A 457535-nucleotide genomic window follows, 5' to 3' on the forward strand; every position below is an offset into this window, starting at 1 on the left:
TCATTTTGATCATCTTCCACTACGCGTGGCGGCTGAACAAACTGGACAAGGAATTCGGGGTTGAGGAGTAACCACAATGAGCCAATATTGGATCAACATGATGTTCGTGGGCGCCTCGTTCCTGCTTTATATCGGGATCGCGGTCTGGGCTCGCGCCGGGTCAACTAAAGAGTTCTATGTCGCTGGTGGTGGTGTTCATCCGGTCACCAACGGCATGGCAACGGCGGCAGACTGGATGTCTGCAGCTTCCTTCATTTCCATGGCGGGTCTGATCGCCTCCGGTGGTTATGCCACTTCCGTCTACCTGATGGGCTGGACCGGTGGCTACGTGCTGCTGGCCATGCTGCTGGCGCCCTACCTGCGCAAGTTCGGCAAGTTCACTGTGCCGGACTTCATCGGTGACCGTTTCTACAGCCGTGGCGCTCGCCTGGTAGCTGTCGTCTGCCTCATCCTCATCTCCGTTACCTACGTAATCGGTCAGATGGCTGGTGCTGGCGTGGCGTTCTCCCGCTTCCTGGAAGTGAGTAACTCCGCTGGTATCTGGATTGCTGCTGCCATCGTGTTCGCCTACGCGGTATTCGGCGGCATGAAGGGCATCACCTACACCCAGGTGGCGCAGTACGTGGTTCTGATCATCGCCTACACCATTCCGGCCGTGTTCATTGCCATGCAGCTGACTGGCAACCCGATCCCGATGTTCGGCATGTTCAGCACTCATACCGAGTCCGGTCTGCCGCTGCTCGAAAAATTGAACCAGGTGGTTACTGACCTCGGTTTCACTGCGTATACCGCTGACGTCGACAACAAGCTGAACATGTTCCTGTTCACCCTGTCGCTGATGATTGGTACCGCTGGTCTGCCGCACGTAATCATTCGCTTCTTCACCGTACCGAAGGTAGCTGATGCCCGCTGGTCCGCTGGCTGGACCCTGGTCTTCATCGCCCTGCTGTACCTCACCGCCCCGGCGGTTGGCTCGATGGCGCGTTTGAACTTGGTGAACACCATCTATCCGGAAGGCCCGGCTGCCGAAGCGATCCGCTACGAAGATCGTCCTGAGTGGGTGCAGACCTGGGAGCGTACCGGTCTGATCAAGTGGGAAGACAAGAACGCCGACGGTCGTGTGCAGATGTACAACGACGCCAACGCCGCCTTTACTCCGACCGCTACTGAGCGTGGCTGGACCGGCAACGAGCTGACCGTGAACAATGACATCATCGTTCTGGCCAACCCGGAAATCGCCAACCTGCCGAGCTGGGTCATCGGTCTGATCGCTGCGGGTGCTATCGCTGCTGCGCTCTCGACTGCTGCGGGTCTGCTGCTGGCGATTTCGTCTGCCATCAGTCATGACCTGATCAAGACACTCATCAATCCGAAGATCAGCGAGAAGAACGAAATGCTGGCCGCTCGTCTGTCCATGACGGCAGCGATTCTGCTGGCAACCTGGCTGGGTCTGAATCCACCGGGCTTCGCCGCGCAGGTGGTGGCACTGGCGTTCGGTCTTGCGGCAGCGAGCCTGTTCCCGGCACTGATGATGGGTATCTTCTCCAAGCGCGTGAACAGCAAGGGTGCTGTTGCGGGGATGTTGGTTGGTGTGATCTCCACCGCCGTGTACATCTTCCTGTACCTGGGCTGGTTCTTCATCCCTGGCACTGCAAGCATCCCGAACACGCCTGATCAGTGGTGGATGGGCATCTCCCCGCAGGCCTTCGGTGCCGTGGGTGCCGTGCTGAACTTCGCTGTTGCCTATGCTGTTTCGATGGCTACCGAAGCTCCGCCGCAGGAGATTCAGGATCTGGTCGAGAGCGTTCGTACCCCGAAGGGTGCTGGCGTTGCACTTGATCACTAACTGATAATGCAGCCGGACGTCAGACCTGCTCTGACACAAGGTTGAGGTAGAAGTCGGGCTTCCATATGGAAGCCCGATTTTTTTAGGGGGAGTTGTATATGTTCTGGCATTTAATCGCGGCAATCGTCGCAGGTGTGGCGGGAGCCGGTATCGGCCTGCTGTTGCGCTCACTGACGCGTAAGCGACTGCCGAAATGGATCATTCCCGTCTGCGCCGGTCTGGGCATGCTGAGTTACACCATCCATTACGAGTACACCTGGTTCGAAACCAAGCAAGCACGTCTGCCGGAAGGATCGCTGGTGGTCATGAGCGAAGAGGGCGAAATGCTCTGGCGCCCGTGGACGATGATCTATCCGATGCCGCTGGCCTATACGGTGCTGGACGGCGCGAACGCTCAGGTGCAGGACACCGAACAGGGCCGTCTCGGCCGCTTCGTGCTGTACCGTTTCGAGAAGCAACACCTGACGTCGATCGTGAAGAGCGCCAGCTATCAGCTGATCTGCACCGAGCGGGCGATGTTCAGACTGAATGAAGCCGGCCAGGCGAAGATCGAAACGCTTACCGAGCTGGAAGCCGATTCACCGCTTTATCAGGCTATTTGCGAGGCCGGGCGTTAACCGAACGCCTACGAGCTGCGGGTTCCGCGCATCAGCATTATCTGATGCGCGCCGCGAAGAGGAATTGATCGGTTCCGCAATGGGACCGAGTGGCCGGCATATGCGTCTGGCAACCAGCCCGGTAGACGATGCTCCGTTCTGTCGCGAGCAGCCGTCGGCATATCACCCACGCAGTGAACTGCCACCCAGCGCGTTCAGATCGAGTTGAAGGCCGCCTTGCGCGCGCGCTGCCAGCAGCGCAGCCGCTGAGCCAGCTCGTCTAAGCTGGTCAGACCCACGCGTTGTGCGCGATTCATCAGGATCAGAGCGATTTCCGCGGTGGCCATGGCATCGGCGGAGGCGTTGTGCCGCTGAGGGATATGTATGTTGAAGTAGTCGAGCCAGTGATCCAGCCCGCCGCGATGGATCATCGCCTCGGGAAACAGCATGGGCGCCAGGTCGGCCACATCGAGGAAGGTGTGTTCCAGCGAGTAGCCCAGTTCGTTCTTCAACGCGCGACCTAGCATGCGCTGATCAAAGGGCGCGTGAAAGGCGAGGATGACGCTGCCCGCGGCGAACTCCATGAAACTGAGCAGCGCTTCGGACGGTGGCAAGCCGTTGGCCAGCTCGCTCGGGGCGATCCCGTGGATCAGCACGCTTTCAGTGACCTTGACCTGACGGCAGAGGGTGCATTCGAACTGCTGGGAATAGTCGATGGCGCCGTCTTCGATGACCACTGCGCCGATGGCGATGACCAGGTCGCGCTTGAGGTGCAGCCCGGTGGTTTCCAGATCCAGCACCACCAGACGCTGCTGCCGCAACGGGACCGCCTGTGGCGGCAGCGGGCGCGCCAGCTCGGCAACACGTTGCTGCTGCTCGGGAGGCAGCTTCGGACCGCGGGGGTTGAACCAGAACATACTCATAGTTGATAGCGCACCGCGAGACTGGCCTGTAACCGCTGGGCCTGGCGGAAGGACTCCCGGAGGATTCGGCGGTCCAGCACGTTGAGAGTATCCGGATCCAGGCGGTTGGAATAGGGCAGTCCATCGCGTGCCTGCTGTTGGTGGTGCTGCATGCGTGTCTGCTGGATGAAATGGTAGGCCTCTTCATAGGCCGCGCCATCCTTCGCTTCGATGACGCCTTTCTCCACCAGCTTGCGCAGCCGCTCGAGGGTGTTGCAGGTGCCGATGTCGTTGCTCAGTGCAAGCAGGCGGGCGCCATCGACGAAGGGTGTCAGGCCCTGCACCTTGAGGTCGAGCGTGTCTTTGCCTTCGCCCTTGCGCGCCACGACGAAATCACGGAAGCGGCCCACCGGCGGGCGATGACGCAAGGCGTTTTCGGCCATCATGCGCTGGAACAGGCGGTTGTCGTTGATTTCCTCGAGCAGGTCGCGGCGCAGCTGTTCGCAGCCTTCCGAAGGCCCCCAGATGCTGCGCAGATCGAAATAGATGGTGCTGCCGAGCAGATTTTCCGGCGTTGCCTCGCGCACGAAGGAGCTGAAGCGGCGGCTCCATTCCTGGCGCGACAGGCACAGCTGCGGGTTGCTGGCCATGATGTTGCCTTTGCACAGCGTGAAACCGCAGGTGTCTAGGTCACGGTTGATGTGTTCGGCGAGCGGCAGCAGACGACCGCGGATATGCGCGGCCTCCGCGGCGTCGGCGGCCTCGAAGAGGATGCCGTTGTCCTGGTCGGTGTACAGGGTCTGCTCCTGGCGGCCTTCGCTGCCGAAACACAGCCAGGTGAAGGGCACGCCCGGATCGCCAATGTGCTGGATGGCCAGCTCGATCACCCGGCATACGGTGTGATCATTGAGCAGCGTGACGATATGGGTGATCTGGGTCGACGAGGCGCCGTGGGCGAGCATGTTGTCGACCAGTTGCTTGATGCGATCGCGGATGACCACCAGCGCATCGACGCGATCGGCGTGACGGATGGTCTGCGCCAGGTGCACCAGATCCACGCGCTGCAGGGAAAACAGGTCGCGCTCGGAAATTACGCCACGCAGCAGGCCATTCTCCACCACGCAAACATGGGCGATGTGCCGTTCGGTCATGGCGATCGCCGCGTCGAAGGCTGTGGCGTCCGGCGGCAGGTAGAACGGATCGTGCGTCATGAACTGGGAGATCGGCTGGCTCAGGTCGGTGGTGCCGGTACCGATTACCCGTCGCAGATCGCGCAGTGTGAAGATGCCTTGCGGGTGCAAAGCTTCATCGACGATGACGATGCTGCCGACATTGCTCTCCTGCATCATCGCGACCGCCTCGTTGATCGGCTTGGACGGTAGGCAGGACACCGGGTGGTGAAGCGCCAGCTCGCCGATGCTTGTTTCGAGCGAGTACTGCTCGCCGAGGTTTTCCACCGCGCGCATCTGCGCCTGCTGGTTGACCAGATCGAGCAGGCTGCTGACGCCGCGCATGGCGAAATCACGGAACACCGGAGACTTGGACACCAGTTGGACGAAGGCGGGCTTGCCGAGCAGGAAGCAGAAGGTGTCTTCGGCGGCCAGATGCGCGGTGCGGGTCGCTCGTTCGCCCATGAGCGCGGCCATCGGGAAGCATTCGCCCACGATGACCTCGAAGGTGGTGTCGGTGCCGCGCTTGGCGGTATGCGGGCGCTGACCATGCACGCGGCCCTGCTTGACGATATAAAACTGCTGCACCACGCCGTCTTCGGGGGAAATGATGCAATCGCCTTCGGCATAGAAGCGCAGCGCACAGTTCTCCACCAGGTAGGCCAGGTGGGCCGGCTCCATCTGGTTGAACGGAGCGTACTTGCGCAGAAACTCCATGGTGCCGTGGATGTTCTGCAGTACAGCCGTCTTCCCAGCGTCGGGTGTGCTCATGGTTGGCTTCCATTTTTTGTTAATGGTGGGCTGCAGGTCAGTCGGACCCAATTGGACGTAAGTCTAGTCAGCTCAAGGGGCGGGGGAGCTGATCAGGGTCAGCCTCATGTTTCGCGCTGTTGCGGTGAAACGCGGGCATGAAAAAGCCGGCCACCGGGGCCGGCTCCTTTGCTTCGTCATCGAGCTCAGGGCAGGGTGAACAGGACCTTGACCGAGTCATTGACGGCCGCGCTGTCGACGTAGCCGATGGCATCGGCTTCGGCCGCGACCCTGGCCACTACTGCGGCGTCATCGGCGACGCTCGGCAGCGGTTGGCCCTTGCCGGTGAAGATCAGGCCCGACCAATAGGACTTGAGCTGTGACTCGTTCTTGCTGGTCACACCGGCATAGAAGGCTTCCTTGGCCGGGTTCCAGTCCGCCTGGTCGACGCCCTTCAAGGACTTGTCCTTGCCCAGGAAGATGTTGGCGACCTCGGACTGTGACGGTGCCTTGGCTGCGCCGGGATTGACGATCACGGCGACCTCGGCCTGAGCCAGCGAAGCCAGGCCGAACAGCGCGGCAGCGCCGAGGATGCGAATGGATGCTTTCATCGGGACGCTCCTCAGAATACGAAATCGACGCCGACGGAAACGATGTCACCGTCGTAGTTGCGGGCCGGGGCAATCCCGACGGCGTTGTCGAAGACCTCTTGAGCGCTACGGGTGAACACGCCGTCATAGCCGTTCTTGGTATCGACGCGCTTGTACTCGCCCTTCACCACCACGGTCGGTGCGGCCTGGTAGTTCAGGCCCAGGGTCCAGGAGCTCTGACGGCCACCGTTGTCGTCCAGCTGTGCGTAGGTGACATGCGGCAGGAAGTCGCCGAAACGACGGCCGCCCATCAGGTAGAAGGAGTCGATCGCTTCCATGTCATCGTTCTCGATCATGCGCGAGGTCCACTCGTTGCTGCTGACCCAGGTGCCGTTGTCGTACTGGTAGCCGATCGAAGTGAACTTGCCTTTTTCCTTGTCCAGATCCAGCAGGCTGAGGGTTCGCATCGTGCCGCCGCCAACATCCACCGTGCCGCTGATATCGGTGGTGATATCCGCCTCGACATAACCGATGCGCAGCATGCCGAAATCGTTGGTGGCCAGGCTGACGCTGGCGCCGAACAGGTTGCCGTAGTCGATATCGAACTGCTCGTCGTAGGCGTAGTAGTCGCGGTTCTTTGCCTGGCCGCCGGCAACCTGGAAGGTCACCGAGCCGTACGACAGCGGCACGGTGTAGACCGCATCGGCGCCTTCGTAGTTGGTCACCTGGACCTGGCTGTAGACCTCGTCGGGCAGGCGCAGCCAAGGGTAGCTGTAGCCGACGTCGAGGCTTTCGGAATACATGTACACCGGGCTGCGCAGGCGGCCGGCGCGGAGCATCAGCTGGTCGTTGGCCTGCAGCGACAGGTAGGCCCATTCCAGGTTGGCTTTCCACTCGTCCTGTTGCGCCTTGGCCGTGGCCTGGACAGTCACGCCCAGGGTGTCGGTGATGCCGTAGCTCAGCTGCGCGCCGAACTTGGACAGCTGATCGCCGCGCCAGGAGTCGTTGGTCTGGCCCTGGATGCCGTAGCTGCGACCATCATCTTCGCCGCCGAGGTGGGTGAAACCGACGGTGTACCGAAACCGTTGAAGCGATGTTCACCCTGTTCCAGGGCGAAGGCAGGGGTGGCGGCCAGGCAGACAGCTGCCAGACCGGCGACACGAAGTGCAGTCATTGGATGCTCCAGAAAATCGTTAAACACGGAATTGGCCCGTAGCCGCGCGCAGGTGGTCTCCGGTACTCACCAGTTGCTCGCCAAGGCGGGCGGTGGCTTCGGCGCCGTTTGCGGTTGCTTGTGCGTCCTGCTGCAACACTTGAGTTTCTTGTCTGATGGAACTCGACAGGCCGATCTGCTCCTGGGTGAACTGGGCGATGCCGGCGTTGAGTTCGTCGATCTGGTTGACCGTGCCGGCGATGGCTTCCAGCAGCTGAGTGGCCTCGATGGAGCGCTCGATGCTGGCGCGGGACTTCTCGCCATTGCTGGTCATCACGTTGAGCACGGTGTTGGCGCTGTTCTGCAGGCGCTGGATGATCTGCTGGATCTCGGCGGTGGACGCCGCGGTCTTCTGCGCCAGATTGCGCACCTCGTCTGCGACGACCGCAAAACCGCGGCCCTGCTCGCCGGCGCGGGCGGCTTCGATGGCGGCGTTGAGTGCCAGCAGGTTGGTCTGTTCGGCGATGCTACGGATGACGGTCAGCACCGAGCCGACTTCCTGGGTTTCTTCCTCCAGTTGTTCCATGGCCTTGACCGCGCCCATCACGCTGTCGCCCAGGTCACTGATGCCGGTCGACAGGCTGCCGACGTGCTCGCGCGCAGTGGCCGCCTGCCGCGCAGCAGAGTTGGCTTCATCGGATGCCTGCTGCGAGCGCTGCGCGACTTCCTGAATGCTGCCGGTCATGGTGAGGATGTCGCGGGTTATCGAATCGGTGTGGTGCTGCTGCGATTTGGCGTTCTCTTCCGAACCCTGGGTGAGCTTGTACAGCTCCTTGGAAACCTGGCCCAGCGGGTTGGCGGCCTCGATGATCTGGCGGATGGTGCGCTGCAGCTTGTCGAGGAAGCTGTTGAACAGCTCGATCATCGCGCCGATCTCATCGTTGGACTCGACGTTCACGCGCTGGGTCAGATCGCCGTCGCCGCGGGCGATCGACTGCAGCGAGGTGATCACGCCGCGGATATTGACCATCACGCTGCGGATCACCAGCCAGGCGCCGAGGCTGACCAGCACCACCAGTACCAGGCTGAGAATGATGCCCAGGCGGGTGGTCGCCGCGTTGGCTTCGCGGGTCTGCACCAGGGTCTGCTGGAAATCGTCGTAGGCCTGGGCGCGGAAGTCGCTGCCGAGCTTCTGCGCCTGCGCCAGATCACTAGCCATACGATCCAGGCTGGGTCGCAGGTCGTCGAACGAGGCGCTGCCGTCGATCAACTTGGTCGACGCAGCGAGTGCATTATCGGCGTAGTCGCGCACTGCCTTGCGCCAGTCGCTCAATGCCTGAAGCTGCTGGCGCTGCTCGCTCAACAGCGACGCCAGGGCCTGCTGCTGGCTGTCGATCTGCTGCAGGACCTCGCGCGCTTCGTCGAGAATGCCCGGCTCTCCCGCCGCCACTGCGTTGTTCAGCAACGCCGGCACGCGGGAGAACTGGAAGATCACCGCGTCGGCTTTTTCCAGGGTCGGATAGCTGCGGGTCTCCAGCAGAACCAGCCGTGAGTCGGTTGCCGAGAGCTGTAACGAGGTGTAGACCACATACAGCACGAGTCCGACCAGGGCGACGGCGGGTACCAGGGAAAGCTTGGCGGTCAGCGAGAGGTTCTTCAGCATGCATCGAACTCCAGTGCAGGGGCTACGGGTACTACGAAGAGCACGTTGATGGCCAAATGCCAGTTGCTGGGGCAATTGTGACCGAAAACCGCATTCGGGTCACGTTATCGGTTGTAACAGAGTTAACTTGAGGGCCGCCGGGCGGATTGCGGGCATAAAAAAACCGCCCCGAAGGGCGGTTCCTGTGCAGCTCGGACGCGGGTTACAGGCCGTTTTTGGCCTTGAACTCGCGGCGACGGCGGTGCAGTACCGGCTCGGTGTAACCGTTGGGCTGCTTGGTGCCTTCGAGGACCAGCTCCAGGGCAGCCTGGAAGGCCACGCTGTTGTCGAAGTCCGGTGCCATCGGGCGGTACAGCGGGTCGCCCTGGTTCTGGCGGTCAACCACCGGCGCCATGCGCTTGAGGCTCGCGAGCACCTGATCCTTGGTAACGACGCCATGACGCATCCAGTTGGCTACGTGCTGGCTGGAGATACGCAGGGTGGCGCGGTCTTCCATCAGCGCGATGTCGTTGATGTCCGGTACCTTGGAGCAACCGACGCCCTGTTCGACCCAGCGGACCATGTAGCCGAGGATGCCCTGCGAGTTGTTGTCCAGCTCGTTCTGCTTCTCTTCCTCGCTCCAATTGGTGTCTTGCGCCAGCGGGATGGTGAGGATGTCGTCGATGGACGCCTTCTCGCGCTTGGCCAGTTCCACCTGACGCGCCTGCACGTCGATCTTGTGGTAGTGCATGGCGTGCAGGGTGGCAGCGGTCGGCGACGGTACCCAGGCGGTGTTGGCGCCGGCCATGGGGTGGCCGACCTTCTGCTCGAGCATCGCAGCCATCAGGTCAGGCATGGCCCACATGCCCTTGCCGATCTGCGCCTTGCCCTGCAGGCCGCAGGCCAGGCCCACGTCGACGTTGTTGTTCTCGTAGGCGCTGATCCACTTCTCGGCCTTCATGGCCGCCTTGCGCACCATCGGGCCGGCTTCCATGGAGGTGTGGATTTCGTCACCGGTGCGGTCGAGGAAGCCGGTGTTGATGAACACCACGCGCTCGCGCGCTTCCTTGATGCAGGCCTTGAGGTTGATCGTGGTACGACGCTCCTCGTCCATGATGCCGACCTTCAGGGTGTTGCGCGGCAGACCGAGAACGTCCTCGACGCGGCCGAACAGCTCGGTGGCGAAAGCCACTTCTTCCGGGCCGTGCATCTTCGGCTTGACGATGTACATCGAGCCGGTGCGGGTGTTCTTGCGGCTGGTGTCGCCGTTGAGGTTGTGCACCGCGATCAGGCTGGTGAACAGGCCGTCCATGATGCCTTCCGGCACCTCGTTGCCTTCCTTGTCGAGGATGGCGTCGTTGGTCATCAGGTGACCGACGTTACGGATGAATAGCAGGGAGCGGCCATGCAGGGTCAGCTCGCCGTTGCCGTCGGCCTTGGTGTAGACGCGGTCCGGGTTCATCGCGCGGGTGATGCGCTTGCCGCCCTTTTCCAGCTCCTCGACCAGGTCGCCTTTCATCAGGCCGAGCCAGTTGCGATAGACGATGGTCTTGTCGTCGGCGTCGACGGCGGCGATGGAGTCTTCGCAGTCCATGATGGTGGTCAGCGCCGATTCCATCAGGATGTCTTTCACGCCGGCCGCGTCGGTCTGGCCGATCGGGCTGGCCGGGTCGATCTGGATCTCGAAGTGAATGCCGTTGTTCTTCAGCAGCACGGCGATCGGTGCGCTGGCTTCGCCCTGGAAGCCCTGCAGCTGGGCCGGGTTCTTCAGGCCGGTGGTGCTGCCGTCCTTGAGCGAAACGACCAGCTTGCCGCCTTCGATGCGGTAGCCGGTGGAGTCGACGTGCGAGCCGCTTTCCAGCGGTGCGGCTTCATTGAGGAAGTTGCGCGCGTAGGCGATGACCTTGTTGCCGCGGATCTCGTTGTAGCCCGGGCCCTTGCTGGCGCCGTCTTCTTCAGAGATCGCGTCGGTGCCGTACAGGGCGTCGTACAGCGAGCCCCAGCGGGCGTTGGCGGCGTTCAGGGCGAAGCGCGCGTTCATGATCGGCACCACCAGCTGCGGGCCGGCCATGCGGGCGATTTCTTCGTCGACATTCTCGGTGGTGGCCTGGAAGTCTTCGGCTTCCGGCAGCAGGTAGCCGATTTCCTGCAGGAAGCTCTTGTACGCCACGGCGTCGTGGGCCTGACCGGCGCGAGCCTGGTGCCAGGCATCGATCTGCGCCTGCAGCTCGTCGCGCTTGGCCAGCAGCGCGCGGTTCTTCGGCGCCAGGTCGTGGATGACGCTGTCGGCGCCAGCCCAGAAGGCGGCGGCATCGACGCCGGTACCGGGAATCGCTTCGTTGTTCACGAAGTCGTACAGGACTTTGGCGACCTGCAGGCCACCGACTTGAACGCGCTCAGTCATTACTCGCCTCACTTGGTTCTTCTAATTCGACGGACAGTTTCGTTTCTTGTAGTCCGAGTCGCCGGATACTACATGAAGCGCCGGGGAAAATCAGTCCGCCGAAAGAGCCGGTAGTTTCGGCCTTGCGACGCCGGGCGAGGGCGCCGCCGACTGTCGTCGGGGCGGCTGCCTGCTATACCTAATGGGCCGTCGCTACCGCGTGAGCGAATTCCCAGCACAGGAGCCGTCCATGGATCACCTCGCTCTTACCGTCATTGCCGAAGATCAGCCAGGTCTGGTCGAACGACTGGCAAAGTGCATCGCCGATCACGGCGGCAACTGGCTGGAGAGCCGGATGTCGCGCATGGCCGGACAGTTTGCCGGCATCCTGCGCGTGGCCGTGCCGCAGCAGGCGCATGCCGAGCTGACCGCCGCGTTGCAGGGGCTTGAGGCGCAGGGCATTCGCGTCCTGCTGGCGCACAGCGGCACGGAGCCAGCGGCGAGCTGGCAGGAAATTCAGCTGGAGCTGGTCGGCAACGACCGCCCGGGCATCGTCCGCGACATCACCCGTCTGCTCGCCGAGCATGGGGTGAATCTGGAAAGCCTGGATACCGAGGTGCTGCCGGCGCCGATGAGCAGCGAGCTGCTGTTCCGTGCCGAGGTGCGCCTGGCCGTGCCGAGCGAACTGTCGCTGGAAGTGCTCCAGCAGCGCCTGGAAACCCTGGCCGACGACTTGATGGTTGAACTCAAGCTGCAGCCGACAGAGAAATCCTAGTCGTTCGCCGGCATTTTCAGCCGGCGCTTTTGCGCATGATGCGCCAGGCGTCCAAGCTGTACACCGCAAGCCCGGCCCAGATGCAGAAGAAGGCCAATTGTCGATCGACCGGGAACGGCTCGCCGAACAACTGCACGGCGAGGATCAGCAGCAGCGTCGGCGTCAGGTACTGCAAAAAGCCCAGCGTCGAGTACGGCAGGTGGCGCGCGGCGGCGTTGAAGCCGAGCAGCGGGATCAGCGTCACCGGGCCTGCGGCCATCAGCCAGAGCGCGTCGGTGCTGGTCCAGAACGCAGGTTCCGTACTCGTGCCGCTGCTGAACCAGAACAGCCAGACCAGCGCTACCGGCAACAACATCCAGGTTTCCACCACCAGCCCGGGCAACGCGGCCACCGGTGCCAGCTTGCGTAGCAGACCGTAGCTGCCGAAGCTCAGCGCCAGCACGATGGAAATCCACGGGAATTCGCCGAGCATCAGCAGCTGCAGGCTGACACCGACGGTGGCCATCGCCACCGCCAGCCACTGCAGCGGGCGCAGCCGCTCGCGCAGCACGATCATGCCGAGCAGCACGTTGACCAGCGGATTGATGTAGTAGCCCAGGCTGGCTTCGACCATCCGGTCGTGGTTCACCGCCCAGACGTAGATCAGCCAGTTGGCGGCGATCAGCACGCTGGAGATGCCGAGCACGCCAAGCCGTCGCGGATGTGCCAGCAGTTCGCGCCACCAGCCGGGGTGGCGCCAGACCAGCAGCACCAGCGAACCGAACACCGCCGACCAGATTACCCGCTGGGTAACGATCTCCAGCGCGCCGTACTGCTCGAGTGCCTTGAAGTAGAGCGGGAACATGCCCCAGATGCTGAACGTGGCCAGCCCCAGCAGATAACCCTTGCGCAGATTGGCGGTAGCCATGACGTCCTTCGACGAGCAGCGGAGAGCCGGCCATTTTGCGCCTTTGTCCGGAGGAGAGAAAGATTAGGCGGCTAACGTAAAGCCACGGCGCGACCAGCTGCGCCGATCCGACGGATGAGGGAACGCGCGAAGGCTCGCTCCGTCTCATCTGCATCGCCAATCGAAACGGCGTCGCGTTCAGGCGACGTGCGTACGGAGGTCGCAATGCGCTTGCAGAATCAGGTGGCTCTGGTCACCGGCAGTACTCACGGCATCGGCCTCGGCATCGCCGTGCGCCTGGCCGAGGAGGGGGCCGACGTGGTCATCAACGGTCGCGAGGAAGATGACGAGGCCCGTGCGAGCCTCGAGCAAGTACGCGCCGTGGGGCGGCGGGTCTGCTTCATCGCCGCGGACGTCAGCCAGGTCGAGCAATGCCAGCGGCTGGTGCGCGAGAGCGTCGAGCGCATGGGCCGCCTGGATATCCTGGTGAACAACGCCGGTGTGCAGGCGCACGCCGCATTTCTCGACGCCGAGGAGGACGACTACGACCGGGTACTCGAGGTCAACCTGCGCGGGCCGTTCTTTCTCGCCCAGGCATTTGCCCGTCATCTGCGTGAGCAGGGCCGTGGTGGGCGCATCATCAACAATAGCTCGGTGCACGAAGAGCTGCCGCACCCCAACTTCACCGCCTACTGCGCGAGCAAGGGCGGGCTGAAGATGCTCATGCGCAATATCGCCATCGAGCTTGCGCCACTCGGCATCACCGTTAATAACGTGGCGCCAGGTGCGGTGAAAACGCCGATCAACCGCGAACTGATGAACCAGCCGGAGAAGCTTGCCAGCCTGCTGCAGAACATCCCGGCCGGGCGCCTTGGGCGGCCTCACGATGTCGCTGGGGTCGTCGCCTTTCTCGCCTCACCGGATGCCGAATACATCACCGGGACTACCCTGGTGGTCGATGGCGGCCTGCTATGGAATTACAGCGAACAATGACCAGTAGCCAGTCGTACAAGCCGTTCAGCCATGACGTCAGCGCCATCTCGCTGGCCGATACCCTAAGCCCCGCCGATCGCTATCAGGAGCTGTTCGTCGCAGTGCAGATGCAGCGCATCTTTCCCGACAGCAAGACCTTCGTCGACTGCGCGCCGCGGCGCCATCCCGAAGTCATCCTCGAGGCATACCGCGCCCGCTGCAATGAGCCCGGCTTCGATCTCGGCGCCTTCGTCCACGAGTACTTCAGCCTTTACGAGATGCCGGTCAGGGAATTCGTCGCCAACCCCGACGACAGCCTGGCCGAACACATCGACCGGCTCTGGCCGGTGCTCACCCGGCAGCCGCAGGACCATCCGGAGCATTCCTCGCTGCTGCCACTGCCGCACCCGTATGTGGTGCCAGGCGGGCGCTTCACCGAGCTGTATTACTGGGATTCCTACTTCACCATGCTCGGCCTGGACGAGAGCGGGCACTGCGATCTGCTGCGTTCGATGGCGGACAACTTCGCCTACCTGATCGACACCTACGGCCATGTGCCCAATGGCAACCGAACCTACTACCTCGGCCGCTCGCAGCCGCCGGTGTTCGCCCTGATGACCGAGCTGTTCGAGGAAAATGGCGTGTACCGGGCCAGCGATTACCTGCCGCAGCTGCACAAGGAATATGCCTTCTGGATGGAGGGTGCCGATGCGTTGCGCCCCGGTGAGCGGCACCGGCGCTGCGTCTGCCTGGCCGACGGCGTGGTGCTCAACCGTTACTGGGACGAGCGCGATACGCCGCGCGAGGAGTCCTATCGCGAAGACGTCGAGACCGCCCGCGCCAGTTGCCGGCCGCGGCACGAGGTTTATCGTGACCTGCGCGCCGGTGCCGAATCGGGCTGGGACTTCAGCTCACGCTGGCTGGACGATGCGCACCGGCTGGCGACCATCCGCACCACCAGCATCCTGCCCATCGACCTCAATGCGTTGCTCTACAAGCTCGAGCGGCAGATCGCCGAGCTGTCGGCGGTGAAGGGCCAGCAGGCCTGTGCCGAGAGTTTTGCCCGGCGCGCCGAAATTCGCCTGGCAGCGATCGACCACTACCTGTGGAATCCACGCGCCGGCGCCTACTTCGACTATGACTGGCGGCGCGGCCGGCAACGCGACAACCTCACCGCCGCGACCCTGGCGCCGCTGTTCGTGCGCATGGCCAGTGCCGAGCAGGCGGCAGCGGTCGCGGCAACCGTGCGCGCCCGCCTGCTGGCTCCGGGTGGGCTGGCCACTACCGAGATCAGTGGCAGCGGCGAGCAGTGGGATCGCCCCAATGGCTGGGCGCCGCTGCAGTGGATCGCCATTCGCGGCCTGCAGCACTACGGCCATGACGCGCTGGCGCTGGACATCGAGGAGCGCTGGCTGACCATTGTCAGCCACCTGTTCGAGCGCGAGAACAAGCTGGTGGAGAAATACGTGCTGCGGCCCTGTACCGAGCACGCCAAAGGCGGCGAATATCCCCTGCAGGACGGCTTCGGCTGGACCAACGGCGTCACGCGCAAGCTCATGCAGCAGGACCCCAGCCATCAGGCCAACCGCTGCCGGGCCGGCCACTGTCGCCCGCCGGCCTAGGACATCTGGCGCGATGGTTGCGCGCAATCTCCCTACAAATGCAATGGATCAATAGTTATCGTACAACTGCTGGGCTATGATGACGGTTGCTTCCGCTTCTCAGAGATCGCCGTCCATGGATAACCAGAGCGCCCAGCCACGCGCCCGTCGCAAACATCGCAGCCTCGCCCAGGAGCTGGTCGCCGAACTGTCGCAGCAGATCCGCGACGGCATGTTGAAGCGCGGCGACAAGCTGCCGACCGAGTCCGCCATCATGCAGACGCAGGGTGTGAGTCGCACGGTGGTGCGCGAGGCGATCTCGCGCCTGCAGGCCTCGGGGCTGGTGGAAACGCGGCACGGCATCGGCACCTTCGTGCTGGATACGCCGAGCACCACCGGGCTGCGCATCGACCCGGCGACCATCGGCACCCTGCGCGACCTGCTGGCTATTCTGGAATTGCGCATCAGCCTGGAAGTGGAATCGGCCGGGTTGGCCGCGCAGCGCCGCTCGCCCGAGCAGCTGGCGGCCATGCGCGCCTTTCTTGATCAGCTCAACCAGAGTGCGGCGCACTCCAGCGATGCGGTGTCCTCGGATTTCCAGTTCCATCTGCAGATCGCCGAAGCCACCGGCAACCGCTACTTCACCGACATCATGAGCCACCTGGGCACCACGCTGATCCCGCGCAGCCGGGTCAATTCCGCGCGGCTGGCCCATGACGACCAGCAGCATTACCAGGCGCGCCTGGGCCGCGAGCACGAGCAGATCTACGAGGCCATCGAGCGCCAGGACCCGGAATCCGCGCGGGCGGCCATGCGGCTGCACCTGACCAACAGCCGCGAGCGGCTGCGCCAGGCCCACGAAAGCGCCGAAGCGGAAGTGCTGCAGAACTGATCGCCGCCCCGGCGCAGCTAGCGCCGGGTACGTCGACAGCCCTAGCGGCGGTAGGCCAGCAGGACGATACCGCCGACCACGATCAGGCCGCCGAGCACTTGCATGGCCCCGAGTACCTGCCCGAGGATCAGCCAGCCGAGCACCATGCCGGCCACCGGCTCCATGTTCATCACCGGCGCATTGCGCGCGATGTTCAGCCGCGGCATGCAGATGAACAGCGTCGAGAACGCCGCGCCGTAAAGCAGCACCAGGCAGGCGAGGGCGATCCAGCCGGCAGTTGCATTGGGCAGGCCCAGACCACCCGGAATCAGGTCGCTGGCGCCGAGCAGCGCGGAGGCGGTAAATACCACGATCAGCGTCAGCATGCTGCGCACCGAGCCGGCCATGCTCGACAGCTTGTGCTCGGTGACCCACAGCGCCACCGCAAACACCGCGGCGGCGGTCAGGCTGAACAGGATCCCGGCGGTCCATTGTTCATCCGTCGCCTCGTTACTCATCAGGCGCGCGGGTACATCCAGCACCAGCACCAGGCCGAACAGGATCAGGCCCATGATCGCAAGCGCCACGCGGGTCGGCCGCGGCCCGCCCACTGCCCAGGTGAGCAACGCCAGGAGGATCGGTGACAGGTTCACCACTAGCAGCGCCAGCGCCACCGGAATGCGCGCCACCGCCGAATAGATGCAGAAGCTCTGCACCGCGATCAGCAGACCCAGGAGGATCTGCCAGCGCCAGGTGGCCGGACTCAGGCGCAGCGATTCGCGCCGCCAGAACACCAGCGCGCCCAGCACCAGCAGGGTCACCCCGGCGCGGCAGAGCATGGCCAGCAGCAGGCCGGTGCCGTGATCGAAGGCGATACGCGCGGCGATGTGGTTGGCCGCGAACGAACAGGCCAGCGTGGCCAGGACCAGTACAGCGATGTGGCGCGGAAATGGCGTGGCTAACATGGCAGGGCGATACGTCCTTAAACGAGGCGCTGCCCACAAGGCGGCTTTGCTTGGGCGAGTATCTCGGCAAACGATGCAGCGAAGCAGGCAGTGTGTGAGATCTTGCGAGCTAGAGCCCTACAAGGCAAAAACAGGCGAGGAAGCGGAGTTTACTTTTGTAAATGAGCATTCCGAGCCTGTTTTTAACGCAGGAGGGCCGACGCGCAGCAGATCGTGAGCTGGATCAGAGCACTACGCTCGGCAGCCACAGCGAGATCATCGGGATATAGGTCACCGCCATCAGCACGGCGAACAGCGCGGCGTAGAACGGCAGCAGCGCCTTCACCGTGTTCTCGATGGTGACCTTGCCGATGGCGGCACCGACGAAGAGTACCGCACCGACCGGCGGGGTAATCAGGCCGATCCCCAGATTGACCAGCATGATCATGCCGAAGTGCACCGGGTCGACGCCGAACGACGTCACCACCGGCAGCAGGATCGGCGTGAGGATCAGGATCAGCGGCGCCATGTCCATCAGCGTGCCCAGCACCAGCAGCATCAGGTTGACGCACATGAGGATCACGTAGCGGTTGTCCGACAGGGTCAGGAACGCAGTGGTGATCTTCGATGGGATCTGCATCAACGTCATGATGTAGCCGAAGCTGGCGGCGAAGGCGATCAGGATCATCACGATGGAAAGCGTGCGCACCGTGCGGTGCAGCATCTTCGGCAGCTCGCGCCACTTGTAGTCGCGGTAGATGAACATGGTGACGAAGAAGGCCCAGACCACCGCCACCGCGGCGGACTCGGTGGCGGTGAACACGCCGGAGAGTATGCCGCCGAGGATGATCACCATGGTCATCAGGCCCCAGAGCGCCTCGACGCAGATATTCAGCGCCTGACGCAGCGGCACCACTTCGCCCTTGGGGTAGTTGCGCTTGCGGGCGAACAGCAGGCAGAGCGCGGCCATGGCAGTGCTGAGCAGCAGGCCCGGGCCGATGCCGGCGACGAACAGCGCGGAGATCGACACGGTGCCGCCGGCCGCCAGCGAGTAGATCACCGAGTTGTGACTGGGTGGAGTCAAGAGTGCCTGCACCGAACCGGAGATGGTCACCGCGGTGGAGAACTCCCGCGGGTAGCCTTTCTTTTCCATTTCCGGGATCAGCACCGAGCCGACCGAGGCCGTGTCCGCCAGGGACGAGCCGGAGATGGCGCCGAAAAAGGTCGAGGCGGTGATATTGACCAGTGACAGGCCGCCGCGGACGAAGCCGACCAGCACCCCGGCGAAGGCGACCAGGCGGCGGGCCATGCCGCCTTCGGCCATGATCGCGCCGGCCAGGACGAAGAACGGAATGGCCAGCAGGGAGAAGTTGTTCACGCCGCCGGCGATCTGGATCATCACGGCGTGCAGGGGAATATCGATCCACCAGGCACCGACCAGAGTGGCCAGGCCGAGGGAGTAGGCTACCGGAACGCGTAGCAGGATAAGGACGATGAAACTGCCCAACAGGACGACGGCATCCATTACACGGACTCCTTGGACTCTTCGCGGGCTTCGTAGTCGACGACACGGCGCTTGCTCTGGTCGCCGTACAGCAGTTGCTCGATGACGAACAGCAGGGTGATGAAGCCGCCCAGTGGAATCGGCGCATAGCTGAAACCGACGCGCATCCAGGGCAGGGTGCTCAGGTACTGGTTCCAGGTGGCAACGCACAGCTTGTAGCCCCAGATCAGCATGAACAGGCTGATGGCCGCCATGGCCAGGCGCACGAACAGGATGATGAAGGGCTGGGCCAGCGGCGGCAGGCGATCGCTGAGTACCTGTACGGCCATGTGTGCGCCGGCGCGGTAGCTGGCGGCGGCGCCGACGAAGGTGAACAGCACCATCAGCAGGATGGCGATGGGCTCGGGCCAGCCGAGGCCCTGGCCCAGTGCGTAACGGCTGAACACGCCCCACGGGATGATCGTCGCCATGATCACGATCGCCGTGGCCGCGACGATGACGCAGGTGCGATAGATGGCGTCATTGACGCCCAGAACCAGGTTTTTCATGAGAGTCCACCGGTTGCATCGCGACGGCACCGGCCGCCGCGATGCGCTTGCACGAGGATTACTGAACGGCTTCGATGCGCTTGATCAGTTCGGCGTAGGGCGCGCCGTACTTCTCGCGGATCGGCGCGGTGGCGTCGAAGAAGGGTTTCTTGTCGATTTCGATGAACTCGACCCCGGCTTCCTTGAGTTTGGCTTCGCTGACGGCGGACTTCTCGTCCCACAACTTGCGCTCTTCGAACTGCGCTTCCTTGGCGAACTTCTTCACCAGGTCCTGCTGTTCGGCGCTGAGCTTGTTCCAGGTGGTCTTGGAGATCACGATCGGCTCGGGCAGGATCAGATGGCCGGTCAGGCTGTAGTACTTGGCGTTGCGGAAGTGGTTGTGCTCGAGCATGGTCGGCGGGTTGTTCTCGGCACCGTCGATCACGCCGCTCTGCAATGCGCTGAAGATCTCGCCGGTGTCCATGGCGATACCGCTGGCGCCCAGGGCGTTGAAGGTTTCGATGAACATCGGGTTGCCGATCACGCGGATCTTCATGCCCTTGAGGTCTTCCAGACTGCGTACCGGCTCCTTGGTGTAGAGGTTGCGCACGCCGCCGTCCATCCAGGCCAGGCCGACCATGTTGAATTCGGAGTTGGTGATCTTGTCGAGGATCTCCTGGCCGATGTCGCCATCGATGACCTTGCGCATGTGTTCATGGTCGCGGAACACGAACGGCATGTTGAACACGTTGACGTCCGGGACCACCGGTCCGAGGGTGCCGAGGCTGACGCGGGTCATCTGTACCGCGCCGAGCTGCACCTGCTCGACCACTTCCTTTTCCGAGCCGAGAACACCGCCGGCGAACATGCGGTAATCCAGTTCGCTCTTGGTGGCTTCGGCGATCTTCTTGCCCATGTTCTCCTGCGCGACCACCGTGGGGTAGCCGGCCGGGTGGATCTCGGCAATCTTCAGCGTCATGGCATGTGCCAGCCCGCTGACGCAGAAGGCGAAGGGTAGGGCGGTAACGAGCAACTTGCGTTTGAGGTTCATGACACTCTCCATCTTGTTTTTGTTGGTGTGCAGCGTTGCGAGAAGCGAGGTTGGGCACGCAGCGGCCCTTCCCTGGTGAGTCAGTTGAAGGCGGGTTCCTCCAGTCCGGTGACGCCTGGGTTCAGGGCGAAGACGCCACCGGCCAGCGGCTGGTCGCTCAGATCGCCGCCGGGGCGGATCGAGGTGACGAACAGGGTGTCCAGGCGCGCGCCGCCGAAAGCACACATGGTCGGTTTCTTCACCGGTACCGCGAGCGAGCGGTCCAGGCGGCCATCCGGGGTGAAACGGTGGATCAGCCCGGCGTCGTTGCCGCAGATCCAGTAGCAGCCGTCGGCATCCACCGCGGCTCCGTCGGGTCGGCCGGGGTGGTCGAGCATGTCGACGAACAGGCGTCGGCCGGTCGGCGTGCCGCTGTCCGTGTCGTAATCGAAGGCCCAGATCTTCTGCACGCTGGGGTGCGAATCGGACAGGTACATGGTTCGCCCGTCCGGGCTGAAGGCCAGGCCGTTGGGCACGATAAAACCGTCGAGCTGCGGCCGCAGCGGCGCATCGTTGGCATCGCGATCCAGCCGGTAGAGCGCGCCGACCGGGTGCCCGGCGGCCATGTCCAGCGCCATGCTGCCGGCCCAGAAACGTCCCTGGCGATCGCAGCGGCCATCGTTCATGCGCATATCGGCCAACTGGTGCTCGATGGCCGCCAGCGCGCGGCTGTCGAGTCGGCCGTCCGGGCGCGTCTGCAGGGCGAAGAAGCCGCTCTCCATGCCGGCCACCCAGCCATCGCCGTGGCGCGCGATGCAGGCCAGCATCTGCTCGCCCTGCCAGCGGGAAACCTGGCCGTCGGCAGCGCTCCAGCGCAGCAGGTCGCGGTTGGGGATGTCGACCCAATACAGCGCCTGTTCGGCAGCGACCCAGACCGGGCTTTCGCCGGTGGCGCAGCGCAGGTCGGCGATGAGTTCAGCTTCACTGGCCATTGCGTTTCTCTTTGTTTTTGTACGCGGGCGAAGGTGATCGATCAGTCGAAGGGGCCGGCCGCGACGAAGGCGCCGCCCTGGTAGATGCCAGCCGGGTCGTCAGCGCTGTACGGTGGCTGCTGCTCGACCTTGTCGCGGAACGCTTCGGAGCTGTCCTGCGCGCTGAAGCCCAGGTGTGCGGCCAGGTGGTTGTCCCACCACACGTCACGGTTGGCGGACATGCCGTAGACCACGGTATGACCGACCGCTGGCGTGAACAGCGCGCAGCGCATCAGCTCGGTGAGGTCGCGGAAACTGAGCCAGGTGCTCATCATCCGGCGATTGGCCGGCTCGGGAAACGAGGAGCCGATGCGGATGCTGACGGTCTCGATGCCGTAGCGGTCGTAATAGAAATTCGCCATATCCTCGCCGTAGGACTTGGACAGGCCGTAGTAGCCATCCGGGCGGCGTGGTGCGTAGGCATCCAGGGTTTCGGTCTGCGGGTAGAAGCCGATCACGTGGTTGGAACTGGCGAAAACCACACGCTTGATGCCGTGCAGGCGGGCCGCTTCGTAGATGTGGAAGGTGCCGCGGATATTGGCGTCGAGGATTTCTTCGAACGGTCGCTCGACGGAGACGCCGCCGAAATGGGCGATGGCATCGACGCCTTCGCACAGGGCATGCACGGCCGCCTTGTCGGCGAGGTCGCAGGGCACGACTTCCTCATGCTCGCCGGCTGCCGGGGCCATCGGCGCGATATCGGACAGTCGGATGATGCGGGCGTAGGGCTGCAGCTTTTCGCGTAAGACCTTGCCAAGGCCGCCTGCCGCTCCGGTGAGCAGAAGACGGCCAAGCGTGGGATTGGGAGTGGTAGTCATCGGGGTGCCTGTCGTTATTGTTCTTGAGTCATCTGTTGTCATATGACATGTGTCAAATATCAGCATCTAGCCGCATGAATGTCAACACGGTTAAAGTCGTATTTGATGACATATGTTGCTTCTCAGCGTCACTTCCGTTGTGTTGTCCAAGCTAAAGCGCTGTGACAGAGGGCTCCAGAGGAGCGGCGCCCAAGATTGATAAAAGCGGGGCGCTGCCAGCAATATTTTCGATAGTTGTATGATGACTGTTCGAAAATGGAGTGCGCAACGAGGTCGGTGCGCGGCCAGCACAATGCCGGCGCGCTGCTGGTGCACACGGTAACGACTGCTATGGAGGCTGCCGAACTCGGTGTCCTGAGCGGCCGTGATCGGCCGCTGCGGCTCAGAATTGCCTGACCAGCGCCGCGGCAAGGATACCGGCGGCAATCGCTGGCAGCGGCTTTTTCAGCGCCAGCATGGTCACTGCCGTGGCTAGCAGCGCCAGTCGCGCGCCAGCATCACCCTGCAAGGCCATCGGCGCGACGATCGCCACCAGTACTGAACCGGACATTGCGGTGATGAACTGGCGGACTCGGTCGCTGATGGGCACGAAGGCCATGACGAACACGCCGCCCCAGCGCGTCGCCAGGGTCACCAGTGCCATGACCAGCACCACGGTCAGCGCGCCTGCGCCCGTCGCATCAAGATTCACGCGCTTTCTCCTTCCACAGCAGCCCGGTCGCGCCACCGGCGAGGGCACCCACCACCACGTGGCTGTTCTCCGGCAGGTAACGGAAGGCGAGCAGAGAGGCGCCGGCGGCAACGCTCCAGATCACCAGTATGCGCAGGTTCTTTTCGCCGCCCACCACCATGGCCAGCAGAAAGCAGCCCATCACCATGTCCAGCCCCAGGCGCTTCGGGTCGCTGACCGCACTGCCGAAATGGATGCCCAGCCAACTGCCGACCACCCAGAACGACCAGAGCGCCAGGCCGCCACCGAGCAGCAGGCCGAAGCCCGGGCGGTTGCGGTTAAAGGCCTGCATGGCCATCGCCCAGTTGGCGTCCGACGCGATCAGCATCACCCCGTAGCGCCTGCCCGGTGGCAGCTGGCGCAACCAGGGATAGAGTGTGGCGCCCATCAGCAGGTGGCGGGCGTTGATGGCAAACACCGTGACCATCAGGGTGAACAGCGGCACCTGCGTGCCCCAAAGTTCCAGCGCGGCGAACTGCGAGGCGCCGGCGAACACCAGAGCGCTCATCGCCAGGATCACCGAATCGTCCAGCCCGGTCTGCACCGCGGCAAGGCCGAAGGCGGCGCCGAACAAGGTGACGAAGATGGAAATCGGCGCGAGCTGGCGAAAACCGGCCCAGACCATGCGTCGGTCGAAATGATGCAGCTCGCTTTCTGCGTCAGTCATGCACGAATCCTCCAGATGGCAGCGCTGGATCGATGTCATTCAACGTCCAGCCAGCCAGATTAGGGGGTGTTGCCGCGACGGAACAGCGCAGTTGGCGTCGGATCGGGCGGTACAGATTCGCGCGAGCAGTCGATTGCGCGGCAATGAAGGCTTCGGCCTGTCGACGCTGCGCCTCGCCAGTCATCACCGATGCTATGGGTGGCTATGTCCGATTCTGATTTTGCAGTGTGACCGGCTGCCGACGGCTAGAAGCTGCAGGTCGCAGCAGAAGGCTTATCTGGCTGGAATGGTGCCGAACTGGACAGATTTACCGCCCAGAATCCGAGAGTGATCTGCCGTGCCGGTTTTGTTCGCCGTAATAAGATATCTATTCATGACGTCTTATCGTATTTAAGATGCTATGAAATGACTTTTTAATATTCTTTCAAGGTTACGTAGTATGCGATTGGTAGTATCTTATCCTTCATAGGATGTCGCTTGGTGTAACCTTATGAAAGGCTTTTTCCCTGTTCAAAGTACCTCTCTGCTTTACCGTATAGGCCTTCTGGTGAAGGAGGCGCGTCTGCGCATGGGGCTGCGCCAGGCTGACCTTGCAGAGCGGGCTGGGATTTCTCTCCGAGCTGTTCGTCACATTGAGGGGGGCAAGGCTGAAGGTGTTTCGCTGCACGACTTCATGCTCGCGTTGTTCACCGTTGGGATTTCTGACCGGGTTTTCCAGGCGCTGATCGATGACCCAGCGTTTGATCTCGACGCTTTGGAAACCAATGCGACCAAGCGCGTCAGGCTGCCGCGCAGCAACGCGGAGGACTTCTAATGTCGCGCGCTTACATCTACATGGAATGTCCGGAAACGGGTGAGACTGTGACGCTGGGCAGGCTGACCCTTGCTGGTCGCACGGGAACCTTCGTCTATGCGCCGGAGATCGTGGAAGCCAAGCGTTGGGTGCCTGATCCGATACGGTATCCGCTCTCCACTCGACCCATTCAGGTACATAAGAATGGCGGCGTTCCCGGCTTCATTGATGATGCGATGCCAGATGGCTGGGGAGAACGCCTGTTGCGCCGCACCCGAAAGGGCGAGCTCACTCCGATCCAGCTCCTGCTGTTATCTCCTAACGAAGATCGCGCCGGAAACATCATGGCTGGCGAAGATCGCACACCGAGGCCGGGAATAGGCGAAAGGCCTGTGAAAATGCTTGAAGCCAAAGGGCTCGATCATTTCATAGATATTTGCGCTGCGATTTATGACAGCCAGCTGAGCGCTGAGCAGCTGGAGGCATTAAGAATACGGGACCAGCGCTCAGCTGTTGGTGGTGCCAGGCCCAAGCGCACGTACCGCTTTGATCACAAGCTGATTCTTGCCAAGCCACGCGACAAATTTGATCACTACGACCTGCCGAAATTCGAGTATGCCTGCATGACTTTTGCGGCTACCAAGGGGATGAATGTTGCCCGGACGGCACTCGATCAAAGTGAAAGAGGCAACACGTTGCTGGTGGAGCGATTCGACCGAGAATGGTCAGAGAATGATGCAAGGTTTCGCCGCATTCCGATGATGAGTGGCTTAACTCTTCTCGATGCCGAATGGCAGGTGCAGCGCAACAACGGGTGGATCTACGCGGCGCTCGCCGATGAGCTGTACCGCAGAGGCGCGCCGGATTCTGATAGGCAGGCGCTCTACAGGCGAATGGCCTACAACGCTCTGGTCGGCAACAGTGACGATCATCCTCGCAACCACGCAGTGATCTGGCAGGAAGGCGCTTGGCGCCTCTCGCCCATGTATGACGTTCTTCCCGTACTGGGAGAGGGGCCTGCGCAGAGGCTGGCGATGGAAGTTGGTATCAACGGTATTCTCCTAAGTCGAGCCAACCTGCTTAGCCAGCATGAGCATTTTGCACTGACGGAAGATGAGGCGGCAGGCATATTGGACGAGGTCGCTTCTTGGGAGTCGGAGCTGATGGAGCACTATGCAAAGCATTTGGCTGGGGCTGAGTTGGATGCGGCGGTGGACGCAACAAGCAGCGAGAGACTGCTGGCTTAGGGCGGGCTGCGAAGGCTTTTTTCTGCACTCTTGGTCCTTGCTTTAGCGTCGAGCAGTGCATTCGTCACAGCCTGAATAGCCCCGGCTCTGGTCGACCATTTGAACGTCAACTCGTGGCCGATTCGGTTGAAAAAGTCCCGCCGCAATTTTGGCCCGCGAAAAAGCGTGGTCGACGTTGAAATCTGGTTCGCTCAGAAGACGGAGCTGTCTTGGTTTTTACGTAGCAACGCCAAAATCCAGCGATTTTTGATCTACCGAAAAGCAGCTCTCTCAGAAGCCGACTTTTTCAACAAAATCGGCCGTCAGCAGCCCATCCCATGGTGTTGGAGCTGGATTGGCGGCAGGTCTCGGGCGATATCGCGGGCCGCCTGACGCACGGCATTGCGCACCGCCTCCAGCGCCGGGTTATCGTTGTCGTCGCGCCAGGCCAGGTGCAGCTCGGCGCAGATGCCCGCCGGCAGTGGCAGCTCGCGAAAGCGTACCTGCTGGAAGCGGATCGCACTGGCCCCGCGCGGCACCAGCGCCATGCCGAGGCCAGCGTTGACCAGCGAGAGGATGGTCAGCGTCGAGCCCAGCGACTGGACGAATTCGGGCTGGATACCGCTGGCGCGGAACAGCCCGGTGTGCAGCTCGTTGAACGGCTGCCAGGCGCCATGGGCATAGAGGATGAACGGCTCGCCGTGGAGCATTTCCAGGGTCGGCGCCGGATGCTGCGCCAGTGGATGGCCGGCCGGCGTGGCCAGCACGAAAGGCTCGCGCAGCAGGCATTCACTGACCAGTCCCGGCTGCTGCAACGGCTCGCGCACCACCGCCAGGTCGACCCGACGCGCGCGCAGAGCCTGCAGTTGTTCGAAGGTGGTGGTCTCCAGCAGGTTGATGGCCACCCCTGGCCGTTCCCGGCGCACTTGGGTGATGGCGCGCGGCAGGAAGTCGTAGACCGCGCTGGCAACGAAGCTGATGGTCAGCGAGCCGCTCTCGCCCAGTGCAGCCAGCCGGGCACCCTGTGCGGCGCGGTGGGCCTGGTCGAGCAGGGCCTGGGCCTCGACGAAGAAGGCGCGACCGGCGGCGGTGAGCGCCACAGAACGCGTGCTGCGGGTGAACAGCGCGACGCCGAGCTGGTGTTCCAGCAACTGGATCTGCCGGCTCAGCGGCGGCTGGGTCATGTTCAGGCGCTCGGCCGCGCGACGGAAATTCAGTTCGCTGGCCAAGGTGGTAAAGCATCGCAGTTGGGCGAGTTCGAACATTGATCCGTTCCTGGTATCAATCAAAAGCGTTAATGAATTGGACCGTATCAATCAGCCGGCGGATTATCCAGCGCATCCCCTGACTGGCGAGGCGGCGGCACGAATGAGCGACCTGTACGAAGCGGACCGCATCACCTGGATCGGCCTGCGTGCGGTGGAGCTGCCGCTGCAGCGGCCGGTCAGCGACGCCAAGGTACTCACCGGGCGGCAGCTGCCGCTGGCGTCGGTCAGCCTGTTGTTCGTTGAACTGCAGTCGCAGCAGGGCCATCACGGCCTCGGTTTCAGCTACAGCCTGCGCACCGGCGGCCCCGCGCAATATGCCCACGCGCGGGAACTGGCGCCGTTGCTGCTGGGCGAAGATCCCAACGACATCGCCCGCCTGTGGAGCCGGCTGAGCTGGGCCAGCGCCTCGATCGGGCGCAGCGGCCTGGCAGTGCAGAGCATTGCCGCCTTCGATACGGCGCTTTGGGACCTCAAGGCGCGTCGCGCCGGGCTGCCACTGGCCAAGCTGCTCGGCGCCCATCGCGACGCGGTGCCTTGCTACAACACCTCCGGCGGCTACCTGCAGGCGCCCATCGAGGAGGTCATCGAAAAGGCCGAGGCGTCTAGGGCGCGAGGCATTGGCGGGATCAAGCTGAAGGTCGGCCAGCCCGATCGGCACGCCGACCTGCGCCGGGTCGCGGCGCTGCGCAGGCACTTCGGCGACGAGGCGGCGCTGATGGTCGACGTCAACCAGCAATGGGATCGCACCACCGCGGCACGCATGGGCAGGGCGCTGGAGGAGTTCGAGCTGACCTGGATCGAGGAGCCGCTGGACGCCCACGATCTGGAAGGTCACGCCGCCCTGGCGGCGCAGCTGATCACCCCGGTCGGCACTGGCGAGATGCTCGGCAGTGCGGCCGAAGCCTGTGCCTTCGTCGAACGCGGGGCGGTGGATGTGATCATGCATGACGCGCCGCGCATCGGTGGTTTCACGCCGTTCCTGCAGGTGGCCGAGGCGGCGCGGCGGCGCGGAATCGTGATGGCGCCGCATTTCGTTATGGAATTGCATATCCACCTCGCGGCGGCCTACGAACATGCCACATGGGTCGAGCATTTCGAATGGCTCGAGCCGCTGTTCCAGGAGCGGCTCGAGATCCGCGACGGCTGCATGCAGGTGCCGACCCGGCCCGGGCTGGGGCTGAGCCTCAGTGAGCAGGTGGCGGGTTGGACGCTGGCTAGCGAGACGTTCGGCACCAAGCCCTGACGGCAGCCCCTCTGCTGGCGCAGAGGGGCGCAGGTTCAGGTGCGTAGCACCTGACCGAGCACGCCGCTCCGTGGCCGCATCGCGCTGTACAGCTGCCAGAGCACGAAGGCCAGGGCCAGCCCGAGAAAGGTCGCGGCGATGGGGTTGGTGAAGAACGAGGCGAAGTTGCCGTCGGAGAGCATCAGGCCGCGGCGCAGATTGGTCTCCGCCATCGGCCCGAGGATGAAGCCGATGATGAAGGGCGCGACCGGCATGCCCGCCTTGACGAAGGCATAGCCAAGCACACCGAACAGCAGGATCGACCAGACATCGAACAGCCGGCTGGAGAGGCCGAACGCACCGACCACACAGAGCACCAGAATGATCGGCAGCAGGATGTGCTTGGGCACGTCGAGCAGCTTGATGAACAGGCGCAGGCCGTAGAACTCCATGAACAGCATCATCACCGAGGCCACCAACAGCGCGGCGAAGATGGTGTAGACCAGCGGCCCCTGGCTGATGAACAGCAGCGGCCCTGGCTGGATGCCGTGGATCAGAAAGCCGCCGAGCAGGATCGCGGTGGTGGTGTCGCCGGGGATGCCCAGGGTCATCAGCGGCATCATGGCGCCGCCGATGCCGGCGTTGTTCGCCGTCTCGCTGGCGACCACGCCGCCGATGTTGCCCTTGCCGTAGGTTTCCGGCTGTTTGGCGCGCTTCTTGGCGACGATGTAGGACAGCAGGTTGGAGGTGCCGGCACCGATGCCTGGGAGGATGCCCACTGCCAGACCGATCAGACCGGAGCGACTGGCGTTGGGCAGCTCCTGGCGAAACTCCTTAAGCGAGAAGCCGAAGCCCTTGATGTCCTTCATGCTCACCGAGCCGGCCTTGCTGCGCACGGCATGCCGGCCGGTTTCGGCGAGCTTGATAACCTCGGCCACGGCGAACATGCCGATCATCACCGTCAGCATGGAAAAGCCGCCGTTCAGCTCGCTGACGCCGAAGGTGAAGCGGCGCACCGCTTCTACTGGTGCGATGCCAACGGTGGATACGGCGATGCCCAGCGTGCCGGCGAACAGCCCCTTGACCATCGAGCCGGCGGAAAGGGTGGCGATCAGCGTCAGCGAGAACACCGCGATGGCGAAGTATTCGTGCGGGCCGAAGCTCAGCGCGACCTTGGCCAGCTGCGGGGCGATGAACATCAGCGCGATGATGCTGAAGATGGTGCCGAGAAAGGAAAACACGATGCCGACCCCGAGCGCCTTCACGCCCAGACCCTGCTCCATCAGTGGGCCGCCGTCGAACACCGTGGCGATGGACGACGGCGTACCGGGAATCTTCAGCAGGATCGCCGAGATCAGTCCGCCGGACGTTGCGCCGATGAACAGCGCGACCAGCAGCGACAGGCCGGCTTGCGGCCCCATGGTAAACGTCAGCGGCAGGCATAGCGCCACGGCCATGGTCGCCGACAGGCCGGGCACGGCGCCAAAGACGATGCCGACCGCGACGCCGCCGAGCATCAGCAGCATGATGTTGAGCGAGAAGACGGCACCGAAGCCTTGCTGCAGTAATTCGAGCATGGTCGATTCCTCAGAAGTTCAGCAGGCCAGCGGGCAGCAACAGGTCGAAGGCCTCGCGGAACAGCAGGTAGATGACGGCCGACGTGACCACCGCGATCGCCGCGTAGGGCAGGTGACGGACCTTGTGGTCAACGGGCGTCAGGACGATGAACTGCAGGTAGAGGTAAAGCGCGGTCATGATCGGAAAGCCCACCGGGCCGAGCAGCACCACGTAGATCAGGATCAGCCCGAGGGTCTTCAGCACGGTCAGCGGCTCGACGACGCTGGTGCTGGTTTGCTCCGGTGCGTCGGCGTCGCTCTCGGCCGCGGGCTGCGCGCGGTTGCCGAAGGCGCTGAGTGTCTGCAGCGCCCCGAGCAGGCAGAGCAGGATGGCCAGCAGGGTGGGGACGGTGGCGGCATCAATGCCGTCGTGGCCGGGTACGCGGTAGGCCATCACCAGATAGGCGATGCTGGCGCCGAGCATGGCCACGCCGATGGTCAGTTCTTTCTTGTTCGCAGTGGTCATGGCAAACCTCCGTGCGCGAGGAGAGACAGCCAGCCGGCGTGGCCGGCTGGCGACACGTCAGGGATCAGTTCTTGGCCTGACGTAGTTCGTCCTTGAACTGCATGAAATCCTCGCGGGTCTTGGCCAGGATTTGCTTGGCTTCCTCGGTGCCGTAGTAGGCCACCGGCTGCTTGAACTTCTTCAGGTCCTCGGCGTACTCGGGGATCTCGGTGATCTGCTTCATCAGGTCGGCCATCTTCTTCACGATCGCCGGGTCGGTGCCTTTCGGGAAAGCGACCACGTAGGGCTTGTCCATGGTGATATCCAGGCCCTGCTCCTTGAGTGTCGGCACGTCGCCGAGCAGCGGGTTGCGCTCGTCGTTGGGCTGGCCGAGCGCGACCATCTGCCCACCGCTGACGTAGTCCTGCACCGAGCCGTAGGTGATCGCGCCGAGGTCCAGGCGGCCGCCGAGCATGCCCACCACGCGGTCGGAAACGGTGCCGCCGTCGACCATCTTCAGCTTGGTGTCGGTCAGCTTCTCCAGCATCAGCCCCTGCACGTGGGAGAAGCTGCCCATCTCGGTGCCATAGGTGACGCTGCCCGGCTTGGCCTTCGACTTGTCGATCAGGTCCTGCATGCTGGTCACGCCGGACTGCTTGGAGGCGACGAACACCGTGCTCTTGTCGACGCCGGCGATGCACGAGACGTCGAAGGTTTCGTAGCTGTCCTCGGTGAGGCCGGCGACCTCGTTGACGATCAGCTGGCCGGGGTGGGTGAAGAGGATGGTGTTGCCATCGGCAGCGGCGCCCTTGACCTGCTCGGCGGCCAGGGTGCCGCCGCCGCCGGCGATGTTGGTCACCACCATGCTCTTGCCGGTGATCTGGTTGAAATACTTGGCCATGGTGCGGGCGTTGAAGTCGGTGTCGCCGCCGGGGTTGGCGATCACCACCACCTGCACGGGGCGGGTCGGCCATTTCACATCGGCGGCCATCGTGGTGGAGGCGGCAGCGAGACCGGCGATGCCGACGAGGGCGGAAAGCAGGGAGGCGCGGAATATTGTTTTCATTGGAGTTCTCCGGGTTTGGGCTGCGGGTTCAGGTATTGCGGCCGAGGCTGGGTTTCTTCGGGTCATAGGTCCAGCCAGGCACCAGGTAACGCATCGCCATGGCGTCGTCGCGCGCGCCGCTGGCGACCTTCTTGTACAGCTCGTGGGCGCTCATGATTCGGTCCATGTCCGGCTCGATGCCCAGGCCCGGGCGCTCGGGCACGCGGACCTGGCCGGCGACGATCTGCAGTGGCTCGCGGGTCAGGCGCTCCTGGCCTTCCTGCCAGATCCAGTGGGTGTCGATGGCGGTAATGCGTCCCGGCGCGGCGGCTGCGGCGTGGGTGAACATGGCCAGCGAGACGTCGAAGTGGTTGTTCGAATGCGAGCCCCAGGTCAGGCCGAACTGCTCGCACATCTGCGCCAGGCGCACCGAGCCCTGCATGGTCCAGAAGTGCGGGTCGGCCAGCGGGATGTCCACCGACTCCAGGCGCAGCGAGTGGCCCATCTGCCGCCAGTCGGTGGCAACCATGTTGGTGGCAGTGGGAATGCCGGTGGCGCGCTTGAACTCGGCCATGATCTCGCGGCCGGAGTAGCCATTTTCCGGGCCGCAGGGATCTTCGGCGTAGGCGAGCAGGTGGCCCTGGCCCCTGCACAGGGCGATGGCCTCGTCCAGCGACCAGGCGCCGTTGGGGTCCAGCGTCACGCGCGCATCCGGGAAGCGCGCCTTGATCGCGGCGATCGCCTGCATCTCCTCCTCGCCGCGCATCACGCCGCCCTTGAGCTTGAAGTCGGCGAAGCCGTAGCGCGCATGCGCGGCCTCGGCCAGGCGGGCGATGGCGTCCGGGGTCAGCGCCTGCTGATGGCGCAGCTGGTACCAGTCCTCGCCAGTGCTGGCCAGATAGGGCAGGTCGGTGCGCTGGCGATCACCTATATAGAAGAGGTAGGCGAGCATCGGCACCGCGTCGCGCTGCTGGCCGCTGCCGAGCAGCTCGGCGACCGGCACGTCGAGGTGCTGGCCGAGCAGGTCGAGCAGGGCGGCCTCTACCGCGGTGATCACGTTGTCCAGGCGCAGGTTGATCTCGTGAGGCTGCTTGAGTACCGCCGCCTCGGCTGCGGAGGTCACCTCGTGGCGGGTTGCCTGCGGCGTACCGGCGGCGTTGCTGGCGATGGCGCTGCGCAGGCTGTTGAGCGTGCGGTTGTAGAGGCCGATCGGCTGGCCGATGACCAGCGCCCGGCAGCGCTCCAGTGCCTGGCGGATGCCTTCGCCACCGGGTACTTCGCCGATGCCGGTGTTGCCGGCATTGTCGGTGAGCAACACCAGATTGCGGGTGAAGTAGGGGGCATGGGCGCCGCAGAGGTTGAGCAACATGCTGTCGTGGCCGGCCACGGGGATGACCTGCATGCTCTTTACGTGGGGTGTCGCGCTGAACGGCTGACTCATTGTGTGCGGCCTCCGCTGCAGGCGCAGCGAGCCGGGACAGTCGCCCAGTGAGAATTGGCTGGGGTGGCGCAGCGTATGGTGGTCTCGGCAGCCGGCGGCTGCGCAGGGGACGGGCAATTGCGGAACATGTCCGGGGCCTCGCTATTGTTATTGTGGTCATAGGTCGTCGTACGACTATGGAGGATTTTTTACAGTTCGCTACGTCGCCTGTCAAACGAAATCATCAGTGCATTTGCCTTGGTTTGCTGCAACTGCTTATGCCATTAAGCAGCAGACTTCGCACAGCTTGCCCTGGCCGGAGGAGTGAAAGGCAGAAAGCTTTCATTCAGCTTTCAGCGCTGAAGAAAATGCGCAGAAAAAACGGTTGGACTATTTTTAGTTGTACGATAACGTATCTCAAGGCTGTTGCCCTTGTACCTCCTCAACATGCATTCAGGATGCTCGAATAATGAATCCACAAGAATTGAAGGCCATCCTCTCTTCCGGCCTGCTGTCGTTCCCGGTCACCGACTTCGACGCGCAGGGCGACTTCCATCGCGCCGGCTATATCAAGCGTCTGGAATGGCTCGGCCCCTACGGTGCCTCGGCGCTGTTCGCTGCCGGTGGCACCGGCGAGTTCTTCTCGCTGGAACCGCGCGAGTACAGCGAAATCATCAAGACCGCCGTCGATACCTGCGCCGGCACGGTGCCGATCCTTGCCGGTGTCGGTGGCCCGACGCGCCTGGCCATCCAGATGGCGCAGGAAGCCGAGCGTCTGGGTGCCAAGGGTCTGCTGCTGCTGCCGCACTACCTCACCGAGGCCAGCCAGGAAGGCGTCGCGCTGCATGTCGAGCAGGTCTGCAAGTCGGTGAACATCGGCGTGGTGGTCTACAACCGCAACGTCTGCCGCCTGACCGCGACGCATCTGGAGCAGCTGGCCGAGCGCTGCCCGAACCTTATCGGCTACAAGGACGGCCTGGGCGATATCGAGTTGATGGTGTCGATCCGCCGCCGCCTCGGCGAGCGCTTCAGCTACCTCGGCGGCCTGCCGACCGCGGAAGTCTATGCCGCGGCCTACAAGGCGCTGGGCGTGCCGGTGTATTCCTCGGCGGTGTTCAACTTCATTCCGAAGACCGCCATGGACTTCTACCAGGCCATTGCCCGCGAGGATCACGAAACCGTCGGCAAGCTGATCGACGATTTCTTCCTGCCGTACCTGGACATCCGCAACCGCTGCAAGGGCTACGCGGTCAGCATCGTCAAGGCCGGTGCACGCATCTCCGGCTACGACGCCGGCCCGGTTCGCGCGCCGCTGACCGAGCTGAAGCCCGACGAATACGAGCGCCTGGCGGTGCTGATCGAGAAGCAGGGCGCCCAGTAAGCCTTTCCGGAATCGCCCCGGCGCCGCGCTGCCGAACTGCCGCGCCGGGCATCATCAGAGGACACTTTGCATGGCTGACGTACAACGCTACGACAACTTCATCGACGGCCAGTGGGTCGGCTCGGATCGCTACCAGGCCAACACCAACCCGTCCGACCTCTCTGACGTGATCGGCGAATACGCCCAGGCCGATGCCGCACAGGTCGAGCAGGCCATCGCCGCCGCCCGCCGCGCATTTCCGGCGTGGGCCACCTTCGGCATCCAGGCGCGCGCCGATGCGCTGGAAAAGGTCGGCCTGGAAATCCTCGCCCGCCGCGAAGAGCTCGGCACGCTGCTGGCGCGGGAAGAGGGCAAGACCCTGCCGGAAGCCATCGGTGAAGTCGCCCGCGCCGGCAATATCTTCAAGTACTTCGCTGGCGAATGCCTACGCCAGGCCGGCGAGACGCTGCAGTCGGTGCGCCCCGGTGTCGGCGTGGAAGTGACCCGCGAACCGCTCGGCGTGATCGGCCTGATCACCCCGTGGAACTTCCCGATTGCCATCCCTGCCTGGAAGATCGCTCCGGCGCTGGCCTTCGGCAATTGCGTGGTGATCAAGCCGGCCGACCTGGTTCCCGGCTGCGCCTGGGCCATCGCCGAGATCATCTCCCGTGCGGGCTTCCCGGCTGGCGTGTTCAATCTGGTGATGGGCCGCGGTCGTGAAGTCGGCGAGGCCATCGTCAATGCCAAGGATGTCGATGCGGTGAGCTTTACCGGCTCGGTGGGTGTCGGTCGCGGTATCGCCCAGACCTGCGTGGCGCGTGGCGCCAAGGTGCAGCTGGAGATGGGCGGCAAGAACCCGCAGATCGTGCTGGACGATGCCGACCTCAACGTTGCCGTCGAGCTGTGCACCCAGAGCGCGTTTTATTCGACCGGCCAGCGCTGCACGGCGTCTAGCCGCATCATCGTCACCGAAGGCATCTACGACCGCTTCGTCGAGGCGATGGTCGAGCGCATCAAGAAGATCAAGGTTGGTTCGGCACTCGAGCAGGGCGTGGATGTCGGCCCGGTCGTGTCCGAAGCGCAGCTGGAGCAGGACCTGCGCTACATCGAGATCGGCAAGCAGGAAGGCGCACGCCTGGCCTGCGGCGGCGAGCGGGTGAAGTGTGGCACCGAGGGCTACTTCCTGGCGCCGACGCTGTTCGTCGACAGCGACCCGGGCATGCGCATCAGCCGCGAGGAGATCTTCGGCCCGGTGGCCAACGTGGTAAAGGTCAAGGACTACGACGAGGCGCTGGCGATGGCCAACGACACCGAGTTCGGCCTGTCCGCCGGCATCTGCACCACCTCGCTGAAGTACGCCAATCACTTCAAGCGCCACGCCCAGGCCGGCATGGTGATGATCAACCTGCCCACCGCCGGGGTGGATTACCACGTGCCGTTCGGCGGCCGCAAAGGCTCGTCCTATGGCCCGCGCGAGCAGGGTCGTTACGCCCAGGAGTTCTACACCACGGTGAAGACTACCTACATCGGCTGAGGTGAAAGCCGGTCGAAAGGCCGCGCTGCGAAACTGTGTAACGGCGCCCGCGCGGGCGCCGCATCCCCGACAAGAACAACAGAGGGACACCCATGACCATTGCCGCAACGGGCACACCCCGCATTACCGAACTCACCGTCGTGCCCGTCGCCGGGCAGGACAGCATGCTGATGAACCTGAGCGGCGCTCACGGGCCCTGGTTCACCCGCAACATCCTCATCCTCAAGGACAGCGCCGGGCATGTCGGCGTCGGCGAAGTGCCGGGCGGCGAAGCCATCCGCCAGACGCTGGAAGACGCCCGCGGCATGATGGTCGGCGAGCCCATCGGCCAATACAACGCCCTGCTCAACCGTGCGCGCCGCGCTTTCGCCGACCGCGATTCCGGCGGCCGCGGCCTGCAGACCTTCGACCTGCGCATCGCCATTCACGCCGTCACCGCACTGGAGTCGGCGCTGCTCGACCTGCTCGGCCAGCACCTTGAGGTGCCCGTCGCTGCACTGCTCGGCGACGGCCAGCAGCGCGATGAAGTGGAAATGCTCGGCTACCTGTTCTTCATCGGTGATCGCAACAAGACCGACCTCGGCTACCGCGACGAATCCGGCGCCGATGACGCCTGGTTCCGCCTGCGCAACGAGGAGGCGATGACCCCGCAGAGCATCGTCCGCCAGGCCGAGGCGGCCTACGAGCGCTACGGCTTCAAGGACTTCAAGCTCAAGGGCGGCGTGCTGCGCGGCGAAGAAGAAGTCGAGGCGATCCGCGCCCTGGCCGCGCGCTTCCCCGACGCCAGCGTGACGCTGGACCCCAACGGCGCCTGGTCGCTGGACGAAGCCATCGGCCTGTGTCGCGACCTGCACGGCGTGCTGGCCTATGCCGAAGACCCCTGTGGTGCCGAGAACGGCTATTCCGGTCGCGAAGTGATGGCCGAGTTCCGCCGCGCCACCGGCCTGCCGACTGCGACCAACATGATCGCCACCGACTGGCGGCAGATGAGTCACACCGTGCAGCTCAACTCGGTGGACATTCCGCTGGCCGACCCGCATTTCTGGACCATGGCCGGCTCCGTGCGCGTGGCGCAGATGTGCGCCGACTTCGGTCTGACCTGGGGCTCGCATTCGAACAACCACTTCGATATCTCCCTGGCGATGTTCACCCACGTCGCCGCCGCCGCACCGGGCCGCGTCACCGCCATCGACACCCACTGGATCTGGCAGGACGGCCAGCACCTGACCCTCAAGCCGCTGAAGGTCGTTGGCGGCAAGGTCGCGGTGCCACAGAAGCCGGGGCTGGGTGTCGAACTCGACTGGGATGCCTTGCGCAAGGCGCATGCGCTGTACAAGGAAAAAGGCCTCGGCGCCCGCGACGACGCCATCGCCATGCAGTACCTGATCCCCGACTGGACCTTCAACAACAAGAAGCCGTGCATGGTGCGCTGAGGCACGCTTGCCGGGCCGGCTCCGGTGGACGGCTTCGGCCGTCCATCCTACGAGGCGAGCCACGTGTATGGCACCCCCGGCGATCACCGAACAGAACAACAACCGGACCCTAACCGGAGCAGACATGAGCGAAACCGTGCAACTGATTCCCCACCAGGATTCCCCGCGCTGCATCCGCCTGCACGAGGCGGACAACGTCGCCGTGGTGGTCAATGACGGCGGCGTGCCGGTCGGCGCCCGATTCGAGGGCGGGCTGGTCACGGTCGAGGCCGTTCCGCAGAGCCACAAGGTCGCGCTCGTGGACATCGCTGAAGGTGAGCCGGTGCGCCGCTACGGGCAGATCATCGGCTATGCGCTCGAACCCCTGCGCCGTGGCGGCTGGGTCAAGGAAACCCAGTTGCGGATGCCCAGCGCGCCGCCGCTGGAAAGCCTGCCGCGTGCCACCGCCGTGCCGGCTGCGCTCGAGCCGCTCCAGGGCTACACCTTCGAGGGCTACCGCAATGCCGACGGCACCGTCGGCACGCGCAACATCCTCGGCATCAGCACCACGGTGCAGTGCGTCACCGGCGTGCTGGAACACGCGGTCAAGCGCATCCGCGACGAGCTGTTGCCGAAATACCCGAACGTCGACGACGTGGTCGCGCTGACCCACAGCTACGGCTGCGGTGTGGCGATCAACGCCCGCGACGCCTACATCCCCATCCGCACCGTGCGCAACCTGGCGCGCAACCCGAACCTCGGCGGCGAAGCGCTGGTCATCAGCCTCGGCTGCGAGAAGCTGCAGGCCGAACAGGTGATGCACGAGGACGATCCCTCGGTGGACCTGCGCGACCCCTGGCTGTACCGCCTGCAGGAGTCGAACAGCGGTTTCGGCGAGATGATCGAGCAGATCATGGCGCTGGCCGATACCCGGCTGAAAAAGCTCGACCAGCGCCGCCGTGAAACGGTACCGGCCAGTGAGCTGATCCTCGGCATGCAATGCGGCGGCAGCGACGCCTTCTCCGGCATCACCGCCAACCCGGCGCTGGGCTATGCGGCGGACCTGCTGGTGCGCGCCGGTGCCACGGTGATGTTCTCGGAGAACACCGAGGTGCGCGATGCGGTGTATATGCTCACCGCCCGCGCCGAAACGCCGGAAGTGGCCGATGCGCTGATCGCCGAGATGGACTGGTACGACCGCTACCTGGAGCGCGGCGCCGCCGACCGCAGCGCCAACACCACGCCGGGCAACAAGAAGGGCGGGCTGTCGAACATCGTCGAGAAGTCCCTGGGCTCCATCGTCAAATCCGGCAGCGGCGCCATCAACGGCGTGGTCGGGCCGGGTGAGCGGGTTGCGCGCAAAGGACTGATCTTCTGCGCCACCCCGGCCTCCGACTTCGTCTGCGGCACGCTGCAGCTGGCGGCCGGGATGAACCTGCACGTGTTCACCACCGGCCGCGGCACGCCGTACGGCCTGGCCATGGCGCCGGTGGTCAAGGTTGCGACGCGCACCGAGCTGGCCGAGCGCTGGCCAGACCTGATCGACATCGACGCCGGGCGCATCGCCAGTGGCCGCGCGAGCATCGAGGAACTCGGCTGGGAACTGTTCCACTATTACCTGGACGTCGCCAGCGGCCGCAAGCAGACCTGGGCCGAGCGCTATCGCTTGCACAATGACATCGTGCTGTTCAACCCGGCGCCCATCACCTGAGCTGGAGCGTTCCCGCTGCGTCGATCTCGCAGCGAGTGCTACTGCCCTGCAATCGTAGGAGATTGGCAACTTCTATCTTCTAAATGGGAACATTTATCAATATCATGCGCGTTCTCATCAAACAACAAGGTAGCACTCATGAGTCGCGTTGTCGCTTCGCCCCCGTTTTCGTTGCGCCCGCTGGTGTTGGGCCTGCCGGTGCTGGTCGCCTGCTTTGCTGTCGACGCTGAGGAAGCGGTCGAGCTGGAGGCACAACAGATCATTGCGCCACGTGCAGTCGAGCAGGGCAATGGCCCGGTCGAAGGGTACGTCGCCAAGCGCAGCATTGGCGCCACCAAGACCGACACACCGATCATCGAAACGCCGCAGTCGATCAGCGTGATCACCGCCGACCGCATCCGCGACCAGGGCTCGCTGACCATCCAGGACTCGCTGCGCTACGTCGCCGGCATGCGTGGCGAGGCTTATGGCCTGGACAGTCGCGGCGACTTCGCGCTGATCCGCGGCGTTGCCCCGACCATCTTCCTCGATGGCCTGCAGCAGAGCGTTGGCTACTACAACAACACGCGCACCGACCCCTTCACCCTGGAGCGCGTCGAAGTGATCAAGGGGCCATCGTCCATGCTCTATGGGCAGAGTTCGGTTGGCGGCTTGCTCAACTTCGTCAGCAAGCGTCCGCAGGCGGAACAGAAGAGCGAGCTGCAGCTGCAGTACGGCAGCTTCGACCGCAAGCAGATCGCCTTCGACAGCACCGGTCCGCTGGATGAAGACGGCACGTTGCTCTATCGCGTGGTGGCGATCCAGCGTGACAGCCAGACCCAGGTTGATCACACCAAGGACAACCGTCTGGTGTTCATGCCGTCATTGACCTGGCGCCCGAACGAGCAGTTCGAATGGACGCTGATGGCCAACGTGCAGAAAGACGATAGCGGCACAACCAGCTCCTTCCTGCCGCACCGCGGCACGGTGCTCGGTGCGCCCTACGGCGAGATTGGCAGCGAGCGCTTCGTCAGCGAACCCGGCTTCGACGAATATGACACCGAGCAGAAAGCACTGACCTCGCAGATGGCCTGGCGTGTCGACGACACCTGGACGCTGCGGCAGAACCTGCGCTGGCAGAAGAGCAAGGTCAGCTACCAGACCATGTATGGCTGGCCGCCGGTGCTCGGTGCCGACGACCGCACGGTCAATCGTGTCTGGTCCATTTCCAAGCCGGAGGTGACCATCTGGAGCGCCGACCATCAGGCCGAATCGCGCTTCGATACCGGCCCGCTGCAGCACACCGCGCTGGTCGGTATCGACTACCGGCACGCCGTCACCGATAGCAAGACCGCCCGCGGAACCGCCACCCCGCTGGATCTCTACGATCCGGTGTACGGCACCTTCGATCCATCCGGCATTACGCTTTCCGATGTCCCGCAGCAGCGCGTTGCGCAGCAGGGCCTCTATGTTCAGGACCAGATCCGTCTCGACAAGTGGCTGGCAACTCTGGGCCTGCGCAAGGACTGGGCTGACACCCGCGTCGAGCAGGGCACCCGGCAGAAGGACGATGCTGTGACCGGCCGGGTGGGCCTGACCTATCTGTTCGACAATGGGGTGGCGCCCTACATCAGCTACAGCGAGTCCTTCACGCCAATTATCGGGCTGGACAACTTCACTCAGCAGTCCTACAAGCCGCTCGAGGGCGAGCAGTGGGAGCTCGGTGTGAAGTACCAGCCGGCAGGCAGCAACACGCTGCTCACGGCCGCGGTGTTCGATCTGCGCGAGAAGAATCGCCAGATGCCGAACCCGGCGAACCCGCTCAGCACCATTCAGGCAGGCGAAGCGCGGGTCAAGGGACTGGAGCTGGAAGGGCTGGTGGAGATGAACTCGAACTGGGATCTGATCAGCACCTACACCTACCTCGACAGCGAAGTGGTCAAGGGACCGGTCGCCCAGCAGGGCAAGCGCATCGCCAGTGTGCCCGAAAACATGGCCTCGCTATGGTCGCAGCACCGCTTCAGCATCGCCGGCATCCCCGGCTTCAGCGCCGGCGCTGGCGTGCGTTACGTCGGTGCCAGCTGGGATGGCACCGACAGCCTGAAGACGCCGTCGACGACGCTGTTCGACGCCATGCTCGGCTACGCCTACCAGGACTGGGCGTTCACCCTCAACGCCACCAACCTGGAAGACGAGACCTACTACACCACCTGCCTGTCGCGTGGCGACTGCTTCACCGGCAACCGCCGCACCGTGGTGGCGACCGCGAGCTACAGCTTTTGAACGTCTCTGAGCCACGCGCCGCTTGCCGGCCTGCAAGGGAGGATTCGAGGTGAGTCGCAACGCATCCATCAACCGCTGGAACATCGCGTCGCGCGTGCTTGCGGCGCTGGTCGGCGGCTATGCGGTCGCCTACGCGGTGACCGCCTTTCTGGCGGTCTACCTGCCGCTGGCACGGCCTGATCGCGTGGTGTTTTCCAGCCTCGCCAGCTTTGCCGTGTGGACGGCGGTGGTGATCTACGTGTTCGCCGCCCGCAGTGCCACGCGGGTATGGCTGTTGATCGTCGGTGTGACCGCGGGGCTGTGTCTGGCCGCGTTCTTTTCCGGCGACTGGAGGGTTCGTCCATGAAACTGCGCCAAAGCATGGCCGGTTTGCACACCTGGGGTGGCCTGCTGCCGAGCTGGCTGCTGTTCGTGATCATCTTTGCCGGCACCGTCGCCTGCTTCGACAAGGAACTCACCCGCTGGATGCGCCCGGCGCTGCATGACGGCGTGGTATCCAGCCTCGGTGCGGACGATGTGCGTGGCTGGTTGCAGCAGAACGTCAGCGAGGAGTTGCATGCCTTCTGGATGCACGGCCCGACCGAGCGCGAGCCTTACTGGCGACTCGGTTGGGAAGTAGACGCCACCAAGACGATCCACAACATCGCCTTCGACCCGCGCAGTGCGCAGGCCGAGCCGATGCCGGAAACGCTGGGTGGCGAGTTCTTCTTCAAGCTGCACTACAACCTGCACGCCGGCGACATCGGCATGTATATCGTCGGCCTGGCCGGCATGTTCATGCTCGTCGCGCTGGTGTCGGGGGTGATCATTCACCGGCGCATCTTCAAGGACTTCTTCACCCTGCGGCCCAAGGCCAATGGCCAGCGAGCCTGGCTCGATGCGCACAATCTGTTCGGCGTGGTCGGTTTTCCGTTCCACCTGGTGCTGGCCTACACCGGCGTGGCGATCTTCGTCGCGTCCTACATGCCGGCCGCCGCGCAGGTGAGCTATTCCGGCAACGTCATGCAGTACTTTGGCGAGGTGATGGGCAGCTTCGAGCGCGAAGAGGTGGGCCAGCCGCCGCCGGCTCCGGTGTCCCTCGATGCGCTGATCGCCGAATCGCAGCGGCAGTGGGGCGGAGGCGAGGCAGGCTGGGTCAGCGTGCATCATCCCGATGATGCCTCGGCAGTGGTGGATGTCCGTCGCCGGGATCGTTCGCGGATTGGCTCGCCGCAGGACACCCTGAGTTATGACGCCGGCACTGGCGAGCTGCTCAACCGCCAGGACGCTTCGACTGGCTACAAGGCTTATCTTTGGCTGGCCGGCCTGCACATGGCGCAGTTCGGCGGCACCCTGGTGCGTCTGCTGTATCTGCTGATGGGGCTGGCCGGGTGCGCCATGCTGGTCGGCGGGCTGCAGGTTTGGCAGGCCAAGCGCGAACAGCGCGGCGACCGCAGCGTGATCTGGGTGCGCGCGCTGAACGCCTCGGTGTTCGCCGGCCTGCCGCTGGCCAGCCTGGCGCTGCTGTGGGGCAACCGGCTGATCCCGGCCGGTTACACCGAGCGTGCCGTGGCCGAAGGCTGGGTGTTCGCCGCTGCCTGGCTGCTGGTTGCGCTCTGGGCAGTGCTGCGGCGTCGGCAAGGCCGTCTTCTGCTGCGCGGACAACTGCTGCTCGGCGCGCTGCTTGCGCTCGGCCTGCCGATCATCAACGGGCTGACTACCGATGGCCACCTGATCGCCAGCCTCGGACGTGGCGACTGGGCCCTGGCATCGGTCGATCTGTTCATGATCGTCGCGGGACTGGTCTGTGCGGCCTGCGCCTGGCGCCTGAACGCAACGCCGGCTGCCGCTGCGGTGCGCGGTCGCTCAACCCGTGTGCAGGAGGCTTGACCATGCTGCTATTGGCATTCGCGCTGGCCTACCTGGGCATGACGCTGCTCTGCCTGACCATGAACCTCCACCGTGGTGCGCTGCTGCGCGCCGATACGCGCCTGCCGGGCCCGGCCATCATCCGTTCGCTGGCCGTTGGCTGCTTTGGCTTCGCGCTGTGGCTCGGCGTCAACAGCCAGGGCGGCGAGATTGGCACGGTCATCTGGCTGTGCCTGGTCATGCTCTCCGGCTTGCTGCTGGTGCTGCTGCTGGCCTGGCGTTCGCGCTGGGTACTGCCGGCGGTACCGCTGCTAGCGGCATGCGGGGTGGTGCAGACCGTGCTGTAAACAACCCATGGGCCGCGGCCCGCCAACGCGCAGAGGAATATCGATGAGCTGCATTCTCCAGATGGGCCCCTTGTCCGAGCGAGTCCAGCAACGCCTGAGCGGGCATGAGGTGCTGGCCTACTGGCAGGGCGACGCCGAAACGCTGCTCGCCGAGCATGCCGGGTGCATCGAGATCATGCTTACCTCTGCGCGCTTCGGCTGCCCTGCCTCGTTGATCGAACGGCTGCCCCGGTTGAAGGCGATCTGCAGTTTTGGCGTCGGCCATGACGCCATCGCCGTGCAAGCCGCCAGGGCGCGGGGCATTCCGGTGAGCAACACGCCGGATGTGCTCAACGAGTGCGTGGCAGATCTGGCCTTCGGCCTGATCATCGACAGCGCGCGACAGCTCGCCCTGGGCGACCGCTTCGTCCGCGAGGGGCGCTGGGCCGACGCTAACCTCCCACTCGGCCGTCGCGTCAGCGGCAAGCGCCTGGGCATCGTCGGGCTGGGCCGCATCGGCGAGGCGGTGGCCAAGCGCTCGGCGGGCTTCGACATGACCGTGCGTTATCACAATCGTCGGCCGGTGACCGGCAGCCCGTACGAGTACGAAGCGAACCTGCTGGAACTCGCGCGCTGGGCGGACTTTCTCGTGCTCAGCTGTCCCGGCGGGTCGCAGACGCAGAACCTCATCGACCGCGCAGTGCTCGACGCGCTGGGTGCCAAGGGCATCCTGATCAACGTCGCGCGCGGTTCGGTGGTGGACGAGCCGGCACTGGTCGCGGCACTGCAGGAGGGCCGGCTCGGCGGTGCCGGACTGGACGTCTTCGCCGACGAACCGAGGGTGCCGGCGGCTCTCTGCGAGCTGCCCAATGTCGTGCTGCTGCCGCACATTGGCAGCGCCACCCATGAAACCCGCGGCGCCATGGAGGATCTGCTGCTGGACAACCTCGACAGCTTTCTTCGCGAGGGACGGCTGCTGACGCCGGTCTGACTACGGCACTGCGCCGCTGGGTGGCGGCAGTTGGTCTACGCGAGAGATCGCAGCCTCATTCGCAAGCAACGTCGCTCCATCGCTGAGCGACCATCATCAGGAGCGCGCATGGCTTCCCTCGATGAAGTGCACCTCGCCCACGCCGGTTTCCGGCTCTCGGTCTGCCCGGCGCTGGGCGGCGCAATTACCCGTTTCGCCCTGGATGATTTCGACCTGCTACGCCCCTGGGATGGCAGCGAGCAGGTGCGTCGTACCAGTTGTTTCGTGCTGGCGCCGTACTCCAACCGTGTTGGTGGCGGCATGTTCCAGGCGGACGGCGAGTCGCACCGCTTGCGGCTGAATTCCGCGGAGCATGCCTTGCCGATTCACGGCGTGGGCTGGAAGCGCCCGTGGACACTGGCTGCGCAGGAGACCGACCGACTGCTGCTGACACTGCTGCATCGGGCCGAAGGCGATGCCCGGCAGGACTGGCCGTTCTCCTTCGAGCTGGAGCATGAGCTCGGGCTCGACGAGCAGGGCGCCTGGCTGCGGCTGGCGCTGATCAACCGCAGCGAGCGGGTGATGCCGGCCGGGCTCGGCTGGCACCCGTACTTCCCGCGCCATGCAGGCGTGACGCTGCGTTTCGCTGCCGAGCAGGTCTGGCTGAGTGACGATCAGCAGTTGCCGAGCGAGGCGGTGGACATACCGCCTCGCTGGGACTTCCGTCAGACGCGGGAGCTGGGCGAGCCCGAGCTGGATCACTGCTTCGCCGGTTGGGATACCACGGCAACCTTGCAGTGGCCGACGGCAGGCGTGCGGCTTGAGCTTGAGGCGGACCCGTCGATGACGCATCTGGTGGTCTATACGCCGCCGGCCGTGCAGGGCTTCTTCGCCGTGGAGCCGGTGTCCCATCGCAACAACGCGCTGAATGCGCCGGACCCGGCCAAGCATGGCGTGGTGCAGCTGCAGCCGGGCGGGCGACTGGAGCGCCGCTGCCGCCTGCGCGTCACGCGTCGCTGAAGGCAGACGAAAAAAGGCCCGTCAACTGACGGGCCAAAGAGTTACCGCAACCGGAGCGAGGAGGGTTGCGTACAGCGCTACCGCTTACAGCAGAGACAACGGGTAGTTGAAGATCAGGCGGTTCTCGTCGAACTCGGTGGAGCTGTAGTCGCGACGTATGCTGGAGTTGCGCCACTTGATGTTGAGGCTCTTGAACAGCCCGCTCTGCACCGTGTAGGCCAGCTCGGACTCGCGGCCCCATTCCTTGCCATCGTCCACGCCACCGGCCTCGATCTGATCGCCACTGATGTAGCGGTTCATGATGGTCAGGCCCGGAACGCCCATGCCGGCGAAGTTGTAGTCGTGGCGCAGCTGCCAGGAACGCTCGTTGGCGTTGTCGTAGGCGGAGTTGAACGAGTCGTTGGCGAGGGTACCGCCGCTGGTGCCGTTGACGCGCATCCAGCCGTTGTCGCCGCTGACCTTCTGCAGACCGACATAGAAGGTGTTGCCACCGACCTGCAGGCCGAACAGGCCGGAGTAGGTCTTGTTGTCCAGATCGCCAGCCAGCGCACTGCCTTCTTCCTTGCCGGTGAAGTAGCCGAGGTTGGCGGTCAGCGCCACGTCTTCGCCGAGCGGCTGGGTGTGCAGCAGCTGGAAGTAGTTCTGCTGGTAGATGTCTTCCAGGCGAGCATGCCAGGCGCCGACCTTGGTCTTCGCGCCCAGTTCGTACTCACCGCCGACGAAGTTGAAGCGATCTGAAGTGACGCCGCCGAAGCCTTGCAGGGACATGTCGTCCATGCTGCCGTCGTCACGCGGGCTGTTCTGCCGCATCTGGCCGCCATAGAGCGACAGGCCGTTGATTTCCTTGGAGGTGATCATGCCGCCCTGGAAGGTCTGCGGCAGCGAGCGACCGTCGTCCGAGCGCAGGATCGGCAGTACCACCATCCATTCGCCGACTCGCACCTCGGTTTCGGAGAACTTGGCCTTCGCTGCGACTGCCAGGCGCGCGAAGTCATCCGGCGGATGCCGGTCGCCGGGTGCGCCATGCACCGGCAGCAGGCCAGTGCCATAGGTACCGCCACCGCCATCGAGCTTGACCGCCAGCAGGCCCAGCGCGTCGACGCCGAAGCCCACCGGGCCGGGCGTGTAGCCGGATTGGAAATTGAGGATGAAGCTCTGCGTCCACTCTTCGCCCTTGCTCTGGGGGTAGTCGGAGTCGACGAAATTGCGGTTGATGTAGAAGTTGCGCAGGTTCAACGAAAAGTTCGCATCTTCGACGAAGCCTTCGGCTTGGGCGCCGGCAGTGAAGCCGAGCGATGCGAGGGTCATGCAGCCACCCGCGAACAGTGCGACGGACGAGGGTGTGTGTGGGGTCATTATTGTTGTGCTCCCTTGCTTGATGGGCCGCCCCGGTGTGGCCACCGTGGGGGCGGTGGTCTATGCCTGATCGGCAAGTCTAATGACGTCAGTTGTCATATGACTGCAGGGATTATGACGATGAGCACGTCGTTGTCAATGTCGCTGAAAGTCGAAGGTGTCCCGCATGCACACACCGCTATTTCAGGCTATAAGCCGAATTCGAGGCGAAAGGAGGAGATTTTTAGCGCGTCGAGGAAGCAGAGGCGCCGCTCGTACAGCGCCTAGGGAATCCTCATGGTTTTGGTAGTGATCGTATGACTCGGGGGCGCTGGTAGGGAGAGCCTGTTACCGGCGACAAGTCGAATGTGCCCTTCTCGACGAAGCGCTGGGTGCCGAACAGGCCACCTGCAAGCTTGCCACGCAACACATAGGGCACTTCATCGAGACCGATGTGTTCCGCCAGTCCGAGTGCCTGGCGCGCGGCCGAGAAGGCGGAAATGGTCACCGGCACGCTGAGCACGCTCTCGCCGAAACGCGGCACCGTGCCGCGCTGGTCGCTGACGCCACTGGCCAGCCGGCGACCGTTAACCTCCAGGTCCAGCGCGACGCCGTTGTAGTCGATGGCGCCATCGTTGGGGTTCTGCAGGCGCAGCTTGACCATGAAGCGCACCTCCAGCCCTTCGCCTTGCAGCGGCTGGATGCCGGCGACCTGAACGTTGAGCGGGTCGCGCGGTGAAAATGCCGTGCAGGCGCCCAGCGCCGAGGCAAGCAGGGCGATCAACAGCAGCCGCAGTGGTCGGTGAAACGTGGGGAATATGTGCACTCAGGGTTTCCTGTCGAGGTTCTTGATCCCCTGCAGCAGCTCGATGGGCAGCGGGAAGACGATGGTAGAGCTCTTGTCACCGGCGATGTTGCTCAGTGTCTGCATGTAGCGCAGCTGCATGGCGCCCGATTGCCGGCCAAGCATCTCGGCGGCCTGCATGAGTTTCTCCGACGCCTGCAGTTCGCCCTCCGCATGAATGACCTTCGCCCGCCGCTCGCGTTCCGCCTCGGCCTGCCGGGCGATGGCGCGGATCATTGATTCATCGAGGTCGACGTGCTTGATCTCGACGTTGGCCACCTTGATCCCCCAGGCATCGGTCTGCGCATCGAGCACCTGCTGGATGTCGCTGTTGAGCCGCTCGCGCTCGGCCAGCATGTCGTCCAGTTCGTGCTTGCCGAGCACCGCACGCAGGGTGGTTTGCGCCAGCTGGCTGGTCGCCGAGTGGTAGTCCTCGACCTGGATGATCGCCTTCTGCGCGTCCAGCACGCGGTAATACACCACCGCGTTGACCTTCACCGAGACGTTGTCGCGGGAGATCACGTCCTGGGTCGGCACGTCGAGCACCAGCGTGCGCAGATCGACCCGTACCATCTGCTGGATGCCAGGAATCACCAGGATCAACCCTGGTCCCTTGACCTTCCAGAAGCGGCCGAGCATGAACACCACGCCGCGTTCGTATTCGCGCAGGATGCGAAAGGTCGAAGCCAGCAGGCCGAACAGCAGCACCAGCAACACCAGAAAACTCATTTCATAGCCCATGGTTCAGCTCCTCTTGATGGGTGGATGGCTGTGCGGTGACCTCCAGTTGCAGGCCGTGTCGGGCGATCACCCGTACCTGCTGGCCGGCCTGCAGCGGTGAGGCGCTGTGCACCTGCCAGTTCTCGCCCTGCAGGTGCAGCCAGCCACTGTGGGAATCCTGTACCGAGACCGAGGTGATCTGCGCGACGCTGCCGATCAGCTCGCTGTCGCCGCCGACCAGGCGCTGCCGTCGCGCCTTCAGCGCCATGGCGACGATGCCGAACACCAGCAGTGCGCTGACCATGCCCAGCGGCACGATCAGGCTCAGCGGAATGCCGAAACCCGGCACCTCGGTATCGATGAGGATCACCGCGCCAGCGACGAACGCGGCCACGCCGCCGATGCCGAGCACCCCGAAGCTCGGCAGGAACGCTTCGGCGACCATGAAAGCGATGCCGAGCAGGATCAGCGCCACGCCGGCGTAGTTCACCGGCAGCAGCTGCAGCGAATACAGCGCCAGGATCAGACAGATGCCGCCGAGCACGCCGCCGGCGCCGATGCCGGGGTTGGAGAATTCGAGGATCAGCCCGTAGATGCCGATCATCATCAGGATCAGCGCCACGCTGGGGTTGGTGATCACCGCCAGCAGGCGCACCCGCCAGTCGGGTGCGTGCTCGATGAGCGGGGCGTCTGCGGTGCTTAGCGTGGCGTCACCCTCGACGGTGGTGAGGGTTTTGCCGTCGAGCTGGCGCAGCAGGTCGGCAACATCGCGCGCCAGGTAGTCGATCACCTTCTGTTCCAGCGCTTCGCTCGCCGACAGGCTGACCGCCTCGCGCACGGCCTGCTCGGCCCACTCGGCATTGCGTCCGCGCAACTGGGCCAGGCCGCGGATATAGGCGGCGGCGTCGTTGACCTGTTTGCGGCTCATGGCGTCGCCGGGGGGCTTGGATGGCTCGTCCTGCTTGCCTTGCGGCTGCTCGGGCGGTGCGCCGGGCATGCCACCGATCTGCACCGGCGTCGCCGCGCCAAGGTTGGTGCCCGGCGCCATCGCCGCGACATGGCTGGCGTAGAGCATGTAGGTGCCGGCGCTGGCGGCCCGGGCGCCACTGGGGGTGACGTAGGTGGCGACTGGGATCGGGCTGGCGAGGATCGCCTTGATGATCGCGCGCATCGACGTGTCCAGCCCGCCGGGGGTGTCCAATTCCAGCACTACCAGCTGTGCCTCCTCGTGACGGGCATGTTCGAGGCCGCGCAGCAGGTAGTCGGCGCTGGCCGGGCCGATTGCGCCGTCGACCCGCAGCAGCGTGACCGGCGCCGCAGCCAGTGCGGGGCCAGCCAGCAACAGCAGCAAGGCCAGCGACCAGCGCAGCAGGCGCATGGAGCGGAGCATGGCGCTCTCCTCGGGCAGTGCAGGATACTGCCGGTCATTTCAGCGTAGACGACGGCTGCTCGCGCGCCGATTGCTGCGCGAGTGTGTCGCGGTGCGGCGCAATCGCTGAACTCTGCTCGGTGTTAACACCTCACAGGTGCAGAGGGATGGTTGTCCGTCGCCTGCAGAAAGAGGAGATATGCCAATGATTCCTTGCCCCGACAAGCGCTCCGCGCCCGTATCGAGAAGCCGGCAGGATGGGCTGCGCTGATGCCCGCACCGCGCAGCAAGACCGTGGAGAAGATGATGGGCGCCGTGCGCTGGATCGGCTTCGCCGCCTGCTCGCTGGCGGCCGTCGGCTATGCCGCCATCGGCAACTACAACATGACCGGTGCGATGCTGGCGCTGGCCGTGCTGTCCTGGCTCAACATTCGTCGCAAGCGTTCGCCGCGGCCGCCTGAGCGCTAGCGTCGGCCTCGGCCCAATGCCCAACCCGCACCCAATGCCAGCAGGGCGCCGGCGCCCAGGGCCAGCTTGCCTACATTCGCCGCGCTGATGGTCAGCGCATGTGACTGCGCCTGATCGCCGAAGCGGCCGTCGGTCGAGTGCAGGCCTTCGACTGGCTCGAAGAGGTTGTCCGGGCGTTTTTCCGCCACGCGTTCGGGCACCAGCTGTCCGTCCCAGGCCTGCCGCGCGAGCATGCGATCGAGCAAACCGGGCATGAACAGCGTGCCGATGATCGCCTTCAGGCTGGCCGTGCCGACCCACAGCTCCCGGGGTGCGTCACGGGCCGCACGAAGGATGGCCCGCGCCGCGACTTCCGGTGTGTGGATCGGCGGCACCGGCTGCGCGCGCCAGCCGATCTTGTTGCGTGCCCAATCGAACTGCGGCGTGTTGTGCGCCGGCAGCTGAACCATGCTCAGGCGAATGGCGCTGTTGTCGTGGATCAGCTCACAACGCAGCGAATCGATAAAGCCGCGAATGGCGAACTTGGCGCCGCAATAGGCCGACTGCAAGGGGATGGCGCGGTAGGCCAGTGCCGAGCCGACCTGGACGATGGTGCCGCTGTTGCGTGGGCGCATGTGGCGCAGCGCAGCCAGCGTGCCGTGCACGCTGCCGAGGTAGGTCACCTCGGTGACGCGGCGGATTTCCTCGGCGGTCAGGGACGCGAAGGGGCCGAACACTGTCGCCATCGCCGCGTTGACCCAGACATCGATCGGCCCCAGCTCCGACTCGATGCGGCTGGCCGCGGCATCCAGCGCCTTGGCATCGGCGACATCGGCGGAGATCGCCAGCACCGTCGCGCCCAGTGCTTCGAGTTGATCGCGGGTGTCGCGCAGGCCCTGTTCCCCCCGGGCGATCAGCGCGACCCGGTAGCCGGCCGTGGCAAAGGCCTCGGCGGTCGCGCGGCCGACGCCAGCGGTTGCGCCGCAGATCACCGCGATTGGTTCTGGCATGAGAAGTCCTCTGATCGTTGCAGTTGGCGGTCGCGCTCGGCGGCCCGCGGTCTGCTTAGACGACCCGTGCGGGCATGGGGGAGTTCGGATGAGCTCGAGCGAAATGCGCGGCTATCGACCAATGGCCAATGGCGTCTACGCCTTTCGTCTGAGATTGTTAGCAGGCTAAGCGATACGCTTGGCGCCGCCCCTTGGCTCAAAAGGCGAAGCGGCATGACGCAACGATGCCCACGTGAAAGACGGGCTGCGTCTTCCCCCTCCGTGCATCTAACCGATGCCCTCGGCGGCTTATCCGGTCGCCCTCGGACTTCAGCCCGCTGCCCCTCGGCAGCGGCGCTCCGCCAGCAGCGTGGAAGGAACCCCTCTGCGCTGTTCCGGTCGATTCAGGTAAGCCGCATATGGCCACACTTACCTGACGGAGACCATGATGGACCTCATCCGCATCATTATCGCGATACTGCTGCCACCGCTTGGCGTGTTCCTCCAGGTAGGGTTCGCCGGCGCGTTCTGGCTCAACATCCTGCTCACCTTGCTCGGCTATATCCCCGGCATCATCCACGCGGTCTGGATCATCGCTCGCCGTTGATCGTCAGCGGCCCGGCTCGACCGGGCTGCTTTTGAACTCCTTCCCCTGGCCGTGTAGAGTCGCGCTTCCTGCGCTACGGAACCAATCACGCGCGAAACACTCAAGAAAACGCCGCTAACCGAGCGCGATCGCCCGTGGGTGACGCCTGCGCTTAGCCGCCCGCGCCAGGTATACGGAAAGGAAACCAATGAGCGAGTCCTTCATCGATCAGAGCAATTTCAGGCGAATACTCAACCGCAACGTGGCCGTGCCACTGGGGTTCGGCTTTCTCAGCGCCTTCTTCTTCAGCGCCATCGTGTATTACCTGCTGAGCGTGAGCCAATGGGTCGAGCGTTCGGTTCAGGGCGTGGCCTACGCCCACGAGGCGCAGAAGATGCTCAACGACATCGAGTCCTCGATGCGTGGCTACCTGATTGCCGGGGAGGCGCGCTTCCTCGAGCCCTATGAGCGCGAGCTGCCGCTGTTCGAAGAGCAGGTGGAGCTGATGCGCAAGTACGCCGCCGAGGACGCCGAGCAGCTCGAACGCATCGAGCGCCTCGTCATGCTGCATAGCCAATGGCTGGTCTTTGCCGAGGATCTGATTGGCCAACGCGGCCAGGGGCTTTCGATTATCGAAGAGGTGCAGAGCAAGCGCGGACTCGAGCTGAAAGAGGACCAACGCCGGCTGCTCAACGATTTCATCGCCCGCGAGCGTCAGCTGCGCAGCGAGCGCACCGACGTTTCGGAAGTGATCACCACCGCGCTGATCGGCGGCTTCCTGCTGTTCAGCCTGATCTTCAGCGGCCTGCTGGTATACCTCGGTCGTCGTGACCTGACCTCGCTGTCGGAGAGCTACTCGCAGTCGCTGCAGCGCCAGCAGGCCCATGCCGAGGCGCTTGAGCAGCAGGCCTGGTACCGCACCGGGCAGACCCAGCTCAGCGACTCCATCATCGGCGAGCTGGCCCTGCCGGCGCTCGGCCAGGGTGTGCTGAATTTTCTTTCGCGCTACATCGATGCGGCGGTCGGCGCGCTCTACGTGGTGCAGGACGGCAAGCTGCAGCGCGTCGCCGAATATGCCTACGACCCCGATCATCTGCAGAGTGCGCGCACGCTGGACATCGGCAACGGCCTGGTCGGCCAGGCCGCGCTGGAGCGGCGGGTGATGGCGCTCGAAGACCTGCCGGCAGATTACCTCAAGGTGACCTCCGGGCTGGGCAACATGGTGCCGCGCTCGGTACTCATCGTGCCGGTGGAAGACAGCGGCATGCTCAACGGTGTGATCGAGCTGGGCTTCCTGCGGCCGCTGCGCGAGCAGGACAGCGAGCTGCTGCGGCGCATCGTCCCCAGCATCGGTTCGGCCATCGAGGCAGCGCGCTATCGCCAGCGCCTGCAGAAGGTGCTGGCCGAAACCCAGCAGCTCAACGAGGAGCTGCAGGTGCAGCAGGAAGAACTGCGCGCCGCCAACGAGGAGCTGGAAGAGCAGTCCAACGCCCTGCGCGAGTCCCAGGCGCACATGGAAGAGCAGCAGGCCGAGCTGGAGCAGACCAACGAGCAGTTGGCCGAGCAGACCGAAGAGCTGGCCCGCCAGCGCGACCAGATGGACGAGAAGAATCAGCGCCTGAACGAGGTACAGCTGATGCTCGAACAGCGCGCTGACGAATTGCAGCGCGCCAGCCGCTACAAGTCCGAATTCCTTGCCAACATGTCCCACGAGCTGCGCACGCCACTGAACAGCTCGCTGATCCTGGCCAAGCTGCTGGCCGACAACCCCGAGGGCAACCTCAGCGACGATCAGGTGCAGTTCGCCCGCTCCATCTATTCGGCTGGCAACGATCTGCTCACCCTGATCAACGACATTCTCGACATCTCCAAGGTGGAAGCCGGCAAGCTCGAGGTGCATCCCGAGTTGACCATCCTCACCCGCCTGGTCGACGGCATGAAGAATCTGTTCCTGCCGCTGGCCATGGAGAAATCCCTGCAGTTCAGCGTGGAGCTTGCCGATGACCTGCCGGCCAGCCTGTTCAGCGATCGCCAGCGCCTGGAGCAGATCATCAAGAACCTGCTGGCCAATGCCTTCAAGTTCACCGAGAAAGGCTCGGTGACGCTGCGTGTCGAACCGCGCGACGACGACCTGCTGGCCTTCGCCGTGCGCGACACCGGCATCGGCATCGCCCAGGAGCAGCAGGCGGCGATCTTCGAGGCATTCCGCCAGGCCGACGGCACCACCAACCGCCGTTACGGTGGCACCGGTCTGGGCCTGTCGATCTCCCGCGAGCTGGCCAATCTGCTCGGGGGAGAAATCGAAGTGCAGAGCCAGCCGGGCGCCGGCAGCACTTTTACCCTGGTCGTGCCGCAGAACTACAGCGAAGCGCTCGTCGCCGCGCCGGTGATGCAGGAGCCAAGTCGCCAGCCGGAGCCGAGCAGCAAACCGGCGCTTGTGCCGAGCAAAGCGCCGATCCGTCACGACGAGCGTGAGCTGCTCAATCGTGCCGCCGTCGCGCCGCAGGCGCGCCTGGCCGATGACCGCGACAGGTTCCCGTTCAAGGAGCGCTGCGTGCTGGTGATCGAGGACGAGCCGCAGTTCGCGCGCATCCTCCACGATCTCGCGCATGAGCTGCAGTACAGCTGCCTGCTGGCGCAGAACGCCGACGATGGCTTCGATACCGCGGTGCAGTACAAGCCGGACGCGATCCTGCTCGACATGCGCCTGCCGGATCACTCCGGCCTGACGGTGCTCGAACGGCTTAAGGAGAACCCCGCGACCCGGCATATCCCGGTGCACGTGGTATCGGTGGAGGATCGCAAGGAAGCGGCCCTGCAGATGGGCGCGGTGGGCTACGCGATGAAGCCGACCACCCGCGAAGAACTCAAGGACGTCTTCAGCCGGCTGGAGGCCAAGCTGGCGCAGAAGGTCAAGCGCATCCTGCTGGTCGAGGACGACGCGCTGCAACGCGAGAGCATGTCGCGGCTGATCGAGGACGTCGACATCGAGATCACCGCCGTCGAGTTCGGTGCCCAGGCGCTCGAACTGCTGCGCGACACGGTGTTCGACTGCATGATCATCGACCTCAAGCTGCCGGACATGGACGGCAGCGAACTGCTCGAGCGCATGGCCAAGGAGGACATCTGCTCCTTCCCGCCGGTGATCGTCTACACCGGGCGCAACCTGACCCGCGACGAGGAGGCGGCGCTGCTCAAGTACTCGCGCTCGATCATCATCAAGGGCGCGCGCTCGCCGGAGCGCCTGCTCGATGAAGTGACGCTGTTCCTGCACAAGGTCGAGTCGGACATGCCGCCGGAGCGGCAGAAGATGCTGAAAAGCGCGCGCAGCCGCGAGAAGGCCTTCGAGGGCCGCAAGATCCTGGTGGTGGACGACGACGTGCGCAACGTCTTCGCCCTGACCAGCGCGCTGGAGCAGAAGGGCGCGCTGGTGGAGATCGCCCGCAACGGCCTGGAGGCCATCGACAAGCTGCAGCACGATGCCGGCATCGACCTGGTGCTGATGGACATCATGATGCCGGAGATGGATGGCTTCACCGCCATGCAGGAAATCCGCAAGGATGCCCGCTTCGCCAAGCTGCCGATCATCGCGGTGACCGCCAAGGCGATGAAGGATGATCAGGACCGCTGCCTGCGTTCGGGCGCCAATGATTACCTGGCCAAACCCATCGACCTCGACCGGCTGTTCTCGCTGATCCGCGTCTGGCTGCCGAAAGTGGAGCTGCTGTGAAATGGGCGACCGTAACGTCGAGATCGAACTCAAGCTGCTGATCGAGGCGATCTACCTCAAGTACAGCTATGACTTCCGTGACTACTCCGGCGCTTCGCTCAAGCGCCGGGTATTGCTGGCGTTGAAGCAGTTGCAGTGCGAGAGCATCTCGGCCTTGCAGCGCAAGATCCTCTATGACCCGCAGGCCTTCATGGACCTGCTGCAGTACCTCACCATCCCGGTCAGCGAGATGTTCCGCGATCCCGGCTATTTCCGCGCGCTGCGGGAACAGGTGGTGCCGGTGCTGCGCACCTATCCGTCGCTGAAGATTTGGATCGCCGGCTGCAGCACCGGCGAAGAGGTCTACTCGATGGCCATCCTGCTCAAGGAAGAGGGGCTGCTCGAGCGCTCGATCATCTACGCTACCGACATCAACCCGCGTTCGCTGGAGCAGGCGCGCCAGGGCATCTTCGCCATCGACCACCTGCGCCAGTACACGGCGAACTACCAGCAGGCCGGCGGCACGCGCAGTTTTTCCGACTACTACACCGCGGCGTACGACTCGGCGATCATGGACAAATCGCTGAAAGAAACGGTTACGTTTGCCGACCATAGCCTGGCCACCGATAGCGTATTTTCCGAAACGCATTTGATCTCCTGCCGCAACGTGCTGATCTATTTCAACAAGCCGCTGCAGGACCGCGCCTTCGGTCTGTTCCACGAATCGCTCTGCCACCGCGGATTTCTTGGTCTGGGGAGCAAGGAAACGGTCGAGTTCTCCGGCTACGCCGGTTGCTACGAGCCGTTCAACAAATCGGAAAGGATCTTCCGCAAGTCATGAGCAGCTCCGCGCAGGCGATTCTGCAGATCCGCCGCCAGCCGCCGATAGAGGCCGTGGTGATCGGAGCCTCGGCAGGTGGACTCGAAGCACTGGGGATAGTGCTCGAAGGCCTGCCGAGCGGTTTTCGCTTGCCGATCCTGGTGGTCCAGCACGTGCCGGCCAATGGCCCGACGCATCTGGCCGAGATATTCGGACGCAGAACCCGGCTGCTGGTCAAGGAAGCCGACGACAAGGACCAGTTACGCTGCGGAATGCTGTACTTTGCCGCACCCGGCTACCACCTGCTGGTCGAGAGCGACCGAAGCCTGTCCCTGAGCCAGGACGATGCGGTGCATTTTTCCCGTCCGTCGATCGACGTGCTGTTCGAATCGGCGGCCGATGTCTGGGGGCCGCAGGTTGCGGGTTTCCTGCTGACCGGCGCCAACGAGGATGGCGCCGCCGGCCTCGAGGCGATCCACCGCGGCGGCGGGTTGACCGTGATTCAGGACCCCGTCGAAGCGGCCGTACCAACCATGCCTCGCGCCGCCCTGCGGCGCTTCGCGCCGGATTACATCTTGCCCCTACGCGACATTCACCGATTGTTGCGAGAACTGGAGTGACCATGCCCGACCGTACCGACGAGGTAAATTTACTGATCGTCGATGACCTGCCGGAGAACCTGCTGGCTCTGGACGCGCTGTTGCAGGCGCCCGGTATACGGGTTCATCAGGCCGAATCGGCCGAGCAGGCACTGGAGCTGCTGCTGCGTCACGAGTTCGCACTGGCCATTCTCGATGTGCAGATGCCGGGCATGGACGGCTTCCAGCTGGCCGAGCTGATGCGCGGCACCGAGCGCACCAAGCAGATCCCCATCGTCTTCGTCAGTGCCGCCGGTCGCGAGCTCAACTATGCCTTCAAGGGTTACGAGAGTGGCGCGGTGGATTTCATGCACAAGCCGCTGGATGCCCATGCGGTGCGCAGCAAGGTCAGCGTGTTCGTCGATCTGTACCGTGGGCGCAAGCGCCTGGCACGGCAGCTGGAGGCGCTGGAGCGGAGCCGCCGCGAGCAGGAAGTGCTGCTCGACGAACTGCGCAGCACCCAGGCCGAGCTGGAGGGGGCGGTGCGCATGCGCGATGACTTCATGTCGATCGTCTCCCACGAGCTGAAGACACCGCTCAACACCCTGATTCTCGAGGTGCAGCTGCGCAAGCTGCAGCTCGGTCGCAACAATCTCGAGGCCTTCAGCGAAGAGCGCCTGCGCAACATGGTGGACAAGGACGAGCGGCAGATTCAGAGCCTGATCCGCCTGATCGACGACATGCTCGATGTCTCGCGCATCCGTACCGGCAAGTTATCGATCCGCCCGAGCCGCACCGACCTCGCGCAGTTGGTCGGTAACGTCGTGGAAAGTTTCGCGGCGCAGATGGAAGCCTGCGGCTGCGAGCTGCGGCTGGAGCGAAACGAGCCGATCATCGGCGTGTGGGACGCCTTCCGTATCGAACAGGTGCTGGCCAACCTGCTGACCAATGCCATGCGCTACGGGGCTGGCAAGCCGGTGCACGTCAGTGTCGTGTCGTGTGCAGACGGTGCCTGCATCGAGGTGCGCGACCACGGCATCGGCATCAGCCCGCAGAGTCTGGAGCGCATCTTCTGCCAGTTCGAACGTGCCGAAGGCAGCGAAAGCAGCGCCGGTCTGGGACTGGGTCTGTTCATCGCCGACCAAATCGTCCGTGCGCACAACGGCCGCATTCAGGTGCAGAGCGAGGAAGGCCAGGGCTCGCTGTTCCGCGTGCTGCTGCCGCTGGGCGAGTAGCTGCCGGTACGCTCGCTGGGCTGTAGGGCCGCAAGAGCGTATCTCCGCCCCAGCGGAGAAGGTGCCTTATCCATCAGCGCCGGCCCCGGCGCGATATTGATTTTCCGCCTCAGGACGAGCAGCTGATCTTCAGGTGCTTGCCCCATTCCGGCGGCCGCTCGGCGTAGCGCTGCATGCCCGGCTGTTCCTCGAAGGGGCGGCTGAGCACGGCGTGCAATTCGCGCACGGGGGCGTAATCACCTTTTTCCGCCGCCTCGATTGCCTGCTGCGCCAGGTAGTTGCGCAGGATGTACTTCGGGTTGACCGCCTGCATGCGCGCCTGTCGCTCGGCCGGCTCGCTGCCCTCGCGTGCGGTGCGCGCGCAGTAGTCCGCGGCCCAGGCATCGAAGCCCTGCAGATCGACGAAGTCCTCGCGCAGGCGGCGGACCGCCTGTTCGGCCGGGCTCTCGCTGAGTTCACGGAAGAAGGTCGTGTAATCGACGGCACTGGCCTGCATCAGTTGCAGCACGCGGCGTACAAGCGCCTCGTCATCCGCTTCGGCCTGGGCGAAACCCAGACGCCGGCGCATCAGGTCCAACCATTCCGCTTCGTACAGCGGCAGGAACAGCTCCATGGTTTCGCGCAGCACCTTGACCTCGACGAAAGGCGTCAGTGCCTGGGCCAGCGCCGCCAGGTTCCAGTGGGCGATGGGCACCTGGTTCTCGAAGGAGTAGCGGCCGGTGTCGTCGGAGTGGTTGCAGATGAAGCGCGCGTCGAAGTCGTCGAGAAAGGCGTAGGGGCCGAAATCGAAGGTGATGCCGAGGATCGACATGTTGTCGGTGTTCATCACTCCATGGCAGAAGCCGTAGGCCTGCCAGTAGGCGATCAGCGTCGCGGTGCGTTCGAGCACCTCGCGGAAGAACGCCCGATACGGCTCGGGATGTTCCAGGCACTCGGCGAAGTGCGCGCCGAGCACGTGATCGAGCAGCTCGCGCAGGGCGTCGTGCTGGCGCGTGTAGTAGAAGAATTCGAAGTGGCCGAAGCGCACATGGCTCTGCGCCAGGCGCAGCAGCATGGCGCCGCGTTCGGGGCGCTCGCGGTAGACCGGCGTGCTCGAGGAGGTCACGCACAGCGCCCGGCTGCTGGGGATGCCCAGCGCATGCAGGTGCTCACTGGCGAGAAACTCGCGGATCGACGAGCGCAGCACCGCGCGGCCATCGCCCATGCGCGAGTAGGGCGTCTTGCCGGCACCCTTGAGGTGCAGGTCCCAGTGCTCACCGGCCTCGTTGACCACCTCGCCGAGCAGCAGCCCGCGGCCATCGCCCAGCTGTGGGTTGTAGCTGCCGAACTGATGACCGGAGTAAACCATCGCCCGCGGTTCGGCGGTCGACCAGATCTTGTGCCCGGAGAACAGTTCGGCGAACAGCGGCTGCTCGGCCTCGGCCGGGTCCAGATCCAGCAGCGCCATGGCCGCCTCGCTGACGACCACCAGGCGCGGATCGTTCAGTGGCTGCGGCGAGACCTCAGTGGAGAAGGTATCGCCGAGGCGGGCGAAGCGGTTGTCGAAGGTCAGCTGGGTCAGGCTTTTCAAGATGTCTCCGGCGGCGGCAGGCGGGCGAGGAGTGCCCGGCCGCAGCCGGGCGTTCTGGACGTTGGAGGGTACGCGATGCCCGGACGTTCCTCAGCCGCGATCGTCGGTCGCCGGCTTCTGCTCATCGCCGGCAGGCTTCGGTGTGGCACTGAGCTGCAGCTGCTGACCGGCGAAGTTTTTCAGGAACACGTCGACCTGGCGGAAGGCGATGTTGATGCCGGCCTTGGTGAACTCGCGGTCAATGAAACGGTTGATCTCGTCGGTCGCCGGGTTGCGGTCGCCGAGGTCGCGCACGTGGATGCGCAGCTCATGGTCCAGCGTGCTCTCGCCGAAGTTGAGGAAGAATACCTGCGGCTCCGGATCCTTGAGCACCCGCGGATTATCCTGGGCGGCCTTGTAGAGCAGCTCCTTGACCTTCTCCAGATCCGAGCCATAGGCCACGCCGACCTTGACCGTCACGCGGGTCACGGTGTCGCTCAGTGACCAGTTGATCAGCTGACCGGTGATGAAGGTCTTGTTCGGGACGATGATTTCTTTGCGGTCGAAGTCGGTGATGGTGGTGGCACGGATGCGAATCCGGCTGACCGTGCCCGACAGGTTGCCGATGGTCACCACGTCGCCGATTCGTACCGGGCGTTCGAAGAGGATGATCAGGCCGGAGATGAAGTTGGCGAAGATCTCCTGCAAGCCGAAACCCAGGCCCACCGATAGCGCGGCTACCAGCCACTGCAGCTTGTCCCAGCTGACGCCGAGGGTGGACAGCGTGGTGACGATGCCGAAGCCGGCCAGCGCATAGGACAGCAGCGTGGTGGTGGCGTAGGCGCTGCCCTGCGCCAGACGCAGCTTGGACAGCACCATGACTTCCAGCAGGCCGGGCAGGTTGCGCGCCAGGGCCACCGTGATGGCGACGATCAGCAGTGCGCCGAGCAGGTTGTTCAGGCTGATCGCCGCGGTGGTCAGGGCATCGCCGCTGCCGGTGGTGTATTCGTACAGGGTGATGTTGTCCAGGTAGGACACCACCGAGATCAGGTCGGACCAGACCCAGTACAGCGCCACGAGGAACACGCCGAACATGGTCAGGCGGGTCAGGCGCAGCGACTGCTGGTTGACCTGTTCGATGTCCAGCCCCGGTTCTCCCTGGGTTTCAATCGTGTTGCTGCCGTCGTCGCCTTGCGCCTGACGCTTGGCCAGGGCACGCTTGTAGGCCAGGCGCCGCGCCGCCACCGTCAGCCCGCGGATCAGAGCGGCTTCGACGACGATCCAGATCATCAGCAGGTAGAGGGTGTCGATCAGACGGTCGGTCAGCTTCAGCGCGGTGTAGTAGTAGCCGAAACCGACCGCGACGATCAGCGCGATCGGCAGCACGCTGAACAGCAGGCCGATCATCAGGCGCAGCGGCGGGGCGTTCTGGCTCGACGGGCCCTTGAGCAGCAGGCGGTTGAGGCGCCAGCTCATCAGGGCAAAGCAGGTCAGCACCACGAGGATGCCGAGGACGTCGTCGGCCAGCCGCGCCGGCTGGTGTTCGGCGACGCTGACCACAGCGACCAGGGCCATGACGATCAGGCCGAGGCGGCGGATCTCATCGCGCAGGAAGGCGACCTGCGGCCTCGACCAGCCGAAGTGCAGCTCCGCCACACGCCCCGGTGAGAGCATGCGATAGGCGCTGTAGAACACCAACCAGGCCTGAGCCATTTCATAAAGGGCGGCGCCAAGAACGTAATTCTGTCCGCGCGCGTCCATCTGCAGCAGGTAGCCGCATAGTGTCAGGAACAAGGCGCCGGGCAATGCCAGCAGCAGGTTGAGCAGCAGCGCCAGTGGGGTGTGCAGCTGGCTATCGTTGCGGAAGTGACCGATTTCTTCGCTCAGCGAGCTGAGCTTGGCCTCGATCTTCCGGCGCCACCAGAGCAGGGCGGCGATCAACAGCAGCAGCGGCAGGAAGAACAACGGGCGCTCCTTGAGCCCTGCCCCCAGTTCCTGCAGCGCGGACAGCCAAGGCATCGCCGCGAGCTGATTCTTCAAGCGCTGGGCGGCGCCCTGCAGCCAGTCGAAGTCCAGCGGCTTGTTGCTGGGAATCCAGAACATCTGCTCGTCGAGGGTATTGCGCAGCGCGCTGGCGGTGTCCTGCAGCTGCTTCTGGTTCAGCTGCAGGGTGATGGATGCGTTGAGCAGTGCATCCAGCTCGCGGTTGAGACGGTCGAGCAGCTCGCTACGGGTGGTCGCCAGTTCCAACAGGGTACGCCGCAGTTCAGGTGTGACCTCCTCTTCGTTCTGCTGGGCGAGCAGTTGGTCGACATAGGCGGCGGCATTGCCTGAGGCTTCACGACGCTGGTTCAGCTCGAACTGATAGAGGCGGATATCGGCGATTTCGTCGGCAAGATTCTTGTCCAGCTGCAGGCTCGGCAGCGCCTGCTTCTGCTGATAGAGGATGCGCGACAGCAGCAGGCTGCCTTCGAGCACGGCGATCTGCTCCTCCAGTGCCTGATCGGTCTGGTTGAGGGTGTCGAGCTGCTGGCGGGTCTGCAGGTTCTGCTGGTTGAGGCGGTTGAGGCGTTCGGTGGCACGCAACAGGTAATCGGACAGCTTGAGGTTTTCGGCGCTTTCGGCTGCGAGCAGTTTGTCCGAGCCCGCCTGCTGCACCCGTGCCGAGAACTCGGCGACGGTCTGCTCCGATTCGGCACGGCGCTTCTCGTTGATCAGCCCTTGCAGGGCCTGGGTGTCCTGCTCGGCACGGGCGATGCGCTCGGCCAGCAGGTCGCGGCGGGCCTTGCCCAGGTCCTGCAGCAGGCTGTTGCCTGCCAGCTCCTGGCGGCGCAATTCAATCTGCGCCTCGAGCGAGGCGATCTCGGCATCGAGCAGTGCGCGGCGCTCTTCGCTCAGTGGCTTGCCCGATTCGCGGCCGCTCTTGAGCAGGTTGTTGATCTCCTGGATACGCGTCTGCGCCGTACCGATCTGCGCCTGGGCGCGTTCGGGGCGGGTCTGCGCCGAAATGATCATGCTGTTGGCGGCGCTGTACTGCTTCTGCCATTCCGCCAGTTCCTCGACCCGCGCGCCGAGACGCTGTTCCAGCGCCTCGACCGACAACTGGGCATGGCGCTCGGCGGGGTCCTGTTCAGGGCTGGCCTTGAGCCTTGCCAGTTCGCGCTGGGCTTCGGCGATTTCCTTCGGCGCCTGCGCCAGCTGCGTCTTCAGCTCGTCGAGGCGGGCCTTGCTGGTTTCGGTCTGCTCGACCATGCGTAGGGTTTGTTCGCCCAGCGATTGTTGGGCGGGCTTCGCTTCGCCTTCGGCACTGGACGGCGTGCCAGTGAGGCTGTCCAGCGATTGGGCATGCAAAGGGGCGACGATCAGGCAGAGCGTCGAGAGCAACAGCGTGCGCAGAAGTGACATGAGGGCAGTGACGTAGCGGATGACCGGAAAGAGCGGAAGTCTACGGACTGTGCCGGCCCAGCGCGAGTACCCGACAGTCGACCGGCAGATGAGCGGTGAGGCCGCGTCAGCCGGCGGCTGTACTGGCATCAGAACATCAGTTGCGGGCCGGGCTTGTCACCTTCGGGAAACTTCAGGCCGACCTTGCGCACTTCGCCAGCTTCCATGGCCGCCACGGTCCAGGTCAGGCCGTTCCATTCGACCTGATCACCCACCACCGGGCGACCACCGACCTCCTCGGCCATGAAGGAGCCGATGGTCTGCTCGCCATCCACCTCGCCGAGCTTGAGGCCGTAGAGCGCGGCGATGGCGCTGAGCTGGGCGTCGGCTTCGAGGATGAAGTCGCCGAAGAAGCGCAGGTCCTGGCCGCGCTTGGGCGCCTGGCTGAACAGCTTGCCGAGCGCCGGCAGGTCTTCTTCATGGCCGATCACGCAGAGGATGTCGCCGACCTGCAGCCGCGTGCTGCCGGACGGGTGCAGCAGCTCGGTACCACGAAACAGCGCAGCGATGCGGGTGCCCGGCGGCATCTTCAGTTCGCGCAGGGCGGCGCCGACGCACCATTTGGAGGCGCTCAAGCGGTAGATGAACAGCTCCCACTGGCTGGTGGTATGGACCTGCAGGCCGGTACGCGAGATCGGCAGTGGCGAGGGCGGAACCTCGACCTTGGCCTTTTTCGCCGCCCACGCCAGCGTCGAGCCCTGCAGCAGCAGGGACACCAGGACGATGAAGAACGCCACGTTGAAGAACAGCTGGGCATTTTCCAGTCCGGCCATCAGCGGAAACACCGCCAGGATCACCGGCACGGCGCCGCGCAGGCCGATCCAGGATATGAACAGCCGCTCGCGCAGATGGAAGCTGCGAAACGGCAGCAGGCTGACGAACACCGCGAGCGGGCGGGCGCAAAGGATCATCCACAGCGACAGCGCCAATGCCGGCACGGCGATCGGCAACAGATCGCTGGGCGTGAGCAGCAGGCCGAGCACGAGGAACATGCCGATCTGGCTGAGCCAGGCCAGGCCGTCGAACATGTGCAGGATGCCATGCCGGTTGCGGATCGGCCGGTTGCCCAGCAGCAGGCCGCAGACGTAGATCGCCAGGATGCCGCTGCCGCCGACCGCGCTGGACAGGGCGAAGATCATCAGGCCGCCGGCCACCGCCAGTAGCGGATAGAGCCCGTCGGCTACCGAAAGACGGTTGATCAGTTGCAGCAGCAACCAGCCACCGGCCAGGCCGAGCAGCGTACCGATGCCGAACTGCTGGACCAGCTTGAGCAGGAAGTCCCAGCTGAAGCCGGTCTGGCCGGCCAGCAGCATGTCGATCAGCGCCACGGTCAGGAACATGGCCATGGGGTCGTTGCTGCCCGACTCGATCTCCAGCGTCGAGCCGACCCGCTCGTTCAGCCCCTTGCCGTTGAGCAGGTTGAACACCACGGCGGCGTCGGTGGAGCCGACGATCGCGCCGATCAGCAGGCCCTGCAGCAAGGGCAGCTCGAATAACCAGGCGGCGGCCAGGCCGGTCAGGCCGGAGGTGATCGCCACGCCCAGGGTCGCCAGCGAGAACGCCGGTTTCAGGGCCACGCGGAAGGTTGCGGTACGGGTACGCATGCCACCGTCGAGGAGAATCACCGCCAGCGCCAGGTTGCTGATGACGAAGGCCAGCTGATAGTCCTCGAAGACGATACCGCCTACGCCATCGACCCCGGCAAGCATGCCGACGCCGAGGAAAATCACCAGGATCGGCACGCCGAGACGCGCCGAAAGGGAACTCATCAGGATGCTCGCCGCCACCAACAAGGCACCGATAAAGAACAGGTGGTTGATGTTGCCGACGTCCAAATGAAGTCTCCGTTAGAGATAGCTGCCGCGTGCCCATGCACGGGATATGCCAGCGATTCTAACCTGATGATTTGACAGCCTGTCAAAAAAACGCCCCGCAGGAGCGGGGCGCTGTTACAGCATGTGCGGCACGCTCTAGAACCAGGCGTCCTGCATCGTCAGGCAGGTGTCGTCGCGTGCTTCGAGGACGGCCAGCTCGTGCGCGCAAGCCGGCACTTCCCAGGTCAGAAAGTAGCGCGCGGCCTGCAGCTTGCCACGGTAGAAGTCAGCATCCGCCGAGTTGCCTTCGGCCAGTCCGCGTTCGGCGCGCAGTGCCTGCTCCAGCCAGCGCCAGCCGATCACTGCATGGCCGAACACCTTCAGGTACAGCGCCGAGTTGGCCAGCGCCTGGTTGACCTTGCCGGCTGCCAGATCGCCGAGCAGCGCCTGGGTCACGCTGGTCAGGCGGGCGATGTGCTGCTCCAGCGGCTGGCGCAGTGCGGTCAGCGAGTCGTACTCGGCGGCGCGTGCGCAGCTGGCCTGGATCAACCCGAGCAGCTGGCGCAGGCCGGCACCCTTGTTCTGCATCAGCTTGCGGCCGAGCAGGTCCAGCGACTGGATGCCGTGGGTGCCTTCGTGGATCGGATTGAGGCGGTTGTCGCGGTAGTACTGTTCCACCGGGTATTCGCGGGTGTAGCCATGCCCGCCGAGAATCTGGATGGCCAGTTCGTTGGCCTTCAGGCAATACTCCGACGGCCAGGATTTGACGATCGGCGTCAGCAGGTCGAGCAGCTCGCCAGCGTTGCGCCGCTCCTCGTTGCTCTCGGCGGTGTGCTCGTCGTCCACCAGGCGTGCCGAGTACAGGCCGAGATCGAGGGCGCCTTCGACATAGGCCTTCTGCATCAGCAGCATGCGCTTGACGTCGGTGTGCTCGATGATCGGCACCTGGGTCGAGGCCGGGTCCTTGCCGTCCGGCAGGCGACCCTGCGGACGCTCGCGGGCGTAGTTCAGCGAGTAGAGGTAGCCGGCGTAGCCGAGCATGATCGCGCCCATGCCGACGCCGATGCGCGCCTCGTTCATCATCTGGAACATGTAGGCCAGGCCCTTGTGCGGCTCGCCTACCAGATAGCCGACGCAGTTGCCGTTGTCGCCGAAGTTCAGTGCCGTGCTGGTGGTGCCGCGCCAACCCATCTTGTGGAACAGGCCGGCCAGCAGCACGTCGTTGCGCTCGCCCAGCGAGCCGTCGTCGTTGACCAGGAACTTCGGCACGATGAACAGGCTGATGCCCTTCACCCCGGGCGGCGCGTCCGGCAGCTTGGCCAGCACCATGTGCACGATGTTTTCCGACAGCGGGTGGTCGCCGCCGGAAATGAAGATCTTGTTGCCCTTGAGGCGATAGCTGCCGTCACCGGCCGGTTCGGCGCGGGTGCGGATGTCCGACAGCGACGAGCCGGCATGCGGCTCGGTGAGTGCCATGGTGCCGAAGAAGCGGCCCTCGAGCATCGGCTGCAGGAAGCGCTGCTTCTGCTCGTCGGAGCCGAAGGCTTCGATCAGGTGCGAGGCGCCCATGCTCAGCATTGGGTAGGAGCTGGTGGCGATGTTGGCCGACTGGAAATGCGCGAAGCAGGCCCGCGACAGCAGGTTCGGCAGCTGCATGCCGCCGTCGTCGAAGCTGCGCTGCGCGTTGTGAAAGCCCGCCTCGATGAAGGCGTCCACGGCCGGCTTGACCTCGGGAATCAGCACCGCTTCGCCGTTGACGTACTGCGGCTCGTGCTCGTCGGACTTGCGGTTGTGCGGTGCGAAGTATTTCTCGGCGATGGTGCGCGCGGTGCCAATGGCGGCGTCGAAGGTTTCGCGGCTGTGATCGGCGAAGTGCTCGCGGCGGGTCAGGGCCTCGGCGTCCAGCACTTCGTAGAGTTCGAATGCCAGGTTACGCGGGCAGAGCAGGGTCTCGGTCATGGTCAACCTCCGTTTTTATCGGCCCGAGTCTAAGGACCGCGGTTTTCCATTGCCTAGCTTCATCCATTGCACTGATGAAGCGTCAACACGGGGTCGCTCCATTCAGCCGAACAGCTGGCGCATGAGCGCGGCCAGTTCGCCATCGCCCAGGCCGGCGGCATCAAGATGGGTGAGGGCGGCCTCTCGATGGGTTGCCAGCTGCTGCTCTGCCGCCTGCTGGCCAAGCAGCGAGACCACGGTCGCCTTGGCCCGGTCCTGCTGGCAGTCCTTGCCGGTCTGTTCGGGCGTCAGGCCATCGGCGATATCGTCGAGCAGCTGAAACGCCAGGCCCAGTTCGTTGGCAAAGCCTTGCAGATGTCGTGTCCGCGTCCGCTCAGCTCCCGCGAGCAGGGCCGCAACTTCCAATGCGGCGGTGAACAGCGAGCCGGTTTTCAGCTGATTGGTGGCAATCACCGCATCGAGCTGCTGTGCTTCTTGTGCGCCATGCAGGTCGCGAAATTGCCCACGCACCAGGCCCTGCGCCCCGGCCGCTCGCGCCAGTGTGGCCACCGCGTCGTTGCGCTGCCTGGGGGTGAGCCTGGGCGCGGTGGCGGTTATGCCATAGGCATGGCTGAGCAGGGCCACTGAGGCGAGGACGGCGACATCCTCGCCGAAACGCAGATGAATGGTCGGCTGGCCGCGCCGCAGGCTGGCGTTGTCCATGCATGGCATGTCGTCGAGAAACAGCGAGGCGGCGTGGATCATCTCCAGCGCACAGGCCGGGTCCAGGCCGATATCGGGGTCGACGCCGAGATCTCCCAGCGCCAGCAGCAACAACAGTGGCCTGATTCGTTTGCCGGGAGCGAGGGTGCCTTCACGTAACGCCAGGGTGACCTTGTCCAGCTCCGACTCGGGTCGCGGCAGGCGCATGGCCAGGCGCTCGTCGACCTGTCGCCGCAGGCGCATCAGGCTGTCGCATTGCGGAAGCGGGAGGGTGGAATTCTGCGTTTGCATGGCGGTGCCCTCGCTGGCGCCTCAGTTCGAGCACCAGGGTTGTGCAATGTTGTACAGCGATTGGACGTTATGACAAAAACCTGTACAACTCGTTGCCATCGCATAGCACTTTTTTCAGGGCGTCACGTCCAAACAAGTCTTCCCGGGAGCCGATTTCCATGAGCAAACAATCGTTGGTCAGCCGCAAAAACGATCATCTGGATATCGTCCTGGACCCGACGCGGGCAGCCGGTGCGACGGGTACCGGTTTCGGCGCATTTCGCTTTGAGCACTGCGCCCTGCCCGAGTTGCACCTTGATGAGATCGACCTGCATAGCGCGCTGTTCGGGCGCCAGCTGCGGGCGCCGCTGCTGATCAGCTCGATGACTGGCGGCGCCGCACGTTCTGCCGCGATCAATGCGCACCTGGCGGAAGCCGCGCAACACTTGGGTATCGCCATGGCGGTCGGTTCGCAGCGGGTCGCGCTTGAAACCGCGGGAGATCAGGGCCTGACTGGCCAGTTGCGCCAGCTGGCGCCGGACATCCTGTTGCTGGCCAACTTCGGTGCCGCCCAGCTGGTACGCGGTTACGGCGTGGACGAGGCGCGGCGCGCGGTCGAGATGATCGATGGCGATGCGCTGATCGTGCACCTGAATCCGCTGCAGGAAGCGGTGCAGCCCGGTGGCGACCGTGATTGGCGGGGCGTGCTTCGGGCGATCGAAGCGCTTGCCAGCCGCCTGGCCGCGCCGGTGGTGATCAAGGAAGTCGGTGCCGGCATATCCGCGACGGTGGCGCGGCAGCTGGTCGATGCGGGTGTTGCCGCGATTGATGTGGCGGGTTCCGGCGGAACCAGCTGGGCCGCGGTGGAAGCCGAACGCGCCACCGATGTCAGCCAGCGCGCCATCGCCCAGGCCTTCGCCGATTGGGGCATTCCCACCGCGCAGGCGCTACAGGCCGTGCGCAAGGCCTGCCCGGATACATCGCTGATCGCTTCCGGAGGCATTCGCGACGGGGTGGAGGCGGCCAAGGCGATCTGCCTGGGCGCCGATCTGGTCGGTCAGGCAGCGGGCGTTCTTCAGGCCGCAATGCTCAGCAGTGAAGCGGTGGTGCAGCACTTCGAAGTGGTGATCGCGCAGCTGCGGATTGCCTGTTTCTGCACGGGGTCGGCCAGCCTCGCCGAGCTGCGGCAGGCGCGCCTGCTGCAAGGCTCCGGCTACTGAAGCCCGGGGCGGAGCCGCCAGATGACACATTTCGCGGCAATTGCCCCGCCATATCTCAGCCATCTACGCGCCTTCGAGGCCATCGCCTGGCAGCTGACGCAGCGAGGCCACCGAGTGACCTTCGTCCAGCAGGCCGATGTCGCCGAGCTGTTGACGTTGCCCGCCGCCGGATTCGCCGCCATCGGTACTGATTCCCACCCGCCGGGTACCCTGGCCGCAGTCGTTCGCCGCGCCGCGCAACCGGGGCCGTTCGGCATCCGCCGGGTCATCGCCGACATGGCAGCGAGCACTGCGTTGTTCTGTCGCGAGGCGCCGGACGTGCTGCGTTCGCTGAAGGTCGACGCCGTGCTGGCCGACCAGATGGAGCCGGCGGGGGCGCTGGTGGCCGAGCATCTTGGCCTGCCGTTCGTTTCCATCGCCTGCGCCTTGCCGTTCAACCGCGAGCCGCTGGTGCCCTTGCCGGTGATGCCCTGGCGCTACCGGGCGACCGACTGGGGCGAGCAGCTCAACCTGCACAGCAGTCGTGTCTACGACCTCCTGATGCGCCCCCACGCCGAGGTGATCCGGCACTACTGTCAGGCGTTCGGCCTGGCGCCGCGCTCGACCTTGAGCGAGTGCCTGTCGCCCTTGCTGCAGATCAGCCAGACGGTGCCTGGCTTCGACTTTCCGCGCCGCCAGCTCCCGGCGAATTTCCACGGGCTAGGCCCGTTGCGTCGCCCGTTGCACGGCGAAGCCGAGCTGAACCTGCCAATTGATCCGACGCGGCCGTTTGTCTTCGCCTCGCTGGGCACCCTGCAGGGACATCGCTATACCTTGCTGCGCAATATCGCCCGCGCCTGCAAGCCGCTCGGCGTACAGCTGTTGATTGCCCATTGCGGCGGGCTGAATGCCGCGCAAGCGGCGCGGCTGCGCGAGGAGGGCGCGCATTGGGTCACCGACTTCGCGCCCCAGCGCGCGGCATTGGCCAGAGCCTCGGCGGTCATCACCCATGCCGGGCTGAATACCGTGCTCGATGCCCTGGAGGCCGCCGTGCCGATGCTGGCGCTGCCGATTGCCTTCGATCAGCCGGGTGTCGCCGCGCGTATCGAACATGCCGGCGTCGGCCTGCGCTTGCAGCCGCGACTGGCGAGCCCGACGCGGATCGGCCACGCATTGCAGCAGCTGCTGGGCGACGGCGAGTTTCGCCGGCGGGCGGCACAGCTGGGCGCGCAAGTGCGGCAGGCTGGCGGCGTCGTTCGTGCCGCCGAGCTGATCGAGGCTGCGCTCGGGACAGGTGGACAACGACCGGAGGTGGCGAGTGGCGCTTGATGCGGACCTGATCCTGGTTGGCGGCGGGCTGGCTAACGGGCTTCTGGCCCTGCGCCTGCGTCAGCAGCGGCCCGACCTGCGCCTGCTGATCGTCGAGCAGGGCGACACCTTGGGCGGCAATCACACCTGGTCGTTTCACCAGCACGATCTGACGCCGGCTCAGCAGCGTTGGCTGGAGCCCATGGTAGGCAAGCGCTGGCCCGGCTATGAAGTGATCTTTCCCGACCTGCAGCGCCGGCTGGGCAGCGGTTACGCGAGCATCTTCTCGGAGCGCTTTCACCAGTACCTGATGCCCGAACTGAGCGATGGCGTGCGTTTGCGCACCACCGTTGCCAGCGTGGAGCCACACAGGGTGCGTCTGGCCTCGGGGGACATCCTGCAGGCCGGCGCCGTGATCGATGGACGCGGCGTGCGCCGGACCGATCAGCTGGCCCTCGGCTTTCAGAAGTTTCTCGGCCAGGAACTGCGCCTGCAGCAGCCGCACGGCTTGCGGGAGCCGATCATCATGGACGCGAGCGTCGCCCAGCACGACGGCTATCGCTTCGCCTACGTGCTGCCGCTGAGTGCGGACAGCCTGCTGATCGAAGACACCTACTACGCCGACGGCGACGAGGTAGCGCCGGAGACATTGCGCGCCAATATCGAGCGCTACGCCGAGGGCCGCGGCTGGGCGATCCGCGAGGTGCTGCGCGAGGAGCAGGGCGTGCTGCCCATCGTCCTCTCCGGTGACCTGCCGGCGTTCTGGGACGAGGCGCGCGGCGTGCCGCAGACCGGGCTGTCCGCGGCGTTGTTCCATCCCACCACCGGCTACTCGCTGCCCGACGCGGTGCGTCTGGCCGATCACCTGATCGCGCTGGACCGCTGGGATGCCGGCAGCCTGTTCGAAGCGATCCGCGACTACTCGTTGGCGCAGTGGCGCCAGCGCGGCTTCTTCCGACTGCTCAATCGCATGCTGTTCATGGCCGGTCCGGCGGATCGCCGCTGGGCGGTGATGCAACGTTTTTACCGCTTGCGCGAACCGCTGATCCAGCGTTTCTACGCGGCCAATCTGACCACCCGCGACCGCTTGCGCATCGTCTCGGGCAAGCCTCCTGTTCCGCTCGGCGAGGCGCTGCGCGCACTTGCCGCCCATGATCTGCATCGCAAGGATTACCGATGAACCAAGCTAAACGAGCGGTGGTGATCGGCGCCGGCTTCGGCGGGCTGGCGTTGGCCATCCGCCTGCAGCGCGCCGGCGTCCAGACCACGCTGCTGGAGAAGCGCGACAAGCCTGGTGGCCGCGCCTACGTCTATCACGATCAGGGTTTCACCTTCGACGCCGGGCCGACGGTGATCACCGATCCGCCAGCGCTGGAAGAACTCTTCAGCGGCGCTGGCAAGCGCATGGCCGATTACGTCGAGCTGCTGCCGGTCAGCCCCTTCTACCGGCTGTGCTGGGAGGACGGTTACAGCTTCGATTACGTCAACGATCAGGTCGAGCTGGACCGGCAGATCCACGCGCTCAACCCCCGTGACGTGGCCGGCTATCAGCGCTTTCTCGCCTATTCGCGGGCAGTGTACGAGGAGGGCTACGTCAAGCTCGGCACCGTGCCCTTCCTGTCGTTTCTCAGCATGATCGGTGTTGCGCCGCAGCTGGCCAAGCTGCAGGCCTGGCGCAACGTGTACAGCATGGTGGCCAAATTCGTGGAGAACGATCGGCTGCGGCAGGCGCTGTCCTTTCACTCGCTGCTGGTGGGCGGCAATCCCTTCGAAACCTCGTCCATCTACGCGCTGATCCATGCGCTGGAGCGCCAGGGCGGTGTCTGGTTCCCGCGTGGCGGCACCGGGGCGCTGGTGCAGGGGATGGTCCGGCTGTTCGAGGATCTGGGCGGCAGGCTGGAGCTGAACGCCGAGGTGGCGCGGATCGAGCTGGCGGGCGGACGCGCGAAGGCCGTGATCACGGGTGACGGTCGGCGCTTCGATACCGATGCGGTCGCCTCCAACGCCGATGTGGTCAACACCTACAAGCAGCTGCTCGGGCATGAGCAGCGTGGTCGCGATGAGGCCAAACGGCTCTCCGGCAAGCGTTTCTCGATGTCGCTGTTCGTCATCCATTTCGGCCTCAAGCGCCGCCATGAGCACCTGCAACACCACACGGTGTGTTTCGGCCCGCGCTATCGCGAGCTGATCGACGAGATATTCAAGCGCGAAACGCTGGCCGATGATTTCTCCCTCTACCTGCACGCGCCCTGCGTGACCGATCCGTCGCTGGCACCGGAGGGCTGTGCCAGCCACTACGTGCTGGCGCCGGTGCCACACCTGGGCACGGCAGATATCGATTGGGCGGTGGAGGGCCCAAAATACCGCGACCGCATTTTCGACTACCTCGAGCGGCACTACATTCCCGGTCTGCGCGGTGATCTGGTGACCCACCGCATCTTCACGCCGCACGATTTCCGCGACGAGCTCAACGCTCATCTGGGCTCGGCGTTTTCGATGGAGCCGATCCTTACCCAGAGCGCCTGGTTCCGCCCGCATAACCGTGATGACGTGATTCCCAACCTCTATATCGTCGGCGCCGGCACTCACCCCGGTGCCGGCGTGCCGGGGGTCGTCGGTTCGGCCAAGGCCACCGCCGGGCTGATGCTGGAGGACTTCCTATTGAAGGAGCAGGTCGGATGAACGACAAGGTCGTCGATCACTCGACCCAGGCGATCAACGTCGGCTCCAAGAGCTTCGCGGCGGCGGCCAAGCTGTTCGACGAGCGCACCCGCCAGAGCGCCGTGATGCTCTACGCCTGGTGCCGTCACTGCGATGACGTGATCGACGGCCAGACCCTCGGCCACGGCCAGCTCGCCGGCGATCGCTCCACTGGCGAAGCGCGTCTGGCCGAACTGGTCGATCTCACTGAGCGCGCCTATGCCGGCGAGGCGATGAGCGATCCGGCTTTTGCGGCGTTTCAGCAAGTGGTTCAGCGGCACCAGATTCCCAAGCGATACCCGCTGGAACATCTCGCCGGCTTTCGTATGGACGTGCAGGATTACCACTACCAGACCCTCGATGACACGCTGCTTTATTGCTATCGCGTCGCCGGTGTGGTCGGTCTGATGATGGCGCGGGTGATGGGCGCCGAAGCGGAGCCGACGCTGGATCGCGCCTGTGACCTGGGCTTGGCCTTCCAGCTGACCAACATCGCCCGCGATATCGTCGAGGATGCACAGATCGGCCGTGTCTACCTGCCGGCCGAGTGGCTGGCCGAAGTGGGCATCCCTGAAGATGAGGTCGCGCTACCTGAGCATCGTGCGGCATTGGCCACGCTGGCAGCGCGACTGGTAGATCTGGCCGAACCCTACTATCAATCAGCATCTCAGGGCTTACGGGACTTGCCGTTACGCTCGGCCTGGTCGATCGCCACGGCGCATGGCGTCTATCGGCAGATCGGCGTCGAGGTGAAAGCGCGCGGCGCAGCGGCCTGGGATGCGCGGGTGTCGACCAGCAAAGGGCAGAAGCTGCAGTTCTTGCTGGGCGGCGGGGTGCTGGCGCTGGCCTCGCGGCGGATGCAGGTCAGGCCGCGTCCTGACGGTCTCTGGAGGCGTCCTCGCTAGCACTCGCCTTGCGCAGCGGCCCGTCATGCAGTTCTCGCAGCTGCTGCTTGAGTACCGGCAGCGGCGGCGCATAGAGGAAACCGAAGGACACGCAGCGCTCCTTGCCCTCGACGGCATGGTGCATGCGGTGCGCCTGATAAAGGCGCTTGAGATAACCGTTGCGCGGCACGTAGCGCAGCGGCCAGCGGTGGTGCACCAGCCCGTCGTGGGCCACGAAGTAGAGAAAGCCGTAGGCTGTCATCCCGGCGCCGATCCATTCCAGCGGGTGATAACCGGCCGTGCCGAGGGCGATCAGCAGGATCGCCACGCCAGCGAACACCAGCGCATACAGGTCGTTCTTCTCGAACCAGCCGCTGCGTGGCTCGTGGTGCGACTTGTGCCAGCCCCAGCCCCAGCCGTGCATCACATACTTGTGTGCCCACCAGGCGAAGACTTCCATGCCGGCCAGGGTGGCGAGGAAGACGAGCGTATTGGTCAGTGGACTCATTGGCGGCGTTCCGTGTGACGTGCGGTCGATTCTACGCCCCGTCGCGACGGCTCAGGACTCGCCGCGACGGAATGCGTAATGACTCAGGCCCGCCAGCCGGCCGCAAGTTCACGGGTCAGCTGGCCGGCAGGGATCTCCCGACAGCCACTGACGTTCTGCCCGGCCCACAGCGGCGTGCAGTGATCCAGGCCTTGCTTCTCGGTCTGGGCGCGCAGCGCGCCGATGGCGTTGCCGGCCAGCGGGAAGGGCGGCACGCCTTCGGGTAGCGGGCCCAGTTCGCGCATGATGCGGTTGACGATGCCGCGCGCCGGGCGCCCGCTGAACAGGGTGGTCAGCGCCGTATGCGCCGCCTGCGGGCTCTTCAGCGCGGCGCGATGCAGCGCATTGGTACGGCTCTCCGGACACAACAGGTAGGCGGTGCCGAGTTGTACGCCAGCCGCACCGAGGGTCTGTGCCGCAGCCACTCCCTGTGCATCGGCAATGCCGCCAGCGGCGACCACCGGCACGTCCAGCGCGGCAACCAGTTGTGGCAGCAGAGCAAAGGTGCCGAGCTGGTTGGTCAGGTCTTCGCTGAGAAAGATGCCGCGGTGGCCGCCGGCTTCCTGGCCCTGGGCAATCACCAGATCGACGCCGTGCTGCTGCAGCCAGAGGCCTTCGGCGACCGTTGTCGCGCTGGAGGCTATCTTCGCCCCGGTGCCGCGGGCGCGCTGCAGCAGGTCGGGCGCCGGCAGGCCGAAGTGGAAGCTGACCAGCGCCGGCTTGTGCCGCTCCAGCACCTCTGCCATCGCCGCATCGAACGGTTGGCGGGTGGCGCCGGTGGGAATGCTTGCAAGGTCGATGTCGAATTCGGCGAACAACGGCGCCAGCATCCGGTGCCAGGCGTCAAAGGCCGTCGGGTCGGCGGCCGGTGTCTGGTGGCAGAAGAAATTGACGTTGTACGGTCGGTCGCTCAGCGCCTCGATGGCGGTCAGCTCGGCGTCCAGCGCCTCGGCGTTGAGCATGCCGGCCGGGATCGAGCCCAGCCCGCCGGCCTCGCAGACCGCCGCGGCCAGCAGGTGATTCTGCGCACCGGCCATGGGTGCCTGGATGATCGGATGCTCGATGCCGAAAAGATTGCGCAGGTCCATGAGGTCAGCTCCGTTCAGTCGTCGTGGGGCGCCACTGTAGCCCGTGTCGGTGGCCGGGGAAAACGACGCCGGTCATGCCGCACCTGCGCGGCGCAGGGCGGACGGGTAAACTGCGCGGCTCTCGAGGAGGATCAGATGAACTACCGCCACGCCTTCCATGCCGGCAACCACGCCGATGTGCTCAAACACCTGGTGCTGAGCCGGATCTTCGCCCTGCTGTCGCGCAAGGAGGCGCCGTTCGCCTACCTCGACAGCCATGCCGGCGTCGGGCTCTACGACCTGGCCGGTGACCAGGCCAGCCGTACCGGCGAGTGGCTGCAGGGCATCGCCCGCATCTGGCAGGCAGAGGCGCACCCGGCGCTGCTCGATGACTACCTCGGCGTGATCCGCCAACTCAATCCGGATGGCGCGCTGCGCTACTACCCGGGCTCGCCGGAACTGGCGCGGCAGCTGACCCGTGAGCAGGATCGCCTGCAGCTCAACGAAAAACACCCCGAAGATGGCGCGCTGCTCAAGGACAACATGGCCGGCGACCGCCGCGTGGCCGTGCACCGAGGCGAGGGCTGGCATGTGCCGCGGGCCTTGATGCCGACGCAGGAAAAGCGCGTGGTACTGCTGATCGATCCGCCGTTCGAACAGGCCGACGAATTGAGCCGCTGCGTCACGGCAATGAAGGAAGCGCTGGGGCGCATGCGCCAGACCATCGGCGTGATCTGGTATCCGATCAAGGACGAGCGCCAGCTCAAGCGCTTCTATCAGGACCTGGCGCGCAGCGGGGCGCCCAAGTTGCTGCGTGCCGAACTGTTCGTCCACCCCGCCGACGATGCCAGCCGCCTGAGCGGTTCGGGCCTGGCTATCACCAACCCGCCGTGGGGGCTGGAGGAAGAGCTGCGTGAGCTGTTGCCGTGGCTGGCCGAGCAGCTGGCGCAGAGCCAGGGCAGCTGGCGGCTTGACTGGCTGATCGAGGAGGCCTGAGTCGCGGAGATCGCCACCCGGAGGACCTCCACCCGGTGGATCGATAAAGCGCGATCCATCCTACGCAGACGCCGGGATTCGTAGGAAGGATGTCGCTTTTCACATCCACCGTCACGGGTCCGCAGCCACACCATGCCTCAGAACAACCTGAGCGGCTCTTCCTGCAGCGCCGATATCTGTTCGCGCAGGATCAGCACCTGGTCGCCCCAGTAACGCTCGCTGCCGAACCAGGGAAAGCTCATCGGAAAGGCCGGATCGTCCCAGCGGCGGGCGAGCCAGGCGCTGTAGTGCATCAGCCGCAGCGCGCGCAACGCCTCGATCAGCGGCAGCTCGCGGGGGGCGAAATCATGGAATTCGTTGTAGCCGTCGACCAGTTCGGCCAGCTGACCGAGCCGCTCATGGCGCTCGCCGGCGAGCATCATCCACAGATCCTGCACCGATGGGCCCATGCGGCAATCATCGAGATCGACCAGATGAAAGGCATCGTCGCGGGCGAGGATGTTGCCCGGGTGGCAATCGCCATGCAGGCGGATCGGGGTGAAGTTGGTGCTGGCGAAGACGTCTTCGACCCGCTTGAGCAGATCGCGTGCCACCGACTCGTAGGCAGGCAGCAGGCTTTTGGGCACGAAGCCGCCTTCCAGCAAGCTATTCAGCGAATCGTGGCCGAAATTCTGTACGCCCAGGGTTTCACGATGCTCGAACGGCCGGTTTGCACCTATCGCATGCATCCGCCCCAGCAGCTGGCCGAGACGATAGAGCTGGTCGAGATTGCCCGGCTCCGGCGCGCGACCACCGCGGCGTGGAAAGAGCGCGAAGCGGAAGCCCGCGTGCTCGAATAGCGTCGTGCCGTTGCGTTCCAGCGGCGCCACCACCGGCACCTCGTGCTCGACCAGTTCCAGGCTGAACTGGTGCTCCTCGAGAATCGCCTCGTTGCTCCAGCGACCGGGCCGGTAGAACTTGGCGATCAGTGGTGTCTCGTCTTCGATGCCCACCTGATAGACGCGGTTCTCGTAGCTGTTGAGCGCCAGCACGCGGGCATCGCTGAGATAACCGATGCTTTCCACAGCGTCGAGGACCAGGTCCGGCGTGAGTGTATCGAAGGGATGAGACATGACCGGCTCCGCAGAATAGACCGATCAGTGTATTGCACCGGGGCTTTTAAACAACCGCGCCTCCGCCGCTATCAGTCGCCTGGCTTGGGCGTGCGTGCCAGGCAGTAGACGTCCACTCGCACCGCACCCGCACGCTTGAGCAGTCGCGCCAGCGCCTCGGCGGTCGCACCGGTGGTCAGCACATCGTCGATCAGCGCCAGATGGCGGCCCTTGATGTCGTTGCCCGGCGCCAGGCAAAACGCCTGGCGCAGATTTCGCCGTCGCGTGGCGGCGTCCAGTTGCTGCTGCGGGGGCGTATCGACGACGCGTTCCAGCAGATGCTCGTCGACCGGCAGTTTCAGCGCGCCGCCCAGCCACTGGGCCAGCATCTGCGCCTGATTGAAGCCGCGTTGGCGCAGGCGACGGCGGGCCAGCGGCACCGGCACGAGAAGATCAGGCTGCGGCAGCCCGTCGGTGAAGGCATGTTGCAGATGCAGCGCCAGGCGCTCGCCAAGCAGGCGGCCGAATGGCCAGCGCGCCTGGTGCTTGAAGCGGGTGATCAGCGCATCCACGGGAAAGGCGAAGCGCCAGGGCACCTCGACGTGGTCATAGCTTGGCGGCCTTTTCTGGCATTCGCCGCAGACCAGCCCACGTGTCGGCAGTGGCACGGCACAGGTTGCACACCGGCCATCGAGCCAGGGCAGTTCGGCTTCGCAAGGGCCGCACAGTGGGTGACCGTCGCAAGGTTCATCGCACAGCAGGCAGTGCTGTATGTTAATTGACCAGTTGTAAACCATGATTCCTTTCCTGGTTGACAGCGTATCGAGCTTGGCTAAACATTCCGCATCCGTGCCAGGCCGCCGAGCCGCTATTAATTACAAGGAATGCCCATGAGCGCCACCTCCGCCTCTACTACGCGTCACGATTGGACCCTCGCCGAGGTCAAGGCGCTCTTCGAGCAACCCTTCAACGATCTGCTGTTCCAGGCGCAGACCGTGCACCGCCAGCACTTCGATGCCAACCGCGTGCAGGTTTCCACGCTGCTCTCGATCAAGACCGGCGCCTGCCCGGAAGACTGCAAGTACTGCCCGCAATCCGGCCACTACAACACTGGCCTCGATAAAGAGAAGCTGATGGAGGTGCAGAAGGTGCTGGAGGCGGCGGCCGAAGCCAAGGCCATCGGCTCGACGCGCTTCTGCATGGGCGCGGCCTGGAAGCACCCGTCGGCCAAGGACATGCCCTACGTGCTGAAGATGGTCGAAGGAGTCAAGGCCATGGGCCTGGAAACCTGCATGACCCTCGGCAAACTCGATCAGGAGCAGACCAAGGCGCTGGCGGCGGCGGGGCTGGACTACTACAACCACAACCTCGACACCTCGCCGGAGTACTACGGCAACATCATCACCACCCGCACCTATGGCGAGCGTCTGGAAACGCTGAGCTACGTGCGCGAGGCGGGGATGAAGATCTGCTCCGGCGGCATTCTCGGCATGGGCGAGTCGCTGGACGATCGCGCCGGCCTGCTGATCCAGCTGGCCAACCTGCCTGAGCACCCGGAATCGGTGCCGATCAACATGCTGGTCAAGGTCAAGGGCACCCCGTTGGCCGAAGAGCAGGACGTCGATCCGTTCGACTTCATCCGCATGCTCGCCGTGGCGCGGATCATGATGCCGAAATCCCATGTGCGGCTGTCCGCCGGTCGCGAGCAGATGAACGAGCAGATGCAGGCCCTGGCCTTCTTCGCTGGCGCCAACTCGATCTTCTACGGCGAGAAACTGCTGACCACCGCCAATCCGCAGGCGGACAAGGACATGCAGCTGTTCGCGCGTCTGGGCATCAAGCCGGAAGAGCGCCACGAGCATGCCGACGAAGTACACCAGGCGGCCATCGAGCAGGCGCTGATCGAACAGCGCGACAGCAAGCTGTTCTACAACGCCGCGGTCTGATGATCGGGTCCGGTGGATGAGCGCGGCATCGGTTGCACGCATCCGCCGCTGGCCTGGCCAACCCATTTGCAGGCTGGATCACCCGCGCGTGGTCATCCACCTCCTCTCGGTGCACCCATGAGCTTCGATCTCTCCGCCCGTCTAGCCGAGCGCCGCGCGGCCCATCTCTATCGTCAACGTCCGCTGCTGGAAGCGCCGCAGCAGCCGGAGGTGATGGTCGATGGCGACCGCCTGCTGGCGTTCTGTTCCAACGACTATCTGGGCCTCGCCAATCATCCCGAGGTGATTGACGCCATGCAGCAGGGCGCTGCGAAGTGGGGTGTGGGCGGCGGCGCCTCGCATCTGGTGATCGGCCACAGCACGCCGCATCACCAGCTCGAGGAAGCCCTTGCCGAATTCACCGGCCGACCACGGGCGCTGCTGTTTTCCACCGGTTATATGGCGAATCTGGCTGCGGTGACGGCGCTGGTCGGGCAGGGCGATACGGTGCTGCAGGATCGCCTCAATCACGCCTCCCTGCTCGACGCCGGTTTGCTCTCCGGCGCGCGCTTCTCGCGCTACCTGCACAACGATGCCGAAAGCCTCGCCAAGCGCCTGGAGAAAGCCAGCGGCAATACTCTGGTGGTGACCGATGGCGTATTCAGCATGGACGGCGATCTCGCAGAACTGCCGGCGATTTGTGCCACGGCGAAGCAGCGTGGCGCCTGGGTGATGGTCGACGATGCCCATGGGTTCGGTCCGCTGGGCGCGACGGGCGCCGGCATCGTCGAGCATTTCGGTCTGGGCATGGATGACGTTCCGGTACTGGTCGGTACGCTGGGCAAGGCGTTTGGCACCGCAGGCGCCTTTGTCGCCGGTAGCGAGGAGCTGATCGAAACGCTGATCCAGTTCGCGCGACCGTACATCTACACCACCAGCCAGCCGCCTGCGGTGGCCTGTGCCACACTCAAAAGTCTGGAGCTTTTACGTAGCGAGGGCTGGCGCCGCGATCAGCTGAACCGGCTGGTAGCACGTTTCCGCGAAGGCGCAGTGCAGATCGGCCTGACACTGATGGACAGCCCGACGCCGATCCAGCCGGTGCTGGTCGGCAGCAGCGAACGGGCGTTGAGGCTGTCGGCATTGCTGCGCGAGCGCGGCATCCTGGTCGGCGCGATTCGCCCACCAACCGTTCCGGCCGGCAGCGCACGGCTGCGGATCACCTTCACGGCGAGCCACAGTGAGGCACAGCTGGATCGCCTGCTGGAAGCGCTGGCCGAGTGCTGGGCCCTGTTGCCCAAGGAGAACGAGGATGCGTGATCGACTGATTCTTCTGCCGGGCTGGGCGTTCAGCTCGGCCGCCCTTGAACCCCTGGCCGAGCTATTGCGCGACCGCCAGCCACGGCTGCAGGTCGACATTGCCCCGCTGCCGACGCTGGATCGCCCCGAGGCCTGGCTCGATGAGCTGGATGCGCGGCTGCCCGTCGACAGCTGGCTCGCCGGTTGGTCGCTTGGCGGCATGCTGGCGACGCAATTGGCCGCGCGGCGTGGCGACAACTGTCCGGGGCTGATCACCCTCTGCAGCAACCCCTGCTTCCGCAGCCGTGACGACTGGCCGACGGCGATGCCTGCCGAAGTGTTCGATGCCTTCGAGGAGGCCTTCCGACTCGGGCCGGATGACACGCTCAAGCGCTTCAGCCTGCTGTGTAGCCGCAGTGCCTACGATCCGCGGACGCTGGCGCGGCAACTGCAGGTTAGCCTGCTCGAGCAGCCTTCGTCAGTGGCTGCCGCCGGGCTGCGTCTGCTCGCCGAGCTGGACGGCCGCGAGGCGCTGCAAGGTTATGTGGGGCCACAGCTGCATCTGTTCGCCGATGGTGATGCACTGGTGCCGGCGTCAGCGGCAGATGCGCTGCTGGCCTCTCTGCCGGATGTGGAAGTCGATGTGCTGGCCAATGCCAGCCACGGCCTGCCGCTGGAGCGTGCCGACGACGTGGCGACGGCAATGCTGGCGTTTATGGGTGATGGCGAGGATGACTGAAGCATCGCTCAGCGAGCGTCCGCCGGCGCAGTTGCCTGATAAGCGCCAGGTCGCGGCATCGTTTTCCCGTGCTGCGGGCAGTTACGACAGCGTCGCCGCGCTGCAGCGACAGGTCGGCAATCAATTGCTGGCCCGACTGCCCTCCACTCGGCAACCCGGCCGCTGGCTCGATCTCGGCAGCGGCACCGGCTACTTCTCCCGCGTCCTGGCTGCGGCCTTTCCGGAGGCCGATGGCCTGGCACTGGATATCGCCGAGGGCATGCTGCGCCATGCACGGCCGCAGGGCGGCGCACGGCATTTCGTCACCGGTGACGCCGAGCGGCTGCCGCTGCGTGATGGCACTGTCGACCTGATCTATTCGAGCCTGGCCCTGCAGTGGTGCGAGGATTTCGCCAGCGTGCTGAGCGAAGTGCGGCGGGTGCTGCGTCCGGGCGGCATCTTTGCCTTCACCAGTCTGTGCAGCGGTACCCTGCAGGAGCTGCGGGACAGCTGGCAGGCGGTGGACGGCTTCGCTCACGTCAACCGCTTCCGCTCGCGGGAGGCCTACCAGACGCTGTGTAGGGGCTGCGGTCTTGGATTGGCGAGTCTCGAAGTGCGCCCGGAAGTGCTGCATTTCCCCGATCTGCGCCAGCTGACCCATGAGCTCAAGGCGCTGGGGGCGCACAACCTGAACCCGGGTCGCCCGGATGGACTGACCGGGCGTGCACGCATCCGCGCGCTGGTCGAGGCCTACGAAGGATTCCGCCGTCCCGAGGGGCTTCCGGCGACCTACCAGGTGATCTACGGCATTCTGCACAAGGAGCCATGATGCATCGCGCTTTCTTCATTGCCGGCACCGATACCGATGTTGGCAAGACCACTATCGCCGCGGGCCTGCTGTATGCAGCGCGCCTGGCGGGGTTGTCCACCGCGGCGGTGAAGCCGGTCGCCTCAGGCTGCGAAAGGACCGAGCAGGGTTTACGTAACAGCGATGCGCTGGCCCTGCTGGCCGAATGCAGCCTTGCGCTGGACTATGCGACGGTCAATCCGTTCGCGTTCGAGCCGGCCATTGCCCCGCATATAGCCGCCCGCGAAGCGGGTGTCGAACTGACCGCCGCTCGTCTGATCGAGGCCGTGCAACCGGTAATGGCCCGGCAGGCCGGCGTCACTCTGGTCGAGGGCGCGGGAGGCTGGCGAGTCCCGCTGAATGCGCGTGAGCATCTGTCGGCATTGCCCGCGGCGCTGGGTTTACCGGTCATTCTCGTAGTAGGGGTGCGCTTGGGTTGTATCAACCATGCGCTGCTCAGTGCTGAAGCGATCGCCCGCGACGGGCTGGCGCTGGCTGGCTGGGTGGCGAATATCATCGACCCTGCCACGTCGCGGCTGGATGACAACCTCGCCACGCTCGCTGAGCTGCTACCGGCACCCTGCCTTGGCCAGGTGCCTCGCCTCGCTGCGCCAACGGCGCGTCAGGTCGCGCGCTACCTGACGTTGCCCGCGTTGCAGCCGGTGTGAGCGGACGCGCATTGCGGCGACTCGCGCCTTGCGGTACGTGTCGGCATCTGCTTGAATGCTGGCAACCTGATAGCGCGTGGAGTCACCATGCAAATCACCAATAACCTTCTGGGCGCGGGCCTCAGTGCCTACCAGGGCGGTCAGCAGCGCGTCGAGCAGGCCGCTTCTTCCATCGCCTCCGCCAACGCGCCAGTGCTGGGCAACTCCCAGGCGGTCACCGAAATCACCGAAATCACCGAGCAGCTCATCCAGTTGAAGGTCGGTGAACACAGTGCCAAGGCAGGTGCCCGTATGATCCAGAGCGCTGACGAAGTCCTCGGCACGCTGATCGATACCCAGGCCTGATCGCGTCCTCCGGCGCTCATCGATTCTCCTTGCTGATTCGAGTCGTCATTCATGCGCTCGGCCAGCTTCGCTTTTCTCCTTCCTGCATCTTCGTTCCTGCCAGTCAGCTCGGCAGGCGCCGGGCTTGCTGCGTCTTTGCAACATCAGAGTTCCTATTCCCGAATTTCGCCAGGCGTGGCCTTCGCTCGACCTGAATTTGGCTGATTCAGCCGATAAGTGGTGCCCTGTTCCGCGCTTGACATCGCTCAGGTCGAAACGTATGTTTCAAACGCCTGTTTGACCCTTCGGGCTGGTAGTCCGACGGTCGAAATCGAATTCAGATGGCTGGGTCGCCCGGTCAGCTTGTTACAAGAACTCACCGCTGAGGTTTACGCTATGCCCGACTACAAGGCCCCCTTGCGCGATATCCGTTTCGTACGTGACGAGCTGCTCGGCTACGAAGCGCACTATCAGAGCCTTCCGGGATGTGAAGACGCCACCCCGGACATGGTCAACGCGATTCTCGATGAGGGCGCGAAGTTCTGTGAGCAGGTACTCGCTCCGCTGAATCGCGTCGGCGACATCGAAGGCTGCACCTGGAGCGAGTCGGGCGTGAAGACGCCGACCGGTTTCAAGGAAGCTTATGAGCAGTACGTGGCAGGCGGCTGGCCGAGCCTGGCCCATGACGTCGACCACGGCGGTCAGGGTCTGCCCGAGTCCCTCGGTCTGGCGATCAGCGAAATGATCGGTCAGGCCAACTGGTCCTGGGGCATGTACCCCGGCCTGTCTCATGGCTGCATGAACACCATCGCTACCCACGGTACCGACGATCAGAAGCACACCTATCTGAGCAAGCTTGTGTCCGGCCAGTGGACCGGCACCATGTGCCTGACCGAGCCGCACTGCGGTACCGATCTGGGCATGTTGCGCACCAAGGCGGAGCCCCAGGCCGACGGCAGCTACAAGCTGAACGGCACCAAGATCTTCATCTCCTCCGGTGAACACGACATGGCCGAGAACATCGTCCATATTGTTCTGGCTCGCCTGCCCGATGCTCCGGCTGGCACCAAGGGCATCTCTCTGTTCATCGTGCCCAAGTTCCTGCCCAACGCCGAAGGCGAGAAGGGCGAGCGCAACGGTGTGAACTGCGGATCGCTTGAACACAAGATGGGCATCCACGGCAACGCGACCTGCGTCATGAACTTCGACGGCGCCACCGGCTTTCTGATCGGTCCGCCGAACAAGGGCCTGAACGCGATGTTCACCTTTATGAACACCGCACGTCTGGGTACCGCACTGCAGGGTCTGGCACATGCCGAGATCGGTTTCCAGGGCGGCATCAAGTACGCTCGTGAGCGCCTGCAGATGCGTGCGCTGAGCGGCCCCAAGGCGCCGGAAAAGCCAGCCGACCCGATCATTGTGCATCCGGACGTGCGTCGCATGCTGTTGACCATGAAGGCGTTCGCCGAGGGCAACCGCGCGATGGTCTACTTCACCGCCAAGCAGGTCGACATCGTCAAGAACAGCCAGGATGAAGAGCAGAAGAAGCAGGCCGACACGCTGCTGGCCTTCCTCACGCCGATCGCCAAGGCGTTCATGACCGAAGTAGGCTTCGAAGCTGCCAACCACGGCGTGCAGATCTACGGTGGTCACGGCTTCATCGCCGAGTGGGGCATGGAGCAGAACGTGCGTGACGCGCGTATCTCCATGCTGTACGAGGGCACCACCGGTATCCAGGCGCTGGATCTGTTGGGCCGCAAGGTGCTGATGACCCAGGGCGAGGCGCTGAAGTCCTTCACCAAGATCGTGCACAAGTTCTGCCAGAACCAGGAAGGCAACGAAGCCATCAAGGAGTTCGTTACCCCCCTGAATCAGCTGAACAAGGAGTGGGGCGAGCTGACCATGAAGATCGGCATGGCCGCCATGAAGGATCGTGAAATGGTCGGTGCGGCGTCGGTCGACTACTGCATGTATTCCGGCTACGCCTGTCTCGCCTATTTCTGGGCTGACATGGCTCGGGTTGCTGCCGAGAAACTGGCTGAGGGCACCTCCGAGGAGGCGTTCTACAAGGCCAAGCTGCAGACCGCGCGATTCTACTTCCAGCGCATCCTGCCGCGTACCCGCATGCATGTCGACGCCATGCTGTCCGGTGCCGACAACCTGATGCAGATGGCTGAGGAAGACTTCGCTCTCGGTTACTGACGGGTTGAGGTTGTAAAGAAAAGCCGCTGCTTTGCAGCGGCTTTTTTGTGCCCAATCCAGACGTTGTATTGCTTTTGCCGCATCTTCGCCGGTATTTCGGCTGCACAACGGGTAGCAAGAAGGCAAAATGCTAGCTTTTCTCGGCAGCATGCCGGAGTTGCCGTGTCGCGTACCGTCCCGCCTCGCTTCAGCCATTTTCTCGCGCCATTGGCCCTGTTGCTCGGCGGAGAGGTCATCGCGCGTCAGGTTTCGCTGAACGAGTTCTTCACGTCGCTCTATAACGTCCTGCCGACCGTACTGCTGTTGCTCGGCGGTGCGCTTTGCATGATGTACGGCCGCATCCGCGAGCTGTTTCTGCTGCTCTGCGTCTATCTTGCCTATTTCCTCCTCGATATCCACGCCGATCACTACCGGGCGCATGGCACTCTGCTGGACGATGCTGCACTGACCTTTCATCTCTGCAGCTTGCTGCTGCCGCTGCTTTACGGCCTGTATGGCGTGTGGCGAGAGCGCAGTCACCTGGCGCAGGACGGCCTGGCCCGTGCCGCCGTGCTGTTTGCCGTCGGCGTCGTCGCCGTGGCGCTGGCAAAGCGGTTTCCGGAAGCGTTACATGCCTGGCTGGTGGTGATTCGCTGGCCCGCGCTCAAGGCCGACTGGCTACCGCTCATCCAGCTGGCGTATCCGGTGTTCCTCGTGGCGCTGGTATTGCTGATCGTCCAGTACCTTCGCCAGCCGCGACCTTCCCATGCGGCGCAGATCATCGCGCTGCTCGGCATTCTGCTGATGCTGCCGCAGACGTTCAGCCGCTATGCCGCCCTCAACATTCTGAGCAGCCATGTGCTGCTGATGCTGGTGACGGCAATCGCTCATGAGGCTTATCTCATGGCCTTTCGTGACGAGCTGACCGGCTTGCCTGGGCGTCGCGCTCTGAATGAGCGACTGCAGCGCCTGGGGCGGCAGTACGTGCTGGCGATGGCTGACGTGGACCACTTCAAGCGCTTCAACGATACCTATGGTCACGACGTCGGTGATCAGGTGCTGAAGATGGTTGCCAGCCGGCTGCGCAAGATCGGCGGCGGTGGGCGCGCCTATCGTTATGGCGGTGAGGAATTCACTTTGGTATTTCCTGGGCACAGTATCGAGGAGTGCCTGCCGCACCTCGATGCGGTACGCCAGTCGGTGGAGGCTTATGCCCTGCAGCTGCGTGACGCAGACAATCGGCCGAAGGATGATCGTCGCGGCCGTATGGCCCGGGGAGCGGCGTCGGCGAACCAGGTCTCGGTGACCATCAGCATCGGAGTGGCGGAGCGACAAGGCGAGCAGCGCAGTCCGGAAGAGGTGATCAAGGCCGCCGACCAAGCGCTGTACAGTGCAAAAAAAGCAGGAAGAAACTGTTTGCGAGCGCATGGCAGTGGCCGCGGCGCGGTGCGCATGGCCGAGCATTCGCGTTAGGGTTGCATCGGTATTGATAGTGACTGGTCAAAACTATCTGGTCATAAAAAGACGCTTAATCCTGTCCTGGTTATTCGGTTAGACTCGCTGGAAACGGCCCATAGTGGCCGCAACCCAGTGTCTTGCGAGGAACCTTGCCATGGCTGACTACCAAGCGCCGCTGCGCGACATGCGTTTTGTCCTGAATGAAGTCTTCGACGCGCCGAAACTCTGGCAGTCGCTGCCAGCGCTGGCCGAGGTGGTCGATGCCGAGACGGCCGATGCAATTCTCGAGGAAGCTGGCAAGATCACCGCCAACAGCATCGCGCCGCTCAACCGCAGCGGTGACGAAGAAGGCTGCCGCTGGGACGCCGGGGCGGTTTCTACGCCCGCCGGCTACCGCGAGGCTTATCAGCTATACGCCGAAGGCGGCTGGGTCGGTGTCGGTGGCGATCCGGCGTTCGGCGGGATGGGTATGCCCAAGGTCATCTCGGCTCAGGTTGAGGAGATGATGAACTCCGCCAGCCTGGCCTTCGGCCTCTATCCGATGCTGACGTCCGGCGCCTGCCTGTCGATCTACGCCCACGCCAGCGAGGAGCTCAAGCAGAAGTACCTGCCGAACATGTATGCCGGTGTCTGGTCCGGCTCCATGTGTCTGACCGAACCTCATGCCGGTACCGACCTGGGCATCATCCGCACCAAGGCCGAGCCGCAGGCAGACGGCTCCTACAAGATCAGCGGCACCAAGATATTCATCACCGGCGGCGAGCATGACCTGACCGAGAACATCATCCACCTGGTGCTGGCCAAGCTGCCGGATGCGCCAGCTGGCTCCCGCGGCATCTCGTTGTTCTTGGTGCCGAAGGTGATGGTCAACGAGGACGGTACCCTAGGTGAGCGCAACTCGCTGTCCTGCGGTTCCATCGAGCACAAGATGGGTATCCAGGCCTCGGCGACCTGCGTGATGAACTTCGACGGTGCCACCGGCTGGATGGTCGGCGAGCCGAACAAGGGCCTCGCAGCGATGTTCACCATGATGAACTACGAGCGTCTGGGCGTCGGTATTCAGGGCCTGTCGACTGGCGAGCGCTCCTATCAGAGCGCCATCGAGTATGCCCGCGAGCGTATCCAGAGCCGCGCACCGACCGGGCCGGTTGCGCAGGACAAGGCAGCCGATCCGATCATCGTGCATCCGGATGTACGCCGCATGCTGCTGACCATGAAGGCGCTGAACGAGGGTGGTCGCGCGTTCTCCAGTTATGTCGCGCTGCAGCTCGATATCGCCAAGTTCAGTGACGATGACGAGGCGCGACTGCGAGCCGAGGCGCAGGTGGCGCTGCTGACACCGGTAGCCAAGGCCTTCCTCACTGACATGGGGCTGGAAACCACGGTACATGGGCAGCAGATTTTCGGCGGCCATGGCTTCATCCGCGAGTGGGGCCAGGAGCAGCTGGTGCGTGACTGCCGCATTACTCAGATCTACGAGGGCACCAACGGCATTCAAGCGCTGGACCTGGTTGGGCGCAAGATCGTCGGCAGTGGTGGCACCATGTATCAGGCCTTCGTCGATGAAATTCGTGCATTCATCGCTGATGCCGCTCCAGAGCTGGCGGAGTTCACCGAGCCCCTCAAGGCTGCCATGGACAATCTGGATGAGCTGACCGCCTGGGTCATCGATCAGGCCAAGGTGAATCCGAACGAAATCGGCGCCGCCTCGGTGGAGTACCTGCACGTGTTCGGCTACACCGCTTATGCGTACATGTGGGCACGCATGGCGGCGACGGCATTCGCCAAACAGGATGAAGGCGACTTCTACCAGAGCAAGCTGGGAACCGCGCGTTTCTACTTTGCTCGCCTGTTGCCGCGAATTCATTCGCTGAGTGCTTCGGTCAAGGCCGGAAGCGAGTCGCTGTACCTGCTCGACGCTGCTCAATTCTGAGAAGCCGCGGCTTAATCTAAAGGCAATATGAAATTATTTGGCCATGACGCGGAACGATTAAGCCGCCCTTCAGGTCATAAAAACCGCACCATGTAAGCCTGGACTTACAGCATTGCATCAAGGATGACGCGATGTAGGAAAAGGCTTACAAGGCGTGATGCACAATGGCTACTACAGGCTCACAAGGTCTGACGGTAATCTACTGCTTAAGGACGTGGCGCATGGAAAGCGCAAATCAATAAAACGGACCACACAGGGAGCGGCGCCAGGATGGCGCGCGATCATGGATGTCAGGATTCAGTCTGCAGAGCCCCGCTTCGGCGGGGTTTTTCTTTTCTGCTTAGTTCTTATGCCAGCAGTCAGCCATTCAGGCGGCCTTGCGACCGCTTAGGCTTAGCCCGACTTCCCTCGGCATCAATTCGGCAGGCACACACCGGTCCCACCAAGCCCGCAATATCCCCCAGGATTCTTTGCCAGATACTGCTGGTGATAGGCCTCTGCGTAGTAGAACGACGGTGCATCGTCTATCTCGGTGGTGATGGCCGGAAAGCCCGCTGCGCTTAGTTGCCGCTGGAAACGTTCACGGCTTGCCTCTGCCTCGCGGCGCTGCTGTGCATCCATGCAGTAGATCGCCGAACGGTACTGGCTGCCGACATCGTTACCCTGCCGCATCCCCTGGGTCGGGTTGTGTGCCTCCCAGAAAACGCGTAGCAGCGTGCCGTAGTCGATCTGCTGAGGATCGAAGACCACCAGTACCGCCTCCGTATGCCCGGTAAGCCCGGAACAGACTTCATCGTACGTCGGGTTCGGGGTCAGGCCTCCGGCATAGCCGACAGCCGTTGTCCACACTCCCGGCTGCTCCCAGAACCGGCGTTCCGCTCCCCAGAAGCAGCCCATGCCAAACATCGCTTGGCAAAGGCCTGCTGGAAAGGGTGGCTGCAGCGGGTTGCCATTGACGTAGTGGGCGGGGGGGACCGGTACGGGTGTCGAGCGGCCGGGCAAGGCCTGCTCGGCGGTGGGCAGTGCCTGTTTGTTGATCAGAATCTGCGAGCGTAGCGACATGCGAGCCTCGAGCGGGGAAGGTGGCTGACAAGCTAGGCTACAAAAGCCCGGGAGCCAGTGAAAGCGCCACGGCTACCACGCGTCGCAGAGTTCTGCGCAAACGGCTGGCACTCAGCACCAACGGGGGTAGCGGCGCAGAGCCTCGGTCAGGATGTTGCCGGGGATCGGCTTGTCGAACAGGTAGCCCTGACCGATATCACAGCGATGACGACGCAGGAATTTCAGCTGCTCCGGTGTTTCGATTCCTTCAGCGACGACCTTCAGGTGCAGCTTGCGGGCCATGGCGATCACCGCCGAGGTGATCTCCACATCGTCCTGGTTGCCCGGGATGTCCTTGATAAAGCTGCGATCGATCTTGATCACGTCGATGGGGAATTTCTTCAGGTAGCTCAGCGAGGAATACCCCGTGCCGAAGTCGTCCATGGCCAGCGTCAGGCCGAGCGCCTTGAGGCCGATCAGCTGCTGTCGGGTTTCCTCGGTTGCTTCGAGCAGGAGGCTTTCTGTCAGCTCCAGCTCCAGCTGCGCGGCGGGAAGTTGCTCTTCGAGCAGAATTGCGGCGATCGTGCCAAGCAGATCCGGATCCGAGAACTGCTTGGGTGAAAGGTTGATTGCGATCTGGGGCGTGCCAAGGCCTAGCGCGGAAAGGGTGACGCCCATCCGGCACGCTTCCCGCGCGACCCACTTGCCGATCGGGATGATCAGCCCGGTTTCTTCCGCGACGCTGATGAACTGATCCGGGCGGATCATGCCCTTTTCCGGATGGTTCCAGCGCAGCAGCGCTTCCAGCCCCTGCAGCCGGCCGGTATGCAGGCATAGCTTGGGCTGGTAGAACACTTCCAACTCGTTCTGCAGCAGCGCACGGCGCAGGTTGTTCTCGACGAACAGCTTGTAGTTGGCTTCGGCATGCAGGGCTTCGGTAAATATCTGCACCTGGTTCTTGCCGTTTGCCTTGGCCTTGTGCAGCGCTTGCCCGGCATGCTTCATCAGTGTTTCCGGGTCACGCCCGTGCTGGGGCGAGCACGCCAGCCCCAGGGACCCGCTGACGCTGATCAGCTGCTTGTCGACGAATAGCGGCTTATCGAGGATGCGCAGCACCTGGTCTGCCAGGCGGACGCCTTCGTCCAGTCCCTTGTCATCGAACAGCAGGGCGAACTCGTTGCTGGCAAAGCGTGCCAGTACGGCCTGCTGGTTGAGTCCGTTGCGCAGTCGCCGCGCAAGGCTGGTGAGCAGCTTGTCGCCGGTCTGGTGGCCGAGGCTGTCGTTGATGCGCTTGAAGTTGTCGATGTCCACCAGCAACAGGCAGAGCCTGGGCTCGGCCCCGGCGGCAAAACGCTCCTCGATGCTGCGAATGAAGTACGGGCGATTGCCCAGGTTGGTCAGGTTGTCGGTATAGGCCAGACGCTCGATATGCTGATGCGCCAGTTTGCTGCGGGTGATGTCCTCGTAGATGCCGATGTAGTGGGTCAGCGCGCCTTCTTCATTGAAGACCTTGGAGATGGAAAGCTGACCCCAGTACGGCTCGAGGTTCTTGCGTCGGGAGCGGAACTCGCCTTGCCAGCTGTTGCTGTGGGCAAGTACCGAAGAGGTGTCGAACAGCAGCTCGCCGAGGTTTTCCAGAGCCTTCAGATCGGCCAGACGCTGACCGCGTACCTCGGCTGAGGAAAACTGGCTGATGACGGTGAATGCCGGATTCACATATTCCACCCGGCCTTCTCGGTCGACCAGGATGAAGGCGCTGGCGCTCTGTTCCACGGCGCGCTGGAACAGGCCGAGCATATGGGTTGCGCTGAGCCGCTGCTGATTGGCCAGCACCTGCGCATACTGATCGGCCAGCTCGCCGGCGAAGGCGATCTCGTCGGCCTGCCATGCGCGCGGTTTGCCTGTGTGTTGCAGGCTGAGAACGCCGATTACCTCCCCACCGACTCGAATGCTGGCGTCCAGGATCGAGCGAACTCCCTGCGGGCGATAGATAAGCTGGTCAAGTTCGCAGGTGCGGTGATCCTGGGACACGTCCTGCGCATCGACGGCGCGACCGCTCTGCAGCGCCTGCAAGTAGCGCGGAAAGGGTGCGAGTTCCAGGGCTGAGGGCGTTTCGTAATGGTCGCTGTCGAGTCGGTAGCACGACACTGGCTCCAGGCGCGTGCCGTCCAGATGCCAGATTGTCGCGCGGTTCAGCTCGTAGACTTCGCAGGCGGCCTGGGTGATCAGCTGTGCCGCTTCCAGTTCCGGATTGGCGGAGCCGTAGCGATGCCGAGCCAGCCTGACGATCAGGCTCTGCTGGGTGCGCGAGCGCAGCATGTGCTCGATGTGTTCGTCCTGGGCTTGCTGATGTTGCTGCAGCGCCGTGCGCAGTCGGGCGTTCTGCGCCCTGAGATCCTGATCCGATTCAGGCTGGCGTCCGGGCATCAGATAGCCCCTGAGCAGCTCGCGACCATACTGCTGGCAAACTTCGCCGAGTTCGGTGATGTCCTGCACGCCGTCAGGCGTGTGCAGTCGATAGCTGACTGAATAGTGGCTGCGGCCTGTCAGCTGTTGCTGAATCTCTTCGTGTAGCTGGTGACGGACGCTGGGCTCCATCAGGCTGGCGTAGGGGGCGTCGACCAGGGAGCAAAGGTCGCCGGCGGAAACACCGAGATAACGCTCGCAAGCGGGGTCGAGAAACAGCAGTGTCCAGCTGGACTCGTTCAAGCGCTCGAAACGCAGCATGCCGAGCCGTGAAGGCACTGGCAACTGCGTCACAACCTCGGTCGCCAGACGGCTGGCGGCATCGGTATGTATTTTCATCGAGCGGTTGGCTTCCAGTATGCTCCACGGAGTCGGGCTGGCCTGTGCTCCAGGTGCCGTTCCAGCGAAGGACGATGGCTAAATAATATTAATTTCGGCAAGGGTGCATCATGCGACAGGGACTGACAAGTCGGCTTGCAAAGTTAGTGATGGTCTCGGTTCTCTGCGTGATCGGAACACCTCTGATCGCGAGTGAAGTGGTGGAGTTCGGCTCGGATGAGTCGACTCGCTATCTCACTGAATTGAAAAAGCTTTATCTCACCAGCAGCGATCGCGAAGCGCTGCTCGCGCATAGTAACGGATTGCTCGATACCTACGCATTGCGAGCGGGTTATCAGGTTGGTCAGGCCAATCCGCAGGACTTTCTCTACGAGCTGAGCGTGGCCTCTCCTGGCGAGTTGCGCATACGCGAGGAAGTCCGCAGCAGCAGCGGCGGTGTTGCCGTGCGCAACCGCAGTCTGTCGGTATTCGGGCTTGATCCCTACCTGCAATATCAGTGTCCTGCGCAAGGGTTCAGTTGTTCGATCAGCAGCCCCATCGACGGCCTGCCCTTGTTGGTCATTCTGCGCGACCCCCAGGGTGCCGAAGAGTTGGCCAAGGCACTGTCTTTTCTGATTCGTAATCTGCAGAAGGGTTGACGTAGCAGTTGGTGCGCGTGATCTCTGCACAATAGAAAACGCCGCATCTTCTTCAGAGGATGCGGCGTTTTTCGTTTGGCTCAGCCGTTACAGCAGCAGGGTGCGGATATCCGCCAACAGCTCCGACAGCCGTTTGGTGAAGCGTGCGGCGGCAGCCCCGTTGATTACACGGTGATCGTAGGACAGCGAGAGCGGCAACATCAGGCGCGGCTCGAATGCCTTGCCGTCCCAGACTGGCTGCATCGTCGCCTTGGATACCCCGAGAATCGCCACTTCCGGCGCGTTGACGATCGGCGTGAAGCCGGTGCCGCCAATGTGGCCAAGGCTGGAAATGGTGAAGCAGGCACCCTGCATGGCGTCAGGCGAAAGCTTCTTGCTGCGCGCTTTCTCTGCCAGCTCGGCCGCTTCGCCAGCCAACTGCAGCAAACTCTTCTGATCCACGTTCTTGATCACCGGGACCATCAGGCCATCCGGCGTATCCACGGCGAAGCCGATGTGCACGTACTTCTTGCGGATCAGTGCCTTGCCGCTTGGCGCCAGCGAGCTGTTGAAGTCCGGCAGCTCCTTGAGCAGGTGCGCACACGCCTTGAGCAACAACGGCAGCACGGTGAGCTTGACGCCGGCCTTCTCGGCGGCAGCCTTCTGGGAGACGCGGAAGGCCTCAAGTTCGGTGATGTCGGCCGATTCGAACTGGGTCACGTGCGGTACGTTCAGCCAGCTGCGGTGCAGGTTGGCTGCGCCGATCTGCATCAGGCGCGACATCGCGACTTCTTCGACTTCGCCGAACTTGCTGAAGTCCACGGCCGGGATCGGCGGAATGCCGGCACCGCCCGAGGCACCTTCGGCCGGAGCCTGCTTGGCCTTGTGCAGCATGTTCTTGACGTAGGCCTGGACATCTTCCTTGAGAATCCGGCCCTTGGGACCGGTGGCCGGAACATCGGCCAGGTCGACGCCGTACTCGCGCGCAGTCATGCGTACCGCCGGCCCGGCGTGAACCTTGGTGCCGGCCTTGCTCGGACCGCTGACGGCCGGAGCCGGCGTCGCCGCGGTCTTCGCCTCCGGTACGCCCTGCTTGTTCGGTGCGACGGCCTGCTGCTGGGAAACGGCCTCCTGCGGCCTGCCCTCGGCCTTTTTCGCTGGCGCCGAGCCCTGGACCTTGAGGGTCAGGATCAGGTCGCCGGTCTTGGCATCGTCACCCACCTTGATCGACAGCGACTCCACCACGCCCGCCTTGGGCGCCGGAATTTCCATGCTGGCCTTGTCGGATTCCAAGGTGATCAGCGACTGGTCCGCCTCGACGCTGTCGCCGGCCTTGATCATGACTTCGATGACCTTGGCGCTGCCGCTGGAACCGATGTCCGGAATACGAACCTCCTCCACGGACTCGCCTGCAGTTTCGGCCGGTGCTTCTGCGGCCTGCTCGGTCAGTTTCTCCTTGGCCGGGCCTTGTGCCTGGCTGGCCGGAGCACTGGCCGCTGCCGGCTTGCTCGAGGCGGTACCCTTGAGGATCAGGATCAGGTCGCCGGTACCGACTTCGTCGCCCACCTTGACCGAAATGCTCTCGACTACGCCAGCGGCTGGAGAGGGGATCTCCATGCTGGCCTTGTCGGACTCGAGAGTGATCAGCGGTTGCTCGGCGGCGATGGTATCGCCGGCCTTCACTGAAATCTCGATCACGCTGGCCTTGCCGGAGGAGCCGATGTCCGGAACCTTGATTTCCTGCGACTCGCCTTCCTCGGCTGAGGCCGAGGGGTTTTCATCGCTCGGAGGCGTAGGTGCTTCGGCTTCATCAGTCGGGCCGCCAGTGCTGGCAGCGGCAGGCTCGGCCGCGGCTTGCGCCGGCGCTTCGCTGTCAGTTCCTTCTTCGCTTTCCAGCTCAAGTAGCTCGTCACCTTCTTTCAGGCGGTCGCCGAGCTTGACCTTCAAGGCCTTCACGACGCCAGCCTTGGGTGCCGGGATTTCCATGCTGGCCTTGTCGGACTCCAGCGTCAGGATGCTCTGGTCCGCTTCGATACGGTCGCCGACCTTGACGAACAACTCGATTACTTCACCCTCACCGCTGCCGATGTCGGGTACGCGTATGGTTTCACTCACAATAGGTTCTCCTGTGCGCACGCAGCATCAGCAATCCAGCGGATTGCGCTTCTCGGGGTCGATACCGAACTCGGTGATGGCATTGGCCACCACGGTGCGTTCGATGGCGCCGCGATCGGCGAGTGCCTGCAGTGCCGCGACGGCAACCCAGCGGCGGTCGACTTCGAAGAAGTCACGCAGCTTGGCGCGCGAGTCGCTGCGGCCGAAGCCGTCAGTGCCGAGCACCTGGTATTCGCGCGACGGAACCCACTGACGAATCTGATCGGCGAACAGCTTCATGTAGTCGGTCGAGGCCACTACCGGGCCTTCGCGGCCTTCCAGACACTGCTCGACATAGCTCTTGCGCGGCTCCTCTGTCGGGTGCAGACGGTTCCAGCGGTCGACCGCCAGGCCATCGCGACGCAGCTCGTTGAAGCTGGTTACGCTCCAGACGTCGGCGCCGACACCCATCTTGGCGAGGATGTCCACTGCAGCACGCACTTCACGCAGGATGGTGCCCGAGCCCAGCAGCTGTACACGGTGCTTGAAGTCGCCCTTGGCTTCCTCGAGCAGGTACATGCCCTTGATGATGCCGTCCTCGACACCCTGCGGCATGGCCGGCTGCTGGTAGTTCTCGTTCATCACGGTGATGTAGTAGTAGACGCTCTTCTGCAGCTCCATCATTTCGTGCATGCCGTGATGCATGATTACCGCCAGCTCATAGCCGTAGGTGGGGTCATAGCTGCGGCAGTTGGGGATGGTGCTGGCGAGGATGTGGCTATGCCCGTCCTCGTGCTGCAGGCCTTCGCCGTTCAGGGTGGTGCGTCCGGAGGTGCCACCGAGCAGGAAACCGCGGGTCTGGGCATCGCCGGCCGCCCAGGCCAGGTCGCCGATCCGCTGGAAGCCGAACATCGAATAGAAGATGTAGACCGGCAGCATCGGCTGGTTGTAGTTGCTGTAGGCGGTACCCGCCGCGATGAACGAGGAGAACGCACCTGCTTCGTTCAAGCCTTCCTGCAGGATTTGACCATCCTTCTCTTCGCGGTAATACATCACCTGGTCGCGGTCGACCGGCTCATAAAGCTGCCCCACCGGGGAATAGATACCCAGCTGACGGAACATGCCTTCCATGCCGAAGGTGCGGGCCTCGTCGGCGAGGATCGGCACGATGCGCTTGCCGAGATCCTTGTCCTTCACCAGCTGCGAGAGAATCCGGCCGAAGGCCATGGTGGTGGAAATCTCGCGATCACCGGAACCGTCGAGCACCGCCTTGAGGGTTTCCAGCGGCGGCGTCGGGATGCTGAAGCTCTTCGGCCGGCGCTGCGGCAGCGAACCACCGAGTTTCTCGCGGCACTTGCGCAGGTAGCGCATCTCGGCGCTGTCTTCGGCCGGGCGGTAGAACGGCAGTTCTTCGAGCTGCGAATCGTTGACCGGAATGTCGAAGCGATCGCGGAATTTCTTCAGGCTGTCGATATCGACTTTCTTGGTGTTGTGGGCGATGTTCTTCGCCTCACCAGCACCGGTGCCGTAACCCTTGATGGTCTTGGCCAGGATGACTGTCGGCTGGCCCTTGTGGTTGACCGCCTGGTGGTAGGCCGCATAGACCTTGTACGGATCGTGGCCGCCGCGGTTGAGCTTCCAGACTTCCTCGTCGGACATGCTCTCGACACGCTTGAGCAGCTCAGGGTCAGCACCGAAGAAATGCTTGCGCACATAGGCGCCGTCTTTGGCCTTGTAGTTCTGGTATTCGCCGTCGATGGCTTCGTCCATGCGGCGCTGCATGCGGCCGTCTTCGTCGGCGGCGAACAGTGGGTCCCACAGGCGGCCCCAGACGACCTTGTTGACGTTCCAGTTGGCGCCTTTGAATACGCCTTCCAGCTCCTGGATGATCTTGCTGTTGCCGCGTACCGGGCCGTCCAGACGCTGCAGGTTGCAGTTGATGACGAACACCAGGTTGTCGAGATTCTCACGGCCGGCCAGGGAAATGGCGCCGAGGGTTTCCGGCTCGTCGCACTCGCCGTCACCGATGAAGCACCAGACGCGCTGCTTGCCTTTCGGAATGAATCCGCGGTTCTCCAGGTACTTCATGAAGCGCGCCTGGTAGATCGCAGTGATCGGGCCGAGACCCATGGAGACGGTCGGGAACTGCCAGAAGTCCGGCATCAGGTGCGGGTGCGGGTAGCTCGACAGGCCCTTGCCATCGACTTCCTGGCGGAAGTTGAGCATCTGGTCTTCGCTCAGGCGGCCTTCGAGAAAGGCGCGGGCGTAAATGCCAGGGGAGGCATGCCCCTGATAGTAGATCAGGTCGCCGCCGTGCTCTTCCGTTGGGGCCTGGAAGAAATAGTTGAAACCGATGTCGTAGAGGGTCGCGCTGGAAGCGAAGGTGGAGATGTGCCCACCCAGATCCGGATCCTTGAGGTTGGCGCGCATTACCATCGCCAGTGCGTTCCAGCGGACCAGGGAGCGAATACGGCGCTCCATGAACAGGTCGCCTGGCATCTTGGCTTCGCGGGTGACGGGGATGGTATTGCGGTACGGCGTGGTGATGCCGTAGGGCAGGGGGGTGCCGCTACGTGTGGCCAGTTCGCCCATCCGGGTCATCAGGTAGTGAGCGCGGTCTTCACCCTCGCGGTCGAGGACGGACTCGAGGGCGTCCAGCCATTCCTGGGTTTCGACGGGATCGAGATCTTGCATGGCTTGCTCCATGGCGGAAAGGCTTCCAGAATCGGTTGCCTGTTCGCGACCGGCTTTGTGGGCCGGTGCGTGTAATGTTCTTGGACGAGTGCCGGGGGTAGGACCGGGCGTCTGTAGTTTTACTACAAAATGACGTCGGGATCAGCCCCCTGAAATACTCTTTAGTAGTAAAACTACAGATCAGCGGCGCTGGCATTTTCCTGAGAAAGGCATCTGCGAGGCTCTGAATCGCGCGGTTTCACTGTGTTGCTGTGAAGGAAACCTCAATGAGTCTGCCATCGCTGGTTGCATTGCCGCCCTCGCTTCTGCCTTTTGTCAGTCGTGCCGAAGAGTCGTTCCTCGCTGCTGCCGGCAGCCTGTCGGATGCCATTGCGGCACGTTGCCGCGCCTGGCTGGTGGAGCAGCGCGAGGCGTTCGGCCGAGTCTGTGCGGCGAGCGACTTCGTCAGCGAACAGGTTAGTCGAGATCCGCAGATGCTGCTGCAGCTGGCCGAGCTGGGCTGGCTGGACAGATCGCTCGCGCCGGTCGAGATGCGTGACGCACTGAGCGAGCAGGTCGCCGCGTGCGACAGCGAGGATGCCCTGGCGCTGACCCTGCGCCGCTTCCGGACCCGCCAGCAGGTGCGGATCATCTGGCGCGACCTGACCCGTCAGGCCGACCTTGCCGAAACCTGTCGCGACCTTTCCGATCTCGCCGACGCTTCGGTCGATCTGGCGTATCACTGGCTGTACACACGCCATTGCGAGCAGTTCGGCGTACCCACCGGGCGTCGCAGCGGCAACCCGCAACACATGGTCATCCTTGGCATGGGCAAGCTGGGCGCCCATGAGCTGAATCTGTCCTCGGACATCGACCTGATCTTCGGATACCCCGAAGGTGGCGAAACCGTGGGTGCCAAGCGCTCGCTGGACAATCAGGAGTTCTTCGTCCGGCTCGGTCAGCGGCTGATCAAGTCGCTGGACGCCATCACCGTCGATGGCTTCGTCTTCCGCGTCGATATGCGCCTACGCCCGTACGGTTCGTCCGGTCCGCTGGTCTACAGCTTCAACGCGCTGGAACAGTACTACCAGGACCAGGGGCGTGACTGGGAGCGCTACGCGATGATCAAGGCGCGTGTCATCGGTGGCGACCAGCAGGCCGGCAAGGAGCTGCTGGAAATGCTGCGGCCGTTCGTCTATCGGCGCTACCTTGATTTCTCCGCCATCGAAGCGCTGCGCACCATGAAGCAGCTGATCCAGCAGGAAGTGCGGCGCAAGGGCATGGCTTCGAATATCAAGCTGGGTGCCGGCGGCATCCGCGAGGTGGAGTTCATCGCCCAGGCGTTTCAGCTGATTCACGGCGGGCGCGATCTCAGCCTACAACAGCGGCCGTTGCTCAAGGTGCTGGCTACCCTGGAAGGTCAGGGCTATCTGCCGGGTGCGGCGGTGAAGGAGCTGCGCGAAGGCTACGAGTTTCTGCGCTATACCGAGCATGCGCTGCAGGCCATCGCCGATCGCCAGACGCAGATGCTGCCGGAGACTGAAGTCGACTGCGCGCGGGTCGCCTTCATGCTCGGTTTCGACAGCTGGCAGGCCTTCCACGAGCAGCTGTTGCACTGGCGTGGGCGTATCGACTGGCATTTTCACCAGGTTATCGCCGACCCGGACGAGGACGAGAATGCCGAAGGCGAGGCGCTGGTCGGCGGCGAGTGGCTGCCGCTGTGGGAGCAGGATTGGGACGAAGAGTTCGCCTGTCGACAGCTGTCCGAAGCCGGGTTCCGTGATGGTCAGGTTGCCTGTCAGCGCCTCGCCGCACTGCGTAATGCCAGTCAGGTCAGGACCATGCAGCGTCTCGGTCGCGAGCGTCTGGATGCCTTCATTCCTCGTCTGCTGGCGCAGGCTGTCGAGCAGGACGACCCGGATCTGGTGCTCGAACGCGTGCTGCCATTGGTCGAGGCGGTGGCCCGGCGTTCGGCCTATCTCGTATTGCTGACCGAAAATCCCGGCGCGCTGCAGCGCTTGCTCGAACTCTGCGCGGCCAGCCCGTGGGTCGCCGAGCAGATCGCGCGGTTCCCGTTGCTGCTCGACGAATTGCTCAATGCTGGGCGGCTGTACAGCCCACCGCTGGCGCCGGAGCTGGCTGCCGAGTTGCGTGAGCGGCTGATGCGTATTCCCGAGGATGACCTCGAGCAGCAGATGGAGGCGCTGCGTCATTTCAAGCTGGCGCATCGCCTGCGCGTCGCAGCCTCGGAGATCGCCGGGACGCTGCCGTTGATGAAGGTCAGCGACTACCTGACCTGGCTGGCGGAGGCCATTCTGCAGGAAGTGCTGACCCTGGCCTGGCGCCACACGGTTGCGCGTCATGGTCAGCCGCAGCGCAGCGACGGCACGCTCTGCGATCCGGCCTTCGTCATCGTCGGTTACGGCAAGGTCGGCGGGATCGAGCTCGGTCACGGTTCCGACCTGGATTTGGTGTTCATCCATGACGGCGACCCTGCCGCCGAGACCAATGGCGCCAAGCCCATCGACACCGCGCAGTTCTTTACCCGTCTCGGTCAGCGCATCATTCATCTGCTGACTACCCAGACCACCTCCGGCCAGCTGTACGAGGTGGACATGCGCCTGCGTCCGTCCGGCGCTTCCGGGCTGCTGGTCAGCTCCCTCGGCGCCTTCGAGCGCTACCAGGGCCAGGAAGCCTGGACCTGGGAGCACCAGGCGCTGGTGCGTGCGCGGGTGCTGGTTGGCTGTCCGCAGCTGACCGCCGACTTCGAACGGGTGCGCGCCGGTGTGCTCGGTCGTGAACGTGATCTGGATGCGCTGCGTCGCGAAGTCAGCGACATGCGCGCGAAGATGCGCGACAACCTCGGGACCCGCGCGACACATGCGGGGACTGCCGAGCAAGCCTTCGACGGCGCGGCCGAGTTCAATCTCAAGCAGGACGCCGGTGGTATCGTGGATATCGAATTTATGGTGCAATACGCGGCTTTGGCGTGGTCGCACCAGCATCCCGAACTGCTGCGCTATACCGATAACATCCGCATTCTCGATGGGTTGGAGCAGGCCGGGTTGATGACCGGCGATGAGGTGCGGCTGCTGCAGGACGCCTACAAGGCGTACCGTGCCGCGGCTCACCGGCAATCACTGCAGAAGCAGCCCGGAGTGGTGAGTGGGGACCAATTCCACGACGAGCGTCGCGCAGTCATGCGGATCTGGCGCGAGCTGGGGCTCAGCTGAGCCCGCGTCGGGCTACCGAGCAATATCGAATTCTGAGGAGCTGGCAAGATGTCGATGGCCGATCGTGATGGCGTCATCTGGTATGACGGCGAACTGGTGCAGTGGCGCGATGCGACCACCCATGTGCTGACCCATACCCTGCACTACGGCATGGGCGTGTTCGAAGGCGTGCGCGCCTACAACACCCCGGACGGCACGGCGATCTTCCGCCTGCAGGCGCACACCGACCGCCTGTTCGATTCGGCGCACATCATGAACATGCAGATGCCGTACTCGAAGGAAGAGATCAACGAGGCGACCCGCGCCGCGGTGCGCGAGAACAACCTGGAAAGCGCCTACATCCGCCCGATGGTGTTCTACGGAAGCGAAGGCATGGGCCTGCGCGCCAGCGGCCTGAAGGTGCACGTGATCGTCGCGGCCTGGCATTGGGGCGCCTACATGGGCGACGAGGCGCTTGAGCTGGGCATCAAGGTGCGCACCAGTTCCTTCACCCGTCACCACGTCAACATCACCATGACCCGCGCCAAGTCCAACGGTGCCTACATCAACTCGATGCTGGCCCTGCAGGAAGCCATTTCCGGTGGCGCCGACGAAGCGTTGATGCTGGACCCCGAAGGCTACGTGGCCGAGGGCTCGGGCGAGAACATCTTCATCATCAAGGATGGCGTGATCTACACCCCGGAAGTCACCGCCTGCCTGAATGGCATCACCCGCGGCACCGTGCTGACCCTGGCTGCCGAGCACGGCCTGAAAGTCGTCGAGAAGCGCATCACCCGCGACGAGGTGTACATCGCTGACGAAGCCTTCTTCACCGGTACCGCAGCCGAAGTCACGCCGATCCGCGAAGTGGACGGCCGCGCCATCGGTATCGGCCGTCGCGGCCCGATCACCGAGAAGCTGCAGAAAGCCTACTTCGATCTGGTCACCGGCAAGACCAATGCCCACGCCGAATGGCGGACCCTGGTCAAGTAAGCCTGGCGCTGGAAGCCGGCAACGCATGACTCGCTTGCCGGCCACGCTTCCAGCCCCTCAGCTTATGGCTTAGAGCTTATGAACATACTGATCGTAGGACCCAGCTGGGTTGGCGACATGGTGATGGCGCAGACGCTGTTCGTCTGCCTGAAACAGCGCCATCCCGACTGCCAGATCGACGTGCTGGCGCCCGAGTGGAGCCGGCCGATTCTCGAGCGCATGCCCGAGGTGCGCCAGGCGCTGAGCTTTCCGGTCGGGCACGGCGTGCTCGACATGGCGACCCGGCGCAAGGTTGCGCAGAGCCTGCGCGGTCAGTACCAGCAGGCGATCCTGCTGCCCAACTCCCTGAAGTCGGCGCTGGTGCCGTTCTTCGCCGGCATCCCCAAGCGCACGGGCTGGCGTGGCGAGATGCGTTTCGGCCTGCTCAACGACATGCGCAAGCTCGACAAGCAGCGCTACCCGCTGATGATCGAGCGCTTCATGGCGCTGGCCTTCGAGCCGGGCGCCGAGCTGCCCAAGCCGTACCCCAATCCCTCGCTGCGTATCGACACCGCGACTCGCGACGCCGCCCTGGCACGTTTCGGCCTGAGTCTGGACCGGCCAGTGCTGGCGTTGTGCCCCGGTGCCGAGTTCGGCGAATCCAAGCGCTGGCCGGCGGAACACTTCGCCAAGGTGGCCGAGCTGAAAATCCGGGACGGCTGGCAGGTCTGGCTGTTCGGCTCGAAGAACGATCACCCGGTCGGCGAGCAGATTCTCGAGCGGCTGATTCCGGGCCTGCGCGAAGAGGCAGTGAACCTGGCGGGCGAAACCAGCCTGGCCGAGGCGATCGATCTGCTGTCCTGTGCCGATGCAGTGGTGTCCAACGACTCCGGTCTGATGCATGTCTCCGCCGCGCTCGGCCGGCCGTTGGCGGCGGTTTACGGCTCCACCTCGCCAGCCTTCACTCCACCGCTTTCCGAGCAGGTTGAAGTGGTGCGCCTGGGCCTCAACTGCAGTCCCTGCTTCGAGCGCACCTGCCGCTTCGGCCACAACAACTGCATGCGCGAGCTGAAGCCGCGCGCGGTGATCGATGCGCTGGATCGTCTGGTCCCGCAGTCGGTCGAGGTACGCTGATTGAAGGTCCTGCTGGTCAAGACCTCGTCGCTGGGCGATGTCGTGCATACCCTGCCGGCCCTGACCGATGCGCTGCGGGCGCTGCCCGGCATCCAGTTCGACTGGGTGGTGGAGGAGGGCTTCGCCGAGATTCCGGCCTGGCATCCGGCGGTGACACAGGTGATCCCGGTAGCGATTCGTCGCTGGCGCAAGCACCCGCTGCAGACCCTGCGCAAGGGTGAATGGCAGCGCTTCAAGGCACGCCTGCGGGAAGGCCGTTACGACCTGGTGATCGACGCCCAGGGCTTGCTGAAAAGCGCCTGGCTGACCCGTTACGTCAAGGCTCCGGTCGCTGGATTGGACCGGGAGTCCGCGCGTGAGCCCATCGCCGCACGCTTCTATGACCGATGCTACGCCGTGCCGCGTGACCAGCATGCGCTGGAACGGGTGCGTCAGCTGTTCGCCCAGGCGCTCGCGTATCCGCTGCCGCAGGATGTCGCCGATTACGGTCTCGATCGCGAGCAGATGGCGGCGCCCAGCGACCAGCCCTACCTGCTGTTTCTGCACGGCACCACCTGGCCGAGCAAGCACTGGCCGGAAGCATACTGGCGCGAGCTGGCCGAGCGCATGAGTGATTTCGGCTGGGCGATCCGCCTGCCGTGGGGCAATGCCGAGGAGAAGGCGCGGGCCGAACGCATCGTCAGTGGCATAGCCAACGCCGCGGTGCTGCCGAAGCTCAATCTTGCCGGTGTCGCCCGGGTCATCGCCGGCGCGCGCGCCTGCGTCGCGGTGGATACCGGTCTCGGCCACCTGGCCGCGGCGCTGGATGTGCCGAGCATTTCGCTCTATGGTCCGACCCTGCCCGGGCGGGTCGGCGCCTATGGCCGCTCCCAGGTGCACCTGTGTGCCAGCGGACCGAACGCCGGTCGCGGTGATCGGCACAAGCCCTGTTTCGACGATCTGCGCCCCGAGCGCGTCGTTACCGAATTGAAAGCCCTGCTGCGGGCCCCGGAGTCCGTCTGATGCAACTGGCCTTCATTCTCTACAAGTATTTTCCGTTCGGCGGTCTGCAGCGCGACTTCATGCGTATCGCCCTGGAATGCCAGCGTCGTGGGCACAGTATTCGCGTCTACGCGATGATCTGGGAAGGCGAGGTGCCGGACGGCTTCGAGGTGCTGATCGCGCCGGTCAAGGCGCTGTTCAACCACACCCGCAACGAGCGCTTCACCGCCTGGGTCGAGGCCGATCTGGCCAAGCGGCCGGTGGACCGGGTGATCGGCTTCAACAAGATGCCGGGGCTGGACGTGTACTACGCCGCCGACCCATGTTTCGAGGACAAGGCGCAGACGCTGCGCAACCCGATCTATCGGCGCTGGGGCCGTTACAAGCACTTCGCCGAGTACGAGCGCGCAGTGTTCGCGCCCGAAGCGAAGACCGAAATCCTGATGATCTCCGAGGTGCAGCAGCCGCTGTTCGTCAAACACTACGGCACGCCCGCCGAACGCTTTCACCTGTTGCCGCCGGGCATCGCTCAGGATCGCCGCGCGCCGGCCAATGCCGCGCAGATTCGCGCCGAATTCCGCGAGGAGTTCGAAGTGCGGCCCGACGAGCTGCTGCTGGTGCAGATCGGTTCCGGCTTCAAGACCAAGGGGCTGGACCGCAGCCTCAAGGCACTCGCCGCATTGCCGCGTGAACTGAGCCAGCGCACCCGGCTGCTGGTGATCGGCCAGGACGATCCCAAGCCGTTCAAGCTGCAGGCCAAGACGCTGGGCGTTTCCGGCATGGTCGAATTCCTCAAGGGGCGCAGCGATATTCCGCGTTTCCTGCTGGGCGCCGATCTGCTGATCCACCCGGCCTATAACGAGAACACCGGTACCGTCCTGCTGGAAGCGCTGGTCGCCGGGCTGCCAGTGCTGGTCACCGATGTATGTGGCTATGCCCACTACATTACCGACGCCAACTGCGGTCGCGTGGTGCCCAGCCCGTTCGAGCAGCAGGCGCTCGACCAGATGCTGGCGCAGATGCTGGCCGATGATCAGCAACGCGCGGTCTGGAGTCGCAATGCGCTGACGTTCGCCGGCACGGCGGACCTTTATTCGATGCCGCAGAAGGCGGCAGACGTGATTCTCGGGGCAAGCGCATGAGCGCTACAGCTCGGTCAGCGCCCTGCCGATTGGCGGAGGCTCCATGCGCCTGATGCTATTGGAGCCGTTCAAAAGCCTCTGGCACGGCGCGGACCCGTTCGTCGAAGTCGAGCGTCTCGACGGGCAGGTGTACCGCGAGCTGGAGGGGCGACGCACGCTGCGTACCGAAGTCGACGGGCAGGGTTACTTCGTCAAGATCCACCGTGGCATCGGTTGGGCGGAAATCGCCAAGAACCTGCTTACGGCAAAGGCGCCCGTTCTCGGTGCGGGCCAGGAATGGCGAGCGATCCAGCGGTTGCACGAAGTGGGTGTGCCGACCATGACCGCGGTGGCTTACGGCGAGCGCGGAGCCAATCCGGCCAGCCAGCATTCGTTCATCATCACCGAAGAACTGGCCCCGACCGTCAGCCTCGAGGACTTCACGGCCAACTGGCTGGAACAGCCACCCGCACCGTCGCTCAAGCGCGCCCTTATCGCCGAAGTCGCCCGCATGGCTGGCACCATGCATCGCGCCGGCGTCAATCATCGCGATTTCTACATCTGCCACTTTCTGCTGCATACCGACAAACCGGTGACAGCAAGTGATTTCCGCCTGTCGCTGATCGACCTGCACCGCGCGCAGGTCCGCTCCCGGACGCCTCGGCGCTGGCGCGACAAGGACCTGGCCGGGTTGTACTTCTCGGCGCTCGAGATCGGCTTGACCCGTGGTGACAAGCTGCGCTTCCTGCGCGATTACTTTCAGCGTCCGCTGCGGGAGATTCTGCGTGACGAGTCTTCGCAGCTGGCCTGGCTGCAGCGCAGGGCGGAAAAATTGCTGGACCGCAAGCAGCGCTACGGGGGGGCGCTTTGATGGCTGGCTGGACGCTGGATCCGGCCTACGCCGATCTTCGGGAAGCTTTCGGCAGCCTGACGAGCGTGTTTGCTCTAGAGGGTGAGCGGTTGACGACAGACCCGTTGTCGGAAGTGATTCGTGTCGAACTCTATGGCGTGCGCTATTACGTCAAACGCTACTGGGGGGCAGGCAAGGGCTTGAGGCGATTCGTCGGGCGTCCGCGGGTCAAGGCCGAGTGGCAGAATCTGATGATTTTCCGCCGTTGGGGTATCCCAACGGCGCCAATCGTGGCATACGGCATGGAGCGTCGAGGCGGCGCTTTCCTGCGAGGTGCGTTGATTACCCGCGAATTGGAGCAGACCGAAGACCTGGCCTTGCTGGCGGCGAGCCATGATCCTCGCCTTCGTGATCGGCGCTGGGTGCATGAGGTCAGCCTGCAACTGGCGCGCTCGACTCGCGCAATGCATGACCGAGGCTTCGCCCACAACGATCTCAAATGGCGCAACTTGCTGGTCGATTCCCAGCGCCGCTTGTATCTGATTGATTGTCCAACCGGTGCATTCTGGCGCGGGCCGTTCCTGCAGCGGCGGATCGTCAAGGATTTAGCGTGCTTGGACAAGGTGGCCAAGTACCAGCTTACTCGCACCCGGCGCCTGAGGTTCTATTTGCAGTATTGCCAGCGCTCACGGCTGGCGCCTCAGGACAAGCCACGCATTCGGCAGATATTGAACTACTTCCAGGGACGAGAATGACTGATTTTATAGAAGAGTCCGACCGTCCTTTGCTCGAGCGCAGTGGTCTAAATAGCTTCGACGCGCTCTGGGCAGTACAGCTCGAAGCTGTGGATGAGCCAAATATTGAGCGCGGAGGGTGGAGCAGCGTTGTTCGACTTGAACTCGATGGCGCGGCCTTCTACCTCAAGCGGCAGAGCAATCACCTGACGCGCAGCCTGACGCACCCGTTTGGCGAGCCCACTTTTGCCCGAGAATTCCGCAGTATCCGCCGCTATGCCCGGCTCGGTATTCCGGCATTGCAGGCGAGCTTTTTCGGCCAGCGCAGAGTGAACGGAGAGCGGCGAGCAGTCCTTTTGACGCGAGCGTTGGACGGCTGGACGGATTTGGATGGCTTGTTAGCTCAATGGCCTCAGCTGGCCGAATCGCAACGCCAATCGATCCTTCAAGCAACCGGAGAGTTGGCTCGCATCCTTCACCGGGCCGGACAACTGCATGGCTGCTTTTATCCCAAGCATATTTTCCTGCGGGAGCTTTCTGGTCAGTGGCAGGCTTGTCTTATCGATCTGGAAAAAACGCGCCCGCTGCTGCTCGGTCAACGCGACCGCATCAGGGATTTGGAGCCGCTCGTGCGCCGTGCCGCCTGTATCGGTGACGACGGCGTACGCTCCCTGCTGTCGACATATCTGGATGATTCCCGTCTGCTCGATGCATGGGTGCAGCGCCTCGGTCGTCGGAACAGAGAGAAAGAGGCACGCGGATGAATCTATCCGAGTTGGCAGGTGTGGGTCGCCAGCCAGGCATCCCGCTACAGATTGCATTACCAACCAATGGTGTGCTGAATATTGTTCGCTGGCTACGAATTCTGCCTGGTCATCGATATGTCGGTTGTGCCGAGTGGAACGGTCGCACCGTACTGGCCAAATTGGTGGTGGGTTCAAAGGCGCAGCGTCATTATCAGCTTGAGCGAAGGGGCGCGCTGCTACTGGCGGAGCAGCAGCTGCTTACGCCCGCTTTGCTAGCTGAGGGCTGGCAGGACGGCGAAGGCGGCTGGCTGATTTTTGATTGGCTCGACCATGCCAAAAGCCTTTGGGATGCCTGGCGCGCTGTAGAAACTGACGTGATGCTGTCTGACGGGCAGAGGGGTGTTCTTGGCGAAGCGCTTGAATTGATCGCCCGGATGCATGCGCGAGGCATCTGGCAGGCCGATCTTCATCTTGATAACTTACTGCGGGCCGGCGACCAGCTTTTCGTGGTCGATGGGGGTGGCGTGAAAGCAGAAGCGCCCGGAGCTCCCTTGTCCCGCGAGCGGGTGCTGGAAAATCTTGGCACGTTCTTCGCGCAGCTACCCGCGGAGATCGACCCGTTCATCGAAGAGCTGCTGGTTCATTACCTGCTCGCCAACAGCGAGCATGCGTTGCCGCTGGAAGCGTTGCTCAAAGACATTTACAAGACTCGCGCATGGCGCTTGAACGATTATCTGAAGAAGGTAGCGCGCGACTGTAGCCTGTTCAGCGCGCGTAGCGGCGCGTTTGGCGCGCAGGTGGTGCGGCGTGACGAGGAAGCTGCGCTGCAGGCTGTTCTCGCTGATCCCAATGCATCCATTGCACGAGGCGAGCTTTTGAAAGACGGTGGTAGTGCGACGGTTGCCAGTATTGAGTCGAACGGCCGATCACTGCTGATCAAGCGCTACAACATCAAAGATCCGCTGCATTGGCTCAAGCGCTTCTGGCGCCCAAGCCGGGCGTGGCGTAGCTGGATCGAAGGCAATCGTCTCGAGTTTCTGGGGATCGCCACGCCGCGCTTGCTGGCTGTAATCGAGAGCCGCTGGCTGTGGCTACGTGGCCCCGCATGGCTAATTACCGATTTGCTCTCCGGTGAAGATATAATCGCGCGTTTTCGGCCGTACGTGGATAGTTGCCCGCCTGAGCGGGAGCTATCCGCGCTGGACCGCTTGTTCGCGGCCTTGATTCGCGAGCGCGTCAGTCATGGCGATCTCAAGGGGCACAACCTGTTCTGGGAACAGGGTCGCTGGGCACTCATCGATCTTGATGCCGTGCAGCAGCATGGCAGCGATGCCAGCTTCGCCCGGGCCTATGCCAAGGATCGCGCACGTTTTCTGCGCAACTGGCCGGCCGACTGCGCCCTGCATCGACTGCTTGACCAACGTTTACCCGCGGTGCCCGGCACCAGCATCGAAGATTAAGAGGCAATACCCGTGGCATTGACGATTCTCGGCCTTTCCGGCGCCCTCAGTCATGATCCTTCCGCCGCCCTGTATATCGACGGCAAGCTGATCGCCGCCGTCGAAGAAGAGCGCTTCGTGCGTGACAAGCATGCCAAGAACCGCATGCCGTACGAATCCGCCAAATTCTGCCTTGAGCAGGCCGGCATCAAGCCGTGCGACGTCGATGTGGTGGCAATCCCGTTCGCACCCATCAGCATCTTCGAAAAGGCGCGCTGGCACTATGCAAAGCGTTACTGGTACGCACCGGATCGCGCGCTGGATGCCATTCTCATGGGCAACCGCCGCTACTACCGCTACAAGAAACGCATCGAATGGTGTCTCCAGCAACTGGGCTTCGACATGAAAAAGGTCAAGATCCAGCCGGTCGAGCATCACCTGGCCCATGCCTCCAGCGCCTATCACTGCTCTGGCTTCACCGAGAAAACCGCGATTCTCGGCATCGATGGCAAGGGCGAGTACGCCACCACCTTCTTCGGCTGGGGCGAGAACGGCAAGATCCACAAGATCAAGGAATTCTACGACCCGGATTCCTTGGGCGGGTTGTATGGCGCGATCACCGAATACCTCGGCTTCGAGATGCTCGATGGCGAGTTCAAGGTCATGGGCATGGCACCCTATGGCGACGCGGCCAAATACGATTTCTCCCGTCTGGCCAAATTCGAGAACGGCGAGCTGACCATCAACACCGACTACGCCAACGTCATCGGTTTCCGTCGCTACAAGGAAAGCAGCAAGGGTTATTACTTCTCGCCCAAGCTGATCGACTGGCTCGGGCCCAAGCGCGAAGGCGATATCGCCGATGACCCGTACATCCATTACGCCGCCGCCATGCAGGCGCTGTTCGAGAAGCTGGCGCTGGAGATGATGGACTACTATCTGGGCGATATCATCAAGCAGACCGGCAAGATCGCTTTCGCCGGCGGCTGCGCGCTGAACGTCAAGCTTAACCAGAAAATCATCGCCCGGCCCGAGGTGAAGGAGCTGTTCGTTCAGCCTGCTTCCGGCGACGCCGGTACCGCGGTGGGTGCCGCCGCCTACGTCTCCCACCAGCGCGGTGTGCCGGTGGAAAAGATGGAACACGTCTACCTCGGTCCCTCCTACAGCAACGAGGACGTCATTGCTGCCTGCGCCCGCCACCCCAACAAGCCGGTGTGGCAGAAGATCGACGGCGTCCCCGAGCGCATCGCGAAAATCATGGTCGATGGCAACCCGGTCGCCTGGTTCCAAGGGCGTATGGAGTTCGGTCCGCGCGCCCTCGGCGGCCGCTCCATCATCGGCTGCCCCAGCGTGCCGGGCGTGGCCGACCGCATCAACGAGCAGATCAAGTTCCGCGAGCGCTGGAGACCCTTCTGCCCTTCGATGCTCGATACCGTCGCGCCGCAGATGCTCAAGGTCGACCATCCCAGCCCCTTCATGACTTTCACCTTCGAGGTCAATGAAGGCTGGAAGGAGCGTGTCGGCGAAGTCGTCCACGAAGACGGCACCTCCCGCGCCCAGGTGCTCAAGCGCGAATACAATCCGCGCTGGTACGACCTGATGCTGGAGCTGGAAAAGCTGACCGGTAATGGCGTCTCGCTTAACACTTCCCTCAACCGCCGCGGCGAACCCATGATCTGTTCGCCGACCGATGCGCTGAACATGTTCTACGGCTCGGACCTGCAGTATCTGATCATGGAAGATGTGTTGGTGGTGAAGGATGGGATGAGCCGGTATGAGCCCAGCTGAGCCGCTTATTAGCGTCGTCATTCCAGCCTATAACTATGCGTTGACTCTGCCGCGTGCGGCGGAGTCGGTGCTGGTGCAGCTAGATGACACTGTTGCTGAGCTGGTCGTGATCGATGATGGTTCGACCGATGACACGCCGCAGGTAATCGAAGCGCTTCTAGCCAGCTGGCCCGGTCGGTTCCGTGCGTTGCGCAAGGAAAACGGCGGCTTGGCGTCTGTGCGCAATAGAGGCAGCCGTGAAGCCAGGGGATCGTATCTGGTTTTTCTCGACGCCGATGACGAGATGGCTCCCGGGGCGCTGGAAGCGCTGGTGCAGCACATCGAGCGGCACCCCGAGACGCGTATGGTCATCGGTGGTCACGATGCGATCTTGAGCAACGGCAAGCGTCGCTCCTATATCCCTCCCACTCTGCCGGAATCACGCCTGGACAGGCTGCGTGGTTACCTGCTGGACAAGCGGTTCGCGTTGTCCAACGGAGCCTGCGCCATGCATTGCGAGGTGTTTTCGCGCGGTGGCTATCCCGAGCAATTCCGTAGTGCAGAAGATATCCCGGTATTCAGTCAGGTGCTGGCCAATTATCCGTGCACAGTGCTGGCGCAGCCCTTGGCTGTGATTCACAAACATGACGACAGCCTTCGACATCAGTTCAGTCATGCCAAAGCCGGAGGCTTGGCGTTGGTTGATGAAGTCTTTTCACCGCAACGGCTGGACGAAGAATTTCAAATATTGAAAAGGGAATTTACTGTGCAGCGATGCCTATCATTGTTTCGCAGCGCTTATTTGGCCGGTGATGCTGCCGCCGCCAAGGAGTACTTTCGTACGGCGTTACGGTATGACCGCCGTGTACTGTTGAATATTTCCTATACGCGCAAGGCGCTGCGATTGTGGCTGGGCAGTTAGTGATGACTCGCAAGATCAAAGTTTTACAGCTGCAAAATCGTTATAACGTCAATGCCTCGGATCTTGCCGAACAAGTAATTCAAGGGTTGCCTACGCAGACCTACGAGGTAACCACCTTATTTCTGCGTGGCCGACCTAGGTCTGGCGAGCCTGAAAGCCGGGCGGCACGCTCGGTGTATTTCGACTTGAACAGCGCTTCGACCAAGGGGCTGCGTCTCAAAGCGCTTTGGCTGCTTTACAAGCATTGTCGTGCTCAAGGCTACGATGTGGTCATTGCTCATCGTTTCAAGCCGATCAATATGATGATGCTGCTGAATATCTTTTTGCGCATACCTGCCTGTGTCGGTGTCTTGCATGGGCTTGGCGAGTATGAGCGCCCTTATCGACGCTGGGAAAGTCGCGCCTTGATTAGTAAAGCTTGGCGAATGGTGGGGGTTTCCCGCGCTGTTTGCGATGACTTGATCAACAGTGGTGCGGGTTTCAAGCCGTATAACGTTCGCCAGATCAACAACGCTATCGATATTTCTCGTGCCGAACGCTTGCAGCATACCAAACTGCAGGCGCGTAAGCTGCTGGGTTTGCCAGAGGATGCATTTGTGATCGGCACTATCGGCCGATTGGTCCCGGTTAAAGGGCATATTCAGTTGCTGCAGGCGTTCAGCGAGATAAAGGACGATTGTCCTCAAACGCTACTGGCCATTATTGGCGAGGGACGCTTACGCGAAGAAATGGAAGCGGTAATCCAGGCCCGTAATTTGGATGGCCGAGTACATTTATTAGGTGCAAAGGACGATGCCCTGCAATATGTCAGAGCCTATGATGTTTTCGTTATGTCTTCTATCAGTGAAGGCTTGCCTCTGGCGCTACTCGAGGGGATGAGTGCCCGCTTGCCGGTTGTCGGCTCGGATATCGATAGCATGCGGCCAATTCTGGAGGACAGCGGTGGTCGTATTTATCCCGTGGGCCAGTCAGCAATATTGGCGGAGCGGCTGCGGGAAGTTGTTTTGCTTACACCCCAGGAGCGCACAAAAGAGGGGCAAAGAGCATACGAGTACCTTTGTCGCGCCCATGCTATTGAGGATTTCCGTAAGCAGTACCGAGATCTGCTCGAAGAGATGCTGGGTAATGGAAAGCGGAATCATGAGTGATCCAGATCTCCCGCTCGTAACGGTGATTATCGCTTCGTACAATCACGGGCCTTACATCGAAGAGAGTATTCTGAGCGTTCTACAGCAGACCTATTCGAATGTTGAATTGTTGGTCGTGGATGATGGCTCGAAGGATGACAGCGCCGCGCGTATCCAACGCTTACAGGAGAAATACGAATTCGATTTTCGTACTCAGCCAAATCAGGGGCTTGCCCAAACGCTGAATGATTGTATCGCTCGTTCGCAGGGAAGTCTGATCGCGCCACTTGGCTCGGATGATGTGATGTTGCCGGATCGTATCGCCAAACAGGTGGCTTATATTCAGGGCAAGCCAGAAGTGGGCATATGCGCCGGCAACATTCAAACGATCGATGCACAAGGCAACATCATTCAAAAGCGTTGCCGAGCCAGAGCGTTTCGTCGGCTAGATTTCAATGCAATGTTCAACGCTACGGATGCCGGGCCGCCTGCTCCGACATTGCTATTTCGGCGCGAAGCGCTGGAGATGGTGGGGGGGTTTGATCCGGAAATACGTCTGGAGGATTTGCAGGTCGAGTTGAAAATTACCCGTGCAGGCTTCTTTATCGATGTACTAAGCGACGTCTTGGCGAAATACCGAGTCCATGGCGCCAATACATACAAGAATCGACGCTTCATGGTGGAGCAGGTGATGGCAACCTATGCCTGCTTTCGAGACCATCCTGACTACCCGAATGCTTGTGCCAAATTCTTAAATTCTATGCTGCTCAAGTGTGCAAGTGACGATAAGGTGTTGGCGTGGGCGCTACTGCGGAAATTACCGCCACGCTACTGGGATATGAAAACGCTACGTGGCTTAGGGCGTTTGTTTTTAAAATGAGTCGAGTTTGGGTCCGCGCAAGCGGAAACTGTGCCATATCATCAGGGCAGAATATGGTGGAGCCAATCTAGCCCTGTTTTAAAGGCTCGACAAGCAGTTCCACGCGGTGCTCGGCGCTGATCTTCCGCGCTGCCATGAGCGCTCACGATGCATGATGTTTTATGGTGCGAAGTCTCTGCTCCAATTTTCGGGCGGCTGGTTGGCCGCATTGCTCGGCATAGCCTGAAATTAGGGCCGAAATGTGTTGCACGGTTAGCCAATGGCAGTCTTCGCTATAACGCAGCATGTGCGTGAGGTTGCGACGCCGCTTCCAAAAGGACAGTGCATGCTGAGCGATCGTCATGTCGGCTAGATCGATCAGGGCAAGTCTGCCGTTCGGTTGCATCAGCACATTACCTAGGTGAATCGAACGAAAGTAAACGCCTGATTGATGGAGTTGGCCGAGAAAAGCGCCGAATTGTCGAATGCCCTCTTCGCGCTCTTCATTCTCCAAGTTTCGCCAGCGATTGCGCAGCGTATCACCAGGAAGTGGTCGATAAATTATTCCGTCCAACTTAGCTGCCGGTACTCGGACAAAGCAATCAATTAGGGGGGCCGCAACGCCAAGCGATTGCAGCTGCTCTGCATTGTCCGCGAAGCGCCGCGATTTTGGAGACCAAAGCGCTGTAGATATCATGCGCTTGCGTCGAAACAACTTCAGGTAACTGCCGTTCGCCAGCTCTGCCACCTTTACTCCGTAACCATCCTCTTCAATGATACGGGCAGTTTTTAATAGCTCATTGAGCTGGTCTTTGGTCAGGTTTCTGCTCCTTGGAGCTTCTTGCCGCAAGCCTATGGAAATTCCAGCAATCAATGAGAGAGGTATCCAGATAAGAAACCAGTTTTCATTAGGGCGTGAAAGAAAGTTGCTTCCTTCGGTAAGGCCGGCAGCCAATCCATAAACCGCCAAGGCTGAAGCAAGCTGAAGACTGGCATGCCGCTGTTGAGAAAAGCAGCGCAAGAGTGCTAGCAGGTACATCAGTAGCCAGAGAGCGAGTCCTACTATTCCCAACTCTAGAAGCACGGCTAGCTGAACGTTGTGCGGGTCCGTAAGGGTCAGCCCGAGTTCGGCTATATCGAAGCCGAACTCCGAACCATAGCCATGGCCGATCCAAAGATGATCGGAGGCCTGTCGTATCGCATCGATCCATAATTGAGGGCGGAAGGAAAGCCCTCTCTGCAACAGTATCTCGGGCATCAGCACAATACATGCAATCACAACGGTGATTACTGCGGCCACCAGATAAAACGCGCGCCGCCCGGTCAGCGCGATCATCCAGAAACTCGTCAAGGCCATCGCCATCAGAGGAGTGCGAGAGCCAGTTGCCAGCACGGCCGCCAATAGCGGTATCGTGAAAATGATTGAAAACCATGAAGGGCAGTCACGATCGGTTAACCAAACCGCCACCCAGTAGGTACAGAAAAAACCAAATACATGCGAAGAAAGAAGAGGGTTGGACAAAGCGCCTGTGCCGATCATGCGATCTTGCTCTGGTTCGGTCAGGAACGTGACTAGGCCGACCAAGGCTGCCATCGAGGCCAGCATGGCAGCACAGCGTAGTGCTCTAAGAAGGTTACGTTGATTCTTCAGCGCCATAATCGCGCAGGCAGCGAACATCATGAATACGTAAATCGGGCGTTTTGCGAGCCCGCTTGGATCGTCTTCGCTGCTCGTCCAAGAGAGGCTCAGTAACAGCCAGGTTGCAAGAGCTAGAAAAGCCAATATGACTGGCTCGCGAAGCAAAATCCGCCAGTAGCGTGGACGGGCTATGAGCGCTATTAGTGCGGGTGCTGCCATTAATCCATAGTAGAGCTTGGTATACGAGCTGGTGTTACCCAGCCAGAACAAACCAGTCAGGAGCGCAACGTAACCAACGATTAGCCAACGGCGAGCGATAAACTCGTCTATAGCGCGTGCAGAAGGAAATAGTCTCGTCACGATAAGGTCATTCGGCTATTGCTGCGAAGCCGGCATGGTAAAGCAATAGCGTGAGGAGAGGCAGCTGCAGCTGTATGGTAATCTCACTCGCCTTTCCAAACGTTAATACGTGGGACGCATGCCAGACCATCAACCCAGCGCTAGCCAGCCTTCCAGCCTGAAGGTCTACCTCCGCTTGCTCGGCTATGTGAAGCCCTACATCGGTCTTTTCATTCTGAGTATTCTCGGCTTCCTTCTTTTCGCCTCCACCCAGCCGATGCTGGGCTACATGCTCAAGTTTTTCGTCGACGGGTTGAACAACCCTGAGGCGAGTTTCTTTGGCCAGGTCCCCTACTTGCAGGAGCACAGCTGGCTCGCCGAGCTCAAGCTGCTGCAGGCCGTCCCGCTGCTGATCATCTTCATCGCGCTTATGCAGGGCATCGGTTCGTTCCTCGGCAATTTTTTTCTTGCAAAGGTTTCGCTAGGGCTGGTGCATGACCTGCGGCTGGCACTGTTCAACAACATGCTGACACTCCCCAATCGCTATTTTGACAGCCACAACTCCGGGCATCTGATCTCGCGGATCACATACAACGTGACCATGGTCACCGGCGCGGCGACCGATGCGATCAAGGTTGTGGTGCGCGAGGGCATGACAGTGATTTTCCTGTTCGCCACGCTGCTGTGGATGAACTGGAAGCTCACTCTGGTGATGCTGGCGATACTGCCAGTGATCGGTTTCATGGTGTCGAGCGCCAGCAAGAAATTCCGCAAGCAGAGCAAGAAGATTCAGCTTGCGATGGGCGACGTGACCCATGTCGCCTCGGAAACCATACAGGGCTATCGCGTGGTCCGTAGCTTCGGAGGCGAGCCTTACGAGCGGGATCGTTTCCTGGCTGCGAGCTCGGAGAACACCGCCAAGCAGTTGCGTATGGTCAAGACGAATGCCGTTTACACACCGAGTCTGCAACTGGTCATTTACAGCGCCATGGCAGTGCTGATGTTCCTTGTGTTGTTGCTCCGAGGTGACGCGTCTGCTGGCGATCTGGTCGCCTACATCACGCTGGCGGGGTTGCTGCCCAAGCCGATACGTCAGCTCTCGGAAGTCAGCTCGACCATCCAGAAGGGCGTGGCCGGGGCGGAAAGTATCTTCGAGCAGCTCGACGAGGAGCCAGAAGTCGATCGGGGCACGCTTGAGCGCGAAGCCGTCAGCGGCCATCTCGAAGTGCATAACCTCGATTTCGTCTATCCAGGTACCGACAAACGCGTGCTGCATGACATCAGCTTCACCATCGAGCCCGGGCAGATGGTCGCGCTGGTAGGTCGATCCGGCAGCGGCAAATCCACGCTGGCGAATCTGATCCCTCGCTTCTATCACCATGAGGTAGGTCAGATACTGCTCGACGGTGCGGATGTCGAATCCTACACGTTGCGCAACCTGCGTCGTCACATCGCGCTGGTGACTCAGCAAGTGACGCTGTTCAACGATACGGTGGCCAATAATATCGCTTACGGCGATCTGGCTGGCGCACCGCTGGACGACATACGCCGCGCGGCCCGCGATGCGTACGCCGATGAGTTCATCGAGCAGATGCCGGAGGGTTATCAGACCATGGTCGGCGAAAACGGCGTGCTGCTGTCCGGCGGTCAGCGTCAACGCCTGGCGATCGCGCGTGCATTGTTGAAGAACTCGCCGGTGCTGATTCTGGACGAAGCCACTTCGGCGCTGGATACCGAGTCGGAGCGGCACATCCAGGGCGCGCTGGATCATGTCATGCAGGGCCGCACCACGCTTGTCATCGCGCACCGCTTGAGCACCATCGAGAAGGCCGACCAGATTCTGGTGATGGAGCAGGGCAGCATCGTCGAGCGCGGTACCCACGCCGAGCTGCTGGCCGCGAACGGCGCATACGCCAGGCTCCACACCACTCAGTTCAAGGACGAAGTGCCCGAAGAGCAGGGATCCTGATGTAGCGCTCGCTCGCGCGCTGTTGTTACACCGAGTCAACTGCGATTCCGCTCGAGATGACGAATTCTTCCGCAAGGCGGTGCGCAGGCACGAACTGTTCTGGGTTCGCCATCTTTAGCAGGGCACCTGTCGCGGGCAGGCTGCCACGGCCTGCATGTTATGATCGCCGCCGTTTCCTCTTCCTCACCGGAGCCCCCATGAAGCTGTCCATGCCCCGTTTCGACCAAGCCGCCGTTCTGGTGGTCGGTGACGTCATGCTCGATCGTTACTGGCATGGCGGTACGTCGAGGATCTCGCCTGAGGCGCCGGTGCCAGTGGTCAAGGTCGAGCAGATCGAGGATCGGCCCGGTGGCGCGGCCAACGTGGCGCTGAACATCGCGGCACTGGGTGCGCCTGCTGCGCTGGTGGGGGTGACCGGTGAAGACGAAGCGCGCCAGAGCCTGGTCGACAGCCTCGCGGCGGCGGGCGTGCAGGCGCATTTCCAATGCATCGAGGACCAGCCGACGATCGTCAAGCTGCGAGTGATGAGTCGCCATCAGCAACTGCTGCGCATGGATTTCGAAGAGCCGTTCGATACCGATCCTGCCGCACTGCTGGCTGACGTGGAGGGCTTGCTGGTTGGGGTCAAGGTGCTGGTGCTGTCGGATTACGGCAAGGGCGCGTTGAAGAACCATCAGGCACTGATCCAGGCTGCACGCCGCCGCGGCATTCCGGTTCTCGCCGACCCCAAGGGCAAGGACTTCGAGATCTACCGCGGCGCATCGTTGATCACGCCGAACCTGGGCGAGTTCGAGGCGATCGTCGGACATTGTGCCGATGAGGCCGAGCTGGTGAACAAAGGCGCCGAGCTGATGGCGACTCTCGACCTTGAGGCTCTGCTGGTCACCCGCGGCGAGCACGGCATGACCCTGCTGCGTCCCGATCAGGCGCCGCTGCACCTGCCGGCCCGTGCCCGTGAGGTCTTCGACGTGACCGGCGCCGGGGATACCGTCATTTCGACTCTGGCAGCGGCCATCGCTGCCGGTGAGGAACTGCCGCAGGCCGTGGCGCTGGCCAATCTGGCCGCCGGCATAGTGGTCGGCAAGCTGGGTACCGCCTGCATCAGCGCACCCGAGTTGCGCCGTGCGGTGCAGCGCGAAGAGGGTTCCGAGCGCGGGGTAATGACCGTCGAACAACTGCTCACTGCGGTCGAGGATGCGCGGGCAGAGGGCGAGAAGATCGTCTTCACCAATGGCTGTTTCGACATCCTGCATGCCGGCCATGTGACCTATCTGGAGCAGGCCCGCGCACAGGGTGATCGCCTGGTCGTGGCAGTCAACGACGACGGCTCGGTCAGCCGTCTGAAGGGGCCGGGGCGGCCGATCAACTCGGTGGATCGCCGCATGGCGGTGCTGGCCGGACTCGAGGCGGTAGACTGGGTGGTGTGCTTCTCGGAGGATACGCCGGAAAGCCTGCTGGCTCAGGTTCGTCCCGATGTGCTGGTCAAGGGCGGCGACTACGGCGTCGCTCAGGTGGTCGGCGCCGAGTTGGTCAAGGCGTACGGTGGCGTGGTGAAGGTGCTGGGGCTGGTGGAAAACAGCTCGACCACCGCCATCGTCGAGAAGATCCGCAGCCGCTGAGTCTTTTGGATACGCCTCACGTATCGTCAGTAGGTGAATAGCCGCTTTGCGCGGCTATTCACCTCGTGTTAGCGGGCGACTGCCACCGGCCGTGCCGCCCACCAATCCCGCCAGCGAACGCGCTCGTCGCGCACCACCCAGCCTTCCTGGGGCGCAAAGCTTTCCGAGAGCCACAGGCCGCGGGTGTTCACCGGGCTGAACTGGCCATTGCGCAATTGCAGCAGATGATCCTGCGGCTGACTCTGATGCAGCGGTATCAGATAAATGTCGGGCCGGCTGCGCTCCAGCCGCGCGACCAGTTGATCGTCTTCCAGGCGCTCGTCGACATGGAACAGGCTCAGCTGACGCGCCTCTTTCGGTAGCTCCATGCGCATGTCATAGACCAGCTGCAGCGATGCCGTCGGCAGGTGTACATAGGCGCGTGGACGCTCCATCAGCACCATGTTGCCGCACTGCACCGGGCGCGTGGCGCCGGATTGCGAGGCGAGCTTGAAGTGCACCGCCTCGCGGTAGTGCAGGCTGGCCTGGTAAGGGGTGGGCAGCCAGGTATCGCCGAAACGTCCGGCGAGCCAGCCTTCAGGGGTTTCCAGCAGGCATTCTTCGGCGATTTCCTGGATGGCGGTGAGCAGCGGCAGGTTCAGCTCATGTGCCGGGATGTAGCCGGAAATCAGCTTGAGAACAACGTCACCACGGTCCGGCCGCTGCTGACGGACCAGCACCCAGTATTCGCGGCCCTGCCAGCTCATGGTCAGACGCACCGAAACGCCGAGATTGGCCAGTTCGATGGCAAAACGGCCCGGATCGGACACCTCCACCGGGCGGCGGCGCTCGATCACTTCGCTGAAGTTCAACGGCCGGCCCAGGCTCTGATAGCTCAGGTTGTCCTGGCTGGCCTCGACGTAGAGAGGCAGGGTCTTGAATGCGGCAGGGCTCTTGCGCACCAGAACTCTTGGCATTCGGATTCTCCTTGCGGCGAAGAAAGTAACCGCGCGGCATCAGCGTAATGCGCTCCCGCGCAGCGGATGAACGTTGCCGCCAGGACCGTTTCAGTTGCCGGTCAGAACGGCAGCAGCAGTCCGTACGTTAGCCGTCAAATGCTGCGGATTGATAGTGCCGATGATCGCACCACTGACGCCGGGGTGGCTGAACAGCAGCTCGAAGCTGCGGCGCACCGGGTCTTCACCTGGCTTGAGGCAGGCGTGGCCGCTGGCCAGGGCTTTCTTGATCAGAATGCCCTTGCCGTGGGCTGCAGCGTAGTCGAGCACCGGTCGCTCGGCCTGCTCGTTGAGGTTGTAGGTGACCATCGCACAGTCGCCTTGCTGCAGCGCCAGCAGTCCGCCGTCCACGGTCTTCCCGGAGAGGCCGTAGCCGAGAATCTTGCCCTCGCGCTTGAGCTCGGCGAGGGTCTGGTAGACCTCGGCGTGCTGCAGGATGTCCAGATCGTTGCCATCGGAATGCACCAGCACCAGCTCGATGCGGTCGGTGCGCAGGCGCTTGAGGCTGCGTTCGACCGAAAAGCGCGTGTGCGCGGCGGAAAAGTCGAAGTGCGACTGGCCGTTCTCGAACTCCTCGCCGACCTTGCTGACGATCACCCACTCATCGCGTTGGTCAGCCAGCAACGGACCGAGCCGTTCTTCGCTGACGCCGTAGGCCGGGGCGGTATCGATCAGATTGATACCCAGATCGCGGGCCAGCGCCAGCAGCTGGCGAGCCTGGGCATCGTCGGGAATGGCGAAACCGCTGGGGTACTTCACCCCTTGATCGCGACCCAGCTTGACCGTGCCCAGACCCAACGGCGAAATGCGCAGGCCGGTGCTGCCCAGCGGGCGGTGCAACTCATGCAGCGTTGCACTCATGGCAGCAGCCCTTCCCAGAACGGGCCGGTCAACGGTGGTCGCGGCAGTTCCGGTAGCGCAGGATGCTGGCCGGGGCGAATGCCGTCGCGGGCGAGAGTGGCTTCGACGCGGTCGGAAAAGTCCGGTGACAGCGCCAGTTTGGTCGGCCAGCCGACCAGCAGGCGGCCCTGCTCGGCGAGAAAGGCATTGTCCGGACGGGCGAGGGCCGATTGCGCAGGCTCGGCGCGGTCGATGCGTAGCGTGGCCCAGTGCGCGGTAGACAGGTCGATCCAGGGCACCAGCTCGGCCAGTTCTTTCTTCGCCACGGCGATCTGGCTGGCTTCGTCGCGCGCCACGCCGTCGGCTTCGGCCAGATCGCCGCCGAGATACCAGACCCACTCGCCATCTGCTGCCGGATGGCTGGTCACGGTGATGCGCGGCTTGGTTCCGCCGCCCAGGCAGTGAGCGTAGAGCGGCTTGAGCGTCGGCGCCTTGACGATGACCATGTGCAGCGGGCGGCGCTGCATGGCCGGCTGTTGCAGGCCGAGCGAAGCGAGCAGCTCTGCCGTTCCGCCGCCGGCGCTGAAGACGATGCGCTGAGCGCGGATCTCGCGGCCGTCGACGCGCAGGCCGACCAGCTCTTCGCCATCGAGTAGCGGTTCGACCTGCTGGCCGGCGAGCAGGCTGTCGCCGGCCAGCTCGGCCAGACGGGCGATCAGGCTAGGCACATCGAGCACCAGTTCGCTGAGGCGGTAGACCTTGCCCTTGAATTTCGGGTGTTGCAGCGCGGGCGGCAGCTCGTCGCCCTTGACCTGGCCAACCCGCGAGCGCACTGCCTTGCTGGCGAAGAAGCTGGTGAGGTTGCCGGCCAGGGTGCCGGGCGACCAGAGGTAATGCGCATCGGAGAGCAGGCGCACGCCGCGGAGGTCCAGTTCGCCCTTGCCTTCGAGCGCCTCGCGCCAGCGCCGCGGCATGTCGGCGATGGCTTCGGATGCACCGGTGAGGGCGCCGCTCAAGGCGTATTTGGTACCGCCATGAATGATGCCCTGGGACTTCACGCTCTGCCCGCCGCCCAGCGTTCCCTTGTCCACCAGCAACGTGGCAAAACCTTGTCTGCGCAGGCGCGCGTTGAGCCAGAGGCCGGCGACGCCGCCGCCAACGATCAGAACGTCGGTGCTGAGGGATTCGGGCATGTGCAGACCTCATACGGGTAAACGGACGCGCAGTATAACTGCATGCAGTTCGCGGGGCGCTCAGTGGCCGGTGCTGTCGGAGAACAGCTGAATGACCACCACGCCAGCGATGATCAACGCCATGCCGAGCACTGCCGGCAGGTCCAGGTGCTGACGATAGATCAACGCCGCAGCGATGCTGACCAGCACGATGCCCAGGCCCGCCCAGATGGCGTAGGCGATCCCCACCGGAATGGTCTTCACCACCAGCGCCAGCATCCAGAACGACAGGCTATAGCCACAAATCACCAGCAACAGGGGCAGCGGGCGGCTGAAGCCGGCCAGGGCTTTCATCGAAGTGGTGGCGACCACTTCGGCGCAGATGGCGATGGCCAGGTAAACGTAACCGGACATGGGAAATCCTGATTGTGGAGTGGAAGGGGCAACTCCGTTCGGTCGCGTCCTCGTCGACTAGTTCGCCAGCCGTGGCGGTTGTGGCTCGCCGGCAGGCGGCTTGCTAAGCTCCGCGCCCATGAATCGCACCCTCTATACCCTGCTGTTCCATCTCGGTTTGCCACTGGTATTGCTGCGCCTGCTTTGGCGTGCCTGGCGCGCTCCGGCCTACTCCCGTCGTATCGGCGAACGTTTCGCCTTCGGCCTGCCGCCGCTTCGCCCGGGTGGTATCTGGGTGCATGCGGTCTCGGTCGGCGAAAGCATCGCCGCGGCGCCGATGATCCGCCAGCTGATGACGCGCTATCCGCAGTTGCCGATCACCGTCACCTGTATGACACCGACCGGCTCGGAACGGATTCAGGCGCTGTTCGGCGACAGCGTGCAGCACTGCTATCTGCCCTATGACCTGCCCTGGGCGGCGGCGCGCTTTCTTGATCGCGTGCAGCCGAAGCTGGCGGTGGTGATGGAAACCGAACTCTGGCCCAACCATATCCATCAGTGTGCCCGCCGCGGCATTCCGGTTGCGCTGGCCAATGCGCGGTTGTCCGAGCGTTCGGCGCGGGGCTATGCGCGTTTCGCCCGTCTGACCGCGCCGATGCTGGCCGAGCTGAGCCTGATTGCCGTGCAGACCGAGGCTGAAGCCGAACGTTTTCGCCAGCTCGGTGCGCGCGATGAGTGCGTCGAGGTGACCGGCTCGATCAAGTTCGACCTGACCATCGACCCGGCACTGCTGGCGCGGGCGACCGATTTGCGCCGCCAATGGGCGGCGCTGGAGCGGCCTTTGTGGATCGCCGCCAGTACTCACGCTGGCGAGGACGAGATCATGCTCGCTGCTCATCGCCAGCTGCTTGGCGAACACCCGCAGGCGCTGCTGATCCTGGTGCCCAGACACCCGGAGCGCTTCGCCTCGGTGTACGAGTCGGCGGTCAGGGACGGGTTTGTCGCCGTGCGGCGCTCGACGGGGGAAGTGGTCGACGCCGGCACCCAGGTGCTGGTCGGCGACACCATGGGCGAGCTGCTGTTTCTCTATGCGCTGGCGGATGTCGCCTTCGTTGGCGGCAGCCTAGTGCCCAACGGTGGGCACAACCTTCTAGAGCCCGCCGCGCTGGGCAAGCCGGTGCTCAGCGGCCCGCACCTATTCAACTTTCTCGAAATCTCCGCGCAACTGCGCGATGCCGGCGCCCTGCGCGAAGTGCAGGATGCCGTGCAACTGGCGCAAGCGGTCAGCGAACTCTGGGGCGATCCAAGCGGAGCTCAGGCGATGCGCGATGCCGGTCTCGGCGTGCTCAAGGCCAATCAGGGGGCTCTGGAGCGGTTGCTGGCGGGGTTGGGGCGGCTGCTCGGGTAATTAGCCGGGCGGATTCGGCGTCAGGTGGCCATGTTCGGCGCTGGATGCTTTTGTCGTTTTCCCGCCCCGGGCCGGGCAACTCAACACTAGAGTTGTCAGCCGCTGGGTGCTCGCACAAGTGCATGACGGTATCGCTAGGCTACCCGGCCGGTCATGCACCTGTTTTTCCGTCACTCAGTAATCGATCCGCACCGGCTGGCCGATGGTTTGCGGCAGATCCGGTGGCAGGAAGTCGGTGTCCGGGTTGTAGTCGGGCTTCAGGTAGGCCGCCAGCTGCTGCAGATCGTCCGGATTGAGCGTGCCGGCGGCCTGTTTCAGGCGCAGGTTGTCGAGGATGTAGTCGTAGCGGGCGTTGTTGTAGTCCCGCACGGCGCCATACAGGCGGCGCTGGGTGTCGAGCACGTCGACGATGTTGCGCGTGCCGACCTGATAGCCGATCTCCGTCGCCTCCAGCGCGCTCTGATTGGAGATGATCGATTGCCGGCGAGCCTCGACCTGCTCGATATCGGTGTTAACCGCTCGGTGCAGATTGCGTGTGGATTCGACCACCTGGCGACGCAGGCTCTCGCGCTGCTGCTCGCTCTGGCTGAGCTGGTAATAGGCCTCGCGACTCTGCGAAGTGGTCAGGCCGCCGCTGTAGAGCGGAATATTCAGCTGCAGGCCGATGCTGCGCTGCTCGACGTCACCGGTGTAGCGCGGCATGTCGAAGCCCGGGATGCTCTGGCTGTTGCTGAAGCCCAGTGCATCGTTGTCGCCCTTGCGATAGGACGCCACCGCATCGAGCGTCGGTGCATGGCCGGAGCGGCGCTGGCGCAGGGTTTCTTCCGCTGCGGTCACCGCGTAATTGACCGCCAGCAGGTTGAGGTTCTGCCGTGTTGCGGTATCGACCCACGCCTTGGCCTCGTTCGGCACCGGCGCCAGGACAGGCAGGGTGTGGCGGATGCCTTCGAGGGCGATATATTCGCGGTTGGTCAGGGTGTACAGCGCCTGGAAGGCGTCCTCGACCTGGCGCTGGGCGATGGACCGATTGGCGCGTGCGGTATCGAACCCGGCCTGGGCCTCGAGCACGTCGGTCTTGTCGGAAAGACCGACCTCGAAGCGTTCGTTGGCCTGGTCGAGCTGGCGCTTGAATGCAGCTTCCTCGGCTTTAACCGCCGCCAGATTGTCCTGGGCGCGCAGCACGGCGAAGTAGGCCTGGGCGCTCTGCAGGATCAGGTCCTGTTCAGCGATGGAGTATTCGATTGCCGCCTGCTCGCTCACGGCTTCCGCAGCCTTGAGCTGGAACCAGCGGTCGGCGCGGAAAATTGGCTGGCTCAGCGTCGCCTGATAGGCGGTGCCGCTGCGCGACAGCGAGGTGGAGCCCATGCTGGTGTCGACGTCCGTTTCGGTGTCGCTCAGCTCGGCGCCGGCACTGAGGTTGGGCAGCAGGCCGGCCCGCGCCTGCGGCACGATTTCCTGGCGGGCGCGAAACAGCGCGCGCGCCGCGGCCAGGTCGGCGTTGTTGTTGACGGCTTGCTGATAGACGCTGACCAGATCGGTCTTGCTGGCGAGGGGGATGGTCTCCTGCGCCCAGGCTGCTCCGGCGGTGAGGGAGGCCACGGCGAGAGCCAGGGGGAGTCTGCGCAGCATGTTGGGTCCATCCTGAATAGAGCTGAGGGGCAAGGCTAAGCGGCGGCTGACGGGGGGTCAAGGCGCGTGTGCGAGGCAACGTCAGATGCCGGTTGCGGACGGTCGGAATGACCGAACGGTCGACTACTTTCGCCCTTGGCATGGCGTTCGTACTGGCTCTTGATTAGACTCGATGGCGTTCTTGTCGGGGTGCCTTGAAGCGAAGGCTGAGATCGGAAAGTTCCGGATCCCGTTGAACCTGATCAGGTTAAGGCCTGCGTAGGGAACAAGATGTGCTCGCCAGTCGTTAGGCCAGCTCTCTCGGCGCCAGTTCCGGCGCACCCGATGCCCTTGCCATCCGTGTTTTCAGGTTCGCTCCGACAATTCTCTAGGAGCCAGCCTGATGCGTGTAGAACAACAGAACCTGAGTGAATCCGCCCAGGTCGACCAGCAGTCGATCCAACCCTTCCCGCGTTCGCAGAAAATCTATGTGCAGGGTTCGCGCCCGGATATCCGCGTACCGATGCGCGAGATCAGCCTGGACGTGACGCCCACGGACTTCGGCGGCGAGATCAACGCCCCGGTTACCGTCTACGACACCTCCGGCCCCTATACCGATCCGAACGTGCAGATCGACGTACGCAAGGGCCTGGCCGATGTGCGCAGTGCCTGGATCGAGGAGCGCGGCGATACCGAGAAGCTGCCGGGGTTGACCTCCGAGTTCGGCCAGCGTCGCCTGAACGACGCCGAGCTGACCGCCATGCGCTTTGCCCATGTACGTCATCCGCGGCGGGCCAAGCCGGGGCATAACGTCAGCCAGATGCACTATGCGCGCAAGGGCATCATCACCCCCGAGATGGAATACGTTGCCATCCGCGAGAATATGAAACTGACCGAAGCCCGCGAGGCCGGACTGCTCAAGGATCAACACGCCGGGCATAGCTTCGGCGCCTCGATCCCCAAGGAGATCACGCCGGAATTCGTGCGTGATGAAGTGGCCCGCGGCCGCGCCATCATCCCGGCCAACATCAACCACACCGAACTCGAGCCGATGATTATCGGCCGCAACTTCCTGGTGAAGATCAACGGCAATATCGGCAACTCGGCGCTGGGTTCTTCGATCGAAGAGGAAGTGGCCAAGCTGACCTGGGGCATCCGCTGGGGTTCGGACACGGTGATGGACCTGTCCACCGGCAAGCACATCCACGAAACCCGCGAATGGATCATCCGCAACTCGCCGGTGCCGATCGGCACCGTGCCGATCTACCAGGCGCTGGAGAAGGTCAACGGCGTGGCCGAGGACCTGACCTGGGAGCTGTTCCGCGACACGCTGATCGAGCAGGCTGAACAGGGCGTGGACTACTTCACCATCCACGCCGGGGTGCTGCTGCGCTACGTGCCGCTGACGGCCAAGCGCGTGACCGGCATCGTCTCGCGCGGCGGTTCGATCATGGCCAAGTGGTGCCTGGCGCATCACAAGGAGAACTTCCTCTACACGAACTTCGAGGAAATCTGCGAAATCATGAAGGCCTATGACGTCAGCTTCTCGCTGGGTGATGGCCTGCGTCCGGGGTCGATCGCCGACGCCAACGACGCTGCACAGTTCGGTGAGCTGGAAACCCTCGGTGAGCTGACCAAGATCGCCTGGAAACACGATGTGCAGTGCATGATCGAAGGCCCGGGTCACGTGCCGATGCAGATGATCAAGGAGAACATGGACAAGCAGCTGGAATGCTGCGACGAGGCGCCGTTCTACACCCTGGGCCCGCTGACCACCGACATCGCGCCGGGTTACGACCACATCACCAGTGGCATCGGTGCGGCGATGATCGGCTGGTTCGGCTGCGCCATGCTCTGCTACGTCACGCCGAAGGAGCACCTTGGTCTGCCGAACAAGGATGACGTCAAGACCGGCATCATCACCTACAAGATCGCCGCGCACGCTGCTGATCTCGCCAAGGGTCATCCGGGCGCGCAGATTCGCGACAACGCCCTGTCCAAGGCGCGCTTCGAGTTCCGCTGGGAAGACCAGTTCAACCTCGGTCTCGACCCGGACACCGCGCGTGCCTTCCACGACGAGACGCTGCCGAAGGAATCGGCCAAGGTGGCGCACTTCTGCTCCATGTGCGGACCGAAGTTCTGTTCGATGAAGATTACCCAGGAAGTGCGCGAATACGCCGCTGAGCACGGCCTGACCGACGAGCAGAAGGCCATCGAGGCCGGCTTCGCCGAGCAGTCCTCGCGTTTCAAGGACGAAGGCTCGGTGATCTACAAGCAGGTGTGACCGGCGAGGTGTGATCGACTGGCTGTAGACGACCCGAAGCGGGCTGGCATATACCGGCCCGCTTCGTATCCTCAGAGATATTCCGGCTTCAGAATGCCTTCCAGCTGTTCATGGGGGATGAACAGTTCAGGGTGCCCGCTCGAGTACGGCGCAATGCTGTACACGTCGTACTTGAGCAACACGCTGTCTTTCAGCAGCGCGATGTTTGCGGTCTGCTGGAAGGGCCAGAAGCCGGTGAACTCGGCGTCCTGGGCGTGGCCGTTCTCCACCAGCCAGCGTTGATGGGCCTGGCGCGCAACGCGCCAGAAGCTTCCCTCCTGCCCGGGGATCAGCAGGTCTTCGAGACGTAATTCCCGATCGGCCTCTCGGTCGTAGTTGATGAAGCCGCGACCGGGCATACCGTGGGCGCCACCGACATACAGATAGCTGGACAGCTCGACGACCAGGATGTCGCCGTGCTGCTCGCGCAGCTTGGCCTGCAGGTAGCTGCTCCAGCCCGGCTCGGCAGCGCGCAGAAACTCCTGCTGGTAACTCTCGAGCGAATCCGGCAGCCGATCATCCGGACCATTGATGGTCATCCGGCGCAGGCGCGCGTCGATCAGGTTGTTCAGTTCGGGTTCGTCGGTGAAGGTCAGGGTGTCGATGTTCACCAGCGGGCAGTCTCCGCCCTGGCAGCCCTGCGGGCGTTGCTCGGTGAGGTTCTGGCGCACCTCCACCGGGCTTTCGGAGGCGAGGTGCTGACAGCCGCTCAGCAGCACGACAAGGCTGCTCAGCAGGATCAGAGTGCGGATGGAGGCGGTTCGATTCATGGTTGGTCCAGGCATGGCAGTGCGCTTTCGATTGCCGAAGACACCTGAAGTTCGTGCGGCGCTGCAGGTGGAGCTTTCTTCGGCTACGGTGGTCTGCAAAGGGCTGCGCCAGCGACGATGCCGCGTTAGGATGGCGACGAAGCCGCTCACGTTGTGACGGTTGCAGTCGCCCGCCGTCACGTAAGGCGCGGTTCAAACCGATATGAGTAGTACCCGATGAGCGAGACCTTCAAGCCCGGACCGGATGATGTCCAGATCCTCCGACGAGAGCAATGCTTCAGCGGTTTTTACCGGCTGGAACGCCTGCACCTGCGTCATCGCCAGTTCAGCGGCGCCATGGGCGCGGAGTTGAGTCGCGAGCTGTTCGTGCGGCATGACGCCGTGTGCGTGCTGCCCTACGATCCGCAGCGCGATCAGGTAGTGCTTATCGAGCAGTTCCGCGTGGGTGCGCTGGGCAAGGTCGAGAACCCCTGGCTGATCGAGCTGGTGGCGGGGCTGATCGACAAGGACGAGTCACCTGACGCGGTGGCCCGGCGCGAGGCGGTCGAAGAAGCCGGTCTGGAGCTGGGCGAGCTGTGGCCGATCACCCGGTACTTCCCGTCCCCGGGCGGCAGCGATGAACAGGTGCATCTCTACATCGGTCGCTGCGACAGCGAAGGCGCACAAGGCGTCTTCGGTCTGGCCGAGGAAGGCGAGGATATCCGCGTGCATGTCTGGCCGCTGCAGCAGGCACTCCGCGCGGTCAACGAGGGTCGTATCGACAACGCGGCCAGCATCATTGCACTGCAGTGGCTGGCCTTGAATCGAGAGCAGGTGCGGGGGGCGTGGACATGAGAAAGACGCGCGAGCGATACCGAGTCGACCTGCTTGAGCTGCAGTCGGCCTGCGAGGCCAATTACCTGCGCCTGATGCGCCTGCTGCCGGGCATGCGTAACGGTTGCGACGCGCGCCGCATCGCCATCAGTCAGGGCGACATGTTGCTCGGTGTGCTGGTGCTCGAGGTGCTGGAGAGCTGCCCTTACACCACGACCTTGCAGGTCAGTCAGGAGAACTGCCTGACCTGGTTGCCGGTGCCGAAGATGGAGGTGCGGGTTTACCACGATGCGCGTATGGCCGAAGTCATTCGCGCCGAGAATGCGCGACGTTTCCGCGGCATCTATCACTACCCCAACGCGCAGATGCACCAGCCGGACGAGAAGAACCAGCTCAATCTGTTCCTCGGCGAATGGCTGGGCCACTGTCTGGCCTGCGGGCACGAGCTGGAACCGGTGCTCTGACCCCTTGCGCCATGCCTTGATAGCCTGATACTGCGCTTGATCCGCCCTGGATGCGCAGCGCTATTCTGTGATCCAAGCCCACATCCCGAGGTTTACCCCCCTGCCGGGCACCTACCATAATTCCGTTGCGATTTAGCTCAAGGAGAAGGGCATTGCCTGGTGCGTCCCTGACTGTTGAAGATTCGGTTCTGCTGGTGCAGCTTACCGACAGCCATCTGTTTGCCGAAGCGGACGGCAAGCTGCTGGGCATGAATACCTGTGACAGCCTGGAGCAGGTGGTCGAGCTGGCCATCGACGAGCAGCCGCGCATCGACCTGATCCTTGCCACCGGCGACCTGTCGCAGGATGGCTCGGTAGCGTCCTACCAGCGGTTCCGCCGGCTTGCCGAACGCATCGAAGCACCAGCGCGCTGGTGTCCGGGGAACCACGACGAGCTGGCAGCAATGCGTGAGGCCTGCCGTGGCAGTGCGCTGATGGAGCCGGTGCTGGAGATTGGCGGGTGGCGCGTGGTGATGCTCGATACGCTGGTGGCGGGCTCGGTGTTCGGCGTGCTGCGCAACGATCAGCTGGAACTGCTCGAGCGTGCACTGAGTGAGGCGCCGGACCATCACCACCTGATCTGTCTGCACCATCATCCGGTGTCCATCGGCAGTCGCTGGATGGATACCATCGGGCTGCGCAATCCAGAAGCCCTGTTCGAGGTGCTGGATCGTCACAGCAACGTGCGTGCATTGCTCTGGGGTCATATCCACCAGGAGTTCGATAGCTGGCGTAACGACGTACGCCTGCTGGCGTCGCCATCGACCGGCGTGCAGTTCGCCCCGCAGAGCGAAGACTTTCAGGTCGACAACGTCGCGCCGGGTTATCGCTGGCTGCGGCTATATGCCGATGGACAGCTGGAAACCGGAGTTTCCCGGGTCAGCGGTATCGAGTTCGAGATCGACTACAGCGTCAAGGGCTACTAACCCGGCTCTGCGCGCAGTGACACGCGCTGGCGGTACTTGCCTGCAGATACCCCGAGCCCACCCATCATGCCGCCGGCCTGCTTGCAGACGGCGGCAGGTGCCTTGTAGCCTTGCGGTTTTCCTACGAGCTGTATCCATGTCCAGCTATTCACCTTCGATTCTCTATATCCACGGTCTCAACAGCTCACCGGTCTCGCAGAAGGCCAGCCAGTTGTCCGCTGCGCTGGAGAAACTGGGCATGGCTGAACGCTTGCGGGTCCCCGCGCTGCACCATCATCCGCGTCAGGCCATCGCCCAACTCGAAGCATGCCTGGCCGAGCTCGGCCGGCCGTTGCTGGTCGGCAGCTCGCTTGGCGGCTACTATGCGACGCACCTCGCCGAGCGCCATGGCCTCAAGGCATTGCTCATCAATCCGGCCGTGACACCGCACCGCCGGTTCGATGGTTATCTTGGGCCGCAGACCAATCTGTATAGCGGGGAAGTCTGGGACCTCACCGACGATCATGTAACCGCCTTGGCGGAACTGGAAACCGCGCCACCACAGGATGCCGAGCGCTATCAGGTCTGGCTGCAGACGGGCGACGAGACGCTGGATTACCGTGACGCCGCGCAGTTCTATCGTGGCTGTGCACTGCGCATTCAGGCCGGTGGCGACCATGGCTTCCAGGGATTTGCCGAGCGTCTGCCGGCGCTGCTGGCCTTTGCCGGCTTCGAGCCGCAGGCATGGCTTGATCGGCTCTGAAGAGATGCTGATGCGCGGCGCAACGTTAGCGCGGCTGGTCGGCGGTCAGGGTGGTTTCGCGAACGCGGACCGGCCATTTCATTCCGGCGTTGCGCGGATTTCGCTGCCCGCAAGGGCTGATTCATTCAGAACATAAGGACAGTGCCAGACAGATGTCTTATACCGCAGAAGCCATCGAGGTTCTTTCCGGCCTCGACCCGGTGCGCAAGCGCCCGGGCATGTACACCGATACCTCGCGGCCCAACCACCTGGCCCAGGAAGTCATCGACAACAGCGTCGACGAAGCCCTCGCCGGCCATGCCCGCTCGGTTCAGGTGATCCTGCATCAAGACAATTCGCTGGAAGTGATCGACGACGGCCGTGGCATGCCGGTGGACATTCACCCGGAAGAGGGTGTGCCGGGCGTCGAGCTGATCCTCACCAAGCTTCACGCCGGCGGCAAGTTCTCCAACAAGAACTACCAGTTCTCCGGTGGTCTGCACGGGGTCGGCATCTCGGTGGTCAACGCCCTGTCGACGCGGGTCGAAGTGACCGTCAAGCGCGACGGCAGCGAGTACCGCATGAGCTTCGCCGATGGCTTCAAGGCCACTGACCTGGAAGTCATCGGCAGCGTCGGCAAGCGCAACACCGGTACCAGCGTGCGCTTCTGGGCCGATCCGAAATACTTCGATTCCCCCAAATTCTCCATCAGCCGCCTCAAGCATGTGCTCAAGGCGAAGGCCGTGCTCTGCCCGGGGCTGAGCGTCAGCTTCGAGGACAAGGGCAGCGGCGAGAAGGTCGAGTGGCACTACGAGGATGGCCTGCGTTCGTACCTAGTCGACTCGGTCAGCGATTACCTGCGCCTGCCCGACGAGCCCTTCGTCGGCACCCTGGCGGGCAACACTGAGGCGGTGGACTGGGCGCTGCTGTGGCTGCCGGAAGGTGGCGAGAGTGTCCAGGAGAGCTACGTCAACCTGATTCCAACGGCCCAGGGTGGCACCCATGTCAACGGTCTGCGCCAGGGGCTGCTGGACGCCATGCGCGAGTTCTGCGAATTCCGCAACCTGCTGCCGCGCGGGTTGAAGCTGGCACCGGAAGACATCTGGGAGCGCATCGCCTTCGTCCTCTCGATGAAGATGCAGGAGCCGCAGTTCTCCGGGCAGACCAAGGAGCGCCTGTCGTCCCGCGAGGCCGCGGCATTCGTCTCCGGTGTGGTCAAGGATGCCTTCAGCCTCTGGCTCAATGCCCACCCGGAGCTGGGCATGCAACTGGCCGAGCTGGCGATCAGCAACGCCGGGCGTCGCCTCAAGGCCGGCAAGAAGGTCGAACGCAAGAAGATCACCCAGGGTCCGGCGCTGCCGGGCAAGCTGGCCGACTGCGCCGGGCAGGACCCGATGCGCGCCGAGCTGTTCCTGGTCGAGGGTGACTCGGCCGGCGGCTCGGCCAAGCAGGCGCGGGACAAGGAGTTCCAGGCGATCATGCCGCTGCGCGGCAAGATCCTGAACACCTGGGAAGTCGACGGCGGCGAAGTGCTGGCCAGCCAGGAAGTCCACGACATCGCCGTCGCCATCGGCGTCGATCCGGGCGCGGCCGATCTGGGCCAGCTGCGTTACGGCAAGATCTGCATCCTCGCCGACGCCGACTCAGACGGCCTGCACATCGCCACGTTGCTTTGCGCCCTGTTCGTTCAGCATTTCCGCCCTCTGGTCGAGGCCGGCCATGTCTATGTCGCCATGCCGCCGCTGTATCGCATCGACCTGGGCAAGGACATTTTCTACGCGTTGGACGAGGCCGAGCGCGACGGCATCCTCGAGCGCTTGGTCGCCGAGAAGCGCCGCGGCAAGCCTCAGGTCACCCGATTCAAGGGCCTCGGTGAGATGAATCCGCCGCAACTGCGCGAGACCACCATGGACCCCAACACGCGTCGACTGGTACAGCTGACCCTGGATGATTTCGAGGGCACCCGCGAGATCATGGACATGCTGCTGGCCAAGAAGCGCGCCGGCGACCGCAAGAGCTGGCTCGAGTCCAAGGGCAATCTGGCCGAGGTGCTGGTTTGATCCGCCGTTGGCTGGCGTTGCTGAGTCTGGCTTCGGCACCGCTCTGGGCCAGCGAGCCGGCGCCCGAACTGAAGCTGCTCGACGAGCACCCGGTGGCCGGAATGGCCGGTGGCAACCTTTCTGGAATGGCCTGGTGCGGCGATGCCTTGTGGGCCGTTTCCGATCGCGAGGACGACGTTCTCTATCGTCTGGATACCAGCGTCTCGCCCTGGCAGGCGGAGCCCGAGCGTTTCGAGGCGGCCCCGCCACCGGACAGCGGCTTGCCCTGGGGCATGCGCATGCGCGCCTGGGTCAGTGGCCAGGTGCGGGGTGGTCAGCTGGATTTCGAAGGTCTGAGTTGTGACAGCCTGGGCAACCGCTACGTGGTCAGTGAGGCCCATGCCGGCGTGCTGCGGGTCAGCCCAGCGGGTACGGCAGAATGGCTGCGCCTGCCCGATACGCTGGTACGACAGGCGCGGGCCAGCGGCATGCTCTGGCACTTCAACGCGCTGTTCGAAGGGATCGCCGTCGATCCGAAGGCCGAGCGCATGTGGCTTGCGGCCGAACGCGAGCGCCGCGGTCTTCTGGTGCTGCATCGTCAGCAGAGCAGCTGGCAGTGCACGGGCGGTTGCGTGCTGATGGCCGAGGGGGGCGATCAGCTGCCGCCCGCTGCGCTGGGCGATGCGCCGCTGCCAAAGAGCTTCTCGGCGGTGGCGTTCTTCGCCGACAAGCTTTTCGTGCTCGAGCCCTCGGCCTACCGCGTCTGTCGTCGCAGTCCGGCCACTGGCGCGGTGGAGCGTTGCTGGTCATTCGCCGAGGAGGCCTTGACCGAGGATCGCCGCTACGCTGAGTCCTTTGGCAACGCCGAGGCGCTGTGGATCGATGCCGAAGGCGCGTGGATCGGGGTCGACAACAACGGCAAGGCCCGTGGCGATGGCGAAAAGCGCCCGATCGTCTGGCGTTTTGCCGCGCCTGATGGCGGCTGGGGTGCGAAGCCGTGAGCCAGACCGCCGGGCGGCGTGCCGGGCGCGTGATGCTGGTGCTCGCCTGGGGCGTCGGACTGTTCCTGGCCACCCGCTTTTTCGCCGCTTGGGAGGAGGATCGGCTCAACCCCAATCGGCAGCCGGTTTCGCAGCTGCAGGGCGAGCAGATCGAAGTGCAGCTGGCCGGCAATGTGCAAGGCCATTTCGTTGCCAGCGGGCGGATCAATGGTGAGGTCGTCACCTTTCTGCTGGATACCGGTGCTACCGATGTCGCGGTGCCGGCCGAGCTGGCCGAACGGCTGGGACTGGAGCGCGGCGCGCCGGTGATGCTGCACACCGCCAACGGCCAGACCACCGGTTATCGCACCGTGCTGTCGAGCCTCGATCTGGGTGACATCCGCCTGCACGACGTGCGCGCTATCGTCGCCCCCGGCTTTCGCAGCGAACAGGTTCTGCTCGGTATGAGCGCACTGAAGCAGCTTGAATTCACCCAGCGCGCTGGCACCCTGGTGCTGCGCCAGCAACTACCTCAGGGGCAAGACCGATGAGGGCGCTCATACAGTCCACGGTGCCTGTCCTGGCTTCGTTGAATCTCGATGAAAGCCGCGGCTTCTACACGACCTATCTGGGTTTCCAGGTCGTGCTCCAGGCCACTGACTACCTGATCGTGGAGCGCGACGGTGCGCAGCTGCATTTCTGGCTTTGCACGGAGCGCCACGTTGTCGAGAACACCTCCTGCTACATACGTACCGGCGATTGCCAGGCGCTGTACCGGGAGTTCTGTCAGCGTGGCCTGGTCCTGGACGCGCCCGTTATGCAGCCCTGGGGCATGCAAGAACTTTATGTCATCGACGCCCACGGCAACTTGCTCAAGTTCGGCGAGCAACCAGCCGTGAGTCATCCATCCTTTGCTGAAGAAAATTGCTGATGAGCGAATCCCTCGACCTGAGCCTGGACGGCGTGGAGCGTCGCTCCCTCGCCGATTTCACCGAGCAGGCCTACCTCAACTACTCCATGTACGTGATCATGGATCGCGCACTGCCGCATATTGGCGACGGTTTGAAGCCGGTGCAGCGGCGCATCATCTATGCCATGAGCGAACTCGGCCTGGGCGCCGACGCCAAGCACAAGAAGTCCGCACGTACCGTCGGTGACGTGCTCGGCAAGTTTCATCCGCATGGCGACAGTGCCTGCTACGAAGCCATGGTGCTGATGGCGCAGCCGTTCAGCTATCGCTACACGCTGGTCGACGGTCAGGGCAACTGGGGTGCGCCGGACGATCCCAAGTCGTTCGCCGCCATGCGTTATACCGAGGCGCGGTTGTCGCGCTATTCCGAGGTGCTGCTCAGCGAGTTGGGTCAGGGCACGGTTGACTGGGTGCCGAACTTCGATGGCACCCTCGACGAGCCGGCAACGCTACCGGCGCGCCTGCCCAACCTTTTGCTCAACGGCACCACCGGCATCGCCGTGGGCATGGCCACCGATGTGCCGCCGCACAACCTGCGTGAAGTGGCGAGCGCCTGCATACGTCTGCTCGACGAGCCGAGCGCCAGTGTCGAGCAGCTCTGCGAGCATGTGCTGGGGCCGGATTTCCCGACCGAGGCGGAGATCATCACGCCGCGTGCGGACCTGCTGAAGATCTATGAGACAGGTCGAGGTTCCGTTCGCATGCGGGCCGTCTACCGTGTCGAAGACGGCGACGTCGTGGTCACCGCCCTGCCGCACCAGGTGTCCGGCTCCAAGGTGCTCGAGCAGATCGCCGGGCAGATGCAGGCCAAGAAGCTGCCGATGGTCGCCGACCTGCGCGATGAGTCGGATCATGAGAACCCCTGTCGCATCGTCATCATCCCGCGCTCCAACCGGGTCGATGTCGAAGCGCTGATGCAGCACCTGTTCGCCACCACCGATCTGGAGTCCAGCTACCGGGTCAACACCAACGTGATCGGGCTCGATGGTCGCCCACAGGTGAAGAACCTGCGTACCCTGCTCAGCGAGTGGCTGACCTATCGCATAGGCACCGTGCGCCGTCGCCTGCAGTTCCGCCTGGACAAGGTCGAGAGGCGTCTGCACCTGTTGGAAGGCTTGCTGGTGGCTTTCCTCAATCTGGATGAAGTGATCCACATCATCCGAACCGAAGATCAGCCCAAACCGGTGCTGATGGCGCGCTTCGAGCTCTCCGAGCTGCAGGCCGACTACATCCTCGACACCCGCCTGCGTCAGCTGGCGCGGCTGGAAGAGATGAAGATCCGCGGCGAGCAGGACGAGCTGGCCAAGGAGCGCGAGAAGCTGCTGGCGCTGCTGGGTAGTGAAACCAAGCTGAAGAAACTGGTGCGCAAGGAGCTGATCGAGGACGCGGAAACCTACGGCGACGATCGCCGCTCGCCGATCGTCGAGCGTGCCGAGGCGCGGGCGCTGTCGGAAAACGAGCTGCTGCCGTCCGAGCCGGTGACCGTGGTGATCTCCGATAAAGGCTGGGCGCGCTGCGCCAAGGGCCATGATGTCGATGCCAGCGGGCTCTCCTACAAGGCCGGAGATGGCTTCAAGGCAGCTGCGGCCGGGCGCTCGAACCAATATGCGGTGTTCATCGACTCCACTGGGCGCAGCTATTCGCTGGCGGCGCACTCGCTGCCTTCGGCGCGAGGCCAGGGCGAGCCGCTCACCGGCCGGCTGACGCCACCGCCGGGCGCGAGTTTCGAATGCGTGATGCTGCCCGATGATGAGGCGCTCTACGTGATCGCTTCGGATGCCGGCTATGGCTTTGTCGTCAAGGGCGAGGACCTGCAGGCCAAGAACAAGGCCGGCAAGGCGCTGCTCTCGCTGCCGAAAGGCGCCAAGGTCGTCGCGCCGCGGCCGTTGGCCAACCGCGAGGAGGACTGGCTGGCTGCCGTGACGACCGAAGGCCGTCTGCTGGTGTTCCCGGTGCGCGATCTGCCGCAACTGGGAAAGGGCAAGGGCAACAAGATCATCGGCATCCCCGGCGAGCGGGTTGCCAGTCGCGAGGAATATCTGGTCGATCTCGCCGTGTTGCCGGCCGGCGCGACACTGGTGTTGCAGGCGGGCAAGCGTACGCTGTCGCTCAAGGCCGAGGATCTGGAACACTACAAGGGCGAACGTGGCAGGCGCGGCAACAAGCTGCCACGAGGCTTCCAGCGTGTCGAAGGCTTGCTGGTCGAAGCATGACCAGATGTATTGGCGCTGGAATCGAAGGACGCTTTCACGGAAGATAGCGGCCTTTCCAGCCCGCGGCATGTTGCCCGGTGCTTTCTTTCGCGTCGGTGGAGTCGATTGTCCGGCGAGACATATGTACAAGGCGTTGGCGATCTGATGATCGCGAGCGGCCTGAACTCTGGTGTTATGACGGTAATGAAGAATTTGCTGCGCGTTCCGACTGTTTTGTTGCTGGCCAGCATGGGCCTGACAGGCTGCATCGGCCTGCAGCCTGCGCCAATGTACCGACTGGACAGCGGTACGACTGAAGTGCCTGAGCGAACCGATGGCGCCGCCGTGCTGCTGGCACCGGTGACGCTGGCCGATTATCTGCAGCGTGACGCTTTGCTTCAGCGTCTGGCTGACGGCAGCCTGGCCGTCGACGGTCAGCGCGCCCACTGGGCGGGCAGCCTGAAGGCCGACGTCGAGCAGGTGTTGCTGCGTCAGCTGGCCTGGCGTCTGGATACGCAGAGCCTGGTGCTTGGCCCGGCCGACGAAGGCTTTACTCCGGAAGTGCAGATCGAGCTGTCCATCACTCGCCTTGATTCCGGCCCCGAATTCCCGGCGGTACTCGAGGCGCATTGGCGTCTGCGCGACAAGGCGGGCAAGCACCTGGGCAGTCGACTGGTGCGCCTGCAGGAGGAGCACCAGGGCAGCGCGAGCGACCAGGTGCGGGCGCAGAGCGTTCTGCTGCAGCGCCTGAGCGAGATGGTCGCCGATGCGGTCGAACCTACCCTGGTAGCCAAGACCGCACCCAAGGTTGCCCCTGCCAAACCACAGGTAAGCAAGTCTGCCGAGGCGCCAGCACCGCGCATCCCGGCCGCCGAACCCATTCGTACGGATATGGAAGTGTTCCGCTTCTGACCCTGTCGCGGCTGCTGTTGCAGCCAGTGCATTGAAAAGCCCGGCCAGTGATCTGGTCGGGCTTTTTCGTTTTCTCGGGCTGGTTGCGACTGCGGGCTCGACCAAAGGTCAACGGTCGTTTGATAGCGACCGTATGGCTTGCGTCAGTGGGTGCGGCTGCGTAGTTCGTGCATGCGCGTCAGCTGGCGTTCCAGCAGCGAGGGGTATGGGTCCAGCAGGCGCTCGACGCAGCAGGCGCCTTCCGGGCTGGCAATCGGGCGGATTCGCGCGCGCTGCTGAATCAGCCGGTCCTCGCTGATGCTGCCCTCTACCAGCAGCAGGTTGCGGCTGTGCAGCGACATATCCAGCGCAGCTTGCGCCGGCTGGCTGAGCAGCAGGTCGCCCTGGCTCAGGTCGAACAGGCAATCGCCCTGGGTCAGGGCGAGCTGCAGTTGCAGCGTGATGCCGCTGTCGGCGACGTCGATCTGCAAGGCATGGCCCAGCGCACGCATCAGTTCGCCGCAGCAGATCGCGTGGGTGAGGTAGTTCTGCTCGTCGTCCTGGCTATGAAACAACATCAGGCTGCTGCCATCGTTGAGCGTGTGCAGCTCGGCCTGGTAAAGCGTCGCGGCTTGTTGCAGGCAGTCTCGATAGCGTTGCAGCAGTTCGGTCAGGCGCGGCCGCGGCAAGCGGCGCAATTGTTCCTGCCCGCCGAGCTGGATGGCCAGCACGGCGCTGCGGGTAGGTTGGGGCGGGGTAGGAGGTTGTACGCTCGGGGTACCCAATGACGGGAGCTCGAGCGGGACGTCGTCGTCCAGCTGCTGCACGTCGTCATCAGCGTTCGCGGAAAAGCCGCGTGGGCGTTGTGGCTCGTCGTCCAGCTCGATATCGAAGCGCTCCGGTTGCGCTGCGGGGGATCGTGAGTCAATGCTGTGGTCGTCACTCTGGTCGAAATAGTCGTCGTCCAGCGCATCGCTCAGGTCAAGCTCCGCCTCGGGCTTCTCCGGCACCAGGCGTGCCTGCAGCTGGCGCGCAAGGTCGCCAATCTCGTCCTGCCGTCCGGCACCCGGGGCGGGGTCGTCCGGGTCGCGCAGCCACAGGCGCAGCTGCATCAAGGGCGTCGCCAATTGCCGGCCCAGGCGCAGGCTCAGCATCAGCGTCAACGCCAGCAGGATCAGGCTGAGCAGTCCCATGCTCTGCAGGCTGATGGTCATCGGCTGCTGAAACTGCTGCATGTCCAGGCTCACGCGTAGATGCCCGGCAATCACTTCCTGAAAGCTGATGGGTGTCGAATAAAGCCCGTTATCGTCCCCAAGCAGGCCCTGCTGAGGCCGGGTTCCGGACTCGGCGAGCACGCGATTGTCCACGCTGTAGATCGCTGCGTGAGCGACCAGCGGATTCTTCACCAGATTGCTCAGCAGCACGTTGAGGCTGAGGATGTCGTTGGCCACCAGCAGATCGGTGGCCGAGGCGGCCGTCTGGGTGACCAGGCTCTGGCCGAGGGCATCGGCCTGCTGCTCCATGGCATGCTTGAACTGCATGCCGATCACCCACGCGTAGATGATCAGCGCCAGCGCCACCAGCAGCAGCGTATGGCTGGCAATACGCAACACCAGCGGCACGCGATGCTGGCGTACTGCGCGATAGAGCATGAGGAAGAAGTTGTCTGGCTTTACGGATGCGGGCCGGTTCACAGAGCGCGGCTCTTCTCGTCGGGAAATTGCCGAGCAGTATACGGAAAGCACGGGGGGCGCTGAAGGTCTGCGACGGTAAGCTGACGAATTGCGTCCAGGGTCATCGTGTTGGAGCGCGATGTGCCTGCCGCGGGGCCTGTCCAGCGCGCTGGTCAGCTGATGTAGAATGCCCGCCTTCGTTGCCTGCCATGGGAGCTGCGCCTTGCGCGAAATCGTCCTGATCAATATCACCGGTGAAGACCGTCCGGGCCTCACCGCGGCCATCACCGGCGTGCTCGCCCAGGGTGGCGTGAACATTCTCGACATCGGCCAGGCGGTGATCCATGACACGCTGTCGTTCGGCATCCTGATCGAGATTCCGGATAACGAGCGCGCCTCGTCGGTACTCAAGGACGTCCTGTTCATGGGCTACAAGCATGACCAGCAGGTGCGCTTCACCCCGGTGGCCGAGGCCGACTACCAGCACTGGGTGGCCGGGCAGGGCAAGTCCCGGCACATCGTCACCCTGCTGACGCGCAAGGTCACCGCCGAGCAATTGCAGCGGGTCAGCTCGATCACGGCGAAGTACGGGCTCAACATCGACCATATCGACCGCCTGTCCGGACGCATGCCGCTGGACATGCCTGAAGAACTGGGCAAGGGCTGCATCGAGTTTTCGGTGCGCGGCGAGCCGGCCGATACTGCGGCGCTGCGCGCCGAGTTTCTCAGCGTGGCGCAGGAGCTCAATGTCGATATCGCCTTCCAGCGCGATTCGGTCTACCGGCGCAACCGCCGGCTGGCTGTGTTCGACATGGACTCGACGCTGATCGAGGCCGAGGTCATCGACGAGCTGGCCAAGGCCGCCGGTGTTGGCGAGCAGGTGTCGGAGATCACCGAGCGGGCGATGCGCGGCGAGCTGGATTTCCGCGCCAGCTTCAAGGAGCGCCTGGCGCTGCTGGAAGGCTTGTCGGAAGAGGTGCTGGCGGACATCGGTGCCAGCCTGCGCTTGACCGAGGGCGCCGAAGTGCTGTTCGCCGAACTCAAGCGCCTGGGCTACAAGACAGCGATCCTGTCCGGCGGCTTCAGCTATTTCGCCAAGCAGCTGCAGGCCAAGCTCGGCATCGACTACGTGTTCGCCAATGAATTGCAGATCGAGAACGGCAAGGTGACCGGCGTGGCGGTCGAGCCGATCGTCGATGCCCAGCGCAAGGCCGATCTGCTGCGCCAGCTGGCCGAGCAGGAAGGGCTGTGTCTGGAGCAGACCATCGCCGTGGGTGATGGCGCCAACGACCTGCCGATGCTTGGTCTGGCCGGCCTGGGCGTTGCCTTCCGCGCCAAACCGCTGGTCAAGCAGTCGGCCAAGCAGGCGATTTCAACCCTGGGTCTGGACGGGATTCTCTACCTGCTGGGTTTCCGCGATCGCGACGGCACGGAATAAAGCGCGGCTGCAGGCTCAAACAACCCAAAGCCCCGGATCAATCGATCCGGGGTCTAGTTTTGTCACTCATGCCTTGCAGTGTCTTCAGGGTTTGATCGCCACTTTCAGCACGCCATCGCGCTGATTGGCAAACAGGTCGTAGGCGTCGGTGATGTCGTCCAGCGCATATTGATGGGTGACCAGCGGGCCGAGATCGACCCGGCCCGAGGCGACCACATTGAGCAGTCGGCGCATGCGCTCCTTGCCGCCCGGGCAGAGCGAGGTGACGATCTTGTTGTCGCCAAGCCCCGCATGGAAAGCGCCGAGCGGAATGGTCAGGTCACTGGAATAGACGCCCAGGCTGGACAGCGTTCCGCCCGGCTTGAGTACTCGCAATGCGCTCTCGAACGTCGATTGCAGGCCCAGTGCCTCGATGGAGGCGTCGACGCCGCGGCCGCCGGTTAGCTTGAGAACCTCTTCCACCACATCTACATTGCGGAAGTTGAGCGTCACGTCCGCTCCCATCTTCCGGGCGATATCCAGCCGCGCATCCACACCGTCCACGGCGATGATGGTGCCCGCACCGCGGAGCCTGGCACCAGCGGTGGCACAGAGGCCGATGGGCCCCTGGGCGAAGATCACCACGATGTCGCCGATCTTGATATTGGCCGCCTCGGCGCCGGCGAACCCTGTGGACATGATGTCCGGGCACATCAGCACCTGTTCGTCGGTCAGGCCGTCCGGTACGGGCGCCAGGTTGGCCATGGCGTCGGGTACCAGTACGTACTCGGCCTGGGTGCCGTCGATGGTGTTGCCGAAACGCCAGCCGCCCATGGGCTTGTAACCATGGCAGGAGCAGCCGCCGTCCTGCGAGGGGAGGCCGTCCTGACAGGCGTAGGAGGTGAAGCTCGGGCAGATGGCCCCGGCGATGACGCGCTGACCTTCCTGGTAGCCCTTGACGTTGTTGCCCAGCTTTTCGATGACGCCTACCGGCTCGTGGCCGATAGTCAGGCCGGGCGCGACCGGATACTCACCCTTGAGAATGTGCACGTCGGTGCCGCAGATCGTGGTTGTGGTGATGCGTAGCAGGGCATCGTTGGGGCCGATCTCGGGGATGGGCTTGTCCTGCAGTTCGATGCGGCCAGGTTCGACGAACACGGCAGCTTTCATCATGACCATGGTGCGGCTCCTCTTCGAGTTGAAGGCGTCCGTACACTCTAGCACAGCGCTGCGGCTGGCCAGTGATCGTAGTCAAGCTGAGGTGGATTGTCTGGTGGCGTTGGGGCTGGCCGGAGGCTGCCAGCCCGGCGGCGCATCACTCCTCGTCGGAGGCGAAGTCGTAGTCCATCGACTGGCTCGGGCCCTGCAGATAATGGCCCTGGATGTAGCTGACGCCGGCTTGCCACAGCGTAGCGAGTACGGTCGCGCTTTCGACGAACGGCACGATGCTCTGCTTCTGCTGCTCATGCAGTTCGGCGAGCAGGGCCTTGAGCGCTTCCTGGTTTTCCTGGCGGGTCAGATCCTGGGTGTAGGAGCCATCGACCTTGATGAACTCGGCATCCAGATGCTTGAGCGTATTGAATGGGTTGAGCACGCAGCCGAACTGGGCGAGCGCGGTGCGGCATCCGAGGCCGTTGAGTCCCTGGGCCAGCGCCTTGGCTGGTTTGAGATAGGCCACGGCATCGGCTTCACCGAACTCGAAGGCCAGCGAATCGCCTGGCAGACGCGAAGCCTTGAGCACGACGCCGAGCCAGGGCAGCAGGCTGGGGTCCTGGATACTGGCGGCGGACAGGTGCAGGAACAGTCGCGTGCGATGGCCCTTGGCGCGGTGCTCGGCGAGCAGTTTGATGGAGTTGAGAATGACCCAGCGGTCGATCTTGGCAGCCAGGCCGGCGTCGGCCGCGGTACTGAGGAACTCGTTCGGCGGGACTTCCACGCCCTGCGGATCGAGTAGCCGCAGCAGCACTTCGTAGTGCTCGAAGCTGTCGCCGCGCAGGCTGATGATCGGCTGGAACAGCAGGCGGAAGCTGTTGCTTTCCAGCGCCTGCTTGAGCATCGCGACGATGTCGCCGCGGTTGGCTGCTGCCGCCAGTTCGTCGGCCGGATTGTAGAGCTTCAGCGCATTGCCGTCGCTCAGCTCATCGGCACAGCGGTGCGCGCGCTCGATCGCGTCTTGAGCCTTGGCGGTTTTCTCGTCGAGGCCGGCTACGCCGATGCTGAGGGTGGTTTGCACCGTGCGACCGCCGACATCGAGCAGCTGGCCTTCGACCTTGGTCAGCAGTTTGCGCAGCTCCGGCTCGGCCTGCTGCGGAATGACGCCGGGTTGCAGGACCGCAAAGACGTCATCGGCGAAGCGAGCCAGCTGGGCTTCGCCGGGGAAGTGACCGCGCAACAGGGTGGCGAGCTGGTTGAGCAGCAGGTCGGAGTCGGTCAGGCCGATGTCTGCCTGCAGCGCGGCGAACCGATCGACGCGGATGTAGGCGAGGCTGGCGGGCTGGCTGGCATTGACCGCGCGCTCTACCGCGGCGTCAATCACTTCGAGGAAGCTGTTGCGGTTGAGCAGGCCGGTTACCGGGTCCTGGCTGCTGATCTCGCGCAGCTTCTGCAGTTCGGCACTGTCGTTCTCGGCGCGGATCACCACCTGCATGCAGGGCTCGCCGTCATAGGCCGCCGGCGAGAAGTGCATGCGTGTCTTGAGTGTGTCGCCATCGGCGCGCACGCCGCCACAGGCCAGTTCGGCGCTGCCTTCCATGCTCTGGTAATTCTTCAGGAAGGTCTTGAAACGGCTCTGGTCGGTGCCGCTGATCAGATCGATCATCGGCATGCCTTCCAGATCCTCTACGTCGTCGTAGCCGAAAAGTTCGAGGTAGGCGCGGTTGGCGTAGATGTGCATGCCGTCGTGCACGTAGGCAATGGCGTCCACGGAACTGTCGAGCAAGAGCTGGCAGCGCTTTTCCGCTTCACGCAGGGCCACTTCGGCTGAACGGCGCGCGCGGCGCTCTTCGAGATTGGCCAGTTCGCGATTGGCCACCAGCAGCAGCCACTCATCCTCGCCCTGCGGCAGGGCATCCTGGGCACCGAGCATCAGCGCTTCGGTGATCGCTTCGGCGTCGTTGCCTGCAGTTAGCTGGAGGATTGGGATGTCCTTGGCCTGCCGGCGAATGGCGCTGATTGCCTCGCTGGGGTCGAGATTCTCGCTCTGCGGTGCGTTGATCAGCAGATCCCAGGTCTGTTTCAGGGCTTCGGCCAGATCGTCGCTGGAGGTGAGCCGATGCACCCGGGTCGCCTGTCCGGCATTGCGGAAGAGGCTGACCAGACGCTCGGCCTCGTTCTGCGAGTCTTCGAGAATCAGCAGGCGGATGGTTTTCTTTTGCAGGGCCATGGCAACAGCTTAAGTGCGCGCCAAAGCGGCGCGGGCAGGCAGGAATGCGAGAGTCGGCAATCTACAGCGACTTCCAGAGTGAGTCAAAATCTTCATCCCCGCCCGCAGTGTGGGTTTTCCAGCCTGTGACAGGCGTCTCTCGCTCCGGTGCGACCTGTCCCAGGGAGCGGTATTCGAACTGATTGTAGTTGCCGGTAGCCGCACGGCGTTGGTTCAGCACGGCGCGCTCTTCCTCGCCGTTACGGTTGATCTGAACCTTGTGCCCCTCCTGGAAAGGCAGGCGTGGCGCGATCAGCGTTGCCGGCTGGGAGATCGCGGCGATCTCCGGCAACAGAAGGGCGCGCAGGTACTCACTGCCCTGGTCGACCTTGCGCAGCAGGCGCAGACCACAGGGCTTGGCCTGCGGTGCGATCAGTTCGATGCCCAGCTGCGTGCTGCCGCCGCGTACCTGGCGAATCCAGCGCACCACGGCGATGCTCCAGGTTTGCCCGGTGTCTTCGCGCAGTCCCAACAGCTCGCCGGTCTGCAGCAGGCTGGGCACCTCGCCTTCCCAGGCCAGGCAGTAACCGCCGGGGCTATGGTCCACCAGCTGGACCTGATAGATCGGATGATCTTCGTTGCTGGTGGACTTACCTTTCGTCGATGCAGATGCGGCTGCTCTGGTCGCCGGCGTTGCGCGTGAAACATCGGGTCTGACGAACTCGATATGGTCGCTGTCCGGCAGGCGTTCGATGCTGTTGCTCTGTGCATCGAATGCGTTGGCCCAGACATCCGCGGCGCCGTTGTGCAGCTTGAACACGGCTCGATTCGAGGTGCCGGGCAGTTCGAGCACTTCGTTGAAGGCGCGCTGACCGGCGAGTTGATAGTGCAGCGCGGTCATGCCGATACACAGCGCCAGCGTGCCCTTTGCCGGCGTGCGCTGGAAGGTTCGTTCGGAGATGGCGCCCCAGGCCGAGTTCAGGTGGCGCAGCAGATCGTCGTCCAGTCCTGCGGCGGCTGGCAGACGGCTCAGCCGGCGGTTGTCGGGCGCCAGGCGCAGGTGCTCATCGATCATGCCGACCAGCATCCGGGTATCGATGCCGAGCAGGTTCTGCTGGTTTCTGTCGGGAAACAGCGAACGGTAGCGCGGCGGCCCGTCCACCAGCGGAGACAGGAGGAAAAGGCTGCTGGCGGCGCTGGCTGCCTGGATCTGCGCCATGGCGCCCCAGGCCTCCAGTGCTGCGGCCAGCTTGACGATGCTCTGCTGACGCAACTGATTGCAGCGCGCGCAACCGAGCAGCAGCGCTGCGAGGTAGCTCTGCTCAGCGGTGAGATCCTTGGAGTATCGCGCCAGCGGATCGCGCAGCAGCAGGCGCTCGGTGCCATGCTCGACTGCCAGCTGATAGAGCTGGTGCAGTTCGAGCCACAACCCGGCAGCAGCCGGGCTGTAGAGCTGGGTGGAGCGGATCAGCAACGCGCCGAGGCTGTGAATGGCGCGTTGCAGCGCGATCGACAACAGTTGGTGACGATCGCGCTCGGGTTGGGAAACCACACGCACCACGATCAGCTTGTAGCCAACCGCGAGGTGATTCTGCAGCGCCTGGCAGAGACCGGCGACTTTGCGTGGTCGCTCGCTGAGCACGATGGGCTGGTTGACGAAGTGCTTTTCCAGCTGGTTGCAGACGAAATGCACGTCCGGCCGCAGCAGTTCCAGCATCTGCAGGCGGGTTTCCGTGGCGATGCGCAGTTGGTTGAGTTCGATCAGCGCCTGGTAAAGCTGGCGCGCGGTTTCGCCTATGTTGGCTTTCGGCAGGCCGGCGAGCCAGCCGGTTACGCCGCGCACGCTGGCGTCGCAGAAGGACAGGGTCTGCCGGGTGGGCGCTGGTACGCGCAACAGCAGATGATGGCTCTGTCTATCCAAACGGTTGGCTCCGCGGCGGTCAGGGCATAATTAATGAGAACTCTATCAATATCTGCCGCAGCGGGCAGGACTGAATGATGGCTTCATGATATTAGCCGACGTTCGGCAGTTATGGGCTGCCGAACGTCGCTGTGGCGGGAATCAGAGGGTTTCGAGCGGGTCGGCGACGGTTGGGCTGAGCGTCGCCTGGCCCAGCGCTTCGCCCATGCACACGGGGCTCAGCGGCCCCAGTTGTTCAGCCCAGCGCACCTGTTCCGGCCCGAACAGCAGAATCACCGTCGAACCCAGCTTGAAACGGCCCATCTCGGCGCCTTTCTCAAGGTGGATGGGCGCACGCGCCGCTTCGTCGTACCGGAAAGTCTTCAAGGCACGCTTGGGTGGTGTGACCAGGCCGGCCCAGACGGTCTCGATGCTGGCGACGATCATAGCGCCGACCAGCACCATGGCCATCGGCCCGTGCTCGGTATCGAACAGGCAGACCACCCGCTCGTTGCGCGCGAACAGCTCCGGCACGCCCTGCGCCGTGACCGTGTTGACCGAGAAGATGCGCCCCGGCACGTAGACCATTTCCCGCAGCGTGCCGCTGACCGGCATATGCACGCGGTGATAATCCTTGGGCGAGAGGTAGACCGTGGCGAACGCGCCGCCCATGAACGGAGCAGCGCGTTCGTGATCGCCGCCAAGCAGCTCCATGGCGCTGTAACTGTGGCCCTTGGCCTGGAAGATACGGCCTTGTTCTATCCGACCCAGCTGGCTGATGGCGCCGTCGCAGGGGTTGAGGATGGCGCCCGGAGTCTGATCCAGCGGGCGGGCACCGTCTCTCAAAGCGCGGGTGAAGAAGGCATTGAAGTGCTCGTAGGCCGTGGGCTCCTCGACCTGGGCTTCGCGCATGTCGACCTGAAAATGCCGGACGAACCACTTGATGAAGGTGTTCTTCACCCACGGCAGCCGGCACTCGGCCAGGCAGCCAGCCAGGCGGGAGATGAGGTGATGGGGCAGCACGTACTGGCTGATGACGAACAGGCGATCTTTCATGTGGGTCTTTTTCATTGCTGCACCGGTGTATCAGGCAGGTTGCCCCATTCGGACCAGGAGCCGGCATAGCCCTTGACGCGTGGGTAGCCGAGTGCCTTGGCCAGGAGGTAGGTGAGGCCGGAGCGATGATGGGTGTGGCAGTGGGTTACGACTTCCTTTTCCGGGACGATGCCCAGTGCCCCCAACTGCTCGGCGATGTCCTCGCGGATTCGGAGGTCGCGAGCACGGTCCATGGCGGCGGTCCACTCGAAGTTGATTGCCCCGGGTATGTGGCCGCCCCGCGCGGCAAAGAGTTTTTCGCCACGGAATTCGGCCGGCGAGCGCGCGTCCCAGATCACCAGATCCTCTGCGCCGAGGCGGCTTTCGATGTAGCTGCGGGTCGCGATTGGGGCGGGGTCCAGTGTCAGGTTCGGCAGGCCGGGCGCCGCTTCGGGTACTTGCTGGGTCAGCGCTCGCGCCTCGCCGAGCCAGGCGTGCAGCCCGCCGTTGAGGTAGTGGTAGTGGTGATGGCCGATCACGTCGAGCAGCCAGATGAAACGACCGGCCCAGCCGCCGCCTTCGTCGTCATACACCACGTACACCGCGTCGTGCCGATGACCCAGTGCGCCGAACAATCGCTGCAGTTGTGCAATATCCGGAAGCAATCCCGGCGCTGGCGGCTGGCCGAGCTGGGTCTGTTTGGGGTCGACGAAGCGAGCGCCCGGCAGATGGCCTTCGGCATAACGAGCAGCGCTGGTCAGGTCGACCAGAATCAGCTCGGGCGCGTCCAGGCGTGCGGCCAGGTCGGCTGGCTCGATCACCAGCGGCAGGTTGGAAAAGGCAGACACGACAGCCCTCATCTAGTCGTAGAAGGGGCGAAGTCTAGCGAAAAAGCTCAGACCCCGCGCCTGCTGAAGGTAGCCAATGCGCGCTCGATGCACTGCGTTGTTTTAGCGAATGTTTGCAGGGTAGTGTCGGAGAAGGGTGCGCCGTTCTGGTCGGAAACCACCAGCATCAGCACGCGCCCGTCGATGCCCAGCGAGCGCAACAGCAGATGTTCGCCGCTGAAAAGCGCTTTCAGGCTGCCGGGCAGCAATGCCGAGAACTGTGCCATGTTGGCCGGCTGCAGGCGCAGCTGTGCCGGCTTTTCCAGCAGACGGCGCACGATCTGGCTCTGCTCGGGGGTGAGGGTAAGTCGCGCAGCATCGCTTGGCAGGCCGGCCGATTGCTGGGCGACCAGGCGGTTCTGCTTTCGGTCGAACAGCAACACCAGTGTGCGCTGCATGCCCGCGCAGGCAAGGGCTTGGCTGGCGGTAGCGGTCAGCTGCAAGACGTTGCTGAACGGCGTCGGCTCGCTGAGCAGGCGGCGACAGTGCTCGCGCCATTCGGCCAGATCGGCGTCGCTTGCTACCGGCGCAGCACGCAACACCTGAAAACGGGTACCGGTAGGCCACAGCAGGCCTTGAGCCGGATGCCAGAGATCGGTCCGGCCGATCTCCCGGGCGCTGGTCGCCGCCTGCTGGTGCACCATCTGCTGCAGATCGGCGAGCGACACCTGCAGATACAAACCGGCCAGGCGCTGCCAGCGCAGGCTGTGTACGCCGCTCCAGCTATGGTGCGAGGACAGTGCCAGGCCGTTGGCCAGCACGATGGTGTTGCTCGGCAGCGTCAGCCAGCGGCGCAAGTCGGGGTCGGCGTCGAGCATCTGCTGCTGATGCAGCGGGTGCTCGTTGTCGTGGGCAATATGCAGGGCCTTGATCAGGCGCCGCCGATCGGTGCCCAGCAGGCGATAACCCTGAATGATCCAGTCCGGCAGCCGCCAATGCTCAGCAAGCCTTAGGCACAGCTCCAGCAGGGATACGCCGAGCAGCTCGCGCTCGACCCTGCTGGCCGGCTCGCCCTTGACCAGTACCCGCTGCTCCCAACTGTCGAGCAGATGCGGATAGGCGCCTATCAGCGCCCAGGCGGGAGACAGGAACAGCAGGCTGCCCCAGTGAATGTCCTGCCACAGTCGTGCGAGGCGGGCGGCGAACAGTCCGTTGGCCTGCTGGCTGGCGTGGCGGCTGATTAATACCAGTTGCCGCAGTGGCTGCGGCATGTCGGCGGCCTCCATGGCCGGAATGCGCGCCAGCAGCGCTTCGGCGCGCTGCAGGCCGATGCGGCTGAGCGCGACCTCCAGGCTCTCGGCCGGCTGGCTGTCGCCGATGCCTCGATTGGCCTCCTGGATGAAACGCAGCGCCAGCACGGGGCTGTCCTGAATAAGCTCGGCGATCTGCCGCATCGACTTGCTGCTGTCGCGCAGCGCCAGTCGCACCTTGCCATGGACGCCGGCAAACGCGGGAAGGGGTGCATCGTCGAGAGCCTTGATCCAGGCGGGTATCGTGCGTGGCAGCGGAGGTGTGGTGGTCATGGCCGAACTAGCTTTTCATCGGGATGGCCTTTAGTCTGGCGCAAAAGTTCCGATAACCAGAACAATTCTTCCAACATTCCTTTCGCAAGGTCGTCTGGTGACGATTCTGGGCGTTTATTTGCCCTTGATCCGGACGGCTCGTAACCAGGTTTTAGACGTACCTCCTATGGTCAAAATAATCGGGATTATCGTCGTGTTCGCCAGCGTGCTGGGCGGGTTCGTGCTCTCTGGCGGCAAGATCGGCGCGCTCATCCATCCGTTCGAGGTGATGATCATCGGTGGTGCGGCGCTGGGCGGTTTTCTGCAGGCCAACCCCGCCAGCACCACCATGCTGGTGTTCAAAAAATCGCTGAAGATGTTCAGCACCCGTTTTACCCATACCTATTATCTGGAAGTGCTCAGCCTGCTCTACTCGATCCTCAACAAGAGTCGTCGTGAAGGGTTGATGGCCATTGAAGCTGACCTGGAAGATCCCGCCGCCAGTCCGCTGTTCAGCAAGTACCCGGGCTTCCTGCAGGACGAGCGTATGACCGCCTTCACCTGCGATTACCTGCGCATCATGTCGTCCGGCAACATGGCGCCGCACGAACTCGAAGGCCTGTTCGACATGGAACTGAACAGCCTGAAGGAAGAACTCGAACATCCCTCCCATGCGGTCGCCAAGGTGGCGGACGGCCTGCCGGCGATGGGTATCGTCGCGGCGGTACTGGGCATCGTCATCACCATGTCGATCCTCGCCGAGGCGGATAACGCGATGATCGGTTACAAGGTTGGCTCGGCGCTGGTCGGTACTTTCCTCGGTATTCTTGCCTCCTATGGCTTCTTCGGGCCACTGGCCGCGGCACTGGAGCACGATGCCAAGGAGGAGCTGAACGTGTACGAGGCGATCAAGGCGACGCTGGTCGCGTCGGCCTCGGGCATGCCGCCAACGCTGGCCGTCGAGTTCGGACGCAAGGTTCTCTATCCGGCGCACCGCCCGAGCTTCGCCGAGCTCGAGCAAGCCATGCGCGGCAGCTAAAGGCTCGCCATGGACAACACCCAACCGATCATCGTCAAGCGGGTCAAGAAGGTCGCGGGCGGCCACCACGGTGGCGCCTGGAAGATCGCCTTCGCCGACTTCGCCACCGCGATGATGGCGTTCTTTCTGGTGATGTGGCTGATGAGTTCGGCCACGCCAGAGCAGAAGAAACTCATCTCCGGCTACTTCCAGGACCCGATCGGCTTCACCGAGAGTGCCAGCCCGCACGTGATCGACCTGGGAGGTACGCCGACCCCCTCGCCGGACCGCACCCTCAATCCGGAGCTGGAACCGGCGCAGAGCGAAGCGCAGATCGACAGCGCTCAGGTGGAGACCTTTGCCGAACAGCTGGAGCGTGAACGCCTCGAGCTGCTCTTGCAGGAACTGCAGAACAAGGTCGACGAGAATCCCGAACTGCAGAAGTTCAAGGACCAGATTCTCTTCGAGATCACGCAGGACGGCCTGCGCATCCAGATCATGGATGCCGAGAACCGGCCCATGTTCGCGCTCGGCAGCGCCCAGTTGCAGCCCTACTTCGAAGACATCCTGCTGGCGCTGGTCGACACCATCGCTGCGGTGCCGAACAAGATCAGCATCAGCGGTCACACCGATGCCAAGCCTTACTCAGGGCGTGGTGACTTCGGCAACTGGGAACTCTCGGCCGGGCGCGCCAATGCCGCACGCCGCACGCTGGTGATCGGTGGTTACCCGGAGGATCAGATTGCGCGGGTCGTGGGCTACGCCTCGTCGGCACTGTTCGATCGCAAGGACCCGCTCAACCCGGTCAACCGACGCATCGATATTCTGGTGCTGACCAAGAAGGCGCAGCGTTCGATCGAGGATGAGCAGCCCGCTGCCACGGATTCGACCGGTGCTGCCGAAGGCGAAGTTGCGCCATCTGGCGGCGCGGCGCCGGCTGGGGAGGAGCCGTTACAGCCGGAGCAACTGCGGGAGCGGTTGAACATCTTCGAAGATGGCGTGCTGCAGTTCAGTCAGCCCGGCGAGGGCTGAGCGACAGATCAGTAGTCCGGTTCTGGCAGGCTGCTGAGGATGTGTCGGTAACTGCTCATTCGCTGCGGCTGGATGCGCCCGTCCTCCAGCGCCTGGAGCAGGGCGCAGCCGGGCTCGCGATCATGCTTGCAGTCGCGGAAGCGGCAGTGCCCGAGCAAATCCTGGAATTCGATGAAGCCTGCTTCGACGTCGGCGCGACTGACGTGACCTAAGCCGAATTCGCGGATGCCGGGGGAGTCGATCAGCTCGCCGCCACCGGGAAAGTGGAACAGACGTGCCGTGGTGGTGGTGTGGGTACCCTTGCCGGTCATTTCCGACAGCGCCCCGACGCGGGTGTCGACGCCCGGCAACAGGCTGTTCACCAGCGAAGACTTGCCCACCCCGGATTGCCCGACGAAGACGCTGACGTGGCCGTCGAGCCGCGCCTTGAGCGCTTCCATGCCGCCACCACCGTGGGCCGAGACTTCCAACAGCGGATAGTTCAGCTGCCGATAGACTTCCAGCAGGCGATTCAGCGCGGCTTCGTTCTGCTCGTCGATCAAGTCGACCTTGTTCAACAGCAGCAATGGCGTGATGCCGGCGTGCTCCGCGGCGACCAGATAGCGGTCGATCAGGTTGGCGTGGGGCTCCGGTAGCGGCGCGAAGACGATGACGATCAGGTCGACGTTCGCCGCCACGGGCTTGAGCTGGCCACGGGTATCCGGGCGGCAGAGTTCCGAATGTCGCGGCAGCTGCGCAACGATGACACCAATGCCCTGGTTGCCCGGGCGCCAGACCACACGATCGCCGGTGACCAGTGCCGGCAGGTTGGCGCGCAGGTGGCAGCGAAAGACCTGCCCGCTGTGTTCGCCTTCCAGCGCTTCCACCTCGACCTGTACGCCGAAATGCGCGATGACCAGTCCGGTCTGTTCCGGGCCAAGATCGCCGCCTTCGAGTTCTTCGAGTGCACGGCTTTCGCGACGCGCGGCGCGGGCGGCGCGCTCTTCCTGGATTTTCTCGATACGCCAGTTCTGCCGGCGGTTGAGTTGGCGTTTGGCCATGAATTCGGTTGTCTCTGAGGTTGGTGAGCGAGTCTAGCATGCTGCAACCCGCCCACTTCGGCCTGTATCGCGCTGAAGCCGGAGGGTTAGACTGGTGCTCCTTCACCCGTTCGATTGTCGGTCATGCCTGCTTCTGTCGTTACTCGCCTGCCCATCCTGCGTGCGCTGCTGGCCCAGCTGTTGGCGCTGCTGGTGGTCTGGCTGCTGTTGCTCGGACTGGTCGGCGTGCTGGGTGTGCGTCCCGGTCTCATCCTTGTGGCAGTCGCGCAGGGCTGTCTGGCAGCGCTGATCGGGGCCCGGCTCGGGCTGTCGGCCTGGTGGCTGGCGATCAATCTGATGTTCGTTCCTGGATTGGCGTTGCTGCGTGATTTCGACGTGCCGGGCTGGTTGCCGCTGGGCGCATTCACGTTGTTGTTGCTGTTGAACTGGAATGCCTTCACCGAGCGCGTGCCGCTCTATCTGACTGGCCGCGAAGCCGAGCGCCAGTTGCGCAACAGGCTGAGCGAGCTGCCGGCGGATTTTCGCTATATCGACCTGGGCAGCGGTTTGGCCGGCACCTTGTCGCGGTTGGCGCGGGACTTTCCGGCGGCGCAGTTCATCGGCGTGGAAACCGCGCCGCTGACCTTCGCGCTGTCCTGGCTGCGCTGCCTGCCGCGGCGCAACTGCCATATTCGCCTGCTCAGCCTGTGGCGGGTCGATCTCGCCGAGTACGACGTGGTCTATTGCTTCCTCTCACCCGCACCCATGGCCGCCCTGTGGGACAAGGCACACGCCGAGATGCGCCCCGGCGCGCGGCTGATCAGCAACAGTTTCGCGGTGCCAGGCGTCGAGCCGCTCGAAGTGCAGGAATTGAATGACTGGCGCCGCTCGCGGCTGCTGATCTGGTACCCCGGTGGCGCGACACCTGACGGCGTCGATACGAGCGGCTAAACTGCGCCGCACAGCCAAGGAGCCCGCCATGCAGAACCCGCAGAACCTGATCTGGATCGACCTGGAAATGACCGGTCTGGATCCGGACAACGACGTCATCATCGAGATGGCGACCATCGTCACCGACAGTCAGCTCAACGTGCTGGCCGAGGGGCCGGTGATCGCGGTACACCAGAGCGATGAAACACTGGCGCGCATGGATGAGTGGAACACCCGTCAGCACGGCGGCTCGGGCCTGACACAGCGCGTGCGTGAGAGCAGGATTTCCACCGCCGAGGCCGAGCAGGCGACGCTGGCCTTCCTCGAACAGTGGGTACCCAAGGGCAAGTCGCCGATCTGCGGCAACAGCATCTGCCAGGACCGCCGCTTCCTCTACCGGCAGATGCCGAAGCTCGAGGCCTACTTCCACTACCGCAACCTGGATGTCTCCACGCTCAAGGAGCTGGCCGCGCGTTGGGCGCCGCAGATCATGGAAGGCTTCAAGAAGAGCGGCACGCACCTGGCGCTCGACGACATCCGTGATTCCATCGCCGAGCTGCGGCATTACCGCGAGCATTTCATCAAGGTCTGAAAGGGGCGTTAACGCCTGACGCGTTTGCGGATCGTAGGGTGGATCACGCTTCACCGATCCACCGACGAGGCCAGGTGGATGTAAAAAGCGACATCCACCCTACGTCACTGATGATCATCGTGAGAGTGAGGCCGCAGCGTCGTGCATCCAGTGGTCAATCGGCGCCTTTTGGCGAGGCGCCGACAGTTATTTCCCCAGCTTGCGCAGCTCGTCCGATTCGACGATGCGCATGCCGTCGCCTTCCTCCAGCGCCAGTCGCCACAGCGCGCGGGCGAGGGTGCAGGTCTCGATGCCGTGGTACTTGCCCGGCAGCAGCTGCGACAGGGGCGCCGCGATGCGTTCGCTCAACCGCGGCTCCAGGCGTGGGCCGATCAGTTGAGAGGGGCGGGCGATGGTCAGCTGTGGCCAGTCCTGCTGCTGCAATGCCGCCTCCATTTCGCCTTTGACCTTGAGGTAGAAGATCGAACTGTCCGGGTTGGCCCCCAGCGAGCTGATCACCAGCAGGTGACGCGCGCCCATCTCCTTAGCCCGGCGGGCAAACGCCAGCACCAGATCATGATCGATGGCGCGGAACGCCTCCTGGCCACCGGCCTGCTTTAGCGTGCTGCCCAGGCAGCAGAAGGCCGTGTCGATCTCGCCGCCCAGCGTTGGCAGCAACGCCAGCAGCTCTCCGACCGGGTTTTCCAGGCGCTGATGGGCCGCCAATGGCCTGCGTGTGGGCGCCAGCACGCGTTCGACGGTGGGTTCGTTGAGCAGGCGATCGAGCAGGTGCTCGCCAGTGAGTCCGGTGGCGCCGGCAAGCAGAATGCGCTGTGGCGTCAAATACATGGTCTTGCTCCTGTGGCGATCATTGGGTGGCACGCCGCTGCCGCAGCTCCTGCCAGCGTTGGACGACCGCTTCCGGCGCCCAAATTTGCGGTTCCGATGCCTGATAGTCGTCGGCCTGCTCGCGTTCGGCAACTTTTGCTGCGGCCAGCGTGAAGGCCTGCACGATATCGTCGGTTTCCTGCAGCGCTTCGGCGAACAGGGCGCGGCCGAAGTAGGTGAAGTCGCTCTGCTCGGAGCAGCCGAAGGACACCCGGTCGGCGCGGGCGGCGGTCATGATCAGCGTCTGCTCGTTCTTCAGTGGCTTGATGAAGCCGCCGGAATAGCAGGCCGAGATCACCAGGATGACCTTGCGCTTGGCGAGCGGCGCGAGCAGCTGCGCCAGATCCGCTGCCGGCAAGTCGTCCAGCGAAAGACGCGGCTGGTTCAGCACCAGTTCGTGGTCCGCCGAACCGTGGCTGGTGAAATAGAGAAAGATCAGGTCTTCCTCGCCACTGCGTTCGGCCAGCGCGCGAATCGCTCGGGTCAGGTTCTCCCGGGTCGCCAGCGGCCGGTCGACGAGATGATCGCGGTGGTTGACCAGGCTGAGTTGGCCATGGGCGGCGAAACGCTCGGCGAGCAGCTTCTGTACGTAATCGGTTTCGCGCATGAACACGCTCTGCCGGCCATCGCCGGCCACGGTCAGCGTATAGAGGTCCTGGGCAGGGCTGGAAGGCGGTAGCGCACTGATCGCACGCTCGAGCAGCGAGCCTTGTCCCAGCAGCGCGAGCTCGAGCGGGTCCGATAGCGCGTCTGCCTGCTCGTCGCGGACGCGTCGGTCATTACGCCAGCTGCCGCGCAGCTCGGTGCCGTCGGCTTGGGTCAGTACGCCCTCGCCGTCGAAGTGTCCGTGGCGGAAACCGCCGGTATAGAAGCTACCGTCTGCGCGATCGAGACGGCCCTGGCCGTGGTAGCGCCAGTTGCGGAACTGCCCGCTGTAGCGGCTGCCATCGCTGGCGACGTAAGTGCCGGTGCCGCTCAGTTCGCCGTGGACGAAGGTGCCGTTCCAGGCGTTGCCCTCGCTATCCTCGTAGCGTCCCTGGCCATGAAACTGATCGTTCTCGAACTGGCCGCTGTAGCGCTCGCCATGCTCGGTCGAAAAGCTGCCTTCGCCGTTCAGGTTGCCCGCGTTGAAATGCCCGCTGAGTTGACCATTGGCGTCGCTGCGGGTGCCCGGTCCATCCGGCTGGCCTTTGCTGAACTGCCCTCGATGACTGAAGCCGTCGGCATACTCCAGGCTGCCCTGGCCGTGGTAGAGGTTGTTGCGAAACTCGCCTTCGTAGACCGTGCCGTCCTGGCTGAAGCGCCCGTGGCCATGCATGCGTCCGGCCTGGAATTCGCCCTCGTAGACGCCACCCTCGACATAGCTGAAACGGCCCAGGCCGTCGAACAAGCCGTGCCTGAACTCACCCTCGTAGCGATCGCCTGTTGCGCTTTGCCAGGTGCCCAGGCCATGCCACTGGCCGTCCTTGAATTGGCCGAGGTAGTAGCTGCCGTTCGGGTAGTCGATACGACCGCTGCCCTGCAGCAAGCCCTCGACGATTTCGCCGCGATAGCGGCCGCCGTCCGGCAGCACTCCATCGGCAGGGGTGAGAGGCTCGCCCTCGCCGCAGGCGGTGAGCAGACCAAGTAACAGGAAGGGAAGAAGACGCAGCATGCGGGCATCCGCTCAGGCAGGACGTCCGCAGTATGCCGCAAACCGAGCGGGCTGCGACAATCGCGCAGAGTCGCCGCTCAGAGGACGCACAGCGCCAGGGTTTCGGCGATATAGGCCGGTTTTTCCGAGCCTTCGATCTCCATCACCGCGCGCGCCTTGAGCAGCCATTGCCCGGGATTCTTCTCGTAGGCATCGATCAGCGTCAGTCCCAGACGCACCCGCGAGCCGACCCTCACCGGCTGGATGAAGCGCAGGCTGTCCAGCCCATAGTTGACGCCCATCTGCGTGCCTTCCGGCACGACCATAAGGTCGCCAGACAACATCGGCAGCAACGACAGCGACAGGAAGCCATGGGCAATGGTGCCGCCGAACGGTGTTTGCGCGGCTTTTTCGGCATCGATGTGGATGAACTGGTGATCGCCGGTGCAGTCGGCGAACTGGTTGACGCGCTGCTGATCGACGGTCAGCCACTCGGAGTAGCCCAGTTCCTTGCCGATGTAATCCTTGAGCTGTGCGACGGGTACCTGTGGCATGTGTCCTCCTGATTGTTCTTGTATGACTGCAGCGATGTGCAGTCTGACTAGAGAGGGGCAGTGCCGGGCCCGAAGCGGCCGACTGGCTCTGCGTCATTTACAGCTCTAGATCAGCACGGGCAGGCGTCGCGGCAAACCAGCATCGGCACCGCGAATGGCCCGTCATAGCGCAGCGCGGGCGCCTGCCGGCGTTGCCCTTTATACTGTCGCAATTTTGCGGGAGGCTCCCATGCTGCTCAGAGGCCTGACCTGGCTGGTCGCATTCCAGTTGCTCGGCACCGTCCTCAATGTGCTGTTCCTGCCCATGCTGCCGGGCCCCATCATCGGCATGGTGCTGCTGTTCGCCGGCCTGCTGGCGCGCGGCCGGGCCAGCGAATCGCTGCAGCTGGCGGCGAGCAGCCTGTTGCGCTACCTGCCGCTGCTGCTGGTACCGCCGGCGGTTGGGGTGATGGCCTATACGGAGGCGATCCTTGATGACTTCTGGGCCATCGTTGGCGTGCTGGTAATTTCGCTGCTGGTCTCGCTGGTCTTCACCGGCTGGCTGATGCAGACGCTGATCCGGCGCAAGCAGCGTCAACAGGAGGGCGCATGATCGAACTGCACTGGCAGGCCGCCTGGGAGGCGCTGATCCATCATCCGCTGTTCGGTGTGGCTATTACCCTGGCTGTCTTCCAGCTGGCGTATGCGGCGTATGAGAAGACCCGCTGGGTATTCCTGCAGCCGGTTCTAGTGTCGATGACGCTGATCGTCGGCATCCTCCTGCTATGTGGTATCGACTATGACGAATACCGCATCAGTGCGCAGTGGCTGACGCTGCTGCTGGGGCCGGCTACCGTTGCGCTGGCCGTGCCGCTGTACCTGAACCTGCGGCGGATTCGCGAGTTGTTCGGCCCGATCGTGATCACTTTGCTGGTCGCCGGGGTGTTTGCCACGGCGCTGGGCATGGCCCTGGCTTGGGCTTTCGGCGCGGATGACATGATCCTGATGACCCTGGCGCCGAAGTCGGTCACTTCGCCGATCGCCATGCTGGTGGCCGAGCAGATCGGAGGTGTGGTGGCGCTGGCGGCGGTGTTCGTGATGATCACCGGCGTGCTCGGCGCGATTTTCGGTCCGGAACTGTTGCGCCGGTTTGGCGTTCAGCATCCTGCGGCCCGCGGCATTGCGCTCGGGCTGACCGCCCACGCCGTGGGCACCGCGCAGGCGCTGCAGGAAAGCGACGAATGCGGTGCGTTCGCGGCCCTGGCCATGAGCCTGATGGGGGTAATGACTGCGGTGCTGTTGCCGCTGGTGGTTGCCTTGCTGCTGTGATGGAGTCGCCATGAGATTGCCGTTGTTCCCGCTGGATACCGTGCTGTTCCCCGGTTGTTTTCTCGATCTGCAGATATTCGAGGCACGCTATCTCGACATGGTCAGCCAGTGCCTCAAGGCCGGGCATGGCTTTGGCGTGGTGCATATTCTGGATGGCAAGGAGGTTGGCGCAGCACCGGCGGCGTTCTCTCATATCGGTTGCGAAGCGCTGATTCGCGACTGGCAACAGCTGCCCAACGGCCTGTTGGGTATCCGGGTCGAAGGCGGGCGGCGCTTCGATGTGCAATCGTTCGAAGTACTGCGTGACCAGCTGGCCGTCGCCCAGGTCGCTTGGCGCAGCGAAGCCGACAGCCAGCCATTGGCCGAGCAGCACGCCGACCTCGTCGTACTGCTCGCCGCGCTGGGTCAGCATCCGATGGTGAAAACCCTGGGGCTGGGCGGCGCGGTGAGCGATCAGGCAGCTCTGGCCAGTCAGCTGGCCTACCTGTTGCCATTCGATGCGGAGCAGAAGATCGAATTGCTGGGGCTGGACGAGCCAGCGTCGCAGCTCGAGCAGATTCAAAGCCTGCTCGAGCAATTGCAGGACGGGGCGTAAGGCGTGTCGCCCCAGTGTGTTCGCCAGCGTGACCTGGCGCCGCAGCGGCCAACCTTGGTGTCGCTAGAGAAGGTCGTCAGTAGGGTTTTTGTGCCAACGACACCGTAAAGATCCCCCAGTCGTCGATACGCTGCGTGATTTTTACCAAACCTGCCGCTGCTACCAGTTGGTCAATCTCCGCTTGGGTACGCCGCCGCATCACCCATGCCTGCCCATCTCGGTGACTGGTCAGTGCTCGGGCTATGAGCTTCAGCTGTGGGTGCCAGGGTTGTCCGGTGTATACGATGTAGCCGCCCGGTTGCAGCGCTTCGGCGACGCCGGCAAGAGAGCGGCCGATCATTTGATTGTCGCCGAACAACTCGTAGAGACCCGATACCACTACAAGCGTTGGGCGCGGCGAGAGTGCAGCCAGATCCGCCTGATCGAATGCGTCTGCCTTGATGAATCGTGCGACCTCTTCGAAACCCTTTGCCCGGATCAGGCCACTGCCGTCGCGTACATTGATATCGCTGTAATCGCGCAGGAGAATCGAGGCAGGGCGTTCTTCGAGGTCCTGTATTGCCTCGAGAATGTAGCGGCCATGGCCGGCGGCAATGTCCACGATATGTACTGGCTGATCTGCGCTTCGCAGGCGGCTCATCGCCCCACGTAACAGCTCTTCTACATGCCTTTTTCTCGGACGTATTGCACGCCAGCCTATGGAGTTCAAATAAAGCTGGTCAATCTTGCGCCCCAGTACAGTCAGCCCTGCTGGTTCGTTTCTGTAGACATAATCGAGCGTGCTGCCGGAATCGAAACCCGCCTCGAAACCGAGCTTTAGCCCATGAGAAAGCCGGGCGCCAAGGCGCATTCCCGCACGCATGGCGCGCCAATAACATCCTTCCATGGAGTTCGGAGCTACAGGGGCAGCCAGTGCTTCTGCTTCCGCACACATCGGGCCTATTCGGTCCGCATCGAGGAGCGACGGGGGCGCCATTGGCATATCGAAATTATGACGAATGAAACGGCGGGCCTGGCTTACTGCCCGATTACGATCTCGCTCGCCGAGCGTGTCGTGAAAGAAACCCGGCAGAACGTGTTTTTCTTTTCGTAAGCTGCCAAGTCTTTCGAAAAAAGTTACTTGTGGTTTGTGTCCTACGACGAAGTCTGCGCCTGAGATAAGGAGCTGAGTTGGGATCTGGATCGCCTGCGCATCTGCAACCACGCGCCGCGCCGCTTCATGCAGCCCAAGGAGCATATTGACGGAAATGGCCTTGGTGATAAGCGGATCCTGCTGATAGCTCTGAATCCGCGCGGGATCGTGTGTCAGGAAGCGGGCCTTGACGTAGCTGTCGACGAAGAAGTTGCCGCGAAACGCTCGTATTAGCCCTAGGCCTGTCCGTGCGAATGGTACATACAGCTTTACCTTGAACGCCGGTGACGCCAGCACCAGCGCCCGAACTTTGGGCGCATAGTCGTGGGCCCATGTCGCAATAACTACCGCCCCTACACTTTGCGCAACAATTGCCAGGTCTTCCTCTTTGATGCAGTGCATAGAGCCGATGTGATCGATGAACGTCTGCACGTCTCGAACACTTGTCGCGAAGCTCGGGCTGTCTCCACGGGTGCCAGGCGACAGACCGTGCCCGCGCGCATCCCAGGCAAAGAAATCGCAGTCAGGAAGGTCGAGCTCATCAACGAGGTGGGCCAGCCGGCCGGAATGCTCATGTCCGCGATGGAACATGACGACGGCCCGCCTTGTAGGCTCTGTGGACGAAAGCGCGGGCCAATGGCGGTAGGAAAGCTCTAAGGCATCGTGGGTGCTGAAAGTTAGAAGGCGTGACTCGCGCATCGAAATATCCTGGTCCCTGGACAGTTATTGAGTTATCCGAAACTCAACGGCAGAAGGCTGCTCTGCCAAGGTGCGGACTTTCCGCTGGTGGCGCGATATACGCAACGACGCCTCGCACATTTCTGGTTCGCACCAGAAAAAATTCGGATCACACGTTTGAGGGAGCAATCACTGATACCGATACATCTGCATAGCTGTCGGCAGAGCCCAGACGCTGAATGCGCCGAGCAGGCCCAGACAGGCCGGCAGGATCAGCCACCAGACTCTCGGTGCCATTGCGTGCAGTGGGCTGCGCCATTGCACCAGGGTCAGGCTGGCGGCGCAGATGCAGGCGGCCAGCAGGGCGCCGGCCGTCACGTCGGTGGTCCAGTGCACGCCGAGATAGACCCGCGAGAGTGCGATCGCCGTCGCCGGCAGGCTGGCGAGGACCAGCCAGGCAAGGCGCAGGCGCGGTGGCTGGCCGCGACCGGCGAGCACGCCGAGGGTGAGGAAGAAGGCAAACGCCGCTGAGCTGTGCCCGCTGGGAAAGCTGTAGCTGCTCAGCGGCTCCATCAGTACTTCCGGGCGAACGCGAGCGAAGGTGGCCTTCAGGGCGCCGTTGGCCAGGGCCGTGCCCAGCAGCGTAAGAATGGCGAACAGGGCGGCGCGCCATTGGCGTGCGACCAAAAGCAGCAGGGATAGCAATACCGCGGCCCACAGTTGGGTGTGAAAGTCGCCGGCGCGGGTGACGATCACCATGATGCGGTCGAAGGTGGTGCTGCGTGCGCCCTGGATCACTGCCAGCAGGCCTTCGTCGAGTTCCTTCAGGTGCGGCCAGCCGAAAAACAGACCGAGCAGGATGGCAACGCCGAGGCCGGCCGACAGTGCGCTGACCCAACGCAAGCCGCGCAGGCTGCCGAATGCAGTTGCCGCGATCAGCGTCAGCAGCGCGCCGACCACTATCCCGGCTTCGCTCCAGAAACCCTCCTCCAGCGGCAGGCGGATGGCGGCTCCGGCGCTCCAACCGGGCAGCAGATAAGCCATCGACCAGCCGGCGGCAGCACACAGGCTGACCAGCAGGAAGCGTCCGAGCGGCATGTCGAGCATGCCGGCGGTCATCGGCAGCATGGGGCGCAGCGGGCCGATGAAGCGGCCTACCAGCAGGCTGGCTACGCCGTAGCGCTGAAAGTAGTGCTCGGCCTGCATCAGCCACTCGGGATGGTCGCGCAGGCCTCGCAAGCTGCGAATGCCCTGGTGATAGCGTCGACCGAGGGCATAGGAAAGCAGGTCGCCGATCAATCCGCCGATAAAGCCCAGCAAAAGGGTTTCCCCCAGGCTCAGCACTCCGCTGCCAGCGAGTACAGCAATGGCGAATACCAGCACCGTGCCCGGGATGATCAGTCCGACTACGGCCAGACACTCCATGCAGGCGACGATCAGCAGCGCGAGGCCCAGCCATTGCGGATGTCCGGCGAGCCATTGGGTTAGGGTTTCGAGCCACTGGCCCATGCGGATTTCCTTGAATCGAGATCGCCTTTCGACCTGACGAAAGGGTGGTGGGTTTCCTCGGCGCAAGGATACTGCGCCGTGCTGGTTGGTTCGTAGCGCTGTCCGCGCATGCATTCGAGCGCCTTTCGCCCGGCGCCGCTGTGCGCGGGCGGTCGGGGTGGCTATAATCAGCCGCTTTCCCTTCAGTCAGGCCAGCTAGATCCATGACCGAGTCCGTACTCGATTACATGAACCGCCTGGGCCGCGCCGCGCGCGAGGCCTCGCGGGTGCTTGCGCGCGCCAGCATGGCGCAGAAGAACCGTGCGCTGCAGGCCGCCGCCGCCGCGCTCGACGCAGCCCGCGACGAGTTGGTCAGCGCCAACGAGCGGGACCTTGCCGGTGGCCGCGCCAACGGTCTGGACGCGGCGATGCTCGATCGTCTTGCGCTGACGCCCAAGGTGATCGACGGCATGATCGAAGGGCTGCGCCAGGTCGCCGCGCTGCCGGACCCGATCGGCGAGATTCGCGACATGCGCTACATGCCTTCGGGCATTCAGGTTGGCAAGATGCGCGTGCCGCTGGGCGTGGTCGGGATCATCTACGAGTCGCGGCCGAACGTGACCATCGACGCCGCCAGCCTGTGCCTGAAGTCGGGCAATGCGACCATCCTGCGCGGTGGTTCCGAGGCGATCCATTCCAATCAGGCCATTGCCCGCTGCATCCAGCTTGGCCTGGCCGAAGCCGGGCTGCCGGCAGCGGCGGTGCAGGTCGTGGAGACCACTGACCGGGCTGCGGTCGGCGCGCTGATCAGCATGCCGGAATACGTCGATGTGATCGTGCCGCGCGGCGGCAAGGGGCTGATCGAACGCATCAGTCGCGACGCCCGGGTACCGGTGATCAAGCACCTGGACGGCATCTGCCATGTCTACATCGACGTGGCGGCGGACGTGGACAAGGCCGTTCGCGTCGCCGACAACGCCAAGACCCAGCGCTTCGCGCCGTGCAACACCATGGAGACGCTGCTGGTTCACCAGGGCATCGCCGATCGGGTGCTGCCGGCACTGGCGGCCATCTATCGCGAGAAGGGCGTTGAGTTGCGTGGCTGTGCGCGAACCCAGGCGCTGCTTGGCGGCGATGTGCTGGAGGCCAGCGAAGAAGACTGGTCCACCGAATACAACGCACCGATCCTGTCGATCCGCATCGTCGATTCGCTGGATGCCGCCATCGAGCACATCAATCGCTACGGCTCGCAACACACCGACGCGATCGTCACCGAGAATTTCACCGATGCCCGGCGCTTCCTCACCGAGGTGGACTCCGCTTCGGTGATGGTCAACGCCTCGACGCGTTTCGCCGATGGCTTCGAGTATGGCCTGGGTGCGGAGATCGGCATCTCCACTGACAAGCTTCATGCCCGTGGTCCGGTCGGTCTGGAAGGGCTGACCAGCGAGAAGTACGTGGTGTTTGGCGACGGCCACGTCCGTACCTGATGAGCCAAGGCAGCGGCGCCCGGCGCATCGGTATACTCGGCGGTACCTTCGATCCGGTACACATCGGTCACTTGCGCGGGGCGCTGGAAGTGGCCGAGATGTTCGATCTCGACGAGCTGCGGCTGATACCCAACGCGCGTCCGCCGCACCGTGACACCCCCAATTGCTCGGCGCAGGATCGCCTGGCAATGGTTCGCCTGGCGGTGCAAGACCTGCCGCCACTTTGTGTGGACGCTCGTGAGCTGGAGCGGGAGAAGCCGTCCTACACCATCGACACGCTGATTTCCCTGCGCGCCGAGCTGGGCGAGGAGGATCAGTTGTTGCTGGTGGTGGGCTGGGATGCCTTCTGCGGCCTGCCAACCTGGCATCGCTGGGAGGAGCTGCTCGACTATTGCCATATCCTCGTCCTGCAACGCCCGGATGCCGGCAGCGAGGCGCCGCAGGTGCTGCGCGATCTGCTCGCCGCACGCAGCGTGCCCGATCCCCAGGTGCTTTGCGGGGGCAGCGGGCAGATTGCATTCGTCTGGCAGACACCGTTGGAAGTGTCTGCCACACAGATTCGCCAATTGCTGGCCAGCGGCAAGTCGGTCCGATTCCTGGTTCCCGATGCCGTACTGGCTTATATCAACGCGCACGGACTGTACCGGGCGTCGAACTGAGGTTGTTTTCACGTTATGCAAACTGAAGAGTTGGTCCAGCTGGCGGTTGCCGCCCTGGAAGATCTGAAAGGCCAGGACATCACCACCATTGATGTGCGCGGCAAGACCAGTGTCACCGATTACATGATCATCGCCAGCGGCAGTTCCAGCCGGCACGTCAAGTCGCTCGTCGAAAACGTGCTGGAGCAGGTCAAGGAGCAGGGCGTTCGCCCGCTTGGCAGCGAGGGTCTCGAAGGCGGTGAGTGGGCGTTGCTCGACCTGGGCGATGTCGTCGTCCATGTGATGCAGGTGCCGACCCGCCAGTTCTACGATCTGGAACGTCTCTGGCAGGGCGCCGAGCAGAGCCGCGCGCAGCACGCCCACGATCCGGAATAAGCCGTGCGTATCAAGCTGATTGCGGTCGGCTCGAAGATGCCACGTTGGGTCGAGGATGGTTGGCAGGAATATGCCAAGCGCCTGCCGTCCGAACTACCGCTGGAGCTGCATGAGATCGCGCTCAATACCCGTGGCAAGAACGCCGACGTGGCGCGGTTGATTCGCCAGGAAGGCGAGGCCATGCTGGGCAAGGTTCAGCCAGGCGAGCGCATTGTCACGCTCGAAGTACATGGCAAGCCGTGGAGCACCGAGCAGCTGGCGGCGGAAATCGAGCGCTGGCGGCTCGATGCACGCAACGTCAACCTCATGGTCGGCGGTCCGGAAGGGCTGGCACCCGAGGTTTGTGCGCGCAGCGAGCAGCGCTGGTCGCTGTCGCCGCTGACCCTGCCTCATCCGCTGGTGCGAATCCTGATCGGCGAACAGATCTACCGCGCCTGGACGCTGCTGTCCGGTCATCCCTATCACAAGTAGTCCGCGAACCCCTTCAAGATGCCGCAACCGATTCAACTCAAGGATCACGAGAAGGACGCCGTGCTGGTGCGCCGGCGCGTCATCGTCGGCCTTGCGTTCGTGTTGCTGTTGATCGGTGTGCTGGTGTCGCGGATGTACTACCTGCAGGTGGTGCAGTTCGAGCACCATTCGACGCTGTCGGAGAACAACCGCGTCCACGTGCAGCCGATTCCGCCCAATCGCGGATTGATCTTCGACCGCAAGGGCCGGGTCATCGCCGACAACCGGCCCAGTTTCAGCCTGACCGTCACCCGCGAGCGCGCCGGCGACTGGAAGACTGTGCTCGATGGCGTGGTTGAGGTGCTGGAGCTCAGCGAGGAAGAGCGCGGGCTGTTCGAGAAACGCGTGTTGCAGGGGCGCCGGCCATTCGAGCCGGTACCGATCATGTATGAGCTGTCCGAGGAGCAGATTGCGCGCATTGCCGTGAATCAGTTCCGCCTGCCTGGGGTCGAGGTGGCGGCGCAGCTGGTCCGGCATTACCCGCAGGGTCCGCACTTCGCGCACTCGGTAGGCTATGTCGGGCGAATCAACGAACAAGAGCTCAAGCAGCTCGACCCGGTCAATTACAGCGGCACGCACCATGTCGGCAAGACCGGTATCGAGAAATTCTACGAGGACGAGCTGCACGGCCAGGTCGGCTACGAAGAGGTCGAAACCAATGCCCGCGGCAGGGTCTTGCGCGTGCTCAAGCGTACCGATCCGATACCGGGCAAGGACATCACGCTGTCGCTCGATCTCGACCTGCAGGAGGCCGCAGAAACGGCGCTCGGTGGTCGTCGCGGTGCAATCGTCGCGCTGCTGCCGAGCACCGGCGAGGTGGTGGCGATGGTCAGTCAGCCGAGCTTCAACCCCAACCTTTTCGTCACCGGCATCAGCTTCAAGGATTACGGTGAACTGCGCGACTCTATTGATCGTCCGTTGTTCAACCGTGTGCTGCGCGGCCTTTACCCGCCCGGCTCGACCATCAAGCCAATGATGGCCGTTGCCGGTCTCGATGCCGGCGTGATCACGCCGAGCAGTCGCGTGTTCGATCCGGGCTTTTTCCAACTGCCGAACGTGAAGCACAAGTACCGCAACTGGAACCGCAACGGCGACGGCTGGGTGGACCTGGACCTGGCCATAGCCCGCTCCAACGACACCTACTTCTACGACATGGCCCACAAGCTGGGCGTCGATCGCATGCACGAATACATGACCCGCTTCGGCCTGGGGCAGCGCGTATCCCTGGACATGCACGAGGAGACGGCGGGCCTGATGCCGTCGCGCGACTGGAAACGGGCGCGCTATCGCCAGCCCTGGTATCCCGGTGAAACAGTGATTCTCGGTATCGGCCAGGGTTACATGCAGGCCACGCCGCTGCAGCTGGCCCAGGCCACGGCGCTAGTGGCGACCCGCGGCAAGTGGATTCGGCCGCATCTGGCGCGCAGTGTCGGTAGTGAAGCGCCGGTGGACCATGATCCGGTTCCGGACATCCAGCTTCGCGATCCGCGCTACTGGGACTACGCGACCCACGGCATGGAGCAGGTTCTGCATGGCGCGCGGGGTACGGCAAGGAAGGTCGGTGACAGCGCGGCGTATCGTATTGCCGGCAAGAGCGGTACCGCCCAGGTGGTCGCGATCCGCCAGGGCGAGAAATACGACAGTGCCAAGCTGGCCGAACGCCATCGGGACCATGCGCTGTTCGTCGCCTTCGCCCCGGTGCATGACCCGCAGATCGCCGTGGCGGTGATGGTCGAGAACGGCGAATCCGGTTCGGGCGTCGCCGCGCCGGTGGCCAAGCAGGTCATGGACGCCTGGCTGCTGAACGAGGAGGGCGTGCTCAAGCCCGAGTTCGCCCCGCCGCTGACCGCCGAAGGGAAGAAGCCATGAGCGGCAATTTCGACCGAACCCTGTCGCGCGAGGACGTACTGCGGCGTCGCGCCAGCCTGTTGCAGCGCCTGCATATCGACGGGCTGCTGCTGGTGCTGCTGCTGATGCTGGCGGCGGGCAGCCTGTTCATTCTCTATTCGGCCAGCGGCAAGAACTGGGATCTGGTCATCAAGCAGGCGACGTCTTTCGGCCTCGGCCTGGGTGCAATGCTGGTCATTGCACAGTTCGAGCCACGCTTCATGGCGCGCTGGGTACCGCTGGGCTATCTCGCTGTGGTAGCGCTGCTGGTGGCGGTCGAGGTCGTCGGCCATACAGCGATGGGCGCCACCCGCTGGATCAACATTCCGGGGGTGATCCGCTTCCAGCCGTCGGAGTTCATGAAGATCATCATGCCGATGACCATTGCCTGGTATCTGTCCTCGCGCAGCCTGCCGCCGAGCATCAAGCACACTGCGATCAGTCTGTCGCTGATCCTCGTGCCCTTCGTGCTGATCCTCAAACAGCCGGATCTGGGCACGTCGCTGCTGATTCTCGCCTCCGGCGCATTCGTCCTGTTCATCGGCGGTCTGCGTTGGCGCTGGATCATTGGCGCGGTCACGGCGATCGTGCCCATTGCTGTGGCGATGTGGTACTTCGTACTGCACAACTACCAGAAGCAGCGAGTACTGACGTTTCTCGATCCGGAAAGCGATCCGCTGGGCACTGGCTGGAACATCATCCAGTCGAAGGCGGCGATCGGTTCGGGTGGGGTGTTCGGCAAGGGCTGGCTGGCAGGCACGCAGTCGCACCTGGATTTTTTGCCGGAAAGCCACACGGACTTTATCATCGCCGTGCTCGCTGAAGAGTTCGGCCTGGTCGGGGTCTGCCTGCTGCTGCTGGTGTATGGTCTGCTGATCACCCGCGGCCTTGTTATCACCGTGCAGGCGCAAACGCTGTTTGGAAAACTGCTGGCCGGTGCGCTGACGATGACCTTCTTTGTTTACGTTTTCGTCAATATCGGTATGGTCAGTGGGCTGTTGCCGGTGGTGGGGGTGCCGTTGCCCTTCATTAGTTATGGCGGAACTTCATTGGTGACCCTGCTGTCAGGGTTCGGGGTTTTGATGTCGATCCACACCCATCGCAAGTGGATCGCGCAGGTTTGACGAGAGTGAATTTGTTGACTTCATTACGGCGTGGCTTGAAGGCGCGGATGCTAGGGGGCGTGGCTTTGGCCGGCGCGGTGCTGGGAAGCTTGCCGCTGCAGGCGGCCGATTACACCGGCGCCAACGTGGACGAGTTCATCGCGGAGATGACCCGCGACTACGGATTTGCCGACGAGCAGCTGCGTGACCTGTTCAAGCAGGCCGAGCGCAAGCAGGCGATTCTCGATGCCATTTCGCGTCCTGCGGAGCGGGTCAAGCCGTGGAAGGAATACCGACCTATCTTCCTCACCGACTCGCGCATCGCCCAGGGCGTCGATTTCTGGCGGGAGAACGAAGCCGCGCTGACTCGTGCGGAAACCGAATACGGCGTGCCGGCGGAAATCATCGTCGCGATCATCGGCGTGGAAACCTTCTACGGCCGCAATACCGGTAGCCATCGGGTGATCGATGCGCTGTCGACGCTGGGCTTCGATTACCCTCCGCGTCAGCCGTTTTTCCGTCAGCAGCTCAAGGAGTTCCTGCTGCTGACCCGTGAGGAGCAGGTTGACCCGCTTACGCTCAAGGGCTCCTACGCGGGTGCGATGGGACTGCCGCAGTTCATGCCGAGCAGCTTCCGCGCCTACGCGGTGGATTTCGACGGCGACGGGCACATCGATATCTGGAACAACCCCACCGATGCCATCGGCAGTGCGGCCAGTTACTTCAAGCAACATGGCTGGGCTGCGGGCGAGCCGGTGGTGGCGCGGGCCAAGGTTGGCGGCGAGCGCTATGAAGAAGGGCTGACCGTCGGCCTGGAGTCGCAGAAGAATGCCGGCGAAATGCGTAGCCTGGGCTGGCAGTTCGACAAGTCGGTGGCCAACGATACGGCCATTACCGCTTTCCGCCTGGATGGCGCAGAGGGTGATGAGTACTGGCTGGGCCTGCCGAATTTCTATGTCATTACCCGCTACAACCGTAGCGTGATGTATGCGATGGCCGTGCATCAGCTGTCCCAGCTGCTGGCCGAAGCGCGAGGCGAACAATGACCGTGATCTGGACAAGGTTGGTCGCGCTGGGCGTCGCCGGGGCGCTGCTGGCGAGCTGCTCATCGGCGCCGACACCGAGCAGTGCACCACGCAAGAGTACCGGTATCAGTGGTCCCGGCGACTACAGCCGTCCGCACAAGGACGGCGCGCCCTGGTGGGACGTCGACGTTTCGCAGATCCCCGATGCCACGCCGATGCCGCATTACGGCCGTTACAAGGCTAATCCCTATACGGTGCTGGGCAAGACCTACTTTCCAATCAGCGATGGTCGACGTTATTCGGCTACCGGGACGGCATCCTGGTATGGCACCAAGTTTCACGGCCAGCCCACCGCCAATGGCGAGAAGTACGATCTTTATGGCATGAGCGCGGCGCACAAGACGCTGCCCTTGCCCACTTACGTCAAGGTCACCAATCTGGATAACGGGCGCACCGTGGTCTTGCGCGTCAATGATCGTGGACCGTTCTACTCCGATCGCATCATCGATCTGTCTTTCGCCGCGGCGAAGAAGCTCGGCTATGCCGAGAGCGGAACGGCGCGGGTAAAGGTCGAAGGCATCGACCCACAGCAATGGTGGGCCGACCAGGGCCGACCGGTGCCGACGATGATGGCGCAGCCGGAGATGATTGCGAGCAAGCCCGCCAGCAATGTCGCGCAGCCGATCGAACAGTACACGCCGCCGCCCCAGCAGCACGCTGCGGCCACGGTGCCGCTGGAAGTCGATGCAAAAAAAAACGCTTCGCCCGCAGCCTCTGGCCTGTTTCTCCAGGTTGGCGCCTTCGCCAATCCGGATGCAGCGCAGTTGCTCAAGGACAAGCTGAGCGGCGTGGTCTCTGCCCCGGTGTTCATCAGCTCGGTGGTACACAACCAGCAGACCCTGCACCGCGTGCGCCTGGGACCCATCGACACACCGGATGAGGCCATGCAGCTCGAAGAGAGCGTACGCCTGGCCAACCTCGGGCAGCCGCGGCGCGTTGCCGCTGACTGACCGCTGCAAACCTTGCCTTCGTTTTACCTGACTAATTTGAGATTCGGATGAACATCACCAGCCTCGTGCAACGCTTCATAGTCCTGGCAGTGCTGACGGTCACCCCGACCGTCTGGGCAGCGCAGATCGTACCGTCCGCCCCGCAGCTGGCGGCCAAGTCCTACATGCTGATGGACGCGGCCAGCGGCGAGGTACTGGTCGAGCACAACGGTGACGAGCGCCTGCCGCCAGCGAGCCTGACCAAGCTGATGACGGCCTATATCGCCACCCTGGAAATCCAGAAGGGTCAGATCAGCGACAGCGACATGGTCACGGTGAGCGAAAAGGCCTGGCGTACCGGCGGCTCGCGGATGTTCATCCAGGTCAACACGCAGGTCTCGGTCGACGATCTGCTGCATGGCATCATCATTCAGTCGGGCAACGACGCCAGCGTCGCCATGGCCGAGCACATCGCGGGCAGTGAAGAGGCCTTTGCCGACCTGATGAACAGCACGGCTCAGCGCCTGGGCATGACCAACAGCCATTTCATGAATGCCACCGGCCTGCCGGACCCGGATCATTATTCCTCGGCCAACGACATGGCCAAGCTGGCTCGCGCGATCATCTACGAAGACCCGGCGCACTACGCCATCTACGCGCAGAAAGAGTTCTTCTGGAACAACATCAAGCAGCCCAACCGCAATTTGTTGCTGTGGCGCGACAAGACCGTCGACGGCCTGAAAACCGGTCATACCGAAGAGGCTGGCTACTGCCTGGTGGCGTCTGCCGTGCGTGACAACATGCGCCTGATCTCGGTGGTGTTCGGTACCGACAGCGAGCAGGCCCGCGCGGCGGAGACCCAGAAGCTGCTGACCTATGGCTTCCGCTTCTTCGAGACCCGCACCTTCTACCAGAAGGGCACCGAGCTGGCTCAGGCGCAGGTCTGGAAAGGCCAGCAGGACAAGCTTAAGGCGGGCCTGGCAGAGGACCTGACCATGACCCTGCCGCGTGGCCAGGCAGAGAAGCTGCAAGCGGTCATGAGCTTCAACGGCACACTTACCGCACCAATCCAGCAGGGTGACGTCATCGGCAAGGTCGAGGTCAAGCTGGAGGACAAGGTCGTCCGCAGCACCGATCTGGTGGCGCTGGAAACCATCGAAGAGGGTGGGCTGTTCCGCCGGTTTTGGGATAGCATTCGCCTCTTCTTCTACAGCCTGTTCAACTGACCACGCGCGAGTGCACCGCGGCTGATCCCGCCGCGGCGCACGTGCGGATCACGAGTCCGTTACGCCCATGACCGATAACCAAGATGTCGCAGCACCCAAGATTGACTTCCCCTGCGAGCGCTACCCGATCAAGGTGATCGGCGACGCTGGCGAAGGCTTCCGTGAGGTCGTGATCGAAGTCATCCAGCGCCACGCGCCGGATTTCGACGAAACCACCGTCGTCACCCGCGACAGCCGCAACGGGCGATTCCTTTCGCTGCAGGTGCTGATCACCGCCACCGGCGTAGAGCAGCTGCAGGCCATTCACGTCGACCTGCGCGCCACTGGCCGTGTTCACATGGTGCTGTGATGACCCTCGAAGTGGGCGTGCGTGAGCTCGGCCAGATCGAGTACCGGACTGCCTGGCAGGCCATGCAGCACTTCACCAACACGCGCGATGCAGACAGTGGCGACGAAATCTGGCTGCTGCAGCACCCGCCCGTATTCACTCAGGGCCAGGCCGGTAAGGCCGAGCACCTGCTGTTCCCTGGCGAAATTCCGGTAGTGCAGGTGGATCGAGGTGGTCAGGTGACCTATCACGGGCCCGGCCAACTGGTTGGTTATCTGTTGCTCGATGTGCGCCGACTCGGTATCGGTGTGCGCGAGCTGGTGAGTCGTATCGAGCAGAGCCTGATCGATCTGCTCGCCGGCTATGGCATCGAGGCGGCTGCCAAAGCGGATGCGCCGGGCGTTTACGTCAACGGTGCGAAGATCGCGTCTCTGGGCCTGCGCATTCGCAATGGCCGTTCCTTCCACGGCCTGGCGCTGAACGTGGACATGGATCTCGAACCTTTCCGGCGCATCAACCCCTGCGGTTATGCAGGGCTGCCCATGACCCAGCTGCGTGACCTGATCGGGCCGATCGACATCTCTGAAGTGGCCGATCGACTGCGTGGTCATCTGGTCCGGCAGCTCGGATACGCGCAACAGAAGACCCTCGCGGGCGGAATCGAAGCATATGAGTAGTGTAGAAACGGCAGGCAAGCGCCCGGCCAAGGTAGAGGCAGGCGTCAAACTGCGTGGTGCCGAGAAGGTTGCGCGGATTCCGGTGAAGATCATCCCCTCCGATGAGCTGCCGAAGAAGCCGGACTGGATTCGCGTGCGCATTCCGGTTTCCCCGGAGGTCGACCAGATCAAGCAGACCCTGCGCAAGCACAAACTGCACAGCGTCTGCGAGGAAGCCTCCTGTCCCAACCTGGGCGAGTGCTTCTCCAGCGGAACCGCGACCTTCATGATCATGGGCGACATCTGCACCCGTCGCTGCCCGTTCTGCGACGTCGGCCACGGCCGGCCGAATGCGCTGGACCCGGATGAGCCGAAGAACCTGGCCCAGGCCATCGCCGACATGCGCCTGAAGTACGTGGTCATCACCTCGGTGGATCGCGACGATCTGCGCGACGGTGGCGCCCAGCACTTTGCCGATTGCCTGCGCGAGATTCGCAAGCTGTCGCCGTCGATCCAGCTGGAAACCTTGGTGCCCGACTACCGTGGGCGCATGGATATCGCTTTGGATATCACTGCCAGCGAGCCGCCGGATGTGTTCAACCACAATCTGGAGACCGTACCGCGGCTATACAAGTCGTCGCGGCCGGGCTCGGATTTCGAGTGGTCACTGGATCTTCTGGAGAAGTTCAAGCAGCGCGTGCCGGGCGTGCCGACCAAGTCGGGACTGATGCTCGGCCTCGGCGAGACCGACGAGGAGGTCATCGAGGTCATGCACCGCATGCGCGAGCACGATATCGACATGCTGACCCTGGGTCAGTACCTGCAGCCTTCGCGTAACCACCTCCCGGTGCAGCGCTTCGTTCATCCCGACACCTTCGCCTGGTTTGCCGAAGAGGGGATGAAGATGGGCTTCAAGAACATCGCCTCAGGCCCGCTGGTGCGCTCGTCGTACCATGCCGATCAGCAGGCGCACGGAGCCAAAAAAGACTGAAACCGTAAAGTTGTTGCGGCTCTTGAAGACCGCGTAGACAGTCCAGGCTGTCTGCGCGGTTTTTTCTTTTCCGTCCACCATGCGCCTTGCGAAAGCGCATGGCGCGGGAACTGCCAGACGGTTGGCAAGAAAATTGCGGCATTACGCCGCATTAGACTTTGGTCTATAGTGACGTTCGTTTACACCATGAGGCCAACCGAGGGCCACTGCAGATGAACGAACCCCAATTGAAGGACTTGCTTGACGATCTGGATGCCGCGAAGGTCGAGTGCGACGCGATGAGCCGCTTGGTGGTGACGCGGCTGGCCAAGCAGCACATTCCATACCGAGCGATGTTGGGGCAGGTCGAACTGGACGGTAAGGTGGTTTCACCGCACTTCTGGGTCGAGACCGACGGCTGCGTGATCGACTACCGCGCACGCCAGCGCCTTGGTGGTGATCAGCGCGTGCCACATGGCGTGGTCGCGCGCGAGGCAGTGAAGGCCCACTATCAAGGCCAGCAGGTAATCATCGACCCGCTGCCGGACTACCTCTACGAAGTAGCCATCAAACACTGACCTTGTTGCAGGGATAAAAAAAAGCCCCGGCTGTCTGCCGGGGCTTTTGTGTTTGGCGCCAAGCCCACCGCGATCAGTTGTGGGCGCGCAGTCGCCCGAGCAGCTCCTGAGTGGGATGGCCATCGGCCGGCCAACCCAGGCGTTGCTGGAAGCCGCGGATAGCCTTGCGGGTATTGGCGCCGATGATGCCGTCCGGGGTGCCCGGGTCGAAGCCCTGAGCGACGAGACGTTCCTGCAGTTCAAGGCGCTCGGAGCGGCTGAGTGGCTGTTCGCCGCGTGGCCAGCTGCCCGCGACCTCGCCCTTGCCCTGGAAATTCTCTGCCAGCAGGCCGATCGCCAGGGCATATGCCGAGGAGTTGTTGTAGCGCAGGATGGCGCGGAAATTGTCCATGATGAGGAATGCCGGGCCACGATGGCCGGCAGGCAGCAGCAGGCTGGCGCTGGCTTCTTCCTGGTCGCCGGGCAGGTTGCGCAGGCCGAGGCGGCGCCATTCGGCCAGCGGCTTGCGAATCTCGGTGTCGGCCAAGGCGTAGTCGAACCCTTCGGGTAGCTCTACCTCGAAGCCCCAGGCCTTACCCTGTTTCCAGCCGGATGCCTGAAGGTAATGCGCGGCGGAGGCAAGGGCATCGGCCGAGCTATTCCAGATATCGCGCTTGCCGTCGCCATCGAAATCCACGGCATGGGTGTTGTAAGTGGTCGGAATGAACTGCGTCTGCCCCATGGCGCCAGCCCAGGAGCCGCGCATGCGCTGTGGCTCGACGTCGCCGTGCTGGAGGATTTCCAGCGCTGCAATCAGCTGACTCTTGGCGAATGCCGGACGGCGACCCTCGTGGGCGAGGGTCGCAAGGGAACGAATCACCGACTTGTCGCCCATGATCTGGCCGAAGCTGCTTTCCAGTCCCCAGACGGCAACCAAGGTTTCGCGATCGACGCCGTAGCGGGCCTCGATCTGATCCAGTGTGGTGGCGTGCTCGCTAAGCAAGCGGCGGCCGCTGCGCACGCGCTGTGGCGAAATGGCGCCTTCCAGGTACTGCCAGACGGGCCGGGTGAACTCGGGCTGGCTACGGTCCGCCTCAATCACCGCTGGATCGGGCTGGACGCCGGCGAAGGCCTGGTCGAAGGTTGCGGCGGAGATACCGGCCGCAAGGGCTTCAGCGCGGAACTGCTCGCGCCACTGGCTGAAGCTCAGGTGAGTGGCTTCCGAACGGACATCGGCGATGGTGGCGTCGCTAGGCTGGCTGGCGGCGGGGACGTTGCTGACCAGAGTGGACTGCGCGAGGGGTTCGGCTGCACAGGCAACGACCAGGCTCATCGCCGAAGCGGCAACCAGGGTACGTAGCAGCAGAACGGGAACGAAGGTGTGATACATGCACCGCTCTCGAAACGTGTCGTCGGCCGCAGACATTATCACGCTTTGGCGGTGTTGGGTTTTCAGGCTGCCAGAAGGACCGAAGCCTCCCAGTTGGTGGACTGGGAGGCTTCGCGGCGGTAGCTGCCTTTGCCTTTTTTCGGCGTTTCCTGGCGGAGGCGGAACAGGGGGTGCGCAACCAGGTGCTTGGCCTTGTTCGGCCGTTTCTTGCGTGTGCTCATTTCGATTTCCTCAAATGGCCCGCTATCGGGCGAGGGAATCATAGGCCTTGTACAAAAAATGTCCAGTGCGCTGCGGCGTGAACTCGCTCTCCGCGATTCGCTCGTCAGGTACCGATCCGGCGGCCACTCAGTTGCAGGCAAATGTCCGCCAGACCGATCCAGGGATCCCCGGCGGCCTGGCCCTTGATCTGCTCGTCGATGTGTTGCGCGTCTCTCAGCAACTGGTTCCAGCCGGCCGCGTTATGCCTTTGCAGTGCTTTGGAAACCAGCGGGCGACGCTTATCCCAGACCGGCGGGCGGGCCTGGCTGAAGGCACGCTCAAGCGGAGTGCCCTGGGCATATTGCTGCGCAATATTGGCCAGCAGGCGCAGTTCGCGGGCCAGCGCCCAGAGGATCACCGGTGCCTCGACGCCTTCACCGCGCAGGCCCTCCAGCATGTGCAGCGCATGGGCCGCCTGGCCGTGCAGGGCTGCGTCGATCAGGCCGAATACATCGTAACGGGCGCTATCAGCCACCGCGGCCTGGACGGTTTCCGCGGTGACCTGTCCGGCTTCGGCCAGCAGCTTGAGCTTTTCGATTTCCTGCGCTGCGGCCAACAGGTTGCCTTCGACTCGGGCGCTGATCAGTTCGACGGCTTCCTGGTCCGCGGACAGGCCCGCCTGGGCCAGCCGCTGACGTATCCACTGCGGCAGCTGCGCGGCATCCACTGGCCAGATCTGCAGGAACTGCACGTCCTTGCCATCGATCAGCGCCTTGGCCCATTTGGTCTTCTGGGTGCTGCCGTCGAGCTTGGGCAGACTGACCAGCAGCACGGTGTCCTCGGCGGGGCGTGCGAGATATTCCAGCAGCGCCGCGGCACCCTTGTCACCGGGCTTGCCGTTGGGGATGCGCAGTTCGAGCAGGCGCTTCTCGGCGAACAGCGAAAGACTCGCACCGGCTTCGATCAACTGGCTCCAGTCGAAGCCGGTCTCCACGTGAAAGACCTGACGCTCACTGAAGCCCTGCGCTCGGGTCGCTGCGCGGATCGCATCGCAGGCTTCCTGGCACAGCAGGTGCTCGTCGCCACAGACGACGTACACGGGCGCCAGCGGGCCTTGCAGGTGTTTGCCGAGCTGAGCGGGAGAAAGCTTCATGGTACGAAGACGGGGGCCTTGAGGCCCCGTTACCTGTTACTGGATGGGCAGCTGGATGGGCGACTGTTGCGGCTGCGCGTCCTGGGCATGACGGGCAGCTTCCATGGCTTCAGCCTCGGCGCGGGCCTTGGCTTCGGCTTCCTGTTGCAGGCGGTCGAGCTGCGCCGGGGTGATGCGCTGGATACGCAGGGTCAGCTGCTGCAGCAGCTCGCGGCGCATTTCCTGGCGCAGCTGATCACCTTCCTGGGACGAGCCGATCAGGTTGTTGCTGTCGTGCACGTAGACCTTCTGCACTTCGATGCTGTCCTCGAGCAGCAGCATGTTCTGCGGGCCGCGGAATTCGTAATCGAGGGTGCTGGTCAGCTCATACTCGGCGCTGCGTGCCGAGCTGGTGTAGCTGGCGGTGCGCTGGCGGGTCTGCTCGCGGGCAAGGTTCAGGCTGTACTTGGCGCCCGGGTAAACCCGCACGCCATTGCTCTTGAGTAGGTCTTCGAGCTGTTGCACCGTTTCGCCGTAGCTGTTGCGCGCCTGCAGGTCGATCTCCTTGAGACCGAACTCCACGTCACCGGTGCCGCGCAGCTGGAAGCCACAAGCGCTCAGCAGCAGTGTCAGGCCCAGCACCACCAGATTCCGTTTGTTCATCTTGTTATCCCCTTGCAGGCCCGGCGCGGACGCCGGGGCCGAATCAGTTAGCGACGATGTTGACCAGCTTGCCCGGTACCACAATGACCTTGCGGATCGTCAGGCCCTCGGTGAAACGCAGCACGTTTTCATTGCCACGGGCCGCGGCCTCGACTTCCTCGCGGGTGGCCGCAGCCGGCACTTCGATCTGCCCGCGCAGCTTGCCGTTGACCTGTACCACCAGCGTCAGGCTGTCCTGCACCAGGGCCGACTCGTCGACCTTCGGCCATTGCGCGTCAATGATCGCGCCCTGTTTGCCGAGTCGCTGCCAGAGTTCGTGAGAGATGTGCGGTGTGATCGGTGCGAGCAGCAGGGCGACCGTTTCCAGGCCCTCCTGCAACAGCGCGCGATCCTGCTCGCTGGCGGTCGCGGCTTTCTCCAGCACGTTCATCAGCGTCATCACCTGGGCGATGGCGGTGTTGAATTTGTGATGCTGGCCGACATCGACGCTGGCCTGCTTGATGGCGAGATGGATCGCGCGGCGTACGGCCTTCTGCTCGTCGCTCAGGCTGGCGGTGTCCAGCGTGCCTGCGACGCCAGCGCTGACATGTGCATGAGCCAGACGCCAGACGCGGCGCAGGAAGCGGCTGGCGCCCTCGACGCCGGAGTCGGACCACTCCAGACTCATGTCCGGCGGCGAGGCGAACATCATGAACAGGCGGCAGGTATCTGCGCCGTATGCATCGATCATGGCCTGCGGGTCGACGCCGTTGTTCTTCGACTTGGACATCTTCTCGGTGCCGCCGATTTCCACCGGCAGACCATCGCTGGCCAGCTTCGCGCCGATGATCTTGGCCTTGGCGTCACGCTCGACGATCACGTCGGCCGGGTTGAACCAGTCCTTGCCGCCGTTTTCCAGGGTGCGGTAGTAGGTGTCGGCGACCACCATGCCCTGCGTCAGCAGGTTCTTGAACGGCTCGTTGGAGCTGACCAGGCCTTCGTCACGCATCAGCTTGTGGAAGAAGCGCGCGTAGAGCAGGTGCAGGATGGCGTGCTCGATGCCGCCGATATACTGATCCACCGGCAGCCAGTGGTTGGCCGCGGCCGGATCGACCATGCCCTGTTCGTAGTTCGGGCTGGCGTAGCGGGCGAAATACCAGGACGACTCGACGAAGGTGTCCATGGTGTCGGTTTCACGCTTGGCCGGCGCACCGCACTTCGGGCAGCTGCATTCGTAGAACTCCGGCATGCGCGCCAGCGGGCTGCCGGCGCCGTCCGGTACCACGTCTTCCGGCAGCACGACCGGCAGCTGGTCTTCGGGGACCGCGACGTCGCCGCAGCTGTCGCAGTGGATGATCGGGATCGGGCAGCCCCAGTAGCGCTGACGGCTGATGCCCCAGTCGCGCAGGCGGAATTGGGTGCGTGCCTGGCCGAGGCCTTTCTTCTGCAGCGCCACTTCGATGGCATCGAACGCGCCGTCGAAGTCGAGGCCGTCGAAGATGTCTGAATTGATCAGCTCGCCGTGTTCGCCGTAGGCGTCCTGCCAGGGTGCCGGGGTCTGGTCGCCGGCGCTGGTGCGTACCACCGGCTTGATCAGCAAGTCGTACTTACTGGCGAACTCGAAGTCGCGCTCGTCGTGCGCCGGGACGGCCATGACCGCACCTTCGCCGTAGTTCATCAGCACGTAGTTGGCGACCCACACCGGCAGCAACTCGCCAGTCAGCGGATGCTGCACGCGCAGTGAAGTGGCGAGGCCCTTCTTCTCCTGGGTGGCGATGTCGGCTTCGGCGACGCCGCCACGCTTGCATTCATCGATGAAGGCCTGCAGCTCGGGATTGTTCTGCGCGGCGAGCGTGGCCAGCGGGTGCTCGGCGGCCACCGCGACGTAAGTTGCACCCATCAGCGTATCGGGACGGGTGGTGAAGACCTTCATCACGCCTTCGCTGCCGATGCTGGCCACGTCGTAGGGGAAGCTGATCTCCATGCCGCGCGACTTGCCGATCCAGTTGCGCTGCATGGTCTTGACCTGTTCCGGCCAGCCATCCAGCTCGTCCAGACTCTCCAGCAGCTCATCCGCGTAGGCGGTGATCTTGAAGTAGTACATCGGGATTTCGCGCTTCTCGATCAACGCGCCGGAACGCCAGCCACGGCCGTCGATGACCTGCTCGTTGGCCAGTACGGTCTGGTCGACCGGGTCCCAGTTGACGGTGCCGTTCTTGCGGTAGATCACGCCCTTTTCGTACAGGCGGGTAAACAGCCACTGCTCCCAGCGGTAGTAGTCCGGCTTGCAGGTGGTGACTTCACGCGTCCAGTCGACCGCCAGGCCGAGGCTTTTCAGCTGGGCCTTCATGTAGGCGATGTTTTCGTAGGTCCACTTCGCCGGTGCCACCTGATTCTTCATCGCGGCGTTTTCCGCCGGCATGCCGAACGCGTCCCAGCCCATGGGTTGCAGGACATTCTTGCCCTGCATGCGCTGATAGCGCGCGATCACGTCGCCGATGGTGTAGTTGCGCACGTGACCCATGTGCAGCTTGCCGCTGGGGTAGGGGAACATCGACAGGCAATAGAAGGTGTCCTTGCCTGGCTGTTCGCTCACTTCAAAGGATTTCTGCGCGTCCCAATGGGATTGCGCGGCGGCTTCGATTTCGCGGGGCTGATACTGTTCGTGCATGGCTACTGGCGTTGGGATGGGGGCTGGCTCTCCGCGAATGCGTTGTCGCGGGCACGTTGGCAGGTCCGGCGGACCTGGCGCTAACGCGACCCGGCGGGCTGCGGGCGGAGGCATGGAAGCGCCGTAGCATACATGACCCCCCGCGGCCTAGGGAAACCCCATTTGCCGCTGCTCCAGAGCTCCGTCCGTCGTGCGCGGCTTGAGCGCGTCAGGCTGAGCTACGCTTGATCCAGGGGCGGGACGAATGTGAGGTGAGGTTGATGGACCGAGAGCCACGATCTGAGGACAGTAGTCTTTATGCAAGGGTGTTGCAGCGACTGAGCTCGGCCCTGCAGGAGGCCGAACGTGCCACGTCCGCTGATGCGGACGGTGCTGGCGAGCTGGAAGTACGCGGTTTGACGCCGGCGGAATTCGAGCTGATCCGTGCGTATCTGCAGCGTGATTCCCAATGGCTCTCGGGCTGGCATGCCGCGGCGGAGGAGCAGGCTCACCTGTCGCGCCAGGCACTGCGTCCGGCTGTGCGCAGCGGTAGTCGACAACGGCACGGCGCGCATGGCCGCCACGCGCCGCTGGCTTTGCAACAGACGCTGAGTTGCGCGCTGTGCAACGCCGAAGTGAGTTGGCCGGAAGGCGCCGGCCCCGCAGCCTGTCACGTCTGCGGGTCACAGCTGCTGCGCGCCAGGCAGCGTCTGCACACCTATCCGCGGCATTGAGCAGTGGCCGACAAATCCGCCGGCTGCGGCTAGAGTGTCTGCCTTTGCCGCGGAGGTCGGATGCCTATTCGCTATTTCTTCAAGCAGCTGCTTTTGCCGCCGGGCGTGCTGCTACTCCTGCTGTTGCTCGGATGGTGGCTGCGCCGGCGCGCGCCAAGGCTGGCGGCGCTGTGCTTCGTCACGGGGTTGGTTGGGCTCTGGTTGATGAGCCTGCCGGTCGTCGTCGAATGGACGGCGCGGCTGGTTGAGCGCGAGCCGGCGCTGGTCGAGGCGCAGTGGATGCAGCTGGATGAAGAGGCCGGCGCCATCGTGGTGCTGGGGGCCGGGCGCGAGCAGAGTGATCCGGCATGGGGCGGCGATCAGCCCGGCTACATCGCGCTGGAGCGCTTGCGTTATGCGGCGCGGTTAGCCAAGACCAGCGGCCTGCCGATTCTCACCAGTGGCGGGCTGCACTACGGCCAGCCACCCAGCGAGGCGATGCTCGGCGCGGAGGTGCTGCAGCGCGACTTTGGCGTCGCCACGCGCTGGCTCGAGGAGCGTAGCCGGACGACCTGGGAGAACGCGGTTTTCAGCGCCGAGATGCTGCGTGCGGCGGGCATCGAGCGGGTGGTGCTGGTGACATCCGCCTCGCACATGCCGCGCTCGCGCTGGTGCTTCGAGCAGAACGGGATCGAGGTGATCGCTGCGCCGGTGGGCTTCATGGGCGTGCCTAATGGTCGGCCGTTGAATGGCTGGTTGCCGGAGGCCAAGGCCTTCTGGCAGAACGGCATGTTGCTCAACGAGGTCGTCGGTATGGCGGTTTACCCGCTTGTGTACCGTTCCGCGAACGACTGAGTCGAACGCATTAACCTGAGTGTACGGTCGTGGGGTGAGCCTCAGCCCGCAACTCGCCATTTGCGGTCAAGGTCACCCCCACGTTGGCGGCTGTGGGAGCGGCCTTGGCCGCGAGCAAATTCAGCTCGGAGCTGGACCTTCGCAGGCAAGAGCGGCGTAGCGCTCGGCATAACCGTCTGGCTTGCGATGAAGCCCTCTCAGCCGCAGTCAAAAGACCTGTTCAGGTCCCAGCAGCTTCGCATAGCTGAGGCTATGCCTTGCGCCTGATCAGTGCCCAGCCGAGCAGCAGCGCGCATACCGCGATCAGCGGCCAGGAGCGCCAGCGCAGATACGGCGTCAGCCCCTGCATCGGGGTGACGTCGCCATACAGCACGGCCTGTTCGAACTGCGGAATCTGTTCGGTGATCTGCCCGTAGGGGTCGATCAGCACAGTGATGCCGTTGTTCGTCGCGCGGATCATCCAGCGCCCGGCTTCCAGAGCGCGCATCTGCGCCATCTGCAGGTGCTGCAGCGGGCCGATGGAGCGGCCGAACCAGGCGTCGTTGCTCACCGTCAGCAGCAGATCGCTCTGCGCGGCGAGGCCGGCGGCGAACTCCGGGTAGACCACCTCGTAGCAGATGTATGGCGCGATCTGCAGGCCCTTCGCCTGCAACAGTGGTTGGCCGGATTCGCCGCGGGCGAAGTCGGACATCGGCAGGTCGAAGAAGGCGATCAGGCCGCGCAGCAGATCCTGCAGCGGTACGTACTCGCCGAACGGCACCAGTTTCTGCTTGAGGTAGGTGCCGGCACCGTCACCGGTGCTGGTCAGCCCGTTGTAATAGCGCAGCTCGCCAGCCGCATTGGGCTGGCGTACCGGTACGCCGGTGATGAGTGCCGATTCGCGCTGGTTGGCGAAGCCGGCCATCATCTGCAGATAGCCTTCGGCATGATCCTTGAGGATCGGCACGGCGGTTTCCGGCCAGACGATCAGGTCTGCCGGGCGACTACCGAAGGTCATGTCGCGATACAGCAGCAGCTGCATCTCGAGCTTCTTCGGGTCCCACTTCATGCTTTGTGCGACGTTGCCCTGCACTGCGGCAACGGTCAGCGGCTCGCCCTTGCTGGTCGTCCAGGCATGGTCCTTGAGTGCCAGGCCTGCCAGCCAGGGGGAAAGCAGCAGCACGACGGCGGCGGCCAGGCGTGCTTTGTCGGCAAGCAGTCGCGGGATCGCCGCGAGCAGGGTGGCGCTCAGTGCGACGGCAAAGCTCAGCAACCAGACCCCGCCGAGCGGAGCCAGTCCGGCCAGCGGACCATCCAGCTGGCTGTAGCCGATGTACAGCCAGGGAAAGCCGGTGAGAATCCAGCCACGCAGCGCATCCAGCGCCAGCCAGAGTGCGGCGAAGGCCAGCGCATCGCCAAGTGCGGAATGGCGATTGCGCAGCAGGCGCACCCAGAGCCAGCCGAGCAGGGCGAAGAACAGCGCCAGGCCGGCGACGAAGCCGAGAGTGAGCAATCCGGCCAGCGCCGGCGAGGCCGCGCCGAAGTCATGGATGCTGACGTAGACCCAGCTGACCCCCGAGGCGAATAGCCCAAAGCCGTAGCACCAGCCGCGCTGCGCCGCCTGCTTCGCTGCGGTTTCGCGCAGGCCAAGGTACAGCAGCGCCACCGAGAGCAGCGCCAGCGGCCAGATGTCGAAAGGCGCCAGCGACAGCGTGGTCAGTGTGCCGGCGACCAGTGCCAGCAGGTTGCCCGGCCATCCGGGACGGGTGATCCAGTGCATGGAAGTTCCTTGCGCAGCGGTGCGGGAGGCTAAGGGCGATGAAGTTGGCCGGCAAGCAGCTGGCGGACGAGCGTCCGCGCAGGGTCGGCTGCGCGGAACGGCTCGTGCCGGCTTACGCGCCCGCGGTACGGCTCAGGCGCAGCATATGCACACGGCGGCTGTCGGCGTTGAGCACACGCACGCGGAACCCGTCGATCTCGGTGACTTCGTTGCGCTTGGGCAGGTGCCCGAAGGTGCTCATCACCAGGCCGGCGACGGTATCGAATTCGTCGTCGGGAAAAGCGCTGCCGAAGTATTCGTTGAAGCTGTCGATCGGGGTAAGCGCCTTGACCAGAAAATCGCCGCTGGGCAGCGGGCGGATGTAGCTGTCTTCCTCGACGTCATGCTCGTCTTCGATGTCGCCGACGATCTGCTCCAGCACGTCTTCGATGGTCACCAGGCCGGCCACGCCGCCGTACTCGTCGATGACGATGGCCATGTGGTTGTGGTTGGCGCGGAACTCGCGCAGCAGCACGTTGAGGCGCTTGGACTCCGGCACGAAGGTGGCCGGGCGCAGCAGATCCTTGATGTCGAAACTGTGCTGTTCGTCCTTGAGGATCAGCGGCAGCAGGTCTTTGGCCAGCAGCACGCCGATCACTTCGTCGAGGCTTTCACCGACGACCGGATAGCGCGAGTGTGCGGCGGCGATGATGGCGGGCAGGAATTCGCGTGGCGACTGGTCGGCCTTGATGCTGATCACCTGCGAGCGTGGCACCATGATGTCGCGTACCTGCAGGTCGGCGACCTGGATGGCACCTTCGACGATGGCCAGTGCCTCGCTGTCGAGCAGCTTGTTCTGGTGGGCTTCGCGCAGGATTTCCAGCAGCTCCTGGCGATTCTTGGGCTCATGGGCAAAAGCCTGGGTGATTTTTTCCAGCCAGGTCTTCTGCCCGCTGATCGATCGATCTTCGCTCATGTCGTTGACTCAAGAGTCCTTGCAAGTGCCCATGACGGGCGATTCTTCGGCATAGGGGTCGGGATGACCCAGTTCGGCCAGCAATTGACGCTCCAGCTCTTCCATCTCTTCGGCTTCGGCATCGTCGATGTGATCGTAGCCGAGCAGATGCAGACAGCCATGGATAACCAAGTGTGCCCAGTGTGCCGCCAGTGCCTTGCCCTGTGCCGCGGCTTCGCGCTCGACCACCGGTACGCAGATGACCAGGTCGCCGAGCAGCGGGATGTCCAGCAATTCGTCGGGAACGTCTGCCGGGAACGAGAGCACGTTGGTCGCGTAGTCCTTCTGCCGCCAGGTGCGGTTCAACTCGCGCCCTTCTGCCTCGTCCACCAGGCGAATGGTCAGCTCCGAGTCGCCGCTGCACTGACGTAGCGCCAGTTCGCACCAGCGCTGCAGATCGGCGAGCGCCGGTGCAGCGCCCGTGCTGGCTAACTGCAGGTCGAGCTCAATCATCGCTGGCGTCCTGCGCGGCACGCTTACTGGCCGGCGACTGACGATCCTCGAAGGACTCGTAAGCCTCGACGATGCGCTGCACCAGTGGGTGACGCACCACGTCCTTGGGCTTGAAGTGGGTGAAGCTGATGCCGTTGACGTCCTTGAGCACCTCGATGACATGCGCCAGGCCGCTCTTGGTGCCGCGAGGCAGGTCGACCTGGGTGATGTCGCCGGTGATCACCGCGGTGGAGCCGAAGCCGATCCGCGTAAGGAACATCTTCATCTGTTCCTGGGTGGTGTTCTGGCTTTCATCGAGAATGATGAAGCTGTTGTTCAGCGTGCGTCCGCGCATGTAGGCCAGCGGGGCGATCTCGATCACCTGTTTCTCGATCAGCCGCGCCACGTGTTCGAAGCCGAGCATCTCGTAGAGTGCGTCGTAGAGCGGTCGCAGGTAGGGGTCGATCTTCTGTGCCAGATCGCCGGGCAGGAAGCCGAGCTTCTCGCCGGCTTCCACCGCCGGGCGTACCAGCAGAATACGGCGCACCTGTTCACGCTCCAGCGCGTCCACGGCACAGGCGACAGCGAGGTAGGTCTTGCCGGTACCGGCCGGGCCGACGCCGAAGTTGATGTCGTTGTCGAGGATGGCTTTGACGTAGCGCTGCTGGTTGGCGCCGCGCGGGCGGATCATGCCCTTCTTGGTACGCAGGGCGACGCCCTGGTGCGCATTCGGATTGGCCAGCTCTTCCATGCCGGATTCCTGCAGGTACAGATGCACCATGTCCGGAGAGAGCTCGGTGTTCTTGGTTTCCCGGTACAGCCGGCGCAGCAGCTGTTCGGCCGATTTGGCCACGTCGGTGGGGCCGATCAGCTCGAACTGGTTGCCGCGGTTGCGGATTTCCAGTTCCAGGCGCTGTTCGATCAGGCGCAGATGCTCGTCGAATTGGCCGCAGAGATTGGCGAAGCGACGGGCTTCAAAGGGTTCGAGGGTGAAACGATGCGGTTCTATGGGTGCGTTCAAGGGCTTTTATATGTGGCCGTGGTCGGCGAAGTGGTGGGGGAAGAATAGCGCCGCGGGCGCAAAGCGGAAAGCGCAGACGCGGCCCCGATGCAATCACATGGGGGCCGCATTCCCGGTTCTCAAGCTAGCAAGGTGCCGCGTAGCGAGTGTGGCAGCGCGTCGTCGATGTGCACGTCGACGAACTGGCCGATCAGTCGCGGGTTGTCGCAGCGGAAATTGACGATGCGATTGTGTTCGGTACGACCCTGCAGCATGCCGGGGTCCTTCTTCGAATAGTCGCTGACGAGGATGCGCTGAGTGGTATCTACCATCCGTCGGCTGTTCTCGAAACCCTGCTGATTGATGCGCTGCTGGAGGATCGCCAGGCGCTGCTTCTTCACCTCGTCCGGGGTGTCGTCGACCAGGTCCGCGGCCGGGGTGCCGGGGCGGGAGCTATAGACGAAGGAATAGGAGAAGTCGAAGCCGACGTCTTCGATCAGCTTCATGGTCTGTTCGAAGTCCTTGTCGGTCTCGCCGGGGAAGCCGACGATGAAGTCCGAGCTGATCAGGATGTCCGGCACCGCGGCCTTGAGCCGGCGGATGCGCGATTTGTACTCCAGCGCGGTGTGGTTGCGCTTCATCGCCGCGAGGATGCGGTCGGAACCGGCCTGTACCGGCAGATGCAGGTACTTCACCAGCTGCGGGATGTCGGCATGGGCCTGGATGATCGCGTCGGAGAACTCCAGCGGATGGCTGGTGGTGTAACGGATGCGACCGATGCCTTCGATCGCGGCCACGGCGTGCAGCAGGTCGGCGAAGTCGTGGCCGTCGTAGCGATAGCCGTTGACGTTCTGCCCCAGCAGGGTGACTTCCTTCACGCCGTTCTCGGCCAGGTGGACGATTTCCGCCAGCACGTCGGCCAGCGGGCGGCTGACTTCCTCGCCGCGGGTGTAGGGCACCACGCAGAAGGTGCAGTACTTGCTGCAGCCCTCCATGACCGAGACGAAGGCGCTGGGGCCGTCGACGCGCGGCTCGGGCAGGCGGTCGAACTTCTCGATCTCGGGGAAGGAGATGTCCACCTGCGGCTTCTTCGTGGTGCGCGCGGCGTCGATCATCTCCGGCAGGCGGTGCAGGGTCTGCGGGCCGAAGACCACGTCGACATACGGGGCGCGGTCGCGAATGGCCGCGCCTTCCTGGCTGGCCACGCAGCCGCCGACGCCGATCACCAGTTGTGGATTGTCCAGCTTCAGTTCGCGCCAGCGACCCAGTTGCGAGAAAACCTTTTCCTGGGCTTTTTCGCGGATCGAGCAGGTATTGAGAAGAATCACGTCGGCCTCTGCCGGGTTCTCGGTGATCTCCATGGCCTGGTGTTCGCCCAGCAGGTCCACCATGCGCGAGCTGTCGTACTCGTTCATCTGGCAGCCATGGGTTTCGATGAAAAGCTTGCGGATCATGTTACGGGCCGGCGTTGTGCAAAAAATGACCGGCGATTATATGCCCACGACCGAGCAGGGGAAAGCGCGGGCGGATGCCGCAGGATTGTTCAGGGGATCTGCGGCGCGTCGGCGGCCTGCAGTTGCATCAGGTAGTCGCGGAAGATCTGCCCGAGAACCTGGGTGGCAATTTCCAGCTCGTCGCGACGCATCTGTCCGGAAACTCGGTCGGCTGTATCCAGCGCATCGTCTTCGCCATTCACGGCAGCCATCTTCAGCACGATGTAGGCCTGGACGTTGTTGGCCTTGACCCCTTCGCCGCGGAAGAACATCACGCCGAGCCGGTGTTGCGCGGCGGCATGACCGCGTAGTGAGGCCTGCTCGAACCAGTACAGTGCCTTGGCCAGGTCCCGTGGCGCACGCTTGCCGTCGTAGTGGAATTCGCCCAGCTCGTAGGCGGCTTGCACGTCGCCTTCGCTGGCGGCCTGCTGGCAGTTGCGCAGTGCTTCGGGGAGTTCTTCGGGAAGGGTGTCGAGCGCGCAGCGCGCGGTCGCCGGGATCAGCAGGGTATTCCCGCCGGCCATGGCCGAGAGAGGCGAGAGAAGCAGCAGACAGCCCAAAGACAGGATGCGGCCGGTGCGGATCATGAAATCTGGCGCCTCGAGGAGCAGGGCGGTAATGAAAGGCTGGAACGAGCCAGCCGTCACATTATGGATAAGCTGCAGTCTGCTTACAAAGCCTTTAACCGCCTGTCATCGGCTTTTTATGCGACTGCCGGAGCGTCCTCGCGTGTGCTGCCCGGCAGGTGCACCAGCAGAATGGTCAGCAGCGGGCTGGCGATGGCCAACAGCAGCGGACCCAGGTCGCCGAGCGGATTGGCGATCGACACACCGTTCGGCAGTGGGGCCATGCCCAGCAGTAGCGCGCCAGCCGCCAGGCCGGCAAGGGTCGGCAGGCGTGCCGGCCATTGCAGCGCGCCGGCGTAGATCGCCAGCAGCGCACTGGTCAGCATCACGCCGAAGGCGTAGGGCTCGTTCCAGCCCAGCTGCCGCGCCAGTTCGAAGAACACGCACAACCCCAGCACCACACGACCCCAGTTCGGTCGACTCCACACCCAGCGCCGCGCCAGGGTCAGCGCAGCGATCGCAATCAGCGGCAGGCCGAGCAGCAGGCTGGCGCGCTCCAGCCACTGCCGCGCTTGCTCCAGATCCATGCCAAGCAGAGTTGTGGCGGCGCACGCAGCGCTGGCGGCCGTCAGGATGAAGCCGAGCAGTGCGCTGAATAGCGCTGGCTGGTCCGCTTCGCCGTAACGGCGCCGGGCGCGGCCGATCAGCAGTGCGCTGGCGCCGGCAGTCAGGGCGAGCAGAATGCTCTGCAACAACTCCATCGTCGGGCTCACTTGAGTTTGGCGAAGGCGCGCTCGGCCGCATCCAGGGTGATTGCGAGCTCGGTGTCGCCATGGGCGATAGAAGTGAAACCGGCCTCGAACGCGCTCGGTGCCAGGTAGACGCCGCCCTCGAGCATCAGATGGAAGAAGCGCTTGAAGCGGTCGGCATCGCTGGCCATGACGTCGGCGAAGGTCACGATGTCATCGGCGCCGCTGAAATACAGACCGAACATGCCGCCGACCTGGGTGGTGACGAAGGGGATGCCGGCGGCATCGGCGCGGTCCTGCAGGCCCTGCAGCATACGGCTGGTGTAGGCGCTCAGCTCGTCGTGGAAGCCCGGGCGGCTGATCAGGCCCAGCGTGGTCAGGCCCGCGGCCATCGCCAGTGGGTTGCCGGACAGCGTGCCGGCCTGGTAGACCGGGCCGAGCGGGGCGATGTGCTGCATGATGGCGCGCTTGCCGCCAAAGCAGCCGACCGGCATGCCGCCGCCGATGATCTTGCCGAAGGTCGACAGGTCCGGCGTCACGCCGTAGTAGGCCTGGGCGCCGCCGAGGGCGACGCGGAACCCGGTCATCACTTCGTCGAAGATCAGCACCACGCCATGCGCGTCACACAGGGTGCGCAGGCCTTCGAGGAAGCCCGGCGCCGGGGGGACGCAGTTCATGTTGCCGGCGACCGGCTCGACGATGATGCAGGCGACCTGCTCGCCCTTTTCCTTCAGCGTGGCCTCGACTTCGGCGAGGTCGTTGTAGGCCAGAGTCAGGGTGTGCTTGGCGAAATCCGCCGGTACCCCGGCCGAGCTCGGCACGCCCTGGGTCAGGGCGCCGGAGCCGGCTTTGACCAGCAGGCTGTCGGAGTGACCGTGATAGCAACCTTCGAACTTGATGATGGCGTCGCGGCCGGTGTAGCCACGGGCCAGGCGGATCGCGCTCATGGTCGCTTCGGTACCGGAGCTGACCATGCGTACCATCTCCATGGACGGCACCAAGCGGCAGACCAGTTCGGCCATCTCGGTTTCCATGGCGGTCGGCGCGCCGTAGGACAGCCCGTGCTCGAGCTGGCGGCGCACGGCATCGAGCACCTCGGGATGGCTGTGGCCGAGAATCATCGGGCCCCAGGAGCCGACGTAGTCGACGTAGCGCTTGTCATCCTCGTCGATGACATAGGCGCCGGCGGCGTGTTTGAAAAACAGCGGGGTACCGCCGACGCTGCGAAAGGCGCGTACGGGGGAGTTGACGCCGCCAGGGATGTGGGTTTGGGCAGCGGCAAAAAGGGTTTCGGAACGGGACATGCGGGCCTCGCAAAGCAGGGGCTGAGCGCCGAATGGCGGGTCAGCCGTGGCGGAATCAGGGGGTATTGAACAGCTGGCTGAACGCTCGGGCGCGGCGCTCGACCTCGGTCGGGCTGTCAGCGGCGAACAGCGCGTGCACCACGGCGATCATCTGCACGCCCTCGGCGATCAGGCGCGGTGCCGTTTCCGGCGTGATGCCACCGATAGCGACAATCGGCAGGCCGATGCGGGCGCGAGCTTCGCGCAGCAGTTCGGGATCGGCCGAGGGTGCCCCCGGCTTTGTCTGCGACTGGAAGAAGCGGCCGAAGGCGACATAGCTGGCGCCGTCACGCGCGGCCTGTTCGGCCAGCGGCAGCTGCGCATGGCAGGTGGCGCCGATGATTGCCTGGCGGCCGAGCAGGGCACGGGCGGCGGCCAGCGAGCCATCTTCCTGGCCCAGATGCAGGCCGACGCCCAGTCGCGCGGCGAGCTCGGCATCGTCGTTGATGATCAGTTGCGCGCCATGGCGGGCGCAGAGTTCCTGCAACGCATCGGCCTCACGCAGGCGACGGGCCTCGTCACTGGATTTGTCGCGGTACTGCAGCAGGCGGGCGCCACCTTTCAATGCGGCTTCGACATACGAGAGCAAACGGCCCTCGGCGAGCAACTTGCTGTCGGTGATGGCGTACAGGCCGCGCAGGCGGGTCGAGTCCTTCATGCGCTGCTCTCCAGTCAGACCAGGTCCAGTGGCAGGCGCCGCGGGACGAATTGCCCATGGCCGGGCGCCTCGGCATCGCGCAGGGTGCGCCAAGTGTAATCGAGCGCCGAGCGGACAGCACTGGTCAGCTCCTCGCCCAGCGCCAGGCGTCCGGCGAGGGCGCTGGCCAGGGTGCAGCCGGAACCGTGATAGCTGCCGGGCAGGCGCGCGCAGGTGAAATCGTGGCGGCTACCATCGCGGCAGTAAAGACGGTTATGCACTTCGCTTTCATCGCCGTGGCCGCCGGTGATCAGCAGGTTGCGGATATGCGGCAACAGGCGTTCGGCGCATTCGTCGGCGCTGCCCTCGGGCAGTTCGGCGAGGATGCGAGCTTCCGGCAGATTCGGCGTGGCGATGGTCGACACCGGGAACAGTCGCTCGCGCATGGCGAAGCCGACATCATCCTTGCCCAGCGCGCCGCCGCCACCGGCGCGCAGCACCGGATCGCAGACCAGCGGCACGCCGGGCAGCTTGGCCATGATCTCGAGAACGGTCTCGACCATTTGCACCGAGCCGAGCATGCCGAGCTTGACTGCCGCGATCGGCATATCGGCGATCACCGCGTTGGCCTGGGCGAGCACCCATTCGCGGTCGAGGACGCGGAAGTCGGTGACGTTGACGGTGTCCTGCACGGTCAGTGCGGTGACGGTCGGTGCAGCGTGACAGGCCTGCGCCAGAAGGGCTTCGATGTCCGCCTGCAGGCCGGCGCCGCCGCTGGGATCATGGCCGGACAGACAGAGGACGACGGGTCTTGAAGTAGGGTTTTTCATGGCGTGCGAGCTTATCACCAAACAGCGCTGGCGGGACGTGGCAGTTGTGCGTCCCGCCAGCGCGGCGCCCGCCGGCCATCGGGCCAGCGATCCGGCAGACATTCGTCTTTTCCGGCTGCAACCATCGCTGTGGTAGATTGCTGGCACTTTGGTTTTCGGGTCGGGTGGCGGGGTTCGCAGGGCGTGAATCCGTTTTCGTCGTCTGGCCTGCACGAGGCATCATGCGGTACGTCTTCCTGCTCATCCTGGCCCTCTTGCCGGCCCTGGCCGCTGCTGTCGAACTGGACGAACACACCCGTCACCTGCCACTCGGGCAGCTCATGCGGGTGTTCGAGGATCCACTTGGCGACGCGCAAATCGACGAAGTCGCCTCGCCCGCGTTCGAAAGTCACTTCCTGCCTCACCGGACCGCGGTGTTCAACGCCGGCTATTCGCGCTCCGCGCATTGGGTGCGCGTCGATCTGCATTACCGTCCGCAAACCGTGCAAGGCGCGCGACGCTGGTTGCTGGAGGTGGCCTATCCGCCGCTCGACAGCCTGCAGCTGTACCTGCCTGACGGCAAAGGCGGTTACCGCCTGGCGCGTGACACCGGCGACACCCGCCCCTGGGCCAGCCGCGAGATCGGCCAGGGCAACTACCTGTTCGAAGTGCAGCTGCCGACTGATCGGCCCCAGCGCCTGTACCTGCGCGTGCAAAGCGAGGGTTCGATCCAGGTGCCCCTGAGTCTCTGGTCGCATCACGCCTATCTTGAGGCGCAACCCGGGCGGCTCTATGTGCTGGGCATGATCTACGGCGTACTGCTGGCGATGCTGGTCTACAACCTGTTCATCTATATCAGCATCCGCGATCCCAGCTATCTCTACTACATCCTCTACATCGCCGCGTTCGGCCTCTACCAGGTCTCGGTGAACGGCGCCGGCGTGCAGTTCCTCTGGCCGGATCGTCCGTGGTGGGCCAATGCCGCGACGCCGCTGCTGATCGGCGCCACCGGGCTGTTCGGCTGCCTGTTCACCCGCAGCTTTCTGCGCACCGCGGAGCACAGCCGCTGGGTGGATTGGCTGCTGCGGCTGATCATTGTCTTCTCCGTGCTGGTGATGGCGCTCGCCATGGCCGCCGATTACGGAGTGGCCTTGCGCCTGGCCACCGCGCTGGCGCTGCTGTTTACCCTGGTGGTGTTTGCCGCCGGCATCCTGGCCTGGCTGCGCGGCATGCGTGTGGCGCGCTACTTCATCATCGCCTGGAGCGCGCTGCTGGTCGGCGGGCAGATCAACACGCTGATGGTGCTCGGGCACTTGCCACACAACTTCCTGACCATGTACGCCAGCCAGCTAGGTGCTGCGCTGGAGGTGGTGCTGCTGTCGATGGCGCTGGCCGACCGCATCAACGGGCTGAAGGACGAGCGAGCGAAGATCCTGGAAAACGCCCGTGCCGAGCTGGAACAACTGAACCGCGAGCTGGCCGAGAGCAACCGGCTCAAGGACGAATTCCTCTCCAATATCAGCCACGAGCTGCGCACGCCGATGATGGGCGTGATGGGCGCGCTGGAGCTGCTGCCCAGCTCGGATACGCCGGAAGAGCTGCAACAGTACCAGCACATCGCCACCGGCTCGGCGCGCGACATGATGCGTCTGGTCAACAACATCCTGGTGCTCAGCGAACTGCGCGCCGGCAAGTTGCGCCTGCAGGATCAACGCTTCAGTCTGCGGGAAACCGCCGCACGGCTGCAGCAGCAGTTCGCCCCGCGGGCGCAGGACAAGGGCCTGGTCTTCGATCTCGAGTTCGACGAGAAGCTGCCTGACCGCGTGTACGGAGATGGTGAAAAGCTGGAACAGAGCATTTGCCATCTACTCGACAACGCCGTCAAGTTCACCTCCCGTGGGGCTGTCACGCTGCGTTTCGCTGGTGCGCTGGAGCAGCGCGAACTGCTGCTGAATGTCGAGGTCGTCGACAGCGGCATAGGCTTCAGCGACGCCGACCTGGCATTTCTCTATCACCAGTTCCGTCAGGTCGACGGCTCCATGACCCGGCGCTACGGCGGCCTCGGTATCGGCCTGGCAATCAGCCGGGGGCTGATCGAGGTGATGGGTGGGCAGCTCGATCAGCAATCACGGCCCGGCCTGGGCAGTCGCTTCTGCGTGCGTCTGCGCCTGCCGCTGAGCGCGACGGATGGGCCCGCCGCAGGCCGTGCGAACGATCTTCCGCCCTGCGCGCCGATTGCCTGACGCGCGGACCTTTTGGCCGATACCTCGCTTCAATCCTCGTCGCGCAGCATGTTTCACTGCTGATCCATTGCCGCGCGGCCGGCGCCCCGCCCAGGCCGGCTACGCTTGCTGACAGCTGTGCCGGTATTGAAGGAGGACGCCCAGATGAATCCGCAAAGTTGCGCCGAAACCCACGAGGTCACCAACCAGGTGCCGCCCCTCGACGGCGCCAACCTCTACCGTATCGACCTGCCGCTGCAGCAATGGGTGCAGCGCTACCACGCCGGCTGGGCGGACGAACGCCTGGATGCCTACGGTGCGCTTGCCGGCGGTCCGTTGATGCAGGCCGGTTTTCTCGCCAACGAGAACAAGCCGGTGTTCAAGAGTCATGACCGCTATGGTCATCGCATCGACCTGGTGGAGTTTCACCCGGCCTATCACGAGCTGATGCGTGCGGCCATCGAGCACGGCATCCCCTCGCTGCCCTGGGCTGATCCGCAACCCGGTGCCCAGGTGGCGCGTGCCGCCTTGATGTACCTGCACAACCAGGCCGAGGCCGGCAGCAGCTGCCCGCTGACCATGACCTACGCCAGCGTGCCCGCCCTGCGCCTGCAGCCGGATCTCGCCGAACGCTGGCTGCCGAAGATCCTTGCCCGCGAATATGACCCGCGCAACCTGCCGATGGAGCAGAAGGCCGGCGTCACCATCGGTATGGCGATGACCGAGAAACAGGGCGGCACCGACGTGCGCGCCAACAGCACACGCGCGTATCCGGTTGGCGCCGGTGGCCCCGGGCAGACCTACGAGCTGGTCGGGCACAAGTGGTTCTGTTCGGCGCCGATGTGCGATGCCTTCCTCACCCTGGCGCAGACCGACAAGGGCCTGTCCTGCTTCCTGCTGCCCCGCCATCGCCCGGATGGCACGCGCAACCAGTTCTACATCCAGCGCCTGAAAAACAAGCTGGGCAACTGGGCCAACGCCTCCAGCGAAGTCGAGTACCGCGGCGCGCTGGCCTGGATGGTCGGTGAGGAAGGGCGCGGCGTACCGACCATCATCGAGATGGTCTCCTCGACCCGTTTCGACTGCATGATCGGCTCCAGCTCGCTGATGCGTCAGGCCCTGACCCAGGCGCTGCACCATTGCGCGCACCGCCAGGTCGGCGGGCGGGTCCTGCTGCAGCAGCCGCTGATGCAGAACGTGCTGGCCGACCTTGCCCTGGAAAGCGAGGCGGCGCTGGCGCTGACCCTGCGCATGGGCCGCGCCCAGGACAATCGCCATGACGAGCACGAAGACAAGTTCGCCCGTCTGGTCACCGCCGTCGGCAAGTACTGGATCTGCAAACGCGCGCCGAACATGATCGCCGAGGCCAGCGAATGCCTGGGCGGAGCCGGCTACGTCGAGGAAACCATCCTGCCGCGGTTGTATCGCGAGGCGCCGGTGAATTCCATCTGGGAGGGCTCGGGCAACGTGCAGTGCCTCGACGTCTTGCGCGCGCTATCGAAGGAGTCGGGCGTGCTCGAAGTCCTGTTCGCCGAACTCGGCGACGGTCACGGCGATGCGCGCCTGAAGGCGCATATCCAGCGGCTGAAGGCCGCCTTCGGCGACACCGAGGACATCCAGTGCCGCGCCCGTCAGCTCACCGAAGACGTTGCCGTCGGCCTGCAGGCCAAGCTGCTGCTCGAAGCCGGCAACGCGGCCGTTTCGGATGCCTTCATCGCCAGTCGCCTGGAAGTGCACGGGCGGGTTTATGGAACGTTGCCGCGCGGGCTCGACATCGACGCGCTGCTGGCGCGCAGTGCGCCGCATCTGTGACTCCGTGGCAGGGTTGCGTCGCCTAGCGGCGCGCCTGCCCGCGTAGCAGGTCCTTGAGCTCGGCGATTTCCCCACGCAGGGCGCGGACCTCCTCATGCAGGTCCGCCTCGATGTGCTCGCGCGCCGCCTCGATGCTCGCCTGGGTGGCTTCGTGCTCCGCATCGGTAACCGTCTGCATCGCGTTGACGATGATGGCGATGAACAGGTTGAGCATGGTGAAGGTGGCAATCAGGATGAACGGGATGAAGAACACCCAGGCGTAGGGGAATACGTCCATCAGCGGGCGCACGATGCCCATCGACCAGCTTTCCAGCGTCATCACCTGGAACAGTGTGTAGATCGAACGGCCGAGGTTGCCGAACCACTCGGGGAAGTCGGCGCCGAACAGCCCGGTGGCGATCACTGCGGAAACGTAGAAGACCAGCGCCAGCACCATGGCAATCGAGCCCAGGCCGGGAATGGCCGACAGCAGCGCGCCAACCACGCGGCGCATCGACGGCACCATCGTGACCATGCGCATCACCCGCAGTACGCGCAGGGCACGTAGAACGCTGAACGGGCCGCTGGCGGGCACCAGCGCGATGGCAACCACGGTGAAATCGAACAGGCTCCAGGGATCACGGAAAAACGCCGCGCGATGAACGTAGATGCGCGCTGCGATTTCCACCACGAATACGCCGAGGATCAACATGTCGAGCACTCTGAGCAGCTCGCCCCAGCTGGCCACCAGTGCCGGCGAGGTCTGCATGCCGAGGATGGCCGCGTTGATCACGATCAGCAGCAGAATGCTGCGCTGAACGGCTGGCTGCTCAATGAGCTGTTGCAGTCGACGACGAGTACTCGTTTCCACGGGTGTTGCCTGCATGATGCCTACCTGTCTGTTTCGATCATCGCCCTGCCCGCGACCGTGGGGCTACCGTTGAATACAGTCGGGCGGGCGCGAGTATGGTGGCGAAGACCAGCGCGGGGAAGTGACGGCGGTGCCCGGTTCGTTTCCTGATTTGACAGCGTTCAGGCGGCGCTTTGGGCGCGGCGACAGCCTGGGTGGCCCGGTTTAACCGCGTGAAGTGCGGCCTGCGAACGCCTCGCCGCCGGCCGGTCGCGGTTGCGCTGGGCGTCGATACCGGCTATGACCTCTCCTGTGCGGCGGCCTGCTAGTACCTTTGTATAACAGCCAAACGAGCTGGTGCTCCTAGAATGGGGCGAGCGACTACGTTACGGGGTTGCAAGTGCCGCATGATTTTTTGAGGTTCCGATATTGAGCGGCAAAAGACATGGGCGCTTTGTCTCCGGACATCAAGTGGCCGTCTCCCTGCCTCGTCAGGCCTGGCGAATTTCTTTGCAGAGCCTTCACGGACGAGCATTCGATGAGTTTCTGAGGTGAGTTCATGGCAACCGATCTAAACAAGTACATCCGCAACGCAGCGTTTCTCGACAAGGTCGTCTCGGCAGAAGAGGCCGCGTCGTGGATCGAGGACGGCATGACGCTGGGCATGAGCGGCTTCACCCTGTTCGGGGAGCCGAAGGTGTTTCCGAAGGCACTGTCCGAACGCGGCCAGCGCGAGAAATTCAAGGTCAACCTGTTCACCGGCGCGTCCATGGGCCCGGCAGCCGACCAGTCGATGGCCGAAGCCGGCATCATCAACAAGCGCATTCCGTATCAGGGCAACCCGGTGCAGCGCAAGAAGATCAACGCCGGCGAAGTGCTCTACATCGACCAGCACCTGTCCCATACCGCGGAACTGCTGCGTCAAGGCGTCCTGCCGCAGGTCGACTACGCCATCATCGAGGCGGCGGCCATCACCGAGGATGGCCAGATCATCCCGACCGGTTCGGTCGGTAACTCGCCGATCTTCGTGCAGAACGCCAAGCACGTGATCATCGAGCTGAACACCTCTGCTCCGCGCGAGTACGAAGGCATGCACGACATCTACATCCCCGGCCCGGCCGGCGAGGATTCGCGCAAGGACATCCCGGTCTACAACGTCAGCAAGCGCATCGGCTCGATCGGTATCCCGGTCGATCCAGCCAAGGTGCGCGGTATCGTGCTGTCCAGCGAGCCGGACATTCCTTCCCCGCTGTTCGAGCCGAACGCCGAAACCCAGAAAATCGCCGACAACCTGCTGGACTTCCTGCGTGAGGAAGTGAAGCTGGGACGCCTGACCAACAGCCTGGCCCCGCTGCAGTCCGGTGTGGGCTCGGTGGCCAACGCGGTGCTGGCCGGCATGAAGACTTCCGAGTTCAAGGACCTGACCGTCGCTTCTGAAGTGCTGCAGGACGGCGTTTTCGACCTGATCGACGCCGGAGTGGTGAAGTTCGCCGCCGCCACCGCCTTCTCCCTGTCGAAGAAGCGCGTGGACAACCTGGCCTCGGACCTCGCCAAGTACGCCGGCAAGGTGGTGTTCCGTCCGCAGGAGATCTCCAATCATCCGGAAGTGATCCGCCGGCTGGGGATCATCTCCTTCAACACTGCGCTGGAAGCCGACATCTACGGCAACGTGAACTCCACGCACGTCAACGGCACCCACATGATGAATGGTATCGGCGGCTCGGGTGACTTCGCCCGCAACGCACGTATCAGCATCTTCGTGACGACCTCGACGGCGAAGGACGGCAAGATCTCCTCCATCGTACCGTTCGTCACGCACGTGGATCACACCAACCACGACGTCGACGTGATCATCACCGAGCAGGGCTATGCCGATCTGCGCGGGCTGGCGCCCGTCGAGGCGGCGGCGCGAATCATCAACAACTGCATGCACCCGGACTACAGGGCCCAGGCGCTCGCCTACCTCGAAGAGGCGAAACAGCGTGGCGGCCACACCCCGCACGTGCTGGAAAAAGCCTTCTCCTGGCATGCCAACTTCGCCAAGAACGGCACCATGCTGCTGGACAAGTAATCGGTAGGAGCCTGTGCGGCCGATGCAGCAATGCATCGGCGGCGGGCTCGAAGCGGTGCCCGAATCCGACGCCAGGCTCTGGCGTCGGATTTTTTTTCGCCGATGACGGCGCACATTTCCAGCGCGCGGGCGTCTCGGATGCGGCTCCAACCGCTCGGCTGCGTATACATCCGTCACCAAATGCAGCCAAGATAGGCCCGTGTGTTAAGCCAGGATGAGCCATGACTTCCAACGAATCCAGAACCTTCACCGTCGCCACCTGCGCTGAGGAGGCGGTCGACAAGCTGGCCGAGCTGCACGCGCAGGCCACAGCAGCGCTCAACCAGGCGCTCAAGCGCTACGTAGCCAGCCGCACCGAGCCGAGCCTGCAGGAACGCAGCCTGTTCCGCTATCCGCAGCTGCGCCTGACCTACGAATGCCATGGCGAAGTGCCGGCCTCGACTCGCGCCTACGCCAAGGTGCAGGCACCCGGCGTGTACAGCGTCACGGTGACCCATCCGGCAGCGTTTCGCGCCTACCTGCTCGACCAGTTGAAGCCGCTGATCCAGGACTTCAACGTCACGGTCGAGGTCGGCATGAGCGACCGCAACATTCCCTATCCCTACGTCATCGAGCAGGGCGACGAGCTGGCCGGTAGCGGCGTGACCGCTGCCGAGCTGGCGCGGGTATTCCCCAGTACCGACCTGTCCGCCGCTACCGACGATATCGCCGACGGGCTCTACGACTGGGAGCACGCCGATCCCTATCCGCTGGCACTGTTCGATGGCGCGCGGGTGGACTTCTCGCTGCGTCGGCTTGTGCACTACACCGGCAGCGATTGGCGCCACGTACAGCCGTGGATCCTGCTGACCAACTACCACCGCTACGTCGACCAGTTCATCCGCCACGGCCTCGACATGCTGCGCGACGACACCCGCTTCACGCGCATGGTCTTGCCGGGCAACGTGATCATCGAGCGCGGCATGGAGGAGGGCGAGGCGCAGGCGATCATTGGTGGCGTGATGTGGCACCGCTACCAGATGCCGGCCTACCACCTGATCGCCGACGATGGCCATGGCATCACCCTGGTCAACATCGGCGTCGGTCCGTCCAACGCGAAGAACATCACCGACCACCTGGCCGTGCTGCGCCCGCATTGCTGGCTGATGATCGGCCACTGCGGCGGGCTGCGGCAGTCGCAGTCGATCGGCGACTACGTGCTGGCCCACGCCTACATGCGTCGCGACGGCATCCTCGATCGGGTGTTGCCGCCGCACATCCCGCTGCCAGCGCTGGCCGAGGTGCAGCAGGCGCTGCAGGAATCGGCCGCGACGGTCACCGGCGAGCAGGGCGAAGCGTTGAAGAAGCGCCTGCGTACCGGCACCGTGCTGACCTATGACGACCGCAACTGGGAGCTGCGCTGGGCGCAGGAACGGCCGCTGATCAACCTGTCGCGCGCGGTGGCGGTGGACATGGAAAGCGGCACCATTGCCGCCCAGGGCTACCGCCTGCGGGTGCCCTACGGCACGCTGCTGTGCGTATCGGACAAGCCGCTGCACAGCGAGATCAAGCTGCCCGGCTCGGCCAATGCGTTCTACGAGCGCGCCGTGACCCAGCACCTGAAGATCGGTATCACCGCCCTGGATCTGCTGCGCAGCCAGCTCAACTCGCTGCACTCGCGCAAGCTGCGCAGCTTCGACGAGCCGCCGTTCCGCTGAATCAGCATGCGCTGCCGGCGCTTTCGTGGGAATGGACGATACTCATAGCGTTCATCCCCGCGTCAGCACCGGAGGTTCAACATGGAACAGTCGATCCACGCCTTCCATAACCTGTTCGAGCAGTTGGGCCTGCCCAACGATGATGTCTCGATCAGGCGCTTTATCGAAACCCACTCACCCCTGGCCGAAGACGTCTATCTGGCCGATGCGTCGTTCTGGACGCCAGCCCAGGCGGCTTTTCTGCGCGAGGAAATCCTCGAGGATGCCGACTGGGCCGAAGTGGTCGATCGCCTCAATGTCGCGCTGCGACGGCGCTATCACTAGGCATGGCCTGGTTCTCAGCTGGCTAGCAGCCAGGCACCGGTTAGTGCCGAAGCGGCGCCGGCGATACGCACCAGCGGCGCGGCGGCCTGCGGCAGGTAGCGCACCAGTGCATAGCCGATTGCATGCAGGGCCGCTATAGCAGCAACGAAGCCCGCGGCATAACCCCACGGGCTGGACAGCTCTGGCAGTTCCAGGCCGTGGGCGACGCCGTGGCTGGCGGCGAACAGGGCGGTCAGCGCTGCGGCGACGACCAGCGGCGGGCGTACCGCCAGTGCCACCAGCAGGCCCAGCGCCAGGACCGAGCCGGCGATGCCGGTTTCCATCAGCGGCATTTCGATTCCGGCGAAGCCGGCCAGGCCGCCGAGCAGCATGGTCGCGACGAAGGTCATCGGCAGCGCCCAGCGCGCCTTGCCGGTCTGCTGGGCAGCCCATAGACCCACCGCGAGCATGGCCAGCAGATGGTCGAGGCCGAAGATCGGGTGGGCGATACCGGACACCACTCCGGCGTGGTCATGGCCGGGGTGAGCCAGGGCCAGCGCAGGGCTGAGCAGCAGGGCGGAGGTGACCAGGATTTTCTGTACGTTCATGCGAGTTCCTCTGATTGCAAGGCTGAGAGCTGGACCGAGAAGCTGGCACTCGGTCGATTTCCGTTGATGGGCGAGGTCACGCGGCGCTGAGCATTCCCTGTTTCTCGATAAAGGCGATGATTTCCTCGAGACCCTGGCCGACCTTCTGGTTGCTGAAGACGAACGGCCGCTCGCCGCGCATCTTGCGGGCGTCGCGATCCATCACCTCCAGCGAGGCACCGACCATGGGCGCCAGGTCGATCTTGTTGATCACCAGCAGGTCGGACTTGCAGATGCCCGGCCCGCCCTTGCGCGGCAGCTTGTCGCCGGCGGAGACGTCGATCACGTAGATGGTCAGGTCCGACAGCTCCGGGCTGAAGGTCGCCGAGAGGTTGTCGCCGCCGGACTCGACGATGATCAGGTCCAGGCCGGGAAAGCGTCGGTTGAGCTGCTCCACGGCCTCGAGGTTAATCGAGGCGTCCTCGCGGATCGCCGTATGCGGGCAGCCGCCGGTTTCCACACCGATGATGCGCTCGGGCACCAGGGCCTCGTTGCGCACTAGGAACTGGGCGTCTTCCTGGGTGTAGATGTCGTTGGTCACCACGGCGAGGTTGTAGCGGTCGCGCAGGGCCTGGCACAGGGCGAGGGTCAGGGCGGTCTTGCCGGAACCGACCGGCCCGCCAATGCCGACGCGCAGGGGTTGGGTGTTCATGGGTGTTCTCCTCTGGAAGGCGGTGTGGCTGCCTTGGGGTTGATGCGAAGGGCGTGCCGCTGCCGATTCGGGCAGGCATGGGATTCGTTGGCTGAGTGTGGTGATCGTGCCGCGAGAGGCGTAAAGGGCCAGGGATGGCCCTTGTACGCTGGCCCCCGGAGCGCGGATGGAATGAGGGAAGTCGAGCGAAGCGAGACCCGGATGTAGGGGCAAGACCTTTTGGTTCCTTTTGGGGGGCCGGCCATCCGGGCATTTGCCAAAAGGGACTCGCCCAGCAGGGCGAAACCAGAGCCGCGGGCCGACAACGATGCCGAGCCGCCCCAAGCGATAGGTGCTGCCAGCACCGAATCAGCAATCACCCTCATGACCTAAACAACCGACTGTACTGCCGCTCATGCGCCATGCTGGTCAGCACCAACCCGAGCGGCGCGCTGCCCCAGGCCGCTTCCGGCAGCTCGCTGGCGTCTCGCTGCGCCTGGCTCAGGACCGGCAATAGCTGCGAGGTCAACCGCTGCGCCGCCTGCTGCCCCAGCGGCAGGGTCTTCATCAGCACCGCCAGCTGGTTTTCCAGCCAGCCCCACAACCAGGCGGCGAGAGCGTCGGCGGGCGTGATCTGCCAGGCTCGGGCGGCCAGCGCCCAGGCCAGTGCTAGACCGGGCTCGTCGGCAGCGGCCAGGCAGTCGCGCGCTGGCTGGTCGAGTTCCGGCAGGCCGTCGAGCAACTGCGTCAGGGAATAGCCCATCTGCCGGCTTTCCAGCTGAAGTTCGCGGGTTTCGCGGCTGGCGCGGTGCTCGGCGGCCAGAAGCAACAGACGCGGCCAGTCGTCCTGTGCCGCCGCTTCGCAATGCGCGAGCAGCAGCGGCGCCTCGAAGCGCGCGAGGTTGAGCAGCAGTTGATCCTCCAGCCAACGCCGAGCGCTGTCGGAGTCGTTCACCCAGCCGTTTTCCACCGCCATTTCCAGACCCTGGGAATAGCTGTAGCCGCCGATCGGCAGCTGCGGGCTGGCCAGCCGGAGCAGCGCCCAGGCCGAGCCGGGAGCGGCCGTCGCGTTCACGTCCGTACGCCGAACTGGTGCAGGCGCGGCGCGTAGCTGAACTCTGCCTCACCCGCGTGGGAATGGTGATGACCTCCGCCGTAGGCGCCATGCTCCGGCTGGAAGGGGGCTTCGATGTGTTCGACGCCGGCGCCCAGCTGCAACAGCATGTCCTTGAGCACGTAGTCGTCGAGCAGCCGCAGCCAGCCATCGCCAACCTGCAGGGCGACATGGCGGTTGCCCAGGTGATACGCCGCGCGGGTCAGTTCGAAAGCGCTGGCGCAGGTGACGTGCAGCAGTTGCTCGGGCCGAGCACGCACGCGCACGACACGGCCATCACCGGCGAGCAGGCATTCGCCATCGTGCAGCGGCGGCTGGCCGCGTTCGAGAAACAGGCCGACATCCTCGCCGCTGGTACTGAAGCAGCGCAGGCGACTCTTGCTGCGCGCGTCGTAGGTCAGTTCGAGTTCGGCCTGCCACTCGGGGCGGGCGTCGATGCGTTGGCGAATCACCAGCATGTGCAGAGTTCCGGTCGGATCGTTTCCGGAACAAGAGCAAGTGGCTTGCCAACCGGCCCCATATATCGCGATCGCGGCGCCTTTCGGGCATGCGTGCCTGATAATGGGGCTTTGAGCGCACCGTCATGGTGCGCCTATCGGGGCCGGGTAAGGTGCGTGCGCCTTACTGGTGCAGGTCGCGCACCATGTACACGGCAGGGATCTGGTAGCTGGCCAGGTTGCCGGCCTGCGGCGGGTCGAGTTCGTCGTGGGCTTCGTAGCCCAGACGCGACCAGAAGCCGGTGGAATCTTGCACCGACACCAGTGCCGAATAACGCAGCTGTGCGGCGCCAGCCTGTTGCAGGTTGTGCCGCACCAGTGCCGGGCCGATGCCGCGGCCGGCGGCCCGTCCGGCCACGGCCAGGTCATGCAGGTAAAGGCAATCGGCTTCGCCGTCGGTGCAGAACTCCCCGTCCAGCGGCGTCACTTTACCCAGTCGCGAGTGATAGGCGAACAGATAGGCGCACACACCCTCGTCATCCTCGGCCACCCACGCCAACTGCGGAAATGTCGCCAGACGCGAACGGATCACCGCCTCGTCTTCCAGGACCTCGGCGGCATAGGACTCTTCCTGGATCGCCAGGACGGCAGGGATATCGCGCTCCTGCATCGCTCTCAACTGGTACATCACGACTACACTCGAACGCCGCGAAACGCCGCGCGGCTCGGCAAAAAGCCGGCGATCATACGCGAAATGCCGGCGTCCCGCTTGCCGCCGGGCGGCGCGTCCGTGCTCAGTCAGAGCACGCAGCGGAACGGACAGGGCAGTGACGCCACCGTCCTGGCTGGGCTGAATGGTTTCAGCTGATTGGTGCAGCGGTGCGACAAGATGACAGGCATAATGGTTAGCCTGCTAACAAGTGGCTGAGGCCTGCGTTGAACGATCACCATCACCCGCTCTACGGCGTTCTGCTGATATTGCTGTCGGGCCTGTTGCTGGCCAGTCATGACGGGTTGGCCAAACACCTCTCGGAAATCTACCCGGTGTTCCTGGTCATCTGGGCTCGTTACGTCGCGCAGACGGTGCTGATGACCGCGCTGTTCGTGCCGCGCATGGGCCAGCGCGTGTTTCGCACCCTGCGCCCGTGGCCACAATTGCTGCGCGGGTTGAGCCTGGTCAGCGTCAGCCTGCTGTTCATCAACGGCCTGCATTTCATTCCGCTGGCCGAAGCCACTGCGGTGATCTTTCTGACACCGGTGCTGGTAACCATCGCTTCGGCGCTGCTGGGCGAGCGAGTCAGCCGCAGTCAGTGGCTGGCCGTGGGCTTCGGTCTGCTCGGGGTGGTGATCATCGTGCGGCCCGGTTCGGCACTGTTCACCCCGGCGGTGCTGTTGCCCTTCGGCGCGGCGCTGTCGTTCACCGTGTATCAGCTAGTGACCCGGCGCCTGGCCGGTACCGACCACCCGGTGACCAGCAACTACCTGACCAGCCTGGTCGGCTGCGTGACCCTGAGCGTGCTGGTGGTCTTCAACTGGCGGACGCCAACGCTGCACGACGCGCTGCTGATGGGCGCGCTCGGCGGCATGGCGATGCTCGGCCACCTGCTGCTGACTAATGCCTTCCGCTTCGCCAGCGCGGCGACCCTGGCGCCGTTTAGCTACGGGCAGATCGTGTTCGCCGGGGTGGTCGGCTATGTCGCATTCGATCATGCGCCGGATGCCGGGGCGCTGATCGGCATGGCGGTGATCATCGCCAGCGGCCTGTGCATGGCTTATGTGCAGCGCCGCCAGGGGCCGGCCGAGGGATAAACAGCGAAAATGTGCCATTCGGCCGACCAGGCAGCTTCTCAACAACACTGAAATGAAAAGACAGGGCGAATCGACCCTTGCGTGCACCCATGGAGCCTATATGCCGCGACTCTCTCATCACGACCTGCGCCGCAACTTTCGCGAGCTGCTGAACGCCGACCGCTGCTTCCACACCGCCTCGGTGTTCGACCCGATGTCCGCGCGCATCGCCGCCGACCTCGGTTTCGAAGTGGGCATCCTCGGGGGCTCGGTGGCCTCGCTGCAGGTCCTCGCCGCGCCGGACTTCAACCTCATCACCTTGAGCGAGTTCGTCGAGCAGGCCACGCGTATCTGCCGCGTCGCCCAGCTGCCGGTACTGGCCGACGCCGACCACGGCTACGGCAACGCGCTGAACGTGATGCGCACCGTCTCCGAACTGGAGCGCGCCGGGATTTCCGCGCTGACCATCGAGGACACCCTGCTGCCGCCCAAATTCGGCCGCCGCTCCACCGACCTCATCGGCATGTTCGAGGCGGTCGGCAAGATCCGCGCGGCGCTGGAGGCGCGGGTCGATCCGGAAATGGCCATCATCGGCCGGACCAATGCCGGCGTGATCGGCTTCGAGGAAGTCATCGCCCGCGCCCAGGCCTACGAGAAGGCCGGTGCCGATGCCATCTGTCTGGTCGGCATCGAGGACTTCGACCATCTGGAAAGCATCGCCAGCCAGCTCAGCAAGCCGCTGATGCTGGTCACCTACGGCAACCCCAACCTGCGCGACAACGCGCGGCTGGCGGCGCTCGGCGTGCGCATCGGGGTCAACGGCCACGCGGCCTACTTCGCGGCGATCAAGGCCACCTACGACTGCCTGCGCGAGCAGCGCCAGGTCGATGCGCTGGACCTGAACGCTTCGCAGCTGTCGGTCAAGTACTCCACCGCGGACGAGTACGTCGTCTGGGCCGAGGAGTACATGCAGGTCAAGGAATGAGGCGCGCTCAGAACAGCTGACGCTCGGCGCGGAAGGTTAGCAGCCCGTCGCAGCGCGGGTTCTGTCCCGAGTAGGCGCTGCACGCCTGGCCGCTCAGGCTGGAGTCACTGTAGGAAAGGTTCAGCTGCAGGCCCAGCCAGGGCCGCGAGAGGTCGAGCGACCAGTCGCTGAACAGGTCCACGCTGTCGCCACCGCCGAGATAATGCGGTGCGGCCAGCGCGTGACTCGAATACTTCACGCGGACGCCGACGGCGAATGGCGTCACTGTGCCCAGGTCCAGATAAAGCGTGCTGTCGGTGCGCCCGGCGGCGCTGTTCAGCGCCGCGCCGAGGCGGCGGTCGCCCAGCGTCAGGCCACCGTAGTATTCGTGTCGATCCCATTCGGGCAGTTCCGGAAAGCTGTAGCGCATCAGGCCGATCTCGTAGCCGAGTTGGTCATGATCGTTCTGCTGCGCATAGCCGAGATAGGAATTCACCTCGAGTTGCCTACCGTCGACCAACCCGACGCTGGGGGACCACTGCCCGACATATAGCCCGCTGGCATGGGTGAGATCGAGTCCGCCATGGAATGCATTGCCGGTGCTCGGTTGCACCAGTCCCTGCGCCATGCTGCGGGCGGGCTCGGTGCCCAGCTTGAGGTCGAAGGTGCCCAGTTCGCGCTCGAGCACCTGTGGTTCGCTGGCGCAGCCCGCTGCCAGGAGCAGGCTGGTTATGATCGGTAAGATGCGCTTCATGCTGGCTGCCCTGCCGGTTCGCAAATGCCCGAGGCGCTGAGCCGTCGGCGTGAACCGGGGCAGGATAGGCGACTGTGCCGCTCGGTCAGCGCCATCCGTCGATTGCCCGGCGTCATGCGATGGGCGGTATCGCCTGGGGTGAGCATCCGCCCGCGCAATGACTCCAAAGCAGAACAGCATCGAGCCGATGCGGGAGGTGAGCATGGCTACAGGTTGGGCAGGTGACGGTGCCGTCCAGGAGCAAATCGACAGTACCGTCGAAGACGCAGTGCAGCGCGCCCGCAGCAAGCTCGCCCGCGGCGAGAGCCTCAAGCATTGCGAGGAGTGCGGCGCGGCCATTCCCGAAGCGCGGCGCCAGGCAGTGCCCGGCGTCAGGCTGTGCATCAAGTGCCAGGCCGAGCAGGACAAGGAAGACGCCAGGTTCAGCGGCTACAACCGCCGTGGCAGCAAGGACAGCCAGCTGCGTTGATCAGGCGCGTCGCAGCGGCATGCGGAAGGTGAAGGTGGTACCGGCTTCGGCGCTGGAGGTTACCCGCATGCCGCCGCCATGGGCTTTGGCCACCTGATCGACGATGAACAGCCCGAGCCCAAGCCCGTTGCGCGAGGTGTCGTCTTCCTGGGAATAGGCATGGAACAGTTGTTCTAGCCGTTCAGCTGGGATCGGCGTGCCGCGGTTGTGTACCAATAGCTGGAAATGCCCGTCGACTATTTCGGCTTTCACGATCACCGGGCCGGTACTGGCGCCATGGTGCAGCGCGTTGGTGATCAGGTTGGCCAGCAGTTGGGCGATCCGGTCCGGGTCGCACCCGAACACCGGCAGCTCCGGCAGCTGGTCAAGCAACACCCGGCGTGGATAGGCGGTACGCAGCTCGTTGACCACCTGCGATAGAACAAGATGCAAGTTGGCCGAGGCCGTCCAGTTCAGCGGTATGCCATTGCCCAGCTGGCCGCGGGCGAAATCCAGCAGATCATCGACCATTCGTGAGGCGCGTTGACTGGACGTGCGCACATGCTCGGCGAGTCGTTGCGTATCGGGTTCCGTAGAGCGCCGGACTAACAGATCGCTAGCCGCCTGGATCGAGGCCAGTGGGGTGCGCAGATCATGGCCGAGCAGGGCGATGAACTGTTCGCGCTGGTGGCCGGTGATGCGCTCATCGGCCAGCGCCGCACGCGTGGCTTGCTGTTGCTCCTCGGCTTCGATCTGCAGCGTCAGCAGCCGCGCAAATGACTCGAACATCGCCCGCGTCGCTGGGCTGGACAGGTCGCGCGGCAGCGGGTCGAGCGCACAGAGCGTACCGAAGAAACTGCCGTCGGCGCGCAGCACCGGTACCGAGATATAGCTTTCGAAGCCATACATCTGCGGTGTGTGATGGTTGCAGTAATCGGGGTCGGCACTGACCTGGCTGATGATGATCGGCTGCTGCGAGGCATGGATCTCGCTGCACAGCGTGGTGGTGATGTCCAGCTCACCGCCAACCTTCAGGCCGAACTCGATGCGATCGAGTACGGCGCAGGCGGTCCAGCTCGTCTCGGTGACGCGGGCAACCGCAGCGAAGCGCAGGCCAGTGGTTTCGCTGACCACTTGCAGGATGGCCGGGACGGCGCTGATGCGCTGGACGGTGAGCAGGTCGTCGAGGATGGATCGCACCATCTGCAGGCCCTGAGCGACGTAAAAAAAGGCCGGCCACTTTAACATGGCCGACCTCTGCAGCAGGCGCCGGTCAGCCGAGCGGAGCGGGTTGCACCGCCCGAGCGAGCAACGACTGGTTACGCATCAGTCCGTAGTGCAGCACGCCGCCGAACAGCGCGCCGAGCAGCCAGGCGAAGCCGGACAGGCTCTCCAGGCCCGGCACCCACACCGAGGCCACCGAAAACAGCGCGCTGACGCCGAAGGCGATCATCGCCTTGCGGTTCCAGCCGGCATTGAAGTGGTAGATCCCGCTGCGCTCGGTGGAGAACAGCTGCTGCAGGTCCAGGTGCTGGCGGCGAACCAGGTAATAGTCGGCGACGATGATGCCGTACAGCGGCGCCAGCACCGCGCCCAGCGTGTCGACGAAGGCGGCGATACCCACCTCGCTGATGAAGGCCACCCACAGCGCGCCAATGAAGAAGGCGATGGCCGCGGTAATGAAACCACCGGTACGCGCGCTGATCCTGGCCGGTGCCAGGTTCGCGATGTCGTAGGCCGGCGGGATGAAGTTGGCGACCAGGTTGATGCCGACCGTGGCGGCAAAAAAGGTGATGGCGGCCACCACCGTCAGGGTCACGTTGTCGATGCGCGCGACGATGTCGGTGGGGTTGGTCAGCGTTTCGCCGAACACCACCACGGTCCCGGCGGTGATCACCAGCGCGATCAGCGAGAAGATCGCCAGGCTCACCGGCAGACCGAGGAAGTTGCCGATGCGCATCTGCCGTTCGCTCTTCACGAAACGGGCGAAGTCGCCGTAGTTGATCACCACGGCGGCGAAGTAGGCGACCATGGTGCCGACCACCGCGGCGAACGCGGCGATCGGTCCGCCGGCGTGCTCTCCGCTGCCGCTGAAGATGTCGCCGAGGGCGCCGAGCAGGCTCGGGCCGGCCTGATACCAGATGGCGATCATCAGTACGATCATCACCAGGTAGACCAGCGGGCCGGCCCAGTTGAGAAAGCGCGTTACCCACTCGACGCCACGGACGAACAGCGCCACCTGGAACACGCAGACGATCACGTAGGCGGCCCAGTCGATGGCCGTCAGGCCGAGCAGCGTGGCGGCCTGTGGCTCGCTGCCGAGCAGTGTCCGCAGCAACAGGGCCACCGCGGTCGAGGCGAAATAGGTCTGCACGCCGTACCAGAAGATCGCGACGATGCCGCGTACCACCGCCGGGAAATTCGCGCCGCGTACCCCCATGCTCGCCCGCGCCATCACCGGGAACGGAATGCCGTACTTCACGCTGGGCTTGCCGGTGAGCTGCACCAGGCCCATGACGATGAAACCGGCCAGCACGATGCCCGCCAGGACCGCCCAGCCATTGAGGCCGTAACTGATGAACAGCGTGGCTGCGAGGGTGTAGCCGAACAGGCTCTGGATGTCGTTGGACCACACATTGAAGATCTCGAACCAGCCCCATTTGCGCTCAGCCGGGGCAAGTGGCGCGAGATCGGCGTTGTACAGGCTGGGATCGATCTGCTTGATCTGGAAATCGTCATGGTTCATGGGAGGGCGCTCTGAGCAAGACTGTGGATTTTTTGTATGCAGTTCTTGTTCCGCGTAAGGCAGAGCTCGCGAATTGATCGGCTGTGGCGCAGCGCGTTGTGTCGCCAACCCCTGGATTCTAGGCGCTCTCAGACAGTTCGCCTGGGTTTTTGTATACAGAAAGGGTGGCGAGTTTAGGCGGGTAGAGTGCAAAGCCCTGTCTGCGGATGCGCCGCTCGAGAGCCTGAGGTGCGTGCAGTGCACCAGCAGGGTGCTTTCCGATGGCACATAAAAAAGCCAGGCCTGCGTGGGGCCTGGCTTTCCGACCGAACCGGCCGATGGACGCGATTACTGCTGGGTAACGATCGCGGTGTTGTTGCTGCCGGTCTGGCTGACGCTGGCGTAGTCGGCGAAGCCTGCCTGGGTCACTGTCGCGAAGTTGTCGGCGCCGGTCTGCAGCAGCACGGCCTGGCTGGAATCGCCGAACTGATCGACCAGCGCGAGGTTGCCGTCGCCCTGCTGCTCCAGGTCGACGGAGTTGCCGATTCCGGCCTGATCGATATCGGCCACGTTCATGTTGCCGGTCTGGATGAGATCGACGATGCCTTCCTGGCCGCTCTGGGAGATCAGCGCTTCGTTGCCCTCCCCGAACTGATCGACAATGGTGCTGTTGTACGCGCCGTCCTGGATCAGCACCACATCGTTGCTCACGCCGTCCTGGGTCACGTCGGCGCTGTTGGCAAAGCCGGCCTGCTCGACGATCGTGCTGTTGTCCCGGTCGTACTGGCTGATGAACACCTCGCCCTCGACGCCGGTTTGAATGACATCGGCTTGGTGCAAGGCACCCTGCTGAGTCACCTCGGAAAAGTTGTCCTGGCCGAGCTGGGTGGTCGTGGCGCTGTTCTGCTGCGAAGCGCCGGTCTGATAAATGTACGAAGCCTGGCCGACGCCTTCCTGGTAGACATCGGCGATCTGGTCAACACCGTTTTGTTCGATAACCGCTTCACTGCTGGCCGCAATAGCCTGGGTGGCAGAGACGGCGAGTACAGCAGCGAAAAGCGCGTTGGTTTTGAACATCGATTGTTTCTCCGTAGGATTCAGTCAATCGCGCCGCTGGTTTTTCAGCTGACGCGGTTACCCGAAAACGCCCGCTTTCCCCTCGAACGCGACACCGGCAATGCCTCCCGCCAGCCACGGTAGCCGGTGGTCGCTGCGCATCCATGCATCCCTGGGTAGAGCGTTGCGCTTGGGTTGTCAGACGGTAATTCCATGCCCGACTTTCCCAATCCATCGAACGGTTGATTCACTCGCGAACCGACGAAGTGCAGCGCGAGCATCGACCTTGCGGTGATGGAAAAACGCGCGCTGGGTGGAAGGCAATTGGCCCCCCGTCCCGGCGCGCTGCCGATCAGAACAGGTCGATCAGAACAGGTTGATCAGAACAGGTTGATCAGAACAAAAAGTACCGCTGCGCCATCGGCAGCACCTCGGCCGGTTCGCACCAGAGCAACTGCCCATCCGCGCGCACCTGATAGTTCTGCGGGTCGACCTGAATATCCGGCGTGTAGTCGTTGTGGATCAGATCCTTCTTCTGCACCGAACGGCAGCCCTTTACCACGCCGATCTTTTTCTTCAGGCCCAGCTGCTCAGGCACGCCGGCCTCGAACGCGGCCTGGCTGATGAAGGTAAAGCTGGAGGCATGCAGCGAGCCGCCGTAGCTGGCGAACATCGGTCGGTAGTGCACCGGTTGCGGTGTCGGGATCGAGGCGTTGGCGTCACCCATCAGGCTGGCGGCAATGGCGCCTCCCTTGAGGATCAGCGTCGGCTTCACGCCGAAGAAGGCCGGGCGCCAGAGCACCAGGTCGGCCCACTTGCCCACTTCGACCGAGCCCACCTCATGGCTGACGCCGTGGGTGATCGCCGGGTTGATGGTGTACTTGGCGATGTAGCGCTTGGCGCGGAAGTTGTCGTTGCCGGCGCCATCACCGGGCAGGGCGCCGCGCTGCTTCTTCATCTTGTCGGCGGTCTGCCAGGTGCGGGTGATCACTTCGCCTACGCGGCCCATGGCCTGACTGTCGGAGCTGATCATCGAGAAGGCACCCAGGTCATGCAGGATGTCTTCGGCCGCAATCGTCTCGCGACGGATGCGGCTTTCGGCGAAGGCCACGTCCTCGGCAATGCTTGGGTCGAGGTGGTGGCAGACCATGAGCATGTCCAGGTGCTCGTCGATGGTGTTGCGCGTGAAGGGCCGCGTCGGGTTGGTCGAGCTGGGGAGCACGTTGGAGAAGCCGCAGGCCTTGATGATGTCCGGCGCGTGGCCGCCGCCGGCACCCTCGGTGTGGTAGGTGTGGATGGTGCGGCCCTTGAACGCGCCGAGGGTCGTCTCGACGAAGCCGGATTCGTTCAGGGTGTCGGTGTGGATCGCCACCTGCACGTCGTACTGGTCGGCCACGTTCAGGCAGTTGTCGATGGCGGCGGGCGTGGTGCCCCAGTCTTCGTGCAGCTTAAGGCCGATGGCGCCGGCCTTGACTTGCTCGATCAGCGGCTCGGGCAGCGAGGCGTTGCCCTTGCCGGTGAAGCCGATGTTCATCGGGAAGGCGTCAGCGGCCTTGAGCATCATCGCCATGTGCCAGGGGCCGGGCGTCACCGTGGTGGCGTTGGTGCCGGTGGCCGGCCCGGTGCCGCCGCCAATCATGGTGGTGACGCCGCTCATCAAGGCCTCTTCGATCTGCTGCGGGCAGATGAAGTGGATGTGCGAGTCGATGCCGCCGGCGGTGAGGATCATCCCCTCGCCGGCAATCACTTCCGTCGCGGCGCCGATGGCGATGGTCACGTCCGGCTGGATGTCCGGATTGCCGGCCTTGCCGATGGCGGCGATGCGGCCATCCTTGAGGCCCACGTCGGCCTTGACGATGCCCCAGTGGTCGAGGATCAGCGCGTTGGTGATCAGGGTGTCGACCACATCCGCGGCACACAGCTGGCCCTGGCCCATGCCGTCACGGATCACCTTGCCGCCGCCGAACTTCACTTCCTCGCCATAAGTGGTGAAGTCCTTTTCGACCTCGATCCACAGCTCGGTATCGGCCAGGCGCACCTTGTCGCCAACGGTGGGGCCGAACATATCGGCGTAGGCTTGTCTGCTGATCTTCATCGGGGCTCCTTGGTCGGTCCCTGTATTGGCTCTGCCCTCACCCCAACCCTCTCCCGGAGGGAGAGGGGGCTGATCGGCGTTGGTCCATTCCGTCGCGGTGGCTGCTTTTCTCTCTCGCCCCTTGGAGAGGGCTGGGGTGAGGGGCTTTTAAAGCGCGCCCATCACTCGCCCGGCGAAACCGAACACCCGGCGATCGCCGGCCAGCTCGACCAGTTCCACCTCGCGGCTCTGTCCCGGCTCGAAGCGCACCGCGGTGCCGGCCGGGATGTTCAGACGCATGCCGCGCGTGGCAGCGCGGTCGAAGGTGAGGGCGTCGTTGGTTTCGAAGAAGTGGTAGTGCGAACCGACCTGGATCGGCCGGTCGCCGCTGTTGGCCACGCAGAGGGTCAGGGTGCGGCGGCCGGCGTTGAGCTCGATCTCGCCGTCCTGGATCTGATATTCGCCGGGAATCATGGTTGGGACGTCCTGTTCAGGGTCAGTTGCATCATGGTCAGGTCCAGCCAGCGGCCGAACTTGCAGCCGACCTGGCGCATCTGGCCGACGTGGATGAAACCGAGCTGCTGGTGCATATGCACCGAGGCGCGGTTCTCGCTTTCGATAAAGGCGACCATCACGTGCTTCTCAAGCATCCGGGCGCGCTCGATCAGCGCCTTCATCAGGCTGCGACCGATGCCGCTGCCGCGGTGGTCGGGGCTCACGTACACCGAGTTCTCCACGGTGTGGCGAAAGCCGTCATGCGGGCGCCAGGGGCCGAACGAGGCATAGCCGGCCACCTGGCCCTCCTCGTCGATGGCCACCAGCACCGGGTAACCCTGATCGTGGCGTTCGGCCAGCCAGGCGCGGCGGTTGTCGAGGTCGACGATCCGGTCGTTCCAGATTGCCGTGCTGTTCTGCACGGCATCGTTGTAGATCCGCAGGATGCCTGCGAGGTCGGTGTCCAGGGCGTCGCGTATCTGCACGTTGAGTTCCTTCAAAAACGGTTCAAGGTCGTTCGCAGTAGACATTGACCCGCGTTTCAGGGAATAGGTTGATGCACGGTGACCAGCTTGGTGCCATCCGGGAAGGTGGCCTCGACCTGGATCTCCGGGATCATCTCCGGCACACCTTCCATCACCTGCTCGCGGCTGAGCAGGGTGGTGCCGAAGTGCATCAGCTCGGCGACCGTTCGGCCGTCGCGTGCACCTTCGAGCAGTGCCGCGGAAATGTAGGCCATGGCTTCCGGGTAGTTGAGCTGCAACCCGCGCGCCAGCCGGCGTTCGGCCACCAGGCCGGCGGTGAAGATCAGCAGCTTGTCCTTTTCTCTCGGCGATAAATCCATAACAGCTCCAGTCGTAGGGTGGATGTCGCTTTTCACATCCACCGGCTCGTGGCCAAGACCACGTAGCGATCATCGGGCGGCACTTGGCAAGCGCCGGCGTAGGGTGGGCAACGGCGCAGCCTTGCCCACCGGTCATTCAGGTACTCCAGATGCGAGGCGGTACCGCCTCGCGGCCCAGCAGTTCAGGGCGCAACAGCCGCCACAGATCGATCAGCCAGGCGCGCGCATGCAGCGCTTCGTCCGCGAGACAGCGCGCGACTACCAGGCCGGGCAGCTGGGTCAGGTCGCCACGCACGCGGCTGGGTAGTTCACGGCAGCGTTCCATCAGCTCGGCGTCGATTTCGCCGCTGACGATCAGGGTCGCAAACACCGAATGCCCGTCGAGGCCGATCGGTGAATCCAGCAGGCCGTCGCCGCCGGCGATGCGCTGGCGTTCGTGCCAGATGAGCTGGCCATCACGGCGGATATCCAGGCGCGCCTGGAAATGCCCAGCGTCGAAGCGCTCGCCTGCTGCCGGCCGTCCCAGCGCCACCACGTCCCAGTAGAACAGCCGCGCGTCGCCTTCCAGCTCGATGACCGTGCTCAGCTCGGCCTGCGCCGCGGAGTAGACGATGGTCTCCTGCGGTAGCCATTCCAGCGTGGCGCCGGTTTCGACGCGCAGGCGCAGGTCCTGAAACGCCGGGCCGACTGCGCGATACCACTTGGCTGCACCGGGGCTGGTCAGCTGCGCCCAGGCACCGGCTGCAACCGAGGCGCTGATATCCAGCCGATCGCCACCGGCGATACCGCCCGGTGGGTGCACGATGATGTGCTGACAGACCTCCGGCCCCTCGGGATAGAGATGCTTCTGCACCCGCAACGGCCCCGTGTGGCGACGCAGCACCGGCCGTGTTGCGCCGGCGCACGGCGCATAACCGAGCTCCAGCTCGGCATGCCAATGGGGGGTGAACAGCGGTGCAGGGGCGTTCATGGGTGCAGGGTTTTCGATCTGTCGGTCAGGAAAGCAGAGCAATCGCCATGCCCGTTATGCGCTGCATTGGTGCGTGGCCTGACAGATCGGCGCTATGGCGTTTTTTCGACGTGGATTCGCATCTTGGGCAGCGTCTCAGGTTGTTCTTTTTGTGCATCGGGCTGGTGCGTCGAGCGACAAATGCGCTGTTGTGGTGCGCTGGCCGGTCAGATCGCGACCAGCCCGCGTACGCCTTCGGCTTCCATGGTTTCGCCGCGCCCCTGCTGAATGATTTCGCCACGGCTCATCACCAGGTACTGGTCGGCCAGTTCCGCGGCGAAGTCGTAGAACTGCTCCACCAGAAGGATCGCCATGTCGCCGCGGGCCGCGAGCTTCTTGATCACCGCGCCGATCTCCTTGATCACCGAGGGCTGGATGCCTTCGGTGGGTTCGTCGAGGATCAACAGGCGCGGCTTGCTCGCCAGCGCGCGGCCGATGGCGAGCTGCTGTTGCTGGCCGCCGGAGAGGTCGCCGCCGCGGCGGTGCTTCATTTCCTGCAAAACCGGGAACAGCTCGTAGATGAACTGGGGTACTTCCTTGGCTTCCCTGGCGCTGAAACGGGACAGGCCCATCAGCAGGTTTTCCTCGACGGTCAGGCGGCCGAAGATCTCGCGCCCCTGCGGCACATAGGCGATGCCGGCGTGCACGCGCTGGTGCGGCTTGAAGCCGATGATCGGCTTGCCCTCCCAGTTCACCGCGCCTTCCTTGGCCGGGATCAGGCCCATCAAGCACTTGAGCAGGGTGGTTTTGCCGACACCGTTGCGCCCGAGCAGGCAGGTGACTTCGCCGACCTTCGCCTCGAACGACAGGCCGCGCAGGATGTGGCTGCCGCCGTAGTACTGGTGCAGTTGCTGGACTTGCAGCATGTGCGACTCCTTCACTTGGTGGATAAGCCTTTGGCGTTATCCACCCTACGATTAGCTTTGTGATGATGCGGGCATGGGCGTTTGGCGGGCGTAGGGTGGATGACGCTTTACCCATCCACCGTGGAGGACCTCGGTGAATGGCGCCAGTCATCTCCTGTGAGCGCTCAACGCCCCAAATACACCTCGATCACCCGCTCATCCGCCTGCACCTGCTGCAATGAACCCTCGGCCAGCACCTGGCCCTGATGCAACACGGTGACGTGGTCGGCAATGGTCTCGACGAAGCCCATGTCGTGCTCCACCACCATCAGCGAATGCTTGCGCGCCAGCGACTTGAACAGCTCGGCGGTGAATTCGGTCTCGGCATCGGTCATGCCGGCCACCGGCTCGTCGAGCAGCAAGAGCTGCGGCGACTGCATCAGCAGCATGCCGATCTCGAGGAACTGTTTCTGCCCGTGAGACAGCAGCCCGGCCGGGCGATGGCGCGACTGGCCGAGGCGGATGGTCTCGAGCACTTCGTCGATGCGGTCCTTCTGCTCGCCGGAGAGTCTGGCCCTGAGGCTGGCCCACACCGACTTGTCGGTCTTCTGCGCCAACTCCAGGTTCTCGAACACGCTCAATGCCTCGAACACCGTGGGCTTCTGGAACTTGCGGCCGATGCCGGCCTGGGCGATGTCCACCTCGCTCATGCGCGTCAGGTCCAGGGTTTCGCCGAAGTACGCACTGCCGCTGGTGGGGCGCGTCTTACCGGTGATGACGTCCATCATGGTGGTCTTGCCGGCGCCGTTGGGGCCGATGATGCAGCGCAGCTCGCCGACGCCGATGTACAGGCTGAGGTCTGTCAGCGCCTTGAAGCCGTCGAAGCTGACGTTGATGTCTTCCAGGCTGAGGATGGTGCCGTGGCGTACGTCCAGGCCCTTCTCGGCAACCCGGCCAAGGCCGATGGCATCGCGGGTCAGGCCGCCGCCGGTGGGGTCGAAGCCGTCGATGACGGCGCTGCAGGGTACGGTTTTCATCATTCGCCCCTCCGCTTGATGAGGCCGATGACGCCCTTGGGCAGGTACAGGGTGACGACGATGAACAGCGCGCCGAGGGCGAACAGCCAGTATTCGGGGAAGGCCACGGTGAACCAGCTCTTCATGCCGTTGACGAGGCCGGCGCCGAGCAGCGGGCCGATCAGCGTGCCGCGTCCGCCGAGGGCGACCCACACGGCGGCCTCGATGGATTGCGTCGGTGCCATCTCGCTGGGGTTGATGATCCCCACCTGCGGCACATAGAGCGCGCCGGCCAGCCCGCAGAGCACCGCCGACAGCGTCCAGATGAACAGCTTGTAGCCGCGCGGATCGTAGCCGCAGAACATCAGCCGGTTCTCGGCATCACGCAGTGCGGTGAGCACCCGGCCGAACTTGCTGCGTGCCAGGCGGAAGCCCAGGTACAGGCTGCCGACCAGCAGCGCCACGGTGGCGAGGAACAGCGTGGCGCGGGTCGCCGGCGCCGAGATCGAGAAACCGAGGATGGTCTTGAAATCGGTGAAGCCGTTGTTGCCGCCGAAGCCGGTCTCGTTGCGGAAGAACAGGAGCATGCCGGCGAAGGTCAGCGCCTGGGTCATGATCGAGAAGTACACGCCCTTGATCCGCGAGCGGAAGGCGAAGAAGCCGAAGACGAAGGCCAGCACGCCGGGCACCAGCATCACCAGGCACATCGCCCAGAGGAAGCTCGAGGTGCCGTACCAGTACCAGGGCAGCTCGTTCCAGGCGAGAAAGCTCATGAATGCCGGCAGGCCATCCCCCGCGCTCTGGCGCATCAGGTACATGCCCATGGCGTAGCCACCGAGGGCGAAGAACAGGCCGTGGCCGAGGGACAAGAGCCCCGCGTAACCCCAGACCAGATCCAGCGCCAGGGCGACGATGGCGTAGCAGAGGATCTTGCCCACCAGGGTCAGGGTGTAGGCCGAAACGTGCAGGGCATGCTCGGCCGGCAGCAGGTGCAGCAGCGGCATGGCGACGAGGACGGCCAGCGCCAGGCCGAGGGCGATGACCGTGGCTTTCGGCCCGGCTTTCTGCGCGGCGGTGAGGGTAAGTGGCTGGTTCAATCGATGACCCTCCCCTTGAGAGCGAAGAGCCCCTGCGGACGCTTCTGGATGAAGAGGATGATCAGCGCGAGGATGAGGATCTTGCCCAGCACGGCGCCGATCTGCGGTTCGAGGATCTTGTTGGCGATGCCGAGGCCGAAGGCGGCGAAGATGCTGCCGGCCAGCTGGCCGACTCCGCCGAGCACCACCACCAGGAAGGAGTCGATGATGTAGCTCTGGCCGAGGTCCGGGCCGACGTTACCGATCTGGCTCAGGGCCACGCCGCCGAGTCCGGCGATGCCGGAACCCAGTCCGAAGGCCATCATGTCGATGCGCCCGGTGGGCACCCCGCAGCAGGCGGCCATGTTGCGGTTCTGCGTCACTGCGCGCACGTTCAGGCCCAGGCGCGTCTTGTTCAGCAAGAGCCAGGTCAGCAGCACCACGAACAGCGCGAAGCCGATGATCACCATGCGGTTGTACGGCAGCACCAGGTTCGGCAGCACCTGCAGGCCACCGGACAGCCAGGCGGGGTTGGCCACCTCGACGTTCTGCGCGCCGAACAGCACCCGCACCAACTGGATCAGGATCAGGCTGATGCCCCAGGTCGCCAGCAGGGTTTCCAGCGGGCGGCCGTAGAGGTGGCGGATCACCGTGCGTTCCAGCGCCATGCCGATCGCGGCGGTGACGAAGAAGGCCACCGGCAACGCCACCAGTGGGTAGAAGGCGAGGGCGTCAGGTGCGAGCCGGGCCATCAATATTTGCACCATGTAGGTGGAGTACGCGCCGAGCATCAGCATCTCGCCGTGGGCCATGTTGATCACCCCGAGCAGGCCGAAGGTGATTGCCAGGCCAAGCGCGGCGAGCAACAGGATCGAGCCCAGCGATAGGCCGCTGAAGGCCTGGCCGAGCAGTTCGCCGATCAAGAGCTTGCGCTTGACCTGGGCCAGGCTGGTTTCTGCGGCTTTGCGTACGGCGGCGTCGGTTTCCGCTTCATCGGCGAGCAGGTTTTCCAGCCTTACCCGCGCCAGCGGAGCACCGGTTTCGCCAAGCAGACGCACGGCGGCGAGGCGCACGGCCGGGTCGCTCGCGGTCAGCTGCAGGTTGGCTAGCGCCAGGGTCAGCGCCTCGCTGACGGCAGCGTCTTCCTCTACGTCCAGGCGCTGCTGGAGCAGCTCGAGCTGTTCCGGCTTGCCGCTGCGCTGCAGGCGCTTGGCCGCAGCGAGGCGCTGCGTCGGGTCTTCGGCGTACAGCTGGTGGCTGGCCAGGGTGGTGTTGAGCAGACCACGCAGGCGGTTATTCAGGCGCAGCTTCTTCGGCGTGCCGACCGGCTCGGCGTCACCTTCCAGGGCACGGTAGGCACCGTTTTCCTCGATAAAGGGCGTCTTGTTCTGGTCGATAGCCACGCGGCTGGCGCGTAGGGCCTCGATCAGTTCAAGACGCTCAGGGGCCGGCGCGTTGGCCCAGTTTTCCAGCAGCTTGGCTTGCTTGGCCGGGCTGGCCTTGGCGTAGTCGGCCGCGTCTCCGGCGTGGGCTGCGCAGGGCAGGGCCAGCAGGAGCAACAGGAGAATGCGGTACAGGGCAGTGTTCATGTGAGTTTTCCCTAGCGGGCGCTCTCTTGGTGGAGCGTTTAGGCGGATGTTTCGTAGTGTCGGTCCGGTGGGTTTCTTGTCGTAGGGTGGGCTGTGTGATATCTGCTGGTGGACTGAAGCGGAATGCCGCCCGGCCCACCCTGCGGACCTACCCTTAATTCGACTTCACCGCGTGATCCGGCTTCTTGTCGTTGCCTGGGATGTAAGGGCTCCATGGCTGCGCGCGGACCGGGCTTTCGGTTTCCCAGACCACCGAGAACTGTCCGTCGTCCTGGACTTCGCCGATCATCACTGGCTTGTGCAGGTGGTGGTTCTTTTCGTCCATGGTCAGGGTGTAGCCACTCGGCGCCTTGAAGGTCTGACCGGCCAGCGCGTCGCGTACTTTGCCGACGTCGGTGGTGCCGGCTTTCTCGACCGCCTGCGCCCACATGTGGATACCGACGTAGGTGGCTTCCATCGGGTCGTTGGTCACGGCCTTGTCGGCGCCAGGCAGGTTCTGGGCCTTGGCGTAGGCTTTCCACTTGCTGACGAAGGCTTCGTTGACCGGGTTTTCAACCGACTGGAAGTAGTTCCAGGCGGCCAGGTGACCAACGAGCGGCTTGGTGTCGATGCCGCGCAGTTCTTCCTCACCGACCGAGAAGGCGACGACCGGAACGTCAGTGGCTTCCAGGCCCTGGTTGGCCAGCTCCTTGTAGAAGGGCACGTTGGAGTCGCCGTTGATGGTCGACACCACAGCGGTCTTGCCGCCGGCGGAGAACTTCTTGATGTTGGCGACGATGGTCTGGTAATCGCTGTGACCGAAGGGGGTGTAGACCTCTTCGATGCTCGATTCCGGCACGCCCTTGCTGATCAGGAAGGCGCGCAGGATCTTGTTCGTGGTGCGCGGGTAGACGTAGTCGGTGCCGAGCAGGAAGAAGCGCTCGGCGCCGCCGCCGTCTTCGCTCATCAGGTACTCGACCGCCGGGATGGCCTGCTGGTTTGGCGCCGCGCCGGTGTAGAAGACGTTCGGCGACAGCTCTTCGCCCTCGTACTGCACCGGGTAGAACAAGAGGCCGTCGAGTTCTTCATAGACCGGCAGTACCGACTTGCGCGATACCGAGGTCCAGCAACCGAAGGTCACCGCCACCTTGTCCTGCGTCAGCAGCTGGCGGCCCTTTTCGGCGAACAGCGGCCAGTTGGAGGCTGGGTCGACCACCACCGGCTCGAGCTGCTTGCCGAGCACGCCGCCCTTGGCGTTGATCTCGTCGATGGTCATCAGCGCCATGTCCTTGAGCGAGGTCTCGGAGATGGCCATGGTGCCGGACAGCGAATGCAGGATGCCGACCTTGATGGTCTCGGCGGCCTGCAGGGTGAACGGGAACAGGCCGCTGAGCATCAGGGCACTGGCGGCGAGGGTGGTCTTGATCAGAGGACGGCGTTTCATTGTGGGGCTCCTTGGCTGTCCGTGCGCAACTGTGGGCTGAAAACATCGGAACGCCAGGAGCAAGGGCAGCATCCGTGCCAAATGGCGCAAAGCCTTATGGGGCGAGGCTTTGCGGCGATCTGTCGTTGTTTTGCCGGCCTTCGGGGTGAGCCATGCTGGTGCACGCGAAGGCCGGTGGTGCACCGCTGGAGGCCGCTTTGCCCGATTTCAGTGCTGCACAGGAGGGCTCCGCCACTTGCGGCTGCCGAGCGTCACTTCTAGCATGGCCGGCCCGCATCGAGACCCGTCGCCATGCCCCGCCCACCGCGTCCTCCATCCTCGCGTCCGCCTGCACGAACCGCGCGCCCGTCCGCGCCGCGGCGAGTGGCCAAGGCACCACCGAGCGAGCCACGCCTGTTGCTGCTGAACAAGCCGTTCGATGTACTCACGCAATTCAACGATGCCGATGGCCGCGCGACGCTGAAGGATTTCGTGCAGGTGCCGGGCGTCTACCCGGCCGGCCGACTGGATCGCGACAGCGAGGGTCTGCTGCTCTTGACCAACGACGGCCAGCTGCAGGCGCGTATCGCCGACCCGAAGCACAAGCTGCCGAAGACCTACTGGGTGCAGGTGGAAGGTGAGGTCAGCGCCGAGCAGCTGCAGCGCTTGCGCGATGGCGTCGAACTCAACGACGGCATGACCCTGCCCGCCGAAGTGCGGCAGCTGGACGAGCCCGAGCTTTGGCCACGCAACCCGCCGGTGCGCTTTCGCAAGAGCGTGCCGACCAGTTGGCTGGAATTGGTGATTCGCGAGGGGCGCAACCGCCAGGTACGGCGTATGACCGCGGCGGTAGGGCTGCCGACGCTGCGCCTGGTGCGGGTGCGCATCGGGCCGTGGGCGCTGGACGGCCTACAGCCTGGGGAATGGCGTGAAGTGCCGGCGCAGCTTTAGCGCGCCGGCGGTGCCTCAACTCAGTGCGGGATGCCCTGAGACACTTCGATGATGTAACCGATGACCGGCTTGGCAAGAAAGGCGAACAGGCACAGGCCCAGGCCGAGGAACAGGATGGCGGTGCCGAGACGGCCGGCCTTCGACTTCTTGGCCAGGTCCCAGATGATGAAGGCCATAAAGGCCATCAGCCCGCCGACGAGCACGATCATCATCCACTTTTCGAAAACTTCGGGCTCCACAGGGATCTCCTGAGTGACTTCGAGGAATGCGCCCGTGGCAGGCCGGGCGCGAAAGCGGCGCAGTATACGCCGCCAGCAAGTGGCGCGTGTGCCACTGCTGGTTGGACGGTGGAGCTCGGAAAGCGTTCGGTTCGAGCCAGGCGGGCGCAGGTGCGGCTAAATGTCTCGCCTGCGCTTAGTAGCCGGCCTTGATCACATCGATGCCCTTGTTCAGCACCGTGCGCCAGGCCTGTAGGTCCTGTTGCTCCAGCTCCGGGTCATGCTGGCTGATGGTTTTCAGCAGGGCCGCGATCCACAGGTCGTAGAGCTCCGGACGAATGTCCAGATGCTCGCGTGAATGGCTTTTGCCGAGCGCGCGGAGCTTGGTGTCCGGCATGCCGCGGGCGAATAGCACCAGGTTGAGAATGCCGGCGCGCAACAGCTGTTTTTGCGCAGTCATGTCAGTGCGGACGAACTTCTCCCTTATCGCAGGCGAACTGGCGAGGAAGGAGGCATAGAAGTCATTGAAGAAATCAGGGCTGGCGCAGCAGCGGCCATAGCTCTGCATGACGCGGTTGGTGTCTTTCATGGGCATTCCCTTGCACGAGGGCATTTTGCAGCGAGGCCCGCCGGTGAGCAGGCGATGGGCGGTCCGCCCCGGCCGGGATCATCCGTATGCGGGGCGGTGCAGAAAGGGGCGGATTATAGGCATTAACCTTTCGAATTGTGCGGGCGAAAGCTGTGAGCAGTGTCTCAGCTGCGCAAATGCTCCAGCGGCAGCTCCGTGCTCGACGATACCTGGCGCAACACGAAGCTGGAACGCACGCTGGAGACGCCTTCGATGCGCGTTAAGGTGCCGAGGAGAAACTGCTGATAGTGCTCCATGTCGGGCACCACGACCTTGAGCTGGTAGTCGGCGTCCATGCCGGTAACCAGGCTGCATTCGAGCACTTCCGGGCATTTGCCGATCACCCCCTCGAAGTGCTCGAAGCGCTCCGGTGTATGGCGGTCCATGCCGATCAGGACGTAGGCGGTCAGCGTCAGGCCGAGCTTCTTTCGGTCGAGCAGGGCAACTTGGCGGGCGATGTAGCCGTCGTCTTCCAGCTGTTTGACGCGGCGGGAACAGGGCGAGGGTGACAGGCCGATACGTTCGGCGAGGTCCTGATTGGAGATGCGAGCGTCGTGCTGCAATTCGGCGAGGATGCGTAGGTCGTAGCGGTCTAGTTTGCTCATGAGGAGCTTCTTCCGATCGATGATTGCGCTAGATGATGAATTGTAGGATGGCAGTTGCGCAAGTGGCGCCTATATAAGCAATCTTCGCAATCCTGTGCCGGGTTTCCAGGCGTAAGCTTTATCTCAACTTCAGCCCCCGGCAGAAACGGACACGGCGCAGTATCCCCGCCGTGACCACCGAAGGTCTTACCAAGACCGACGGTCCGGGCCCCCGGTGCTCACGAGGCGCCGCGCGAAGAAGCCGTTACCATCGGCCAGACGAATCGAAGAGACCACGCCCAGGCGTGGTCTTTTTCGTTTTGGGCGTTGTGGTGGTGCCTTGGAAATGGAATCCGAAAACTCCAATCACCGCTTCGGCGGCGCTACCTCAAGCGGATCGGCATGCACCAGCACCTCCGCATTCGGATAGCGATCGTGAATCGCGTTCTCCACCGCCACACACAGATCATGCGCCTGCGACAGCGGTAGGTCCCCCGGCAGCTCGAGATGCAACTGCACGAACCAACGGGTGCCGGAAATGCGTGTGCGGAAGTCATGGCAGCCATGCACGCCCGGCACTTCGCAGACCAGCTTCTGCATCTGCTCGCTGATCTCCGGCGACAGTTCGGTATCCATCAGCACCGCGCCGGCCTCACGGACGATGGTGATGGCGCTCCAGAAGATGTACAGCGCGATACCGATGCCGAACAGTGCGTCCAGTCGCTCCCAGCCGAAGCTGGCCAGCACCAGCGCGAGCAGGATGCTGGTGTTGAGCAAGAGGTCTGAACGGTAGTGCAGCGAATCGGCGCGTATGGCGGTGGAGCCGGTGAGCTTGACCACGTGGTGCTGGTAGCTCAGCAGGATGGCGGTCATCAACAGCGAGAAGATCATCACTGCGATACCCACGCCCTGCGCGCCCAGCGGTTGCGGGTTCAGCAGGCGGTCAACGCCCTGCACGCCGACGAGGATCGCGCTGACGCAGATGAACGCCGCCTGGCCGAGCCCGGCTAGCGCCTCGGCCTTGCCGTGGCCGTAGCGATGGTCGTCGTCGGCCGGGCGCAGCGAGTAGTGCACCGCGAGCAGGTTGAGCAGCGACGCGGCGCCGTCGAGCAGCGAATCGGTGAGGCCGGCGAGCAGGCTCACCGAGCCGCTCAGCCACCAGGCCACGGCCTTGCTCAGCGCCAGCAGGATCGCCGTCGCCAGGGCCGCAGCGGTCGCCCGGCGCATGAGCCGGGCGTGGTCACGATTGATGCTCATCGCTGGCCGTTATCCGCGCGAGTCATCAGGCCGCAGGGCGCAGACCGAAGGCGGCCAGTTGCTCGACGCTGCCGCTGTGCTGGATCAGACGCGGATCGTCCAGCGGCAGGCTGCGGCCGATTTCCTTCTCGATGATGGCTTTCAGGCGGGCCTGATTGATCTGGCCGTCTGCGCCGATGGCTTCCTGCAGCTTTTCCGGGGCCATGGAGTACTCGTCGTCGGGCAGGTAGATCGCGCCGGTGGCGAAGTCGATGCCGAAGGCAATCAAGCCGGGGATGACGTAGAACAGCAGCCCGACCGCATTGAGCGCGGCGATGGCCGGGTCGATGCGGCCTTCGATCTGCCCGCGGCGATCCGGGTAGAACAGCGTGCCGCAGGCGGTCAGCTGGGTGAACAGGGAAGCGGCCAACACGCCGCCGATGATTCGGTTACGAGTACGCATAAGGACCTCCTGGAAAAGTGGCGCAACTATACAAGGCCGGAAGACAGCTGGATGATGTTTTCTCGATATCAGACCATGCCGCGGGCTCGGGTGTTCGGCGTGTTGCGCTGACGCATGGGGTGGCTTTACCCAGTCCTTACCGAGGCCTGACGGACCGCTGCATCGGCCGGGCAGATAATCGCGCTGCGATTTCATCCCATCCCGGAGTTCAATCATGTCCAGGTCACTGCCGCGCGCCGCGCTTGGCGCCGTTCTTTCCCTCTGCATCGCCTTGCCGGTCACCGCCGCACCACCCGGTCCCGGGCCGGGTGCGCATAGGGCGCCGGCCGGACCGGGGCCGCAGCATGTGCCGGGTCCGCGTCACGGCCACGGTCTGCCGGCCGGTGCGCGGGAAATCTGGATCGGCAGCATGCTCTACTTCATCGCCGCCGGTACCTATTACCTATGGAATGTAGAGCGCAATGTCTACGAGCCGGTCAGTCATCCGCCGCTGCCGGCCAGCGAGGCCTCGCGATATGATGTCATCGCCTATCCGGCCAAGGGCCAGAGCGCCGAGCAGCAGAGCCGCGACCGCTACGAGTGTCATATCTGGGCCGTGAGCCAGAGCGGTTTCGATCCGGCCAGCGCTCGGACGGCTCCGGCGGCGAGCGTTGCCGACACCTACAAGCGCGCCCTTGGCGCCTGCCTGACCGGACGCGGCTATAGCGTCAACTGATGCGCCCAGCTTCGGGCGGGCGCCTCGGTTGTTGAATCGTCTGCCCGAAGCGAGTGCCCATGAATTCCCTACCGATCGACGAAGTCCTGCCGGCGTTGCGCCAGGCCCTGCAACAGCGCGACGAAGCCGTTCTCGAAGCACCGCCCGGCGCCGGCAAGACCACTCGCGTGCCGCTGGCGCTGCTCGACGAAGCCTGGCTGGGCGGGCAGAGCATCATCATGCTGGAGCCGCGCCGTCTGGCTGCCCGCGCAGCGGCTGAGCGGCTGGCCAGTGAGCTGGGCGAGCGCGTCGGCGAAACCGTCGGCTACCGCATCCGGCTGGAAAGCAAGGTCGGGCCGACCACGCGCATCGAGGTAGTCACCGAGGGCATTCTCGCGCGGCGGCTGCAGGACGACCCGGCGCTGGAAGGCGTCGGCCTGGTGATCTTCGACGAATTCCATGAGCGCAGCCTGGACGCCGATCTGGCCCTGGCGCTGACGCTCAATGCGCGGCAGCTGCTGCGCGACGAGCCGCTCAAGCTGCTGCTGATGTCGGCGACGCTGGAGGGCCAGCGCCTGTCGGCACTGCTCGACGATGCGCCGGTGGTGCGCAGCGAGGGGCGCATGCACCCGGTCGAGCAGCGCTGGGGCCGTCTCGTTGCGGCGAATGAGCGTATCGAGCCGCGCGTGATGCAGACGGTGCTGCAGGCGCTGGAGGACGAGCAGGGCAGCGTGCTGGTGTTTCTGCCGGGGCAGGCCGAGATCCGCCGCGTCCACGAGGCGCTTGCCGATCAGCTGGGCGGGCGCGGCGACATCCTGCTCTGCCCGCTGCACGGCGAGCTGGAGCTGGCGCAGCAGCGCGCGGCCATCGAGCCGGCACCGGCGGGCATGCGCAAGGTGGTGCTGGCGACCAACATCGCCGAGACCAGCCTGACCATCGAAGGCGTACGCATCGTGGTGGACGCCGGACTGGCGCGGGTGCCGCGCTTCGATCCCGGCAGCGGCATGACCCGGCTGGAAACCCGGCGCATCTCCCGCGCCTCGGCCACGCAGCGCGCTGGTCGCGCCGGGCGCCTGGAGCCGGGCGTCTGCTATCGGCTGTGGTCCGAGGATCAGCACGCGCAGCTGGCGGCCTACGGCGAGGCGGAAATCCTCCAGGCGGACCTTGCCGGTGTCGCGCTGCAACTGGCGCGCTGGGGTGTCGAGCCGGACGAGCTGGCCTGGCTCGACCGGCCGCCGGCGGCGGCTTACGCCCAGGCTCAGGCGCTGCTCGAGCGCCTTGGCGCATTGCAGCACAACGAACATGGCGGCTGGCAGCTGACCCGTCACGGCCAGGCGATGGCCGAGCTGCCGGCGCATCCGCGGCTGGCGCATATGCTGCTGCGTGGGCAGGGTTTGGGTATTGGCGCGCTGGCGGCGGATGTCGCGGCGCTGCTGGTCGAGCGTGACATTCAATCCGGCGGGCAGCGCAGCGGCGGCGCCGATCTGGCGCTGCGTCTGCACCAGTTGCAGAGCGGCCGTGGTGCTGCGGTGCAGCGGGTGCGGCAGCTGGCCCGGCAGTTTCGTGGCCTGCTGCGCGGCACTTCGGGGCAGGGCGACGGAGCGCTGGAAGAACAGCACGCGCTGGCCACGCTGCTGGCTTTCGCCTACCCCGACCGCGTCGCCCTGCAGCGCCGCGAAGGTGGCGGGGGTTATCGTCTGGCCAGCGGGCGCGCGGCGCTGTTCGGTGAGCCGGATGCATTGATGAAGGAGCCCTGGCTGGTGATCGCCGAGCTGGGTAGCCATCAGGGACAACGCGAGGAGCGCATCTACCGGGCGGTCGCGCTGGACCCGGCGCTGTTCGACGGACCGCTGGCCGAACAGGTGTCTCTGCGCAATGAGCTGGAGTGGGACGAGCGCGAGGGCGTGCTGCGCGCCGAACGGCAGCGGCGGATCGGCGAACTGGTGCTCAGCCGCGAACCACTGCCGAACCTCGACGATGACGCACGGGCTCGCTCGCTGCTCGGCCTGGTACGGAGCAAGGGCCTGGAACTGCTGGCCTGGACGCCGGAGTTGCGCCAGTGGCAGGCGCGCATCGACCTGCTGCGTCAGCTCGATCTGGACGCAGGCAACAGCAGCGACTGGCCGGACGTCAGCGATGCTGCACTGCTGGAACGGTTGGGCGACTGGCTGCTGCCCTACCTCGGCAAGGTGTCGCGCCTGGCGCACTTCGCCCAGCTCGATCTGGCCGGCATGCTCGCCACGCTGCTGCCCTGGCCGCTGCCGCAGCGCCTGGATGAGCAGGCGCCGGTGGCGGTCAGCGTGCCGTCCGGCTCGCGCATTCGGCTGGACTACAGCGAGCAGCCGCCGGTGCTGGCGGTGCGTCTGCAGGAGCTGTTCGGCCTGGCCGACACGCCGCGGATTGCTGGTGGCCGACAGGTCGTCAAGCTGCACCTGCTGTCGCCGGCGCGGCGTCCGGTACAGGTCACCCAGGACCTGGCGAGCTTCTGGGCCAACACCTACGCCGAGGTAAAAAAGGATCTGAAGGGGCGCTATCCCAAGCACTACTGGCCGGACGACCCGCTGATCGCCGAGCCGACCGCACGGGCCAAGCCACGCGGGCAGTAGGCTCAGTCCGAGGGCAGGCTGAGGTCCTCGCCGGCGACGCGCAACGCTTCATAGGCGTCGTCGAGCGCAGTGACGATGGCGCTGGCATCGCGAGCATGGCGCGAGACGATGAAGTGGATCGGCACCTGGGCCAGGCGCTGGTAGGGCAGCGCCTCCATCCGTAGCCGCTGGCGGGCCTGTTCCACTGGAATCTGGTAGTCGAGCAGGTAATCGCCACGGTTGCGCTGCAGCATCTCCAGCGCGGAAAGGTGATTGCTGGTGCGCAGCAGGCGCAGGTCGAGGCCGGGATCGTCCAGTAGCGCGTTGACGTTCGGCCAGTAGCTGTAGCCGCCGATCAGGATCAGCGACTTGCCGGCAAGGTCGTCCGGCAGGCTCGGCGCCGGTGTACCGGCAAGGCGGTAGAGGTTGAGATTGATCTGGCTGAGCGTATGCCGGCCTTCCAACGTATGGGTCGCCAGCTCCGGCTTGCCCTGGGCTCCAGGCCAGAGGTCGATGCTGCCATTCTCCAGCGCCGCGTAGAGGCGGGCGCCGGGCAGCCCTCGAAAGCGCACGCCGTAGCCGGCCTGACGCGCGACGCGGCGGGTCAGTTCGGCCAGCTCGCCGCGTGCCATGCCGTGGGCATCGGTGTAGATGGCCGGGGCGAACTCGTAGTAGCCGACGTTGAGGACGCGTTGCGAAACGGGATTGGCCAGGACCGCGGCTGGTAAGCCGAGAAGGGAGGCCAGGGCCAGATAGATGAATGCTTTCAATGGATCGATCGCTGCCTTGCGCTGTTCCAACAAGCATGCGCAGCCGATGCCCGGTTGTCCATGAGCCATATTGCTGCAGCAGCGTGAGGAATGTCGGCCTATATCGACCTATGCTCATACCAAAAGGCAGGCGTGCGGCACGAAGGAGTAGGGGTATGCAGCGCAAGGTGTTCGATCGCAAGGTGTTCAACCGCAAGCTGGTGGTGATCACCGGCGGCTGTGCCGGGATCGGCCGCGCGCTGGCGGTGCGCATGGCCCAGGCTGGCGCGCGGCTGGTGATCTTCGATCTGCATCAGGATGCGCTGGATGGCCTGGTGCAGCATCTGGCCGATCACCACAATGCCGATGCGCTGGGGTTGTGCTGTGACGTCAGCGATGCCGAGGCGGTGCAGCGCGCGATTGCGCTGGTGGTGGAGCGTTACGGCGGCATCGACGTGCTGGTCAACAACGCCGGCATCACCCATCGCAGCCCGGTGGCGAGCACCAGCCTGGCGGTGTTCCATCGGGTGATGGCGGTGAACTTCTACGGCGCGCTGCATTGCACCCAGGCGGCACTGCCCAGCCTGATCGCCCGGGACGGGCAGATCATCGTGCTCAGCTCGCTTTCGCAGTATGCCCCGGTGCCCAACCGCGCCGCCTACAACGCCAGCAAACACGCACTGCACGGGCTGTTCGAGACGCTGCGCGGCGAGCTGAGCGATACCGGGGTGCATGTGATGCTGGTCTGCCCCGGTTACACCGCCACCGACTTGCGCAAAAACGTGCTGGTCGGCGACGGCTCCACCGCGCCGTCGCCGGTACTGGACATCGGCCGGGTCGCCTCGCCACAGGATGTCGCCGAGGCGATCTACCAAGGCGCGCTGCGTCGGCGCGCGTTGCTGGTGCACTCCAATCTCGACTGGAAGGCGCGGCTGCTGGCGCGCTGGTGCCCGCGGCTGTACCAGCACCTGCTGCTGCCACGGCTGCTCGGCAGTCGAACCTGATGCTCCGCGGTCACTCGCCGCTGCCGTAGAGCTGCTCCATCAGCGCGGCGTCCCAGTAGGCCGCCTCGATCTTGTGACCGTCCAGATCACGGACGAAGCAACCGTAATAGGGCTCGCCATACTCCGGCCGTGGTCCAGGGGCGCCTTCATCGACCGCGCCGGCGGCGATGGCGGCTCGGTGGAAGGCATCCACGGCAGCCTGATCGGCGGCGAAGAAGCCCACGTGGGTGCCGTTGCCGACGGAGGCCGTGCCGCCGTCGAAGGGGCGCTGGACCCAGAATTCCGGATATTCACGGCCCCAGGCGACGGCGCCGGGGTGTTCGAGGATGCGCCTGCAGCCAAGGGTGGCGAGGACCTGGTCGTAGAAGGCAACCGCTTCGTCGAAGCGATTACTGCCCAGTGAAATGTGCGAAAGGATGCTTGGGTTCTGGTCGGCCATGGCGGGGTCTCCTGATGTGGCCGGAGCAAGCCTAGCAGGCTCTGCGCGCCTCGCCTGAACCACCGTCGAAAGACCACTCAGCCGTTGTCCGGCTGGCGTGTCGGCGGCTCGGTGCAGAGCATGAAGCAGCGGAACAGCATGATCGTCGGCAGCAACTGCAGCAGGCCGACCACGGCGTCCAGCAACATCGCCGGCAACAGTGGTGGCGTCTGCTCGGCGAACAGCTGGGCGGCGATCCAGATTTCCAGCATCCAGATCGGTAACAGCACGGTCATCACACAGCCCAGTATTAGCAGAAAATGCCCGCGGGTGAGGGCGAAGCTCTCCTTCAGCGCCGCCAGCGGTGTCAGGCCACGCAAGACCAGCAGGTACTCGGCGAAGGCGATCTTGACCATGACCCAGATGCCGGGCAGCACGAACAGCGAGGCGCCGAGCATGATCAGCAGTGAGCCGAGCCCCGAGAGCACGGCCAGCGCTGGCCACAGCGGCAGGGCCCGGGCGTAGACCGCGCGCAGCGCCGGATCGTGGCCACGGCTGCGCGCATCCAGATAAAGGATCAGTGCGCCGACGTACAGCGGATAGAAGATCAGGCCCACCAGCAGGTCCAGGGCGGGCAGGACGTTTTCGCCGAGCCAGTGATCGAGCGCCAGGCGTGTCGCGCTTTCGAGCAGGATCAGCGGCAGGCAGAGCCGGACGATGGTCAGGAAGTGGCGGGAGTAGAAGAACCAGGCGTCACGCAGGATGGCAAGAACGTTCATTGCAGACCGAAGGTGAGTAATCGTTTCGGGGCGCCACTGTAACGGATGCGGCAAGGACGGGACATGTGCGATTTCGCCGTCCATACTGGACCCCCCTTTCAGATTCGGGCCGCCGCGTGAAGAAGATCGCCCTGTTCGCCGATGTACAGAACCTCTACTACACCGTGCGGCAGGCCCATGGCTGCCACTTCAACTATGCGGCGCTGTGGGCCGATGTCAGCCGTCGCGGCACTATCGTCGAGGCCTATGCCTACGCCATCGAGCGCGGTGACGCACGCCAGCAGCAGTTTCAGCAAATCCTGCGCAACCTCGGTTTCACGGTGAAGCTCAAGCCCTATATCCAGCGCAGCGACGGCTCGGCCAAGGGTGACTGGGATGTGGGCATCACCATCGACGTGCTGGATGCGGCGGCACGGGTCGACGAGGTGGTGCTGGCGTCCGGCGATGGCGATTTCGACCTGCTGCTCGATCGGGTGCGGGCCGGCGGCGCCGAGGCGACCGCCTATGGCGTACCGGGACTTACCGCGCAATCGCTGATCCGTGCGGCGACGCGTTACGTGCCGATCGAGGGTGATTTGTTGTTGCGTGGCTGAACATCCGCCCACTTTGAGGGGAGCGAGTCTGCCGATAGTGCGACTCGGAGTGGCCAGTGTAGGGTGGATGACGCTCCACCCATCCACCAAAACGACGTCAGGCTTTGCCGAGTGCCGCAAGCCGCTTGCGTACGGCCGCTTCGATGCCGGCCGCATCCAGGCCGCACTCGGCGAGCATTTCGCTGGGCTTGGCGTGCTCGACGTAGTAGTCGGGCAGGCCCAGATGCAGCATCGGTTTGAGAATGCTTTCGCCAGTGAGGAACTCGGCTACCGCGCTGCCGGCGCCAGCCATGATGCTGTTCTCTTCGATCGTCACCAGCAGCTCGTGGCTGCCAGCCAGTTCGCGCAGCAGGGCTTCGTCCAGCGGTTTGACGAATCGCATGTCGACCACCGTGGCGTCCAGCGCCTCGCCGACCTGCAGCGCTTCGGGCAGCTGCACGCCGAATACCAGAAGTGCGACGTTACTGCCCTCACGGCGCACCACGGCTTTGCCGATCTTCAGCGGCTCCAGGCCCGGCTCGATGGTGGCGTTGGGGCCGCTGCCGCGCGGATAGCGCACCGCGGCCGGGCCTTCGAAGTGGTAGCCGGTGGTGAGCATGCGGCGCATCTCGTTCTCGTCGCTGGGCGTCATCACCAGCATGCCGGGGATGCAGCGCAGGTAGGAGAGGTCGAAGCTGCCAGCGTGGGTCGGGCCGTCTTCGCCGACCAGTCCGGCACGGTCGATGGCGAACAGCACGTCGAGGTTCTGCACCGCGACATCGTGGATCAGCTGATCGTAGGCGCGCTGGAGGAACGTCGAATAGATCGCCACCACCGGCTTCATGCCTTCGCAGGCCATGCCTGCCGCCAGCGTCACAGCGTGCTGCTCGGCGATGGCGACATCGAAGTAACGCTGCGGGTAGCGCTCGCTGAAGGCCACCAGGTCCGAGCCTTCCTTCATCGCGGGGGTGATGCCGGTCAGGCGCGGGTCGGCGGCGGCCATGTCGCACAGCCACTGGCCGAACACATTGGAGTACTTGGGCCCTGAGGGCTTCTTCGGTTTGACCGGGGCGCCGACCGGCTCCAGCTTGCTGATCGCATGCCAGGTGATCGGGTCGGCTTCGGCGGGGGCGAAGCCCTTGCCCTTCTTCGTCACCACATGGAGGAACTGCGGGCCGTCGAGGTCGCGCATGTTGCGCAGGGTGGCGATCAGCGTCGGCAGGTCGTGGCCGTCGATGGGGCCGATGTAGTTCCAGCCGAGCTCTTCGAACAACGTGCCGGGCACCAGCATGCCCTTGGCGTATTCTTCGGTGCGGCGGGCGATTTCCCAGGCACCCGGCAGGCGCGAGAGGATCTTCTTGCTGCCTTCGCGCATGCTCGAATAGGTGCGGCTGGACAGGATCTTGGCCAGGTAGTTGGACAGCCCGCCGACGTTGCGCGAGATCGACATGTCGTTGTCGTTGAGCACCACCAGCATGTTGGCGCCGACTTCTGGGGCGTGGTTGAGCGCCTCGAAGGCCATGCCGGCGGTGAGCGCGCCGTCGCCGATCACCGCGATGGACTTGCGCTGCTCGCCTTTCAGACGGGCGGCGACCGCCATGCCCAGGGCGGCGCTGATCGAGGTGCTGGAATGACCGACGCCGAAGGTGTCGTACTCGCTCTCCGAGCGGCGCGGGAAGGCGGCCAGGCCGTCCTTCTGACGCAGCGTGGCCATGCGTTCGCGGCGACCGGTGAGGATCTTGTGCGGATAGGCCTGATGGCCGACGTCCCACACCAGCCGATCGTCCGGGGTGTCGTAGACGTAGTGCAGGGCGATGGTCAGCTCGATCACGCCGAGGCCGGCGCCGAAGTGCCCGCCAGTGTGGCCGACGCTATACAACAGCTCCTGGCGCAGTTCGTTGGCAAGCTCTTCGAGTTCCGCCTCGCCCAGTCGGCGCAGCTGTTCGGGGGTCGCCGCTCGGCCAAGAACGGGCGTCGCGGGGCGAACCCGAGGGATCTCGTGAAAAGTCTTGGGCATCAGGCGGATCGTTGTTGTTGAAAAAAGAGCGGCAGTTTACCCGATGGGCCGTTCGATAAGAACGGCCCCGGGTCCGGTAGGGGTTTGACTGCTATTTCGGCGAAAGGCTCAGTTGCGTCGTTCGACAATGTAGCGCGCCAGCTCGCGCAACGGCTCGGCGGAGATATCGAACGGGCGCAGCGCGTGCAGTGCCTGGTCGCGCAGTTCCAGCGCATAGGCCTTGGCCGCGTCCATCCCGAGCAGTGCCGGATAGGTGGGCTTGTCCCGGGCGATGTCGGCGCCCTGGTGCTTGCCCAGGGTCGCGGTGTCGCTTTCGACGTCGAGAATGTCGTCCTGCACCTGGAAGGCTAGGCCGATGGCGCGTGCGTACTGGCTCAGCGAGGCGAGGTTGTCGGCGTCGGCATGGCCGCTGGCGAGCGCGCCGAGCTGCACGCTGGCTTCGATCAGCGCGCCGGTCTTGTGCCGGTGCATCAGCTCCAGGGCGTCGCGATCGAGCTTGAGCCCGACCGAACCGAGGTCGATGGCCTGACCGCCGACCATCCCGGCCGGCCCGGCGGCGCGGGCCAGTACGGCGAACATGCGCAGGCGCAGCGTGGCGTCCTGCGGATTGTGCGCGGCCTGGGCCATGGCCTCGAAAGCGAGACTTTGCAGGCCGTCGCCGGCGAGGATCGCGCAGGCCTCATCGAAGGCCTTGTGCGTGGTGGGCTGGCCGCGGCGCAGATCGTCGTCGTCCATGGCCGGCAGGTCGTCGTGCACCAGCGAGTAGGCGTGGATCAGCTCGACTGCGCAGGCGGCGCCGTCAGCGCTGGTCTTGTCGCCGTTCAGTGCTTCGCAGGCGGCATAGACCAGCAGCGGGCGGACGCGCTTGCCGCCGTTCATCACGCTGTAGCGCATGGCCTGATAGAGGCGTTCGAGCTGCGGCAGCGGCGGGACGAACAGGGTTTCGAGGCAGCCGTCGACGCGCTGCTGACAGCGTTTCTGGTAGTCGCCGATCATCATGCTTCGGGGTCCGACTCGAAGGGGGCTTCCTGCAGGCTGCCGTCGCGTTCCAGCAGGATCTGCACCTTCTGCTCGGCCTGGCTCAGCGCAGCCTGGCAGTCGCGGGTCAGGCCGATGCCCTGTTCGAAGCAGGTCAGCGAGTCTTCCAGCGACAGCTCGCCGCTTTCCAGGCGTTCCACCAGCTGTTGCAGCTCGGCGAGGGATTGTTCGAAATCGAGGGCAGCTTTCTTGCGGGCCATGCGGGAACCTGTCGTCGGCGGCGAGTCGGAAACGGGCGCGACATTAGCAAAGAAACGCCCGCGGCAGCCACAAGGTTCGCCCGCGTGATGTGTATCCAGCTGCGTAAGGTGTCGGGATGCTGCCTGAGGTCAGCGAGCGCTAACCATGCTGCTCGCGCAGGCGTCGAGTGCGCTCGGCGAGCGGCAGCTTCGGGCAGCTGTCGCAGAGCTCGCCATCGGCGCGGCGGAAATGCTGGCAGCAGGCCTTGCGCTGCAAGCCGAGACGGGTGCCGCCATCGGTCAGCTGCACCGCTAGCAGGCCGCTGGCGCCCTGCATGCCGCACGCATCCAGCCAGGCATCGGCGCGACGGCAGAGCTGCAGGTTGCCGCAGCCATCGGTCCGTTGCGCGTGCAGCAGCGCGGCCAGCACGCAATCCGCGGCGAGGCGTTGCGCGAGCTTCGGATGCAGGCCGAGCAAGGTGCCGCAGGCCGCGTGGGTCTGCTCGCAGAACTGGCGGATCTGCTGCCCGGCATGGCGCAGCAGGTGCTGGGTGTCGGCGCGCAGCGGCTGATGATCCGGCAGGCAGAAACCGGCGACGAAGCCCTGCTGCATACCCTGCGCGATGCCCTCCAGCTCGGGTGACTGGCCATCGAGTTGTACGGCCAGCACCTGCAGATAGATGGGCTGCCAGACCAGCAGCGTCCAGCAGCGCGCGGCCCAGTAATGGCGGCCCGCTTCCGGGTGCGCTGCCTGCCAGTGCGCCAGCAAGTCCGCCAGTGGCTGCGGGCGATCGAGCATCAGCTCGTCGGGTCTTGGCGAGCCGACGCGACCGTCCAGTCCCGGCAGGGCGCTGCGCACCCGCAGCAGCAGGTCGTTCAGCGCCTCGTCATCCGCCCATTGGGTTTCAGCGTTCCGGCGCATAGGGCGCGACGGGGTTTTTCAGGGTGCCGGCGAATTTCAGCGCACCGGCCGGATCGGCCAGATCGAGCATCTGCCGGTTGTTGCCCAGTTGCAGACGGTTCAGGCAGGAGCGGGCGAATTCCTCGGCGAACAGGTCGTAGCGGGCGAACTTGTCGCGCAGCTGAGGCTGGCTGGCCTGGTAGTCGGCGATGCAGTCGGCGACCTGTTGCCAGAAGCGCTGTTCCGGCAGGCCGACCTGCTCATCGAGAATCTGACTGAGGTAGCGGAAGAAGCCGTCGAACACGTCGGTGAAGATCGACAGCACCTTGAGCTCGTCGGGCACCGATACCGCGAGACGGCCCACGGCCTCGGGGATCTGCGCGTCGGCATCGAGAATCACCGCTTCCTCGCCGATGTCCTTCATCAGCACGCGCATCGGCAGGTGATCTTCCAGCACCAGAATCAGGTTCTCGCCATGCGGCATGAACACCAGGTCGTGGGCATAAAAGCAGTGCAGCAGCGGCGTCAGGTAGGCGTTGAGATAGCGGCGCACCCAGCGGTCGGCGGTCAGGCCCGAGGCACTGATCAGCGTTGCCAGCAGGGCGCGTTCGTCACCGTCGCTGTGCAGCAGCGCGGCCATGGTCATCAGCCGCTGGCCGGGTTGAATGTGGCCATAAGGGCTCTCCCGCCACAGCGCCGAGAGCATCTTGCGATAAGGACTGCTGGCCGGCAGCGCCTGCTCGTAATACGGATTGCGATAGCCGATGGCCGCGACTTCGCGCAGCAGCTGGAAGCCGCAGTCGCGCAGCAGCGGGTCGTTGGCCACGCGCTCGGCAAGGTAGGCGTTGATCGCGGGCATCGCCTGCATGTAGTAGGGCGACAGCCCGCGCATGAAGCCCATGTTGAGGATCGACAGGGCGGTCTTCACGTAGCGCCGCTGCGGCTGGCTCTGGTTGAAGAAGGTGCGGATCGACTGCTGCGCCAGGTAGCGGTCATTGCTCAGGCCGAGATGGACGATCTGCCGGTTGGCGATCTCTGCGGCGAAGCCGATGGCCAGGATGTTGTGCCACTGCCAGGGGTGCGCGGGCATCAGCAGGTAGTCGTCGGGGTCAAGCTGCAGCGCTCGCAGCTGGCTATGAAACACCTCGAGCTGACCACCCAGCTCCTCGCGCAGCAGGGTCGGCTGGTCGAGCCCGTCGATGGCGCTGTAGCTGGCGCGGCTGCGGTGCACGGCAAGCCAGACCAGACGCACCGGGCTCGCCGCTTCCGGCGCGTAGGCGCGGTAATCCTGCGCGTCGAAGCCCATCCGCCCGTTGTTGGCGACGAAGCCCGGGTGGCCTTCGCGCATGCCGGTCTCGATCTGCTGGAAGTCCGCCAGGGCCAGTTGGGCGGCGCTCAGCGGGCTGTTGGCGAGCTTGTAGGCGCTGCCGAACAGGGTGCTGCTGATCTCGTCGAGGTAGACCGGCAGGTTGTTTTCCGAGATGCCCAGGGTGTCGGCGAACTCGATGATGAAGCTCAGCGCGTCCAGTGGCTGCGGCTGGCCAGCGGTGAATTTTTCGATGGAGTCAGTAACGATGGACCAGTGATCCAGCGCCAGCCTTCGTGCCTTGAAGCGGTACTCGATCGAGCTGTCCGGCACTGCGACGCGGTAGTGGCTGTCGCCCAGTGGCTCGGGGCTGAACAGCTTCTCGTGGCTGAACTCGGCCAGCGCTTTCTTCACCAGCAGGCGATTGGCGCGGGCCCAATGTTCGGCCTGCAGGTGTTCGGTGGCCAGATCGCCGGCGGCGGTTGGCAGTTGCACGAGCTGATTCATTGCGGATTCTCCTGAAGGGTGGCGAGGAACTGCGCGCGCGTGCAGAACGCCAGGCAGGCATCCTTTTCCGGTAGCTGCAGCAGGCGCTGGTAGACGAAGCCGACCCGGCGGTTGAGCGCATGCACTTTGGCGTTGCGCGCATCCGGCTCGACAACGATGCGCCGCGCGAATGGGTCGGCGAACTGGTAGGCGAGGATGCTGCGCATGACTTCCAGGCTGAAGCCGTGCACGGGCTTTTCGCAGGGTGCGAGCAGCAGGTGCATGCCGCGGTCGCCGGGGCGCACCTGGTAGTGATCGGCGAGGCGGTCATGGGCTGGGTGATAGCCCTCGAAAAGGAACGCGGGTTCGCCGTTGCACATGCCGAGGGCAATGTCGCGATGGCTGCTGCGCTGGATCTCGCCAACATAGTCGGCCAGTTGCGCCAGGCTCAGATGGCCCATGGCCCAGAAGCGCGCATAGTCGCGGCGCAGCCAGTCGTGCAGCAGCGGCAAATGCTCTGGCTGCAAGGTCTCGAAGTGCATGGCGCCGAGCCTGCAGTAGCGAACGAAGCGCGGACCATCCGCGCGGGAAAGAGCGGTATTCATGATTTGGCTCCACAGAGAGGCGCACTGACTGGTGCTGAAACCAGCAGCCAGCGCAGTACGTAGGCGGTGAGAACGAGGCCGAGGGCGGACAGGAAGAACGGCGCGGCGAGGCCGGCATCACGCACCACCAGCCCGGCCAGCCAGGAGGCGGCGAGCACTCCGAGGTTCTGGAAGATGTTGATCAGGCTGTAGTCGCGTCCGTAATGCTCCGGCCGGCTGAGGGCGAACAGTCGCGCATCCAGTGCCACGGTGAGCTGATACAGCGCCCAGCCGAACAGCACGCGCCCGGCCAGTACCAGCGGCATCTGCTCGATGCCCTGCAACGCCAGCCCGGCCGCGCCCAGCAGCAGCCAGGCGGTCAGGTGCTGCCCGGCGTGGTAATGCAGGGCCAGGGCGAGCAGCGCCAGCATGCCGGGAATGGCATAGACCAGGCCGGTGATCCAGCTTGCCTGGGGCCCACCAAGCTGCTCCCAGTACACCGTAAAGAACGGCCGCGCCAGGTAGATGCAGAAGTAGAACGCCAGCATCAGCAGGCACAGCCGGGCAATGGCCAGGTGCTCCCCGCGCGGCCGTGGTGGCGTGCTTGCATCGACCCGAGTCGGTTGCGGCGCATGGCGCAACAAGAGCAGGCTGACAGCCATCTGCACGAAATCCATCAGGCCCATCAGCACGAACATGCGCGCCGGGCTGAGGTAGTGCAGCACCCCGCCACCCAGCGTCGCGCCGGCAATCGCACCCAGATGCACCACCACCGAGAGCAGGCCGATGGTACGCACCTGCTGGTCGGTGCCTACCAGGCCCATGACGTAGGGATACATCAGCAGGTAACTGGCCTTGAAGGCGATCATCGTCAGCGACACCGGCCAGAACAGCCATTGCTGCTCGATCGCCGCGCAGGCCAGCGCCAGCAGCCCAGCCATCAACTGGCCGAAGATCAGCAGCCGCAGCGGATGCGCATGCCTGGACAGGCGCACCCACAGCGGCAAGGCGAGCATCGCCACCAGGCATACCGCGGCCAGGTACAGGCCGACCTGCTCGCTGCGCAGCTCGCCGAAGCGTTCGGCGAAGTACTGCGGATAGAACGGCATCAGCAGGCTGTCGCCGAGCACCGCCAGCAGCGTCATGCCGATCAGCGCGCGTCGCAGCGTCATCGCGCCGCCACCGCGCCCTGCGGTGCCAGCGATCGCGGCAGGCTGAACTGCTGGAAGGCGATCTTCGTCTCCACCGCGTAGTGCTCGCGCCCGCAGATCTCGCGCAGGATTGAGGCGTTGCGGTAGCAGCCCATGCCGAGATCCGGCGTCACCAGGCCGTGATCGACCAGCCCGGCGTTCTGTACGAAGACCTCACCGCCGTTGCGGTCGATGCTGTAGTTGCGCGCCACGGCAAAGCGCTCCGGCGCCTGCCAGGCGATGCGCTCGGCTATCGGCTGGATGCAGCGCGGCAGGCGGTACTGATACCCGCTGGCCATCACCAGTGCGTCGCAGCGGTGGCGATAGCCCTGCTCCAGTTCGTGCTGGAAGAACTCCAGCTCCAGCGTGCCATCGCCCAGGCGCTTGCAGCGACGCAGCTCGGCGTTGGTCAGCAGCTGGGTCGGCACCTCGCCCTTGAGGCTCTGGTTGTACAGCTCGTCGTAGATGGCGTTGATCAGCGTGGCGTTGATGCCCTTGTACAGGCCCTTCTGACTGTCGATGAGCTTTTCCCGGGTGCTGCGAGGCAGGCTGTGGAAGTAGTCGATGTACTCCGGGCTGGTCATTTCCAGCGTCAGCTTGGTGTATTCCAGCGGGAAGAAGCGCGGCGCGCGGGTGATCCAGTTCAACCGATAGTCGTGGCGGTCGATTTCCTGCAACAGGTCGTAGTAGATCTCCGCCGCGCTCTGGCCGCTGCCGACCACGGTAATCGAGCGCTTGCCCTGCAGGCGCGGCTTGTCCTGCAGGTAGTTGCCGCTGTGGCTGACGTGCTCGGCCAGTGCCTCGCAACAGGTCGGCAGATAGGGCGTGGTGCCGGTGCCGAGCACCAGACGGCGGCTGAGGAACTCGAAGCTCTCACCGTTGCGGGTGTGTACCCCGCGCACCCGATAGCAACGACGCTCGTCGAGGTAGTCGACCTGCTGGACGAAATGCTCGAAGCGCAGGCTGTCGAGCTGCTCGACCACCCACTGGCAGTACTGGTTGTACTCGCGGCGCATCAGGAAGAAGTCTTCCTTGATGTAGAAAGCGTACAGCCGCCCGATCTGCTTGGCGTAGTTGAGAAAGCTGAAGCGGCTGGTGGGGTCGGCGAGGGTCACCAGATCAGCCATGAACGGCGTCTGCAGGGTGGCGCTGTCGAGCATCATGCCAGGGTGCCAGTTGAAACCCTCGGCGCGGTCGAGAAACAGGCAATCGAGCCCGTCGATGGGCTCGGCCAGGCAGGCCAGGCCGAGGTTGAACGGGCCGATGCCGATGCCAATGAAGTCATACATCTTGTTCATGTGCGATCTCCTTACTGGTTGGCGGCGGTGGGTAGGCCGTCGAGCAGGCGAGTGCCGTGGCCGCGAATCAGCTCGACGATGGTGCGCAGGTCGTCCAGCGTGGTTTCCGGGTTGAGCAGGGTGAACTTGAGGTACTGGCGGCCCTCGACCACGGTGGCGGCAATGACCGCCGCGCCTGAGCGGAAGATCGCCTTTCGGATCTCGCGGTTGATCTCGTCCAGGCGCTCGTCCGCCACGCCTGGCGCGACGAAGCGGAACACCAGCGTGCTCAGGCGCGGGGCGAAGACCTCAAAGGCCGGGTCGTCGGCGAGCAGGCGATGGGTGTCGGCAGCGCGGTCGATGACCTCCTCGAACATCGCACCGATATGCTCGGCACCGAGGATGCGCAGGGTCAGCCAGAGCTTCAGCGCGTCGAAGCGGCGGGTGGTCTGGATGCTCTTGTTGACCAGGTTCGGCGTGCCCTCGCGGGTCTGGCTGCGCGGGTTGAGGTAGTCGGCGTGGTGGGTGATGTAACTCAGGTGCTGACGCTGGCGAACGAAGAAACCGCTGCAGCTGATCGGCTGGAAGAACGACTTGTGGTAGTCGACGGTGACCGAGTCGGCGTGCTCGATACCGGCCAGCCAGCCGCGGTAGCGCGGTGCGACCAGCAGACCGCCGCCATAGGCCGCGTCCACATGCAGCCAGACGCCATAGTGCTGGCACAGCGCGGCGATTTCCGGCAGCGGGTCGATGCTGCCGAAGTCGGTGGTGCCAGCGGTGGCGACCACGACCATGGGCAGTTCGCCCAGGCGCTGACAGTCGGCCAGTGCCTGGGCCAGCGCGGGCACGCTCATGCACTGGGCACCGTCGGTTTCGATGCTGCGCACGGCGTCGTAGCCCAGGCCCAGCAGCGCGGCGGATTTCTGCACGCTGAAGTGGCTGGCGCGGGAGGCGAAGATACGCAGCCCGGCGGCCTCGGCCGGCAGGCCGTGACGCAGGTTGCCGCCGTGGTCGGGCAGGCGGTTGCAGACGTGCTCGCGGGCCAGCAGCAGGCCCATCAGGTTCGATTGGGTGCCGCCGCTGGTGAACACGCCGTCGGCCTGGCCGCCGAGGCCGATACGCTCACAGGTCCAATCGATCAGGCGCTGTTCGATCAGCGTGCCGCCGGCGCTCTGGTCCCAGGTGTCCAGCGAGGAATTGAGCGACGACACCAGCACTTCGGCAAGCAGCGCGGGCAGCACCACTGGGCAGTTGAGGTGGGCGACATAGCGCGGATGATGGAAGTACACCGCGTCGCGCAGATAGAGCTGATCCAGCTCGCGCAGCGCGGCGCCGGCGTCACCCAGCGGGCGCTCGAGATCGACGCGCTCGAAATCGGCGGCCAGTTCCTGCGGAAGGATGCCGCTGAATGGCTGCTGCTGGCGCTGCAGGCACTGCTGCACCAGGTTCAGTCCCTGCTGCATGAGCTGGCGGTAGTCATCGTGATTGCTGCGGGTGAACAGCCCGTTGCTGACGGGGCCGGGGGCGAAGGGCACTACGGTACTGGACGGGGTCATGCACATTCCTCGGGCCGAGCGCGGCCGCGACCCGGAGCGGGCCGTTTTCGCGGCTTCGGTGGTTTCTTGTCTGGCGGCTGGACCGCACGAAAGCATCTGCGAGGATGCCGGTTAATCGAGAATAAATCTCAATTGCGCAAGGGCACAGGCAAGACGAATCAGCGCGGAAAAACCATTACGGCGTCGAAGAAAAAAGTTACGGCCGCTCCAGCCGTTGTCGTGCCTTGGCCAGCTGGGCGATCACGGTGTTCACCGAGATGCCAAGGCGTCCGGCGATTTCCGCCTGGCTGAGACCTTCCAGCCGGGCCAGTTCGAACACCTCGCGGCAACGCGGCGGCAGGTCATCGAGCTGGCGTAGCACGCATTGCAACGCGCAGTGCTTTTCAACCAGAGCGCAGGGGTCGGCCTGCACGGCTTCGATGAGTTCGAGCGGAGCTTCGTCTGATGCACCGAGCAAGGCGCGATGGCGCATGGCGTCGCGGAGCAGATTGGTGGCGATGCGAAAGAGATAGGCCTTGGGATTGTCGAGACGCTGCTCGGGCATGACCTGGGCGAGCTTCAGCCAGGCATCCTGCGCCAGGTCCTCGGCCAGCGCGCGGCAGCCGCCGAGGCGCGTGAGATGGGCGACCAGTTGCTGGCGATGATGGACGTAACACTGCAGGCAGGAATCGGAAATCTTGTTGTTGTCGCGCATGGGAGCGTGCCACCGAGAGGGGCAACGAAACTATCCCAGATGCGAACTATTCGCAATTGCAGGCTTAATGCTGGCACGCCGATCAGTGCTTATCCGTCCAGCGGCAGCTGCAGGTTGATCGGTCGACCGTTCTGCTGCAGGCGGCACTGCGCTGCCGGCTGCGGCCGTGCGTAGTGGAATCCCTGCAAGCTGGGGCAGCCGTTGAGGCGCAGGAACGCCGCCTGGCGCTCGTTCTCCACGCCTTCGGCGACCACGTGCAGGCCGAGGTGGCTGGCCATGGTGAGGATGCCACGCACCAGTGCGACCGACTCTTCACTGTCCGGCAGGCCGTTGACGAATTCGCGGTCGATCTTGATGCCGTCGAAGCGAAAACGCTGCAGGTAGGTCAGCGAGGCATAGCCGGTACCGAAGTCATCGAGCAGCAGCGGCAGCCCGGCGGCCTTCAGGCGGGTGAGGGTCTGCTGGACATGCTCATCGGCTTCGAGCAGTGCGCTTTCGGTGATTTCCAGCTCCAGCATGCTCGCCGAGGCACCTTCTTCGTCGAGGATCGCCAGCAGGCTGCCGGCCAGGTCCGCCTGCCTGAAATCCAACGGCGACAGATTGACCGCGATGCGCAGCATGTGCCCCGCCGCGTGCCAGCGACAAGCCTGGCGACAGGCTTCGCGGAACACCCAGCGCGTCGCCTCGATGATCATGCCGCTCTCTTCCAGCACCGGAATGAACACCCCGGGCGGCACCAGGCCGCGGTCCGGAGAAGCCCAGCGCAGCAGGGCCTCCATGACTTCCGGTTCACCCTGGGCGTTGACCTGCGGCTGGTAATGCAGCACGAACTCTTCGTGATCCAGCGCGCGCCGCAGTGCCTGTTCCAGTTCACGGCGGCTGGCGGCCGCGTCGCTGAGTGCTTCGTTGTAGATGACGGTGCGATTGCGTCCGGCATCCTTGGCCGCGTACAGCGCCAGGTCGACGCGCTTGAGCAGCTCGGTGGCGCTGTGCCGGCCGTCGCTGACCGCGATGCCGATGCTCGGGCTGACGAAGCACTCGTACTGACCGATGCGCACCGGCAGCTCGAAGCGGTCGATGATGACTTGCGACAGTTGTTCTGCACGCCGGGCATCGCTGCCGTCGAGCAACAGCATGAACTCGTCGCCGCCTGTGTGCGAAAGCAAGGATTTTTCCGGCATCAGCTGGCCGAGGCGATCGCCGATCTGTATAAGCAACTTGTCCCCTATTTCGTGGCCGAGGCTGTCGTTGATGCGCTTGAAGTGATCCAGGTCGAGGTAGAGCAGGCTCAACGGCAGGCGAGCTGCCAACAGCTGGTCGAGGCGCTGCATCAGGTAGTTGCGGTTGGCCAGCTGGGTCAGCGGATCGAAGTGGGCGAGAAAGCGCAGTCGTTGCTCGGCGCGCAGGCGGTCGCTGATATCGCGCAGCAGGACCAGGAAATGGCGCACGCCGTAGCGCTGGAAGGGCGTGCAGCTGATCTCCAGCGGAACGTCCTGACCGTTGCGGCGGCCGGTCAACTCCAGCGTCGTGTTCGCCGGCGTGCTGCGCAGGCGCGCGGTGGCATCGCTCTCTGCCAGGCGGTCGTCCGGCAGGTTGCCGACGAGCTCCTCCGGCGTGCAGCCGAACAGGGCGGCAGCCGCTGGGTTGGCCTGCAGCACGCGCAGTTCGCGGTCGACAACCAGCATACCGATTGGCGCCGTGTCGACCAGGTCGCGCAGCAGCTGCTCGCTTTCGCTGAGGGCCAGCTGCCGCTCGTGCAGCTGGTTCATCATGCGACTGAGGGTGGCGGCGAGCCGGCCGATCTCATCGCGGCCGGCCACCGCCAGGGTCTGTGGTCGCTGGTCGATGGCGAACTGCCGTGCGGCCTGGTCGATGCGCGCCAGGCGGCGCGTCAGCAGGCGTCCGTAGATGCGGTTGAGGATCAGGCCGAGCAGCAGCAATAACGTCAGGGTCTGGGCCAGATAGAACCAGGCGTCACGTTTGGTCTGCGCGAGCATCGGCGTGAAGTCGTATTCGGCCAGCAGCGCTTCGCGCACCGGCGTGCCGTTCTGCGCGACGCGGTCCAGCGGGTAGATCGCCAGCTGTCGCGCGCCTTGGCCGGCCCAGGCGGGGCGACCGCTGTCGACACGGGCCTTGAGCGCGACGGCGTCGATCAGCTCGAGCCGCTCGGTTGTCAGGCCCAGGCGAGTGGTGGCGATTATCTGCAGGTCAGGGCCGATCACCATCGCCCAGCGCACTCCCTCCAGGCTCGCCAGGTCGGCCAGCTCGGTCTCCAGTTCGGCGTTGCGCCCCAGCCGGCGATGGTCGCTCAGGCTGCTCTGCAGCAGGGCGAGGTGCTGCGCGGTGTGGTCGCGCCAGTCGGTAAGCGTTTCCTCGATCCGCGTCGGCAGGTGCCAGGTGGTCAGGAGCACCGTGAACATCAGGCCGAAGATGCCCAGCAGCAGGGGCAGCGATTTTCGCAGCGACAATCTTGTCAGCATTCGAGCACCTCACAGCGGGGGACCAGCCCCTCATGCCGGACGTTGTTCAGCAGTTGTCGTTCGCCCATGTACTGGTTCAGACGTTCGATGCTGCGGTGTAGCTGGCCGTCACGGAGCCATTCGCGATTGACCGCGCGATCGCCCATGAGCAAGCCGTCCAGCGTGACCTGCAGCGCAGCGGGCGTCAGGCCCAGGCGTGCGAGCAGGTGTGGGTCGGTCTTGGCGCGCTGCTCCTGCCAGGCGCGCAAGGCGTCGAACCAGAGCGCTCTGAGGCGCCTGCGCTGCTCAGGATTGACCCGCTGGCGATCAACGACCAGAACGTCGACGATCTCGCCCGGCAGTTGGCGGCTGTCGAAGATGCGGCGCGCGCCGCTGGCCTCCAGCGCTGGCCCTTCCGAGGCGAAGGTGATAACCGCATCGACACGGCCGGCGGCATACGCCTCGACCTGCTCATGAACCGGCAGGCTGACCACCTCCAGGTCTGCAATGGTCAGCTGCGCCTGATCAAGCACGCGGGAGAGGAAATAGGCACCGAGCGCAGTGTTCTCCACGCCGATTCGCCGGCCGCGCAGGTCGTCGACCGTGGCTATCGGGGCGCGGGCGAACAGGACGTCCGCGCCGGCGGAGACATTGGTGATCAGAATGATCTCCAGATTCAGATCGGCGCTGGCCTGCAGCAGCAGCGTTTCGTCCAGGGTCAGCATGGCGGCATCCAGCATGCCATTGCGAAAGCCGCGCAGCACACCGGTGGTGGTCGGGTATTCGACCAGGCGAACACCGCTCGGGGCCGTCCATTGCAGCTCGTCCGCCAGATAGAACGGTGCATAGCCGAGCCAGCGGTTACTGCCGACCCGGACGGAGTCCGGGTCGGGCTGGCAGCCGAGCAAGGCGATGAACATCAGCAATAGGATTGAGCCCCGGACCATGCGATCACTCCGTGATACCTGAATGCCACCATAGCGAAACCGTACGGTCACGGGAATCCCTGCTAAAGCAGTGGGTATTCCCACCGAGTGCAGTAGAGACCTCGCCGTTGACGCGATGACCTGGGTTCGCAGTGCCTGCTGCGCGGGCGTGGCAGCTGAGCTGCGACAACGTGTCCGGCGGGCACAAGCGCGCGTCTGGTAGCTTCCAGAACAAGAACTTCGCGTAGGACGCGACGGAGCGGAAGCTTGAAACGCAAGGCAGGACTACTGGCGGCACTCATATTGACCCTGACGCTGGTGCCAATGTGGGTCTTCGTTATCAATGAGATAAAGCACGAGCGCGTCCTCGCTACGGACGCCGCGCGCAACGACGCGATGAACCTGGCCACCGCCTTCGAGGCGCATGTGCACAGCGTGATAAGACTGATGGATACCGTGCTCCTAGATATGCGCGAAGACGTGCTGGAGCACGCCGACTTCGCCGGTTATGTGGACGAGGAGCTGGCTGTCTATGGCAATTTCCTCACGCAACTGGCAGTGATCGACAAGGACGGCCGACTGGTTTTTTCCAACCTCGACGCGAATATCAAGCCTGTGGATCTGAGTGATCGCGAGCATTTCCGCGTACACCGCGACCACCCCGGGGAAGACCGCCTGTTCATCAGCAAGCCGGTGCTGGGCAGGGTGTCGAAACAGTGGACCATCCAGTTCACTCGCCCCATTCACCAAGACGGTGAGTTCGCCGGCGTTCTGGTGCTCTCCATTCCCACCAGCTTCTTCGCTGACTACTACCAGCAGATAAACGTGGGTCCCAATGGCAGCATCGCGCTGGTTGGCACTGATCGCAGCTTGCGTGCCATTGCTGCGGGAGCGCCCGTCGTCGGTCGTTACGGGCGTTTCAAGGTGCCGGAAGACAAGCCCTATTTCGATCCGAATGCCCCTGCGCGCGGTTATTACGAAGGGGTGAGCGCGATCGATGGTGAGTATCGCCTGGGTGCCTACCGGCGGCTCGCCGATGATGGGGTCGTGGTCGTGGTGCTGTTGTCGCCGAAGGATTTCATGGCTGCGTTCGATGAGCGCCGGGAGCTGCTGATTGCCTCGGCTGGCATCATCTCGCTGCTGCTGGCGGCGGTCGCGCTGCTGATATTTGTCCTGAGCAACCGCTATTTCCAGAGCACGGAAAAGCTGCGTCAGGCTCACGATCAACTGGCGCAGCTGGCCAATACCGATGTGCTGACGGGGGTGAGCAGCCGTCGATCGTTCCTGACCGGCCTGGAGGCCGAGCTTGCCCGGGCTCGCCGCCACGATGAAAGCCTCAGCCTGCTGATGCTCGACATCGACCACTTCAAACGCGTCAACGATGTGCACGGCCATCCGATCGGCGACGCGGTACTCAAGCAGTTCACTGCGACATGCGCCAGCATGCTGCGCGCGCACGATCTGTTCGGCCGTCTCGGTGGAGAGGAGTTTGCAATTGCACTGCCGCATACAGATCCCGACGGCGCACGCAGTGTGGCCGAGAAGATCCGCATGGCCATTGAGCAGGCGCCATTGACGACCGCAGCGGGCAACATCGAGATCACGGTTAGCATCGGCGTGGCCCAGACGCAGGCCGGGCAGCATGAGATCGATCAGTTGATCGCGTGGGCGGACAAGGCGCTCTATGACGCCAAGCACGGAGGTCGAAACCAGGTTCGCGTCGGCCGCCCGGAGGACGAAGCGGAAGGCTAAATCGCGGGCAATAAAAAAGCCGGCTTGTGGCCGGCTTTTCTTCAGTGCTTCGACTTACTTCTGGTAAGCCTCGGCAGCTTTGATGATGGCGGCGCGGGCGGCGTCGGCGCCTTCCCAGCCTTCGACCTTGACCCACTTGCCCTTCTCGAGATCCTTGTAGTTCTCGAAGAAGTGCTTGATCTGCTCGATCAGCAGCGGCGGCAGATCGGTGTATTCCTTCACGTCCACGTACAGCTGGGTCAGCTTGTCGTGCGGAACGGCGATCAGCTTGGCGTCGCCGCCGGCTTCGTCGGTCATGTTCAGTACGCCGACCGGACGGCAGCGGATGACCGAACCCGGGGCAACCGGGTAGGGGGTCACGACCAGCACGTCGAGGGGGTCGCCGTCATCGGCCAGGGTGTGCGGAATGAAACCGTAGTTGGCCGGATAGAACATCGGGGTGGCCATGAAGCGGTCGACGAACAGGCAGTCGGTGTCGTGATCGATCTCGTACTTGATCGGCGCGTGGTTGGCCGGGATCTCGATGGCGACGTAGATGTCGTTCGGCAGGTCTTTGCCAGCCGGGACTTTGCTGTAGCTCATGAACGATGGGCTCCTGATCGGCCAGCGCGGCCTGGGGGCGGAAAAAGTGGGCGCGATTATAGGCGCAATGTCGCGTGCAATGCACGCCGGCTTCGACGCGCCCGGCCTACGCAGGTTCCCGGTAATCGGGATGTTCGGCCTGCAGGCGTTGCAAGCGCGCCAGCGGGTCCTGCCGATAGAAGTCCGCCAGCTGCGCGTAGACCTCGGGAAAGGCCCGATGCAGCACGTCGGGCGCGCTGAAGAAATACTCGCTGGTAACGGCGAAGAACTCTGCCGGGCTCTCGGCGGCGTAGGGGTCGATCGGCGTCTCGGCATCCTGGTTGGCGTCGAGCATGCGGTCGAGCTGGTCGTAGGCGCGCTGCATGGCGCTGGCCCAGGCGTCGATGCCCATCTGCCGGTGCAGCGGCGGCAGGCCGTTGGCGTCGCCGTTGAGCATGTCCAGCTTGTGCGCCAGCTCGTGGATCACCAGGTTGTAGGCCTCCCAGCCGCCACTCTGCTGCACGCCAGGCCAGGCCAGGATCACCGGGCCCTGCAACCAGGCTTCGCCGCTGTGCTCGGCGTCCCATTCATGCTCGACGCCGGCGGCGTCGCGATGCTTCTGCGGGCTGAGGAAGTCGTCGGGGTAGATGACGATCTCGTGAAAGCCGCGATACCAGCCGAGATCGGCCAGGTGCAGCAGCGGCAATTGCGCCTGCAGCGCCAGGCGCAGGCGGTCCTGGGGTTGCAGCTCGACGCCCGCCAGCGGCGTCAGGCGCTTGTCGTGCAGAAACAGCACGGCGCGCTCACGCAGACGGCTCAACTCGTCCCCGCTCAGGCCATCGAGTATCGGCAGGCTGTCGAGCACCTGCTGCCACAGCTCAGGCGCGACCGGGTTGCGGGCAAGGATGCGTTTGCGCTGCCAGGCGCGGAAGGACCACATGGGCGGAGGCTCCAGCGAAGTGGGCGCCCACATTAAGCGTGGCTGCGGGATGCGACAAGCAGTGACGTACCGTCGGTCGGTGCGTCACGGGACTGTCAAGCGGGGCGGCTACATCAGGAGAACCACTCACTCGCAAGGAGACCCCGAGATGACCGCACCGGATCAGAAACGCCGCCAACTGCTGCAGGGCATCGGCGCCGGCATCGCCCTGCCGGCCCTGGGCATTGCGCCTGCCATCATCGCCGCGCCGCGCGAGCGCCCGCAGATGCTCGACGGCGTGCAGTCCGGCGACGTCACGGACGGCCGCGCATTGATCTGGAGCCGCTGCGACAGGCCTGGGCGATTGGTCGTCGAGTGGGATACGCGCAGCCGCTTCGGCAATCCGCGGCGCATGCTGTCTTCGATCACCGATGCCGGTCAGGACTTCACGGCTCGCGTCGATCTGCGTGGGCTGCCGGCAGATCAGTCGATCTTCTACCGCGCGCGCTTCGAGGATGCCCGCAGCGGCGTGCTCAGCGAGCCCTGGTTCGGCTTTCTACGCAGCGCACCAACTCGCCCGCGCAATATCCGTTTTGTCTGGGGTGGCGATACCTGCGGCCAGGGCTACGGCATCAACCCGGACTTCGGCGGCATGCGCATCTACGAAAGCATGCGCATGCGCCGACCGGACTTCTTCCTGCACAGCGGAGACGTGATCTACGCCGACGGGCCGATCCCAGCCGAGCTGACTGCCGAGGACGGCAGCATCTGGCGCAATCTGGTCACCGAAGAGAAGAGCAAGGTCGCCGAGACGCTCAATGAGTTTCGCGGCAACTACCGCTACAACCTGCTGGACGAAAATCTGCGCGCCTTCAACGCCGAGGTGCCGCAGGTCTGGCAGTGGGATGACCACGAGGTGACCAACAACTGGTCGCCGAGCAAGGAGCTGGATGGCCGCTATCAGCAGGTGCGCGACATCGATACGCTGGTGCAGCGCGCACGCCAGGCGTATCTGGAATACGCACCGATGCGCATGGCCCGCGGCGACAAGCTCGGGCGCATCTATCGCAAGGTCAGCTACGGGCCGCTGCTGGATGTGTTCGTGCTGGACATGCGCAGCTACCGTGGGCCGAACACTCACAACCTGCAAGCGGAGCAGGGCACCGACACGGCGTTTCTCGGCCGCGAGCAGCTGCGATGGCTCAAGCGAGAGCTGCGGGCCTCGCGCGCGACCTGGAAGGTCATCGCCGCGGACATGCCCATCGGCCTGCACGTACCGGACGGTCCGCGCTGGGAGGCAATCGCCAATGGCAACGACGGTGAGGCGTTGGGCCGGGAGCTGGAAATCGCCGACCTGCTGACCTTCATCCAGCGTGCACGAGTGCGCAACACCGTCTGGCTGACCGCGGATGTGCACTACTGCGCGGCGCACCACTATCATCCCAATCGCGCTGCCTATCAGCGTTTCGAACCGTTCTGGGAGTTTGTCGCCGGGCCACTGAACGCCGGCAGCTTTGGACCGAATCCGCTGGACGGTACCTTTGGTCCGGAGGTGGTGTTCCAGAAGGCTCCGGCGACTGCGAACAGCTCGCCGCGGGCCGGCTTCCAGTTTTTCGGCGAGGTGGAGATCGACGCGCAGAGCGGTGCGCTGGGCGTGAGTCTGCGCGACATCGACGGCACGGTGGTCTACAGCCAGACGCTTGAGCCCTGGCAGCCGGCCTGAGCCGGCTCAGCCGAGCAGGAAGTTGCCGGCGCGGGATTCACCTTCCAGCGCCGGGACTTCTGCCTCGTCCTTGAGCTGTACGCCAGAGAGCTGCCGGCGGCTGGCTTCGCGCATCAGATAGAGCAGGCGGTGCGCGGCGAGGTTGTAGCTCAGACCCTCGGGGCGAATGTTGGAAATGCAGTTGCGTTGCGCATCGTGCCGGCCGACCTGCGGCGCCCAGGTGAAGTACAGGCCCAGGCTGTCCGGCGAACTGAGCCCTGGGCGTTCGCCGAGCAGAATGACCACCATGCGCGCCTTCAGCCGCTGGCCGATTTCGTCGGCAATCGCGACGCGGCCCTGTTCGACCAGGGTGATCGGCCCGAGCGCCCAGCCTTCGGCCTGACACTGCTCGGCGATCTTCAAGGCCATCGGTGCGGCGTGGCGCTGCACCGCCAGTGCCGAGAGGCCGTCGGCGATCACCAGCGCCAGATCGCAACCGTCGCCCGCATGCTCATCGAGCGTTGCGGCGCTGACTTCGTCGAGGCGCCGACCGAGGTCCGGGCGCTGCAGGTAGATCTGCCGGTCGGTGGCGGCGCTGCGCAGATGCAGATGGCTGAGGTTATGCTTTTCCAGTTCGGCGGCCAGCGCTGCGCAGTCCAGCGGCAGATGCACGGCATCGCGCGCCTGGGCGTGGGCGAACTGGAAATCCAGCTGCGCGTCGGTGGGCAGGCTGACACCAGCCCGGCCAAGGGCGATGCGTGCCGGGGTCAGCTGGCGCAGGTGCTGCCAGGGATTCTCTATCGCGGGGGTTCGATCGGGCATGGCTACCTCGGAGCGTGACGGTCAGACGCGTGAAGAAGCGCGCAGCGTTTTCCACCTGAGCATGGCCGAGGTATCAAGAGCCGCTTCATGCCATGTTCTCCAGCGCCCGGCGGAAGGCTTCGGGCAGCTCGCGGCCGAGCTGCAGGCGGTTGCCGTCCTGGCGGAGGATCTGCATCTTCGCCAGCCACTCCTCGAATTCCGGCGCGGGCCTGAGGCCGAGCACCTGGCGCACGTAGAGGGCGTCGTGGAAGGAGGTGGTCTGGTAGTTGAGCATCACATCGTCCGAGCCCGGGATGCCCATGATGAAGTTGATGCCCGCTGTGCCGAGCAGGGTCAGCAGCATGTCCATGTCGTCCTGGTCGGCTTCGGCGTGGTTGGTGTAGCAGATGTCGCAACCCATAGGCACGCCGAGCAGCTTGCCGCAGAAGTGGTCCTCCAGCCCGGCGCGGATGATCTGCTTGCCGTTGTAGAGGTACTCCGGGCCGATAAAGCCGACCACGGTGTTCACCAGCAGCGGTTTGTAGCGGCGCGCGACGGCGTAGGCGCGGGCTTCGCAGGTCTGCTGATCGACGCCGTGGTGCGCGTTGGCCGACAGCGCGCTGCCCTGGCCGGTCTCGAAGTACATGAGGTTGTCGCCGAGGGTGCCGCGCTTCTGCGACAGCCCGGCCTCGTAGCCTTCCTGCAGCGTCGCCAGGCTGATGCCGAAGCTGGCGTTAGCCGCCTCGGTGCCAGCGATGGACTGGAACACCAGATCCAGCGGCGCGCCGCGATTGATCGCCTCGATGGAGGTGGTGACGTGGGTGAGGATGCAGGCCTGGGTCGGAATCTCGTAGCGGCCGATCACCGCATCGAGCATCTTCAGCAGCTCGCAGATGCCGGCGGTGCTGTCGGTGGCCGGGTTGATGCCGATCACCGCATCGCCGTTGCCGTAGAGCAGACCGTCGAGGATGCTCGCAGCGATGCCCGCACCGTCGTCGGTCGGGTGATTGGGCTGCAGCCGGGTGGACATGCGTCCGGCCAGGCCGATGCTGTTGCGAAAGCGGGTGACGACCCGGACCTTCTGCGCGACGAGGATTAGGTCCTGCACGCGCATGATCTTCGACACCGCAGCGACCATTTCCGGCGTCAGGCCGGGTGCCAGAGCCTTTAGCGACGACTCGTCGGCATCCTCGCCGAGCAGCCAGTTGCGAAAATCGCCCACGGTCAGGTGGCTGACCGGGGCGAAGGCAGCGGCGTCATGGCTGTCGATGATCAGCCGAGTCACTTCATCGCTTTCGTAGGGAATCAGTGCTTCCTCGAGAAAACGCTTGAGCGGCACCTGGGCCAGGCACATCTGCGCCGCCACGCGTTCGGCGTCGCTGCCCGCCGCGACTCCGGCGAGCAGGTCGCCGGAGCGTGCCGGGCTGGCCTTGGCCATCACCTCGCGCAGGTCGTCGAAGCGCCAGGTGGTGCCGCCCACGCTGTGCGAGTACGTCATCGCTGCTCTCCCTACTTGAGTGTCGCCTCGGCCTGCTCGATCGCCGCGAATTCCTCTTCCGGCGTGCCGGCCACCAGATGGTGTCGACTGTAGATCGCGAAATAGGCGATGAAGATCCCGTAGATGATCGCGGCGCCGATCACCACCCGCGGGTCGACCAGGAAGCCCGCGATCACCGCGATGCAGGCCAGTACCAGCGCCACGCCAGAGGTGACGATGCCGCCGGGTGTCCTGTACGGGCGATGCAGATCCGGCCGGCGCAGGCGCAGGACGATGTGCGAGGCCATCATCAAGACGTAGGAGATGGTCGCGCCGAACACCGCGACGAGGATCAACAGGTCGCCCTGGCCGGTCAGCGACAGCAGGAAGCCGATCACACCGGGAATCACCAGTGCCAGCACCGGCGCCTTGTTCCTGTTGGTCAGCGACAACTTGCGCGGCAGGTAACCGGCGCGCGACAGGGCGAAGATCTGCCGCGAGTAGGCATAGATGATCGAGAAGAAGCTGGCGATCAGCCCGGCCAGGCCGACCAGATTGACGAAGCCGCTCATCCAGGTGGACGAACCGTAGGCGGTGGTCAGCGCTTCCACCAGCGGATTGCCGGACGCCACCAGAGTGCTGGAGCCGGCGCCGCCCGGGCCGACCAGCAAGATCAGGCCAGCAAAGGCGACCAGAATCAGCATGGCGCCGATCAGCCCGCGCGGCATGTCGCGCTGCGGATTCTTGGTTTCCTCGGCGGCCAGCGGTACGCCTTCCACGGCGAGAAAGAACCAGATGGCATAGGGAATTGCCGCCCAGATGCCGACGTAGCCGTAGGGCAGAAAGTTGCTGGCGCCTGCAGCGGTGGTCGGTGCGATATCGAGCAGCTTGTCCACCGAGAAGTGCGGCACCATCGCGATGATGAACACGGCCAGCGCCAGGGCAGCGACGGCGGTGATGATGAACATCAGCTTCAGCGCCTCGCCGACGCCGAAGATATGGATGCCGATGAAGACGATGTAGAAGGCCAGATAGATCATCCAGCCGCCGATGCCGAACAGTGACTCGCAATAGGCGCCGATGAACACGGCGATCGCCGCCGGCGCGATGGCGTATTCGATGAGGATCGCCGTGCCGGTGAGAAAGCCGCCCAATGGGCCGAAGGCGGTGCGGGCGAAGCCGTAGCCGCCACCAGCCGTGGGTACCATCGATGACAGCTCGGCCAGCGAGAAGCACATGCACAGGTACATGGTCGCCATCAGCAACGTGGCGATGAACAAGCCACCCCAACCGCCCTGGGCGAGCCCGAAGTTCCAGCCGGCATAGTCGCCGGAGATCACGTAGGCGACGCCGAGACCGACCAGCAGCACCCAGCCGGCGGCGCCTTTCTTCAGTTCGCGTTCCTGGAAATAGCTACTGCCAACGGTTTCGAAATCGATTGCATGGTGCGGTGGCGTTGAACGGCTGTGTTCGAGGGCCATGGGGAAATCCTCTTGGATAGGTTGGCAGGTCTCTCCCTAGCAAGCGTCATGCCCCACGCCGGAAATGCGATATTTGCGGTGTTTTGTCAGCCAAGTTCGGCAGGAACGCACCTTTTGCGTGCTCCGCAGCACCACGGCGGAGCCCGGCAGGTGTCTTGTTCAAGGCGCGGGCGGCGTGTGCCACCCGCGCTGATCTATCAGAAGAAGCCCAGCGGGTTGATGTCGTAGCTGATCAGCAGGTTCTTGGTCTGCTGGTAGCTGTCGAGGATCATCTTGTGGGTTTCGCGCCCGACGCCGGACTTCTTGTAGCCACCGAACGCGGCATGCGCCGGATAGAGGTGGTAGCAGTTGGTCCAGACACGGCCCGCCTTGATCGCCCGGCCCATGCGGTAGGCGCGGTTGATGTCGCGGGTCCAGACGCCGGCGCCGAGGCCGTATTCGGTGTCGTTGGCGATGGCCAGCGCCTCGGCCTCGTCCTTGAAGGTGGTGACGCCGATCACCGGGCCGAAGATTTCCTCCTGGAACACGCGCATCTCGTTGGTGCCCTTGAGCAGGGTCGGTTGGATGTAATAGCCGGTCGCCAGTGAGCCTTCGAGTTTTTCAGCGGCGCCGCCGGTCAGTACCTCCGCACCTTCGCCCTTGGCGATTTCCAGGTAGGACAGGATCTTGTCGAACTGCTGCTGGCTGGCCTGGGCGCCGACCATGGTCTCGGTGTCCAGCGGGTCGCCGCGTTTGATCTGCGCGACCTTTTTCATCACCGCTTCCATGAACGGCGCGTAGATCGACTCCTGCACCAGTGCGCGGGACGGACAGGTGCACACCTCGCCCTGGTTGAAGAAGCCCAGCACCAGGCCTTCGGCGGCTTTCTCGATGAAGGTCGGTTCGGCCTGCATGATGTCTTCGAAGTAGATGTTCGGGCTCTTGCCACCCAGCTCCACGGTGCTCGGGATGATGCTTTCCGCGGCGCGCTTCATGATGTGCGAGCCCACCGGGGTGGAGCCGGTGAAGGCGATCTTGGCGATGCGCTTGCTGGAGGCCAGGGCTTCGCCGGCTTCACGGCCATAGCCCTGTACGACGTTGAGCACGCCCGGGGGCAGCAGGTCGCCAATCACCTCCATCAGTACGCTGATACCCAGTGGGGTCTGCTCGGCCGGCTTGAGCACGATGCAGTTCCCGGCGGCCAGCGCCGGAGCGAGCTTCCAGGCGGCCATCAGGATCGGGAAGTTCCACGGGATGATCTGCCCGACCACGCCCAGCGGCTCGTGGAAATGGTAGGCCGCGGTGTGTTCGTCGATCTCGGCGCTGGTGCCTTCCTGGGCACGGATGCAACCGGCGAAGTAGCGGAAGTGGTCGGCGGCCAGCGGGATATCCGCGTTCAGCGTCTCGCGCACCGCCTTGCCGTTGTCCCAGGTTTCGGTGACGGCGAGCATCTCCAGGTTCTGCTCGATGCGGTCGGCGATCTGCAACAGGATCAGCGAGCGTGCCTGCACGCTGGTCTTGCCCCACGCGTCGGCAGCGGCATGGGCGGCGTCCAGGGCTTTCTCAATATCGGCGGCGTCGGAGCGCGGAAACTCGGCAATCGGCTGTCCGTTAACCGGAGACAGGTTGGTGAAATACTGCCCGTTGACGGGTTCGACGAACTCGCCATTGATGAAGTTGCCGTAGCGGGCCTTGAGGGTAACGAGGGCACCATCGGTGCCGGGAGGGGCGTAGATCATGGGGGGCTCCAATTTGTTCTTGGATGGAGATTCGCTGCATAAAGCGTAGATCACGACTTGAATACTGTCGCGGTGGCCAGGGGCGCTTTTCGTGGCGGCAGAGCGAGCGCTGCCGCGCGGTCGGGCCGGGGCAGAAGCCCCGGCCCAGGGGCTCAGAGGGCGCAATGGAAGATCGCTTCGATTTCCTCTTGCGTGGCGCGGCGCGGGTTGGTCAGGCCGCAGGCATCGTTCATGGCGTTGGCGGCCAGCGTCGGGATGTCATCGGCCTTGGCGCCAAGCTCGGCCAGGCCGCCCGGAATGCCGATTGCCTGCGACAGGGTACGGATTGCCACGAGTGCGGCTTCGGCACCCTGCGCGGCGTCGAGTCCGCGGGTCTCCACGCCCATCGCGGTTGCAACGTCGCGCAGGCGTTCGGGGCAGACGCTGGCGTTGTAGCTTTCCACGTGAGGCAGCAGTACGGCGTTGCAGACGCCGTGCGGCAGATCGTAGAAGCCGCCGAGCTGGTGAGCCATGGCGTGGACGTAGCCCAGCGAGGCGTTGTTGAACGCCATCCCGGCGAGGAACTGTGCGTAGGCCATGGCTTCGCGGGCGGGCATGTCGCTGCCGTTCTCGACGGCGGTACGCAGGTTTGCCGAGATCAGTTCGATGGCCTTGAGCGCGCAGGCATCGGTGATCGGCGTGGCGGCGGTCGAGACATAGGCTTCAATCGCGTGGGTGAGGGCGTCCATGCCGGTCGCGGCGGTCAGCCCCTTGGGCATGGCGACCATCAATGCCGGGTCGTTCACCGACAGCAGCGGCGTGACATTGCGGTCGACGATGGCCATTTTCACGTGGCGGGTTTCGTCGGTGATGATGCAGAAGCGAGTCATCTCGCTGGCGGTGCCGGCGGTGGTGTTGATCGCCACCAGCGGCAGTTGTGGTTTGGCCGAGCGGTCGACGCCTTCGTAGGCGGCGATATTCCCGCCGTTGGTGGCGCACAGGGCGATGCCCTTGGCGCAGTCATGAGGCGAGCCGCCACCGAGGGAAATGATGAAATCGCAGGCGCTGTCGCGCAGCTGGGCCAGGCCCTTCTCGACGTTGCCGACGGTTGGGTTCGGTTGTGCGCCGTCGAATACGATCGATTGGATATCCGCAGCAGCCAGCAGCGCGGCGACCTTTTCGGCGACGCCTGCTCGTGCCAGTCCGACATCGGTGACGATCAGCGCTTTGCGAAAGCCGTAGTTGGCGATGGCGACCATCGCTTCATCAAGGCTTCCGGCGCCCATCATGTTCACTGCGGGTATGAAGAAGGTGCTGCTCATGGTGAATGCCTGCGATTGTCTGGAATGAGGTTTTCGCAGCATCGCATCTGGACCTGAGGGCGAAATGATCTGGCTCAAGAAGGTGACTGGTCGGTCTTGTTTCGGCTCTGCGTCCGACTAACGGTGCCTGGTCGGCTGGCGGTACCTGCTGTGCTAACCTGCGCCGCAGTTTTTCAGTGGGTCTCACCGCTTTTGAGGGCATCCATGCATATCCACATTCTCGGCATCTGCGGCACCTTCATGGGTTCGCTCGCGGTGCTGGCCAAGGAACTCGGGCATCGCGTCACCGGCTCCGACGCCAACGTCTATCCACCGATGAGCACCCAGCTCGAAGCCCAGGGCATCGAGCTGACCCAGGGCTACGAGCCGAGCCAGCTCGAGCCGGCGCCGGATCTGGTGGTGATCGGCAATGCCCTCAGTCGCGGCAACCCGGCGGTGGAATACGTGCTGAACAAGGGCCTGCCCTATGTCTCCGGCCCGCAGTGGCTGGCCGACCACGTGCTGCAGGGGCGCTGGGTGCTGGCGGCGGCCGGAACCCATGGCAAGACCACCACCAGTAGCATGTTGGCCTGGGTTCTGGAACATGCCGGCATGAGCCCGGGATTCCTCATCGGTGGCGTGCCGCAGAACTTCGGCATCTCCGCACGGCTCGGCGGTACGCCGTTCTTCGTGGTGGAGGCCGACGAGTACGACAGCGCCTTCTTTGACAAGCGCAGCAAATTCGTCCACTACCGCCCGCGTACTACCATCCTGAACAATCTGGAGTTCGATCACGCGGATATCTTCCCGGATCTCGGCGCCATCGAGCGGCAATTCCATCATCTGGTGCGTACCGTGCCGGGAGAAGGGCTGATCATCCATCCCGAGTCGGAAACGGCGCTCAAACGCGTCATCGAGTTGGGCTGCTGGACGCCGGTGCAGACCACCGGCGAGGGTGGCCAGTGGCAGGCCAGGTTGCTCAGCGAGGACGGTTCGCGCTTCGAGGTGATCTTCGATGGCGAGGTACAGGGCGTGGTGGACTGGCAGCTGACCGGTCTGCACAACGTCAACAATGCGCTGGCGACGCTCGCCGCGGCACGGCATGTCGGCGTGCTGCCGAAGCAGGGCGCCGAGGCGCTGAGCGAGTTCCTGAGCGTCAAGCGACGCATGGAAAAGGTCGCCGAGGTCAACGGCGTGACCATCTATGACGACTTCGCCCACCACCCGACCGCCATCGCCACCACCCTCGACGGCCTGCGCAAGCGCGTCGGTGATACGCCGATCATCGCGGTGGTCGAACCGCGTTCCAACTCCATGAAGCTCGGCGCGCATCGCGAGGGCCTGGCTGAATCCGTGGCGCTGGCCAACCAGGCGATCTGGTACGCACCCGCCAATCTTGGCTGGGATCTGGCCGCAACCGTCGCCGGCTCGCCGGTGCAGACCACGGTCTGCGATTCGCTGGAGGCGATCATTGCCAAGGTCAAAGCTGACGCCGTGCCGGGCACCCAGGTGGTGGTCATGAGCAATGGCGGTTTTGGTGGGTTGCACAACAAGCTGGCCGAGGCGTTGAGCTGACTGCTCAAGGTGGAAAACGCTTCGCGGTTTTCCACCCGACGATGACCGTGGGCAGGGTGGAAATCGCCGAAGGCATTTCCACGCGGATCGCATCAGCAAGTAGGGTGGGTCGGGCGGCGTTCCGCTTCAGCCCACCCGAACACGACCAAGCGGCTACAAAGGGAGCAGATATATGAGCGGACCGGAACGCATTACCCTGGCCATGACTGGCGCATCCGGCGCGCAGTATGGTTTGCGCCTGCTCGACTGCCTGATCCAGGAAGACCGCGAGGTGCATTTCCTGATCTCCAAGGCCGCGCAGCTGGTAATGGCTACCGAAACCGACGTGGTGCTGCCGGCCAAGCCGCAGGCGATGCAGGCATTCCTCTCGGAATACACCGGTGCCGCCGCCGGGCAGATCCGCGTGTTCGCCAAGGAGGACTGGATGGCGCCACCGGCCTCCGGCTCCGGTGCACCGACCTCCATGGTGGTGGTGCCTTGCTCCACTGGCACGCTGTCGGCAATTGCCACCGGCGCCTGCAACAACCTGATTGAGCGTGCCGCCGACGTTGCCCTCAAGGAGCGCCGCCAGCTGATCCTGGTCCCGCGCGAGGCGCCGTATTCGAGCATCCACCTGGAGAACATGCTCAAGCTGTCCAACCTTGGCGTAACCATCCTGCCGGCCTCGCCAGGCTTCTATCATCAGCCGCAGACCATCGACGACCTGGTCGATTTCGTCGTCGCGCGCATCCTCAATCTGCTCAACATCCCGCAGGACATGCTGCCGCGCTGGGGTGAGCACCATATCGTCAGCGACGACTGACATGCTCGGCCGAGCGCTGCTAGTCCTGGCGACGCTGAGCCTGCTCGGCGGCTGTGCCAGCGTGCGCACGTTGGACGCCGCCAAGCCTGGCGCGCCGATCATTTATTCCGGCACGCGCCTGGACTGGTACAGCCTCAACGGCGGCTGCTGCCCCGTGGATCGATTCGGTGCCATGCCGCCGAAATATGCCGCGCTGGATCTGCCCGCCAGCGCCCTGGTGGATACGCTGCTGCTGCCCTTCGCCGTGGCGGCGGAGTTGGGTGTCGGCCTCGGCGTGCGCGGCGGTCTTTGAGCGGCGCGCCTTATTACTGATCTGGGTTCGGGCTGGCCTCCCGTGCAGCAGGCATAATTTCCCCGTCTGCGGCACAAGGAGAACAGGTGTGAAAGACCGAACTCAGTTCCACATGAATTACTGGATGATCGCCATTCTGGTGTTTCTCGGCCTGCAGTACCTGCTGTCGATCCAGCAGGAGGTGGCGACCATCCCCTACAGCGAGTTCGAGCAGCACCTCAAGGAGGGCCGCGTCGAAGAGCTGGCGATCACCGAGCGACGCATCGAGGGCCTGCTCAAGGAGCCGCTGGCCAGCGGTCAGCGGCGGTTCATCAGCAATCGCGTCGAACCGCAGTTGGCCGAGCATCTGCAGCAGTACCCGGTGCGCTACACCGGTAAGGTGGAAAGCACGCTGGTGCGTGACCTGCTGTCGTGGATCGTGCCGGCCATGCTCTTCTTCGGCATCTGGCTGTTCCTGCTCAAGCGCATCGGCAGCGGCCTGGGCGGCGGCGGCATGATGCAGATCGGCAAGAGCAAGGCGCGTGTCTACGTCGAGACCGACATGAAGGTGAGCTTCGCCGATGTTGCCGGGGTCGACGAGGCCAAGGACGAGCTCAAGGAGATCATCGAGTTCCTCCGCGACCCGCAGACGTACGGTCGTCTCGGCGGGCGCATGCCGAAAGGCGTGCTGCTGGTCGGGCCCCCGGGCACAGGCAAGACGCTGCTGGCGCGGGCCGTGGCCGGCGAGGCAAAAGTGCCGTTCTTCTCCATTTCCGGCTCCGAGTTCGTCGAGATGTTCGTCGGCGTCGGTGCCGCGCGGGTGCGTGATCTGTTCGAACAGGCGCGGGCCCAGGCGCCAGCGATCATCTTCATCGACGAACTGGATGCCCTCGGCCGCGCCCGCGGCGCCGGACCATTGTCCGGCGGGCATGACGAGAAGGAGCAGACGCTCAACCAGCTGCTGGTGGAGATGGACGGCTTCGATACCTCCAGCGGCTTGGTTCTGCTGGCGGCCACCAACCGCCCGGAAATTCTCGACCCGGCCCTGCTCCGCGCCGGCCGTTTCGACCGCCAGGTGCTGGTCGATCGGCCGGACAAGGTCGGGCGGGTGCAGATTCTCAATGTGCACCTGAAGAAGTCGCGTCTGGGTATCGATGTCGACCCGCAGGCCATCGCCGCGCTGACGCCGGGCTTTACCGGTGCCGATCTGGCCAATCTGGTCAATGAGGCGACGCTGCTGGCGACCCGGCGCAATGCCGAAGCGGTGGCCATGGAAGACTTCACCGCGGCCATCGAGCGGATCATCGCCGGGCTGGAGAAGCGCAACCGCCTGCTCAACCCGCGCGAACGCGAGATCGTCGCCTATCACGAGATGGGCCATGCGCTAGTGGCCATGGCGCTGCCGGGGGTCGATCCGGTGCACAAGGTGTCGATCATCCCGCGCGGCATGGGCGCACTGGGCTACACCATCCAGCGGCCCATCGAGGACCGCTTCCTGATGACCAGCGAGGAGCTGGAAAACAAGATGGCCGTGCTGCTCGGCGGGCGCGCGGCGGAATGGCTGGTGTTCGCCCATCTGTCCACCGGCGCCGCGGACGATCTGGCCAAGGTCACCGACATTGCCCGGGCCATGGTCACCCGTTACGGCATGTCCAAGCGTCTCGGGCATCTGGCGCTGGAGCGTGAGCCGAACTCCTTCCTTGGCAACGAGGCGATGCTCGGCCTCAAGCCGCAACATGATTATGCCGAGAGCACCGCCACGGCGATCGACGAGGAAGTGCAGGAGCTGGTGCAGTCTGCATTCCAGCGCAGCCTGGGATTGCTCGAGGAGCGGCATGAACTGCTTGAGCGCTGCGCGCGTCGTTTGCTGCAGCAGGAGACGCTGGATGCCGATGAGCTGCGTGAGCTCAGCGCGGCTCCAGCCAGCGATCCGGTACAGGCACCCCCTCAGGCCTGATGCGGCCTCAGGGCTGGCGAGTCAGTCGGCCTGGCGCTGGGCATGTTGCGCCAGCGCCCACTCGACATGCTCGCGTACCAGCTCCGAGGGGTCGTCGCGGCGCGCCTGGAGCGCTTCCAGCACCGGGATGCTTGACGGCGCGTTGCCCAGACCGACCGCCAGGTTGCGCAGCCAGCGCTGGTAACCAGCGCGGCGTAGCGGCGAACCCTCGGTGCGGCTGAGAAACTCCTCTTCCGTCCAGCGGAACAGGGTCGCCAGCTCGGCGTTGTCCAGGCTATGGCGTGGTTGAAAGTCACTCTGCTCGGTGGGGCGGGCGAATCGGTTCCACGGACAGACGATCTGGCAATCGTCGCATCCGAATACGCGGTTGCCGATCTTGTCGCGCAGCTCGACGGGGATCGCGCCTTTCAGCTCGATGGTGAGATAGGAAATGCAGCGTCGCGCATCGAGTAGCCGCTCGCCGACGAAGGCATCGGTGGGGCAGACGTCCAGGCAGGCGTGGCAGCTGCCGCAGTGATCGCGAGTCGTCGGTTCGTCGACCGGCAGCGCGATATCGACGAACAGTTCGCCGAGAAAGAACCAGCTGCCGGCCTTGCGGTTGAGCAGCAGGGTGTTCTTGCCGATCCAGCCGAGCCCGGCCTGCTGCCCGGCGGCCTTCTCCAGCACCGGCGCGCTGTCGACGAATGCGCGAAAGCCGAACGGGCCGACCATCTGCTGAATGCGCTCGGCGAGCTGCTGGATGCGTTTGCGGATCAACTTGTGGTAATCGCGGCCCAGCGCGTAGCGTGACACATAGGCCTTCTCCGGACTTGCGAGCTGCTGCGTCATGCGTGTGTCGCCGGGCAGGTAGTCCATGCGCAGCGAGATCACCCTGAGCGTGCCCGGCACCAGTTCGTCCGGCCGCGAACGCTTGCTGCCGTGGGCGGCCATGTAGTCCATCTCGCCTTGATACCCGGCTGCCAGCCAGGCCTTCAGATGCGCTTCGTGCTCGCCGAGGTCGACATCGGTGATCCCCACCTGCTGGAAGCCGAGCTCACGCCCCCATTCCTTGATGGATTGGGCGAGGGCGGCGGGGTCGAGAGAGAGGCTGGACATTGGAGAGCGGCATGACAGGCGGGTGCGTATAATTCTGCCAGACATTCCGCCGCGATGATCCCTGCTCCGATGACCGATTCCCTGCCCGTCGCTCTGTATACCGCCGCCCAGGTGCGCGAACTCGATGCGCGCCTGATTGCCGCCGGCACTCCCGGTTTCGAATTGATGCAGCGTGCCGCTCATGCCGCATGGCGTGCGCTGCGTCGGCGCTGGCCGGATGCCGGGGCGGTCACCGTGCTGGCCGGACGTGGCAATAACGCCGGCGATGGCTACATCGTTGCGGCGCTGGCGCAGCGCTCCGGCTGGCAGGTGCGGGTGCTGGCGGTGGGCGATCCGCAAGCTTTGCAGGGCGATGCCGCGCAGGCCCTGGCCGAGGCACGGGCGAGCGGTGTGGCCGTCGAGCGCTGGCACTCCGAGGCGCCGCTGCAGGGCGTGCTGGTGGATGCGCTGCTGGGCACCGGCATTGCCGGTGACGTGCGCGAGCCCTATGTCGCCGCGATCGAGGCGATCAATGCCAGCGAATTGCCGGTGCTGGCCATCGATCTGCCGTCCGGTCTGTGTGCGAACAGCGGGCGGGTGCTGGGCCATGCGGTGCGTGCCGACATCAGTGTTACCTTTATCGGCCTCAAGCTCGGCCTGTTTACCGCCGACGGTCCTGATCGCGTCGGCACCCTGGTGTTCGACGATCTGCAGGCCGATCCGGCGATCGTCGCGCAGGTGGCGAGCGAGGCCGTGCGCCTGGACCACGGCTCGCTCATACGTGTCGCGCCGCGCTCGCCAGTAGCGCACAAGGGCAGCTTCGGACAGGTGCTGGTGATTGGCGGCGATCTGGGAACTGGCGGCGCCGCACTGCTTAGCGCCGAGGCGGCATTGCGCTGCGGTGCGGGCATGGTGACGCTGGCAACACGCCCAGAGCATGTCACCGCTTCGCTGGTGCGCCGCCCGGAAATCATGTGCAGTGGCGTCGAATCGACTTATGCGCTGACGGCGCTGGTCGAGCGCGCCGATGTATTGGTGGTCGGCCCTGGAATGGGTCAGGCGCCCTGGGGGCGTAGCCTGCTGTCGTTGGCGGCCCAACATGAGTCGCCCCAAGTGTGGGATGCCGATGCGCTTAACCTGCTGGCGGCTGGCAGCATCGAATTGCCGGCAGCGAGCGTAATCACGCCGCACCCGGGCGAGGCTGCGCGTCTGTTGCAATGCTCGGTGGCCGAGATACAGGCTGATCGCCCCGCTGCGGCGCGTGCGCTGGCCCATCGCTACGCCTGCGTGGCACTGCTCAAAGGCGCCGGTACGCTGATCGCCGCCGCGGATGGGCGGCTGGCGCTCTGTGATCGCGGCCATCCGGCGATGGCCAGTGCCGGTTTGGGCGACGTGTTGGCCGGCGTGATCGGTGCGTTGCTGGCCCAAGACCTGACGCCATTCGATGCGGCCTGCCTGGGGGCGTGGTTACACGCCTCCGCTGGCGAGTGCTTGGGTGAGCAGGGGCGCGGACTCGTCGCCAGCGATCTGATTCCCGTGATTCGTCAGTTGCTCGAGGAGCAGTCGCCATGCCGGAAGTGAATCTGTATGCCGCAGACGAGGCTGCCATGCTCGCGCTGGGCGCACGCATCGCTCAGGCGACCGGCGGTCTTGGCGTCATCTATCTGCATGGTGATCTCGGTGCGGGCAAGACCACGTTGTCGCGCGGCCTGATTCGCGGCTTCGGTCATGCGGGCAAGGTCAAGAGTCCGACCTTCACATTGGTCGAACCCTACGAGTTGGACGATGTGCAGGTTTACCACTTCGACCTGTATCGTCTGGTCGATCCGGAAGAACTGGAGTTCCTCGGCATCCGCGACTATTTCGAAGGCAATGCGCTGTGCCTGATCGAATGGCCGGAGCGCGGGGCCGGCATTTTGCCAAAGGCCGACATGGACATTACCATTGCACCGCATGAGGCCGGCCGTACGCTGCGCCTGTCGCCCCACACCGCGCGGGGCGAAGCCTGGTGTGTCGCCCTGACCGACGGAGAGCTATGAATAACATGGGTTTGGGTACGCGCATTCGCACCCTGATTGGTGGACTGGTGCTGTTGCTGATGGCAACCGACCTTCATGCCGCCAGCGATGTGCAGAGCGTGCGTCTGTGGCGTGCGCCGGACAACACCCGCCTGGTGTTCGATCTATCCGGCCCGGTCGAGCACAAGATCTTCACCCTTACTGCGCCTGATCGGCTGGTCATCGACGTGACCGGCGCGACGCTCAAGGCCGAACTCGACAAGCTGCCGTTAAAGAACACGCCGGTCGCCTCCCTGCGCGCCGGCCAGCACGATGCCGACACACTTCGCGTGGTCGTCGATCTGCATGCGCCAGTAGCGCCGAAGAGCTTCAGTCTGGCGCCCAATCAGCAATACGGTCATCGCCTGGTGGTCGACCTCTTCGATCAGGCGACATCCGCTCGCGCCGCGACCCAGCCGCCAGCCACCGCTACCCCGGCGACGCCCGCCGCGCCGGTTTCCCCGACCCTGCCGGCGGTGAAGCTGCCGGCTACGGCGAGCAGCAAGCGCGACATCGTGATCGCCATCGACGCCGGTCATGGTGGCGAAGACCCCGGCGCGATCGGCCCCGGCAAGATCTACGAGAAACACGTGGTGCTGCAGATTTCCAAGGAACTGCAACGGCAGATCAACGCCGACAAGGGTTTTCGAGCCGAGCTGGTGCGCACCGGCGACTACTTCATCCCGCTGCGCAAACGTACCGAGATCGCGCGCAAGAAGGGCGCCGATCTGTTCGTCTCGATCCATGCCGATGCTGCGCCGCGTTCGGCGGCCTACGGTGCCTCAGTGTTCGCCCTGTCTGACCGCGGTGCTACCTCGGAAACCGCGCGCTGGCTGGCCGACAGCGAGAACCGTTCCGACCTGATTGGCGGTGCCGGCAACGTCAGCCTGGGCGACAAGGATCAGATGCTTGCTGGTGTGCTGCTGGACCTGTCGATGACGGCTTCGTTGTCATCGAGCCTGAATGTCGGGCAGAAGGTATTGAGCAACATGGGGCGCATCACTCCACTGCACAAGCGGCGGGTCGAACAGGCGGGCTTCATGGTGCTGAAGTCGCCGGATATCCCGTCGATTCTGGTGGAGACCGGCTTCATCTCGAACCCGTCCGAGGCCAAGAAGCTGCAGACAGCGAGCCACCAGCAGTCGCTGGCGCGCTCGATCCACAGTGGCGTAAGGCAGTTCTTCCATGAGAATCCGCCGCCTGGAACCTATGTGGCCTGGTTGCGGGATTCCGGCAAGATCGCCAGTGCGCCGCGCGAGCACATCGTACGTTCCGGCGAGAGCCTGGCATTGCTCGCCCAGCGCTATCAGGTAAGCCTGACTTCCCTGCGCAGCGCCAACAATCTGCGCAATGACGTGATCAAGATCGGCCAGACGCTGAGCATTCCCGCCACCACGCTGGCCTCGCAACCATGAGCGAGGTGCCGCGCATCCAGCTGCTAAGTCCGCGGCTGGCGAACCAGATTGCCGCCGGCGAGGTGGTGGAACGCCCGGCCTCGGTGATCAAGGAGCTGCTGGAAAACAGTCTGGATTCGGGCGCGCGACGCATCGATGTGGACATCGAGCAGGGCGGGGTCAAGCTGCTGCGAGTGCGCGACGACGGCTGCGGCATTCCGCCGGACGATCTGCCGCTGGCCCTGGCGCGTCACGCCACCAGCAAGATTCGTGATCTGGAAGACCTCGAACGGGTCATGAGTCTGGGTTTTCGGGGCGAAGCGCTGGCTTCGATCAGTTCCGTCTCGCGTCTGACCATGACTTCACGCACCGCCGATGCCAGCGAGGCCTGGCAGGTGGAGACCGAGGGGCGTGAAATGGAAGCGCGGGTGCAGCCCGCGGCGCATCCAGTGGGCACCTCGGTGGAGGTGCGCGATCTGTTCTTCAATACGCCGGCGCGACGCAAGTTTCTGCGCACCGAGAAGACCGAATTCGATCACCTTCAGGAAGTCATCAAGCGCCTGGCGCTGGCGCGTTTCGACGTGGCCTTCCATCTGCGCCACAACGGCAAGGTCGTGCTGGCGCTGCGCCAGGCCGAAGACGATGCGGCGCGCGCGCGTCGTGTCGCTTCGGTATGCGGGCCGGCGTTCCTCGAGCAGGCGCTGCCCATCGAGATCGAGCGTAACGGCTTGCGACTGTGGGGCTGGGTCGGGCTGCCGACCTTCTCGCGCAGTCAGGCGGATCTGCAGTATTTCTACGTCAACGGGCGCATGGTTCGCGACAAGCTGGTGGCCCATGCGGTACGCCAGGCCTATCGCGATGTGCTGTTCAACGGCCGGCACCCGACGTTCGTGCTGTTCCTCGATGTCGACCCGGCGGTGGTGGACGTCAACGTGCACCCGACCAAGCATGAAGTGCGCTTCCGCGACAGCCGCATGGTGCATGACTTCCTTTACGGCACGCTGCATCGCGCGCTGGGGGATGTGCGGCCGGAAGATCAGCTCGCGGCACCGGCCAGCGTCACGCCGATGACGCAGGTTTCCGGACTGGCCGCTGGCGAGTTCGCCGGGCAGAACGAAATGAGTCTGGCGGCCAGCGTGCTTGAGCGGCCCCAGGGTGATACGTCGTCCTGGCGCGGCGCAGGGGCCGGTTATCAGGCGCCACGGCCAGCTTCGGCCGGCTATACCGCCGAAGCTCAGGGTGCTTATCGCGAGTTCTTCACGCCGTTGCCCGAAAGCGGTCCCGCGGCACTGCCGGCGAGTCAGGATGACGTGCCGCCGCTGGGGTATGCGCTGGCGCAGCTCAAGGGCGTCTACATCCTCGCCGAAAATGCCCAGGGCATGGTGTTGGTTGACATGCACGCCGCTCACGAACGCATCACCTATGAGCGACTGAAAGCCGCCATGGCCAGCGAAGGCTTGCGCGGGCAGCCATTGCTGGTGCCTGAGTCGATTGCGCTGAGTCAGCGTGAAGCCGACTGCGCCGAAGAGCACGGGCAATGGTTTCAGATGCTGGGTTTCGAGCTGCAACGACTGGGGCCGGAAACCTTGGCGATTCGACAGATCCCGTCGCTGCTCAAGCAGGCCGAAGCGACCCGGCTGGTCCGCGACGTGTTGGCCGATCTGCTTGAGTACGGCACCAGTGACCGTATTCAGGCCCATCTGAACGAGCTGCTGGCGACCATGGCGTGTCATGGCGCAGTGCGCGCCAACCGGCGGCTGACGGTGCCCGAGATGAACGCCTTGCTGCGCGATATGGAACATACCGAGCGCAGCGGGCAGTGCAATCACGGGCGTCCGACCTGGACGCAGCTCGGCATGGACGAACTGGACAAGCTGTTCCTGCGCGGTCGCTGAGTAATCCTCGCGGCGAACCGTGCTTGCAGCCGGCCGCCTGTCGCCGGAAACTATGCGGCCAAGACCGTCGAGCTTCCTGATGTCCGCTCTCCCTCCTGCCATCTTTCTCATGGGGCCCACTGCGTCGGGCAAGACCGATCTTGCGTTGGAACTGGCGCGCTTGCTGCCCTGCGAGCTGATCAGTGTCGATTCGGCGCTGGTCTATCGCAGCATGGATATCGGCACGGCGAAGCCGTCGGCTGAGGTGTTGGCCGAGTTTCCCCATCGTCTGGTGGACATCCTCGACCCGGCCGAGAGCTACTCGGCTGCAGAGTTCAGCGCAGATGCCCTGGCGGCCATGGCCGAGATCAGCGCGGCTGGCCGAATTCCTCTGCTGGTTGGCGGCACCATGTTGTATTTCAAGGCGTTGCAGGAAGGACTCGCCGATATGCCGGCAGCTGACCCGTTGCTACGTGCCGAGCTCGAGGCGCTGGCCGCGACGCAAGGGTTGCAGGTGCTGCACGATCAGCTGGCCCAGGTGGATCCGGAGTCGGCAGCGCGCATTCATCCTAACGATCCGCAGCGGCTGGTACGCGCACTGGAGGTATATCGCGTCAGCGGCTTGACCATGAGCGAGCACCGCGCCCGACAAAGGTCGCAAAAAGCCGTCGCAGACGCTCCAGGCTCAGGAGTCTTGCCTTATACTGTCGCGCAACTGTGCATCGCCCCCGCACAACGCCACATCTTGCATGAACGCATCGAGAGACGTTTCCTGCACATGGTTGAACAGGGCTTTGTCGAAGAGGTCGAAGCCCTGAGGAATCGGGGTGATCTGCACCTTGGCATGCCGTCGATTCGAGCGGTTGGTTATCGTCAGGTCTGGGAATATCTGGACGGATCATTGACCCGAGAGGAAATGGTGGAGCGCGGCATCATCGCAACCCGGCAACTGGCCAAACGGCAGTTCACCTGGTTGCGAAGCTGGGGGGAGATGCACTGGCTGGACAGTTTGTCCCGCGACAATCTGCCGCGCGCATTGAAATACCTGCAATCGCTCTCCATATTGAGCTGACACTGCGAATTGACCGTCTATTCTCAGACAAGTGGATCGTCGGTTGTACTTTTAGAACACTAATGAAAACAGATCCTCTAAGGAGTGCGGCACATGTCAAAAGGGCATTCGCTACAAGACCCTTACCTCAACACACTGCGTAAGGAACGCGTCCCGGTTTCCATCTATCTGGTCAACGGCATCAAGCTGCAGGGCCAGATCGAATCCTTCGACCAGTTCGTCATTCTTCTGAAAAACACCGTCAGCCAGATGGTCTACAAGCACGCCATCTCCACTGTGGTTCCGGGCCGCCCTGTGCGCCTGCCGACCGCTGGTGATGCCGAGCAATCCGAGTCGAGCAACGACTGAGGTAGGTTTCTTTGTTCTTCGAACGTCCCGGTGGTGGTGAGCGGGCTATCCTGGTGCACCTGGACGGCCAGGACCCCGCGGCGCGCGAGGACCCTCAGGAATTCCAGGAGCTGGCGCGCTCGGCAGGCGCCGAGGCGATTGGCTTCGTCAATGTCGCCCGGCATCAGCCGTCCGCCAAGTTCCTCATCGGCAGTGGCAAGGTCGAGGAGCTGCATGACCTCGTCAAGGATGGCGAGGCCGAGTTGGTGATCTTCAATCACACCCTGACGCCTAGCCAGGAGCGCAACCTCGAGCGAGCGCTCGAATGTCGCGTGCTGGATCGTACCGGTCTGATTCTGGATATCTTCGCCCAGCGCGCACGCACCCATGAAGGCAAGCTACAGGTCGAACTGGCCCAGCTTGAGCACATGAGTACGCGCCTGGTTCGCGGCTGGACTCACCTTGAGCGACAGAAGGGCGGTATCGGTCTGCGTGGCCCGGGTGAAACCCAGCTGGAAACCGACCGCCGCTTGCTGCGTGTGCGCATCCGGCAAATCAAGCAGCGCCTGGAAAAGGTCCGCGGTCAGCGCGAGCAGGCCCGTCGCGGGCGTCGTCGTGCCGATATACCCTCCGTGTCGCTGGTTGGTTACACCAACGCCGGCAAGTCCACCTTGTTCAATGCGCTGACCGAGTCGGATGTGTACGCGGCCAATCAGCTGTTCGCCACGCTCGATCCGACTTTGCGGCGGCTTGAGCTGGATGATGTCGGGCCGGTGGTGCTGGCCGACACCGTGGGTTTCATCCGTCATCTGCCACACAAGTTGGTGGAGTCCTTCAGGGCTACGCTGGAAGAGTCCAGCAACGCCGATCTTCTCTTGCATGTCATCGATGCGCACGAGCCAGAGCGCGATCAGCAGATCGAGCAGGTGCTGGCGGTGCTCGGTGAGATCGGCGCCAACGAGTTGCCGATGCTCGAGGTCTATAACAAGGTTGACCTGATGGAGGGCATCGAGCCGCAGATTCAGCGCGACGCCGATGGCAAGCCGCAGCGTGTCTGGGTGTCCGCTCGTGATGGATTGGGGCTGGATCTGGTGCGCCAGGCCATTGCCGAGCTGTTGGGCAACGATCTGTTTGTCGGGACGCTGCGCCTGCCGCAGCGGCTCGGGCGGCTGCGGGCGCAGTTCTTCGAGCTCAGCGCGGTGCAACGGGAAACGCATGATGACGAGGGTGGCAGCCTGCTGGAAGTTCGCTTGCCAAGAATCGAATTGAATCGCTTGATCAGTCGCGAAGGGTTGCGGGTGGATGAGTTCATCGAGCAACACACTTTGCAATAAAGCCTCTAGTGGCAATTTTGCCGGTAGTTCGGGGCTTTCTGTAGCATTGGTGGGCGCGCCGTGGGCGCGCCTTTAGCTTTATTTGAATGGAGAGCGCTATGGCTTGGAATGAGCCGGGTGGCAACTCGAACAACCAGGATCCCTGGGGCAGTGGTGGCGGTGGCCGTCGCGGTGGTGGCGGTGGCGACCAGAAAGGCCCGCCGGATCTCGATGAGGCTTTCCGCAAGCTGCAGGACAGCCTGAACGGCATGTTCGGTGGCAAGAAGCGTGGCGGCGGCAGCAATTTCGGTGGCAGCGGCAAGCGCGGCGGCTTCGGTCTGGTTTGGATTGCCCTGGTCGTGCTGCTGGCTGTCTGGCTGTTCAATGCGATCTATATCGTCGACGAGCAGGAGCAGGCCGTCGTGCTGCGCTTCGGCAAGTATCACGAGACGGTCGGGCCGGGCCTGAACATCTACTTCCCGCCGATCGATCGCAAGTTCCAGGAAAACGTCACCCGCGAGCGTTCTTACAGCAAGCAGGGGCAGATGCTCACCGAGGATGAGAACATCATCGAGGTGCCGCTCACCGTTCAGTACAAGATCAGCAATCTTCAGGCGTTCGTGCTCAATGTCGATCAGCCTGAAGTAAGCCTGCAACATGCGACCGACAGCGCCGTGCGGCATGTGGTGGGTTCGACCGCCATGGATCAGGTGCTGACTGAAGGTCGTGAAGTGATGGCTGGCGAGGTCAAGGAGCGCTTGCAGCGTTTCCTCGACAATTACGCCACAGGTATCGTCGTCACCCAGGTCAACCTGCAGAGCGCAGCTGCGCCGCGTGAGGTGCAGGAAGCGTTCGATGACGTGATTCGCGCGCGTGAAGACGAGCAGCGTGAAAAGAACCAGGCCGAGTCGTACGCCAATGGCGTGATTCCCGAAGCCCGCGGTCAGGCCCAGCGCATGCTGGAAGAAGCCAGTGGTTACCGCGACGCGGTGATTTCCCGCGCTCAGGGTGAGGCGGATCGCTTCAGCAAGCTGGTCGCCGAATATCGCAAGGCGCCGGAAGTGACGCGCGAGCGCCTGTATCTGGAAACCATGCAGGAAGTCATGAGCAATACCAGCAAGGTCATGGTGAGTGGTGACAGCGGGCAGAACCTGCTCTATCTGCCGCTGGACAAGATGATCAACAGTCGTGGTGCGAGCACGCCGGCTCCGGCCGGAGTTGCGTCGGGCGCGGCTACCCAGGGCACCCGTCTGCCGCCGGGGCTGGATCCGCGTGAAGTTCGTACGAGGGAGAGCCGCTGATGAGCAATAAATCCCTTACCGCCCTGATCGTGGGCGTTGTGGCGGCAATCGTTCTGTGGAACAGCTTCTACATCGTCTCGCAGACCGAGCGTGCAGTCCTGCTGCGCTTCGGCCGCATCGTCGAGCCTGATGTGAAGCCTGGCCTGCACATGAAGATTCCGTACGTGAACTCGGTGCGCAAATTCGATGCGCGACTGCTGACACTGGATACTACGACTTCCCGTTTCCTGACCCTGGAAAAAAAAGCGCTGATGGTCGACTCCTACGCCAAGTGGCGTGTGGATGATGCCGAGCGCTTCTACACCGCGACCTCGGGGATGAAGCAGATTGCCGATGAGCGCCTGGCTCGCCGTCTGGAGGCGGCGTTGCGTGACCAGTTCGGTAAGCGCACGTTGCACGAGTCCGTGTCCGGTCAGCGTGATGAGCTGATGGCTCAGGTCACAACCAGTCTGAACCGCGCCGCTCAACAGGAGCTGGGCATCGAAGTGGTCGATGTGCGCGTCAAGGGCATTGATCTGCCGCGGGAAGTCAATCGCAGCGTGTTCGAGCGGATGAGCTCTGAGCGTGAGCGTGAGGCTCGTGAGCATCGCGCCAAAGGTAAAGAGCTAGCCGAAGGTATCCGTGCCGACGCCGATCGTCAGCGCCGTGTCCTGCTGGCCGAGGCGTTCCGCGAGGCTGAGGAGCTGCGCGGTGATGGCGATGCTCAGGCTGCTGCCATCTATGCCGCGGCGTATGGTCAGGATCAGGAGTTCTATGCCTTCCATCGCAGTCTGCAGGCTTATCGCGAGAGCTTCTCCAGCAAGGAAGACGTGTTGGTGCTCGATCCGAAGAGCGATTTCTTCCGTTATCTGGAAAAGAGCAACTAGTTGATGGCGAGATGAAGGTTCCCCGGCGGCACGGGCGTGCCGTCGGGTGACCGTTAGAGAAAAGATTGCTATGATCCGCCAGCCGGGAAAATCCCGGCTTTTTTGCGTCTGTGCCCTTGAGGTCGCAGGCTATCCCAGGCATGCAGCGGTCATGCCGATCCCTTCACAGGGCATGGCTCGGATGCCATGGTTCGAATACAACTGCACGCGACCGAAGGCCGGCTAAGGCTGCTGCCGCGGTTTTCGTCTGGGCTTACCGGAACGAGAGGTGATTTCGCGAATGGCAACGGTAGACCGCTGGCTTTTGCCAGATGGCATCGAAGAGGTGCTGCCGCCGGAGGCGGCGCGTATCGAAACGGCGCGTCGGCGCGTGCTGGACCTGTTCCAGTGCTGGGGCTACGAGCTGGTCATCACCCCGCACGTGGAGTTTCTCGAGTCGTTGCTCACCGGTTCCGGGCAGGATCTGGATCTGCGTACGTTCAAGGTCATCGACCCGCTTTCCGGTCGCCAGATGGGGCTGCGGGCTGATATCACGCCACAAGTGGCCCGGGTCGACGCGCATACCCTGCGTCGCGAAGGTCCCAGTCGCCTGTGCTATGCCGGTAGTGTGTTGCATGCCAAGCCGCAGGCGCTTTCCACCTCGCGCAGCCCTATCCAGTTGGGGGCTGAGCTGTATGGTGATGCGTCTGCTGCCAGTGATATCGAGGTCATCAGTCTGATGCTGGAAATGCTTGAGCTTGCAGAGGTGCCGGATGTGCATATGGATCTCGGGCATGTGGGCATCTATCGCGGTCTGGCCAAGGCTGCCGGGCTGAGCGGCGAAGCCGAGCAGCGGTTGTTCGATGCGCTGCAGCGCAAGGCGATGGACGAGATTGCCGAGCAGACTGCTGCGCTCGATCCTGCCTTGACCGGCATGCTGCGCGCGCTGGCGCGGCTGTGCGGCGGACGGGAAGTGCTCGATCAGGCGCGTATGGCGCTGGCGGCTGCGCCCGCCGAGGTGCGGGCCGCGCTGGAAACGCTGACGGCCATTGCCGATCAGTTGGCGGCGCGTTATCCGGATGTGCCGCTGTATTTCGATTTGGGCGAGTTGCGTGGCTATCACTACCATACTGGAGTGGTGTTCGCGGTGTTCGTACCCGGCGTCGGTCAGTCGATCGCGCAGGGTGGTCGTTATGACGACATTGGTGCCGACTTCGGTCGCGCACGCCCGGCGACGGGTTTCTCCACCGACCTGAAGACGCTGGTCAGTCTGGGCGGTGCTGATCTTTCCGCGCCTGTGTCGGGCGTTTGGGCGCCGCAAGACGGTGAACCGGGTCTGTGGGATGCGGTCCGTCAGCTGCGGCGTCAGGGTGAGCGCGTGGTGCAAGCCCTTGATGGGCAGTCGCGAGCCGATGCTGCGCAGCTCGGCTGCGACCGGCAATTGCAATTGAAGGATGGTGTCTGGACGGTGGCTTCGCTGGCGTCCTGATGGCTGTGGCGCCGCGCTGCGGCGCTGGCCTGGTTTCGATTATCGCCGGTTGCGACCGGCATGCTTCGCCGAAGAGGACAGAGGGTTATGGGTAAGAACGTCGTGGTCCTGGGCACCCAGTGGGGTGATGAGGGCAAGGGCAAGATCGTCGATCTGCTGACCGATCAGGCGGCTGCGGTCGTGCGTTACCAGGGCGGCCACAATGCCGGACATACCCTGGTCATCGACGGTGAGAAGACCGTGCTGCACCTGATTCCGTCCGGCATCCTGCGTGACAATGTGCAGTGTCTGATCGGCAACGGCGTGGTGGTCGCTCCCGATGCGCTGCTGCGTGAGATCACCAAGCTGGAAGAAAAGGGCGTGCCGGTACGCGAGCGCCTGCGCATCAGTCCGTCCTGTACGCTGATCCTGCCGTACCACGTGGCGCTGGATCAGGCGCGTGAGGCTTCGCGCTCGGAAGGCAAGATCGGTACGACGGGTCGTGGCATTGGCCCGGCTTACGAGGACAAGGTTGCACGTCGCGGCCTGCGCATTGCTGACCTGTTCAACCCAGAGCGCTTCGCGGTCAAGCTGCGCGAGCTGCTGGAATACCACAACTTCGTGCTGCAGAACTTCTACAAGGTCGAGCCGGTTGATTTCCAGAAGACCCTAGATGAGGCGCTCGGCTACGCGGAAATCCTCAAGCCGTTGATCACCGATGTCACCGCCCGCCTGCACGAGCTGCGCAAGCAGGGCGCCTGCATCATGTTCGAGGGCGCGCAGGGCTCGCTGCTGGACATCGACCATGGCACCTATCCCTACGTCACCAGCTCCAGCACCACTGCCGGCGGCACTGCCACCGGTTCGGGCTTCGGTCCGCTGTATCTGGATTACATTCTCGGTATCACCAAGGCATACACCACGCGCGTGGGTTCCGGTCCGTTCCCGACCGAGCTGTTCGATGATATCGGTGCTCGCCTGGCCGAGCGCGGTCACGAGTTCGGTTCCACTACCGGTCGTGCGCGGCGCTGTGGCTGGTTCGATGCAGTGATCCTGCGTCGTGCCATCGAGATCAATAGTATATCCGGCATCTGCCTGACCAAGCTCGACGTGCTCGATGGTCTGGAAACCATCCGCATATGTGTCGGTTACAAGGATCGTAACGGCGATGTTCTGGTTGACGCGCCGACCGATGCGGACAGCTATGACGGCCTGCAGCCGGTATACGAAGAGATGCCGGGCTGGAGCGAGTCGACTGTTGGTGCGAAGACCATTGATGAGCTGCCCGCCAATGCGCGCGCGTACATCAAGCGTCTCGAGGAGCTGGTCGAGGCGCCGGTGGATATCATCTCCACCGGCCCGGATCGCAACGAAACCATTGTGCTGCGCCACCCTTACGCCTGATCTAGGCTGCAGGTACAAAAAGACCGCCTTCGGGCGGTCTTCTTTTGTCTGGCGTTGCCGGCTATCGGAAGGGGCAGTTCAATCAGTTGCTCGCCGAAACGAAAAAACCGAGCCAGGGCTCGGTTTTTTCTTGAAGAGTGGTGCCCAGGAGAAGACTCGAACTTCCACGGTGTTGCCACCGCTAGGACCTGAACCTAGTGCGTCTACCAATTCCGCCACCTGGGCACATTGCGATGATCGCTCACCGACTTTTGCCATTTCACCGATCAGATCGGTCGAAGTCGGCTTCTTCGTCTTGCATGAGACTCGCCATGTCGCAGCGGGTTTCATTTGAATAAGTGGTGCCCAGGAGAAGACTCGAACTTCCACGGTGTTGCCACCGCTAGGACCTGAACCTAGTGCGTCTACCAATTCCGCCACCTGGGCACTAGAAACGATGATACTAAGCCGTTTCCGTGTTACAACGTCTGCCAGACATTGTGGGCGCGAACTATACGGCTGAGGTTTGGCCTTGTAAACCCCTGATGGCGAAAAATAATTCGCGTGAAAGCTGCCGTCCGGGAGCGATTCGCGCTTCAATAGAAGAAGGGCGTTCTGGCCCTATAAATGAATGAAAGGTGACATCTCTTAATGGCCGATTGGCAATCCCTCGATCCCGAGGCCGCTCGTGAAGCGGAAAAGTACGACAACCCCATTCCCAGTCGCGAGCTGATTCTCCAGCATCTCGGTGAGCGCGGCTCCCCGGCGGCCCGCGAAGAGCTGGTTGAAGAGTTCGGACTGGTGTCCGAAGAAGATATCGAAGCGCTGCGTCGCCGCCTGCGAGCGATGGAGCGTGATGGTCAGCTAATCTACACCCGGCGCGGCACCTATGCCCCGGTGGACAAGCTGGACCTGGTCTGCGGTCGCGTCAGTGGGCACCGCGACGGCTTCGGCTTTCTCATCCCGGATGACGGCAGCGATGACCTGTTTCTCAGCCCCGCGCAGATGCGCCTGGTGTTCGACGGCGACCGCTGTCTGGCGCGCGTTGCCGGGCTTGATCGGCGTGGGCGTCGTGAGGGCGCGATCGTTGAAGTGATCAGTCGGGCTCACGAAAGCATCGTTGGTCGCTACCACATTGAGAGCGACGTCGGTTTTGTCATTCCTGACAACCCGAAAATCCAGCAGGAAGTGCTGGTGACGCCGGGCCGCGCGCTCGACGCCAAACCGGGGCAGTTTGTCGAGGTCAAGATCACTCACTGGCCGACCCAGCGCTTCCAGCCGCAGGGCGACATCGTTGAGGTGATCGGCAACTACATGGCGCCGGGCATGGAAATCGACGTGGCGCTACGCAGCTTCGATATCCCGCATGTCTGGCCGGAAGCGGTGCTGAAGGAAGCGTCCCGGCTGAAGCTCGAGGTCGAGGAAAAGGACAAGCACAAGCGCGTCGATCTGCGCCATCTACCGTTCGTGACCATCGATGGTGAAGACGCGCGCGACTTCGACGATGCGGTCTATTGCGAGAAGCCTGGCGGCTGGAAGCTCCTGACAGGAGGTTTCCGCCTGTATGTCGCCATTGCCGACGTGTCGCACTACGTCAAGGTCGACTCGGCGCTCGACAAGGAGGCCGTGGTTCGCGGCAACTCGGTGTACTTCCCTGAGCGGGTGGTGCCCATGCTGCCCGAGCAGCTTTCCAACGGGCTCTGTTCGCTGAATCCGCAGGTCGATCGCCTGGCCATGGTCTGCGAGATCACGCTGAGCAAGTCGGGAAAGATGACCGACTACCAGTTCTACGAGGCGGTGATTCATTCCCATGCGCGACTGACCTACAACAAGGTCAGCGCGATGCTGGAGCAGCCCAAGTCAGCCGAAGGCAAGCGGCTGAGCGGGGAGTACGCCGAAGTGTTGCCGCATCTCAAGCAGCTCTATTCGCTCTACAAGGTGCTGCTCAAGGCGCGTCATACTCGCGGCGCGATCGATTTCGAGACCCAGGAAACGCGTATCGTCTTCGGTGCCGATCGCAAGATCGCCGAGATCAAGCCGACCGAGCGCAACGATGCGCACAAGCTGATCGAGGAGTGCATGCTCTGCGCCAACGTCGCCACGGCGGCATTCCTGCAGAAGCATGAGATCCCAGCGCTTTATCGTGTCCACGATGCGCCGCCGCTGGAGCGCCAGGAAAAGCTGCGCGCCTTTCTCGGTGAACTGGGTCTCTCGTTGCACAAGGGCAAGGAAGGTCCGACGCCGAAGGATTACCAGGCGCTGCTGGAGCAGATTCAGGGGCGCCCGGATTTCCATGTGATCCAGACGGTCATGCTGCGCTCGCTGAGTCAGGCCGTATACAGCGCCGAGAACAATGGTCACTTTGGCCTGAACTACGAGGCTTACGCCCACTTCACTTCGCCAATCAGGCGTTATCCCGATCTGCTGGTGCATCGCGCCATTCGCAGTGTCATCCGCTCCCGTCGAGACACGCCTCATGTGCGCCGCGAAGGCGCTACCAGCATGCCCAAGGCGCGAATCTATCCGTACGACGAAGCCGCGCTGGAGCAGCTGGGCGAGCAATGCTCGATGACCGAGCGACGCGCCGACGAAGCTACCCGCGACGTCACTAACTGGCTTAAGTGCGAGTTCATGAAGGATCGTGTCGGCGAGGCCTTCCCTGGTGTGATTACTGCGGTGACTGGCTTCGGCCTGTTCGTCGAGCTGACAGACATCTACGTAGAAGGGCTGGTGCATGTCACTGCCATGCCGGGCGACTACTACCACTTCGATCCGTTGCACCACCGGTTGTCCGGTGAGCGCAGTGGGCGCAGTTTCCGTCTCGGCGACAGCGTCGAGGTGCGCGTCATGCGCGTCGATCTGGATGAGCGCAAGATCGATTTCGAGCTGATCGGTGGTGGTACCAAGTCTGCTCCGGGGCAGCGTGACGGTGCGAGCCGTGGACGCGAGCCGGGCAATGCCGATGTGCGCAAGAGTCGAGAGCTGAAGAAGGCATTGCTCGCCGAGGCGAAGGGCGGCAGGAAGGGCAAGAGCGAGAAGGCGGCGGGCGGGAGCAAGTCGCGATCAGGCTCGGCCAAGCCGAAATCTGCAGCCAAGTCAGGTGACAAACCCACCGGCTCGAGTGGCGGTGCCAGAAAGCGCAAGGCCAAGTCATGAGTCAGCTGGAAAAGATCTACGGCCTGCACGCTGTCGAGGCATTGCTGCGCCATCATCCCAAGCGCGTCAAGCAGGTATGGCTGGCAGAGGGGCGCGGCGATCCGCGCGCCCAGATGGTGATTGAGCTGGCTGCTCAGGCACGTGTGAGTGTCGGGCAGTGTGAGCGGCGGGAGATGGATGCCTGGGTCGAAGGCGTGCATCAGGGTGTGGTCGCCGAGGTGAGTCCCAGTCAGGTATGGGGTGAGGCCATGCTCGAGGAATTGCTTGATCGCGCCGATGGCCCGCCGCTGCTGTTGGTGCTGGATGGTGTGACGGATCCGCACAACCTCGGTGCCTGTCTGCGCACCGCGGACGCGGCCGGTGCGCTCGCCGTGATCGTGCCGAAAGACAAATCGGCCACTCTCAATGCCACCGTGCGCAAGGTTGCCTGCGGTGCGGCGGAAGTGATTCCGCTGGTCGCCGTGACCAACCTTGCGCGTACGCTGGAGAAGCTGCAGCAGCGTGGATTATGGGTCGTGGGGACGGCGGGCGAAGCTGAGCAATCACTCTACGATCAGGATCTCACCGGGCCCATCGTGCTTATCATGGGCGCCGAGGGTCGCGGTATGCGGCGCCTGACGCGTGAACACTGTGATTATCTGGTGCGCCTGCCCATGGCCGGCAGCGTCAGCAGTCTGAATGTTTCTGTGGCGACCGGCGTATGCCTGTTCGAGGCGCTGCGTCAGCGCAAGAGCGCCAAGGTCGCTGGCTGAACGCCTGACCTGCTGATCTGAAACCGATTGACCTTTTTGTGGTCAATCGGTGTCCAGGCCCGTCCGCGGAGAGCGGCTTCTCGTCATATTTTGCTTGAGGGCTCCGGGTGCTGCCGGAGCCTTGCTGGGTTAGTTACGCGGCGTCAGGCTCGTACCATGGAGGTTGTATGCAGCAGCGCCCGTCTTTCGAAAGTCTGTTCCGGCTATCCCCGAATGCTTATGTCCTGCTTGATCGTGACCTGGTCATTCTGGATGCGAATGCCGCTTACCTGACGCTTACCGGGCGAAAGCTGACGGATATCCAGGGTCAGCGCCTTCATGAAGCTTTCGCTGCCGATCCGCTCAGTCCCGAGATGACCCGAGTGCAAGAGTTGCTCGATTCGTTTGCGCGGGTGCTCAGCCGCAAGGCGGTCGATACGTTGCCGGTGATTCGTTACTCCATCGCGCGACAAACGCCGCTTGGCCCGGTTTACGAGGATCGTTACTGGAGCGCCACGCACACGCCAATCCTGGATGAGCAGGGAGAGGTCGTTGCGATTCTGCAGCACACCTCGGACATTACCGAGCTGCAGGCAATGAAAGACTCGTTGAGTCAGGCGGCAGCCGGTCGGCAGCCCTTGCAGCAGTTGGAGCAAGGCGTAATGTCCCGTGCCAGGCTGCTGCAGTCCGAAGGCGAGCAGCTGCGCCGTCTGTTCGCGCAGGCGCCTGGGTTCGTCTGCTTTCTGCGCGGCCCTGATCATGTATATGAATTGGTCAATGATGCCTATCGGCAGGTCACCGGGCACCGTCAGCTGCTTGGCAAGACGGTTCGCGAGGGATTGCCCGAGATCGAGGGGCAGGCCCTCATCGGTCTGCTCGACGAGGTCTATCGCACCGGTCAGCCGTATGTCGGCAAACGTGTATCGCTGTTCCTGAGACGCCATCCGGACAAGGAGCCACAGGAAGCGATTCTGGATTTCGTTTTGCAGCCGATCGTCGAGAACGACGGCGGGGTCATTGGCATCTTTGTTCAAGGGCAGGATGTGACCGAGCAGCAGCGCAACGAGGCGGAGCTGCAGCGTTATCGCGATCACCTGGAAGAGCTGGTCCGTGAGCGAACCCTGGCGCTGCAGCAAAGTGAGGCCGAGCGACAGGTGGCCGAGCAGGCCCTGCAGCAGGCTCAGCGGTTGGAGGCAGTGGGCAAGCTGACTGGTGGCATCGCACACGATTTCAACAACATGCTGCAGATCATCGGAGGCAACCTGCAGCTGCTGCGGCGTGGTCTCGGTAGCGATCAGACTGCAGCGCGACGGTTGGACTCGGCCGTCAGCGGGGTCGAGAAGGGTGCGCGTCTGGCGTCGCAGCTGCTGGCTTTCGCCAGCCGCCAACCATTGCTGCCGCGCCAGGTGCACTTGCCGGAGCTGCTTGAGCAGATGCACGAGCTGCTAAATGGGGCGTTGGGTTCGGCGGTACAGCTGGAGCTGGAGGTGCTGGGCGAGCCATGGCCGGTGTTCGCCGATGTCGGCAATCTACAGAGCGTAGTGTTGAACCTCGCTTCCAACGCGCGCGATGCGATGGCGGGTAGCGGACGTGTGGTGCTGCGTCTGGAGAATCGCCAGCTGGGCGAGGATGCGCCTGGCAACTCGCGTGGCGATTACGTCCTGCTCAGTGTCATCGACGAGGGCGGCGGCATGAGTGACGACGTGCGCGCACGGGCATTCGAACCCTTCTTCACCACCAAGCAGGACAGCAATGCCTCCGGTCTCGGCTTGAGCATGGTTTATGGATTCGTCAAGCAGAGCGGTGGCTTCGTTACGCTGGAGAGCGGCGAGCGCGGTGGTACCGCCGTGCATGTGCATTTGCCGCGCTGCGTCGATGACGGGCAGCGGCAGGGCGCGGGAGGTGAACTCTCGGCAGGTCCGGCCAAAGCGGTGGCGGGCGACCCGCAGCCTGACGATGTCGTGGAAAACCCCGCGGCCGATGATGCCAGTCTGAAGATCCTCTTCGTCGAGGATGACCCGACCCTGCGCATGCTTACCGGTGAAGTGATGATGGAGCTAGGGCATCAGGTCGTCGCAAGCGAGACAGCGGAAGAGGCCCTGGAGGCGCTGGGGCAGCAGCCTTTCGACGTGCTGCTGACGGATGTCGGCCTAGCCGGGATGAGCGGAATCGATCTGGCGCGTGAAGCTAGTGCGCGTCACCCGAGGTTATCGCTGGTGATCGCCTCGGGCTATGCGGTCAATGCTTCGGATGTGGGTCTCGATCGGTTGCGTACCATGCTGAAGCCGTACGATATCCACCAGGTTCGCGAGCTGCTCGATGGTATTCGCGCCGAGCGTGCGGCGCTGCGCAACTGAATGTCTAAAGCTGGTTAAATATTCACCAGTTCGCCTTGCGCCGCTGTCAGCCCTTCTCTAGAATGGCGCCCCTTGCCTGGACGGCAGGCGTTTGCGCGCCTACCTGCAAGCAAGACAACAAGTCATTCACTCCTTGCCTGACCGCTTAGTCGGCAGGCTGCAACCCGTAAGGAGCAATTATGCGTCATTACGAAATCATCTTTCTGGTTCACCCGGACCAGAGCGAGCAGGTCGGCGGCATGGTGGAGCGTTACACCAAGCTGATCGAAGAAGACGGTGGCAAGATTCACCGCCTGGAAGACTGGGGCCGTCGTCAGCTGGCTTACGCCATCAACAACGTGCACAAGGCTCACTATGTGATGCTGAACGTCGAGTGCAGTGGCAAGGCCCTGGCCGAGCTGGAAGACAACTTCCGCTACAACGACGCCGTCATCCGTAACCTGATCATTCGTCGCGACGAAGCCGAGACCGAACAGTCTGAAATGCTCAAGGCCGAGGAAAACCGTAGCGAGCGCCGCGAGCGTCGTGATCGCCCTGACAACACTGACGGCTCCAACGAGAGCGACAGTGACAGCGATAACAACGCTGACGAGTAATCCACGGATCTATTGAGGAGCCTATTTCATGGCACGTTTTTTCCGTCGTCGTAAGTTCTGCCGTTTCACCGCCGAAGGCGTGAAAGAGATCGACTACAAAGATCTCAACACCCTGAAGGCCTATATCTCCGAGACCGGCAAGATCGTTCCTAGCCGTATCACCGGAACCAAGGCACGTTATCAGCGTCAGCTGGCTACCGCTATCAAGCGCGCCCGCTACCTGGCCCTGCTGCCCTACACCGACAGCCACGGCCGTTGATCCGGCTGGTCGACAGAAGTAAAGGATAAATCGCATGCGTGCCCTGGCTGAGTTCATCATGCGCGGCCGTATGCAAGCCATCTTCGTGGTGGCGGGTGCTGCAGCGTTGCCCATGTTGTTCTGGCTGAGTGCAGCCGCGGGCTGCCTGGTGTTGTTGCGCCGTGGCCTCAACGATGCGTTGGGTGTGCTGGTCTGGGCGGTATTGCCGGCACTGGCCTGGTGGTACTTCGGCGATCCGCGAACCCTGCTGGTATTGCTGGGCTCGCTGGGGCTGGCGTTACTGCTGCGCAGTCAGGCTTCGTGGGTGCGGGTGATGTTGTGCAGTGTGGGCCTTGGGCTGCTGTATGTCTGGGCTCTCGGTGCGGTGTTCGGCGAGCCCATTGCGGCGCTGGCCAGCGAACTGCAGAAAGTGTTGCCTGATGCATTGTCAGGCGCCTATCAGCAGCTTTCGGTGGAGGAGCGCGGACGCTTGGAGTCCTTGTTGGCACCGGTACTGACCGGCCTTCTGGCTGCACTGCTGCAGGTCGTCACCCTGCTTAGCCTGATGCTTGGTCGTTACTGGCAGGCAGCGTTGTACAACCCGGGCGGTTTCGGCAGTGAGTTTCGTACGCTGCGGTTCCCGCCACTGCTGGCGGTGCTGCTGCTGGTCGGCATGCTGCTTGGACCGAACCTGGGTGCGCAGCTGGCGGTTTTGACGCCGTTGTGCAGTGTACCGCTGGTGTTTGCCGGTATCGCGCTAATGCACGGGCTGGTGGCTCAGGGGCGTCTGCCGCGATTCTGGCTGGTGGGGCTGTACGTCACGCTGGTGCTGTTCATGCAGTTGATTTATCCGTTACTGGCCGTTTTGGCCATTGTCGACAGTCTGTTTGATTTTCGTGGTCGCGCAGCCGGTAAGAATGGCGCGGGACCTGCGAACGGTGAAGGTTAAAAGTTAAGAGGTAAGACTCAAATGGAAGTCATCCTGCTGGAAAAAGTCGCAAACCTGGGCAACCTGGGCGACAAGGTAAACGTCAAGTCTGGTTACGGTCGCAACTACCTGCTGCCGCAGCGCAAGGCTACTGCTGCTACCGCAGCCAACATCGCCGAGTTCGAAGCTCGTCGTGCTGACCTGGAAAAAGCTGCTGCCGAGCGTAAGGCTTCTGCCGAAACTCGCGCCGCTCAGCTGGCCGAACTGGAAGTCACCATCACCGCTACCGCGGGCGATGAGGGCAAGCTGTTCGGTTCCATCGGCACTCACGACATCGCCGACGCACTGACCGCCTCTGGCGTTGAAGTAGCGAAGAGCGAAGTCCGTCTGCCGAACGGCACCATCCGTCAGGTTGGTGAGTACGACGTAGCTGTGCACCTGCACACCGACGTCGAAGCGACCGTCAAGCTGATCGTCGTAGCCGGCTAAGCCATCGTCTGGCACCGCTGGTGCCTGACGAGTAACATCGGGCACGTTTCCACGCGAGTGGAACGTGCCCTTTGTTTTTTTGTAGTTTCGAATTCCGAGTGCCATGAACGACATCAGTGTCCCCCAGCAATACGATCTGGAAACCGCAGCGCTCAAGGTACCGCCGCACTCCATCGAGGCAGAGCAGGCGGTGCTTGGCGGCCTGATGCTGGACAACAATGCCTGGGAGCGCGTGCTTGATCAGGTATCCGATGGCGATTTCTATCGCCACGATCATCGCCTCATCTTCCGCGCCATCTTCACCCTGGCCGAGCGCAACTCGCCGTTCGACGTGGTCACCCTGTCCGAGCAACTGGACAAGGAAGGGCACCTGCCGCAGGTCGGCGGCCTGGCCTATCTCGGTGAGCTGGCGAAGAACACGCCTTCGGTGGCGAACATCAAGGCCTACGCGCAGATCATTCGCGAGCGCGCCACATTGCGCCAGCTGATCGGCATCAGCAACGAGATCGCCGACAGCGCCTACGCGCCACAGGGGCGTACCGGCGAAGAAATTCTCGACGAAGCCGAGCGCCTGATCTTCCAGATCGCCGAAGCGCGGCCCAAGACCGGCGGACCGATCGGCATCAACGACATCCTGGTCAAAGCCATCGATCGTATCGACACCCTCTTCAATGCGGGTGAGGCGATCACCGGCCTGTCCACCGGCTTTACCGATCTCGACGAAGCCACCAACGGACTGCAACCGGCTGACCTGATCATCGTTGCCGGTCGTCCGTCCATGGGTAAGACGACATTCGCCATGAACCTTGTCGAGAATGCCGTGCTGCGCACCGACAAGGCGGTACTGGTGTTTTCCCTGGAAATGCCCGCGGACTCCATCGTCATTCGTATGCTCGCTTCGCTCGGCCGCATCGACCAGACCAAGGTCCGCGCAGGTAAGCTTGAGGACGACGACTGGCCACGGCTGACTTCCGCGGTGAATCTGCTCAACGACCGTAAGCTGTTCATCGACGATACCGCCGGTATCAGCCCGTCGGAGATGCGTGCGCGGACCCGGCGCCTGGCCCGTGAGCACGGCGAGATCGCCATGATCATGGTCGACTACCTGCAGCTGATGCAGATCCCAGGCTCGAGCGGCGACAACCGGACCAACGAGATTTCCGAGATTTCGCGCTCGCTCAAGGGCCTCGCCAAGGAATTCAACTGTCCGGTGATCGCCCTGTCGCAGCTCAACCGCTCGCTCGAACAGCGCCCCAACAAGCGCCCGGTGAACTCCGACTTGCGTGAATCGGGGGCAATCGAGCAGGACGCCGACATCATCATGTTCGTATACCGGGACGAGGTCTATCACCCCGAAACCGAGTACAAGGGCGTCGCCGAAATTATCATCGGCAAGCAGCGTAACGGTCCGATCGGCACAACGCGTCTGGCGTTCCTTGGCCGCTATTCACGCTTCGAGAACCTGGCACCGGGCAGCTACCAGTTCGACGACGAGTAAGCGTAGCTGCTGTGGCGTTTTTGACGGCGGGCTGTATGTTGTTGCCGCCCGACTCAGCCGAACGCCAGCCTGCGCGGCCCGGTCCACAGGAGTAAGATTTCGCCCACCCGCCGTTGTACAGGAAGAACTTCATGCGTCCGCTGGTTGCCACGGTCGATCTGACCGCGCTTCGTCACAACTACCTGCTCGCCAAGCAATGCGCCCCGCAGCGCCAGGCGTTTGCCGTGGTCAAGGCCAATGCCTACGGGCATGGCGCACGGGAAGCGGTTACGGCGCTACGCGAGATTGCCGACGGCTATGCCGTGGCCTGCCTGGAAGAAGCGGAAGAGGTTCGCCTCAGTGCGCCCGATGCCCGCATCCTGCTGCTGGAAGGTTGCTTCGAGCCGGCTGAGTATTTGCGCGCCGCCGAGCTTGGGCTGGATGTTGCCATCCAGGATCAGCGTCAGGCCGATTGGTTGCTGGCGGCCGATCTGCCGCGGCCGTTGAATGTGTGGTTGAAGCTGGATTCGGGCATGCACAGGCTGGGCTTCACCCTGCAAGGCCTGCGCGAATGCCATGCGCGGCTCAGGGGCAAGGCACAGATTGGCGAGCTCAACCTGATCAGCCACTTCGCCTGCGCCGATGAGCGCGGTCATGCCCTGACCGAGTTGCAGCTGGAGCGCTACAGCGAATTGCTGGCCCTGGAGTTCGATAACTGCTCGCTGGCCAACTCTGCCGCGGTGTTGACGTTGCCGCAGGCACATATGGCCTGGATTCGTCCCGGCATCATGCTTTATGGCGCCACGCCGTTCGCCGAACTGAGTGCGCAGGAACTTGGATTGCGCCCGGTGATGACGCTGACCGGTGCCCTGATCGCCGTGCGTGATGTGTCCGAAGGTGAAAGTGTCGGCTATGGCGCCAGCTGGGTCGCGCAACGCGCCTCGCGAATCGGCACGGTCAGCTGCGGCTATGCCGATGGTTACCCGCGTACCGCGCCTTCGGGCACCTCGGTGGTGATTCATGGCCAGCGCGTACCGCTGGCCGGTCGGGTCTCGATGGACATGCTGGCGGTGGATCTCACCGATCTGCCGCAGGCGCAGGTAGGGGATGCCGTGGAGTTGTGGGGCGCGCAGATGCCAATCGACGAGCTGGCCCAGGCCTGCGGGACCATCGGCTACGAGCTGCTGACCAAGGTGACCGGGCGTGTACCGCGCCGCTACATCGGTTGATCGGCGGGCCGTGCTTGCTCTTCCTGCTGGACCCAGTTCCCGCGCCCTTGATGCTTGGCTCGGTAGAGGGCCTCGTCGGCAGCTTTGTACAGCTGTGAAAATCCGTCGGCATGGCGTGGAAAGAATGCGGCGCCAACGCTAATCGTGACGGCCAGCGTGACGTCGCGGTAGGGCACCGGCTGCGACAGCTCGTGCAGCAGCCGCTCGGCGATCTGGGCGGCGTCTTGTTCGACATTCGGGCCGGTCAGCAGTACTGCAAATTCATCCCCACCCAGGCGTGCCGCCATGTCGCTGCTGCGCACCAGGTCGCGCAGGCGTTGACTGAGCGTACGCAGCAGCAGATCGCCGGCATCGTGGCCGTGGCCATCGTTGATGGGCTTGAAGTGGTCCAGGTCGATGAGCAGCAGGGCGATGGATTCACCGCGGCGTCGGGCATCGCTCAACGCCATCTCGACACGCTCGATGAGATAGCGCCGGTTGGGTAGCTCGGTCAGTGCGTCGTGAAAAGCGACCTGCTTCAGTTCGACTTCTCGTTCGCTGAGATGCCGGTTGGCTTCGGCGAGCTCGGCGGTGCGGGTTTCCACTGCCAGGCTGAGCTGCTCGGCACTGGCCTGAACCTGCCTCAGTCGCGCGCTCTTTTCCTGATCGGCATGCTCCAGCGCTGCTGCCCGTTCCTGCTTGAGGATCTGGATGCGGTAGGCCAGCGCGAAGGAGAACAGAATGGATTCTGCGGTCACCGCCAGCGGAAAGAGGTAGGCGTTCCAGGCCGCGGGCTGAACCACACCTGTGGCGCGCAGCAGGAGCAGGTTGACGCTACCCAGGATCACGCCGAAGCCGAGCAGATAAAGCAGTGCGGGGAAATAGCCCTGGCGCCAGCGACGGAACGAAGCCCACAGCGAGGCGGGAATCGCGGTGAGCGCCAGCGCCACGAATACCCAGGCGCCGAACGCGCGCCAACCGAAGGCATTGAGCAGCACGGCGGTGACATACAGCGTCAAGGCAAAGGTCAGCAGGCGGTGCGCCCAGGGCACGAACTGGCGTGTCTGCAACAGCGTCTGGGTGAAGCGGCAGGCGCTGAACCCCCAGAGTGCCGGGATGCTGATGCGGTCGAGCCAGAAGGGCACCGGGCCGTTCGGCCAGAGGTACTGAAAGCCATGGCCGGTCATCGCCAGGATCATCAGCAACGCGCCGGTGGTGGTCACCACGTACCAGAAATAGGCGCTGTCGCGCAGGCTGAGAAAGATGAACAGGTTGTACAGCAGCATCGCCAGGATGACGCCGTAGATCAGGCCGAGAAACAGGTTCTCGCCCACCGCCTGCTCCTGCAGGGCATCGAGCTGCCAGACCTTGAGCGGAAAGGAGTTGCCGGCGGGGTCGTAGCTGCGCAGGTAGAAGGTCACCGGCTGGCTGTCACCGAGTGGCGGAAGCCTGAACAGCATGCGCCGATAGGCATGGTCGCGGCCTTCGTTGAACCCGACCAGTTCGCCGGATTGCCGCTCGATCCAGCCACCGTTGCCGTCCGGCAAATAGATGCGCAGGTCTTTCAGGGTTACCGACCCGACTTCCAGCCACCATTGAAATGGTGCATCGCTTTCCCGTTGCAGGCTGACGCGGATCCACCAGGGATGCGGACTCTGTCCGACACTGGCCTTGCCTTCGGCTGGCACGAAGCGCGCCTTTACGTCCGGGCGTTGCAGGTCGTCGATGTTCAGCTCGGCTCCGGGATCGGCCAGCAGCGTGACGTGCGCATTCAGTCCGCGGCCACTGTCACTGGCACTCAGGAGGGCGGTTTCGGCATGAGCGGAGGCCTGGCTGCAAAGGCTCAGGAGCAAGGCGAAAAGGACGACGCGCACCAGACACTCCCGGGCTCGAAGCAATGGTTGAGTCGCGCGAGTATAGCGGGCGGCAGTGACACTTCGCGCGCCTGTCGCGAAGGTCGATAAAGACCCTGCGTGATGGTCGGGCTTGGTTATTTTTTGTGCTATATTCCGCGCCCGTTTTCGTTGTCCCGGTTCCCCGCCATGCACGCCGCAAAGCCATTGTTCGACTATCCCAAGTACTGGGCCGAGTGTTTCGGTCCGGCGCCGTTCCTGCCAATGAGCAGGGAGGAGATGGATCAGCTCGGCTGGGATTCCTGCGACATCATCATCATCACCGGTGATGCCTACGTCGATCATCCGTCCTTTGGCATGGCGATCATCGGCCGACTGCTCGAAGCGCAGGGGTTTCGCGTCGGCATCATCAGCCAGCCGGACTGGCACAGCAAAGACGACTTCATGAAGCTCGGCGAGCCGAATCTGTTCTTCGGTGTCGCCGCCGGCAACATGGACTCGATGATCAATCGCTACACGGCCGACCGCAAGGTGCGCTCCGACGACGCCTACACGGCGGGCGGCCTGGCAGGCAAGCGGCCCGATCGCGCCAGCCTGGTCTATAGCCAGCGCTGCAAGGAGGCCTACAAGCACGTTCCGGTGGTGCTTGGCGGCATCGAGGCCTCGCTGCGGCGCATCGCCCATTACGACTACTGGTCGGACAAGGTGCGTCGCTCGATCCTGATGGATGCCACGGCGGATGTGCTGCTCTACGGCAACGCCGAGCGCGCTATCGTCGAGGTGGCGCAGCGCCTGGCCCGCGGCGAACCGATCGAAGCGATCACCGACGTGCGCGGCACCGCGTTCATCCGCAAGGACACGCCCGAGGGCTGGTTCGAGATCGACTCCACCCGCATCGACCGTCCGGGCAAGATCGACAAGATCATCAATCCCTACGTCAATACGCAGGACCTGTCCGCCTGCGCCATCGAGAAGGACAAGGGTCCGCAGGACGACCCGAACGAAGCCCGCCCGGTCGAGCTGCTGCCGCACCCGAAACTCGAGCGTGATCGCACGGTGATCCGCCTGCCGTCGTTCGAGAAGGTGCGCAACGACCCGGCGCTGTATGCCCACGCCAACCGCGTGCTGCACTTGGAGACCAACCCCGGTAACGCCCGTGCGCTGGTCCAGCGTCACGATGATCGTGAGTTGTGGCTCAACCCGCCGCCCATTCCGCTGACCACCGAGGAAATGGACTACGTGTTCGCCGCGCCCTATGCACGGGTGCCGCATCCAGCCTATGCCGGGGCGAAGATTCCGGCCTACGAAATGATTCGCTTCTCGGTGAACATCATGCGTGGCTGCTTCGGTGGCTGCACCTTCTGCTCGATCACCGAGCACGAAGGCCGCATCATCCAGAGCCGTTCCCACGAGTCGATCCTGCATGAGATCGAGGAAATGAAGAACGTACCGGGTTTCACCGGCGTGGTCTCCGATCTCGGCGGGCCGACCGCCAACATGTATCGCCTGGCCTGCAAGAGTCACGACATCGAGAAGCACTGCCGCAAGCCCTCCTGCGTGTTCCCTGGCATCTGCGAGAACCTCGACACCGACCACAGCTCGCTGATCGAGCTCTACCGCAAGGCGCGCGCACTGCCGGGCGTGAAGAAGATCCTGATCGCCTCCGGTCTGCGCTACGACCTCGCCGTGGAGTCGCCGGAGTACGTCAAGGAGCTGGTCACCCACCACGTCGGCGGCTACCTGAAGATCGCGCCGGAGCACACCGAGCGTGGGCCGCTGGACAAGATGATGAAGCCGGGCATCGGCAGCTACGATCGCTTCAAGCGGATGTTCGAGAAGTACTCGAAAGAGGCGGGCAAGGAGCAATACCTGATCCCATACTTCATCGCCGCGCACCCTGGCACCACCGACGAGGACATGATGAACCTCGCCCTGTGGCTCAAAGCCAACGGTTTCCGCGCCGACCAAGTGCAGGCGTTCTATCCGTCGCCGATGGCCTCGGCCACCGCCATGTACCACACCGGCAAGAACCCGCTGCGCAAGGTAACCTACAAGAGCGAAGGCGTCACCGTGGTCAAGAGCGAGGAGCAGCGGCGCCTGCACAAGGCCTTCCTGCGCTATCACGATCCCAAGGGCTGGCCGCTGCTGCGTGAGGCGCTGATCCGTATGGGCCGCGCCGACCTGATCGGCAATGGCAAGCACCAGCTGATCCCGGCGCACCAGCCGGCCACCGAGGGCTACCAGAGCGCGCGGCGCAAGAACTCGACGCCAGTCGGCAGCAAGAAGGCCGGGCAGGGCGGCAAGATCCTCACCCAGCACAACGGCCTGCCGCCGCGCAGCCATGACGGCAACGCCTGGGACAAGCGCGAGCAGGCCAAGGCCGCGGCCGAGGCCCGGCGCAAGGCGGAAAAGAGCGGCAAGCCGGCTGGCAAGGGTGGTAAGCCGCAGCGTCCGGTCGCACCCCGCTAGCGGTAGGGAGCTTGCCGGCATAAGGAAACGGAGCGCCAGGCTCCGTTTTCTTTTTCAGAACCTGAACGCCTGGGTCGCGCGATCCAGTTCGCTGCCCAGCTGCAGCATCTGCGCACTTTGCTCACGTCCCCGGCTGATGTGATTCAGGTTGGCGTCGCCGAGTTGGTGGATACGCTCACTGTGTCCGCGAATCTCGCCCACCGCTTCGCCCTGCTGGGCGGTCGCCTGGGCGATCTGTTCGGCCATGCGGCTGATGGTGGCGATGGTCGAGACGATCTCGTCCAGTGCCTGATCGGCACTTTCGGCGAGGTTCGCCGTGCTTTGCGCATGCTCGACCTGGCTGCGCATCGCCTCGACCGACTGCCGTGCCGCCAGCTGCAGGCGACCGATCAGTTGCTGGATTTCTTCGGTGGCGCCGCTGGTGCGCTGCGCCAGTGAGCGCACCTCGTCGGCCACCACGGCGAAACCGCGTCCATGACCGCCGGCGCGGGCCGCCTCGATGGCGGCATTCAGCGCGAGCAGATTGGTCTGCTCAGCGATGGCACGGATCACCGTCAGCACGTTGTCGATGGTGGTGGTTTCGTCGGCCAGGCGTTCGATCGCCGCCGCATTGTCCTGCACTTCGCTGACCAGCCCATGCAGGCCGGTCAGGCTCTGGCCGATCACCTGCTGACCCTGATGCACGGCGCGCGCCGCAGCGCGGCTCGCCTCGGCGGCTTCTCCGGCACCATCGGCGACCTGCTGGATGGTGGCCTCCAGTTCGCTCAGTGAATCGCGTATCTGTGCGGTATCGCCGGTCTGGCGCTGGGCGCCTTCGTGCAGGTCGCTGCTCATTTCGTCGAGGCTTCGACTGCTGGCGGCGACCTGGGTCGCCTGCTGGCGCAGGGTTCCGACCAGGCCAAGCAGGTAGCTGCGCAGGCGATTGAGCGAGCTTTCGATATCGGCGATCTCGCGGATCTTCGACTCGATCCGTGCATCGCTGGCGAAGTCTCCCTCGGCCCATTCCGAAAGTGCCGGCACCAGCTGGCCGAGAGCTCGGGTCAGCTGGCGTTGCAGACGATCGATGGCCAGGGCGATCAGCAGGATCAGCAGGATGATGCCGCCCTGCAGCATGCGCACCTCGGCCTGGATACGGCCATGCTCGGCGCGTACCGCCGGCTCCAGCTCGGCCAGGGCCTGTTGTACGGCGTCGATCTTGCCGGCGCTGCTCTGCAGCAGCTCGCTGCGCTGGCGGATCAGCTGCCGGGTGCGCTGCAGTTCGGCCGGGTAGCGCTTGATCAGGCTGGTCAGCTCGCGCTTGAGCGCAACGCCCAGGTCTTCACTGGTCTGCTTCGCGGCATCGCCGAGGTCGAGCAGGGCGGCGAAATTGCTCGCGGCCGACTGCTCGGCTGCGAGCACGCCGAGTAACGGCAGTGCCTCGAGCTTTGCGGCGTCCTGTTCGAGGTTTTGCAGGGCCTGCTCCACTTCGCTGGCCAGCTCATCCCGGCCGGAGGCGACCAGCTTTCCCCTTGCGTGGCTGAGCCGCAGCAGCTGTTGCCCGGCCGAGAAAAGAGGCTGTTGATAGTGTCGCGCGCTCGGACGATCGGCTTCCGCATGGTAGTCGTCGAGCTGCGACAGCGCTCCGGCCATTTCGCGCTCTGCCTGCAGCAGCAAGCCCTGCGGATCGCCGGCGAGCTTGCCGGCCGCGAGCAGGTCGGTGGCGGTGAAGCGGACCAGCTCTTCCAGGCTCGGGCGTAGCGCTTCCGCCAGACCATCCGGAAGTTCGATTACGTCGCGCTGGAGATCGGTGAGCGCCTGCTGCGCCTGGCTATGACGCAATGCGTCACCGCTGGCGAGATAGCCCTGAATATTTTCCGCTGCCTGATGCTGGAACTGTTGAGACAGCCCCAGGTAGCGCGCCATGAGCAGGTAGGGGCGCTCCATGGCACGCTCGGACCACCAGAGCGTGGCACCCAGCGCGAGACAGACTGCAATGAGCAGCAGGGTGTTGAGAGTGGTGAGCGACTTCAGGCGCATCCTCGCCTCGCAGAACGAATCAGGAGGCTTGCAAGGTATGGCAGTTTGATGTCATTCGCGTTACAGCGAGCGCGGGCCTGCCAGGTCGCCGCCTCAGCGAGGTGCTGCCTGGCGTGGCGATTAGGAGGAGTCGTCGTGTCAGTAGCGTTCGACGCGATTGCGGCCGCCATGCTTGGCGCGATACAGCGCTTCGTCGGCCTGTTGGGTGAGCGTCTTGACCTCGGCATCGCCGGCCAGCTCGGTGATACCGCAGCTGAAGGTGCAGCTGAGGTCGTGGGGCTGGGCTGGAAAGCGGATCTCCGCGAAGCGCTGGCGGATCTCGTCGAGTACCTTGCAGGCGACGTCCGCTGGCGTGTCCGGCAATACCACAGCGAACTCTTCGCCACCGTAGCGGCCGATGTGATCGGTCTTGCGCAAACGCTGCTTCAGGAACAGCGCGAGGCTCTTGATCACCCGGTCGCCCATGGGATGACCAAAGGTGTCGTTGACCTGCTTGAAGTGGTCGATATCCAGCATGGCGAAGCTCAGCGGGCTGTTGTCGCGGCGCGCACGGAAGCGAGCGTCCTCGAGCAACTGCAGGCTGTGGGTGTGGTTGTAGAGCCCGGTCAGGCTGTCGCGGACGATGCGTGCCTTCAGACTTCTGGCGCGGGTCGCGCGGGTGCGCACGGTGGCGATCAGGTGACTGGGCTTGATTGGCTTGGTGAGGAAGTCGTCGCCGCCTTCGCCCATGGCGTCGAGCTGTTTGTCCAGGTCGTCCTCGGCCGAGAGGTAGATGATCGGCACGCTGACATAGCGCTCGTGCTGACGAATCACCTTGGCCAGTTCGGTGCCCTGGCACTCGGGCATGTACATGTCGAGGATGATCAGGTCCGGTTGAAACTCGGCCAGAGCGCCGATGGCCTGAATCGGCTCGATCAGCGTCTGGGTGACGATGCCGGCGTTGTTAAGCACTCGCTCGGTGTGGGTGGCCTGGGCCCGGGAGTCGTCGATGATCAGTACGCGGATCGGTTCGTAGTGCGCCGTGCGGGTGAATATTTCGATCTTCTCCAGCAGGCTGCTGGCGTCGAGGGTGCCGGTAAAGAACTCCAGACCACCGGCGCGCACCGCAGCAAGGCGCGTTGGCGTATCGGTTTCCAGGTGGCTGAAGAACAGCATCGGCAGCTTCGATTCCAGCCCCTGTTGGACCTGCTCGGCGAGGCGCAGCCCTTCGCTCGGACCGTTGAAATCCACTTCCATGACGATCGCGGCCGGATGGCGGCGATGCATCGCGGTGCGGAAGGCCGCGACATTGCTGAACGCCTGCGCGGACATGCTGAAAAAGTCCAGCTGGCGTACCAAGTGTTCGGCGCGCTGCTGATCCTGCAGGGCGATGTACACCGGCTTGCTCAGTGGCGGCAGAAACGACTGATTATGCGGATCGCTGTGGCGCAGCCCGGTGCGCGCCAGACGGTAGATCAGCTGGCTGAGGGTGGAGATGGTGCTGCTGGAGAGACGGCCGCGGTTGTCCCGGATGTCGCTCAGGCAGTCTTCGATGTTCAGTGCAAGCTCGCTGTGTTCGGTCTGCTCGAATCGGTCGGCGAAGCGCCGCAGCCGCGTCGTCGCTTCGGTCAGGGCAGCGTGGTAGTCCTCGTTCCATTCGCTGCGTTGCAGTTGCTGCCAAACTTCCAGCACTTCGCGTGCCTGGTGAATGACCCGCTGGGCGAAATGCTGCTTGAGTTCTTCCTGATCCGACATCGCGATTCTTCCCGGTGCACAGGGTGCGCTGCCCTGGCTTTATGGTGGCGGCATGCTATCACTGCGGCGGTGCTTTGGAAGTCCACTGTGCGGTAGTGGTTCTCAATTTGGCGCTGAGTGAGCAGGGGCCCTGCGTTATAGTAAAGGCATGTCAGCGCAACGTCTCCGACGTCGTGCGGTCGAACCCCAGAACTCGCGAGAAGGACACATTGCCCATGTTGGACTGGAAGAATCGCTTCGCTCGTCTCGGTCGCTCGAGTGGCCCTTCCGGCGGAGCCGGACGGCGGGAGGGTAATCCGCTTCTGCTGGTTCTTGCCGTCCTGCTGGGCGTGTACCTGCTGGTTACCTTGGTGCTCGGCTGGTACTGGAGCCGCGAACCCGATCTGTTTCCCGTACAGCAGAGTGCCCGTCAGGCGGCCGAGGCCTCGCAGCGGCAGTTGGTCAGCGGCTATACCACCGTGGAAACGCTCAAGCGTGTTGCCAGTACCTTGCTGGATAAGCCGGGTGGCTACCTGAGCAACGATATCGCGCCGCCGGGTCTGTGGTTGGACAACATGCCGAGCTGGGAATATGGCGTGCTTGTGCAGGTGCGAGATCTCGCTCGTGCGCTGCGCAAGGACTTCGCCCGCTCGCAGTCGCAGTCGACCGAGGACACCGATCTGGCCAAGGCCGAGCCGCTGTTCAACTTCGACAATCGCAGCTGGGCGTTGCCGGCCTCCGAGTCCGAGTACCGCAACGCCATTCGCGGCCTGGATCGCTACCTGGCTCGGCTCAGCGATCCGCAGCCCAAGGCGCTGTTCTACACGCGTGCTGACAACCTTAACAACTGGCTGGGCGATGCCGCCACGCGGCTCGGCTCGCTGTCCCAGCGCCTCTCTGCCAGCGTTGGCCGGGTGCGGCTGGATGCCGATGTTGCGCCCGAACAGGAGCGTGCGGGCGTCGTGCCGCAGGTCAAGGAGGAGGTCGTCGAAACGCCGTGGTTGCAGATCGACAACGTCTTCTTCGAGGCGCGCGGTCAGGCGTGGGCCTTGTCACATCTGCTGCGCGCGATCGAGGTTGATTTCGCCGACGTGCTGGCGAAAAAGAACGCCACCATCAGCGTGCGACAGATCATCCGCGAGCTTGAGGCCGCTCAGGAGCCGCTGTGGAGTCCGATGGTGCTCAATGGCAGCGGCTACGGCGTGCTGGCCAATCACTCGCTGGTGATGGCCAACTACATCTCTCGTGCCAATGCGGCGATCATCGATCTGCGCAACCTGCTGACGCAGGGGTAAGGCGAGCCCCCAGCGGGGTTTAGGAAGCCTCAGGTTGGCGTCGTGTCTGACTGGCTCGACGCTAACCAGGCTTGCACTCAGTCCAGTCCGAGTTTTTTCAACCGGTAACGCATCGAACGGAAGGTCAGCCCCAGCCGTTGGGCTGCCGCGGTGCGGTTCCAGCGGGTTTCCTCCAGCGCCTGCATGATCAGCTTGCGCTCGATCTCTTCTAGGTGATCTTCCAGGTTGTCGATCTGCGCCAGGCTGGCTTCGCCGTTCTCCGATACGCCTGGGCTGTCTGCCAAGCGTAGATCGCCCGCCTTGATCTCATCGCCCTCGCAGAGTGTGTAGGCCCGCTCGAGCATGTTCTCCAGCTCACGAACGTTCCCCGGGAAGCGATAGTTTTCCAGCTTGGCCAGAGCCTCCGGGTGCAGGCGAGCGCTGCTGTCACCGCACTCCGCTGCAAGACGCCGAAGCATGGCTTCGGCGAGCAGGCCAATGTCTTCGCGACGCTCGCGCAGTGGCGGCACGCGCAGTTCGATGACATTCAAGCGGTAATACAGATCCTGGCGGAAACGGCCTGCGGCCACTTCGCTGGCGAGGTCCTTGTGGGTGGCGCAGAGGATGCGCACATCGACCATTACTTCCTGAGCGCCGCCGACCGCGCGTACAGCTTTTTCCTGGATCGCGCGCAGCAGCTTGACCTGCATCGGCAGCGGCAGGTCGGCTACCTCGTCGAGGAACAGCGTGCCGCCATTGGCGGCCTGGAATAGCCCGGGCTTGTCCTCGATGGCGCCACTGAAGCTGCCTTTCTTGTGGCCGAAGAACTCGCTTTCCATCAGTTCCGACGGGATCGCGCCGCAGTTGACGGGCACAAAGGGCTTTTCACTACGAGGACCCTGCTCGTGAATCAGTCGGGCCACCAGCTCCTTTCCGCTGCCGGACTCGCCGCTGATATAAACCGGCGCCTGGCTGCGGGCGAGTTTGCCGATCTGCTTGCGAAGGGTCTTCATGGGTGGCGAGCTGCCGAGCAGGCGGCTGTCCACCGGCATTTCCGCTGTAGGCGCCCTCAGGCGCAGGGCCGTGCCGACCAGCTCGCGCAAGCGGTTGAGGTCCACCGGTTTGGTGAGAAAGTCGAATGCCCCGGCCTTGAGCGCGCCAATGGCGGTATCCAGGCTGCCGTATGCAGTGATCATCGCCACCGGCAGCTGCGGGTGCTGTTGCTGAATGTATTGCACCAGCTCCAGGCCGCTGCCATCGGGCAGGCGCATATCGGTAAGGCACAGGTCGTAATGCTCGCGGGCCAGGCATTCGCGCGCTTCCTTGAGATTGCGAGCGCTGCGGGTATCGAGTTTCATGCGGCCAAGAGTGATTTCCAGCAGTTCGCGGATATCCGGCTCGTCATCGATGATCAGTGCTTTCTGGCGCGCGGTCATGGTCCTGCTCTTGATTCGTGAAGCGATTGTCGCCGGGGATTGCGGCTGAGGAGCATGTTAACTCCGCCGGCGGTGTCGTGGCTGTCGCTTTGGTCGATGTGTGATGTGTTGCCGGCAGCGAGGCTCAGCTCAGCTTGCGTGGGTGGGCGAAGACGATGCGGAAGCAGCTGCCGCCCTCGGGACGCTCGCGGTAGTCCAGGCGTGCCTGGTTGCTTTCGCACAGCTCGCGGGAGATATATAGCCCCAGCCCGGTGCCTTTGCTTTCGGTGGTGAAGAACGGTTCGAAAATGTTCTGTAGTTGCTCGGCCGCGATACCAGGGCCGTCATCGAGCACTTCGACGATAGGCAGGTCGCTGGCTTCGTCACGGAACAGGCGGAGCCAGACCTGCGCCCGCGGATTCTGCTGGCCGCTGTAGCGCAGCCCGTTCTGGACCAGGTTGGTCAGCACCTGGGTCAGCTGATTGGGGTCCATGCGGGTCTGCAGCGAGCTGCCCACGGTATCCAGGTGCAGGGTCTGCTGGGGGCCGAGCCCCTGGCGGAACTCGCTGGCGAAACGATGCAGCCAGTACTTCAGGTCCAGCAGCTGGGGTTCGGCCTGGCGCCGCCGGGAAAGCTGGAGGACGTTCTCGATCACCAGGTTCATCCGCCGTGAATGATCCTGAATGATCTGTGCCAGACGGCGGTCAGGTCCGTCCAGTTCTTCGGATTCCTGAAGCAGCTGCGCGGCGTGGCTGATGGCGCCCAGTGGATTGCGGATTTCATGGGCAATGCTGGCTGTGAGGCGTCCGAGGGAGGCGAGCTTGAGCTGTTGTGCCTTCTGCGCGATCTGCGAGATGTCTTCGAGAAACACCAGCGTGTCGAGCTTGTTCCCGTGCTGTAGCGCGGCGAAGCTCGGCTGCAGCGTTGGGCCGCCAGGCGTTGCCCTGAGGTTTGGCGGGCGCAGGGTCGGATTGCCTCGCCACTGTTGCAGTGCCTTGAGCAGTTCCGGGCAGCGCGGTGCGAGGCGTTCGCCTGCCAGCGAGTCCTGGCCGAGCAGTTGCAGAGCCCCCTGATTGGCGAGCAGAACTCGCTCCTGCGGGTCCAGCACCATGATGCCGGTACGCATGCGCTGGAGGATCAGCGCGTTGAGCGCCTCCAGGTTCGCCACCTCTTCCGCACGCTGGCGCGCCAGCGTCTCGCTGACCTGCAGGCGGCGAGCCAGCCCCTGAACCAGGAAGGCGGCAGCAAAGCAGAGCGTGCCGAGTGCGCTGGCCTGAACGTACTGGCTGCTGGCTTCGGGGCGTTGAATGCTGAGGTAGAAGGTCAGGTAGATCAGGCCCGTCGCAGCAACCGCGGCGATGAAGAAACCGACCCTGCCACGCAGCAGTATGTTGGCGATGGCAACGGCGACTATCAGCAGGTTGCCGATACCGCTCGGGGTGCCACCGCCGAAGTAGAACAGCCCGGACAGCAGGATGACGTCCATCAGCGCCAGCCCGAGCACGGGCAGATCGCGCTCCGGGTTCTGCACCAGCACGGCGACGATGATGTTGAGGATCAGGTAGATCCAGGCGCCGTACTGAAAGAGCTGCGGGTTGCTCATCTCCAGCAGGTCGTTGTGCAGGTCGGCGCTGATCAGCAGAACCAGCGCCAGGCCGATGGTCAGCCGATAGAGGTGGTACAGGCGGAGAATCCGCCGTCCCTGATCGCCAAAGAAGGTGAGGTTTTCAGTGCCCACCAGGAGTGCTGTCCTGCTCCAGGTGAGCGCGGCTGCAGTACCAGCGATCCTGCGACTGCAGCGCCTGGTCCTGCGGGACGTGCACGCCACACTGAGCGCAACGCACCATTGGCAGGGTGGTCTGGCGAGGCTTGGGGGCGGCTTTCTTCTGCACGAAACGGCGCCACAGCCAGAACGCGGCGCCAATCAGTGCAATCCAGAACAGCAGGCGAAACAGACCCATATCGATTCCTTCCTGATTAAGCGTGGTGGCCTGCGATCAATTGAGCCCGGTCACTGCCGGCCCGTTTCGCCGCGCGCGCCGAATGCAAGGACGGCGCTGCGGAAGTCGGTCAGCTGTCAGTCGAACAGGCCGAAGGTCAGGCGGCTCCACCAGGAGCGTTTTTCGCCTTGCTGCTCTGCTTCCTTGAGTACCGGGCGAAGCTCTTCGGGAAGGTCCTGAGCGGCCGTTTCATACTGACGGAGCACATCGCGATTGGCCCGCGAGGTGTCCGGGCGGGGAGCCTCGCCTTCGATAAGGCCGAGGGTGGCCTTGCTCAGCCAGCTGCGGTTGTCGTCTTCCGTCTCGACGGGGGTGAATTCGCCGTCTTCGAGCGTTGCGTGATCCGGGTAGTTGAGCTGCAGAGTCTGCAGGCTGGTTTCGGCGAGATCGTCGAGGCCCAGGCGCTGGTAGGCCTCGGTCATCACGGCAAGCCCGTCGGCCACGGCCGGCGTGCCCTGGAAGTTCTCCACAACGTAACGGCCGCGGTTGGCCGCTGCGACGTAGGCCTGGCGCTTGAGGTAGTAGTGGGCGACGTGTATCTCGTTGGCCGCCAGCAGGTTGCGCAGGTAGACCATGCGCGCCTTGGCGTCAGGCGAGTAGCGGCTGTTGGGGTAGCGGCTGGTGAGCTGGGCGAATTCGTTGAACGAGTCGCGGGCGGCACCTGGGTCGCGCTTGGTCATGTCCAGCGGCAGGAAGCGGGCCAGCAGGCCTCGGTCCTGATCGAAGGAGGCCAGGCCCTTGAGGTAATAAGCGTAATCGACGTTCGGATGCTGCGGATGCAGGCGGATGAAACGCTCCGCCGCCGAGCGCGCGGCTTCCGGCTCGACGTTGCGGTAATAGGCGTAGATCAGTTCGAGTTGCGCCTGCTCGGCGAAGCGCCCGAATGGATAGCGCGACTCCAGGGCCTTGAGTTTGCTGATGGCGCTGGTATAGCTCTTGTTGTCCAGGTCGGCCTGTGCTTGCTGGTACAGCTCGACTTCACCCAGATTCTCGTCGACGGTTTCGTTGGATGAACAGGCGGCGGTGAGGGCGAGAATGGCGATCAGCAGCAGGTGTTTCACTTGCATGGCGGCTTGCGTCCCTGTGACGGCTGGCTGTCTCGCGCGGAGCCGTCCTGTTATGATGAGCGCCCCGGTGCGCCGGGACAAAGACGCCGTATTTAAACACAAGCGTGTAGCCGAAACCAAAGGCCGCTCCGCCATCTGCGGTCCCCGGGCCCGTCCGTTACCAACGGATGTCGCCTGCCTCTCTCAGACGAACCTATCTCGCCGTATGTCCACGACTTCCAAACAGGCCATCCAACTCCGCGCCGAAGTGCCGTTTGACCTTGGCGGGCAACGTCTCGATCAGGTTGCGGCGCAGCTCTTTTCCGAACACTCGCGCTCGCGTCTCGCGGCGTGGATCAAGGATGGCCTGCTCACCGTGGATGGCGCCGTGCTGCGCCCTCGCGACACCGTGCATGCCGGCGCCGTGCTCGAGCTGAGTGCCGAACAGCAGGCGCAGGGCGAGTGGGTCGCGCAAGACATTCCGCTTGAGATCGTCTACGAGGACGATCAGATCCTGGTGATCGACAAGCCTGCTGGCCTGGTTGTGCACCCTGCGGCCGGCCATGCCGACGGCACGCTGCTCAATGCATTGCTGCATCACGTGCCGGACTTGATCAACGTCCCGCGTGCCGGCATCGTTCATCGCCTGGACAAGGACACCACCGGTCTGATGGTCGTGGCCAAGACGCTGCAGGCGCAAACCCGGCTGGTCGAGCAGTTGCAGGCGCGTAGCGTCAGCCGCATCTACGAGGCGATCGTCATCGGCGTGATCATTACTGGTGGTACGGTCGACGCGCCGATCGGTCGGCATGGCCAGCAGCGTCAGCGCATGGCGGTGGTGGAGGGCGGCAAGCCGGCGGTCAGCCATTACCGCGTGCTCGAGCGCTTTCGCTCGCACACCCATGTGCGGGTCAAGCTGGAAACCGGGCGTACCCACCAGATTCGGGTGCACATGACCCATCTTGGCTATCCACTGGTCGGTGACCCGCTGTATAGCGGGCGTTTCCGCATTCCGCCGGCGGCGAATCCGACGCTGGTGCAAACGCTTCGCGAGTTCCCTCGCCAGGCGCTGCACGCGCGCTTCCTCGAACTCGATCATCCTGTTACCGGGCAGAGGATGAAATGGGAGTCGCCGTTGCCGGATGACTTCGTCTGGCTGCTGACGCTGCTGCAACAGGATCGAGAGGCCTTCGTCGGGTGAGTGCGTGGGGCGGTGACTGGCTCGTGCCGGAATGGCCTGCTCCGCCCGGCGTTCGCGCCTGTGTGACCGCGCGGCAGGGCGGCGTCAGTCGCGCTCCGTTCGACAGCTTCAATCTGGGTGATCACGTCGGTGATGAGCCTGCCGCGGTGGCCTGGAATCGCCAGCATCTTCAGGACGTGCTCGGTTGCCAACCAGTCTGGCTGGAGCAAGTGCATTCGAGTGTCGCTGTCCAGGCCGCTCCAGGAAATCGCGTGACTGCCGATGCTAGCTGGAGCGAGACGCCGGGTCTGGCCTGTGCGGTACTGACTGCGGACTGCCTGCCGGTACTTTTCTGTGATCATGCCGCGACCCGGGTCGCCGCGGCTCACGCTGGCTGGCGCGGGCTGGCTGGTGGTGTGCTCGAGGCGACGCTCGAAGCGCTGGCGGTACCTGCCGATGAACTGCTGGTGTGGTTGGGGCCGGCGATCGGGGCGGCAGCATTCGAGGTCGGGCCCGAAGTGCGCGATGCATTCCTCGCGCAGCATTCGTCGGCTGCCGCGGCGTTCGTTGCAAGTCGCAACCCGGGACGCTTCATGGCGGATATCTACCAGCTGGCGCGTATCCGTCTGGCTGCCGCGGGCGTAGACGCAGTTTACGGTGGTGGGTTGTGCACCTTCAGCGATCCGCGCTTCTACTCCTATCGGCGTGCCGCGCACACAGGCCGCTTCGCCAGTCTGATCTGGCTCGAGTGATATTGGCGCGCTAGCGGTGAAGTCAGCCATGACTCTGCGGTCCTGGCATGACCTGCATCAATGTCATCCGCCTTGAATCTCCAACAATCATCCTCATCTATGCTGCATCTCGCAGGTTTCGTATATGGCGCGAGCCACGGCGCCGGCCTGCTTCACATGAGGATGAACATCCATGCGTATTGATCGTTTGACCAGCAAGCTGCAGCTTGCGCTCTCTGATGCCCAGTCCATAGCCGTCGGCCTGGATCACCCCTCCATCGAGCCGTTACACCTGATGCAGGCGCTGCTTGAGCAGCAGGGCGGCTCGATCAAACCGTTGCTGATGCAGGTCGGCTTCGACATCGCAGCGCTGCGTCAGGCGCTGACCAAAGAGCTCGACCAGCTGCCGAAGCTGCAGAACCCCACTGGCGACATGAATCTCTCGCAGGACCTGGCGCGCCTGCTCAATCAGGCTGACCGCCTCGCCCAGCAGAAGGGCGACCAATACATTTCCAGTGAGCTGGTGCTGCTGGCAGCGCTGGACAGCAACACCCGTCTGGGCAAGCTGCTGCTGGCTCAGGGTGTAAGCAAGAAAGCGCTGGAGAACGCCATCAGCAATCTGCGCGGCGGCGATGCGGTCAATGATCCCAACGCCGAAGAATCGCGGCAGGCGCTCGACAAATACACCGTGGACATGACCAAGCGCGCCGAGGACGGCAAGCTCGACCCGGTGATCGGTCGTGACGACGAAATCCGCCGCACCATCCAGGTGCTGCAGCGGCGGACCAAGAACAACCCGGTACTGATCGGTGAGCCGGGCGTGGGCAAGACCGCCATCGTCGAGGGGCTGGCCCAGCGCATCGTCAACGGTGAGGTCCCGGACGGGCTCAAGGACAAGCGCTTGCTGGCCCTGGACATGGGCTCGCTGATTGCCGGGGCCAAGTTTCGCGGCGAGTTCGAGGAGCGCCTCAAGGCGGTGCTCAACGAGCTGTCCAAGCAGGAGGGTCGCGTCATCCTGTTCATCGACGAGCTGCATACGATGGTCGGCGCGGGCAAGGCGGAAGGCGCCATGGATGCCGGCAACATGCTCAAGCCTGCCCTGGCGCGCGGCGAGCTGCACTGCGTAGGTGCCACTACTCTCGATGAATACCGCCAGTACATCGAGAAGGATGCCGCCCTGGAGCGTCGCTTCCAGAAGGTGCTGGTCGACGAACCGAGCGAGGAGGACACCATCGCCATCCTCCGTGGCCTCAAGGAGCGCTACGAAGTGCACCATGGTGTGACCATCACCGATGGCGCCATCATAGCTGCGGCCAAGCTCAGCCACCGCTATATCACCGATCGCCAGCTGCCGGACAAGGCCATCGACCTGATCGACGAGGCCGCCAGCCGTATCCGCATGGAGATCGACTCCAAGCCCGAAGAGCTCGATCGCCTGGATCGCCGCTTGATCCAGCTGAAGATCGAGCGTGAGGCGCTGAAGAAGGAAGACGACGAGGCCACCAAGAAGCGCCTGGCCAAGCTGGAAGACGACATCGCCAAGCTGGAGCGCGAATACGCCGATCTGGAAGAAATCTGGAAGTCGGAGAAAGCCGAGGTGCAGGGTTCGGCGCAGATCCAGCAGAAGATCGAACAAGCCAAGGCTGAGCTTGAAGCAGCGCGGCGCAAGGGTGATCTGGCGCGCATGGCCGAACTGCAATACGGCATCATTCCGGACCTCGAGCGCAGCCTGGAGATGGTCGATCAGCATGGCAAGAAAGAAAACCAGCTGCTGCGTAACAAGGTGACCGATGAGGAGATCGCCGAGGTGGTTTCCAAGTGGACCGGTATTCCGGTCTCCAAGATGCTCGAAGGCGAGCGCGACAAGCTGCTGCGCATGGAGGACATGCTGCACACTCGCGTCATCGGTCAGCACGAAGCCGTGGTGGCCGTATCCAATGCCGTGCGCCGCTCGCGCGCCGGTCTGGCCGACCCGAATCGTCCGAGCGGCTCGTTCCTCTTTCTCGGCCCGACCGGGGTGGGCAAGACCGAGCTTTGCAAGGCGCTGGCCGAGTTCCTCTTCGATACCGAGGAGGCGATGATCCGCATCGACATGTCCGAGTTCATGGAGAAGCACTCCGTTGCGCGTCTGATTGGTGCGCCGCCGGGCTACGTCGGTTACGAAGAAGGCGGTTACCTGACCGAAGCGGTGCGTCGCAAACCCTATTCGGTGGTGTTGATGGACGAGGTAGAGAAGGCCCATCCAGACGTCTTCAATGTGCTGCTGCAGGTGCTCGAAGACGGCCGCCTGACCGACAGTCATGGGCGGACGGTGGACTTCAAGAACACGGTGATCGTGATGACCTCCAACCTGGGCTCTGCGCAGATCCAGGAGCTGGTTGGTGATCCCGATGCGCAGCGGGCTGCGGTGATGGATGCGGTGGCGCATCACTTCCGACCGGAGTTCATCAACCGTATCGACGAGGTGGTGGTGTTCGATCCGTTGGGTCGCGAGCAGATCGCCGGTATCGCCGACATCCAGCTCGGGCGCTTGCGCAAGCGTCTGGCCGAGCGCGAGCTGAGCCTGGAGCTCAGTCAGGAGGCGATGGACAAGCTGATCGCCATCGGTTACGACCCGGTCTACGGAGCACGGCCGCTCAAACGGGCGATCCAGCGCTGGATCGAGAATCCGCTGGCGCAGCAGATTCTCTCCGGTCAGTTCGCGCCGGGTAGCAGCGTCAAGGCGCGGGTAGAGGGCGAGCAGATCGTCTTCGATTGAGCCGGGTGGTTACCTGCGGGGTGCAGCACACCTCGCAGGTAGCCGTGTTGGGGCAGCGATCTCGCGGGTGCCGCCGGGTGAACGCAAAGTGTTGTAAGGAATCGCATTTTTGGGGTTGACAGGCGAGCCGGGAACCGTAAAATGGCGCGCCTCTGAGGCGGTAACGTAACGCTGAAGAGCTGGAATTGAAGTTGTTCCGCGATAGCTCAGTCGGTAGAGCAAATGACTGTTAATCATTGGGTCCCAGGTTCGAGTCCTGGTCGCGGAGCCAAATTCCAATCGGGGTATAGCGCAGTCCGGTAGCGCGCCTGCTTTGGGAGCAGGATGTCGGGAGTTCGAATCCCCCTACCCCGACCATTTTTGGGTCGTTAGCTCAGTTGGTAGAGCAGTTGGCTTTTAACCAATTGGTCGTAGGTTCGAATCCTACACGACCCACCATACCGGCTTCTCAGGAAGCATGAAAAGCTGGATGTTCTCGCGGACATCCAGCTTTTTCATTGCCTGCGATTTCTTCTCGGCACATTCAAGGCGCACCCAAGGGTGCGCCTTTTCTGCGTCAATGGAGCTTCAGGCGCGGCTCCGTCGTGCGGCTGAGCTTGTCGCCAAGCATCATCAGCAGCGTACGCGGGATGCCGTACAGTGCGATCTGGTGCATGCGGTAGAGCGAGATATAGAACATCCGTGCGAGCCAGCCTTCGAGCATCACGTTGCCGGTCAGGTTGCCCATCAGATTACCTACAGCCGAGAAGCTCGACAGCGAAATCAGCGAGCCGTAGTCCTTGTAGCGATAGGTCGGCAGCGGCTTGCCTTCCAGTCGGTTGTGGATCGAGCGTGCCAGCATCGAGGCCTGCTGGTGGGCTGCCTGCGCACGGGGGGGGACATTGCGGTCGCTGTCCGGCTGTGGGCAGGCGGCACAATCGCCGAACGCGAAGATGTTCTCGTCGCGGGTGCTCTGCAGTGTCGGGTGGACGACCAGCTGGTTAATGCGGTTGGTTTCCAGGCCATCCAGTTCGTGAAGGAAGGCGGGTGCCTTGATCCCGGCGGCCCACACCTTGAGGCTGGCCTGGACGAACTCGCCCTGCTTGGTGTGCAGGCCCTCGGCGGTGACTTCGCTGACGGCGGCGCCTGTGAGCACCGTGACACCCAGGTCCAGCAGTGTCTGGTGCACCGGCTGGCTGATGCGCTCAGGCAGTGCCGGCAGGACTTTCGGGCCGGCCTCGATGAGGGTGATGTTTACATCCTCCGGCTTGATGCCATCGAGGCCGTAGGCCGCCAGCTCCTTGGCGGCGTGCAGCAGTTCTGCAGCCAGCTCCACGCCGGTAGCGCCGGCTCCGACGATGGCCATGCTGATGTTGCTCGAGGCACCCTCGCCTGCATGCGCCTTCATGTAATGGCTCAGCAGTTGCCGGTGGAAGCGCTCGGCCTGCTCGCGCGTATCAAGGAAGATGCAGTGCTCGGAAGCCCCCGAGGTGCCGAAGTCGTTGGTCGTGCTGCCGACGGCAATCACCAGCGTGTCGTAGTTCAGCGCGCGTGACGGGACCAGTTCCACGCCAAACTCGTCGCGCGTCGCTTCCAGTCGAATGCATTTGCTCGCGCGATCCAGGCCTGCCATGCGGCCCATCTGGAACTCGAAGTGATTCCATTTGGCCTGAGCGACGTAGTTGAGTTCGTCAGCGGACGAGTTCAAGGAGCCGGCGGCGACCTCGTGCAGCAGCGGCTTCCAGATGTGTGTGAGGTTGGCGTCGACCAGGGTGATGCGGGCTTTGCCACGCTTGCCCAGGGTTCTACCCAGGCGGGTAGCAAGCTCCAGACCGCCGGCGCCACCGCCGACGATTACGACTCGATGTGACATGGGAGTGACTCATAGCTGCAAGGGAAACGGCGGGGCGGCCTGGCGAGCGGAGCTCAAAGCACAAGGCGGCTCAAGAGGCGGCTCAATAACCCGAGCCCGATCACCACGACCAGTACCACAAGCAGAAGAAGCCAGGGGCGAAACGGCTGGCGCTCGACCTGGTGTTGCGGGGCGCGGAGGTATTCATCGACGCGCTGCTGATCTTCGGGCTTCAGGCGGCTGGGCATGGGCACCTCGAATGGAATGCAGGCATTCTAGCTGTGCAGGGTCAAAAGCCAAGCGCGAAGTGCGGCGCTTTGCCGCGCGGAGGGCTGGCGGGCATGCCGGGCGGCATGCCCTTGGGGGGTCAGGTGTTCTTCAGCTTGCGCAGGTTGCCGATGACCGACTCCAGCGCGCGGTCGAACAGCAGGGTGTCGTTGAGTAGCCGAATGGCGCCGCGCTGGAATTCGGTCGCCAGGCCCATGCGGGTCTTTTCCAGGACTTTCATGCCGGTGCGATTAACGAAGATGTACTTGCCGGTGGGCTTGATCACCGCTGCCAGCTTGCAGCGCAGCTTGTGTTCTTCGTCTTCCTGGAACTCCACCCAGCTGCCGACGCGCAGATTGTCGACCTGGACCAGCGCGACATCGTTATCCGGCAGGCTGATTTCCGGTTCCTGCTCGCGGCTCTCGCCAGGTGCAAGCAGGACGATCTCGTCGACCACTTCGACCATTGCCGGTGTGGTTGCTATCGGAGTGGCCGCTGACTCCGCTGAAGTGCTGTCGTCCGCTGGCGCCTCGCTGGGAGCGCTCTGCGGTTGCTGGAAGCGCTGCAGGGTCTGGACATGGAGCGCTTCGAGCTGGGTAAAGAAGTCGCCGGTGGAAAAAGGGTCGAAGGCGGCGCTGACCAGTCCGTCGCGCAGCGCTTTAAGCAGGCTCGGGACCAGCTCCAGCAGGCGTGCACGCGACTCATCGTCTTCGTGAGGGGTAACGCTCCACACCAGATCGTCCATCGTGTCCAGGGCGGCCTGCCACTCTTCGGACTGGGTGCCGTGTTTCAGGCAGGTAAGCAGCAGAACCTTGCTCCAGGCTTCCTGCAGTAGCCGCACCACGACTTCCGGAAGCGTCTTGCCGAGCAAGCGCTGGTTCAGGGCGCGCTCAACTTCCTGTCGGGCGATCTCGGCCTTGGCGCGGCCTTCCTCGGCATCACGGGTGCGTTGCTCGAGCAGCTCGCTACGGCGGCGCTCATCGCCGATGAAGGCAAGGAAGTCGGCCAGCAGCTCGGAGAAAATGGCCGGATCGTCAGTGAAGTCGTTGAGCAGTCGAGCCACGATCTGCTCGATCTTCTGGTAGAGACTGTCCCGCTGCGCTTCATCCTGATCGCCCCAGCCCATCGCTGCCGAGGCAATCTCGTTAAGCAGGCGGCGTGCCGGATGGCTGCCGCGACTAAAGAAGGTCTTGTCCAATACCGCGACCTTGAGAAGCGGGATCTGCAGACGACCGATCAGGGCCTTTAGCGAGTCGGGCAGGGTGCGGTCATCGAGTATGAATTCGAACAGCATGGAGACGAGGTTGATCACATCGTCGTCTATCTCGCCGACCACGCGGGACTTGCCGGTCTTGGCACTGACTCGGCTCAGCAGGCCGGCCAGCTGCTCCTGAAGATCGAGCTCGTCGACGGTCTGCGGCGCGCGCGCCTGCATGTGCGACAGCAGGCGGAGGAGGTCGCCACTGGAGATCGGGATCGCATCGCTGGGGATGTTGCGCGCTGGCAGCATGCTGCTGCCACGGAGTTCTGAAAGCAGGCTGTGCAGTGCGCTGAATGCGGCTTCCTGCAGTCCCTCGTCGACATGTGCAGCCTGGCCAGGTGGTGCCGATGGTGCATGGCTTCCGGCTGGCGCGCCGGGGCGCTGCTGGCGGCGGGGCGGGGCGGAGTGCAGCTCTGGCAGTATGCCGGCAGCGACCAGGGTCTGGTTAGCTTCGGCATAGAGTTGGTCGATATCCCCGAGCACGTACTTTTCGAAGAGCTTGAAGATGATCAGCTTGACCTTGATCTCTACCCCAAGGCTGCTGCTGGCCTCAATGAAGTAGTCGCAGAGTGCGTGTGGGCCGAGCGGGTTGCTCTTGTCATCGAGCTTCTTGCTGATCAGCGCATTGAAACGAGTGGTCAGGTGCCCCAGCGGTTGAGCCGCACGACTCATGACTTTCGCTACCATGGTGTCGACGGCTACCGACTCTTCCAGCTCATCGTTCTGCACAAGTGAAAGACTGTCGAACGACACATTGTCCAGCACCGGCGGCTTGCCGATCTCATACTGATTGAGCTTGGCGAATGCTTCGAACAGCTGTTGCAGAAAGCCGCGTTCGATGTTGCGGCGCTTCATGCGCAAATCACGCATGGCTTCGAAAAACGCGTTCTGTTCGACGTTACTGCTCGCACGATCGGCGATCTCGAAGAGCGAGTCATCGGCGTTGTCGAACAGCGACTGCAAAGCCTGACGCAGCTGTTGGGCGGCCTTGTCGCGCACGCTGATGAGCGCCACAGGCAGGCGGCCTGCTGGTGAAGAAGGCTTGTGCTCAGGGGCTGCCTTGTTCAGGTGCACCACTTTCGCATCGGTTCGCATCGAGACTCTCCTGCGGTCGCCTGCTTAACGGCGGTCACAACGCCAGCTTCAAACAGCGTCTTGTATGGGTAACCAAATCGGCAGGGCAAGGCGGAAGGTTCCGGGCGAGCCCGCAATCTAGTGCGGGTTTCTTCTGTCGAACCGGATCCAGCGCAGCATAGCCGAGCGGTCTGATTTTACAACGACACCTCGTCAGTAAGGTGTCGCCATTTCGGTGGCGTCAATATTCTTGAAGGGCATTATAAGCATCGGATTGCGATGCCAAGGCCGGTTTTTCATTGGACATGACTTGGCTCACAGATACTCGCAGGTTTTCCGCCGGGAGGTAAAAAAAGCCTCTCGAATACCCGTCCGGGATGCGCAGGTTGGCGCTGCGTTAGCGAGCACTCAGCCTTTATACTCCGCGCAATCTTCAGGAGTCAGCCATGCCGAATCTTACACTTGCCGATCTATCTGCAGAAATCGATGCCAACGTTCGTCGCGCGCTCGCCGAGGACGTCGGCAGTGGTGACATCACGGCGCAGTTGATTCCAGCCGAGCGGCTGGCGCACGCGTCGGTCATCACTCGCGAGCAGGCAGTGATCAGCGGAACGGCATGGGTAGACGCCGTATTCCGCCAAGTCGACCCACGCGTTGCGGTTCACTGGCAGGTTGCCGATGGCGACCGTGTCGGAGCTGACCGGGTGCTGTTCCATCTCGAGGGGCCGGCGCGGGCGCTGCTCACCGGCGAGCGCAGTGCGCTGAATTTTCTGCAACTGCTGTCGGGTGTGGCGACTCGCTGTCGTCACTACGCGGACATGGTCGACGGGACCGGTGTGCGTTTGCTCGATACGCGCAAGACCATACCCGGGCTGCGCCTGGCGCAGAAATATGCCGTTACCTGCGGTGGTTGCCACAACCACCGCATCGGTTTGTACGACGCCTTCCTGATCAAGGAAAACCACATCGCCGCTTGCGGTGGCATCGCCGAGGCGGTTGCTGCTGCACATCGCATCGCGCCGGGCAAGCCGGTGGAGATCGAGGTAGAGAGTCTGGACGAGCTTGAGCAGGCGCTACTAGCAGGTGCCGATATCGTCATGCTGGACGAGCTCAGTCTGCATGATATGCGCACCGCGGTGGCCATCAATGGCGGGCGGGCCAAGCTCGAAGCGTCGGGCGGCATCAGCGATGAAACGCTGCGCAGCGTGGCGGAAACGGGGGTGGACTACATCTCCATCGGCGCGCTGACCAAGCATGTGCGAGCGGTGGATCTGTCGATGCGCTTGCGGCAGTAAGGGCGGGGCGAGGTTGCGGTGCCTGGCGCAGCGGCTGCGCCAGGCGGATCGGTCAGTGACGGCTTTTCAGGCCGAAATTCTCGTGCAGGGTGCCGGGGGTGTCGTCGCCCTTGGGCGCATAGTCCTTCGGCGGCTCGGTGAAGGCCGGCGACGAGAGACGCTCACGAGTGCCGTGGTTCTCTTCGCTGTGCAGTGCGGCCATCAGGCGTTGACGGGTCTGTTCGTCGAGTGCGAGGCGGCTGGCGCCGTCGGACAGGTGATCCTGAATGTCCTGATAGTTGTTGGTCAGTTTGCGCAGCAGGCTGGCGGTGGTGTTGAAGTGGGTAACCACCTCACTCTGATAAGTGTCGAAACGCTCTTGCAGGTCATCGACCTGACGCTGTGTGCGGTTTGGTGCGCTGCTGCGTGCCACCAGATAACCGATGGCGATGCCGGCGATCAGGCCGACGATCGGGAGCAACCAGGTCGCGAGGGTCTGTTCCACGAGTCCTTCCTCTATATAAACGGCTGTGCTTACGTTAACGTCTCGTACCTGCTATGTATACCGCGACGCGAGGCGGCGGTTATTGGCAGCTAGTTAGCAAGACGAGTCGACTCGTCCCAAGGTCACGGAGTTCCTGCTTTGTTGAAACGCGAAACCCCCCTCAATCTCGACGGCCCCTGCGGCACCCTTGAAGCGCTGTACTTCGATCAATCGCAGCCGACGGGGCTCGCGCTGATCTGCCACCCGAACCCGGTCAAGGGCGGCACCATGCTGAACAAGGTGGTCTCGACCCTGCAGCGCACCGCTCGCGACGCCGGCTACAGCACGCTGCGCTTCAATTATCGCGGTGTCGGCGGCAGCGCCGGCGCGCATGACATGGTCGAGGGCGAGGTGGATGACGCCGAGGCTGCGCTGCGTTGGCTGCGCGAGCAGAATCCGGAGCTGCCGCTGACGCTGCTGGGGTTCTCCTTCGGCGGGTTCGTCGCCGGCAAGCTGGCCCACCGTTTGAACGCGGAGGGCGTGGCGGTACAGCGGCTGATGATGGTGGCGCCGGCAGTGTCGCGCCTCGTCGAGCTGTCGTTGGCTGACGATTGCCAGCTGACGATCATCCAGCCGGAGCAGGACGAGGTCATCGATGCCGAGTCCGTGTACACCTTTTCCGCGCAGCTGCAGCACCCCCATGAGCTGCTGAAAGTGGCAGAATGCGGCCACTTTTTTCATGGCAAGCTGGTGAAACTGAAGGAACTGGTAGCCCCGCGGCTTTGATGCCCGAACCTGCTCCTCTCCGCCGCGCTCAACGATCGAGAATGACTGCATGACTACCCGCATCCTGACCGGTATCACCACCACCGGCACGCCGCACCTGGGCAACTACGCCGGCGCGATCCGCCCGGCCATCCTGGCCAGCCGCGACGCGGCCGCCGACTCCTTCTATTTCCTGGCCGACTACCACGCGCTGATCAAGTGCGATGACCCGCTGCGTATCCAGCGCTCGCGCCTGGAGATTGCCGCGACCTGGTTGGCATGCGGCCTCGATCCCGAACGCGTGACCTTCTATCGTCAGTCCGACGTTCCGGAAATCCCCGAGCTGACCTGGCTGCTCACCTGCGTCACCGCCAAGGGGTTGCTCAATCGTGCCCACGCCTACAAGGCCTCGGTGGACAAGAACGTCGAGAACGGCGAGGACCCGGATGCCGGCGTGACCATGGGACTCTACAGCTACCCGGTGCTGATGGCGGCGGACATCCTGATGTTCAACGCGCACAAGGTGCCGGTTGGCCGCGACCAGATCCAGCATGTGGAAATGGCCCGCGACATTGCTCAGCGCTTCAATCATCTGTTCGGTCACGGTCGTGAGTTCTTCACCCTGCCGGAAGCGGTGATCGAGGAAGGCGTCGCCACGCTGCCCGGCCTTGACGGACGCAAGATGTCGAAGAGCTACGACAACACCATTCCGCTGTTCGGCAGCGCCAAGGAGCTCAAGGGCGCGATCGCACGCATCGTCACCGACTCGCGCCTGCCGGGCGAGCCGAAGGACCCCGACAGCTCGCACCTGTTCACCCTCTACCAGGCGTTCGCCACCGCGCAGCAGCAGGATGCGTTCCGCCAGGAGCTGCTCGACGGGCTGGCCTGGGGCGATGCCAAGCAGCGCCTGTTCGAGCTGCTCGACAACGAGCTGGGCGAGGCGCGCGAGCTGTATCACCAGCTGATCACCAAGCCCGCCGAGCTGGAGGACATTCTCCAGGCGGGCGCGGCCAAGGCGCGCCGAATCGCCACGCCGTTCCTTGGTGAGCTGCGCGAAGCGGTGGGCCTGCGCAACTTCCGTAGCGAAGTTAAAAGTGCAGCGCCAGCCAAGAAGAAGTCCAGCAAGGTGGCGCGCTTCGCCAGCTTCCGCGAGGCCGACGGCGCGTTCCGCTTTCGTTTCTTTGCGCCCGACGGCGAGGAGCTGCTGCTGTCCCGTCCGTTGAGCAACCCGAAGGCGATCGGCAGCCTGACCCAGCGGTTGATTGCCGGCGGGCCGGACGCGCTGGAACTTCGCGAGGACGAAGGCGATCAATTCACCCTGTGGCTGGACGACGAATGCGTCGCCGACAGCCCACATTATGAGAGCGCCGAAGCGCTCGATGCCGCCATGCTGCGGGTACGCGAGGCGCTGGCCACGCTCGTCGACTGACGTGCTGCCGCCAGGGCGGAACGTACCCCGCGACTGCGTTCCGCGGCTTCGCGGCAATCTCCAAGAATGGGTGTCCCAGGAGGGCTGACGCTTGAACGACCTGAGTAAATTGCCAACCACCGAGGGCGCGGCTAAAGTGTCGGCCCCGTTTCACTACCCAGACTCCGCCATGACCCCTCTTGAGCGCTATCAGGCCGACCTGAAACGTCCTGACTTCTTCCACGATGCCGCCCAGGAAAATGCGGTGCGTCACCTGCAACGTCTGTACGACGATCTGGTGGCCGACGATCGCAGCAAGAGCGGCCTGCTCGGCAAGCTGTTCGGCAAGAAACAGCAGGAGCCGATCAAGGGCATCTACTTCTGGGGCGGCGTTGGCCGCGGCAAGACCTACCTCGTTGATACCTTCTTCGACGCATTGCCGTTCAAGCAGAAGACGCGCACGCACTTTCACCGCTTCATGAAGCGCGTGCACGAGGAAATGAAGACGCTCAAGGGCGAAAAGAACCCGCTGACCATCATTGGCAAGCGCTTCGCCGACGAGTCGCGGGTGATCTGCTTCGACGAATTCTTCGTCTCCGATATCACCGACGCGATGATTCTTGCCACGCTGCTCGAAGAGCTGTTCAAGAACGGCGTGAGCCTGGTGGCGACCTCCAACATCGTGCCGGACGGTCTGTACAAGGACGGTCTGCAGCGCGCGCGCTTCCTGCCGGCCATCGAGCTGCTGAAGAAGCACACCGAGATCGTCAACGTCGACAGCGGCATCGACTATCGCCTGCGTGCGCTGGAACAGGCCGAGCTGTTCCACTTCCCGCTCGATGCCGAGGCCGAGCAGAGCCTGGAACGCAGCTTCAAGAGCTTGCTGCCGGAGAACTGCCGGGTCGTCGACAAGGACGCACTGATGATCGAGAACCGCGAAATCCGTGCGGTAAAGACCGGCAACGATGTGGCCTGGTTCGAGTTCCGCGAGCTCTGCGACGGGCCGCGTAGCCAGAACGACTACATCGAACTGGGCAAGATATTCGGCGCCATCCTGCTGGCCAATGTCGAGCAGATGAGTGTCACCAAGGACGACATGGCGCGCCGCTTCATCAACCTCGTCGACGAGTTCTACGACCGCAACGTCAAGCTCATCATCTCTGCCGAGGTCGAGCTCAAGGACCTCTATACCGGTGGTCGCCTGGAGTTCGAATTCCAGCGCACCCTGAGCCGTCTGCTGGAAATGCAATCGCACGAGTACCTGTCGCGGCCGCACAAGCCCTGACCATGGCGTGGCCGCGAAGACCGACTCTTCGCGGCCAAAGGCCGCTTTCTCGCAACGTCTGGCACTGCGCCTTAGTAGGCGCGGTCTTCGTCAAGAAGGCGTATGCCAGCTGTCGGTACCTGCTTCAGCAGGCCAGCCTTGGCTGTTCCGTGGTCGCCCTTACGACTCAGGCCGGTATTTCTGCCGGTAGTGATTGGGTGACAGCTCGGTGTGCTGGCGGAAAAGGCGGGCGAAGAAGCTCGCATCGTCGTAGCCCACTTCGTAGCTGATCGTCTTGATGCTCTTGCCGGTGGTGGCGAGCAGGCTTTTCGCCGTCTCGATCCGCAGGCGTTGCAGATAGTGCAGCGGCTTGTCGCCGGTGGCTGCCTGGAAGCGGCGCATGAAGTTGCGAATGCTCATGCCGTGCTGCCGCGCCACGTCCTCGAAGCGAAACTTTTCGGCGAAGTTGGCTTCCAGCCATTCCTGTATCTGCAGAATCCGCGTATCCAGATGCAGCTTCTGCCCGCCGAAACCCAAGCGCCCCGGGCTGTAACTGCGTTGTAGCTCGTAAAGCACGTCACGCGCCATGCCCTGGGCCACGTGTGCGCCGCAGAAGCGCTCGACCAGATACATGTACAGGTCGCAGGCCGAGGTCGTGCCGCCTGCGCAGTAGAGGTTGTCGCTGTCGGTGAGGTGCTTGTCGGCGCTGAAAGCCACACCGGGGAAGCGCTCGACGAAGTCATTGGCAAAGCGCCAGTGGGTGGTCGCCTCGCGGCCTTCCAGGAGGCCCGCCTGGGCCATCCAGAACACGCCGGTGGCTTCGCCACAGATGACGCTGCCTGCTGCGTGACGCTCGCGCAACCAGGGCATCACACCCGGATGCTGCGCGCAGAGCGCATCGAAATCTCCCCAGAAGGCCGGCAGGATCACCATATCGGCGTCGTCCAGCGGACTATCCACGGCGATGGCGATACCGCTGAAGGTATTGACCGCCTTGCCGTCTGGGCTGACTAGGCGGGTTTCGAAAGCAGGGGTGAGGTCAAGGCCGAGCTGTTTGCCATAGCGCAGGCTGGCCATGTGGAAGAAATCCTTGGCCTGGGTGAGTGTCGAGGCGAACACCCCTTCGGTGGCAAGTATGCTGACGCGCTTGATCGAGGCGAGATTGGGCATGCGATTCTAATTATTGTGGTGAGTAACAGGGTAAATCTGCCGTGTGGCGGCTGGAGCGTCCTATTTTTGCATGCATCTGTCCAGCCTTCCCTGAAGCGATGCGGCTGAACCGTCACAGCGACCCGGCGTCGAACCGCTGATGCACAGGAGCGAAGAGATGAGTGAAAGCAGTCAGTATCCGACAGCCCCTTTTGGCGATTGGGACGGCAGCCCGGCCGCGGCGCGTGCGATGCAGCAGAGCCTGGCGGCGCAGGTGAGCTTGCAGGATGACTTCCCACCGTTGCGATTGATCGCCGGGGTGGATGTCGGTTTCGAGGATGGCGGCACTATCACCCGCGCCGCGGCAGTGCTGCTGGATGCCGATACCCTGGAGCTGGTCGGCAGCAGCCTGGCGCGAATTCCGACGAACATGCCCTACATTCCGGGCCTGCTTTCGTTCCGTGAGCTACCCGCGGTGCTGCAGGCGCTCGGCGAACTGCCGGCCGTTCCCGACCTGATCTTTTCCGACGGCCACGGCATCGCCCACCCGCGCCGCCTGGGCATTGCTGCTCACCTGGGCGTGGTGACCGGCCTGCCCACCATCGGCGTGGCAAAGAAGCTGCTCACCGGGGCGCACGACGAGCTGGAACTGGCGCGTGGTGCACAGGTCGAGTTGCGCGACAAGAAGACCGGCGAAGTGATCGGCTGCGTGCTGCGCAGCAAGGACAAGGTGCGGCCGCTGATCATTTCCCCGGGTAACCGGGTCAGCATCGTCACCGCACCGCAGCTGGTGATGCGTTATGTCACGCGCTATCGCCTGCCGGAGCCGACCCGGCTGGCCGACCGGCTGGCATCGCGGCGGGAAGAAAAGGCCGCCGCGCGGCGCTTGTCTGGAGCGGCCGAGTAGCTAAAGCAGTTGTAACCGGGATTGCCCGCGCCCGTGGCGACGCTTGCAGCTGGCGTCTCGCAGGCGCTAGCCTGCGGGCCTGTTGTCAGCTCGGACCCTACGATGATTCTGGATTGCGCTACCGGTTGGTGTCAGGGCGTTCGCCACTGCCCGTCACCGAACTTCAACCAGCGGCCGGCCGGCGAGATTTCCCTGCTGGTGATCCATAACATCAGCCTGCCGCCGGGGCAGTTCGGCACCGGCAAGGTTCAGCAGTTCTTCCAGAATTGTCTGCAGTGCCATGAGCACCCGTTTTTCGAGGAGATCGCCGAGCTGCAGGTGTCGGCGCATTTTCTCATCGAGCGTGATGGCGCGATCACTCAGTTCGTCTCCTGTCTGGATCGTGCCTGGCACGCCGGCGTGTCCTGCTTCGACGGTCGCGAGGGCTGCAACGATTTCTCCATCGGCATCGAGCTGGAGGGGACCGACGACCAACCCTTCAGTGAGGCGCAATACCAGGCGCTGATCGGATTGTGCCGGGTACTGCAGGGCGCGTTTCCAGCGATTACCCCCGAGCGGGTTTGCGGCCACAGCGATATCGCGCCGGGGCGCAAGACCGATCCCGGCCCGGCATTCGACTGGCAGCGGCTGCGTGCGGCTTCCATTACCTGCTGACGAAAGGAAAGGACGATGAGTTTTCTGGTGATCCTGCTCGTGCTGTTGGTGGAGAAGTTCTCTGATTGGCGGCCGCGGCTGCAATACGACAGCCCCTGGCTGACGCGCCTGCGCCAGGCGGAGGCCAGCCCGCGTCTGCGACAGACGCCCTGGCTGGCGCTGCTGTTGCTGGTGTTGCTCCCGGTGCTGCTGCTCGGCCTGGTGCTGCTGGCACTGGAGCCGCTGGCCTACGGGTGGCTGAGCCTGCCTGTGCATCTGCTGGTGCTGCTCTACAGCCTCGGCCGCGGCCATGCCAAGGCTGAACTCGGTGCGTTCCGCGACGCCTGGCGCCGTGGAGATGAGGAGGCCGCCGCGCTGGCCGCCGAACGTGACGCCGGCCTGCAGACCCAGGACCCGCCGAGCCTGTTGGCAGCGGTGCAGTCCTGGCTGCTGTGGCGCAGCTACGAGGGTTTTTTTGCGGTGATCTTCTGGTACCTGCTGCTCGGGCCGATGGCGGCGCTGGCGTACCGGCTGCTGGCGCTGTGCGCCGAGCACACCGAGCTCGAAGGGTTGCGCGAGCGGGCCGAGCAGCTGCGGCATGCCTTCGACTGGTTGCCGGTGCGGGTGTTGCTCGGCAGTTTTGCGCTGGTCGGCAACTTCGTCGCGGTCAACCGGGCGCTGCTGCACGAGTTGCTGAGCTGGGATGTGCCAGCCCGGCGGCTGTTGGCCGATGCCGGTCCGTTGGCCGCCGATCTGCCGCCCGCGGTCGACGGCGAGGCGGGCATCGCGAGGCTCGACGGGATCGCGGCATTGCTCGTACGTACACGGGTGTTCTGGTATGCGGTGATCGCAGTCTGGACGATCCTCGCCTGAGGCTCTTGGCCAGCGGCGCCGCTAATGGAAGTCCATAACGCCTCTGTATGGGGTTCCACCGCCGAATCGCCGTAACCCGCAGGCCAGACGCCTCGCCGAGCGTCTGGTTGATATCAGTCGAAGAGCCATCATTTGGCCATTACCTTAAGTTACAAAAACGCCTACCGATATCCCGTATAACCCGGGCAGATGCCACTCTCTGACGAGCCCTGCTGCGCGTTGCAATTGCGTGCAAGCCAATACCAATAAAATTGGGAGACGTCGTGTGAATAGTCTGTTGTATCCCGCGATTGCGTTCATGAACCGCCTGAGCTTCGGTATGAAGTTCAGCCTGGTCAGCGTCCTGTTTTTCGTTCCCATGCTGCTGAGCAACTACTACCTGGTTCGCGACTCGTACCGGGCATATGTCGGTACCCGCAACGAGCTGCAGAGTCTCGAACTGCTTGGCTCGACCTTGCAGGTGCGGCGCAGCATGGAGGACTGGAAAGACCTCGTGCATATTGAATCGATCATCGGCCAGACCGGCAATGTCGAGGCGCTGCAGACTCGCTTGAACCGCGTCGAAAGCGCGCTGGCAGCGCAGCTGCAGGCACTTGTCCCCGTTGGCGATGCGCCTGAGCAGGTGGCTGAATTCAATAGCCGTCGCGACGAACTGGTGACCGGGCTGAACGCCGCCCAGGCCGAGCAATCGTTGCAGTCCAAGGCAGCCATGGCCGAGTCCCTGCTGGGCCAGTCGCAGGTGATGATCAAGCTCGTCGCCGGCCAGTCCGGCCTCAGCCAGGATCTCGAGCGTGAGGTCCGTCTGTTGGCCGAGCTGCTGACCACGGTAACCCCGGCCATCAGCGCATCGCTCGGCGAGGGGCGCGCGGTGGGCTCTTACACGTTCGGCCAGGGCTACCTGAACTCCGATGCCAGCAATACGCTGGACAACCTCGTGCTGGAACTGGAAAAGCAGCAGGCGCAGTACGCCGCACAGTTGCAGGATGCCCTGGGCGCAAGCCAGGCCGCGCGTACCCGGCTCGACGCCTTCGCCACCGCCAGTCGTGAGTCCCTGCAGGCGAGCAGCGAAATTCTGCAGGACGAGGTGATCATGGCCGAGGCGCTGGACCTGCCTTGGGAGCAGTTCTACGAGCGCATCAGCGCGCAGATGGCCAAGACCTACGAGCTGAACGACGCCATTCTCGGTTTCCTCGAGGTGGAGCTTGCCGAGCGGCTGGAGCAGAAGCGCCTGCTCATGACCCTGCTGCTTTCGGCTCTGGCGGTGGTGCTGTGCCTGGTGGCGTATCTGTACGCAGGCTTCTACGCCTCGACGCGCGCCTCGCTGCACAGTCTCGGCAGGATCATGGACAAGGTCGCCGCCGGTGACATGACCGTGCGCTATCAGGTACAGAGCCGCGATGAGCTTGGCGAGCTGGGCCAGGTGTTCAATACCACCGTGGCGCAGATCCGCGAGCTGATCGAGCGAGTCGGGCAGACCGTCGCCGAAGTCGAACGCCAGGCACAGCGGGTCGAAAGCGTCTCCGGCGAGAGCAATCAGACGGTATCCGAGCAGCGTGGGCAGATCGAGCAGGTCGCCACGGCGATGAACGAGATGTCCGCCACCGCCCAGGAGGTCGCCAGCAGTGCCGAGGCCGCAGTTGGCAGCGCACAGAGCGTCAACGAGGAAACCGTCAGCGGGCGCGAGCTGGTGGTAGCGCAGGTCGGCGGTATCCAGCGGCTGGCCGTCGAGATCGAGCAGTCGGTGCAGGTGATCAACCAGTTGGCCGACGACAGCAAGGCGATCAGCCAGGTGCTGGACGTGATCAAGACCATCGCCGAGCAGACCAACCTGCTGGCCCTCAATGCGGCCATCGAGGCCGCGCGTGCGGGCGAGCAGGGCCGTGGCTTCGCGGTGGTCGCAGACGAGGTGCGCGGGCTGGCGCAGCGGACGCAGAAGTCCACCGCGGAAATCGAGCAGATGATCGCTCGTCTGCACAATGGTGTCGGCGCAGCGGTGAAAACCATGCATGCCAGCCATACGCTGGCCGAAGACACCGTTGGCCAGTCGGGGCGGGTCGAGCAGGCGCTGGAAAACATCCTCGGCGCGGTGGGGCTGATCGTCGATCAGAACCAGCAGATCGCCGCTGCGGCTGAGCAGCAGACAGCCGTGGCGCACGATATCGATCGCAATATCGTCGCGATCAACGAGGCCGGCCAGCGCACCGCCGAGGGCGCCGGGCACACCGAGCAGGCGAGTCGCGAACTGTCCCAGCTGGTGGGACGCCTGCAGCAGCTGATCGGCGCGTTCCGGGTCTGACCGCGGCGATGATCAGGGCTGCGGCCAGCCGAACAGTTCACAGCTGTTGCGATAGCTGGCTGCGGCCAGCTCTTCGGCGCTGACACCCTTCAGATCGGCCAGCATCCGGCAGATATCCGGCAGCAGTTCCGGGCTGTTGCGCTCGCCGGCGTGGCCGGCTGGTGGGATATCCGGCGAGTCGGTTTCCAGCACGATGGCCTCCAGCGGCAGTTGCTTGAGCACCCGCTGCATGCGCAGCGCCTGTGGCCAGGTACCGGCGCCCCCGAGGCCGAGCCTGAAGCCGAGGCGCAGGTATTCCTGAGCTTCCTCCCAACTGCCACTGAAGGCGTGCACGATGCCGGCGCGCTGCAGCTTGTAGCGTTTGAGCATGGCGATCATCGGTGCGTGGGCGCGGCGTACGTGCAGCAGCACCGGCAGCTCGAACTCCGCAGCCAGCGCCAGCTGCGCTTCGAGCAGTTCGTGCTGGCGCTCGATGTCCGGGTCCTCGACGTAATAGTCCAGGCCGATCTCGCCGATGGCGCAGAGTTTAGGCTCACTGCGTAGCAGCTCCAGCCAGTCGCGCAGCTTGCCCAGGTGCTCGTCCCGGTGCTCGGCGATGAACACCGGGTGAAGGCCCAGCGCAGCATGAACCGCTGGCTGCTCGCAGGCTAGCTGCCAGACCCGCTCCAGATTCGCTTCGTGCACGCCGAGTACCACGATGCGCTCGACGCCAGCGGCCGCGCTGCGGGCGATGACCTGGGTCCTGTCATCATCGAACATCTCGAAATCGAGGTGGGTATGGGTGTCGATAAGCTGCACGACAGGCTCCGTACGGTCGGCGGTGGGCGGGCGCGTAATGCTACATGGCCTTCAGTGGCTTTCCTCTTCGATCTGAATGTCGCTGACGCCCAGCTCTTCAAGCCGGCTGGCTTCGCTGGGGCGTATCGGGTTTTCCCAGGGGGCGTCGACCGCCGCACGCGGCTCGCGGACGTAATGCAGCAGTATTTCCAGTTCGGCCTGCTCCAGACCGGGCACTTCGAACGAGCTGATCAGCAGCGAGGCGGGCTCGCCGTTGATGCAGTAGTGGATGCGGTAACGCTTCAGATCGGTCATGGCGGGCTTCCTGCGGTTGGCGGCACTGAAGTATCCGACCGCCGAAATCCGCTCAGGCTCCCGAGTCTCCTTGTGCTTCGCGCTCAAGCAACGCCGCCTTGCGTTCCAGCCCCCAGCGATAGCCGGTCAGCGCCTGATGACTGCCGACCACGCGATGGCAGGGCACCAGCAGGCCGACGGGGTTGCTGGCGCAGGCGCGGGCGACCGCACGGGCGTGGCTGCCGAGGGTTGCCGCCAGCTCACCGTAGCGACGCGTCTCGCCGGCGGGAATCTGCTGCAACGCCTGCCAGACGCGCTGCTGAAAGGCCGTGCCGCGCAGATCGAGCGGCAGCTGGGCGGCACGCTGCGGTTCTTCCAGTTGGCTGACGATTGCCTGCAGCCACTCACCCAGGCCTTCCTGGTCGCGCTGCAACTGTGCCGCGGCAAAGCGTGAGCGCAGCTCGTCTTCCAGCGCTGTCTGGTCGTCGCCGAACAGCAGGGCACAGATGCCTTTGTCGCTGCTGGCGACCAGCAGCTGGCCGAGTGGGCAGGGCGCCAGGGCGTAGCGCAGGGTTTCGCCCGCACCTTTGCGGCGGCGCTGGGCCGGCGTCAGTGCCTGGGCGTCCGCATAAGGGGCCCGCGTGCCGGAGTAGCCGGCAGCGAGGGCGGCATCGAGTACCGAGTCGGCCTCGGTCAGGTGGGTTTCCAGACGTTCGCGGCGGCGCGCCGCCGACCACGCCCGCGGGGTCATGCCGGTGCGCGCCTTGAATGCCCGTGACAGGTAGGCCGGCGACAGCCCGATGCGCGCGGCCAGCTGCTGCAGCGGCAGCGGCGTCTCGGTTTCGTCGAGCAGGCGGCAGGCGGCGATCACCAGCGCATCGAGCTGCTCGCTCGGGCTCGGGCCGCAGGGGGAGCAGCGGCGACATGGCCGGTAACCGGCGGCCTGGGCTGCCGCTGGATCGGTGTAGAACGCCGTCCGCTCGCGAGCTGGCCGGCGTGCCGGGCAGCTGGGTCGGCAGAAAATACCGGTCGAGCGCACGGCGAACACGAAGCGGCCATCGAAGGCGGCATCGCGTTCGCATAGCGCTTGCCAGCAGCGGTCCTGATCGAGCATGGCGCGACTCCCCTGGTTGATGCTGCGATTGTCGGTCCTGGCCGGACGTGCGCCAATCCAAAGCGTGCTTTCAAAGTCGATGGGGAGCATGGAAGCCGCCCCGTGATTGCCGTAACCTGCAGCATCGCCCTGACCGAGAAGGACCTGCAAGCCGCTGATGAAAACGCCTAAACGACTCGAACCGCTGATCGAGGATGGCCTGATCGACGAGGTGCTGCGACCGCTTATGAGCGGCAAGGAAGCAGCGGTATACGTGGTGCGCTGTGGCGATGAGCTGCGCTGCGCCAAGGTCTACAAGGAAGCCAACAAGCGCAGCTTCCGCCAGGCCGTGAAATACCAGGAAGGCCGTAAGGTGCGCAGCAGCCGCGATGCGCGCGCGATGGCCAAGGGCTCCAAGCACGGGCGCAAGGAGAAGGAAGACAACTGGCAGAACGCTGAGGTCGCGGCGCTGTTCCGCCTGGCCGATGCCGGCGTGCGCGTTCCCAAACCCTACGACTTTCTCGACGGCGTGCTGCTGATGGAGATGATCGCCGGCGAAGATGGCGATGCCGCACCGCGACTGAACGACGTCGACCTGCATCCGGACGACGCCCGCGAGTTCCATGCGTTCATGATCCACGAAGTGGTCAAGATGCTCTGCGCGGGGCTGGTGCACGGTGATCTGTCGGAATTCAACGTGCTGCTCGACGAGCACGGCCCGGTGATCATCGACCTGCCGCAGGCGGTGGATGCGGCCGGCAACAACCATGCGTTCGAAATGCTCGAGCGTGATGTTGGCAATATGTCGGCCTATTTCGGACAGTTCGCGCCGGAACTCAAGTTCACCCGTTACGCCAAGGAGATGTGGGCGCTGTACGAGCAGGGCAAGCTGACCACCGAGACCGAGCTGACCGGGGAATTTGCCGAGCCGGAAGATGCCGCGGATATCGATGCGGTAATGCGGGAGATCAAGGCCACGCTGGCCGAGCAGGAGCGCCGTGAGGCCTTGCGCGGTGCGGACGATGCGCCGAAGGATGAGCCGCCGGAGCCGCCGTGGATGAAAGGCTGATCGGCAGTCTCTGGCGAACCCCGGAGACTGCTGCTTCTGCGTTTTTGCCGGCTAGCGGGAGTCTTCAAGGACTCCGGCCAGTTAAGGTCTTCAGTGCGTCGATTGCTCTGTAGAGTTTTCCTCAGCGTCCGCGGTATCCGCGGACGCCGCCTTCCACCCACCCCCCAACGCCACATACAACGCCACCTGCGCCGTCGCCAGCGCACTCCGGCCTTCCAGCGCCCGCTGGCGGGCCTGTAGCGCACCGCGCTGGGCGTCCAGTACCTCGCTCAGGTTCGCCTCACCCAGCTCGTAGCTGCGCTGCGCCAGCCGATGCGCCCGTTCACGGTGCTCGCGGGTGCGGTTGAGGGATGCGTGCCTGCGCTGCTGACCGGCCATTCTCGTCAGGCCTCGTTCGACTTCTTCCAGAGCTCGGGCCAGCGCCTGTTCGAAGGCGACATAGGCGGTCTCGCCCTCGGCATCGGCGAGGTCGATGGCGGCGCCGCGGCGAGGATAGTCGAGCAATGGCAGGCCGAACGTCGCGCCGACCCGGGCGAAGTTCGAGGCGCCGGATATCGCGTCTCCCAGAGCGAAGCCGGAGCGGCCCACCGCGGCCTGCACCGCCAGCTTGGGGAACAGATCGCGGCGGGCGGCCAGCGATTGCAGCTCGGCGGCGTCCAGCCGTGCGGCTTCGGCGATAAGATCCGGGCGGCGGCGCAGCAGGTCGATGGGCTGGCCCGGGGCGATGCGCTCCTCGGCCAGTGGCACCGGCGCGCTGGCGGCGAGACGCGCAGCGGTGCTGCCCGGCGGCTCGGCGAGCAGGGTATCCAGCGCCAGCTGCGCTTCGGCCAGATGAATGTCCAGCTCGTCCAGATCGGCTTCCAGCGACGCCCGCTCTGCGGATGTGGCCTCGACGTCCAGCCGGGTCACTTCGCCGGCGTGGAACAGCAGCCCGGCGATACGCTCCAGTTCGCGCGCCACTTCGATGCCTTCGACCAGCAAGGCGCGCTGGCCCTGCAACGCGCGCAGCTGCAGATAGCCCTGGGCGGTATTTGAGGCCACGGCCAGCCGTGCGGCGATCGTTTGCGCTTCGGCTGAGCGCAGTTGCTGGGCGGCACTGTCACGTCGCGCACGGGTGGCGCCGAACAGGTCCAGCTCCCAGGTCGCCTGCAGCGCCAGCTCCCAGGTATCGAAGCTGATCACGTCGTCGTCGGGGATGAAGTCGGCCAGCGGGCTGTCGGGTTCGGCTTCCTGATCGTTCTCGTTCCACTGGCGGCTGGCCGAACCAGGCAGATCGAAGCTCGGCAGCAGGCCGGCGCGCGACTGGCGCAGCTGGGCTCGCGCTGCGGTGACGCGCGCCATGGCCAGGCGTACATCGTGGTTCTGCTGCATGGCGCGGCTGACCAGCGCGCTGAGCTGCGGGTCATCGAACTGGCGCCACCAGACGGCCAGCGACTCGGCATCGGCCGGATGCGCACCGGCGGCACTGAACCAGCCTTCCGGCAGTTGCGGATCGACATGCTGCGGTGCGCTGGAGCAGGCACTCAGGGCCAGGGCGAGTAGCAGCGGGGCGGCCAGGGCCTTGGCAGTCATGCAGTTTCCTCCGGGCGCACTTTCATGAACAGCAGGTACAGGCACGGCACCGCCAGCAGCGTCAGCAACGTGGCGAAGCCCAGGCCGCCCATGATGGTAACCGCCATGTTGGCGAAGAACGGGTCGAACAGCAGCGGCACCATGCCCAGTACGGTGGTGCCGGCGGCCATCATCACCGGTCGCAGGCGCGACGCCGAGGCTTCGATGATGGCGGTCAGGCGCGGCACCTCGTCGTCGATCTGCCGGTCGATCTCGTCCACCAGCACCACGGCGTTCTTGATCAGCATGCCGGTCAGGCTGAGCAGGCCGAGCAGTGCCATGAAGCCGAACGCCTGACCGGTGAGCAGCAGGCCGAAGCTCACCCCGCAGATCGCCATGGGCACCACCAGCCAGATCATCAGCGGCTGGCGCACCCTGGCGAACAGCAGCACGGTGACCAGCACCATTGCCAGGTAGGGCACCGCCAGCGTGCTGGCCAGCGCCTGCTGGGCCTCGGAAGACTGTTCGTAGTCGCCGCCCCATTTCAGGCTGTAGTTGACCGGCAGCTCGATGCCCTCGATCAGCGGGCGAATGCGCTCGTGTGCCTCGTTGGTGTTCTCGCCGTCGCGCGGGTCGGCGCGGATGGAGATCGTCCGCTCGCGGTCGTAGCGCACGATGATGCTGTCCTCGCTGACCGGCTCGATGCTGTCGGCGACCTGCGCCAGTGGCACGTAGCCGGTGCCGGCGGGGCTCCAGATCAGGCGTTGCAGCAGGTCACCGCTATCGATGCGGTCCTCCGGCGCGGCGCGCAGCAATACCGGGATCAGCTCGTCGCGCTCGCGCAGCAGGCTGACCCGTTGGCCTTCGCTGCCGGCGGCCAGGGCACGTGCCACGGCCTGGCGCGTCAGGCCGGCATCGGCGAGGCGATCCAGCGCCAGTTGCGGGCGGAGCACCAGTACCTGCTGGCGCCAGTCGTCGCGCACGTTGAAAACCTTGCCCTCATCCTGCAGGCGCTTGCGGCCTTCGGCGGAAATGGCCCGCAGCACCTCGATGTCCGGGCCGCTGATGCGCGCTTCCAGCTTGGCCTCGGCATTGGGGCCGAACATGAACTGCGCAGCCGAGACGTCGGCCGAGGGATAGCGTTGTGGCAGCTGCTGGTTGATCTGCCTCACCAGCCCGGCGATCAGCTCGGCATCCTCGGTGCGCACGAGAAAGTGCATCAGCGACGAATTCGGCTGCTCCGGCATATAGGTCAGCATGAAGCGCGAGGCTCCGGCGCCGATGAAGCTGGACACCTCGCTTACCCCCTCCAGCTCCGCCAAATACGCCTCCACGTCAGAGGCGGTCTCTGCGGTCTCGCGAATATGCGTGCCCTGTGGCAGGAACAGATTGACGTAGAAAAGCGGCGTGCTCGACGGCGGGAAGAAGCTCTGCGGCAAGCGGGTGAACAGCACCATACTGACCACCGTCAGCACTACTAGCACGCCGACCGTCAGCCAGGGCCGATGCAGCACTCCGCCGGCCAGTCGGCGGTAGCGGTTGTACCAGGGGCCGTCGTAGGCGGCGTCGGGGTCCTCGTCGGTCTTGGCGTTGCGCAGCAGGTAATGACCGAACAGCGGCACCAGCAGCAACGCCAGCAGCCAGCTGAGCAGCAGCGACACGGCGATGACGAAGAACAGCGAGAAGAGGAACTCGCCGGTGGTGTCCTGGGATAGACCAATGCCGGCGAAGGCGAGGATGCCGATGATGGTGGCGCCGAGCAGCGGCCACTGCGTCTGTTGCAGCGTTTCCTGTGAGGCTTCGAGGATGCTCTTGCCCTGGCGCTGGCGCACCAGCATGCCGTCGCAGACCACGACCGCATTGTCGACCAGCATGCCCATGGCGATGATCAGTGCGCCGAGGGAAATTCGCTCCAACTCGATGCCCGCCAGCCACATCACCAGCAGCGTGCCGAGCACGGTGAGAAACAGCACCGCGCCAATGATGACGCCGGCGCGCAGACCCATGGCGATGCACAGCACGCCGACCACGATGGCCACCGAGAGGAACACGTTGAGCGCGAAGCTGTTCACCGACTCATCGACGATCTGGTGCTGCTCGTACAGCGGATGCAGTTCGGCGCCCAGTGGCATGCGGTGTTCGATGGCCTGCAACGCCGCTTCGACGCTGTGTCCGACCTCGACGATATTCGCTCCGGAGACCCCGCTGACGCCCAGGGTTAGTGCCGCCTGGCCGTTGTGGCGGATGATCTGCCGCGGCCGCTCGGCGTAGTCGCGCGACAGCTTGGCGATGGCGCCCAGCTCGACCCGCTGCGCGCCCTGGCCGACCGGCAATGCGCGCAGCTCTTCGAGCGAATCGAAGGCGCCGCTCGGGCGCAGGCGCACGAAGTACTCGCCGGCATGCACGCCGCCGGCATCTACCGCGGCATCGGTATCGGCCAGCGCCGCCGCGATCTCGTCGGGGGCGATGCCCATCGCGGCCAGCTGCGCCTGGTCGACTTCCACGAGGATGCGCTCTTCCTGCACGCCGGCGATCTCGACCTTGCCGACGCCGTCGGCGGCCACCAGCGCGCGGCGCAGATCCTTGGTCGTTTCGTGGAGCTCCTTTAGCGTCAGGCCATCGCCGGTCAGCGCGTAGAAGATGCCGTAGACGTCGCCGAAATCATCGTTGACCTGCGGCGGTTCGATCCCCGGCGGCAGGTCGCCCTGGGCATCGTTGATCTTGTTGCGCAGCTCGTCCCAGATCTGCGGTAGCGCATCGCCGTCGTAGCGGTCCTGCATCTCCACGCGAATCTCGGCGATGCCCGGCATCGAGCGTGAGCGGAGCTCCTTGATCTGCGACATCTGCTGGATCGCGCTTTCCAGCGGTTCGGTCACCTGCTGTTCGACCTCCAGCGCCGTGGCGCCGGGATACTGCACGTTGACGATGGCCTGCTTGATGGTGAATTCCGGGTCTTCCAGGCGGCCGATCTCGAAGAAGGCGAGGGTGCCGCCGAGCAGGCAGATCAGTATCAGAATCCAGATGTTGACCGGGCGGGTGATGGCGTAGCGGGCGAAATCCATCGGCTCAGTTCCGCTCCTTCGCTTCGATCGGTTGGTCTTCGTGCAGCTTGCTGCCGCCAGCGACGATGATCGGCAGCTGCGCCTGCAGGCCCTCGCCACGGATCAGTGCCTGATCGCCTTCAACCTGCTGCAGGTCCACGGCCAGCCGCCGCGCGCGGCCATCGTCCGCCTGCCAGATGAAATGCTGGCCGTCGCTGCCGGTCTGCAACGCCGACAGCGGCAGGCGGAAGGCGTCGCGGGTCCTCTGCGGCTGCGCCGGACGTTCGATGCTGACGCGCATGGCCATGCCCGGCAGCAGGTTGTAATCCTCCGGTGGCTCACCCTGCAGCACCAGACGGTAGGTGCGCGCGCCTTCGCGTGGCTGCGTGCTGTGCTCCTTGTAGCGCAGCGGCAGACGCACATCGGCAATCACCAGCTCGCCTTCGGCCTGTAGACCGGCGCCGAGCGGAATGCTCAAGGCGGCGGTTTCCGGTAGATCAACGCTGACTTCGATATGGCGGTTGTCCTGCATCTCGAATACCGGCGTGCCAACCGCTACCACCATGTCTGGCTCGGCCAGGCGGCGCGCCACTACACCGTCGAACGGTGCGTTCAGCGTGCTGTGATTGAGGTCGCGCTGGGCGCTGTCGCGCGCCACCCGTGCGGCCACGGTGTTGGCTTGCAGCGCTTCGATTGCGGCGGGGGCGAGGATGCCTTCGGCGAGGAGGGTGCGCTTGCGTGCCAGATCCGCCTCCAGTTGACGCAGGCGCGCCTCGGCTTCGCGCAGCTGCAGGCGGTAGTCGGTGCGATCCAGCTGTGCCAGCGCTTGCCCGCGGCGCACCCGCGTGCCTTCGTCGACCAGGATGCGCTCGATACGCCCGGCCACCTCGAATGACAGCTGCGTGGAGGTTACGCTCTGCACCACGCCGGAGAAGCGCAGTGCTTCGGCTTTCGCCTCGGCCGCCTGCAACGGTTCGACCAGCGCCACCCTTGGCGGCTCGGGTGCCGGCTCGGCCTCCGAGGAACAACCACCGAGCAGCGGCAGCGCACAGACGATGATCCTCAACCAGGCACGGGACGCTGGGAATGCTCGCGTTGACGTCATCGTGGCTCCTATCTGATCGGCGTTGCGGGCGTGCGGGCACCCGTTGGGACTGACAGTAGAGCCCCGCGTCTGCGCAGGAGTTCGCTGGCGATGTTCGTAGAAGTGAGGTGACCGGGCGGTCGACTTCTGCCGAGGCTCTGCCACACTCAAGGGTGCGCTGCTGCGGCTCTGCAGCGCTTGACCGTCGTGAACTCAGCGGGGATGCTTGCCCGCTGTTGAAGGCGCATCACTCATGGGGAATACGCAATGCAAGGCCAGGCACCGGTAATCGACTATCTGAAGGAGCTGCTGCGCGGCGAACTGGCGGCGCGCGATCAGTATTTCCTGCATTCGCGGATGTACGCCGACTGGGGCTTCAGCAAGCTCTACGAGCGCATCAATCACGAGATGGAGGAGGAGACGCAGCACGCCGATGCACTGTTGCAGCGCATCCTCTTTCTCGAAGGCACCCCGGACATGACGCCGGAGCCGATCAATCCGGGGCACACCGTGCCGGACATGCTGCGCAACGACCTGGCGCTGGAGTACAAGGTGCGCGCCGCGCTGGCCCAGGGCATCGCGCTGGCCGAACAGCACGGCGACTACCCGACCCGCGACATGCTGGCGCTGCAGCTGCACGACACCGAGGAAGACCACGCCTACTGGCTGGAGCAGCAGCTCGGCCTGATCGACCGCATCGGTCTGCAGAATTACCTGCAATCCCAGGCCAGCTGAGCCTTCCACCCCGCGAGGCAGGGCCTGCCTCGCGAGGTTCCGTCAGAGCCGGAAGCGGCTCACCATCGACTGCAATTGACCGCCCAGACGTGCCAGCTCGGTGCTCGACGCCGCGGTTTCCTCGCTGGCGGCGGCGGTCTGTTCCGACACATCGCGCACATTCACCACGCTGCGGCTGATCTCCTCGGCCACCGCGCTCTGCTCCTCGGCGGCCGCTGCGATCTGCTGGTTCATCGCCTGGATGTTCGACACGGTGCGGGTGATGCTGCCCAGTGATGCACCGGCCCGGCGCGCCAGCTCGACGCCGCTGTCGGTCAGGTCGCGGCTGGTGTGCATGATCGAAGCGACCTGCTGTGTGCCGTTCTGTAGCGCGGCGACCAGCTCTTCGATTTCCTCGGTGGACTTCTGCGTACGCTGCGCCAGGCCGCGGACCTCGTCGGCGACCACGGCGAATCCGCGTCCGGCCTCGCCGGCACGGGCGGCTTCGATGGCGGCGTTGAGCGCCAGCAGGTTGGTCTGCTCGGCCACCGCCCGAATCACGTTCATCACGCTGCCGATCTTGTCGCTCTCTTCCTGCAGTGCCTTCATCGCCTCGGTGGAGCGCACCACGGCGCTGGCCATGCGTTCGATCTGGGTGACCACCTCGGTGACCACGCGATCGCCGTCCCGGGCTTCGCCGTCCGCCTCGGTGGCGGCCAGCGCGGCCTGTTCGGCATTGCGCGCGACTTCCTGAACGGTCGCCGACATCTCGTGCATGGCGGTGGCGACCTGATCGGTTTCTTCCTTCTGGCTGTTCACGCCGGCGCTGGTCTGCTGGGTGACGGCCGAGAGCTCCTCGGCGGCGGCGCTGATCTGACTGACACCATCGCGGATGCCGCCGATCAGCTCGCGCAGGGTCGAGCCCATCTGCTGGATGCCGCGCTGCAGCACGCCCAGCTCGTCGCGGCGCTGAACCTGTGCGGTGGCGCTGAGGTCGCCAGAGGCGATGCGCTCGACGTCAGCCAGGGTGGCACGCAGCGGCAGGATGATCTGCCGGGTGATCAGCCAGGCGGCCAGCATGCCCAGCACCAGGGCCAGCAGCGCGCTGACGATCAGGCGCGTGCGTGCTGCGGCGCTTTCCACGTCGAGCTGGTCGAGCTGGAACTGGTAGAGCGAGTCGCTGATACGGACGATTTCCTTCTGCTGGTCGGTCATCTCCTGGCGCGCCTTGGCGATTGCCTGGGTGGCCTTCTCCAGCGCCTCGATGGCGCTGCGGTACTCGCCGAGCACCGTGCGCATCTGCTGCAGCGCCGCGCCGCTGTCGGCGTCCAGAGCGCCGGCATGACGGCCGAGGGTGGCCTGCGCGGCGTCGAGCTGGGCGTAGATCGCCTTCGTCGCCTCGGCACCCGGGCTGCTCATGTAGACGCGCAGCAGGTACTGCGCACGCTGCACGTCGTCTTCGATCTGGGTGATCGCCTGGAATTGTGCGAAACGGCCCTCGTCATAGTCCGAGAGCTGCAGCACCTGACGGTTCACGCCAGCCATCAGCTCGCTCAGACGGCCTGCGGCCTGGTCGATGATCTGCCGCGAGGCGTTGGCCTGGGCATAGGCCTTGCGCATGTCGTTCAGCGAATTCTGATACTGCGCGTTGTAGCCGGCCTGCTCCTTGAGCTGGGCGACGTTGACCGGGTTCTTGAAGGTCTCCAGCAGCTTGGTCTGCTGGGCGAGGTAGATGCCCAGGTTCTTGTCCAGACGCTCGGTGGATTCGTTGTCACCATTGGCCAGCATGAATTGCAGGCGGGCGATACGCAGGTCGGTCAGCGTCTTGTTCAGCAATGAGATTTCGGTCATCCAGCCGCTGCGCTGGATGACACTGCCGAGGCTGCCCCAGCCGTTCCAGGCGAGGATTAGGGTCAAGACCAGCACGGCACCGAAGCCCAGTGCGAGCTTCCTGCTGACGCCGATGTTTGCAAACCAGTTGTTCATGTCATTCCAATCAGATGAATAGTTCGATCCGAGCGGGTGCCTTGCCGGCGGCCCGCGGGTGTCTTCGGGCCCTCTTTCGGCCGCGAGCATACGAACTTGAATGTAAATCGAGGAATGGTCGCAGCGAACGCCGGAGCAGGGGGCGCGGGCCGGGGCTGCCCGCGTTGGCATCAGCCTTTGCCAGGCGCAGTGATTGGGGAGGGGCGGGATGACGGGGCGCTGCAGCAGCCGCTTTCGATGCCCTGAAGGATCGGGCAGTCCGGGCGATCATCGCCCTGGCAGTGGTCGACCAGCTCCTGCAGGGTGTCGCGCAGGCCGACCAGCTCGGCGATCTTGCGGTTCAGCTCGTCGATATGCGCGCCGGCCAGGGCCTTCACGTCGGCGCTGGCGCGCTGGCGGTCCTGCCACAGCGCCAGCAGCTTGCCGACCTCCTCAAGGGAGAAGCCCAGAACACGAGCGCGGCGGATGAAGGCCAGCTGGTGCAGGTCGCGCTCGTTGTAGTGGCGGTAGCCATTGGCGCCACGCCCGGCGGGCGTGAGCAGACCGATGGATTCGTAGTAGCGGATCATCTTCGCCGTAAGGCCGCTGTGCTTGGCGGCCTGACCGATGTTCATGGCGTGCTCCCGATCATTCTTCCGGTTTCCAGGAACGCAGCAGCAGGGCGTTGCTCACCACGCTGACGCTCGACAGGGCCATTGCCGCGCCAGCCACCACCGGGCTGAGAAAGCCGAAGGCGGCGAGCGGAATGCCCACCAGGTTGTAGATGAAGGCCCAGAACAGGTTCTGCTGGATCTTGCGGTAGGTGCGCCGACTGATCTCCAGTGCGGCCGGCACCAGGCGCGGATCGCCGCGCATCAGGGTGATGCCGGCGGCGTGCATGGCCACATCGGTACCGCCACCCATGGCGATGCCGACATCCGCTGCGGCCAGGGCCGGGGCATCGTTGATGCCGTCGCCGACCATCGCCACCACGGCGCCGCCTTTCTTCAGCTCCGCCACGGTGGCGGCCTTGTCCGCTGGCAGCACCTCGGCATGCACATCATCGATGTGCAGCGCTTCGGCCACCACCCGCGCGCTGCCACGGTTGTCGCCGGTGATCAGGTGGCTGCGGATATGCCGCGCCGCGAGCCCGGCAATCGCTGCTGCGGCGCCGTCCTTGAGGCTGTCACCAAAAGCGAACAGGCCGAGGATACGCGGCTCGGGCGCATGCTCCACCAGCCAGGAGAGGGTGCGACCCTCGGCTTCCCAGCGCTGGGCGGTTTCCAGCAGCTCACCCGGCTGCAGGCCGTACTCTTCGAGCATGCGCCGGTTGCCCAGCGCCAGCTGCTGGCCGTCCAGCGTGCCGGCAATGCCGCGACCGCTCAGGGCCTGGCTCTTCTGTACATCCGGCACGGCGATGCCGTCGGCTTCGCAGCGCTCCAGCACGGCGCGCGCCAGCGGGTGTTCGCTGCCCCGCTGCAGGGCGCCGGCCAGGCGCAGTATCCGCGCTTCGTCGCCGTCCACGGCATGCAGGTGGATGATCTGCGGCTTGCCCGAGGTGAGCGTGCCGGTCTTGTCGAAGGCCACGGCCGTGACCGCATGGGCGACTTCCAGCGACTCGGCGTCCTTGATCAGGATGCCATGGCGCGCCGCCACGCCGGTGCCGGCCATTATCGCCGCCGGCGTGGCCAGACCCAGGGCGCAGGGGCAGGCGATGACCAGCACGGCCACGGCGTTGATCAGCGCGACCTCGACCGGGGCGCCAGTCAGCAGCCAGCCGATCAGGGTGAACACGGCGATCACCAGTACCGCCGGGACGAACACCTGACTGACCTTGTCCACCAGCTTCTGGATCGGCGCCTTGGCTGCCTGGGCGTCTTCCACCAGGCGGATGATCCGCGCCAGCACGGTCTCGCCACCGAGCGCAGTAGTGCGCACCAGCAGCCTGCCCTCGCCATTGATCGCGCCGCCGGTGATGCGGTCGCCCGGTGCCTTGTTTACCGGCAGGCTTTCGCCGCTGATCAGCGCTTCGTCGGCCTGGCTCTCGCCCTCGACCACTTCACCGTCCACCGGGAAACGCTCGCCGGGCTTGACCAGTACCAGGTCGTCCAGGCGCAACGCGGCGATGGCGACATCTTCCTCGCGGCCGTCGACTACCCGCATCGCGCGGTCTGGGCGCAAGGCTTCGAGCGCACGAATGGCGGCGCTGGTCTGGCGCTTGGCGCGACTTTCCAGGTATTTGCCCAGCAGCACCAGGGCGATCACCACCGCCGAGGCCTCGAAATACAGGTGCGGCATCTGCCCGGCCGGCGTCGCCCACCATTGATAGAGGCTCAGGCCATAACCGGCGCTGGTGCCGATGGCGACCAGCAGATCCATGTTGCCGGCGCCTGCACGCACCGCCTTCCAGCCGGCCACGTAGAAGCGTGCGCCGAGGATGAACTGCACTGGGGTGGCGAGCAGGAACTGGATCCACGCTGGCAGCATCCAGTGCTGCCCGAACAGTTCGCCGAACATCGGCAGCACCAGCGGTGCGGCCAGCAACAGGGCGGCGATCACCGCCCAGCGTTCACGCTGCAGGCGTCGCGCGGCATCCTGTTCGGGGCGCTGCTGGTCGCCGGCGCTCGCCTTGTAGCCGGCGGCCTCGATCGCCTGGATCAGCACGGCGGGGTCCGGCGTGCCGATCACCTCGACATGCGCGCGCTCGCTGGCCAGGTTCACCGCGGCGCTGCGCACGCCGGGCACCTTGAGCAGGGCGCGTTCGACCCGGCCGACGCAGCTGGCGCAGGTCATGCCCTCGATGTTCAGCTCGATGCTCTGCAGCGGTACGCCGTAGCCGGCTTTTTCCACGGCCTCGATCAGCGTCGCCACACCCAGGTCATCGCCTTCGACGCGCACCTGTTCATTGGCCAGATTGACGTTGGCCGCGGCGACGCCCGGCACCTTGAGCAGGGCGCGTTCGACGCGGCCGGCGCAGCTGGCGCAGGTCATACCGCTGACCGGCAGCGTATGGGTGGCGCTGGACATGGCAGTGACTCCTCGGATTGCGATGGCTGCAGGATCGACCTTAACCCTATGGCAAGGTCAACACCATGATCTGCGACAGCAGGTGCCTTGACCTTGCCCGGGTGGCAAGGTCGAGAATCGGCGCCTTCAGCAGACGAGGAGAGCGACGATGCAAGTATTCAACGTGAGCGGAATGACCTGCAGCCACTGCGAGCGTGCGGTAACCCAGGCCATCCAGGCGCTGGACCCGCAGGCGCAGGTGCAGGTGGACCTGGCGGCCGGAACGGTGCAGGTCCAGAGCAGCGCCAGCGAGCAGGCGATTCGCCAGGCGATCAGCGAAGAGGGTTACCAGGTGAGCTGATCGCTCACGCGGCAGGCTGGTCGGGATCGTCCGGCCAGTCGCGGACCAGGCCGCGGAACAGCGGGTCGATCAGCGCCCTGGTATCGACCTCTGGGGCGAACAGTTCGGTGTCGCGCGTCCAGTCGGTGAACAGTCCGACCACCATGGCATGCAGCGACAGCGCGGCGAGCCGCGGCGTGACGCCGGGGCGCAGGCAGGTCGAGGCGTTGCGCAGCAGGTTTTCGCACAGATCGATGAACTGGTTGATGAAGGCGTGGTGACGTTCCTCGGCTTCACGCAGTTCATCGGTGAATTCGCACTTGTGCAGCAGGATGGTGAAGATCCGGCGCTTCTGCTCGTTGCTGGCCAGGGTGCTGATGGCCTCGACCGTCAGGTTGCGCAGGGCGATCAGTGCCTGCAGCGGCTGCTGCTGATCGCAGCTGCACAGGCGCTCGGTCATCTGCTCCGGTGGCAGGCGAATCTGGTTGAGCATTTCGTGGAACAGGTGCGCCTTGTTCTGGAAGTGCCAGTACACCGCGCCGCGCGTCACACCGGCGTCACGGGCGATCTGGTCGAGGCTGGTGTGGGCCACCCCCTTTTCCAGAAACAGCCGCTCGGCAAACGCGAGGATGGCGATACGAGTTTTTTCGGCTTCTTCTTTGGTTCGGCGCATGGGCAGATTCAGGCAGATGACGGCTGCTTCGGGCGTCCAGCAGCGATGGAGGGCGGCCAGTGTAACGGCGCATCTCGTCGTGATGCATGTTTACAATCGGCGGTGTATGTAACAGCATCTTGCACGCCGGTGCAAATTCCCGGGCACGGTCGAGGTCCCAACAACTCACCCGGCCACGTCTTCTTTCCAGCTTGCGAGCCTCTGATGTCCCTGCGGATTCTTCTCATACTGGGCGCGCTCAGCGCGTTCGGACCCCTGGCGATCGACATGTACCTGCCGGCGTTCCCCTTGCTGGCGGAGTCGTTCGGCACCAGTGTCGATCACGTGCAGCTTTCGCTGGCGGCCTATTTCATCGGCCTGGCCATCGGTCAGCTGGTCTACGGGCCGTTGGCCGATCGCTATGGGCGGCGCGGGCCGCTGCTGGTCGGCGTGACGCTGTTCACCCTGGCATCGCTGGCCAGCGCCTTTGCGCCGTCCATGGACTGGCTGATCGGCGTGCGTTTCGTCCAGGCGCTCGGTGGCTGTGCCGGCATGGTGGTAGCGCGTGCCGTGGTGCGTGACCTGTGCGATCCGATGACCAGCGCCAAGGTGTTCTCGCAGCTGATGCTGGTGATGGGCCTGGCGCCTATCCTCGCGCCGGTGGCGGGCGGCGCGTTGCTGGCGTCGTTCGGCTGGCCGTCGATCTTCATCCTGTTGACGCTGTTCAGCGCGATGTGTCTGGTGGCGGTCACGCTCTGGCTGCCGGAAACCTATCCGGCCGGGCTGCCGCGTCAGCCGATGTCCGGTGCGCTCGGGCAGTATCTGCGGCTGTTCCGTGATCGCTTCTTCATCGGCCACGTGCTGACTGGTGCGCTGTGCATGGCCGGCATGTTCGCCTACATCACCGGCTCGCCGTTCGTCTTCATCGAACTGTATGGCGTCAAACCCGAGCATTTCGGCTGGCTGTTCGGCGTCAATGCGGCGGGTTTCATCCTGATGGCGCAGGTCAACGTGCGGCTGGTGCGCTGGCGCGGGCCGGAGTTCTGGGTGCGGCGCTGGGTGTGGTTCTTCTTCGGCAGTGCGCTGGCGTTGTTGGCAGTGGCGGCCGCACAGCCCGAATCGCTCTGGCCGTTGCTGATTCCGCTGTTCTGCTGCGTGTCCTGTCTCGGTTGCTTGCTGCCGAACGCCACGGCCTGCGCCATGGCCGACCAGCGCGCCAATGCCGGCAGCGCCTCGGCCTTGCTCGGCAGCATGCAGTTCACCATTGCCGCCATCGCCGCTTCCGCGGTGGGGGCTTTGCACAACGGCACCGCAGTGCCCTTGGCGGCGATCATCAGCCTGTGCGGCCTGCTGGCAACGATCGTCGCCTACACCACGGCGCGCGCCAGTACGGAATGACTGTCAGGCGCTGAGTGGCAGGGGATGCGGCGCCTGCAGGCGACGGTGCAGGGTTTCGACGAAGGCGCGTGCTTCGGTTTCGCTGCGAAAGGTGACTTTCTGCCGGTCGAGGCACACCTGCCAGGCGCTGTCGGGTGACGGCGTCAGCGGGCGGACGAGAATGTGCATGGCGATCTCCTCGTGTGTGGGTCGCCGCACAGTCTAGGCGCAGCCATGGCTCGCGTGGCGAGCCATGGTGTCGCAGGTGGGCCGGGCGCCGACGAATGGCTCAATAGGCCAGCCGTGCGTCCAGACTGTTTTGTGCCAGGCGGCGGGCCTGTTCCTCGGTCATGCCCAGGCTTTCGTGCAGCGCGACGAAGTTCTCCGTCACATAGCCGCCGAAGTAGGCCGGGTCATCGGAATTCACCGTGACCTTCACGCCCTGCTCCAGCAGGTCGAGGATGTTGTGCTGGCGCATGTCGTCGAACACCTTGAGCTTGGTGTTGGACAGCGGGCAGACGGTCAGCGGAATCTGCTCCTCGATCAGCCGGGCGATCAGCTTCGGATCTTCGGCCGCACGCACGCCGTGGTCGATACGGCTGACCTTGAGCAGATCCAGTGCCTGCCAGATGTACTCGGGCGGGCCTTCCTCGCCGGCATGGGCAACGGTGAGGAAGCCTTCGGCGCGCGCCTTGTCGAACACGCGCTGGAACTTGCTTGGCGGGTGGCCGACTTCGGAGCTGTCGAGGCCGACGGCGAAGAATGCGTTGCGATAGGGCAACGCCTGTTCCAGCGTCCTGAAGGCGTCCTCTTCCGGCAGGTGACGCAGGAAGCTGAGGATCAGCCCGCTGCTGATGCCCAGCAGCTCACGGCCGTCGGCCAGCGCGGCGCTGATGCCGTTGAGCGCGGCCTCGAACGGTACGCCACGGTCGGTATGGGTTTGCGGGTCGAAGAACGGTTCGGTATGCACCACGTTCTGCTCTTCGCACTTCTGCAGGTAGGCCCAGGTCAGGTCGTAGAAATCCTGCTCGGTGCGCAGCACGTCGGCGCCGGCATAGTAGAGGTCGAGGAACTCCTGCAGATTGCCGAAGTTGTAGGCGCTGCGCAGTGCCTCCACGTCGTTCCAGGGCAGGGCGATCTTGTTGCGCTCGGCCAGGCGGAACATCAGTTCGGGTTCCAGCGAGCCCTCCAGGTGCAGGTGGAGTTCGGCCTTGGGCAAATTGTTGAGCCAGTCGTGCATCGCGAAATTCTCGTCTTTCGGGTGTGCGGGCATTCTATCGGTGGGTTGGAGCAACTGATATGCCAGCTGACCAGTTTGTGCCGCCTAGCAATTCTGGATGACAGCCGAATGACCGGTTCATTGCGGCTAGCGCGATTTGGCGATTAATTGACCAGCGGTGTGCAGCCCAGTTCTGACGGGCTCTGGCGAGGTTGTTCCCAATGTTATCCACAAAGTTCTCCACTCATTCGGGCATAACCTCAAGCTGGCAGAACGCGATTGATAGCAAAACGTCAGTAGCCGACTGGCCAGTCAAAAAACACAGTAATTCAAGCGCTTAACGCACCCCGTTGGGGCGCGTTAGGCTGTTTGATCAAAAATTGTGCAGTTTTCCCGAGCGCCCGCCGCGAGCGCTTTCCAGGCGGCCATACAATTGTTATCCACAATTGCGTCCACAGTATTTGTGGGCAACGACGCGTCTAGTCCATGGCTTCCAGCTGGCTGCGCCCGCGGGTGATATCAGCGAGCAATCTCTCCAGCGGCTGCAGCTGAGCGGCGGGAAGCGCAATCTCCAGGGTCGCGCCTTCGGCATCGAAATGCTCGGCTTCCAGCAGCGCCTCGAATTCCGCCAGGCGTGCCTTGAACAGCGCCAGCTCGGCGAAGCGGCAATGACAGCGACAGCGCGAGCGCGACACCAGCTCGCTGCGTTCGCCGGCCTGCAGGCACTTTGCCGTGGTGCCGCCATAGGCACGGGCCAGGCCGCCAGTGCCGAGCTTGATGCCGCCGAACCAGCGGATCACCACCACCGCGACCCGGTCGAAGTCCTGCCCTTCGATGGCGGTGAGCATCGGCCGACCTGCCGTACCGCCGGGCTCGCCGTCGTCGCTGAAACGGTATTGGTTGCCGACCTTCCACGCCCAGCAGCTGTGGGTCGCCGTGGGATCGCTGACCGCCTGGACGAACGTCTGTGCTTCCTCCGGGCTTTGCACCGGTGCGGCCTTGGCCAGGAAGCGGCTTTTGCTGATGACTTCCAGCAATTCGCAGGGCGCGGACAGGGTGAAGGGCATGGCAGTTACGGCGTCGGTGATGGTTTACGGGGTGGCCATTGTAGCGGTGCCGCTGCGGCTGCGCTGCGTCGTACCGCATGGCCCGTCCGGCGAACGGATTGAACTTCGATGGATCGACCAACGCCCTACCTAGTAGGGCGCGGTTCGCGCGCATGACCTGAAGAAGGTCCCGCCGTACCGCATTTCGCTGGCACATCAGATGGAGGAAATTCCATGCTCAATTCCAGTTACCAGTCATGTATCCAGGCCTGTTCCAATTGCGCACTGGTCTGCGAGACCTGCGCGGCATCCTGCTTGCGCGAGGACGACGTGAAGATGATGGCGCGCTGCATCGAACTCGATCGTGACTGCGCCGACATGTGTGCGATCGCAGCAGTGCTGATGACCCGCGACAGTGCCTATGCCAAAGCCGTCTGCAAGCTTTGCGCGCAGGTCTGTCGCGATTGCGCCGAGGAGTGCGGCAAGCACAAGCACGACCATTGCCAGGCCTGCGCCGAGGCCTGTCGCAAGTGCGCTGAAGAGTGCGAAAAGATGTCTGCCTGATCGGTCGCCGATTCGGAGGGCCGCAGCTGCGGCCCTTTTGCCTCAGCTCAGCCAGTCCAGCGTCAGGATCAGACGGCGCTCAGCCGTTGCCGCCTGCGGCGAGCGATGAATGATCCCGGCGCCTTCGTTACCCAGCCATTTCTCCCCCTTGAACAACGCCACATCGCCAGCGCCAAGTCGCTCGATGGCCGCCGCGTCAGTCGGTTCGGCTGCCGGATCGCCCAGGCGCCGACGCTGCATGCCGCCCTCATGAAGCCATTCGCTGCCTGCGCCGGCGTAGGTGGTGATCAGCCGCAGCGGTACATGATCGACGTGAAAGCGCGGGCACATGGGCTTGTCCAGCATGCGCAGACGCAAGCCAATGCGCCGCGCATCGACCAGGCAGCTGAACGCCCGCACCAGCCAGGCCACGTCGGCGACGAAACCGGCATGGCCGGCAATGTCCCGATAGGCCGCCGCCAGGGTTGGCAGCTGCAGCTCACCGTCGTCGGTCGCTTCGAGGGTCAGCGATTCCGCCAGCGGCTCGCCCAGGGCCAGGAGTGTCTCGGCGAACTCGGCAATGTGCAGCGGCAGCTGGCGCTGCCATCCCGTGAGGTTGACCCCGTCGCGCAGCGCCTCGCCAAGTATCTCCGGAGTGTCGCCCAGCAGCTGGCGCGGCTGCGGGCGGACGATCTGCTGCGCCAGCATCAGGCGACCTGCTCGTGCCAGGGGCCGAACGGGTCCGGCAGGCGCAGCCAGCCGGTGACGCCCACGGCCCACTCGCTGTCGTTCAGCAGGCAGGCGTCGAGTTCGCGGCGCAGCTGGTCGAAGTTGATGTTCTGCCCGATGAAGACCAGCTCCTGGCGGCAGTCGCCGAACTCACCGCGGGACTTGCCGAGGATTGCCGTGCGGCTTTCGCTGTCGCTCGGCCAGGCCGATTCAGGGGTGAAGTGCCACCAGCGCCCGGCATAGTCGTAGCGCATCAGCCCACCGGCTTGGGACCAGCTGCCTGCTTCCTCTGGCCGGGTGGCCAGCCAGAAGAAGCCTTTGGAGCGCAGCAGGCGGCCGTTGCTCCACTCGCGGTTGAGGAAGTTGTAGAAGCGTTGTGGGTGGAACGGCCGGCGCGCCAGATAGGCGGTGGAGGCGATGCCGTATTCCTCGGTTTCCGGCACATGCTCACCGCGCATTTCCTTGAGCCAGCCCGGCGCCTGGGCGGCGCGTTCGAAGTCGAAACGGCCGGTGTCGAGGATTCGGTCGAGCGGCACCTGGCCCATGCTCATCGGCAGAATCTCGGCATGGGTGTTGAGGCGACCGAGAATGGCGGCCAGCTCTTCACGTTCGGCGGCGGAAATCAGGTCGATCTTGCTGATCAGGATGACGTCGGCGAACTCCACCTGCTCGATCAGCAACTCGGTGACCGAGCGCTCGTCGTCCTCGCCAAGGGTTTCGCCGCGGTTGGCGAGGCTTTCTGCCTCTTGGAAGTCACGCAGGAAATTAACCCCGTCGACCACCGTGACCATGGTGTCCAGCCGAGCCAGATCGGCCAGGCTCTGGCCCTGCTCGTCGCGGAAGGTGAAGGTCTCGGCCACCGGCAGCGGCTCGGAAATCCCGGTGGACTCGATCAGCAGGTAGTCGAAGCGGCCTTCGCGGGCGAGCTTGCCGACTTCTTCGAGCAGGTCTTCGCGCAGGGTGCAGCAGATGCAGCCGTTGCTCATCTCCACCAGCTTCTCTTCGGCGCGATTGAGGCTGACGCCGCGCTGCACCTCGTTGCCGTCGATGTTGATCTCGCTCATGTCGTTGACGATCACCGCGACGCGGCGGCCTTCGCGATTCTTCAGGATGTGGTTGAGCAGGGTGCTCTTGCCGGCACCGAGGAAGCCGGACAGGACGGTAACGGGGAGGCGATTCATGGCGGTCTCTCAGGCGGATCGTTGGTGTTTTTCGCGCTGTTCCTGGCGTTGTTTCGCCTCGATGGACAGCGTCGTGGTGGGGCGCAGCAACAGGCGCTGCAGGCCGATGGGTTCGCCGGTTTCGGCGCACCAGCCGTATTCGCCGCGGGCAATGGCATCCAGCGCTTCGTCGATCTTGTCGAGCAGCTTTTTCTCCCGCTCGAGCACACGCAGCTGCCACTGACGCTGTTCCTCGGCGCTGCCGATATCCGCCGGATCGCTGCTTGGCTCCTGTTCGCGCAGCGCCTGGAATTCTTCCTCGATACGCGCCTGCAGCTCGGCACGCTGGTGCAAAAGCAGGTCGCGGAAGAAGGCCTGCTGCTCTGCGTTCATGTACGCCTCGGCGGGCTGGGCGAGTAGTTCGGCTTCGGTCATGAGCGGGTGCCCGGCAAGGTTGATTGATTAGTTATAACATAACATTTGCAGTCGATACGAGTGTGTATTGGGTAGTGGCGGGCGTTGCGCGAAGGATGAGTAGGCTTGAATCGGGTTACGAGGATGTTGCGATAGCGGCCTTGTCGCCGGCTTGGGGCGAGTTGAAGCCCACCCTACGAGGGATGCGACGTGGAGCGCAGGCGCAGAAGGCTTTGAGGTTTTGTAGGGTGGACTTCAGCCCACCGTATTCGCCACCGCGGATGCGCCCAAGCCCGCCCGATGGGAGAGCATTCGTTTGCTCAGCTGCTTGAAAGGCCATGGTAGTTACGGCCGAAGTACACCAGCGCATCGCTGCTGTCGCGGCGGTACACGGCGAGCACTTCGCAGTAGAGGATGTCGTGGGTGCCGACGCTGGCGCTGTGGCTGATGCGGCAGTCGAACGACACCGTCGCGCCGTCGAGCAGCGGCGAGCCCGTCACTCCTACACTCCAATGCGCCGCTGCGAAGCGCTCGGCCATGGGCGTCTTGCCGCCGAACAGGTTGGACAAGTCCCGCTGTGCGCCGGCCAGGGTGTTCACGCACAGCTGCCCGTTGGCGGTGACGATCGGGTACGCCGAGGCGGTCCGGTTCAGGCATACCAGCAGCGTCGGCGGTTCGTCGGTGACGCTGCACACCGCGGTGGCGGTGAAGCCGGCGCGCCCGCTGGGGCCGTCGGTGGTGATGATGTTGACCGCCGCGGCCAGGCGCGCCATGGCGTCGCGGTAGTCCTCACGAATCACTGGAGCGCTGAATTGACTGGTGGTTTCGCATTGAGCCAGTTGCATGGTCGGTTCTCCATCAGGCGAGGACGCAGGCGCGGTCGAAGGGTAGGCGTGGCAGGCGGTCGCGCAGCTTGCTGGCATCGCCGTAGCCGAGGTTGATCAGCAGGTTTGATTTCCAGCTCGTGCCAGCGAAGAAAGCGGCATCCAGCGCCTTGCCGTCGAAGCCGGACATCGGTCCGCAATCGAGCCCCAAAGCGCGGGCAGCGAGGATCAGATAACCGGCCTGCAGCGAGCTGTTACGCAGCGCGTTCTCGGTGATCAGCGCCGGCTGCCCGGCGTACCAGCTGCGGGCGTCGGCGAAGGGAAACAGCTCCGGCAGGATTTCCGGAAAGTCCTCGTCATAGGCGACGATCACCGTGACCGGCGCGGCCATGGTCTTTTCCAGATTGCCCTTGGACAGGCAGGGCGCGAGCTTCTGCTTGCCCTCGGCGCTGCGCACGAAGACAAAGCGGCCGGGACAGCTGTTGACTGCGGTGGGGCCGAGGCGGACGTACTCGTAGAGCTGTTTGAGCAGGGCGTCGGGCACCGGCTTGTCCAGCCAGGCGCTGTGGGTGCGGGCCTCGCTGAACAGCGTCGCGAGGGCATTTGAGTCGATGGGGGCGTGCATGTTCGGGTCCTCAGGCTGCTGCGACCTGTCCGCATTGCTCGGCAAGATGGTCCAGCAGGATCTGGTTGAAGGGTTCGCTGTCGCTGACGCTGGACGCGTGGCCACCGTAGTTCAGCAACGCCAGCTGGGCGTTGGGCATCACCTCGGCCAGGTGCTGCGAACGCTGCCACGGCACCAGCATGTCGTCGCGGTTGGCGATCAGCAGGGTCGGGGTGGTGATGCGTGGCAGCTCGGCCTCGACATCGAAGGCCAGCAGCGCTTCGATGCGCCGCACCAGATTCATCGTCGGCGGAAAGTGCGCCAGTGCATGGGCATCGTCGCGTGCCAGTCGCTCGCTGTTGGCTGCGATCCAGTCGGCCGGGTAGAGGAACAGCGACTGCGCCTGCACATAGGCGGCCGGGCCGCTGTCGTGCAGCAGTTTCAGGCGCACCGCGAAACAGCGCGCACTGTGCGGGTTGGGGCTGCTCCAGGCATTGATCGGCACCAGGCTCTGCAACAGCTGCGGCCGCAGCAGGGCGATCTGCAAGCCGACCAGCCCACCGAGGGCATGGCCGATGAAGTGGCAGCGGCGGATGCCCAGGGTGTCCAGCAGCTCCAGCAATTCCACTGCCATGGACTCGATGGAATAGCCTGCCGGCAGGTTCGCCGGGCTCCTGTTGGTCCCCAACTGGTCGTAGACCAGCACCCGGTAGTCCTGGGTCAGCGCCGGCAGCTGCGGCGTCCAGAAGGCAGCGGCGCCGCCGAGGCCGGAACTGAGCACCAGGGTCGGTGCATCCGGCTCCATGCGGCCATGAAGTTCGTAGTGCATGTCACTCCCTCCGTGCAGTATCAGCGGGCCGCCGGCGCGCCGGCTGGCCCGCTCCGGCAGGTGCTATTGGCCGACGTGGGCGATGCTGGCGATCTCGATCAGCGCATCGGGCTTCACCAGCCCGCACTGGATGCAGTAGCGCGCCGGCTTCTCGCCGGGGAAGAACTCGGCGTACACCTCGTTGACCTTGGCGTAGTTGGCCCAGTCGGTGAGCATGATCATGTTGAAGGTGACGTCGTCCATGCTGCCGCCGGCGGCTTCGACCACGCCCTTGATGGTTTCCAGCACATGGCGGGTCTGCGCGGCGGCGTCGCCGACGTGAACCACGTTGTTGTCCTTGTCGAACGGCAGGGTGCCGGAAACGTAGACCACGCCATCGGCCATGGAGCCGGGCACGTACGGGGCGAGCGGTTTGCCGGAGCCGGCGGGGATGATGGATTGCTTTGGCATGTCGTTGATTCCTTGCAAGGCATTCAGGCGAACCCGGCGGGCACCTCTGCGGGCGTCGCGGTCGGGCACTGGGGTGTAATCAGCTGGCAACAGCCACGCTGGGTGCGGTCGCGAAGCTCTGGCAGAAGGCGTCGACGCTGGAGACCCAGCCGAAGAACGTCTCGATGTTGTACAGCGCAGCCTGCTGGGCGAACTCCGGCCCGGCCTGGTGGGTGGCATCGGCCAGCACCACGCCGAAATACTCCAGGTGGAAGCCGTCGCGCAGGGTCGATTCCACGCACACGTTGGTGGCGATGCCAGTGAACACCAGATTGCGGATGCCACGGGCACGCAGGGTGCTGTCCAGTTGCGAATTGAAAAAACCGCTGTAGCGAGGTTTGGGCACCAGAATGTCGCCGGGCTGCGGCGCCAGTTCGTCCACCAGCGCGTAATCCCAACCGCCCTTGGCCAACAGTGTGCCGGCCAGTTCCGGGCGCTTTCGCATGATCTTTAGCGCGTTGGACTTGTGCCAGTTGGGCGAACCCGGCCCGCCGGCCTCGACGTACCCGTTGTCCCAGCCGTTCTGCAGATAGATCACCTGTATGCCGGCGGTGCGGGCTGCGCCCAGTGCCTGGCGGATCTTCTCGATCACCGGCTGGGTCGCCGAAACATCGAAACCTGCCAGGTCCAGATAGCCGCCGCGGCTGGCGTAGGCGTTCTGCATGTCCACCACGATCAGCGCGGTTTCACTGGCTTTCATCGCCAGCGGCTCGGGCCGCGCCGGCAGCTGCACGGGTTCGTCGGGCGCGCTCAGGCCGTAGCCCGAAATCTGTTCGGCGGCGCTCATCAGGCCGACTCCTTCAGCGCGGTGACGTGCCGACGGCTCTGCATCAGCGGCTGAACCTTCTGGCCGAAGGCTTCGACGCCTTCGAGGAAGTCATCGAAGGTCAGCATCACGCCCTGCATGCCGGGCACCGTGGCGATCTCATCGAGCATCCGCGCGACGTTGGCGTAGGAGCCCACCAGCGTGCCCATGTTGATGTTCACCGCCGAAGTTGGATCGGCCATCTGCCGGATGTTGCTGTCAGCGCCCTTGTCGGCGGCACCCTGCTCGCCAAGCCAGGCGATGGCTTCCTCGTCGGCGCCGGCCTTGTAGTGCTCCCACTTGGCCCGGGCGGCTTCGTCGGTTTCGTCGGCGATCACCATGAACAGCACACAGGAGGTGACGTGGCGGCCGGTCTTCTCGGTGGCCTTGAGCAGTCGCTCGGTGGCCGGGGCGAAGGCGGTGGGGGTGTTCACGCCCTTGCCGAAGCAGAAGTTGTAGTCGGCGTACTGCGCCGAGAAGGCCATGCCGGCATCGGATGAGCCAGCGCAGATGATCTTCATGTCCGCCTGCGGTGTCGGGCTGACGCGGCAGTCTTCCATCTGGAAGTGCTCACCCTTGAAGTCGCTGCGGCCGGTGGCCCAGAGGTCGCGCAGCACCTGAGCGTATTCGCCGAGATACTGATAACGGGTGCCGAAGAATTCGTCGCCCGGCCACATGCCCATCTGTGTGTATTCCGGCTTCTGCCAGCCGGTCACCAGATTCACGCCAAAGCGCCCGCCCGAGATCGAGTCGATGGTCGAAGCCATGCGCGCGACGATGGGCGGCGGCAGGGTCAGCGTGGCGGCAGTCGCGAACAGCTGGATCTTGCTGGTGACCGCCGCCAGGCCGGCCATCAGCGTGAAGGATTCCAGGTTGTGCTCCCAGAACTCGGTCTTACCGCCGAAGCCGCGCAGCTTGATCATCGACAGCGCGAAGTCGAAGCCGTAACCCTCGGCCTTCTGCACGATGGCCTTGTTCAGCTCGAAGCTCGGCATGTACTGCGGCGCATTCTCGGAGATGAGCCAGCCGTTGTTGCCGATCGGAATGAAAACACCAACATCCATGGGTAGCACCTCTGTACGCAATGGCTAGAAAGCGCTGCCCGAACGTGACGGGCAGGGTCGAGGGTGCATTAGCAGGATGCAGGCCAGAAAGTTAATTTCCTTTTTTATCAACGAGATAAGTTGCTTGTGTGGTGCGATGTGGACCATTTGGTCTGAATCGGAGCACCTGGTTTGTGCGCGGCGCACGAAGATCGTGCAGCAGTCGCTTGCTGCCTTCGTCGCTCGTGCGTCGCACGCTCGCCGCGCTACAGTAGCGCCTCGTTCGAACCCATCCGGTAATCCCGTGACAGACCAGCCCCCCGTTCCGCCCCGTAAGCGCCTTACCGCCAGCAAGACACCACGGCCAAAGGGCGCAGTCCGCGTACCGAGCGCCAGCGCCCAGGACCGCCGCCTGCGCATGATCGAAAGCAAGCGCGCCAGCATTCTTCAGGCCGCGCTGGAGCTGTTCTCCCGCTTCGGCCTGCACGGCACCAGCCTCGACCAGGTGGCGACCCAGGCAGACGTTTCCAAGACCAACCTGCTGTACTACTTCGGCAACAAGGAAGAGCTATACACCAACGTCCTGCGTCAGCTGCTGGAGGTCTGGTTGCAGCCGCTGCAGGCATTCAGCGTCGAGCAGGACGCGGTCGAGGCGATCCGCGACTACCTGCGGGTCAAGCTCGAACTCTCCCGCGACCATCCCGCCGAATCGCGGCTGTTCTGCATGGAGATCATGCAGGGTGCGCCATTGCTGCTGGGCGAGCTGCAGCAACCGCTGCACGACCTGGTCGAGAACAAGGTCGCGGTGATCCAGGCCTGGATCGACGCCGGCAAGCTCGCGCCCATCGCGCCGCATCACCTGATCTTCTCGCTCTGGGCGACCACACAGCACTACGCCGACTTCCGCGTGCAGGTCGAGGCGGTGGCAGGCAAGACGCTGGATGATCCGGCGTTCTTCGAGGAAACGCTCAAGAGCCTGCAGTCGCTGATCCTCGATGGGGTGAGGCCGCGTTGAGCATGCTTTCCATCAAGCCGCCACGCTCCACGCTGAGCTGGCTCGGCCTGAAACTGCTGTCGATTACTCTGATCGCGCTGAGCCTTTCCGCCTGCTTCGAGGAGGCGCCGCAAGCAAACCCGCGGGCTAAGGACGTCACCGTGTCGACCGCCACCAACTTCGCCCGCGCGCTCGTTTCCAGCGACTTCACCGAGGCTCATGCTCTTCTCTCAACGCAGGCGCAGCAGCGATATTCCGCAGCGCAACTGCAGCAGGCTTATGCCGACATGACCTCCTACGGCGATGGGCCGGGCGCAGTGGATGGCCACGTCGAATTCATGGATGACTGGCCCGCCCGGCAATCGCAGGACATCGGTTGGGCCTACGTTTCGATTACCGGTGCAGGCTTCATCGAGGCCGTGACGGTAGTCGTCGCCGAGGAGAACGGCGCCGCAAAGATTCGCGAGATCGAATGGGGGCGTCCCTGACCTGCCCCGGTCAACGCAACCGTCTAGCGGCGAAGAACCGCTGCCTAGCGGCTGTCGTACGCTGCGTTCACCGGCTCACCCGCTGCATCACCTTGCACGAAGGGTCGCTGCTGTCTGTACTGGCTGGTCTAACCGTGCGCGGGCCGGAGCGCCTTGGGCAACCTCCGGCATCAGCGCCCTCATGGAGTGAAACGATGAAACCGACATTCCAGCCTGGCCGAAATATCGCGATGAAGGTGCCTGCCCACGAATACCAGCGGACGCTCGCGTTCTACCGCGAGACGCTCGCACTGGAAGAACTCACCCCGGCGGGCGCTGAAGGTGAGCACACGCCGCGCTTCGATTTCGGCGGCAAGGTGCTCTGGCTGGACTGCGTGCCGGGCATCAGCCAGGCGGAGATATGGCTGGAGGTCGTCACGGCTGACCTGGAAGGTGCTGCCGCCCACTTTGAGGAACACGCCTGCACCCGCCGGGACGAAATCGAACCGCTGCCGGAAGGCTTCAGGGCGTTCTGGATATCGAGCCCGGCCAATATCATCCATCTGGTTTCCGAAGGCACTGCGTCCTGACATACAGGCGGCATGATGACGAACGCTGCCTGTGATTCCGGGACTATGACGTGCATCCGCTTTTCGGAAATCGAACGGTACGTGCCTGCTCTGCCGGGACTCTATGAGATATACAAGGACGACGGCGCGGCGTTGAAGGTTGGAATCGGCGTCAACCTGCGCAAGCGGCTGATTCAGCACCGGAAGTCTCGCCAGAGCAGACTGATCCTCAGGGCTGGCGGTGACTGGAACAACCCTGCCGATGTCAGGAGCGCCCAGTCGATACTGGCTAAACATCTGTACTTTGCCGGCAGCATCGACGGATACGACCTCCGAGCGGAAGCGGGTCGGCAGACGTTTCTCGAGGAGCGTTGCTACATCCGCTTCCGTATTACTTCGAGCCGTGAGGAGGCGCGTTCGCTGGAACGTGTGCTGGAGACCGGCGGAGCCTTTCCTTTTCAGGGACGGGTGAATCCTGAGCGTTGAGCTCCGCCGGGTGGTGCCAGCAGTCGCCGCGCCTTCAAACCGCCTGCCTTTGCCGGTAGCCCTGCGCAACCTGCGCCAGCACCACCAGCGTCACGATGGGCAGCAGCCCGATGTTCACCGCCGCCCAGCCAGCCTGAGCGATCAACGCGCCAGAGGCGAAGGACATCACCGCGGCGACGCTGCCGTTGCTCAGTTCCATCAGGCCCTGTGCCCGGGCGCGCTCGCTTGCGGCATGGCCCTGGCCCAGCTGGGTGGTGCCGGCGACCAGCATCAGGTTCCAGCCGATGCCTAGCAGGCAGCTGCTGAGCAGGAAATGCCAGTGGCTGACGCCGAGCAGCGCGACCACCGCGCTGGCGATCAGCAATCCTCCACCCACACAGGCAACCAGCCGGCAGCCGAAGCGGTCCACCAGCGGCCCGGCGACGAATGCCGGGAGGAACATGCCGAGCATGTGCCACTGGATGACCTGACCGCTGGCCTGCAGATCCAGACCTTCGCCATGCATCGCCAGGGGCGTGGCGTTCATCACCAGGATCATCAGGCCGTGGCCGGCGGCGGTGGTCAGCACCGCGGCGCGAATGGTCGGCCGCGCCAGCAGTGTCTGCCAACTGACTGCTGGCAGGGCGGCCTGAACGCCGGGCGTTCCGCTGCTTGCCGGCAATCCAGCAAGCACCAGCACGCCCAGCGCCGCGAAGCTGGCGATCAACAGATAGGTGCCGGCGAATGGAACGCTGGCGAGATCACGCGCCATGTGACCGAGCGTGGGCGCGATCAGCGCGGCCAGCACGCCACCGCCGATCACGCAGGCGGTGGCGCGCCCTTTGAAGGCTTCGCTCACCGCTTCCAGCGCGGCGAAGCGGTAGTACATCGCCGAGGCCTGGTAGGCGCCGATGGGCAGAGCGCCGAGACAGAGCAGGGTGAAGCTGTCGAGCCAGAGCGACAGCGCGCTGATCAGTCCGCCCAACACGCCGGCCAACGCACCGATGAGAAAGCCGGCGCGCCGGCCGCGGCGCTGCATCAGCCCCGCCAGTGGTTGCAAGGCGAGCAGGCCGCCGAGCATCAGCAGGGCCAGCGGCAGGGTGGCGAGGCCCGCCGCTGGCGCCAGGCGCAGCCCGACGATGGAGGTGAAGATGATCCCGGTCATCGAGCAGGACCAGAACAGCGCCTGCGCGATGAACAGGCGCAGGACCTGAGGGTTGCTGAACAATAGGTGCATGGCGAGGCCCCTTGAGGGTGATGAGCGGGCACAGCGCTGCCTGGCGATACGCCGGGCAAGCTGTGAACGATGAGTGAGGTTCTGACGAAGCGTCAGCCGAAGCGCTGGTAGAAATCCCGCGGGCTGACCGACAGGTGCTTCTGAAAGCTGCGCCTGAGGTTTTCCGGATGGCCGAAACCGGTCAGCCGCGCCACCGTGGCGATCGAGGCCTGGGCGTCGAGCAGCAGGTTACGTGCGGCTTCCAGGCGCACCCGTTCGATGTATTGGCCCGGCCCCATGCCGGTTTCCTGGCTGAACAGGCGGCACAGGGTGCGCGGTGTCATATGCGCCTGGTCGGCCAGCGCCTCGATGGACAGGTCATCGCCCAGGTGCCCGGGAATCCATTCCAGCAGCGCGGCAAGACGCGCCACGCTGCCACTTGGCGCCGCCGGCATCGGGCTGAACTGGGTCTGCCCACCCGGCCGGCGCAGAAACATCACCAGCCGCTGAGCAACCGAAAGCGCCAACGCGCGGCCGAGATCGGCCTCGACCAACGCCAGCGCCAGGTCGATGCCCGCCGTGACGCCCGCTGAGCTGAACAGATGCGCCGCCTGCGGATCGGTCGGGTCGTAGGTGTGCAACCGGTCACCCTGCACCTCGATGGTCGGGTACGTGCCCAGCGCAGCGAGGTCCGTCCAGTGCGTGGTCGCCTTGCGTCCATCGAACAGCCCGGCCTCGGCCAGGATCAGCGCGCCGGAACAGACCGAGCCCAGGCGCCGCACCCTGGGTTCGGCGGCCCGCAGCCAGTCGAGCAGCGGTTGGTCGTGCTTCTGCGCATCCACGCCGACACCGCCCGGAACCAGCAAGGTATCCAGCGTGGCCGGATCGCACACGGCCCAGCTCGCATCCGCCACCAGCTTCAGCCCCGCCGAGGTGGCGACCGGGCCGACGCTGGCAGCGAGCAGCATCAGCTCGTAATGTCTCGGCAGGCCCTGACGCTGCCGCTCGACATTGGCCGAGGCGAACACCTGCATCGGGCCGGTGACATCGAGGCTCATCACATCCGGGTAGATCAGGCAGGCGACGGTACGGGTGGCGTCCATGGTGCAGCTCTCAGGGTGGATGCCTGCAGTCTGCTGCCGAGGCGCCGCTGTCGAAATGACAAGGTTCCCACGGATCTTGCCAATGCATATATTCCTGACTCAATGAAATCTAGATGTTGGCATTTATCGATATGGGGTCGACGATCGGTTTCTTGTCGCAGTTGCGGTATACCCGACTGCACAGCCCTCACGGGGCGGTACTCACATTCGGTGAGGCAGCCTCCATCATTTAATATCTAGAATTCACGATATCTAAATCTTACGTTATGAATCATAAAGCACTTTTTACTCCCGGCTCCCTTGGCTCCTTCACGCTACGTAACCGTATCGTGCTGCCACCACTGACACGCTCGCGCAGTTCGCAGCCGGGCAATATTCCGAACGCCGTAATGGCGACCTACTACCAGCAACGAGCCAGTGCAGGCTTCATGGTGACGGAAGGCATCCAGATCGAGCCGAGAGGGCAGGGATATGCCTGGACGCCCGGGATTCACAGCCCGGAACAGGTCGAAGGCTGGAAGGCCGTTACCCAGGCGGTGCATGACGAGGGCGGCGTGATTTTCGCCCAGCTCTGGCATGTCGGCCGTGTCTCGCACACCTCGCTGCAACCCGGCGGTGCGCAACCTGTTGCGCCGTCCGCCATTGCGGCGACCAACGTCAAAGTCTTTATCGAAACGGGACCGGGCGAGGGCGCGCTGGTCGAGCCCTCGATGCCGCGGGCGCTGTCCAATGCCGAAGTCAAAGAGCTGGTACAGCTCTATGCCGAGGCCGCACGCAACGCGATTGAAGCAGGCTTCGATGGCGTCGAGATTCACTGCGCCAACGGCTACCTGGTCAACCAGTTCATTTCCGCCCACACCAATCGCAGGACTGACGAATACGGCGGTTCGCTGCAGAACCGACTGCGTTTTCTGCGCGAAGCGGTCCAGGCGATAGCCGACGCCATAGGTGCCGAGCGCGTGGGGGTTCGCTTTGCGCCGCTGTTCGCCAGTACGGATGAGGAGCGCGTCTACCTTGGCCTGGTGGAGCAAGACCCGCATGAGACCTACATCGAAGCGGTGAAGATTCTGCAAACCATCGGCGTCGCGTACGTATCACTGGCCGAGGCCGATTGGGACACCGCGCCCGAACTGCCCAGCAGTTTCAGAGAGGCGGTTCGTGCGGCGTTCAACGGCGCGATCATCTACGCAGGCAAGTACACCCCGGAGCGCGCCACCGCGGCGATCGAAGCCGGTTGGGCGGATCTGATCGCCTTCGGCCGTCCGTTCATTGCCAACCCGGACCTGCCGGCGCGCATTGCCCGTGGCTGGCCTATGAACCCGCTGGATGCCAGCAGCATGTACGGCGGCACCGAAAAGGGTTACATCGACTACCCGGTGTACGCGCACTGAGTCGGCGTGCGTGCACGGCCGTGGCGTGCACGCAGCCAGCACCGACAAAGTATCGTAAGATCGCGAAAACCCATTACCTGGCGCGGATATGAGCATAGACATCAATGAAGCGCTGAAGGCCCTGGATAACCCCACACGCCTGGCCATTCTTACCCTGCTGAAGGACCCGAAGACCAACTTCCCCGAGCAGGAAGCCGATCCCGAACAGCTGGGTGTCTGCGTCAGCATCATCCAGGAGCGTGTGGGGTTGTCGCAGTCCACCGTTTCGAATTACCTGGCGGCGCTCCAGCGCGCGCAGTTGGTGACGTCGCAGCGTATCGGTCCCTGGACCTACTACAAGCGAAACGAAGAGAAGATCGCTCAGCTGCTCGAGGCACTCAGCAAAGCCATCTGAGCAGGCTGTGAACTGCGTGTCGCTGGCGTCAGCAGCATGTGAGCCGATCGTTTTTTCTGCCGGACGTGACGGGTCGCTCGCAATGGGGCGCAGTTATCGACTGACCTTGCTCGCCCGATATCGCCCCGGCGTCATGCCGACCACCGTCTTGAAGTCATGAATGAAGTGCGCCTGATCGCTGTATCCGCAGGCCAGGGCGGTGTCCAGTAACGGCTGGCCGGCGCGCAGCTGGTTGCGCACCAGCGCCACGCGCTGGATGCGGCTGAACTGCTTGGGTGTCATTCCTACATGATGGCGGAACAGGCGCTCCAGTTGGCGCTGGCCGAGCGGTACGGACTGGAGGAGGTCGGCCAGGCGTGCACGGCCCTCGGTCGCGGTGATCTCCGACAGTAGCTGTTGCACTGGGAAGCGTCGCTCCTGAGTCGCCTGCAGACGTTTCATCAATTCCTGCTCTACCAGCAGCTGCTGCGCCTCGCGGCTCAGCTCGGCCAGTTGGTCGACCATTCCGGCAAACCCCAGTCGCTGCCAGTCGGAGCTATGAAAGCCCGCCAGCTCATCCAGGCTGATGCCAAAGAACGCCGCGCCCATCCCAGGGCGAAAGCGCACGCCCATCAGTCTCACCTGCCCAGCCAGTTGCAATCGCGAACTGGCAAGCTGCGGCCCGGCGATCAATGCACGCGGCTTGTGCAGATGACCATCGAAGGCCAGCGGGTCGGCGAAATTGAAGATGACCCCACAGGCGCCGTCCGGATGCAGCATCTGCTCGTCGTACACCGTGGCGGCGTCACCCTCCAGCCACCAGAAGCGCTGCACGTAGGCAGCCAGTGCTGGCGCAGGCGGGCGAGTCAGGAAGCCATTGATTTGTGGCAGTCGTTCGTGCAGGACGGACATGGAAGGCGGCGTTCGAAGATGTCGAAAATCTACAATAGCTCAGCTCGGCGGCTGCGTAGCCTTGGCTGCACATTCAAACCGAGGAGTGACCACCATGCGCATGAACTACCAGGCCGCCGCCCCCGATGTGATGACCGCCATGATCGGGCTGGAAACCTACCTGGCGCGGCAGAGTCGCCGCGAGGACGGCGTCGACAAACCGCTGATGGAGCTGGTCAAGATCCGCGTCTCGCAGATCAACGGGTGCGCCTACTGCCTTGACATGCACACCAAGGACGCCCGCGCCCTCGGCGAAACCGAGCAGCGCATCTATGCCCTGAGCGCCTGGCGCGAAACCCCGTTCTTTACCGACCGCGAACGCGCCGCGCTGGCCTGGGCCGAGGCCAACACCCTGTTGCCCCAGGGCGTTTCGCAACAGCTGTTCGAGGAGGTGCGTGAGTATTTTTCCGAAGCCCAGCTCGCCAACCTGACCCTGGCCATCGCCACCATCAACGCCTGGAACCGCTTTGGCGTGTCCTTCGCGCCGGTGCCAGGCAGCTACCAGCCGGGATAGGGCGGATGCCTGCCGCCACTCGGCCGGAAGGTCGGGCGGTCAGGGCTTGATCTGCTGGTTGCCCATGGCGCAGAAGCTCTGTGCCTGCCGGGCAGCCGGCAGCGCGCGCAGCCGGCTCATGCATTGGGCCTGGCTTGGCGTCCGTTCCACGCTGAGCATCGCGTTCTCGTCGACAGCGATCAGGTAGGGCTGGTTGTAGCGCGGGCCATCGTGCCAGCTGCTGAACTGCAGATCGCTGAAGGCGCAGCGATAATGCATGTGGCCGGCGAAGCCCTTGAAAAGATCGTTCCGGAAGATGTGATGGTATTTCTGCCAGTCACGGGCGCGCTGGCCCTCGCGTACCGCTTCGCGGCAACCCTCCAGTTCGGTGATATCCGGCTCATGTAGAAACGCGCTCTGCGCCAGGCTGGTGCCGTCCAGCTGTACCGTGGCGACCAGATAGACCCGCTGTTCGGCCGCCTGTGCCGTGAGCGCCATCAGCAAACCCAGCGTCAACATCCCTGTTCTGATCAATCTGCAATGCTCCTGAAGGGCCGTTTCGTCGAGGACCGCACCCTAGCCGAGGAGCGCGTCGGGAAACAAGCGTGCGAGTTGCCGGAAAAGGGCGCCGATCGAGGGGATGAACTCCATTGTCGGCTGCTGTCGAAATCAGTGTGTCCAGCGCGTTCGTTCATACGGGGAAATGAAATGTTGCAAGCCCATCGCGGCATCCGGCTAACGCTCGGCGGCTTTGCTGTAAATTGGCCTGCCATTGGCAATGAAACCTCCCGTACATGACCCTCCTGATAGCGTTCGCTGTCTTATCCATCCTCGTTTCATTCATCTGTTCGATCCTCGAAGCCGCACTGCTCTCGCTGACACCGAGCTTTATCGCGCACCAGAAGACGACCCGTCCGAAGCTGTACGAGCGCCTGAAAGAACTGAAAGACAAGGTCGACCAGCCACTCGCGGCCATCCTGACCTTGAATACCGTCGCCCACACCGTTGGCGCGACCGGTGTCGGTGCGCAGGTCACCGTGGTATTCGGCAACGGCTATGTCGGTATCGCCTCGGCGGTGATGACGGTGCTGATCCTGGTGCTTTCGGAAATCCTGCCCAAGACCATCGGTGCCCGTTACTGGCGCACGCTGGCGCCTTACCTGCCGCCTTTGCTGACCGGCATGATCCTGGTGCTCAAGCCCTTCATCTACCTGTCCGACATGATCATGCGGCTGGTCGGTGGCAAGGAGCCAGAGCACGACATCCGCCAGGAGATCAAGGCGTTGACGGTGCTTGGTCGCGAGAACAAGAGCCTCGACGAGGACGAGCAGCGCGTCATCAGGAACATCCTCGACCTGCACGAGATCAAGGTCCGTGACGTCATGACACCGCGCACGGTTTGCGACTACACGTCGCCGGAGACCAGCATCGGTGCATTCAAGGAGCAGGTTGCCGACAGCCAGTTCTCGCGCTACCCGGTGATCGGCGACAACGAGAGCCCGCTGGGTGTGGTGTTCCGCTATGACGCCCTGTCAGCGACCGATGACGAAGCGCCGGTCTCGACGATCATGAAGCCGATGAAGGTCGCGCCGGAAATGACCAGCGTCGAGAACCTCATGACCCAGCTGCTGCACGAGCGCCAGCACATGTGCCTGGTCTATGACGAGTTCGGCAGCTGGCGCGGCCTGGTGACACTGGAAGACATCATGGAAACCATCATCGGCCAGCCGATCATGGACGAAACGGACGACATCCCGAACATGCGCCGCTTCGCCAAGCGCCGCTGGGATCACCGTATCAAGCGCGCCCGCGACAGCTGACCGAGCATGCGGAGCGGGTCTGCCGCTCCGCATGAAGCTGCCGGATCTCAGCGCTTGACCGTCCCGAACCGCATGAAACGCGTCTCGCCGCTGGCATCCTCGACCCCGTCGTTATCGGTGACGACGAACAGACGCCCCTGCTTGTCGACCGCCGCACCTTCGACCTTGTCCAGCACCCAGCCACCGGTGCTCTTCAGATCAGGTAGCAGATCGCGCTCCAGACGCTTGCTTGCGAGCGGGAAGCGCTGACCTTCAGCGGCGGGCTGCAGGCCATTCAGGTCGATGCGGTACAGGCGCTTGATCTGTGCCGCCGGGCCCTGCTGGTTGTCGCGCTCGATCACCAGAAACTGGCCGTTGCCGATTGACGTGAGCTCGGACAATCCGACCCAGCCGCCCTCGGCTGCGGCGTCGAGCGGGTAGTGGATGAAGCCCCATTCACTAGTGCCCGGGTTGAACACGCCGATGCGCACCCGCCCGGCGGGGTCGTTCTTCCACTCGCGTTGAAAGGCCACGTAGACGCGGGTGCTGGCGCCTTCGCCGACCACCGCGACGCCCTCGAAACCGTTGCTGGTCTGCTGGGCGGCGACTTCCGCGGGCAGGGCGAACTCGTCCAGTACTTCGCCCCTGGCGTTGGCGTGGATCAGCAGGTTCGGCCTGGCCTTGCCGTTACCTTCCGAAGCCAGCCAGAAATCGCCATTGCTGGCCTGGGCGATGCCTTCCAGATCGTAGTCGACGCTCGTGCCAGCCTTGCGCAGTTCGATCTGGCGGTCGATCAGTGCCGGTGTCTGGCTGGTGTCGATGCTGAAGATCCGCGACGCCTTGTAGTAGCTGTCCGGCACCGCATAGAGGCGGTCGGACTGGCTGCGGTCCGCGACCAGACCGCTCAGCGCGCCCCAGGAGATCAGGTCGCGATCAGTGGAGCGGATCTCCGGGTAAGGTGCGGTCTTGGCACCGTACTGGTAGATCGAGAGCGTCGACCGGTAGCCGTCCTCGGCCGAGTCTTCTTCACTGCTGACCACCAGCAGGTTGCGCGACGGGATCGGCAGGATTCCCTCCGGCCCCAAGCCCGTAGGTAGCAACTGATGCATCACCGGCGCCCAGGGGCGAGCCACGTCGTAGACGGCGACCGCATTGCCGCGCTCGCTGCCGACGAACAGCAGGCTGTGCTTGCGGAAACGCGCCGCGGCGATGCCTTCCGGCTCGATGCCCTTGTTCTCCGAGCGGTTTTCCGGGTAGTGCCCGGCGCGGATGAAGGCGTGTTCCAGCGAGGCGCCGGCCTCGTGCCAGACGTGGCCGTTGTAGTCGAACAGGGTGAAGCTGCGGCTGCCGCCTTCCGCGCCTTCGGCATCCTCGTAGTCGCCCTCGTTGGCGGTCGCCAGCAGCGGCCCGACCCAGGCGATCGAATCCGGCTCGCGACGCTTGCCAGCGAGCACGCCGACCGGTTCGATGCGGTCGTTCTCCTCGACGTCCACACCTTGCAGATCCACCTGGCCGGCGCTGAAGTGGCGCATCACCCGGCCACGACGCAGGTCGACCAGCACGATGTGGTTGTTTTCCTGCAGGGTGACGGCGGCCACGTCCTGGTCGTTGATGCTGACGTACTCAGGCTCCGGATCACCCGGCGCGACCTCGGCCAGGCCGGTCAGGTCGACGTCCCGCGTGCGCCAGCGCGACGGCTGACCCTTGAGGTCGACGATGCGCAGAAAGCCGGCCGGCAGCTGTGGGATCAGCCCGTCGTTGAGGTCCTCGTCGCGCTCGTTCTCGATCGCCACCGCGGCATAGCGGCCCCGCGGGCTGATGGCGATGGAATCCGGCTGGCCACCCATGGGCAGCGTGGCGACGCGTTTGGGTTGCGCCGGATTGCGAATGTCGAACACCGCCAGCACACCATCGGGCTGGGTGAAGCCGAGCGAGGTGTTCACCGCGACCAGCGCGTAGTGGCGATGTACGGCGACCGAGGTCGGCTCGCCTTCCAGCTGGATAAAGCCTGCCGGCTGCGGCGCTTTCGGATCGCGAATGTCCACCAGGCCGATGCGCTCGCCAGGGCTGTCGGTGTAGATCAGCGTGCGGCCGTCGCGACTCACCGCGGTGATCTCGGCGACGGTCTGCCGGGTGGCATCCTCATCGGCACCCAGGTTGCGAAAGATCGGGAAGGTCGCGACCCGCTCGAAGTAGTCTGCGGCGCGGAGAGGTGCCGCCTGCGAGGCCAGCGGCAACAAGGCCAAGGACAGGGCAGTGGACAATACGGTGCGGGTCAGGCGGGTCGGAGTTCTCATGCGGGCCTCGGCGGTCAGTGTGGGGGACAGCCAGAACACGCTAGGGCCGGATTGTTACGTGGCGGTGACGGCGAGGAGGCCAAGCATTGCGAGAGGAGATGCGGGGGCATCGGTTCTGCGTTGCCGGCGCGTTGGTCATGGCCCCCGCTGGCAGGCGGATACCCGTGCAGGCTCAATCGACGGTCGGCACCGCTTCGTACAGCTCCAGCGGCAGGCCGTCCGGGTCCGCGAAGAAGGTGAATCGGCGACCGGTGTACTCATCCAGCCGAATCGCTTCCACCGCAACGCCGTGATGCTCCAGCCATGCCTTGCACTGCGCGACGTCGTCCACCGCAAACGCCAGATGCCGCAATCCCTGCGCCTCCGGTCGTGAAGGGCGCGGCGGCGCATCGGGAAAGGAAAACAGCTCGAGCTGAGCGCCATCCGGCAGCGCGAGGTCGAGCTTGTAGGAGCGACGCGCCTCGCGGTAATGCTCGGCAATCACCGTCAGCCCCAGCGTCTCGGTATAGAAGCGCTTCGATACGACATAGTCCGAGCAAATGATCGCGACGTGGTGGATGGAGCGGAGCATGCGCAAGGTCCAGCGGGAATGGTCGGGTAGAGACTGTCAGGAAAGGCGCGCGTTCGACGAGCCGGATCGCTACATCTCGTTCGGTTCTCTGTCCTGGAGGCCCAGCGCAGTCACCGTCGCTAGAATCAGCCCCATGCCCAGAATCTGTAGCGCTGCCAGACTCTCATCCAGTACCACGACGCCGAAGAGCGAAGCGGTTACCGGCTCGACCATCGCCACGATGGACGCCACAGCCGGTGCGGTATGTCTGAGCCCGACGATGTAGAGAATGAAGGACAGCCCTGCGCCGACCACACCCAGAACGATGAACAGTGGCCAACTCGGGGCGCCTGGCACCGCCGCTGCCTGTTGCGCGTCGCTCATCGAGGCGAGTATGCCAACGAGCACCGCGAACGCTATGACGAGAATCGCCTGAGGACTGCCGTGGGGCGCCGCGTACTTGAACGCAAAAATAAAAGCAGCATAGGACAAACCGGATAGCAGGCCGGCTCCGACTGCCACGAGCGTAATGTCGCTCGCGCCGACGTCATGGATACCGGTCAGCAAGATGACGCCGAGCATCACCGTTGCGATTGCTGCCCATTTGAACAGCGTCGGCCTTTCGAGTCCGAACGCGAAGGATGCCAGGTAGACGAACACCGGCGCTGAGTACATCAGGGTCGCTGCCACCGCAACGCTGCCCTCGGCGATGCTCAAGAAGTAAAAAGAGAAGTTGCCCGCCACGCCGATGCCGGCGATTACCGACCAGAACCACAGCCTGTGGCTCGTCATTCCACTGCCGGCTGGGCGTAATGCCAGCCAGATGAACACGCACACGAGGCCGATCAGGCCCCGGTAGAGCGAGACTACGGTGGGACTCCAGCCCTCGCTGATGAGGATGCCGCCTATCCCACCCGATAGTCCCCAGCAAAGTGCCGCAAGCACCACCAATAGCGCACCCAGGCTTGCCGGTTTCCCCTGAGTTCTTCCATTTGTTCGCGGCGAGCGCTGCGCCATAAGGTCATCCTATGCCTTCAAGAAAGCCGCAAGGGACCAACCTGCAGCGCCCGTAGGGGCGCATGACGAGCAGCCGGTAACCGCGCGGTCACCGGCCTGCTACTCGTCACTGGTTGCGCGTCACCCGCCAGACCACATTGGCCAGGTCGTCCGCGACGATCAGCGCACCGCTCGGGTCGACGGTCACGCCAACCGGGCGGCCGCGGGTTTTGCCGTCCTTGCGGAAGCCGGTCATGAAGTCGATGGGTTCGCCTGCCGGGCGGCCGTCGCGGAACGGTACGAAGACCACCTTGTAGCCGGACGGATCTTCCCGGTTCCAGCTGCCGTGCTCGCCGACGAATGCGCCTTCGGCGAATTGCTCGCCCATGACGTCCGAGGAAAAGTCCAGGCCCAGCGCGGCGACGTGGGCGCCCAGTGCGTAGTCTGGCGTGATCGCCTGCTTGACCTTGTCCGGGTCCTGCGGGCGGACGCGGTCGTCGACGTTCTGGCCCCAGTAGCTGTAGGGCCAGCCATAGAAGCCGCCCTCCTGCACCGAGGTCAGGTAGTCCGGCACCAGGTCTTCGCCCAGCTCGTCGCGTTCGTTGACCACCGACCACAGCTGGTCGGTGCCGGGCAGTATTGCGAGGGCCGTGGGGTTACGCAGGCCGGTTGCGTAGGGCTTGTAGGCGCCGGTTTCGGTGTTGATCTGCCAGACCAGGGCGCGGTCGACCTCGGCTTCCATCCCGCGCTCGGTGATGTTGCTGTTCGAGCCGATGCCGACGTAGAGATACCGACCGTCGGGACTGATGGTCATCGCCTTGGTCCAGTGGTGGTTGATCTCCGAGGGCAGGTCGACGACCTTGGTCGGCGGGCCGCTGGCTTCGGTCTGGCCTTCTTCGTACTCGAAGCGCACCAGTTCATCCTGGTTGGCGACATACAGATTGCCGTCGTGGAAGGCCAGCCCGTAGGGTGCATTGAGGTCTTCGGCGAAGACGTTCTGCATTTCGTAGCGGCCGTCGCCATCGGCATCTCTCAGCAGGGTCAGCCGGTTACCGCTTTTGACCGACGTGTTGCCCTGCGCCTTGATGTAACCGGCGATCACGTCTTTCGGTTTCAGCTTGGCCGCATTGCCGCCACGACCTTCGGCCACAAGGATGTCGCCGTTGGGCAGCACCAGGGTCTGGCGCGGGATCTGCAGGTCGGTGGCTATCGCCGTCACGCTGTAGTTCTCCGGTACCGTGGGGGTCGCATCGCCCCAGGGCGTCGGCTCGGCGATCTTCATGCTGGGCAGCATTCCGCGGTCGGGTTCCGGCAGTTTGGGGTCGGCGCCATACAGGCTGGCGGCGTCCTGCTCATCGCCACCGCAGGCGCTAAGGAACAACGCGATGGTCAGTGCGGAGAGTGCATTGGCGTGCTTCATGCCTCACCTCCGTCACGCAGGTTGGAAAGGCCGATCCACGCGGCGGCGCAGGCCAGCAGAGTGACGATCACCGACAGCACCAGGCCGGCCGGCATGACCGCCCAAGCGTCCTTGGCGTGCTGCAGGGCATTGATGAAACCGACTACCCAGGTCGCCACGAGCACCAGCAGATAGATCAGCGGTCGCCCTGTCCTGTGCCTGGCCTTGATCAGGTTGACGACCGCGAACAGGATTGCCAGCCCGCAGAACACCAGGCCGCCGGCGATCAGCCAGGAGGCGAAGTTGCTCCATTGAATCTGGTAGCTGCGAAAGTAGGCGACGTCGCTCAGCAGTGCGCCGAGAAACAACGGCACGCTCCCGGCCAGTAGGATCGAGTGCAGCGGATGCGGCACGTGGCGGGAAACGCTGTGAGTGGTTTCTGTGGTGCGGTGGGTGATGACGGTCACAAGGAACTCCTCATTGCTTTCGACCAGCCCTGCGCGGCGCGGATCGCTCTGAAGGTGCTTAAGAGGGGATCGTGCTGTGCGACCGTTAGTTCACTCATATCGCCGAGCGGCGCGCAGCTCTCGGCCATCGCTGCTCGCGCCCATTTTTCGTGCCTCGCGCACAAACCAAGTGCTCTGAACCGGACCATTTGATCCGTTTTGCCCTGGTCAAATCGCTAAGCCACTGATCTGTAAGCGAATCGATCCGGTGGCACGCTTTCTGCTCTCTCCTAGAAAGTCGCCCGTGTGCAAAAGGGCGGCAGCGTCACGCATACAGAGAAGCGCCCGCGCCATCGGCGACGCGCTCAGGTTCAGCCTTGCGTCAGAGGAGTGCGTCACCCATGACTCTGCAATACGTTCCGATCATCGACCTGGCGCCGTACTTTGCCGGTACACCGGAGGGCAAAGCCCAGGTGGCCAAAGCCGTGGACCAGGCCTGTCGCGACATCGGCTTTCTGGTCATCACTAATCACCAGATCCCCACCGAACTGATCGAGCGCGTGTCGCGGCTGACGCGGCAGTTCTTCGCCTTGCCGTTGCCGGAAAAGCGCAAGGTCGACCGGCCCAGCCCGGAAATGGTGCGCGGCTACAGCGCCATCGCCGAAGAGAGCCTGTCGTATTCGATGGAGGAGGCCGCGCCTGGCGATCTCAAGGAATCCTTTTCCATCGGGCCCAGCGATGTGCCGGATGAGCACTACTACCGTTGCCCCGCAGCCGGCCCGCATTTCGCGCCGAACGTATGGCCCACCGGCATCGAAGGCTTCGAGCAGACCTATCGCGAGTACTTCGCTGCAATGAGCGAGCTTTCGCAGTCGCTGATGCGCATCTTCGCCCTGGCGCTGGAGCTGCCGGAAACCTTCTTCGACGACAAGATCGACAAGCACATCAGCATGTTCCGCAGCCTCAGCTACCCGGACGTGAAGGGCGCGGTCGAACCCGGACAGTTGCGCGCCAGTGCCCACACCGATTACGGCAGCCTGACCATCGTCAAGCCGGACAACGCGCTGGGCGGTTTGCAGGCACGCAACCGTCAGGGCGAATGGGTGGACGTGCCCTACGTTGAGAACGGCTTCGCCGTGAACATAGGCGACCTGATGATGCAGTGGACCAACGATCAGTGGATTTCCACGCTGCATCGGGTGGTCAACCCGCCCGAGGACAGCCCCGCCGACAACGGCCGCCAGTCACTGGTGTTCTTCCACCAGCCCAACTACGACGCGCTGATCGAGTGCCTGCCGGGATGCCTGAGCGAGGGCGAATCGCCACGCCACGCGCCGGTCACCTCCGGCGACAACCTGCTCTCCAAGTTCGTCAAGCAGACCACCTTCGGCAAAGGCCTGGAGGTCGCATGAGCACGCTGTCCTACGTCAACGTCTTTGCCCGCGACATCGAGGCGCTGAGCGGTTTCTACCGCGAGCTGTTCGGCTTCAGGAACATCCCCGAGATCGCCTCACCGATCTTTCGCGGGCTGGATACCGGCAAGAGTTGCATCGGCTTCAACGCGCAGGACGCTTACGAACTGCTGCATCTGGATGAGTACGCCGACACGCGCGGCTGCAAGTTCCTGCTGAACATCGATGTCGACTCGAAAGACGAGGTCGACCGCCTGGTGCCCGTTGCCGTCGCCATGGGCGCGACGCTGATCAAGGCACCCTACGAGACCTATTACCACTGGTATCAGGCGGTGCTGCTGGACCCGGAAAACAACGTGTTTCGCATCAACCACATGCTTTGACGTGCCAACCTCAGGAAGACCAAAAATGCTCAATCAGATGAAACGGACCTTGTGTGCGGCGGTGGCTCTCGGCCTGGCGACGACTGTTGGCGCCGCCGCGGCGCAGGAAGGGCAGGGGCTGACCCTCGATAAGCCGGCGAAGATCGCCATGCTCTACATCAGCCCGCGCAACGACGGCGGCTGGACCCAGGCCTTCGACGAGGCGCGGCAGAAGCTCGAAACCGAGCTGGATACCGAGATCCAGTACGTCGAGAGCGTGCCGGAGAACGCTTCTTCTATCCGCCCAGCCGTGGACCGGCTGATCCAGCGTGGCGCCAACGTCATCATCGGCACCGCCTTCGGCTATTCGGACACCTTCAAGGAGCTGGCCGACAAGTATCCGGACGTGGCCTTCCTCAACGGCTCGGGCACCACCAATAGCGGCAATCTCGAATCCTTCTACGGGCGCACTTACGAGAGCCAGTACCTGTGCGGCATGGCGGCGGGCGCGGCGTCGAAGACCGGCAAGCTCGGCTTTGTCGCGGCCAATCCCTTCGGTCAGGTGAACTGGACGATCAACGCCTTCGCCCTGGGCGCCCAGCAGATCAACCCGGACGCCACCGTCACCGTGGTCTACACCGGCGCCTGGAACGATCCGGTCAAGGAACGCGCCGCCGCCATGGCGTTGATCGACGCCGGCGCTGATGTGCTCGGCCAACACGTCGATAGCCCGACACCGCAGATCGTCGCCCAGGAGCGCGGCGTGCACGGCACCGGCCACCACCGAGACATGCGCGAGTTCGCCCCGGACGCCACCGTCTGCTCGTCGGTCTGGGTCTGGGACAAGTTCCTCGCCCCGGAGCTGAAGAAGATCAGCGCCGGTAACTGGACGCCACCGGAAAACGGCGCGCTGCTGTCCATGGCCGAAGGCGGCACCGACGCGGCCTGCTGCGGCCCGGCGGTTTCCGAAGCAGACAAGGCGAAGATCATGGCCGCCCGCGAAGAGCTGCTCAAAGGCGAGAAGAAGATCTATGCCGGGCCCATGGTCGACCGTGACGGCACCGAGCGCATCGCCGCCGGCGAGGTCATGGCCGACCCTGCGCTGTGGCAGATGGACTGGTTCGTCAAGGGAGTGATCACCCAGCAATGAGCAACCTCAACGCGATCCAGCTGACCGGGGTGAGCAAGTCGTTCGACGGCTTCATGGCCCTGTCCCAGGCAGACTTCACCGCCAACTGGGGCGAAGTGCACGCGCTGCTCGGCGAGAACGGCGCAGGCAAATCCTCGCTGATGAACATCGCCGCTGGCTTGTACGCACCGGAAAGCGGATCGCTGTTGATCAATGACAATGCGGTGCGGCTCAGCGGCCCGCGCGATGCGAGCCGCTACCACATCGGCATGGTTCATCAGCATTTCAAGCTGGTGAAGCCTTTTACCGTGGCCGAGAACATTCAGCTGGCCCTGCCCGAGGGGCCGGGCAACCACGCTTTCGCGGGCAGCCATCGGCAGCGCTTGGCCGCATTAGAGCAGCGGATCAGCGACAAGGCAGCAGAGCTGGGTTTCACCATCGACCCGCAACAGGTCACCGAGTCACTGTCCGTGGCCGAGCAACAGCGGGTGGAAATTCTCAAGGTACTGCTGGCGGGCGCACGGATATTGATTCTCGACGAGCCGACAGCGGTGCTGACCGATGGGGAAGCCGAGCGCCTGCTGGAAACAGTGCGTGCTTTTGCCCGCCAGGGCGCGGCGGTGATCCTGGTCACCCACAAGATGAGCGATGTGAAACGCTTTGCCGACCGCGTCACCGTGATGCGCGGCGGGCGGACGATTCAAACCCTCGATCCGCAATCGGTCTCGGTGCCCGAGCTGGTGCGTCTGACCGTGGGTGATTCCGCGCCGGCCAGCGAGTATCAGCCGGCGACACCGGGCGAGGTGCGGCTGCAGGTGCGTAATCTCAGATCGACCGGCGCGGGCGGGCATGGCGCACTCAATGGCGTGACCCTGAGCCTGCGCGCGGGCGAGATCTACGGCATCGCTGGCGTCGGCGGCAACGGCCAGAGCGAGTTGGCCAATGTGCTGATGGGCTTGCCGGAACCCTGCGAAGGCGCGTTGGAATTGACCGGTTTTGGCGATCTGCGCCGGGCCAGCCCTGAGCAGCGCCGGGAGTTGCGCATTGCCTCCATCCCGGCCGACCGCTACGGCACGGCGCTAGCTGGCGAGCTGTCGGTGGCGGAGAACTTCGGTGTCGGGCAGATCCATAGCGGCCGCTATGGCTCGTTCTTCAATCTCCGGCGCAAGCGTCTGGAGGCAGAGGCCGCCGAGGCGGTGGCCGGGTTCGATGTGCAGGGCGTGCGCTCGCTGAAGCAGAAGGCCGCGCTGCTCTCCGGCGGCAACGCACAGAAGCTGGTGATCGCCCGCGAGTTTTCCCGCGACCCGCAACTGGTGCTCGTGCACAGCCCCAGTCGCGGGCTGGACGTACGCGCCACCGCTGCCGTGCATGGCCGCCTGCGCGCCGCCCGCGATGCCGGCGCGGCCGTGCTGGTGATCAGCGAAGACCTCGACGAAGTGCTGGCCTTGGCGGACCGCATCGGCGTGATGAACGCCGGGCGCATTGTCGCGGAATTCGACCGGCCCGCGGATCGTCAGGCCATTGGTAGGGCGATGGTCAGTCACGGACAGCTTGGTCAAGGAGAGCAGGGCCACGCAGAGCTAATAGCTGAAGGGGCAAGCCATGAATGAACAGGTACACCCCGTGATCGTGGAGCAAGCCGCGCAAGCGGCGAAACAGCCCAAGCCGCCGTTGCTGTCGCGGCGTTACGCACTGGAGATCCGCCAGCAACTGGCCTGGCATCGGCAGGCTGCGATCATCGGTCTCGCCCTGCTGCTGGGACTGGGCATTTCCGCCGCCATCCTGATCGCCGCTGGCGTGCCGGCCGGCGAGCTGCTCAATGAGTTCGTCATTCTCACGGTGTTCGATGCGCAGAGCCTGAAAGCGGTCTTGTTTCAGGCCTCGCCGATGATCCTCGTCGGCCTGGCCGGTTGCATGGCGTTTCGCGCCAAGTTCTGGAACCTCGGGCTTGAGGGTCAGATGATCTGGGGCGCCATCGGAGCGACGGCAATCTCGCTGTTCGAGATCGGCCCGCAGGCGCTGCGTCTGCCCTTGATGCTCGCAGCGGCGATCTTTTGCGGGCTGCTCTGGGCGCTGGCGCCGGTGTTGCTCAAGCTGCGGCTAAAGGTTAACGAGATCATCTCGACACTGATGCTCAACTACCTGGCGATCAACTTCCTGCTGCACCTTTTGTACGGAAGCTGGAAAGACCCGAAAAGCTCGTTCCCTTATTCGCCGCAATTCCAGCCGTTCGAGCGCCTGCCCGAGCTGTTCGACGGCATCAGCGCGGCAGTGCCGCTGGCCGTGTTCGTCGCGTTGCTGGCGCTATGGTTTCTCGGCATTTCCCGCGCCGGGCTGTACCTGCGCTTCGTTGATGCCAACCCGCGGGTGGCGGGCGCGGTGGGCGTGCCGGTGCAAAAGATGATCATCGGCACGGTGCTGGTTTCCGGTGCCATGGCCGGGATCGCCGGATTTCTCGTCACTGCCGGGCAGGAGGGGCGGCTGACCCAGTCGTTCTATCAGGGCTACGGCTTCTCCGGAATTCTCATCGCCTTTCTTGCGCGCAACAACCCTGTGGCGGCGCTGGTGGTGGCGCTGTTGATGGCGATGCTGTTCGTCGCCGGGCGCAGCCTGCAGGTGTTCTACCAGATCCCGTTTTCCATGGTGCAGTTGATCCAGGCGATCCTGGTGATCTGCGTCGCCTCCTCGGATTTCTTTATCCGCCACCGTATCCGCCGCGTTCAGGGAGGCGAAAGCTGATGGACATGATCGCCAACTGGCTAGGCAACACACCGGACTTCGCCGTGCCTTTCGCCATAGCGGCGCTGGGGCTGATTCTCACGGAACGGGCGGGCGTCCTGGCGCTGGGCGCCGAAGGGCTGATGCTGGTGGGCGCCCTGGCCGGGATTGGCGCGCAACTGGCGTTCGGCAGCCACGGCACTTCGCTGCTGATGGCGATGGGCGCGGCTGCCGTGGTGTCGCTGTTGTTCGCGCTGATGGTGCTGGTGCTGCGCATCAACCAGGTGATCGCAGGGCTCGCCTTGGTATTTTTCTGCCAGGGCCTGACCGGCTTGCTCGGCACGCTGCTGGACTGGACCAACAAGCCAATCAAGGGGCTGGGTGCGGTGGAGCTGTGGCCGCTGTCGGAGTTGCCGCTGCTGGGCAAGGTCTTTGTTCAGAACCCGCTGGTGTTCATGACGCCGCTGATCTTTCTTGCCGTGGTCTGGTTTCTCACCCGCACCACTACCGGCCTGCGGATGCGCGCGGTCGGGGAGAACCCGCAGGCTGCGGATGCAGCAGGGATTTCCGTGCTCGGTTATCGGCTCGCAGCAATTCTCGCGGGTTCCGCGCTGATCGGCCTGGCCGGCGGTTATATCTCGGTGCTCAGCACCAAGCTGTGGATCGCCGACATGACCGGCGGCCGTGGTTGGATCGCCGTAGCGCTGGTGATCTTCGCGCGCTGGTCGCCCTGGAAGGCCCTGGCCGGTGCGCTGCTGTTCGGCTGCATCGAGGCGCTGATCCCGCAGCTGGCCGCTGCCGGGGTGCGTCTGCCGCAGTACTTCGTGCTGATGACGCCCTACGCCGTGACCCTGGCGGTGATGATCTGGGTTGCCAGCGGCAAGAACGTTTCCGGCAATCAGCCGGGCGCTCTGGGTATTCCCTTTATCCGCGAGGAGCGCCGCTGAGGGTCACGGCGCTTATTGCGCCGGGCTCTGGTCGCTGGAGCGGCAAGTGATCTCCGCGTAGGGCTCGTCCGGCGAATAGTCCCCAGGCACCCGCTCGGTGCGCTGGGTATTTGGCGCGACGGTGAAAACCGGCGACGCCGAGGTATCCGAGCGCGCGTCATTCGGTACATGGAACTCGCAGGTGATCTGGCCGCCCGTGCGGTTCATCACCTTCACCGCCCGCACGCCAAGCAGCTCGCCTTCGACCCCTTCGGATTTGGCCGGCACGCCCATTGGGCTGATCTCCACATCGAGGCCGTTGAGGTGGGTGACCACTTCCGGCGGCGGCGTTTGTGCGAACGCCAGCGGGGCGCAGAGCGCCAGACCGCAGGCGAGAAATAGCTGCTTGCTCATTGAAACCTCCAATATTCGGTCCCCGTTAGAAGAGCTGGCCGGGGGTCGGTTCGATCGCTGCGCCAATCAATGATTGCAAATGATTAGAAGCGTCAAAAAAATGGTTGGCATGATTTGTGATGGCTCAAAGCCATGATTGATCTTGCCGTGCTATTTGCGCCGTGTTGAACTGCAGCCGTCGCCAATGTTACGTGCACTCCTCCCGAGGGTGGCTGAAGTGACTAGGTATCTGCTTCTGGCGTTGCTGGCATTTGCAGGTGGTGCAGCGGCAACGGCCGATGTAACGCTCGAGCTCGACGCAGCCGAACGTGACTGGCTGGCCGGCAACCGCTCGGTCAGCATCTGTGTCGACCCGGACTGGCTGCCGTTCGAGATGCTCAATGCCCGCGGGGAGCATGAAGGGATCGCTGCCGACCTGCTGCGGCTGGTAGCACAACGAGCGGGGCTGCAACTGGATATCGTGGCGACCAGCGACTGGGGCCAGTCGGTGGCATTCTCCCAGGCCGGCCGCTGCCAGCTGCTCAGCTTCCTCAACCAGACGCCCGTGCGCGATACCTGGCTGATCTTCACCCAGCCGCTGTTCACCGACGCCAACGTGGTCATCGCGCGGGAAGATCATCCGTACGTAGCCGATCTGTCTGCTCTTGATGACGTGACCGTCGCGCTGCCGGTCGGCACCTCCGTCGAGGAAAGCGTGCGGCGGGACTTCCCCCGGTTGCGCGTCATCAGCACCGACACGGATGCCCAGGCGCTGGCGCTGGTGAACGAGCGCAAGGCCGACCTCACCGTGCGCTCGCTGACCGTGGCTGCCTACACCATTCGCCGCGAAGGCTGGTTCAATCTGAAGATCGCCGGGCAGCTGACGAGTCTCGACAATCAGTTTCGCATCGGCGTGCTGAAGAGCGAGCCGGTGCTGCGCGACATCCTGGACAAGGCGATCGCGACGATCACGCCGGGCGAGCTGAACCAGATCGCCAACAGGCATGCGCCGATTCGCGTCGAGTCGGGCACCGACTACCGTCTGGTCGTGCAGATCGTCGTGGTCTTTTCGGTGATGCTGCTGACCAGCCTGTTCTGGATCGGCCGGCTGCGTCGGTTGAACGAGCAGCTGCAGGTCAAATCGCAGACCGATCCGCTCACCGGCCTGGCCAACCGCGCCGCCCTGGATCGGCGTTTCGCCAGGGCGCTGGAGCAGGCGCGGCGTTACAGCCGGCCGCTGTCGATCGTCATGCTGGATATCGACCACTTCAAATCCATCAACGACGAGTTCGGTCACCAGATGGGTGACCGCGTGCTCAAGGAGTTTGCCGATCTACTGGTTGGTTTCCTGCGCGGCAGTGATGCCGTGGGCCGCTGGGGTGGCGAAGAGTTCCTTCTGCTGTGCCCGGAAACCAGCAGCCAGCAGGCCGCGGCGTTTGCCGAGCGCCTGTGCGAGCAGTCGCGGGCGCTGTCTTTCAGTACTGGCCATACGCAGACCCTCAGCGCCGGTGTCGCCGAGTTGAATGCGACGGATACGGTGGACAGCCTGCTGCGCCGTGCCGACGCCGCGCTGTACCGGGCCAAGCATGAGGGCCGGGACCGCGTCTGCTGCCATGCGCCGGACGAGCAGGTGAGCTGAGTGGCGGTGCTCAGTGCTTGCCGGGCTTGCGTAGGCGCACGTAGAGGTCCTTGCCGCCGGTGGCGCTGCTGCCACGGGACTCCAGGTCGAAGCGCTTGGGCTGGTTGGCGATCAGGTCGCTGAGCTTCTTGCAGCCATACAGCCGCGGATCGAAGGCCGGACGCAGCTTGCTGATGTTCTGTCCGAGGGTGCCCAGCTGAATCCAGTCGTCCTCCTCGGACAGGTCGTCGAGCACCTTTGCGATGAAGTCCACCGGTACCTGCTGACATTTGATGGTGTCGCCCTTGTCGCCGGCCTTCGGCGGCTTGCTGGTTTCTTCCACCTGAGCGGCGGCTGCGGCGAGCTTTTCCGGTGACGGTGGCTCGGATGTCGTTTTGGCGGCATCGGCGCGCAGGATTTCGGTGTAGATGAACTTGTCGCAGGCAGAGACGAAGGGCGAGGGCGTCTTCTGCTCACCAAAGCCATACACCGTCAGGCCCTCTTCGCGGATGCGTGCGGCCAGACGAGTGAAGTCGCTGTCGCTGGAAACCAGGCAGAAGCCGTCGAAACGCCGCGTGTAGAGCAGGTCCATGGCGTCGATGATCAGCGAGCTGTCGGTGGCGTTCTTGCCCGAGGTGTAGGCGAACTGCTGGATCGGCTGGATCGAGTAGTCGAGCAGCACCTTTTTCCAGCTGCCGAGGTTGGGTTTGGTCCAGTCGCCGTAGATGCGCTTGACGCTGGCGACGCCGTATTTTGCGATTTCCTCGAACAGCCCTTCGACGATGGCGGCGGGCGCGTTGTCGGCGTCGATCAGCACGGCGAGGTGCTTCTGCTTGTTCGAACTGTTGGGCTTGCTGGCCATGCTTCTTCCCTGGACTGGAGATCGCCCGACCATAACGCCGACCACCGTGCCCTGGCCATAGCGGCGTGCTGCCAACGCCTGCCGAACTCGGTTAGCATGCGCGGCTTTGATCACATGGATTGCGGTGCATGGAACAGCGAGGCACGCTGAAAAGCTGGAACGACCAGAAGGGCTTCGGCTTCATTCGCCCGGAGCAGGGCGGTGAGGATGTCTTCGCGCATATCTCGGCCGTGCATGGTGAGCGTCGGCCGCTGGTTGGTGATCGTGTGCTCTACGTGTCGGGGCGCGATCCCCAGGGCCGGCTACGTGCCGAGCATCTGCGGCTGGATGCGCCGCTGACGCTGGACCAGCCAGCGATTCGCCAGCGCCCGGGCAGTCAGCGCAAGCCGGCCGAGCAACAGACCCGTCCGCGCGCGACGGCGCGGGCCGCTGGCAAGCCTGCGCGCCAGTTGGTCGCCGGCAACATCCAGCAGCTTCCCCTCAAACTGGTGCTGTTCGGGCTGCTCTGTCTGCTGCCGTTGGCGGGCAGCCTCCTGCGCCTCGGTGCGGTGTTGCCGTTGGCGATCTATGCCGTCGCCAGCCTGCTGACCTTCGTCCTCTACTGGCGCGACAAGCACAGCGCGCTGAAGGATCGCTGGCGCACACCGGAAACCACACTGCATTTCTTCGAGCTGGCCGGCGGCTGGCCGGGTGCGCTCGTGGCGCAGCAGGTCTTTCGCCACAAGACCCGCAAGCTGAGCTATCAGCTGGCGTTCTGGCTGATCGTGGTGCTGCACCAGGCGTTCTGGATCGATCTGCTGTTCGTTGGTAGCGGCTTTACCCGCGAGCGGCTGGACTGGCTGTTGCGGCTGCTGTGAAACGCGAAAGCCCGGCGAATGCCGGGCTTTCGGACGAGCATCGCGGCTCAGACTTTTCTGACGAACTCGGACTTCAGTTTCATCGCGCCGATGCCGTCGATCTTGCAGTCGATATCGTGGTCGCCGTCGACCAGGCGGATGTTCTTCACCTTGGTGCCGACCTTGACCACCAGCGACGAGCCCTTGACCTTGAGGTCCTTGATTACCGTGATGGTGTCGCCATCCTGCAGCGTGTTGCCTACCGAGTCCTTGATCACCTTGTCGCTTTCGCTCGCGGCAGCCGCGCCGTCGGTGGCGGACCACTCATGGGCGCACTCGGGGCAGACCAGCATCTGGCCGTCTTCGTAGGTGTATTCGGAGTTGCATTTGGGGCAGGGTGGCAGCGAGCTCACGGCAGATCCTCAGGGGGCGGGATGCGGAAAGCCGTGCATTGTATAAGGTTTTGTTACAAATTTGGGGCCGCCGTGGAATCCAGGCTGACCGGACTCCACGTGGTTTCACGGGGTAGCGCTTACTTCACGGCGGTGAGGCGCTCGTTGCCAGCGCGTAGCTCGCTGTAGCGATGTTCCAGTTCGCGGCGGATTTCGCGGCGCTGGTAGGCCTGGGCGAAACGACGCTGCTGTTCAGGCGTCTTCGGGTTGAGCGGCGGTACCGCTACCGGTTTGCCGTCTTCGCCGAGGGCGACCATGGTGAAGAAGCAGCTGTTGGTATGGCGCACGGTCTTCTCGCGAATGTCTTCGGTGACGACCTTGATGCCGATCTCCATCGAAGTGGTACCGGTGTAGTTGACCGAGGCGAGGAAGGTGACCAGTTCGCCAACATGCACCGGCTGGCGGAACACCACCTGATCCACCGAGAGGGTGACGACGTACTGCCCGGCGTAGCGGCTGGCGCAGGCGTAGGCGACCTCGTCGAGATACTTGAGCAGCGTGCCGCCATGTACGTTGCCGGAAAAATTGGCTTTGTCCGGCGTCATCAGCACGGTCATGGTCAGCTCTGCATGTCCATCTAGCATGGGGGTTACGGCTCCTCGGTGGTGAAGGGTTGCTACTTTAGTCGAATGCCTCCTTCCTGTCTGGCGTTTCCAGCAAAACGCTTCATCGATTTTTTCTATCGTCAATGCGGCAAAGGCGCGCACTTCTGTCATTTGGCGGAAAAAGCGCCAGCTACGGCATGAGTGTCATATTGCTGTCTCAGGTCCGGCGGCGACATGTGACGCGGCTCACGGATGGCGCCGGCGCCTCGCACAACAGCACTTTTGTTGACCTGTGCCGGGGTCCGCTGGCTTGGCGCTTTTTATAGTCGGATGCCCAAAAAATCCTAATGGCCTGTGGGGTGAGTGGGTCGAGGCAAGATCGGATGAACATGGCTCCGAGACAAGGCGCTGCGACACAGTATCGGGGCCATGGGCGCCGAAATTGACCAACTGAACCCTAACAGGCCACTAACTACTTCAAGTAACGGATGCCTCCTCATGCGTACGCTCGCTCTTGCCCTGCTCGCCTGCTTCGTTCCGCTGACTCATGCCAGCGAGGCGGTCGTCGAGCGCTTCAACTACGTCATGGCCGATGAGCAACGGCGCGAGCAGGCCAGCCTGGCCGGTCAGGAACGCGCCGTGTTCTGTTCCTATTGCCACGGCGAAACCGGCAACAGCAAGCGCAAGCACATTCCCAATCTTGCCGGGCAGAATCCGCGATACCTGTTCCACGCCTTCGAGAAGTTCGCCAGCGGCGAGCGCACCGACTTTGTCATGTCCAAGCTGGCGCAGAATCTCAGCATGGAGGAGCGGGTGAACATCGCGGTGTTCTTCAGCCAGCAGAAGGTCAATCCGCCGGAAGGTGCGACGGATGCAGCCTTGCGCAATACCGGCGAGAAGATCTTCCAGACCACCTGCACCGGCTGCCATGGCGCGCATGCGGAGGGCATGGAGACCATGCCGCGGCTGGCCGGACAGCCCGACGAATACATCCGCAAGGCATTGACGCGTTTCCGCGAGAACGATCCCAGCCGCGCAGGTTCGGTGATGATTGGCGTCGCCGCGCAGCTTTCCGCGACAGACGTGGAGGCGCTGGCGGCCTATCTCTCGCAGCTGAAGCTGACGCCGGCCGAGGAGATGGCCAACATCAACCGTTTGCGCAACGTTACAGCCGCCGCTCAGTAACGCTGGATCTGCGCCGGCGTGCGGCGCATCAGTACTTCGCCATTGCGCACCGAAAGCAGGGCATGGCCCTGGGTGCGCAGCATCTCGTAGTCGTCCGGCGCCGACAGCACCAGCAGGTTGGCCGGGCGCCCCACTTCCAGTCCGTAGCGCTCGCCCAGGTTCAGCGTCCGTGCGCTGTTGCCGGTGATCAAGTCCAGGCCGCGCTGCAGGTCCTCGTAGCCGAGCATGTGACAGATGTGCAGCCCGGCTTCGAGGATGCGCAGGATGTTGCCGTTGCCCAGCGGATACCAGGGGTCGACGATGGAATCCTGACCGAAGCAGATGTTCATCCCGGCGCGGTCGATCTCGGCCACACGGGTCAGGCCGCGGCGCTTGGGGTAGGTGTCGAAGCGGCCCTGCAGGTGGATACTCTCGGTCGGGCAGGAAACGAAGTTGATCTTCGACATCTTGAGCAGGCGGAACAGCTTGGAGCAGTAGGCGTTGTCGTAAGAGCCCATCGCCGTGGTGTGGCTGGCGGTGACGCGCTCGCCCATCTCGCGCACACGGGCTTCCTCGGCGAGCACTTCGAGAAAGCGTGACTGTGGGTCGTCGGTTTCGTCGCAATGCACGTCCACCATGCAGCCGCTGCGCTCGGCCAGGTCCATGAGGAACTTGATCGAGCTGACGCCCTGGTCGCGGGTGTTCTCGAAGTGCGGAATGCCGCCGACCACATCGGCGCCCATGGCGATCGCCTCGGTCATCAACTCGCGACCGCCCTTGAACGACTCTATGCCCTCCTGTGGGAAGGCGACGATCTGCAGGTCGATCAGGTGGCGGGTTTCCTCGCGCACCTCGATCATCGATTTGAGCGCCGACAGCGTCGGGTCGGTGACGTCGACGTGGGTTCGCACATGCTGGATGCCGTGGTCGACCAGCATGTCGATGGTCTTCTTCGCCCGCGCCTTGGTGTCCTCGTGGGTCACCAGCGCCTTGCGCTCGCCCCAGCGTTCGATGCCCTCGAACAGCGTGCCGCTCATGTTCCATGCCGGCTCGCCAGCGGTGAGGGTGGCGTCCAGGTGAATGTGCGGCTCGATGAAGGGTGGCACCACCAGATTGCTGGCGGCGTCGATGTCGCCCTCGTTGGCTTCGGCTGGTGCCTGCTGCGCGCTGATGGAAGCGATGCGTGCGCCGTTTAGTTCGATGCGGTAGAGGCCGCTGCGGCCGCGCAGGCGGGCGTTGAGGATGTTCATGGTGACTCCTTGATCAGCGTGCGTCGGTTTGCGTCAGCACCGTGCGCGACAGGGCCAGGCGCTGACCCTCGTACAGCACAATATAGGCTGCGGCGGCCACCAGTATGCCGACGATGGGCGCCACCCAGGGCGAGAAATAGGCGCAGGCGGCGCCCAGCACATAGGCCGCCAGGCCCAGGCTGTTGTATTTCGGCAGGCGCGCCTCGGCCAGTTTCGGGTATTGCCCGCGATGGCGGTAGAAGTAGTCGGCCATGATCACGCCGCCGATGGGCGGGATGATCGAGCCGAGCAGGATCAGGAAGGGGATCAGCAGTTCGTACATGCCGCCCAGCGCCAGCAGCGTGCCGACGAAGGCGCCGCCAAGGGTCACCAGGCGGCGGCGCTCGGTGCGCAGCAGGTTGCAGCCGGCCGCGGCGAAGTTGTAGATGGTGTTGTCCTGCGTGGTCCAGAGGTTGAGAAAGAGCATCACCACCGCGGCCATCGACAACCCCTGCAGCACCAGCACTTCGACGATATCCGGCTGCTGGTAGACGATTGCTCCGTAGGCGCCGGCAACGATCATCAGGCCGTTGCCGATGAAGAAGCCGATCAAACTGGCCCATACCGCGACCTTGCTGCTGCGGGCGAAACGCGTCCAGTTGGTGGCCTGGGTCGCGCCGCTGACGAAGGTGCCGAAGATCATGGTGATGGCCATGCCGAGGGTAAGGGTGTCGCCCGGTTGCACGGCGAGCAGGCCGTCCAGCCCGCCAATGTCACGGGTGGCGGTCCACAGCGAGGCAATCAGCAGAATCAGCATCGCTGGCACCGCGATGCGCGAGAGCAGGTCGAGGCCCTTGTAGCCGACGAAGGCGGTCAGGCAGAAGCCGAAACCGAACAGCACCATCAACGGCAGCGTCCAGCTTTCCGGCAACTCCAGCAGCCGCACCAGGACGATGGCGATGGTCGCCGTGCCCCAGGCATACCAGCCGATCTGGGTGAAGCCAAGCAGGAAGTCGGACAGCCGGCTGCCGACTTCGCCGAAGCAGAAGCGCCCCATCAGTACCGAGTTCAGCCCGCTGCGGCAGGCGATCAGACCGAGCACCGCGGCATAGGCGCCGAGCAGCAGATTGCCGATCACCGCTGCCCAGAGCATGGTCTTGAAGTCGAAGGCGAGGCCGATCTTGCCGCCGGCGAACATGGTGGCGGTGAAGAAGGTGAAGCCGAACAGCAGGATGGAGGTGGACCACAGCCCCTTGCGCGCGCCGGCTGGCACTTCGCTCAGGGGGTAGTCGGTATCGACGGGCTGTTTCATGGTGGATGCTCCGCAAGGTGGATGCAGCCAGATTGCAGATGCCATGCCATTGCTGACCGATCGGCCAACTCGGCGCGCGGCGCGATGACGTGGTCATCAAGGCTGGCTCGTGCTGGTGCAACGAGCTGGCTGCGCGCACCGGAATGGCGCCCTAGCGCGAAGCTCCCACAAGCGGAGCGACATTCTCTCCCCTGCTGGCCAGCGAGTGCGATCCCGACCAGCGCAGCGAAGCCGGGCAGGCTCCCGCGATGTACGCGGCGCTGTTCCAGCGCGAGGCATCGCTCCAGGTGCTGCGCGAGCGCGGTGCGAACCTGAACGCGGCGGGCCCCGCTGGGCAACAGCGTGGAAAGCCTGGCACGCGGGGAGATCTGCACCCGCTGATGGGTTTGGCCCGGCCCCTTAGTAGCTCTTGTAGGGCAGGAACTTGCCCGACAGCACGACGTTGACGCGGTCGCCCTTGGGGTCGCTCTGGCGCTGGATATCCATGGAGAAGTCGATGGCGCTCATGATGCCGTCACCGAACTCCTCGTGGATCAGCTCCTTGATGGTGGTGCCGTAGACGTTGACCAGTTCGTACCAGCGGTAGATCAGCGGGTCGGTCGGCACCGCGGTGGGCAGCGAGCCCTTGTAGGGAGCGATCTGCAGCCAGGCGACGGCTTCGTCGGAGAGTTCGAAGAGCTGCCCCAGGGTTTCCGCCTGGGCCTTGTCGAAGGCCATCTGACCGAGGCAGCCGGCGGTGGTCCACTCCTTGGACATGCCGATGCTTTCGGCGACATGCGCCCACTTCAGGCCCTTGCGCACCTTGGCGGAGACGATCATCTGGGTGACCTGTTCACGACTGCTGATCATGGCGAATCCTCATCTGGCGAATGCGAGTCAATGGCCGCACGGGCGCGGCGGGCCTCGGTCGATGCAGGTTCGGTGCCAGGGGATTCAGTCGTATTCGGCCGCCTCGTGCTCGCCGAGCAGACGACGCTGGCGCGGCGTGGCAGCGGCAAGCACCGCGGGGTTGAAGCTGAAGTGCAGGTAGGGCGAGAACTTCTGCGCCACCATGCGCCGGCCGTAGTGGATCTGCAGCAGGTAGCGACTGCGCTCGGCGGTGCGGTTGCGACTGCCGGCGTGCCAGAGGTCGCTGCGAAAGAACAGCAGGTCGCCGGCCTGGTACAGCACTGGCTCAGGCGCGCGGCCGTGCCACTGCGTTTCGCCTGGGCGCGGCTTGCGCCCGGCGCGGTGGCTGCCGGGAATCACCAGGGTCGGGCAGAGGTCGGCGTCGATGTCGTCCAGGTACAGGTGCGCGGTGCAGACCTGCATCGGCAGCTCGAAGGCGGGGTCGGCGAGCAGGCTTTCCGGCAGCTCCATGGCCAGGTAGTCGGCATGCAGCTCGCCGCCGATAAAGCCCGGGCGGCTGCGCCAGGCGGTCTGGCCGATGATGTGGCAGTCCGTGCCGAGCGCCGCCTCGGCCAGTTCGATCACGCCGGGCAGATCGAGAAAGCGCAGCCAGAACGGCGAGCGATTGAAGACGCACTTGAAGTGATCGTCGACCAGGCCTTGGTAATCCCAGTGGATGGGTTCGAGGCCATCGATGGCTTCGCGCAGCTCCGTGATCGTTGGCGGATCGATCACCGCAGGCAGCAGCACGAAGCCCTGTTGGTGCAGGGCGGCGAGCTGTTGCTGGAGATCGCTGGATTCAGGCATGGCGGTAAACGGTCGGACGACTATCGCTCAGCATAGGCAGCGTGGGCGCCCGTTGAAAGCCGGCTGAAAGCTTGCCGCGCTACTGTGCCGGCGCTGCTTCGGCAGCCAGCTGCGTGGTCACGAGCCGCGCGACTGTCTCCTCGCTCCGGCGTACCCGGCGGCGTCGCCAGAAGCGGCGTCACCGGCGCGCACCTTGCCTAGTTCGAAACCACCCGTGCGATGGCCTTGGCCAGCGCATCCAGGCGCTCGGCATCCAGTCCGGCGACGTTGGCCCGACCGCTTTCCACCAGATACACCGAATCCTCGGCACGCAGCCGGCGTACCTGCTCGGCGGTCAGGCCGGTGTAGGAGAACATCCCGCGCTGCTGGGCGATATGCGCAAAGCGCTCGGCCAAGCCGTAGGGCATCAGCGCCTCGACCAGACCGCCGCGCAGGCTGGCGATGCGCCGGCGCATGCGCTCGACCTCGTCCTGCCAGATCTGCCGCAGCGGCTCGTCGGCGAGGATCGTCGCCACCACCGCAGCGCCGTGGGATGGTGGCGTCGACCAGAGGTTGCGTGCCAAGGAGGCTAGCTGGCTGCGTACATCGAGCAGGCGCTCGGCATCGCTGGTGACGGCGATCAGCGCGCCGGTGCGTTCACGGTAGAGGCCAAAGTTCTTCGAGCAGGAGCTGGTGATGAGCATTTCCGGCAGCGTTTCGGCGAACAGTCGAACTGCCCAGGCGTCCTCTTCCAGTCCGTCGCCGAAGCCCTGGTAGGCGAAGTCGAACAGTGGCAGCAGCTCGCGCGCACGCACCACCTCCAGCACCCGCAGCCAGTCGTCGTGATCCAGATCGAAGCCGGTGGGGTTGTGGCAGCAGGCGTGCAGCAGCACCACGTCGCCGCATGGCACCTGCTGCAGTGCGGCGAGCATGTCGTCGACATCAAGGCGGTTCTCGGCACCGACGTAGGGGTAGTGCTGCACGCGCAGGCCGGCGGCGGCGAACAGGGTTTCGTGAATCGGCCAGGTCGGATCGCTCAGCCAGATGCTGCGCCCGGGCAGGCACTTGGCGATGAACTCGCCGGCCAGGCGCAGTGCGCCGGTGCCACCCGGCGCCTGGGTGCAGCCGGCTCGCTGCTCGCCAAGGGCAATGGCGCGGCTGCCGAGCACCTGACGCAGCAAAAGGACGCCGAACTGGGCGTCGCCGTGGCCGCCGATGTAGCTCTTGGTCTGCTCGCTGTCCACCAGGCGCTGCTCGGCCAGCTTCACCGCACGCGGGATCGGCGTCAGGCCCTGGGCATCCTTGTAGACGCCGACGCCCAGGTCGAGCTTGGCCGGGTTGGGATCGGCGCGATACAGGTCCATCAGGCCAAGGATCGGATCGCCGGGCACGCGAGGAATCTGGTCGAAGTGCATTACTTGCGGCCCTCCGCGCTGGCGGCGAGCTGGTCGGTACGCGCGGCCATGATGAAGTCGTTGCGGTGCAGGCCGCGCATCTCATGGCTCCACCAGGTGACGGTGACCTTGCCCCATTCGGTGAGCAGGGCGGGATGGTGGCCGACCTCCTCGGCGATGGCGCCGACGGCATTGGTAAAGGCCAGGGCGTGGCGGAAGTTGCGGAACAGGAAGACACGCTCCAGCTCCATGTGGTCGCCGCGCACTTCGATGTTCCAGTCGGGGATTTCGCGGATCAGTTCGGCCAGTTCTTCATCGGATACCTTGGGCGCATCGGCGCGGCAGGCTTCGCACTGGGCTTGGGCGAGGGCGGTCATCGTGTCGGTCCTTTTGTTTGATGATTGGAAAGGGTAGGTGAAATGGCGGGTGGTGTGGCGGCGGCCGCGTGGATAAGCCTTCGGCGTTATCAACCCTACAAGGCAAGAGGATTCGCGGCCAGGTTCCTTCCGCAGGGGTGTAGGTCAGCGTCGGCTTCGACCAGCACGCCTGGCCTGTAGGCCGAACGGTGTCTTGCGAAACGCGTGAACCGGCCTGCGACGTTGTCCACCACTACGCCGCCTTGGGCGGAAACTTCGGCTGGTGCAGCCCCAGTCGCATGGCCTCACGCACCATCGCCATGATGTCCTGCTGGGCCAGGTCGAACAGCTGCTTGAGGTCCGGCAGGACGAAGTACAGCGGCTGCAGGATGTCGATGCGATAGGGCGTGCGCATGGCTTCCCTGGCATCGAACGGCTGCCGCTCCGGCTCGGCGGACAGGCTGTAGAGCGTCTCCTTCGGCGACGAGAGGATGCCGCCGCCATAGATGCGCAGCCCGGCCGGGGTTTCCACCAGACCGAACTCGACGGTCATCCAGTACAGCCGTGCGAGAAACACCCGTTCTTCCTTGCTGGCCTTCAAGCCGAGTTGGCCATAAGTGTGGGTGAATTCGGCGAACCAGGGGTTGGTCAGCAGCGGGCAGTGGCCGAAGATCTCGTGAAAGATGTCCGGCTCCTGCAGATAGTCCAGCTCTTCCGGGGTGCGAATAAAAGTGGCGACCGGGAAGCGCTTGCTCGCCAGCAGTTCGAAAAAGCGCTGGAAGGGGATCAGCGCCGGTACGCGCTCCACCTGCCATCCGGTGGTTGCCGCCAGCACGCGATTGATCTCGCCGAGCTGCGGGATGCGCTCGCGGGGCAGGGCGAGCTGGTCGAGGCCGTCGAGGTATTCCTGGCAGGCGCGTCCTTCGAGCAGCTTCAGCTGCCGCTCGACCAGCGTCTGCCACACCGCGTGTTCGGCGTCCGGGTAATGAATGTGCCCCTGCGCGTCCGGTTCGCGGGCTACGTAGTGGGTCGTCTTCATCGGTACTCCTGCCGCTTGGGCATATTGTTGTTGCCCTCATTCGAACGCGAAGACGTACCGTCGGCGAGTCCCGCTGTGGCGCGATGTCGCACCTTGCCTGGTATTGTCTGTAAGGAAAGTCTGACGTTTTCGTCAGTGGCCGGATCAGCGGCATTGTCAAGCGGCTTATCTGGCAAATAATCTTGACGGGAATTTGCGGCGCTCGACCGAAGCGCCGTTGGCCCCACAACAAAACAACAGGGCTTCGCCATGCGTATCAAGATTCTCTGCCAGAACCGCGTCGGCATCCTGCGCGACATGCTCAACCTGCTGGTCGACTACGGCATCAACGTCGCCCGCGGCGAGGTCGGCGGCGAGCAGGGCAACGCCATCTACCTGCACTGTCCCAACCTGATGAACCTGCAGCTGCAGGCCCTGCGGCCGAAGATCGAGGCGCTGCCCGGCGTTTTCGAGCTACGCAAGGTCAGCCTGATGCCCAGCGAGCGGCATTCCCTGGAACTCAACGCGCTGCTCGGCGCGCTGGAGTTTCCCGTCCTCTCCATCGACATGAGCGGCGCCATCGTTGCCGCCAACCGCGCCGCCGCGCAGCTGCTCGGCGTGCGCGTCGACGAAGTGCCGGGCATGAGCCTGTCGCGCTACGCCGAGGACTTCGACCTGCCCGAACTGGTGCGCGCCAACAAGGCGCGGATCAACGGCCTGCGGGTGAAGATCAAGGGCGACGTGTTCCTCGCCGACATCGCCCCGCTGCAATCCGAACACGACGACAGCGAGGCGCTGGCCGGTGCGGTGCTCACTCTACATCGCGCCGACCGGGTGGGTGAACGCATCTACCAGGTGCGCAAGCAGGAGCTGCGCGGCTTCGACAGCATCTTCCAGAGCTCGAAAGTGATGGCCGCGGTGGTGCGCGAGGCACGGCGCATGGCACCGCTGGATGCGCCTCTGCTGATCGAGGGCGAGACCGGCACTGGCAAGGAGCTCTTGGCGCGCGCCTGTCACTTGTCCAGCCCGCGCGGGCAGTCGCCGTTCATGGCGCTCAACTGCGCCGGCCTGCCCGAATCCATGGCCGAGACCGAGCTGTTCGGCTACGGCCCTGGTGCCTTCGAAGGGGCGCGGCCGGAAGGCAAGCTCGGCCTGCTGGAGCTGACCGCCGGCGGCACGCTGTTTCTCGATGGCGTCGGCGAGATGAGCCCGCGGCTGCAGGCCAAGCTGCTGCGTTTCCTGCAGGACGGTGGCTTTCGTCGGGTCGGCAGCGACGAAGAGGTCTATCTGGATGTGCGGGTGATCTGCGCGACCCAGCTCGATCTGTCCGAACTCTGCGCCAGCGGGCAGTTTCGCCAGGATCTCTATCACCGGCTCAACGTGCTGTCGCTGCACATTCCGCCGCTGCGCGATTGCCTAGACGGCCTGCAGCCGCTGGCGCTGCACTTCATCGACCAGGCCAGCCGGCAGATCGGCTGTCCGCTGCCGACGCTCTCGCCGCAGGCGCTGGAGCGCCTGGCCGGCTACCACTGGCCGGGCAATGTGCGGCAGCTGGAGAACACCCTGTTCCAGGCGGTTTCGCTGTGCGAGGGCGGCACAATCAAGCCCGAGCACATCCGTCTGCCGGGCTACGGCGCGGCGCAGCCATTGGGCGATTTCTCGCTGGAGGGCGATCTGGCCAGCATCGTCGGGCGCTTCGAGAAGGCCGTGCTCGAAGGGCTGTACAAGCAGTTCCCGAGCAGCCGACAGCTGGGCAAGCGCCTCGGCGTATCGCACACCACCATCGCCAACAAGCTGCGCGAGCATGGAGTGGGCAAGGCGGAGGGGTGAGGTCTGTGGGTATGGCATGCGCGGCCAGAACTCGTTACCAGGCCGCCTCTTTCGAACCTTTCGCCTGAGCGTTCCCGTGCGCCGGCTGGCGACGCCCCGTGTTGCGTAGCGCGGAGCGGTGGTTACAGGTCGAATGCCCTCAGCGGCACCATCAATCAGCAGGTCTCCCACATCGAAATGCCATTGCCAGCACTTGCTCCGCTAGAATCGCCACTTTGCCAATTCAGGGAGCATGGCGGTGATCGAGCAGAAGGTAGAGGCCTATATCAAGCGCTGGGGCGGAGGTATCAGCCGGGGCGGCAATGAAACTGCCAACCTGCAGATGTTTCTCACCGAGCTATGCACCCTGCTCGAACTACCGCAGCCGGAGCCGGCACGGGCGGACCGTAAGGACAACGCCTACATCTTCGAGCGTAGCGTCACCGAGCTGTTCGCCGACGGAGGCAAGACCGCCCGGCGCATCGATCTTTACAAGCGCGGTTGCTTCATTCTCGAAGGCAAGGACACCGGCAAACAGGCTGGCAGTGACGGCTGGGATGCGTCCATCACCAAAGCGGTGAAGCAGGCCGAGAACTACGTGCGCTCACTGCCTGCCGAAGAAGGCCGCCCGCCATTCATCATCGTCGTCGATGTCGGCAAGTCCTTCGCCCTCTATTCCGAGTTCAGCCGTTCAGGCGGCAACTATGTCGCCTATCCCGATCCGCGAAGCCACAAAATCGCCCTGGAGCGCCTGCGCGATCCCGATGTGCGCGAACTGCTGCGTGCTGTTTGGCTCGCCCCCCAAGATCTCGACCCCACGCGCTACGCCGGCAAGATTACCCGGGCCATTGCCGACCGCCTGGCCAAGCTGGCGAAGTCTTTGGAAGACAGCGGCCAAAGTGCCGAGGCGGTCGCCAGCTTCCTGATGCGCTGCCTGTTCACCATGTTCGCTGAAGACGTGGGCTTGCTGCCCGCGCGCGGCTTCACCGAGCTGCTCGAAACCCTCAAGGCCAAGCCGGAGTCCTTCTGCCGGCAACTGCGCAGCCTCTGGCAGACCATGAACACCGGCGGTTTTGCTCCGGCGCTGGATGCTGAAGTATTGCGCTTCAACGGAGGGTTGTTCGCCGCGGCAGAGGTCATTGAGCTGAACGCCGAGCAAGTCGAATTGCTCGCCGCTGCTTCCAGAGCTGACTGGCGTTACGTCGAACCGGCGATCTTTGGCACCTTGCTTGAGCGCGCCCTCAATCCGCGTGAGCGGCACAAGCTGGGTGCCCACTACACGCCGCGCGCCTATGTCGAGCGGCTGGTGCTGCCGACCATCATCGAACCGTTGCGCGCCGAGTGGGCGGAAGTCCAGGCCGCCGCGCTGACTTACAAGCAGCAGGGCAAGACCCGGGACGCGGTGGACGAAATCCGCAAGTTTCATCATCAGCTGTGCCAGACCCGCGTACTTGACCCGGCCTGCGGCAGCGGCAACTTTCTCTACGTAACGCTGGAGCACATGAAGCGCCTGGAGGGCGACGTGCTGGAAACGCTCGGCAGCATCGTCAAATCCGGCTCATTCGAGCTGGAAGGGCTGACCGTCGATCCGCATCAGTTTCTCGGTCTGGAAATCAACCCGCGCGCCGCGAAGATTGCCGAGATGGTCCTGTGGATCGGCTACTTGCAGTGGCACTTCCGTACCTATGGCAGCGTCAACCCGCCTGAACCGGTGCTGCGTGATTTCCACAATATCGAGCACCGCGACGCGCTGATCGCCTATGACGCCGTCGAGTTGATCACCGACGAGTCCGGCAAACCGCTGACCCGCTGGGACGGTGTGACCTACAAGCCCAGCCCGGTCAGTGGCGAGCCAATCCCCGACGAAGCCGCGCGGGTCGAACAGTACCGCTATATAAACCCGCGCAAAGCCGAGTGGCCGCAGGCCGATTACATCGTCGGCAATCCGCCTTTCATCGGTGCTTCGACCATGCGGCGCGCGCTCGGTGATGGCTATGTTGACGCCGTGCGCTGCACCTGGCCGGACGTGCCGGAGTCGGCGGATTTCGTCATGCACTGGTGGCATATCGCGGCCGAAACGGTGCGAGCCGGCAATGCTCGGCGCTTCGGCTTTATCACCACCAACAGCATCAAGCAGACCTTCAATCGCCGCGTGTTGCAGACGCATCTGGAAGCGAAGGAGCCGCTGTCGCTGGCTTTCGCCATTCCCGATCATCCCTGGGTGGATGCCGCGGACGGCGCCCAGGTGCGGATCGCCATGACGGTGGCTGCGGCAGGCGAGCAGGACGGGCGGTTGTTGCAGGTATGCAATGAGATTCGCGCTGACCAGGATGAAATCGAAGTTCGGCTTCAGGAAAAGCAGGGGCGTCTGTTTGCTGACCTGAAGACCGGGGCCAACGTCGCGGCAGCCAAGCCACTGTTGGCCTGTCTGGCTATCAGCTCGCCGGGGGTGAAGCTGCATGGCGCCGGTTTTATCGTGACACCTGAGGAAGCCAGTCAGCTCGGTCTGGGAAAAGTCGAGGGCCTGGAGCGGCATATTCGCGAGTACCGCAATGGGCGTGATCTGGCGCAGTCGCCGCGTGGAGTAATGGTGATCGACCTGTTTGGGCTGTCAGCCGATGAAGTTCGTGAGCGCTTTCCAGCGGTGTATCAGTGGGTGCTAGAGAGGGTGAAGCCGGAACGCGACCAGAACAACAGGGCGACCTACCGGGATAATTGGTGGTTATTTGGCGAACCGCGTCGTGATTGGCGCGCAGTGGCGACCGGCCTGCCTCGATATATCGCCACTGTGGAAACCACCAAGCATCGGATATTCCAGTTCCTCGACGCATCCATCCTGCCGGACAACAAGCTGGTCAATATTGCCAGCGACAGCGCTGTGCTGCTTGGCGTCCTTACCAGCCGCCTGCATGTTGCATGGTCTTTTTCTACAGGCAGTCGGCTTGGTGTTGGTAACGACCCGGTCTACGTCAAGACTACCTGCTTCGAAACCTTCCCCTTCCCCGATCCTACGCCGGAGCAGCGGGCAGCTATTCGCCAGTTGGCCGAACGTATCGACGGCCACCGCAAGCGCCAGCAGGCGGAACACCCGACGCTGACCATGACCGGCATGTACAACGTGCTGGAAAAACTGCGTGCCGGAGAGGCGTTGAGCGACAAAGAAAAGCTGGTCCACGCGCAGGGCCTGGTGTCCGTGCTGGGCGAACTGCATGACGAACTGGACTGCGCCGTTTTTGCCGCCTATGGCTGGGATGACCTGGCCGCAACGTTGGTCGGCCTTCCTGGTGCAACCACGCCGCTGGCGGACAAACCCGAAGCCCAGGCCGAGGCCGAAGAGCAGCTGCTTGGCCGCCTGGTGGTGCTCAACGCCGAACGCGCCGCCGAAGAAGCGCGCGGGAAAATCCTTTGGTTGCGTCCTGCCTACCAGAATCCCAACGCTACCGACGTACCACAGCATGCCGAAACGGAGCAGTCCGAGCTGGGCACATCCGATGCAAGTCCGTTGGCCAAGCAGAAAAAAGCCGCCTGGCCCAAGGGTATGCGCCAGCAGATTGCTGCGATCCGCAACACCCTCGGCAATCAGGCGCTGACGCTGCCCGCGCTGGTCGCACATTTCAACGCGCCCAAGTCCACCACGCCATTGATCGTCGACGCCCTCGGTGCCATGCAGGACCTGGGCATGGTCGGCCAGGAGAACCAGCACTATCGCCTTATCGGCTAGCCGGCCAGGCGCGGCGTAATCACGCCACGCCGGAACGCCGGGGCGCTGTTTGGATAGCCGGCGCTCGCCTCAGGCGCATTGGCGGTTTCACACGGTGGCGGCTGCGGGTGCTTCCTAACTTGCGAGGGGCCTGGGACGTACAGTAGCGAAAAATAATGCGCCATGGGGAGAGTGCCCACGTTCTGGCTGTGCGGGCAGGCCCTAGGCCTGCAGGCCGCACTCTGGAGCTTTAACATTTTTTATGGCCGGCTGACGTTTAGCATTCGATGATGTTCACCGCCAGCCCGCCGCGGGCGGTTTCCTTGTACTTGCTCTTCATGTCGGCGCCGGTCTGGCGCATGGTGCGGATCACCTTGTCCAGCGAGATGAAGTGGCTGCGGTCGCCACGCAGGGCCATGCGCGGGGCGTTCAGATAATCTCCAGTCAAGAGATAGCCCAACCTATCCAAACTACGATGCATGTCTAACTTCTTTGTAGGTAGTCCTGGCAAAGCACCATGCTGTTTCTCTTGTTTATCTACCTACTGATAGGTAATATGCTTCTGGTCTATTAAACCTGACAGAGGTCAATTCCATGAAAATCTACGATACCGAAGGCTTCCCAAACCCGCTCCGCGTTCGCATCGCCCTGGCAGAAAAAGGCGCAACGAATCAGGTGGAATTCATCCCGGTGGATGTGATGGGCGGCGAGCACCGTTCCGAGGCATTCAGAACAAAGAACCCGGATGCCACCGTGCCCTTGCTGGAGCTAGACGACGGCACCTGCATTGCCCAGTGCAACGCCATCACGGAATATATCGACGGCGTTTTCGAGGGCCCGTCACTCATGGGCACAACCCCGAAGGAGCGTGCTCGTATCTCGATGATGAATCTGCGCGCAGAGAACGGTCTGATGAACGCGGTGGGTGCCTATTTCCATCACGCGACCCCGGGGCTTGGTCCGGTTCTGGAGACCTGGCAGTGCCCTGAATGGGGCAACAAGCAGAAGGAAGTCGCCTGCGCAACCATGGCCTACCTGGACCGCGTTCTGGCGGACAATGAGTTTATTGCTGGCGACAGCTTCTCGATCGCGGACATCACCGCCTTTGCCGGCCTGGGTTTTGCGGAGTTCGCCAAGATTGAAATCCCCGAGTCCCTGAACAATCTCCAGGCCTGGCGCGCAAAAATCGCAGCCCGTCCGTCGATTGCCGGGTGATCCGAGTCCTTCGGCTTGAATACAGGCGTGGAAGACGTGAAAGGAGGCGATCTCATGGAGATCAATGCGGATTTCTCTAAGCCGGTTGTCATGCATTCAGAGCAGCTTGAATGGCAACCCTCGCCAATGAAAGGGGTGGAACGGCGCATGCTGGACCGGATCGGGGGTGAAGTGGCCCGCGCCACGACCATCGTGCGTTATGCGCCGGGCAGCCATTTCTCGGCGCATAGTCATGCCGGGGGTGAGGAGTTCATCGTCCTGGAGGGCGTGTTCCAGGACGAGCACGGCGACTTTCCGGCCGGCACCTATGTGCGCAATCCCCCGACCACTTCCCATACGCCAGGCTCTGACCAGGGATGCACGATCTTTGTAAAACTCTGGCAGTTCGATCTGGTCGACCGCGCACAGTTCAGCAAGAATATGGAAGCCGAACTGGACGCCCCGGTGGATGGCGTTGCCACTGCCAGGCTGCATGAGGATGACCGTGAGATCGTCACCTATAGCCAACTCGAGGCGGGTGCGACGCTCACCTCGGGGGCACGTGGCGGGATCGAGCTGCTGGTGATCAATGGCGTGGTCACGGTGGACGGCGTGGTGCTGGGCAAGCATGACTGGTTGCGCCTGCCCGAAGGGCAACGGCTGTCCGCGCGGGCCGGGGGCGACGGCGCGAAGCTCTGGATGAAGACCGGGCATCTGCGATTTGCCAGGGCACCGTCTGTATAGCAGCCCGGATCAGGGGTGGCGGGGCTGTGCACTCGCGATATAGGCAGAGAGTTCCTGGGCATGAGGCAGCCCCTCTCGGTTAACGCCCAGGGGGGGCTTCAGGCCCGGAAACGGCGAGAGCGAACCACATAGACAGGTAAATGACCATGAATCGGGATACCAGAACCGCTCTGATGGATCTTGCCGAACACAGCGTCCGGTCACGGGGCTTTGACGGGTTCAGCTATGCGGATCTGGCTGAGGCTATCGGCATTCGAAAGGCTTCCATCCATTATCATTTTCCCACCAAGGCGAAACTCTCCGAAGCCTTGATCGAGCGCTATCGGACCCACCTGCAGCATGGCCTGGCCGAGATAGAGGTAGCTCATGCCAACGCCGGCGCACGCCTTGAGGCGTTGATTGCCCTGTATCGCTCGGCGCTGCATGATGGCCAGACCGTGTGCCTGTGTGTTGCCTTTTCAATCAGTCGCGCAAGCCTGTGCGATGCGGTTATCGCCAAAGTCGGCGATGTCCGAGCAATGGTCCTACGGTGGTTGATGGCCACGTTCGAACTGGGGCAAAGGGATGGGTCAATCTCGGCCATCCAGGATCCGACCGATGAGGCGCACGCCACCCTGGCCACACTGGAAGGTGCTCATCTCGCAGTGCGCACAGAAGAAAAGCCCGCCGTGTTTGATGCCGCAACACGACTGCTGCGCGCCCGCTGCCAGTAACGACGGGACAGGAATCGCGCTTTGAGCGAGCGATTAAATTCGTGTTCGCTCACCCGGCGACATTTCCTGTGAGCTTTGGTCGATATCTACCCGTACATAATCGTTACGCAAATTGACTCATAACGAGCGAAAAGGAGCAAACAGATGATGAGCACCCTGAAAACAGCACTGGCAGCAGCCACGCTGTCACTCACTGTTGCAAGTACGCAGGTACTGGCAGAAACGCAAACCAGAACCATCGAATATCAAGTCGGCGACGAGACCTTCACCGGCTACGTGGCCTGGGATGATGAATTCGGGCAGAAGCGTCCGGGGGTTCTGGTTGTCCATGAATGGTGGGGGCACAATGAATTCGCGCGAGATCAGGCAGAACGGCTGGCTTCAGCCGGCTATACGGCGTTTGCGTTGGATATGTATGGCGCTGGCAAACAAGCCGACCACCCTGATACTGCCCAGAAATTCATGCAGGAAGCCACCAGGGACATGGACCAGGTTAAGGCACGCTTTATGAAGGCGATGGACATCCTGAAGAACCACGAAAGTGTTGATGCGTCCCGAATTGCAGCACAAGGTTACTGCTTTGGCGGTGCCGTTGTTCTCAACATGGCGCGCATGGGTGTTGATCTGGACGGCGTTGTCAGCTTCCACGGTGCGCTCGGCAGCCCCCTCCAGGCTGAGCCCGGATCCGTAAAGGCCAGGATCCAGGTGTACACCGGCGGTGCCGACAAGCTGGTCCCCTCGGATCAGGTGGCGAGCCTGGTCAAGGAGATGCAGGATGCCGAAGTCGACCTGACACTGGTGAGCTTCCCCGGCGTGCAGCACTCATTTACCAACCCGGGCGCTGACAGGATCGCCCAGGAGTTTGGTATGCCGGTTGGTTATGACGAAGAGGCTGCCGCCCGTTCCTGGGAGGGCACCATGCGTTTCTATCAGACCATCTTCGCCGAGTAACACAAGCACGTGCAAAAAACCGAAACCGGCAGTATTTCAGTGAATTCTGGAACACCAACCGAAAAGCATAATGAGGTGAGACATGGCAACTGAGCGTTTACCACTGTTCAATGGTGACAATCGTCCGAGCTACAAGCCGCTGGGTAATTCGGGGCTGTTCGTCTCCGAACTGTGTCTGGGCACCATGACTTTCGGCGGCGATGAGGACATCTGGGGGCTGATCGGCCAGTTGCAGCAGGAACAGGCCGACGAACTGGTAAGGATCGCCCTGGAGGCGGGTATCAACTTTATCGATACCGCCAACATCTATGGTTTCGGCGCCAGCGAACGCATCGTCGGCCAGTCCCTGAAGAACCTCGGCGTTCGCCGCGAAGATGTGGTGCTGGCCACCAAGGTGCTGGGCCCTATGGGGGATGGCCCCAATGCCCGTGGTGCTTCCCGCGGTCATATCATGAGCGAATGCAAGGCGAGCCTGGCGCGCCTGCAAACGGACTATATCGATCTGTACCAGATCCACGGTTTTGACCCGGCCACACCGATCGAGGAAACGCTAGAGGCACTTAGCACCCTGGTGCAGCAAGGTCATGTGCGCTACGTGGGCCTGTCCAACTGGGCTGCCTGGCAGGTGATGAAAGCCATCGGCATCAGCCAGGCCCGCAATCTGTGCCCGATCACATCCTTGCAGGCCCACTACACCCTTGTCGGTCGCGATCTGGAGCGGGATATCGTGCCGATGCTGGAATCCGAGAAGGTCGGGCTGATGGTTTGGAGCCCGTTGGCAGGCGGTTACCTATCTGGCAAATACGAGGGGCCGGACGCTTCCGAGGAAAACCGCCGCGCCAAGTTTGATTTCCCACCCGTCAACCGTGAGCGGGGCAGCGAAGTCATCAAGGTGATGCGGGAGATTGCCGACGGAAAGCAGATCGACGGCGAGCCGGTTACCGTGGCCCAGATCGCTCTGGCGTGGCTGTTGCACCAAAAACCCGTGACCAGCGTTATCGTTGGCGCCAAGCGGCCGGAGCAGCTGAAAGCCAATATCCAGGCAGCGCAGATCCGGTTGTCTGGCGAAGAACTTAATGCTCTCGACGAGGTGAGCCGTATACCAGAGGAGTATCCGGGCTGGATGATGAAAATGATGGCCGGGTACCGGGATGCTGCGAAGGAGTGAGCGCTGGCGCTTAGATGGCATAACGACATCTTGAGTTTTCGTCAAACGATATCTTCAAGAAACAAGTGGATCAAAAGCTTGATTTCTATTGATCTATTGAAACGCCAAACCCAGCAGGAGGCAGACATGTCCTCGCTTGAAACCCAGTTTCTTTCCCTGACGGAACACCATGCCCGATATGCAGCGCTCGACCCGACTTTGGCGTTGAAGGAAAGCGCGTCGGGCAAGGTCATCTTCATCACCGGCGGATCAAGGGGGATCGGCCGGGCCACGGCTGTCGCCTTCGCCGAGGCGGGCGCAAAGGCGGTCTATATCACCGCACGCTCAAAGCCGGCTCTCGACGAGACACTGGCGCTGATTCGACAGGCAAACCCGAACACCCAGTGCGCCTATTCAACGTGCGACGTCACCAGCGCGGAACAGGTCGAAGCCGCCGTTGCCGATTGCGTGAAAAAATTTGGCGGTATCGACGTGGCCGATGCCAACGCCGGCTATCTTGCGCATTGGGCGAAGATCGGCGAGTCCGATCCCGACAGCTGGTGGCATACCTGGGAAGTGAACGTGAGGGGGGCCTATCACGTCATGCGCTTCTCCATGCCGCATCTCATCGAGTCGGCAAAAAGGTGGGCCACCGAAGGATCAAGCGGCGGTCATCTAATACTGCTGTCGTCGATTGGTGCGCAGATGCTGGCCCCGACGGCATCCGATTACCAGACATCCAAGCACGCGATCAATCGTCTCTGTGAATTCGTCACCGTGGATCATGGTCAGGACGGCATCAAATGCTTCGCCATCCACCCAGGCGGGGTGGCCACCGACCTCGGGCAGAGCATGCCAGAGGCGATGCGTGCCTATCTCATCGACAGCCCCGATCTGGCGGCCGGTTTTATCGTCTGGCTGGCCTCCGGCAAGGCGGACTGGGCCACGGGGCGTCATCTCAGCGCCAATTGGGATGTCGAGGAGCTTAATTCGCTCAGAGATGGGATTTTGCAAAACGATTTGCTGGTCAACCGCCTGCGTGCCAGGGTATGACAGCCGCCAACCGCCGTGAAACAAGGGCTCAACGCTTGCGCTGACGCCGCCACTCGTCGAACTCACTGGCGACGATACGCTCGCCGGTGAGACCGTCGCTGGCATCCGAGGCCAGGAACACGATGGGCTCGGCCATCACATCGGGGCTGAGCAGGTTGAATTGCGCCTTGATCGCCTCCTTGTGCTGCTCCGGGATCATGCCGGTTTCGGTGGCGCCGCCCGGCAACAACATGTTGACGTCGATGTTCGCCTCGCGTAGATCCTCGGCCATGATCAGCGACAGCGACTCTGCGCCCGCCCGCGATGGGCCATAGGGTACGAAGCCTTTGCGACACATGGTGGCGTGATTCATTGTGATATTGACGATCTTGCCCCTGCGCTGTTCCAGGAACAGCGCCATGAACGCCTTGGCGACTAGAAAATAGCCGGTCAGGTTGGTGTCGATGAGGTCACGAAAGGCGGCGGCGGAAACCCTGTAGAACGGCTGCGGATCGGAGAGGAAGTCGGGGTTGACCGTGCGCATGCCGATGCCGGCGTTGTTGACCAGCAAATCCAGCCCGCCCCAGCGTCGCCGCACCTCGTCCACTGCGATAGCGATGGACTGTTCGTCACGCACGTCCATTACCTGCGCGTGGACATCAAGCCCGCGTTGCGAGAGACGCGCCACGACAGTATCGAGCCTGTCGACCGAGCGCGCCGTGAGCCCTACCGTTGCGCCGGCCTCCGCCAGCGCCTCGGCCATGGACAGGCCGAGGCCACTCGACGCACCAGTAACCAAGGCGCGCTTACCTTGTAAAAGCTGTGCCGCCATCGCATTCTCCTTTCATTCGTCAAACCTGCAGTCGCTGAATCCTCGCCTCGAATGCCATGCCGGTCGGCTTCGATGGCTAATGGTGAAGAATGTAGAGGTCGTCGGCATTCGCGAGCGCTCCAGGCATGGAGGCCATTGCATCGTGCAACTGCCTGCGGGGCGTCGGGGGGGGGTATACCTATGTGTTCGGTTCATGCTGAGTTGAGCAGGGCTCGTCCTGATTTCATGCAAGTTCGCCATTTACTTCTGCATAACCTTGTCGAGGGGGCCTCATGGCTCATCGCATCCTCTACCTGCGTTCAAGAAACATAGCCCAATATTGCCTGTCGTCGGCGCTGATATGCTGTTTTCAGTCAGTGACTGCTTTCTTACCCAGCAGGCGTCCGGCGTAAGCGAATGGGTAACACCTTGCCAGTCAATCAGCTGTGTTGCCAATGGTGAGGCAGAGCTCGCTGAGCTGGGCTTCGGCAATCGAGCCAGCACGTCTTTCGGTTGGACTTATGCTTGCGGGTCCGAAGAGTAATGGCGGTTCGCTGGACGGAGCCAACGCCTTGCAGCTGTCATACAGCGCCAGCATCGAACAGCCACCCCTGTATTGGTGCGTTGATCGGCGGTGGCCTGGGCTACTTGGCCGGGCAGAGTGTGCAGGAGCGGCCGGACAACAGGTGCAGCGCGAGGGTGGCGAGCTGACAGCGCTGAATCGCTAGGGCCTGTTCTGCCGATGCCGCTGGCTTTGCTAGGCTGGCCGGCATCACAACCGAAGGAGCCGTGATGAGCTATTCCCTGTTGCATGTCACCCATCTGCTGGCGGCAATCTTCTTCATCGGCACGCTGTTCTTCGAGGTGATGATCCTCGGCCGTATCCGTCAGCAGATCGGCGAGCAGACCATGCCGCTGGTGGAGCGCGCCGTAGGTGCGCGCTCGCGGGTGGTGCTGCACTGGGTGGTCCTGTTCGTCTACGGCGCCGGTATCGGCCTGGCCTGGTATCACCGCCAGGCGCTGGCCGATCCGTTTGCCAGCAGCTTCGCCACCTTGCTGGCGCTGAAGGTTCTGCTGGCGATCGGCGTGTTCTTCACCTTCGGCCTGGTCGCCGTCCTGCTGCGCAAGGGACGCATGACGCCCACCCGCTACCGTGCCATCCACTGGGCGATCCTGCTGCAGATGATCGGTATCGTGCTGCTCGCCAAGGGCATGTTCTACCTGCACTGGTGAGGTTGCGCTGCATACCAGTTTTGCCAGTCGCAGTCATGATCAGGGTCAATTCGGCTGGCGCTTCGCTCCGTGCTTATCGGGCCTGATTCAGTCGCCGCAGCCTCGTTGCTTTAGCGGCAGCGGGGGCTAAGGTGGCTGCATCGTTTCCCGATCAGCAGAGGTTAGCCATGGATTTCGCCTACAGCCCACGCGTCGAGGCGCTGCGCCAGCAGCTGCGCGCCTTCATGGACCAGCACATCGTGCCGCGCATCGGTGCCTGGCACGCGGAGGTGGCGGCCGGGCAATACCCGGTGTCGTTCATGGACGACCTCAAGGCGCTGGCCCGTTCGGAAGGGCTGTGGAATCTGTTCCTGCCGTCGCTCGGCGAAGACGAGCCGGGCATGGGCCTGAGCAATCTCGAGTACGCGCCGCTGGCGGAAATCATGGGGCGCGTGCACTGGGCTTCGGAAGTGTTCAACTGCAACGCACCGGACACCGGCAACATGGAGCTGCTGCACATGTTCGCCACGCCCCAACAGCGTCAGCGCTGGCTCACGCCGTTGCTCGAAGGTGAGATCCGCTCGGCCTTCGCCATGACCGAACCGGACGTGCCGTCTTCCGACGCTACAAACATCCAGACGCTGATCCGTCGCGACGGCGACGACTACGTGATCAACGGTCGCAAGTGGTTCATCACCAACGCCTCGCATCCCAACTGCAAGCTCCTGATCGTCATGGGCAAGACCGACCCGAACGCCGAGACCCATCAGCAGCAGAGCATGATCCTGGTGCCGTTCGACACACCCGGTGTCGAGCTGGTGCGTAACATCCCGGTGATGAACCACATCGCCCCGGAAGGTCACAGCGAACTCCTGCTGCGCAATGTGCGGGTGCCGGCGAGCAACCTGTTGGGCAGGGAGGGCGACGGCTTCATGATGGCGCAGGCGCGCCTGGGGCCAGGGCGCATTCATCACTGCATGCGCTCGATCGGCATGGCCGAGCTGGCGCTGGAACTGATGGTCGAGCGCTGCCAGGAGCGCAAGGCGTTCGGCAAGTACCTGCAGCAGTATTCCAATGTCGCCGACTGGATCGCCGAGTCGCGTATCGAGATCGAGCAGGCACGACTGCTGGTGCTCAAGACGGCCTGGATGATCGACGAGGTCGGCGCCAAGGCGGCGCGCAAGGAAATCTCGATGATCAAGGCGCTGGTGCCGCGCATGCACATCAACGTGGTCGACCGCGCGATCCAGGTCTACGGCGCCATGGGCCTGACGCCGGACACGCCGCTGGCCGACATGTGGACCGGTGGCCGCGCGCTGCGCTTTGCCGATGGCCCGGATCAGGTGCATCTGCGTAGCATCGCCAGGATGGAAATCAAGGCCAGTGAAGCCACGCGCGGTGCGACGGCGGCCTATCTCACACCGCCGGGCCGCCACTGAGCGCGTCACCTCCCTCCGGCTGCGCCTGCATGGGCGCAGCTCCCTCTCTGGGCGCTATCCGCGCCGCCTCGCTCGCTTTTTTTGTGCACTGACCTAGGCTGGTCATTACAACGTCTTTGTTCACGGTCATGGTGTTCTTTTGACATGGGACAACGAAACCAGTCGCCGGGGGAGTCCTTGATTGCAATCAAGGGGAGGCATGTAGAGGCTCACCTACCATCCGCTTACGCCAACCGTACAAGCAGGTAACTCGATGGCTTCCCGTGAAATCTGGTCGCTGGCCGGTACGTTCAGTACCTGGGTCAAGGGCTTTGTCATTCTGCTGATCCTGAGCGTCTGCGCATCGTCGCTGCAGGCCAAAGAATATGCAGCCGAGCAGCAGCGCCTCGACAAGTTCTTCCCCGGTGCCAGCCTCTCGGCCGCCGAGGGCGACTACCAGGTCCGCACGATCACCAAGGGTGACGAGGTACTCGGCTACGCCTTTCAGTCCATTAATGTGGTGGACATTCCCGCCTATTCCGGCAAACCCATCAACATGCAGGTGCTGCTCGATCCGCAGGGTGTGATCGTCGATGCCTATGTGCTTGAGCACCATGAGCCGATCCTGTTGATCGGCATTCCCGAAGAAGAACTGCACGCATTCAACGCCAAGTACCAGGGTATCCGGGTCGATCAGCGCGTCGTGGTCGGCCGCTCCCGGGACGAGAATGCGGTCACCATCGATGCCGTCACTGGTGCCACTGTCACGGTGATGGTGGTCAACGAGATCGTCATGCGCGCCGCCCACGATGTCGCGGTGTCGCTGGGGCTGGTGGAAGACAACGCCGGCATCGCGCAGAAGCCGGCGACCGTCCGCCAGGATTACTACGAAGAGGCTACCTGGAGCGAGCTGACCGGCAACGGCGCGATCCGCCGCCTGCACCTGACCAAGGGCGACATCGACGAGGCGTTCAAGGGCACCGAGGGCGAAGGCATCGACGAGGCCACGGCCGATGAGGTGCAGGACACCTTCATCGACCTCTACGCCACCCATCTGAATCCGCCGACCATCGGCCGCGCGCTGCTCGGCGACGCGCACTACCGCACCCTGATGGACGAGCTCAAGCCAGGCGAGCACGCCGTCGCGGTGATGGGCAGCGGCGAATACTCGTTCAAGGGCTCGGGCTATGTGCGCGGCGGCATCTTCGATCGGGTCCAGCTGCGCCAGTTCGGCAACGTCATCAGCTTCCGCGACATGGACTTCCAGCGCCTGGACGACGTGTATGCCGACGGCATTCCGGATTTCCGCGAGATGGCAGTGTTCATCGTCCGTGAGCACGCCGCGTTCGATCCGGGCTCGCCCTGGACACTGGAGCTGCTGGTGCGGCGCCAGACCGGCCCGATCAGCGGCATGTTCACCAGCTTCGAACTGCCGTATCAGATGCCCGAGCAGTACATCGAACGCCCACAGCCTACCGCCGAGGAACTGGCCGCCATCGAGGAAGCCAACCGTCCGGTCTGGGTCAATATCTGGTACCAGAAGTCATTCCAGATCGGCGTGATCCTCGCGGCGCTGGGCCTGCTGACGGTCATCCTGTTCCTGCAGGACAAGTTCACCCAGCGGCCGGAGTTCCTGCACTGGCTGCGCCGTGGCTACCTGGTGTTCACCGTGGTGTTCATCGGCTGGTACGCCCTCGGTCAGCTGTCGGTGGTCAACGTGCTGACCTTCACCCATGCGCTGTTCCAGGACTTCCGCTGGGAACTGTTCCTCTCCGATCCGGTGATCTTCATCATCTGGACCTTCACCGCCGCCAGCATTCTGCTCTGGGGCCGTGGCGTGTTCTGCGGCTGGCTGTGCCCGTTCGGTGCGCTGCAGGAGCTGATCAACGAGGCGGCACGCAAGCTGAAGGTTCCGCAGTACGAGCTGCCCTTCGCGGTGCACGAGCGGCTCTGGGCGATCAAGTACATCGTCCTGCTGGTGCTGTTCGGGCTCTCGCTCGAGTCGATGATGATGGCCGAGAAGGCCGCCGAGGTTGAGCCGTTCAAGACCGCCATCACCCTCAAGTTCGACCGCCAGTGGTGGTTCGTCGCCTACGCGGTGTTCCTGCTGGTCATCAACATCTTCACCCGCAAGGTGTACTGCCGCTACGTCTGCCCGCTGGGTGCGGCGCTGTCGATCAGCAGCAAGGTCCGCCTGTTCGACTGGCTCAAGCGGCGCCCGGAATGCGGCAGCCCCTGCCAGCTGTGCGCCAAGGAATGCGAGATCCAGGCCATCCATCCGGATGGGCACATCAACCACAACGAGTGCCATTACTGCCTGGACTGCCAGATGACTTATCACAACGAAAACAAGTGCCCGCCGCTGATCCTGAAGAACAAGCGCGCCAAGCGCGGCAAGAAGGCACCGGCCGACCCGTCGCTGATTCCCGTAGTGCAAGTAGTGGAACCCTGAGTCATCGCCGCAGGCGAAGTACTCGATCGATGTGTTTGAAGCAGATGTCCCAAAGGAGCGAAACCCCATGAGTGACAAGAGCAAGAACAATCCCGAGGTGCTGGAGAAGGGCGGCATGAGCCGTCGTGGCTTCCTAGGCGCCAGCGCGGTTACCGGCGCAGCCGTTGCGGCCACCGCCTTCGGTGGCGCAGTGATGAGCCGCGAATCCTGGGCCGCCGCGGTCAAGGATGCACAGCAGAACATCCACGTCGCGCCGGGCGAGCTGGATGACTACTACGGCTTCTGGAGCGGCGGTCACCAGGGCGAAGTACGTGTGATGGGTGTGCCGTCGATGCGTGAGCTGATGCGCATCCCGGTGTTCAACGTCGACTCGGCCACCGGTTGGGGCCTGACCAACGAAAGCCGCGCGATCCTGGGTGACAGTGCCAAGTTCCTCAACGGCGACTGCCACCACCCGCACATCTCCATGACCGACGGTAAGTACGACGGTAAGTACCTGTTCATCAACGACAAGGCCAACACCCGCGTCGCCCGTATCCGCCTGGATATCATGAAGTGCGACAAGATCCTCACCGTACCGAACTGCCAGGCGATCCACGGCCTGCGTCTGCAGAAGGTGCCGCACACCAAGTACGTGTTCGCCAACGCCGAATTCGTCATCCCGCACCCGAACGACGGCAAGGTGTTCGACCTGCAGGATGAGAACAGCTACACCATGTACAACGTGATCGACGCCGAAAAGATGGAGATGGCCTTCCAGATCATCGTCGACGGTAACCTTGACAACACCGACGCCGACTACACCGGCCGCTTCACTGCTGCTACCTGCTACAACTCGGAAAAGGCCTACGACCTCGGCGGAATGATGCGCAACGAGCGCGACTGGGTCGTGGTGTTCGACATCGAAGCTGCTGAAAAAGCAGTCAAGGCCGGCAAGTTCATCACCCTGGACGACTCCAAGGTGCCGGTGCTCGATGGTCGCAAGAAGGGCGACAAGGACAGCGAATTCACTCGCTACATTCCGGTACCGAAGAACCCGCACGGCTGCAACACCTCGTCGGATGGCAAGTACTTCATCGCCAACGGCAAGCTGTCGCCGACCGTGTCGATGATCGAGATCGCCAAGCTGCCCGATCTTTTCGCCGGCAAACTGGCCGATCCGCGTGACACCATCGCCGCTGAAGTGGAACTGGGCCTGGGCCCGCTGCACACCACCTTCGACGGTCGCGGCAATGCTTACACCACCCTGTTCATCGACAGCCAGGTGGTCAAGTGGAACATGGCTGACGCGGTCCGCGCCTACAAGGGCGAGAAGGTCAACTACATCAAGCAGAAGCTTGACGTGCACTACCAGCCGGGCCATATCCACGCCTCGCTCTGCGAAACCAGCGAAGCCGATGGCAAGTGGTTGGTCGCGCTGTGCAAGTTCGGCAAGGACCGCTTCCTGCCGACCGGCCCGTTGCACCCGGAAAATGACCAGTTGATCGATATCTCCGGCGATGAGATGAAGCTGGTGCACGACGGCCCTACTTTTGCCGAGCCACACGACTGCGTCATGGCTCGTCGCGACCAGATCAAGACCAAGAAGATCTGGGACCGCAACGACCCGTTCTTCGCTGGTACCGTGGACATGGCGAAGAAGGACGGTATCAACCTGGAGACCGACAACAAGGTCATCCGCGACGGCAACAAGGTGCGCGTGTACATGACCTCCATGGCGCCGGCATACGGTGTGCAGGAGTTCAACGTCAAGCAGGGCGATGAAGTCACCGTGACCATCACCAACATCGACCAGATCGAAGACGTGTCCCACGGTTTCGTCATGGTCAATCACGGTGCGAGCATGGAGATCAGCCCGCAGCAGACCTCTTCCATTACCTTCGTGGCTGACAAGCCGGGACTGCACTGGTACTACTGCAGCTGGTTCTGCCATGCACTGCACATGGAAATGGTCGGCCGCATGCTGGTCGAGCCCGCGTAAGCTGCTCCAACCATCGCCCGTTTGCGGTCGGGCGATGGTGTCGTGATTTCGCGAAGGGCTTCGGCATGCAGCCGCGGCCCTTCCGGTAACCGCCGTTCGCCTGCAAGCTGAAGAAGGTCAAAACGCAGTGTTCAAAGCTCAGGCTACTTTCTCGCGGTATTCAGCGGCAGTTTCGCTGCTGCTTTTATTCAGTGGTGTGGCCCAGGCGGCACCGCAAGCGATCACAACCCTGCCGCTGCAGCCCGATGGTGAGAACCGCTGGCGCTTGCCTGCCGGGGAATATCAGGGGCAGTTCACCATCGAGCAGCCCATGCAGCTGCGTTGCGAGCCGGGTGCAGTCATCCAGTCGCAAGGCCAGGGCAGCAGCCTGCTCATCAGCGCGCCCGACGTGCTCGTCGAAGGTTGCACGCTGCGCGAGTGGGGCGCCGACCTCACCGCGATGGATTCGGCAATATTCATCCTGCCTGCTGCGAAGCGTGCGCAGATCAGCAACAACCGCATGCGTGGCCCCGGGTTCGGCGTGTTCGTCGATGGCACCAGCGATGTGCAGGTGATCGGCAACCAGATCGACGGCGACGCCGGCGTTCGCTCGCAGGACCGTGGCAACGGCATCCATCTGTTTGCCGTGAAAGGTGCTCGGGTGGTCGGCAATCAGGTGCGCGACGTGCGCGATGGCATCTATATCGACACCTCCAACGGGAATCATCTGGAAGGCAACGTCATCGAGGACGTCCGCTACGGCGTGCACTACATGTTCGCCAACGACAACAGCGTGATCGACAACATCACCCGCCGTACCCGCACCGGTTACGCGCTGATGCAGAGCCGCAAGCTGATCGTCACGGGGAACCGCTCCGAGCAGGATCAGAACTACGGCATCCTGATGAACTACATCACCTATTCGACCATCACCGGCAACTTCGTCAGCGACGTGCAGCGTGGCGATACCGGTGGCGACAGCATGATCAGCGGTGGTGAGGGCAAGGCGCTGTTTATCTACAACTCGCTGTTCAACACCATCGAGAACAACCATTTCGAGAAAAGCTCGCTGGGTATCCACCTGACCGCCGGCTCGGAAGACAACCGTATCGCCGGCAACGCCTTCGTCGGCAACCAGCAGCAGGTCAAGTACGTCGCCACCCGCACCCAGGAGTGGTCGGTGGATGGTCGCGGCAACTACTGGAGCGATTACCTGGGCTGGGACCGCAATGACGACGGGCTGGGCGATGTCGCCTACGAACCCAACGACAACGTCGACCGCCTGCTCTGGCTGTATCCACAGGTACGTCTGCTGATGAACAGCCCGAGCATCGAAGTGCTGCGCTGGGTGCAGCGGGCCTTCCCGGTGGTCAAGTCGCCGGGCGTACAGGACAGCCATCCGCTGATGAAGCTGCCCACTGAAAAACTCCTTACTGACAAGCAGGAACCAACGTCATGAACGCCGTCGAGATCCAGGGCGTAAGCCAGCGTTACGGCAGCATGACCGTGCTGCACGATCTGAACCTGAACCTCGGTGAAGGCGAAGTGCTGGGGCTGTTCGGCCATAACGGTGCGGGCAAGACCACCAGCATGAAGCTGATTCTCGGCCTGCTCGCGCCGAGCGAAGGCCAGGTGAAAGTCCTGGGCCGTGCGCCGAACGATCCGCAGGTGCGTCGCCAGCTTGGCTACCTGCCGGAGAACGTGACCTTCTATCCGCAGTTGAGCGGCCGCGAAACCCTGCGCCATTTCGCCCGCCTGAAGGGCGCCGCGCTGAGCCAGGTGGATGAGCTGCTTGAGCAGGTCGGCCTGGCCCATGCCGCCGATCGCCGGGTGAAAACCTATTCCAAGGGCATGCGCCAGCGTCTCGGCCTGGCCCAGGCGCTGCTTGGCGAACCGAAGCTGCTGCTGCTCGACGAGCCGACCGTGGGCCTCGATCCGATCGCTACCCAGGACCTCTACCTGCTGATCGACCGCCTGCGTCAGCGCGGCACCAGCATCATTCTCTGTTCCCACGTGCTGCCGGGCGTCGAGGCGCACATCAACCGCGCGGCGATCCTCGCCAAGGGCCGCCTGCAGGCCGTCGGTAGCCTGTCGCAACTGCGTGCCGAGGCCGGGCTGCCGGTGCGCATCCGTGCCAGTGGCGTCAGCGAGCGCGACAGCTGGCTGCAGCGTTGGACCGATGCCGGGCACAGCGCCCGCGGTCTCAGCGAATCGAGTCTGGAAGTGGTTGCGGTCAACGGCCACAAGCTGGTGCTGCTGCGCCAGCTGCTGGGTGAGAGCGAGCCGGAGGACATCGAGATCCACCAGCCGTCGCTGGAAGACCTCTATCGCTATTACATGGAGCGCGCCGGTGATGTGCGCGCCCAGGAGGGTCGCGTATGAACCAGGTCTGGAACATCGCCCGCAAGGAACTCAGCGACGGCCTGCGCAACCGCTGGCTGCTCGCCATTAGCCTGCTCTTCGCGGTGCTCGCGGTGGGTATCGCCTGGCTGGGCGCCGCGGCCTCCGGCCAGCTTGGCTTCACCTCGATTCCGGCGACCATAGCCAGCCTGGCCAGTCTGGCCACCTTCCTCATGCCGCTGATCGCGCTGCTGCTGGCCTATGACGCCATCGTCGGCGAGGACGAGGGCGGCACGCTGATGCTGCTGTTGACCTATCCGTTGGGGCGCGGGCAGATCCTGCTCGGCAAGTTCGTCGGCCACGGGCTGATCCTCGCCCTTGCGGTGCTGATTGGCTTCGGCTGCGCGGCGCTGGCCATCGCGGTGCTGGTCGAAGGCGTCGAGCTCGGCATGCTGTTCTGGGCGTTCGGCCGCTTCATGATCTCCTCGACGCTGCTCGGCTGGGTGTTCCTCGCCTTCGCCTACGTGCTCAGCGGCAAGGTCAATGAGAAGTCCAGCGCCGCCGGGCTGGCGCTCGGGGTGTGGTTTCTCTTCGTGCTGGTGTTCGATCTGGTCCTGCTTGCGCTGCTGGTGCTCAGCGAAGGCAAGTTCAACCCGGAACTGCTGCCCTGGCTGCTGCTGCTAAACCCCACCGACATCTACCGCCTGATCAACCTGTCCGGCTTCGAAGGCAGCGGCAGTGCCATGGGTGTGCTGTCGCTGGGCGCCGATCTGCCGGTGCCGGCCTCGGTGCTCTGGCTGTGTCTGCTGGCCTGGATCGGCGTGTCGCTGCTGCTGGCGTACGGCATCTTTCGCCGGCGCCTGACCTGAATTCCATGAATCGAAAAGGAAATCCCTCTATGAACGCACTGCATCGCATCGGCGCCGGAACGCTCCTGGCCATGTTGCTCGCCTTCGGCCTGGCCGGCTGCGGCGAGAAGGAGGAGGTCCAGCAATCGCTCGAGCCGGTGGCCTTCCATGACACCGACGAGTGTCACGTCTGCGGCATGATCATCAGCGACTTCCCCGGGCCCAAGGGTCAGGCGGTGGAGAAGGGTAGCGTGAAGAAGTTCTGTTCCACGGCCGAGATGCTCGGTTGGTGGCTGCAGCCGGAGAACCGTCTGCTCGATGCCAGGCTGTATGTACACGATATGGGCCGTAGCGTTTGGGACAAGCCGGATGACAGTCACCTGATCGACGCAACCAGCGCCTACTATGTGATCGGTACGTCGCTCAAGGGCGCCATGGGTGCGTCGCTGGCAACCTTCGCCGAAGAGCAGGCCGCCATGCGCCTCGCCGAGGAACACGGTGGCCGGGTATTGCGTTTCGAACAGATCGATCAGGCGCTGCTGCAGGAAGCAGCGAGCATGCAGCACGGCGGCATGCACGAGCACATGCCCAGCGATGCACACAACGCACACCAGGGGCACTGAGGCGTACTCAGTGGCCGCAACCACTCTTCCGACACATTCGAGGTAAGCACAATGATGGGTATCAGCGTCTGGCAACTTCTGATCATTCTTCTGATCGTCGTCATGCTGTTCGGCACCAAGCGCCTGCGTGGCCTGGGCTCCGACCTGGGCAGCGCGATCAGCGGCTTCCGCAAGTCGGTCAGTGATGGCGACAGCGTCACCCAGGCCGAAACGGTCAAGCAGGAAATCAAGTAAGCAAAGCGTCCACTTCGCTCGGCCAGCCTCCCCTAACACGCCGCTTGCGCGCTGCCGGGGAGGCGCATGCCCGCCGCCGTTGAGAGCCGCCCAAGCGGCTCCAATGCTCGATAATTGTGGCCGTTTCGCACCGCAACGGTGCGTCTGCAGGCGGTCTCCGGGCGCCGACCGTCACTTTCCCGCCGCCTCCGCGAAAATCTGATCGCAATCAAGTCTGTTGATGGCGCCTACCCTGTAGAAAGTAATCCTGGCTCCTGTAAACGGGAGCGATCATTCGTCCGGCGCGCGTTCGTTGTGCTGTCGGACATAGAAAGTCTGGAGGCCCTTCCGTGCAAGTTATCGATCGGCGAAAAGCCCTGAGTGTTCCGCCTATCTGGCGGCTCGCCTTTCGCCCCTTCTTTCTCGCCGGCAGCCTGTTCGCGCTGCTGGCGATTCCGCTCTGGGTCGCCGCGTGGACCGGGCTCTGGCCGGGCTTTCAGCCCACCGGTGGCTGGCTGGCCTGGCACCGTCACGAAATGCTGTTCGGTTTCGCCATGGCAATCGTCGCCGGCTTTCTGCTCACCGCGGTGCAGACCTGGACCGGCCAGACGGCGCCGTCCGGCAATCGCCTGATGGGGTTGGCGATGCTCTGGCTGGCCGCGCGCCTGGGCTGGCTGTTCGGCCTGCCGGCCGCTTGGCTGGCTCCGCTCGACCTGCTGTTCCTGCTGGCGCTGGTCTGGATGATGGCGCGGATGCTCTGGGCCGTACGGCAGAAGCGTAACTACCCGATCGTGGTGGTACTGACGCTGATGTTCGGTGCGGACGTGCTGATCCTGGTCGGCCTGCTGCAGGACAACGATGCGCTGCAGCGCCAGGGCGTGCTCGCCGGGCTGTGGCTGGTCGCGGCGCTGATGGCGCTGATCGGCGGCCGGGTGATTCCGTTCTTCACTCAGCGCGGCCTGGGCAAGGTCGAGGCGGTCAAGCCCTGGGTCTGGCTGGATGTCGCCCTGCTGGTGGGCACCGGGATCGTCGCGCTGCTGCACGCCTTCGGCGTCGCCCTGCAGCCGCATCCGCTGCTGGGCCTGCTGTTCGTCGCCATCGGCGTCGGCCATCTGCTGCGCCTGGCGCGCTGGTACGACCACGGTATCTGGAAGGTCGGCCTGCTCTGGTCGCTGCACCTGGCGATGCTCTGGCTGGTGGTCGCGGCATTCGGCCTGGCGCTCTGGCATTTCGGTCTGCTGGCGCAGTCCAGCCCTTCGCTGCATGCGCTGAGCGTCGGCTCCATGGGCGGATTGATCCTGGCGATGATTGCCCGCGTGACCCTCGGCCACACCGGCCGGCCGCTGCAGTTGCCGGCGGGCATCATTGGCGCCTTCGTGCTGTTCAATCTGGGCACGGCCGCGCGGGTATTCCTCTCCGTCATCTGGCCGGTCGGCGGTCTGTGGCTAGCGGCGGCCTGCTGGGCGGCGGCCTTCGCCCTGTATGTCTGGCGCTACGCGCCGATGCTGGTCGCACCACGGGTCGACGGCCATCCGGGCTGAGCACCGAATCGTTTCACCGGGGCAGGTGCCCGTCGCGCCTGCTCGTCAATACCAAGCCTTAGAACCGCTGCCGCGAGGCGGCTTGTGACTCGGCGTGCGCCGAGCTCGGAGATGATGATGAAAAGCGAGTTTCAGGATCGTCTGGCTGTCGTCACCGGCGCCAGTTCCGGAATCGGTCTGGCGTTGTGCGCGGCCTTGCTGCAGCGCGGTGCTCGGGTGCTGGCGATGTCACGCAGCATCGGCGGTCTCGAACCGCTGCTGGAAACCCACGCCGACCAGCTGCAGTGGCTGAGCGGCGATGTCACCTCGGCTGAAGATCTGGCCCAGCTGGCGCGCCGTGCCGCGCAGATGGGACCGGTGCACTACCTGGTGCCCAACGCCGGTATCGCCGAGCTGGCCGATGGCCTGGACATGGCCGCCTTCGATCGGCAGTGGGCGGTCAATGGCGCCGGTGCGCTGAACACCTTCGCTGCGTTGCGCACCGAGCTGGCCAAGCCGGCCTCGGTGGTCTTTGTCGGCACCTTCCTGATCCGCTCGACTTTCCCCGGGCTGGCGGCCTACATCGCCAGCAAGGCGGCGTTGGCGGCGCAGGCGCGCACGCTGGCGGTGGAGTTCGCGCCGCTGGATGTACGCATCAACATGGTTTCGCCCGGCCCGACCGCCACCGCCATCTGGGGCTCGCTGGGGCTCAACGACGATCAGCTCGAAGCGGTCGCCGAGGGCGTCACCAAGCGTCTGTTGCCGGGGCATTTCCTCGAGTCGGCGGCGGTGGCCAACGTCATCCTGTTCCAGCTGTCCCAGGGCGCGCGCGGCGTGTTCGGTCAGGACTGGGTGGTGGACAACGGTTACACCATCAGCTGAGGTGTAGCTCATGTGGTTCAAGTGGAAGCACAGCGCGACACGCCTGGAGCGGGAGCTTAATGCGCTGCAGGCCAGTCACGCCGAACAGGCGGCGCGCGTCGCTGCGTTGGAGCAGCAGCTGCAGGCGGCAGAGGCTGCCAGCCAGCAGCGCCAGCGACAGCTCGACTATTACCGGGGTGTGTCGGAAAGGCTGATTCGCTTCAGCACCTCCGTGGCCCATCTCGGCGAGTCGTTCGAGTTCCTCACCGGGCAGTTGGGCGATAACAAGGCCCGTGCCGGCGAGGTCGCCGCCGCGGCGCTGAGCAACCAGAAGCATTTCGGCGAGCTGCAGGGCAAGGCCGCCGAGATGGAGGACGGCCTCGGCCTGGCCTCGCGCAAGGTCGATACCCTTGCCGAGCGCTCGCAGGAGATCAACGGCATCGTCGATCTCATCAGCGGCATCGCCAGCCAGACCAATCTGCTGGCGCTGAATGCCGCGATCGAGGCGGCGCGTGCCGGCGAGGCCGGGCGTGGTTTCGCGGTTGTCGCCGGGGAGATTCGCAGCCTGGCGGAAAAGACCGCGCTGGCGACCGATGACATCGTGCGCAAGATTGGCGAAGTGCAGGCCGAAATCCGCAATGTGCATGACTACATCCAGCTGCAGGGCAGCCACGCCAAGGGCTTCAGTCGAACCACCGAGGTGGCGGTCGAGGCGATGCGTACGCTCTACCAGCTGGCCGGGGCGATGCGTGCCAGCAGCGCCGCGTCTTCCTTCCGTGCCGGCATCGAGCTGGCCAATCTCGACGAGCTGTCACTGAAGTTCGTGGTGTACAACCACCTGCTGAGCGACCAGGCACAGCCGATTCCGCAGCTGCCGAGCGAGCGCGACTGTCGTTTCGGCCGCTGGTATTACGGCGAAGGCAACCGCGACATCCAGGCGCTGGACTGCTTCCGGCAGATCGAGCGGCCCCACACGGCGGTGCATGCCCAAGGGCAGGCGGCGCTGGATGCATTTGCTCAGGACGCCCTGGAAACCGCGCTGCGCCACCTTGGCCAGATGGAGGACGCCAACCTGGAGGTGATGCGTATCGTCACCGCCGTGGTCGATCAGTACGAGAAAGGGGCGAGTCGCGCGGCCTGATGGTACAGACGCCCGCGTTTTCGCTCGTGATGTCGTTGGTGCAAAAATATTGCGCTTATCGAGCAATACTATTCGTTAGATAACATTTAAAGCGCCGCAGACAATGCGCACGCATTCCGTCTGCGCGGCAATTCGCCGCGCTCGATATGAACCGGTCCCAGGAGGAGCGGCGAGCGGATGCGGCGTGCCGGTCCGTCGACCATTGCCAGCGCTGCGCTGGCAGATCTCGATGTTCGTTCCCTGGCGCCCGCGTCGGCCGCCGGGCGAGCATGAGCGAACTGAACAACAGTCCCGAACCGATTGCCTACAACTACCACGTGGTGCGCCAGTTCACCCTGATGACGCTGGTCTGGGGTGTGCTCGGCATGGGCCTCGGCGTCTTCATCGCCGCTCAGCTGGTGTGGCCGCAGCTGAACTTCGACCTGCCCTGGACCAGCTTCGGCCGGTTGCGGCCGATCCACACCAATCTGGTGATCTTCGCCTTCGGTGGCGGCGCGCTGTTCGCCTCGTCCTTCTACATCGTTCAGCGCACCAGCCATGCCCGGTTGATCTCCGATCGGCTGGCGGCGCTGGTTTTCTGGGGCTGGCAGGCAGCCTGCGTGGCAATGCCGATCAGCTACGCGCTGGGCTACACCACGTCCAAGGAATACGCCGAGATGGAGTGGCCGATCGCACTCTGGGTGACGCTGATCTGGGTGCTCTACGCCTATCTGTTCTTCGGCACCATCGCCCGCCGGCGCATCCGGCACATCTATGTCGGCAACTGGTTCTTCGGCGCCTTCATCATCGTCACCGGCATGGTGCACATCATCAACCACGCGCTGGTGCCGGTAGGGCCGCTCAAGTCCTACTCGCTGTATTCGGGCGCCACCGATGCGATGGTGCAGTGGTGGTACGGGCACAGCGTGGTGGGCTTCATCCTCTCGGTCGGCTTTCTCGGGATGATGTACTACTTCGTGCCCAAACAGGCGGGGCGGCCGATCTACTCGTACCGTCTGTCCATCGTGCATTTCTGGGCGATCATCTCGATCTACATCTGGGCCGGCCCGCATCATCTGCACTACACCGCGCTGCCGGACTGGGCGCAGAGCCTGGGTATGGTGATGTCGATCATCCTCTTGGCGCCGAGTTGGGGCGGCATGATCAACGGCATGATGACCCTCTCCGGTGCCTGGCATAAGTTGCGCACCGACCCGATCCTGCGCTTCCTGGTGGTCTCGCTGGCGTTCTACGGCATGTCGACCTTCGAAGGCCCGATGATGGCGATCAAGACGGTCAATGCGCTGTCGCACTACACCGACTGGACCATCGGGCACGTACACGCCGGGGCGCTGGGCTGGGTGGCGATGATCTCCATCGGCTCGCTGTACCACCTGATTCCGCGGCTGTGGGGGCGCGAGCAGATGCACAGCATCGGCCTGATCAACGCGCACTTCTGGCTGGCGACCATCGGCACGGTGCTCTACATCGCCTCGATGTGGGTCAACGGCATCACTCAGGGCCTGATGTGGCGGGCGATCAACGAAGACGGCACGCTGACCTATTCCTTCGTCGAGGCGCTGGAAGCCAGCCATCCCGGCTACATCGTGCGCATGGCCGGCGGCGCCATCTTCGCCAGCGGCATGCTGCTGATGGCGCTGAACACCTGGCTGACCGTGCGCACCCGCCGCGACGAGCGCGTGCCGCAGGCAGCGCCGCTGCTGGCCAGCTGAACGCCCGGGCAGCTATCTCGCTCAAAAACCGGTCCAGGGACGGACCGCTCCACCGCCCGCCGGGCGGTCTCTCCGATTTCGACACAAGCAGGACCAATGCACGACTCTTTCGCCCTCTGGATTCGCTCGTTCCTTCCCGCCCCGCTGAATGCTTCGCCGAAGGAGTGGTTGCGCGCCGCCCTCGGCGTCGCCATCGTCATGCCGCTGGTGTTCTGCAGCGGCTACATGCTGGTCGGCAGTTCGTTGACCCTGCAGATCATGGGGCCAGCCGGCGCCTCGGCGGTGCTGGTGTTCGTCGCCTCGTCCAGCCCGTTCGCCCAGCCATGGGCGGTTCTGGTTGGCAATCTGCTGGCGGCGCTGATCGGCATCAGTCTGGGCATGAGCGGCTTGCCCAGTATCGCCTCGCTGGCGCTGGCGGCTTGCCTGTCGCTGCTCTGTCTGTTCTATCTGCGCTGCCTGCATCCGCCGAGCATCGCGCTGGCGCTGGTGGCGGCGGTGGGCAGCCCGGAGCTGCATCAGCTGGGTTACGCGCTGGTCGGGCCAGTGCTGTTCTATTCGGCGCTCCTGGTGACGGTCGCGCTGGTCTACAACAACCTGACCGGGCATCCCTATCCGAAGCCGCGGCTGAGCCGCGAGAACAGTCATCACACCCGCGACCTGCCGCCGGGCGAGCGCATGAGCTTCACCCATGACGACGTTGACCGGGCGCTGCAGGAATTCGGCGAGTATGTCGACGTCACCCGTGACGACCTCGAACGACTGATCAAGCAGACCGAGAAGCACGCCCTGCGGCGCAGCATGGGCGAGATCACCGCGGCGCACGTGATGTCACGCGATCTGTACTGGCACACGCCGGATACCTTCATCGAGCAGGCCTGGCAGACCCTGCAGGTGCACCGGCTGCGCTCGCTGCCGGTGGTGCAGGGCGACGACCATCGGCTGGTCGGCATCGTCACCCAGGTGGACCTGCTCAAGCACTTCCACCCGCGGCCCGGGCGGCTCAGTTTCGGTCAGCTGAACTTCCTGCGCGGCACCAAGCTACGCGCGATCATGAGTTCGCCAGTAGTCTCGGTGACCGCCGATACGCACATGGTCGAACTGGTTTATCTACTCTCGGATCGCGGCCTGCACTGCCTGCCGGTGGTCGATGCGCAACAGCGGCTGGTCGGCATGATTACCCAGACGGATCTGATCGCCGCGCTGTACCGTAACTGGCTCAAGCAGCTGCCGGACTGAGTGGCCACGAGTCCGGCGCGACGCTCAGATATCGTAGTACCAGCGTGACCAGTCGTAATCGTCGAGGGCTACTTCGCGCAGCAGCTCGACGGCCTTGAGCAACGCGGGCGATTCGCTGGCGCGTGCATGCACCAGGTAGACCGGATAGCTGAACTCCGGCGCCTGCTCCACTCGCTTGAGAACCCCTTCTTCCAGATAGCGCTGGACCACGCGGGTGCGAAAGTAGCCGCGGCCGCCGCATTGCACCAGATACTGCAAGGCCAGCGGCCCGAGGCTGAATGACAGCGCGGCGCGGGTGTATTCCGGCAGCGCCTGGTTATGCTGCTTGCGAAATGCCGGCCCCCAATCCACGTACAGATACGGCGTTGGATTCTGCGCCTGCACCACCTGGATCAGCTTTTCCTCCAGCAGCTGTTCGACCTGCAGACCGGGCAGGTACTCCGGCTGGTGTACCAGCGCGGCGTCGAGCACGCCGAGGTCGAGCTTCTTCTGCAGCTCTTCGCCGCTGCCCACTTCCAGTCGCACGGCGTGGCCCGGCAGCGCTTGCCGCAGCCGCTGGACCCAGGCCAGCATCAGCGGGTTGCACAGGCTCACCTCGGCGCCGAGCGTGAGCAGTTCGCCATAACCGCGTGGCAGCGGCAGGTCGCGCCGCGCGGCCTCCCAGGTCTGCACCAGCTGGCGGGCATAGGCGGCAAAGCGCTCGCCATCGGCCGTCAGCCGCGCCCCGGCGCGATTGCGCACGAACAGCCGGCAGCTCAGCTGGTTTTCCAGGTTCTGTATGCGCGCGGTGACGGCCGTCTGGGTGATGTGCAGGCGCTCGGCCGTGGCGATGAAGCTGCCGCTGCGAATGATCTCGAGAAAGGTGCGGGCGAGATCAATATCCATGGTCGACCTTAAATGCAGTGAACGTGACGGTACCGATGATTGTAGGGGGTTGTGACCGTCGTGGGGGCGCCCACCTTGAATCGGTGGGCGATCCGCTCACGATCAGTGCGAGGTGCCTTCGGCGAACTCGATCTTGTTGCCGACGTTGTACTTGCCGGAGGGCTTGTTCATCGGGATGCGTTTAACCTCCTCCAGCGTCTTGGCGTCGTAGACGAGCAGGGCGCCGTCGGTGTCCCAGACGCTGAGCAGGGCGTAGCGGCCGTCGTTGGTGAACTCGACGTGGGCGGCGTTCTTGCCCGGCATCGGGCGCAGGGTGTGGGCGACTTCCAGGGTCTGCTTGTCGATGAGGTGCACGGCGTCGTTGTTCGGGCCGAAGAACACGTCGGTCCAGGCGTAGGGCGAGTTGGCTTGGCTGCGCATGAAGAAGCCTGGGCCTTCGGTGGGAATCTCCTTGATCAGCTTCCAGGTTTCCAGGTCCAGCACCGAGATCAGCCCCTTACTGACGTTGGGCGTGGCGAACACCCACTTGCCGTCGCGTTTCCAGTAGATACCCGAGCCCAGGTGCGGCATGCCTGGCAGCGGGATATCGGTGACCGCCTTGCCGGTATCCAGGTCGATCACCTGGCCGCCGTGGGCCTTGCGCGAGGTGGCCAGCAGGTGGCGGTAGTCGGGGGTGAAGGAGAAGTCGTCGAGGAAGTCGGCGGCCTCGATGCGCCGGGGTTCGAAGGTCGGCTCGCCGGCGTAGGAGAGCTCCCAGGCCTCTTTTACGTCCTTCAGCGCGACCACGAAGCTGTCGCGCGGCGGAGCGGTGTATACGGCGCTGACCCGTGACGGCGTGCCATCCTGGCCGACGGTGGGGATGTGCTTGACCAGCGACAGGTCGCGGGCATCGAGCAGCACCAGATTGCCCGGCAGGTAGTTGCCCACCAGCACCCAGCGGCCATCGTTGCTGACCGCCAGGTTGCGCGTGTTCAGCCCGGCGCGAACCTCGGCGATCATGCTCAGGTTGTGCAGGTCGTAGACGCTGACCCAGCCGTCGCGGGAGGCGAAGTAGACGAAGCGGCCATCCGGCGAGAACTTCGGCCCGCCGTGCAGGGCGAAGTGCGACTGGAAGTTGGCCAGTTCCTCGAAACGGTCACCATCCAGCACCCGCACATGGTGATTGCCGGCTTCCACCACGACAAACAGGTTGAGCGGATCGGCGCCGTGCTGCGGGGTCGTCGGCAGCGTGGCGACGTCCTTGAGAATGCGGTGGCTGGCACGGATGTCGGCGTCGCTCCAGGTCGGCGGCACGGCTGAGGGCTGGTACAGATAGTCGACCAGCCCGGCGATCTGCGCGTCGTTCAGCACCTGGGAGTAGGCGCCCATCTGGCTCGCCGGGCGACCGTCGCGGATCACCGCCTGGGCTTCGGCCGGCTTGATGCGGCTGAGGCTTTCCGGCAGCAGCGCGGGGCCGGTGCCGCCGAGCCGGTTGACGCCATGGCAGCTCTGGCAGTGCTGTTCGTAGAGTGCCTGACTTTCGGCTGGCGGGGTCGCCGCCTCGGCCCGCGGGATGGCCAGGTCGAGGGCGACAAAGGTGGCTGCCGGCAAGGCGGCGGCCAGCAGCAGGCTGGGTATCAGTTGCATAGGGCCTCCGATTGCGCGGCTGGATCACCCTGCAGCCGCGCCGGGTGCTGAACCTGACGATCTGCGAACAGGCCCACCACCCGACCGATCACGGTCAGGGTCGGCGGGGTGAGATGCTGCTGGTCGGCCATGCTCGGCAGCTGGCGCAGCGTGCAGCGCACCACCTGCTGGTTCTCGCGGGTGCCGTTGCCGATCAGCGCGGCGGGGGTATCCACCGGCAGGCCGGCGGCGATCAGGTTGCGCGAGATCTCGCCGAGGCTGGCCAGGCCCATGTAGAACACCAGGGTCTGGCCGCCCTGTGCCAGTGCTTCCCACGGCAGGTGCAGTTCGCCGTTGCTCTGCAGGTGGCCGGTGATGAACTGGCAGGAATGCGCCAGGTCGCGATGGGTCAGCGGGATGCCGGCGTAGGCGCTGCAACCGGCCGCGGCGGTGATGCCTGGCACCACCTGGCAGTCGATGCCGCGCTGCAGAAGGAATTCGAGCTCCTCGGCGCCGCGACCGAAGATGAACGGGTCGCCGCCCTTGAGTCGTACCACGCGCTTGTTCTGCAGGGCCAGGTCGGCCAGCAGCTGGTTGATCTCCGGTTGCGGCAGGCTGTGGTAGCCGCTGGTCTTGCCGACGTAATGGCGACTGCAGGCGGCAGGCAGCAGGGCCATCAGGCCGTCGCTGACCAGGCGGTCGTAGACCACCGCGTCGGCCTGTTGCAGCAGGCTCCAGGCGCGCAAGGTGAGCAGCCCGGGATCGCCCGGACCGGCACCGACCAGAGCGACCTCGCCCGGGGCGAACGCCGCGCTCAGCGAGGCGGGAAGTGTGAGTGGCTGGTCCATGCGGTGCTCCTGAATTCTCATCGGGCTTACGGAGTGCGTTGCTGCGGCGCTTGGTCGGCCGCTCGATCGGTCAGATGGCGATGCTGGGAATGCGCTCGACGGCGGGCAGGCCGATCTCCTCATCGGAGAGGTAGCAGCCTGGGTCTTCGGCCCAGAGATCGCCCCGCGCCCAGGCGCGGGTGCGGGTGTTGCCGTTGCAGATCGACAGCCAGCGGCAGTCGGCACAACGGCCGCCAACCGCACGCGGGTGTTGGCGCAGCTCCTGCAGCAGCGGCGCCGGCTCGTTCAGCCAGATGTCGCTGAAGCGCTGCCGGCGCACGTTGCCGACGGTGTGCTGCCACCAGTAGGTGTCCGGGTGCACGTCGCCGATGTTGTCGATGTTGGCGATGCCGCTGCCCGAGGCGTTGCCGCCCCAGGCGCGCAGCATGCCTTCCAGGCGCTCGCGATGTTCCGGCAGGCGCTGCTCGACCCACTGCAGCAGCAGGACCGCGTCGGCGTCGTTGTTGCCGCTGACGAAATCGGTCTCGCGGCCGTGCTGGACGTCGTCCCAGGCCTGCTCGAAGAGCTGGCGCATGGCGTCGCGGGTCATCTGGTGATGGGCGTCGGCCTTGCGGCTGCGCTTGCCGCGGCCGCTGTAGTTGAGGTGCGAGAGGTAGAACTTCTGCACGTCGTGTTCGCGCATCAGCGCCAGCAGGGCTGGCAGCTGCGGGTAGTTGTTCTGCGTCAGGGTGGTGCGCAGGCCGACGCGGATGTCGCGCTGGCGGCACAGGTCGATGGCATGCATGGACGCGGCGAAGCTGCCCTTGAGCTGGCGCCACTCGTCGTGCACCGCCTCCAGACCGTCGATGCTGATGCCGACGTAGTCGAACTGCGCGGCGGCGATACGTTCGATGTTGCTCTCGTCGATCAGCGTGCCGTTGGTCGACAGCGCAACGAAGAAGCCCCTATCGCGGGCGTAATCGGCGAGCTGGAAGATGTCGGCCCGCAGCAGCGGCTCGCCGCCGGAGAGGATCAGCACGCGCACACCGGCTTCGTGCAGGTCATCGATCACCTTCAGCGCCTCGACGGTGTCCAGCTCGTCGCGGAACTCGCTGTCGGCGGAGGTGGCGTAGCAGTGCTTGCAGGTCAGGTTGCAACGGCGCAGCAGGTTCCAGATCACCACGGGGGGGCGCTTGCCGCTGGCGCTGCGGGCACCGAGCACCTTGGTGGCCGGCCGGGCCAGGGCGCGCAGGTAATGGCTGATTCTCAACATGGTCGGCTCCGCTTCGGCAGCGTGTGACACCGGGCGCGCCGTCTCGCGCGTCCAACTCTTGAGTGGCAGGATCACCGAGCGAGGTAGGGCTGACCTTGATCAGAAACAATAAAAGTTGCAGGGCTATTGGTGCCGGGCGGGCAGGCCGTACCGCTGGTCAGAGCAGCGTCAGCAGCACGCCGATGGCCATCAGCAACGGCCAGCCGAGCAGCAGCAGGCGCCAGGCTGGCGGGGCATGGCGCAGTTCCATGAAGCCATCGGTGATCAGCCAGGCCTTGCCGAAGGCGGCCAGCAGAACGCCTGCCGTCAGTGCCAGGGTGGCGCCGGCACTGCCGAGCACGACGGTGGAGACCGAAAGCGCGGCCAGGCCGAGCCAGCAGGCGACCAGCAACTTGGAAGCGGACATGACGACCTCGTCAGTTCAGCACGTAGACCAGCGGGAACAGCAGCACCCAGACCAGATCCACCATGTGCCAGTAGAGCACCCCGGATTCCAGCCCGCTGTGCGCGTCCGTGCGGTAGGCACCGCGCCGGCAACGCTCGGCCAGCCAGCCGAGAATCACCATGCCCAGCAGCACGTGGAGGAAATGAAAGCCGGTGAGAATCCAGTACAGGGTGAAGAAGGTGTTGTGCTCCATCCCCAGGCCGAGCCCGGCCAGGTGGCCATACTCGTTGAGCTTGAGCACCACATAGACGCACGCCGAGGCCAGCGCCGCGAGCAGCAGCAACGCGGCACGACCCTGCCGCGCCTGACGGACCTGTTCCACTGCCAGCGCGGCGAGCAGGCCGGAGGTCAACAGGCTCAGGGTCAGTGCCAGGCCGATGGAGCTGTCCAGTGCCGCGCGGCTTTCGCCGAACAGCTGGGGGTTGAACATCTGGGTGACCGCGAACGCCAGGATCAGGATGGCGAACACCGTCAGCTCGGCGAGGATGAAAAACCACATCGCCAGGTCACCCGGCAGGCGCCGGGACGGCTGGGCGACGTGTTCAGCCGAAGTGGACATCGACCACATCCATCAGCGCGGCGACCGTCTGCGGGTCATCCGACAGCGGCTCGGCGAGGCACGCCAGGCAGGCCTGCCGCGGCGTCATGCCGGAGCGGATCATGCGTGCGGTGAAGATCAGCAGGCGGGTCGAGGCGACTTCCTCCAGATCGTGCTGCTCCAGCCGACGCAGTGCCTGGCCAAGCTTGACCACTTGGGCGGCGAGCGCGGCATCGACCTGCGCCTCGTTGGCGACGATGCGCTCTTCCTCGGCGGCTGGCGGATAGTCGAAGCGCATCGCCACGAAGCGCTGGCGGGTGCTTGGCTTCATGCCCTTGAGCAGGTTCTGGTAACCGGGGTTGTAGGACACCACCAGCATGAAGCCCGGCGGCGCCTTCAGCGCCTCGCCGGTGCGCTCGATGAACAGCTCGCGGCGATCGTCGGCCAGCGGATGCAACACCACGGCGGTGTCCTGGCGCGCCTCGACCACTTCGTCCAGGTAGCAGATGCCGCCTTCGCGCACGGCGCGGGTCAGCGGTCCGTCCTGCCACCAGGTGCCCTGGGCGCCGATCAGATGACGGCCGACCAGGTCGGCGGCGGAGAGGTCGTCATGACAGGCCACGGTGTACAGCGGCAGGTTCAGCCGGTGCGCCATGTGCTGCACGAAGCGCGTCTTGCCGCAGCCGGTCGGGCCCTTGATCAGCACCGGCATGCCGTGCTGCCAGGCCTGCTGGAACAACTGCTCCTCGTTGCCCAGTGGTTGATAGAACGGGGCATCCGGTGTGCCGGCGGCGGTTGGGATCTCGAGCGCATTCACAGGCAATACCTCACGGCAGCAGTTGGTTATCTCGATCGCCACGCTACCGATGCGGGTCCGGCCGCTCAAGCAGCCTGCCGGCAAAGCTTGATTGCGATCAAGCCCGCTGCGGATGCGTGGCGGAGCGAGACCCAGCGCAAGGTTTGCCCGCGACAAGGCGTCACGCTCAGGGGGTGAGGAGGGATCTCTTGATTGTCGTCAAGCGGACCCGCAAAGCCGCTCTCATAGGATGCCCGTGCATCAACAACAACTGGATCTGCCGTACCGCCGTCACCTGAGCAGGAAGCGCATCCCGCGTTTCCAGAGGAGAAACAGCATGAAAAAACCACTACTGGCTGGATTCGTCGCCGGCTTCTCGTTACTCGCTCTGGGCATTGCTCAGGCACAGAACAATCCGGAAGACAAAGCCGAGGCTGCCTATAAGGGGCAAGCGTCGGCAGTCGATCCGGCCAGTGCACAGGTCGTGCATTCACCGGGCGCACCGGACCTCACCTCCGCCGAGTTCGAGCAGGCCAAGGAAATCTACTTCCAGCGCTGCGCCGGCTGTCACGGTGTGCTGCGCAAGGGCGCGACCGGCAAGCCGCTGACGCCTGACATCACCCAGGAGCGTGGCCAGGCCTATCTGGAAGCGCTGATCACCTATGGTTCGCCTGCCGGTATGCCGAACTGGGGGACGTCCAACGCGCTGACCAAGGACCAGATCACGCTGATGGCCAAGTACATCCAGCACACTCCGCCGACCCCGCCCGAGTGGGGGATGAAGGAGATGAAGAATTCCTGGAACGTGCTGGTCAAGCCGGAAGATCGGCCGAAAAAGCAGATGAACAAGCTGAACTTGCCGAACCTGTTCTCCGTCACCCTGCGTGACGACGGCAAGATCGCCCTCGTCGACGGTGACAGCAAGAAGATCGTCAAGACCATCGACACCGGTTATGCAGTGCATATCTCGCGCATGTCCGCTTCGGGTCGTTACCTGCTGGTCATCGGTCGCGATGCCAAAATCGACATGATCGACCTGTGGGGCAAGGAGCCGGTCAAGGTCGCTGAAATCAAGGTCGGCATCGAGGCCCGCTCGGTTGAAACTTCGAAGTACAAGGGCTACGAGGACAAGTACGTGATCGCCGGCGACTACTGGCCGCCACAGTTCACCATCATGGATGGCGAGACCCTCGAGCCGCTGCAGATCGTCTCCACCCGCGGCATGACCGTCGGTACCCAGGAATACCACCCGGAACCGCGCGTCGCGGCGATCATCGCCTCCCACGAACATCCCGAGTTCATCGTCAACGTCAAGGAGACCGGCAAGGTCCTGCTGGTCAACTACGAAGACATCAACAACCTGACCACCACAATGATCGGCACCGCACCGTTCCTGCATGACGGCGGCTGGGACGTGAGCCACCGCTACTTCATGACGGCAGCGAACAACTCCAACAAAGTTGCGGTGATCGACTCGAAAGAGCGCAAGATGGCCGCGCTGGTCGATGTCGGCAAGATTCCGCACCCAGGCCGTGGCGCCAACTTCGTGCATCCGAAATTCGGACCGGTATGGGCAACCAGCCACCTGGGCGACGAGACCATCTCGCTGATTGGCACCGACCCGGACAAGCATCCGAAGAACGCCTGGAAAGTGGTCGAGACTCTGAAGGGCCAAGGTGGCGGTTCGCTGTTCATCAAGACCCATCCGAAGTCCAAGCACCTGTACCTGGATACCACCTTCCACCCGGACGCCAAGATCAGCCAGTCCGCTGCAGTCTTCGACATCAGCAATCTGGAGGGAGGCTACAAGGTGCTGCCCATCGGCGAGTGGTCCGGCCTGAAAGGCGGGGCCCAGCGCGTGGTGCAGCCGGAGTACAACGAGGCGGGCGACGAAGTCTGGTTCTCGGTCTGGAATGGTCAGGAAGAGGAGTCCGCGATTGTTGTCGTAGATGACAAGACGCTAGAACTCAAAACAGTGATCAAGGACAAAAGGTTGATTACCCCAACCGGTAAATTTAACGTCCACAACACTCAGTACGACGTTTACTGAGTCCACCTGGGGGCGGGCCTCAAGATCCGCCCCCGATTAGCCTTGAGGAAGTACTCATGAAAAAAATTCTGCTCCCATTGCTCGCCCTTGGCGGCGCGCTGGCCCTGCAGCCGGCGTTCGCACAGGACGGCGAAGCGCTGTTCAAGAGCAAGCCTTGCGCCGCGTGCCATAGCATCGACGCCAAGCTGGTAGGCCCGGCGTTCAAGGAAGTCGCCGCCAAGTACGCAGGGCAGGACGGCGCTGCCGATCTGCTGGCCGGCCACATCAAGAACGGCAGCCAGGGCGTATGGGGTCCGATCCCGATGCCGCCAAACCCGGTCACCGAAGAGGAAGCCAAGACCCTCGCCGAGTGGGTTCTTAGCCAGAAGTAACACCCCAGGAGGACGTCATGATTCAGTCCCGCCAAGTAGTATCGCGTTTGGGGCTCGCCCTGGCGTCCTTCCTCCTGATTCCCACCACCCTGGCCGCGGCCCCCACTGCCGAACGCCATGCGAAGCTCGACCATCTGCTGCTTCAGGACTGTGGCTCCTGCCATGGCCTGCGCATGACCGGCGGTCTTGGCCCCGCGCTCACCCGCGAGGCGCTAGCCGGCAAACCCCGTGACAGTCTGATCGCCACCGTTACCCACGGCCGCCCCGGTACGGCCATGCCCGGCTGGAATGCCCTGCTCGACGAGCAGGACATCGCCTACCTGGTTGACCGCCTGCTCGAAGGATATCCCAAGCCATGATTCGTCCTTTTCTGCTGCTCGCTGCGGCCGGTCTGCTCGCGGCCTGTGCACAGCAACCGCTGCGCGGCACCGGTGACCTCGGGGTGGTGGTGGAGCGCGCCACCGGTAGCCTGCAGATCATCGAGAGCAGCAACCAGAGCCAGCTCGCCCGCATCGAGGGCCTGGGCGACCTGTCCCATGCCTCGGTGGTGTTTTCCCGCGATCAGCGTTACGCCTACGTATTCGGCCGCGACGGCGGGCTGACCAAGGTCGACCTGCTGCGCCAGCGCATCGATCGTCGCGTCATCCAGGGTGGCAACAGCATCGGTGGCGCCATCAGCCAGGACGGCACGCTGATCGCGGTCGGCAACTACGAGCCGGGCGGGGTGAAGGTATTCGATGCCAAGACCCTGGAGCTGGTCGCCGACATACCGGCGACGCCGCTGGCCGACGGCAGCCGCAATTCGCGGGTGGTCGGTGTGATCGACGTGCCCGGCCGGCGCTTCATCTACAGCCTGTTCGATACCGATGAAACCTGGCTGCTGGATTTCAGCCAGGGCAACCAGCCGCAGATCACCCGTTTCGAGGGTATCGGCCGCCAACCCTACGATGCGCTGCTGACTCCTGAAGGGCGCTATTACATCGCCGGCCTGTTCGGCGAGGACGGCATGGCCAAGATCGACCTCTGGCATCCCGAGCGTGGCGTCGAGCGCATTCTCGATGGTTATGGCCGCGGCCAGCAGAAACTGCCGGTCTACAAGATGCCGCACCTGGAAGGCTGGACCGTGGCCGGCAACCAGACCTTTGTCCCCGCCGTCGGCCAGCATCGTGTGCTGGTGATGGATTCCGAGAAGTGGCAGCAGACCGACGCCATCGACGTTGCCGGTCAGCCGATCTTCGTCATGGCACGACCTGACGCGCGGCAAATCTGGGTCAACTTCGCCCACCCCGACAACGGCAAGGTCCAGGTCATCGACAGCGAGACCCACGAGGTCATCGCCGATCTGGAACCGGGCCCGGCCGTGCTGCACATGGAGTTCACCGCCCGCGGCGATCAGCTCTGGCTGTCGGTGCGCGATGGCGAGGAAATCCAGGTCTGGGACCCCTACACCCTGAAGCTGCTCAAGCGACTGCCGGCGCAGAGTCCGAGCGGCATCTTCTTCAGCAGTCGCGCCCACGAGACGGGGTTGTGACATGCACATCGACGCCCTCAGTCGCCGCCTGATCGACCGCTACCAGCACGGCATGCCGCTGTGCGCCGAGCCCTACCGTGCCATGGCCGACGAGCTTGGCTGCAGCGAGGAGGAGGTGCTCGCCTGTCTCGAACAACTGCACGAGGGCGGTGGCCTGTCGCGCATCGGGCCGGTGTTCGAGCACAGCCGTGCCGGCGCCAGCACCCTGGTCGCGCTGGCCGTACCCGCGGCGCGGCTGGAGCAGGTCGCGGCGCGCATCAATGCGTTTCCCGAGGTCAACCACAACTACCTGCGCGAGCACCGCTACAACCTCTGGTTCGTGCTGACCGGGCCGGATCGGCCACACATCGACCGGCTGCTGGCCGAAATCGAGGCCGACACCGGGCTGACCCCCCTCGACCTGCCGATGCAGCAGGCCTTTCGCATCGACCTCGGCTTCCCGCTGGGAGATCCATCATGACCGGTTGTCTTAATGACCTGCAGGCGCTGCAGCTGCGCCGCCTGCTCGAGGGCGGCCTGCCGCTGGCCGCGCGGCCTTACCAGCGGCTCGCCGAACAGATCGGCAGCGTCGAGGAGCGGGTGCTGGAGCAGATTCAACGCTGGCAGGAAGAAGGCCTGTTCCGCCGCTTCGGCCTGGTGCTCAAGCACCGCGCGCTGGGCTTTCGCGCCAACGCCATGCTGGTGATGGACATCCCCGACGCGCAGGTCGACGAAGTCGGGCGACGTCTTGGCCAGGCTGCCGGAGTCAATCTCTGTTACCAGCGCCCGCGGCGTCTGCCGCAGTGGCCCTACAACCTGTTCTGCATGGTCCATGGCCGCGAGCGCGAGCAGGTCTGCCAGCTGATCGAGCGCCTGCTGGCGGACAACGGTCTGAGCGATGTACCGCATCAGCTGCTGTTCAGCACGCGGGCCTTCAAGCAGTGCGGTGGCCGTTTTGCACCGCCGCTGCTCGAGGTCGCCAATGGATGAATTCGACCGGCTGTTGATCAATCGTTTGCAGCATGGCCTGCCGCTGGTGCGCCACCCCTGGGAAGCGCTGGCTGAAGAGCTGGGCAGCACGTCCGAGGCCCTGCGCGAGCGGGTCCAGGCATTGCTCGACGACGGCACGCTGACCCGCTTCGGGCCGATGTTCGACATCGACCGGCTTGGCGGCGCCTTTACCCTGGCCGCGCTGTCGGTGCCGGAGGCGCGGTTCGACGAGGTTGCCGCGCAGCTGGAGGCGATGCCCGAAGTGGCACACAACTACCGCCGCGAACACCGCTGGAACATGTGGTTCGTGCTCGGTTGCGAGACCCCGCAGGGCATCGCCGAGAGCATCGCCCGCATTGAGGCCGATACCGGCCTGGCGGTGCTGAATCTGCCGAAAGAGGAAACCTTCCATGTCGGTTTGCACTTCCCCGTCTGACGATGGCCTGACCCGCCGCCTGATCGAACTGACTGAGGCCGGGCTGCCGCTGGTGGCCGATCCCTGGGCCTGGCTCGCCGGGGAGCTGGGCATCGACGTCGACGCCACCCTGGCGCTGCTGCAGCGGCTGCAGGCGGACGGCGCGATCCGGCGTATCGCGGCGATACCCAACCACTACCGCCTCGGCTATCGGCACAACGGCATGACCGTGTGGGACGTCGACGATGCCGAGATCGCGCGACTGGGCGCGCTGATCGGTGCCCAGCCTTTCGTCAGTCACTGCTATCGCCGACCACGGCAGGAGGGCTGGCCATACAACCTGTTCGCCATGGTGCATGGGCGTGATGCCAGTGATATCGAGGCCTACCGCAACCAGATTCGTGCGCTGCTGGGCAACGCCTGCCGGGCCAACGAGATGCTGGTGTCCAGCCGCATTCTGAAGAAGACCGGCCTGCGCCTGGCGACTCAACGCCGCGCCTGACTCTCGGCCTGCCGGCGCCCATCAGGGTGTCGGCAGTGCCTGCGTGCGATCGCCGCGCGGGCCACTCATATAGCCACGGTCACCCCGCCGAAAATGCAGGCCAGTGACCCGCAGCGCGCCGCAGCCTCCGTGGCGTCTGGCTTTGCGCCCCTCCGGCAGGGTCTCCAGAAAGCCCTACTGCCACGTTCAGGTTTTTCTTGATTGCCATCAAGCAGGTTTCGATAGCCCCCTTCTTAAACTGGCCACGCCAAGCCATGAGGAGGCGACCATGTCCGAGACCTTCACCAAGGGTATGGCCAGGAATATCTACTTCGGAGGAAGCGTGTTCTTCTTCCTGGTGTTCCTCGGTCTTACCTACCACACAGAGCAGACTTTCCCCGAACGCACGAACGAATCGGAAATGACCGAAGCGGTAGTACGCGGCAAGGCAGTCTGGGAAAACAACAACTGCATCGGCTGCCACAGCCTGCTCGGTGAAGGCGCCTACTTCGCGCCGGAGTTGGGCAACGTGTTCGTCCGTCGTGGTGGTGAAGAGGCCTTCAAGCCCTTCCTGCACGCCTGGATGAAGGCCCAGCCACTCGGCGCCCCCGGTCGTCGTGCGATGCCCCAGTTCAATCTGACCGAACAGCAAGTTGACGATATGGCGGAGTTCCTCAAGTGGACTTCGAAGATCGATACCAACAACTGGCCGCCAAACAGGGAGGGTTGATTGATGGACGTCTTTGTTTCCGATTTCACTGGAGGGGCCACGAGATGAGCATCATCAATCCGCATCTCAAATTCCAATCGCAGGCCGTTGCCAAACCCTACTTCGTGTTTGCACTGATCCTGTTCGTCGGTCAGATCCTGTTCGGTCTGATCATGGGGCTGCAGTACGTCATCGGTGACTTCCTGTTCCCGCTGCTGCCCTTCAACGTGGCACGGATGGTTCACACCAACCTGCTGATCGTCTGGTTGCTGTTCGGCTTCATGGGTGCGGCCTACTACCTCATTCCCGAGGAAGCGGACCGCGAACTGCACAGTCCGAAACTGGCCATCATCCTGTTCTGGGTGTTCGCCGCGGCCGGCGTGCTGACCATTCTCGGTTATCTCTTCGTGCCCTATGCCGGGCTGGCGGAAATGACCAAGAACGAACTGCTGCCGACCATGGGACGCGAGTTCCTCGAGCAGCCGACGATCACCAAGATCGGCATCGTGGTGGTGGCCCTGGGCTTCCTCTACAACGTCGGCATGACCATGCTCAAGGGTCGCAAGACCGTGGTCAGCACGGTGATGATGACCGGCCTGATCGGCCTCGCGGTGTTCTTCCTGTTCTCCTTCTACAACCCCGAGAACCTGGCACGCGACAAGTACTACTGGTGGTTCGTCGTGCACCTGTGGGTGGAAGGCGTGTGGGAACTGATCATGGGTTCGATGCTGGCCTTCGTCCTGATCAAGATCACCGGCGTGGACCGCGAAGTGGTCGAGAAGTGGCTGTACGTGATCATCGCCATGGCTCTGATCACCGGCATCATCGGTACGGGTCACCACTTCTTCTGGATCGGCGCACCGACCGTGTGGCTGTGGCTGGGCTCGATCTTCTCCGCCCTGGAACCGCTGCCGTTCTTCGCCATGGTGCTGTTCTCGCTGAACATGGTTAACCGTCGTCGCCGCGAGCATCCGAACAAGGCCGCTTCGCTGTGGGCCATCGGCACCACCGTGACTGCCTTCCTCGGTGCCGGCGTGTGGGGCTTCCTGCACACCCTGGCTCCGGTGAACTACTACACCCACGGTTCGCAGCTGACTGCCGCACACGGCCACCTGGCCTTCTACGGTGCCTACGCGATGATCGTGATGACCATGATCAGCTACGCCATGCCGCGTCTGCGTGGCCTGGGCGAAGCACCGGATGCACGTGCTCAGCGCATCGAAGTCTGGGGCTTCTGGCTGATGACCATCTCCATGGTCGCGATCACCCTGTTCCTCACCGCAGCAGGCGTGGTGCAGGTGTGGCTGCAGCGGATCCCTGCCGATGGCGCTGCCATGTCGTTCATGAACACCGCTGACCAGCTGGCCATCTTCTTCTGGCTGCGCCTGATCGCCGGGGTGTTCTTCCTGATCGGCCTGGTCTGCTACCTGTACAGCTTCCGCCAGCGCGGTCGGGTACCGGTCGTAGCAGCTGCCGCCGCGGCCTGAGACAAGTCGCAATGAGGATCGACGGCCCGACTGGTAACAGCGGGCCGTTTTGCTTTTTCAGTGCCTGCACGGAGTAACCGCCATGGCCTTTACCATCGAAGTGGAAGAGTGGGTCGGTAGTGTCTGGCACCGCTTCATCACCCGTCGCGCCAACCCGGATTTTCCGGAAGCACGGGTCGAGCTCGAGAGCATGCAGCGGCCGCTGTCGCTGCTGTTCCGCGCCATGGGTGGCGCCAGCGGGGTCGGCGTAGAAGCCGCCAGCGCGCGTGATCTGCTGCTCAGGCGCAACCTGCTGCAACAGGTCGCCGGGACCTGCAAGCAACTGCCGGTGGCCTGGTGCGACGCCAGCAACCTGCGGCTGCCGCAAAGCCTGGCGGTCTATCCGGAAGTCTCGCTGAACCAGGATCTGTATCGCTGGCTGGCGCTGCTCGCCGCGCAGGCCGGGCCGATGCGCCACTGGGCGCGCGACAACCAGCGCTGGACGCAGGCAATCCTTGAACATTTTCCGGCCATGCGCCCGCGCTATCAGCGTCTGGTCGAAGCCCATCTGCAGCTGCGCCCGGACCCGAGCCAGCTGCCCAAGGCCGAGGCCGCGCTGGAAGCGGCGCTGTGCCAGGCCCTGCGCGAGCCGGGCAGTGTCAGCCAGTTTCCACGCAGCGAGCGCGCGCCCTGGCCGCTGCCGCTGTGGCTGTATCCGGCCGACAATCTTGGTGAACCCCAGGCCGCCCAGCGCGCCGAAGAGGGCGAGGGCAATCTGGAAACCCCGCCCGGCGGCGAATCGCGTCAGCGCAAGCGCGCACGGCGAGTGGACGAGAGCTCCAGCAAGGGTGGCCTGTTGTTGTTCCGGCTGGAGAACCTGTTCAGCTGGTCCGAGCACATCGAACTGGATCGCTGCGGCGACGACACCGAAGACCTCGACGCGGCCCGCGTCGCCGAGGATCTCGACGAGCTTGCGCTGTCCCGTCAGCGCATGCGCCAGGGCGGCGGCCTCAAGCTCGATCTGGACCTGCCGGCCGCGGATTTTGACGATGTGCCGTTGGGTGAAGGCATCAAGCTGCCCGAGTGGGACTATCGCAAGCAGTGCCTGCAGAAGGATTTCGTCAACCTGCAGCTGATGCTGCCCCGCGGCGCCGAGGCCAAGCCGTTGCCGCTGCACCTGTCGCCGCTGGCGCGGCGTTTGCGTCGGCAGTTCGAACACCTGCGCAACGACCGCCAGTGGCTGCGCCAGCAACCCCAGGGCTCGGAGCTGGACATGCAGGCCTGGCTCGATTTTCACGTCGAGCGGCAGAACGGCCAGTGTGCCGAACGTGGCCTGTTTATGGAACAACGGCAGAATCGCCGCGACCTGGCCTGCCTGCTGCTGGCCGACCTGTCCATGTCCACCGACGCGCACCTGGACAACGAGCACCGCGTGATCGATGTGGTCATCGACAGCCTGCTGCTGTTCGGCGAAGCACTGTCGGCGGTTGGCGACCCGTTCGCGCTGTACGGCTTCTCCTCGCTGCGTCGCCAGCAGGTGCGCATGCAGGAGCTGAAGAGCTTCCGCCAGCCCTATGGCGATGAAACCCGCGGCCGTATCCAGGCGCTCAAGCCCGGCTATTACACCCGCATGGGTGCGGCCATCCGCCAGGCCACCGAGCTGCTTGGCAACTGCAAGCAGCGGCGCAAGCTGTTGCTGCTGGTCACCGACGGCAAGCCGAACGATCTGGACCTCTATGAAGGCCGTTACGGCGTCGAAGATACCCGCCAGGCCGTCATGGAAGCGCGCAAGCAGGGTCTGCTGCCGTTCTGCATCACCATCGACCGCGAAGCCGGTGACTATCTGCCGTACATGTTCGGCGCCAACGGCTACACCCTGATCAAGGAGCCGCAACAGCTGCCGTTCCGCCTGCCGCAGCTGTACAAGCAGCTGACCCAGTCGTGATCGCAAAGAGAGATGCACGATGTGCGTCGTATCGGAACGCTGGCGCCGTAGCGGATGATCATCGCCTTCGCGAAGCGTATCGCCGCTCGGCCGGTCTGCAGCCCTACTGCAGCGAGGGCTGATGGGGTTGAGCGAACTTGGGGCGGCTAATCGAGCCTCGCCCCGTGCGCAAACCATCCTCCAACATTGGCCATGCGTTATTTCTGCTCGGCCACATCAGGGCTCAAGGGGTAGTGGCGGCGGCGCCATGACTGCATCTGAGCTCCCTTTGCCAGTCGTTCAGCAATATGGGTAAGGGTTTCCGCAATGGGTTTTTGACCGTTGAGCATCGGCTCCATCCGCGGCGTGACCAGCGCCCAGAAGCGCTTCATCTCTGGGATGTCCGGCATGATTTCGCCCGCCTGTGCCGAGGCATACGTGTGCGCTATCAGCGGGTCGTGACGCAGACGCTCCATCAGCGCCAGGTTGGCCACTGCGCCCAGAGGCTTTTCTGCGTGGATCCGCGCCAGGCCATCAGGGCTGGTCAGGTAGTCCTCAATGAAGCGATGGGCCGCGGCCTTGTTCGGGCTGTTGCTGTTGATCGCAGCAGCGAGTACGCCAACAAACGGCTTGCCTTTGCGTGCTGGGTCGGCGGTGGGAATGTCGGCGATGCCGAAGCGGATATCGGCCTGACGTACTTCGTTCCAGGCCCAGGGGCCGTTGATGATCATCGCCGTACGTCCCGCCTTGAAGCCCTCCATCATGCTCTGGTAAGTAGCGCCGGAGTCCAGGGTCTGGTTGTCGAGCAAGCGCTTGATCGACTCCATGCCCTCGATGGCGCCGGGGGTGTTCAGGCCGATGTCAGAAAGGTCGTAGATGCCGTTCGTTTTCTTCAGGCTGTAGCCGCCGCTGCCGGCGATGATCGGCCAGGAGAAGTAGAGGTTGCGGTAGTCCCATTCGATGGCGCGCTTGCCCTCGGCACGTAGTCTCCGGTCCAGCGCCTCGACCTCCGCCAGGCTGCTGGGTGGCTCGGGCACAAGGTCGCGGTTATAGATCAGGCCGACCACCTCGGTCGCCAGCGGATAACCGTAGTAATGATTGCCGACGGTCATCGCTTCCCAGGCGAAGGCTGGTGCACGCGCCAGGGCTTCCGGACTGGGGGTGACCGGCGCGAGCAGGCCATTGTTGATCCAGGAACCAAAACGATCATGGGCAAAGATGACGATGTCCGGCCCCTTGCTGGTCGTCGCCAGCCGGTCGAACTGGACGGCGAGATCCTCGGGGGTGGCGACGGTGACTGGAATGCCGCTGGCTTTGCTGAAGTTCTGGCCGATTTCGCCCAAGGCGTTGTAGCCCTTGTCCTGGTTGATCCAGATCGTCAGGGCATCGCGCTCTAGCGCCAATGCGGGAGTGTTGAGAAGTATGGTCAGGAGGATCAAGGCAGATCTTATAGTTGTCATCGCTGCATCCTGCGTTGTGTCGGGGCGTCCGAGCCGCCCCGTGTGCGGTCACTTAATCTGGATGCGCTCCAGCAGATACCCCTTGGCGCCGCTGTCACCCACTCGCGTCGCTTCGTCGGCCAGACGCAGCGCGCGTTCGAGGTCCTTCTGCGCCAGCGCCGCATCGATCGCCTGGCGGTAGTACGCCGAGGTCTCCGGCAGCACCGTCGTCGCCGGCGCGGCGGGCAGTTCGTTGCCCATCTCCTGGCCGATGCTGTAGCCCGGTACGTAGCCCTTGGCGGTCGAGCCGGCGGCGCTGTCGGGGATCATCACCAGCCGGATCACGCCTACTGGCGAGTGCTTCGCCATCGGGTCGGGGATGCTCGGCGGCTCGTTGCCCAGCGCCTTGGCGTAGGCCTTGGCCGGATGCTGCAGCACGGTCTGGCCGGCCATCTGCGCGTCGCTGGTGTAGAGGATCAGGTAGCGCTCGTTGCCCGGATGATCGGGCTGCGAGCGGTCGATGCGCAGGCGCGCGTCGAGGCTGTCGCCCTTGAGCCCGGTCGGCGGTACATAGGCGAAGTCGTCACCATCCAGCAGGCGGGTCGGACGCATGCGGCTGTCGAGCAGCATGGCGTTGGGCGCCAGCACGCTGCTGCCGGCCTGGCTGTAGAGGCGGATCTCGAATGATGGACCGCCAGCTGGCAGCGTGAAGGCGCGCAAGAAGCTCTTGCCGGTTTCGAAGTTGTAGGCCGGCGCCTGTGTGTTGATCAGCACGTCGCCGGTGAAACCGGCCTCGAGTGGCTGGAAGGGCAGCTGGTCGATACTGCTGCAGCAGGTCGGTGCGGCGGCCAGCGCATCACGCGCCTGCTCGACCGAATGTTGCAGCGGCGCCGGGGTGGCAGTGAGGGCGTCGACCCGGCGCAACGGCTCGCTGCTGCAGCCGGCAACCGTCAGGGCGGCTAGCCCGGCGGCAAGAAATAACATCCGATGCATGGTGGTTCTCCGAACAAAAAATGCCCCGACCTGCCAGCGTCGGGGCAAAGGCACCGTCTGGACGGTGGGAGCGGAAGGGGAGCCGTCGCGGTCGGTCCGCGACGGCACTTAAACGTTGCGGCTTACCACCAGGCTTCGGCCTGCACGCCGAAGGTCAGGCCGTCGTCGTCGCCGGCATCAATGGACTCGCTGGCCGCCTGGTAACGGCCGCCGTCCCATTTGGCGTAGGTGGCGAACACGCGGATCTGCGGGCGCGCCCAGAAGCTGTTGCCGGCCGACCACTGCTGGGCCAGGGTGAGCTTCTTCAGGTCGCGGGTGCTTTCGCCGTCGGCCTGCGGATCGACCCGGTCGTAACCGAACTCCAGCGCGGTGCTCATCACGTCGCTCCACTTGTACACCGGGCGCACGCCGAAGCTGGCCCAGGTCTGCCCGGAGTCGTTGTCGAAGTCGCGGTCCTCGTAGATCTGCACGTACATCATCTCGATGTTGTCGCTCAGGCCCACCACGCCCTGGTTGACCAGGCGGAACATCTTGCCGTCGCTGTTACCGGTGCTGTTGCGCCCGCTGCTGCCGATGATGCCGTCGGTGCCGTATTGCAGGGCGAGCTTGTTGTAGCCGCCGAACCAGTCGCTCTGGGTGTGCTCAAGGGTGACCAGATGACCTTTCTGGTCCTCGTAGCCGGGGTCGCGTTCTTGCTCGTCGGTGAGGTTGGCCTTGCCGTAGTCGTAGCCGATTTCCAGCTTGCCGCCCGGGTTGACGTCGATCTCGGCGAGGCGGAAGTCGAGGGTGTCGTTGGCCAGGTTGGTGCCGGTGCCCGAGCCCTGATAGACCCAGTCGCCGTCAGTGTTGCGGATCCACGCCACGCTGGCCTTGGCGAAGCCCAGGTCGATGTCCTCGATACCGGCGCCGGGGCCGGAGACATCCCAGTAGTAGTAGTCGTTGATGTGCACGTCGTGGCGCTTGTAGTAGCGCTTGCCGGCCCAGATCGCCGCGCCCGGCAGGCTCGGGATGAGGTTCTTGCCGACCACGTTGAACTGGCGGATGGAGGTGGTGCCGGCCTCGTCAAAGGGGTTGTTCTCGCCGCCGTCGGTATCGGTGCCGCCGGCTTCCCAGTCGTTACCCTGGTCGGAGCGGTAGGCGATCATGCTGTCGACGTAGAAGCTGCGGTTGCCTTCGCTCCACACCTCCTGGCCGAGGCCGATCTCGGCGTAGGTTTCGCATTCGTTGCCCAGACGATATTTCGCCGGAGCGCCGGCGGCCTGGAAACAGGCCTGGTCGCCGCCGCCCGCCGTGGCGCCGACGCCCGAGCGCAGGTAACCGTGGAAGTCGACCGCCAGGGCCGGGCCGCTGACCAGCAGGGCGGCGAGCAGGCAGGCGGGTTTGCGGGCAAAGCTTGGGTGCGCGGTGTGCTTCATGACGAGGTCCTTGTTTTTCTTGTTAATGCCGAATCGATCACGCCGTCGCTGCCAGCCAGGGGCGGCGCAGCTCGGTGGCAGAAGCCTCGGGGATAGGGCCAGGGGCAGCATCCTCCCGGCAGCGGATTTCGTTGGCGCAGGGTGAGGGCGTACCAGGGATGAGAACGGCGTAATCCCCGGGGCGGGATGAGACGAGAGGGGCGCAGATGATTGCCAGGGGCCTTCCGCCTGGCCACTACGCCGCCTGCAACGGGGCGGGGGAGGTTGGTGACGGGGACTTGCAGGGGCAGCCTGCGGGTGCCGGTCGAAGACCCGGCCGGCGTTCATCCTCATCTGGCGGCCCTGCCGTCGGATACCCGAACAAGCACAAGAACCGGAGTTTTGCGATGAGCCATATCCTGCGTGCCGCCGTATTGGCGGCGATCCTGCTGCCGCTGCCGCTGCAGTCAATGGCCGACCAGGCCGGCAAGAGCCCCAACGCCGTGCGCTACCACGGCGGCGACGAAATCATCCTCCAGGGCTTTCATTGGAACGTCGTCCGCGAAGCGCCCAACGACTGGTACAACATCCTCCGTCAGCAGGCCTCGACCATCGCCGCCGACGGCTTCTCGGCAATCTGGATGCCGGTGCCCTGGCGTGACTTCTCCAGCTGGAGCGACGGTAGCAAGTCCGGCGGCGGTGAGGGCTATTTCTGGCACGACTTCAACAAGAACGGCCGCTACGGCAGCGACGCCCAGCTGCGCCAGGCCGCCGGCGCGCTGGGCGGTGCCGGGGTGAAGGTGCTCTACGACGTGGTGCCCAATCACATGAACCGCGGCTACCCGGACAAGGAAATCAACCTGCCGGCCGGCCAGGGCTTCTGGCGCAACGACTGCGCCGACCCGGGCAACTACCCCAATGACTGCGACGACGGTGATCGTTTCATCGGCGGCGATGCGGACCTCAATACCGGCCATCCGCAGGTCTATGGCATGTTCCGCGACGAATTCGCCAACCTGCGCAGCGGGTACGGTGCCGGCGGTTTCCGTTTCGACTTCGTCCGCGGCTACGCGCCGGAGCGGGTCGACAGCTGGATGGCCGACAGCGCCGACAACAGCTTCTGCGTCGGCGAACTGTGGAAAGGCCCGTCTGAATACCCGGGCTGGGACTGGCGCAACACCGCCAGCTGGCAGCAGATCATCAAGGACTGGTCCGATCGCGCCAAGTGCCCGGTGTTCGACTTCGCCCTCAAAGAGCGCATGCAGAACGGCTCGATCGCCGACTGGAAGAACGGTCTGAATGGCAACCCGGACCCGCGCTGGCGCGAGGTGGCGGTGACCTTCGTCGACAACCACGACACCGGCTACTCGCCCGGGCAGAACGGCGGGCAGCACCACTGGGCGCTGCAGGACGGGCTGATCCGCCAGGCCTACGCCTACATCCTCACCAGCCCCGGCACGCCGGTGGTGTACTGGTCGCACATGTACGATTGGGGCTACGGCGACTTTATCCGCCAGCTGATTCAGGTGCGCCGCACCGCGGGTGTGCGTGCCGATTCGGCGATCAGCTTCCACAGCGGTTACAGCGGCCTGGTCGCCACCGTGGCCGGTACCCAGCAGACACTGGTAGTGGCACTCAACTCCGACCTCGGTAATCCCGGGCAGGTCGCCAGCGGCAGCTTCAGCGAAGCAGTCAATGCCAGCAATGGCCAGGTGCGGGTCTGGCGCAGCGGCACGGGCGATGGTGGCGGGGATGACGGTGGCGAGGGTGGACTGGTCAGTGTGAATTTCCGTTGCGATAACGGCGTGACGCAGATGGGCGACAGCGTCTACGCGGTGGGCAACGTCAGCCAGCTCGGCAACTGGAGCCCGGCCTCCGCGGTACGGCTGACCGACACCAGCAGCTATCCGACCTGGAAGGGCAGCATCGCCCTGCCTGACGGTCAGAACGTGGAATGGAAGTGCCTGATCCGCAACGAGGCGGACGCGACGCTGGTGCGGCAATGGCAGGGCGGGGTCAACAACAGCGTGACGCCCAGTGAAGGTGCCACTACGGCCGGGCGGTTTTAGTCTCAAACGGTAGCGACGGCCCGCCTCGCCGATGTGAGGCGGGTCTTTTTGTTGACCTCGTTACGGTGGTTCAGTCGAGATCAATGCGCCGGGCCGGCCGCTCCAGCTTGGGTGGGCTTCAGCCCACCCAAGCAGCGCTTCGGCCAGGCCCGCGCCACTCAAGACTATCCAGCATTCTGCGTATCGCCCAGCTGCCAGCGAATCGCCAGGGCTTCGGCCTGGCGCAGCTCATCGAGAAGGGCATCGCGGCCGGGGTTTCGTTCGTTGCCCAGCGCACCGCTGGCGAGCAGCTCGGCATGTTGGGTGGTGGCTTTATCCCGGAGCCAGGCCAGGCGCTGCAGGGTCAGTGGCGTGCAGCTCTGTCCGCTGAGGTCGTCCTTCACGTCCAGCCAGTGCGAGCGCCAGGCTTCCTGCAGGTACAGCCCGCCCAGATCGCCAGCCAGCGCGTTGCGCCAGCGACGCATCAGGCCGCTCAGCCAGTCCAATACCGTTTCGCTTGCGCCGCGGCCAGTCAGCTCTCGATGCAACCGCTGGTAGGCATCCAGCGCGATGCGTTTCTCCAGCTCGAAATCGGCCAGTGCCCATGTCTCGCTTTGCTGCTCCATACGCAGCAGGCAGGCAAACATCTGCCGTGTCTCGAAACGTTCGGCGGGATGAAAGCCAGGCGAGGCCAGGCCGTCGCTGTTGTACTGACGCAGCGGGTCGAAGGGGTAGAGGTAGCCGAAATCGAACAGGCGGATGCGGCCATCGTCCAGAGTGTTGCCCGGCGCCAGATCCCACTCGAACAGGCCAGCCAGCACCAAGACGATCAGCAGGTCGAACAGCTCGACGAGCTGGCGCTCGTCCCAGCGCTCGATGCGCTCGCCCTCGACCCAGGGCGACAACACGATGCCCTGCTGCAGCGAGGCGTACTGCGTCGGCACGATGCCGGCCAGGCGTTCGGCCTGCTCCGGCGTGCGCATCAGCCGGGCAAGGTCGCGGCGGCGCTGCAGCTCGTTGAGAAAGCTCGTCTGGCCATCGGGGTTCTGCACACGACAGGGCCGCCGGGCGACCTTCAGCGCCCAGTCGTGGCCGGCCAGCTCCACGCGGTAGACGCGCGCAGTCAGACCGTCGTCGAGGCAGGCACGCACCCAGGGCTCGTCGCCGCGCACCGCCGCCAGCTGTTCCGGCGGCAACGGGCAATCCTCGGCGCGGCCCAGGCGAAACTCGGTGCCGCTGGCGAGAAAGGCCAGCTGGGCCTGACGCCGCGCCGCTGCGGTCAGCGAGGCGGCACTCATCGGGCCTGCACCACGATGACCTTGTCCTCGCCCAGTTCACGAGCGAAGGCATAAGGCTGGCCGGGCGAAAGCAGTCGATGTTCACCCGCGCCGATCGCCGGATGGCGCGCACGGAACCGGCCGATTCGCTGCCAGTGCTCGATCAGTGCGGCAACTTCGGGGCGTTCGTGCTCGGCCCAGTTCATCGGGCTGCGCGTGCCCTGATACGGGTCCGAACCGCTGGCACCGAAGGTGCGGGCGCTTTCGTCGCCGTAATAGATCTGCACCGCGCCGGGCGCCAGCAGCAGGGCGGCGGCGAGGCCGCGCTGGCGGGTCAGGTCGCCCTTGGCCAGCTGATTGAACAGCGCCGTGTCGTGGGACGAGGCGTAGCTCAGTAGGTTGTGGCTGGGCGTCTCGGCCAGGCGCCGGGCATAGTCGGCGTAGCTGGGTTCGGCGGCCGCGAGGCAATCGCTGGCGGCCACGGCCTGTTCCTGGAAGTCGAAGTTGATCAGCGCGTCGAAGCCCTGGTTCAGGTAGTCGCTGGCCTGCGGTCCATGGCCAAACACTTCGCCGACCATCCAGAACGGCTCGTCGGCCATGGGATCGTCCGGGTTGGCGCGGGCCCAGTCGGCGCGGGCGCGCTCGGCAGCGGCGCGCAATTCGGCCCAGGTCGATGGCTCGACATGCTTGACGGTGTCGGCACGGAAACCATCAACACCGTATTCGCGGACCCAGAGTGTCAGCCATTCGATCAGGTAGTCGCGCACGCGATAGCCCTCGCGCGGCTCGGCACGGGTCTGCGCCTTGCGCGCGAGAAACTCGGGCAGCGCGACGACCGCCTCGGATTCGGTACGGAAATCCGGCAGAAAGGCCAGCGAGCCCTTGAGCGGATCGACCGTGCTACTGGGCGGTGTGTCGTAATCGGCGATGCCCGCCCGCACCCAGTCGCGGCCCCACCAGGCGGCCCAGCTCGGATGCTCGTAGTCCACCAGGTTGTGGTAGGCGTGCAGATTCTCGTGCGGCTCCGGCTGCCAGGTGCTCCATTGCTCGGGTAGGTACTCGGCCATGCCGTCGCGCAGGGCGCCGAAGCCCTGTTGCTGCATGTCCTGCAGGGTCGAATAGCCAGGATGGTTCAGCACCACGTCGAACAACACGCGGATGCCGCGGGCATGGGCGGCGCGGATCAGCGCGCGCAGGTCGTCCTCGCTGCCCATGTTGGCGTCGAGCTGGGTGAAATCCAGGGCGTAGTAGCCGTGGTAGCCGTAGTGGCGGAAGTCGCCGCCATCGCCGCCGCCGACCCAGCCGTGGATCTGCTCGTAGGGTGCGCTGATCCACAGCGCATCGACGCCGAGGCTGGCGATATGGTCGAGCCGCTCGGTCAGCCCCTTGAGATCGCCGCCGTGGAAGGTGCCGACCTCCTCGGCGCCATCCGGCTCGCGGCCATAGCTGCGGTCGTTGCCTGGATCGCCATTGGCGAAGCGGTCGGTGAGCACGAAGTAGACGATCGCGTTGCGCCAGTCGCGCAGTGCCGGTTTGGCCGGCTCGGCGGCTTCGAGCAGCAAGAGGCCATCGCTGCCGGCGGCGGGTTGCAATGTCACCTGGCCGTCGCGCACGTCCGCCGTAGCGCCGGATAGCGCATCGCGCAGGGTCTGGCCATCGCGGAACACGTCGCCAACCGCCACGTTCACCGCGCCGCCGTCCCAGACCCGGCAGACCGGCACAGCCGTCTTCGGCTCGGCGGCCTTGATCGGCAGCAGACGCAGCGCCGCTGAGGCGCCGGTCTCGACGATCAAGCGATAGCGTCCGGCCTCGGGCACTTCGTAGCGGTAGGCGCTGTCTTTGCCAAGCGGCTGACGACGGAACGGCGCAAGCGCGGTGTTTTCGACGCCTGCTTGCGGCATCACCAGGTGCAGCCGACCGGGTTCGAGTTCCAGCAGTGTGTCGTAGCGATCGGCTGCCAAGGCGTTCCAGCTCGGTGACAGCGGCTGGTCGTTCAGGCGAACGCTCAGCTCGGGAGCGGCGAGGCCGGACAAGGGCAGGGCGAGGCCGAACAGTAGCGGCAGGGCGGATAACCGGTGGGCGCGCATCAAAATGTGGCTCCATTATGCTTTTTCGCTACATTTGACCGCGCGTTGGCAGCCGGGTATAGGCGTAAACCCCAGACTGATGGCGTATTTTGTGCCGTTGCGACGGCTGATCTACGCCCCGCTTCTACGCCCTCCGCCCCCTCGGGGAGGAGGATGCACATGGCACAGGACGCGCCGAGGATGGAACGACTGCCAGAGCCTCAGGCCGGCAGCAGGTGGAACAACTAATAAGAAGCCACGAGGAAAGCGAAGCATGAACAAGAAATTCTGGTGTATCGCCACCGTCGGCCTGGCGGCCACCTTCAGCCTGCCGCTACCGGCGCTGGCGGCGATCGAGGAAGGCAAGCTGGTCGTCTGGATCAACGGCGACAAGGGCTATAAAGGCCTCGCCGAAGTCGGCAAGAAGTTCACCGCCGAAACCGGCATTCCCGTCGAAGTGGCCCACCCCGACAGCGCCACCGACAAGTTCCAGCAGGCAGCCGCCACCGGCAACGGCCCGGACATCTTTATCTGGGCCCACGACCGCATCGGCGAATGGGCCAAGAGCGGCCTGCTCACTCCCGTCACCCCCAGCGCCGAGACCAAGTCGGGCATCGCCGACTTCTCCTGGCAGGCGGTGACCTACGACAACAAGCTGTGGGGCTATCCGATTTCGGTGGAAACCATCGGCCTGATCTACAACAAGGCGCTGGTGGACACGCCGCCCAAGACCTTCGATGACGTCCTCGCGCTCAACGAGAAGCTCTCCGCTCAGGGCAAGCGCGCCATCCTCTGGGACTACAACAACACCTACTTCACCTGGCCGCTGCTTTCGGCCAAGGGCGGCTACGTGTTCGAGCAGACCGACGGCGGCTACGACGTCAAATCCACCGGGGTGAACAACGCCGGCGCCAAGGCCGGCGCGCAGGTGCTGCGCGATCTGATCGACAAGGGCGTGATGCCCAAGGGCGCGGATTACAGCGTGGCCGAAGCGGCCTTCAACAAGGGTGACTCGGCGATGATGATCAGCGGCCCCTGGGCCTGGTCGAACATCGAGAAAAGCGGCATCGACTTCGGCGTGGCACCGATCCCTGCGGTCGATGGCGAGCCGAGCAAGCCCTTCGTCGGTGTCGCCGCGGCGCTGCTCAATGCGGCCAGCCCGAACAAGGACCTGGCCGTGGAATTCCTCGAGAACTACCTGCTGCAGGTCGAGGGTCTGAAGACGGTGAATGCCGACGTGCCGCTGGGTGCCGTGGCCAATACCGCCTACATGGAAGAGCTGTCTGCCAACCCGCACATCAAGGCGACCTTCGAGAACGCCCAGATGGGCGAGCCGATGCCCAACGTGCCGGAGATGGGGGCGTTCTGGTCTGCTATGGCTGCCGCGCTGACCAACATCTCTTCCGGTCGACAGGATGTCGACGCCGCCCTGGACGATGCCGCCAAGCGCATCACCCGTTGAACCGCTCGCCGGCCGCCTGCACAGGCGCGCCGGCAGACTAAGCTCCGTTCATAAAGGTTCTTCTCCCGTGAATGCCCGTGCCGAGTTGCCCAGCCCTGCCATGACCCGTTCGACTCCCCGGGGCCTGCCCCGCTCCCTGACCACTGGCCTGCGCTGGCTGCTTTGGCTGGCCTTCAACGCGTTCGCGCTGTATCTGGTGGTCGCGCTCTACGTCCAGAAGCAGATGGCCTTCGCTCTGCTCGGGCTGGTGGTCACCGGCATCGCCAGCTATCTGTTCATCAACCGGCGCATGTACGCGCAGCGCTACATCTTCCCGTCGGTGGCGGGCATGCTGGTTTTCGTGATCTTTCCACTGCTCTATACGGTGGGCATCGGCTTCACCAACTACAGTGGCACCAATCTGCTGAGTCAGGCCCAGGTCGAGCAGTATCACCTGAGCCAGACCTACCTCGCCGGCGAGCGCTTCCGCTTCAGTCTGCACCCGAGCCCGGAGGGCGAGCGCCTGCGCATCGACAAGGGCGAGCAGGGCGTGTTCGTCAGCCCGCCGTTGACCGGCGAGCCTGACGCCGAATCGCCGCTGCTCCTGCAGCCGGCCGAAAGCGTCGAGGGGCTGGGCGATGCGCTGGCGTTGCGCGAGGTGATTCAGCGGCGCAAGGCCCTGGAGCAATGGGTGATGCAGGTGCCGGATGGCAGCCTGCTGCGCCTGTACGGATTGCGTGAAGTCGCCGCCGTGCAACCCGTCTATCGTCAGGATGGCCCCGGCGTACTGGTCGACACCCGCAGCGGCGCGCGCTTGACCGCCGATATGGAGCGCGGCTTCTATGTCGACGAGACGGGCAAGGCGGTGCCACCGGGCTTTACCGTGTTCACCGGCTTCGCCAACTTTTCCCGGGTGCTGACCGAACCGAGCATCCGCGAACCTTTCATGCAGATATTCGCCTGGACCTTCGCCTTCGCCGGCCTCACGGTGGTCTTCACCCTCGCGGTCGGTCTGGTGCTGGCCAGCCTGCTGCAATGGGAGCTGGTGCGCGGCAAGGCGTTCTACCGGCTGATGCTGATCCTGCCGTATGCGGTGCCGGCATTCATTTCCATTCTGGTGTTCCGCGGCCTGTTCAACCAGAACTTCGGCGAGATCAACCTGCTGCTCGACAGTCTGTTCGGCATGCGCCCGGACTGGTTCAGCGACCCGGCCCTGGCGCGCACGATGATCCTCATCGTCAATACCTGGCTCGGTTACCCCTACATGCTGCTGCTGTGCATGGGCCTCCTGCAGGCGATCCCGCGGGACCAATACGAGGCTTCGGCCATCGACGGCGCCAGTCCGCTGGACAACCTGCTGCGCATCACCCTGCCGCAACTGATCAAGCCGCTGATGCCGCTGCTGATCGCAAGCTTCGCCTTCAACTTCAACAACTTCGTGCTCATCACCCTGTTGACCCGCGGTGGCCCGGACATCATCGGTGCGACCACCCCGGCCGGCACCACGGACCTGCTGGTGAGCTACACCTACCGCATCGCCTTCCAGGATTCCGGGCAGGACTTTGCCCTGGCCGCGGCGATTGCCACGATGATCTTCCTGCTGGTGGGCGCCATGGCGCTGCTCAACCTCAAACTCTCGAAAGTGAAGGTATAAGGAGACCCACATGGCCATGGTGCAACCCAGATCCGCCCGTTACCGGCTGTGGGCAACCCACGCGGCGCTGCTGGCGTTGGTGGCGGTGATCCTCTTTCCGCTGCTGATGGTGATCTCGATTTCCTTCCGCGAAGGCAACTTCGCCACCGGCAGCCTGTTTCCGGACAATCCGACCCTGGAGCACTGGTCGCTGGCTCTCGGCATCCCCTACACCCATGACGACGGCAGCGTCACCCAGCCGCCATTCCCGGTGCTGTTGTGGCTGTGGAATTCGGTAAAAATCGCCCTGGCCAGCTCGGTGCTGATCCTGCTCCTGTCGACCACCAGCGCCTACGCTTTCGCGCGCATGCGTTTCGGCGGCAAGGCGCCGATCCTGAAGAGCATGCTGATCTTCCAGATGTTCCCGCCGGTGCTCTCGCTGGTGGCCATCTACGCGCTGTTCGACCAGCTCGGCCAGCACGTCAGCTGGCTCGGGGTGAACAGCCACGGCGCGGTGATCGTCGCCTCGCTGGGCGGCATGGCACTGCACATCTGGACCATCAAGGGTTACTTCGAGAGCATCGATGCCTCGCTGGAGGAGGCCGCTATCGTCGATGGCGCGACCACCTGGCAGGCGTTCTTTCATATCCTGCTGCCGATGAGCGTGCCGATCCTGGCGGTGGTGTTCATCCTCGCCTTCATCACCAGCGTCACCGAGTACCCCATCGCCTCGGTGCTGCTGATGGACGTCGACAAACTCACTCTGTCGGTGGGCGCCCAGCAGTACCTGTATCCGCAGAACTATCTGTGGGGCGATTTCGCCGCGGCGGCGGTGCTTTCCGGGATACCCATCACCGGGGTGTTCCTCTACTGCCAGAAGTGGATCGTTGGCGGTCTTACCGCGGGCGGCGTGAAGGGCTGAAGGATGTAGCGAAACAGGGCGCCAGACCGGGGAGCGGACGCCATGCGAGCCGGTGCGCCAGGCCACGACGAGAACAATAACGAGAACAGGGAGCCGTCCATGAATGCCTCGATGCCAGCCTTGCTGCCGCTGATCCCCACCAAGCTGGCGATCCCCGTGCTGCCGCCGGGCCTGCTCGAACGCCCACGACTGGACGAGTGGCAGCTGCGCCTGCCGCAGGTACGCCTGGCCGTACTGCACGCCGCCAGCGGCTTCGGCAAAACCACCCTGGCCGCGCAATGGGCGCGGGCCTTCGATGGCCGCGTCGCCTGGCTGCAGCTGCATGCCAGCGATAACCTGGCGCTGCAGTTCGGCCGCTACCTCACCCAGGCGCTGGACCGCCAGCTCGATGCCGGTTGCCCGCTGTCCGCGGCACTCGCCGAGCAGGGCCAGGTCTCGCTGGATGCGCTGTTCACCCAGCTGCTGGCCGAACTGCCGGGCGAGCACGAGGCAATCCTGATCGTGCTCGACGAATTCGAAGTGCTGCACGAGCGTGAGCTGATCGCCGGGCTGCGCTTCTTCCTGCGGCACATGCCGAGCTGGATGACCCTGCTGGTGTGCAGCCGCCGGCTGCCGGAGCTGGGCGTGGCCGAACTGCGGGTCAAGCATCAGCTGCTGCTGCTCGATGCCCGCCAGCTGGCGTTCGAGGACGACGAGGTGCAGGCCCTGCTGGAACTGGGCGTGCCGGTAAACATCAACCGCGAGCAGGTCGAGCGGCTCAACCGTCGCATCGGTGGCTGGCCCTGCGCACTGCAGCTGGCGCTGCAGGAAGTGCAGACCAGCCGTGGCATGGACCTGTTCCTGGAAAACCTGCTGCTCGGCCACCCGGATATCCGCGACTACATGCGCGAACAGGTGATCGACGGCCTGCCGCAAGACCTGCGCGGCTTTCTCGAGGCGACCTGCCTGCTCGACCGCTTCGATGCGGCGCTGGCCGACCGCCTGACCGAAGCCTGCCACGGCCGCGAGATGCTCGAACGGCTCGAACGCGGCGGCCTGTTCATCCAGCCGCTGGACAGCCTGCGCCGCTGGTACAGCTATCACCCGTTGTTCGCCGTGTTCCTGCAGGGCGAGCTGCGCACCCACCAGCCGCAGCGGGTCAACCAGTTGCATCTGCGCGCCGCCGAGGCGTTGCTGGCCGAGGGCATGCCCGAGGAAGCCGCGCGGCACGCGGTGCAGGCCGGCGACCCGCAGCAGGTCGCGGAAATCCTGCAGCGCCACGGGCGTGCCTTCTATCGTCAGGGGCGTCTCGGGTTGCTGCAGCAGTGCCTGGAAACCCTGCCGGAGCCGGTGATCGCCGGCTCGGCGCTGCTCACTCTCCTGCAGGCCTGGGTGTCACAGAACTCCTACCAGTTCGATCACGTCGAGCGCTGGTTCAAGGCCGCCGAACTGGCCCTGCAGCGCAGCTGCTCGGAGCAGGACTGGGCGCGCATCGTCTGCGAGTTCAACGCAGTGCGCGCGCAGGTGGCAATGAACCAGGGCGACGAGCAGCGCGCCATCGCCCTGGCCCAGGAGGCGCTGACCTGCGAGCCGCTGATCATGCGCACCTCGCGCGTGGCGGCGATGTCCGGCCTGGCCGAGGTGCATTTCGTCCAGGGTGCACTGCCGCAGGCGCAGAAGCAGTACGAGGAAGCCGAACGCCGAGCCCGCGAGATCAACGCCTCGCATCTGGTGGTCTGGAGCCTCGGCCAGCTATCGGAGATCGCCATCGCCCAGGGCCATCTGCAGAAGGCCTACACCCTGCAGGAACGGGCCATCCAGTACATCGAACAGCAGAACCTGCAGGCCACGCCGATCGTCGAGTTCATCTACCGGGTGCGTGGCCAGGTGCTGCTGGAATGGCATCAGCTGGATGCTGCCGAGCAATGCGCGCTGCAGGGCATCCAGATTCTCGACGAACTCGGCGACCAGCGCTGGCGTCTGCAGAGCCACGCACTGCTGGCCGGCGTCGCCTACGCCCGCGGTCAGCAGAGCGCCTGTGCCGACTACATCAGCCAGATGCAGACGATGCTTGCCGACGACCGCTACCACATCGACTGGTTGGCCAATGCCCATGCGGTGATGCTCGCCTACTGGGATTCCAGCCAGGATCGTGAGGCGATTCGCCAATGGCTGATAAGCGCGCCGCCGGTCAGCGCCGGCGCCAACCACTTCTCCCAGCTCAATGCGCGCAACCATGCCCGTGCCCACGTGGCGCTGGGGCAGCTGGACAGCGCGTTGCCGATCCTGCGCCAGTTGCTGACCGATGCCGAGCGCCACGGCCTGGTGATGGATCGCAACCGTAACCACATCCTTCTGGCGCAGCTGCACTGGCTGCGTGAAGAACGCCAGCAGGCGCTGGATCACCTGCAACGGGCCATGACCCTGGCCAGCGGCAGCGGCGCCGTCGGCAGCTTCCTGCGGGTCGGCAAGCCGATCATCGGCATGCTCAAGTGCCTGTTGCACGAGCGCACCCTCGACGAACCGGAAGCCCAGCGCGCCACGCGGCTGATCCAGCTGGCGCAGCAGCAGCGCGACTTCAGCCGCGCCATCCGCATCACCCTCGACGAGGCGGTGATCCAGGACATCATCAATCGCCCCGACGTCCCCGAGCTGATCCGCCGCTCACCGCTGACCCGGCGCGAATGGCAGGTACTGAGCCTGATCCACGCCGGGCAGTCCAACGAGCAGATCGCCGATCACCTCAACGTTGCGCCCACCACCATCAAGACGCACATCCGCAGCCTCTACCAGAAGCTCAACATCACCCACCGCAGCGAAGCGGTGCAGCTGGCGCGCGACCTGTTGAGCAAGATTCAGGGCGACTAGCGCTCAGCCCGTCCACTGTGTCTGAGCGAAGGCGGGCAGGGTGTTGGCGCGCTGCGACGCTGCTGCCAGGTGGGGGAATGCGCCGTCCGGCGCCAGCGTGCCGGGCAGGGTGAGGCGGGCGAAGTCGTAGGCGACCACCGCGCTGATATCCACCTGGCTCATACGCTCGCCCAGCAAGGGCCGCTCGCCGCGCTCGGCCTGGCGTGCGTCCAACAATGCCAGTGCGCCGCGCGCCTGATCCTCGCAATGTCGGTACCAGTCGTCCCAGACCAGCCCTTCCGGCCGCCGATCGCGTTCGTAGTACGCCGCCACGGTTTTCTCGCAGGCACCGACGGCGAAGGCCAGCAGGTTCATCGCCTCGCTGCGCAGGGGGCCGGACAGCGGCAGCAGTGCGCGCTCGCCGCCCGCCTGCTGATCGAAATAATCGAGGATGGCGTTGCTGTCGATCAGCACCTGGCCATCGTCCAGCACCAACGCGGGCAAGCGACCCAGCGGCGAGTACTCGCGAATCTTCAGACTATCCGTCAGGACGCTGAGCGGTTCGTTGGTGAATGGTATGTCCAACATATGCAGGCTGATGCCGACACGGCGGACGAAAGGCGACATGTAGCGACCGATCAATTTCACAGGCAGTGCTCCAGAGGCGATTGGGCAGTGCATCAACCCTAGTCGAGCCCGCCGGTGGATGCGAAGGCGCCGGGCCGAACCGTCCATCGCCGCGCCCGCTCGCAGCCGGGCGGGGGAGGAGGAGCGCAGCGCCAGGCTGTGGCACCCTCGGGCTTTCAGAGATGGAGGCGTTGCCATGGCGATGAGCGAGAAACAGAAGATGCTGGCCGGCGAGCTGTACTACCCCGGTGACCCGGAGATTCTCGCCGATCAGGCCGCGGCCAAGGCCTGGATGGTGCGCTACAACGCAGCGCTGGCGGCCTCGCCGGACGAGCGTCGGGCGCTGCTAGCCGAGCGGCTGGCTGCGGTCGGTGCCGGCGCGGTGATCCGCCCGCCGTTCCACTGCGACTACGGCTACAACATCCATCTGGGCGAAGGCGCCTTCCTCAACTTCAACTGCGTGATTCTCGATGTGGTCGAGGTGCATATCGGTGCCGGTGCGCAGATTGGTCCTGCGGTGCAGCTCTACACCGCCGATCACCCGCGTGACCCTGAAGCACGCCGTTCGGGCGTGGAGTTCGGCCGGCCGATCCATATCGGCCGCAACGTCTGGGTCGGTGGTGGGGCGATCATCCTGCCGGGCGTGACGGTGGGCGACGATGCGGTGATCGGCGCCGGCAGCGTGGTCACCCGTGACGTGCCGACCGGCGCCACGGTGGTCGGCAACCCGGCGCGAATGCGCTGACCGGCTCGCTGTTGCCGTCTACGCCCTCGGCCAGCGGGCGGTCTACGCCCGGCCCTTACGCCTGCAACAGCCCGCCGCCGGAGGATGTTGCGACCGGATGCCGCACCTAGAGTGGCCACATCTTCACTGGTCACTCATAGGTAACGTGGCATGTCCGAGCAACTTCAGAATTGGTGGCGCGGCGGGGTGATCTATCAGGTCTACCCACGTAGTTTCTTCGACAGCAACGGCGACGGCGTGGGCGACCTGCCCGGCGTGCTGCACAAGCTGGACTACATTGCCAGCCTCAACGTCGACGCCATCTGGCTGTCGCCCTTCTTCACTTCGCCGATGAAAGATTTTGGCTACGACGTCGCCGACTACCGCGGCGTCGATCCGCTGTTCGGCACCCTCGACGACTTCGTCCGGCTAGTCGAAGCCTGTCATGAGCGCGGCATGCGTGTGCTGATCGATCAGGTGCTCAACCATTCTTCCGACCAGCATCAGTGGTTCGTCGAAAGCCGTTCCAGCCGCGACAACGACAAGGCCGACTGGTACGTCTGGGCCGATCCGAAGCCGGACGGCACCGTGCCGAACAACTGGCTGTCGGTGTTCGGCGGCCCTGCGTGGAGCTGGGACAGCCGGCGCCGGCAGTACTACCTGCACAACTTCCTTTCCAGCCAGCCGGACCTGAACTTCCACTGCCAGGCCGTGCAGGATCAGCTGCTCGATGATATGGAGTTCTGGCTCAAGCTCGGCGTGGACGGTTTCCGCCTGGATGCCGCGAACTTCTACTTCCACGATGCCGAACTGCGCGACAACCCGCCGAATACCGAGATTCGCGAAGGCAGCATCGGTGTGCGTATCGACAACCCTTACGCCTACCAGCGCCACATCTACGACAAGACACGGCCGGAAAACATGGATTTCCTCCGTCGTCTGCGTGCCCTGCTGCAGCGCTATCCCGGCGCCTCCTCGGTGGCCGAGATCGGCTGCGACGAGTCGCTGCGCACCATGGCCGCCTACACCAGCGGCGGCGATACGCTGCACATGGCGTATTCCTTCGACCTGCTCACCGAGCAGTGCAGCCCGGCCTATATCCGCCACACCGTGGAAGGCATCGAGCGCGAACTGGCGGACGGTTGGTCGTGCTGGTCCATGGGCAACCACGACGTGGTCCGGGTGATGACGCGCTGGGCGCTCAATGGCCGACCCGACCCGGAGCGTGGCCGGTTGCTGATGGCACTGTTGTTATCACTGCGTGGCAGCGTTTGCATGTACCAGGGCGAAGAGCTGGGCCTGCCGGAAGCGGAACTGCGCTACGAGGATCTGGTCGATCCGTACGGCATTACCTTCTGGCCGGAATTCAAAGGGCGCGACGGTTGCCGCACGCCGATGCCGTGGCAGAGCGAGGCGCATCATGCCGGCTTTACCGGGAGCCAGCCGTGGTTGCCGGTGGATGACTCGCACCGCTCGCTGTCGGTGGCGGCGCAGGAAGCCGATCCGCATTCGATGCTCAACTGTTATCGGCGCTTTCTCGGCTGGCGACGTGAGCAGCGCCTGCTGATCGAGGGCGATATCCACATGGTCTACCATGACGACGCCCTGCTGGTGTTCGAGCGACGCCTCGGCGAGCAAGTCTGGCTGTGCCTGTTCAACCTGGGCGACGTGCCGCGCAGCTATGAGCTGCCCGGGCAGGCGGTGCCGCTGGTGGACGTGCCGGCCAGCTTCGCCGAATACGATGGGCAATGGGCACGGCTGCCGGCCCATGGTTTCGGCTACGTGCGGCTCGAGGGTTAAGCGAGTTGGCAGCGGTGGGCCAGCCCGCCGCTGCAAATAGAGAGTGCATGGCGGCATCCAACGGAGAACAACAACGATGGCCAGTGTCACGCTGCGCGACATCTGCAAGAGCTACGACGGTACGCCGATCACCCGGCATATCGACCTGGAAATCGAGGACGGTGAGTTCGTCGTCTTCGTCGGTCCATCCGGTTGCGGCAAATCCACCCTGCTGCGATTGATCGCCGGACTGGAGGACATCACCTCGGGCGATCTGCTGATCGGCGACCAGCGGGTCAATGACCTGCCACCCAAGGATCGCTCGGTGGGCATGGTCTTTCAGTCCTACGCCCTCTATCCGCACATGACCGTGGCCGAGAACATGGCCTTCGGCCTCAAGCTCGCCAGCGTCGACAAGCGCGAGATCGCGCGCCGCGTGGAGGCGGTCGCGGAAATCCTGCAACTCGACAAGCTGCTCGAACGCAAACCCAAGGACCTTTCCGGCGGTCAGCGCCAGCGCGTCGCCATCGGCCGCACCATGGTCCGCGAGCCGAAGGTGTTCCTGTTCGACGAACCGCTGTCGAACCTCGACGCCTTCCTCCGCGTGCAGATGCGCATCGAGATCGCCCGCCTGCACCAGCGCATCCGCTCCACCATGATCTACGTGACCCACGACCAGGTCGAAGCCATGACCCTGGCCGACAAGATCGTCGTGCTCAACGCCGGCGAAATCGCCCAGGTCGGCCAACCGCTGCACCTGTACCACTACCCGAAGAACCGTTTCGTCGCCGGCTTCCTCGGCTCGCCGCAGATGAACTTCGTCGAGGTGCGCGCCATCTCCGCTAGTCCTGAAGCCGTCACCATCGAACTGCCCAGCGGCTACCCGCTGACCCTGCCGGTGGACGGCAGCGCTGTCAGCCCAGGCGACCCGCTCACCCTCGGCATTCGCCCGGAACACTTCGTCATGCCGGCAGAGGCCGACTTCACCTTCCACGGCCAGATCACCGTGGCCGAGCGTCTGGGCCAGTACAACCTGCTGTACCTCACCCTGGAGCGCCTGCAGGACGTCATCACCCTCTGCGTCGACGGCAATCTGCGTGTCACCGAGGGCGAGACCTTCGCTGCTGGCCTCAAGGCCGACAAGTGCCACCTGTTCCGCGAAAATGGCGAGGCCTGCACCCGGCACTATCGGGAGCCGGCGATTTATGGGTGAGTGAGACCGCCCCGCTGGACTGGCGGCAGGGTTCTGCTAGGCCAGCTTTAATTGCGCTTGATCGAGTGCGGTAAAACGGCTCCTTCAGGCTGCTCAGTGCCGACGTCATACAGAGAGGCACGGTCCGCCTGATCGGTGACGCTAGAACCGTTACCGTGGCGTTTGCTCGGTCGCGTCAAAGGCCAGGGGGTTCATCTGTCGGCCAAGGCCAGGTTTACACCGAGACCGGCAAATGATGCCGCGAAGCCCCGGCGTAGCCAGGCCTGAACGCGCTGCGATTCGATGACCGCCTTGCGAAATGCGTGCGCCAGCAGGCCGTAGACAGTAAAGATGGCGAATGTCATCAGCATGAAAGTCGCGCTGAGAACGAGCAGCTGCCCAAGCTCATCGCCGGCGCCCGGCCGGATGAATTGCGGCAGGAAGGCCAGGAAAAAAATGGTCAGTTTCGGGTTCAGCAGATTGACCAGCAGCGCCTTCGCAACCAATGATCGAACCCTCAGTGGTTCACTATCGCCACCCACCGCCAGCGCAGAGCGGTCACGCCAGGTCGCGTAGGCGAGATAGAGCAGGTAGGCAGCACCGGCATAGCACAGAGTCTCGAAGACCAGCGCACTGGAATGCAGGATCGCCGCGACACCGAGAATGGTCGCCAGCAGATGCGGCAGAATCCCGAGCGTACAGGCGGTCGCGGCCAGAATACCGGCGCGACGGCCGTGCATCAGCGCCTTCGAAACCGTATAGATCACCCCCGCGCCGGGTATCAATACGACAACCAGACAGGTAATCAGGTATTCCAGGCTGGGCATGTAGGCTCCTTGATACGGTGCTGATCGACTGAACCAGCATAGAGCATTGACGGGCGCAGCCCCCAACCGGCGCTTATCGCATCGCATGGTTCGTCGAAGGCCGCTGCCGCGAAGCTTCGAGACCTGAGTGCTGGACCCAGTCTGCCACGCGAGAATCCAACCGCGGTAATCTGGCGCTTCGCGTCGGTTATGGCGCATTCGCTCGGAGACAGTGAGGTACGAATGCAGGTCAGAAGATCCTCTCGATTGTTCATCGTGGATGCTGATGGACGCCTTTTACTTTTCTTGTACAAAGACGAGCATGAAGCGCCCTTCTGGGCGACCTCTGGGGGCGAGCTACAACCTGGAGAAAGCTACGCCGATGCAGCAGCAAGGGAGCTGTATGAGGAGACCGGTTTAACGCTTCGAGTCGGGAAGCTGCTGAAGGAAAGAGATGAGGTATATGCCGTAGCACGCTCGACACCGGCGCGCTGGCTGGAGAAGTACTTCCTCGTGGAATGCCCAGCGGACACGAGCGTGTTCGCGGCAGAATGGACCGAAGAAGAAAAGAGCACCATTCAGAAATGGAAGTGGTGGAGCTTGAACGAAATGCAAGACCAGGTCGCATCCCTATTCAAGCCTGAGTGGCTGCCTGAACTTCTGGGCGTTCTCTTAGGTGATCGTCAGTGCAGCAGTTGATTCTGATCGGGCGTGCACTTCTAGGACGAGGCTAGCGGTGGGGTGACCCTGCGGAGTGGCCGGGTCGCTACCAAAGCCTTGCTCGAGAGCGTGAACGTGCAACGGGAAGCGTGCCGAGGCCTTCAGTATTTTTCGATACAAGAAAAAGCCCCGAGAATCTTGAGATTCTCGGGGCTTTGTGCCGGGGTCACCTGAACTCGACTCGTAACCTACTGATACGTATATCTTTTACGGGTTTATAAAATCCAAGGGATACATGTTAGGATACATTTTCCTGGCCGCTGGGCTGTTTTCGGCTTTTTCCAGAAGGCCATTGAGGGCCGGTCCTTATGTCTTTGGTCGCCTCGCTGAATGGGCGAACTTCCCAAGCCGAGTCAAGCCGCCATGCATTCATGATTCGGGCGGCAACTTTTCACCCGGCTTTCGTACATCGGGTGCCTGTTTCGGCGGGTCCATCATGAAGCCGGGGCGACAGGTTCCGTCAGTCAGCATGATGCAGTAAAAATTCTCAGCATACGCACGATCCTCCGCATCAACTGTGTGGTCACTACTAAGCTGCCCTTGATCTATCGCGGCGGCGCGGTGCTGTCTAGTGCGCTGCCGGAAATACAGCAGCAGGCCGAGTAAGACGAAGCAGAGAGTCAGGATGATGCTTGCGAGCGTGAGAGTGTCCATGATGTTTTCCGACGATTCCATGCGATAGGTAAGGAGCGCAACTGTGTGCCCCAAGCCATAGTAGCCCTGCTGGCCTTTAATACCTCTTCCAACAGGTCGGGTTTGACTGCCACCGAGGCATCTGAACCGGCGTCGAATGTTTGCGCAGCAGGAGCGTCTCCTTTTTCACTCCAGGAGTGCAATTCCGTGTTAACCGGCGTGTTAACCGGCCCTTGTTAACTAGCATTCATACACTCAGGCTGTAGCCGCCGCTGGGAGGAAGAACAGGCGTTTCGGAAGGGCCTGGTCGACATTTCAAGCTAAGCCCTGAAAGTTTACCTGTTCATATACACAGCGTAGAAACGCGCTTTGCGCAGCCCATACAGTCGCTAGCCTAGATCGGGCCTGAAGCGCTGGCCGTGGGTTTTCTGGTCCCTGCGCAGCTTGCGTAGCAGGTAAGCTCGGCAAAGATGGATTGCACCTTTACCCATGCAAAGCCAATGGATAAGGTGGCGGCATCAAAGCACGGCAGGCCTGTAGATCCAGGGATGGCCCTCCGCTCGTACTCGTTCAGCCAGTACAGACTTACACGCCATCCCTTCGCTTACTGCGCATTGTCCGCTCAAAGCCGCGTCACAGTTTATTTACCGGCGCTTCCACTGGATGGAAGCGCACGAGGAGTTACGCATGACAGATTTGGCCACGTTGTCTCAGGCATTGCTTGCGGCCGTTCCCGCCGATGGCAGCAGTATCGGTAACCAAACGCTGCTTTCGCGTCTGCAGGGCCAGTTCGCCGGATTGAGTGAGGAGCAGTTCCGCGCCGCTCGTGATGAGCTGATCGAAAAGGGTGTGTTACTCAAAGGTCGCGGGCGCGGCGGTTCCGTATCCCGCGCTTCGGTCACTGGCATCAGCCTGGCGGACCAGGCTCTAAACAACGCGCGTGAACGCCGCGAGCCGGGCGTCGCGGAGGTGTCGGCCAGCTATCTGGTGCAAGCGGCAACCAAGGCCAAATCCGCCAAGCTGCAGCCGGCCACCAGCCTGGCGATGATGGAAAAGACCCTCTGGGCCACCGCTGACAAGCTGCGCGCCAACATGGACGCCGCGGAGTACAAGCACATCGTGCTCGGGCTGATCTTCCTCAAATACATCTCCGACAGCTTCGCCGGTCGCCGCGCCGAGCTGGAAACCAAGTTCGCCGACGAGAACGATGACTACTACCTGGGCGACGACGATCCCGAGCTGCTCGCCGCCGAGCTGGAAGATCGCGACTACTACCGCGAGGTCAATGTGTTCTGGGTGCCAGAGGTGGCGCGTTGGGAGTCGATCCGTGGCGCTGCCAAACAGGTGGATATCGGCAAGAAAATTGATGATGCCCTGGCCGCCATCGAGGCGGAAAACCCCAAGCTGAAGAACATCCTCGACAAGCGCTATGCCCGCGCCCAGTTGCCGGACGGCAAGCTCGGCGAGCTGGTGGACCTGATCTCCACCATCGGCTTCGGTGACGACGCGAACAAAGCCCGCGATTTGCTCGGCCAGGTCTACGAATACTTCCTCGGCCAGTTCGCCAGCGCCGAAGGCAAGAAGGGCGGGCAGTTCTACACGCCGGCGAGCATCGTCAAAACCCTGGTGGCGGTGCTCAACCCGCACCACGGCAAGGTATATGACCCATGCTGCGGCAGTGGCGGCATGTTCGTGCAGTCCGAGAAGTTCATCGAAGCCCACGGCGGCAAGCTGGGCGATGTGTCCATCTATGGGCAGGAGTCCAACCCCACCACCTGGCGCCTGGCGGCGATGAACCTGGCCATTCGCGGCATCGACTTCAACCTCGGCAAGGAGCCGGCGGATACCTTTATCCGCAACCAGCACAGTGATCTGCGCGCCGATTTCGTCCTGGCCAACCCACCGTTCAATATCAGCGACTGGTGGCACGGCAGCCTTGAAGGCGACCCGCGCTGGGTCTATGGCACCCCGCCGCAAGGCAACGCCAACTACGCCTGGCTGCAACATATGCTTTACCACCTGAAACCCAACGGCCGCGCCGGCATCGTGCTGGCCAACGGCTCGATGAGTTCCAGCCAGAACAGTGAAGGTGAGATTCGCAAAGCCATGGTCGAGGCCGACGTGGTGGAAGTGATGGTCGCACTGCCCGGCCAGCTGTTCTTCAACACGCAGATCCCCGCCTGCCTGTGGTTCCTCGCCAAACAGAAAACCGCCCGCCCCGGCGAAGTGCTGTTTATCGACGCACGCAAACTTGGCACCAATGTCAGCCGTGTGCAGATCGAGCTGACCGACGCCGATATTGAACGCATCGCGCAAACCGTCGCCAACTGGCGCGGTGAGCCACTGGATGTAGGTGGCGAGATTGCCGAATACCAGGACATCGCCGGCTTCTGCCGCAGCGTCAAACTGGCGGAAATCGCTGAGCACGGTCATGTGCTCACACCGGGCCGTTATGTCGGTGCTGAGGAAGTGGAGGATGACGACGAAGCCTTTACCGAGAAGATGCAGCGCCTGACCCAGCAACTGGGCGAGCAGATGCAGAAGGGCGCGGAACTCGATCAGTTGATCCGGCAGAAGCTGGGAGGGCTGGGGTATGAGTTCTGAGATTGATCCGGCTTTCGTGACAGTGTCATGTGACAAGTATTGTTTGCGTGTAGCGGATGGCACCCATGACAGCCCGAAACAGACAAGTGTTGGGAAGCTTCTTGTAACGTCAAAGAACGTTAAAGGTGGTGGCCTCTTCCTTGATTCTGCCTATTTTATTTCTGAAGAGGATTACCTTGATATCAATCGTCGTAGCAAAGTGGATCAATGGGATCTACTCCTTACGATGATCGGAACCGTTGGTGAAATCTGCATTGTCGACCAAGAAGATCCCATCTTCGCCATCAAGAACGTGGGACTTTTGAAGTGTGGTACAGAGATTCGAGCCAAGTGGCTCTACTACTTCTTGAGATCCCCTCAGGGCCAGCAATTGATCGAGCAGCGTAAGAAGGGGTCAACGCAGCAATACATCTCTTTAACGGAAGTTCGGAACTTACCTGTCTCGTATCCGGCAAGCAAGACTGACATGCGCGACGCCGTATCTGTACTTGGCGCTCTCGACGACCGCATCACCCTGCTACGCGAAACCAACACCACCCTGGAAGCCATCGCCCAGGCGCTGTTCAAATCCTGGTTCGTCGATTTCGACCCCGTGCGCGCCAAGGCCGAAGGCCGCCAGCCGGAAGGCGTGGACGCCACCACCGCCGCCCTGTTCCCCGATAGCTTCGAAGAGTCCGAGCTGGGGTTGGTGCCGAAGGGGTGGAGGGTGGGGAAGGTCGAAGACCTTATGGAACTCGCCTACGGAAAAGCCTTGAAGGCAACGGATCGGAATGATGGTCCGGTTCCTGTATATGGCTCGGGCGGAATAACCGGCTATCACGATCAAGCGCTGGTAGCAGGCCCTTCAATAATTGTCGGCCGTAAGGGGACTGTGGGTAGTCTGTACTGGGAAGATCAACCATTCTTCCCTATCGATACGGTTTTTTATGTCAAGACGGATCAGCCTCTGACGTATTGCTACTACCTGCTGAAAACGCTCGGGCTCGAAGATATGAACACCGACGGGGCCGTGCCCGGTTTGAATCGAGGGAATGCTTACAGATTACCTGTAGTAATCCCAGATACGTCTGTGCTCAATGCTTTCAACGAGATCACTGCTGCGTTGCGAGTCACGATGTTCGCAAACGAGCAGCAAGCCCAAACCCTAACCCAACTCCGCGACACCCTCTTGCCCCGCCTGATCTCCGGTCAGCTGCGCCTGCCAGAAGCTGAAGCTCTCGTAGCGGAGGCTGTATGACACCGGCTACCAACGATAACTTCCAACGGCTAATCGCCCATTTAAAAGCCCAGGGCGAGGCAGCTTGTGCACGCAGCGAAAACACAGCCGAATACCAGCACTTTATCGAAGCCTTTCCGTTAGCGCGGTTGCCGCACCTGACGCTGGATCAGTACTGCGTGGGTAAGGGCGGGGGCGCGTCGTTCTGTTGGTGGATTGAACAGGGCGTGATACCTGCGCTAGGGCGTTATATGCCAGGAACATCCAGGGGTCACATTCTCTATTTTCTGGGTGACGGCACGCTTTATAAGAACCGCCGCTTGCAAGATTTGAGCGATGAAGAAGCGCTGCGCTACACACTCAAAATCCACAGTGCTATCGCGGGCGCAAGCCCCGACGATTTGCTTTGGGTGGATGACGACAAAGCGATCTACGTCCGTGCCGGTGTGGAGCCGCGAGTCACTGTTGGTGATGGGCGCAAGCTGCG

The 457535-nt window shown here is 64.0% G+C and carries 401 protein-coding genes, 5 tRNA genes, 3 pseudogenes and 1 riboswitch (2 of these 410 only partly in view); of the genes and pseudogenes, 215 read left to right on the forward strand and 194 right to left on the reverse strand.

The genetic code is table 11. The features are described 5' to 3' along the window. The 3 genes from CW305_RS21075 to CW305_RS21085 form a co-directional block, all read left to right on the forward strand. Window positions 1-71, forward strand: the final stretch of a protein-coding gene (locus CW305_RS21075; RefSeq protein WP_038656273.1) for a DUF4212 domain-containing protein. Its footprint begins 193 nt before the window's first position; 71 of the gene's 264 nt are visible here — the last part of the coding sequence; its start codon lies beyond the left edge, outside the window; its stop codon occupies window positions 69-71. A gap of 5 nt (window positions 72-76) precedes the next feature. Then, window positions 77-1846 (forward strand): sodium:solute symporter family protein, encoded by a 1770-nt coding sequence (locus CW305_RS21080; protein WP_102832278.1) that lies wholly within the window; start codon window positions 77-79, stop codon window positions 1844-1846. 98 nt (window positions 1847-1944) lie between these two features. After that, a complete protein-coding gene (locus tag CW305_RS21085; protein WP_014818798.1) occupies window positions 1945-2463 on the forward strand; it encodes a hypothetical protein in 519 nt (172 codons plus the stop codon). A 194-nt stretch (window positions 2464-2657) separates the two neighbouring features. On the opposite strand, the gene CW305_RS21090 is transcribed toward CW305_RS21085, so the two are convergent. From CW305_RS21090 to CW305_RS21115, 6 genes and pseudogenes are all read right to left on the reverse strand, one after another. Continuing rightward, complete coding sequence (locus CW305_RS21090) at window positions 2658-3365, reverse strand: 3'-5' exonuclease (protein ID WP_041015637.1); 708 nt, start codon at window positions 3363-3365, stop codon at window positions 2658-2660. Next, entirely contained in the window at window positions 3362-5284 is a 1923-nt protein-coding gene (locus tag CW305_RS21095) for a putative nucleotidyltransferase substrate binding domain-containing protein (protein ID WP_014818800.1), read from the reverse strand. Before CW305_RS21095 ends, CW305_RS21090 begins: the two co-directional genes overlap by 4 nt. 185 nt (window positions 5285-5469) lie before the next feature. Further along, complete coding sequence (locus tag CW305_RS21100) at window positions 5470-5874, reverse strand: phosphate ABC transporter substrate-binding protein (protein ID WP_104098864.1); 405 nt, start codon at window positions 5872-5874, stop codon at window positions 5470-5472. A gap of 11 nt (window positions 5875-5885) precedes the next feature. Continuing rightward, a pseudogene (locus tag CW305_RS21105) lies at window positions 5886-7027 on the reverse strand (porin family protein). Window positions 7028-7046: 19 nt separating this feature from the next. Beyond that, entirely contained in the window at window positions 7047-8669 is a 1623-nt protein-coding gene (locus tag CW305_RS21110) for a methyl-accepting chemotaxis protein (protein ID WP_042927246.1), read from the reverse strand. A gap of 202 nt (window positions 8670-8871) precedes the next feature. After that, window positions 8872-11052 carry a malate synthase G gene (locus CW305_RS21115; protein WP_104098865.1) on the reverse strand — a complete coding sequence of 727 codons (2181 nt, stop codon included), beginning with the start codon at window positions 11050-11052 and terminating at the stop codon, window positions 8872-8874. A 229-nt stretch (window positions 11053-11281) separates the two neighbouring features. Between CW305_RS21115 and CW305_RS21120 the strand changes: the two genes are divergently transcribed. After that, on the forward strand, window positions 11282-11806 hold the full coding sequence (locus CW305_RS21120; protein WP_104098866.1) for a glycine cleavage system transcriptional repressor: 525 nt from the start codon (window positions 11282-11284) through the stop codon (window positions 11804-11806). Between the two features lie 16 nt (window positions 11807-11822). Here CW305_RS21120 and rarD read toward each other — a convergent pair whose 3' ends face one another. Continuing rightward, window positions 11823-12713 (reverse strand): EamA family transporter RarD, encoded by an 891-nt coding sequence (gene rarD / locus CW305_RS21125; protein ID WP_044314341.1) that lies wholly within the window; start codon window positions 12711-12713, stop codon window positions 11823-11825. Between the two features lie 204 nt (window positions 12714-12917). Here rarD and CW305_RS21130 point away from each other — a divergent pair, with 204 nt between their 5' ends. From CW305_RS21130 to CW305_RS21140, 3 genes are all read left to right on the forward strand, one after another. Beyond that, complete coding sequence (locus CW305_RS21130; RefSeq protein ID WP_104098867.1) at window positions 12918-13685, forward strand: SDR family NAD(P)-dependent oxidoreductase; 768 nt, start codon at window positions 12918-12920, stop codon at window positions 13683-13685. Next, window positions 13682-15286, forward strand: coding sequence for an alpha,alpha-trehalase TreF (gene treF / locus CW305_RS21135; RefSeq protein WP_104098868.1), 1605 nt, complete (start codon window positions 13682-13684; stop codon window positions 15284-15286). The genes CW305_RS21130 and treF overlap by 4 nt, the downstream gene beginning before the upstream one ends. Before the next feature lie 115 nt (window positions 15287-15401). Beyond that, entirely contained in the window at window positions 15402-16157 is a 756-nt protein-coding gene (locus tag CW305_RS21140; protein ID WP_014818809.1) for a FadR/GntR family transcriptional regulator, read from the forward strand. 41 nt (window positions 16158-16198) lie between these two features. Here CW305_RS21140 and CW305_RS21145 read toward each other — a convergent pair whose 3' ends face one another. From CW305_RS21145 to CW305_RS21180, 8 genes are all read right to left on the reverse strand, one after another. Continuing rightward, window positions 16199-17101, reverse strand: a complete 903-nt coding sequence (locus tag CW305_RS21145; protein ID WP_104098869.1) for an EamA family transporter — start codon at window positions 17099-17101, stop codon at window positions 16199-16201. 223 nt (window positions 17102-17324) lie between these two features. Beyond that, window positions 17325-18605 (reverse strand): TRAP transporter large permease, encoded by a 1281-nt coding sequence (locus CW305_RS21150; RefSeq protein ID WP_104098870.1) that lies wholly within the window; start codon window positions 18603-18605, stop codon window positions 17325-17327. After that, window positions 18605-19132 (reverse strand): TRAP transporter small permease, encoded by a 528-nt coding sequence (locus tag CW305_RS21155; RefSeq protein ID WP_041015650.1) that lies wholly within the window; start codon window positions 19130-19132, stop codon window positions 18605-18607. The genes CW305_RS21150 and CW305_RS21155 overlap by 1 nt, the downstream gene beginning before the upstream one ends. Window positions 19133-19190: 58 nt before the next feature. Then, a complete protein-coding gene (locus CW305_RS21160; protein ID WP_104098871.1) occupies window positions 19191-20162 on the reverse strand; it encodes a TRAP transporter substrate-binding protein in 972 nt (323 codons plus the stop codon). A gap of 80 nt (window positions 20163-20242) precedes the next feature. Next, entirely contained in the window at window positions 20243-21133 is an 891-nt protein-coding gene (locus CW305_RS21165) for an SMP-30/gluconolactonase/LRE family protein (RefSeq protein WP_104098872.1), read from the reverse strand. Between the two features lie 41 nt (window positions 21134-21174). After that, a complete protein-coding gene (locus tag CW305_RS21170; RefSeq protein ID WP_104098873.1) occupies window positions 21175-21990 on the reverse strand; it encodes an NAD-dependent epimerase/dehydratase family protein in 816 nt (271 codons plus the stop codon). Window positions 21991-22372: 382 nt separating this feature from the next. Further along, window positions 22373-22681, reverse strand: a complete 309-nt coding sequence (locus CW305_RS21175) for an AzlD family protein (protein ID WP_104098874.1) — start codon at window positions 22679-22681, stop codon at window positions 22373-22375. Then, window positions 22671-23387, reverse strand: coding sequence for an AzlC family ABC transporter permease (locus tag CW305_RS21180; RefSeq protein WP_104098875.1), 717 nt, complete (start codon window positions 23385-23387; stop codon window positions 22671-22673). Before CW305_RS21180 ends, CW305_RS21175 begins: the two co-directional genes overlap by 11 nt. Window positions 23388-23877: 490 nt before the next feature. Here CW305_RS21180 and CW305_RS21185 point away from each other — a divergent pair, with 490 nt between their 5' ends. Both CW305_RS21185 and CW305_RS21190 read left to right on the forward strand, forming a co-directional pair. Continuing rightward, window positions 23878-24201 (forward strand): helix-turn-helix domain-containing protein, encoded by a 324-nt coding sequence (locus CW305_RS21185; RefSeq protein ID WP_104098876.1) that lies wholly within the window; start codon window positions 23878-23880, stop codon window positions 24199-24201. Next, a complete protein-coding gene (locus CW305_RS21190; protein ID WP_104098877.1) occupies window positions 24201-25427 on the forward strand; it encodes a type II toxin-antitoxin system HipA family toxin in 1227 nt (408 codons plus the stop codon). The genes CW305_RS21185 and CW305_RS21190 overlap by 1 nt, the downstream gene beginning before the upstream one ends. Window positions 25428-25729: 302 nt before the next feature. On the opposite strand, the gene CW305_RS21195 is transcribed toward CW305_RS21190, so the two are convergent. After that, on the reverse strand, window positions 25730-26671 hold the full coding sequence (locus CW305_RS21195) for a LysR family transcriptional regulator (RefSeq protein ID WP_104098878.1): 942 nt from the start codon (window positions 26669-26671) through the stop codon (window positions 25730-25732). A 103-nt stretch (window positions 26672-26774) separates the two neighbouring features. Between CW305_RS21195 and CW305_RS21200 the strand changes: the two genes are divergently transcribed. Then, a complete protein-coding gene (locus tag CW305_RS21200; protein WP_104098879.1) occupies window positions 26775-27917 on the forward strand; it encodes an L-talarate/galactarate dehydratase in 1143 nt (380 codons plus the stop codon). A 35-nt stretch (window positions 27918-27952) separates the two neighbouring features. Here CW305_RS21200 and CW305_RS21205 read toward each other — a convergent pair whose 3' ends face one another. From CW305_RS21205 to CW305_RS21220, 4 genes are all read right to left on the reverse strand, one after another. Continuing rightward, complete coding sequence (locus CW305_RS21205; RefSeq protein ID WP_104098880.1) at window positions 27953-29473, reverse strand: tripartite tricarboxylate transporter permease; 1521 nt, start codon at window positions 29471-29473, stop codon at window positions 27953-27955. Window positions 29474-29483: 10 nt separating this feature from the next. Continuing rightward, on the reverse strand, window positions 29484-29978 hold the full coding sequence (locus CW305_RS21210; protein ID WP_104098881.1) for a tripartite tricarboxylate transporter TctB family protein: 495 nt from the start codon (window positions 29976-29978) through the stop codon (window positions 29484-29486). Window positions 29979-30042: 64 nt separating this feature from the next. Then, window positions 30043-31023 (reverse strand): tripartite tricarboxylate transporter substrate binding protein, encoded by a 981-nt coding sequence (locus tag CW305_RS21215; protein ID WP_104098882.1) that lies wholly within the window; start codon window positions 31021-31023, stop codon window positions 30043-30045. A 28-nt stretch (window positions 31024-31051) separates the two neighbouring features. Then, window positions 31052-32443, reverse strand: a complete 1392-nt coding sequence (locus tag CW305_RS21220; protein ID WP_104098883.1) for an enolase C-terminal domain-like protein — start codon at window positions 32441-32443, stop codon at window positions 31052-31054. Between the two features lie 448 nt (window positions 32444-32891). Here CW305_RS21220 and kdgD point away from each other — a divergent pair, with 448 nt between their 5' ends. The 10 genes from kdgD (at window position 32892) to CW305_RS21270 (ending at window position 44865) form a co-directional block, all read left to right on the forward strand. Next, window positions 32892-33803, forward strand: a complete 912-nt coding sequence (gene kdgD, locus CW305_RS21225; RefSeq protein WP_104098884.1) for a 5-dehydro-4-deoxyglucarate dehydratase — start codon at window positions 32892-32894, stop codon at window positions 33801-33803. Window positions 33804-33873: 70 nt separating this feature from the next. Continuing rightward, a complete protein-coding gene (locus tag CW305_RS21230; RefSeq protein WP_104098885.1) occupies window positions 33874-35316 on the forward strand; it encodes an aldehyde dehydrogenase family protein in 1443 nt (480 codons plus the stop codon). 92 nt (window positions 35317-35408) lie between these two features. After that, a complete protein-coding gene (gene gudD / locus CW305_RS21235; protein WP_104098886.1) occupies window positions 35409-36749 on the forward strand; it encodes a glucarate dehydratase in 1341 nt (446 codons plus the stop codon). Between the two features lie 136 nt (window positions 36750-36885). Then, a complete protein-coding gene (gene garD / locus CW305_RS21240) occupies window positions 36886-38439 on the forward strand; it encodes a galactarate dehydratase (RefSeq protein WP_104099123.1) in 1554 nt (517 codons plus the stop codon). A gap of 138 nt (window positions 38440-38577) precedes the next feature. Then, window positions 38578-40701 carry a TonB-dependent siderophore receptor gene (locus CW305_RS21245; RefSeq protein ID WP_104098887.1) on the forward strand — a complete coding sequence of 708 codons (2124 nt, stop codon included), beginning with the start codon at window positions 38578-38580 and terminating at the stop codon, window positions 40699-40701. A 49-nt stretch (window positions 40702-40750) separates the two neighbouring features. Further along, a complete protein-coding gene (locus CW305_RS21250; RefSeq protein WP_104098888.1) occupies window positions 40751-41047 on the forward strand; it encodes a DUF3649 domain-containing protein in 297 nt (98 codons plus the stop codon). Beyond that, complete coding sequence (locus tag CW305_RS21255) at window positions 41044-42570, forward strand: PepSY-associated TM helix domain-containing protein (protein WP_104098889.1); 1527 nt, start codon at window positions 41044-41046, stop codon at window positions 42568-42570. Before CW305_RS21250 ends, CW305_RS21255 begins: the two co-directional genes overlap by 4 nt. Window positions 42571-42572: 2 nt before the next feature. Beyond that, complete coding sequence (locus tag CW305_RS21260) at window positions 42573-42896, forward strand: DUF3325 family protein (protein WP_104098890.1); 324 nt, start codon at window positions 42573-42575, stop codon at window positions 42894-42896. Between the two features lie 43 nt (window positions 42897-42939). Next, entirely contained in the window at window positions 42940-43866 is a 927-nt protein-coding gene (locus CW305_RS21265) for a 2-hydroxyacid dehydrogenase (protein ID WP_041015825.1), read from the forward strand. 108 nt (window positions 43867-43974) lie between these two features. Beyond that, entirely contained in the window at window positions 43975-44865 is an 891-nt protein-coding gene (locus CW305_RS21270; protein WP_104098891.1) for an aldose 1-epimerase, read from the forward strand. A gap of 84 nt (window positions 44866-44949) precedes the next feature. Here CW305_RS21270 and CW305_RS21275 read toward each other — a convergent pair whose 3' ends face one another. The 4 genes from CW305_RS21275 to CW305_RS21290 form a co-directional block, all read right to left on the reverse strand. Further along, a complete protein-coding gene (locus CW305_RS21275; RefSeq protein WP_104098892.1) occupies window positions 44950-46221 on the reverse strand; it encodes an OprD family porin in 1272 nt (423 codons plus the stop codon). A gap of 274 nt (window positions 46222-46495) precedes the next feature. Beyond that, window positions 46496-47026: an LEA/WHy family protein gene (locus CW305_RS21280; protein ID WP_104098893.1), complete on the reverse strand. Its 531-nt coding sequence runs from the start codon at window positions 47024-47026 to the stop codon at window positions 46496-46498. After that, entirely contained in the window at window positions 47027-47785 is a 759-nt protein-coding gene (locus CW305_RS21285; protein WP_023445229.1) for a slipin family protein, read from the reverse strand. Continuing rightward, on the reverse strand, window positions 47775-49154 hold the full coding sequence (locus tag CW305_RS21290) for an NfeD family protein (protein ID WP_104098894.1): 1380 nt from the start codon (window positions 49152-49154) through the stop codon (window positions 47775-47777). The genes CW305_RS21285 and CW305_RS21290 overlap by 11 nt, the downstream gene beginning before the upstream one ends. 249 nt (window positions 49155-49403) lie before the next feature. Between CW305_RS21290 and CW305_RS21295 the strand changes: the two genes are divergently transcribed. Further along, window positions 49404-49601, forward strand: coding sequence for a hypothetical protein (locus tag CW305_RS21295; RefSeq protein ID WP_014818842.1), 198 nt, complete (start codon window positions 49404-49406; stop codon window positions 49599-49601). Here the strand turns inward: CW305_RS21295 and CW305_RS21300 are convergent. After that, entirely contained in the window at window positions 49598-50590 is a 993-nt protein-coding gene (locus CW305_RS21300; RefSeq protein WP_104098895.1) for an SDR family oxidoreductase, read from the reverse strand. The two genes, CW305_RS21295 and CW305_RS21300, sit on opposite strands and share 4 nt — an antisense overlap. A gap of 427 nt (window positions 50591-51017) precedes the next feature. Between CW305_RS21300 and CW305_RS21305 the strand changes: the two genes are divergently transcribed. The 5 genes from CW305_RS21305 to CW305_RS21325 all read left to right on the forward strand — a co-directional run bounded on the left by CW305_RS21305 (window position 51018) and on the right by CW305_RS21325 (window position 57497). Then, window positions 51018-51176: a YqaE/Pmp3 family membrane protein gene (locus CW305_RS21305; RefSeq protein ID WP_003282625.1), complete on the forward strand. Its 159-nt coding sequence runs from the start codon at window positions 51018-51020 to the stop codon at window positions 51174-51176. Window positions 51177-51363: 187 nt separating this feature from the next. Beyond that, entirely contained in the window at window positions 51364-54885 is a 3522-nt protein-coding gene (locus CW305_RS21310) for a response regulator (protein ID WP_104098896.1), read from the forward strand. Window position 54886: 1 nt separating this feature from the next. Next, entirely contained in the window at window positions 54887-55705 is an 819-nt protein-coding gene (locus CW305_RS21315) for a CheR family methyltransferase (protein ID WP_023445224.1), read from the forward strand. Then, complete coding sequence (locus CW305_RS21320) at window positions 55702-56304, forward strand: chemotaxis protein CheB (RefSeq protein WP_101275276.1); 603 nt, start codon at window positions 55702-55704, stop codon at window positions 56302-56304. The genes CW305_RS21315 and CW305_RS21320 overlap by 4 nt, the downstream gene beginning before the upstream one ends. Window positions 56305-56306: 2 nt before the next feature. Further along, the gene (locus tag CW305_RS21325; RefSeq protein ID WP_104098897.1) at window positions 56307-57497 is read left to right on the forward strand and encodes a hybrid sensor histidine kinase/response regulator; all 1191 of its coding nucleotides are present in this window, start codon (window positions 56307-56309) and stop codon (window positions 57495-57497) included. A 109-nt stretch (window positions 57498-57606) separates the two neighbouring features. Here CW305_RS21325 and selO read toward each other — a convergent pair whose 3' ends face one another. The 5 genes from selO to CW305_RS21350 form a co-directional block, all read right to left on the reverse strand. Then, window positions 57607-59067 (reverse strand): protein adenylyltransferase SelO, encoded by a 1461-nt coding sequence (gene selO / locus CW305_RS21330; RefSeq protein ID WP_104098898.1) that lies wholly within the window; start codon window positions 59065-59067, stop codon window positions 57607-57609. A gap of 90 nt (window positions 59068-59157) precedes the next feature. Next, on the reverse strand, window positions 59158-62451 hold the full coding sequence (mscK, locus tag CW305_RS21335) for a mechanosensitive channel MscK (protein WP_044313902.1): 3294 nt from the start codon (window positions 62449-62451) through the stop codon (window positions 59158-59160). A gap of 128 nt (window positions 62452-62579) precedes the next feature. Continuing rightward, a complete protein-coding gene (locus tag CW305_RS21340) occupies window positions 62580-64325 on the reverse strand; it encodes a potassium/proton antiporter (protein WP_044313879.1) in 1746 nt (581 codons plus the stop codon). 135 nt (window positions 64326-64460) lie between these two features. After that, entirely contained in the window at window positions 64461-66263 is a 1803-nt protein-coding gene (locus tag CW305_RS21345) for an acyl-CoA dehydrogenase (RefSeq protein WP_104098899.1), read from the reverse strand. A gap of 102 nt (window positions 66264-66365) precedes the next feature. Continuing rightward, window positions 66366-67256 (reverse strand): polyprenyl synthetase family protein, encoded by an 891-nt coding sequence (locus tag CW305_RS21350; RefSeq protein ID WP_104098900.1) that lies wholly within the window; start codon window positions 67254-67256, stop codon window positions 66366-66368. 158 nt (window positions 67257-67414) lie between these two features. On the opposite strand from CW305_RS21350, the gene fni reads away from it, so the two are divergent. Genes fni through crtB form a run of 5 tightly spaced genes read left to right on the forward strand, consistent with a single transcriptional unit; the run spans window position 67415 to window position 73347 of the window. After that, a complete protein-coding gene (gene fni / locus CW305_RS21355) occupies window positions 67415-68455 on the forward strand; it encodes a type 2 isopentenyl-diphosphate Delta-isomerase (protein ID WP_104098901.1) in 1041 nt (346 codons plus the stop codon). A 21-nt stretch (window positions 68456-68476) separates the two neighbouring features. Beyond that, on the forward strand, window positions 68477-69763 hold the full coding sequence (locus CW305_RS21360; protein WP_104098902.1) for a glycosyltransferase: 1287 nt from the start codon (window positions 68477-68479) through the stop codon (window positions 69761-69763). After that, complete coding sequence (crtY, locus tag CW305_RS21365; protein WP_104098903.1) at window positions 69753-70922, forward strand: lycopene beta-cyclase CrtY; 1170 nt, start codon at window positions 69753-69755, stop codon at window positions 70920-70922. Before CW305_RS21360 ends, crtY begins: the two co-directional genes overlap by 11 nt. Continuing rightward, window positions 70919-72424: a phytoene desaturase gene (locus CW305_RS21370; RefSeq protein ID WP_104098904.1), complete on the forward strand. Its 1506-nt coding sequence runs from the start codon at window positions 70919-70921 to the stop codon at window positions 72422-72424. The genes crtY and CW305_RS21370 overlap by 4 nt, the downstream gene beginning before the upstream one ends. Then, window positions 72421-73347 (forward strand): 15-cis-phytoene synthase CrtB, encoded by a 927-nt coding sequence (crtB, locus tag CW305_RS21375; protein ID WP_104098905.1) that lies wholly within the window; start codon window positions 72421-72423, stop codon window positions 73345-73347. The genes CW305_RS21370 and crtB overlap by 4 nt, the downstream gene beginning before the upstream one ends. On the opposite strand, the gene CW305_RS21380 is transcribed toward crtB, so the two are convergent. Continuing rightward, entirely contained in the window at window positions 73307-73834 is a 528-nt protein-coding gene (locus tag CW305_RS21380; RefSeq protein WP_104098906.1) for a sterol desaturase family protein, read from the reverse strand. The two genes, crtB and CW305_RS21380, sit on opposite strands and share 41 nt — an antisense overlap. An 83-nt stretch (window positions 73835-73917) precedes the next feature. Further along, a complete protein-coding gene (locus CW305_RS21385; protein WP_104098907.1) occupies window positions 73918-74961 on the reverse strand; it encodes an NAD(P)H-dependent flavin oxidoreductase in 1044 nt (347 codons plus the stop codon). 135 nt (window positions 74962-75096) lie between these two features. Here CW305_RS21385 and CW305_RS21390 point away from each other — a divergent pair, with 135 nt between their 5' ends. Beyond that, complete coding sequence (locus tag CW305_RS21390; protein ID WP_104098908.1) at window positions 75097-75936, forward strand: 23S rRNA (adenine(2030)-N(6))-methyltransferase RlmJ; 840 nt, start codon at window positions 75097-75099, stop codon at window positions 75934-75936. A 137-nt stretch (window positions 75937-76073) separates the two neighbouring features. On the opposite strand, the gene CW305_RS21395 is transcribed toward CW305_RS21390, so the two are convergent. Then, the gene (locus CW305_RS21395; protein ID WP_102832227.1) at window positions 76074-77048 is read right to left on the reverse strand and encodes a serine/threonine protein kinase; all 975 of its coding nucleotides are present in this window, start codon (window positions 77046-77048) and stop codon (window positions 76074-76076) included. A gap of 71 nt (window positions 77049-77119) precedes the next feature. Continuing rightward, on the reverse strand, window positions 77120-77824 hold the full coding sequence (locus CW305_RS21400; RefSeq protein WP_023445076.1) for a ComFC family protein: 705 nt from the start codon (window positions 77822-77824) through the stop codon (window positions 77120-77122). 93 nt (window positions 77825-77917) lie between these two features. On the opposite strand from CW305_RS21400, the gene bioB reads away from it, so the two are divergent. The 9 genes from bioB (at window position 77918) to CW305_RS21445 (ending at window position 88377) form a co-directional block, all read left to right on the forward strand. Further along, window positions 77918-78973 (forward strand): biotin synthase BioB, encoded by a 1056-nt coding sequence (gene bioB / locus CW305_RS21405; RefSeq protein WP_104098909.1) that lies wholly within the window; start codon window positions 77918-77920, stop codon window positions 78971-78973. 117 nt (window positions 78974-79090) lie between these two features. Continuing rightward, on the forward strand, window positions 79091-80269 hold the full coding sequence (gene bioF, locus CW305_RS21410; RefSeq protein WP_104098910.1) for an 8-amino-7-oxononanoate synthase: 1179 nt from the start codon (window positions 79091-79093) through the stop codon (window positions 80267-80269). After that, window positions 80262-80987 (forward strand): alpha/beta fold hydrolase, encoded by a 726-nt coding sequence (locus CW305_RS21415; RefSeq protein ID WP_104098911.1) that lies wholly within the window; start codon window positions 80262-80264, stop codon window positions 80985-80987. The genes bioF and CW305_RS21415 overlap by 8 nt, the downstream gene beginning before the upstream one ends. Next, window positions 80980-81795, forward strand: coding sequence for a malonyl-ACP O-methyltransferase BioC (gene bioC, locus CW305_RS21420; protein WP_014818866.1), 816 nt, complete (start codon window positions 80980-80982; stop codon window positions 81793-81795). The genes CW305_RS21415 and bioC overlap by 8 nt, the downstream gene beginning before the upstream one ends. Beyond that, window positions 81795-82481 carry a dethiobiotin synthase gene (gene bioD, locus CW305_RS21425; RefSeq protein ID WP_044313863.1) on the forward strand — a complete coding sequence of 229 codons (687 nt, stop codon included), beginning with the start codon at window positions 81795-81797 and terminating at the stop codon, window positions 82479-82481. The genes bioC and bioD overlap by 1 nt, the downstream gene beginning before the upstream one ends. 87 nt (window positions 82482-82568) lie before the next feature. Further along, window positions 82569-82826 carry a hypothetical protein gene (locus tag CW305_RS21430; RefSeq protein WP_104098912.1) on the forward strand — a complete coding sequence of 86 codons (258 nt, stop codon included), beginning with the start codon at window positions 82569-82571 and terminating at the stop codon, window positions 82824-82826. A 375-nt stretch (window positions 82827-83201) separates the two neighbouring features. Next, entirely contained in the window at window positions 83202-85007 is a 1806-nt protein-coding gene (locus tag CW305_RS21435) for a phenylacyl-CoA dehydrogenase (protein WP_023445082.1), read from the forward strand. A 162-nt stretch (window positions 85008-85169) separates the two neighbouring features. Beyond that, window positions 85170-86459 carry a GGDEF domain-containing protein gene (locus tag CW305_RS21440; RefSeq protein ID WP_044313861.1) on the forward strand — a complete coding sequence of 430 codons (1290 nt, stop codon included), beginning with the start codon at window positions 85170-85172 and terminating at the stop codon, window positions 86457-86459. A gap of 139 nt (window positions 86460-86598) precedes the next feature. Then, window positions 86599-88377: an acyl-CoA dehydrogenase C-terminal domain-containing protein gene (locus tag CW305_RS21445; protein WP_044313860.1), complete on the forward strand. Its 1779-nt coding sequence runs from the start codon at window positions 86599-86601 to the stop codon at window positions 88375-88377. Window positions 88378-88791: 414 nt separating this feature from the next. Here CW305_RS21445 and msrA read toward each other — a convergent pair whose 3' ends face one another. Both msrA and CW305_RS21455 read right to left on the reverse strand, forming a co-directional pair. Then, on the reverse strand, window positions 88792-89439 hold the full coding sequence (msrA, locus tag CW305_RS21450) for a peptide-methionine (S)-S-oxide reductase MsrA (RefSeq protein ID WP_104098913.1): 648 nt from the start codon (window positions 89437-89439) through the stop codon (window positions 88792-88794). 111 nt (window positions 89440-89550) lie between these two features. After that, entirely contained in the window at window positions 89551-92223 is a 2673-nt protein-coding gene (locus CW305_RS21455) for a bifunctional diguanylate cyclase/phosphodiesterase (RefSeq protein ID WP_104098914.1), read from the reverse strand. Window positions 92224-92372: 149 nt separating this feature from the next. Here CW305_RS21455 and CW305_RS21460 point away from each other — a divergent pair, with 149 nt between their 5' ends. After that, complete coding sequence (locus CW305_RS21460; protein WP_104098915.1) at window positions 92373-92861, forward strand: hypothetical protein; 489 nt, start codon at window positions 92373-92375, stop codon at window positions 92859-92861. A gap of 87 nt (window positions 92862-92948) precedes the next feature. Here the strand turns inward: CW305_RS21460 and aceF are convergent, their stop codons facing one another. Together aceF and aceE are read right to left on the reverse strand one after the other, a co-directional pair. After that, on the reverse strand, window positions 92949-94955 hold the full coding sequence (aceF, locus tag CW305_RS21465; protein WP_104098916.1) for a dihydrolipoyllysine-residue acetyltransferase: 2007 nt from the start codon (window positions 94953-94955) through the stop codon (window positions 92949-92951). A 27-nt stretch (window positions 94956-94982) separates the two neighbouring features. Further along, a complete protein-coding gene (gene aceE, locus CW305_RS21470; RefSeq protein WP_104098917.1) occupies window positions 94983-97628 on the reverse strand; it encodes a pyruvate dehydrogenase (acetyl-transferring), homodimeric type in 2646 nt (881 codons plus the stop codon). Window positions 97629-97894: 266 nt separating this feature from the next. On the opposite strand from aceE, the gene glnE reads away from it, so the two are divergent. From glnE to CW305_RS21535, 13 genes are all read left to right on the forward strand, one after another. Beyond that, window positions 97895-100840, forward strand: coding sequence for a bifunctional [glutamate--ammonia ligase]-adenylyl-L-tyrosine phosphorylase/[glutamate--ammonia-ligase] adenylyltransferase (gene glnE, locus CW305_RS21475; RefSeq protein ID WP_042921882.1), 2946 nt, complete (start codon window positions 97895-97897; stop codon window positions 100838-100840). Window positions 100841-100888: 48 nt separating this feature from the next. Beyond that, the gene (gene ilvE / locus CW305_RS21480) at window positions 100889-101812 is read left to right on the forward strand and encodes a branched-chain-amino-acid transaminase (protein WP_104098918.1); all 924 of its coding nucleotides are present in this window, start codon (window positions 100889-100891) and stop codon (window positions 101810-101812) included. A gap of 78 nt (window positions 101813-101890) precedes the next feature. Further along, complete coding sequence (gene waaF, locus CW305_RS21485; RefSeq protein WP_104098919.1) at window positions 101891-102925, forward strand: lipopolysaccharide heptosyltransferase II; 1035 nt, start codon at window positions 101891-101893, stop codon at window positions 102923-102925. Continuing rightward, the gene (waaC, locus tag CW305_RS21490) at window positions 102926-103927 is read left to right on the forward strand and encodes a lipopolysaccharide heptosyltransferase I (RefSeq protein WP_104098920.1); all 1002 of its coding nucleotides are present in this window, start codon (window positions 102926-102928) and stop codon (window positions 103925-103927) included. Continuing rightward, window positions 103927-105048, forward strand: coding sequence for a glycosyltransferase family 4 protein (locus tag CW305_RS21495; protein WP_104098921.1), 1122 nt, complete (start codon window positions 103927-103929; stop codon window positions 105046-105048). Before waaC ends, CW305_RS21495 begins: the two co-directional genes overlap by 1 nt. A 43-nt stretch (window positions 105049-105091) precedes the next feature. Beyond that, entirely contained in the window at window positions 105092-105898 is an 807-nt protein-coding gene (gene rfaP, locus CW305_RS21500) for a lipopolysaccharide core heptose(I) kinase RfaP (RefSeq protein WP_104098922.1), read from the forward strand. Continuing rightward, entirely contained in the window at window positions 105898-106632 is a 735-nt protein-coding gene (locus CW305_RS21505; protein ID WP_104098923.1) for a lipopolysaccharide kinase InaA family protein, read from the forward strand. The genes rfaP and CW305_RS21505 overlap by 1 nt, the downstream gene beginning before the upstream one ends. Beyond that, window positions 106629-107375 carry a lipopolysaccharide kinase InaA family protein gene (locus CW305_RS21510; protein ID WP_104098924.1) on the forward strand — a complete coding sequence of 249 codons (747 nt, stop codon included), beginning with the start codon at window positions 106629-106631 and terminating at the stop codon, window positions 107373-107375. Before CW305_RS21505 ends, CW305_RS21510 begins: the two co-directional genes overlap by 4 nt. After that, entirely contained in the window at window positions 107372-108817 is a 1446-nt protein-coding gene (locus CW305_RS21515; RefSeq protein WP_104098925.1) for a lipopolysaccharide kinase InaA family protein, read from the forward strand. Before CW305_RS21510 ends, CW305_RS21515 begins: the two co-directional genes overlap by 4 nt. A 12-nt stretch (window positions 108818-108829) precedes the next feature. Next, window positions 108830-110584 (forward strand): carbamoyltransferase family protein, encoded by a 1755-nt coding sequence (locus CW305_RS21520; RefSeq protein WP_104098926.1) that lies wholly within the window; start codon window positions 108830-108832, stop codon window positions 110582-110584. Beyond that, complete coding sequence (locus CW305_RS21525) at window positions 110571-111485, forward strand: glycosyltransferase family 2 protein (protein ID WP_104098927.1); 915 nt, start codon at window positions 110571-110573, stop codon at window positions 111483-111485. The genes CW305_RS21520 and CW305_RS21525 overlap by 14 nt, the downstream gene beginning before the upstream one ends. A gap of 2 nt (window positions 111486-111487) precedes the next feature. After that, on the forward strand, window positions 111488-112633 hold the full coding sequence (locus CW305_RS21530; RefSeq protein ID WP_104099124.1) for a glycosyltransferase: 1146 nt from the start codon (window positions 111488-111490) through the stop codon (window positions 112631-112633). After that, window positions 112626-113492: a glycosyltransferase gene (locus CW305_RS21535; RefSeq protein WP_104098928.1), complete on the forward strand. Its 867-nt coding sequence runs from the start codon at window positions 112626-112628 to the stop codon at window positions 113490-113492. Before CW305_RS21530 ends, CW305_RS21535 begins: the two co-directional genes overlap by 8 nt. A gap of 142 nt (window positions 113493-113634) precedes the next feature. Here the strand turns inward: CW305_RS21535 and CW305_RS21540 are convergent, their stop codons facing one another. Then, a complete protein-coding gene (locus CW305_RS21540) occupies window positions 113635-115470 on the reverse strand; it encodes an O-antigen ligase family protein (RefSeq protein ID WP_104098929.1) in 1836 nt (611 codons plus the stop codon). 118 nt (window positions 115471-115588) lie between these two features. On the opposite strand from CW305_RS21540, the gene msbA reads away from it, so the two are divergent. Beyond that, a complete protein-coding gene (gene msbA, locus CW305_RS21545) occupies window positions 115589-117418 on the forward strand; it encodes a lipid A export permease/ATP-binding protein MsbA (RefSeq protein ID WP_104098930.1) in 1830 nt (609 codons plus the stop codon). A 197-nt stretch (window positions 117419-117615) separates the two neighbouring features. Continuing rightward, window positions 117616-119037: a bifunctional D-glycero-beta-D-manno-heptose-7-phosphate kinase/D-glycero-beta-D-manno-heptose 1-phosphate adenylyltransferase HldE gene (gene hldE / locus CW305_RS21550; RefSeq protein ID WP_104098931.1), complete on the forward strand. Its 1422-nt coding sequence runs from the start codon at window positions 117616-117618 to the stop codon at window positions 119035-119037. A gap of 68 nt (window positions 119038-119105) precedes the next feature. Here hldE and CW305_RS21555 read toward each other — a convergent pair whose 3' ends face one another. The 4 genes from CW305_RS21555 to CW305_RS21570 form a co-directional block, all read right to left on the reverse strand. Further along, entirely contained in the window at window positions 119106-119993 is an 888-nt protein-coding gene (locus CW305_RS21555) for a metal ABC transporter ATPase (protein ID WP_104098932.1), read from the reverse strand. Window positions 119994-120083: 90 nt separating this feature from the next. After that, window positions 120084-120893, reverse strand: a complete 810-nt coding sequence (locus CW305_RS21560) for an aldo/keto reductase (protein WP_104098933.1) — start codon at window positions 120891-120893, stop codon at window positions 120084-120086. Then, window positions 120890-122065, reverse strand: a complete 1176-nt coding sequence (locus tag CW305_RS21565; protein ID WP_104098934.1) for an NAD(P)/FAD-dependent oxidoreductase — start codon at window positions 122063-122065, stop codon at window positions 120890-120892. The genes CW305_RS21560 and CW305_RS21565 overlap by 4 nt, the downstream gene beginning before the upstream one ends. Before the next feature lie 60 nt (window positions 122066-122125). After that, window positions 122126-122458, reverse strand: coding sequence for a DMT family transporter (locus CW305_RS21570; protein ID WP_003301642.1), 333 nt, complete (start codon window positions 122456-122458; stop codon window positions 122126-122128). A 118-nt stretch (window positions 122459-122576) separates the two neighbouring features. Between CW305_RS21570 and waaA the strand changes: the two genes are divergently transcribed. Continuing rightward, window positions 122577-123845, forward strand: a complete 1269-nt coding sequence (gene waaA / locus CW305_RS21575; protein WP_104098935.1) for a lipid IV(A) 3-deoxy-D-manno-octulosonic acid transferase — start codon at window positions 122577-122579, stop codon at window positions 123843-123845. A 174-nt stretch (window positions 123846-124019) separates the two neighbouring features. On the opposite strand, the gene CW305_RS21580 is transcribed toward waaA, so the two are convergent. Further along, entirely contained in the window at window positions 124020-125474 is a 1455-nt protein-coding gene (locus CW305_RS21580; RefSeq protein WP_023444877.1) for a TolC family outer membrane protein, read from the reverse strand. A 175-nt stretch (window positions 125475-125649) separates the two neighbouring features. Next, window positions 125650-125756: riboswitch (TPP riboswitch) on the forward strand. Window positions 125757-125856: 100 nt separating this feature from the next. Between CW305_RS21580 and thiC the strand changes: the two genes are divergently transcribed. Next, the gene (gene thiC, locus CW305_RS21585) at window positions 125857-127737 is read left to right on the forward strand and encodes a phosphomethylpyrimidine synthase ThiC (protein WP_104098936.1); all 1881 of its coding nucleotides are present in this window, start codon (window positions 125857-125859) and stop codon (window positions 127735-127737) included. 71 nt (window positions 127738-127808) lie between these two features. Here thiC and CW305_RS21590 read toward each other — a convergent pair whose 3' ends face one another. Then, window positions 127809-128546, reverse strand: a complete 738-nt coding sequence (locus CW305_RS21590) for an RsiV family protein (protein ID WP_104098937.1) — start codon at window positions 128544-128546, stop codon at window positions 127809-127811. A 216-nt stretch (window positions 128547-128762) separates the two neighbouring features. On the opposite strand from CW305_RS21590, the gene CW305_RS21595 reads away from it, so the two are divergent. The 10 genes from CW305_RS21595 (at window position 128763) to CW305_RS21640 (ending at window position 138602) form a co-directional block, all read left to right on the forward strand. Further along, entirely contained in the window at window positions 128763-129380 is a 618-nt protein-coding gene (locus CW305_RS21595; protein ID WP_003301651.1) for an NUDIX domain-containing protein, read from the forward strand. Further along, window positions 129377-129823: a DUF1249 domain-containing protein gene (locus CW305_RS21600; protein ID WP_003301652.1), complete on the forward strand. Its 447-nt coding sequence runs from the start codon at window positions 129377-129379 to the stop codon at window positions 129821-129823. The genes CW305_RS21595 and CW305_RS21600 overlap by 4 nt, the downstream gene beginning before the upstream one ends. Before the next feature lie 152 nt (window positions 129824-129975). Continuing rightward, entirely contained in the window at window positions 129976-130788 is an 813-nt protein-coding gene (cpdA, locus tag CW305_RS21605; protein WP_104098938.1) for a 3',5'-cyclic-AMP phosphodiesterase, read from the forward strand. Between the two features lie 136 nt (window positions 130789-130924). Further along, window positions 130925-131530, forward strand: a complete 606-nt coding sequence (locus CW305_RS21610; protein ID WP_041015874.1) for a YqiA/YcfP family alpha/beta fold hydrolase — start codon at window positions 130925-130927, stop codon at window positions 131528-131530. A 152-nt stretch (window positions 131531-131682) separates the two neighbouring features. After that, window positions 131683-133569, forward strand: coding sequence for a DNA topoisomerase IV subunit B (gene parE, locus CW305_RS21615; protein WP_041015875.1), 1887 nt, complete (start codon window positions 131683-131685; stop codon window positions 133567-133569). Then, window positions 133566-134549, forward strand: a complete 984-nt coding sequence (locus CW305_RS21620) for an esterase-like activity of phytase family protein (protein WP_104098939.1) — start codon at window positions 133566-133568, stop codon at window positions 134547-134549. The genes parE and CW305_RS21620 overlap by 4 nt, the downstream gene beginning before the upstream one ends. Further along, window positions 134546-135079 carry a retropepsin-like aspartic protease family protein gene (locus CW305_RS21625; protein ID WP_104098940.1) on the forward strand — a complete coding sequence of 178 codons (534 nt, stop codon included), beginning with the start codon at window positions 134546-134548 and terminating at the stop codon, window positions 135077-135079. Before CW305_RS21620 ends, CW305_RS21625 begins: the two co-directional genes overlap by 4 nt. Next, the gene (locus CW305_RS21630) at window positions 135076-135459 is read left to right on the forward strand and encodes a bleomycin resistance protein (protein ID WP_104098941.1); all 384 of its coding nucleotides are present in this window, start codon (window positions 135076-135078) and stop codon (window positions 135457-135459) included. Before CW305_RS21625 ends, CW305_RS21630 begins: the two co-directional genes overlap by 4 nt. Then, complete coding sequence (parC, locus tag CW305_RS21635) at window positions 135459-137711, forward strand: DNA topoisomerase IV subunit A (protein ID WP_104098942.1); 2253 nt, start codon at window positions 135459-135461, stop codon at window positions 137709-137711. Before CW305_RS21630 ends, parC begins: the two co-directional genes overlap by 1 nt. Window positions 137712-137894: 183 nt before the next feature. Then, window positions 137895-138602, forward strand: coding sequence for a PqiC family protein (locus tag CW305_RS21640; protein ID WP_102832389.1), 708 nt, complete (start codon window positions 137895-137897; stop codon window positions 138600-138602). A gap of 143 nt (window positions 138603-138745) precedes the next feature. On the opposite strand, the gene CW305_RS21645 is transcribed toward CW305_RS21640, so the two are convergent. Next, a complete protein-coding gene (locus tag CW305_RS21645) occupies window positions 138746-140275 on the reverse strand; it encodes an AhpA/YtjB family protein (RefSeq protein WP_104098943.1) in 1530 nt (509 codons plus the stop codon). A gap of 202 nt (window positions 140276-140477) precedes the next feature. On the opposite strand from CW305_RS21645, the gene serB reads away from it, so the two are divergent. After that, window positions 140478-141692, forward strand: coding sequence for a phosphoserine phosphatase SerB (gene serB, locus CW305_RS21650; protein ID WP_014818933.1), 1215 nt, complete (start codon window positions 140478-140480; stop codon window positions 141690-141692). An 84-nt stretch (window positions 141693-141776) separates the two neighbouring features. On the opposite strand, the gene CW305_RS21655 is transcribed toward serB, so the two are convergent. From CW305_RS21655 to CW305_RS21680, 6 genes are all read right to left on the reverse strand, one after another. Continuing rightward, complete coding sequence (locus CW305_RS21655; protein ID WP_104098944.1) at window positions 141777-142850, reverse strand: NAD(P)-dependent alcohol dehydrogenase; 1074 nt, start codon at window positions 142848-142850, stop codon at window positions 141777-141779. A 136-nt stretch (window positions 142851-142986) separates the two neighbouring features. After that, window positions 142987-145053 carry a GGDEF/EAL domain-containing response regulator gene (locus tag CW305_RS21660; RefSeq protein ID WP_104098945.1) on the reverse strand — a complete coding sequence of 689 codons (2067 nt, stop codon included), beginning with the start codon at window positions 145051-145053 and terminating at the stop codon, window positions 142987-142989. Window positions 145054-145114: 61 nt separating this feature from the next. Continuing rightward, window positions 145115-146953, reverse strand: a complete 1839-nt coding sequence (locus CW305_RS21665) for a molecular chaperone (RefSeq protein WP_104098946.1) — start codon at window positions 146951-146953, stop codon at window positions 145115-145117. A gap of 141 nt (window positions 146954-147094) precedes the next feature. After that, window positions 147095-147988: an archaetidylserine decarboxylase gene (gene asd, locus CW305_RS21670; protein WP_104098947.1), complete on the reverse strand. Its 894-nt coding sequence runs from the start codon at window positions 147986-147988 to the stop codon at window positions 147095-147097. Between the two features lie 11 nt (window positions 147989-147999). Next, the gene (locus CW305_RS21675; RefSeq protein WP_104098948.1) at window positions 148000-148815 is read right to left on the reverse strand and encodes a rhodanese-like domain-containing protein; all 816 of its coding nucleotides are present in this window, start codon (window positions 148813-148815) and stop codon (window positions 148000-148002) included. Between the two features lie 47 nt (window positions 148816-148862). Further along, window positions 148863-150377 carry an HDOD domain-containing protein gene (locus CW305_RS21680; RefSeq protein ID WP_045666784.1) on the reverse strand — a complete coding sequence of 505 codons (1515 nt, stop codon included), beginning with the start codon at window positions 150375-150377 and terminating at the stop codon, window positions 148863-148865. A 166-nt stretch (window positions 150378-150543) separates the two neighbouring features. On the opposite strand from CW305_RS21680, the gene motA reads away from it, so the two are divergent. Together motA and motB are read left to right on the forward strand one after the other, a co-directional pair. Beyond that, a complete protein-coding gene (gene motA, locus CW305_RS21685) occupies window positions 150544-151395 on the forward strand; it encodes a flagellar motor stator protein MotA (protein WP_104098949.1) in 852 nt (283 codons plus the stop codon). A 9-nt stretch (window positions 151396-151404) separates the two neighbouring features. Continuing rightward, window positions 151405-152406 (forward strand): flagellar motor protein MotB, encoded by a 1002-nt coding sequence (gene motB, locus CW305_RS21690; RefSeq protein WP_104098950.1) that lies wholly within the window; start codon window positions 151405-151407, stop codon window positions 152404-152406. Window positions 152407-152414: 8 nt separating this feature from the next. Here motB and rsgA read toward each other — a convergent pair whose 3' ends face one another. Next, window positions 152415-153446, reverse strand: a complete 1032-nt coding sequence (rsgA, locus tag CW305_RS21695; RefSeq protein WP_014818941.1) for a small ribosomal subunit biogenesis GTPase RsgA — start codon at window positions 153444-153446, stop codon at window positions 152415-152417. Between the two features lie 123 nt (window positions 153447-153569). Here rsgA and CW305_RS21700 point away from each other — a divergent pair, with 123 nt between their 5' ends. Then, the gene (locus CW305_RS21700; protein WP_104098951.1) at window positions 153570-154376 is read left to right on the forward strand and encodes a class I SAM-dependent methyltransferase; all 807 of its coding nucleotides are present in this window, start codon (window positions 153570-153572) and stop codon (window positions 154374-154376) included. Window positions 154377-154404: 28 nt separating this feature from the next. Further along, on the forward strand, window positions 154405-154947 hold the full coding sequence (orn, locus tag CW305_RS21705) for an oligoribonuclease (protein WP_003301682.1): 543 nt from the start codon (window positions 154405-154407) through the stop codon (window positions 154945-154947). A gap of 186 nt (window positions 154948-155133) precedes the next feature. On the opposite strand, the gene CW305_RS21710 is transcribed toward orn, so the two are convergent. From CW305_RS21710 to CW305_RS21720, 3 genes are all read right to left on the reverse strand, one after another. Continuing rightward, window positions 155134-155775, reverse strand: a complete 642-nt coding sequence (locus tag CW305_RS21710; protein ID WP_014818943.1) for an oxidoreductase — start codon at window positions 155773-155775, stop codon at window positions 155134-155136. A 19-nt stretch (window positions 155776-155794) separates the two neighbouring features. Continuing rightward, complete coding sequence (locus CW305_RS21715) at window positions 155795-157468, reverse strand: C13 family peptidase (RefSeq protein ID WP_104098952.1); 1674 nt, start codon at window positions 157466-157468, stop codon at window positions 155795-155797. A 77-nt stretch (window positions 157469-157545) separates the two neighbouring features. Beyond that, window positions 157546-158001 carry a MaoC family dehydratase gene (locus CW305_RS21720; RefSeq protein ID WP_014818945.1) on the reverse strand — a complete coding sequence of 152 codons (456 nt, stop codon included), beginning with the start codon at window positions 157999-158001 and terminating at the stop codon, window positions 157546-157548. A 229-nt stretch (window positions 158002-158230) separates the two neighbouring features. On the opposite strand from CW305_RS21720, the gene CW305_RS21725 reads away from it, so the two are divergent. Genes CW305_RS21725 through CW305_RS21735 form a run of 3 tightly spaced genes read left to right on the forward strand, consistent with a single transcriptional unit; the run spans window position 158231 to window position 159904 of the window. Then, window positions 158231-158593: a CidA/LrgA family protein gene (locus tag CW305_RS21725; RefSeq protein WP_014818946.1), complete on the forward strand. Its 363-nt coding sequence runs from the start codon at window positions 158231-158233 to the stop codon at window positions 158591-158593. Next, a complete protein-coding gene (locus CW305_RS21730; RefSeq protein ID WP_014818947.1) occupies window positions 158590-159309 on the forward strand; it encodes an LrgB family protein in 720 nt (239 codons plus the stop codon). The genes CW305_RS21725 and CW305_RS21730 overlap by 4 nt, the downstream gene beginning before the upstream one ends. A 10-nt stretch (window positions 159310-159319) precedes the next feature. Continuing rightward, entirely contained in the window at window positions 159320-159904 is a 585-nt protein-coding gene (locus CW305_RS21735) for an LON peptidase substrate-binding domain-containing protein (RefSeq protein ID WP_041015888.1), read from the forward strand. A gap of 76 nt (window positions 159905-159980) precedes the next feature. Here the strand turns inward: CW305_RS21735 and CW305_RS21740 are convergent, their stop codons facing one another. Both CW305_RS21740 and CW305_RS21745 read right to left on the reverse strand, forming a co-directional pair. Then, window positions 159981-161735, reverse strand: coding sequence for a bifunctional alpha/beta hydrolase/class I SAM-dependent methyltransferase (locus tag CW305_RS21740; RefSeq protein ID WP_014818949.1), 1755 nt, complete (start codon window positions 161733-161735; stop codon window positions 159981-159983). 168 nt (window positions 161736-161903) lie between these two features. Next, window positions 161904-163223, reverse strand: coding sequence for a bifunctional DedA family/phosphatase PAP2 family protein (locus CW305_RS21745; RefSeq protein WP_104098953.1), 1320 nt, complete (start codon window positions 163221-163223; stop codon window positions 161904-161906). Between the two features lie 203 nt (window positions 163224-163426). Here CW305_RS21745 and CW305_RS21750 point away from each other — a divergent pair, with 203 nt between their 5' ends. From CW305_RS21750 to CW305_RS21810, 13 genes are all read left to right on the forward strand, one after another. Continuing rightward, window positions 163427-164692, forward strand: coding sequence for a glutamate-5-semialdehyde dehydrogenase (locus CW305_RS21750; RefSeq protein ID WP_104098954.1), 1266 nt, complete (start codon window positions 163427-163429; stop codon window positions 164690-164692). Further along, the gene (gene nadD / locus CW305_RS21755) at window positions 164692-165351 is read left to right on the forward strand and encodes a nicotinate-nucleotide adenylyltransferase (protein ID WP_014818952.1); all 660 of its coding nucleotides are present in this window, start codon (window positions 164692-164694) and stop codon (window positions 165349-165351) included. The genes CW305_RS21750 and nadD overlap by 1 nt, the downstream gene beginning before the upstream one ends. Window positions 165352-165366: 15 nt before the next feature. Then, window positions 165367-165726 (forward strand): ribosome silencing factor, encoded by a 360-nt coding sequence (gene rsfS / locus CW305_RS21760; protein ID WP_014818953.1) that lies wholly within the window; start codon window positions 165367-165369, stop codon window positions 165724-165726. A 3-nt stretch (window positions 165727-165729) separates the two neighbouring features. Further along, the gene (gene rlmH, locus CW305_RS21765) at window positions 165730-166197 is read left to right on the forward strand and encodes a 23S rRNA (pseudouridine(1915)-N(3))-methyltransferase RlmH (RefSeq protein ID WP_014818954.1); all 468 of its coding nucleotides are present in this window, start codon (window positions 165730-165732) and stop codon (window positions 166195-166197) included. An 18-nt stretch (window positions 166198-166215) separates the two neighbouring features. Continuing rightward, window positions 166216-168105 (forward strand): penicillin-binding protein 2, encoded by a 1890-nt coding sequence (gene mrdA / locus CW305_RS21770; RefSeq protein ID WP_104098955.1) that lies wholly within the window; start codon window positions 166216-166218, stop codon window positions 168103-168105. Beyond that, the gene (gene rodA, locus CW305_RS21775; protein WP_023444920.1) at window positions 168102-169247 is read left to right on the forward strand and encodes a rod shape-determining protein RodA; all 1146 of its coding nucleotides are present in this window, start codon (window positions 168102-168104) and stop codon (window positions 169245-169247) included. The genes mrdA and rodA overlap by 4 nt, the downstream gene beginning before the upstream one ends. A 47-nt stretch (window positions 169248-169294) precedes the next feature. Beyond that, window positions 169295-170272, forward strand: a complete 978-nt coding sequence (mltB, locus tag CW305_RS21780) for a lytic murein transglycosylase B (protein ID WP_104098956.1) — start codon at window positions 169295-169297, stop codon at window positions 170270-170272. Then, complete coding sequence (locus CW305_RS21785; RefSeq protein ID WP_104098957.1) at window positions 170269-171261, forward strand: septal ring lytic transglycosylase RlpA family protein; 993 nt, start codon at window positions 170269-170271, stop codon at window positions 171259-171261. The genes mltB and CW305_RS21785 overlap by 4 nt, the downstream gene beginning before the upstream one ends. Before the next feature lie 47 nt (window positions 171262-171308). Continuing rightward, window positions 171309-172466: a D-alanyl-D-alanine carboxypeptidase family protein gene (locus CW305_RS21790; protein WP_104098958.1), complete on the forward strand. Its 1158-nt coding sequence runs from the start codon at window positions 171309-171311 to the stop codon at window positions 172464-172466. A gap of 67 nt (window positions 172467-172533) precedes the next feature. Next, window positions 172534-172815 (forward strand): DUF493 domain-containing protein, encoded by a 282-nt coding sequence (locus CW305_RS21795; RefSeq protein ID WP_041015896.1) that lies wholly within the window; start codon window positions 172534-172536, stop codon window positions 172813-172815. Then, entirely contained in the window at window positions 172815-173471 is a 657-nt protein-coding gene (gene lipB, locus CW305_RS21800) for a lipoyl(octanoyl) transferase LipB (RefSeq protein WP_104098959.1), read from the forward strand. Before CW305_RS21795 ends, lipB begins: the two co-directional genes overlap by 1 nt. Then, the gene (gene lipA / locus CW305_RS21805) at window positions 173464-174441 is read left to right on the forward strand and encodes a lipoyl synthase (RefSeq protein WP_104098960.1); all 978 of its coding nucleotides are present in this window, start codon (window positions 173464-173466) and stop codon (window positions 174439-174441) included. The genes lipB and lipA overlap by 8 nt, the downstream gene beginning before the upstream one ends. Window positions 174442-174653: 212 nt before the next feature. After that, the gene (locus CW305_RS21810; protein WP_003301712.1) at window positions 174654-174998 is read left to right on the forward strand and encodes a hypothetical protein; all 345 of its coding nucleotides are present in this window, start codon (window positions 174654-174656) and stop codon (window positions 174996-174998) included. Window positions 174999-175071: 73 nt separating this feature from the next. Here the strand turns inward: CW305_RS21810 and CW305_RS21815 are convergent, their stop codons facing one another. The 5 genes from CW305_RS21815 to leuS form a co-directional block, all read right to left on the reverse strand. Beyond that, window positions 175072-176367, reverse strand: a complete 1296-nt coding sequence (locus tag CW305_RS21815) for a lytic murein transglycosylase (protein WP_104098961.1) — start codon at window positions 176365-176367, stop codon at window positions 175072-175074. A 62-nt stretch (window positions 176368-176429) separates the two neighbouring features. Continuing rightward, window positions 176430-176588, reverse strand: coding sequence for an alternative ribosome rescue factor ArfA (arfA, locus tag CW305_RS21820; RefSeq protein WP_104098962.1), 159 nt, complete (start codon window positions 176586-176588; stop codon window positions 176430-176432). 104 nt (window positions 176589-176692) lie between these two features. Next, the gene (gene holA / locus CW305_RS21825; protein WP_104098963.1) at window positions 176693-177721 is read right to left on the reverse strand and encodes a DNA polymerase III subunit delta; all 1029 of its coding nucleotides are present in this window, start codon (window positions 177719-177721) and stop codon (window positions 176693-176695) included. Between the two features lie 36 nt (window positions 177722-177757). Continuing rightward, window positions 177758-178363 (reverse strand): LPS-assembly lipoprotein LptE, encoded by a 606-nt coding sequence (locus CW305_RS21830; protein WP_023444927.1) that lies wholly within the window; start codon window positions 178361-178363, stop codon window positions 177758-177760. A 43-nt stretch (window positions 178364-178406) separates the two neighbouring features. Further along, entirely contained in the window at window positions 178407-181013 is a 2607-nt protein-coding gene (leuS, locus tag CW305_RS21835) for a leucine--tRNA ligase (RefSeq protein WP_104098964.1), read from the reverse strand. A 305-nt stretch (window positions 181014-181318) separates the two neighbouring features. Between leuS and CW305_RS21840 the strand changes: the two genes are divergently transcribed. Together CW305_RS21840 and CW305_RS21845 are read left to right on the forward strand one after the other, a co-directional pair. Continuing rightward, window positions 181319-181726, forward strand: a complete 408-nt coding sequence (locus CW305_RS21840; RefSeq protein ID WP_104098965.1) for a hypothetical protein — start codon at window positions 181319-181321, stop codon at window positions 181724-181726. Window positions 181727-181786: 60 nt separating this feature from the next. Continuing rightward, window positions 181787-182560: a YdcF family protein gene (locus CW305_RS21845; RefSeq protein ID WP_104098966.1), complete on the forward strand. Its 774-nt coding sequence runs from the start codon at window positions 181787-181789 to the stop codon at window positions 182558-182560. A 250-nt stretch (window positions 182561-182810) separates the two neighbouring features. On the opposite strand, the gene lnt is transcribed toward CW305_RS21845, so the two are convergent. The 10 genes from lnt to CW305_RS21895 form a co-directional block, all read right to left on the reverse strand. Continuing rightward, window positions 182811-184319 carry an apolipoprotein N-acyltransferase gene (gene lnt, locus CW305_RS21850; protein ID WP_104098967.1) on the reverse strand — a complete coding sequence of 503 codons (1509 nt, stop codon included), beginning with the start codon at window positions 184317-184319 and terminating at the stop codon, window positions 182811-182813. A gap of 112 nt (window positions 184320-184431) precedes the next feature. Further along, window positions 184432-185274, reverse strand: coding sequence for a CorC family transporter (locus CW305_RS21855; protein WP_104098968.1), 843 nt, complete (start codon window positions 185272-185274; stop codon window positions 184432-184434). 9 nt (window positions 185275-185283) lie between these two features. Next, on the reverse strand, window positions 185284-185766 hold the full coding sequence (gene ybeY, locus CW305_RS21860) for an rRNA maturation RNase YbeY (RefSeq protein WP_104098969.1): 483 nt from the start codon (window positions 185764-185766) through the stop codon (window positions 185284-185286). Beyond that, window positions 185759-186766: a PhoH family protein gene (locus tag CW305_RS21865; protein ID WP_104098970.1), complete on the reverse strand. Its 1008-nt coding sequence runs from the start codon at window positions 186764-186766 to the stop codon at window positions 185759-185761. Before CW305_RS21865 ends, ybeY begins: the two co-directional genes overlap by 8 nt. Before the next feature lie 119 nt (window positions 186767-186885). Further along, window positions 186886-188199: a tRNA (N6-isopentenyl adenosine(37)-C2)-methylthiotransferase MiaB gene (gene miaB / locus CW305_RS21870; protein ID WP_104098971.1), complete on the reverse strand. Its 1314-nt coding sequence runs from the start codon at window positions 188197-188199 to the stop codon at window positions 186886-186888. Window positions 188200-188288: 89 nt separating this feature from the next. Continuing rightward, window positions 188289-188825 (reverse strand): tetratricopeptide repeat protein, encoded by a 537-nt coding sequence (locus tag CW305_RS21875; RefSeq protein WP_104099125.1) that lies wholly within the window; start codon window positions 188823-188825, stop codon window positions 188289-188291. Window positions 188826-188941: 116 nt separating this feature from the next. Beyond that, window positions 188942-189565 (reverse strand): hypothetical protein, encoded by a 624-nt coding sequence (locus tag CW305_RS21880; RefSeq protein ID WP_104098972.1) that lies wholly within the window; start codon window positions 189563-189565, stop codon window positions 188942-188944. Window positions 189566-189573: 8 nt separating this feature from the next. After that, a complete protein-coding gene (hemL, locus tag CW305_RS21885) occupies window positions 189574-190857 on the reverse strand; it encodes a glutamate-1-semialdehyde 2,1-aminomutase (RefSeq protein ID WP_003301735.1) in 1284 nt (427 codons plus the stop codon). Between the two features lie 55 nt (window positions 190858-190912). Further along, window positions 190913-191554 carry a thiamine phosphate synthase gene (thiE, locus tag CW305_RS21890; RefSeq protein WP_104098973.1) on the reverse strand — a complete coding sequence of 214 codons (642 nt, stop codon included), beginning with the start codon at window positions 191552-191554 and terminating at the stop codon, window positions 190913-190915. A gap of 14 nt (window positions 191555-191568) precedes the next feature. Beyond that, a complete protein-coding gene (locus CW305_RS21895) occupies window positions 191569-192363 on the reverse strand; it encodes a hydroxymethylpyrimidine/phosphomethylpyrimidine kinase (RefSeq protein WP_104099126.1) in 795 nt (264 codons plus the stop codon). Window positions 192364-192584: 221 nt separating this feature from the next. On the opposite strand from CW305_RS21895, the gene CW305_RS21900 reads away from it, so the two are divergent. Continuing rightward, window positions 192585-194585, forward strand: a complete 2001-nt coding sequence (locus tag CW305_RS21900; protein ID WP_104098974.1) for a sensor histidine kinase — start codon at window positions 192585-192587, stop codon at window positions 194583-194585. Between the two features lie 144 nt (window positions 194586-194729). After that, window positions 194730-196376, forward strand: coding sequence for an acyl-CoA dehydrogenase family protein (locus CW305_RS21905; protein ID WP_104098975.1), 1647 nt, complete (start codon window positions 194730-194732; stop codon window positions 196374-196376). A 22-nt stretch (window positions 196377-196398) separates the two neighbouring features. Here the strand turns inward: CW305_RS21905 and CW305_RS21910 are convergent, their stop codons facing one another. After that, window positions 196399-197241 (reverse strand): ion transporter, encoded by an 843-nt coding sequence (locus CW305_RS21910; protein WP_023444941.1) that lies wholly within the window; start codon window positions 197239-197241, stop codon window positions 196399-196401. Window positions 197242-197764: 523 nt separating this feature from the next. Here CW305_RS21910 and scpC point away from each other — a divergent pair. The 3 genes from scpC to CW305_RS21925 all read left to right on the forward strand — a co-directional run bounded on the left by scpC (window position 197765) and on the right by CW305_RS21925 (window position 201297). Further along, window positions 197765-199276, forward strand: a complete 1512-nt coding sequence (gene scpC / locus CW305_RS21915) for a succinyl-CoA:acetate CoA-transferase ScpC (protein ID WP_023444942.1) — start codon at window positions 197765-197767, stop codon at window positions 199274-199276. A gap of 221 nt (window positions 199277-199497) precedes the next feature. Then, window positions 199498-200973, forward strand: coding sequence for an AMP nucleosidase (amn, locus tag CW305_RS21920; protein WP_104098976.1), 1476 nt, complete (start codon window positions 199498-199500; stop codon window positions 200971-200973). Window positions 200974-201054: 81 nt separating this feature from the next. Next, on the forward strand, window positions 201055-201297 hold the full coding sequence (locus CW305_RS21925) for a DUF2789 domain-containing protein (protein ID WP_014818983.1): 243 nt from the start codon (window positions 201055-201057) through the stop codon (window positions 201295-201297). A gap of 14 nt (window positions 201298-201311) precedes the next feature. Here CW305_RS21925 and CW305_RS21930 read toward each other — a convergent pair whose 3' ends face one another. From CW305_RS21930 to CW305_RS21950, 5 genes are all read right to left on the reverse strand, one after another. Beyond that, window positions 201312-201884 carry a HupE/UreJ family protein gene (locus CW305_RS21930; protein WP_104098977.1) on the reverse strand — a complete coding sequence of 191 codons (573 nt, stop codon included), beginning with the start codon at window positions 201882-201884 and terminating at the stop codon, window positions 201312-201314. A 76-nt stretch (window positions 201885-201960) separates the two neighbouring features. Further along, complete coding sequence (gene ureG / locus CW305_RS21935; RefSeq protein ID WP_104098978.1) at window positions 201961-202575, reverse strand: urease accessory protein UreG; 615 nt, start codon at window positions 202573-202575, stop codon at window positions 201961-201963. A 361-nt stretch (window positions 202576-202936) separates the two neighbouring features. Further along, window positions 202937-203629 (reverse strand): urease accessory protein UreF, encoded by a 693-nt coding sequence (locus CW305_RS21940; protein ID WP_104098979.1) that lies wholly within the window; start codon window positions 203627-203629, stop codon window positions 202937-202939. Then, window positions 203626-204126, reverse strand: a complete 501-nt coding sequence (ureE, locus tag CW305_RS21945) for an urease accessory protein UreE (RefSeq protein WP_038656553.1) — start codon at window positions 204124-204126, stop codon at window positions 203626-203628. Before ureE ends, CW305_RS21940 begins: the two co-directional genes overlap by 4 nt. A gap of 163 nt (window positions 204127-204289) precedes the next feature. Next, window positions 204290-204775, reverse strand: coding sequence for a GNAT family N-acetyltransferase (locus CW305_RS21950; RefSeq protein WP_041015919.1), 486 nt, complete (start codon window positions 204773-204775; stop codon window positions 204290-204292). Between the two features lie 266 nt (window positions 204776-205041). Between CW305_RS21950 and CW305_RS21955 the strand changes: the two genes are divergently transcribed. Next, complete coding sequence (locus tag CW305_RS21955; RefSeq protein WP_104098980.1) at window positions 205042-205914, forward strand: DMT family transporter; 873 nt, start codon at window positions 205042-205044, stop codon at window positions 205912-205914. Between the two features lie 100 nt (window positions 205915-206014). After that, entirely contained in the window at window positions 206015-206878 is an 864-nt protein-coding gene (locus CW305_RS21960) for an isocitrate lyase/PEP mutase family protein (protein ID WP_104098981.1), read from the forward strand. A 7-nt stretch (window positions 206879-206885) separates the two neighbouring features. Here the strand turns inward: CW305_RS21960 and CW305_RS21965 are convergent, their stop codons facing one another. After that, the gene (locus tag CW305_RS21965) at window positions 206886-207611 is read right to left on the reverse strand and encodes a TorF family putative porin (protein WP_014818990.1); all 726 of its coding nucleotides are present in this window, start codon (window positions 207609-207611) and stop codon (window positions 206886-206888) included. 202 nt (window positions 207612-207813) lie between these two features. Between CW305_RS21965 and CW305_RS21970 the strand changes: the two genes are divergently transcribed. Then, window positions 207814-208080 carry a DksA/TraR family C4-type zinc finger protein gene (locus CW305_RS21970; RefSeq protein ID WP_003301757.1) on the forward strand — a complete coding sequence of 89 codons (267 nt, stop codon included), beginning with the start codon at window positions 207814-207816 and terminating at the stop codon, window positions 208078-208080. Here the strand turns inward: CW305_RS21970 and CW305_RS21975 are convergent, their stop codons facing one another. From CW305_RS21975 to urtA, 13 genes are all read right to left on the reverse strand, one after another. Then, window positions 208081-209307: a GAF domain-containing sensor histidine kinase gene (locus tag CW305_RS21975; protein ID WP_104098982.1), complete on the reverse strand. Its 1227-nt coding sequence runs from the start codon at window positions 209305-209307 to the stop codon at window positions 208081-208083. A 25-nt stretch (window positions 209308-209332) separates the two neighbouring features. After that, window positions 209333-210805, reverse strand: coding sequence for an NCS1 family nucleobase:cation symporter-1 (locus CW305_RS21980; RefSeq protein WP_104098983.1), 1473 nt, complete (start codon window positions 210803-210805; stop codon window positions 209333-209335). Window positions 210806-211132: 327 nt separating this feature from the next. Then, window positions 211133-211861: a hypothetical protein gene (locus CW305_RS21985; RefSeq protein WP_014818994.1), complete on the reverse strand. Its 729-nt coding sequence runs from the start codon at window positions 211859-211861 to the stop codon at window positions 211133-211135. 373 nt (window positions 211862-212234) lie between these two features. After that, a complete protein-coding gene (gene ureC / locus CW305_RS21990) occupies window positions 212235-213935 on the reverse strand; it encodes an urease subunit alpha (RefSeq protein WP_104098984.1) in 1701 nt (566 codons plus the stop codon). Between the two features lie 147 nt (window positions 213936-214082). Continuing rightward, the gene (locus CW305_RS21995) at window positions 214083-214388 is read right to left on the reverse strand and encodes an urease subunit beta (protein WP_014818996.1); all 306 of its coding nucleotides are present in this window, start codon (window positions 214386-214388) and stop codon (window positions 214083-214085) included. Beyond that, complete coding sequence (locus tag CW305_RS22000) at window positions 214385-214939, reverse strand: GNAT family N-acetyltransferase (RefSeq protein WP_102832160.1); 555 nt, start codon at window positions 214937-214939, stop codon at window positions 214385-214387. The genes CW305_RS21995 and CW305_RS22000 overlap by 4 nt, the downstream gene beginning before the upstream one ends. 11 nt (window positions 214940-214950) lie before the next feature. Further along, a complete protein-coding gene (gene ureA, locus CW305_RS22005; protein WP_014818998.1) occupies window positions 214951-215253 on the reverse strand; it encodes an urease subunit gamma in 303 nt (100 codons plus the stop codon). 136 nt (window positions 215254-215389) lie between these two features. Next, complete coding sequence (locus tag CW305_RS22010; protein WP_104098985.1) at window positions 215390-216223, reverse strand: urease accessory protein UreD; 834 nt, start codon at window positions 216221-216223, stop codon at window positions 215390-215392. A gap of 206 nt (window positions 216224-216429) precedes the next feature. Continuing rightward, complete coding sequence (urtE, locus tag CW305_RS22015) at window positions 216430-217128, reverse strand: urea ABC transporter ATP-binding subunit UrtE (RefSeq protein ID WP_104098986.1); 699 nt, start codon at window positions 217126-217128, stop codon at window positions 216430-216432. A 164-nt stretch (window positions 217129-217292) separates the two neighbouring features. Then, complete coding sequence (gene urtD, locus CW305_RS22020; protein WP_031297526.1) at window positions 217293-218144, reverse strand: urea ABC transporter ATP-binding protein UrtD; 852 nt, start codon at window positions 218142-218144, stop codon at window positions 217293-217295. Next, window positions 218144-219220, reverse strand: a complete 1077-nt coding sequence (gene urtC / locus CW305_RS22025; protein WP_104098987.1) for an urea ABC transporter permease subunit UrtC — start codon at window positions 219218-219220, stop codon at window positions 218144-218146. Before urtC ends, urtD begins: the two co-directional genes overlap by 1 nt. Beyond that, on the reverse strand, window positions 219217-220788 hold the full coding sequence (gene urtB / locus CW305_RS22030; protein ID WP_104098988.1) for an urea ABC transporter permease subunit UrtB: 1572 nt from the start codon (window positions 220786-220788) through the stop codon (window positions 219217-219219). The genes urtC and urtB overlap by 4 nt, the downstream gene beginning before the upstream one ends. 154 nt (window positions 220789-220942) lie before the next feature. Next, window positions 220943-222211, reverse strand: coding sequence for an urea ABC transporter substrate-binding protein (gene urtA / locus CW305_RS22035; protein WP_104098989.1), 1269 nt, complete (start codon window positions 222209-222211; stop codon window positions 220943-220945). Window positions 222212-222502: 291 nt separating this feature from the next. Between urtA and CW305_RS22040 the strand changes: the two genes are divergently transcribed. After that, window positions 222503-223141 (forward strand): pseudouridine synthase, encoded by a 639-nt coding sequence (locus CW305_RS22040; protein WP_104098990.1) that lies wholly within the window; start codon window positions 222503-222505, stop codon window positions 223139-223141. Window positions 223142-223161: 20 nt separating this feature from the next. On the opposite strand, the gene CW305_RS22045 is transcribed toward CW305_RS22040, so the two are convergent. The 5 genes from CW305_RS22045 to CW305_RS22065 all read right to left on the reverse strand — a co-directional run bounded on the left by CW305_RS22045 (window position 223162) and on the right by CW305_RS22065 (window position 226270). Then, window positions 223162-223380, reverse strand: a complete 219-nt coding sequence (locus CW305_RS22045) for a DUF2788 domain-containing protein (RefSeq protein ID WP_058065056.1) — start codon at window positions 223378-223380, stop codon at window positions 223162-223164. A gap of 175 nt (window positions 223381-223555) precedes the next feature. Further along, window positions 223556-223948, reverse strand: a complete 393-nt coding sequence (locus tag CW305_RS22050; RefSeq protein ID WP_003283043.1) for a globin — start codon at window positions 223946-223948, stop codon at window positions 223556-223558. A gap of 164 nt (window positions 223949-224112) precedes the next feature. Next, window positions 224113-224592 carry an Lrp/AsnC family transcriptional regulator gene (locus CW305_RS22055; RefSeq protein ID WP_058065057.1) on the reverse strand — a complete coding sequence of 160 codons (480 nt, stop codon included), beginning with the start codon at window positions 224590-224592 and terminating at the stop codon, window positions 224113-224115. 345 nt (window positions 224593-224937) lie between these two features. Continuing rightward, window positions 224938-225828 (reverse strand): cation diffusion facilitator family transporter, encoded by an 891-nt coding sequence (locus tag CW305_RS22060; protein ID WP_104098991.1) that lies wholly within the window; start codon window positions 225826-225828, stop codon window positions 224938-224940. A gap of 25 nt (window positions 225829-225853) precedes the next feature. Beyond that, on the reverse strand, window positions 225854-226270 hold the full coding sequence (locus CW305_RS22065) for a polyribonucleotide nucleotidyltransferase (protein WP_104098992.1): 417 nt from the start codon (window positions 226268-226270) through the stop codon (window positions 225854-225856). A gap of 214 nt (window positions 226271-226484) precedes the next feature. Between CW305_RS22065 and CW305_RS23830 the strand changes: the two genes are divergently transcribed. Both CW305_RS23830 and hrpB read left to right on the forward strand, forming a co-directional pair. Beyond that, window positions 226485-226985 carry a hypothetical protein gene (locus CW305_RS23830; RefSeq protein ID WP_245891018.1) on the forward strand — a complete coding sequence of 167 codons (501 nt, stop codon included), beginning with the start codon at window positions 226485-226487 and terminating at the stop codon, window positions 226983-226985. A gap of 59 nt (window positions 226986-227044) precedes the next feature. Further along, window positions 227045-229570, forward strand: coding sequence for an ATP-dependent helicase HrpB (hrpB, locus tag CW305_RS22075; RefSeq protein WP_104098993.1), 2526 nt, complete (start codon window positions 227045-227047; stop codon window positions 229568-229570). 2 nt (window positions 229571-229572) lie between these two features. Here the strand turns inward: hrpB and CW305_RS22080 are convergent, their stop codons facing one another. Further along, window positions 229573-230388 carry a substrate-binding periplasmic protein gene (locus CW305_RS22080; protein WP_104098994.1) on the reverse strand — a complete coding sequence of 272 codons (816 nt, stop codon included), beginning with the start codon at window positions 230386-230388 and terminating at the stop codon, window positions 229573-229575. 86 nt (window positions 230389-230474) lie between these two features. Here CW305_RS22080 and CW305_RS22085 point away from each other — a divergent pair, with 86 nt between their 5' ends. Further along, window positions 230475-231302 (forward strand): SDR family oxidoreductase, encoded by an 828-nt coding sequence (locus tag CW305_RS22085; protein WP_104098995.1) that lies wholly within the window; start codon window positions 230475-230477, stop codon window positions 231300-231302. A 10-nt stretch (window positions 231303-231312) separates the two neighbouring features. Here CW305_RS22085 and CW305_RS22090 read toward each other — a convergent pair whose 3' ends face one another. Next, window positions 231313-231741: a VOC family protein gene (locus CW305_RS22090; protein ID WP_104098996.1), complete on the reverse strand. Its 429-nt coding sequence runs from the start codon at window positions 231739-231741 to the stop codon at window positions 231313-231315. Window positions 231742-231818: 77 nt separating this feature from the next. After that, entirely contained in the window at window positions 231819-232499 is a 681-nt protein-coding gene (locus CW305_RS22095; protein ID WP_014819013.1) for a YciC family protein, read from the reverse strand. A 116-nt stretch (window positions 232500-232615) separates the two neighbouring features. Between CW305_RS22095 and CW305_RS22100 the strand changes: the two genes are divergently transcribed. After that, the gene (locus tag CW305_RS22100) at window positions 232616-233092 is read left to right on the forward strand and encodes a LabA-like NYN domain-containing protein (protein WP_104098997.1); all 477 of its coding nucleotides are present in this window, start codon (window positions 232616-232618) and stop codon (window positions 233090-233092) included. 97 nt (window positions 233093-233189) lie between these two features. Here the strand turns inward: CW305_RS22100 and dxs are convergent, their stop codons facing one another. The 12 genes from dxs to CW305_RS22160 form a co-directional block, all read right to left on the reverse strand. Beyond that, window positions 233190-235088: a 1-deoxy-D-xylulose-5-phosphate synthase gene (dxs, locus tag CW305_RS22105; protein ID WP_104098998.1), complete on the reverse strand. Its 1899-nt coding sequence runs from the start codon at window positions 235086-235088 to the stop codon at window positions 233190-233192. A gap of 108 nt (window positions 235089-235196) precedes the next feature. Then, the gene (locus CW305_RS22110; RefSeq protein ID WP_014819016.1) at window positions 235197-236084 is read right to left on the reverse strand and encodes a polyprenyl synthetase family protein; all 888 of its coding nucleotides are present in this window, start codon (window positions 236082-236084) and stop codon (window positions 235197-235199) included. Beyond that, a complete protein-coding gene (locus CW305_RS22115) occupies window positions 236084-236326 on the reverse strand; it encodes an exodeoxyribonuclease VII small subunit (RefSeq protein WP_003283056.1) in 243 nt (80 codons plus the stop codon). The genes CW305_RS22110 and CW305_RS22115 overlap by 1 nt, the downstream gene beginning before the upstream one ends. A gap of 139 nt (window positions 236327-236465) precedes the next feature. Further along, complete coding sequence (locus tag CW305_RS22120) at window positions 236466-237227, reverse strand: siderophore ferric iron reductase (RefSeq protein ID WP_104098999.1); 762 nt, start codon at window positions 237225-237227, stop codon at window positions 236466-236468. Next, the gene (locus CW305_RS22125; RefSeq protein WP_104099000.1) at window positions 237211-239019 is read right to left on the reverse strand and encodes an IucA/IucC family protein; all 1809 of its coding nucleotides are present in this window, start codon (window positions 239017-239019) and stop codon (window positions 237211-237213) included. Before CW305_RS22125 ends, CW305_RS22120 begins: the two co-directional genes overlap by 17 nt. Then, window positions 239016-239603 carry a GNAT family N-acetyltransferase gene (locus CW305_RS22130; RefSeq protein WP_042928916.1) on the reverse strand — a complete coding sequence of 196 codons (588 nt, stop codon included), beginning with the start codon at window positions 239601-239603 and terminating at the stop codon, window positions 239016-239018. The genes CW305_RS22125 and CW305_RS22130 overlap by 4 nt, the downstream gene beginning before the upstream one ends. Further along, entirely contained in the window at window positions 239600-240754 is a 1155-nt protein-coding gene (locus CW305_RS22135; RefSeq protein WP_104099001.1) for an MFS transporter, read from the reverse strand. Before CW305_RS22135 ends, CW305_RS22130 begins: the two co-directional genes overlap by 4 nt. Further along, on the reverse strand, window positions 240751-242070 hold the full coding sequence (locus tag CW305_RS22140; RefSeq protein WP_104099002.1) for a lysine N(6)-hydroxylase/L-ornithine N(5)-oxygenase family protein: 1320 nt from the start codon (window positions 242068-242070) through the stop codon (window positions 240751-240753). The genes CW305_RS22135 and CW305_RS22140 overlap by 4 nt, the downstream gene beginning before the upstream one ends. Window positions 242071-242081: 11 nt before the next feature. Next, a complete protein-coding gene (locus CW305_RS22145) occupies window positions 242082-243605 on the reverse strand; it encodes a pyridoxal phosphate-dependent decarboxylase family protein (RefSeq protein ID WP_104099003.1) in 1524 nt (507 codons plus the stop codon). Between the two features lie 196 nt (window positions 243606-243801). Next, window positions 243802-244299, reverse strand: a complete 498-nt coding sequence (locus tag CW305_RS22150; RefSeq protein ID WP_104099004.1) for an RNA polymerase sigma factor — start codon at window positions 244297-244299, stop codon at window positions 243802-243804. Window positions 244300-244388: 89 nt separating this feature from the next. Continuing rightward, window positions 244389-246779, reverse strand: coding sequence for an EAL domain-containing protein (locus CW305_RS22155; protein WP_104099005.1), 2391 nt, complete (start codon window positions 246777-246779; stop codon window positions 244389-244391). Then, the gene (locus CW305_RS22160) at window positions 246773-247705 is read right to left on the reverse strand and encodes an ABC transporter substrate-binding protein (RefSeq protein WP_104099006.1); all 933 of its coding nucleotides are present in this window, start codon (window positions 247703-247705) and stop codon (window positions 246773-246775) included. Before CW305_RS22160 ends, CW305_RS22155 begins: the two co-directional genes overlap by 7 nt. Before the next feature lie 246 nt (window positions 247706-247951). On the opposite strand from CW305_RS22160, the gene CW305_RS22165 reads away from it, so the two are divergent. Then, window positions 247952-249436: a sensor domain-containing diguanylate cyclase gene (locus CW305_RS22165; protein WP_244153886.1), complete on the forward strand. Its 1485-nt coding sequence runs from the start codon at window positions 247952-247954 to the stop codon at window positions 249434-249436. Between the two features lie 54 nt (window positions 249437-249490). Here the strand turns inward: CW305_RS22165 and ppa are convergent, their stop codons facing one another. After that, window positions 249491-250018 carry an inorganic diphosphatase gene (ppa, locus tag CW305_RS22170; RefSeq protein ID WP_014819027.1) on the reverse strand — a complete coding sequence of 176 codons (528 nt, stop codon included), beginning with the start codon at window positions 250016-250018 and terminating at the stop codon, window positions 249491-249493. Window positions 250019-250124: 106 nt separating this feature from the next. Next, the gene (locus CW305_RS22175; protein ID WP_104099007.1) at window positions 250125-250937 is read right to left on the reverse strand and encodes a M90 family metallopeptidase; all 813 of its coding nucleotides are present in this window, start codon (window positions 250935-250937) and stop codon (window positions 250125-250127) included. Between the two features lie 148 nt (window positions 250938-251085). On the opposite strand from CW305_RS22175, the gene CW305_RS22180 reads away from it, so the two are divergent. After that, entirely contained in the window at window positions 251086-252639 is a 1554-nt protein-coding gene (locus CW305_RS22180) for an alkaline phosphatase D family protein (protein WP_104099008.1), read from the forward strand. 6 nt (window positions 252640-252645) lie between these two features. On the opposite strand, the gene eutC is transcribed toward CW305_RS22180, so the two are convergent. The 5 genes from eutC to yiaY form a co-directional block, all read right to left on the reverse strand. Continuing rightward, complete coding sequence (gene eutC / locus CW305_RS22185) at window positions 252646-253440, reverse strand: ethanolamine ammonia-lyase subunit EutC (RefSeq protein WP_104099009.1); 795 nt, start codon at window positions 253438-253440, stop codon at window positions 252646-252648. An 85-nt stretch (window positions 253441-253525) separates the two neighbouring features. After that, window positions 253526-254917, reverse strand: a complete 1392-nt coding sequence (locus tag CW305_RS22190) for an ethanolamine ammonia-lyase subunit EutB (protein ID WP_104099010.1) — start codon at window positions 254915-254917, stop codon at window positions 253526-253528. 11 nt (window positions 254918-254928) lie between these two features. Next, window positions 254929-256377 (reverse strand): ethanolamine permease, encoded by a 1449-nt coding sequence (eat, locus tag CW305_RS22195; RefSeq protein WP_104099011.1) that lies wholly within the window; start codon window positions 256375-256377, stop codon window positions 254929-254931. Window positions 256378-256574: 197 nt separating this feature from the next. Then, window positions 256575-258095, reverse strand: coding sequence for an acetaldehyde dehydrogenase ExaC (exaC, locus tag CW305_RS22200; protein ID WP_104099012.1), 1521 nt, complete (start codon window positions 258093-258095; stop codon window positions 256575-256577). A 152-nt stretch (window positions 258096-258247) separates the two neighbouring features. Continuing rightward, the gene (gene yiaY, locus CW305_RS22205) at window positions 258248-259396 is read right to left on the reverse strand and encodes an L-threonine dehydrogenase (RefSeq protein ID WP_104099013.1); all 1149 of its coding nucleotides are present in this window, start codon (window positions 259394-259396) and stop codon (window positions 258248-258250) included. Window positions 259397-259600: 204 nt separating this feature from the next. On the opposite strand from yiaY, the gene mpl reads away from it, so the two are divergent. From mpl to ftsH, 4 genes are all read left to right on the forward strand, one after another. After that, window positions 259601-260950 carry a UDP-N-acetylmuramate:L-alanyl-gamma-D-glutamyl-meso-diaminopimelate ligase gene (mpl, locus tag CW305_RS22210; RefSeq protein ID WP_104099014.1) on the forward strand — a complete coding sequence of 450 codons (1350 nt, stop codon included), beginning with the start codon at window positions 259601-259603 and terminating at the stop codon, window positions 260948-260950. A 172-nt stretch (window positions 260951-261122) separates the two neighbouring features. Continuing rightward, window positions 261123-261752: a flavin prenyltransferase UbiX gene (gene ubiX / locus CW305_RS22215; protein WP_102821353.1), complete on the forward strand. Its 630-nt coding sequence runs from the start codon at window positions 261123-261125 to the stop codon at window positions 261750-261752. Window position 261753: 1 nt separating this feature from the next. Beyond that, window positions 261754-262044, forward strand: a complete 291-nt coding sequence (locus tag CW305_RS22220) for a YceK/YidQ family lipoprotein (protein ID WP_102821352.1) — start codon at window positions 261754-261756, stop codon at window positions 262042-262044. A gap of 88 nt (window positions 262045-262132) precedes the next feature. Then, entirely contained in the window at window positions 262133-263980 is a 1848-nt protein-coding gene (gene ftsH / locus CW305_RS22225; RefSeq protein ID WP_104099015.1) for an ATP-dependent zinc metalloprotease FtsH, read from the forward strand. Between the two features lie 21 nt (window positions 263981-264001). Here ftsH and queG read toward each other — a convergent pair whose 3' ends face one another. After that, window positions 264002-265075 carry a tRNA epoxyqueuosine(34) reductase QueG gene (gene queG, locus CW305_RS22230; protein ID WP_104099016.1) on the reverse strand — a complete coding sequence of 358 codons (1074 nt, stop codon included), beginning with the start codon at window positions 265073-265075 and terminating at the stop codon, window positions 264002-264004. Between the two features lie 69 nt (window positions 265076-265144). On the opposite strand from queG, the gene CW305_RS22235 reads away from it, so the two are divergent. The 11 genes from CW305_RS22235 (at window position 265145) to CW305_RS22285 (ending at window position 278109) form a co-directional block, all read left to right on the forward strand. Further along, window positions 265145-266635: an NAD(P)H-hydrate dehydratase gene (locus tag CW305_RS22235; RefSeq protein ID WP_104099017.1), complete on the forward strand. Its 1491-nt coding sequence runs from the start codon at window positions 265145-265147 to the stop codon at window positions 266633-266635. After that, window positions 266623-267093: a tRNA (adenosine(37)-N6)-threonylcarbamoyltransferase complex ATPase subunit type 1 TsaE gene (gene tsaE / locus CW305_RS22240; protein ID WP_044315140.1), complete on the forward strand. Its 471-nt coding sequence runs from the start codon at window positions 266623-266625 to the stop codon at window positions 267091-267093. The genes CW305_RS22235 and tsaE overlap by 13 nt, the downstream gene beginning before the upstream one ends. Then, a complete protein-coding gene (locus CW305_RS22245) occupies window positions 267090-268526 on the forward strand; it encodes an N-acetylmuramoyl-L-alanine amidase (protein ID WP_104099018.1) in 1437 nt (478 codons plus the stop codon). Before tsaE ends, CW305_RS22245 begins: the two co-directional genes overlap by 4 nt. Next, window positions 268523-270400, forward strand: a complete 1878-nt coding sequence (mutL, locus tag CW305_RS22250) for a DNA mismatch repair endonuclease MutL (protein ID WP_104099019.1) — start codon at window positions 268523-268525, stop codon at window positions 270398-270400. The genes CW305_RS22245 and mutL overlap by 4 nt, the downstream gene beginning before the upstream one ends. Before the next feature lie 79 nt (window positions 270401-270479). Continuing rightward, window positions 270480-271451, forward strand: coding sequence for a tRNA (adenosine(37)-N6)-dimethylallyltransferase MiaA (gene miaA / locus CW305_RS22255; protein ID WP_104099020.1), 972 nt, complete (start codon window positions 270480-270482; stop codon window positions 271449-271451). Between the two features lie 93 nt (window positions 271452-271544). Next, the gene (gene hfq, locus CW305_RS22260) at window positions 271545-271799 is read left to right on the forward strand and encodes an RNA chaperone Hfq (protein WP_003298547.1); all 255 of its coding nucleotides are present in this window, start codon (window positions 271545-271547) and stop codon (window positions 271797-271799) included. A gap of 11 nt (window positions 271800-271810) precedes the next feature. Further along, window positions 271811-273112, forward strand: a complete 1302-nt coding sequence (hflX, locus tag CW305_RS22265) for a ribosome rescue GTPase HflX (protein ID WP_104099021.1) — start codon at window positions 271811-271813, stop codon at window positions 273110-273112. A gap of 98 nt (window positions 273113-273210) precedes the next feature. After that, the gene (hflK, locus tag CW305_RS22270; RefSeq protein WP_104099022.1) at window positions 273211-274392 is read left to right on the forward strand and encodes an FtsH protease activity modulator HflK; all 1182 of its coding nucleotides are present in this window, start codon (window positions 273211-273213) and stop codon (window positions 274390-274392) included. Then, window positions 274392-275258, forward strand: a complete 867-nt coding sequence (hflC, locus tag CW305_RS22275) for a protease modulator HflC (RefSeq protein WP_003298550.1) — start codon at window positions 274392-274394, stop codon at window positions 275256-275258. The genes hflK and hflC overlap by 1 nt, the downstream gene beginning before the upstream one ends. Before the next feature lie 280 nt (window positions 275259-275538). Beyond that, a complete protein-coding gene (locus CW305_RS22280) occupies window positions 275539-276726 on the forward strand; it encodes an ATP phosphoribosyltransferase regulatory subunit (protein WP_104099023.1) in 1188 nt (395 codons plus the stop codon). Between the two features lie 87 nt (window positions 276727-276813). Then, window positions 276814-278109 (forward strand): adenylosuccinate synthase, encoded by a 1296-nt coding sequence (locus CW305_RS22285; RefSeq protein WP_104099024.1) that lies wholly within the window; start codon window positions 276814-276816, stop codon window positions 278107-278109. Between the two features lie 138 nt (window positions 278110-278247). On the opposite strand, the gene CW305_RS22290 is transcribed toward CW305_RS22285, so the two are convergent. Together CW305_RS22290 and CW305_RS22295 are read right to left on the reverse strand one after the other, a co-directional pair. Continuing rightward, window positions 278248-278334 (reverse strand) — tRNA-Leu (locus tag CW305_RS22290). Between the two features lie 114 nt (window positions 278335-278448). Beyond that, a tRNA-Leu gene (locus CW305_RS22295) sits at window positions 278449-278535 on the reverse strand. A gap of 204 nt (window positions 278536-278739) precedes the next feature. On the opposite strand from CW305_RS22295, the gene rnr reads away from it, so the two are divergent. The 9 genes from rnr to alr all read left to right on the forward strand — a co-directional run bounded on the left by rnr (window position 278740) and on the right by alr (window position 289289). Further along, window positions 278740-281244, forward strand: coding sequence for a ribonuclease R (gene rnr, locus CW305_RS22300; protein ID WP_104099025.1), 2505 nt, complete (start codon window positions 278740-278742; stop codon window positions 281242-281244). After that, entirely contained in the window at window positions 281241-281996 is a 756-nt protein-coding gene (rlmB, locus tag CW305_RS22305; protein WP_014819050.1) for a 23S rRNA (guanosine(2251)-2'-O)-methyltransferase RlmB, read from the forward strand. Before rnr ends, rlmB begins: the two co-directional genes overlap by 4 nt. A gap of 167 nt (window positions 281997-282163) precedes the next feature. Next, window positions 282164-284332: a PAS domain-containing protein gene (locus CW305_RS22310; protein WP_045666713.1), complete on the forward strand. Its 2169-nt coding sequence runs from the start codon at window positions 282164-282166 to the stop codon at window positions 284330-284332. Between the two features lie 179 nt (window positions 284333-284511). Further along, a complete protein-coding gene (rpsF, locus tag CW305_RS22315) occupies window positions 284512-284928 on the forward strand; it encodes a 30S ribosomal protein S6 (RefSeq protein WP_003298557.1) in 417 nt (138 codons plus the stop codon). Between the two features lie 28 nt (window positions 284929-284956). Then, a complete protein-coding gene (gene rpsR / locus CW305_RS22320; protein WP_003283112.1) occupies window positions 284957-285187 on the forward strand; it encodes a 30S ribosomal protein S18 in 231 nt (76 codons plus the stop codon). Window positions 285188-285221: 34 nt separating this feature from the next. Next, window positions 285222-286115, forward strand: a complete 894-nt coding sequence (locus tag CW305_RS22325) for a YybS family protein (RefSeq protein WP_104099026.1) — start codon at window positions 285222-285224, stop codon at window positions 286113-286115. Between the two features lie 21 nt (window positions 286116-286136). Next, a complete protein-coding gene (gene rplI, locus CW305_RS22330; protein WP_014819053.1) occupies window positions 286137-286583 on the forward strand; it encodes a 50S ribosomal protein L9 in 447 nt (148 codons plus the stop codon). Window positions 286584-286686: 103 nt separating this feature from the next. Next, the gene (dnaB, locus tag CW305_RS22335) at window positions 286687-288081 is read left to right on the forward strand and encodes a replicative DNA helicase (RefSeq protein ID WP_014819054.1); all 1395 of its coding nucleotides are present in this window, start codon (window positions 286687-286689) and stop codon (window positions 288079-288081) included. A 131-nt stretch (window positions 288082-288212) separates the two neighbouring features. Then, complete coding sequence (gene alr / locus CW305_RS22340) at window positions 288213-289289, forward strand: alanine racemase (protein WP_104099027.1); 1077 nt, start codon at window positions 288213-288215, stop codon at window positions 289287-289289. On the opposite strand, the gene CW305_RS22345 is transcribed toward alr, so the two are convergent. Next, window positions 289277-291142, reverse strand: a complete 1866-nt coding sequence (locus CW305_RS22345; RefSeq protein ID WP_042926648.1) for a diguanylate cyclase domain-containing protein — start codon at window positions 291140-291142, stop codon at window positions 289277-289279. The genes alr and CW305_RS22345 overlap by 13 nt on opposite strands. 168 nt (window positions 291143-291310) lie before the next feature. Here CW305_RS22345 and CW305_RS22350 point away from each other — a divergent pair, with 168 nt between their 5' ends. Further along, window positions 291311-293590, forward strand: a complete 2280-nt coding sequence (locus tag CW305_RS22350) for a YgiQ family radical SAM protein (protein WP_041015964.1) — start codon at window positions 291311-291313, stop codon at window positions 293588-293590. 54 nt (window positions 293591-293644) lie between these two features. On the opposite strand, the gene CW305_RS22355 is transcribed toward CW305_RS22350, so the two are convergent. Next, complete coding sequence (locus CW305_RS22355) at window positions 293645-295606, reverse strand: methyl-accepting chemotaxis protein (RefSeq protein ID WP_104099028.1); 1962 nt, start codon at window positions 295604-295606, stop codon at window positions 293645-293647. Between the two features lie 138 nt (window positions 295607-295744). Next, window positions 295745-297340, reverse strand: coding sequence for a response regulator (locus CW305_RS22360; RefSeq protein WP_044315724.1), 1596 nt, complete (start codon window positions 297338-297340; stop codon window positions 295745-295747). Window positions 297341-297555: 215 nt separating this feature from the next. Here CW305_RS22360 and CW305_RS22365 point away from each other — a divergent pair, with 215 nt between their 5' ends. Next, window positions 297556-298614: a DUF2333 family protein gene (locus tag CW305_RS22365; protein WP_014819060.1), complete on the forward strand. Its 1059-nt coding sequence runs from the start codon at window positions 297556-297558 to the stop codon at window positions 298612-298614. Window positions 298615-298691: 77 nt separating this feature from the next. On the opposite strand, the gene CW305_RS22370 is transcribed toward CW305_RS22365, so the two are convergent. The 4 genes from CW305_RS22370 to CW305_RS22385 all read right to left on the reverse strand — a co-directional run bounded on the left by CW305_RS22370 (window position 298692) and on the right by CW305_RS22385 (window position 303075). Then, the gene (locus CW305_RS22370; RefSeq protein WP_023447174.1) at window positions 298692-300029 is read right to left on the reverse strand and encodes a sigma-54-dependent transcriptional regulator; all 1338 of its coding nucleotides are present in this window, start codon (window positions 300027-300029) and stop codon (window positions 298692-298694) included. 124 nt (window positions 300030-300153) lie between these two features. Further along, entirely contained in the window at window positions 300154-301746 is a 1593-nt protein-coding gene (locus CW305_RS22375) for a sensor histidine kinase (RefSeq protein ID WP_041015969.1), read from the reverse strand. Then, window positions 301736-301969 carry a PP0621 family protein gene (locus CW305_RS22380; protein WP_104099029.1) on the reverse strand — a complete coding sequence of 78 codons (234 nt, stop codon included), beginning with the start codon at window positions 301967-301969 and terminating at the stop codon, window positions 301736-301738. Before CW305_RS22380 ends, CW305_RS22375 begins: the two co-directional genes overlap by 11 nt. 116 nt (window positions 301970-302085) lie before the next feature. Then, window positions 302086-303075 (reverse strand): outer membrane protein assembly factor BamD, encoded by a 990-nt coding sequence (locus CW305_RS22385; protein WP_104099030.1) that lies wholly within the window; start codon window positions 303073-303075, stop codon window positions 302086-302088. A 205-nt stretch (window positions 303076-303280) separates the two neighbouring features. Between CW305_RS22385 and rluD the strand changes: the two genes are divergently transcribed. The 6 genes from rluD (at window position 303281) to CW305_RS22415 (ending at window position 308161) form a co-directional block, all read left to right on the forward strand. Continuing rightward, the gene (rluD, locus tag CW305_RS22390) at window positions 303281-304255 is read left to right on the forward strand and encodes a 23S rRNA pseudouridine(1911/1915/1917) synthase RluD (RefSeq protein ID WP_014819065.1); all 975 of its coding nucleotides are present in this window, start codon (window positions 303281-303283) and stop codon (window positions 304253-304255) included. Further along, on the forward strand, window positions 304252-304986 hold the full coding sequence (gene pgeF / locus CW305_RS22395; protein WP_101275144.1) for a peptidoglycan editing factor PgeF: 735 nt from the start codon (window positions 304252-304254) through the stop codon (window positions 304984-304986). Before rluD ends, pgeF begins: the two co-directional genes overlap by 4 nt. Window positions 304987-305158: 172 nt before the next feature. After that, window positions 305159-307723: an ATP-dependent chaperone ClpB gene (clpB, locus tag CW305_RS22400; protein WP_014819067.1), complete on the forward strand. Its 2565-nt coding sequence runs from the start codon at window positions 305159-305161 to the stop codon at window positions 307721-307723. Window positions 307724-307918: 195 nt separating this feature from the next. After that, window positions 307919-307994 (forward strand) — tRNA-Asn (locus CW305_RS22405). 9 nt (window positions 307995-308003) lie between these two features. Beyond that, window positions 308004-308080: transfer RNA gene (locus tag CW305_RS22410), tRNA-Pro, on the forward strand. A 5-nt stretch (window positions 308081-308085) separates the two neighbouring features. Then, a tRNA-Lys gene (locus CW305_RS22415) sits at window positions 308086-308161 on the forward strand. 118 nt (window positions 308162-308279) lie between these two features. Here the strand turns inward: CW305_RS22415 and CW305_RS22420 are convergent. The 3 genes from CW305_RS22420 to CW305_RS22430 all read right to left on the reverse strand — a co-directional run bounded on the left by CW305_RS22420 (window position 308280) and on the right by CW305_RS22430 (window position 312177). Next, the gene (locus CW305_RS22420; protein ID WP_104099031.1) at window positions 308280-309575 is read right to left on the reverse strand and encodes an NAD(P)/FAD-dependent oxidoreductase; all 1296 of its coding nucleotides are present in this window, start codon (window positions 309573-309575) and stop codon (window positions 308280-308282) included. Between the two features lie 53 nt (window positions 309576-309628). Beyond that, on the reverse strand, window positions 309629-309802 hold the full coding sequence (locus tag CW305_RS22425) for a DUF3094 family protein (RefSeq protein WP_003298581.1): 174 nt from the start codon (window positions 309800-309802) through the stop codon (window positions 309629-309631). A gap of 119 nt (window positions 309803-309921) precedes the next feature. Then, window positions 309922-312177, reverse strand: coding sequence for a DUF1631 domain-containing protein (locus tag CW305_RS22430; protein ID WP_104099032.1), 2256 nt, complete (start codon window positions 312175-312177; stop codon window positions 309922-309924). A gap of 425 nt (window positions 312178-312602) precedes the next feature. Here CW305_RS22430 and nadC point away from each other — a divergent pair, with 425 nt between their 5' ends. After that, window positions 312603-313451 (forward strand): carboxylating nicotinate-nucleotide diphosphorylase, encoded by an 849-nt coding sequence (gene nadC / locus CW305_RS22435; protein WP_104099033.1) that lies wholly within the window; start codon window positions 312603-312605, stop codon window positions 313449-313451. 52 nt (window positions 313452-313503) lie between these two features. Here the strand turns inward: nadC and CW305_RS22440 are convergent, their stop codons facing one another. Next, on the reverse strand, window positions 313504-313935 hold the full coding sequence (locus CW305_RS22440) for a Z-ring associated ZapG family protein (RefSeq protein WP_003298586.1): 432 nt from the start codon (window positions 313933-313935) through the stop codon (window positions 313504-313506). A gap of 138 nt (window positions 313936-314073) precedes the next feature. Between CW305_RS22440 and CW305_RS22445 the strand changes: the two genes are divergently transcribed. From CW305_RS22445 to zapE, 3 genes are all read left to right on the forward strand, one after another. Further along, complete coding sequence (locus tag CW305_RS22445; protein WP_104099034.1) at window positions 314074-314700, forward strand: alpha/beta hydrolase; 627 nt, start codon at window positions 314074-314076, stop codon at window positions 314698-314700. A gap of 49 nt (window positions 314701-314749) precedes the next feature. Beyond that, window positions 314750-316108: a tryptophan--tRNA ligase gene (locus tag CW305_RS22450; RefSeq protein ID WP_104099035.1), complete on the forward strand. Its 1359-nt coding sequence runs from the start codon at window positions 314750-314752 to the stop codon at window positions 316106-316108. A 169-nt stretch (window positions 316109-316277) separates the two neighbouring features. Beyond that, the gene (gene zapE / locus CW305_RS22455; RefSeq protein WP_014819073.1) at window positions 316278-317372 is read left to right on the forward strand and encodes a cell division protein ZapE; all 1095 of its coding nucleotides are present in this window, start codon (window positions 316278-316280) and stop codon (window positions 317370-317372) included. Between the two features lie 159 nt (window positions 317373-317531). On the opposite strand, the gene CW305_RS22460 is transcribed toward zapE, so the two are convergent. Further along, the gene (locus CW305_RS22460) at window positions 317532-318521 is read right to left on the reverse strand and encodes a GlxA family transcriptional regulator (protein ID WP_104099036.1); all 990 of its coding nucleotides are present in this window, start codon (window positions 318519-318521) and stop codon (window positions 317532-317534) included. 157 nt (window positions 318522-318678) lie between these two features. Here CW305_RS22460 and nfi point away from each other — a divergent pair, with 157 nt between their 5' ends. From nfi to CW305_RS22480, 4 genes are all read left to right on the forward strand, one after another. Beyond that, window positions 318679-319407, forward strand: coding sequence for a deoxyribonuclease V (gene nfi / locus CW305_RS22465; protein ID WP_014819075.1), 729 nt, complete (start codon window positions 318679-318681; stop codon window positions 319405-319407). A 102-nt stretch (window positions 319408-319509) separates the two neighbouring features. Beyond that, the gene (gene ampD / locus CW305_RS22470) at window positions 319510-320061 is read left to right on the forward strand and encodes a 1,6-anhydro-N-acetylmuramyl-L-alanine amidase AmpD (RefSeq protein WP_014819076.1); all 552 of its coding nucleotides are present in this window, start codon (window positions 319510-319512) and stop codon (window positions 320059-320061) included. Window positions 320062-320076: 15 nt separating this feature from the next. Continuing rightward, window positions 320077-320913: a regulatory signaling modulator protein AmpE gene (ampE, locus tag CW305_RS22475; RefSeq protein ID WP_046619229.1), complete on the forward strand. Its 837-nt coding sequence runs from the start codon at window positions 320077-320079 to the stop codon at window positions 320911-320913. A gap of 265 nt (window positions 320914-321178) precedes the next feature. Continuing rightward, window positions 321179-323209, forward strand: coding sequence for a methyl-accepting chemotaxis protein (locus tag CW305_RS22480; protein ID WP_090522451.1), 2031 nt, complete (start codon window positions 321179-321181; stop codon window positions 323207-323209). A 12-nt stretch (window positions 323210-323221) separates the two neighbouring features. Here CW305_RS22480 and CW305_RS22485 read toward each other — a convergent pair whose 3' ends face one another. The 3 genes from CW305_RS22485 to ada are packed head-to-tail and all read right to left on the reverse strand — an operon-like array spanning window position 323222 to window position 325394. Further along, window positions 323222-324007, reverse strand: coding sequence for a TatD family hydrolase (locus CW305_RS22485; RefSeq protein WP_104099037.1), 786 nt, complete (start codon window positions 324005-324007; stop codon window positions 323222-323224). 51 nt (window positions 324008-324058) lie between these two features. Continuing rightward, window positions 324059-324301, reverse strand: a complete 243-nt coding sequence (locus tag CW305_RS22490; RefSeq protein ID WP_041015978.1) for a hypothetical protein — start codon at window positions 324299-324301, stop codon at window positions 324059-324061. 52 nt (window positions 324302-324353) lie between these two features. Then, window positions 324354-325394, reverse strand: coding sequence for a bifunctional DNA-binding transcriptional regulator/O6-methylguanine-DNA methyltransferase Ada (gene ada / locus CW305_RS22495; RefSeq protein WP_041016076.1), 1041 nt, complete (start codon window positions 325392-325394; stop codon window positions 324354-324356). A 157-nt stretch (window positions 325395-325551) separates the two neighbouring features. Between ada and CW305_RS22500 the strand changes: the two genes are divergently transcribed. Then, window positions 325552-326442, forward strand: coding sequence for a PA4780 family RIO1-like protein kinase (locus tag CW305_RS22500; RefSeq protein ID WP_014819082.1), 891 nt, complete (start codon window positions 325552-325554; stop codon window positions 326440-326442). Window positions 326443-326532: 90 nt separating this feature from the next. Here CW305_RS22500 and CW305_RS22505 read toward each other — a convergent pair whose 3' ends face one another. From CW305_RS22505 to CW305_RS22515, 3 genes are read right to left on the reverse strand one after another with little or no spacing between them, the layout of a single operon-like run. Next, a complete protein-coding gene (locus CW305_RS22505; RefSeq protein ID WP_104099038.1) occupies window positions 326533-328014 on the reverse strand; it encodes an efflux transporter outer membrane subunit in 1482 nt (493 codons plus the stop codon). Next, the gene (locus tag CW305_RS22510; protein ID WP_104099039.1) at window positions 328011-331055 is read right to left on the reverse strand and encodes an efflux RND transporter permease subunit; all 3045 of its coding nucleotides are present in this window, start codon (window positions 331053-331055) and stop codon (window positions 328011-328013) included. Before CW305_RS22510 ends, CW305_RS22505 begins: the two co-directional genes overlap by 4 nt. 4 nt (window positions 331056-331059) lie before the next feature. Next, complete coding sequence (locus CW305_RS22515; RefSeq protein ID WP_104099040.1) at window positions 331060-332139, reverse strand: efflux RND transporter periplasmic adaptor subunit; 1080 nt, start codon at window positions 332137-332139, stop codon at window positions 331060-331062. 246 nt (window positions 332140-332385) lie between these two features. On the opposite strand from CW305_RS22515, the gene bfr reads away from it, so the two are divergent. Beyond that, entirely contained in the window at window positions 332386-332853 is a 468-nt protein-coding gene (gene bfr, locus CW305_RS22520; RefSeq protein ID WP_014819086.1) for a bacterioferritin, read from the forward strand. 42 nt (window positions 332854-332895) lie between these two features. On the opposite strand, the gene CW305_RS22525 is transcribed toward bfr, so the two are convergent. The 3 genes from CW305_RS22525 to CW305_RS22535 form a co-directional block, all read right to left on the reverse strand. Next, a complete protein-coding gene (locus tag CW305_RS22525) occupies window positions 332896-334818 on the reverse strand; it encodes a methyl-accepting chemotaxis protein (RefSeq protein ID WP_104099041.1) in 1923 nt (640 codons plus the stop codon). Window positions 334819-334988: 170 nt separating this feature from the next. Then, window positions 334989-335432, reverse strand: coding sequence for a Cu(I)-responsive transcriptional regulator (cueR, locus tag CW305_RS22530; protein WP_104099042.1), 444 nt, complete (start codon window positions 335430-335432; stop codon window positions 334989-334991). A gap of 13 nt (window positions 335433-335445) precedes the next feature. Continuing rightward, a complete protein-coding gene (locus CW305_RS22535) occupies window positions 335446-337824 on the reverse strand; it encodes a heavy metal translocating P-type ATPase (protein ID WP_104099043.1) in 2379 nt (792 codons plus the stop codon). A 148-nt stretch (window positions 337825-337972) separates the two neighbouring features. On the opposite strand from CW305_RS22535, the gene CW305_RS22540 reads away from it, so the two are divergent. Further along, a complete protein-coding gene (locus CW305_RS22540; RefSeq protein ID WP_014819090.1) occupies window positions 337973-338164 on the forward strand; it encodes a heavy-metal-associated domain-containing protein in 192 nt (63 codons plus the stop codon). 4 nt (window positions 338165-338168) lie between these two features. Here CW305_RS22540 and CW305_RS22545 read toward each other — a convergent pair whose 3' ends face one another. Next, a complete protein-coding gene (locus CW305_RS22545) occupies window positions 338169-338816 on the reverse strand; it encodes a TetR family transcriptional regulator (protein ID WP_104099044.1) in 648 nt (215 codons plus the stop codon). Window positions 338817-339020: 204 nt separating this feature from the next. Between CW305_RS22545 and CW305_RS22550 the strand changes: the two genes are divergently transcribed. After that, window positions 339021-340193, forward strand: a complete 1173-nt coding sequence (locus CW305_RS22550) for a Bcr/CflA family multidrug efflux MFS transporter (RefSeq protein ID WP_014819092.1) — start codon at window positions 339021-339023, stop codon at window positions 340191-340193. Window positions 340194-340196: 3 nt separating this feature from the next. Here CW305_RS22550 and CW305_RS23540 read toward each other — a convergent pair whose 3' ends face one another. The 3 genes from CW305_RS23540 to CW305_RS22560 all read right to left on the reverse strand — a co-directional run bounded on the left by CW305_RS23540 (window position 340197) and on the right by CW305_RS22560 (window position 342458). Continuing rightward, window positions 340197-340361: a hypothetical protein gene (locus CW305_RS23540; RefSeq protein WP_179485678.1), complete on the reverse strand. Its 165-nt coding sequence runs from the start codon at window positions 340359-340361 to the stop codon at window positions 340197-340199. Window positions 340362-340461: 100 nt separating this feature from the next. Further along, entirely contained in the window at window positions 340462-341412 is a 951-nt protein-coding gene (locus tag CW305_RS22555) for an adenosine deaminase (protein ID WP_014819094.1), read from the reverse strand. Between the two features lie 458 nt (window positions 341413-341870). Beyond that, complete coding sequence (locus CW305_RS22560) at window positions 341871-342458, reverse strand: IMPACT family protein (RefSeq protein ID WP_014819095.1); 588 nt, start codon at window positions 342456-342458, stop codon at window positions 341871-341873. Window positions 342459-342671: 213 nt separating this feature from the next. Here CW305_RS22560 and CW305_RS22565 point away from each other — a divergent pair, with 213 nt between their 5' ends. After that, the gene (locus tag CW305_RS22565; RefSeq protein ID WP_104099045.1) at window positions 342672-343001 is read left to right on the forward strand and encodes a four-helix bundle copper-binding protein; all 330 of its coding nucleotides are present in this window, start codon (window positions 342672-342674) and stop codon (window positions 342999-343001) included. A 42-nt stretch (window positions 343002-343043) separates the two neighbouring features. Here CW305_RS22565 and CW305_RS22570 read toward each other — a convergent pair whose 3' ends face one another. From CW305_RS22570 to rutA, 9 genes are all read right to left on the reverse strand, one after another. Next, complete coding sequence (locus CW305_RS22570) at window positions 343044-343688, reverse strand: DUF1826 domain-containing protein (protein WP_104099046.1); 645 nt, start codon at window positions 343686-343688, stop codon at window positions 343044-343046. Then, window positions 343688-344890 carry a zinc metallochaperone GTPase ZigA gene (gene zigA / locus CW305_RS22575; protein ID WP_104099047.1) on the reverse strand — a complete coding sequence of 401 codons (1203 nt, stop codon included), beginning with the start codon at window positions 344888-344890 and terminating at the stop codon, window positions 343688-343690. The genes CW305_RS22570 and zigA overlap by 1 nt, the downstream gene beginning before the upstream one ends. 9 nt (window positions 344891-344899) lie before the next feature. Further along, entirely contained in the window at window positions 344900-345304 is a 405-nt protein-coding gene (dksA, locus tag CW305_RS22580) for an RNA polymerase-binding protein DksA (RefSeq protein ID WP_104099048.1), read from the reverse strand. A 299-nt stretch (window positions 345305-345603) separates the two neighbouring features. Further along, on the reverse strand, window positions 345604-346128 hold the full coding sequence (rutF, locus tag CW305_RS22585) for an NADH-dependent FMN reductase RutF (RefSeq protein WP_104099049.1): 525 nt from the start codon (window positions 346126-346128) through the stop codon (window positions 345604-345606). A 13-nt stretch (window positions 346129-346141) separates the two neighbouring features. Next, entirely contained in the window at window positions 346142-346732 is a 591-nt protein-coding gene (locus tag CW305_RS22590; RefSeq protein WP_102832702.1) for a malonic semialdehyde reductase, read from the reverse strand. A 10-nt stretch (window positions 346733-346742) separates the two neighbouring features. After that, a complete protein-coding gene (rutD, locus tag CW305_RS22595; protein WP_104099050.1) occupies window positions 346743-347540 on the reverse strand; it encodes a pyrimidine utilization protein D in 798 nt (265 codons plus the stop codon). 63 nt (window positions 347541-347603) lie between these two features. Then, on the reverse strand, window positions 347604-347990 hold the full coding sequence (gene rutC / locus CW305_RS22600) for a pyrimidine utilization protein C (protein WP_102832700.1): 387 nt from the start codon (window positions 347988-347990) through the stop codon (window positions 347604-347606). A 79-nt stretch (window positions 347991-348069) separates the two neighbouring features. Further along, the gene (rutB, locus tag CW305_RS22605) at window positions 348070-348816 is read right to left on the reverse strand and encodes a pyrimidine utilization protein B (RefSeq protein WP_104099051.1); all 747 of its coding nucleotides are present in this window, start codon (window positions 348814-348816) and stop codon (window positions 348070-348072) included. Further along, the gene (gene rutA / locus CW305_RS22610; protein WP_104099052.1) at window positions 348816-349898 is read right to left on the reverse strand and encodes a pyrimidine utilization protein A; all 1083 of its coding nucleotides are present in this window, start codon (window positions 349896-349898) and stop codon (window positions 348816-348818) included. Before rutA ends, rutB begins: the two co-directional genes overlap by 1 nt. A gap of 283 nt (window positions 349899-350181) precedes the next feature. On the opposite strand from rutA, the gene rutR reads away from it, so the two are divergent. The 4 genes from rutR to CW305_RS22630 all read left to right on the forward strand — a co-directional run bounded on the left by rutR (window position 350182) and on the right by CW305_RS22630 (window position 352393). Beyond that, window positions 350182-350892 carry an HTH-type transcriptional regulator RutR gene (gene rutR, locus CW305_RS22615; RefSeq protein WP_041015992.1) on the forward strand — a complete coding sequence of 237 codons (711 nt, stop codon included), beginning with the start codon at window positions 350182-350184 and terminating at the stop codon, window positions 350890-350892. Between the two features lie 2 nt (window positions 350893-350894). After that, window positions 350895-351359: a hypothetical protein gene (locus CW305_RS22620; protein ID WP_042927160.1), complete on the forward strand. Its 465-nt coding sequence runs from the start codon at window positions 350895-350897 to the stop codon at window positions 351357-351359. Window positions 351360-351553: 194 nt separating this feature from the next. Continuing rightward, on the forward strand, window positions 351554-351928 hold the full coding sequence (locus tag CW305_RS22625; RefSeq protein ID WP_014819108.1) for a VOC family protein: 375 nt from the start codon (window positions 351554-351556) through the stop codon (window positions 351926-351928). Between the two features lie 15 nt (window positions 351929-351943). After that, window positions 351944-352393 (forward strand): GIY-YIG nuclease family protein, encoded by a 450-nt coding sequence (locus CW305_RS22630; protein WP_245891019.1) that lies wholly within the window; start codon window positions 351944-351946, stop codon window positions 352391-352393. A gap of 34 nt (window positions 352394-352427) precedes the next feature. Here the strand turns inward: CW305_RS22630 and CW305_RS22635 are convergent, their stop codons facing one another. Both CW305_RS22635 and CW305_RS22640 read right to left on the reverse strand, forming a co-directional pair. Further along, window positions 352428-353609, reverse strand: a complete 1182-nt coding sequence (locus CW305_RS22635; RefSeq protein ID WP_104099054.1) for an MFS transporter — start codon at window positions 353607-353609, stop codon at window positions 352428-352430. Window positions 353610-353701: 92 nt separating this feature from the next. Continuing rightward, a complete protein-coding gene (locus CW305_RS22640) occupies window positions 353702-354691 on the reverse strand; it encodes a GlxA family transcriptional regulator (RefSeq protein WP_104099055.1) in 990 nt (329 codons plus the stop codon). Window positions 354692-354957: 266 nt separating this feature from the next. Between CW305_RS22640 and CW305_RS22645 the strand changes: the two genes are divergently transcribed. Both CW305_RS22645 and CW305_RS22650 read left to right on the forward strand, forming a co-directional pair. Continuing rightward, the gene (locus tag CW305_RS22645) at window positions 354958-356082 is read left to right on the forward strand and encodes an alkene reductase (RefSeq protein WP_104099056.1); all 1125 of its coding nucleotides are present in this window, start codon (window positions 354958-354960) and stop codon (window positions 356080-356082) included. A gap of 88 nt (window positions 356083-356170) precedes the next feature. After that, on the forward strand, window positions 356171-356476 hold the full coding sequence (locus CW305_RS22650; RefSeq protein WP_104099057.1) for an ArsR/SmtB family transcription factor: 306 nt from the start codon (window positions 356171-356173) through the stop codon (window positions 356474-356476). A gap of 93 nt (window positions 356477-356569) precedes the next feature. Here CW305_RS22650 and CW305_RS22655 read toward each other — a convergent pair whose 3' ends face one another. Then, on the reverse strand, window positions 356570-357367 hold the full coding sequence (locus tag CW305_RS22655) for a helix-turn-helix transcriptional regulator (protein WP_104099058.1): 798 nt from the start codon (window positions 357365-357367) through the stop codon (window positions 356570-356572). A 94-nt stretch (window positions 357368-357461) separates the two neighbouring features. Between CW305_RS22655 and CW305_RS22660 the strand changes: the two genes are divergently transcribed. Continuing rightward, the gene (locus CW305_RS22660) at window positions 357462-357920 is read left to right on the forward strand and encodes a carboxymuconolactone decarboxylase family protein (protein WP_015275696.1); all 459 of its coding nucleotides are present in this window, start codon (window positions 357462-357464) and stop codon (window positions 357918-357920) included. A gap of 39 nt (window positions 357921-357959) precedes the next feature. Here CW305_RS22660 and CW305_RS22665 read toward each other — a convergent pair whose 3' ends face one another. Further along, on the reverse strand, window positions 357960-358418 hold the full coding sequence (locus CW305_RS22665; protein WP_101275112.1) for a hypothetical protein: 459 nt from the start codon (window positions 358416-358418) through the stop codon (window positions 357960-357962). Between the two features lie 275 nt (window positions 358419-358693). On the opposite strand from CW305_RS22665, the gene CW305_RS22670 reads away from it, so the two are divergent. After that, on the forward strand, window positions 358694-359719 hold the full coding sequence (locus CW305_RS22670; protein WP_104099059.1) for a CNNM domain-containing protein: 1026 nt from the start codon (window positions 358694-358696) through the stop codon (window positions 359717-359719). 47 nt (window positions 359720-359766) lie between these two features. Here the strand turns inward: CW305_RS22670 and CW305_RS22675 are convergent, their stop codons facing one another. The 5 genes from CW305_RS22675 to CW305_RS22695 form a co-directional block, all read right to left on the reverse strand. Next, window positions 359767-361995, reverse strand: coding sequence for an esterase-like activity of phytase family protein (locus CW305_RS22675; protein ID WP_104099060.1), 2229 nt, complete (start codon window positions 361993-361995; stop codon window positions 359767-359769). Window positions 361996-362167: 172 nt separating this feature from the next. After that, a complete protein-coding gene (gene gloA2, locus CW305_RS22680; protein ID WP_104099061.1) occupies window positions 362168-362566 on the reverse strand; it encodes an SMU1112c/YaeR family gloxylase I-like metalloprotein in 399 nt (132 codons plus the stop codon). A gap of 69 nt (window positions 362567-362635) precedes the next feature. Continuing rightward, window positions 362636-363562 (reverse strand): DMT family transporter, encoded by a 927-nt coding sequence (locus tag CW305_RS22685; protein WP_104099062.1) that lies wholly within the window; start codon window positions 363560-363562, stop codon window positions 362636-362638. A gap of 106 nt (window positions 363563-363668) precedes the next feature. Continuing rightward, a complete protein-coding gene (locus CW305_RS22690) occupies window positions 363669-364961 on the reverse strand; it encodes a PQQ-dependent sugar dehydrogenase (protein WP_104099063.1) in 1293 nt (430 codons plus the stop codon). Next, window positions 364958-365407 (reverse strand): DUF2231 domain-containing protein, encoded by a 450-nt coding sequence (locus CW305_RS22695; RefSeq protein WP_042927148.1) that lies wholly within the window; start codon window positions 365405-365407, stop codon window positions 364958-364960. The genes CW305_RS22690 and CW305_RS22695 overlap by 4 nt, the downstream gene beginning before the upstream one ends. Before the next feature lie 380 nt (window positions 365408-365787). Here CW305_RS22695 and CW305_RS22700 point away from each other — a divergent pair, with 380 nt between their 5' ends. The 6 genes from CW305_RS22700 to CW305_RS22725 are packed head-to-tail and all read left to right on the forward strand — an operon-like array spanning window position 365788 to window position 371954. Beyond that, complete coding sequence (locus CW305_RS22700; RefSeq protein ID WP_104099064.1) at window positions 365788-366798, forward strand: isopenicillin N synthase family dioxygenase; 1011 nt, start codon at window positions 365788-365790, stop codon at window positions 366796-366798. Beyond that, a complete protein-coding gene (locus CW305_RS22705) occupies window positions 366795-367181 on the forward strand; it encodes a VOC family protein (RefSeq protein WP_104099065.1) in 387 nt (128 codons plus the stop codon). Before CW305_RS22700 ends, CW305_RS22705 begins: the two co-directional genes overlap by 4 nt. A gap of 25 nt (window positions 367182-367206) precedes the next feature. Next, on the forward strand, window positions 367207-368310 hold the full coding sequence (locus CW305_RS22710; protein WP_104099066.1) for a BMP family ABC transporter substrate-binding protein: 1104 nt from the start codon (window positions 367207-367209) through the stop codon (window positions 368308-368310). Then, a complete protein-coding gene (locus CW305_RS22715; RefSeq protein WP_104099067.1) occupies window positions 368307-369899 on the forward strand; it encodes an ABC transporter ATP-binding protein in 1593 nt (530 codons plus the stop codon). The genes CW305_RS22710 and CW305_RS22715 overlap by 4 nt, the downstream gene beginning before the upstream one ends. Further along, a complete protein-coding gene (locus CW305_RS22720; protein WP_104099068.1) occupies window positions 369892-371028 on the forward strand; it encodes an ABC transporter permease in 1137 nt (378 codons plus the stop codon). Before CW305_RS22715 ends, CW305_RS22720 begins: the two co-directional genes overlap by 8 nt. After that, complete coding sequence (locus tag CW305_RS22725) at window positions 371028-371954, forward strand: ABC transporter permease (RefSeq protein WP_104099069.1); 927 nt, start codon at window positions 371028-371030, stop codon at window positions 371952-371954. The genes CW305_RS22720 and CW305_RS22725 overlap by 1 nt, the downstream gene beginning before the upstream one ends. Window positions 371955-371966: 12 nt before the next feature. On the opposite strand, the gene CW305_RS22730 is transcribed toward CW305_RS22725, so the two are convergent. After that, window positions 371967-372347, reverse strand: coding sequence for a hypothetical protein (locus CW305_RS22730; RefSeq protein ID WP_023445046.1), 381 nt, complete (start codon window positions 372345-372347; stop codon window positions 371967-371969). Window positions 372348-372564: 217 nt separating this feature from the next. Between CW305_RS22730 and CW305_RS22735 the strand changes: the two genes are divergently transcribed. Then, window positions 372565-373965 carry a diguanylate cyclase gene (locus CW305_RS22735; protein WP_104099070.1) on the forward strand — a complete coding sequence of 467 codons (1401 nt, stop codon included), beginning with the start codon at window positions 372565-372567 and terminating at the stop codon, window positions 373963-373965. A 10-nt stretch (window positions 373966-373975) separates the two neighbouring features. On the opposite strand, the gene CW305_RS22740 is transcribed toward CW305_RS22735, so the two are convergent. Beyond that, window positions 373976-374806 carry an NYN domain-containing protein gene (locus CW305_RS22740; RefSeq protein ID WP_104099071.1) on the reverse strand — a complete coding sequence of 277 codons (831 nt, stop codon included), beginning with the start codon at window positions 374804-374806 and terminating at the stop codon, window positions 373976-373978. A gap of 128 nt (window positions 374807-374934) precedes the next feature. Between CW305_RS22740 and CW305_RS22745 the strand changes: the two genes are divergently transcribed. Continuing rightward, window positions 374935-375663, forward strand: a complete 729-nt coding sequence (locus CW305_RS22745; protein WP_104099072.1) for a DUF1294 domain-containing protein — start codon at window positions 374935-374937, stop codon at window positions 375661-375663. A 47-nt stretch (window positions 375664-375710) separates the two neighbouring features. Here CW305_RS22745 and CW305_RS22750 read toward each other — a convergent pair whose 3' ends face one another. Then, window positions 375711-376055 carry a zinc ribbon domain-containing protein YjdM gene (locus tag CW305_RS22750; RefSeq protein WP_023445042.1) on the reverse strand — a complete coding sequence of 115 codons (345 nt, stop codon included), beginning with the start codon at window positions 376053-376055 and terminating at the stop codon, window positions 375711-375713. 119 nt (window positions 376056-376174) lie between these two features. After that, a complete protein-coding gene (locus CW305_RS22755; protein ID WP_042927133.1) occupies window positions 376175-376678 on the reverse strand; it encodes an acyl-CoA thioesterase in 504 nt (167 codons plus the stop codon). Window positions 376679-377137: 459 nt separating this feature from the next. Here CW305_RS22755 and CW305_RS22760 point away from each other — a divergent pair, with 459 nt between their 5' ends. Next, complete coding sequence (locus CW305_RS22760; RefSeq protein WP_023445041.1) at window positions 377138-377824, forward strand: c-type cytochrome; 687 nt, start codon at window positions 377138-377140, stop codon at window positions 377822-377824. On the opposite strand, the gene codA is transcribed toward CW305_RS22760, so the two are convergent. After that, window positions 377818-379053, reverse strand: coding sequence for a cytosine deaminase (gene codA / locus CW305_RS22765; RefSeq protein ID WP_104099073.1), 1236 nt, complete (start codon window positions 379051-379053; stop codon window positions 377818-377820). The two genes, CW305_RS22760 and codA, sit on opposite strands and share 7 nt — an antisense overlap. Before the next feature lie 13 nt (window positions 379054-379066). Next, window positions 379067-380344 (reverse strand): cytosine permease, encoded by a 1278-nt coding sequence (codB, locus tag CW305_RS22770; protein ID WP_023445039.1) that lies wholly within the window; start codon window positions 380342-380344, stop codon window positions 379067-379069. A gap of 191 nt (window positions 380345-380535) precedes the next feature. Here codB and CW305_RS23945 point away from each other — a divergent pair. Continuing rightward, window positions 380536-380725: pseudogene (locus CW305_RS23945) on the forward strand (ankyrin repeat domain-containing protein); the annotation flags it as partial. Between the two features lie 18 nt (window positions 380726-380743). Here the strand turns inward: CW305_RS23945 and cynS are convergent. The 5 genes from cynS to phhA all read right to left on the reverse strand — a co-directional run bounded on the left by cynS (window position 380744) and on the right by phhA (window position 384807). Beyond that, on the reverse strand, window positions 380744-381193 hold the full coding sequence (cynS, locus tag CW305_RS22780; protein WP_013984013.1) for a cyanase: 450 nt from the start codon (window positions 381191-381193) through the stop codon (window positions 380744-380746). An 84-nt stretch (window positions 381194-381277) separates the two neighbouring features. Continuing rightward, a complete protein-coding gene (locus tag CW305_RS22785) occupies window positions 381278-382039 on the reverse strand; it encodes a phytanoyl-CoA dioxygenase family protein (RefSeq protein WP_104099074.1) in 762 nt (253 codons plus the stop codon). Between the two features lie 197 nt (window positions 382040-382236). Continuing rightward, window positions 382237-383433: an amino acid aminotransferase gene (locus tag CW305_RS22790; protein WP_104099075.1), complete on the reverse strand. Its 1197-nt coding sequence runs from the start codon at window positions 383431-383433 to the stop codon at window positions 382237-382239. Beyond that, entirely contained in the window at window positions 383433-383789 is a 357-nt protein-coding gene (locus CW305_RS22795) for a 4a-hydroxytetrahydrobiopterin dehydratase (RefSeq protein WP_011914586.1), read from the reverse strand. Before CW305_RS22795 ends, CW305_RS22790 begins: the two co-directional genes overlap by 1 nt. 232 nt (window positions 383790-384021) lie before the next feature. Continuing rightward, entirely contained in the window at window positions 384022-384807 is a 786-nt protein-coding gene (gene phhA / locus CW305_RS22800; RefSeq protein ID WP_104099076.1) for a phenylalanine 4-monooxygenase, read from the reverse strand. A 249-nt stretch (window positions 384808-385056) separates the two neighbouring features. On the opposite strand from phhA, the gene CW305_RS22805 reads away from it, so the two are divergent. Next, window positions 385057-386616 (forward strand): sigma-54-dependent phenylalanine hydroxylase transcriptional regulator PhhR, encoded by a 1560-nt coding sequence (locus CW305_RS22805; RefSeq protein WP_041016020.1) that lies wholly within the window; start codon window positions 385057-385059, stop codon window positions 386614-386616. A 238-nt stretch (window positions 386617-386854) separates the two neighbouring features. Then, on the forward strand, window positions 386855-390316 hold the full coding sequence (locus tag CW305_RS22810) for a class I SAM-dependent DNA methyltransferase (RefSeq protein ID WP_181063936.1): 3462 nt from the start codon (window positions 386855-386857) through the stop codon (window positions 390314-390316). A gap of 256 nt (window positions 390317-390572) precedes the next feature. On the opposite strand, the pseudogene CW305_RS22815 reads toward CW305_RS22810, so the two are convergent. Then, window positions 390573-390728, reverse strand: a pseudogene (locus tag CW305_RS22815) (L-serine ammonia-lyase, iron-sulfur-dependent, subunit alpha); the annotation flags it as partial. Between the two features lie 161 nt (window positions 390729-390889). Between CW305_RS22815 and CW305_RS22820 the strand changes: the two are divergent. From CW305_RS22820 to CW305_RS22845, 6 genes are all read left to right on the forward strand, one after another. Next, complete coding sequence (locus CW305_RS22820) at window positions 390890-391510, forward strand: glutathione S-transferase family protein (RefSeq protein ID WP_043218978.1); 621 nt, start codon at window positions 390890-390892, stop codon at window positions 391508-391510. A 54-nt stretch (window positions 391511-391564) separates the two neighbouring features. Then, a complete protein-coding gene (locus tag CW305_RS22825) occupies window positions 391565-392233 on the forward strand; it encodes a cupin domain-containing protein (RefSeq protein WP_104099078.1) in 669 nt (222 codons plus the stop codon). Window positions 392234-392379: 146 nt separating this feature from the next. Continuing rightward, complete coding sequence (locus tag CW305_RS22830; RefSeq protein WP_104099128.1) at window positions 392380-392946, forward strand: TetR/AcrR family transcriptional regulator; 567 nt, start codon at window positions 392380-392382, stop codon at window positions 392944-392946. Between the two features lie 144 nt (window positions 392947-393090). Continuing rightward, window positions 393091-393897 (forward strand): dienelactone hydrolase family protein, encoded by an 807-nt coding sequence (locus tag CW305_RS22835; RefSeq protein WP_104099079.1) that lies wholly within the window; start codon window positions 393091-393093, stop codon window positions 393895-393897. 82 nt (window positions 393898-393979) lie between these two features. Next, window positions 393980-395065, forward strand: coding sequence for an aldo/keto reductase (locus tag CW305_RS22840; RefSeq protein ID WP_104099080.1), 1086 nt, complete (start codon window positions 393980-393982; stop codon window positions 395063-395065). 126 nt (window positions 395066-395191) lie between these two features. Further along, window positions 395192-396097, forward strand: coding sequence for an SDR family NAD(P)-dependent oxidoreductase (locus tag CW305_RS22845; RefSeq protein WP_104099081.1), 906 nt, complete (start codon window positions 395192-395194; stop codon window positions 396095-396097). A 28-nt stretch (window positions 396098-396125) separates the two neighbouring features. Here CW305_RS22845 and CW305_RS22850 read toward each other — a convergent pair whose 3' ends face one another. Next, complete coding sequence (locus CW305_RS22850) at window positions 396126-396908, reverse strand: SDR family NAD(P)-dependent oxidoreductase (RefSeq protein WP_104099082.1); 783 nt, start codon at window positions 396906-396908, stop codon at window positions 396126-396128. A gap of 771 nt (window positions 396909-397679) precedes the next feature. Here CW305_RS22850 and CW305_RS22855 point away from each other — a divergent pair. The 14 genes from CW305_RS22855 (at window position 397680) to CW305_RS22920 (ending at window position 414423) form a co-directional block, all read left to right on the forward strand. Next, window positions 397680-398120, forward strand: coding sequence for a CopD family copper resistance protein (locus CW305_RS22855; RefSeq protein ID WP_104099083.1), 441 nt, complete (start codon window positions 397680-397682; stop codon window positions 398118-398120). Between the two features lie 167 nt (window positions 398121-398287). After that, window positions 398288-399538: an acyl-CoA dehydrogenase family protein gene (locus tag CW305_RS22860; RefSeq protein WP_104099084.1), complete on the forward strand. Its 1251-nt coding sequence runs from the start codon at window positions 398288-398290 to the stop codon at window positions 399536-399538. Window positions 399539-399791: 253 nt separating this feature from the next. After that, window positions 399792-401969 carry a transcriptional regulator NosR gene (nosR, locus tag CW305_RS22865; protein WP_102832665.1) on the forward strand — a complete coding sequence of 726 codons (2178 nt, stop codon included), beginning with the start codon at window positions 399792-399794 and terminating at the stop codon, window positions 401967-401969. Window positions 401970-402036: 67 nt separating this feature from the next. After that, complete coding sequence (gene nosZ / locus CW305_RS22870) at window positions 402037-403950, forward strand: TAT-dependent nitrous-oxide reductase (protein WP_104099085.1); 1914 nt, start codon at window positions 402037-402039, stop codon at window positions 403948-403950. 127 nt (window positions 403951-404077) lie between these two features. Further along, window positions 404078-405388, forward strand: a complete 1311-nt coding sequence (locus CW305_RS22875; protein ID WP_104099086.1) for a nitrous oxide reductase family maturation protein NosD — start codon at window positions 404078-404080, stop codon at window positions 405386-405388. Further along, the gene (locus tag CW305_RS22880) at window positions 405385-406311 is read left to right on the forward strand and encodes an ABC transporter ATP-binding protein (RefSeq protein ID WP_041016031.1); all 927 of its coding nucleotides are present in this window, start codon (window positions 405385-405387) and stop codon (window positions 406309-406311) included. Before CW305_RS22875 ends, CW305_RS22880 begins: the two co-directional genes overlap by 4 nt. Continuing rightward, window positions 406308-407138 carry an ABC transporter permease gene (locus CW305_RS22885; protein ID WP_014819157.1) on the forward strand — a complete coding sequence of 277 codons (831 nt, stop codon included), beginning with the start codon at window positions 406308-406310 and terminating at the stop codon, window positions 407136-407138. The genes CW305_RS22880 and CW305_RS22885 overlap by 4 nt, the downstream gene beginning before the upstream one ends. 29 nt (window positions 407139-407167) lie before the next feature. After that, window positions 407168-407740 carry a nitrous oxide reductase accessory protein NosL gene (locus CW305_RS22890; RefSeq protein ID WP_041016032.1) on the forward strand — a complete coding sequence of 191 codons (573 nt, stop codon included), beginning with the start codon at window positions 407168-407170 and terminating at the stop codon, window positions 407738-407740. 51 nt (window positions 407741-407791) lie between these two features. Continuing rightward, the gene (gene tatA / locus CW305_RS22895; protein ID WP_014819159.1) at window positions 407792-407974 is read left to right on the forward strand and encodes a twin-arginine translocase TatA/TatE family subunit; all 183 of its coding nucleotides are present in this window, start codon (window positions 407792-407794) and stop codon (window positions 407972-407974) included. Window positions 407975-408303: 329 nt separating this feature from the next. After that, a complete protein-coding gene (locus CW305_RS22900) occupies window positions 408304-409494 on the forward strand; it encodes an NnrS family protein (RefSeq protein WP_041016033.1) in 1191 nt (396 codons plus the stop codon). Window positions 409495-409611: 117 nt separating this feature from the next. Next, complete coding sequence (locus CW305_RS22905) at window positions 409612-410355, forward strand: SDR family NAD(P)-dependent oxidoreductase (RefSeq protein WP_042923992.1); 744 nt, start codon at window positions 409612-409614, stop codon at window positions 410353-410355. 10 nt (window positions 410356-410365) lie between these two features. Beyond that, complete coding sequence (locus tag CW305_RS22910; protein ID WP_104099087.1) at window positions 410366-411475, forward strand: methyl-accepting chemotaxis protein; 1110 nt, start codon at window positions 410366-410368, stop codon at window positions 411473-411475. Window positions 411476-411744: 269 nt separating this feature from the next. Beyond that, complete coding sequence (gene ccoN / locus CW305_RS22915) at window positions 411745-413187, forward strand: cytochrome-c oxidase, cbb3-type subunit I (RefSeq protein ID WP_104099088.1); 1443 nt, start codon at window positions 411745-411747, stop codon at window positions 413185-413187. A 96-nt stretch (window positions 413188-413283) separates the two neighbouring features. Then, window positions 413284-414423, forward strand: a complete 1140-nt coding sequence (locus CW305_RS22920; RefSeq protein ID WP_014819164.1) for an HPP family protein — start codon at window positions 413284-413286, stop codon at window positions 414421-414423. A gap of 24 nt (window positions 414424-414447) precedes the next feature. On the opposite strand, the gene CW305_RS22925 is transcribed toward CW305_RS22920, so the two are convergent. The 7 genes from CW305_RS22925 to CW305_RS22955 all read right to left on the reverse strand — a co-directional run bounded on the left by CW305_RS22925 (window position 414448) and on the right by CW305_RS22955 (window position 420813). Continuing rightward, window positions 414448-415308, reverse strand: a complete 861-nt coding sequence (locus CW305_RS22925) for a LysR family transcriptional regulator (RefSeq protein ID WP_014819165.1) — start codon at window positions 415306-415308, stop codon at window positions 414448-414450. A 102-nt stretch (window positions 415309-415410) separates the two neighbouring features. Continuing rightward, entirely contained in the window at window positions 415411-416934 is a 1524-nt protein-coding gene (locus CW305_RS22930) for a nitrite reductase (RefSeq protein WP_104099089.1), read from the reverse strand. Beyond that, window positions 416925-417761, reverse strand: a complete 837-nt coding sequence (gene cobA / locus CW305_RS22935; RefSeq protein WP_104099090.1) for a uroporphyrinogen-III C-methyltransferase — start codon at window positions 417759-417761, stop codon at window positions 416925-416927. Before cobA ends, CW305_RS22930 begins: the two co-directional genes overlap by 10 nt. 70 nt (window positions 417762-417831) lie before the next feature. Next, window positions 417832-419013 carry a heme d1 biosynthesis radical SAM protein NirJ gene (gene nirJ, locus CW305_RS22940; protein ID WP_104099091.1) on the reverse strand — a complete coding sequence of 394 codons (1182 nt, stop codon included), beginning with the start codon at window positions 419011-419013 and terminating at the stop codon, window positions 417832-417834. A gap of 157 nt (window positions 419014-419170) precedes the next feature. Continuing rightward, window positions 419171-419419, reverse strand: a complete 249-nt coding sequence (locus CW305_RS22945) for a cytochrome C oxidase subunit IV family protein (RefSeq protein ID WP_013983984.1) — start codon at window positions 419417-419419, stop codon at window positions 419171-419173. 10 nt (window positions 419420-419429) lie between these two features. Further along, on the reverse strand, window positions 419430-420017 hold the full coding sequence (locus tag CW305_RS22950) for a cytochrome c oxidase subunit 3 (protein ID WP_104099092.1): 588 nt from the start codon (window positions 420015-420017) through the stop codon (window positions 419430-419432). Then, entirely contained in the window at window positions 420001-420813 is an 813-nt protein-coding gene (locus CW305_RS22955; protein WP_041771999.1) for a CbbQ/NirQ/NorQ/GpvN family protein, read from the reverse strand. The genes CW305_RS22950 and CW305_RS22955 overlap by 17 nt, the downstream gene beginning before the upstream one ends. A 316-nt stretch (window positions 420814-421129) precedes the next feature. Between CW305_RS22955 and CW305_RS22960 the strand changes: the two genes are divergently transcribed. The 11 genes from CW305_RS22960 to CW305_RS23010 all read left to right on the forward strand — a co-directional run bounded on the left by CW305_RS22960 (window position 421130) and on the right by CW305_RS23010 (window position 430729). After that, complete coding sequence (locus tag CW305_RS22960) at window positions 421130-422842, forward strand: nitrite reductase (RefSeq protein WP_104099093.1); 1713 nt, start codon at window positions 421130-421132, stop codon at window positions 422840-422842. 56 nt (window positions 422843-422898) lie between these two features. After that, window positions 422899-423213 (forward strand): c-type cytochrome, encoded by a 315-nt coding sequence (locus tag CW305_RS22965; RefSeq protein WP_104099094.1) that lies wholly within the window; start codon window positions 422899-422901, stop codon window positions 423211-423213. A 17-nt stretch (window positions 423214-423230) separates the two neighbouring features. After that, window positions 423231-423572 carry a c-type cytochrome gene (locus CW305_RS22970; RefSeq protein WP_104099095.1) on the forward strand — a complete coding sequence of 114 codons (342 nt, stop codon included), beginning with the start codon at window positions 423231-423233 and terminating at the stop codon, window positions 423570-423572. Beyond that, on the forward strand, window positions 423569-424744 hold the full coding sequence (locus CW305_RS22975) for a cytochrome D1 domain-containing protein (protein ID WP_104099096.1): 1176 nt from the start codon (window positions 423569-423571) through the stop codon (window positions 424742-424744). Before CW305_RS22970 ends, CW305_RS22975 begins: the two co-directional genes overlap by 4 nt. Before the next feature lies 1 nt (window position 424745). Beyond that, window positions 424746-425204, forward strand: a complete 459-nt coding sequence (locus CW305_RS22980) for an Lrp/AsnC family transcriptional regulator (protein ID WP_023446219.1) — start codon at window positions 424746-424748, stop codon at window positions 425202-425204. After that, a complete protein-coding gene (gene ahbB / locus CW305_RS22985) occupies window positions 425201-425713 on the forward strand; it encodes a siroheme decarboxylase subunit beta (protein ID WP_014819177.1) in 513 nt (170 codons plus the stop codon). The genes CW305_RS22980 and ahbB (CW305_RS22985) overlap by 4 nt, the downstream gene beginning before the upstream one ends. Continuing rightward, window positions 425706-426149: an Lrp/AsnC family transcriptional regulator gene (locus CW305_RS22990; RefSeq protein ID WP_014819178.1), complete on the forward strand. Its 444-nt coding sequence runs from the start codon at window positions 425706-425708 to the stop codon at window positions 426147-426149. Before ahbB (CW305_RS22985) ends, CW305_RS22990 begins: the two co-directional genes overlap by 8 nt. Continuing rightward, complete coding sequence (ahbB, locus tag CW305_RS22995; RefSeq protein WP_014819179.1) at window positions 426124-426630, forward strand: siroheme decarboxylase subunit beta; 507 nt, start codon at window positions 426124-426126, stop codon at window positions 426628-426630. Before CW305_RS22990 ends, ahbB (CW305_RS22995) begins: the two co-directional genes overlap by 26 nt. 268 nt (window positions 426631-426898) lie before the next feature. Continuing rightward, a complete protein-coding gene (locus CW305_RS23000; RefSeq protein ID WP_014819180.1) occupies window positions 426899-427339 on the forward strand; it encodes a c-type cytochrome in 441 nt (146 codons plus the stop codon). Between the two features lie 44 nt (window positions 427340-427383). Then, on the forward strand, window positions 427384-428805 hold the full coding sequence (locus CW305_RS23005; RefSeq protein ID WP_014819181.1) for a cbb3-type cytochrome c oxidase subunit I: 1422 nt from the start codon (window positions 427384-427386) through the stop codon (window positions 428803-428805). 82 nt (window positions 428806-428887) lie between these two features. Next, window positions 428888-430729 (forward strand): nitric oxide reductase activation protein NorD, encoded by a 1842-nt coding sequence (locus CW305_RS23010; RefSeq protein ID WP_014819182.1) that lies wholly within the window; start codon window positions 428888-428890, stop codon window positions 430727-430729. Between the two features lie 197 nt (window positions 430730-430926). On the opposite strand, the gene malE (CW305_RS23015) is transcribed toward CW305_RS23010, so the two are convergent. The 3 genes from malE (CW305_RS23015) to CW305_RS23025 form a co-directional block, all read right to left on the reverse strand. Continuing rightward, the gene (gene malE, locus CW305_RS23015; RefSeq protein WP_031298088.1) at window positions 430927-432168 is read right to left on the reverse strand and encodes a maltose/maltodextrin ABC transporter substrate-binding protein MalE; all 1242 of its coding nucleotides are present in this window, start codon (window positions 432166-432168) and stop codon (window positions 430927-430929) included. Window positions 432169-432216: 48 nt separating this feature from the next. Next, window positions 432217-433140 (reverse strand): MalM family protein, encoded by a 924-nt coding sequence (locus tag CW305_RS23020; RefSeq protein WP_104099097.1) that lies wholly within the window; start codon window positions 433138-433140, stop codon window positions 432217-432219. 122 nt (window positions 433141-433262) lie between these two features. Next, window positions 433263-434555 (reverse strand): maltoporin, encoded by a 1293-nt coding sequence (locus tag CW305_RS23025; RefSeq protein ID WP_104099098.1) that lies wholly within the window; start codon window positions 434553-434555, stop codon window positions 433263-433265. Window positions 434556-434941: 386 nt separating this feature from the next. On the opposite strand from CW305_RS23025, the gene mta reads away from it, so the two are divergent. Continuing rightward, on the forward strand, window positions 434942-436603 hold the full coding sequence (mta, locus tag CW305_RS23035; protein WP_104099099.1) for a glucan 1,4-alpha-maltotetraohydrolase: 1662 nt from the start codon (window positions 434942-434944) through the stop codon (window positions 436601-436603). A gap of 164 nt (window positions 436604-436767) precedes the next feature. Here the strand turns inward: mta and CW305_RS23040 are convergent, their stop codons facing one another. Beyond that, the gene (locus CW305_RS23040; RefSeq protein ID WP_090522334.1) at window positions 436768-437880 is read right to left on the reverse strand and encodes a protein kinase family protein; all 1113 of its coding nucleotides are present in this window, start codon (window positions 437878-437880) and stop codon (window positions 436768-436770) included. Then, the gene (locus tag CW305_RS23045) at window positions 437877-439946 is read right to left on the reverse strand and encodes an alpha-amylase (protein WP_104099100.1); all 2070 of its coding nucleotides are present in this window, start codon (window positions 439944-439946) and stop codon (window positions 437877-437879) included. Before CW305_RS23045 ends, CW305_RS23040 begins: the two co-directional genes overlap by 4 nt. 253 nt (window positions 439947-440199) lie before the next feature. Here CW305_RS23045 and malE (CW305_RS23050) point away from each other — a divergent pair, with 253 nt between their 5' ends. From malE (CW305_RS23050) to malT, 4 genes are all read left to right on the forward strand, one after another. Further along, window positions 440200-441387, forward strand: a complete 1188-nt coding sequence (malE, locus tag CW305_RS23050) for a maltose/maltodextrin ABC transporter substrate-binding protein MalE (RefSeq protein ID WP_104099101.1) — start codon at window positions 440200-440202, stop codon at window positions 441385-441387. Between the two features lie 67 nt (window positions 441388-441454). Then, a complete protein-coding gene (malF, locus tag CW305_RS23055; protein WP_181063937.1) occupies window positions 441455-443020 on the forward strand; it encodes a maltose ABC transporter permease MalF in 1566 nt (521 codons plus the stop codon). Between the two features lie 10 nt (window positions 443021-443030). After that, the gene (malG, locus tag CW305_RS23060) at window positions 443031-443921 is read left to right on the forward strand and encodes a maltose ABC transporter permease MalG (protein WP_104099102.1); all 891 of its coding nucleotides are present in this window, start codon (window positions 443031-443033) and stop codon (window positions 443919-443921) included. 99 nt (window positions 443922-444020) lie between these two features. Further along, a complete protein-coding gene (malT, locus tag CW305_RS23065; RefSeq protein WP_104099103.1) occupies window positions 444021-446768 on the forward strand; it encodes an HTH-type transcriptional regulator MalT in 2748 nt (915 codons plus the stop codon). A 3-nt stretch (window positions 446769-446771) separates the two neighbouring features. Here the strand turns inward: malT and CW305_RS23070 are convergent, their stop codons facing one another. Continuing rightward, on the reverse strand, window positions 446772-447395 hold the full coding sequence (locus tag CW305_RS23070; RefSeq protein ID WP_104099104.1) for a glutathione S-transferase family protein: 624 nt from the start codon (window positions 447393-447395) through the stop codon (window positions 446772-446774). 175 nt (window positions 447396-447570) lie between these two features. On the opposite strand from CW305_RS23070, the gene CW305_RS23075 reads away from it, so the two are divergent. The 3 genes from CW305_RS23075 (at window position 447571) to malK (ending at window position 451090) form a co-directional block, all read left to right on the forward strand. Then, window positions 447571-448119 (forward strand): sugar O-acetyltransferase, encoded by a 549-nt coding sequence (locus CW305_RS23075; RefSeq protein ID WP_102832645.1) that lies wholly within the window; start codon window positions 447571-447573, stop codon window positions 448117-448119. Between the two features lie 150 nt (window positions 448120-448269). After that, window positions 448270-449898: an alpha-glucosidase gene (locus tag CW305_RS23080; protein ID WP_104099105.1), complete on the forward strand. Its 1629-nt coding sequence runs from the start codon at window positions 448270-448272 to the stop codon at window positions 449896-449898. Between the two features lie 76 nt (window positions 449899-449974). Then, entirely contained in the window at window positions 449975-451090 is a 1116-nt protein-coding gene (malK, locus tag CW305_RS23085; RefSeq protein WP_014819197.1) for a maltose/maltodextrin ABC transporter ATP-binding protein MalK, read from the forward strand. A gap of 191 nt (window positions 451091-451281) precedes the next feature. On the opposite strand, the gene CW305_RS23090 is transcribed toward malK, so the two are convergent. Continuing rightward, window positions 451282-451896 (reverse strand): LysE family translocator, encoded by a 615-nt coding sequence (locus CW305_RS23090; RefSeq protein ID WP_014819198.1) that lies wholly within the window; start codon window positions 451894-451896, stop codon window positions 451282-451284. 222 nt (window positions 451897-452118) lie between these two features. On the opposite strand from CW305_RS23090, the gene CW305_RS23095 reads away from it, so the two are divergent. Then, window positions 452119-452574 carry an NUDIX hydrolase gene (locus CW305_RS23095; RefSeq protein WP_104099106.1) on the forward strand — a complete coding sequence of 152 codons (456 nt, stop codon included), beginning with the start codon at window positions 452119-452121 and terminating at the stop codon, window positions 452572-452574. A 390-nt stretch (window positions 452575-452964) separates the two neighbouring features. On the opposite strand, the gene CW305_RS23100 is transcribed toward CW305_RS23095, so the two are convergent. Then, window positions 452965-453249: a hypothetical protein gene (locus CW305_RS23100; RefSeq protein ID WP_104099107.1), complete on the reverse strand. Its 285-nt coding sequence runs from the start codon at window positions 453247-453249 to the stop codon at window positions 452965-452967. 666 nt (window positions 453250-453915) lie between these two features. Between CW305_RS23100 and CW305_RS23105 the strand changes: the two genes are divergently transcribed. The 3 genes in view from CW305_RS23105 to CW305_RS23950 are tightly spaced (each overlapping or abutting the next) and all read left to right on the forward strand, a layout consistent with a single transcriptional unit that may run on beyond the window. Then, entirely contained in the window at window positions 453916-455832 is a 1917-nt protein-coding gene (locus tag CW305_RS23105) for a class I SAM-dependent DNA methyltransferase (RefSeq protein ID WP_104099108.1), read from the forward strand. Then, complete coding sequence (locus CW305_RS23110; RefSeq protein WP_104099109.1) at window positions 455822-457069, forward strand: restriction endonuclease subunit S; 1248 nt, start codon at window positions 455822-455824, stop codon at window positions 457067-457069. Before CW305_RS23105 ends, CW305_RS23110 begins: the two co-directional genes overlap by 11 nt. Further along, on the forward strand, window positions 457066-457535 hold the beginning of the coding sequence (locus CW305_RS23950) for an AAA family ATPase (RefSeq protein WP_104099110.1). The gene runs 2497 nt beyond the window's last position; the window shows 470 of its 2967 coding nt (coding positions 1-470); it begins with the start codon at window positions 457066-457068; its stop codon lies beyond the right edge, outside the window. The genes CW305_RS23110 and CW305_RS23950 overlap by 4 nt, the downstream gene beginning before the upstream one ends.

It is taken from the genome of Stutzerimonas kunmingensis (genome assembly GCF_002929225.1).
In the GTDB taxonomy this organism is placed as follows: Bacteria; Pseudomonadota; Gammaproteobacteria; order Pseudomonadales; family Pseudomonadaceae; genus Stutzerimonas.

What these genes read in the sequence shown, in the direction of transcription:
- CW305_RS21080 (WP_102832278.1), top strand. Translation starts at nt 77, where the DNA reads ATGAGCCAATATTGGATCAACATGATGTTCGTGGGCGCCTCGTTCCTG.
- CW305_RS21085 (WP_014818798.1), top strand. Translation starts at nt 1,945, where the DNA reads ATGTTCTGGCATTTAATCGCGGCAATCGTCGCAGGTGTGGCGGGAGCC.
- CW305_RS21090 (WP_041015637.1), bottom strand. Translation starts at nt 3,365, where the DNA reads ATGAGTATGTTCTGGTTCAACCCCCGCGGTCCGAAGCTGCCTCCCGAG.
- CW305_RS21095 (WP_014818800.1), bottom strand. Translation starts at nt 5,284, where the DNA reads ATGAGCACACCCGACGCTGGGAAGACGGCTGTACTGCAGAACATCCAC.
- CW305_RS21100 (WP_104098864.1), bottom strand. Translation starts at nt 5,874, where the DNA reads ATGAAAGCATCCATTCGCATCCTCGGCGCTGCCGCGCTGTTCGGCCTG.
- CW305_RS21110 (WP_042927246.1), bottom strand. Translation starts at nt 8,669, where the DNA reads ATGCTGAAGAACCTCTCGCTGACCGCCAAGCTTTCCCTGGTACCCGCC.
- CW305_RS21115 (WP_104098865.1), bottom strand. Translation starts at nt 11,052, where the DNA reads ATGACTGAGCGCGTTCAAGTCGGTGGCCTGCAGGTCGCCAAAGTCCTG.
- CW305_RS21120 (WP_104098866.1), top strand. Translation starts at nt 11,282, where the DNA reads ATGGATCACCTCGCTCTTACCGTCATTGCCGAAGATCAGCCAGGTCTG.
- rarD (WP_044314341.1), bottom strand. Translation starts at nt 12,713, where the DNA reads ATGGCTACCGCCAATCTGCGCAAGGGTTATCTGCTGGGGCTGGCCACG.
- CW305_RS21130 (WP_104098867.1), top strand. Translation starts at nt 12,918, where the DNA reads ATGCGCTTGCAGAATCAGGTGGCTCTGGTCACCGGCAGTACTCACGGC.
- treF (WP_104098868.1), top strand. Translation starts at nt 13,682, where the DNA reads ATGACCAGTAGCCAGTCGTACAAGCCGTTCAGCCATGACGTCAGCGCC.
- CW305_RS21140 (WP_014818809.1), top strand. Translation starts at nt 15,402, where the DNA reads ATGGATAACCAGAGCGCCCAGCCACGCGCCCGTCGCAAACATCGCAGC.
- CW305_RS21145 (WP_104098869.1), bottom strand. Translation starts at nt 17,101, where the DNA reads ATGTTAGCCACGCCATTTCCGCGCCACATCGCTGTACTGGTCCTGGCC.
- CW305_RS21150 (WP_104098870.1), bottom strand. Translation starts at nt 18,605, where the DNA reads ATGGATGCCGTCGTCCTGTTGGGCAGTTTCATCGTCCTTATCCTGCTA.
- CW305_RS21155 (WP_041015650.1), bottom strand. Translation starts at nt 19,132, where the DNA reads ATGAAAAACCTGGTTCTGGGCGTCAATGACGCCATCTATCGCACCTGC.
- CW305_RS21160 (WP_104098871.1), bottom strand. Translation starts at nt 20,162, where the DNA reads ATGAACCTCAAACGCAAGTTGCTCGTTACCGCCCTACCCTTCGCCTTC.
- CW305_RS21165 (WP_104098872.1), bottom strand. Translation starts at nt 21,133, where the DNA reads ATGGCCAGTGAAGCTGAACTCATCGCCGACCTGCGCTGCGCCACCGGC.
- CW305_RS21170 (WP_104098873.1), bottom strand. Translation starts at nt 21,990, where the DNA reads ATGACTACCACTCCCAATCCCACGCTTGGCCGTCTTCTGCTCACCGGA.
- CW305_RS21180 (WP_104098875.1), bottom strand. Translation starts at nt 23,387, where the DNA reads ATGACTGACGCAGAAAGCGAGCTGCATCATTTCGACCGACGCATGGTC.
- CW305_RS21185 (WP_104098876.1), top strand. Translation starts at nt 23,878, where the DNA reads ATGAAAGGCTTTTTCCCTGTTCAAAGTACCTCTCTGCTTTACCGTATA.
- CW305_RS21190 (WP_104098877.1), top strand. Translation starts at nt 24,201, where the DNA reads ATGTCGCGCGCTTACATCTACATGGAATGTCCGGAAACGGGTGAGACT.
- CW305_RS21195 (WP_104098878.1), bottom strand. Translation starts at nt 26,671, where the DNA reads ATGTTCGAACTCGCCCAACTGCGATGCTTTACCACCTTGGCCAGCGAA.
- CW305_RS21200 (WP_104098879.1), top strand. Translation starts at nt 26,775, where the DNA reads ATGAGCGACCTGTACGAAGCGGACCGCATCACCTGGATCGGCCTGCGT.
- CW305_RS21205 (WP_104098880.1), bottom strand. Translation starts at nt 29,473, where the DNA reads ATGCTCGAATTACTGCAGCAAGGCTTCGGTGCCGTCTTCTCGCTCAAC.
- CW305_RS21210 (WP_104098881.1), bottom strand. Translation starts at nt 29,978, where the DNA reads ATGACCACTGCGAACAAGAAAGAACTGACCATCGGCGTGGCCATGCTC.
- CW305_RS21215 (WP_104098882.1), bottom strand. Translation starts at nt 31,023, where the DNA reads ATGAAAACAATATTCCGCGCCTCCCTGCTTTCCGCCCTCGTCGGCATC.
- CW305_RS21220 (WP_104098883.1), bottom strand. Translation starts at nt 32,443, where the DNA reads ATGAGTCAGCCGTTCAGCGCGACACCCCACGTAAAGAGCATGCAGGTC.
- kdgD (WP_104098884.1), top strand. Translation starts at nt 32,892, where the DNA reads ATGAATCCACAAGAATTGAAGGCCATCCTCTCTTCCGGCCTGCTGTCG.
- CW305_RS21230 (WP_104098885.1), top strand. Translation starts at nt 33,874, where the DNA reads ATGGCTGACGTACAACGCTACGACAACTTCATCGACGGCCAGTGGGTC.
- gudD (WP_104098886.1), top strand. Translation starts at nt 35,409, where the DNA reads ATGACCATTGCCGCAACGGGCACACCCCGCATTACCGAACTCACCGTC.
- CW305_RS21245 (WP_104098887.1), top strand. Translation starts at nt 38,578, where the DNA reads ATGAGTCGCGTTGTCGCTTCGCCCCCGTTTTCGTTGCGCCCGCTGGTG.
- CW305_RS21255 (WP_104098889.1), top strand. Translation starts at nt 41,044, where the DNA reads ATGAAACTGCGCCAAAGCATGGCCGGTTTGCACACCTGGGGTGGCCTG.
- CW305_RS21260 (WP_104098890.1), top strand. Translation starts at nt 42,573, where the DNA reads ATGCTGCTATTGGCATTCGCGCTGGCCTACCTGGGCATGACGCTGCTC.
- CW305_RS21265 (WP_041015825.1), top strand. Translation starts at nt 42,940, where the DNA reads ATGAGCTGCATTCTCCAGATGGGCCCCTTGTCCGAGCGAGTCCAGCAA.
- CW305_RS21270 (WP_104098891.1), top strand. Translation starts at nt 43,975, where the DNA reads ATGGCTTCCCTCGATGAAGTGCACCTCGCCCACGCCGGTTTCCGGCTC.
- CW305_RS21275 (WP_104098892.1), bottom strand. Translation starts at nt 46,221, where the DNA reads ATGACCCCACACACACCCTCGTCCGTCGCACTGTTCGCGGGTGGCTGC.
- CW305_RS21285 (WP_023445229.1), bottom strand. Translation starts at nt 47,785, where the DNA reads ATGGGCTATGAAATGAGTTTTCTGGTGTTGCTGGTGCTGCTGTTCGGC.
- CW305_RS21290 (WP_104098894.1), bottom strand. Translation starts at nt 49,154, where the DNA reads ATGCTCCGCTCCATGCGCCTGCTGCGCTGGTCGCTGGCCTTGCTGCTG.
- CW305_RS21295 (WP_014818842.1), top strand. Translation starts at nt 49,404, where the DNA reads ATGCCCGCACCGCGCAGCAAGACCGTGGAGAAGATGATGGGCGCCGTG.
- CW305_RS21300 (WP_104098895.1), bottom strand. Translation starts at nt 50,590, where the DNA reads ATGCCAGAACCAATCGCGGTGATCTGCGGCGCAACCGCTGGCGTCGGC.
- CW305_RS21305 (WP_003282625.1), top strand. Translation starts at nt 51,018, where the DNA reads ATGGACCTCATCCGCATCATTATCGCGATACTGCTGCCACCGCTTGGC.
- CW305_RS21310 (WP_104098896.1), top strand. Translation starts at nt 51,364, where the DNA reads ATGAGCGAGTCCTTCATCGATCAGAGCAATTTCAGGCGAATACTCAAC.
- CW305_RS21315 (WP_023445224.1), top strand. Translation starts at nt 54,887, where the DNA reads ATGGGCGACCGTAACGTCGAGATCGAACTCAAGCTGCTGATCGAGGCG.
- CW305_RS21320 (WP_101275276.1), top strand. Translation starts at nt 55,702, where the DNA reads ATGAGCAGCTCCGCGCAGGCGATTCTGCAGATCCGCCGCCAGCCGCCG.
- CW305_RS21325 (WP_104098897.1), top strand. Translation starts at nt 56,307, where the DNA reads ATGCCCGACCGTACCGACGAGGTAAATTTACTGATCGTCGATGACCTG.
- mscK (WP_044313902.1), bottom strand. Translation starts at nt 62,451, where the DNA reads ATGTCACTTCTGCGCACGCTGTTGCTCTCGACGCTCTGCCTGATCGTC.
- CW305_RS21345 (WP_104098899.1), bottom strand. Translation starts at nt 66,263, where the DNA reads ATGACCGAGACCCTGCTCTGCCCGCGTAACCTGGCATTCGAACTCTAC.
- CW305_RS21350 (WP_104098900.1), bottom strand. Translation starts at nt 67,256, where the DNA reads ATGCAAACGCAGAATTCCACCCTCCCGCTTCCGCAATGCGACAGCCTG.
- fni (WP_104098901.1), top strand. Translation starts at nt 67,415, where the DNA reads ATGAGCAAACAATCGTTGGTCAGCCGCAAAAACGATCATCTGGATATC.
- CW305_RS21360 (WP_104098902.1), top strand. Translation starts at nt 68,477, where the DNA reads ATGACACATTTCGCGGCAATTGCCCCGCCATATCTCAGCCATCTACGC.
- CW305_RS21370 (WP_104098904.1), top strand. Translation starts at nt 70,919, where the DNA reads ATGAACCAAGCTAAACGAGCGGTGGTGATCGGCGCCGGCTTCGGCGGG.
- crtB (WP_104098905.1), top strand. Translation starts at nt 72,421, where the DNA reads ATGAACGACAAGGTCGTCGATCACTCGACCCAGGCGATCAACGTCGGC.
- CW305_RS21380 (WP_104098906.1), bottom strand. Translation starts at nt 73,834, where the DNA reads ATGAGTCCACTGACCAATACGCTCGTCTTCCTCGCCACCCTGGCCGGC.
- CW305_RS21385 (WP_104098907.1), bottom strand. Translation starts at nt 74,961, where the DNA reads ATGGACCTGCGCAATCTTTTCGGCATCGAGCATCCGATCATCCAGGCA.
- CW305_RS21390 (WP_104098908.1), top strand. Translation starts at nt 75,097, where the DNA reads ATGAACTACCGCCACGCCTTCCATGCCGGCAACCACGCCGATGTGCTC.
- CW305_RS21395 (WP_102832227.1), bottom strand. Translation starts at nt 77,048, where the DNA reads ATGTCTCATCCCTTCGATACACTCACGCCGGACCTGGTCCTCGACGCT.
- CW305_RS21400 (WP_023445076.1), bottom strand. Translation starts at nt 77,824, where the DNA reads ATGGTTTACAACTGGTCAATTAACATACAGCACTGCCTGCTGTGCGAT.
- bioB (WP_104098909.1), top strand. Translation starts at nt 77,918, where the DNA reads ATGAGCGCCACCTCCGCCTCTACTACGCGTCACGATTGGACCCTCGCC.
- bioF (WP_104098910.1), top strand. Translation starts at nt 79,091, where the DNA reads ATGAGCTTCGATCTCTCCGCCCGTCTAGCCGAGCGCCGCGCGGCCCAT.
- CW305_RS21415 (WP_104098911.1), top strand. Translation starts at nt 80,262, where the DNA reads ATGCGTGATCGACTGATTCTTCTGCCGGGCTGGGCGTTCAGCTCGGCC.
- bioC (WP_014818866.1), top strand. Translation starts at nt 80,980, where the DNA reads ATGACTGAAGCATCGCTCAGCGAGCGTCCGCCGGCGCAGTTGCCTGAT.
- bioD (WP_044313863.1), top strand. Translation starts at nt 81,795, where the DNA reads ATGCATCGCGCTTTCTTCATTGCCGGCACCGATACCGATGTTGGCAAG.
- CW305_RS21430 (WP_104098912.1), top strand. Translation starts at nt 82,569, where the DNA reads ATGCAAATCACCAATAACCTTCTGGGCGCGGGCCTCAGTGCCTACCAG.
- CW305_RS21435 (WP_023445082.1), top strand. Translation starts at nt 83,202, where the DNA reads ATGCCCGACTACAAGGCCCCCTTGCGCGATATCCGTTTCGTACGTGAC.
- CW305_RS21445 (WP_044313860.1), top strand. Translation starts at nt 86,599, where the DNA reads ATGGCTGACTACCAAGCGCCGCTGCGCGACATGCGTTTTGTCCTGAAT.
- msrA (WP_104098913.1), bottom strand. Translation starts at nt 89,439, where the DNA reads ATGTCGCTACGCTCGCAGATTCTGATCAACAAACAGGCACTGCCCACC.
- CW305_RS21455 (WP_104098914.1), bottom strand. Translation starts at nt 92,223, where the DNA reads ATGAAAATACATACCGATGCCGCCAGCCGTCTGGCGACCGAGGTTGTG.
- CW305_RS21460 (WP_104098915.1), top strand. Translation starts at nt 92,373, where the DNA reads ATGGTCTCGGTTCTCTGCGTGATCGGAACACCTCTGATCGCGAGTGAA.
- aceE (WP_104098917.1), bottom strand. Translation starts at nt 97,628, where the DNA reads ATGCAAGATCTCGATCCCGTCGAAACCCAGGAATGGCTGGACGCCCTC.
- glnE (WP_042921882.1), top strand. Translation starts at nt 97,895, where the DNA reads ATGAGTCTGCCATCGCTGGTTGCATTGCCGCCCTCGCTTCTGCCTTTT.
- ilvE (WP_104098918.1), top strand. Translation starts at nt 100,889, where the DNA reads ATGTCGATGGCCGATCGTGATGGCGTCATCTGGTATGACGGCGAACTG.
- waaF (WP_104098919.1), top strand. Translation starts at nt 101,891, where the DNA reads ATGAACATACTGATCGTAGGACCCAGCTGGGTTGGCGACATGGTGATG.
- CW305_RS21495 (WP_104098921.1), top strand. Translation starts at nt 103,927, where the DNA reads ATGCAACTGGCCTTCATTCTCTACAAGTATTTTCCGTTCGGCGGTCTG.
- rfaP (WP_104098922.1), top strand. Translation starts at nt 105,092, where the DNA reads ATGCGCCTGATGCTATTGGAGCCGTTCAAAAGCCTCTGGCACGGCGCG.
- CW305_RS21505 (WP_104098923.1), top strand. Translation starts at nt 105,898, where the DNA reads ATGGCTGGCTGGACGCTGGATCCGGCCTACGCCGATCTTCGGGAAGCT.
- CW305_RS21510 (WP_104098924.1), top strand. Translation starts at nt 106,629, where the DNA reads ATGACTGATTTTATAGAAGAGTCCGACCGTCCTTTGCTCGAGCGCAGT.
- CW305_RS21515 (WP_104098925.1), top strand. Translation starts at nt 107,372, where the DNA reads ATGAATCTATCCGAGTTGGCAGGTGTGGGTCGCCAGCCAGGCATCCCG.
- CW305_RS21525 (WP_104098927.1), top strand. Translation starts at nt 110,571, where the DNA reads ATGAGCCCAGCTGAGCCGCTTATTAGCGTCGTCATTCCAGCCTATAAC.
- CW305_RS21530 (WP_104099124.1), top strand. Translation starts at nt 111,488, where the DNA reads ATGACTCGCAAGATCAAAGTTTTACAGCTGCAAAATCGTTATAACGTC.
- CW305_RS21535 (WP_104098928.1), top strand. Translation starts at nt 112,626, where the DNA reads ATGAGTGATCCAGATCTCCCGCTCGTAACGGTGATTATCGCTTCGTAC.
- msbA (WP_104098930.1), top strand. Translation starts at nt 115,589, where the DNA reads ATGCCAGACCATCAACCCAGCGCTAGCCAGCCTTCCAGCCTGAAGGTC.
- hldE (WP_104098931.1), top strand. Translation starts at nt 117,616, where the DNA reads ATGAAGCTGTCCATGCCCCGTTTCGACCAAGCCGCCGTTCTGGTGGTC.
- CW305_RS21555 (WP_104098932.1), bottom strand. Translation starts at nt 119,993, where the DNA reads ATGCCAAGAGTTCTGGTGCGCAAGAGCCCTGCCGCATTCAAGACCCTG.
- CW305_RS21560 (WP_104098933.1), bottom strand. Translation starts at nt 120,893, where the DNA reads ATGAGTGCAACGCTGCATGAGTTGCACCGCCCGCTGGGCAGCACCGGC.
- CW305_RS21565 (WP_104098934.1), bottom strand. Translation starts at nt 122,065, where the DNA reads ATGCCCGAATCCCTCAGCACCGACGTTCTGATCGTTGGCGGCGGCGTC.
- CW305_RS21570 (WP_003301642.1), bottom strand. Translation starts at nt 122,458, where the DNA reads ATGTCCGGTTACGTTTACCTGGCCATCGCCATCTGCGCCGAAGTGGTC.
- waaA (WP_104098935.1), top strand. Translation starts at nt 122,577, where the DNA reads ATGAATCGCACCCTCTATACCCTGCTGTTCCATCTCGGTTTGCCACTG.
- CW305_RS21580 (WP_023444877.1), bottom strand. Translation starts at nt 125,474, where the DNA reads ATGCTGCGCAGACTCCCCCTGGCTCTCGCCGTGGCCTCCCTCACCGCC.
- thiC (WP_104098936.1), top strand. Translation starts at nt 125,857, where the DNA reads ATGCGTGTAGAACAACAGAACCTGAGTGAATCCGCCCAGGTCGACCAG.
- CW305_RS21590 (WP_104098937.1), bottom strand. Translation starts at nt 128,546, where the DNA reads ATGAATCGAACCGCCTCCATCCGCACTCTGATCCTGCTGAGCAGCCTT.
- CW305_RS21595 (WP_003301651.1), top strand. Translation starts at nt 128,763, where the DNA reads ATGAGCGAGACCTTCAAGCCCGGACCGGATGATGTCCAGATCCTCCGA.
- CW305_RS21600 (WP_003301652.1), top strand. Translation starts at nt 129,377, where the DNA reads ATGAGAAAGACGCGCGAGCGATACCGAGTCGACCTGCTTGAGCTGCAG.
- CW305_RS21610 (WP_041015874.1), top strand. Translation starts at nt 130,925, where the DNA reads ATGTCCAGCTATTCACCTTCGATTCTCTATATCCACGGTCTCAACAGC.
- parE (WP_041015875.1), top strand. Translation starts at nt 131,683, where the DNA reads ATGTCTTATACCGCAGAAGCCATCGAGGTTCTTTCCGGCCTCGACCCG.
- CW305_RS21630 (WP_104098941.1), top strand. Translation starts at nt 135,076, where the DNA reads ATGAGGGCGCTCATACAGTCCACGGTGCCTGTCCTGGCTTCGTTGAAT.
- parC (WP_104098942.1), top strand. Translation starts at nt 135,459, where the DNA reads ATGAGCGAATCCCTCGACCTGAGCCTGGACGGCGTGGAGCGTCGCTCC.
- CW305_RS21640 (WP_102832389.1), top strand. Translation starts at nt 137,895, where the DNA reads ATGAAGAATTTGCTGCGCGTTCCGACTGTTTTGTTGCTGGCCAGCATG.
- CW305_RS21655 (WP_104098944.1), bottom strand. Translation starts at nt 142,850, where the DNA reads ATGGTCATGATGAAAGCTGCCGTGTTCGTCGAACCTGGCCGCATCGAA.
- CW305_RS21660 (WP_104098945.1), bottom strand. Translation starts at nt 145,053, where the DNA reads ATGGCCCTGCAAAAGAAAACCATCCGCCTGCTGATTCTCGAAGACTCG.
- asd (WP_104098947.1), bottom strand. Translation starts at nt 147,988, where the DNA reads ATGAAAGATCGCCTGTTCGTCATCAGCCAGTACGTGCTGCCCCATCAC.
- CW305_RS21680 (WP_045666784.1), bottom strand. Translation starts at nt 150,377, where the DNA reads ATGACCACCACACCTCCGCTGCCACGCACGATACCCGCCTGGATCAAG.
- motA (WP_104098949.1), top strand. Translation starts at nt 150,544, where the DNA reads ATGGTCAAAATAATCGGGATTATCGTCGTGTTCGCCAGCGTGCTGGGC.
- motB (WP_104098950.1), top strand. Translation starts at nt 151,405, where the DNA reads ATGGACAACACCCAACCGATCATCGTCAAGCGGGTCAAGAAGGTCGCG.
- rsgA (WP_014818941.1), bottom strand. Translation starts at nt 153,446, where the DNA reads ATGGCCAAACGCCAACTCAACCGCCGGCAGAACTGGCGTATCGAGAAA.
- CW305_RS21700 (WP_104098951.1), top strand. Translation starts at nt 153,570, where the DNA reads ATGCCTGCTTCTGTCGTTACTCGCCTGCCCATCCTGCGTGCGCTGCTG.
- orn (WP_003301682.1), top strand. Translation starts at nt 154,405, where the DNA reads ATGCAGAACCCGCAGAACCTGATCTGGATCGACCTGGAAATGACCGGT.
- CW305_RS21710 (WP_014818943.1), bottom strand. Translation starts at nt 155,775, where the DNA reads ATGTATTTGACGCCACAGCGCATTCTGCTTGCCGGCGCCACCGGACTC.
- CW305_RS21715 (WP_104098952.1), bottom strand. Translation starts at nt 157,468, where the DNA reads ATGCTGCGTCTTCTTCCCTTCCTGTTACTTGGTCTGCTCACCGCCTGC.
- CW305_RS21720 (WP_014818945.1), bottom strand. Translation starts at nt 158,001, where the DNA reads ATGCCACAGGTACCCGTCGCACAGCTCAAGGATTACATCGGCAAGGAA.
- CW305_RS21725 (WP_014818946.1), top strand. Translation starts at nt 158,231, where the DNA reads ATGCTGCTCAGAGGCCTGACCTGGCTGGTCGCATTCCAGTTGCTCGGC.
- CW305_RS21730 (WP_014818947.1), top strand. Translation starts at nt 158,590, where the DNA reads ATGATCGAACTGCACTGGCAGGCCGCCTGGGAGGCGCTGATCCATCAT.
- CW305_RS21735 (WP_041015888.1), top strand. Translation starts at nt 159,320, where the DNA reads ATGAGATTGCCGTTGTTCCCGCTGGATACCGTGCTGTTCCCCGGTTGT.
- CW305_RS21740 (WP_014818949.1), bottom strand. Translation starts at nt 161,735, where the DNA reads ATGCGCGAGTCACGCCTTCTAACTTTCAGCACCCACGATGCCTTAGAG.
- CW305_RS21745 (WP_104098953.1), bottom strand. Translation starts at nt 163,223, where the DNA reads ATGGGCCAGTGGCTCGAAACCCTAACCCAATGGCTCGCCGGACATCCG.
- CW305_RS21750 (WP_104098954.1), top strand. Translation starts at nt 163,427, where the DNA reads ATGACCGAGTCCGTACTCGATTACATGAACCGCCTGGGCCGCGCCGCG.
- nadD (WP_014818952.1), top strand. Translation starts at nt 164,692, where the DNA reads ATGAGCCAAGGCAGCGGCGCCCGGCGCATCGGTATACTCGGCGGTACC.
- rsfS (WP_014818953.1), top strand. Translation starts at nt 165,367, where the DNA reads ATGCAAACTGAAGAGTTGGTCCAGCTGGCGGTTGCCGCCCTGGAAGAT.
- mrdA (WP_104098955.1), top strand. Translation starts at nt 166,216, where the DNA reads ATGCCGCAACCGATTCAACTCAAGGATCACGAGAAGGACGCCGTGCTG.
- rodA (WP_023444920.1), top strand. Translation starts at nt 168,102, where the DNA reads ATGAGCGGCAATTTCGACCGAACCCTGTCGCGCGAGGACGTACTGCGG.
- mltB (WP_104098956.1), top strand. Translation starts at nt 169,295, where the DNA reads ATGCTAGGGGGCGTGGCTTTGGCCGGCGCGGTGCTGGGAAGCTTGCCG.
- CW305_RS21785 (WP_104098957.1), top strand. Translation starts at nt 170,269, where the DNA reads ATGACCGTGATCTGGACAAGGTTGGTCGCGCTGGGCGTCGCCGGGGCG.
- CW305_RS21790 (WP_104098958.1), top strand. Translation starts at nt 171,309, where the DNA reads ATGAACATCACCAGCCTCGTGCAACGCTTCATAGTCCTGGCAGTGCTG.
- CW305_RS21795 (WP_041015896.1), top strand. Translation starts at nt 172,534, where the DNA reads ATGACCGATAACCAAGATGTCGCAGCACCCAAGATTGACTTCCCCTGC.
- lipB (WP_104098959.1), top strand. Translation starts at nt 172,815, where the DNA reads ATGACCCTCGAAGTGGGCGTGCGTGAGCTCGGCCAGATCGAGTACCGG.
- lipA (WP_104098960.1), top strand. Translation starts at nt 173,464, where the DNA reads ATGAGTAGTGTAGAAACGGCAGGCAAGCGCCCGGCCAAGGTAGAGGCA.
- CW305_RS21810 (WP_003301712.1), top strand. Translation starts at nt 174,654, where the DNA reads ATGAACGAACCCCAATTGAAGGACTTGCTTGACGATCTGGATGCCGCG.
- CW305_RS21815 (WP_104098961.1), bottom strand. Translation starts at nt 176,367, where the DNA reads ATGTATCACACCTTCGTTCCCGTTCTGCTGCTACGTACCCTGGTTGCC.
- arfA (WP_104098962.1), bottom strand. Translation starts at nt 176,588, where the DNA reads ATGAGCACACGCAAGAAACGGCCGAACAAGGCCAAGCACCTGGTTGCG.
- holA (WP_104098963.1), bottom strand. Translation starts at nt 177,721, where the DNA reads ATGAAGCTTTCTCCCGCTCAGCTCGGCAAACACCTGCAAGGCCCGCTG.
- CW305_RS21830 (WP_023444927.1), bottom strand. Translation starts at nt 178,363, where the DNA reads ATGAACAAACGGAATCTGGTGGTGCTGGGCCTGACACTGCTGCTGAGC.
- leuS (WP_104098964.1), bottom strand. Translation starts at nt 181,013, where the DNA reads ATGCACGAACAGTATCAGCCCCGCGAAATCGAAGCCGCCGCGCAATCC.
- CW305_RS21845 (WP_104098966.1), top strand. Translation starts at nt 181,787, where the DNA reads ATGCCTATTCGCTATTTCTTCAAGCAGCTGCTTTTGCCGCCGGGCGTG.
- lnt (WP_104098967.1), bottom strand. Translation starts at nt 184,319, where the DNA reads ATGCACTGGATCACCCGTCCCGGATGGCCGGGCAACCTGCTGGCACTG.
- CW305_RS21855 (WP_104098968.1), bottom strand. Translation starts at nt 185,274, where the DNA reads ATGAGCGAAGATCGATCGATCAGCGGGCAGAAGACCTGGCTGGAAAAA.
- ybeY (WP_104098969.1), bottom strand. Translation starts at nt 185,766, where the DNA reads ATGATTGAGCTCGACCTGCAGTTAGCCAGCACGGGCGCTGCACCGGCG.
- miaB (WP_104098971.1), bottom strand. Translation starts at nt 188,199, where the DNA reads ATGATCCGCAAGCTTTTCATCGAAACCCATGGCTGCCAGATGAACGAG.
- CW305_RS21875 (WP_104099125.1), bottom strand. Translation starts at nt 188,825, where the DNA reads ATGATCCGCACCGGCCGCATCCTGTCTTTGGGCTGTCTGCTGCTTCTC.
- CW305_RS21880 (WP_104098972.1), bottom strand. Translation starts at nt 189,565, where the DNA reads ATGGAGTTGTTGCAGAGCATTCTGCTCGCCCTGACTGCCGGCGCCAGC.
- hemL (WP_003301735.1), bottom strand. Translation starts at nt 190,857, where the DNA reads ATGTCCCGTTCCGAAACCCTTTTTGCCGCTGCCCAAACCCACATCCCT.
- thiE (WP_104098973.1), bottom strand. Translation starts at nt 191,554, where the DNA reads ATGAAGGACTCGACCCGCCTGCGCGGCCTGTACGCCATCACCGACAGC.
- CW305_RS21895 (WP_104099126.1), bottom strand. Translation starts at nt 192,363, where the DNA reads ATGAAAAACCCTACTTCAAGACCCGTCGTCCTCTGTCTGTCCGGCCAT.
- CW305_RS21900 (WP_104098974.1), top strand. Translation starts at nt 192,585, where the DNA reads ATGCGGTACGTCTTCCTGCTCATCCTGGCCCTCTTGCCGGCCCTGGCC.
- CW305_RS21905 (WP_104098975.1), top strand. Translation starts at nt 194,730, where the DNA reads ATGAATCCGCAAAGTTGCGCCGAAACCCACGAGGTCACCAACCAGGTG.
- CW305_RS21910 (WP_023444941.1), bottom strand. Translation starts at nt 197,241, where the DNA reads ATGCAGGCAACACCCGTGGAAACGAGTACTCGTCGTCGACTGCAACAG.
- scpC (WP_023444942.1), top strand. Translation starts at nt 197,765, where the DNA reads ATGGCAACCGATCTAAACAAGTACATCCGCAACGCAGCGTTTCTCGAC.
- amn (WP_104098976.1), top strand. Translation starts at nt 199,498, where the DNA reads ATGACTTCCAACGAATCCAGAACCTTCACCGTCGCCACCTGCGCTGAG.
- CW305_RS21925 (WP_014818983.1), top strand. Translation starts at nt 201,055, where the DNA reads ATGGAACAGTCGATCCACGCCTTCCATAACCTGTTCGAGCAGTTGGGC.
- CW305_RS21930 (WP_104098977.1), bottom strand. Translation starts at nt 201,884, where the DNA reads ATGAACGTACAGAAAATCCTGGTCACCTCCGCCCTGCTGCTCAGCCCT.
- ureG (WP_104098978.1), bottom strand. Translation starts at nt 202,575, where the DNA reads ATGAACACCCAACCCCTGCGCGTCGGCATTGGCGGGCCGGTCGGTTCC.
- ureE (WP_038656553.1), bottom strand. Translation starts at nt 204,126, where the DNA reads ATGCTGGTGATTCGCCAACGCATCGACGCCCGCCCCGAGTGGCAGGCC.
- CW305_RS21950 (WP_041015919.1), bottom strand. Translation starts at nt 204,775, where the DNA reads ATGCAGGAGCGCGATATCCCTGCCGTCCTGGCGATCCAGGAAGAGTCC.
- CW305_RS21960 (WP_104098981.1), top strand. Translation starts at nt 206,015, where the DNA reads ATGCCGCGACTCTCTCATCACGACCTGCGCCGCAACTTTCGCGAGCTG.
- CW305_RS21965 (WP_014818990.1), bottom strand. Translation starts at nt 207,611, where the DNA reads ATGAAGCGCATCTTACCGATCATAACCAGCCTGCTCCTGGCAGCGGGC.
- CW305_RS21970 (WP_003301757.1), top strand. Translation starts at nt 207,814, where the DNA reads ATGGCTACAGGTTGGGCAGGTGACGGTGCCGTCCAGGAGCAAATCGAC.
- CW305_RS21975 (WP_104098982.1), bottom strand. Translation starts at nt 209,307, where the DNA reads ATGTTAAAGTGGCCGGCCTTTTTTTACGTCGCTCAGGGCCTGCAGATG.
- CW305_RS21980 (WP_104098983.1), bottom strand. Translation starts at nt 210,805, where the DNA reads ATGAACCATGACGATTTCCAGATCAAGCAGATCGATCCCAGCCTGTAC.
- CW305_RS21985 (WP_014818994.1), bottom strand. Translation starts at nt 211,861, where the DNA reads ATGTTCAAAACCAACGCGCTTTTCGCTGCTGTACTCGCCGTCTCTGCC.
- ureC (WP_104098984.1), bottom strand. Translation starts at nt 213,935, where the DNA reads ATGAAGATCAGCAGACAAGCCTACGCCGATATGTTCGGCCCCACCGTT.
- CW305_RS21995 (WP_014818996.1), bottom strand. Translation starts at nt 214,388, where the DNA reads ATGATTCCCGGCGAATATCAGATCCAGGACGGCGAGATCGAGCTCAAC.
- CW305_RS22000 (WP_102832160.1), bottom strand. Translation starts at nt 214,939, where the DNA reads ATGTCTACTGCGAACGACCTTGAACCGTTTTTGAAGGAACTCAACGTG.
- ureA (WP_014818998.1), bottom strand. Translation starts at nt 215,253, where the DNA reads ATGGATTTATCGCCGAGAGAAAAGGACAAGCTGCTGATCTTCACCGCC.
- CW305_RS22010 (WP_104098985.1), bottom strand. Translation starts at nt 216,223, where the DNA reads ATGAACGCCCCTGCACCGCTGTTCACCCCCCATTGGCATGCCGAGCTG.
- urtE (WP_104098986.1), bottom strand. Translation starts at nt 217,128, where the DNA reads ATGCTGCAAGTCCAGCAACTGCACCAGTACTACGGCGGCAGCCACATC.
- urtD (WP_031297526.1), bottom strand. Translation starts at nt 218,144, where the DNA reads ATGAAAACCGTACCCTGCAGCGCCGTCATCGACGGCTTCGACCCCACC.
- urtB (WP_104098988.1), bottom strand. Translation starts at nt 220,788, where the DNA reads ATGAACACTGCCCTGTACCGCATTCTCCTGTTGCTCCTGCTGGCCCTG.
- urtA (WP_104098989.1), bottom strand. Translation starts at nt 222,211, where the DNA reads ATGAAACGCCGTCCTCTGATCAAGACCACCCTCGCCGCCAGTGCCCTG.
- CW305_RS22040 (WP_104098990.1), top strand. Translation starts at nt 222,503, where the DNA reads ATGCCCCGCCCACCGCGTCCTCCATCCTCGCGTCCGCCTGCACGAACC.
- CW305_RS22050 (WP_003283043.1), bottom strand. Translation starts at nt 223,948, where the DNA reads ATGAAAGACACCAACCGCGTCATGCAGAGCTATGGCCGCTGCTGCGCC.
- CW305_RS22055 (WP_058065057.1), bottom strand. Translation starts at nt 224,592, where the DNA reads ATGAGCAAACTAGACCGCTACGACCTACGCATCCTCGCCGAATTGCAG.
- CW305_RS22060 (WP_104098991.1), bottom strand. Translation starts at nt 225,828, where the DNA reads ATGAGCATCAATCGTGACCACGCCCGGCTCATGCGCCGGGCGACCGCT.
- CW305_RS22065 (WP_104098992.1), bottom strand. Translation starts at nt 226,270, where the DNA reads ATGCGTACTCGTAACCGAATCATCGGCGGCGTGTTGGCCGCTTCCCTG.
- CW305_RS23830 (WP_245891018.1), top strand. Translation starts at nt 226,485, where the DNA reads ATGTCCAGGTCACTGCCGCGCGCCGCGCTTGGCGCCGTTCTTTCCCTC.
- hrpB (WP_104098993.1), top strand. Translation starts at nt 227,045, where the DNA reads ATGAATTCCCTACCGATCGACGAAGTCCTGCCGGCGTTGCGCCAGGCC.
- CW305_RS22080 (WP_104098994.1), bottom strand. Translation starts at nt 230,388, where the DNA reads ATGGCTCATGGACAACCGGGCATCGGCTGCGCATGCTTGTTGGAACAG.
- CW305_RS22085 (WP_104098995.1), top strand. Translation starts at nt 230,475, where the DNA reads ATGCAGCGCAAGGTGTTCGATCGCAAGGTGTTCAACCGCAAGCTGGTG.
- CW305_RS22090 (WP_104098996.1), bottom strand. Translation starts at nt 231,741, where the DNA reads ATGGCCGACCAGAACCCAAGCATCCTTTCGCACATTTCACTGGGCAGT.
- CW305_RS22095 (WP_014819013.1), bottom strand. Translation starts at nt 232,499, where the DNA reads ATGAACGTTCTTGCCATCCTGCGTGACGCCTGGTTCTTCTACTCCCGC.
- dxs (WP_104098998.1), bottom strand. Translation starts at nt 235,088, where the DNA reads ATGCCCAAGACTTTTCACGAGATCCCTCGGGTTCGCCCCGCGACGCCC.
- CW305_RS22110 (WP_014819016.1), bottom strand. Translation starts at nt 236,084, where the DNA reads ATGATCGGCGACTACCAGAAACGCTGTCAGCAGCGCGTCGACGGCTGC.
- CW305_RS22115 (WP_003283056.1), bottom strand. Translation starts at nt 236,326, where the DNA reads ATGGCCCGCAAGAAAGCTGCCCTCGATTTCGAACAATCCCTCGCCGAG.
- CW305_RS22120 (WP_104098999.1), bottom strand. Translation starts at nt 237,227, where the DNA reads ATGCGCCGGAACGCTGAAACCCAATGGGCGGATGACGAGGCGCTGAAC.
- CW305_RS22125 (WP_104099000.1), bottom strand. Translation starts at nt 239,019, where the DNA reads ATGAATCAGCTCGTGCAACTGCCAACCGCCGCCGGCGATCTGGCCACC.
- CW305_RS22130 (WP_042928916.1), bottom strand. Translation starts at nt 239,603, where the DNA reads ATGAATACCGCTCTTTCCCGCGCGGATGGTCCGCGCTTCGTTCGCTAC.
- CW305_RS22135 (WP_104099001.1), bottom strand. Translation starts at nt 240,754, where the DNA reads ATGACGCTGCGACGCGCGCTGATCGGCATGACGCTGCTGGCGGTGCTC.
- CW305_RS22140 (WP_104099002.1), bottom strand. Translation starts at nt 242,070, where the DNA reads ATGAACAAGATGTATGACTTCATTGGCATCGGCATCGGCCCGTTCAAC.
- CW305_RS22145 (WP_104099003.1), bottom strand. Translation starts at nt 243,605, where the DNA reads ATGACCCCGTCCAGTACCGTAGTGCCCTTCGCCCCCGGCCCCGTCAGC.
- CW305_RS22150 (WP_104099004.1), bottom strand. Translation starts at nt 244,299, where the DNA reads ATGCGCGACAACAACAAGATTTCCGATTCCTGCCTGCAGTGTTACGTC.
- CW305_RS22155 (WP_104099005.1), bottom strand. Translation starts at nt 246,779, where the DNA reads ATGCTGACAAGATTGTCGCTGCGAAAATCGCTGCCCCTGCTGCTGGGC.
- CW305_RS22160 (WP_104099006.1), bottom strand. Translation starts at nt 247,705, where the DNA reads ATGGTCCGGGGCTCAATCCTATTGCTGATGTTCATCGCCTTGCTCGGC.
- ppa (WP_014819027.1), bottom strand. Translation starts at nt 250,018, where the DNA reads ATGAGCTACAGCAAAGTCCCGGCTGGCAAAGACCTGCCGAACGACATC.
- CW305_RS22175 (WP_104099007.1), bottom strand. Translation starts at nt 250,937, where the DNA reads ATGTGGTCCTTCCGCGCCTGGCAGCGCAAACGCATCCTTGCCCGCAAC.
- CW305_RS22180 (WP_104099008.1), top strand. Translation starts at nt 251,086, where the DNA reads ATGACCGCACCGGATCAGAAACGCCGCCAACTGCTGCAGGGCATCGGC.
- eutC (WP_104099009.1), bottom strand. Translation starts at nt 253,440, where the DNA reads ATGCCCGATCGAACCCCCGCGATAGAGAATCCCTGGCAGCACCTGCGC.
- CW305_RS22190 (WP_104099010.1), bottom strand. Translation starts at nt 254,917, where the DNA reads ATGACGTACTCGCACAGCGTGGGCGGCACCACCTGGCGCTTCGACGAC.
- eat (WP_104099011.1), bottom strand. Translation starts at nt 256,377, where the DNA reads ATGGCCCTCGAACACAGCCGTTCAACGCCACCGCACCATGCAATCGAT.
- exaC (WP_104099012.1), bottom strand. Translation starts at nt 258,095, where the DNA reads ATGATCTACGCCCCTCCCGGCACCGATGGTGCCCTCGTTACCCTCAAG.
- yiaY (WP_104099013.1), bottom strand. Translation starts at nt 259,396, where the DNA reads ATGAGCAGCACCTTCTTCATACCCGCAGTGAACATGATGGGCGCCGGA.
- mpl (WP_104099014.1), top strand. Translation starts at nt 259,601, where the DNA reads ATGCATATCCACATTCTCGGCATCTGCGGCACCTTCATGGGTTCGCTC.
- ubiX (WP_102821353.1), top strand. Translation starts at nt 261,123, where the DNA reads ATGAGCGGACCGGAACGCATTACCCTGGCCATGACTGGCGCATCCGGC.
- CW305_RS22220 (WP_102821352.1), top strand. Translation starts at nt 261,754, where the DNA reads ATGCTCGGCCGAGCGCTGCTAGTCCTGGCGACGCTGAGCCTGCTCGGC.
- queG (WP_104099016.1), bottom strand. Translation starts at nt 265,075, where the DNA reads ATGTCCAGCCTCTCTCTCGACCCCGCCGCCCTCGCCCAATCCATCAAG.
- CW305_RS22235 (WP_104099017.1), top strand. Translation starts at nt 265,145, where the DNA reads ATGACCGATTCCCTGCCCGTCGCTCTGTATACCGCCGCCCAGGTGCGC.
- tsaE (WP_044315140.1), top strand. Translation starts at nt 266,623, where the DNA reads ATGCCGGAAGTGAATCTGTATGCCGCAGACGAGGCTGCCATGCTCGCG.
- CW305_RS22245 (WP_104099018.1), top strand. Translation starts at nt 267,090, where the DNA reads ATGAATAACATGGGTTTGGGTACGCGCATTCGCACCCTGATTGGTGGA.
- mutL (WP_104099019.1), top strand. Translation starts at nt 268,523, where the DNA reads ATGAGCGAGGTGCCGCGCATCCAGCTGCTAAGTCCGCGGCTGGCGAAC.
- miaA (WP_104099020.1), top strand. Translation starts at nt 270,480, where the DNA reads ATGTCCGCTCTCCCTCCTGCCATCTTTCTCATGGGGCCCACTGCGTCG.
- hfq (WP_003298547.1), top strand. Translation starts at nt 271,545, where the DNA reads ATGTCAAAAGGGCATTCGCTACAAGACCCTTACCTCAACACACTGCGT.
- hflK (WP_104099022.1), top strand. Translation starts at nt 273,211, where the DNA reads ATGGCTTGGAATGAGCCGGGTGGCAACTCGAACAACCAGGATCCCTGG.
- hflC (WP_003298550.1), top strand. Translation starts at nt 274,392, where the DNA reads ATGAGCAATAAATCCCTTACCGCCCTGATCGTGGGCGTTGTGGCGGCA.
- CW305_RS22280 (WP_104099023.1), top strand. Translation starts at nt 275,539, where the DNA reads ATGGCAACGGTAGACCGCTGGCTTTTGCCAGATGGCATCGAAGAGGTG.
- CW305_RS22285 (WP_104099024.1), top strand. Translation starts at nt 276,814, where the DNA reads ATGGGTAAGAACGTCGTGGTCCTGGGCACCCAGTGGGGTGATGAGGGC.
- rnr (WP_104099025.1), top strand. Translation starts at nt 278,740, where the DNA reads ATGGCCGATTGGCAATCCCTCGATCCCGAGGCCGCTCGTGAAGCGGAA.
- rlmB (WP_014819050.1), top strand. Translation starts at nt 281,241, where the DNA reads ATGAGTCAGCTGGAAAAGATCTACGGCCTGCACGCTGTCGAGGCATTG.
- CW305_RS22310 (WP_045666713.1), top strand. Translation starts at nt 282,164, where the DNA reads ATGCAGCAGCGCCCGTCTTTCGAAAGTCTGTTCCGGCTATCCCCGAAT.
- rpsF (WP_003298557.1), top strand. Translation starts at nt 284,512, where the DNA reads ATGCGTCATTACGAAATCATCTTTCTGGTTCACCCGGACCAGAGCGAG.
- rpsR (WP_003283112.1), top strand. Translation starts at nt 284,957, where the DNA reads ATGGCACGTTTTTTCCGTCGTCGTAAGTTCTGCCGTTTCACCGCCGAA.
- CW305_RS22325 (WP_104099026.1), top strand. Translation starts at nt 285,222, where the DNA reads ATGCGTGCCCTGGCTGAGTTCATCATGCGCGGCCGTATGCAAGCCATC.
- rplI (WP_014819053.1), top strand. Translation starts at nt 286,137, where the DNA reads ATGGAAGTCATCCTGCTGGAAAAAGTCGCAAACCTGGGCAACCTGGGC.
- dnaB (WP_014819054.1), top strand. Translation starts at nt 286,687, where the DNA reads ATGAACGACATCAGTGTCCCCCAGCAATACGATCTGGAAACCGCAGCG.
- alr (WP_104099027.1), top strand. Translation starts at nt 288,213, where the DNA reads ATGCGTCCGCTGGTTGCCACGGTCGATCTGACCGCGCTTCGTCACAAC.
- CW305_RS22350 (WP_041015964.1), top strand. Translation starts at nt 291,311, where the DNA reads ATGCACGCCGCAAAGCCATTGTTCGACTATCCCAAGTACTGGGCCGAG.
- CW305_RS22355 (WP_104099028.1), bottom strand. Translation starts at nt 295,606, where the DNA reads ATGCGCCTGAAGTCGCTCACCACTCTCAACACCCTGCTGCTCATTGCA.
- CW305_RS22360 (WP_044315724.1), bottom strand. Translation starts at nt 297,340, where the DNA reads ATGTCGGATCAGGAAGAACTCAAGCAGCATTTCGCCCAGCGGGTCATT.
- CW305_RS22365 (WP_014819060.1), top strand. Translation starts at nt 297,556, where the DNA reads ATGTTGGACTGGAAGAATCGCTTCGCTCGTCTCGGTCGCTCGAGTGGC.
- CW305_RS22370 (WP_023447174.1), bottom strand. Translation starts at nt 300,029, where the DNA reads ATGACCGCGCGCCAGAAAGCACTGATCATCGATGACGAGCCGGATATC.
- CW305_RS22380 (WP_104099029.1), bottom strand. Translation starts at nt 301,969, where the DNA reads ATGGGTCTGTTTCGCCTGCTGTTCTGGATTGCACTGATTGGCGCCGCG.
- CW305_RS22385 (WP_104099030.1), bottom strand. Translation starts at nt 303,075, where the DNA reads ATGCAAGTGAAACACCTGCTGCTGATCGCCATTCTCGCCCTCACCGCC.
- rluD (WP_014819065.1), top strand. Translation starts at nt 303,281, where the DNA reads ATGTCCACGACTTCCAAACAGGCCATCCAACTCCGCGCCGAAGTGCCG.
- clpB (WP_014819067.1), top strand. Translation starts at nt 305,159, where the DNA reads ATGCGTATTGATCGTTTGACCAGCAAGCTGCAGCTTGCGCTCTCTGAT.
- CW305_RS22420 (WP_104099031.1), bottom strand. Translation starts at nt 309,575, where the DNA reads ATGTCACATCGAGTCGTAATCGTCGGCGGTGGCGCCGGCGGTCTGGAG.
- CW305_RS22425 (WP_003298581.1), bottom strand. Translation starts at nt 309,802, where the DNA reads ATGCCCAGCCGCCTGAAGCCCGAAGATCAGCAGCGCGTCGATGAATAC.
- CW305_RS22430 (WP_104099032.1), bottom strand. Translation starts at nt 312,177, where the DNA reads ATGCGAACCGATGCGAAAGTGGTGCACCTGAACAAGGCAGCCCCTGAG.
- nadC (WP_104099033.1), top strand. Translation starts at nt 312,603, where the DNA reads ATGCCGAATCTTACACTTGCCGATCTATCTGCAGAAATCGATGCCAAC.
- CW305_RS22450 (WP_104099035.1), top strand. Translation starts at nt 314,750, where the DNA reads ATGACTACCCGCATCCTGACCGGTATCACCACCACCGGCACGCCGCAC.
- zapE (WP_014819073.1), top strand. Translation starts at nt 316,278, where the DNA reads ATGACCCCTCTTGAGCGCTATCAGGCCGACCTGAAACGTCCTGACTTC.
- CW305_RS22460 (WP_104099036.1), bottom strand. Translation starts at nt 318,521, where the DNA reads ATGCCCAATCTCGCCTCGATCAAGCGCGTCAGCATACTTGCCACCGAA.
- nfi (WP_014819075.1), top strand. Translation starts at nt 318,679, where the DNA reads ATGAGTGAAAGCAGTCAGTATCCGACAGCCCCTTTTGGCGATTGGGAC.
- ampD (WP_014819076.1), top strand. Translation starts at nt 319,510, where the DNA reads ATGATTCTGGATTGCGCTACCGGTTGGTGTCAGGGCGTTCGCCACTGC.
- ampE (WP_046619229.1), top strand. Translation starts at nt 320,077, where the DNA reads ATGAGTTTTCTGGTGATCCTGCTCGTGCTGTTGGTGGAGAAGTTCTCT.
- CW305_RS22490 (WP_041015978.1), bottom strand. Translation starts at nt 324,301, where the DNA reads ATGACCGATCTGAAGCGTTACCGCATCCACTACTGCATCAACGGCGAG.
- ada (WP_041016076.1), bottom strand. Translation starts at nt 325,394, where the DNA reads ATGCTCGATCAGGACCGCTGCTGGCAAGCGCTATGCGAACGCGATGCC.
- CW305_RS22500 (WP_014819082.1), top strand. Translation starts at nt 325,552, where the DNA reads ATGAAAACGCCTAAACGACTCGAACCGCTGATCGAGGATGGCCTGATC.
- CW305_RS22505 (WP_104099038.1), bottom strand. Translation starts at nt 328,014, where the DNA reads ATGACTGCCAAGGCCCTGGCCGCCCCGCTGCTACTCGCCCTGGCCCTG.
- CW305_RS22510 (WP_104099039.1), bottom strand. Translation starts at nt 331,055, where the DNA reads ATGGATTTCGCCCGCTACGCCATCACCCGCCCGGTCAACATCTGGATT.
- CW305_RS22515 (WP_104099040.1), bottom strand. Translation starts at nt 332,139, where the DNA reads ATGACGTCAACGCGAGCATTCCCAGCGTCCCGTGCCTGGTTGAGGATC.
- bfr (WP_014819086.1), top strand. Translation starts at nt 332,386, where the DNA reads ATGCAAGGCCAGGCACCGGTAATCGACTATCTGAAGGAGCTGCTGCGC.
- CW305_RS22525 (WP_104099041.1), bottom strand. Translation starts at nt 334,818, where the DNA reads ATGAACAACTGGTTTGCAAACATCGGCGTCAGCAGGAAGCTCGCACTG.
- cueR (WP_104099042.1), bottom strand. Translation starts at nt 335,432, where the DNA reads ATGAACATCGGTCAGGCCGCCAAGCACAGCGGCCTTACGGCGAAGATG.
- CW305_RS22535 (WP_104099043.1), bottom strand. Translation starts at nt 337,824, where the DNA reads ATGTCCAGCGCCACCCATACGCTGCCGGTCAGCGGTATGACCTGCGCC.
- CW305_RS22540 (WP_014819090.1), top strand. Translation starts at nt 337,973, where the DNA reads ATGCAAGTATTCAACGTGAGCGGAATGACCTGCAGCCACTGCGAGCGT.
- CW305_RS22545 (WP_104099044.1), bottom strand. Translation starts at nt 338,816, where the DNA reads ATGCGCCGAACCAAAGAAGAAGCCGAAAAAACTCGTATCGCCATCCTC.
- CW305_RS22550 (WP_014819092.1), top strand. Translation starts at nt 339,021, where the DNA reads ATGTCCCTGCGGATTCTTCTCATACTGGGCGCGCTCAGCGCGTTCGGA.
- CW305_RS23540 (WP_179485678.1), bottom strand. Translation starts at nt 340,361, where the DNA reads ATGCACATTCTCGTCCGCCCGCTGACGCCGTCACCCGACAGCGCCTGG.
- CW305_RS22555 (WP_014819094.1), bottom strand. Translation starts at nt 341,412, where the DNA reads ATGCACGACTGGCTCAACAATTTGCCCAAGGCCGAACTCCACCTGCAC.
- CW305_RS22560 (WP_014819095.1), bottom strand. Translation starts at nt 342,458, where the DNA reads ATGCCCTTCACCCTGTCCGCGCCCTGCGAATTGCTGGAAGTCATCAGC.
- CW305_RS22565 (WP_104099045.1), top strand. Translation starts at nt 342,672, where the DNA reads ATGCTCAATTCCAGTTACCAGTCATGTATCCAGGCCTGTTCCAATTGC.
- CW305_RS22570 (WP_104099046.1), bottom strand. Translation starts at nt 343,688, where the DNA reads ATGCTGGCGCAGCAGATCGTCCGCCCGCAGCCGCGCCAGCTGCTGGGC.
- zigA (WP_104099047.1), bottom strand. Translation starts at nt 344,890, where the DNA reads ATGAATCGCCTCCCCGTTACCGTCCTGTCCGGCTTCCTCGGTGCCGGC.
- dksA (WP_104099048.1), bottom strand. Translation starts at nt 345,304, where the DNA reads ATGACCGAAGCCGAACTACTCGCCCAGCCCGCCGAGGCGTACATGAAC.
- rutF (WP_104099049.1), bottom strand. Translation starts at nt 346,128, where the DNA reads ATGCAACTGGCTCAATGCGAAACCACCAGTCAATTCAGCGCTCCAGTG.
- CW305_RS22590 (WP_102832702.1), bottom strand. Translation starts at nt 346,732, where the DNA reads ATGCACGCCCCCATCGACTCAAATGCCCTCGCGACGCTGTTCAGCGAG.
- rutD (WP_104099050.1), bottom strand. Translation starts at nt 347,540, where the DNA reads ATGCACTACGAACTTCATGGCCGCATGGAGCCGGATGCACCGACCCTG.
- rutC (WP_102832700.1), bottom strand. Translation starts at nt 347,990, where the DNA reads ATGCCAAAGCAATCCATCATCCCCGCCGGCTCCGGCAAACCGCTCGCC.
- rutB (WP_104099051.1), bottom strand. Translation starts at nt 348,816, where the DNA reads ATGAGCGCCGCCGAACAGATTTCGGGCTACGGCCTGAGCGCGCCCGAC.
- rutA (WP_104099052.1), bottom strand. Translation starts at nt 349,898, where the DNA reads ATGGATGTTGGTGTTTTCATTCCGATCGGCAACAACGGCTGGCTCATC.
- CW305_RS22620 (WP_042927160.1), top strand. Translation starts at nt 350,895, where the DNA reads ATGCTTTCCATCAAGCCGCCACGCTCCACGCTGAGCTGGCTCGGCCTG.
- CW305_RS22625 (WP_014819108.1), top strand. Translation starts at nt 351,554, where the DNA reads ATGAAACCGACATTCCAGCCTGGCCGAAATATCGCGATGAAGGTGCCT.
- CW305_RS22630 (WP_245891019.1), top strand. Translation starts at nt 351,944, where the DNA reads ATGACGAACGCTGCCTGTGATTCCGGGACTATGACGTGCATCCGCTTT.
- CW305_RS22635 (WP_104099054.1), bottom strand. Translation starts at nt 353,609, where the DNA reads ATGCACCTATTGTTCAGCAACCCTCAGGTCCTGCGCCTGTTCATCGCG.
- CW305_RS22640 (WP_104099055.1), bottom strand. Translation starts at nt 354,691, where the DNA reads ATGGACGCCACCCGTACCGTCGCCTGCCTGATCTACCCGGATGTGATG.
- CW305_RS22645 (WP_104099056.1), top strand. Translation starts at nt 354,958, where the DNA reads ATGAATCATAAAGCACTTTTTACTCCCGGCTCCCTTGGCTCCTTCACG.
- CW305_RS22650 (WP_104099057.1), top strand. Translation starts at nt 356,171, where the DNA reads ATGAGCATAGACATCAATGAAGCGCTGAAGGCCCTGGATAACCCCACA.
- CW305_RS22655 (WP_104099058.1), bottom strand. Translation starts at nt 357,367, where the DNA reads ATGTCCGTCCTGCACGAACGACTGCCACAAATCAATGGCTTCCTGACT.
- CW305_RS22660 (WP_015275696.1), top strand. Translation starts at nt 357,462, where the DNA reads ATGCGCATGAACTACCAGGCCGCCGCCCCCGATGTGATGACCGCCATG.
- CW305_RS22665 (WP_101275112.1), bottom strand. Translation starts at nt 358,418, where the DNA reads ATGTTGACGCTGGGTTTGCTGATGGCGCTCACGGCACAGGCGGCCGAA.
- CW305_RS22670 (WP_104099059.1), top strand. Translation starts at nt 358,694, where the DNA reads ATGACCCTCCTGATAGCGTTCGCTGTCTTATCCATCCTCGTTTCATTC.
- CW305_RS22675 (WP_104099060.1), bottom strand. Translation starts at nt 361,995, where the DNA reads ATGAGAACTCCGACCCGCCTGACCCGCACCGTATTGTCCACTGCCCTG.
- gloA2 (WP_104099061.1), bottom strand. Translation starts at nt 362,566, where the DNA reads ATGCTCCGCTCCATCCACCACGTCGCGATCATTTGCTCGGACTATGTC.
- CW305_RS22685 (WP_104099062.1), bottom strand. Translation starts at nt 363,562, where the DNA reads ATGGCGCAGCGCTCGCCGCGAACAAATGGAAGAACTCAGGGGAAACCG.
- CW305_RS22690 (WP_104099063.1), bottom strand. Translation starts at nt 364,961, where the DNA reads ATGAAGCACGCCAATGCACTCTCCGCACTGACCATCGCGTTGTTCCTT.
- CW305_RS22700 (WP_104099064.1), top strand. Translation starts at nt 365,788, where the DNA reads ATGACTCTGCAATACGTTCCGATCATCGACCTGGCGCCGTACTTTGCC.
- CW305_RS22705 (WP_104099065.1), top strand. Translation starts at nt 366,795, where the DNA reads ATGAGCACGCTGTCCTACGTCAACGTCTTTGCCCGCGACATCGAGGCG.
- CW305_RS22710 (WP_104099066.1), top strand. Translation starts at nt 367,207, where the DNA reads ATGCTCAATCAGATGAAACGGACCTTGTGTGCGGCGGTGGCTCTCGGC.
- CW305_RS22715 (WP_104099067.1), top strand. Translation starts at nt 368,307, where the DNA reads ATGAGCAACCTCAACGCGATCCAGCTGACCGGGGTGAGCAAGTCGTTC.
- CW305_RS22720 (WP_104099068.1), top strand. Translation starts at nt 369,892, where the DNA reads ATGAATGAACAGGTACACCCCGTGATCGTGGAGCAAGCCGCGCAAGCG.
- CW305_RS22725 (WP_104099069.1), top strand. Translation starts at nt 371,028, where the DNA reads ATGGACATGATCGCCAACTGGCTAGGCAACACACCGGACTTCGCCGTG.
- CW305_RS22730 (WP_023445046.1), bottom strand. Translation starts at nt 372,347, where the DNA reads ATGAGCAAGCAGCTATTTCTCGCCTGCGGTCTGGCGCTCTGCGCCCCG.
- CW305_RS22740 (WP_104099071.1), bottom strand. Translation starts at nt 374,806, where the DNA reads ATGGCCAGCAAGCCCAACAGTTCGAACAAGCAGAAGCACCTCGCCGTG.
- CW305_RS22745 (WP_104099072.1), top strand. Translation starts at nt 374,935, where the DNA reads ATGGAACAGCGAGGCACGCTGAAAAGCTGGAACGACCAGAAGGGCTTC.
- CW305_RS22755 (WP_042927133.1), bottom strand. Translation starts at nt 376,678, where the DNA reads ATGCTAGATGGACATGCAGAGCTGACCATGACCGTGCTGATGACGCCG.
- CW305_RS22760 (WP_023445041.1), top strand. Translation starts at nt 377,138, where the DNA reads ATGCGTACGCTCGCTCTTGCCCTGCTCGCCTGCTTCGTTCCGCTGACT.
- codA (WP_104099073.1), bottom strand. Translation starts at nt 379,053, where the DNA reads ATGAACATCCTCAACGCCCGCCTGCGCGGCCGCAGCGGCCTCTACCGC.
- codB (WP_023445039.1), bottom strand. Translation starts at nt 380,344, where the DNA reads ATGAAACAGCCCGTCGATACCGACTACCCCCTGAGCGAAGTGCCAGCC.
- cynS (WP_013984013.1), bottom strand. Translation starts at nt 381,193, where the DNA reads ATGATCAGCAGTCGTGAACAGGTCACCCAGATGATCGTCTCCGCCAAG.
- CW305_RS22785 (WP_104099074.1), bottom strand. Translation starts at nt 382,039, where the DNA reads ATGCCTGAATCCAGCGATCTCCAGCAACAGCTCGCCGCCCTGCACCAA.
- CW305_RS22790 (WP_104099075.1), bottom strand. Translation starts at nt 383,433, where the DNA reads ATGCACTTCGACCAGATTCCTCGCGTGCCCGGCGATCCGATCCTTGGC.
- CW305_RS22795 (WP_011914586.1), bottom strand. Translation starts at nt 383,789, where the DNA reads ATGACCGCCCTCGCCCAAGCCCAGTGCGAAGCCTGCCGCGCCGATGCG.
- phhA (WP_104099076.1), bottom strand. Translation starts at nt 384,807, where the DNA reads ATGAAGACGACCCACTACGTAGCCCGCGAACCGGACGCGCAGGGGCAC.
- CW305_RS22805 (WP_041016020.1), top strand. Translation starts at nt 385,057, where the DNA reads ATGCGTATCAAGATTCTCTGCCAGAACCGCGTCGGCATCCTGCGCGAC.
- CW305_RS22820 (WP_043218978.1), top strand. Translation starts at nt 390,890, where the DNA reads ATGAAAATCTACGATACCGAAGGCTTCCCAAACCCGCTCCGCGTTCGC.
- CW305_RS22825 (WP_104099078.1), top strand. Translation starts at nt 391,565, where the DNA reads ATGGAGATCAATGCGGATTTCTCTAAGCCGGTTGTCATGCATTCAGAG.
- CW305_RS22830 (WP_104099128.1), top strand. Translation starts at nt 392,380, where the DNA reads ATGAATCGGGATACCAGAACCGCTCTGATGGATCTTGCCGAACACAGC.
- CW305_RS22835 (WP_104099079.1), top strand. Translation starts at nt 393,091, where the DNA reads ATGATGAGCACCCTGAAAACAGCACTGGCAGCAGCCACGCTGTCACTC.
- CW305_RS22840 (WP_104099080.1), top strand. Translation starts at nt 393,980, where the DNA reads ATGGCAACTGAGCGTTTACCACTGTTCAATGGTGACAATCGTCCGAGC.
- CW305_RS22845 (WP_104099081.1), top strand. Translation starts at nt 395,192, where the DNA reads ATGTCCTCGCTTGAAACCCAGTTTCTTTCCCTGACGGAACACCATGCC.
- CW305_RS22850 (WP_104099082.1), bottom strand. Translation starts at nt 396,908, where the DNA reads ATGGCGGCACAGCTTTTACAAGGTAAGCGCGCCTTGGTTACTGGTGCG.
- CW305_RS22855 (WP_104099083.1), top strand. Translation starts at nt 397,680, where the DNA reads ATGAGCTATTCCCTGTTGCATGTCACCCATCTGCTGGCGGCAATCTTC.
- CW305_RS22860 (WP_104099084.1), top strand. Translation starts at nt 398,288, where the DNA reads ATGGATTTCGCCTACAGCCCACGCGTCGAGGCGCTGCGCCAGCAGCTG.
- nosR (WP_102832665.1), top strand. Translation starts at nt 399,792, where the DNA reads ATGGCTTCCCGTGAAATCTGGTCGCTGGCCGGTACGTTCAGTACCTGG.
- nosZ (WP_104099085.1), top strand. Translation starts at nt 402,037, where the DNA reads ATGAGTGACAAGAGCAAGAACAATCCCGAGGTGCTGGAGAAGGGCGGC.
- CW305_RS22880 (WP_041016031.1), top strand. Translation starts at nt 405,385, where the DNA reads ATGAACGCCGTCGAGATCCAGGGCGTAAGCCAGCGTTACGGCAGCATG.
- CW305_RS22885 (WP_014819157.1), top strand. Translation starts at nt 406,308, where the DNA reads ATGAACCAGGTCTGGAACATCGCCCGCAAGGAACTCAGCGACGGCCTG.
- CW305_RS22890 (WP_041016032.1), top strand. Translation starts at nt 407,168, where the DNA reads ATGAACGCACTGCATCGCATCGGCGCCGGAACGCTCCTGGCCATGTTG.
- tatA (WP_014819159.1), top strand. Translation starts at nt 407,792, where the DNA reads ATGATGGGTATCAGCGTCTGGCAACTTCTGATCATTCTTCTGATCGTC.
- CW305_RS22905 (WP_042923992.1), top strand. Translation starts at nt 409,612, where the DNA reads ATGAAAAGCGAGTTTCAGGATCGTCTGGCTGTCGTCACCGGCGCCAGT.
- CW305_RS22910 (WP_104099087.1), top strand. Translation starts at nt 410,366, where the DNA reads ATGTGGTTCAAGTGGAAGCACAGCGCGACACGCCTGGAGCGGGAGCTT.
- ccoN (WP_104099088.1), top strand. Translation starts at nt 411,745, where the DNA reads ATGAGCGAACTGAACAACAGTCCCGAACCGATTGCCTACAACTACCAC.
- CW305_RS22920 (WP_014819164.1), top strand. Translation starts at nt 413,284, where the DNA reads ATGCACGACTCTTTCGCCCTCTGGATTCGCTCGTTCCTTCCCGCCCCG.
- CW305_RS22925 (WP_014819165.1), bottom strand. Translation starts at nt 415,308, where the DNA reads ATGGATATTGATCTCGCCCGCACCTTTCTCGAGATCATTCGCAGCGGC.
- CW305_RS22930 (WP_104099089.1), bottom strand. Translation starts at nt 416,934, where the DNA reads ATGCAACTGATACCCAGCCTGCTGCTGGCCGCCGCCTTGCCGGCAGCC.
- cobA (WP_104099090.1), bottom strand. Translation starts at nt 417,761, where the DNA reads ATGGACCAGCCACTCACACTTCCCGCCTCGCTGAGCGCGGCGTTCGCC.
- nirJ (WP_104099091.1), bottom strand. Translation starts at nt 419,013, where the DNA reads ATGTTGAGAATCAGCCATTACCTGCGCGCCCTGGCCCGGCCGGCCACC.
- CW305_RS22945 (WP_013983984.1), bottom strand. Translation starts at nt 419,419, where the DNA reads ATGTCCGCTTCCAAGTTGCTGGTCGCCTGCTGGCTCGGCCTGGCCGCG.
- CW305_RS22950 (WP_104099092.1), bottom strand. Translation starts at nt 420,017, where the DNA reads ATGTCCACTTCGGCTGAACACGTCGCCCAGCCGTCCCGGCGCCTGCCG.
- CW305_RS22960 (WP_104099093.1), top strand. Translation starts at nt 421,130, where the DNA reads ATGAAAAAACCACTACTGGCTGGATTCGTCGCCGGCTTCTCGTTACTC.
- CW305_RS22965 (WP_104099094.1), top strand. Translation starts at nt 422,899, where the DNA reads ATGAAAAAAATTCTGCTCCCATTGCTCGCCCTTGGCGGCGCGCTGGCC.
- CW305_RS22970 (WP_104099095.1), top strand. Translation starts at nt 423,231, where the DNA reads ATGATTCAGTCCCGCCAAGTAGTATCGCGTTTGGGGCTCGCCCTGGCG.
- CW305_RS22975 (WP_104099096.1), top strand. Translation starts at nt 423,569, where the DNA reads ATGATTCGTCCTTTTCTGCTGCTCGCTGCGGCCGGTCTGCTCGCGGCC.
- CW305_RS22980 (WP_023446219.1), top strand. Translation starts at nt 424,746, where the DNA reads ATGCACATCGACGCCCTCAGTCGCCGCCTGATCGACCGCTACCAGCAC.
- ahbB (WP_014819177.1), top strand. Translation starts at nt 425,201, where the DNA reads ATGACCGGTTGTCTTAATGACCTGCAGGCGCTGCAGCTGCGCCGCCTG.
- CW305_RS22990 (WP_014819178.1), top strand. Translation starts at nt 425,706, where the DNA reads ATGGATGAATTCGACCGGCTGTTGATCAATCGTTTGCAGCATGGCCTG.
- ahbB (WP_014819179.1), top strand. Translation starts at nt 426,124, where the DNA reads ATGTCGGTTTGCACTTCCCCGTCTGACGATGGCCTGACCCGCCGCCTG.
- CW305_RS23000 (WP_014819180.1), top strand. Translation starts at nt 426,899, where the DNA reads ATGTCCGAGACCTTCACCAAGGGTATGGCCAGGAATATCTACTTCGGA.
- CW305_RS23005 (WP_014819181.1), top strand. Translation starts at nt 427,384, where the DNA reads ATGAGCATCATCAATCCGCATCTCAAATTCCAATCGCAGGCCGTTGCC.
- CW305_RS23010 (WP_014819182.1), top strand. Translation starts at nt 428,888, where the DNA reads ATGGCCTTTACCATCGAAGTGGAAGAGTGGGTCGGTAGTGTCTGGCAC.
- malE (WP_031298088.1), bottom strand. Translation starts at nt 432,168, where the DNA reads ATGACAACTATAAGATCTGCCTTGATCCTCCTGACCATACTTCTCAAC.
- CW305_RS23020 (WP_104099097.1), bottom strand. Translation starts at nt 433,140, where the DNA reads ATGCATCGGATGTTATTTCTTGCCGCCGGGCTAGCCGCCCTGACGGTT.
- CW305_RS23025 (WP_104099098.1), bottom strand. Translation starts at nt 434,555, where the DNA reads ATGAAGCACACCGCGCACCCAAGCTTTGCCCGCAAACCCGCCTGCCTG.
- mta (WP_104099099.1), top strand. Translation starts at nt 434,942, where the DNA reads ATGAGCCATATCCTGCGTGCCGCCGTATTGGCGGCGATCCTGCTGCCG.
- CW305_RS23040 (WP_090522334.1), bottom strand. Translation starts at nt 437,880, where the DNA reads ATGAGTGCCGCCTCGCTGACCGCAGCGGCGCGGCGTCAGGCCCAGCTG.
- CW305_RS23045 (WP_104099100.1), bottom strand. Translation starts at nt 439,946, where the DNA reads ATGCGCGCCCACCGGTTATCCGCCCTGCCGCTACTGTTCGGCCTCGCC.
- malE (WP_104099101.1), top strand. Translation starts at nt 440,200, where the DNA reads ATGAACAAGAAATTCTGGTGTATCGCCACCGTCGGCCTGGCGGCCACC.
- malG (WP_104099102.1), top strand. Translation starts at nt 443,031, where the DNA reads ATGGCCATGGTGCAACCCAGATCCGCCCGTTACCGGCTGTGGGCAACC.
- malT (WP_104099103.1), top strand. Translation starts at nt 444,021, where the DNA reads ATGAATGCCTCGATGCCAGCCTTGCTGCCGCTGATCCCCACCAAGCTG.
- CW305_RS23075 (WP_102832645.1), top strand. Translation starts at nt 447,571, where the DNA reads ATGGCGATGAGCGAGAAACAGAAGATGCTGGCCGGCGAGCTGTACTAC.
- CW305_RS23080 (WP_104099105.1), top strand. Translation starts at nt 448,270, where the DNA reads ATGTCCGAGCAACTTCAGAATTGGTGGCGCGGCGGGGTGATCTATCAG.
- malK (WP_014819197.1), top strand. Translation starts at nt 449,975, where the DNA reads ATGGCCAGTGTCACGCTGCGCGACATCTGCAAGAGCTACGACGGTACG.
- CW305_RS23090 (WP_014819198.1), bottom strand. Translation starts at nt 451,896, where the DNA reads ATGCCCAGCCTGGAATACCTGATTACCTGTCTGGTTGTCGTATTGATA.
- CW305_RS23095 (WP_104099106.1), top strand. Translation starts at nt 452,119, where the DNA reads ATGCAGGTCAGAAGATCCTCTCGATTGTTCATCGTGGATGCTGATGGA.
- CW305_RS23100 (WP_104099107.1), bottom strand. Translation starts at nt 453,249, where the DNA reads ATGGACACTCTCACGCTCGCAAGCATCATCCTGACTCTCTGCTTCGTC.
- CW305_RS23105 (WP_104099108.1), top strand. Translation starts at nt 453,916, where the DNA reads ATGACAGATTTGGCCACGTTGTCTCAGGCATTGCTTGCGGCCGTTCCC.
- CW305_RS23110 (WP_104099109.1), top strand. Translation starts at nt 455,822, where the DNA reads ATGAGTTCTGAGATTGATCCGGCTTTCGTGACAGTGTCATGTGACAAG.